Source organism: Streptomyces lavendofoliae, from assembly GCF_014649735.1.
In the GTDB taxonomy this organism is placed as follows: domain Bacteria; phylum Actinomycetota; class Actinomycetes; order Streptomycetales; family Streptomycetaceae; genus Streptomyces; species Streptomyces lavendofoliae.
In genome coordinates this window covers 55,689-437,405 of the sequence record NZ_BMTP01000005.1, presented here as the reverse complement: position 1 = coordinate 437,405, position 381,717 = coordinate 55,689, and the positions used below count along the sequence as shown (strand labels likewise).

The window sequence follows — 381,717 nt, the reverse complement described above, 5'->3', positions numbered from 1 at the left end:
TCACCATCGGCCTGGACGAACTACGCCAGGCACACCAAGCCACCATCCCCGCCCTCCTGGCATGAACGAGCCGACAGCCGTGGCCGTCCCCCGCGGGGAGACGGCCACGGCCGACGGACGCCGCTCAGGGGATCAGCACCCTCCGACCCACCAGGCGGTGGCCGTGCCGGGCGATCCGTCGCACGACGTCGACCAGCAGGGTGCGTTCGACCTCCTTGATCCGATCGTGCAGACGGGACTCGTCGTCATCGTCCCGGACCTCGACCACGCCCTGGGCGATGACCGGACCGGTGTCGACGCCGTCGTCCACGAAGTGCACCGTGCATCCGGTGACCTTGACGCCGTACGCGAGAGCGTCGCGGACGCCGTGGGCGCCGGGGAAGCAGGGCAGCAGGGCGGGATGGGTGTTGATGACACGGCCGCCGAACCGGTTCAGGAAGTGCTTCCCCAGGATCTTCATGAAGCCGGCCGACACGACGATGTCCGGCTCGTACGCGGCCACTTCGTCGGTGAGCGCCGCGTCCCACGCGTCACGGGAGTCGAAGTCGCCCACCCGGCACACGAAGGTCGGCACCCCGGCCCGTTCGGCCCGCGTCAGACCGGCGATGCCCGGCCGGTCGGCTCCGACGGCGACGACCGTCGCCCCGAAGCCGGCCGGGTCCGCGGCGGACGCGTCGAGAAGGGCTTGCAGGTTCGTGCCACCGCCGGACACCAGGACGACCAGGCGGGCACTCGATGTCTCTCGGGGTGTCATGACAGGGCGTCCACCAGTGCGTCCCCCCGGAGGGTGCGGGAGATCCGCACCTCCCGTCCCTGCCGCTCCCGGGACAGCAGGCCGGCCTGTTCCAGCTGCCGGCAGTGGTACGTCACCGTGCCGGCGGTGCAGTGGAGCATGTCGGCCAGCGTGCCCATGGAGACGGACTGCGTCCCCTTGCGCAGGATGACGGCCCGCAGTTCGCCGAGCGTCAGCGCGAGAGGATCGGCCGAGGACCCCTCCGGGGCCGCGCTCCCCCGCAGCAACCGGCCGAGTCCGGCGAGGGGGTAGCCAATGTGGGCATGGCCGTCCGGGTCGACGCGGTGGACGCACGCGCGGCTCCCGGAGACGAGGGGCGTGAGCGTCATTCTGCGCAACTGGATCGCGGGCGTCCGCGGAGCGTTCGCCGGGAGCACGAGATTGCCGTCCGCGAAGGAGATCCTGGGGCTGAGGTCGGCGAGAACGGCTCCCATCGCTCCGGTGACGGAAGCCACACCGATCCGCCCGACCTCCCTTTCGAGGAATGGTTTACTCCGCTGCCAGAGCTCCGCCAAAGAAGCCCATACCGTGCGGGCCATGGCGGCGTACGCGATGAGGAATCGGGAAGGATTGTCGATGACTTTGCGCCACACCGGCGGCACTTTCCCGTCATACAACCGCCCGAGATCGGCGATCAGCGCCTCCGGCGCCGTCTCGGCAATTCTCTGGGTCTCCTCCCGGACGCTCCTGCCGTCCTGGTCCCCGCCCATCCAGAGAAGGCGGGGCACATGAAGGGTGCCCGTCGAGGTGAGGGGCCCGGCCACGTCCGGCAGACGGTCCGGGCAGGCCGCCCTCAGCGACCTCCGCCAGTTCGCCGGAACCCCCTGCGGCACCCCGAAGGTGTCTGCCAGCAGAGAAAGAACCGACATACCGGGCTGTATCGATACGGAAACTGGTATGTCCACACTTGCGCCTACCTGAAGTCGGACGATTTCGCCCACTTCGCTCCCCCGTTTTTCAGTGTTTCAGCGGTGACCCGCATGCGATCCGCACGCCGAGGAAGCACCCTCGGTGTGCCAGGTGTTGCGACCTCGAGGATCTGTCAGTTCGGCGACCTGCGCACCGGAGCCGCTGCCGCGAGCGGCCCGGGCAGCCCCGGACACGGGGCAGGGCCTCCGGTCCCCGGCCTGTCACCACAGCACCGGGTCCGGCGGGAAAGGGACGTACGCATGAGCTACCTACCCTGCCGAAGCGAATGAGCGCGCAGATCCGGCGAGGGCAAGGCAAGACCCCGTCCCCCCGCACGGCGATCCTCGCTATCGATCCTTACTCAGCGCCCGGCTGAAGGGCCATCCGAAAGAGTTGCCTGATGTTACATTGCACATCTGTGAAGCGGCATCAGAGGTGCGCAACGGCGCCCAATTGCGGCCAAGCCGAGCCAAAGGCTCCCTGCGATTGGGCGAAGGGGCTGTACCGCCAAGCGGTAGTTGAAGGCGATATCTTTATCGACGTCATACCGGATTGCTTGCGAAAACTTCAACTCCTCGTCACGCCCGGCGAGGAGGACGGGCCGGCCCGCGCGGTTCCGCCGCCCGTCGCCGCCGAGGCCGCCCTCCGCCCCCTGGAAGAGGCGATGACGCGCCTGCGGCGGGAGGCGTCGGAGATCCGTGCCGCCGTGGCGGCGTACGACTCCGTGTACTCCGAGGGCAGGGGCCGTACGAAGGAGAGCCTCAGCGTCGTCCACGGCAAGCGCGCCATCCACCACGCGCTCGAGGCCGCGGCGCAGAGCTGCGTCACCGAGGTCCTCGTCGCCCAGCCGGGTGGCGGCCTGCCGGCCGAGCTGCTGCAGCGGGGCGTCGCGCTGAGCCTGCCGCTGCTCGCGCGGGGCGTGCGCCAGCGCACGCTGTACCAGCACTCCGCGCGGACCCACAAGCCGACCCTCACCCACATCGAGCAGCTCCTCGCGCACGGCGCCGAGGTCCGCACCCTCGCCGAGATGTCCGACCAACTGATCATCTGCGACCAGGACGTGGCGTTCCTCCCCTCCGCCGAGGACGCGGGGCACGCCATGCTGATCGCGACCCATCCGGACCTGGTCCGGTACCTCCGGGTGATGTTCGAGCGCTCCTGGGCGCAGGCCGCGCCGGTCGACCCCTCGGTGTCCCGCCGGCCCGACAGTCCGTTCATGAGCGATCTCCAGCGGACGATCCTGCGGGCCATGGTCGAGGGGGAGACGGACGAGCGCATCGCCCGCAGGATCGGCCTGAGCCGCCGGACCGTCGTGTCGCACATCCGCAAGGTCGCCGAGCACTTCGGCAGCAACAGCCGCGCCCAGCTGGGTTTCCTGCTCGCCGGCTCCGGACTCCTCGACGACGCGGCCCCCGGCGGCGCCCCCGGCGACCCCGAGGGCGCCGCGCCGCACCGACCGGCGTCGCCCTTCACGTCCGACTGACCCGGAACCGCACAACCCCGCACGCCCCGCACCGCGCGCCCCCGCCACGCACCGCACCGCACCGCACCGCACCGCACCAACGTCCCGCACCGCACCGCGCATCCCGCCCCGCGCCCCGCCCCGCACCGCGCATCCCGCCCCGCCCCGCGCCCCGCCCCGCACGCCCCGCCCCGCGCGCCGCCACGCACCCGGGCGCGCGTACGGGGCTTCACCCGGGAGAGGCACTCGCCGTCCCGTCAACGGCCGTACGCGATCCGGCGCGCGCCCACCGCCCTTTTTCCGTACCCGCACCGGGAAGTGACGGTTCCTCACGTCATCGGAGCTCCATCGTTTTGCCCCGCTTCGGGTGGAGCCGATAATGCGACGCATTACCAACTCTTTACCCGGCCTCTCCGCAACCTCCCCCGCCCCCCGAGCGGTTGTCACGGCGTCCGATCGTCGGACAGGCACCACCGTCACACGACCTCTCCCGTCGAAGGAGCATCATGTCCCTCCCCCTGACCCGCCGGATCGCCCGTGCCGCGCTGCTGATCGCAGCGGGCGCAGCTCCCGTGGTCGGTGCGGCCGGCTCCGCAAGCGCCGTGGACCTCCCCGCAGCCCCCGAGCTGGGCGGCGTGAGCAGCCCGGACACCGCCTCGGCGACCGACACCGTCAGCGACGCCGCCACCGGCACGACCGGTCTGGCCGGCGAGGCCGGCGGCCAGGCGGTCGAGCGGGCCGTACCCGTCGCGGGCGAGACCGTCGCCGGGACGGGCGGGGCGGCCACCCCCGCCGCCCGGAAGGCCGCCGGTGACGCGGCCGGCGGCGCCGGGAAGCTCGTCGGCGGCGCCACCTCCGCCGCGCCCGCCGACGCGCTCGGCGGCGGCGTTCCGGCGGAGCTGCCGGTGAAGACCCTCCCGGCGCTCGGCGAGTAGGACCCGCGTACGCGAAAGGGCCCGGGGAGCCGCGCACTCTCCCCGGGCCCTTCGGTGTGTCTCAGCCCAGCCGCTTGACCGCGGCCTCGACCCGCTCGTCGGTGGCCGTGAACGCCACCCGCACGAACCGCTCGCCCGCCTCGCCGTAGAAGTCGCCGGGGGCGACCAGGATCCCCAGGGACGCCAGGTGGGCGACGGTGTCCCAGCAGGGCTCGTCGCGGGTCGCCCACAGGTACAGGCTCGCCTCGCTGTGCTCGATCCGGAAGCCGTGCGACTCCAGCGCCGTGCGCAGCGCGCCGCGCCGCGCCGCGTACCGGGCGCGCTGCTCGGCCACGTGCGCGTCGTCACCGAGCGCGGCGACCGTCGCCGCCTGCACCGGCGCCGGCGTCATCATCCCGCCGTGCTTGCGGATCCGGAGCAGCTCGCCGAGCACCGCCGCGTCCCCCGCGACGAACGCGGCACGGTAGCCGGCCAGGTTCGAGCGCTTGGACAGCGAGTGGACGGCGACGATCCCCTCGTACGAACCGCCGCACACGTCCGGGTGCAGTACGGAGACGGGCTCGGCCTCCCAGCCGAGCTCCAGGTAGCACTCGTCGCTGAGGACGAGGACGCCGTGTTCGCGCGCCCAGGCGACGATCCGGACCAGCTCGTCCTTGGGCAGGACCGCGCCGGTCGGGTTGGACGGCGAGTTCAGCCACAGCAGCTTCAGCCCGGCCGGGTCCAGCTCCGTCGGGTCGTCGTAGACGACCGGCGTCGCGCCGCACAGCCGGGCGCCGACCTCGTACGTCGGGTAGGCGAGCCGGGGGTGGGCCACCGTGTCACCGGCGCCCAGGCCGAGCTGGGTCGGCAGCCAGGCGACCAGCTCCTTGGAGCCGACGACCGGCAGCACGTTGGTGTGCGCGAAGCCGCGCGCGCCGAGGCGCCGCTCGCACCAGCCGGTGAGCGCGTCGCGCAGCTCCCCGGTCCCCCACACCGTCGGATAGCCCGGCGAGTCCGCCGCGGCCACCAGCGCCCGGCGGACCACCTCGGGGACGGGGTCCACCGGCGTGCCGACGGACAGGTCCACGATGCCGTCCGGGTGGGCCGCGGCCGTCTTCTTGTACGGCTCGAGCCTGTCCCACGGGAAGACGGGGAGGCGTGAGGAGACGGGGGAGGACACGGTGCTCGCTTTCTTCTGCTCGGGTCGATACGCGTCGGTCCCGTACAGCGGCGGAGCCGTACGGGACCGAGGGCGCGCGATCAGCCGTTCTGCGGCGGCAGGGCGGCGATGAAGGGGTGGTCGCGCTCGATCAGGCCCAGCTTCGAGGCACCACCGGGCGAACCGAGGTCGTCGAAGAACTCGACGTTCGCCTTGTAGTAGTCCTTCCACTCCTCAGGAGTGTCGTCCTCGTAGAAGATCGCCTCGACCGGGCAGACCGGCTCACAAGCACCGCAGTCGACGCATTCGTCCGGGTGGATGTACAAGGACCGCTGGCCCTCGTAGATGCAGTCGACGGGGCACTCCTCGATGCATGCCTTGTCCTTGACGTCGACACAAGGCTGCGCGATGACGTAGGTCACGCTGGTCGTTCCTCCTCGGTAGGGCTGTGTGCGCGGGAGCGCGGCGTCGTCGATGCCCGCACCTAGTATCTCCGTTCTCGGGACGGAACCGAACAGGAGGGGCGGACACAGCTGTGGAATTCACTGCGGGCGGACGGCTGGAGGTCCGGATCACCCCTTCTGACGTGGGAAAAAGAGTGTCCGTCCGTCGGTTGAGCGACCCTGGAGCACGCCCGGAGAAGTTCACCGACACGGTTGGTGTTCTCACATCATGGGACGACGGTGTGCTGCTGATCACACGACGGACCGGTGAGACCGTCCGTATGCCGGAATCGTCGCTGGTCGCGGGCAAGGTCGTACCGGCCGCGCCCGCCCGGCGCAGGGGCCCGGCGGCCGGTTTCGGGGAACTCGCGCGGGTGACCGCGCGGGCCTGGCAGCCGGTGGAGAGCGAGCCGCTCGGGGAGTGGACGCTGCGGGCCTCCGGCGGGTTCACCCGGCGGGCCAACTCGGCCCTTCCCCTCGGTGATCCCGGCATGCCGCTCGACGACGCCCTGGCACGCACCCGTGCCTGGTACGAGGAGCGGGACCTGCCGCCGTACGTCCAGGTGGCGACCGGCGAGGAGGGGACCCAGGAGCGGCTGTGCGCGGCGCTGGAGGAGCGCGGCTGGCGCCGGGAGGTCACGGCGGAGGTACGGGTCGGGGGGCTCGCGCCGGTCGGCGACCGGGAGCCCGGGGACGTACGGCTGTCCCGGTCGGTGGACGGGGCGTGGCTGCGGCGCTACCACCGCTCGGGCGGCGAGCCGGGCCCCCACATGCTGCGCGTCCTCGGCGCCGGACCGTCGGTGTGGTTCGCCTCGGCGCCGGGTGACGGCGACGTGCCCGCGGCCGTCGGGCGGTGTGTCGTGGACGGGCGGTGGGCCGGCTTCATGGCGGTCGAGGTGGACCCGGCGTACCGGCGGCGCGGCCTGGGCACGGCCGTGATGGCGGCGCTCGCCCGCCGGGCGCTGGAGGAGGGCGCTTCGGCGGCGTGGCTGCAGGTGGAGACGGACAACGAGAGCGCCCGCGCCCTGTACGACGGGATGGGCTTCGCCGTCCATCACCTGTACCACCACTTCCGATCCCCCGAAGCGGGTACGTGAGGCGTATGCACACCACCGAGTGGCGCCGCCGGTTCGCCGAGGAGGCGCGCGAGGAACGCCCGGACCTCGCGACGCTCTGCCTGCTGGTGGGCGCGGAAGCGGACCCCGCCCTGGGGCAGGCCGGGCTGGACGCCGCCGAGATCGAGCTGGACCGGCTGGCCGGGATGCTGCCGTACGGGCTGCGCGGCCCGCGCTCCTGGGCCACCGCGCTCGCCGGGCTCCTCGGCGACCGGTGCGGTTTCCACGGCACGCCGGGCGACTACCAGCGCCTGGAGTCGTCACTGCTGCACGAGGTGCTGCGGCGGCACCGGGGCCTGCCCATCCTGCTGTCCGTGGTGTGGATCGAGGTGGCGCGGCGGGCGGGCGCCCCGGTGTACGGGGTGGCGCTGCCGGGGCACTTCGTGGTCGGGTTCGGCGACCCCGGGGAGCGGATCCTGGCGGACCCGTTCGCCGGCGGCCGGACACTGACGGGGCCGGACGCGGAGCTGCTGGTGGCGGGCGCGACCGGGGAGCGGCTGAGTCCGTCGATGCTGACCCCCGCCGACCCGCTGCAGATCGTGCAGCGCATCCTGAACAACATCCGCGCCTGGGCCTCCGTACGACCCGAGCGCTCGGACGTGGCCCTGTGGGCGGTCGAGCTGTCGCTGCTGCTGCCCGCGCACCCGGCCCGGCTGCGTTACGAGCGCGCCCAGTTGCTGGTCCAGCGGGGCGACTTCCTGAACGGCGCCGCGGAGATGGACGCGTACGCCGAGGTGGTGGCCCCGGTCGAGCCGACCGTGGCGGAGTCGGTCCGCCACCGTGCCCGCGCGGCGCGCGCCCGCCTGAACTGAGCCCGTCGAGGACCGCGCCCCGGCGGCGACGGCGGTGAGGACACGGAGGCGGGGGCGGGGGCGAGCGGTCATGTCCGCACCGGTGACCCCCTTCGGCGCCCGCGCGTGCCGAGGCGGCCCGCACTCACCCGTAAGGCCCCCGCCCGGGTGGGGCGGGAGCCTTACGCCGTGCCGGGCCGAGGACGGCCGGACGGCCGGACGGCCGGGGGGCCTCGCGGCCGGGGCTCAGCCCTGGGGGTTGAGCTCGATCGTCTCGGTGCGCTCGGCCGGTGTCTTGCCGAGCAGGGCCTTCTGCATCGCGTGGGCCACGTCGTCGGCGGAGACCTCGTGCTCCTTGCCGTCCCCCTTGGTGATCATGACGCCCTCGAAGACGCCGTCCAGGAGCGTGTTGATCGCCTGCTTGTCGTAGACCTCGACCAGCCGGCCGTCGACCGGCTTCATGGAGAGGATCTTCGGCAGGGACCTCTCGGGACCGAACTGGATCTGCTTGCCGCCGGCCTGGATCGTCACCAGTCCGGACATCGCGGGCTCGGCGAACTCCTTCATCGCCCGGTCCAGTTCCGCCTGGGTGACGGTCGGTTCCCTGGTGACGACCGGCAGTTCGACCGGGTTCGTCTTGCCGGTCTCGACCTGGGCGCGGTAGGCGTCCCGTACCGAGATCATCGACCGCTGGACGTCCAGGGTCTTGCCCGCCTTGCCCGGTACGGCGACGGCCTTGCCCGGTTCGAACCGGATCGTGCCCTCGGTGGCCGAGCCGGAGGTGCCCGCGAGGTCGGTCAGGGCCACGCCCAGCTTCTCCTCGTCGACCAGGATCACCGGCTGGGCGACGCGCTCGCCGCCGAAGAGGGAGCCGATCACGGAGACGGGGTTGTAGTCGGCGCCCGCGGCGGCGCGCACGGTCTCCTGGGCGTCGAGGGAGAGCCCGGCCTTGTCGGGGGCCAGCTCCTCCTTCTTGCCGCCCACGCTGAGCTGCAGCGGGGCGGACGCCCCGTCGCCGAAGGCGGTCTCCAGCTTCTGCACCGCCTGCTCCTTGGTCCCGCCGCCGATGTCGACGCCGAGGACCGTGGTGCCCTTCGGCACGTCGGAGTGGTTGAGCAGCAGACCGGCGCCGTACGCGACACCCAGCAGGACGACCGCGGCCACGCCGAGGAGGACCAGCTTGGAGCGGCCCTTCTTCTGCGGGCGGGCCGGTGCGGCGGCGGCCGGCGCCGCCGGGGCGGGCGGCGCGGGGGCGGCCGCGGGCTCCGGTCCGTCGAACGCCGGGTGGACCGGGTCGACGGCCACCTGCGCCGGGCCCGAGACCGGGAACGGCGACGGCCCGCGGCGCTCCGGCGGCACGACGGGGATGCCGCTGGTGAGCGTGTCGCCCGAGACGTGGCCGCCGGCCGGCGGGCCCTGCTCGTAGGGCTGCTCGTACGCCGGCTCGAAGCCGGCTTCCGGAGCGGGCTGCTGGGGCGTCAGTACGGCCGTGTCGTCGGACATCCACGGCGCCTGACCCGCGCCGCCCGTCAGGGAGCCCGGGGCACCGGCGGCGGGGCCGCCGGTCGCGGGTCCCGGGGCGCCTCCGGTCATGGGGCCCATGGCACCGGTCACAGGGCCCGCGGTCGGACCGCTCGGGTGGGCGGGGCGGCCGGGGGCCGCCGTGTCCGCCGCCAGGTCGGCGAGCGAGCTGTGCGGGCGCGCGGCGTCGGCGCGGGGGCCGTCGGCGCGCGGCGCGTTCGGGCCCTGCGGGTGCGGTGCGCCATCGGCGGGCGGGCGGCCGGGTGCCGCCGCGGGCTGCTGCGCGGGGGCGGCGGGGGCCGGGGCGGCCGCCGGCGGCTTGCGGGGGGCGAACCAGTCGCTGGCCGGCTTCTCCCCCGCCTGCGGCTCCTCCACCGGCTGCGGCGCCTCGGCCACCGGCGGCCGCTCGGCGGCGGGCCGGGGGGCCGGAGCGGCTCCGGCGGCGGGACCGTCCGTGTCGGTCACCGTCTTGCGCACGACGACCGGCGGGATCGGCCGCGAACCCGGGATGTTGATCCGGATGCGGGTGGTCAGCGTGGTCTCGGTCCTGGGCTCGCCCGGCTCCGCGTCGGCGGCTCCGGGGCCCTCCTCCGGTGCGTCCTGCGTCGGGTGCAGCGACGGATACTGGCGCGATCCGTACGGCGGTGTACCCGAGGGGTACGCGGCTCCGCCGCGCCCCTGCGGGCCGGAGGACGAACTGTCAGTTTCACGACTCAAAGCAGGTTCTCCCGGTTGGCTCCGCCGCCCGCTCTTACACGTGCGGGCGCTCGGCGGCGCGCACCACCATACTGGCCACCGCCGCCGGGTATCCCACGACCACGAATACCCGATCGGTCATTCCGCCCCAAGTCAGGGCACGTCACGCCCCAAGTGCCCCGGATCGGCCGCCCTGATGGGGAAGCCGGGGAATCGTGGCGCACATCACAGCGGCGGCCATGCCTCCGATCAGATACACCAGCTCGGCGAGGCCGCCCCAGAAGACCTGGTCGCCCTCGGGCCGGCCGAGGCTCAGCAGCACGACGGCGACCAGCCATCCGGCGCCCGGCGCCATCACGCCGGCCTGCGTGCCGGTGGCACGCAGCCCTCCGTAGAAGAGGCCCCCGCACGCGGCCAGCGCCAGCAGCAACCCGCCCGGGAACCAGGCCCCTTGGACGAGCGCCCCCGCGACGCCGGTCACGGCGCCGAGGACGGCCAGCCCCGTGTACGCGGCGATCCGCGCGCCCCGGCTCACGACGTCACCCCGGCGAACAGATCGTCCTCCCGCCGGCCGGCCGGGGCGCCCGGTTCGCCCCGCACCAACTGGTAGAACTCCGTCTCGAACAGGGGCTGGCCCAGGTCGTTGGAGAGGGCGAAGAAGGCGCCCTCCACGGCGATCTGCGTGGCGTGGGCGCGCATGGCGGCGGCCTTCCTTCCGGCGTGTTCCGCACCGCCGATCTCGGCGGTGACGAGGGCGTCGTCGACGACGCCGGGTACGTCCTCGACGGTGGCGGTCCGTGGGAAGGCGCCCGCGGCCCGCAGGCGGGCGAAGCCCTCCTCGGCGACCGTGCGTGGCACCCGGTTCCAGTAGATCTTGGCGATCCGGTGCGGTGCGCCGAGGTCGGGCCGGAAGGCCGGATCGGCTGCCAGGTCCGCGGCGCGCATGGCGACGCGGTGGGCCTGGATGTGGTCGGGGTGGCCGTAGCCGCCGTCCGGGTCGTACGTCACCAGGACCTGCGGACGTACCTCCCGGACGATCTCCACGAGGTAGGGGGCGGCGTCGTCCACGTCCGTGTTCCAGAACGCGCCGTCGCGGCGGTTCTGCTCGGCGCCCATCATCCCGGAGTCGCGGAACCGGCCGGGACCGCCGAGGAAGCGGTGGTCGGTGACGCCCAGCGCCTTCATCGCGGCGGCCAGTTCACCGACGCGATGGGGGCCGAGCCGGTCGTCCCGGTCCGGTGCCAGATGGGCGAGGGCGGGCGGGATGACCTCGCCCTCCTCGCCCCGTGTGCAGGTCACCAGGGTGACCTGGGCACCCTCGGCCGCGTACTTGGCCATGGTGGTGCCGTTGTTGATCGACTCGTCGTCGGGGTGCGCGTGCACCAGGAGCAGACGACGGGCGGGAAGTTCCGTCATACGGACACTCTAAGAGGACGCGTCCCGGAACCCGGCGCCTAGAACTTGATGCCGCCGATCATGCCCGCCACGTTCGTCGTCAGCTCACTGATGGTCGGGGCGATGGAGGAACTCGCCAGGTAGAAGCCGAGGAGCATGCAGACGACCGCGTGGCCGGCCTTCAGGCCGGACTTCCGGATCAGCAGGAAGACGACGATCGCCAGCAGCACCACCGCCGAAATCGAGAGTGCCACGGCGGTTCACCTCCATACGTGTTCGTTCCGGACCGGGCAGGGGGCATGTGCCGGAGAGTACATACCCACCCGGCGCTACGGATCATAACTATCCGTTCCCACGCATCGATCGGTGCACAGCAGCACATGGGGGCGCACGACCGCTACTTTCGGTCGTATGACCTCCAGGCAACAGCTCTCATTCCCCCGCCAGTACGCCCGGACGCAGCGCTACACCCTCGGTGTTCCCCGGGCGTTCACCGTCTCGCCCGACGGATCACGGGTGGTGTTCCTCCGGTCCCCTTCGGGCACCGACAGAGCGAACCGGCTGTGGGTGCTGGACCTGGACGACGGCGGGCGGGAGCGGGTCGCCGCCGACCCCGCCGCGCTGCTGGGCGGGGCGGACGAGGAGTTGCCGCCCGAGGAGCGCGCCCGCCGCGAGCGCAGCCGGGAGGGCGCGGGCGGCGTCGTGGGGTACGCGGTGGACGGGGCGGTCGAGTTGGCGGCCTTCGCGCTGTCGGGGCGGCTGTTCGTCGCCGAGCTGAGAGCCGGGACGGCGCGTGAACTGCGGGTGCCCGGTCCGGTGATCGACCCGCGGCCGTCACCGGACGGGCGGTACGTGGCGTACGTGCACGGGGGCGCGCTGCGGGTGGCGGGCACCGGGGCGGACGGCGGTGACCGGCCGCTGGTCGAGCCGGAGAACGCCCAGGTCACCTATGGGTCGGCGGAGTTCGTCGCGGCGGAGGAGATGGGCCGCTCGCGGGGGTTCTGGTGGGCTCCGGAGTCGGACCGGCTGCTGGTCGCCCGGGTCGACGACCGGTCCGTGCGGCGCTGGTGGATCGCCGATCCGGCGCATCCGGACCGGCGGCCGGCGGAGGTGGCCTACCCGGCGGCGGGGACGGACAACGCGGAGGTGTCGCTGTGTCTGCTCGGTCTGGACGGAACGCGTACGGACGTCGAGTGGGACCGTGGGCGCTACCCGTACCTGGCCCGGGTCCACTGGTCCTCCGGCGGGGCACCGCTGCTGCTGGTGCAGGCACGCGACCAGCGCACGGCGCTGTACCTGGCGGTGGACACCGCGACGGGGGCGACCCGGACGGTCCACATGGACGAGGATCCGGATTGGCTGGAACTGCTCGGTGGGGTGCCGGCCTGGACCCCGGACGGACGGCTGGTGCGGATCGCCGACGAGGGCGGCGCGCGGGTGCTGGTGGTCGGCGACCGGGCGCTGACGAACGGACAGCTCCACGTCCGGGGCGTGCTGGACGTCGGTGAGGACGACGTGCTGGTGTCGGCGTCGGCGGGCGAGGAGGCTTTGGCGGCGGAGACCGGCGAGATCCATGTGTACCGGGTCGGCGACCGGGGCGTGCGGCGCGTCTCCGAGGGGCCGGGGATCCACTCGGCGGTCCGGTCGGGGGCGGTGACGGTCCTGGCGTCGGCGCGCCCCGGCGAGCCGGGGACGGCGGTGCGGGTGCTGCGGGACGGCGAGCCGGTGGCGGAGGTGGCGTCGTACGCGGAGCGGCCGGTGCTGTCGCCGCGCCTGACGCTCACGGAGTCGGGTCCGCGCCGCATCCCGTGCGCGGTGCTGCTGCCCCGCGGGTACCGGGAGGGCGACGGACCGCTGCCGGTGCTGCTGGATCCGTACGGCGGGCCGCACGGGCAGCGGGTGCTGGCGGCGCACAATCCGCACCTGACCTCGCAGTGGTTCGCCGAGCAGGGTTTCGCGGTGGTCGTGGCGGACGGGCGGGGCGCGCCGGGGCGCTCGCCCGCCTGGGAGAAGGCGGTGAAGGGCCGGCTGACGCTGACGCTGGACGACCAGGTCGAGGCTCTGCACGGGCTGGCGGACCGGTTCCCGCTGGACCTGGGCCGGGTGGCGGTGCGGGGCTGGTCGTTCGGCGGGTACCTGGCCGCGATGGCGGTGCTGCGGCGGCCGGACGTGTTCCACGCGGCGGTGGCGGGCGCGCCGATGTCCGATCTGCGGCTGTACGACACGCACTACATGGAGCGGTACCTGGGGCTGCCGGAGGAGGCGCCGGAGGTGTACGCCGAGAACTCGCTGATCACGGACGACGGTCTGTCGGCGCCGGAGAACCCCGCCCGGCCGTTGATGCTGGTGCACGGGCTGGCGGACGACAACGTGGTGGCGGCGCACACGCTGCGGCTGTCGTCGGCGCTGCTGGCGGCGGGCCGGCCGCACGAGGTGCTGCCGCTGACGGGCGTGACCCACATGACGCCGCAGGAGCAGGTCGCGGAGAACCTGCTGCTGCTCCAGGTGGACTTCCTGAAGCGGTCGCTCGGGCTCGCCTAGTACGGCGACCGGCCGGGGCGGCATCGCCTGCCCCGGCCGGTCCACGGCACCCGCACGGCCGTACGCCGACCAGGTTCGCCCGTCCGTATATCGGCACGGCGTCGCGCGGGTTGCCTGGCTGTTAACGGGATCGAGGGCGGATCAGCCCGTATGTCCCCGCGGGTCGCCGGGGACGACCCGCTTCTCCTCGGCGAAGTGGCAGGCCGAGTCGTGCCGCGCCGGTGTGTCGGCGTCGCGGAAGGCGGCCGGGACGGCCAGCAGCGGCACCTCCAGGGCGCACCGCTCGCGCGCCTTCCAGCAGCGGGTGCGGAAGCGGCAGCCGGACGGGATGCCGGTGGGTGAGGGCACGTCGCCGGTGAGCAGGATCCTCTCGCGCTGCTCACGGGCCTCGGGGTCGGGCACGGGGACGGCCGACAGCAGCGCCTGGGTGTAGGGGTGGGTGGGGTGGTCGTAGATCTCGGTGTCCGTGCCGGTCTCGACGATCCGCCCCAGGTACATCACACCGACGCGGTCGGAGATGTGCCGGACGATCGACAGGTCGTGCGCGATGAAGACGTACGCGAGGCCGAACTCGGTCTGGAGCTTCTCCATCAGGTTGACGACCTGGGCCTGCACGGAGACGTCGAGGGCCGAGACCGGCTCGTCGGCCACGATGATCTCGGGGTTGAGCGCCAGGCCGCGGGCGATGCCGATGCGCTGGCGCTGACCGCCGGAGAACTGGTGCGGGTAGCGGTTGATGTACTCGGGGTTGAGCCCCACCACGTCGAGCAGTTCCCGCACCTTGCGCCGCCGGTCGCCCTTGGGGGCCACCTCGGGGTGGATGTCGAAGGGCTCGCCGACGATGTCGCCGACCGTCATCCGGGGGTTGAGCGAGGTGTACGGGTCCTGGAACACCATCTGGATGTTGCGCCGCACCGCCTTCAGCGCCCGGCCGGACAGCCCGGTGATGTCCTCGCCCTTGTAGAGGATCCGGCCGGAGGTGGGCCGCTCCAGGCTGACGAGCATCTTGGCGACGGTGGACTTGCCGCAGCCGGACTCGCCGACGATGCCGAGGGTCTCGCCGGGCCGGAGGTCGAAGGAGACACCGTCGACCGCCTTGACGGCGCCGATCTGCTTCCTGAACAGGACGCCGCGCGTGAGGGGGTAGTGCTTGACGAGGTCGCGGACCTCAAGCAGAGGAGGCATCGACCGTCTCCTCCCAGAAGTGGCAGGCGCTGCGCCGTTCCTCCGAGACCCGGTACAGCGGGGGGACGTCGATCCGGCACACGTCCCGGGCGCGGGGGCAGCGCGGGTGGAAGGGGCAGCCGGGCGGGATGGCGGTCAGGTTGGGCGGCAGGCCCTTGATCGCGTACAGCTCCCGGCCCTTGTGGTCCAGGCGCGGGATGGAGTCGAGCAGCCCCTGGGTGTAGGGGTGGGCGGGCGCCTTGTAGATGTCGTGGACGGGGGCGGTCTCGACGATCCGCCCGGCGTACATCACGGCGATCCGGTCGGCGACGTCGGCGACGACGCCCAGGTCGTGGGTGATGAGGATGAGGCCCATCCCGAGTTCCCTGCGGAGTTCGGCGAGGAGCTCCATCACCTGGGCCTGGACGGTGACGTCGAGGGCGGTGGTGGGTTCGTCGGCGATGATCAGCGCGGGTTCCAGCGCCATCGCCATGGCGATCATGATGCGCTGGCGCATGCCGCCGGAGAACTGGTGCGGGTACTGGCCCACGCGCTCCCGGGCGGCCGGGATGCGGACCCGGTCCATCAGCTCGACGGCCTTGGCGCGGGCGTCCTTGCGGGACATGCCCCGGTGGACGACGAACATCTCGCCGAGCTGGTCGCCGACGGTGAGCACGGGGTTCAGGGAGGACAGCGCGTCCTGGAAGATCATCGCCATCTCGGCGCCGCGTACGGCGCGCCGGGCGTCCTCCTTGAGCTTCAGCAGGTCGCGGCCCCGGAAGAGGACCTCGCCGCCGGTGATCCGGCCGGGCGGCGTGTCGAGGATGCCCATGACCGCCTGGGCGGTGACGGACTTCCCGGAGCCGGACTCGCCGAGCACGGCGAGCGTCTCGCCCGCGTCGACGGAGTACGTGACGCCGTTGACGGCCTTGGCCACTCCGTCCCGGGTACGGAACTCCACGTACAGGTCGCGCACTTCGAGCAGCATGGTGGCCTACCGCAGCTTGGGGTCGAGGGCGTCGCGCACCGCGTCGCCGAGCATGATGAACGCGAGGACGGTGACGCTCAGGGCGCCGGCGGGCCACAGCAGCATGTGCGGGGCGTTGCGGATCTGCGGGGCGGCGTTGGAGATGTCGATGCCCCAGGAGACGGTGGGCGGCCGCAGCCCGACGCCCAGGAACGACAGGGTGGCCTCCAGCGCGATGTACGTGCCGAGGGCGATGGTGGCGACGACGATGACGGGGGCGACGGCGTTGGGCCCCACGTGGCGCAGCAGCATCCGTCCGCTGCCGGCGCCGAGCGCCCGCGCGGCCTGGACGTAGTCGTGCTGCTTGGCGGTGATGACCGAGCCGCGGGCGATGCGGGCGATCTGGGGCCAGCCGAGCAGCACGATGAAGCCGACCACCGGCCAGACGGTGGAGCTGGTGACGACGGACAGGAAGACGAGGCCGCCGAGGACGACGGGGATGCCGAAGAACACGTCGGCGATGCGGGAGAGCAGCGCGTCCCACCAGCCGCCGAAGAACCCGGCGAGCCCGCCCAGCAGGCTGCCCAGCAGCGCGGCGCCGAGGGTGGCGCAGACGCCGACGGTGATGGAGGCCCGCGCCCCGTGCACGGTGCGGGTGTAGACGTCGCAGCCCTGGGTGTCGTAGCCGAAGGGGTGCCCGGGGGCGGAGCCCTGTTGCGACTTGGACAGGTCGCAGCGCAGCGGGTCCGCGCCGGTGAGGATCTGCGGCCAGATGGCGATGAGGACGAGGAAGACGATGAGCAGCGCGGAGACCAGGAAGACGGGGTTGCGGCGCAGCTGGTGCCAGGCGTCGGACCACAGGCTGCGCGGCCGGCCGGTGCCGCCCCGTTCCAGGGTCTCGGCCTCGCTCATGGCCAGGTCCATCGCGCCGCCGGCGCCGGTCGGCGCGACGGCCTCTTTCGGGTTCTCGTACGGGTCGGGCTCAGGCATAGCGGATCCTCGGGTCCAGGACCGCGTACAGCAGGTCGACGAGCAGGTTGGCCACCAGGAAGACGATCACGAGGATCGTCACGAAGCCGACGACGGTGGGAGCGTTGTTGCGGAGGATGCCCTGGTACAGCTGGTAGCCGACGCCGTGGATGTTGAAGATCCGCTCGGTGACGATGGCGCCGCCCATCAGCGCGCCGATGTCGGCTCCGATGAAGGTGACGACGGGGATGAGGGAGTTGCGCAGGAGGTGGCGGGTGACGACCCGGCGGCGCGGCAGTCCCTTGGCGACGGCGGTGCGGACGTAGTCGGCGCGGACGTTCTCGGCGATGGAGGTGCGGCTGAGACGGGTGACGTAGGCGAGGGAGACGAGGGCGAGGACCACGCCCGGGAGGATCAGCTCGTCGAGGCGGGCGTCGGAGGAGACGGAGGGCCGCACCCAGCCCCATTTCACACCGAGGAGGAACTGGAGGAGGTAGCCGGAGACGAAGGTGGGGACGGAGATGACGACGAGGGTGAGGACGAGCAGGCCGGTGTCGAGGGGGCGGCCGCGCTTGAGGCCGCTGACGACGCCGAGCGTGATGCCGATGACGATCTCGATGACGATGGCGACGACGGTGAGGCGGAGGGTGACGGGGAAGGCGGAGGCCATCAGTTCGGTGACCGGCTGCCCGTTGAACGCGGTGCCGAAGTCGCCCTGGAAGATCGCGCCCATGTACAGCAGGTACTGCTTCCACAGCGGCTGGTCGAGGTGGAGGTCCGCGCGGATGCGGGCGACGGTGGCGGGGTCGGGCGCCTTGTCGCCGAAGAGGGCCGCGACCGGGTCGCCGAGCGCGTACACCATGAAGAAGATGAGGAACGTGCTGCCGATGAACACCGGGATCATCTGGAGCAGCCGCCGGATCACATAGCGTCCCATGGGGGCTCCGGTGGTGGAGTTGGCGGGCGTCAGCCGACCTTGATCTGGTCGTAGACGGGAACGCTGAACTGGTTGAGGGTGACGTCGGAGAGCCGCTCGGAGTAGCCGGCGCTGCCGTTCTGGTACCAGAGCGGGATGGCCGGCATCTGGTCGGCGAGGATCTGCTCGGCGGCCTGGAAGTCCTTGACGGCCCGCGCCTGGTCGGCCTCTCGGTTGGCCTTGTCGACCAGGCCGTCGAACTCCTTGTCGCTGAACTTGCCGTAGTTGGACGACCCGCCGGTGTAGTAGAGCGGCTCCAAGAAGTTCTGGATCAGCGGGTAGTCGGCCTGCCACCCGGAGCGGAAGGGGCCGCTGAACTTGAACGTCGTCTGCTGGTTGCGGAAGTCGGCGAAGGTGCCGATGGGGTTGACGGTGCAGACGGCGCCCCGGCCCAGCGCGTTGTTGACGCTGTTGCAGACGGCGTCCATCCAGGCGCGGTGGGAGCCGGTGTCGACGTTGGAGGTCAGTGTCACCTTGCCGCCGGGCAGACCGCCGCCCTCCTCGATGAGCCGCTTGGCCGCGGCCGGGTCGTACGCGCAGGCGTCGCCGCAGATCTCCCGGTAACCGCCGTCGCCGCCGAGGGCGGGCGACGTCCAGTCCTTGGCGGGGGTGCGGGTGCCCTGGAAGATCTGCTTGGTGATCTCGTCACGGTTGATCGCCCTGGACAGGCCCTGGCGGACCTTCTCCATGCCGGGCTTGTTCCACTCGGGGCGGTAGAGCGGGAAGACCAGCGTCTGGATGATGAGGGCGGGCTGGTTGATGTAGCGGTCGCCGAGGTCGTTCCGCACGTTCTTGAGCTGTTGCGCGGGTACGTCGTCGACGAGGTCGAGGTTCCCGGCGATCAGGTCGGTGTAGGCGGTGTTGTTGTCGGTGTAGACGACGAGGTCCACGCCGCCGTTCCGCGCCTTGTCCGCACCCGTGTAGCCGTCCCACCGGCGCAGCTTCATACCACTGCCGCGGGTGTACGACTCCACCGTGTAGGGGCCGTTGCCGACGGGCTTGGCGAGCCACGCGGCGTGGTCGGTGAAGAACGTCTTCGGCAGCGGGACGAAGGCCTGGTAGCCGAGGGTCTCGGGCCAGGAGGAGAACTTCTCCTTCAGGGCGACGGTGAAGGTGCGGTCGTTCTTGACCACCAGGCCGCGCATGGTCTTCGCCTTGGCCGGTCCGGAGGCGGGGTGGACGTCCTCGTAGCCGACGATGTCGCTGAAGAAGGGCGAGTTGGCCTGCTTGTTCTCGACGTGGGCTCCGTAGTTCCAGGCGTCGGTGAAGGATGTGGCGGTGACCGGTTCGCCGTTGCTGAACTTCCAGCCGGGCTTGAGCGTGATGGTGAAGTTCTGCGAGTCGGTCGTCTCGATCTTCTCCGCGACCATGTCGCGGGCCTCGCCGGTCTTGGGGTCGTACCTCTTCAGGCCGCGGAAGAGCATGTCGAGGACCTTGCCGCCCTGGACCTCGTTGGTGTTGGCCGGCTCGATCGGGTTCTGCGGGTCGCCCCAGGACGAGCTGAGGACCCCGTCGGCGCCGCCGGTCCCGCCGTCGCCGCCGCCGCAGGCGGTCGCCGCGAGGGCGACGGCCGTCGCGCACGCGGCCCACTTGGCGTGCCTGGTGGCTCGGCGCATGGGGTGCCTCCCGTGGTCCTCGGTGCCCTGGACCCACATACCACCGCATACGTGCTGATACCGCACCCTTTAGCCGCCCGTACGGGCGCGGCGCCACCCGCATGCGTGACGCCCGGCGCCCCGGACGCGGAAGTGCCCCGGACGCGGAGGTGCCCCGGCCGTCGACCGGCCGGGGCACCTCCCGTCGTGCGCTCTCGCGCGCTAAGCCGCGTGGACGACGTCCTTCTCCTCGGCGAAGTGGCACGCCGACTCGTGCGCCGCCGGGGTGTCGGAGCCCTGGAAGCGCTCCGGGATCGCCAGCAGCGGCACGTCGGTGGCGCACTTGTCCTGCGCCTTCCAGCACCGGGTGCGGAAGCGGCAGCCGGACGGCGGGTTCGCCGGCGAGGGGACGTCACCGGTGAGGATGATCCGCTCCCGGCCCTCGCGGGCCTCGGGGTCGGGCACCGGGACGGCCGACAGCAGCGCCTGGGTGTAGGGGTGGGTGGGGTGGTCGTAGATCTGCGTGTCGGTGCCGATCTCCGCCATCTTGCCCAGGTACATCACACCGACGCGGTCGGAGATGTGCCGGACGATCGACAGGTCGTGCGCGATGAAGAGGTAGGAGAGGTTGAACTCGTCCTGGAGCTTCTCCATCAGGTTGACGACCTGCGCCTGCACCGAGACGTCCAGCGCCGAGACCGGCTCGTCGCAGATGATGATCTCGGGGTTGAGCGCCAGGCCGCGGGCGATGCCGATGCGCTGGCGCTGACCGCCGGAGAACTGGTGCGGGTAGCGGTTGATGTACTCGGGGTTGAGCCCGACCACGTCGAGCAGCTCCTGCACCTTGCGCCGCCGGTCGCCCTTGGGGGCCACCTCGGGGTGGATGTCGAAGGGCTCGCCGATGATGTCGCCGACGGTCATCCGGGGGTTGAGCGAGGTGTACGGGTCCTGGAACACCATCTGGATGTTGCGGCGGACCGCCTTCAGCGCCCGGCCGGACAGCTTGGTGATGTCCTGGCCCTTGTAGAAGATCTCGCCCGCGGTCGCGGTCTCCAGCATCATCAGCAGCTTGGCGACCGTGGACTTGCCACAGCCGGACTCGCCCACGATGCCGAGGGTCTCGCCCTGGTAGAGGTCGAAGGAGACCCCGTCGACGGCCTTGACCGCGCCGACCTGCTTCTTGAACAGGATGCCCTGGGTCAGCGGGAAGTGCTTGACCAGGCCCCGCACCTGGAGGATCGGCTCACCGCGCTCCACCGGGGCCTCGATCGCCGCGACCGCGGCGGTCTCGGTGGCCGCCTCGACCGTCTCCACCTCGGTGACGTTCGGGGTCGCGTCCACGGCCTCGTCCTCTTTCCTGAGCTCAGCCATGGATCGTCTCCTTCCAGAAGTGGCACGCGCTGCCGCGGCCGGGCAGCTCGCCGCCGTCCTGCTCGGTCACCGGCACCAGGGCCGGGACCTCCGTACGGCAGATGTCCCGCGCCTTGGGGCAGCGCGGGTTGAAGGCACAGCCCGGCGGGATCTTCATCAGGTTGGGCGGCAGGCCCTTGATCGCGTACAGCTCCTGGCCCTTCTGGTCCAGGCGCGGGATGGAGTCGAGCAGACCACGGGTGTACGGGTGCGCGGGGCGCTTGTACAGCTCGTGGATCGGCGACTGCTCGACGATCCGGCCCGCGTACATCACCGCGATCTTGTCGGCGACGTCGGCGACGACACCGAGGTCGTGGGTGATGAGGATCAGGCCCATGTTCTCCTCGCGCTGGAGCTCCGCGAGCAGGTCCATGACCTGGGCCTGGACGGTCACGTCGAGCGCGGTGGTCGGCTCGTCCGCGATGATCAGGTCCGGCTCCAGCGCCATCGCCATGGCGATCATGATGCGCTGGCGCATACCGCCGGAGAACTGGTGCGGGTAGTCGTTCACCCGCGCCGCGGCGGCCGGGATCTTCACCCGGTCCATCAGCTCGATCGCCCGGGCCTTGGCCTCCTTGCGGGACAGGCCCAGGTGCACCCGGTACATCTCGCCGAGCTGGTAGCCGACGGACAGCACCGGGTTCAGCGCGGACAGCGCGTCCTGGAAGATCATCGCGATACGGCGGCCGCGGATCTTGCGGCGCTCCTCGGCGGACATCGTCAGCATGTCCTCGCCGTGGAACAGGATCTCGCCCTTGGGGATGCGGCCGGGCGGCATGTCGAGGATGCCCATGATCGCCTGGGCGGTGACCGACTTGCCGGAGCCCGACTCGCCGAGGACGGCGAGGGTCTCGCCGGCTTCGACGCTGTAGCTCACACCGTTGATCGCCTTGGCGACGCCGTCCCGGGTGTGGAACTCGACGTGCAGGTCGCGCACTTCGAGGAGCGGAGCGCCCGTGGCGCTCGTGGCGCCGGAGGCGCTCGTCTTCTTGTCGATGGTGGTCAACGTACGCCCTCCTAGCGCAGCTTGGGGTCGAGGGCGTCGCGGACCGCTTCGCCGAGCATGATGAACGCCAGGACCGTGATGCTCAGGAACAGCGACGGGAAGAGCACCATGTGCGGGGCGCTCAGGAAGCGGTCCTGGCCATCACTGATCATGAGGCCCCAGGAGATGTTCGGGGACTGGACGCCGATGCCGAGGTACGAGAACGCCGCCTCGGCCGAGATGTAGACGCCGAGGTTGATGGTGCTGACCACGATCACCGGGGCGAGCGCGTTCGGCAGGATGTGGCGCATCGCGATGCGCCAGCCGCCGGCCCCGAGCGCGCGGGCGGCCATCACGTAGTCGTTCTGCTTGTTGGTGATCACCGAACCGCGCATGATGCGGAACAGCTGCGGCCAGCCGAGCACCGCCATGATCAGCGAGACCGTGACGACGTTGCCGGTGCCGAGCATGGCCAGCACGAGCAGACCGCCGAGCATGGTCGGGATGGCGAACCAGACCTCGGTGAAACGCGAGACGAGGACGTCCAGCCAGCCGCCGCGCAGACCGGCGACCATGCCGAGGACGCAGCCGACGAGCGTGGTCAGGACGGAGGTCAGCACACCGACGATGATCGAGTTGCGGGTGCCGTAGATCGTCCGCGTGTAGATGTCGCAGCCCTGGACGTCGAAGCCGAACCAGTGCGCGCCGGTGGGCGGGACGACCGAGTTCGACAGGTCGCAGAAGCCCTTGGCGTACGGGTCGCCGCTGGTGAACAGCCCCGGGAAGGCGGCGATCACCAGCAGGGCCAGGATCAGGACGGCGGAGACCAGGAACACCCAGTTGCGCATCAGGTCGCGCCGGGCGTCGCTCCACATGCTGGCGACCCGCTCGGGCTTGTCCTTCTTCGTGCCCTTGACGGCGCCGCCGGCCGCGGTGGCGACCGGGACCGCGCTCTCCTCGACGGTGGTGGAGGTGTTCTCAGGCATAGCGGATCCTCGGGTCGAGCACGGCGTAGAGCAGGTCCACGATCAGGTTGGCGGCGATGTAGACGAGGACGAGCACGGTGACGATGCTGACGACGGTCGTCCCCTGGCGCAGGTACACGGCCTGGTAGAGCGTGCCGCCGATACCGGGGATGTTGAAGATGCGCTCGGTGATGATCGCTCCGCCCATCAGGGCGCCGAGGTCGACACCGAGGAACGTGACGATCGGGATCATGGCGTTGCGCAGGGCGTGCCGCACGATGACCCGCGACCGGCTGAGGCCCTTGGCGGTGGCGGTGCGCACGTAGTCGGCGCGCATCGTCTCCATCATGCTCGTGCGCGTCAGCCGCGTGATGTACGCGAGCGACGCGGAGGCGAGCACCACCGCGGGAAGGATGAGGGTGGTCATGTCCTCGGAGTCGTAACTGATGGGCGCGATGGCCCATTTGACGCCGAGCACCAGCTGGAGCACGTTGCCCAGCACGAAGACCGGGACGGAGACCAGGAGAAGGGTCGACAGCAGCACCACGTTGTCGAGGAACTTGCCGCGGCCGAGCGCGGAGAAGACACCCGCGATGATACCGATGACCGCCTCGACGGCGAACGCGATGGTGGCCAGGTTGAGGGTGACCGGGAAGGTCTCGCTCATGATCTCGGCCACCGGCCGGCCGGTGAAGTCGGTGCCGAAATCGCCCGTCAGCACGCCCGAGATGTAGTACCAGTACCGCTGGTAGAGCGGGTCATTGAGGTGGTACTGCTCCCGCAGGATGGCGGTGATGTTGGGGTCTGCCTTCTTCTCCCCCGCCAGCGCCTGGATCGGGTCGCCGGGCAGCAGGAAGACGAGGCAGTAGATAAGAATTGTCGCGCCGAGCAGTACGGGTATCGCCTGCAGAAGACGCCTGATCACATAACGACCCATCAGGTCTCCAGTTGTACGGATACCGGGAGGGGGCACACCAGTGGGCCCCGGCCCGGGTGAGGGGTAATCGACAACGAGACGGCAGAAGGGGGGTGACGGGGCAGAACCCCGTCACCCCCACTGCTGTCAGGACCTCCCTGGAGAGATCCTTTGAACCGTCAGGCGGGGTTGACCGTGGTCCAGTCGATCTGGGTCATGTTGTCGATCCGCACGCCCGGCTTGAGGTTCTTGCTGAGGCCGGCGTTCAGCTTGTAGAAGTACACCGGGATGTACGGCATGTCCTTCAGGATGAGGTCGTCGGCCTGCTGGTAGGCCTTGATCGCCGCGTCCTCGGTGGTCGCCGTGTCACCCTGGTCGAGGAACTTCTCGACCTGCGGGTTGACGTAGCCCGAGTAGTTCGAGCCGTGCTCGATGGCGTCCTCGGAGAAGACGGGGCGCAGGTAGTTCTCCGGGTGCGGGTAGTCCATGGACCACGCCAGGCGGAACGCGCCGCTGTACTTCTTGTCACCGAGGTCGTTCAGGATGGTCTGGAACTGCTCGAACGGCTTGACGGTGACGTCGACGCCGAGGTTCTTCTCGAGCTGCGCGGCGACGGCCTCGATCCAGTCCTTGTGGCCGCCGTCGGCGTTGTAGCCGAGCTCCATCTTGTTGCCCGGCAGACCGCCCGCGGCGTCGAACGCCTTCTTGGCAGCGGCCGGGTCGAAGGTGCAGGGCGCGCCACAGGCACCGCTGCGGTAGCCCGGGACCAGCGGGTTGATGAAGTCGTCCGCCGGCGTACGGGTGTTCACGAAGATCTTCTCGGTGATCGCCTTGCGGTCGATCGCCTGGGAGATCGCCTTGCGGATCTCCGGCTTCGCGTAGACCTTGTTGTACTTGATCGGGAAGCCGATGTAGCCGACGCCCGAGTCGGTGCCCTGGATGTAGCGGTCGCCGAGGTCCTTGGCGGCGGTGGTCATCGCGGACAGCGGAACGGTGTCCATGATGTCGACGCGGCCACCGAGCAGGTCACGGTAGGCCGTGTCCTGGTTGTTGTAGATCTTGAAGGTGACCCCGGGGATCTTGACCTGGCCCGCGTCGGAGTGCTTGTCGTACTTGACCGTCTTGATCTGCTGGTTGCGGACGAACTTGCCGTCCATCTTGAACATGCCGTTGCCGATGGGCGCGGTCTCGAAGCTCTTCGGGTCCTTGAAGAAGGCCTTCGGCAGCGGGTAGAACGCGTTGAAGCCCAGCATGGTCTTGAAGGCGCTGAACGGAGCCGTGAGCGTGACCTCGAGGGTCTTCTCGTCGACGACCTTCAGGCCCTTCATCTTGTCGGTCGCGGGCTTCTTGCCCTCGCCCGGGTTCAGGTCGGCGTAGCCCTCGATCTTGTTGTAGAGGGGGTTCGTCTCCTGGGTGTTGTCCTGGTTGGCGCCGTAGTTCCAGGCGTCCGCGAAGGACTGCGCGGTGACGGCCTCACCGTTGTGGAACGTGTAGCCGTCCTTGAGCTTGATCGTCCAGACCTTGCTGTCCTTGGTCTCGATCGACGCCGCCATGTCGAGCTGGGTCTCGTTCTTCTCGTCGTACCGCACGAGGCCGGTGAACAGGGCGTTCATGACCTCGGAGCCCTCGGACTCGTACGTGTTCGACGGGATCAGACCGTTCTGGGGCTCTCCGAGCTCCATCACGACCTGCTTGGCACCGTTGGCCTTGGTGTCGCTACCGCCACCGCCACAGGCCGTGGCTGCCAGGGCGACGACTATCGCGCCCGCGACCCACTTGGCGCTCTTGGCACCGCGCATGGGTTCCTCCTCATGAGTCCACTTGTCACTACAAGAGGGGCACTTCGAGGTGGTACGCCGACACCCCTGACGGCGATGACCCAAGTGCCCCGAGTGTGCTCGTGAGTCGGCGCTCCCCACAGCGCGTGACCCATTGACCCGAGCTCAATGGAGCCAACTATTAAGTACGTCCGGGCCGTAAACCACACTTAAAGGGTCTCGTTTTGGCAACATCACCAAGGGGCCGAAGACCGAAATCCGGACAAAGCGAGCACAGACAGACACCCGCGAAACGGACCGTTAACACATGTTCCGGAGAGCGACGGTCGATATGCGGACGCTTCGTCAGGGAAAACACGTTGACGTGCGGTCGGCCGGCACCACCGGGAAGCGTCCGGTACGAGGGCGCACGCCCGCTCTGGTATGGGCCGGCGGGTGCTCCCTGCCTGCCCGGCGCGGCGACAGCGAAAACTCCCCGCCGCGGAAGGGGATCAGCCCTTCCGCGACGGGGAGTTGACGGCTCACGGGCCGCTCGGCGGCCCGGCCGGGCCGCCGTGGGCCCGCGGGGCCCGGGTCAGCCGTTCTTGGCCCGCGAGGCGGCCCGGGCGCGCTCGCGCTGGTCCAGGTTCACCTTGCGGATGCGAACGGCCTCAGGGGTGACCTCGACGCACTCGTCGTCGCGGCAGAACTCCAGCGACTGCTCCAGCGAGAGCTTGCGCGGCGGGACGATGGCCTCGAACGAGTCGGCCGAGGACGACCGCATGTTCGTGAGCTTCTTCTCCTTGGTGATGTTGACGTCCATGTCGTCGGAGCGGGAGTTCTCGCCGACGATCATGCCCTCGTACACCTCGGTGCCCGGCTCCACGAAGAGGACGCCACGCTCCTGGAGGTTCGTCATCGCGAAGGCGGTGACCGCGCCGGAGCGGTCGGCGACGAGCGAGCCGTTGTTCCGGGTCGTCAGCGTGCCGAACCACGGCTCGTGGCCCTCGTGGATGGAGTGGGCGATGCCCGTGCCGCGCGTCTGCGTGAGGAACTCGGTACGGAAGCCGATCAGGCCGCGGGAGGGCACGACGAACTCCATGCGCACCCAGCCGGAGCCGTGGTTGGACATGTTGTCCATCCGGCCCTTGCGGACGCCCATGAGCTGCGTGACGGCGCCCATGTGCTCCTCGGGCACGTCGATCGTCATGCGCTCGACCGGCTCGTGGACCTTGCCGTCGATCTCCTTGGTGACCACCTGCGGCTTGCCGATGGTCAGCTCGAAGCCCTCGCGGCGCATCTGCTCGACCAGGATGGCCAGCGCCAGCTCACCGCGGCCCTGCACCTCCCAGGCGTCGGGGCGCTCGGTGTCCAGGACGCGCAGCGAGACGTTTCCGACCAGCTCGCGGTCCAGGCGGTCCTTCACCTGGCGGGCGGTGACCTTCCGGTCCTTGACGGCGGCCTTGTTGTCCGCGCCCTTGCCGGTGGCGCCACGGCCGACCAGCGGCGAGGTGTTCGTTCCGATGACCATCGAGATCGCCGGCTCGTCGACCGTGATCAGCGGCAGCGCGACCGGGTTCTCCGGGTCGGCCAGCGTCTCGCCGATCATGATGTCGGGGATGCCCGCGACGGCGCAGATGTCGCCGGGGCCCGCCACCTCGGCCGGCTTGCGGGTGAGCGCCTCGGTCATCATCAGCTCGCTGATGCGCACGTTGGCGACGGTGCCGTCACGCTTGATCCACGCGACCGTCTGGCCCTTGCGCAGCTCGCCCTGCTCGACGCGGAGCAGCGCGATGCGACCGAGGAAGTTGTCGGCGTCCAGGTTGGTGACGTGGGCCTGGAGGGGGGCCTCCTCGTCGTACACCGGGGCCGGGATGTGCTCCAGGATGGTGGAGAAGAACGGCTCCAGGTTGGCGGAGTCGGCCGGGACCGTGCCGTCCTCCGGCTTGGTCAGCGACGCGATGCCGTCACGGCCGCAGGCGTAGACGATCGGGAACTCGATCTGCTCCTCGTCCGCGTCCAGGTCCAGGAAGAGGTCGTAGGTCTCGTTGACGACCTCGTCGATCCGGGAGTCCGGGCGGTCCGTCTTGTTGATGCACAGGATGACCGGCATCCGGCGCTGCAGGGCCTTGCGGAGGACGAAGCGGGTCTGCGGCAGCGGGCCCTCGGAGGCGTCCACCAGCAGCACCACGCCGTCGACCATCGACAGACCGCGCTCGACCTCACCGCCGAAGTCGGCGTGGCCGGGGGTGTCGATGATGTTGATGGTGATGGGCGCCCCGCCGTCCTTGGGGTGGTACTTCACCGCCGTGTTCTTGGCGAGGATCGTGATGCCCTTCTCACGCTCCAGGTCGTTCGAGTCCATCATGCGGTCGTCGACCGAGTCGAGCTGGTGGGCGGCGAAGGCGCCGGCCTGCTTGAGCATGGCGTCGACGATGGTCGTCTTGCCGTGGTCTACGTGGGCGACGATGGCTACGTTACGGATGTCGTGGCGCGTGGGCATATGTGGCTGGCGCTTCTCTCGGATCGTGGGTGCGGCGTCTCTTTGTTCCTCGTACGCCCGCCGGGCGGACGCGCCACGGCTGTGTCCATGGTACGGGGCCGAGGCGCACAAGGCGTCCCGGCCCATCCGGAGAAGATCGAACAGGTGTGTGGCGGGGTGGTGACACCGGCGCGTACGGGGGCGGGTACGGGGCCGTGTGCGGTGCTGCGGTGCGCTGGGGGTGAGGCGTGAGTGCGGCCCGGGTCATGGTCCGCAACGGAGCTTGCCCGCCGGTGACACCGGCGGGCAAGCGACTTGAGGGGATTCTGAGGTTGGCCTTGCTCCCTGGTCCCCGCCGGCCCTACTTCCGCCGGAAGCCGATGTCCTCGTAGCGGGGGGTGGCGAACCCGAACGCCCCGGCGTTCACCACCGTCGGCCTGGCCGCCACGAGCTGCGGACGCTGATAGAGGGGGAGGGAGCCGGCGGCGGCCCAGATCCGGGCGTCGGCCTGCTTGACCAGGTCGCGGGCGGCGTTCTCGTCCAGCTCGCCGGCCGCCTGGTCGAAGAGCTGGTCGATGTGGTCCGTGCCGACCCGGGTGTAGTTCTGCTCCACCAGCAGCGAGCCGTCGGCGGCGGGCTGGGGCTTGGCGAAGATGGGCCGCCCGTCCGTGGCCGGGTACGCGGTGCCGGGCCAGGAGTACAGGGCCAGGTCGTAGTCACCGGAGGCGATGTGGTCCTTGAAGTAGCTGTCGTCGGGGACCTTGACGATCTCGGTGCCGATGCCGACCCGGCCCAGCATCGCGGAGATCTTGTCGCCCACGGTGCGCAGCGACGCCGAGTCGGGACCGGCCGGCAGGACGAAGCGGAGCGTGAGCGGCTCGCCGTCCTTGCCGAGCGGACCGGCCGCCGCGCCGGGCGCGGGAGCGGGAGCGGCGGTGCCCCGGGGGGCGTACGCGCCGGGAGCGCCGCCGCCCGGGGCCTTGGGCACGCCGGCCGCGCCCGTGTCGGTGTCGCCCAGGACCGCCGGCCGGCGGTCGGCCCGCGCCTCGGCCGGGGCGGGGTCGTCGGCCCGCGCCAGGTTCTGGGCCTGGCGGTGCAGGGCGACGCCCTGGAGGGCCGCGCCGGGGGCGGGGGCCAGCACATGGGTGCCCTCGGGGCCGTCGTTGCCGCCGATGGCGGGCTTGTGGTCGGCGGCGCGGGGCCCGCCGGCGGCGGTGCCGGGCTTGTCGTCGCCGACGATGTACAGGCCCTCGTCGGAGGCTACGTCGCCCTCCGCGCCGTTCTTCCCGCCCGTGGCCGGCCGCTGCGCGGCCGGGGATGCCTCGGAGCCCGCCTTGGTGCCGTCCTTCGGGGCGGCCGGCTTGCGGGCCCCGCCCCGCGTCCAGCCCGCGTCGGCCAGCAGTTCCTGGGCCTCCTCGGTGTCCTGGCCGCCGAGGGCGCCGCTGTTGTCGGCGTACGCCTGCTGCCCGGCGAGCGCGAGGTGGCTGCCGACCGGGTGGGCGGGCAGCCCGAGCGGCTTCAGGACCGCCTCGGCCAGGGCCCGGCGGTCGAGGGCGCGGGCCACCGCCCGGCGGACCCGCTCGTCGGAGAGCGGGCCGCTCTCGCCGTTCAGCGCCAGCTGGGTGTACGCGGGCTCCAGGGTCTTGCGGACGACGTAACCGCGCAGCGCCTTCTGCTCGGCCGCGTAGGCGGCGAGCGCCTGCGGGTTGCCCGGGGCCGCCGCCCCGGGGAGCGCGGGCTTCGCGGGAACCGACCCGGAGGCGGGTGACGCGGGCGGCGCGGGCGGCGCTGGCCGGCCCTGCGCGGTGCCGTCGGCGCCCTTCGTCGCGCGGATGATGCGGTCCGCCGTGGCCGGGTCCACCTCGGCGAGGTCGAGGGTGCCGGTGGCGAGCGCGGCGGCGCGGGCCGCGCGCGGGACGGCGCGGAGCTCGATCGTGTCGAGCTTGGCCGGCTGCCCCCACCAGCGGGGGTTGCGCACGAGCGTCGCCGTGCCGGTGCGGGCGTCGAGGCCCTTGAGCCGGAAGGGCCCGGCCGACGAGGCCAGCTGCGTACGGGCGCCGTCGTTGAAGGCGGCCGGGGTCCCCATCACGTCCTTGGGGTAGAGCGGCGAGAACAGGGCGCGCCAGTCGGAGTACGGCTTGTTGAAGGTGACCCGGACCTCCAGGTCCCCGGCGCCGCGCTCGATCTTCTCGATGCGCTCGTAGCCGGCGTTTCGGGCGGTCCAGTAGGCGGAGTTCTTGCCGCTGAGCGCGTGCCACTGGGCGACGAAGTCGGGGGCGCCGATCTCCCGGCCGTCGCTCCACACCGCCTGCTGATTGATCTTGTAGAGGACGACCTGCTTGGGCTCGCGCTCGACGATCTCGGCGGATTCCAGGTAGTCGGCGTTGCGCTGGGGGCGGCCGCGGTCGTCGAGGGTGAAGAGGGTGGGCAGGGCGGCCTGCGCGATGCGGGCGCTGGTGGCGTCCGCGTCGGCCTGGAAGGTGTTGAGGGTGGTCGGCATCGCGTCGACGGCCCAGCGCAGGGTCCCGCCGTCCGTGACCTTGGCGCGGGCGGCGGGGGCGATGTCCTGCGGAACGGCCTTGGCGTCGGTCTCCTCCTCGGGAGAGCCGCAGCCGCTCAGTACGGAGACGGCGAGGACGCCGGTGGTGAGGAGGACGGCGGACCGGAGTCTGCGGGAGCGGGGACCCCGGGAGCATGTCCTCCCCCGAGGGGTGCCGACGTGGGACATGGCTTGTACCTCTTCGTCCTGTTTTGTGGAATTTAGAGATGATCACACCTATTGCCCATACACTGAAAGCGACCCGGAGGGCCCCGCGGCGGCGACACGGCGGCACGGCGCGCGAACACCACCCGTGCGGCCCAACGCCCGGATGAGTGCAATCCGTGCACATGACTTCACAATGGGGGATGTGACGCGCGACACTCTCAGGCGCGTGTTTGCCGCCCGCCATCGCGGAAGTGAGGGCAATTCATGTCACTCGAAGACGACCTGACCGAGGTCAAACGCCGCCTCGAAGAGCTGGCCCGCTCGGTCATCCAGCTGGAGCGCAACCTCGTCCGGCAGCGTGAGGGAAAGCCCGTCCCGATGGTCGTCGGCCGCCCCGACGGCCTGGTCACCATCTCGGACACCCCGTACGACAGCACCCTGTGGACCGACTCGGACGACGAGGGCCTGGGCGCGCGGGACCGCCGCGCCCCCTGAACCGGCGCGGGCCCGCACCCGTTCAGGAGCCGCGGCCGCGCGGGACCGCCGCGCCCCCTGAACCGGCGCGGGCCCGCACCCGTTCAGGAGCCGCGGACGCTGCCGGACGGCGGACGACCGCCCGGCCGGGCGCGCCGGGGCGCGCCGGGGCGGTCATGCCGGCGGCCCGGACCCGGCTACGGGCGGTCCGGCTACGCGCGCTCCGGGTACGGGCGGTCCGGGCGCGGGCGGAGGTCCGGACCCGGCGGCTCGGGCCCGGACCTCCGGACTCCCCGCGCCGCGCGACCGCGCCACGCCGTACCCGCCCCACCACCCGCGCCGGCCGCCGGACCGCGCCGCACCCGCACCCCCGGCCGGCGTACCCGCCCCACCACCGGCACGCGCCCTAGGAGACCCCGTTGGCCACAGGCACCGATCGACCTCCACCCGGCACCGATGACACCGCCGCCGCCCGCAGGGGCCGCGGCGGTGTCCACGGCCCGGCCCGCGCCACCATCGCGGCGAGCCATCTGCGTACCGACCGCTGGTGGCTGGCGCCCGCCGCCACAGCCGCCGGACTGCTGGCGTTCGTCGTCTACTCGACCTGGCGCGCCTTCGCGAACGGCGACTACTACGCGGCGCCCTACGTCTCGCCGTTCTACTCGCCCTGCCTCGCGGAGAACTGCGCGCCCATGCGGGGCGGCCCCAACTGGGAGCTCTTCGGCAGCTGGTGGGGCCTGTCCCCCGCCCTGCTCATCCTGATCTTCCCGCTGGGCTTCCGGCTGACCTGCTACTACTACCGCAAGGCCTACTACCGGGGCTTCTGGGCGTCGCCCCCGGCCTGCGCGGTCGCCGAGCCGCACGGGAAGTACACCGGCGAGACCCGTTTCCCGCTGATCCTGCAGAACATCCACCGGTACTTCTTCTACGCCGCCCTGCCGGTCGCCGGCATCCTCACCTACGACACCGTGCTGACCTTCCGCGACGCGTCGTACGCCTGGGGCCACATGGGGCTCGGGACGCTGGTGTTCCTCGTCAACATCGTGCTGATCTGGGCGTACACCCTGTCCTGCCACTCCTGCCGGCACATCGTCGGGGGCCGGCTGAAGCACTTCTCCCGGCACCCCGTCCGCTACCGGCTCTGGGGGTGGGTCGGCAGGCTGAACGCACGGCACATGCAGCTCGCCTGGGCGTCGCTGCTCAGCGTCGCGCTCGCCGACTTCTACGTGTACCTGCTCGCCGTCGGTGCCTTCGACGATCCGCGCTTCTTCTAGGAATAGGTGCTCACCGATGACGCAAGCGGAACGGCAGCAGTGGGACGTCGTCGTGGTCGGCGCCGGCGGGGCGGGGCTGCGGGCGGCCATCGAGGCGCGCGAGCAGGGCGCCCGTACGGCCGTGATCTGCAAGTCGCTGTTCGGCAAGGCCCACACGGTGATGGCCGAGGGCGGGATCGCCGCCTCCATGGGGAACGCCAACGCCGGGGACAACTGGAAGGTCCACTTCCGCGACACCATGCGCGGCGGGAAGTTCCTCAACCAGTGGCGGATGGCCGAGCTGCACGCGCGCGAGGCGCCGGACCGGGTCTGGGAGCTGGAGACCTGGGGCGCCCTCTTCGACCGGACGAAGGACGGCCGGATCTCGCAGCGCAACTTCGGGGGCCACGAGTACCCCCGGCTCGCCCACGTCGGCGACCGGACCGGTCTGGAGCTGATCCGCACCCTCCAGCAGAAGATCGTCGCCCTCCAGCAGGAGGACTTCCGCACCTTCGGCGACTACGAGGCCCGGCTGAAGGTCTTCCAGGAGTGCACGGTCACCCGGGTGCTGAAGGACGACGACGGCCGGGTCGGCGGGACCTTCGCCTACGAACGCGAGTCCGGCCGCTTCTTCGTGCTGGAGGCACCGGCGGTCGTCCTCGCGACCGGCGGGATCGGCAAGTCCTTCAAGGTGACGTCCAACTCGTGGGAGTACACCGGCGACGGGCACGCCCTGGCCCTGCTGGCGGGTGCGCGGCTGGTGAACATGGAGTTCGTGCAGTTCCACCCGACCGGCATGGTCTGGCCGCCGTCGGTGAAGGGCATCCTCGTCACCGAGTCGGTGCGCGGCGACGGAGGTGTGCTGCGCAACTCCGAGGGCGAGCGGTTCATGTTCGACTACGTTCCCGACGTCTTCAAGGACAAGTACGCCGAGTCGGAGGAGGAGGGCGACCGCTGGTACGAGGACCCGGACAACAACCGGCGTCCGCCCGAGCTGCTGCCGCGCGACGAGGTGGCCCGCGCGATCAATTCCGAGGTCAAGGCGGGGCGCGGCTCCCCGCACGGTGGCGTCTTCCTCGACGTGTCGACCCGGATGCCGGCCGAGACGATCCGGCGCCGGCTGCCGTCGATGTACCACCAGTTCAAGGAGCTGGCCGACGTCGACATCACGGCCGAGGCGATGGAGGTCGGCCCGACCTGCCACTACGTGATGGGTGGCGTCGCGGTCGAGTCGGACACGGCCGAGGCGATCGGGGTGCCAGGACTGTTCGCGGCCGGTGAGGTCGCGGGCGGCATGCACGGCTCCAACCGGCTCGGCGGGAACTCGCTGTCCGACCTGCTGGTCTTCGGCCGCCGCGCCGGGCTGTACGCGGCCCGGTACGCGAGCGGCCTGGCCGACCGCCCGCAGGTGACCGACGCCCGGGTGCACGCGGCGGCCGCCGAGGCGCTGCGCCCGTTCAGCGGCGAGACCGCCGACGGGACGGGTGCGCGGCCGGAGAACCCGTACGCCCTGCACCAGGAGCTCCAGCAGACGATGAACGACCTGGTCGGCATCATCCGCCGCGAGGAGGAGATGCGGCGGGCGCTGCGGAACCTGGCCGAGCTGCGGCTGCGTGCCCGGGGCGCGGGCGTCGAGGGCCACCGGCAGTTCAACCCCGGCTGGCACCTCGCGCTGGACCTGCGGAACATGCTGCTGGTCAGCGAGTGCGTGGCGCGGGCGGCGCTGGAGCGCACCGAGAGCCGCGGCGGGCACACCCGGGAGGACCGCCCGGCCATGGAGCGCGCCTGGCGGCGGGTGAACCTGCTGTGCCGCATCGCCGACCCAGAGTCCCCCGAGGGGCAGATCGCCCTCGAACGCACGACGACCGACCCCATCCGTGCCGACCTGCTCTCCCTGTTCGACAAGGAGGAGCTGGTCAAGTACCTCGCCGAAGAGGAGCTCTACGAGTGACCAGCTATGACGCGAGCTTCCGGGTGTGGCGGGGCGACACGGACGGCGGCGGCCTGAAGGACTTCAGCGTCGAGGTGAACGAGGGCGAGGTGGTCCTCGACATCATCCACCGGCTCCAGGCGACCCAGGCGCCCGACCTGGCGGTGCGGTGGAACTGCAAGGCGGGCAAGTGCGGTTCGTGCAGTGCCGAGATCAACGGGCGTCCGCGGCTGATGTGCATGACACGGATGTCGGTGTTCTCGCGCGAGGAGGTCGTCACGGTGACCCCGTTGCGGGCCTTTCCCGTCGTGCGCGACCTGGTGACGGACGTGTCGTTCAACTACGAGAAGGCCCGCGAGGTGCCGTCCTTCGTGCCGCCGCCGGGGGTGGCCCCGGGCGACTACCGGATGCAGCAGATCGACGTGGAGCGCCCCCAGGAGTTCCGCAAGTGCATCGAGTGCTTCCTGTGCCAGGACACCTGCCATGTGGTCCGGGACCACGAGGAGAACAAGCCCGCCTTCGCCGGGCCGCGGTTCCTCATGCGCATCGCCGAACTGGACATGCACCCCCTGGACGCGGCGGAGGAGGCCGGCCTCGACCGCAAGCGCACCGCGCAGGAGGACCACGGGCTCGGCTACTGCAACATCACCAAGTGCTGCACCGAGGTCTGCCCCGAGCAGATCAAGATCACCGACAATGCCCTGATCCCGCTGAAGGAAAGGGCGGTGGACCGCAAGTACGACCCCCTGGTCTGGCTCGGCGACAAGATCACCCGCCGGAGGTCCTGACCTCGGGGTGCCGGCCGGTCCAGGGCGCCGCCCAGCCGTCCGCCGTCACCGCGAGGTCGGCGTACGGCGCGACCCCGAACCGCTCGCGGTCGCGGTCCGTGCGCGCCCTGCGGTCCACCACCGACCGTGGCGATGGGCGTCGGGTCGCACACCGTCGAACCCGGGCATAGCCTCACGAATGTGACGCGTGGAGCCACTCGGTCCTGTCTCGCTGCACTCCTCGGCACCCTGATCACGGCGTGCTCGCTGGTCCTGCCCGGCGCGGTCGCGACCGCCGGGGTCGCTGCCGCCCGGACGGCCGCCGCCGGGCCGGGCGGCGGACAGGGCTCGGCCACCGACCTCGTCCTCCCCGTGGGGATGCTGGTCGCGGCCGGCGCGGTCGCGGCGTACACATACGCCAAGCGCCGCCGGCGCACCACCACACGCACCACGCCGCACGGCGGGCCGGACCGGTGGGATGCGCCCCCGGGGCCCACCCTGGAAGAACTCGGGGCCCGCGCGTGGCAGGCGCTCGTCGACACGGACGACGCCGTCCGGACGGGCGAGGAGGCACTGGGATTCGCCACCGCCCGGTCCGGGAAGGAGGCGGCGCGTCCGTACGCGGAGGCGGTGGCGTACGCCCGGGCCGAGCTCACCGAGGCCTTCCGGCTCCGGCAGCGGCTCGACGACGCGCCCCCGGAGGACGGGGCGGCGCACCGCCGGACGCTGGAGGAGATCATCGTGCGCTGCGGCGACGCCGGCCGGCGGCTGGACGCCGATGCGGACGCCTTCGACCCGTTGCGCGCCCCGGAGCGGACGGCGCCCGAGGCCCTCGCCGCGGCGGATTCGGCGTTCCGGGAGGTGAGCGGGCGGGCGGACCTGGCGGACGCCGTGCTCGTCGCGATGCGGGAGCGGTACGCGGAGTCGGCCGCCGCGCCCGTCGCGGGCGGCGTCGAACGGGCCAGGGAGCGGCTGCTGTTCGCCTCGGCCCGCCTCGAACGGGCGCGGCGGGCGGTGGAGGGCGGCGACACCGCCGCCGCGGCGGCCGACGTGCGGGCCGCCGAGGGCGCCCTCGCCCAAGCGGCGCGGCTCGTCGACGCCGTGGACCGGCACGCCGGGGAACTGGCGGAGGCGGCGGGCAGGCTGCCGGTCGCCCTCGCCGACGCGGAGGAGGACCTCGCCGCCGCCGGTGCGTCGGTGGACGCGGCGGAAGGGGTACCCGCGCCGACCGCCGATCTGCGCGGCCCGGCCGCGCGCGCCGAGTCGGTCGTCACCGACGTACGCCGTGCGCCGGCGGCCGGACGGTACGACCCGATCGACGCGCTGCGCCGGATCGCGGAGGCGGACGCCGCGCTGGACGAGGCGCTGGCGGGCGTACGGGACGACGAGCGGGGGACGCGGCGCGCGCGGGCGCTCCTCGGCCACGCGCTGCTCACCGCCGGCTCCGCCGTCGGGGCGGCGGCGGACCACATCGCGACGCACCGGGGCGCGGTGGGTGCCCGGGCCCGCACCCGGCTGGCGGAGGCGGACCGCCTCCTGGCCCGGGCGCGTGACCTGGCGGCGGCGGTGGCGGAGCGGGGCGCGCGCGGGGGCGCGGACGCACGGGACGCGGCGGCCGAGGCGCGGCGGGCGGACGCGCTGGCCCGGCAGGCGCGCGGCCTGGCGGAGCAGGACGTGGCCCGGTACGGAGACGGGGCCGCGCGGGACGGAGACGGGGCCGCGCGGTACCGGGGCCCGGGTGGGGACCGGGCCGGTCACGGGGACCGGGCTACGGACGGCGAGGCGGACGCCCACGGCCCCGGCGGCCCGCCCGGGCGGGCGCCTGACGACGGGCCGGCACGGGGGGGGCCAGGCGGTGCGGTGCTCGGCGGCGACTCCGGGAACGGCTGAGCGCTGGGCGGCGGAGCGGCGGGGGCCGGCCCGCCCGCTCCCCCCCGGCCCGCCCGCTCCCCCGGGGAGGGCCACCGGTGTCAGAACATGCTGAGCAACTGGTCGACGGTCGGCTCCGCGGTGGCGTCGCCGTCCGGCAGGGCCAGCTCGAACCAGACCGTCTTGCCGCGCGGCGTACGGCGCGACCCCCAGCCCGCGCTGAGCAGACCGACCAGCTGGAGCCCCCGGCCGCCCTCGTCGGTGTCGCGGGCCCGGCGCCGCCGGGGCTGCACCAGACCCGCGTCCCACACCTCGCAGACGAGCGTGCGGTCGCGCAGCAGCCGCAGCCGTATCTCCCCCTCGCCGTAGCGCAGCGCGTTGGTGACCAGTTCGCTGACCAGCAGTTCGACCGTGTCGACGAGCGCTTCGAGGTCCCAGGCCGTCAGCTGCGCCCGGGCCAGCTCCCGGGCGCGGCCCACCGAACGCGGCTCGCGGGGCAGCCGCCAGTCGCCGACGGCCTCGGTCGGCAGCCCCTGGATACGGGCCATCAGCAGGGCGATGTCGTCCTCGCCGTGCCGGGTGTTCAGGGAGTCCAGCACGTGGTCGCAGACGTCCTCCAGCGGCCGGACCGGGTCGGTCAGCGCGCTGCGGAAAGCCTCCAGGCCCTCGTCGAGGGGATGGTCGCGGGACTCGACGAGCCCGTCGGTGTAGAGGGCGAGCAGCGCGCCCTCGGGGAGTTCGACCTCGACCTCCTCGAAGGGTTCGCCGCCGACGCCCAGGGGCATCCCCGGCGGTACGTCGAGCAGCAGCGCGGCCTCGCCCGGTTCGACCAGCACCGGCGGCAGGTGGCCGGCGTTGGCGAACGTACAGCGGCGGGTGACCGAGTCGTACACGGCGTAGACGCAGGTCGCGAGGTAGACCTCGGACAGCTCCGGGCCGCGCGCCGTGTCGGCGACCCGCGATGCCTGGCCGCCTCCGGGGGTGCCGAGGCCACGGGCGATCTCGTCGAGGTGGGAGAGGACCTCGGCCGGCTCCAGGTCGAGCTGGGCCAGGGTGCGTACGGCGGTGCGCAGTTCGCCCATGGCGACGGCCGCCCGCAGTCCGCGCCCCATGACGTCGCCGACGACCAGGGCGGTGCGGTGGCCGGGCAGCTGGATGACGTCGAACCAGTCGCCCCCGACCTCCGTGGCGGTGTTGCCGGGCAGGTAGCGGCAGGCGATGTCCAGGCCGGCGGCCTCCGGGTCGCCGGGCGGCAGGAGGCTGCGCTGGAGGATGAGGGCCCGCTCGTGCTCCCGCCGGTAGAGGCGGGCGTTGTCGATGCAGACCGCCGCGCGGGCGGCCAGCTCGGCGGCGAGCGCCCGGTCCCGTTCGCCGAACGGTTCGCTGCCCTTGGTGCGGGAGAACTGCACCAGGCCGACGACGGTGTCGTGCGCCACCATCGGCACGACGAGCGTCGACTGGACGAGGCTGCCCTCCGCTCCGGGCATCGCGCTCGGCCGGCCGGTGCGCAGGGCGTCGGCGCAGGGGGAGTTGAAGGGGTAGCGGTGGAGGGCGCCGACGTCTATCGGGGCCGCCTCGCAGCATCCGGGAGCGGTGCGGGGGTTCAGCAGCGGGGCGTCGGACACGGCGCTGGCGAAGGCGACCCGGCGCAGTTCGGCGCTGGCTCCGTCGGCGCGTCCCGGCGGCGCCTCGACGCCGCTGAGCAGCCCTTGGTACAGGTCGACGGAGGCGAGGTCGCAGAACCCGGGCACGGCGACGTCGAGGAGTTCGCGGGCGGTGGTCTCCAGGTCCAGGCTGTTGCCTATGCGGGCGCCGGCCTCGTTGAGGAGGGCCAGGTTGCGCCGGGCGCTGGCGGCCTCGCGGGCGGCCATCTGACGGCGGGTGACGTCGATGCCGAGGCCGGCGACGCCGACGGGCCGGCCCGATCCGCTGTGCACCCGGTAGAGGTTGACCGACCAGTGCCGGCGGTCGGTGCTGCCGGGCACCGCACCGGTCAGTTCGAGGTCGGTGACGGACTCACCGGTCTCCAGGACCCGGCGCAGCGCGGCGGTCATCCGCTCGGCCTCGGGGCGGGAGAGGTAGTCGTGGACGGTGCGGCCACGGTGGTCCTCGGCGGAGCCGCCGAAGACGGTCGCGAAGCGCTCGTTGGCCCGCCTGACCGTCAGGTCGGTGTCGAACAGCAGGAAGCCGAAAGGAGATTGTCCGAAAATGGCCTGCGAGGCGGCGAGGTCCGTCTCGATCCGCCGCAGCGCGCGGACGTCGACGACGATGCAGAGCGCGGCCTTCTCGCCGCGTTCGGTCTCGCTCGGCATCACGTAGACCTCGGCGATCCCGCGCGGCCTCTGTTCCCCCGGCATACGGAAGGGGACCAGGCCGGTCCACTCCTTGCCGTCGAGGATCTCGGAGACCTTGCGGTGGCCGCGCGGGCGCAGCTCGGCGGGCATGAACGCCTCGACCGGGTCCTTGCCCCTGACCTCCTCGGCGCTGATGCCGAACAGGTCGGCGGCGCGAAGACTCCACTGGTCGACCAGCCCGTCGGGGCCGATCGAGAAGGAGGCGACTCTGATGTAGTCGTAGATCGAGCCAGGTGGACTGCTCTGCCACACGACGCTGTTCGCCGTCTCAGATATCTCGCTCACGCGACCGTCCCCTCCAGCTCACCGCACCGGACCGGCCATTCCCGCAGTATTCAGCACTACGGCCCCCGGCGGCACGCCGTTCACGATCACAGGGTGGTCTCGTTCGTTTTGAGCCGAGCCCGAAGGTGATCGTTGTCCCTTCCCTCTTCTAACCAGGCAGGGCCAGCTCGAACCACACCGTCTTTCCCGACCTGCCCTTTCGAGTCCCCCAGCGGCGGGCGGAGCAGGCGACCAGCTGCAGTCCCCGTCCGCCCTCGTCGTCCGGTCCGGCAGGCCGTTCCAGGGGAGGGTCCGGGAGCGGATCGGACACCTCGACGAGGAGCGCCGGCGAGGACGGGAAGGCCCCTTCGTCGGGCGGGAGCCGCAGCAGCCGGACGCCGATGGGGCCGCAGGCGTAGCGCAGAGAATTGGTCACCAGCTCGCTCACCAGCAGGACCGTCACGTCGACGGTCGCCGGGTCGAGCCGCCAGCCGCGCAGTGCGTCACGTACCGCGTGACGGGCGGCGCGTACGGCGTCGAGCTCGGCAGGGAAGATCCACTCGGCGCACTCGCCCTCGATGTCGATCACGCCGACCACTTCCAGACCCAGCGGCGGACCCACGTCCTATTTGGGTGGGTTAATCAGCACATACCCGAAATTGCGGGCGGGCTATCGCCATCGCAGGCGCATCGTGGCACGAACGGCGTACACCCCGGTCTCGCGCTCCCCACCGACCCCCTGTCATCCCCTCCCGCCGGCGCACCCCGGCGTACTCCGGTACAGCCATCGGGTCCCCGGTCGCTCCCCGTGCCCCCGATGCCACCGGTGCCCCTCGCGGCGGCCGGGCCGCCGGGGGGCGGCGGGGGCGGGGTCCGTGCGGACGGGGCCGGCGTCCCGGACCCGCGGAGGGCGGCCGGGGCCGGGCGGCCCGGGCTCGCGGCACGGCCCGAGGTACGGACACGCCGTGCGGCGTGCGGGACGGCGCCCCCATGTCGTCCCCGCCCACGGGCCGCCGCATCGGTGGCACGGCGGCACGACGCGTCCGGCGATCCCGGCGGTCCCGCGGTCGGCGGTCCGGCGGGCGGCGGTCCCGGCGGTCCCGCGGTCGGCGGTCCGGCGGGCGGCGGTCCCGGCGGTCCGGCGGTCGGCGGTCCGTCAGGAGCGGTTGCCCGGATGCTCGCCGGGGAACCGGCGGGCGGCCTCCGCGACGGCGGGACGGTCCTGATCCAGCCAGTCGACGCTGTCCAGTTCGTGCCGCGCCAGCCACCGCAGCTCGTCGTGGTCCTGCAAGGGGCTGGGCTCACCGGAGAGGAGCCTGGCGGTCCACACCTGGAGTACGTAGCCGGGCGCCAGCGGCCATTCACCGGGGATCCGTTCACCCGGCTCGGTCTCCACGCCCAGTTCCTCGCGCAGCTCGCGGACCAGGGCCTGCGGCGCGGTCTCGCCCGGTTCCAGCTTGCCGCCGGGCAGCTCCCAGCGGCCGGCCAGCTCCGGCGGGGCGCTGCGGCGCGCGGCCAGCAGCCGCCCCTCGTCGAAGACGGCCCCGGCCACCACCACACGATCTGTCATGCGCCGGAGCGTAACGCGCGGCGGGGCGGCGCCCCGGTGCGGTCAGGTCGCGGGCTGGCCCACGCGCTCCACCCAGTAGAGCTGCTCGGGGCCGCTCGTATCGAGACTGTCGGCGATCTGCTGCGCCTCGTCCCTCGTCGCGTACCTGCCCACCCGGTAGTGGTTGCCGTTGTCGTCCTGCCGGATCACCAGCCAGGGAAGGACCGCGCCACTCTCACTCATCACGCCTCACCCTCCGCCGGCCTGCACGCTTCTAAGCATCCACACGAAACAGCGATCCGCATATGCCTGAGCCTACGCCAGACCTTTACGGAGCGGATACGTGTTTTTACGAAGAGGCACGCATCCGGCCAGGGAATCGGTGCGGCAAGGGGGCGCACCCGTCCGGGTGCGCCCCCTTGCGGACCACAGGGCACCGCGTCCCCCATGCTGACCGGGACGGGACGCCCGACGGCCGGACGCTCGGCCGAGCACCCGTGAGGCCGTCAGCCGTCGCCCCGTCGCCCCGTCAGCCGTTGACCCGTGAGCCGTCGCCCCGTCAGCCGTTGACCCGTGAGCCGTCGCCCCGTCAGCCGTTGACCCGTGAGCCGGACCACTCCGCCACCGGGCCACTCCGCCGCCCGGTCACCGCACCGGAAGGTGGTAGGCGATGCGGTAGCGGTCGGCCGGCACGACCACGTCGGCCGTCTCGACCGCCCTCCCCGACGCGTAATAGGTCCGCTCCACCACCATCACGACGTGCCCCGGCACCCCTCCCAGCGTCAGGAGCTCCTCGGCCAGCCCCGGGCGCGCGCCGACCTCCTCCACCACGTTGTCCACGACGACGTCGATCGCGGCCATCCGCTCGACGACCCCGCAGCCGCCCAGCGGCCCCTCCTCGGGCAGCATCACCGGGGTGCGGCCGGTGACGGCGAGCGGCTCCCAGGAGGTGGAGAGCATCATCGGCTCCCCCGCGTCCCGGAAGACGTACCGCGTGCGCATCACCCGGTCCCCCGGCTCGATGCCGAGGCGCTCCGCGACGGCGGCGCTCGCCGGCTCCTGCTCGCTGCGGGACTCCCAGGTGCCGCGCGCGCCCTCGGCGGCCTGCTCCTGCCGGAAGGGGTTCGCCCCTGCCGTCAGGCCGAAGCCGGAGCGGGCGATCCGGCGTGGCACGGGTCGCTCCCGGACGTAGGTCCCCGACCCCGAGCGGCCCTCGACGAGCCCCTCGGCCATCAGCACCTTCCGGGCCTCCAGCGCGACGGTGTCCGAGACGCCGTACTCCTCGCGGATGCGGGCCTGCGAGGGCAGCCGGGTGTGGGGCGGGAGCGAGCCATTGACGATCTTCTCCCGGAGATCGCTCGCAACGCGCAGATAAGCGGGCTGCTCACCGAAGGTCACGGGCCACTCCCATCAGGTTGACAGACAGCAACAGAGTCGCAACCGTGGGTTGCCCACCGCAAGCATGGGCCAGAGTTTCACTCGATGTGATGACGGCCGTTTGAGTACCAGCTCACCATGGGTACGACCCCGTGAACCGGCGCTCGGGCCCCCACGGACCGGCCCGCCCGCATCGCGGCCCCGCCCCGGCCCGCCACCCCGGGGTCCGGCCCCACCCGCGCACCGGCCGCCCCACGCCGCCGTGAACGACCTGCCACGCGCCGCTCAGGAATCGGCCGTGACCTCTGCCGGCGGCGTGACGTCCAGCTTCAGGGCACCGCGCGCCTTCGCGCCCAGGTCGGCGGGGAGGGCGTCGTACGCGGGTTCGTAGTGCTCCCAGAAGGTGTCCGGGTCCGTGGCGGCCGCCATCCTCGCCCAGTGCTTCCCGGCCGCCTCCAGCTCCTCGGCCAGGTCGGCCACCGGACCGCGCGAGGCGGCCGGCCACGGGTGGTCCCGCAGTCCGGCGGCCGTGGCGCGCACGGTCTCCGAGACCTTCGCGGCCCACGCCACGTTGGCCTTCCGGTCCTCCTCGACATCGGCCTCGGGCTCCTCCAGGAGGGCCGCGTCGATCTGGTTGACCCGCTTCAGGAAGGCGGCCTGGTGCTCGTCGAGGGTCTCCTCGTCATTGCGCACCGACCCGGTGAGCTTGCCCTCCTCGGCGGCGAAGGCGCAGGTCACCGACCGGTCACCGACCGCCCAACTCTCCTTGCTCGGCTGGTAGTAGTACATCCACGCGTTGTCGGGCACGGCCCAGCCGTCCAGCGCGTAGGCGGCGTTCAGCTCCTCGCAGCGGCGCTCGGCGACCGGCTCGATGCGCTTGTCGCCGGGCCACGCGTCGAACTCGCCGATCGTGAAGCCGCCGGCCACCTCGCCGTCGTGGGGCTCGGCGCAGTCGACGATCGTGACGTCGACGGCCTCCGCCTCCTCGACGCCACCAGGGCTGTTGAAGCACTGGCCCTTGCGCAGCTCGAAGGTCGAGCGCGTCCGGGACGCCTCGTCGACGACGTCCCGCACGCCGTCGGAGACGTCGCGGAACGCCCCCGTGGCCAGTCCGGCCACCAGCAGCAGTGTGCTCACCAGGGAGAGGACCATGCCCGTGACGGCCATGCCCGTGCCCCGCTCGCCCCGCTTCCTGATCTGCCCGAGGGCGACCCCGCCCAGGACCATGCCGAGCGGCGGCACCAGGCACACGATGCCGGTGACGAGGGAGGCGATGGACAGCCCGTTGACGTTCACCGGCGGCGGCGGGGGCGCGCCGTAGAACGGCGGCGTCTGCGGGTACGCCTGCCGGGGCGGCGGCCAGCCCTGCGGGACGGCCCCCTGGGGCGCTCCCTGCGGGGCGGCCCCCTGGACGGCTTGCGGGACGGCTCCCTGGGGCGGGCCCTCGGGCGGACCGTCGGGCGATCCCTGGGGGGACGGTTCCACGGTTCTCGGTGCTCCTGTCGGGGGCGGGACGAATCGCACGCGTGCGCGGCTGGCGCATCGTACGCGGTCCGCGGCAGGAGGCGGAACGCGGGCATCGCCGCGGTTCACGGCCGCGAGCCGCGTACAAAGGAAGAGGCGGTCGCCATGGTGACGACCGCCTCCCTCTTCACTCGCTCGACGCTAGAACTGCAGAGCCCAGGAGTCGATCTTCCCGGTGTCGTAGTTCGCGTTGTCGCTCACGCGCAGCTTCCACGTGCCGTTCGCGACCTCGGAGGAGGCGTTGACCGTGTACGTGGTGTTGATGTTGTCGGCGCTGCCGCCCGTGCCGTACGCCTTGAGCGTGTAGGCGGTTCCGTCGGGGGCGATCAGCTGCACCTGGAGGTCGCCGATGTAGGTGTGGACGATGTTCACGGGCACCTGGAGGGCCGACGGGGCGTTGCCCGCGACGCCGCTGACGGCGATCGGCGATTCGGCGGTCGCGTTGTCGTTGATCGCGTAGTCGGCGGTGTTCTCGAAGCGCTTGCCGGGCGGCGGCGTGGTGCCGCCGTCACCCACGTACAGCAGGCGGTTCGGGGAGCCGGTGCCCGGGTTGCCCACCACGCCGGTGGTGGCGGCGGAGGTGAGGGCGGTGGCGACCTGCGACGGGGTGGCCGTCCGGTTGTTCGCCAGGTAGAGGGCCGCGGCGCCCGCGACGTGCGGGGTCGCCATCGACGTCCCCGAGATGGTGTTGGTGGCGGTGTCGCCGGTGTTCCACGACGAGGTGATGGAGGAACCGGGCGCGAACAGGTCCACCAGGCTGCCGTAGTTGGAGAAGCTGGAGCGGGCGTCGGTGCTGGTGGTCGAGCCGACCGTGATGGCCTCGGCGACACGCGCCGGCGAGGAGTTGGACGCGTCCCGGCCGTCGTTGCCGGCGGCGATGGCGTAGGTGACACCGCTGGCTATGGAGTTGCGCACGGCGGTGTCGAGCGCGGAGTCCACGCCGCCGCCCAGGCTCATGTTGGCCACGGCCGGCTTGACGGCGTTGCGGGTCACCCAGTCGATGCCGGCGACGACCTGGGCGGTGGTGCCGGAGCCGGAGTTGTTGAGGACGCGGACGCCGACGATCCTCGCCTTCTTGGCCACGCCGTAGGCGGACCCGGCGACGGTGCCGGCGACGTGCGTGCCGTGACCGTGGCCGTCCTGCGCCGTGTTGTCGTTGTCGATGGCGTCGTAGCCGTAGGTGGCCCGCCCGCCGAAGTCGCTGTGGGTGATGCGTACGCCGGTGTCGATGATGTACGCGGTGACGCCCTCGCCCGCCGGCTCGGGGTAGGTGTAGCTCTGGTTGAGCGGCAGGGCGCGCTGGTCGATCCGGTCCAGGCCCCAGGACGGCGGGGACGGCTGGGTGCCGTTGATCGTGAAGACGCGGTTCTGCACGACCGAGTCGACGGCCGGGTCGGCGGCCAGCTTCCTGGCCTGCGCCTCGGACAGTTCGACGGCGTAGCCGTTGAGGGCGGAGGTGTACGTCTTCTCGATCTTCGCGCCGTAGCGGGTGGCCACGGCCCTGCCCGCCTTGGACTCGGCGTCGGCGGCCGACTCGTCGAGGGTGACGATGTAGCTGCCCGCGATGGCGCCGGGGGCTCCGGCGTTCTCGATCACACCTTCCGGGGCGGCCGCGGCCGCGGTGGCCGGGAGGGCGGAGAGGGTGCCGAGCGCGAGGGCGGCGACGACGGTGGCGCCGGCTGCGGCCAGTCTTCGCCGCGGGGTACGCATCACTGACATGTGAGGGGTCCTCCTCATTGGTGGTGCGTTGCTGTGGGGGTGTTCGGCAGGGGCATGACAAACAACGCGGCCGTGTACGCGGCGTTGCCCGAATCCGTCCGCCGAGCGAAAGATTGACCGATCCATAGGAATCCCACAAGGGTCCTGACGCGCCGGTAACAGCCCTGCCACACGAATGACATGCTGGCTTTCATGACCCTTTCGGCGCACTACCGGTGCTCCCGGTGCGGCACTCGATCGTCCGTATCGTCACTGACCTGGTGCTGCCCCGGATGCCGGGGTCCCTGGGACCTCGACTTCCGGGCCGGGCCGCTGTCCCTGGAGGCGCTGGCCGGCCGGACGGGTTCGCTGTGGCGCTACGCGGAGGCGCTGCCCCTCGCCGGCCCCCACTGCTCGCTCGGCGAGGGACGCACACCGCTCGTCCGGCTCACCGACACCGTTTCGGCCAAGCTCGACTTCCTGATGCCCACCCTGTCGTTCAAGGACCGCGGCGCCGTGATGCTCGCCGAACTGGCGCGCCGCCTGGCCCCGCGCCGGGTGATCGCCGACAGCAGCGGCAACGCGGGCACCGCGATGGCGGCGTACTGCGCCCGCGCGGGGCTCGACTGCACGGTGTACGTCCCGGAAGGCACCTCCGCCAAGAAGTTGGAGCAGATCCGGGCGCACGGGGCGCGGCTCACCGTCGTGCCCGGGGACCGCGAGGCGGCGGCGCGCGCGGCCCGCGAGGCGGCCGGCGAACCGGGCACCTTCTACGCCTCGCACGTCTTCAACCCCTACTTCCTGCACGGCACCAAGACGTACGTGTACGAGCTGTGGGAGGACCTCGGCGGGCGGCTGCCCGACACGCTCGTGGTCCCCGTGGGCAACGGCACCCTGCTCCTGGGCGCCGCCCTCGCCACCGCCGAGCTGGCCGAGCACGGCCTGATCCCGTCCCGCCCCGCCCTGGTGGCCGTGCAGGCGGAGGCGGTCGCGCCGCTGGCGGAGGCGTTCCGCGCGGGGGCCGACGAGCCGGCCGCCCCCGCTCCGGCGCGCCCCACCCTCGCCGAGGGCATCGCCATCCCGGGCCCGCCGCGGGCCCGCCAGATCCTTCGGGCGGTGCGCGAGTCGGGCGGGACCTTCCTCACCGTGACGGAGGACGCGATCCGGGAGGCCCAGCTCGACCTGGCCGCCCGCGGGCTGTACGTCGAGCCGACGGGCGTGGCCTGCTGGGCGGCGGTCCGCGCGGAGCCGCCCGGCGGCGGCACGGTGGTCCCCCTGTGCGGCGCGGGCGCCAAGACGGGCCTGGCCGCCGGCTGACCCCGGCACCGCGCCCGAGTCCGGTACCGCGCCGCCCGGCGCGTCCGGGTGCAGCATGGAAGAGGGGCCGGAACCGAACCGTCACCGGAGGTGCGGGAGTCATGGGCACGTACATGGACGTCCACCGAGGCATGAAGGGCATCACCTCGGACCAGCTGAGCGAGGCCCACCGCGCGGACCTCGCCATAGAGAAGGAGGAAGGGGTCCACTTCGAGCGCGCCTGGGCCGACCCCGAGTCGGGCACGGTGTACTGCCTGTCCACCGGCCCCTCGGCCGACGCGGTGCAGCGCATCCACGAGCGCACCGGCCACGCGCCCGACGAGATCCACGAGGTCACCCTCTCGGTCTGACGGAGGCCCCGGCGGACGGCCGGCGCGGCCCGGGCAGCCGGTTTTTCTCGGCCACGGCGCCGGCTGCGGGACGGCCGGGGCGAGGCGTCGGAGACACCGCCTAGGAGACGGCCGCGCCCCCGAGGTCCTGCACGGCGCGGCGCACCGCCGCCGACACCGGGGCGGCGTCCTCGGCGAGGTCCGTCAGCCGCCCCTTGAGCACGCGCCGCCGGTCGGCGGGGAGGGCCACGCCCAACTGCCCGCCCGCGTGCGCGAGGCCGGTCAGCAACGCGGTCCGGCCGGCGGCCGGGGCGCCGCCCGCACCGGCGGCCGTGGCCTCGGCCGTGGCGGCCACCGAGGCCCGCACATCCCGTGCGGCGGCGAGACCGGCCGGGGTGAGGCGTGCGCGGTCGAGCGGGAGGAAGCCGAAGACCCTGCTGGTGCTCTGCCGCACCAGGCCGTCCTTCTCCAGGGCCCGCAGCACCTGTCGCACGGACTCGCGGCCGTCCCTGCGGACCCAGTGCAGCCACTTCCTGCCGGGGTCCGCGGCTATCCCCTGCCACACATGCCGCAGCGCGGCGTCCGCCGGCGCCTCACCGGCCACCCCGGCCGCGCCCGCCTCGTCGGTCAGGGCGCCGCCGTCGAGCAGCTCGGCCAGCAGCGCGCCGCGCACCGCCGGAGCCAGGGACTGCCGGACGGGGAGCCGGCCCCCCTCCTCGTCGAAGGCGAGCAGGACCATGTCGCCTGCCATGGTCGTCACAGGTGTCCCCCTCATACGGTCGCCGTGCCGCCGATGGCCGCCGGTCCCCCGGGGCCCCGGCCGTTCCGGCATCCCTCGCTCCGCCGCCCCTTTGCCTCGGCACCGGGCGCCGCGACGGTGAGACCGGCGATGGTCCCAGCCGGACAGACGGCTACCGACGTGCCCTGGGTTCCGTTTCCACCCTCAGAACGCGGAGTACGGGCCAGGACCCTGGCCGGCGAGGGCTCTGTTCCGGCGGTGCCTGGTACTCACCTCCGCCCCGACCAGGGGCGGACCGGTCCGCCGATGCCCGGCCGCAGGCCGACGAAGCGGCGTAACCGCTCCCCCGTGTGCCGGGCTCATCCAGCGCATTGCGGACTGCTTGCGGACCGCAGAGGCCGCCCGACCCGCGCCGCAGGTCGGACGGCCTTTGACCGGACGTGTCAGACGTTGAAGCGGAACTCCACCACGTCGCCGTCCTGCATGACGTACTCCTTGCCCTCCATGCGGGCCTTGCCGGCCGCGCGGGCTTCGGCGACCGAGCCGGTTTCGACGAGGTCGGCGAAGGAGATGACCTCGGCCTTGATGAAGCCCTTCTGGAAGTCGGTGTGGATCACACCGGCCGCCTCGGGGGCCGTCGCGCCCTTCTTGATCGTCCAGGCGCGGGACTCCTTGGGACCGGCCGTCAGGTAGGTCTGGAGGCCCAGGGTGTCGAAGCCGACGCGGGCCAGGGTGGCGAGGCCGGGCTCCTCGGCGCCGACGGACTGGAGGAGCTCCATGGCGTCCTCCTCGTCGAGCTCGGCGAGGTCGGCCTCCAGCTTGGCGTTGAGGAAGATCGCCTCGGCCGGGGCGACCAGGGCGCGCTGCTCGTCCTTGAAGGTGTCGTCCGTGAGCTCGTCCTCGTCGACGTTGAAGACGTAGAGGAACGGCTTGGTGGTGAGCAGGTGCAGGTCGTGCAGCAGCTCGGCCCGCTCGGAGCCCTGGAGGATGCCCTGCGAGAAGAGGGTGTCGCCCCGCTCCAGGATCTCCTTGGCCGCCTCGACCGCCGCGACCTTCGGTACGACGTCCTTCTTGATCCTCGACTCCTTCTGGAGGCGCGGCAGGACCTTCTCGATGGTCTGGAGGTCGGCGAGGATCAGCTCGGTGTTGATCGTCTCGATGTCGTCCTTGGGCGAGACCTTGCCGTCGACGTGGACGACGTTCTCGTCCTTGAAGGCACGGATGACCTGGCAGATCGCGTCCGACTCGCGGATGTTCGCCAGGAACTTGTTACCCAGGCCCTCGCCCTCGCTCGCGCCGCGCACGATGCCCGCGATGTCGACGAAGTCGACCGTGGCCGGCAGGACGCGCTGCGAGGAGAAGATCTCGGCCAGTTTGGTGAGGCGGGCGTCGGGGACGCCGACGACGCCGACGTTCGGCTCGATGGTGGCGAACGGGTAGTTGGCCGCCAGCACGTCGTTCTTGGTCAGGGCGTTGAACAGGGTCGACTTGCCGACATTCGGCAGGCCGACGATTCCGATCGTGAGCGACACGTTGGCGACTTCCCTAGAAGTGAGGATGGTGGGCCGACCCCCCAGTTTACGGGCGTGGCGGAGCGGGCGGTGACGGCAGCCGTCGGGCGAACTCTTGGCCAAGGTCACTCAAAGGGCGTGTCCCTCGCCGGACTCCCGGGCCATTCCGACCTACGTTGTCCGGGTGGAGCAGCACAGGAACAGTCCCCCTCAGCGCCGGCAGCGGGCGCAGGCCCCGGCGGGCCCCGCGGGCCCGGTGGCCCCGGCCGCGTCGACGGCCCCGGCGGCGGCCCCCGCGGCGCCGGGCGCCCTGCCTCCGGGCGCGCTCATCGACGGCGGCGGTGTCCGCTCCGTCGGAGCACGTCCGGCGCGGCCTCCCGCCAGGCCGGGTGGTACGGCCGCGCCCGGCGGCCGCGGCGGGCCCGGCGGGCCGGGTACGCCCGGCGGCGGTCCCCGGCGGCCGGGAGGCCGGCCCGGCGGGCGGGCCGTTCCGCCCGTGGTGCTCGCGCTCCGCAGGCTGCCCGCGCCCCGGCTGACGGGACTCGGCGCCGGGCTGTTCGCCACCGCGTCGATGTTCGTGCTCGGCTGCCTCGACCGGCTGCTGTTCGGCGGCTCCCCGCTGGTGTACGGGCTGCTCTTCCTGCCCGTCAGCGCCCTGACCGCGCTGTGGGTGCGGGAGGCCGACCTGGTCACCGCGCCGATCGGCGTACCCATCGCCTTCGCCGTGGGCGTCCTGCCGATCGCCGGCGGCACCGGCGGTCTGGGCGGCCGGATCATGGCCGTGGTCACCACGCTCGCCGTGCACGCCGGCTGGCTGTACGGCGGCACGCTGGTGGCGGGCCTCATCACCTCCGTACGCAAGGTGCGGCAGATGGGGCGGCGGCAGCGGACCACGGCCGCCGCCGCCCGGGCCACTCAGCGCTGACGCCCCGGCCGCCGGCGCCTCACCGGGCCGCGGCCGCCATCGCCGCGCCCACGATCCCCGCGTTGTTCTGCAGCCCGGCCGGGACGATCTCGGCGCGGACGTCCGTGAGCAGCGGCAGGAACTTCTCCGCCTTGCGGCTGACGCCGCCGCCCACGATGAAGAGCTCGGGCGAGAACAGCATCTCCACATGGGCCAGGTACTTGCGCACCCGGTGCGCCCAGTCCTCCCAGCTCATGTCCTTGTCCTCCTTCACCTTGGTCGACGCCCGCTTCTCCGCCTCGTGGCCGTCCAGCTCCAGGTGACCCAGCTCCGTGTTGGGCACCAGCCTGCCGTCGATGAAGAGGGCGCTGCCGATGCCCGTGCCGAAGGTCAGCATGATCACCGTGCCCTTGCGGCCGCGTCCCGCGCCGAAGGTCATCTCGGCGACCCCGGCGGCGTCGGCGTCGTTGAGGACGGTGACCGGCAGCCCGTTCAGCCGTTCGCCGATCAGCGCCGCCGCGTCGACGCCGACCCATCCCTTGTCGACGTTCGCCGCCGTGCGGATGGTGGAGCCCGTGACGACACCCGGGAAGGTGACGCCGATCGGGCCCGACCAGCCGAAGTGCTCGACGACCTCAGCGACGCACCCCGCCACACCGTCGGGTGTGGCGGGGTGCGGTGTCAGTACCTTGTGGCGGGGCTCGGCCAGATCTCCGCGCTCCAGGTCCACGGGAGCGCCCTTGATCCCCGACCCGCCGATGTCCACTCCGAAGACGTTCATGGACCCAACGTTACGGCGCGGGGCTGACGGTCACCGGGTTTCGGTCACCGCTTTTCGCTCAGGGCCGCTGCCTCGGCGCGCAGATCGCGGCGCAGCTCCTTCGGAAGCGAGAAGGTGATCGACTCCTCGGCGGCCTTGACGATCTCCACGTCCTCGAAGCCGCGCCCCGCCAGCCACTCCAGGACGCCCTCGACCAGTACCTCGGGGACGGAGGCGCCGGAGGTGACGCCGACCGTGGAGACGCCCTCCAGCCATGCCTCGTCGATCTCCTCGGCGAAGTCCACCAGGTGGGCGTCCTTCGCGCCCGCGCCGAGGGCGACCTCGACGAGCCGGACGGAGTTGGAGGAGTTCTTCGAGCCGACGACGATGACGAGGTCCGCCTCGGCGCCCATCTGCTTGACGGCGGTCTGGCGGTTCTGGGTGGCGTAGCAGATGTCGTCGCTCGGCGGGGAGATCAGCTTCGGGAACTTCTCCTTCAGCTTGTCGACCGTCTCCATGGTCTCGTCGACCGAGAGGGTGGTCTGGGAGAGCCAGACGACCTTCGACTCGTCCCGCACGGTGACGTTCTCCACGTCGTCCGGGCCGTCGACCAGGGTGATGTGGTCCGGGGCCTCGCCGGAGGTGCCGATGACCTCCTCGTGGCCCTCGTGACCGATGAGCAGGATGTCGTAGTCCTCGCCGGCGAACCGGACCGCCTCCTTGTGCACCTTGGTGACCAGGGGGCAGGTGGCGTCGATGGTGGCGAGCCGGCGCTCGGCGGCCTCCTGGTGGACGGTCGGCGCCACGCCGTGCGCGGAGAACATCACGATCGAGCCCTCGGGGACCTCCGCCGTCTCGTCGACGAAGATGGCGCCCTTCTTCTCCAGGGTCTGCACGACGTACTTGTTGTGCACGATCTCGTGCCGGACGTAGATCGGCGAGCCGTACTGCTCCAGCGCCTTCTCCACGGCGATCACGGCACGGTCCACGCCCGCGCAGTAGCCACGCGGAGCGGCGAGGAGGACGCGCTTGTCGGACGACGGGCTGGCAGGCGTAGCAGTCATGTCCCCATCGTAAGGGCGCGTACAGGGCGCGGAAGATCCGCCGGGCGGCTGAGACCGGGGGCCATGGCCGCCACCACCACGAGCGGGACGGACGGGCCCACCGGGCCGCTTCGGGCCCACGCGGGCGGCGGCTCCTCCTCCGGGCGGGCCGGTGAGCCCGACGACGTCCCGCAGCGCGCCGGGGTGGGCGCCGGGGTGGACGGCGTCACCGGGGGAGGAGCCGGTCGGTCAGCGGGCGGCCGGGTAGGGCAGCAGCCCGGCGTCGATCCGCTCCCACCGGGCCCGCAGCTCGCCGAGGAGGGCCGGTTCGGCCGCCGCCCGGTCCGCCTGCTCGCGCGGGTCCGACGGGAGGTGGAACAGGTGGTCCCGGCCGTCCTTGCCGCGGTAGTACTTCCAGTCCCCCTGCCGCAGCGCCCGCTCCCCTCGTACCCGCCAGAACAGCGGCCGCCGGGGCGGTTCCTCGCCGCGCAGCAGGTAGCCGGCGAGGCTGCCGCCGTCGAGGGGGTGGGCGGGGTGGGGACGGGCGCCCGCGAGCTCCAGCAGGGTGGCCGTCCAGTCCGGGGAGAAGACCGGCTCGTCGCTCACCTGCCGCCCGTCGAGGCGGGCCGGCCAGCGGACGATCGTGGGCACCCGGATGCCGCCCTCCTGGAGGGAGCCCTTGGCGCCGGACAGGGGCCAGTTGTACGAGAAGCGTTCGCCGCCGTTGTCGCTGGCGAACACCACGAGGGTGTCCTCCTCCCGTCCCGATCTCCTGAGGGCGTCGAGGACCCGGCCCATGGAGCGGTCGAGGTCCTCCACCATCCGCGTGTACTTCTCGACCGAGCCGCCGTCCTGGTGCCACAGGGCCCTGGCGTCGCCGGACCTGATCCGGCGGGTGATCTCCGCGCTCTCCGCGGTGTCGCCCTCGGCGATCCACGGCCAGTGCGGGGTGGTGAAGTTGAGGTTGAGCAGCCAGGGGCGGTCGTGGTCGCGCCCCACGTACTCGACGGCCCTCTCGGTGAGGACGCTGGTGTAGTACCGCAGGTCCTTGTACTCGGCGTCCCCTTCGTACAGGTCGTACTCGCCGCCGAGACCGAGCTTGGAGTAGTACTCCAGGGCGCCGCCGAAGTTGCCGAAGAACTCCTGCCAGCCGGAGCGGACCGGGCTGTAGTCGGGCAGGTAGCCGCAGTGCCACTTGCCGATCAGGGCGGTGCGGTAGCCGGCGTCCCGCAACAACGAGGCGAGGGTGGGGTGCGTGGGTTCCAGGCCGACGGACTTGTCGGCGATGGGCTCCGCGAGACCTCCCCGGGTGCGGCCCGGGTAGCGGCCGGTGTAGAGGCTGAAACGGGTCGGTGAGCAGGTGGCCGACCCGGAGTACGACTGGGTGAAGCGCACCCCCTGCCTCGCCAGCCGGTCCAGGTGCGGTGTGCGGATGTGCGGTGCCCCGTACGAGGAGAGGTCGGCCCAGCCCAGGTCGTCGCCGAGGACGAACAGGATGTTCGGCCGCCGCGAGTGCCGTCCCGGGGCGGCACGGAAGGGCCGCTCGCGGGGTTCCGCCGCCCGGACGGCAGCCGTGGCCGGGGGCGCGGCGGCGGCCGGCGCGGCGGCGGCGACGGTGACCGCGGCGGCCGTGGCGGTGCCGAAGGCCCGGCGGGTGAGGCCGGCGCGGGGCCGCGGGGACGGCTCGGGCCGCTCGGCGGAGGGACGGTCGTACGAGGGCGTCACGGAGTCTCCAGACGGGTCACGAAGGAAGCTCCCGGGGCAGGGCGGGGCCACCGCGCGGGCGGTCCGGTGCCGCCGCGGGGACGTGCGGCGGCACGGGGAGGGCGCCGTGGTGGCGAGCGCTGCCCAGGGGGCGGGGGAAGAGGAAGGAACGACGGCCGGCGGCCGGCCGTGAGCACGGGACACCCGGCGCCGCCGCCGAACGGTCAGCGCCCGGCGGCCGGCGTCAAGTGGCCGACGGGGGCCGGCGACCGGGAACCGGCCGGCGTACGGCGGCCGGTGGACCGGCCGTGCGGCGGCCTACCGGGCGAGCCGGGGCGGTGGCGCCGTCAGGCGCGCGGGCAGGCGCCGGGACAGATGGCGCTCGCGACACGGACGAGGTCGACGTGTCGGCGCTCCACGAGAGTGACCGCGCGGTCACGGGAAGCCTGCATGGGGCCAGAGCTTCACCGACCGCCCCCGCACCTGTCAACGCCGGCCCGTATCGCGGACGGTTCCCGCGGACCGGTCACGGCCAGGACGGTCACGAGCCAGGACGGTCACGAGCCAGGACGGTCACGGCCGGGACGGTCACGGCCGGGACGGTCACGAGCCAGGACGGTCACAAGCCAGGACGGTCACGAGCCGGAGGCGTTGCCGTACCACGGGCGTTGTCGTACCGGGCGCGTACGCTCGCCTTCATGGGTCTCAATACGTCTGCCGAAGCTCCCCTGCCCGTCGGTGAGGTGTCGCGGCTCATCGGGGGGTGGATCGACCGGCTCGGTGCCGTCTGGGTGGAGGGGCAGATCACGCAGCTGTCCCGGCGGCCGGGCGCGGGAGTGGTGTTCATGACGCTGCGCGACCCGTCGTACGACATCTCCGTGAGCGTCACCTGCTTCCGGCAGGTGTTCGACGCGGTGGCGGACGTGGTCTCCGAGGGCGCCCGGGTCGTGGTGCGCGCCAAGCCCGAGTGGTACGCCCCGCGCGGGCAGCTGTCGTTGCGGGCGACGGAGATGCGGCCGGTGGGCATCGGGGAGCTGCTGGCCCGGCTGGAGATGCTGAAGCGGTCCCTGGGCGCGGAGGGCCTGTTCGCGCCGGACCGCAAGAAGCCAGTGCCGTTCCTGCCTCAGCTGATCGGGCTGGTGTGCGGCCGTGCGTCGGCCGCCGAGCGCGACGTGCTGGAGAACGCCCGGCGGCGGTGGCCGGCGGTCCGCTTCGAGGTGCGGAACGTGGCGGTGCAGGGCGTCCACGCCGTCCCGCAGGTGGTGCAGGCCGTCAAGGAGCTGGACGAGCTGCCGGACGTGGACGTGATCATCGTCGCCCGGGGCGGCGGCAGCGTGGAGGACCTGCTGCCGTTCTCCGACGAGCAGCTGGTGCGGGCCGTCGCCGAGTGCCGTACGCCGGTGGTGTCGGCGATCGGCCACGAGCCGGACTCGCCGCTGCTGGACCTGGTGGCGGACCTGCGGGCGTCCACCCCGACCGACGCCGCGAAGAAGGTCGTCCCGGACGTGGGCGAGGAGCTGGACCGGGTGCGGGGCCTGCGCGACCGGGCGCTGCGCACGGTGCGGGGGCTGCTCGACCGCGAGGAGCGGGGTCTGGCGCACGCGCTGGGCCGGCCGGTCATGGAGCACCCGCAGCGGATGGTGGAGGACCGGGAGGCGGAGGTCGAGGCCCTGCTGGCGCGGAGCCGCCGCGTGGTGGGGCACCTGCTGGACCGGGCGGACTCCGAGCTGGCGCACACCCGCGCGCGCGTGGTGGCCCTTTCGCCGGCGGCCACGCTGGAGCGGGGGTACGCGGTGCTCCAGCGGGCGGACGGGACGGTGGTGCGGTCGCCGGGTGATGTCGCGCCGGACGAGGAGCTGCGGGCCCGGGTCGCCGAGGGCGAGTTCCCCGTGCGCGTGGGCGCCGACGTTGTCGTACCCCGCCCTTAGGGTGGTCGCATGGCAGCGAACACCACGGAGACGGCGATCGGGTACGAGCAGGCGCGCGACGAGCTGATCGAGGTCGTCCGCCGGCTGGAGGCGGGCGGCACCACGCTGGAGGAGTCGCTGGCCCTGTGGGAGCGGGGCGAGGAGCTGGCCAAGGTGTGCCGCCGCTGGCTGGAGGGCGCCCGCGCCCGGCTGGACGCCGCGCTGGCCGGTGAGGAGGGTCCGGCGGACCAGGAGGAGTGAGCCTCCGGAGCCGGGTGTGAGGGGACTCACGGGCCACTCGGACCGGTTTAGTTGAAACTTAACCTATCTCGGGCGTACGGTGGGACGCATCGCTTGATCCTTTGCGCGTCCGAAAGGCACCCAGCATGTCCCTCGTTCTCGACCCCGCCGCCCAGGACCTCCTCTTCCGCGAGGCCCGCACCGCCAACACCTTCACCGACGAGCCGGTCACCGAGGAGCAGGTCCAGGCGATCTACGACCTGGTCAAGTACGGGCCGACCGCCTTCAACCAGTCGCCGCTGCGCGTCGTCCTCGTCCGCTCGGCCGAGGCCCGTGAGCGCCTGGTCCCGCTGATGGCGGAGGGCAACCAGGCCAAGACCGCCTCGGCCCCGCTGGTCGCGATCCTCGCCGCGGACAACGAGTTCCACGAGGAGCTCCCCAACCTCTTCCCGCACTTCCCGCAGGCCAAGGACGTGTTCTTCTCGGAGCGCGCGGCCCGCGAGCAGGCCGCCGGCCTCAACGCCGCCCTTCAGGCCGCGTACTTCATCGTCGGCGTCCGCGCCGCCGGCCTCGCCGCCGGCCCCATGACGGGCTTCGACTTCGCGGGCGTCCAGAAGGAGTTCCTGGACGACGACCACACCCCGCTGATGATCGTCAACATCGGCAAGCCGGGCGAGGGCGCCTCGTTCCCGCGCAGCCCCCGTCTCGCCTACGACGAGGTCATCACCACCGTCTGACCGACGGCCCCCGGACCGGCGGCCCCGCGCACCATCCCCCCTGGTGCCCGGGGCCGTCGCCGTTCCCGCGCTTCCCGCGCCCGCGCCTTCCCGCTTCCGGCGCCGCCGGGCCCCACACGTTCCCGCCGCCGGCCCTCCCGCTTCCGGCGTTGGCCCTACGCCTTCTCCGCCGGCCGGAGCGCCGAGGCCATCCGCGCGAGCTGCTCCCCGGTCGCCGTTCCGGTCACCACCGTGGTGACGCCCTTCTCGCGCAGGACCAGCGCGTCGTACTTCGGGCCCTCCCAGCGCTGCCAGGTTTTGCCCGCCACCCGCTGCGTACGGCCGGTGTCCCGCGCCTCGTGGGTCACCTCGGCGATGTACTTCTCCGGCACCGCCGTCGACTGCTCCACCGCCACGTACTGCCGGTCCGGCGTCAGGAACCCGACGTGCCAGGCGTCGCCCCCCTCGCGGTCGTACGCGACCGAGGTGGGCGTCCAGCCGTCGGCGAGGCCCTCCGGCGCCAGGACCGGGTACGGAGCCGCGCGCTGCGCGGTCACCCGCTCGACCCGGTAGTCGACCGGCTTGATCGGGTCCGCCTTCTCGTCATGGGGGATGAAGAGGTACATCACACCCCCGGCGGCGAGGATGACCGCCATCGACTGGAACATCCCGCGCACTGTCTGCTTGCCACGCATACCTGCCACGCCCCCTATGGTCGCATCAGGGTGGCCTGCTCATACGTGGGCCCCTCTGCTCAATATGTCGACCTACCGATAGAGTCGCAGCACCCTCTTCACTTGCGGCCGTCGCCGTACAGAAAGGTGCGTTCCGATGACCGACAATCATCTGCCGTCCGAGCTCGAGGTCTCTCCCGAGGCTCCCGACCGCAACCTTGCCCTGGAGCTGGTCCGGGTCACCGAGGCCGCCGCCATGGCCGCCGGTCGCTGGGTCGGCCGGGGCGACAAGAACGGCGCCGACGGCGCCGCGGTGCGGGCCATGCGGACCCTGGTCTCCACCGTGTCGATGAACGGCGTCGTCGTGATCGGTGAGGGCGAGAAGGACGAAGCCCCGATGCTGTTCAACGGTGAGCGCGTCGGTGACGGGACCGGCGCCGAGTGCGACATCGCCGTGGACCCGATCGACGGCACCACGCTCACCGCGAAGGGCATGCCGAACGCGATCGCCGTGCTCGCGGCCGCCGACCGCGGCACCATGTTCGACCCGTCCGCGGTGTTCTACATGGACAAGCTCGTCACCGGCCCGGAGGCAGCCGACTACGTCGACATCAACGCCCCGGTGTCGGTGAACATCCGCCGCGTCGCCAAGGCGAAGCACTCCTCGCCCGAGGACGTCACCGTCGTCATCCTGGACCGCCCGCGCCACGAGGGCATCGTCAAGGAGATCCGCGAGACCGGCGCGCGCATCAAGTTCATCTCGGACGGCGACGTGGCCGGTTCGATCATGGCCGTGCGCGAGGGCACGGGCGTGGACCTGCTGATGGGCATCGGCGGTACGCCCGAGGGCATCATCAGCGCCTGCGCGATCAAGTGCCTGGGCGGCGTCATCCAGGGCAAGCTGTGGCCCAAGGACGACGAGGAGCGGCAGCGCGCCATCGACGCCGGCCACGACCTGGACCGGGTGCTGTCCACCAACGACCTGGTCGGCGGCGACAACGTGTTCTTCGTCGCGACCGGCATCACGGACGGCGAGCTGCTGCGCGGCGTGCGCTACCGCGCCGAGACGGCGACGACCTCGTCCCTGGTGATGCGCTCCAAGTCGGGCACGATCCGGCAGATCGACTCCACGCACCGCCTGTCGAAGCTGCGCGCGTACAGCCAGATCGACTTCGACCGCGCGAAGTAGCCACGCGGACACGCGAAGGGGCGCCCCCCTGTGCGGTGGGGGCGCCCCTTCGCGTCTCCGTGCGCCGGAGCGGCGTCGCCAGGACCGGTGCCGTGCCGCGGGTGCGGCACCGGCCGGGTCAGCCGGCGGCGGCGATGCGGGGGCCGGTCGACGCGGCCTTCTTCAGCTCCACCTCGCGGCGCCTGCGCCGGGCCAGCACGACACGGCGCTCGGCCGCCGTCAGGCCGCCCCACACGCCGTACGGCTCGGGCTGGAGCAGGGCGTGCTCCCGGCACTCGACCATCACCGGGCAGCGGGCGCAGACCCGTTTCGCGGCCTCCTCCCTCGCCAGCCGGGCGGCCGTGGGCTCCTTGGACGGGGCGAAGAACAAGCCTGCTTCGTCCCGGCGGCACACCGCCTCCGAGTGCCACGGACCGGCCTGGTCCTCCCGCGGCGAAACGCGCTGGGAGGGGGCGGCGGCGGCGACCTGGAGCGGCTGGGGCGGCAGTTGCAGCACGGTCTACTCCTGACGACGGCTTCGCGAGCGAGAGACGATGCAGCAAGCCCTACCCGCTGTACGCACGCCTATGCACTGCGTGGCACTCCGTTCCAGGGGGCGGGATTCCCACCGGCCGGAACCGGCCGTGGCGCGTCAACCACCCAAGTGCTTGCGCAACTTGTGGTGGAGGTCGGCGATGAAACTGCCGCGCTTGGGGCGGGCCTCGACGCTGCCGAAGACGGCGTATCCGTTGATCACGACGACCGGTGCCTCGGGGTCGGCGGCCTCCAGGGTGTCCACCTCGAAGCTGCCGAAGACGCCGGTGCCCCCGCCCCGCAGCGTGATGTTCTCGGGCACGCGCACCTCGACGCTGCCGAAGACCGAGACGGCGTCGATGATCGTCAGCCGCTGGGTGAACACCGCCTCGGTGAGGTCGATCTCCACACTGCCGAAGAGGGAGAACGCGTGGGTGCGCGGCCCGAGCCGGCGCCGGCCCCGGCGGGAGGTGCTGGAGAACACGGCGATCAGCTTGTCCGCCGGGGCGGCCGGGTCGCCCGCGTCGTAGGCGTAGGGCGGAACGTGCGGCGCCGAGGGGCCGGGGCGCGCGGCTGGCAGGTCGCGGACGAGTGGCTCCAGTTCCCCGAGCGTCTTGGCCCGGTAGACGGCGTCGACCCGCTCCGCGTGCTCCTCCGTGTCGATCCGGCCCTCGGCCAGGGCGTCCCGGAGGATGTCCGCGATCCGGTCCCGGTCGGCGTCCGAAGCCCGCAGGGCGGGTTCGGCGGGCGCGGCCGGCTTCTGGGGCTGCTTCTCGAGGTCCACAGTGCCAGCGTAGCCAAACGCGATACATCGCGACCAGGGGTCGGGGCCGGGAACTGAGCCTTACCTCACAGGACCCGGCGGCCCGGGGCGTTCTACGCTTGTGGGCGCGCTGCCAACGGAGGCCGCGTCGCGTCTGCCGAGTGAGGAATGGCCGCAATGCCAGAGTTTCAGTACTCCGATCTGCTCCCGCTGGGAGCGGACACCACGCCCTACCGCCTGGTGACCGCCGAGGGTGTCTCCACCTTCGAAGTTGACGGCCGTACGTTCCTCAAGGTCGAGCCGGAGGCGCTGCGCAAGCTCGCCGCGGAGGCGATCCACGACATCCAGCACTACCTCCGCCCGGCGCACCTCGCCCAGCTGCGCAAGATCATCGACGATCCGGAGGCGTCGGCCAACGACAAGTTCGTCGCGCTCGACCTGCTCAAGAACGCGAACATCGCGGCCGCCGGCGTGCTCCCCATGTGCCAGGACACCGGCACGGCGATCGTCATGGGCAAGCGCGGCCAGAACGTGCTGACCGAGGGCGAGGACGAGAAGGCCCTGTCGCTCGGCATTCACGACGCGTACAAGAACCTCAACCTGCGCTACTCGCAGATGGCGCCGCTCACCATGTGGGAGGAGAAGAACACCGGCTCCAACCTCCCGGCCCAGATCGAGCTGTACGCGACCGACGGCGGCGCGTACAAGTTCCTCTTCATGGCCAAGGGCGGCGGCTCCGCCAACAAGTCGTTCCTCTACCAGGAGACCAAGGCGGTCCTCAACGAGACCTCCATGATGAAGTTCCTGGAGGAGAAGATCCGCTCCCTCGGCACGGCCGCGTGCCCGCCGTACCACCTGGCGATCGTCGTCGGCGGCACGTCCGCCGAGTTCGCGCTGAAGACCGCGAAGTACGCCTCCGCGCACTACCTGGACGCGCTGCCGTCCGAGGGCTCGGAGCTGGGCCACGGCTTCCGCGACGAGGAGCTGGAGAAGAAGGTCTTCGAGCTCACGCAGAAGATCGGCATCGGCGCGCAGTTCGGCGGCAAGTACTTCTGCCACGACGTGCGGGTGGTGCGCCTGCCGCGCCACGGCGCCTCGCTGCCCGTCGCGATCGCCGTGTCCTGCTCGGCCGACCGCCAGGCCGTCGCCAAGATCACCGCCGAGGGCGTCTTCCTGGAGCAGCTGGAGACCGACCCGGCGCGCTTCCTGCCCGACACCACCGACGAGCACCTCGACGAGTCGGGCGACGTCGTGCGGATCGACCTCAACCAGCCGATGGACGACATCCTCGCCGAGCTCACCAAGCACCCGGTCAAGACCCGGCTGTCGCTGTCCGGTCCGCTGGTGGTGGCGCGCGACATCGCGCACGCCAAGATCAAGGAGCGGCTGGACGCGGGCGAGGAGATGCCGCGGTACCTCAAGGACCACCCGGTGTACTACGCCGGCCCGGCCAAGACGCCCGAGGGGTACGCCTCCGGGTCCTTCGGCCCGACCACGGCCGGCCGCATGGACTCCTACGTGGAGCAGTTCCAGGCGGCGGGCGGCTCCAAGGTGATGCTGGCCAAGGGCAACCGCTCGAAGCAGGTCACCGACGCGTGCGGCACGCACGGCGGCTTCTACCTGGGCTCCATCGGCGGCCCGGCCGCGCGCCTGGCCCAGGACTGCATCAAGAAGGTCGAGGTCGTCGAGTACGAGGAGCTCGGCATGGAGGCGGTCTGGAAGATCGAGGTCGAGGACTTCCCGGCGTTCATCGTGGTGGACGACAAGGGCAACGACTTCTTCCAGGACCCCGCTCCGGCGCCGACGTTCACGTCGATCCCGGTGCGCGGCCCGGCCTAGGCGCCCGCGCCACCCCGTGCGGTACGGGCCCGGCCACCGTGACGGCGGCCGGGCCCGTACGCGTACCCGAGGGCTTTCCCGCCTACCGGCGGGTCATCCCCGGCCGGGGGCCTCCCGCGTACCGGCGGGCCGGGCGAACCGCTGCCTGGCCGTGCCGTCGCAGGGCTGGAGCCGCAGCGGGTCCTTCGCCGCGGCGAGGGTGAGGCACAGGGAGGGCGCCGCCGCCGGGCGCAGCGTCGCGCCCTCGCGGACGAACCGCTGGTTGGCGGCGCCGGAGCAGTTCCACAGCACCAGTGCCTTGCCCGCCTCGTAGGCGGCGCCCGGCACGTCCAGGCACCGGTCGTGGGTCAGCGCCGTGTGGATCGACCCGCGGGCCGGGTCGTGCCACCAGTCCTGGTTGCGTCCCGCGTGGCAGTCCCAGCCGCCGACCGCCGTGCCGTTGCGGGTGACCCCGCCGGTGACGTCCACGCAGGTGCCGGCGGCCTCGCCGCGCAGCGGGGTGAACCGGTCGTCCCACGCCCCCGGGACCAGCACGGGCCTGCCCGTCGAGGCGGGGTCGGCGCAGCCGCCCTCCCGGACGCCCGCGGCGTACAGCTGCGTCAGGCAGGAGGCGAAGGCGGCGTGGCCGGCCGCGTTGGGGTGGAAGGACTGGCGGACGGAGTTCTCGTCCGGCAGGCCGGGCTTGGACAGGTCGATGTAGAGGCCGCGGGCCCAGGCGTCCTCCATGCAGACCTCGTGCCCGTGGAACAGCCGGGAGTTGTCGAGGTAGACGGCCCCGGCGTTCGCCGCCGCGCGCCGCATGCCGCGCTCGAAGGCGGGTACGGCGGTGTCGCGGCCCCAGACGGTGTCGGAGTCGTACCCGAGGCCGCCGCAGGCGAGCTTGCCGGGGAAGTTCGGGTTGTCGTGGAAGTCGGGGCCGATGGGGCTGGGGTAGCCCATGACGACGAGCCGGTAGTCGCCGTCGCCGTACCCGGCGTCGCGCATCACGGACCGCAGGTCGCGGATGGTTCGTTCCACCTTGGGTACGAGGGCGTCGACGCGGGCCTGCCAGCCGGGGGCGTACTTCGGCTCGCACGGCCCCTGGAGGGTGAGGTAGCGGGTGACGCAGTCGGTCATCACGGGGCCGAACTGCAGGTCGTCGTTGGCTCCGGCCACCAGCAGCACCATCTTGACGCGGGTGTTGCGGGCCTTCACGGCGAGGCTGTCGCTCTGGACGAGTTCGTCGGCGTACTGCTTGGCGCCCCCGACGCGGATGTTCGTCGTGGCGGCGCCGGAGCACGAGACGTTGTACGTGACGTCGGCGGGGATGCCGGTGCGGTGGATGGCCGCCTGGGGCGAGCGGTGGCACCAGTTGTCGGGCCCGTTGGTCGGGGGCTCGTACGTGCCGACGCCCTCGCCCGAGATCTCGCTGTCGCCCAGGGAGACCAGTCCGGTCTTCCGCTCGGCGAGCGGCCGTTCGGCGGGACTGCCGTACAGCTTCACGGCCTCGGCGGCGCGGATCGCCTCCAGCTCGGGCGGCAGTGGTACGGATGCGGTGGGGCGGGGGGCGTCCACCGCGGTGGCGGCGGCCGCCTGGCCGAGAACGGCGGCGAGCGCGGCCGCTGCCGCGACCGTCCATCGGAGCCCGAACCCGGCTCTGCTACCGGTGCGCGTCATTGCGCCTCCTGGAAGTGGGGTTACCCACGGTTTTTACTGGCCGGTACAGGGCTTGGGAATACGCAGAACAAGACAAGTGCTCAACTTTTCAGGAGGTTTGACGACCATGACGGATGAGCCGGACTACCGCGTCGAGCACGACTCCATGGGCGAGGTGCGCGTCCCCGCCCATGCCAAGTGGCGGGCCCAGACCCAGCGGGCGGTGGAGAACTTCCCCATCTCCGGGCAGCGCCTGGAGCGGGCGCACATCGAGGCCCTGGCCCGTATCAAGGCCGCGGCGGCGAAGGTCAACGCGGAGCTGGGCGTCCTGGACCGGGACGTCGCCGGCGCCATCCAGGAGGCGGCCGCGGAGGTCGCCGAGGGCCGCTGGGACGACCACTTCCCCGTCGACGTCTTCCAGACCGGCTCGGGCACGTCGTCCAACATGAACACCAACGAGGTCCTGGCCACCCTGGCCGGCGAGCGCCTCGGCCGCCCCGGCGCCGTCCACCCCAACGACCACGTCAACGCGTCGCAGTCGTCCAACGACGTGTTCCCCTCCTCCATCCACATCGCCGCCACCGCCGCGGTCACCCGGGACCTCGTCCCGGCCCTCGAACACCTGGCCGCCTCCCTGGGGCGGAAATCAGCCGAATTCGCGGACGTCGTCAAGTCCGGGCGGACCCACCTGATGGACGCCACCCCGGTCACCCTCGGCCAGGAGTTCGGCGGTTACGCCGCCCAGGTCCGGTACGGCGTCGAACGGCTGCGCGCCTCGCTGCCGCGTCTGGCCGAACTGCCGCTGGGCGGTACGGCGGTCGGCACCGGCATCAACACCCCGCCGGGCTTCTCCGCCGCCGTCATCGCCGAGGTCGCCGAGGCGACCGGGCTGCCGCTCACCGAGGCCCGCGACCACTTCGAGGCGCAGGGCGCCCGCGACGGACTGGTCGAGACGTCCGGGCAGCTGCGGACGATCGCGGTCTCCCTCACCAAGATCTCCAACGATCTGCGCTGGATGGCCTCCGGCCCCCGCACCGGCCTGGCCGAGATCAACCTCCCCGACCTCCAGCCCGGCTCCTCGATCATGCCCGGCAAGGTCAATCCGGTGATCCCGGAGGCCGTGCTCATGGTCGCCGCCCAGGTGACCGGGAACGACGCCACGGTCGCCGCGGCCGGAGCCGCCGGGAACTTCGAGCTGAACGTGATGCTGCCGGTCATCGCCAAGAACCTGCTGGAGTCGATCCGGCTGCTCGCGAACGCCGCCCGCCTGCTGGCGGACCGCACGGTCGACGGCATCACCGCCAACGTGGAGCGGGCGCGCGAGTACGCCGAGTCGTCCCCCTCGGTGGTGACCCCGCTCAACAAGTACATCGGTTACGAGGAGGCGGCGAAGGTCGCCAAGAAATCGCTCGCCGAGCGCCGGACGATCCGCGAGGTCGTCATCGCATCGGGGTACGTGGAGCGGGGCGACCTGACGCTCCAGCAGCTCGACGAGGCCCTGGACGTCCTGCGGATGACCCGGCCCTGACCTGCTGTTACGCCGGTCCCCGGGCCCGTCGGCGGTGATCGGGGTCGCTGCGCGGCCCGGGGCGCGCCTCTAAGATCTGCGCATGACAGCCGAGACGACGACAGGGAGAGGAGCGCGCTCCGGCGGTGCGCGCTGGGCGCCGGGCGAGCGGATCCTGTGGCGCTACCGGGACAACGGCGACGGCCACATCCACATCTGCCGGCCGGTGACCGTCGTCCAGGACACCGACGACGTGCTCGCCGTGTGGATGGCGCCGGGCACCGAGTGCGTCAAGCCGGTGCTCGCCGACGGCAGTCCCGTCCACGAGGAGCCGCTCGCGACCCGGTACACCGCGCCGCGCGCCACCGTGCGCACCCGGTGGGAGGGCACGGGCGTACTCAAGCTGGCCCGGCCGGACGAGCCCTGGTCGGTGTGGCTGTTCTGGGAGCGCGGCTGGCGGTTCCGCAGCTGGTACGTCAACCTGGAGGAACCACGCACCCGATGGGCGGACGGCGTGGACTCCGAGGACCACTTCCTCGACATCTCCGTCTACCCCGACCGCAGTTGGCTGTGGCGCGACGAGGACGAGTTCGCCCAGGCGCAGCGGAGCGGCCTGATGGGCCCCGCGCAGGCCCGGAGGGTGCGGGAGGCGGGGCGGGCGGCGGTCGAGGTGATCCGCGCCTGGGGCGCGCCGTTCGCGGACGGCTGGGAGAACTGGCGGCCGAATCCGGACTGGAATGTTCCGGAATTGCCTGCGGACTGGGATCGCACCCCGGCGCACACGGCTCCGTGAGACCCTTGATGCGCCCCTGGGGTGCAAACGTAGGATCGTCCTCCGCACGTTCGCGGAGCAGTAACGACTGAGCGAAGACCAGGAACTGACCGTAAGTCATCCATGGAGGGGGTGGACCGTGCCTGATCCGTGCCCGGATCCGTCACCCCTTGTCGACGCCGCCCTCAGAGCGGGTATAGCGCCTGACAGAGCGATCGCATCGCACTACCGGCCCGGACGGACGGAATCCCACGCGTGACGGAGCATCCCACCTCCCACGAAGGCCGGCAGCCCCTGGCTGCCCGGCCGCAGGAACGCACCCGGCCGCGGCGGGAGACGCCCCCGTCCCCCGCCGCGCCGGCCGTGCCCGCGCCCCTGTCCGCACCGCGCGCGGGTGCCGCCCAGGCCCCGGCGACCGCCGTACCGGCCGGGCCGGGCGGCTCCGGCCGCGGCGCCACGGGCCACACGGGCGGCGCGTCGGGGCACGCCGGCGGGGCTCAGGGGCACGCGGCCGGCCGCGGACCCGGACAGGAGGGGCACGCGCCGGAAGCGGTCGCGGGCCCCGGCACGGGCGCGGGGGCCGGCGGCGGTGCCGGAGCCGCAGGCGGTCCCGGCGGCGGCGCGCGTACGGGGCAGGGCGCCGGCGCGGGAGGCGGCCCCGGTGGCGCGCGGGGCGGTGGACCGGCCGGCGCGGCCGGCCCGCTGGACGCCCTGCCCGTCCAGGGCGGTCCCACCACGGGCGGCGACAGGGAGCCCGTCGCGGCCACCCGGCGCGAGGGCGACCGGCTGCGGTTCGTGGGCGCCGCCACCCGGCGGATCGCCCGCGGCATCGACCTGGACGAGATCGTGCTCGGCCTGTGCCGGGCCACCGTGCCGACGTTCTCCGACGCGATCCTCGTCTACCTCCGCGACCCGCTGCCGGTCGGTGACGAACGGCCCGTCGACCCGTTCGTCCTGCGCCTGCGCCGTACCGACCGGCTGCGTTTAACCGAGGACGAGACCGACCTCGGCCTGTCGGCGGCCGACCCGGAGACCGACCTCGACCTCGGCCCGGCGGCCGAGCTGTGCGAGGTCCAGGCGGGAGGCGCCCTCGCCGAGGTCCTCCGGGGCGTGCGCCCGGTCTTCGGCGACTCCGCGGCCGCCCGCGCCGCGCTGCCCGAACTGCTCGGCGACGGGCGCTGCGTACCGTCCGGGCACCGGGCGATCCTCGCGCCGTTGCGCGGCCGGCGCCGGGTGATCGGAGCGGCCGTCTTCCTGCGCCGCCCCGACCGGCCGCCGTTCGAGCCGAACGACCTGCTGGTCGCCGCCCAGCTGGCGACGCACACGGCGCTCGGCATCGACAAGGCGGTGCTGTACGGGCGCGAGGCGTACATCGCCGACGAGCTCCAGCGCACCATGCTGCCGGAGAACCTGCCGCAGCCGACCGGTGTGAAGCTGGCCTCCCGCTACCTCCCGGCGGCCGAGACGGCCCGGGTGGGCTGCGACTGGTACGACGCGATCCCGCTGCCCGGCAGCCGGGTCGCCCTGGTCGTGGGCGACGTCATGGGCCACTCCATGACGTCCGCCGCGATCATGGGCCAGCTGCGCACCACCGCGCAGACCCTCGCCGGGCTCGATCTGCCGCCGCAGGAGGTGCTGCACCACCTCGACGAGCAGGCACAGCGGCTCGGCGAGAACCGCATGGCGACCTGCCTGTACGCGGTGTACGACCCGGTCGCGCACCGCATCACGATCGCCAACGCGGGCCACCCGCCGCCGATACTGCTGCACCTCGGCGGACGGGCGGAGGTGCTGCGTGTCCCGCCGGGCGCGCCGATCGGCGTGGGCGGCGTGGACTTCGAGGCGGTCGAGCTGGACGCCCCCGCGGGGGCGACCCTGCTCCTCTACACCGACGGGCTCGTCGAGTCACGGCTGCGCGACGTGTGGACGGGGATAGAGCAGCTGCGCGAGCGCCTGGCCGCGACCGCCCAGTTGACCGGCCCGGATCACTCGCCGCCGCTGGAGGCGCTCTGCGACGACGTGCTGGACATGCTCGGGCCGGGCGACCGGGACGACGACATCGCGCTGCTCGCGGCCCGCTTCGACGGGATCGCGCCGAGCGACGTCGCCTACTGGTTCCTGGAGCCGGAGGAGCAGGCGCCCGGCCGGGCCCGGCGCCTGGCGCGGCGGGCGCTGGCGCGCTGGGACCTGGAGGATCTGGCGGACAGCGTCGAGCTGCTGGTCAGCGAGGTGGTCACCAACGCGGTGCGGTACGCGGAACGGCCGGTGACGCTGCGGCTGCTGCGCACGGACGTGCTGCGCTGCGAGGTCGGTGACGACTCTCCCCAGCTGCCGCGCCAGCGGCGGGCCCGGGACACCGACGAGGGCGGGCGCGGCCTGTTCCTGGTGAACCGGCTGGCCCGGCGGTGGGGCGCGACCCGGCTGTCGACCGGCAAGGTGGTCTGGTTCGAGCTGCCGACGCGGATCTGAGGCGCCGGAGCGCAGGACGACGGTGGCCGGGCCCCTGGTGAGGGGCCCGGCCACCGTCGTCGTACCGGGTCGGCGCCGGTCGGCGCCGGGGTCGGGTCAGGGCTGGGGCGGCTTCATGTCGCCGGCGCCGCCGGGGTCGCCGTCGCCGGGGTCCCCGGTCGGGTCGCCGCCGCCGTCGTCACCGCCCGTGGTGCCGGCGGTGCCGCCGTCGTCGGTCGGGTCGCCGGTCGGCGTGCCGGTCGGGGTGGGGACCGTCGGCGTACGCGTCGGGGTGGACGGCGTGCGCGTCGGGGTCGGCTCCTCGGTGGGCGACTCGGACTCGGTCGGCTCCTCGGAGGGCGACTCGGACTCGGTCGGCTCCTCGGAGGGCGAGGACGTCGGGCCGGACCGGGGCGGAGCCGTCTCGGCGACGTCCAGGTCGAAGCGGGCGTCGGAGCCGCCGTCGAGGGCGGCCAGCGTGTAGTCGGCCCAGATGCGGGCGGGGAAGCCGCCGCCGTTGGCGCGGCCGGAGCCGGCGGTGCCGGTCAGGGTGACCTGCCGGCCCTTGTCGGCGTCCTCGCCGAACAGGGCGACCACGGTGGTCAGCTCGGGCGTGTACCCGGCGAACCAGGCCGACTTGTTGTTCTCCGACGTGCCGGTCTTGCCGGCCGCCTGGTACGCGGAGGTGCTGGCCTCGTGGCCGGAGCCGTTCCGTACGACCCCGGTCAGGGCGGCGGTGACGGTGTCGGCGCTCTCGCGGCTGATGACCTGCCCGCCGACCGGGGGCTCGGCGCGCTGGAAGGTGCGGTCCTTGTGCTCGGCGGACTTGACGATCGTCGGGGTGACCTTCTTGCCGTGGTTGTCGAGGGTGGCGTACACCCCGGCCATGTCCCAGGTCGAGGCGCCCATGGTGCCCAGGGACATCGCGGGCTGCTCGACGAAGCCGTCGCCGTCCTTCATGCCGAGGGCGAGGGCGGTCTTCTTCACCTCGGCGGGCTCGGCGTCCACGATCATCTGGGCGAACACGGAGTTGATGGACTTGTTCATCGCCTCCTGCACGGTGACCGGGCCGTAGCTGCGGTCGTCCTCGTTCTGCGGGGCGAACGGGGTGTCGCTGCCCTCGACGGGGCGGCGACTGGTGCCGTCGTAGATCGTGCCGAGGCCGATCTCGTCGCCGTCCTGCGTCTCGGCGCCGTTCTCCAGGGCGGAGGCGAAGACGAGCGGCTTGAAGGTGGAGGCGGGCTGGTAGTCGCGGCGGGTGGCGTTGGACATCCAGTGCTCGGTGGCGCCGACGCCGCCGTACAGCGCGACGACCTTGCCGGTCCTGGGGTCGACGGAGGTGGCGCCGGCCTGGACGGTGGCGTCGACCGCGTCGTCCTCGCGGTCGAGGCGGGACTCCAGCTGGTCGTCGACCGCCTCGACGAGCTCCTTCTGCCGCTTCTCGTCGATGTTCAGCGTGATGGTCCAGCCGCCGGCGTCGATGTCCTTCTCGCTGATGCCCTGGTCGACGAGCTCCTGCTTGGCGGCGGCGACGAGGTAGCCGGTCTGGCCCTCCATGCCGGGGGCGGCCTTCGGCTTCTGCGGCACCTGGAACTTCTGCTCCGCGCGCGCGGAGCGGCCGAGCCAGCCCTCCTCGACCATGTTGTCCAGGACGTAGTTCCAGCGTTCGGTGGCCAGCTTGCGGCCGGTGGCGCTCGCGATGGCCCAGTCGTACTGGTTGGGGGCCTGGAGGAGCGCGGCGAGGTACGCGCCCTCGGACACGGTCAGCTTCTCGGCGTCGACGCCGTAGTAGGCCTGCGCGGCGGCCTGGATGCCGTACGCGCCGCGGCCGTAGTAGCTGGTGTTCATGTACCCGGCGAGGATGTCGTCCTTGTCCATGCGCTGGTCGACCTTCAGGGAGATGACCAGCTCCTTGAGCTTGCGGCTGACCGTCTGGTCCTGGTCCAGGTAGTAGTTCTTGACGTACTGCTGGGTGATGGTGGAGCCGCCCTGCTTGCCCTTGCCCTGAAGGGTGTTGAGCAGGCCGCGGGCGGTGCCCACGAAGTCCACGCCGGAGTCCTGGTAGAAGGTCTTGTTCTCGGCGGCGACGAACGCCTTCTCCACCTCGTCCGGGATCTTGTCGAGGCCGACTATCTCGCGGTTGACCTCACCGGTACGGGCGAGGATCTTGCCGTTGCTGTACTGGTAGACGTTGCTCTGCATCGTCGCCTGGGCGTTGGCCGAGGGCACCGGGACGAGCAGGTAGACGATGTAGAACGCGCCCATCGTGAGCAGGCAGAGCCCGAAGAAGGTGCCCAGCAGTCTCTTCCAGGTGAAGAAGCGGCGTATGCCCGCGCCTTCGGTCTTGGCCCCTCGACCCATCGCTCCGTCGCTCCGCTCTGCTCATCTGCGAATCAGCTCAGCAAACTAACACCACGGCTACCGACAAAGCTCAACGGATCCGGTCTTTTCCGGACGTGACAATGAGCACCCGTGTCACTGGAACCGACTCCTCAGGGGTGCGGAGGGTTGCGACGCACGATAAAGTGATATCACTTTGCTAGACAGATGGAACGATGAAACGGGGGCCACCATGACCACGAACGAACGCGCCGCGCTGGCGGAGGACCTGCCCGAGATGCCCGAGCCGCGCGTGCGCGAGTTCGCGGCGCGCAGCATCGGCGGCGGGCTGGCCCTGCTCCTGGGCCTCGCCGGCCTGGCGGCCGGAACCTGCCTCCTGGTGGCGGGCGCGGCCGCCGGCTCCACGGGGCCGAAGGTGACGCTGATCGCCGTCGGCGTGCTGGTCGCCATCGCGTCCTTCCTCGCGATGTGCGGGCTGAACATGGTGGCGCCGGGCGAGGCGCGCGTGGTGCAGCTCTTCGGCCGGTACCGGGGGACGATCCGCACGGACGGGCTGCGGTGGGTCAACCCGTTCACCTCGCGGGAGAAGATCTCCACGCGGGTGCGCAACCACGAGACCGCCGTCCTGAAGGTCAACGACGCGTACGGCAACCCGATCGAGCTCGCCGCGGTGGTCGTGTGGCGGGTCGAGGACACCGCGCAGGCCCTGTTCGAGGTCGACGACTTCCTGGAGTTCGTGTCCACGCAGACCGAGGCGGCCGTGCGCCACATCGCGATCGAGTACCCCTACGACGCGCACGACGAGCACGGGCTGTCCCTGCGGGGCAACGCCGAGGAGATCACCGAGAAGCTGGCCGCCGAGCTGCACGCGCGCGTGGAGGCGGCGGGCGTCCACATCATCGAGTCGCGGTTCACCCACCTCGCGTACGCCCCGGAGATCGCCTCCGCGATGCTCCAGCGCCAGCAGGCCGGCGCCGTGGTCGCGGCCCGGCGGCAGATCGTGGACGGCGCGGTCGGCATGGTCGAGGCGGCGCTGGACCGGCTGGAGGAGCGGGACATCGTCGAACTCGACCCGGAGCGGAAGGCGGCGATGGTCTCCAACCTGATGGTGGTGCTCTGCGGCGACCGGGCGGCCCAGCCGGTGCTGAACACGGGCACGCTGTACCAGTGACGCCACCGGAAGGCCGTCAGCGCAAGCAGGTGCTCCTGCGCCTCGACCCGGGGGTGTACGAGGCACTGGCGCGCTGGGCGGCGGACGAGCTGCGCAGCGCCAACTCCCAGATCGAGTTCCTGCTGCGCAAGGCGCTCTCCGACGCGGGCCGCCTCCCGTCCGCCCCCGCGCCCCTCCCCCGCCGCGGCCGCCCCCCGAAGACGGCGCCGAGGACGGCCCCGAGCGCGCCCCCGAACACGGCGCAGGACCCCCCGGAGGCACCCACGGACGGGCCGTCCGGGCGGCCGAGGACACCACCCGGGCCACCGAAGTGAGCTCCCGGCCCCCGCCCTGCGGCAGGGGGCCGGTCTTCGGGTGGGGGCACGCGCGGGCCGGAGCTATACATCGTATGTATACGTGCGCTGTATAGTGGCGTCCCATGTCCATCGGCCACACCCTCCTCGGGCTCCTGGAGTCCGGCCCCCGGCACGGCTACGACCTCAAGCGCGCCTTCGACGAGAAGTTCGGCCACGACCGGCCGCTGCACTACGGCCAGGTCTACTCGACCATGTCCCGGCTGCTGAAGAACGGGCTCGTCGAGGTCGACGGGATCGAACCCGGCGAAGGGCCCGAACGCAAGCGGTACGCGATCACCGAGGCGGGCGTCACCGACGTCGGACGGTGGCTGGCGCAGGCGGAGAAGCCCGAGCCGTACCTTCAGTCCACGCTCTACACCAAGGTCGTCCTCGCCCTGCTCACCGGCCGCAGCGCCGCCGAGCTGCTGGACACGCAGCGCGCCGAGCACCTGCGGCTGATGCGGGAGCTGACCCGCCGCAAGCAGGACGGCGACCTCGCCGACCAGCTCATCTGCGACCACGCCCTGTTCCACCTGGAGGCCGACCTCCGCTGGCTGGAGCTGACCGCCGCCCGGCTCGGGCAGCTCGCCGAGGCGGTCGGGGGTTCCGCCCGATGACCCTGCTGCGCGCCGAGGGCATCGGCAAGGCCTACGGGCCGACCCCGGCTCTGGTGGACGTCGACCTGACCGTACGGGCGGGCGAGGTCGTCGCCGTCATGGGCCCCTCCGGGTCCGGCAAGTCGACCCTGCTGCACTGCCTGGCCGGGATCGTCCGGCCGGACACCGGGGCCGTCACCTACGACGGCCGTGACCTGACCGCCATGTCCGACGCCGGGCGCAGCGCGCTGCGCCGCGGCGACTTCGGCTTCGTGTTCCAGTTCGGCCGGCTCGTCCCCGAACTGACCTGCGTGGAGAACGTCGCCCTGCCGCTGCGGCTGGCCGGCGAGCGCCGCAGGGCGGCCGAGCGCAAAGCCCTGGAGTGGCTGGAGCGCCTGGAGGCGGCGGGCGTCGGCGGCCGGCGCCCCGGCGAGGTGTCCGGCGGCCAGGCCCAGCGGGTCGCGGTGGCCCGCGCGCTCGTCACCTCGCCGCGCGTGGTGTTCGCCGACGAGCCGACCGGCGCCCTCGACTCGCTCAACGGCGAGCAGGTGATGCGGCTCCTGGGCGACGCCGCCCGCGACACCGGCGCCGCCGTCCTCCTGGTCACCCACGAGGCCCGCGTCGCCGCGTACTCGGACCGCGAGGTCGTCGTACGCGACGGACGGATACGCGACCTGATGGGCGCCCCGTGATCCGCGACCTCCTCCTCGGCGCGCGGTTCGCCGTCACCGGCGGCCGGCCCGGCTGGACCCGCACCCTGCTGACCGCCCTCGGGGTGGGCTCCGGGGTGGCGCTGCTGCTGATCGCCGCCTCCGTCCCGAGCGTCCTCGAGGGCCGGGACACCCGCCACCAGAACCGCGACCTGACGTCCGGCGAGTCCGGCGCGCCCCGCTCCGACCGCTCCTTCCTCCACGCGGCCGCCGACACGCTGTTCCACGAGCGGCCCGTACGGGGGCTGCTGCTGCGCCCCGACGGCGCGCGCGCCCCCGCCCCGCCCGGGGTGGCCGCGCCACCGGGGCCCGGAGAGATGGTCGTCTCCCCCGCCCTCGGCCGGCTGCTCGCCTCGCCGGAGGGCACGCTGCTCAAGGAGCGCCTGCCCTACGAGGAGGCGGGCCGGATCGGCGACGCGGGACTGGTCGGCCCGACCGAGCTGGTCTACTACGCGTACGGCACGGGCCTCACCGACGCGACCGCCGACGGGCGCGGTGACGGGTTCGGCCACAACGTCGGGGTCGACCGGCCCTCCAGCGCCTTCCTGCTGCTGCTGGTCGTGGTGGCGTGCGTGGTGCTGCTGCTGCCGGTGCTCGTCTTCGTCGCCACCGCCGCCCGCTTCGGCGGCGAGCAGCGCGACCGGAGGCTGGCGACGCTGCGCCTGGTCGGCGCGGACATCGCCATGACGCGCCGTATCGCCGCCGGGGAGACGCTGGCCGGCGCGGTGCTGGGGCTGCTGACCGGCGCGGGGCTGTTCGCCCTGGCGCGGCGCTTCGCGGGCCGGGTGACGGTGTGGGACGTCAACGCCTTCCCGGCCGATGTGACACCCGCGCCCGCACTCGCCGCGCTGGTGGCGGTGGTGGTGCCGGTGTGCGCCGTGCTGGTGACGCTGGTGGCGCTGCGCGGCGTGGCGATCGAGCCGCTGGGGGTGGCCCGGGGGGCGACGCCCCGGCCGCGCCGGGTGTGGTGGCGGCTGCTCCTGGTGGCCGCCGGGCTCGCGGTGCTGTGGGCGGCGGGGCCGGTCCCTCTCGTGGAGACCGCGGTGGACGCGGTGCCCGTCGCGGCCGGTGCCCTGCTGGCGCTGACCGGGGTGACGACGCTGCTGCCCTGGCTGATCGAGCGGGTGGTCCGCTCGCTGCGGGGCGGTCCGGTGCCATGGCAGCTGGCCGTCCGCAGGCTCCAGCTGAGCAGCGGCACGGCGGCCAGGACGGTCAGCGGCATCGTGGTGGCGGCGGCCGGGGCGATCGCGTTGCAGATGCTGTTCACGGCCGTGCAGAGCGACTTCATGCGGCCGACGAACCTCGACACGGCGCGGGCCCAGCTGAGCCTGCGTGACCGGGCCACCGGCGCCGGCGCGGCGCGCGAGCTGGCCGGGGAGCTGGCGGCGGCGCGGGGCGTCACGGGGGTGGCCGCCGTGCTGGAGGCGTCCGTACGCCGGCCGGGGCCGCCGCGCGCGGGTGAGGACTTCGTCCCGTCCACCGCCCTCACGGTCGCCGACTGCCCCTCACTGCGGGAACTGGCCCGGCTGCCCTCGTGCCGGGACGGTGACGTGTTCATCGCGCGGGCACGCGGCGGGGACGGGCCCGACGACGCCTACCTGGCGGAGACGGCCCGGCCCGGCGCCCGGGTGGACCTCCACGACGAGCGGGCGGCCCCGCTGCTGTGGCGCGTCCCCGCGACCGCCCGGACGGTGGAGGGGCGGACGGACCCGATGGGCTGGTCGTCGTTCGGGATACTCGCCACGCCGGCGGCGATCGACGCCGGGACGCTGGACGATCCCGCCCTGACCGCGTGGGTGCGCCTGGACCCGGCCGTGCCGGAGGCCGAGGAGCACGCCCGTAACGCCGCCGCCCGGTTCAGCCCCACCGTGCGGGTGGACGCCCTGCGCGACATGAAGCGGGACCGGCGCTTCACCAGCGTCGGGCGGGGCGTGTTCGCCGCCGCGACGCTCACCATGGCGCTGGTCGCCGTCTCCCTGCTGGTGTCGACGGTGGAGCAGCTGCGGACACGCCGGCGCCCGCTGTCGGTGCTGGTCGCCTTCGGTACGCGGCGCTCGACCCTGGCCTGGTCGGTGCTGTGGCAGACGGCCGTCCCGGTGGCGCTGGGCATGGCCCTGGCGGTCGTCGGCGGGCTGGGCCTCGGCACGCTGCTGCTGCGGCTGATCGGCAAGGGCGTCTCCGACTGGTGGGCGTTCCTGCCGGTGGTGGGTGTCGCCACGGGGCTGGTGCTGGCGGTGACCCTGCTGAGCCTGCCGCCGCTGTGGCGCCTGATGCGTCCGGACGGCCTGCGCACCGAGTGACGGCCGGCCGCACGGGGACGCACCCGGCGTGCGCGGACGTCCGGCCCGGGTACGCGGGCGGTCCGGCTCAGGCGCCCCGGGCTGTGACCGGCGTGCGCGGACGTCGGCCAGGGTACGCGGGCGGTCCGGCTCAGGCGCCCCGGGCTGTGACCGGCGTGCGCGGACGTCCGGCCCAGGTACGCGGGCGGTCCGGCTCAGGCGCCCCGGGCTGTGACCGGCGTGCGCGGACGTCCGGCCCGGGTACGCGGGCGGCCCGGCTCAGGTTCCGGGCTCGACGACCCGGACGGGCAGGGCCCGCATCGCCTCGCGCAGGGCGCCCGCCAGCTCCCCGAACTCGGCCTGGCGGGCCGTGCCGGTGCGCATGGCCAGCGCGATGCGCCGGGAGGGGGCCGGGTCGGCGAACCAGCCCGTCACCAGACGCTCGTTGCGCCCGGTCTCCACCGGGACGGCGGTGCGCGGGAGCAGGGTGACCCCGAGGCCGCCCGCGACGAGCTGGACCAGCGTCGAGAGCCCGGCCGCGGTGGTGGTGACCGCGGCGCCGTCCTCACGCCCCGCCTCGCGGCAGATGTCGAGCGCCTGGTCACGCAGGCAGTGCCCCTCGTCCAGCAGCAGCAGCCGCAGCTCGCGCAACGCGTCGCGCGGGATGTCGGCCCGCCCGCCCAGCCAGTGGCCCTCGGGCGTGACCAGCACGAAGTCCTCGTCGAACAGGGGCAGCTCGGTGACGCCGGGGACCCCCAGCGGCACCGCCAGCAGCAGCAGGTCGAGCCGCCCGGCGGCCAGCCCCTCCAGCAGCGACGAGGTCTGCTCCTCGTGGACCTGGAGGTCCAGCTCCGGGTACCGCTCGTGGACGAGCCGCAGCACGGTCGGCAGCAGGTAGGGCGCGACGGTCGGGATGACGCCGAGCCGCAGCACGCCGGTGAACGGCGCCTGCGCCGCCTCCGCCTCCTCCATCAGCTCGCCGACCGCGTCCAGCACCGCCCTGGCCCGTACCGCGAGCCGCTCACCGGCGGGGGAGAGCAGCACCTTGCGTGTCGTACGCTCCAGCAACTGGACACCGAGTGCCTCTTCGAGTGCCGAAACCGCGCCCGAGAGGGCGGGCTGACTCATGCCGATGGCGGCCGCCGCGTCCCGGAAGTGCAGATGCTCCGCCACGGCCACGAATGCTCTGAGCTGGGCCAAGCTGGGCTGCTTACCCTTATATACGGACGCCACTGATAACCACCTTCGATCAACACGACCCAGTCTAGCTATTTCACTGATCAATGCACGCCATGCCATGCTGGGGCTCCGTCCAACCCCCACGGAAGACCCCAAAAGGGACTTCCCAGCTCGAAGGAGAGCGTGTGCTCACTGTCGGTGACCAGTTCCCCACGTACGACCTGACCGCCTGTGTGTCGCTGGAGAGCGGCAAGGAGTTCGCGCAGATCGACCACAAGGCCTACGAGGGCAAGTGGCGCGTGGTGTTCTTCTGGCCGAAGGACTTCACCTTCGTCTGCCCCACCGAGATCGCCGCCTTCGGCAAGCTGAACGACGAGTTCGCCGACCGTGACGCCCAGATCCTCGGCGTCTCCGGCGACTCCGAGTTCGTGCACCACGCCTGGCGCAAGGACCACGCCGACCTGCGTGACCTGCCCTTCCCGATGCTCGCGGACTCCAAGCACGAGCTGATGCGCGACTGCGGCGTCGAGGGCGAGGACGGCTTCGCGCAGCGCGCCGTCTTCATCGTCGACCCGAACAACGAGATCCAGTTCTGCATGGTGACCGCCGGCTCCGTCGGCCGTAACCCCAAGGAGGTCCTGCGGGTGCTGGACGCCCTGCAGACCGACGAGCTGTGCCCGTGCAACTGGAGCAAGGGCGAGGACACCCTCGACCCGGTCAAGCTCCTGTCCGGCGAGTGACGAGGCGACTGATCTGACATGGCTCTCGACGAACTGAAGTCCGCCATACCGGACTACGCCAAGGACCTGAAGCTGAACCTCGGCTCGGTCATCGGCAACAGCGAGCTCCCCCAGCAGCAGCTGTGGGGCACGGTCCTGGCCTGCGCGATCGCCTCGCGCTCGCCGAAGGTCCTGCGCGAGCTGGAGCCGGAGGCCAAGGCCAACCTCTCGCCCGAGGCGTACCAGGCGGCCAAGTCCGCCGCCGCCATCATGGCGATGAACAACGTCTTCTACCGGACGCGTCACCTGCTCTCCGACCCGGAGTACGGGACGATGCGCGCCGGTCTGCGGATGAACGTCATCGGCAACCCGGGTGTGGAGAAGGTCGACTTCGAGCTGTGGTCGCTCGCCGTCTCCGCCATCAACGGCTGCGGCATGTGCCTGGACTCCCACGAGCAGGTGCTGCGCAAGGCCGGCGTGGACCGCGACACGATCCAGGAGGCGTTCAAGATCGCCTCGGTGATCCAGGCGGTCGGCGCGACGCTCGACGCCGAGGCCGTCCTCTCCGAGGCCGTTCTCGCCGAGTAGTCCGCCGCGCCACCGGACGTACGGAAGGGGCCCACCGGCCGGTGCCGGTGGGCCCCTTCCGTGTGCTCAGCGCCGCAGCTCGGCCATCAGCGCCCTCATGTCCCGGACCATGAGGTCCCGGACACCGGGCAGGGCGGAGGCGGTGGGCTCGGGCGTGCCGTTCTCGTGGTCCGGGTCGTACGCCACCTGCGCGCTGAGGAACAGCGACAGCACGGCCTGCCCGTCCAGCACCTTCAGCGCGGCGAAGCCCTCGTCGTCCTGGGCGAAGAACGCCTGCTCGCCCAGGCCCGTGACGGGCTTCCAGTCCCAGTCGTCCCAGACGCCGATGGTCTCGGCCGGCTCGAACTCGGGCCCCGGGTCGGTCTTCTTGTGGAGGTCGTACGACACGTCGGCGCTGTACGCCTCCTCGTCGCCGCCGAAGGACACCGAGCAGTGGGCCTGGTCCAGCGCCTGGTGGCTCTCCCCCATGTCCTGCGTGGCCTCGCCGGGCGCGCCGAACTCGGCGCCGAGGGCGGCCAGCTTCGCGTCCGCGCACAGGTCCTCGGCGGCGCGGTAGCCGCCCAGGTCGGGCCCCTTGGCCTGGTACGCGTAGAGCCCGCCCGCCCAGAGCGCGGACGCCACCAGCGCGCCGGCGAGCGCCCACATCCACGGGCGCGGCGAGAACCGGCGCCCGCCGCCGTCCCGGTCCGCCGGCGTCCCGGCCCGGGCGGCTCCGCCGGGGGGCGGATCCCCGAAGGGCGCCCCGTACGGCCGGGGTATCGGCCCGTCGTCGTCGCCCACGAGTTCCGGCTCGGATATCACTCGTCCCCCTTGGGGGACGCCGGGGGCGGCGCCGCGGACGGGAGCCCCGCCACCGCGGAGTCGGTCGCCCCGTGCGCCGGCGCCGCCCGCAGCGCCTGCTCCTGGCTGTACGCCCGCAGGTATCCGACGACCGTGTTGGTGACGGCGACCAGCGGGACCGCCACCACGGCGCCGCCGATGCCGGCGACCAGACCGCCCGAGGCGACGGCCAGCACGACCGCCAGCGGATGCACCCGCACCGCGCGCCCCAGGATGAACGGCTGGAGGACGTGCCCCTCGATCTGCTGCACCGCGAGCACCACCAGCAGCACCATCAGCGCGGTGAACACGCCCTGGGTGACGAGGGCGACGATGACCGCCAGCGCGCCCGAGACGACCGCGCCGACCAGCGGGATGAAGGAGAACAGGAAGATGAACACGCCCAGCGGCACGGCCAGGGGCACGTCGAGGAAGTAGATGCCGAGGCCGATGAAGATGGCGTCGATCAGCGCGACGATCACCGTGCCGCGCACATAGGCGGTGAGGGTGCGCCAGGCGCGCGGACCCGCGCCCGCGACTCCGGGACGCGCCTGGGCGGGTACCAGCTTCAGCCACCAGGTCCACACCTTCTTGCCGTCGTACAGCAGGAAGAGCGTGGAGAACATGGTCAGCAGGATGCCGGTGAGGATCTCCACCATCACGGTCACGCCCTGGAGACCGGCGGTGGTGATCTCCTCGGTGTTCGTCCCGATGGTGTCGCTGAGGTTCTTGGCGATGTCGTTGATCTGCTGCTCGGTGACGTGGAACGGGCTGTCCAGCAGCCATGCCTTCAGCTCGTCGATGCCGTCCCTGACCCGGTCGGAGATGTCCCCCAGGTTGTCCATCACCTGCCAGACGACGAACCAGCCGACCAGGCCCATGATGACGAAGCCGGTGATGGCGGTGAGGGCGGTGGCGAGCCCGCGCGGCAGGCCCATGCCCCGCAGCCGGGCCACGGTGGGCTGGAGCAGGGCGGTGATCAGCAGCGCGGCCACGAAGGCGAGGACCACCAGCTGCACTTCGCTGATGACCTTCATCAGCACCCACAGGGTGCCCGCGAGCACCAGCAGCCGCCAGCCGGCCTCGGCCGCGACGCGCATGCCCCAGGGGATGGCCGCCACGGGATCGGGTCGCGCGGCGACGGCGGGAGCGTACGTGGGGGGCGCGGGCACGCTCTCGGGTACGGCGGCGGATTCCCCGACGGGCTCGTCCCCGGACTCACTCGCGGCTCGGCGCTCTTCCAACCGCTGTCCCATCCGGGTCAGGCCGGCACCCACTCGGCCGAGCCACCCTGGCACTTTCGACATGCTCTTCCCTCTTCCCCCCCCACCACTCCCCCAGTCACGTCCCGACGGTACACGCACGGAGCCCCCCACCGTTGGACGGTGAGGGGCTCCGGGACGGTGAGCCGTGAGGGCGCGCCGCCCCTAGTACCAGTGGTTGGCCTGCCAGAAGCTCCACGCGCCGCAGGGGCTGCCGTAGCGCTCGTTCATGTAGTTGAGGCCCCACTTGATCTGGGTGGCCGGGTTGGTCTGCCAGTCGGCGCCGGCGGAGGCCATCTTCGAGCCCGGGAGCGCCTGGACCAGGCCGTACGCGCCCGACGAGGGGTTCGTCGCGCGGTAGTTCCAGGTGGACTCGTGGTCCACGATGTTGCTGAAGCACTGGAACTGGTCGCCCGGGACCATCTGACGGGCCATCGCCTGGACCTCGGCGACGCTGTAGGACGACTGCGTGGCGAAGCTGGTGGCGCTGCGGACCTCGCTGCGGCTGGCGCGCTCCTCGGCCTCGCGTTCCTTGCGCTCCTGCTCGGCCTTCTCCGCCTTCGCCTTCTCGGCCTCCGCGTCGGCGGCGGCCTTCTTGGCCTCGGCGTCCTTGGCGGCCTGGATGCGCGCGGCTTCCTCGGCGGACTTCTGCGCTGCCGAGTCGGCGGCGGCGGCCTGGGCCTCCGCCTGCTGCGTCAGCGACGAGACCTGTACCTGGGCCTGCTCGCCGACGGGGATGTCGGCCAGGAGTGTCGTGTTGGCGGCGGCCGCCTCGAAGTTGTCGTTCGAGGGCTGGGCGTTGCCCGAGGCAACACCCACGACGGCGCCGACAGTGGTGACCGCAGTGGCCGAAGCCACCGCGAATCCCCGGACCGAGATCCGGCTCACACGGTTTCCTTCCAGCATCGTCCGCTTAGGTGACCTCGCGGGCGAAATCTTGCCCCTGACGCTGGTCCCCCCACTGCTGGGTCACGGGGGACACGGGCCCGGTGGGCAACTCCCTTGCGGGAGAGCCGCGTGGTGCTGCGGGCGGCATACGGCGGACGACTGTGGAGTTGTGTCACATCGTGACAGGGGTGCCGTATGCGGGGCCTGACGGAAGCAAGACTCTGCCGGAAGGCGACACCGCAAGGCAATTATTCGCTGCGTGTGAAAGCTCACACCCCAGGAGTCACAGGAGTTTTGGGGATTCCCTGGCACGGCGCGGCGCCGCCCGGCTAAGCTCTCGCGCTTCGCCGGGCGGCGCCGTCTCCATTCCGGATTCGTGGGGTTAAATCTGGCCGTCCTCCAGCATTTCGGTCACGAGCGCGGCGATCTGCGAGCGCTCCGAGCGGGTCAGGGTGACGTGCGCGAAGAGCGGATGGCCCTTCAGTTTCTCGACCACGGCCACGACTCCGTCGTACCGGCCGACCCGGAGGTTGTCGCGCTGCGCCACATCGTGGGTCAGGACGACCCGGGAATTCGCCCCGATCCTGGACAAGACGGTCAGCAGGACGTTGCGTTCGAGTGACTGCGCCTCGTCGACGATCACGAAGGCGTCGTGCAGCGAGCGGCCCCGGATGTGCGTGAGCGGGAGGACCTCCAGCATGCCCCGGCTCAGCACCTCCTCGATGACCTCGCGCCCCGCCACCGCCGAGAGCGTGTCGAAGACCGCCTGCGCCCAGGGGCTCATCTTCTCGGCCTCGGTGCCCGGCAGGTAGCCGAGTTCCTGGCCGCCGACCGCGTACAGCGGACGGAAGACCATCACCTTCTGGTGCTGCCGGCGCTCCAGGACCGCCTCCAGGCCGGCGCACAGGGCGAGCGCCGACTTGCCGGTGCCCGCCCGTCCGCCCATGGACACGATCCCGATGTCCGGGTCCAGGAGCAGGTCGAGCGCGATGCGCTGCTCCGCGCTGCGGCCCCGGATGCCGAACGCCTCGCGGTCGCCCCGCACCAGGCGCACGTTCCCCTCGGCGGTGACCCGGCCGAGCGCCTTGCCGCGCTCGGACTGGAGGACGAGCCCGGTGTGCACGGGCAGGCCGGCGGCCTCGGGGACGTGGAGTCTCTCCTCCGTGTACAGCAGGTCGACCTGCTCGGCGGAGAGCGGCAGCTCGCACATCCCGGTCCAGCCCGAGTCCGTGATGGCCAGTTCGGCCCGGTACTCCTCGGCGAGGAGACCGACGGACGACGCCTTGATGCGCAGCGGCAGGTCCTTGGAGACGACGGTGACGTCGTACCCCTCGGCCTGCAGGTTGCGCGCCACGGCCAGGATCCTGGAGTCGTTGTCACCGAGGCGGTAGCCGGCCGGGAGGACGGCGGGATCCGAGTGGTTGAGCTCCACGCGCAGGGTCCCGCCGAGCTCCCCGACGGGGAGCGGGGCGTCGAGGCGGCCGAACCGGATCCGGAAGTCGTCCAGCAGGCGCAGTGCCTGCCGGGCGAAGTATCCGAGCTCCGGGTGGTGCCTCTTGGCCTCCAGCTCCGTGACCACGACGATCGGGAGCACTACCTCGTGCTCCTCGAAACGGGCCATGGCTCCGGGATCGGCCAGCAGGACGCTGGTGTCGAGAACGTAGGTGCGCCTGTCGTTGAGGCGGCGCTTTGTGCTGTTCACCACGGAAGGACCTACCCCCTCAGGTGAGGTCGGGTGCGACTTCGACGGCGTCGCGGGGGGATGGAGCCGGGCTCTGGCCGCGATGCGCGGGCCGAGCTCCGGCCCTCCGCGTCGTCCGCGCGTGTCCCGCACGGTCGTCCTGGTGCAAAGGGCCTCCCGGGCGAGCGGGCTGGCGTGCCGCTCACACTGGAGGGGGTATTCCCTCGAACGCCCGGCGCCATGCCATGGCATATGACGACGCGTCGGTGAACGAGGGGTGACGGCCGCGCGTCACGGGACCGGGCGCCCCTTCCCGGGCGCTTCCGCGGCGCTTCCCCGACGCGTTCCGGGCCCTGACCCGGCGCTCCCAGGCCGTTGTCCGGGGTGCTCTCCGGGCGGCTCCTGAGCCGCCCGGCGGCTGCCGGGAACGTTCCGTCAGGTGCCGTAGCGGCGGTGGCGGGCCGCGTAGTCGCGCAGGGCGCGCAGGAAGTCGACCTTGCGGAAGGCCGGCCAGTGGACCTCGCAGAAGTAGTACTCCGAATGGGCGCTCTGCCAGAGCATGAAGCCCGACAGGCGCTGCTCGCCGCTCGTGCGGATCACCAGGTCCGGGTCGGGCTGGCCCCGCGTGTACAGGTGCTCCGAGATGTGCTCGACGTCCACGATCTGGGCGAGCTCCTCGAAGCTCATGCCCTTCTCGGCGTGCTCCAGCAGCAGCGAGCGGACCGCGTCCGCGATCTCCTGCCGGCCGCCGTAGCCCACGGCCACGTTCACGAGTATGCCGGTGCGGTCGCGGGTGGCCTCCTCGGCCTCCTTGAGCACCGCCTGCGTACGGGAGGGCAGCAGGTCCAGCGTGCCGACGTGGTGCACGCGCCAGCGGCCGTCGGCGGCGAGGTCGCGGACCGCGTTCTCGATGATGCCGAGGAGCGGCACCAGCTGCTCCTCGGGCCGGTTGAGGTTGTCGGTGGAGAGCATCCAGAGGGTGACGACCTCGACGTCCGTCTCGTCGCACCAGCCCAGCAGTTCCTGGATCTTGCTCGCGCCGGCCTTGTGACCCTGCTCCGGGGTGCCGCCGGACGCCTTGGCCCAGCGGCGGTTGCCGTCGAGGATGACGCCGATGTGCTTGGGCACCTGTGCGTGGTCGAGGCGGCCTTCCACCCGGCGTGCGTAGAGCCTGTACACCAGGTCGCGCAAGTTCACCGATCTCACCTCTCGATTGCTTAAGGGCCCGCCACGGCGTCGGCCCAGGGAGACAGGGGGAAGCGGCACCGCTCGAATCCGGCGCGCCGCGGCTGTCCCCGAAGCCGCCACATTACTGCGCGGGGGTCACGGCGGCCCAACCCGGTCTGTCACAAGTCCGTGATAAGGAGGGAGGCGTGACTGATTCCCCCGCATACCGCCCCGCCGACGACCGCTACGACGCCATGGAGTACCGCCGTACCGGCCGCAGCGGGCTCAAGCTGCCCGCCATCTCGCTGGGCCTGTGGCACAACTTCGGCGACGACCGCACGCTCGCCTCGCAGCGCGCGATCCTCCGCCGGGCCTTCGACCTGGGTGTGACGCACTTCGACCTGGCGAACAACTACGGGCCGCCGCCCGGGTCCGCCGAGTCGAACTTCGGCAAGATCTTCGCCGAGGACTTCGCCCCGTACCGGGACGAGCTGGTCCTCTCCACCAAGGCGGGCTACCTCATGCACCCCGGGCCGTACGGCGAGTGGGGCTCCCGCAAGTACCTGCTGTCCTCCCTCGACGCCTCGCTGAAGCGGATGGGCGTCGACTACGTCGACATCTTCTACTCGCACCGCTTCGACAAGGACACCCCGCTCGAGGAGACGATGGGTGCCCTGGCCTCCGCCGTCCAGCAGGGCAAGGCCCTGTACGTGGGCGTGTCCTCGTACAGCAGCGCGCAGACCGCCGAGGCGGCGCGGCTGCTGCGGGAGATGGGCGTCCCGGCCCTGATCCACCAGCCGTCGTACTCGATGATCAACCGCTGGACCGAGGAGGACGGGCTCCTGGACACCCTGGAGGAGGCCGGCATGGGCTGCATCTCCTTCGCGCCGCTCGCCCAGGGCCTGCTCACCGGCAAGTACCTCCAGGGCATCCCGGAGGGGTCGCGGGCCACGCAGGGCAAGTCCCTCGACCCGAACCTCCTGTCCGACGAGGTGGTGCGCCGGCTGCGGGGCCTCGACGCGATCGCCGCGCGGCGCGGCCAGTCGCTGGCGCAGCTCGCGCTGAACTGGGTGCTGCGCGACGAGCGGATGACGTCGGCGCTGATCGGCGCGTCGAGCGTGACGCAGCTGGAGGAGAACATCGCCGCCCTGTCCGGCGCCCCGCTGACGGACGAGGAGCTGAAGGAGATCGACTCGTACGCGGTGGACACCGCCGGCACCAACATCTGGGCCGCCCGGAGCTGACGCCCCGGTGCGGGCGGGGGCCCGGCCGCCCGGGGGAGGCGGGCGCGAAACGGCCGTCCGGAGGACGCCCGCACGAAAAACGGGCCGGTCCGTGGGGGGGATACGGACCGGCCCGAGGGGGGGTTTCCACCATAACCCTTCGTAAGTGATGCTGCGCGCCACGACAGGCCGCCGCCACGCCACGAAATCGCGGGAGCCCGCCGGATGCGCGGGATCCGGCCGGTTGCCGCCCCTTTCCCGTGCCCCGCTGTCCTCCACAAGGGGGACCCCGCCGTACGGGCGCCACGTTGACGCCGTCCGGGGGGCGGCCGGGGGTGGGCGGCTGACGGCGGGGGGACGGCCGGGGGTGGGTGGCGGGGCGGCCCGCCGGACGCGGGTCAGCGGCGCAGCAGGGTGATCCCGTCACGCTCGGCGACCTTCCGGTAGCCGTGGCGCGCCTGCGCGGCGGCCAGCTCGGCCTCCTGCCGCCCGGCTGGGTAGGGCCAGTGGCCCATCCGGTACGGCCATGCCTCCGGGGGCCGCCGGTCGTGGACGATCCACTCGGCCGTGGGCGGCGGCAGGCGCTTCCTGTCGTACTCGTACAGCTTCCCCTCCACCGGGAAGGTCGGGAAGACGACGACCGTGCATCGCGAAGTGAGCTGGGGGACGAGCCGGTTGGAGGCCGCCACGGTCGCGCCGTCCGGGATGCGCGCGAGCAGCGCGCGGGCGGCCTCGACGTGCCCGGTCGTGCGCCAGGTGGCGCGCTGGAACAGCTGGGCCAGCGGGAAGGACGGCAGCATCACCAGGGTCACGGCGAGCACGGTGGCGAGCGAGGCGCGCACATGGCGCGCGGCGAGCGGGTGGTCGGTCCGCCGCCAGACGGTCAGCGCGTCGATGAGCCCGGCGAGGACGACGGGCATCAGCACGGCGCTGTAGTGGAACGCGGTCCCCCAGTGGAAGCCGTTGTCCGACATCATCCGCCAGGCGAGGGTCGGCACGGCGATCAGCGACAGCGGCGAGCGCAGCGCGAGCAGCGCGGACGGGGCGAAGACCAGGACCAGGGTCATCGCCTTGACCTCGGGGCGCAGCGCGTCGAGCGGGGCGTGGGCGAGCGTGCTGAGCAGGGACCCGTACCCCTCGGCGAGGTTGCCGCCGTGCGCGTACCCGCCGGCCGGGTGGAAGGCGGGCATCAGGAGCTTGATCTCGACGGCCGAGCCGGCGAGTCCGGCGGCGGCGGTCGCGAGGCCGAGCCGGCGCGGGCCCTTGAGGGCGACGTACGCCCCGACGGCGGCGAGGGTGAGCCCCAGGTCCTCCTTGATCAGCAGGAGTGGCGCCGCCCAGGCGACGGCCGGGCGCCAGCGCCGGTGGGCCAGGGCCTCCAGGCAGCACGCGAGGAGCGGTACGGCGAGGGCGACCTCGTGGAAGTCGAAGGCGGCGGCCGAGGCGATTCCCCAGCTCAGCCCGTACGCGGCGGCGACGGCATGGGCCGCCCGGCGGCCGAGCGCGCGGGCGGCCCAGCGGGCGAGCGGGACGACGGCGACGGCGAGCAGCGCGGACTGGGCGACCAGCAGGCACAGCGGGGAGGGCCAGAGGCGGTAGAGCGGCGCGAGGGCGGCGAGCAGGGGGTGGAAGTGGTCGCCGAGGAGGTTGAAGCCGTCGCCGCGCAACGGGACGACGGGGGCGCGGAGTTCGGCGTAGGCGCGGACCGCCTGCTCGAAGATGCCGAGGTCGTAGCCGGTGGTGCGGAGCAGGAGGTGGCGGCGCACGGCGACGGTGGTGTAGAGCGCGAAGAGCCCCGCGGCCCAGCCCCAGGGGAGCGGGACCGCGGGGAGGCGGCGGGGCGCGGCGGCCCTGGGAACCCGGGCGAGGGTGAGCTGGGAGACCTGTTGCCCGGGTAGGGACCTATTGTCAGGGGATGTCCGCATGTGCCCGCATGCTAGGACGCGGACGGGTGTCTCAGCGCAGGTCGTGGCCCGTGGTGCTGTCGACGTGGTCCGGAATCTCCCCCTCATGGCGGTCACCGGTCGACAGGGTGCCGGTCGGCTCGAACATCAGAATCGACGCCCCGTCCGGCGCGGACGGCTTGTGCTCGGTGCCCTTCGGTACGACGAACGTGTCGCCGCGCCCCAGCTCGACCGTCCGCTCGGAGCCGTCGGCCGCGCGCAGCGCGATGCGGAACCGCCCGTCCAGCACCAGGAAGAACTCGTCCGTGTCGTCGTGCACGTGCCACACGTGGTCGCCGGCGGCGTGCGCGATCCGTACGTCGTAGTCGTTCATACGGGCCACGACGCGGGGGCTGTAGACGTCGTCGAAGGTGGCGAGGGCCTCGGTGAGGTTGACCGGTTGCGTGTCCATGGGGTCGATACTGCCCGGGTGCGGTGCCGGGCGTCCTGTACGTTTCCCACCCCGGTTCAGGGGACGGGAACCGCCGCGGGGGCGCCCAGCAGCAGGCCCAGCAGCGTCCCGCCGATCATGAACGGCCCGAACGGGATCACGCTCTTGCGGGTCGCCCGCCGCAGTACGACCAGCCCGAACCCGTACACCGCGCCGAGCAGGAATCCGGCGAAGGCGCCCACGAACAGCACGCCCCAGCCGTACCAGCCGAGGGCGACGCCCAGCGCGAGGGCGAGCTTCACGTCGCCGAAGCCCATGCCGCTCGGGTGGACCAGGAACAGCACGAAGTAGCCGGCGCCCAGGGCGAGGCCGCCGAGCAGCGCGGACGGCCACGCGCCCGTGTTCCCCGGCAGCAGCGCGGCGCCCCCCAGCAGGACGGCCGTCCCGGCGGCGAGCGGCAGCGTCAGCCGGTCCGGCAGCCGGTGCACGGCCAGGTCGACCAGGGCCAGCACCACCGCGACCGGCGCGGCGAGCAGCCACACCACCAGCTCGGGCCGGGGGCCGGTCGCGGCGGCGAGCGCCCCGCAGACGAGGGCGGTGACGACCGGGGCGGTGAGGGGAGTGGGGGTGGCGGGGTGCGGAGTGGCGGGGTGCGGAGTGGCGGTGGGGCTGGTCGCGGTGGGCGTGCATCCGGTGGGGGTGGGGGCGGCGGGGGCGGGCTCCGCGCCGGTGGCCGCGGGCCGGGTGGGCCCCGCCGGGACGGCGGGCACCCCGCACGCCGTGCAGCGCGGCGCCCCGAGCCAGCCGCGGACGGGTCCCGTGAACGGGTGGCCGGCCGGACAGGCGTCCCGCCACGGCTCGTCCGGCGCGACGGACAGGCGGTACGCGGCGCGCGGCACCAGCAGGCCGGTGGCGGCGCCCCACAGGGCGGCGGCGGCGATCAGCGTGGCGTACACGCACCCGACCCTAGGACGGGCCGGGCGGCCGGTCATGGGCCCACGGGCCCAGTGCCTCCGGCCCCGGGCCCACGCTACGGTCGTCCCTCATGGGGAACGCGCGCAGATGGCGGAACGGCACCGGCCTGCTGGTCCTTCCGGGCGCGTCCGTGCCCGTCGAGATCGCCGCCTCCTACGGCACCCGCAGGCGCGGGCTGCTCGGCAGGGACGGCATCGCGGGCGCGCTGCTGCTCAGCCCCTGCAACAGCGTCCACACCTTCCGCATGCGGTTCGCCATCGACGTGGCGTACCTGGACCGGGAGTTGCGGGTCCTCGACCTGGTCACCATGGCGCCCGGCCGGCTGGGGCTGCCCCGTCCGCGCGCCCGGCACGTCCTGGAGGCGGAGGCGGGCGCGATGGCACGGTGGGGCGTCCGGCCCGGCACCCGCCTGGCGATCACGGTGGACCCGCCCCCAGCAGGGTGAACGCGCCGTAGGCCCCCGACGCCAGGGCCGACACCGCGAGCACCGCGACCAGCGTCCGGTTCCGCAGCCGCGCCAGGACGACCGCCGCCGGGAGCAGCAGCGGGAAGGCGGGCATCATCAGACGCGGCCGGGAGCCGAAGTAGGCGGCGCCGACCAGCGAGACGACGACGATCGCGACGGTGTACACCAGCACCGGCAGCGGCTGCCGCTGCCTGACGCACAGCCACACCATCCAGCCCACCAGCGCGAGCGCCGCGCACAGCCCCACCCCGGCGAGCGGCACCGGGCCCGTCAGCAGCGCCCACACGAACCGGGCCAGCGCCACGCCCCCGTCGACGCTGTTGCCCCAGGCGGCCTGCACCTCGAAGTAGGCGGTCGGGCTCCCCTGCCGTACGGCGACGAAGACCACATACCCGAGCCAGCCCAGCGGAGCCAGCAGCACACCCACGGCCATCGGGACCGGCACCCGCCGCTCCCGGACGGCGGTCACCAGTGCCGTGACGCCGAGCGCCGCCACCAGCGCGGCGGCCGACGGCCGGGTCAGCCCCGCGCCCACGCACAGCGCGCCCGCCAGGACCCACCGGTCGCGCAGCACCGCGTACAGCGACCAGGCGGCGAACGCGGTGAAGAGCGTCTCCGTGTACGCCATCGACTGCACGAACGCCGTCGGGTACACCCCCCACAGCACGGCCAGCACCACCCCGGCCCGCCGCCCGGCGATCCGCTCCCCCACCGCGTAGGCACCCCACGCGGCGGCGAGCGAGGCCACCCACGAGACGACCAGCCCGGCGGTCGCCGCGTCGATGCGCAGCACCTCCGACAGGCCCCTCTCCAGGGCGGGCAGCAGCGGGAAGAACGCCAGGTCGGAGTGGACGCCACCGTCGGGGAGCGCCACCTCGTGGCCGTACCCGTGCTCGGCGATCCGCACGTACCAGACGGCGTCCCAGCGGCCCTTCAGCCGGTGCAGGGCGTCGTCCCCGGCCACGGCGGCCACGACCCCGAGGACCGCCAGCCCGACCGCCCGCACGGCCACGTAGCCCCACAGGGCGGGCGCGGCGGAGGGTGGTCGGTCTGTTCGCTCGGGCATGCGCCCGATTATCGCGGCCCGCGTCGGGCCCCTTCGACCGGTACGCCGCCGACGTCAGCGGCCCCCGCGGGGGCGGGCAGGCGGGTGCGTGCCGGCGGGTGCGGGCCGGCGGGTGCGGGCCGGCGGGTGCGGGCCGGCGGACCACCCGCGGGTGAGCGGGTGGTCCGCCGTGCGGAGGTGGGACGTCAGCCGCGCGGGAAGGACACCTCGACGCGACGGTTCTTCTTGCGGCCTTCTTCGGTGCTGTTGTCGGCGATCGGGTACTGCTCGCCGTACCCGCGGATCTCGTAGGTGATCCCGCCGGAGGTCAGCAGCGGCGACAGCACCCGGTGCACGGCGTCCGCGCGCTGCCTGGACAGCACGTCGCCGTGGGCGGACGAGCCGAGATTGTCGGTGAAGCCGAAGATGCGGACCTTGGTGGCGCTCTGCTTCTTGATCTCCTCGGCGATGGCGGCGATACGGGAGTTGGCCTCGGGGGTCAGCCTGGCGCTGTCCTTGCCGAAGAGCACCTCGGCCTGGAGCGCGAACTTCAGGTTGGTGCTGGTCTCCTCGCGCCGCTCCTCGCCGCCCTCGGACTCGACGATCGAGATCAGGGGCAGCACCTTCGCGGCAGCGAGCGTCGCGCCGTCACGCATCTTGAGGTTGGGCGAGTTCCCGTCCACCTCCGGCGGCGGCAGCGTCGACTCGGTGCCCGGCGGGGTACCCGGAATGTCATCGGCGTGCGCCCCGGCGGCCCCGGTGAGCTGAGCACCGGCGAACAGCACCACGGCCACGAACACGGACGCCGCGGGACGGCGCGCGAAGACTCTGCGGGGGGAAGGGGTGGCGGCGCGCATCAGGAGATCTCGATCGTCGCGACCGGCATTTGCGGAATCTGGATGTCCACCTGGGTGACGTTCGCCGGCGGTGCGGGGAACTGTGCGAACACCGAGACGGTCCCACCGGCCTTCACCGTGGTGATGCCCGTGGTGGTCAGGGGATAGCCCTCCGTGTCACGCAGCACGTAGTAGCGCTTCTTCTCCGTCTTGTCCAAGAGGGTGATGCCTGCGAGGGACGGGCCCGTCTGCTTCACGCTGACCTCCTGCCCGCTCCACTGCGGCGGAGCGATCAGCATTTTGGAGGACGTGTTCTTCAGACTTCCCGTGACGGTCAGGAAGCCACCCTGGTCCCTGACGGCGCTATGGATGACGAACTGGAACCCACTGCTGCCGTTGATGGTCGCCAACGTGGCGCTGGTGTCCGGGACAGTGGGTCCGCCGCCGTCTGCCGTGGGCGTGCTCTGGTCGGGCGGTGCCGAGGAGGCGCTGCCCGCGTTCTCCGACGCCTTCCCCCTGTCGTCGCCACCCTGTTCGCCGCCACCGCCACAGGCCGAAAGGAGCAGAGCCAGTGCCACAGCCGTCCCGCCGGCCGCCGCTCTGCGTGCTGCCGTCCCGTACCGATTACTCATGAGTGCCATTCCTTTGCGTTCCTTCGCGGTCAGTCCTCGGCGAGCCGGACGTCGAAGAGGTCGGACATGTCCGGGAGAAGCGCTGGGTCCAGGTCCGTCACGTCACCCTCGCAGTCCAACGACCCCGGGGAAGGGGAATCGGTGTCCTCGGCGGGGTCGAAACTGCATCGGGGAACGACGACGGCTGTCGCTGTCGCCTCGGCAGTCAGGCTGTCGGTACCGGGGAGAATGGTGTCTCCCACCGGCTTCTGCGACGTCACGCTCACCGTGGAGCCCCAGCGGCCGTCGGTCAACGGGGCGCAGCCCACTACATCGGCCTCGTTCTGTCCGGCGTAGTAGTTGCCGGCGCCGCAACCGTCGAGCGTGGGCACGAGATCACCGTTCAACAGGTCGCCGAGATCATCGACGGTGAGGTCGAAGGTGTCCCTCTGCTCCCGAGCCGATGCCAACGCGGCGGCGTCCGCCGCCGACTGGGCACCGTTGCGGGTGGCTCCGGCCTGTCCCACCGCGAAGAACGCGAGCGCGAGAAAGAGCAGGCTCGCCACTACGAAGACGTAGAAAGGCGAAGCCTGCCCTGACTCGCGCGTCGTACCGCTGTCCGGCGTCAGCCACCGCCGACGATCGCGGTGACGCGTGCGAGCAGTCCGGCTGCGATCGTGTCCCCCACGCCCGACCCCACCACCGCCGCGATGATCACACCAACCAGGATGATGATGCCGACGTACTCGACGGCTCCCTGGCCGCGGTCGCCCCGGCGCTTGAGGGCCGCGGTGGTCGTCCTGGCCCACGTACCCACGTACACCCTGGCCTGGGTCGCGGCCTTCAGCGTGATGTTCGACATGGTGGTCTCCTCCGGGCTCGATGGGAGGAACGTACGGCCGGGGGCGGGGTTCGGGCATGGGCCCGGGGGCCCAGGCGGGGGCCCAATCGGGGAGGTGGTGGTCAGCCATGGGTGGGGCCTCCTCCGTGCCAGATGGCGATGGCCTGGCCTCGGCTTTCGGCGTTGAGCTTGGCGAAGATGCGGTTGATGTGGTTCTTGACCGTCTTCTGGCTGATGAAGCACGTGGCGGCGATCTGCTGATTGGTCATGCCCGACGCGATCAGGTCCATCACCTCCACCTCTCGTTGGCTCAGTAACGAATGTGCCATATTCGCTTGCGGGTGCGAAGGCTTTTCGGCAACTTCGCCCGGCTGGCGGGGAGCTGGCGAGGCCCCGGCCGTTGCAGCAGCATAGTTGCTGCGGATCGCCGCCAGCAGGGCGTTCGAGGCCGTGTGGGTGAAGTGGGCGTGGCCCCGCTTGGCGTCGCGGACCGCGTCGACGAGTTGGTCGGCGGTGAACTCTCCGTGCACCAGGTAGCCGCACGCGCCCAGGCCCAGGGCCTCGTGGACGATGCGGGTCTCGCGGCTGTACGTGGTCATCAGGACCGGGGCGAGCCGGGCCAGGTGGGGCAGGGCGGTGATGCCGTCGACGCCGGGCATGCGGACGTCGAGGAGGATGACGTCCGGGTGGTGGCGCACGGCGGCCTCGTAGGCCTCCCGGCCGTCGGCCGCCTGCGCGGCGACGTCGATGTCCTCTCGGCCGGACAGCAGCGCGGTCAGGCCCGCCCGGACGACGGGGTTGTCGTCGGCGACGATCACTCGCAGGTGCTCGTGCATGGTGGTGCGCCCTCCGTTTCCAGTGCGCGGACCGGCAGTTCCAGCCGGACCTCCGTGCCCGTGGTGGCCCGGCCCCGGCCGATGCGGATGCGCGCCCCTATGGAGGCGGCGCGCTCGACCATGCCGACCAGGCCGAAGTGGCCTTCCCGTCTCAGGTCGTCGAGCGTCGTACCGGCGGGCAGGCCGCGCCCGTCGTCGTAGACGCTGAGGGTCAGTACGTCGCCGGTCACGCCGCACGAGACGTCGATGCACGTGGGCCCGCCGTGCCGGTGGGCGTTCTCCGTCGCCTCCGAGGCGATGGCGAGGAGCTGGCGGGCCACCACGTGCGGGACACGGGGCGGGGTGGCGCCCAGGGCGCGGTACTCGGCGCGGACGCCGTGGCGCCGGCCGAAGTCGGCGGTGCGGGCGGCCAGCTCGGCGGCGACGTCCACCCCGCCGTCCAGGCCCGACTCGCGCCGCAGGTCGGCCAGCAGCTCGCGGGACTCCGCGGCGGCGCGGCGGGCGGACCGGGCGACGAGTTCGGCCTGGCGGCGCACCGAGGCGGGGTCGTCACGCTCGGCGGTGGACGCCAGCCCGTCGGCGGCGAGGGCCAGGCCGTACAGGGTCTTGGCGACCGAGTCGTGCATCTCCCGGGCCAGGCGCGCCCGCTCGGCCTCCACCGCGCCGGTGACGGCCAGCCGGGCGCGCGCCTCGGTGAGGGCCTGGCTCGCGGCGCCGAAGTCGAGGATGAGGTTGCGCAGGGTCGAGCCGACCGCCCCGGCGATCACGCACAGGCCGGGGAAGAGGAGGGAGGACGGTTCCACCGCCACCTCCCGGCTGACGCCGTACGACAGCAGGAGCAGCAGCGACTGGAGCACGGCGAAGAACGCCGCGCCGCGCCAGCCGTACAGCAGGCCGGCGAGCAGCGGTGTGCAGATGGTGACGTACGCGAGGGTCGACTCCGGTGACGCGGTCGCCAGCAGCAGCGCGCCGAACAGCATGTCGCCCGTGAGCACGGCCGGGTGGCGCAGCAGGACGCGGCCGAAGCGCTCCCAGTCGCGCAGCACGACGTACGACACCATGAAGGTGATCACGACGGCGGCGCCGACCAGCCAGGTGCCGAGGCCCGGCGCGGCGCCGTCGAGGGCGAACGGGGACGCGAGGACGATCATCGCCAGCCGGAAGCCGAAGACCTGGCGGCACAGCGCCTGGAGGGCGTTGATCTGGAGGGGGAGGGAGGGCGGCTCCGGTTTCCTCAGGTGCATCGCGTCCACCACCGGTCCCTACCCGCCGATGATGTCCGTGAAGTCGACACCGGAGCCGTAGTAGAAGCTCAGGGCGATCAGGATCATGGTGGCGGGCAGCATCACCATCGTCACGACGAGCGTGGTCTTCGGCACGGCCCTGGCGGCGGTACGGCGGGCGTTCTGCGCGTCCGTGCGCCGCATGTCGTTGGCGATCTGGATCAGGGTGTCCACGATCGGCGCGCCGAGCTCCTCGCCCTGCTGGAGGGCGGTGACGAACATGGAGACCTGTTCGGAGGCGTTGCGCCTGCGCAGCTGGTCGAAGGCTTCGCGGCGGCTGACGCCCATGTCCATCTGGCGCAGGGTGATGCGCAGTTCGTCGGCCCAGGGCCCGGAGTACTTCTCGGCGACGCGCTCCAGGGCCTGGCGGAAGCCGAGGCCGGCGGAGACGACGACGGCGAGGACGTCGAGGAAGTCGGGCAGGGTGCGCTCGATGTCGTCCCTGCGGCGGCGGATGGCGAGCCGCAGCAGGACGTCGGTCCAGGTCAGCCCGTACAGCAGGATGACGACGGCGACGACGTTCTGGCCGCGCGCCACCATGGCGAGGGCGGCGAGGATGCCGAGGAAGCCGTAGACGGCGCGACGGGCGGCGTACCGGTCGACGGTCATGCCGCCGGGGTTGCCCGCCATGTCGAGGCGGCGGCGCAGCGCGTCGACCCGCTTGGGTCCCATCAGCCCGAGGACGGCGGGGGCCCAGCGCATGCCGAGCCGGTCGATGCCGGAGCCGACGGCGGTGGTGCGGGTGGCGCCGACCTCCAGGGCCAGGACGAGGTCGCCGGGGAGTTTGGCGTCGGCCCGGTACATGCGGACGCCGTGGAAGACGCCGTACACGGACAGGCCGATGACGGCCGCGTACAACAGGCCCACGTCTCCTCCTTTCGCGTGCGGTGCGTGCGGTGCTTTCGGTGCTGGTTCTTGTGGTGCTTTCGGTGCGTGCGGTGCGTGACGGGTGTGCCGTCAGACCCGGATGCGGGAGAGGCGGCGGATGAGGACGAAGCCGACCGCGTAGAGGCCGAAGGCGAGGACCGAGCCGATCTGCCCGGCCGCCGAGCCCGTCATCCTGTCCAGGGCGCCGGGGGCCATGCCGTTGATCATCAGCAGGAAGCCCAGCCCGAGCAGGGGCAGGGCGAAGGCGGTCACCTTGACCTGGGAGAGCAGGGTGATGACCTCGCGGCGGGTCTCCTTCCTTTCCTCCAGGGTGCTGGTGAGGTTGCGCAGCGAGGTGACGACCTGGCCGCCGGCCCGGTTGGACAGCACCAGGGTGGAGACCAGGACGACGAGTTCGCGGGACGGCAGGCGGTCGGCGAGGTCGCCGAGCGCGTCGTCGAGGCTGTGGCCGACGGCGAGCTGGTCGGCGACCTTGCGGAGCTCTTCGCCGGCCGGGTCGTCGAGCTCCTCGGCCGCCATGGCGATGGCGGTACGCAGGGCGAGGCCGGCCTGGGTGGCGTTGGCGAGGACGCGGGTGAGCTCGGGGAGCTGGCCGATGAACGCCTCGGTGCGCTTCTGGCGCTGCCAGTTGAGGAACGCGACGGCGCCCCACAGACCGGCCAGCGCGCCGAGGACGCCGAAGAACGGGGCGAAGACCGCGCCGATGGTGAGGTACACCCCGAGCAGGGCCGCCACCGCGTACACGGCGTACTCGCCGGGCGTGAGGTCCAGGCCGGTGGCGGCGATCCTGCGCTCGAGGCGGTGGCCGAGGCGCGTCGCGCGCAGGCGCCGGTCGACCCCGGCGAAGCGGCGGCGCCGGGCGTGGTGGGCGATGTGGCCCGTCTGGGACATGCGGGCCACGAGCGCCTGGCGCTGCGCCTTGCCGGACGCGTAGACGTGCACGCCGGCGACGCCCAGCACGCAGGCGAGGAGCGTGACGCCGAGCGTCAGGAGGGGGACGTTGTCCATGGTGGCGGGTCCAGTCGGGTCCGGTCGGGAACGGGGCGGGCGGGGTGGGCAGCGGGGCGGATCCGGGGCGGTCGGGGCGGGGCGGGGGCGGTCAGACGGTGGTCGCGCGGCGGAGCGCGAGGTGGTCGTCGGTGGGGGCCACGCCGAACGCCGCCGGGATGGCCTCGCCCTTCATGTAGAGGCGTTCGGCGACCCGGCGCGGCAGCGGGAAGTACTCGAAGTGGCCGTGGATCCGGCCGTCGGCGGTCATCGGCTGTGCGGCGAAGCGGCAGACGGTCACGATCCGGTACTCCTCCCGGCCGTGCGAGTCGACGATCGCGATCTCGGTGATCTTGCGGGCGCCGTCCGCGTGCCGGGTGAGCTGGACGATGACGTCGACCGCGCTGTTGATCTGGTCCTTGATGGCGGCGAACGGGACCTCCACCTCCGACATGGAGCCGAGGGTCTGGAGGCGCATCAGGGCGTCCTCCGCGCTGTTGGCGTGGACGGTGGCCAGGGAGCCGTCGTGGCCCGTGGACATCGCCTGGAGCATGTCGAGCGTCTCGCCGCCGCGGACCTCGCCGACGATGATCCGGTCGGGGCGCATGCGCAGGGAGTTGCGCACGAGGTCGCGGATGGTGACGCGGCCCTTGCCCTCGACGTTGGGCGGGCGCGCTTCGAGGGTGATGACGTGGGACTGCTGGAGCTGGAGTTCCGCGGAGTCCTCGATGGTGACGATGCGCTCGCCGTCCGGGATGAGGCCGGACAGCGCGTTGAGGAGGGTGGTCTTCCCGGTGCCGGTGGCGCCGGAGACGATCACGTTGAACTTGGCGCGGACCAGGCCGGCCAGCAGCATCACCATGTGCTCGTCGAGCGATCCGAGGGCCACCATCTCCTGGAGCGTGAAGGCGCGCGGGAAGCGGCGGATGGTGAGGATGGGGCCGGAGAGGGACAGCGGCGGGATGATGACGTTGACGCGCTCCCCTGAGGGGAGGCGGGCGTCGACCATCGGGTTGGACTCGTCGACGCGGCGGTTGACGGTGGCGACGATCCGCTCGATGGTCTGCATCAGCTGCTCGGTCGACGAGAACCGCATCGGGAGCTGTTCGAGGCGCCCGCGCCGCTCGACGAAGACCTGTTCGGGTCCGTTGACCATGATCTCGCTGATGGAGGCGTCCTCCAGGAGCGGTTCGAGGATGCCGAGCCCGAGGGCCTCGTCGACGACGCGGCGGATGAGCTGCGAGCGCTCGGTGGAGGACAGGACGGGGCCCTCGCGGCTGATGATGTGGCCCAGCACCCGTTCCAGGCGGGCGCGGCGGTCGGCGGCCGCGAGGGCGGACATCTCCGCGAGGTCGATCTCCTCCAGGAGCTTGACCCGGTAGACGCCGACGAGGTGGTTGTCCTCGCCCTTGCCGTCGACCGGCTCGGGACTGGTGATGCGCGCCCGCAAGCTCATGTCGTTCTCGTCTCCCTCAGTCGGTGGCGGGCGTGGTGACGGGCATGGTCGTGGACCTCTGCGCGCTCGGAAGGCTGAAGAGGGGGATGACGGAGGGGATGGGGACGGTCGCGGTGGCGGTGACCGCCTCGCCGCCGCCCGGTGAGACGTCGACGTCCGTGCCGAGCCAGGAGCTCGTGGCGGCCTGCCCCGCACCCGCCGCGTCCGCCGTCGGGTCCTGCGACGCCACGCGCGCCGCCGCCCTCGACGCCGTACCCGCCTGCTGCACCGCGTAGGCCACGAACCCGAGCTGGACGGCCGCCAGTGCGGCGATCAGCAGGACGGTCACCCAGCCGACGAACTCGACGGCCGCCTGGCCCTCCTCGGCCGGGCGGCGCACCTGCCGCGCGTACCCGGTCATTCGTCGCCCTCCCTCGCCACGGACGCCGTGCCCGTCACGGGCACCGGGATGTCGAAGCCGGGGAACAGCACGGGGACGTTCACCCGCACCGAGGCGGTGTACAGGTCACCGCCGCCCCCGCAGTCCGCCTCGACCGTCCAGGCGCCCGACACGCTTCCCTGGGCGGCCGCCGCGCACGCGCCGCCCCCGCCCACCGTTCCCGCACGGGCCGCCTCGTCCGCCGCGTTGCCCGCCAGCGACCAGGCGTAGCCGACGAGGGCGGCCTGCCAGAGCAGGACGATGGTGCCGAGCACGACCGGGACCATTCCGGTGAACTCGACCGCGACCTGTCCCCGGTCACTTCCGTAACGGCGTCTCATGACGCATTCCGCCCCCTCGGCCCCTCGGTTCACTTTCCGCGTGCCCGCCTCAGGCCCACCGAGCCCCGGTCGCCGCGGAACCTCCCCTGCCTGCTTTCCCCTTCCGGGGCCTTCACGATCCCCAGTTCGGCGGCGAGTGCCCACAGCGCCTGCTTGACGGAGGACTTGGCCTCCAAATCCTGCATGCGGCCGGCGTCGACGACCGACTGGAGTTCCTTGAAGTTGGCCGGTACGGAGGTCCTGGCGACGCGCGTGCCGGTGATCTTTTCGACGAGCGGCGGCTGGATCTCGGAGTTCCGGTTGTGCCGGTTGACCACCGTGACGGTCTCCTCGGCCTTGCGGATCTGGAGCCGGTCCCAGAGCCTGACCATCCGCTTGGCGGCGCGCACCGCCACCACGTCGGGCGTGACCAGCAGCAGCGTGGTGTCGGCCATCTCGATGGCGGCGGCGTTGGCGCTGTTCAGGTGCGTTCCGCAGTCGACGACCACGACCTCGTAGCGGTTGCGCAGCGCGCTGACGATCTGGCGCACCGACCGGTCGGTGACGTCCTCGCCCCGCTCCCCCTCCCCCGGTGCCAGCAGCAGCCCGATGCCGGACTGGTGGACGTACAGGGCGTCCTGGAGCACCCGGGGCGATATGTCCTGGATGGCGGCGAGGTCCACGACGGACCGCCGGAACTGCACGTCCAGGTAGGAGGCGACGTCCCCGGACTGGAGGTCCAGGTCCGCGAGCGCGACGCTCAGCCCGGAGGCCCGGGCGGCCAGGGCGAGCTGTACCGCGGTGACCGTGGTGCCGACCCCGCCCTTGGCGCCGGTGACGGCCACGACCCGGCCGCCCGGCCCGGTGAAGACGTCACCGCCCTGTCCGAGGTGGCGCCGTACCCCCGCGGACCAGGCGGCGGCGGACTGGACGCGCTGGGCGAGCTCCTCGTACGACAGGGGCGTGCCGACCAGGCCGCGGGCGCCGGAGTCCATCGCGGCCGAGTAGAGGCCGGGACCGGTGTCCGCGGCGACGAGGACGACCCCGACGGCGGGGAAGCGGAGGGCCACCTCCCGGATGAGTTCGAGGGCCGGGACGGGTCCGATGCGCTCGTGGACCAGCACCACCTCGGGCAGTTCGTCCAGGGATTCGGCGGCGAGGCGGGCGAGGGTGTCGATCAGGGAGGTGGAGTCGCCGACGGGGGCGGCCGGGTCGGCGTCCGGGAGCTGGTCGAGGAGGGTGGTGATGGAGCGGGCGGCGTCGGCGTCGCCGACGGCCGGGAGGATGCGTGTGGTCATCCGGCCCTCACTTGTTCCTGTCTTCGTCGAGCGTGTAGCTGCCCTCGCCGGGCCGGAGGACGGTGGGGCTGTTCCTGGGCAGCAGTGCCAGGCGCACGTGCTCGGCGAACGACTCGGCGTAGGCCACGCGCTGGGCGTCGGTGGTGCTGAGCGCGAAGGTGATCGGCACGGCCTCCCGCACGCCGATGCCCCGGTTGTCGTCGCGCTTGCCGTCGAGCGGGGTGAGCTTGCCGACGTCCAGCACGCGGGCGTTGGCGACGATGATGCGGGACTCGGCGACGGCGCCCTTCTCCCGGTTGTCGTCGTCGAAGGTGGCGAAGATGTTCACCAGCGAACCGGCCGTGATCTTCCCGGCGACACCGGTGGCGGCGTCGATCATGATGGCGATCTCCTGCTGGCCGCTCTCCAGCGCCGGCCGCCTGGCGATCATGTCCTCCTGGAGCAGGGAGCCCTTCTTCAGGTCGGTGACGGCGATCTTGCCCGTGACGACGGAGAGGTCGGTGACGGCGTTCCCGGAGAGCCAGCGCTCGGGCATCGTTATCCTGCGGAACTGGCCGGGCTGGAGCGCCGTGTAGGCCGCCACGTCGGCCTTGAGTTCATACGCGTCGACTTCCGGGCCGACCTTGGAATTCACGTCGCTGATCACCGTGACCACGCCGGCGAACGCGCCGAGGGCGCACAGGAGGGAGAGGAGGAGGAGAATGACACCGCGACGCTGACGTGAATTCATGGGCGGGACGACCTCGTGGGGAGACGTAGGCGAAGACGTGGGCGTGACGGGCGGGGTCGTGGCGGGGGTCTCATGCCGTGCCCCGGCTGACCTCGGGCGGCAGGAGCGGGGCGGAACAGAATCCGCAGCGGTCTCCTATGAGGTCCATTCCGCACCAGGAGCAGATCTCCCGCCGTACGGACGCCACGAGCTGGTAGAGCACCGAGATGTCGGGGAGGAAGGCGGCGAATTCGACGAGTTTCCCGGTCCCCCACCATTTCGGTGATTCCGCCGGCAGCGCGTTCTCCGCGATTCCCTGCACCCGCCAGGCGGGGGCGAGGGATTCGGTCACCCACTCGGACGCCGACTGTCCCCGGGCCAGCACCAGGTGCGTGGCGAACTCGGGTCCGGTGAGCTGTTCGCCGGTGCCCACCTTGATCAGCCGTGGTGCCGGGTTGGCCAGGACGGCGAACTGGGATCCCGGGACCCACGACTTGGCGTGCGACCGCAGGCCCACGGGTACGCGGTCGAGCCTGGCGACCGTGTTCAGCAGCGCTCCGGCGTAGACGTAGTGGGACAGCAGCCGGGCGGCCGAGGCGAGGACGCCGGCTTGGAAGTCGCAGACGGACAGCTGCCGCAGCTGGCGGACGAGGACGGCGACGCCGAGCGGGGGGAGGTCCATTCTCAGCAGCGCGATGCGGTCGCTCTCCAGGACGGACCGGACGGTGTGGAGGCGGCGCTCGTGCCGGGCGGGGAGGGAGGCGGGGTAGAGGGCGACGACGTGGCCGTGCTGTTCGACGAGGATCTGGGTGGCGGCGACCGCGGCGTCCAGCGACTGCGTGTCCGGCGAGGGCAGCAGCGCCGCCGTGGGGGTCTGGTGGTCGGTCGGCGGCAGCACCAGATCGGCACTGGTGACGGCAATTGCGGTCGGCACGCTGTTCCCCGTTCAGCTCCGGCCGCCGGTTGTCCGGCGAACCGCAGACACCTGCTCTGCCTGCTCCTCCACGCTCACTCCTGCCCACCCGCACTTTAGCCACGACTCCGGGGGCAGAGAACAGCTTTCGGATCGCTCGGTCGCACCGCGTGGGCGGGCTGCGGGTGACCAATCAGGACGAAGGAGTCAGTGGTTAACTCCTGTTTCTTGCACAGGTCTTGACAAGACGATTGGTCTGGACCAGTTTTACGGACACGGCGGTGGCCACCGTTCTCCCGCACCTCCCCGACTCCCCCACCGGAGGCAGCACGTGGACTCCTCACACCGCAGATCCGCGCGGACACGTCACGGCAGATGGCTCGGAGGAGGGCTGGCGCTGGCCATGGGCGCCGGGCTCGCCCTCACCGGAGCGACGGCCGGTACCGCGTACGCCGCCGACGTCAACGTCGCCAAGAACGCCGGCTTCGAGTCCGGCCTGGCCAACTGGACCTGTTCGGCGGGCAGCGGGGCCACCGTCTCCTCGCCCGTGCACGGCGGGACCGCCGCGCTGAAGGCCACGCCCGGCGGGCAGGACAACGCCCGGTGCGCGCAGAGCGTGGCGGTCAGGCCCAACTCCACGTACACCCTCAGCGCGTGGGTGCAGGGCGGGTACGCCTACCTCGGCGCGAGCGGCACCGGGACGACGGACGTCTCCACCTGGACGCCGGACTCGGCCGGCTGGAAGCAGCTGACCACCCGCTTCACGACCGGCGCGTCCACCACCAGCGTGACCGTCTACACCCACGGCTGGTACGGGCAGGCCGCCTACCACGCGGACGACGTCTCGGTCTTCGGGCCCGACGGGGGCGGCGGCGGCGACCCCGACCCGGCGGTGCCCGCCACACCGGCCGGGCTCACCGCCGGCACCGTGACCACGTCGTCCGTCGCCCTGAGCTGGAGCCCCGTCCCCGGCGCGACCGGGTACCAGGTCTACCGGGACGGCGCCAGGGTCCAGTCGGTGACGGGGACGTCGGCGACCGTGACCGGGCTGGCGGCGAACACCTCGTACAGCTTCCAGGTCAGCGCCACCAACACGGCCGGCGAGTCGGCGAAGTCCACGGCGGTCACCGCGAGGACATCCGGCACCGGACCGAACCCCAACCCCGCGGTGCCGCGCCACGCGCTCACCGGCTACTGGCAGAACTTCAACAACGGCGCCACCGTGCAGAAGCTGCGGGACGTGCAGGCGCAGTACGACATCATCGCCGTGTCGTTCGCCGACTCGACCGCGACGCCCGGCCAGATCGTCTTCAACCTCGACCCGGCCGTCGGCTACGCCTCCGTCGCCGACTTCAAGGCCGACGTTGCGGCCAAGAAGGCGGCCGGCAAGTCGGTGATCATCTCGGTGGGCGGCGAGAAGGGCAACGTCACCATCAACAGCGACGCGTCGGCGACGGCCTTCGCGAACAGCGCGTACGCGCTGATGCAGGAGTACGGCTTCAACGGGGTCGACATCGACCTGGAGCACGGCATCAACTCCACCTACCTGACGAAGGCGCTGCGCCAGCTGTCGGCGAAGGCGGGGCCGGGGATGGTTCTCACGATGGCGCCGCAGACCATCGACATGCAGAGCACCGGGACGGAGTACTTCAAGACCGCCCTGGCCGTGAAGGACATCCTCACGGTGGTCAACATGCAGTACTACAACAGCGGTTCGATGCTGGGCTGCGACGGCAAGGTCTACTCGCAGGGCTCCGTGGACTTCCTCACGGCGCTCGCCTGCATCCAGCTGGAGGGCGGGCTGGACGCCTCCCAGGTCGGCCTGGGCGTGCCCGCATCGACGCGGGGCGCGGGCAGCGGCTACGTCGACCCGCAGATCGTGAAGAACGCGCTGGACTGCCTGACGCGCGCCACCGGCTGCGGCTCGTTCAAGCCGTCGAAGACCTACCCGGCGCTGCGCGGGGCGATGACCTGGTCCACGAACTGGGACGCCACGGCCGGCAACGCCTGGTCCAACGCGGTCGGACCGCACGTCCACAACCTGCCGTAGGCGTCAGGCCCGGTTCGCCAGGTAGGGGTGCGGCACGAGGCCCGGTTCCGCCGGCCACTGGTGGAGCCGGGCCTTGCGCTCACCCGGCGTCGATCCGGCACTCGTACAGCATCCCGCCGGCCCCGTACGGCCACCATGAGCACCCGGCCGTACGGGGCCGGCGGCGTACGGCGCCGGTGGCGCGCCGTGCGCCGCCGTATCGGTGGTGGCGGGCCGAACCCCGGGCGTCGTCATGCCGACCGGTATGGCCACCGGCGCCCCGCCCGCCCCTACCAGGGCAGTTCGCGCACCTGCTGGACGCACAGCACCAGGAACAGCACTCCGGCCGCGCCCAGGACGCCGTTGCTCAGCGCGCCGTTGCGCCACTCGCTCGGCGTACGGGAGGAGTTGAGGAGCCAGACCAGGGTGAGGGCGAGGAACGGCATGAAGAAGGCGCCGATCACCCCGTAGACGATGACCAGGCCGAACGGCTGGTCCAGGAAGAGCAGGGACATCGGCGGGAACGTCAGCCACAGCAGGTAGGCGCGGAAGGGCAGCGACTTCTCGCGGGTGCCGGCGGCGACCTCCTCGCCCGTGGTGGCACCGGTCCCGCCGGTTACGCCGCGCTCGCGGAAGTGGGTCACGAAGTCGGCGAACATCAGGCTCACCCCGTGCCAGACGCCGATGAGGGAGGTGATGGAGGTGGCGAAGAAGCCGATGAGGAACAGCTTCGCGGTGACCGTGCCGTACTGGTCCTCCAGGACCCCGCCGAGGTCCAGCAGGCCCTTGTCGCCCTTGGCGAGCGCGACGCCCGAGGAGTGCAGCAGCTCGGCGCCGACGAACAGCATGGCGACGACGAAGATCCCGGTGGTGATGTAGGCGACCCGGTTGTCCAGGCGCATCACCTTCATCCAGGAGGTGTCCGTCCAGCCCTTGGCGTTGACCCAGTAGCCGTACGCGGCCAGCGTGATGGTGCCGCCGACGCCGCCGATCAGCCCGAGGGTGTAGATCAGCGAGCCGTCCGGGAGGACCGGCGCGAGGCCGGCCAGCGCCTTCCCGAGGTTCGGGGTCACGCGGACGGCGAGGTAGACGGTCACGACGAACATGACGCCCACGAGCAGCGTCATGACCTTCTCGAAGACGGCGTACCGGTTGAACCAGACGAATACCAGCCCGGCCACACCGCACAGGACGGCCCACCACTTGAGGTCCATGACGCCCGGGAACAGCGCCTGGAGGGGCAGGGCGCTGGAGGACATGGCGGCGGCTCCGTACACGAAGCCCCAGACGGCGACGTACCCGGCGAAGTAGACGGTGGTCCACGCGCCGAGGCTGCGCCAGCCGTCGAACAGGGTGCGGCCGGTGGCCAGGTGCCAGCGGCCGGCGGCCTCGGCCAGCGAGATCTTGACCAGGCAGCCGGCCACGGCGGCCCACAGGAGCGTGTAGCCGAACTTGCTGCCCGCGATGAGCGTGGCGACGAGGTCCCCGGCGCCCACGCCGGTCGCGGCCACGACGATGCCGGGGCCGATGTGGCGCCAGCTCGCCCTGCGCGGCGGGGCCCCGCCGGTGTCCTCGGTCCCACTCTGTCGTGCGGTGTCTGCCATGCGTTGCCGCCTTTCCTCCACCCGGCGTCGACCCGATGTGCACGTCACCAAAGCGCGACCGCGGTGATCGCGCAAGAGGGCGCGGCGCGGGGGCCCGAACCAACGCGTACTTGACGCGGTCATGCCACCGCCGGACGATGCGTCGCACGGGGCGACCCGCTCCGTACCCCCCACCGCAGGAGACAGCATGCGCATGCGCATACGCGGCAGAAGGTCCGTCACCCTCACGGCCCTGCTGGCCCTCGCCGTCGCGGCACCTCTCACCGCCACCGCCACCACGTCCACCGACGTGCCGGCCGCCCCCGCCGCCACCGTGGAGGAGGTCATCCGGCAGTACGAGATCCACGGCCCCTCCACCCCCGCCGAGCGGACCGCCCTGCTCGCCACCGGCGTGTCGATCGACGAGGCCGACTCCCACGCCGTCGTCGTCAGCGCCAACGCCGACCAGGCGCGGAAGCTGCGGGCCCTCGGCCACCGGCTGGAGGCCCTGCCCGCCCCGCCCGACCGCACCGGCGGCAAGTCCGTCGGCGCCATGGACTTCCCCTCCGCCGACGCCCGCTACCACAACTACGCGGAGATGAACGCGGAGATCTCCCAGCGGCTCCAGCAGTACCCGAACATCATGAGCCGCCGTGTCATCGGCAAGTCGTACCAGGGCCGCGACATCGTCGCCATCAAGATCAGCGACAACGTGGCGACGGACGAGAACGAGCCGGAGATCCTCTTCACCCACCACCAGCACGCCCGCGAGCACCTCACGGTCGAGATGGCTCTGTACCTGCTGCGCGAGTTCGGCGCCGGTTACGGCTCCGACTCCCGCATCACCAGCGCCGTCAACAACCGCGAGATCTGGATCGTGCCGGACCTCAACCCGGACGGCGGCGAGTACGACATCGCCTCCGGCTCCTACCGCAGCTGGCGCAAGAACCGGCAGCCCAACTCCGGCTCGTCGTACGTCGGCACCGACATGAACCGCAACTGGAACTTCAAGTGGGGCTGCTGCGGCGGCTCCTCCGGCTCGACGAGCTCCGAGACCTACCGGGGTCCGGCCCCCGAGTCCGCCCCCGAGGTGAAGGTCGTCGCCGACTTCGTCCGTTCCCGCACCGTCGGCGGCACCCAGCAGATCAAGGCCGCCATCGACTTCCACACCTACAGCGAACTCGTCCTGTGGCCCTACGGGTACACCTACAACGACACCGCCCCCGGCCTCACCCAGGACGACCGTGACGCCTTCGCGACCGTCGGCCGCAAGATGGCCGCGAGCAACGGCTACACGGCCGAGCAGTCGAGCGACCTGTACATCACCGACGGGTCCATCGACGACTACCTGTGGGGCGCGCACAAGATCTTCGGCTACACCTTCGAGATGTACCCGCGTTCGTCCTCCGGCGGCGGCTTCTACCCGCCCGACGAGGTCATCGAGCGCGAGACCAGCCGCAACCGCGACGCGGTCCTGCAACTGATCGAGAACGCGGACTGCATGTACCGCTCCATCGGCAAGGAACAGCAGTACTGCGCCTGACGGGCGACGACCGGCGCGGTACGGCCCCTTCCTCGGGCCGTACCGCGCCGTGGCGTACCGCGCCGTGGCGTACCGCGCCATGCCGCGCCGTGGCGTGGCGCGGACCGGGTGGGCGGCGGGGTCAGCCGAGGACCGCCATGGCGTCGATCTCGATGAGCAGGCCGGCGGGGAGGCCGACGTACACGGTGGTGCGGGCGGCGGGGGGCACGGTGAGGTCCGCGAAGTACGCGTCGTAGATCTCGTTCATCTCGGCGAAGTGCGCCGTGTCGGTGAGGTAGACGCGCATCATCATCACGTCGTCCCAGCTCGCGCCGCCCTCCTTCAGGACGGCCTCGACGTTGGCGAGGGTCTGGAGGGTCTGCTCGCGCAGGGTGGGGCCGGCCGGGACCGGGGCGCGGCCCTCGACGGCCGGGAGGAAGCCGACCTGGCCCGCGACCTGGAGGATGTTCCCCTTGCGCACGCCGTGGGAGAACCGGGCGGGCGGGGCGGTGTGGGTGGCGGGGGTGATCGCGGTCTTCTCGGTCATGCGGGGTCCTTCGCGGTTGACGTGCCGGAGTACTCCCGGCCGATGGCGTCGGCGGTGCGGCGCACCAGCGGGAGGAGGGCGAGGAGGTCGTCGGCGGTGACGACGACGTTCGGCGCGGACACCGACATGGCGGCGACGACGCGGCCGTCCGCGCCGCGGACCGGGGCCGCGACGCAGTTGATGGACTCCTCGTGGCCGCCCAGGTCGGTGGCCCAGCCCTGTTCGCGCACGGTCGCCAGCTCCTGGAGGAACGCGGCGGCGTTCGGGGTCGAACGGGGCGTGTACATGGGGTAGTCGAGCTTCGCGGCGAGCGCGCGCCGCTCGGGCTCGGGCAGGTCGGCCAGCAGCAGCTTCGCCACGGCGGCGACGGTGATCGCGACGGGTCTGCCGATGCGCGAGTACATCCGGACCGGGTACCGGCTGTCGACCTTGTCGATGTAGAGCACCTCGTTCTCCTCGTACACGGCGAGATGGACGGTGTGCCCGGTCCGCTCGCCCAGCCCGACGAGGTGGGGGTGGGCGATCTCGCGGACGTCGAGGTTCTCGACGGCTTCCTGCGCGAGGGCGAACAGCCGGGCGCCCAGGCGGTAGCGCTGGTCCTCCTGGCGGTAGACCAGGCCGTGTTCGTGCAGGGTGCGCAGCAGCCGGAGGGCGGTCGACTTGTGTACGCCGAGGGCGTCGGCGACCTGCCCGAGGTCGGCGGGGCCACGCGCGAGCAGCGGCAGGATGCTGAGCGCGCGGTCGACGGTCTGGCTCATGGCGTACGTACCTCCTGGTCCTCCCCGGTACGCGTCCAGCCGGGGCCGAGGTGCAGTCTCCCCCAGGCGCCGTCGTCCAGGGCGGCGAGGCGGTCGGCGTGCGCGCGGGCGGGCGGGACGGCGAGGTCGCCGGGGACGGTGAGGGCGGCGGCGGCCATCAGGTGCCCGTGACGCAGGCGGTGCTCCAGGGCGAGCCCGCGGAGGGTGGCGGACAGGAACCCGGCGGCGAAGGCGTCCCCTGCGCCGACATGGGCGACGACCTCCACGCGGGGAGCGGGCACGTGAACGACGCGGTCGCCCGGCGGGTGGAGGTCGGCGCCCGTGCCGGGGGTGTCGGCGCGGTGGCCGGGGGCGCCGGGGCGGTGGCCGGGGGTGTCGGGGCGGTCGCCGGGGGTGTCGGGGCGGTCGCCGGGCGCGCCGGGTGCCCGGCCGGGCGCGCCGGGGCGGAGGGACGCGGACGACCCGCCCGCGCCGGGGCGGGGCGCCTCCGCGGCCGGGCGGGGCGCCCCGGGGCGCGGGGCCGCGCCGGGGCGGGGGGCCGGGCCGCGGGCGTACGCCGTCGCGCCCCGCGCGCCGTGCTTGACGACCAGGACCGCCGGTTCCGGCAGGGCCGCGCGGATCGCCGCCGGGTCCCGCAGGCCCCAGGCCGCCCGCGCCTCGTCGTCGCCGACGAGCACCAGGTCGGCCCCCCGCGCCAGGTCCAGCAGGACGGCGGGGTCGGCACCGCGCCACAGGCCGGGGCGGTGGTTGACGTCGAAGGACAGCAGGGGGCGGCCGGGGCGGCGGGCGGTGAGGGCGCGCAGCAGGGCGAGGCAGCCGGCGGACAGCGCGGCGGTGATGCCGGTCAGGTGCAGGACGCGCGCGGCGGTGAGGTCCTCGGACGGCACGGTGTCCGGGCCCATCGCGGAGGCCGCCGAGCCCGCGCGGTAGTAGACGACCTCATGGCCGTCGTCGGCCCGGTCGGTGGCCGTGCGGAAGTAGACGCCGGTCGGGCGGTGCGGGTCCCGGCGTACGGCGCTGGTGTCGACCCCGTACGCGGCGACCGCCCGCACCAGGTGGTCGCCGAAGCCGTCGGCGCCGACGCGGCTGACCCACTTCGCGCGGTGCCCGGCCGCCGCGAGCGCGCAGGCGACGTTGGACTCGGCACCCCCGATGGCGCGGCTGAAGGACGGCACGTCGGCGAGGGGGCCGGGACGGGAGGGCAGGAATGTGACCATGGACTCGCCGAGGCAGACGACGTCGGTCGCGGTCACGCTGCGGGCTCCTCACCGGGGGCTCCGGATCCATTGACCCGGCATTGCGCCGGATGTTAGACACCACCGAGCGATATACGCAATGACCGTTGCACACAATGCAACAGATGGAGGGGCTGCCATGGCCGCCGGACACCTCAGCGCCCGGCCCGACGGGACCGGACCCCATGGGACCGGCCACCTCAGGGCCGAGGACCTCGGAGCCGAGCGCGTCGACCACCGGTTCAAGGGGCTCCCCGCCGACGCCGAGGGCCTCACCGTGGGCGAGCTGGCCGCCCAGCGCCGGGACCTGTTCACCGGCGGCTTCACCACCCCCGTCCTCGCCCTCTCCGCCGAGGCCCTGGAGCACAACCTGGCGCAGCTGAGGACCTACGCCGAGCGGCACGGCCTCGCCTTCGCCCCGCACGGCAAGACCTCCATGGCTCCGCAGCTGTTCGACCGGCAGGTCGCGTACGGCGCCTGGGGCATCACGGCGGCCGTACCGCACCAGGCCCGCGTCTACCGGGCCTTCGGCATCCGCCGGATCTTCCTCGCCAACGAGCTGGTCGACGCCGCCGCGCTGCGCTGGGTGGCCGCCGAGCTGGAGCGCGACCCGGACTTCCGCTTCCTCTGCTACGTCGACTCCGTGCGCGGCGTCGAGTTGATGGACCAGGCCCTGCGGGGGTCCGCCCGCCCCGTCGACGTCGTCGTCGAGCTGGGCGCGGGGGACGGCGCGCGCACCGGGGCGCGTACGGAGGCGGACTGCGCCGCCGTGGCGGACGCGGTCGCCGCCACCGGCACGCTGCGGCTGGCCGGGGTCGCCGGGTACGAGGGCGAGGTGCCGGACGCGACGCCCGGCGCGGTGCGGGCCTGGCTGCGCCGTCTCACCGCTCTCGCCGTCGCGTTCGACACGGCGGGCCGGTTCGCGGACGACCTCGGCGAGATCGTCGTCAGCGCGGGCGGCAGCGCCTGGTTCGACACGGTCGCCGAGGTGTTCGCCGAACTCCCCGCGCTGTCCCGCCCGGTGCTGAAGCTGCTGCGCTCCGGGGCGTACGTGTCGCACGACGACGGCCAGTACCGCGACCTCACCCCGTTCAACCGGGTTCCCGGGGAAGGTGCCCTCCGCCCCGCGTTCCGGCTGTGGGCGCAGGTGGTGTCCCGCCCGACGGCGGAGCAGGCGTTCGTCAACGCGGGCAAGCGGGACGCCGCGTACGACCTGCACCTGCCCGAGGCGCAGGTCGTCCGCTCCGCGCGGGACGGGTCGGTCCGCCCGGCGGACGGGATCGCGGTGACCCGCCTGTCCGACCAGCACGCCTGGCTGGAGACCGCGCCGGGCGCGGAGCTGGAGGTGGGCGACTGGGTCGGCATGGGCCTGTCGCACCCGTGCACGTCGTTCGACAAGTGGCAGCTGATCCCGGTGGTCGAGGCGGACGGCACGGTCGCCGACTTCGTCCGCACCTTCTTCTAGGAGCGCCCGGAGTGGACCTCGTCATACGGGACGCCCGCGTCGTCGACGGCAGCGGTGGCCCGTCGTACCGCGCCGACGTCGGCGTCACCGGCGGCCGGATCGCCGCGATCCGCCGCGAGGGCGACCCGGCGCTGTCCGGCCGGCGCGTCCTGGACGCGCACGGGCTGGCCCTGTCCCCCGGTTTCATCGACATGCACGCCCACAGCGACCTGGCGCTGCTCCGGGACCCGGACCACAGCGCCAAGGCCGCGCAGGGCGTCACGCTCGAAGTGCTGGGCCAGGACGGCCTGTCGTACGCGCCGGTCGACGACCGCACCCTCGACGAGGTCCGCCGGGCCATCAGCGGCTGGAACGGCGGGGCGCCCGGGGACACGACCGTGGACCTCGACTGGCGGACCGTCGGCGAGTACCTCGACCGCCTGGACCGCCAGGGCATCGCGGTCAACGCGGCGTACCTCGTCCCGCAGGGGACGGTCCGCGCGTACGCCATGGGCTGGGAGGACCGCCCGCCCACCGGCGCCGAGCTGACCCGGATGAGGCAGCTCGTCGCGGAGGGCCTGGAGCAGGGCGCGGTCGGCATGTCGTCCGGCCTCACCTACACGCCCGGGATGTACGCGCGCGACGCCGAACTGACGGAGCTCTGCCGGGTCGTGGCGGCGTACGGCGGCTACTACTGCCCGCACCACCGCAGTTACGGCGCCGGCGCCCTGGAGGCGTACGCGGAGATGGTCGCCCTCGCCCGGGAGGCCGGCTGCGCGCTGCACCTGGCGCACGCGACCATGAACTTCCGTGTGAACGAGGGCAGGGCGCCCGCGCTGCTCGCGCTGCTCGACGAGGCACTGGCGGACGGCGCGGACATCTCGCTCGACACCTACCCCTACACGCCCGGCTGCACCACGCTCGTCGCGGTGCTGCCGAGCTGGGCGAGCGAGGGCGGCCCGGAGGCGGTCCTGGCCCGCCTGCGCGACGACGCCACGGCCGAGCGGATCCGCCACCACCTGGAGGTCACCGGCTCGGACGGCTGTCACGGCGTACCCGTCGAGTGGGACACCATCGAGGTCTCGGGCGTCCTCAGGCCGGAGCTCGCCGCCCACGTCGGCCGCCGCCTGGACGGCTGGGCCACCGCGCGCCGCCTGCTGGTCGAGGACGGGCTGGGCACGACGATCCTCCAGCACGTCGGCCACGAGGAGAACGTGCGGGCCCTCATGCGCCACCGCGTCCACACGGGCGGCTCCGACGGCATCCTCCAGGGCGCCAAGCCGCACCCGCGCGCGTACGGCACGTTCCCCCACTACCTGGGGCGGTACACGCGCGAACTGGGCGTGCTGTCGCTGGAGGAGACGGTCGCCCACCTCACCTCCCGCCCCGCCGCCCGTCTCCGCCTCCCCGACCGCGGCCTGGTCCGCGAGGGCCACCGCGCCGACCTGGTCCTCTTCGACCCGGACACGGTCGCGGCGGGCTCCACCTTCGAAGCCCCCCGCACCCTCCCGGTGGGCATCCCGTACGTCCTGATCGACGGCCGCTTCGTCATCGAGGACGGTCACCGGACGGACACCCTGGCCGGCCGCGCCGTCCGGCGTACGCCCGTGCGCTAGGCGCGGCCGGGCGGACCGGCCCGGCGGCGCCGGGTGCGCCCTTCCCGTCAGGGCGTACGGACCTCGTCCCGCCGCGCCGCGCGGGGAGCGGGAAGCCGCCCGGGACGGCGGGCACGGGCCGCCTCGCGGCGCAGGAGCAGCGCCCCGGCGGCGCAGACCAGGGCAGCCAGGGCGAAGCCGTACGCCGGGGTGCGGCCGGAGGGCGCCGTCTCGTAGACGAGGGCGGCGCTCAGCACCAGCAGGACCCGGCCGGAGCGGCCGTCCCACGCGCTGGCGGCCACCACGGCGGTGCCCCACAGCAGGTACCAGGGCTGGACCATCGGCGACAGGGCGACCAGGGCGACGAGCGACAGACCGAGGCCGTGCACCGGGTCCAGCCGGCCACGCGCCGATCGCCACGCCAGGTACCCGATCAGCGCGAGCGCCGCGGCCAGGCCCAGGCGCTGGACGGCGGCCTCGACCGGGTCCGGGTCGGCGCCCAGGAGCAGGTGCAGCAGCCCACCGAGGGCGAGGCCCAGGTCGCTGGTGGCCGACAGCGCGGTGTGGATGGTCCCGGCGACGCTCTGGGTCCGCAGCCAGCCGAACCCGGTGCCCGCGAGCAGGGTCGCGGCGACGGCGACCGTCCCGGCGACCAGGCCGGGCCCCAGGAGCCCCTTGGCGACGCGCCGCGCGAGCGGGCCGCCGGCGGCGCGGCCGGCCAGGACGCCGATGAAGAGCAGCGCCACGGCGGCCGGGGACTTGACCATCATCGCCAGCCCGACGACCGCGCTGCCCGTGATCCAGCCGCCGCGCCGGGCGAGGACCACGCCCGCCAGCATGAGGGCGATCATGAGCCCGTCGTTGTGCATACCGCCGACCACGTGCATGAGCAGCAGCGGGTTGAGCGCCCCGAGCCACAGCGCCCCGCGCTCGCCGCCCCCGTCCCGCAGGCCGCCCTCGCCGCGTCCACCGCTCCCGCCGTGCTCACGCCCCAGCCGGCGCAGCGCCAGGACGATCAGGACCAGGGCCACCAGCGCGATCAGCCGCATCGCGAGCACCGCGGGCACGATCGTCCCGCCCGTCGCCCCGGCCACCGCCCGCGCCAGCACCAGGAACACCGGCCCGTACGGGGCCGGCGTGTCCGTCCAGTGGCCGCCGACGCTCGCGGCCGCGTCCCCGCCGATACCGGCCGGGTCCAGCACGGACGGCCCGGCGCCGTACACGTCGTGGCCCTCCAGGACCATGGCGCCCTGGGCGATGTAGCTGTAGACGTCGGCGCTGTAGAGGGGCGGGGCGAGGAGCATCGGCGCGACCCACCAGCCGAGCGTCACCAGGGTGTGGCGCACCGACGACCCGGCCCTGCCGTATCCCCACCAGGCGACCACGAGCAGGGTCAGCCCGAGGTACGCCAGGACGGTGGCCGCCACCGTGACGCCCGGCCCGTGGGGGACCCAGATCCCCCACGGGTCGCGGGACGGCAGCGTTCCGGCGGCCCAGCCGCCCGCGGCCACCGCGGCCGATCCGGCCGCGCCCAGCCGGCGGTACCCGACAGCGCTCATTGCCCACATGACCCGCCAACCTATCGGGCGGGCCGGGCAGGCCCCGCTACGGCTTGGGCAGGGCGCAGCCCGGCCGGGTCAGATCGATCTTGTTGCCGGTGCCGACGCAGGCGACGATGCCGTACGTCTGCTGGGCGTAGTTGATGCCCGGGCGGACCGTCACGGTGCCGTTCTCGTCGACCTCGCAGGGGTTGTTCATGGTGCAGCGCCGGCCGTCCTCGTTGCCGGTGTTGTTGACGGCGACGACCTTGCCGGTGGCGGTGTCGACGACGGGCGACCCGGAGGTGCCGCCGATGGTGTCGCAGGCGGCGGTGTAGCGGACGGAGTCCTTCATGGTCCAGCCGGCTTCCTTGAGCCGGTAGGCGAAGCCGTCGACGGAACAGCTGTAGATCCGCTTCCAGTAGCCGGAGACGACCTTGATCGCGGCGCCCTGGGCGGGACGCGTCGCGTTCAGTTCCAGCGCCCGGATGGAGTAGCGCGCCTGGATCTGGGCGTAGGTGCTGGTCAGCTCGTACAGGGAGACGTCGGTGTCGGTCATGGTCGCGTACGCGACCTTGGCGGCGCGCAGGGTGGCGACCTTGGTGCCGGCGGAGTCGAGCAGGCCGAAGGTGCGGCTGGAGGGCTTGTCGACGACGACCGCGCCGGGTGCGGGCATCCCGCTCTCCAGGCAGTGCCCGTTCGACAGGACGAGCGCGGGGTCGGTGGGCTGCGAGCCGGGTACGCGGACGACGGCACCGGAGCAGTTGCTGAGCGCGACGGTTCCGGCGAAGTCGACGGCCCGGACGGCCGGCGCGGGCACGGCGGGGGGCGCCGGGGCGGCTGTGGTGGGTGCGGCGGCTGTGGCGGTCGGTGCACCGGCTCCCAGGAGCACGAGTGCGAGCAGCGCGCCGGCGAGAGGCTTGCGCATGTGGGGGGTCCCCTCTGGGCGATGACTTTGTCATGCGCATTGTGATGGTTGGCGCGGGCGCGCGAGGAGACCGTTTTCGGCCGTGCGGAGTCCGCTGAGCGGACGCACCCGCCCCGGGGCCCGGCCCGGCTCCCGGGACGCGGCACTCCGGAGTTCTGCGGGTCGACTCACCGGCGGGCCCGGCGAGCCCGGCGAGCCCGGCGGGCCCGGCGCCCGGACTCGCCGGCGGCGGACGGCGGGGCCGAGGGCCCATGACCCAGCGGACCCCGGGGCCCCCGGGTCACCGGGCCCACGGGCACCGGGCCAGGAACCAATGGACCCAGCGGACCGCGGGGCCGCGGGGTCACGGGACAGGGCGTCAGTCGTCCGCGAGGGCCCGCGCGAAGCCGGTGTTGACCGCCAGGAGGCCACCGTCGACGCGGAGCGTCGTCCCGGTGATCCAGGACGCGTCCGGCGAGGCGAGGAAGGCCACCGCCGCCGCGACGTCCTCGGGTTCACCCACGCGGCCCAGCGGGTACACCCGGTCGGCCAGCTCCTCCAGCTCGCGCTCCCGGCCCTCCCAGGCGCGCGTGCGGATCGTGCCGGGGTTGACCTGGTTCACTCGGACACCGCGCGGCGCGGCGTCGGCCGCGAGGGTGCGGGTGAGCGAGGTGAGCCCGGCCTTGGCGGCGCTGTACGCGTGGCCGCCGAAGGCCTGCTCGGCGTTGACCGACCCGATGTTGACGACCGCGCCGCGCCCCGACGCCGCCAGGGGCGGGAGCGCCGCCCGCGCGCACCGCAGCGCGCCGAGCAGCGTCACGTCCAGCGACCGCCGCCACACCTCGTCGGCCTCCTCCTCGAAGCGGGGCGCGTCCGGGGTGCGCGCGAAGGCGTTGTTCACGAGGACGTCCAGCCGGCCGAACGCCGCCACGGCGTACTCCACCGCCGCCTCGACGGCCTCGCGGTCGGCCACGTCGCACCCGTGCGCCAACGACCCGGGAATCGTCCCGGCCACCTCGCGCGCGGGCCCCTCGTCGAGGTCCACCACCAGCACCCGGGCGCCCTCGGCGCCGAACCGGCGCGCGGTGGCCTCACCGATCCCGCGCGCCGCGCCGGTGACCAGTACGCCGTACCCCTCGAAACGCCCCGAAGCGGTCATCCGCCGATGATGCCCGGACCGGCCCGGGGCGATCAAGGGGGGCGGTGGGCGGGGGCGAAGTGGCACAAAACACGAGGCGCCCCACCCGTCACCGCCGTAAGCTCGCGGCATGCAGGTGATCCAGTCCACGAAGCTCGCCAACGTCTGTTACGAGATCCGGGGCCCGGTGCTCGAGGAGGCGATGCGGCTGGAGGCCGCCGGTCACCGGATCCTGAAGCTGAACACCGGCAACCCCGCCGCCTTCGGCTTCGAGTGCCCGCCCGCCATCCTCGAGGACATGCTCCGCAACCTCGGCGAGTCGCACGGCTACGGCGACGCCAAGGGCCTGCTGTCGGCCCGCCGCGCGGTGATGAGCCACTACGAGACCAGGGGCATCCCGCTCTCGGTCGAGGACATCTACCTCGGCAACGGCGTCTCCGAGTTGATCCAGATGGCGATGCAGGCACTGCTCGACGACGGCGACGAGGTCCTCGTACCGGCTCCGGACTACCCGCTGTGGACGGCGTCGGTCTCCCTCGCGGGCGGTACGGCGGTGCACTACCGCTGCGACGAGCAGGCGGACTGGATGCCGGACCTCGCCGACATCGAGCGCAAGGTCACCGACCGGACCAAGGCCATCGTCATCATCAACCCGAACAACCCGACGGGTGCGGTGTACGACGACGAGATGCTGCGCGGCCTCACCGAGATCGCCCGCCGGCACAACCTGGTCGTCTGCTCCGACGAGATCTACGACAAGATCCTCTACGACGGCGCCACGCACACCCCGACCGCCGCGATCGCCCCCGACCTGCTGGTGCTGACCTTCAACGGCATGTCGAAGAACTACCGGGTGGCCGGCTACCGCAGCGGCTGGCTGGCGGTCTGCGGGCCGAAGGCGCACGCCTCCTCCTACATCGAGGGGCTGACGATCCTCGCCAACATGCGGCTGTGCGCCAACATGCCGGCCCAGCACGCCATCGCCGCCGCCCTCCAGGGGCGCCAGTCGATCGAGGCGCTGGTGCGGCCGGGCGGCCGGCTGCTGGAGCAACGGGACGTGGCGTACGAACTGCTGGTGCAGATCCCGGGCGTGACGTGCGTGAAGCCGAAGGGCGCGCTGTACCTGTTCCCGAGGCTCGACCCGGACGTCTACAAGATCAAGGACGACCGGCAGATGGTGCTCGACCTCCTGCGGGCCGAGAAGATCATGGTGGTGCACGGGACGGGCTTCAACTGGCACGAGCCGGACCACTTCCGGATCGTCACCCTGCCGAACGCGGCGGACCTGGCGGACGCGGTGACCCGGATCGGCACCTTCCTCGACGGTTACGGCCAGCACTGACCCCAACGCATGGAGTCAGCTCAACTTTAGACACGATCCAAGGTAGGATGGTCTCCTGTCACCGAGCAGGAGGCCGTCCACCATGTATGAACCGATCCGCACCAAGTCGGTCCACCGGATGGCCGACGACGCCCCGGACCGCATCCCGCATCGCTCGCGCGAGGAGGAGCTGGACATCCAGCTCGCCGGCCACCTCGCCGCCCTGCTCGCCGTGACCGACGAGCTCGGCGACACGGCGGCGGCCGAGAGCATCGCGCGCCAGGTCGCCCGGCTGCGCGGCGCCCCGCCCGCCCGGCACGCGGGCCTCACCGGCGCCGATCCCGTCACCCTGCACCGCCGCGCCCACGCCCTCGCGGGCCGCGCCCTGGTCGTCGCCGCCTCCCGGGCCGACACCGCCGCCGCGATCCTCGCCGCCGAGCGCATGGACGCGCACACCGCCGCCCTGGACGAGCCCCGTCCAGTCGGCGCCCTCTGACGGCCCCGGTCCGCGCCCGGGGAGGGCGCGGGCCGGGTTGCCACCCGCACAAGGCTCGGCCCCCGAAGCCTGAGGGGACTTCGAGGGCCGATCGCATCGCGGCGGGTCATTCGTGAACCCACAGGTCAGGGCGGATGTCGGGCTGACCCGCCACGAGATCCGACGGTCAGCCCAGACGGGCGACCAGGGAGCGGTACTCGTCCCACAGCTCCGCGGGGGTGTGGTCACCGAAGGTGTTGAGGTGCTCGGGCACGAGGGCGGCCTCCTCGCGCCAGACCTCGGTGTCGACCTTCAGGAGGAAGTCGAGGTCCTCCTCCGGCATGTCGAGACCGTCCGTGTCGAGGGACTGCCGCGTCGGGAGGATGCCGATCGGCGTGTCGACACCCTCGGCCTTGCCGTCCAGGCGCTCGACGATCCACTTCAGGACGCGGCTGTTCTCGCCGAAGCCGGGCCAGACGAACTTGCCGGCGTCGTTCTTGCGGAACCAGTTGACGTAGTAGATCTTCGGCAGCTTGGCCTGGTCGGGGGCGTTCTTGCCGACCTTGACCCAGTGGGCCATGTAGTCGCCCATGTTGTAGCCGCAGAAGGGCAGCATGGCGAACGGGTCGCGGCGCAGCTCGCCGACCTTGCCCTCGGCGGCGGCGGTCTTCTCGCTCGCCACGTTCGCGCCGAGGAAGACGCCGTGCTGCCAGTCGAAGGACTCGGTGACCAGCGGGACGGCGCTGGCGCGGCGACCGCCGAAGAGGATCGCCGAGATCGGCACGCCCTTGGGGTCCTCCCACTCGGGCGCGATGATCGGGCACTGGGAGGCGGGGACGGTGAAGCGGGCGTTGGGGTGGGCGGCCGGGGTGCCGGAGTCCGGCGTCCAGTCGTTGCCCTTCCAGTCCGTGAGGTGCGCCGGCGCCTCCTCGGTCATGCCCTCCCACCACACGTCGTTGTCGTCGGTGAGCGCGACGTTGGTGAAGACGGCGTTGCCCCACAGGGTCTTCATGGCATTGGCGTTGGTGTGCTCGCCGGTGCCGGGCGCGACGCCGAAGAAGCCCGCCTCGGGGTTGATCGCGTACAGCCGGCCGTCCTCGCCGAACCGCATCCACGCGATGTCGTCGCCGATCGTCTCGACGGTCCAGCCGGAGATCGTGGGCTCCAGCATGGCGAGGTTGGTCTTGCCGCAGGCGGACGGGAAGGCGGCGGCGACGTACTTCGACTCGCCCTGCGGCGGGGTGAGCTTGAGGATGAGCATGTGCTCGGCGAGCCAGCCCTCGTCGCGCGCCATGACGGACGCGATGCGCAGGGCGTAGCACTTCTTGCCGAGCAGGGCGTTGCCGCCGTAGCCGGAGCCGTAGGACCAGATCTCGCGGGTCTCGGGGAAGTGCGAGATGTACTTGGTGGAGTTGCAGGGCCACGGCACGTCCTGCTCGCCCTCGGCGAGCGGCGCGCCGAGGGTGTGGACGGCGCGGACGAAGAAGCCGTCCTCGCCCAGCTCGTCCAGCACCGCCTGTCCCATGCGGGTCATGGTGCGCATGGAGACGGCGACGTACGCGGAGTCGGTGATCTCGACGCCGATGGCGGAGAGCGGCGAGCCGACGGGGCCCATGCAGAAGGGCACGACGTACATCGTGCGGCCCTTCATGGAGCCGCGGAAGATCCCCTTCTCACCGGCGAAGATCTCCTTCATCTCCGCCGGGGCCTTCCAGTGGTTGGTCGGGCCCGCGTCCTCCTCCTTCTCGGAGCAGATGAAGGTGCGGTCCTCCACCCGCGCGACGTCGGTCGGGTCGGACGCGGCGTAGTACGAGTTCGGACGCTTGATGGCGTCGAGCTTGCGGAACGTGCCCTTGGCGACGAGCTCCTCGCACAGGCGCTCGTACTCGGCCTCCGAACCGTCACACCAGACCACGTTGTCCGGCTGCGTGATTGCTGCGATCTCGTCGACCCAGGAGATCAGCCCCTGGTGGTGGGTGGGGACGGTGGTGGGAGCCGCATTACCGCGCGCCACGATTGCTCCTTGTTGAGGGGTTTTGGGTTGTCTGCCCCGTGGGGGCTGCGACCCGGATGCTTCACTGCATGACCTCTGGCGCTCATCCGGTGCCGACCGCACTCATCTGATCATCCGTGTCTTGTGCGCATATGTCCAGAGGGCCTCTCACGTGAGCATGGCCACTCGTTGCCGGTATCCGTGGGGGCGTCGGTAACATTCGGTCATGACTGCAGCCGGGCGCGAAGTGACCGAAATCGACCCTCCACCGGTGAAGCCGAAGCTGCGCGGCTGGCTGCACGCCGGCATGTTCCCGGCCGCCCTCGTCGCCGGCATCGTCCTGACGGCGCAGGCGGAGACGACCCGTGCCCGGGTCGCCTGCGGGATCTACGCCGTCACGGCCTGCCTGCTCTTCGGGGTGAGCGCCCTCTACCACCGGGGCGACTGGGGCCCGCGCGCCACGGCCGTGCTGCGCCGCCTCGACCACGCCAATATCTTCCTCATCATCGCGGGCACCTATACCCCGCTGACGCTGCTTCTGCTCCCGGACTCCACCGGGCGGGTGCTTCTGTGGGCGGTCTGGGCGGCGGCCGTGGCGGGGATCGCCTTCCGGGTGCTGTGGGTCGGCGCGCCCCGCTGGCTCTACACGCCGTGCTACATCGCGATGGGCTGGGCGGCCGTCTTCTTCCTGCCCGACTTCCTGCGCACGGGCGGTGTCGCGGTGCTCGTGCTGGTGGTCACCGGCGGACTGCTCTACAGCCTGGGCGGCGTGGTCTACGGGCTCAAGCGCCCCAACCCGTCACCGGGGTGGTTCGGCTTCCACGAGGTCTTCCACTCCCTGACGCTCGCCGCGTTCACCGCCCACTACGTGGGCATCTCCCTGGTGACCCACCAGCACGCCTGACCGCACCCCGTGTCACGGCCGTTCGCACACCCGGGCGATGGCGGACAATGAGCCACATGCCCGCCGACTCCCTCGCTCCCCTCGACCCCCTCGGCCCCCTCGCCGCGGCGCGCCGGCCCATGGGGCTGCGGGAGCGAAAGAAGCTCAAGACGCGGGTCGCGATCCGGCGGGCCACCCATCGGCTCATCGCCGACCAGGGGTACGAGGCGACCACCGTGGAGCAGATCGCCGAGGCGGCCGAGGTGTCGCCCAGCACCGTCTTCCGGTACTTCCCCGCCAAGGAGGACATCGTCCTCACCGACGAGTACGGGCCGGTCATGGCGGACGCGCTGCGCGAACGGCCGGCCGGCGAGGAGCCGCTGGAGTCGCTGCGCTCGGTCCTGACCCGGACCGCCGCCGCCCTGCTGGCGCACGAGCCGGAGGAGACGCGGCGGCGCGCCCGGCTGATGGCGGAGGTCCCGGCCGTACGCGCCCGGGCGGGCGTAACGACGGCCGGGACCTCGCGGCTGCTGGCGGGAGTGCTGGCCGACCGCACCGGGCGCGGCGCGGACGACCTTCAGGTGCGGGTCCTCACCGCCGCCGCGCTGGGGGCCTTCGGCGAGGCGATGGCCTACTGGGCCGAGCACGACCAGCGGGACGATCTGGTCGCGCTCGTGCACCGGACCCTGGACGCGCTCGGGGGCGGGCTCACCGGGTAGGCGGGGCCCCGCGGACGTCTCCCTTCCCGCAGGCCGTGCCGTCCCCGTCCGGGTCGAGCCGCAGCGGGTCGTCCTTGCCGTTGACCTTCAGGCGGCCGTAGTCGTGGTCCGCAAGCCACGCGCACCGGGCCCGCGTCGTCGCCTTCACCGACCGAGGGAACACCGTCGGTACGCACACCCCGGCCGTGCCGTAGTGCCGGTCGCACCCGGCGACGCGCGGGCCGACCGGGGCGAAGTCCCGCTTCTTGAGCGGCTTCTTCGGGGCGGCGGCCAGGCTGCCGGCGAAGTCGTGCGCGTGCGCCGACCGCTCCGCCTGCGCCGCCGTCGCCGCCGGTCCGCCGAGGTGCACCCACTGGGCGACGGACGGGATGCCGTTGGCGTCCACCGCGAAGAGCATGTACCAGCCGGGCGGGGCGAGGTTGGGGTTGGCGGTCACGTTCAGGTCGACGGTCCGGTCGTCGATCACGGACAGCGGCAGGTCCACGAACCGCTGGTTGGGGTCGGAGGAGTGGGTGACGGCGGCCGGTCGGATCAGTTCGGCCTTGGCGATCGGCCGGTCGACGGTGATCCGCTGGGTGTCTCCGTAGTTCCACCTGCCGTCGATCACGGAGGTGATCCTCGGGCGCGGGCCCTTCAGCAGGTACGGCGGCGTGTAGACCGAAACGTCGTGGTTGTACGAGCCGTTGCCGGGGTTGTCGCCGACCGCCATGACCCGGCCGTCGGGCAGCAGGAACGCCGACGAGTGGTAGGTGCGCGGCACCGGGTCGGCGGCCAGGCCCGCCTCGTAGGTGTTGGTGACCGGGTCGAAGAACGACGCCTCGTACACCGGGTCGGCCCGGTCGTGCAGGCCGCCGCCGGTCTCCAGGACCTTGCCGTCCGGCAGCAGCACCGCCGAGACGAACATCTTGCCCTCGTCACCGGTCTGCGGCCGCTTGCCCTGCCCCTGGTCGACCAGGCCCTGCGGGATGGGGGGCCCGGCGACGTAGCCCGGGTCCGGCCGCTTGAGGTCGATGATGTCGGTGAGACGGTTGGCGGCGGGGTTCGTCTCGTTGTTGCCGCCGCCGATGGTCAGCACCCGCTGGTCCTGCGCGGGCGGCAGCAGCACGCTCGCGGACTCGTCGCGCTGGTCCTTGTTCCGCAGCCCCGGTACGTCGGTGACGGTGTTGGCGTCGTAGTCGTAGATGGAGGCGCCGGTGCCCGGGGTGCCGTTGCCGAAGGTGTGGCTGCCGGAGTAGAACAGCCGCCCGTCCTGCATCAGGATCATGGACGGGTACAGGCCCCAGTACGACCAGGTCTGCTTGACCTCGTTCACCGGCAGCCACCTGTGCTGCGCGGCGGAGAACCTCTCCGCCGTCACATTGCCGGTGGAGTCCTCCTTCAGGCCGCCGAAGGAGATCACGTCGCCGTTGCCGAGGATCGTCGCCGACGGGTACCAGTGCCCGTCGTGCATGTCGTTGGTCCTGGTATAGGTCTCGGTGGCCGGGTCGAAGACGTACGAGTCCTTCAGGCCCTGGTAGCCGATCTTCCCGTCGGCGGACGGGTAGCCCTTGTTGCCGCTCATCACCAGCACCCGGCCGTCGGACAGTTGCACATGGCCGGCGCAGAACATGTCGACGGGTGTGGGGATGGTCCTGAACGAGCCGTTCGCCGGGTCGTACACGGCCGAGGTGAAGGTGCCGGCCTCGAACATCTCCGGGTCGTTGCCCGAACCGGCGATCAGCAGCACCTTGCCGTTGTGCAGGACGACCGAGTGCATGGAACGGACCGGGTTCTTCACGCCCAGGACCTGCCACCTGCCCTTGGCGCACTCCTCGGCGGTGCCCGTGCACACCGGGTCGGGCGCGGGCGGGGCGACCTCCTCCATCGTGTAGTCGTCGGTGGTGACGCTGCCGGTGCCGAAGACGGACACGCCCCAGGCGATCCGGTCGGTGCCCGGCGGCACGACGGGCGTGCGCACCTCGGCGCGGGTGTAGGCGCCGGCCACCGGAAGGGTCTTGAGGTCGGTCCAGTACTGCCAGCCGGTGGTCGTGTCGTGCCGGAAGAGGGTGATCGCCGCGTCGGGGGTCGTCGACCTGTACCAGAGCGACAGGTCGTACTGCCGCTCGGTGGCGACGGCGGGGGCGCAGGCCGCCGACTCGGTGACGAGGGCCTTGCGGTCGCCGTCGACGCGGCGCGTCAGCTCGACCTTCACGGCACGGTTGCCGGAGTGGGCGTCGGTCGTGGTGGTGAACGTGACGTCGTTGTCGCCCCAGCCGGACCTGGACCAGCAGTCGGGCATTCCGTCCTGGCCGGTGCCGGGGGTCTCGAAGCCGGGGTTCTTCAGGAGGTTGATCCCGGCGGCGGCCGGGGGCTGGGCCGCCAGGAGGAGGCCGGAGGTCATGGCGCCGATGGCCAGGAGCGCCACCCGTCGCCTTCGCCGGAGGGTCGGTTTCACCGGACGTTCCTTCCCGTGCGGGCCCTGCGCGCCCCGCGGGGCAGGTAGACCAGCGCCTCCGTCCCGGCGAAGCGCAGGACGAAGGTGGTCAGCAGCGCGAGGGCGGTGGCGGGCAGCACCGCCATGTGGAGCTGCCCGACGAACAGGGCGATCAGCGGGATGCGCAGGACGAGGTCGGCGTTGGCGAGCAGGGCGAAGCGCGCCACGCGGTCGGCCCGGTGCCGGTGGTGGCGGCGGTCGCGGAACAGCAGCAGCTCGATGAGGAGGAAGTTCCAGGCGACGCCGGCCTGGTTGGCGAGGATCTCGGCGGGCAGGTAGTGCAGCCCGGTGCCGGTGAGGAGGTACAGGGCGGCGAGGTTGGGGACGAAGCCGGTGAGGCCGATCAGGCCGAAGGCGGCCATGCGGGCGAGCGGGGACGCGGTGCGCAGCCCGACGAGGTGGCGCAGGAACCGCATGCCCTCGGCGGCGGTCGACTTGGACGCGCCCGCGAACCGCTCCTCGAAGACGAACGGCACCTCGGCGACGCGGGCCGGGCGGCCGCGCACGGCCAGCTCCAGGAGGATCTTGTAGCCGAGCGGGCGGAGGACGCCGGCGGTCACCGCGCCGCGGCGGATGGCGAAGAACCCGCTCATGGGGTCGCTGATGCCGCCCAGGGCGCGCGGGAAGAGCCCCTTGGCGAGCCAGGTCGCCGCGCGCGAGACGGCGACGCGGTAGCCGCCCGCGAGCCCGGCGCGGCTGCCGCCGGGCAGGTAGCGGCTGGCGACGACGAGGTCGGCGTCCTCCTTCTCGCCGGTGGCGACCAGGTCGGGGACGAGGGCGGGCGGGTGCTGGAGGTCGGCGTCCATGACGACGATCCAGTCCGAGGTGGCGGCCTTGAGGCCCTCGACGACGGCGCCGCCGAGGCCGCCGTCCGGGGTGTCGCGGTGGATGACGGAGACGGGGAAGGGGCAGTCCCGCGCGGCGTCGGCGATCACGGCGGGGGTGTCGTCGGTGGAGTCGTCGACGAAGACGACCTCGCAGGCGATGCGGGCGGGCACGGACACGGCGATCCGGCGCAGCAGTTCCCGTACGCCGGCGGATTCGTTGAAGGTGGGGATGACGACGGTGACGGCGCCCGGCTCGGGGACGCCGCCGGTGACGGGGGCGACGTGTTCGGCGCCGGTGGGCTGGACGGTCACGGGGCCTCCGCTCGGCTGTTCCGGTCACCGGTGGTCCCGTCGCCGGTGATCTTCCGGATCTCGATCCGGTCCTCGCCCTCGCCGAAGGTGGCGACGGGCGTCGAGTGCTCCAGCGCCGCCCTGACGTTGGGCAGGTCGCGCGCGTCGCGCCGTACGGTCGGGGAGGCGACGACGTAGTCCAGGTCCCGCCAGCCGCGCGGCATCGTCCTCGTCACCGCCGGGTCCAGGTCGGCCTTGTAGAACCAGATGGCGCCGAGCCCGGCGCCGTACCCGGCGTGGACGAGGTCGAGCCAGAGCGCGTCGTCCACCAGCACGCGCGTGTGGGCCGGGTCGGGGACCTCCGCCCCGAGCCAGGCCGAGGCGGCGCGGTAGGGCGCGTTGGCGTCGGCGGTCATGGCGGTGCGGTCGCCTTCGTACCAGCGCGGGACGACGTACACGAGGGCGGTGGTTGCGAGGAGTACGGCGGCGGCCCGGCGCACCGGGAGGAGCGCCGGGGTGCGGCGGCCCTTGCGCAGCACGGCGTGGGCGACGCTCGCCGCGCCGCCGGCCAGGACCAGGGCCAGGAACGGCAGCGCCTGGATGACGTACATGGCCGGCAGGTAGCCGGAGGGGCGCAGGGCGACGAGCGCCAAAACGGCGACCGCCAGCGCGGGTCCGGCCAGCGCCCGCGCGGTGACCGACCGGCCGACGGTCGCCAGGAGCAGGGCGGCGCCCGCGAGACCGCCGATCGGCAGGACCCGGTCGTAGTAGAGCCAGGAGTCGAGGACCCCGTTGGAGCCGGTGCCGTCGGTGAGGATGAAGCCGGAGCCGGGGCGGCTCATCTGGTACGTGATGCCGTCCCACAGGGAGACGTGTCCCGCGCCGGGCAGCAGCTCGCCCTTGAGGAGCGCGAACAGGGGGTAGGAGAAGCCGATCAGGGCGCAGGCGGTGATGGCGCCGGTGACGGCGAACTTGCGGGTGTCGCGGTGGCTGTGGCGCCACATGGTCACCAGCAGCGCCGGCAGGACGACGAGCATCGTCTCCTTGGTGAGGACGCCGACGGCGGCGACGACGCCGGCCCCGAAGTGGTGCCACAGGTGCCTGCTGGGCGAGGCGGCGAGGCAGAACGCCAGCAGCATCCACATCACGGCGAGGTTGTCGAGGAAGATCTCGCGCTGGAGGACCACCGACAGCGGGGACAGCCCGAAGAGCACCATGGCCAGGCCGGCCGCCCAGCGCGGCAGCCACAGCCGGCGGGCCAGGACGTAGATCAGCACCGCGGAGGCGGCGGAGACCAGCAGCATCGCCAGGCGCATCGAGGCGACGGTCATCGACTCGGGCGCGATCAGCGACGGGATCCAGGTGAGGGCGGCGAGCTGCATCCAGCCGAGCGGAGGGTGGTCGTACCAGTACGTGTAGTGGGCGAGGCCCCGGCCGTTCTGCACGGCCCACGCCTGGGCGAGGTAGGTGCCCTCGTCGTCGCTGAGGGTGGGGTACTGCTGGATGTTCCAGCCCTGGACGAGGAGGATCGCCGCGAGGAGCACCCCGCACAGGATCAGGTCGGGGCGGGAGCCGCGGAAGCGGACGACCGGCCGGGTGAACAGCCGGGCGCCGTCCGGCGGCGACGGGGCCGTGGCCGGCTCGGGGGCCGCGGGAGCGGCGGGCAGGGTGGCGGTCATCGGGCCTCCTCGCGGACGAGGTGGGCGCCCACGTGGCTGGTGAGTTCCCATTCGTTGCGGCCGCGCTGCTCGCGCCAGACGGCCCGGACCGCCGCGCCGGCCAGCAGCACCTGGTAGAACGGCCCGCCGGCGATGAGCTTCAGGTAGTGGACGAGGCGGACCCGCAGCCCGTACTGGCGGCCGAAGTCGTGCAGGCCGACGATCTCGAAGACGAAGGTCACCATCGCCGTCAGCAGGGGGAGGAAGGTGATGACGGCGACGCCGATGGGAACGTCGAGGAAGAGCGCGATCGCCACGTTGAGCGGGATGATGACGCCGGTGAAGGCTTGCATGAACGGGGTCATCAGGGTGTAGCGGGCGAGCATCCGCTGCCCGAGCGTGGGCAGTTGCTTCCAGTCCTTCTTGCGGTAGACCTGGAGGAAGCCCTGGTTCCAGCGGGTGCGCTGCTTGAGCAGGCTCAGCAGGGTGCCGGGGGTCTCCTCGCGGGTGACCATGTCGGCGTCGTACGCGACGACGACCTTCTTGCCGACACTGGACAGCCGCACGCCCAGGTCGCAGTCCTCGGCCAGGCAGTCCTGGTCCCAGCCGCCGGCCTCGCGCAGCACGTCGGTGCGCACGAAGACGGTGTTGCCGCCGAGCGGGATGAAGCCCTTGGCGGCGTGCAGGTGCAGGCGGGACCGGAACCAGAAGAAGTACTCCAGGCAGTTGCGCAGGGAGTACCAGCTGGAATGGAAGTTGATCAGTTGGACGCCGCCCTGGACGACGTCCGCGCGGGTGGCGCCGAAGGCGTGGTCGACGTGGGCGAGCAGGTCGGGGTGGACCTGGTCCTCGGCGTCGAAGACGCCCACGACGTCCCCCCGGCAGTACGGCAGGGCGGTGTTCAGCGCCTTGGGCTTGTTCTTCGCCTCGTGGGTGTCGACGACGACCCGTACGCGGCCGGGGTCGCGCGCCGCGGCCCGGTCGGCGACCTCGGCGGTCCCGGGGTCGTCGTGGCCGACGATCACGATGATCTCGAAGTCCTGGTGCCGGGACTCCAGCAGCCGGTCGACCGTGTGCTCCAGGACCGCCTGTTCATGGCGGGCGGGCAGCAACAGCGAGAAGGACAGGCCCTGGTCCCCGTCGGGACGCTCGAACCGGGTGGCGGCGAGCGTCTCCGGTGTGCGCCAGGCGTGCATCTGCCACCACAGGGTGAAGGCGGCCATCCAGAAGAGCGCCAGCGATATCGCGGCGACGGACACGGAAATGAGCACGGAAAGGTTCCCCCCTCCGACCGCGGCACGGCGGAGCAGGTGTGCCCACCGGTGGTCGCACCGGTGGTACGCCGCCGCGACGCGGTCGTTCCCCAAGAGACATGTCAGGGGCGAGTCGCGGCAGGACCCCCCTGGCCGTCGACGCCCTCGTTCAGCGTCCGCGCACGCCCTCCCCAGAACATGCGCGGAGTCTCGACTCCTTTGTGCGATGAGAATAGAGGCAGAGGGTGACAGTCAGGAGGTGTCTGGATAAAAACTCTGTATCCGGCGTCAGTTGGCCAGTTTTGCCGCCAGATCCTCCGGATCTGTGGTAGGCGCCTCACAGGTGAAGTGGCGGCAGACGTACGCCGCGGGCCGCCCGTCCACCAGGGGGCGGTCCCTGAGCAGCGGGAACTCCTCCTCGGCCGCCGGTGCGCCGAGGGGGCCCGCGGCCGGTTCGCCGAAGGCCACCACGGCGCCGGGGGCGGTGCCCAGCAGCGCGGCGCGGTGCAGCGCGCGAGCGGCGTCGTCGTCCCGGTGGCCGACGACGGCGACCTCGCGCGGCCCGTCGAGGAGCGCCTCCGCCACGGCGAGGCCCCAGCCGATGAACCGGGGCGCGCGCGGGCCGAGGGCCTTCACCACGCCCAGGGCGCCCTCGGCGGCGGCGCGGTGGGCCTCGGAGCCGGTGTGCGCCGCGTACGACAGCAGGGCACCGGCGGCGGCCGTCCAGCCGGACGGGGTGGCGTTGTCGGTGGGGTCCTGGGGCCGGCGGATCAGCCGCTCGGCGTCGTGCGCGGTGTCGAACAGCGCGCCCCCCTCGCCGGTGAACCGGTCCAGCACGATGTCGAGGAGGAAGCCGGAGAACTCCAGCCAGACGCCCTCACCGGTCACGGCCGCCAGCGCCAGGAACCCCTCGGCGACGTCGGCGTAGTCCTCCAGCACCCCGGCGTTCGCTCCGGCGTGCCCGTCCCGGGAGGTGCGGCCGAGCCGCGCGCCGGAGCCCAGGTGCAGCCGTACGAGCAGGTCGGCGGCCTCCGTGGCCCGCTCGACGAGGTCGGGCCGGTCGAAGTAGGCACCGGTCTCGGCGAGCGCCGCGATCGCCAGGCCGTTCCAGGCGGCGACGATCTTGTCGTCCCGGCCCGGACGGGGGCGCTCCGCACGGGCGGCGAGCAGCCGCTCGCGGATCCCCTCCAGCCGCTCGGCGTCGACGACCCCGGTACCCCGCGGCAGTTGCAGCACCGAGGCACCCTTCTCGAACGTGCCCTCCTCCGTGACGCCGTAGTGCCGGGCGGCGTACGCGGCGTCCTCGTCGCCGAGCACCTCGCGCAGCTGCTGGGGCGTCCACACGTAGAAGGCGCCCTCGACGTGGCTGCCGGTGCCGTCGTCGCTGTCCGCGTCCAGCGCGGAGGCGAACCCGCCCTCGGCGGTGCGCAGTTCCCGCACCATGAAGTCCGCGGTCTCCAGGGCGACCCGGCGGGCCAGGTCGCTGCCGGTGACCCGCCACAGGTGGGCGTAGACACGGCACAGCAGGGCGTTGTCGTACAGCATCTTCTCGAAGTGCGGCACGACCCACTCGCGGTCCACCGAGTAGCGGGCGAACCCGCCGCCGAGCTGGTCGTAGATGCCGCCCCTGGCCATCGCCTCGCAGGTGTCGGCGGCCATCTGAAGGGCGCCCTCGGCCCCGGTGCGGGCGTGGTGGCGCAGCAGGAACTCGATCACCATGGACGGCGGGAACTTCGGCGCCCCGCCGAAACCGCCGTGCCGGTCGTCGTAGTCGCGGGTGAGCCCGAGCAGCGCCTGGGCGAGCTCCTGCTCGCCGGGCGCGCCGGCCCCGCCGTAGGCGAGGGACCGCCCGGACAGCTCCCGCACGATGTTGCCCGCGACCTCGTCCACCTCCTCGCGCCGGTCGGCCCAGGCGATCGCGACGCCCTGGAGGACCTGCGGGAAGGACGGCATGCCGTGGCGGGGCGCGGGCGGGAAGTAGGTACCGAAGTAGAACGGCTCGGCGTCGGGCGTCAGGAACACGGTCATGGGCCAGCCGCCGTGGCCGGTGGCGGCCTGCACGGCCTCCATGTAGACGGCGTCGACGTCCGGGCGCTCCTCGCGGTCGACCTTGACCGGGACGAAGTGCTCGTTGACGTACTCGGCGGTCGTCGCGTCCTCGAACGACTCGTGCGCCATGACGTGGCACCAGTGGCACGAGCTGTAACCGACGCTGAGCAGCACGGGTACCCCCCGGCGCCGCGCCTCCTCGAAGGCCCCGTCCGACCAGGGCCACCAGTCGACCGGGTTGTCGGCGTGCTGGAGGAGGTAGGGGGACGTCTCATGGGCCAGTCGGTTCGCCATACCACCCATCCTGCCGGATGCGCGTGGCCGGTGCCTCGGACGTCCGGGGCGGCGGCCGAGTCGGCCGGGACGCGGATCGGCGGTCGGGCGTGTCCCGGAGCCGTCCGGCGGTCCGGCCGTCCGGCGGTCCGGGAGCGATCCGGCCGGTGGGGAGCGCGGGTTGTCCACAGCCCCTCGCGCCGATCAGCCGTGCGGCGGACACTTGTCCCGGAACGATCGCCGGCGGAGGGGGACGGATGACGCGGATGCGGGACAGCCATCGTGCGGAGGCGCAGCGGCTGCTGGCCAGGGCTGTGGAGGAGGAGGTACGGCGCTCGGGCGGCCGTGCCGACGCGGCGGTGCTGCTGGCGCGGGGCCGGGACGCGCTGGACACCATGGCGGCGGGCGCCGCCGAGGAGTACGCGGCGTTCGTGGCGGCGCTGGACGAGGCGCGGGTGGACCCGGTCCCCCTGGCGGAGCGGTTCGACCGCCGGGCCGTCGGGGCGCCCGCGCTGGTCACGGCGGTCGCCGCGGTGGCCGCCGCCGGCGCGGACCTGGCGCTGGGCACGGCGGCGGGCACGGCGCTGGCCGCCGGGGCGGCCGTCGCCGTCGCCGGGGCGGCGGCGACGGTGCTGCGGGCGACGGCGGCGCACTGGCCCGCCGCGCACCGGCGGGCCGGCGAGCTGGGCCGGCCCGGCGGCGCCGAGCAGCTGCGGCTCCAGTGGCTCACGGCGCTGGAGGTACGGGGGGTGCGCCCCTTCCTGGACCAGCAGCGGATCCTGGCGGCCGCCGCCGCGAAGAAACCGGAGCCGCGGGCGGCGCCCCGGCTGCGGGGGCTCGACCGCAGCGCGATCGCCCGCCGGCGCGCCGCCCTGGAGCAGTCCTACGGGCACCTGCCGGAGCCGGACGCGCCGTTCGCGGGGCGGCGTGCGGAGCTGGAGCGGATCGAGCGGTGGGTGCGCGAGGCGCGGGCCTCCACCGAGACGCGGCCCGTGGTCGTGGTGCTGCACGGCGAGCCCGGCGCGGGCCGCACGGCGCTGGCCGTGCGGGCCACGCACCGGCTGCGGGACCTGTTCCGCGGCGCGTGCCTGGTCGACCTGCGGGGCGCGGGGGGCGATGAGCCGCCCCTGACGACCCGGGACGCCCTGCTGAGCCTGCTCAACCGGCTGGGGGCACCGCGTGAGCAGTTGCTGCCGCGCGAGCGGACGTCGGCCGACCAGCAGGCGCGCAGGCTGGCCGAGGTGTACCACCAGCATCTGACCGGGCTGCCGGTCACCGTGGTGCTGGACGACGCGCACGACGCGGCCCAGGTGCGCACGCTGATCCCCGAGCGCTCGGACGGCCTGGTGCTGGTGACGGCGCGTGAGCCGCTGGAGCTGGGCGAGGACGTGCCGGCCTGGGTGCACCACCTGCCGGTGGGCGCCCTGGACGGGCCGGACGCCGAGGAGTTGCTGCGGTCGGCGTCCGAGGGGCCGCGCCCCGGTCCGTTCGACGCGGCGGGCACGGAGCGGCTGCGGGAGCTGTGCGGGGGGCTGCCGCTGGCCCTGCGGGTGGCGGGCCCGGCGGTCGGTGTCCGTCCGGTGGGCGAGGTCGCGCGGGAGCTGGCCGCGCGGACGGGCGGTCCGGTGGAGCGGGCCCTGGCGTTCCGCTACGCCACCGACCTGGACGACGACCAGCGGCGGCTGCTGCGGCGCCTGGCTCTGGCGGGCCGCGCGTCCCTCGGCGCGGCGGCGGCCGCGGCGCTGCTGGCCGCCGGTGAGGAGGAGGCCCGGCAGCGGCTGCGGGAGCTGGCGGGCGCGGGCCTGCTGGACCGGGCGCGGGGCGACCGGTTCCGGCTGCACGACGCGGTGCGGGCGTTCGCGGCGGCGCGGCTGCGCGAGGAGGAGGACGCGGAGGCGATCGCCGCGGCGCAGGAGCGGCTGGTGCGGAACTACGCGGAGCTCGCCGACGCGGTGATCCGCATGGTCGACGGCAAGATGTCGACGCGGGCCGGCCAGGGGTCCCGGTTCGACGGGCACGGCTTCGCGTCGCCGGACGCGGCGCTGCGCTGGCTGGACGACGAGTCGGCGTTCATCACGGCCGCGCTGCGGGGTGCGGAGGGGGTGAGCCGGCAGACGGTGCTGGACCTGCTGGGCGCGCTGTGCGACTACTGCCTGCTCCGCGGCGACCTGCACCGGCTGGGCGAGCTCCAGCGGCTCACCGAGGCGGTGGACCAGGGGCTGCTGGTGCGGTCGGTGCGGTGGCGTACGGGGATCGCGGCCCGGCAGCTGGGCGAGCTCGACACGGCGCGTACCACGCTGACCTCCGTGGTGTCGCTGTACCAGGAGGCCCACCAGGACGCCGGGGCGGCGCTGGCGCTGTGCTCGCTGGGCATCACGCTCCACCACCAGGGCAACCTGCCGGAGGCGGCGGTGCGGCTGCGCGAGGCGCTGGAGCTCCAGGAGCCGCCGGAGCTGGCCCCGGACCGGGCGTGGACACTGCACGCCCTCGGCGCGGTGGAGCGCGACCGGGCGAACCTCGGGGAGGCGCGGGCGCTGCTCGGCACGGCGCTGGCGCTGCACCGGGAGAACGAGTCGCCGCACGGCGAGGCCTGGACGCGCTTCCAGCTGGGGCAGGTGTGCCTGCGGATGGGCGAGGTGCCGCGCGCCGAGGGGGAGCTGCGGACGGCGCTGGAGCTGTACGGGCGCACGCACGACGGGCGCGGTGAGGCGTGGGCGCTCACCCAGCTTGGCCGGGCCCGCCTGGTGGCGGGTGATCCCGGCCCGGCGGCCGGGCAGCTGCGCACGGCCCTGACCCGCCACCGGGACAACGAGGACGTGCGCGGCGAGGCGTGGACGCTGTACTACCTGGGCCAGGCGCTGGAGGAGGCGGGCGACACCGACGAGGCGGTGCGCGAGCTGGAGCGGGCCCGCACGATGTTCTCCCGGATGCGGGACGTGTACGGCCTGGCGTGCGCCCGCCACCACGCGGGCCGCGTCACCCGTGACCAGCGCGCCGCCCGGACGGGCAACCTCCGCAACTCCGGCTTCGCCCGGCAGCTGCTGGTGGACGCCCGCGCGGACTTCCGCCGCATCGGGGTCGCGCACGGCGAGGCGTGGACGTGCCTGGAGCTGGCGGTGATCGACGCGGGCAACAGCCGCGCCCCGCAGGCGCTCGCTCTGACGGACGAGGCGACGGCGTTGTTCGCCTCGTACGGCGACCTCCGCGGCGCGGACTGGTCGCGCTTCCTGCGCTGCACGCTGCTGCCGTACGGCTCGCCGGGCGGGGTGGAGGTCGGCACGGTCGTCGCCCAGGAGGAACTCGCCGCGCTGGGGGAGGCCGCCCACCCGGCCCGGGACCCGCGGCTGACGGAGACCCTCACGGCCTGGTCCCTGGTCCTGGAGCGCGGCATCCGCCTGGAGTCGCCCTGGCAGGCGTGGACCCTCGGCCTGACCCCCGACCGCCACGCGCGCGAGGTCATGGGCGTCCCCACGGCGTCCGGCGCCCGCCCCTGAGGACGGAGCCGGACGCCGGACGCGAGAAAGGCTCCCGCACCGGACCCGGGGGGCCCGGACGCCGGACGCGAAAGGCTCCCGCACCGGACCCGGGGGGCCCGGGCGCGGGAGAAGGCTCCACGGCCACCGGGCAGGCGGTCGTGGAGCCGTGACGGCGAACGGCGACGGCGTCCGCTACCGCGCGCTCTTGCCGGGCGCGGGCTCGGCACCCGCGGCGGCGGGGGCCTGGGCACCGGCTTCCGGGGCCTCCTCGAAGTCGACCTTGCCCATGTGCCGGTTCATCGACTTCATCAGCAGCCACACGCCCACGGCCATGACCGCGAACACGAGGAAACCGAGGACGCCGGGGGTCACCTTGTTCTCGTCGAGCTCCTTGGCGGCGAGCGGGACGAGCTGGGTCAGTGCCTGGTGTGCGCTCATGTCAGGCATTGTCCCGGATGCCCGCGAAGAGGTCGTCCTCGGGGAGGGAGGTGTCCACCACGGACTTGGCCAGCTCGTAGTCCTCGGTGGGCCAGACCTCCTTCTGGATCTCCATCGGCACGCGGAACCAGCCGCCGTCCGGGTCGATCTGCGTCGCGTGGGCGATCAGCGCCTTGTCGCGGATCTCGAAGAAGTCGGCGCACGGCACGTGCGTGGTCAGGGTCCGCTCGGCGCGCTCGAACTCCTTCCAGCGCTCCAGCCACTCGCCGTACGGCGACTCCAGGCCACGGGCGAGCAGCGCCTCGTGCAGGGCGACCGTGCGGGGACGGTTGAAGCCCTGGTTGTAGTAGACCTTCGAGGGCTGCCACACGGGGCCGAACTCCGGCTCCGGGTACTTCTCGGGGTCGGCCGCGCCCTCGAAGGCCACCATCGTGATCTTGTGGGTCATGATGTGGTCGGGGTGCGGGTATCCACCGTTCTCGTCGTACGTGGTGATCACCTGCGGGCGGAAGGCCCGGATGGACTTCACCAGGCGCCCGGCGGCCTTGTCCACGTCCTCCAGCGCGAAACAGCCCTGGGGCAGCGGCGGCAGCGGGTCGCCCTCGGGCAGTCCGGAGTCGACGAATCCGAGCCACTCCTGCCTGACGCCGAGGATCTCGCGGGCCTCGTCCATCTCCTTGCGGCGCACCTCGTGGATGTTCTCCTCGATGTACGGGTCGCCCTGGAGCTTCGGGTTGAGGATGGAACCGCGCTCGCCCCCGGTGCAGGTCACGACCAGCACGTCCACCCCCTCGGACACATACTTGGCCATCGTTGCCGCGCCCTTGCTCGACTCGTCGTCGGGGTGGGCGTGAACGGCCATCAGTCGCAGCTGCTCAGTCAAGACTCGATCCTCATGAATTGTCACGGTCAACAAGAGCCGTCCCGCGGGGACGTCGTTGCGGGGTGGCGGCCGGGCGGCGGGCGGCGGCTTCTATAGTGACGGAATCGGCGGGCGGAAAATTCCGCCGTCCGGCCGAGGAAAGGAACGATCATGAGTGCGGTGCGGGAAGGGCTGCCCGAGGGCCGTTACGGCCGCTCGGCGGACGAGCGCGCCGACCGCACGCTCAAGATCGTCGGCTCGGTGCTGGGCGTCGCGCTGCTCGCCCTGGTGGGCTGGTTCGGGTACGACTACGTCGCCGGCCAGCGGGTCAGCGCCGAAATGATCAAGTTCGACGTCTCGGCCGACGACCGGGTGCAGGTGCACCTGGAGGTGCGCAAGGACCGGGACGCCAAGGGCTCCTGCACCGTGCGCGCCCTGGCGGAGAACGGCGCCGAGGTGGGCCACAAGGACGTCCGGTTCGACCAGGCCGTGGACCGGATCGACGAGGTCGTCACGGTGCGTACGACGGCCAGGGCGACCAGTACCGAGCTGCTCGGCTGCACGTCGGAGTAGACGCGCCACGCGTGGTCCGGTCTTTCCGCCGTGACCTGCGCGGACGCGGATTCCGTGGCTTTCGTCCTCCCCCTTGCCCGCCGAAATTGTTAGGCTCGTGGTTTCGCCCATCCAGGAAGGCACAATCCTTCTGGGTAGGGCGATGCTTTGTATTCCCAGTACCGACGAGGAGCACCTGTGACCCAGACCAGCGACAACGTCACCTGGCTCACCCAGGAGGCGTACAACCAGCTCAGGGCCGAGCTGGAGTACCTGTCTGGTCCCGCGCGAACCGAGATCGCGGCCAAGATCGCGGCTGCGCGCGAGGAGGGCGACCTGCGGGAGAACGGCGGGTACCACGCGGCCAAGGAGGAGCAGGGCAAGCAGGAGTTGCGCGTACGCCAGCTGACCCAGCTCCTGGAGCACGCGAAGGTGGGCGAGGCTCCCACGCAGTCCGGCGTCGTGGCGCCCGGCATGGTGGTCACGATCGCGTTCGACGGGGACGAGGACGACACCCTGGACTTCCTGCTCGCCTCGCGCGAGTACGCGAGCTCCGACATCGAGACGTACTCCCCGCAGTCGCCGCTCGGCTCGGGCGTCAACGGCAAGAAGGTCGGTGAGGACGCCCAGTACGAGCTGCCCAACGGCAAGAAGGCGTCGGTGCGGATCCTCGACGCGAAGCCCTACTCCGGCTGACCCGGGGCACGGGCGCGCCGGAGCACGGACACACGAACACGGGGAAGGGCCGGGCCGCACACGCGGCCCGGCCCTTCCCCGTCCGTCGTCCGGCCGTTGCCCGTCCGGACCCGCCCTTCTCCGTCCGGCGCCCCTTCCGCCGGTCGTCCTCCTCCGTCCGGTCAGCCCGCCGAGCGGTACTTGCGCACCGCGAGGGTCCGGAAGACCACCAGGATCAGCAGCGACCACAGCACCGACGCGAGGATCGGGTGCTGCATCGGCCACGCGCCGGGCGCCTCGAAACCGGGAGGCAGGTTGCCGAACAGTTCCCGGCAGGCCTGCACGGTGGCGCTGAAGGGGTTCCACTCGGCGATGTGCCGCAGCACGGTCGGCATCTTGTTGGCGTCGACGAAGGCGTTCGAGATGAACGTCAGCGGGAACAGCCAGATGAGGCCGCCGGAGGTGGCCGCCTCGGGCGTACGCACCGAGAGGCCGATCAGCGCGCCGATCCACGAGAACGCGTAGCCGAGCAGGAGCAGCAGGCCGAAGCCGAGCAGCACCTTGCCGATGTTCTCGTGCACCCGCCAGCCGAGGAGGACCGCGACGATCGCCAGCACGGCGAGCGTCAGGGCGGTCTGGACGAGGTCGGCGAGGGTACGGCCGGTGAGGACCGCTCCGCGCGCCATGGGCAGCGAGCGGAACCGGTCGATCAGGCCCTTGTGCATGTCGTCGGCGATCCCGGCACCGGCGCCCGCGGTCGCGAAGGTGACCGTCTGGGCGAAGATGCCGGCCATCAGGAACTCCCGGTAGGCGGCCGCCGAGATCGCGCTGCCGACCTCGATCGAGCCGCCGAACACGTACGTGAACAGCACCACGAACATGATCGGCTGCACGAGCCCGAAGATGACCATCTCGGGGATCCGGGACATCCGGATGAGGTTGCGCCGGGCGATCACGAGGGAGTCGGCCACCGACTGGCTGATCCCGCCGCGTGGCTTGGGGGCGGCGAGCCGGGGGGTGGTGCCGGGCACGGTGCTCACTTCGCGGCCTCCTCTCCGGCCGGCTCTCCGGCCGTCCCGTCGCCCTCGCCGGCCGCGCCGCCTGCGCGTTCCCCGGCCAGCTCGGCGGTGTGGCCGGTCAGCGAGATGAACACGTCGTCCAGGGTGGGGCGGCGCAGCCCGATGTCGTCGATCTCGACGCCCCGGGCGTCCAGCTCGCGGATGACCTCGGCGAGCAGCTTGGCGCCGCCGGTGACCGGGACGGTCAGCCTGCGGGTGTGCGTCTCGACGGCGACCTCGCCCTTGCCGAAACCGGCGAGGACGGCACGGGCCGGGACGATCTCGTCGGGCCGGTGGACGACCACCTCGACGCGCTCGCCGCCGGTGCGGACCTTCAGCTGGTCGGAGGTGCCGCGGGCGATGACCCTGCCGTGGTCGACCACGCAGATGTCGTGCGCCAGGTGGTCGGCCTCCTCCAGGTACTGGGTGGTCAGCAGCAGGGTCGTGCCGCCGGCGACGAGTTCCTGGATGACGTCCCACAGCTGCTGCCGGTTGCGCGGGTCGAGCCCGGTGGTCGGCTCGTCCATGAACATCACGGGCGGCGACACCACGAGCGCGGCGGCGAGGTCGAGCCGGCGGCGCATGCCGCCGGAGTAGGTCTTGGCGGGGCGGTCGGCGGCCTCGGCGAGGTTGAACCGCTCCAGCAGCTCGCCCGCGCGTATCCGCGCGGCCTTGCTCGTCATCTGGTAGAGCTGGCCGACCATGTGCAGGTTCTCGCGGCCGGTGAGGTACTCGTCGACGGCGGCGAACTGTCCGGAGAGCCCGATGGCACGGCGGACCTCGTTGGGGTGTTTCAGGACGTCCAGCCCCGCGACGACCGCCCTGCCGCTGTCGGGCTTGAGCAATGTGGTGAGGACGCGTACGGCGGTGGTCTTTCCGGCACCGTTGGGGCCGAGCAGCCCCAGGACCGTCCCCTCGGGGACATCGAGGTCCACGCCGTCCAGAGCCCGTACGTCGCCGAAGGTCTTGACCAGACCTTCGGCGTGAATTGCGCCTGGCATGTGGGTTCTCCCGTTGATGGGTGACGCTACCCAAAGCCTAGGGACGCCGGACGGAACCCGCCCGGCATTTATGTGACCGGCGCCACGGACCGGGACGCGCCACGGCGCGGCACTCCGCCGTTCCCCCGGCAGGACGGCCGGGGCGTCGCGGTGCCTCAGGGCATCACCGTGTAGCCCGCCTCCCGCAGGGCGGAGGCGACCTGCTCGCAGTGCTCCGGCCCCTTGGTCTCCAGGTGCAGCTCCACCTCCACCTCCGTCAGGCCGAGCCGCGGGTCCGTACGGACGTGGCCCACGTCCAGTACGTTCGCGTCCGCAACCGACAGGACGGCCAGCAGGGTCGCCAGCGCGCCCGGGCGGTCCGTCAGCCGCAGCCGCAGGCTCAGGTAGCGGCCGGCCGCCGCCATCCCGTGCCGCAGGATGCGCTGCATCAGCAGCGGGTCGACGTTCCCGCCCGACAGCACCGCCACCACCGGCCCGCCGAACGTCTCCGGCGCTCCCAGCAGGGCCGCCACCGGGCTCGCCCCGGCCGGCTCCACCACCAGCTTGGCCCGCTCCAGGCACAGCAGCAGCGCCGACGACAGCTGGTCCTCGGTGACCGTGCGCACCTCGTCGACCAGCTCCCGCACGATCGCGAACGGCACGTCCCCGGGCCGCCCGACGTGGATGCCGTCCGCCATCGTGGGCGAGGTGTCGATGCCGAGCGGATGGCCGGCCGCCAGCGACGGCGGGTACGCGGCCGCCGCCTCCGCCTGTACGCCGATCACCTTCACGTCCGGCCGCAGCGCCTTGACCGCCACCGCGATGCCCGCCGCCAGCCCGCCGCCGCCGATGCCGACCACGATCGTCCGCACCTCGGGGCACTGCTCCAGGATCTCCAGCCCCACCGTGCCCTGACCGGCGATGACGTCCCGGTGGTCGAAGGGGTGGATGAACACCGCTCCGGTGTCGTGCGCGTACTCCTGCGCCGCCGCCAGCGTCTCGTCCACCACGTGCCCGTGCAGCCGCACCTCCGCCCCGTACTCCCGCGTCGCCGCCACCTTCGGCAGCGGAGCCCCCACGGGCATGAACACCGTGGACCGCACGCCCTGGAGCGACGAGGCCAGGGCGACGCCCTGCGCGTGGTTGCCGGCCGACGCCGCGACGACCCCGGCCGCCCGCTCCTCCGGGCGCAGGCCGGAGATCCGCACGTACGCGCCCCGCAGCTTGAACGACCCGGTCCGCTGGAGGTTCTCGCACTTGAAGTGGACCGGCGAGCCCACCAGCCGCGACAGGTACCGGCTGCCCTCCATGGGGGTCACCCTGGCGACGCCGGAGAGCATCTTCTGCGCCCCGCGGACGTCGTCGAGGATCAGGGGGTGTGAGGGGTATGGCGTACCGAAGCTCATGACGCCAAGTCTCGCAGCTCATCACGTTTGCGCAGCGCCGGTACCAAGGCGCGCGGGTCCGCGTACTCTGTCCCCCACCAACCGACCACCACCGCACGAGAGAGCCCCGAGCCATGCCCACATCTCAGGACATGACGACTGATCTCGACCCCGGTCTCCTCGATGCCCTCCAGCACCAGGTGGCCGTCTTCGCCCGCCGGGCCGAGCAGACCCGCCTCGGCGGCACCGGCCAGCTCCGCAACTCGATGGACCGCGCCGCCTACCTGCTCCTCAACCGCCTCGACCAGGAAGGCCCGATGGGCGTCAAGGCGCTGGCGGCGGGCATGGGCATCGACTCGTCCACCGTCACCCGCCAGGTCGCGCCGCTGGTCGACACCGGCCTGGTCAAGCGGACCTCGCACCCGGAGGACGGCCGCGCCGTCGTGCTCCAGCTGTCGCCTCGGGGCCAGGCCCGCCTGGAGGAGGTCCGCTCCTCGCGGCGCGAGCTGATGGCGCAGGTGACGGACGGCTGGACCGAGGCCGAACGCGAGTCGTTCTGCACCCTGCTGACCCGCTTCAACTCCGCGCTCTCCGCCCGCCAGGCCGGCCTGCCGCCGGTGGAGCGGGAGACCGAACGGGACACGGAGACGACTCCCGCCTCTTGACCCGCGCCGGGCGCCTGGCCTGATATGAGGACGTGCGAGAGCAGCGGCGGCCCCAGGCCATGGCGCGGCCCCCCGGCGCCCGGGAGCGGAACTTCGAGGCGTACGTCGCGGGCGCGGCGGGCAGGCTGCTGCACGCCGCCACGCTCCTGACGACCGAGCCGCCGGGCCGCGCCCCGCGCGCCCAGGCGCTGCTGACCGCCGCGCTGGGGACCACGTACGCCCGTTGGGACCGGCTGCGCGGGGAGGACCCGTACGACCTCACCCGCCGTGAGCTGGCCGGCCGGTTCGCCCGCGCCGCCTGGCGCTTCCACCGCCCCCGGGGCGGCGTCCTGTCCCGGCTGACCCCGCTGGAACGGCTGGTGGTCGTCCTGCGCCTGTACGAGGGTGTCGCCGAGGAGCAGACGGCCGCGCTGCTCGGGCTGCCCGCGGAACGCGTCCGGGCGACCTGCACGCGCGCGGTGAGTGTCCTGCGCGGGACGCACGGGACGGGGCGGGTGCCCGGGACACGGGAGGCCGCCGGGGCACCACACGTGGTGCCCGGCACGCGCGGGGACGCGCCCGGAGCGGCACCCGGGACGGCAACCGCCGTACGGCCCGCCCCCGGGAGGGGTCACACGCCAGGACCGGACCACCCGCCCGGGAGGGGCCGGCCGCCCGGGGCCGGCCAGGCGCCGGAAACGCGGGGCGCGCCATGAGCGCCTACGACCGCAAGGAGGACGAGGTCCGGCGCATGCTGGACGCCCCGCCGCGCGGCCAGGTCCCGCCGGACCTGCTGCCGCGCGCCCTCGACCGCGGCACGCGCGCGCTGCACCGCGCCCGGTTGCTGCGCCGCCTGCTGTGGCTGCTGCTCACGGCGTCGGCGGTCGCGTTCGCGGTGTGGGCGTCGGTCGCGGAGCCATGGCACACCCCGCCGGCCGGGGTCACGCCACCGTTCCTGGGCTGGTGACGTGTCCGGCCGCGCCCGGCGGGAGGACCTCAGGCCAGCGCCTGGCGCAGGTCCTCCAGCAGGTCGTCCACGTTCTCGATGCCGACCGACAGCCGCACCAGGTCCGCCGGGACCTCCAGCAGGGAGCCGGCGACGCTGGCGTGCGTCATCCGCCCCGGGTGCTCGATGAGCGACTCGACGCCGCCCAGGGACTCGCCCAGCGTGAAGAGCTTCGCGCGGTTGCAGACCTCGACCGCCGCCTCCTCGCCGCCCTGGACCCGGAAGGAGATCATGCCGCCGAAGCTCCGCATCTGCTTGGCGGCGACCTCGTGCCCCGGGTGCTCGGGCAGACCCGGGTAGAGGACCTGGGTGACCTTGGGGTGCTGCTGGAGCATCTCGGCCACGCGGGTGGCGTTCTCGCTGTGCCGGTCCATGCGCACGGCCAGCGTCTTGATGCCACGCAGCACGATCCACGAGTCGAACGGTCCGGCGACCGCGCCCATCGCGTTCTGGTGGTACGCCAGTTCCTCGCCGAGCGCCGCGTCGGCCGTCACCAGCGCCCCGCCGACGACGTCGGAGTGGCCGCCCATGTACTTGGTCAGCGAGTGCACGACGACATCCGCGCCGAGCGCCAGCGGCTGCTGGAGGTAGGGGCTGGCGAAGGTGTTGTCGACGACGAGCCGGACGCCCGCCGTGCGGGCGACGTCCGCGAGGGCCGCGATGTCGGTGATGCCGAGCAGGGGGTTCGACGGCGTCTCGACCCAGATGGCCTTCGTCCGGTCGGTGATCGCGTCCCGTACGGCCGCCGGGTCGGAGGTGTCGGCGACCGACCACTCCACGCCCCACCGGGCGACGACCTTCGCGAACAGGCGGAAGGTGCCGCCGTACGCGTCGTTGGGGATGACCACGTGGTCGCCGGGGGCCAGCAGCGTGCGCAGCAGGCAGTCCTCGGCGGCGAGACCCGAGGCGAAGGCCAGGCCGCGCCGGCCGCCCTCCAGCGCCGCGAGGTTCTCCTCCAGGGCGGTACGCGTGGGATTCGCGCTGCGGCTGTACTCGTAACCGCCGCGCAGGCCGCCCACACCGTCCTGCTTGTAGGTGGACACCTGGTAGATGGGCGGGACGACCGCGCCGGTCAGCGGGTCGGCGGTGTTGCCCGCGTGGATGGCGCGGGTCTCGAAGTTCTGGTGGGTGTGCTGGTCGCTCATGGGTCCCGAGCGTAGTCGCGGGCGGCCGAACGCACCGGGCGCGTCCGGGACAATGGCGTCATGGAGATTCTCGTGTTCCTGTTCGCGGTGGGTCTGATCGGCGTGATCGTGGTGCCGTGGCTGCTGCGCCGCCGCGCGGGCGGCGGCATTCGCCTGGTGGCGCCCGGTTCGCCGGACGCGGCCGACCCGAGCGCGTACGGCTTCGTGCTCCAGGAGGAGCTGGACGTGCGCATGCCGGGGCCGGACCAGGACCTCCTGGACGTGCTGGACGTGGTGCAGAGCACCCAGGACTGGCGGGCCGCGTCGCAGTTGCTGGCGGGCACCGCGAAGGACGGCGAGGTGCGCTGGCAGCGGGTGCAGGCGTTCGCCGGCGCCGCGTCGCTGGAGCTGGCCCGGCAGCCGGGGACGGGCGGGGCGTGGCTGCGGGCCTGGCGGGCCGAGAAGCCGAAGGACCCGGGGGGCGCCGAGGTGCACGCCGAGTTCCTGGTGCAGCAGGCGTGGCGCTCGTCCTCCGCGGGCACCGACGACTTCCGGATCATCCTGGAGGAGGCGCGCGCGGTCTGCGCGGAGGCCGCCCTGCTGGCGCCCGGAGACCCGGTCCCGTACATCACCGAGCTGGCCGTGGCGCGGGGCCTGGGGTTCACCCACGAGCAGTTCGACCAGGTGTGGGCGAAGATCATCGACAGGGCGCCGCAGCACATGGGGGCGCACCTGGCGGCGCTGCACTACTGGTGCGAGAAGTGGCACGGGTCGCGGAAGGACGCGGACCGGTTCGCGACGGCGGCCGCGGCGCGCGCCCCGCAGGGCTCGCTGCTCGCCGCGCTGCCGCTGTTCGCGGTCTTCGAGCACCTGCCGGAGGTGGCCCTGGTGCGGGACTTCTACGGCACCGAGGTGGTGTCGAAGGCCATGGAGGGCGCCCTGTACGCGGTGCACTCGGCCCGCCCGGACGACCCGATGCTGGCACACGTGCGCCATCTGCTGATCCACTTCCTGGTGCGGGCGGAGCGCTGGTCGGAGGCCATGCACCAGCTGGTCCACGTGGACGGCCACGTCGGCGCGCTGCCGTGGACGCTGAGCGAGGACCCGGCGGCGGAGTACGCGATCCACCGGGCGCTCGCCGTCGCGGGGTACGAGGCGAACGGCGGCAGCCCGGCGACGCTCCCCCACTGAGCACCGGCCACCGAGCACTGGCCACTGCCCCGGGGGCGACATGTGGGGCGCGGGGGTCACGGGGGGCGTGGGGGTCACTGGGTCACGGCCCGGCGGGGGGCGGAATTCCGCTCCCCGCCGCGGCGTTGTCCGGATGCCGTCCCCGCCGCGTCCGTACGAAGGAGACCCCCGTCATGCTGTTCGGCCGCACCCCCGTGCTTCCCACTCCCGACCAGGCCCTGCGCGGCCGGCCGGAGCCGGACTTCACCGTGCCCTCCCGCCACACCGTCCTCGGCAACCCGCTTGTGGGTCCCTACCCGGCCGGCCTGGAGGTCGCGGACTTCGCCCTGGGCTGCTTCTGGGGCGCGGAGCGGAAGTTCTGGCAGACCGAGGGCGTGTGGACGACCCTCGCCGGCTACCAGGGCGGTTACACGCTCAACCCGTCGTACGAGGAGGTCTGCTCCGGCATGACGGGCCACACGGAGGCCGTCCGGGTGGTCTTCGACCCGTCCGTGGTCTCGTACGACACGCTCCTGAAGCTGTTCTGGGAGTCGCACGACCCCACGCAGGGCTTCCGCCAGGGCAACGACGTGGGCACGCAGTACCGCTCGGCGCTCTACACCCACTCCCCCGACCAGGCGGCGGCGGCCGAGTCCTCGCGCGACGCCTACCAGCGGGTGCTGAACGGCTCCGGCTACGGGACGATCACCACCGAGATCCTCCCCGCCGACGGCCGCCCCTTCTACCCGGCCGAGGGCTACCACCAGCAGTACCTGGACAAGAACCCCGGCGGCTACTGCGGTATCGGCGGTACGGGCGTCTCCTGCCCGATCGGCGTCGCCAGGGCCGACGGCTGAGCGGTCCCGCGGCCGTTCGCGGCCGTCCCGTGCGGACGACGGCGTACCGCCTGCGGCTCGGGCCGTGGGGCTTCGCCGTCGGCCTCACGGCCGGGGCCCCGGCCTCCCGGAAGCCCCCCTCGTGGGCCGGGCCCGTCCCTGGGCGCGTGGGCACCCCGGCGGACGGGCGGTTAATCGGGTGGAACGGCGGCGGACCAGTCCCTACCATCGATCCCATGGGTGCGTACTACTTCTTTCTCTGATCCGGGCGCGGACGCGTAGGCGTCCTGTCATGCCCCGTCCTGCCCGAACCCGGACATCAGGGAAAGAACCATGCGCGATCGCGCCCACCACCCTTCTCACACCCCTTCCCAGCTCGTCGTCAAGGACGTCTCCAAGGCGTACGGCGACAGGACCGTCCTCGACGGCGTCACCTTCACCGCCCGGCCCGGCGAGCGCGTCGGGGTCATCGGGGAGAACGGCTCGGGAAAGTCCACCCTGCTGAAGCTGCTCGCGGGCACGGAAGCCCCCGACGACGGCGAGGTGACCGTCCGCTTCCCCGGCGGGGTGGCCCACCTCGCCCAGACGCTCGACCTCGACCCGGCGGCGACCGTGCGGGACGCCGTCGACGTCTCGCTCGCCGACCTGCGGGACATGGAGCGACGGCTGCGGGCGGCCGAGGCGACCCTCGGGGACGCCTCGGCCGACGAACTGGCCGCGTACGGCGAGCTGCTGAGCGCGTACGAGGAACGCGGCGGTCACCAGGCCGACGCCCGGGTCGACGCGGCCCTGCACGGGCTGGGCGTCGGTCACATCGGCCGGGCGCGGCGGCTCGGGACGCTGTCCGGCGGCGAGCGGTCACGACTGGCCCTGGCCTGCGCCCTGGCCTCGGGCGCGGAGCTGCTGCTGCTCGACGAACCGACCAACCACCTGGACCGGCAGGCGGTCGGCCGGCTGGAGCAGCGGCTGCGGGCGCACCGGGGCACGGTGCTGGCCGTGACGCACGACCGGGCGTTTCTGGAGGCGGTCGCGACGGCGATCCTGGAGGTCGACCGGGACACCCGGTCGGTGACCCGGTACGGCGACGGCTGGGCCGGCTACCGGACCGCGAAGGCCGCCGCCCGCCGCCGCTGGGAGCTGGACCACCGGACGTGGCTGGCCGACCTCGCGGACGCGGAGGCCCAGGTGGAGGCGGCCGGGCAGCGGCTCGCCGGCTCGGGCGGGGACCCGCGCGAGGGCTTCGGCAAGCACCGGCGCTCGCACGAGGCGAAGCTGTCCGGGCGGATCAGGGCCGCGCGGCAGCGGCTGGAGCGGCTGCGGCTGGAGCCGGTCGCGGCGCCGCCGGAGCCGTTGCGGTTCGCGCCCCGGCTGGTGGCATCGGGCGGGGCGGACACGGCCGTGGAGCTGAACGGCGTGGTCGTCGGCGACCGGCTGCGGGTGGCGGGGCTGACCGTGGGAGCGGGCGACCGGCTGCTGGTGACCGGCCCGAACGGTGCCGGGAAGACGACCCTGCTGCGGGTGATCGCCGGTGACCTGCGCCCCGACGCGGGCACCGTGCGCCGGGCGGTCCCGGTGGGCTACCTGCCGCAGGAGCTGCCCGCGCGCCCGTCGCGCCGCCCGCTGCTGGCGGCGTACGCGGCGGGGCGCGGCGGTGTCCCCGAGGACCACGCGGCCGAGCTGCTGGGGCTCGGGCTGTTCCGGGAGGAGGACCTGGCGGTCCCGGTGGCCGCCCTGTCGGTGGGCCAGCGGCGGCGCCTGGAGCTGGCGCGCCTGGTGACGCGTCCGGCCGGCCTCCTCGTCCTGGACGAGCCGACGAACCACGTGGCGCCCGGCCTGGTCGAGGAGCTGGAGGCGGCGCTGGAGGCGTACGAGGGGGCGGTCGTCGTGGTCTCGCACGACCGCCGCTTCCGCGGGTCCTTCACCGGCGCCCGGCTGGAGCTGCGCGCGGGCCGCCCCGCGTGACCGCCCGGCCGTGGGCGCGTCCCGTCAGGGCCGGGCCGTCCGGAGTGCCGCCGCGGTCGCCGCCGGGTCGTAGCCGGGCGCGACGCCGTCGATCAGCAGGATGTCGCCGGCCATGTGCCGGGTGCGCAGGGGGATCAGCTCCTGGTAGGCGTCGGAGTCGTACCAGTCGCGCGCGTGGTCCAGGGACGGGAAGCCGATGATCACGAGCGCGGCGTCCCAGGTCCCCTCGCGGACCTCCCTGGCCGGTGCGCCGTGCACCAGGAACCGGCCGCCGTAGGGGTCGAGGGTGGCCTGGATGCGCTCCATGTAGCTCAGGACCTCGTCGTGGGGGACGGCCGGGGGCCGGAGGTTGCCGAGGGCGTAGGCGGTCATGGGGTCCTCCTCGTGGGTTGCGGAGGACCCCATGCTCCCGGGGGAGTGCCCCGGGGGTCGATTACCCCGGAGGTCATCGAGCCCCGGAAGCCGTCGTGCCGGAGGTCAGCGGATCGTCGACGCGTCGATGCCGAAGCGGTAGCGGACGTCGCTCCTCAGCACCCGCTCGTACGCCTCGTTGATCCCGTCGGCGTCGATCAGCTCGATCTCGGCGCCCAGGCCGTGCTCGGCGCAGAAGTCCAGCATCTCCTGCGTCTCGGCGATGCCGCCGATCATCGAGCCGGCGAGGGTCTTGCGGCCGCCGATCACGGAGAAGAGGTTCAGCGAGACGGGCTCCTCCGGGGCGCCGACGTTCACCAGCGTGCCGCCGGTCCCCAGGACCGGCCCGCCGCCCGTTCTCCCGGTACGACGAAGGCGGCCCCCCTCCGAGGAGGGGGGCCGCCTTCGTCGTACCGGTGCGGATCAGACCGCGGAGCCGGCCTTCCACTCCGTCCAGCTCATGTTCCAGCCGTTGAGGCCGTTGTCCGGGGCGATGGTCTTGTCCTTGGAGTTCTTGACGACGACCACGTCACCGACGATCGAGTTGTCGAAGAACCACGCGCCCGGCTGGCTCGGGTCGTCCGCGCCCTTGGCGTCGTTCAGGCCCACGCAGCCGTGGCTGGTGTTGACGTTGCCGAAGATGGAGTCGGAACCCCAGTAGTTGCCGTGGATGAAGGTGCCGGACGTGGACAGCCGCATGGCGTGCGGCACGTCCTTGATGTCGTACTCGCCCTTGCCGTCCTTCTTGGTGAAGCCGACCGTCGAGCCGTCCATCCGGGTCTCCTTGAACTTCTCGGAGATGACCATCCGGCCGTTGTACGTCGGGTTCTCGGGCGCGCCGGCGGAGATCGGGATGGTCTTGATCGTCTTGCCGTCCTGGGTGACCGTCATCGTCTTCGCGGCGGCGTCGACGGTGGAGACCTGGTTGCGGCCGATGGTGAAGGTGACGGTCTTCTGCTGGACGCCGAAGACGCCGTCGGAGCCCTCGACGCCGTCGAGGTCGAGCTTCAGCGTGACCTTGGAGCCCTCGGCCCAGTAGTTCTCGGGGCGGAAGTCCAGGCGCTGGGAGTTGAACCAGTGGCCGACGACTTCCTGGCCGCTGCTGGACGACACGGTGATGCCGGACTGGACGGCCTTCTTGTCCGTGATCGGCTTGTTGAAGTTGATGGAGACGGGCATGCCGACGCCGACCGTGGAGCCTCCGTCGGGGGTGTAGTTCCCGATGAAGCTGTTCTCCTTCGACACGGTGGTGAACGACGAGTTCTCGTGGGCCTCCCGGCCCTCGGAGTCCTTCGCCGACACGGCGATCTTGTAGGTGGTGGCCCGCTCCAGCTGCTCGGTGGGCTTCCAGCTCGTGCCGTCGGCGGCCATCTCGCCCTTGACGGTGCTGCCGTCCGGCGCGGTCATGGTCACCTGCGTGAGCGTGCCCTCGCTGACGGTCACCTTGGCGTCGTCGTTGATGCCGGCGTTCTGCGCGCCGTTCTTCGGAGTGATCGCTATTCGGGCCTGCGAGGCGTCCTTCGCCGCCGCCGCGTCGACCTGGGACTGTGACGTCTTCGAGCCGTCGGAGGCGTCGGCCTTCTCCTCACCGCCGCCGCAGCCGGTGAGCACCAGAACGCCGCCGAGCAGTGCGGACGCGGCCGTCAGGCTCCTGCGCCGCTTGCTGTCCGTCATCACACGCTTCTCCATCGTCGCCGAATCCCTGCCAACTGTCTCAACAACACCCATAACAACCCGTCCGGTTCCCCATCAGGGAGACATGTGGGGAACACCACTGATCGACGCAGCCGGGGTTCCGCCGGTTCCCGGCCCCGCCGGGGTACGGGGACGCGCGGGAACCGGGCCCGGGACGCCGCCCGGGGGGGGCGGCGGACCGGGTCCCGGAACGTGTCGAGGCTCACACGCTACGGCCGTACGTCGTCGAGGTGGTCCTCATCATCCTCCTCGTCCAGGTCCCACATCTCCGCGTCGGGGTCGTGCTCGACCTGCTCGCTGGTCCACGACGCCCGGGCGAGCTCGACGCCCGGCACCCGGCCGATCAGGTCGACCGGCTCGACGAGGTATGCGAGAGCTTCCGCTTCGTCTTCTCGTACCGCGGACCGGGCGTGCGTACGCTCCTCGTCCGGCATGAATTCGTCGGCCTCCACGCGCTCCAGCGCGGCTGCGGCGAGTTGGTCGGTGTCCGTCACTTCCAGCAGCAGTTCCACCCGAAGGCGCACATACCGTGATGTCTCAGCAGGGCTCATATGACGGAGCGTAAGCCGCCGGGAGCCACGACTTTCCTACGACCCGCTGTGTTCATTAGCATCGGCGCACCAGCCAATTCTCGGTTCCGCAAGGGGATCTGAATCTGTGTCCGTCGCACGTCGACCGCTGCTGACCGCCACCGCCGCCGGGACCCTGCTCGGCGCGCTGTGGTTCGTCCCTTCGGCCAACGCCACCGTTGAACGGCCACCCGCGGAACGGCACGAGACGAGAGCGTCCGCGGTCGTGTCCCCCGCCGGGGCGTCCGGCGAACTCGCGCTCGCCGACACCGGGAGCGTGGACACCACCCCGTACCTCCTCGCCGGCACCGCGTTCCTGGGCGTCGGCACCGGACTGGTGGCCTTCGCCGTACGACGCGGGGCGCACACCGTCCTGTGACGGTGCGCGCCCCGCGCGTGGACGTCCGGGTCAGGCCAGCGGGCCGGTGACCTTCTCCACGGCCTCGACGAGCCCGCCCTCGCGCACGAAGGCGTCGGCGGCCTCCAGGTCGGGGGCGAGGAAGCGATCCGGCCCGGGGCCCCGCACACCGGCCGCGCGCAGCGCCTCGATGGCGGCGCGGGAGGCGGGCGCCGGGGTGAGACCCTCGCGCAGCTCGATGGCCCGGGTCGCGGCGTACAGCTCGACGGCGATGATCCGGCCGAGGTTGCCGACGGCGGTGCGCAGCTTGCGCGCGGCCGACCAGCCCATGGAGACGTGGTCCTCCTGCATGGCGGAGGACGGGATGGAGTCGGCGGAGGCCGGGACGGCGAGTCGCTTCAGCTCGCTGACCAGGGCGGCCTGCGTGTACTGGGCGATCATCAGGCCGGAGTCGACGCCCGCGTCGTCGGCGAGGAACGGCGGCAGGCCGTGGGAGCGGTTCTTGTCCAGCAGCCGGTCGGTGCGGCGCTCGGCGATGGAGCCGAGGTCGGCGGCGGCGATGGCGAGGAAGTCCAGCACGTAGGCGACGGGCGCGCCGTGGAAGTTGCCGTTGGACTCGACGCGGCCGTCGGGCAGGACGACCGGGTTGTCCACGGCGGAGGCGAGCTCCCGCTCGGCGACGAGCCGGGCGTGCGCCAGGGTGTCGCGGCCCGCGCCGGCGACCTGGGGGGCGCAGCGCACCGAGTAGGCGTCCTGGACGCGCGGGGCCTCGTCCTGCTGGAAGTGGCCGGTGAGCCCGGAGCCGCGGAGCACGGCGAGCATGTTGGCGGCGGCGGCGCCCTGGCCGGGGTGCGGGCGGATGGCGTGCAGCTCGGGCGCGAGGACCTTCTGCGTGCCGAGGAGCGCCTCCAGCGACAGGGCGGCGGTGATGTCGGCGGACTTGTAGAGCCTGTCCAGGTCGGCCAGGGCCATGATCAGCATGCCGAGCATGCCGTCGGTGCCGTTGAGGAGGGCCAGGCCCTCCTTCTCGCGCAGCTCCACGGGCTCGATGCCGTGCTCGGCGAGGAGTTCCCCGGCGGGGCGGACACGGCCGTCGGGGCCTTCGGCGTCGCCTTCGCCCATCAGGGTGAGCGCGCAGTGGCTGAGGGGCGCGAGGTCACCGGAGCAGCCGAGGGAGCCGTACTCGTGGACGACCGGGGTGATCCCGGCGTTGAGCACGTCCGCCATGGTCTGCGCGACCTGGGGCCGGACGCCGGTGCGCCCGGAGCAGACGGTCTTCAGCCGCAGGAACATCAGGGCCCGTACGACCTCGCGCTCCACGGGTGCGCCCATGCCGGCGGCGTGCGAGCGCACGATGTTGCGCTGGAGCTGGGCCCGCAGCTCGGGGCTGATGTGGCGGGTGGCGAGCGCCCCGAAACCGGTGGACACGCCGTAGACGGGCTCGGGCCTGGCGGCGAGGGCGTCGACGATCTCGCGGGCCTTGGCGAGCGCGGCGAGCGCCTCCGGGGAGAGCTCGACACGGGCGTTGCCGCGGGCCACGGCGATGACGTCCTGGGCGGTGGTACCGGACGTCCCCACCACGACTGTGTGCATATCCATATTCAGCAGCGTACGGACTGAATCCCAACGTGTCACTACCCCGCCGGCCCCGGGCCCCTTACCCGCCCGGGTCCGCGTCGCCCGGGACGTCGGGCGGCGCCGGGAGTACGGCGGGCGTGGCCGGGTCCGGGCGGGCGTCGCGGAAGCTGCGGCGGTCACGCGAGGGGCCGGGCGGGTGGTCCGCCAGGGCGATCACCGTGCCGTCGCGGCCGGCCACCACCGGCTTGGGGGACCGGGCCGCCTTCGCGCGGTACTGCGCCGCGTCCGCCAGCCGGAACAGCCGCCGGGCCGACGGCACCGGCCCGATCGGGTCACCGGTCGACGCCACCCCGCACGCCACGCCCTCGCCCAGCTCCAGGTCACCGGCGCGCACGCACAGCTCGTCCGCCGCGGCCACGACCTCGTCCGCCTCCGGCCCCACCGACACCAGGCAGAACTCGTCGCCGCCCAGCCGCGCCGCCAGCGCGCCCGGCAGCATCGCACCGCAGTACGACAGGACCGAACCGAACCGCTCCAGCAGCCGGTCCCCCACCGCGTGCCCGTGGGTGTCGTTGACCCGCTTGAGGCCGTTGAGGTCGCACACCACCAGACTGACCACCGTCCCGTCCGCGAGGGAGCGCTCCACCGCCTCGTCCAGCCGCATGTCCACCGCCCGCCGGTTGGCGAGCCCGGTCAGCGGATCGGTGAAGGCCAGCCGGCGGACCTCCTCCAGCCGTTCGGTCTGCGCGATCCCGGCCGCGACCACCGACGCGAGGACGGTCGCGAAATCCGCGTCATGGCGGTCGAACACCGGCACACCGACCGGCCGCGCCACGTACAGCTCGCCCCACGCCCGGCCGTGCATCACTATCGGCGCGACGACGCAGCAGCCCCGGCCCCGCCGCCGCAGCGCCGCGACCCGGCCGCGCGGCGCCGCGTGACCCGGCCCCCCGGGCGCCGGCTCCGGCTCGCCGGCGGTCTCCACCCAGGCGTTCGGCTCCCCGCCGCCCGCCCACCGCTCGTGCAGGAACTCGGTGATCTCGCAGAACTGGTGAACCGGGTACGTCTCGGAGTCGGGGAACTCCTCCTCGCCCGGTGCCCGCGCGCCCGCGTTCACCAGCACCTTGAGCCGGCCCAGGTCGCGCTCCCACATCGAGAGCGCGGCGAACGACCCGCCGAGCGCGTCCCGCGCGCCCAGCGCGGCCGCCCGCCAGGTCTCGCGCGGAGTGTGCGCCGACGCCATGGCCTGCGCGAGCGCCACTACAGCGCGTAGCCGGACATCCTCACCCATTCCTCAAGCTTAGGGAGCATCGTCGACTTTTCACTCGCCGGGGCACACCGGCCCCTCCGGCCACGTCCGCGGCACCCGGCCCCTCCGGCCACTCCCGCGGCCCGCGGCCCTCGGACCGCGACCGCCATCCGCGCCTGCCCCGCCGCCGCGCCAGGCCCGCCACGCGCAGCGCACCCGCCTCGCGAACCGCGCGGCGTCGCGCCCGCCGCGCCGCGTCCGCGGGGCGGCTCGGCTACTGCCCCGGCCACTCCGGCTCGCGCTTCTCGTTGAACGCCGCCACCCCCTCGGCGCGGTCGCCCGAGAAGGCCACCGACCGCCACGCGGCGTCCTCCACCTCCAGGCCGGCCCGCAGGTCCAGCCCGTGACCCAGCCGCATGGCCCGCTTGGCGGCCCGCAACCCGACCGGCGAGTTCGCGGCGATCCGCGCGGCCAGCTCCAGCGCGCCCTCCCGGGCGTCGTCCACGAGCCGGTCGACCAGCCCCAGCGACTCCGCCTCGGCCGCCTCCACACGGCGCGCGGTGAACACCAGCTCCGCCGCGCGCGCGGCCCCCACGCGGCGCGGCAGCAGCTGCGTACCGCCGCCGCCGGGAATCACACCCACCGACACCTCCGGCAGCCCGACGACCGCCGTCGCGTCCGCCACGATCAGGTCGCAGGCGAGCGCCAGCTCGAACCCGCCGCCCAGCGCGAAGCCGTGCACGGCGGCGACCGTCGGCATCGGCAGCTCCAGCACCCCGGTGTAGGCGCCCCGCGCGACCGGCCGCTGGCGCACCAGCTCGGCGTCGGTGAAGGAGTTGCGCTCCTTGAGGTCGGCGCCCACGCAGAACGCCTTGTCGTGGGAGGACGTCAGCACCGTCACCCGCACCGACGGATCGGCGGCCAGCGCCTCACAGGCCGCGCCGATGGAGCGGGCCATCTCCGTCGAGACGGCGTTCATGGCCTTGGGCCGGTCGAGGACCAGCTCCGCCACGTACCCATGACGACGTACGGCGACGAATTCCCCGAAGCGCTGCTCGGACATGCGTGACACACCCTCCCGGTTAACGAACGTTAGCGACCGCTATCCGGGGATCCTAGGCTCCCGTCTCGTCAGCAGCCAGGGTTCGATCACACCGAGCCCGCGCACCGGCCGCTGCCACATGGGCTGGAGGGCGAAGCGGTACTTCGACAGGACGGGCGGCGCCTCGCCCTCCTTCTCCGCGCGCGCCGCCTCCTCGGCGAGCTGGGCCTCCGACACCGGGGCCTCGCCCGTGCGCGCCAGCTCCTCGGCGAACGCCCCGTCCACCAGGACCGCGTCCTTGGGCGCTATCGAGGTGAGCCGGCTCGCCAGGTTCACCGTGGTGCCGAAGACGTCGCCCATCCGGGTCGTGACCGTGCCGAAGGCGATGCCGACGCGCAGCGCGGGCATCGTCTCGTCGTGGGTGAGCGTCTCGATCAGCCGCAGCGCGATCTCGGCCGCCGTGCCGGCGTCGTCCGCCGCGTAGAGCACCTCGTCGCCCAGCGTCTTGATCAGCCGCCCGCCGTGCGCGGCGACCAGGTCGGCGGAGGTGGTCTCGAACGCCTCGACCAGCTCGCCCAGCTCCTCCTCCTCCAGGCGCCGGGTGAGCCGGGTGAAGCCGACGAGGTCCGCGAAGCCGACCGCCAGACGCCGGTCCACCATCTCCTCGTCGTCGGCGGCCTGCACCACGCGCCCGGTCGCCGCGGCGAGCTGCCGCCGCCACACGTACACCAGGAACTCCTGGAGCTCCGGCAGCAACAGCTCCACCAGGGGATACGTCACTTCGGTGCGGGTCATCCCGGGCTCGGGCGGCTCGGTGAGGCCCTCCAGGAAGGAATCGATCTGCCATTCGGCCAGGCGGGCGGTGGTCTGGCCGGTGGACCGGGCCACCTGGACCGCCATCGGCTCGCTCAGCAGGCCCGCCTCGACCAGACCGGCCAGCCGCCGCAGCGCCAGTACGTCCGCCTCCGTCAGGGCCTTGGCCTGCCCGATGTCGGCGAAGCCCATGGCCCGCCAGAACCGGGAGGCCAGGTCCATGGACACGCCGGCGGTGCGGGCCGCCTGGAAGGGGGTGTAGCGCCGCTCGGCGCCGAGGATCAGCTGCTCCAGCCTGATCGCCAGGGGGTCGTCGGTCGGCTCCGCCGTGTGGTCGACGACATGGTGGGGGGTGGGGTACTCCGCCCCGCTCGGCCCGGACCCGGACCCGCCCGAGTTCGCGTCGTCGACGGTCACCGGCCGCCTCCTGCCCGTTCCCTGCGCACTGTCCTGCCGATCTGTAGCTGGATCGTCGTCCACGATACGGCAGGTGTGCCCTGGCTCACGTCCCCACGGCCCAGCGCGTCAGTCCACCGGGCGCAGATGCACCACGTCGCCCGCGCCCACGGGCTCCCTCTCCCCGCCGGGCGGCGCCACCACCAGCCGGCCGTCCCCGTCGATGGCGACCGCCTCACCGGTGAGCGTGCGGTCGCCGGGCAGTTCCGCGCGGACGGTACGGCCGAGGGTCGCGCAGCCCGCCGCGTACGCCTCCTGGAGTCCGGACGCCGCCGGGTCGCCGCCGGCCGCGGTCCAGCGGCCGTACCACTTCTCCAGGGAGCGCAGGACGGCGCGCAGCAGCGGGTCGCGGTCGGTGGAGATCGCGTCGGCGAGCAGGAGGGAGCCGGCGGTGGGGACGGGCAGCTCCTCCTCGTGGAGCGTGACGTTGAGGCCCAGTCCCACCACGACGCCGTCGTCGCCGGCGCGCTCGGCGAGGATGCCGCCGGTCTTCCGCTCCTCTCCCCCGACCTTCACCATCAGGTCGTTGGGCCACTTCAGCGCCATGTCGACACCGGCGGCCCGCGCCAGGCCGGTGGCGGCGGCGACGCCGGTGAGCAGCGGCAGCCAGGCCAGGCGGGCGACGGGGACGTCCGGCTTGAGCAGGACGGAGAAGAACAGGCCGGAGCGGGCGGGCGCGGACCAGACGCGGTCCAGCCGCCCCCGCCCGGCCGTCTGCTCCTCGGCGACCAGCACGGCGCCCTCGGGAAGGGCGGCGGCGCGGGCGGAGAGGTCGGAGTTGGTGGAGCCGGTGGCGGGCACGATGTCGAGGGAGGTCCACAGGCCGCCGGGGCGCAGGAGGGCGCGGCGCAGGGAGGGGGCGTTCAGGGGCGGTCGTTCGAGGTCCGACCAGGGGCTCCCTGGACCAAGTGAGGGCGTCATGCAAGCCAGCGTAGGTGTGGTAAACACCGCACTGCCGAACGGTATCGCCGCCGATACGCTACGGGTCAGTAGCCAACGAACCCGTGACCAGGCAGGGAGCGCCATCCCGATGTCCGAGCCGGCCCAGCCCCAAGAGCCCCAGAAGATCGACATCCATACGACCGCGGGCAAGCTCGCGGATCTGCAGCGCCGTATCGACGAGGCGACGCACGCGGGCTCCGAGCGCGCCGTCGAGAAGCAGCACGCGAAGGGCAAGTTGACGGCACGGGAGCGGATCGCCCTGTTGCTGGACGAGGACTCCTTCGTCGAGCTGGACGAGTTCGCCCGGCACCGCTCGACCAGCTTCGGGCTGGAGAGGAACCGCCCGTACGGAGACGGTGTCGTCACCGGGTACGGAACGGTCGACGGCCGCCCCGTCGCGGTGTTCTCGCAGGACTTCACGGTCTTCGGCGGCGCTCTCGGCGAGGTGTTCGGACAGAAGATCATCAAGGTGATGGACTTCGCCCTGAAGACCGGCTGCCCGGTCGTCGGGATCAACGACTCCGGCGGCGCCCGCATCCAGGAGGGCGTCATGGCCCTCGGCATGTACGGCGAGATCTTCCGCCGCAACACCCATGCCTCGGGGGTGATCCCGCAGATCAGCCTGGTGGTGGGGCCGTGCGCCGGAGGCGCCGTCTACTCCCCCGCCATCACGGACTTCACGGTGATGGTCGACCAGACCTCGCACATGTTCATCACCGGCCCCGACGTCATCAAGACGGTGACGGGCGAGGACGTCGGCTTCGAGGAGCTGGGCGGCGCCCGGACGCACAACACCACCTCCGGCGTGGCGCACCACATGGCCGGTGACGAGAAGGACGCCATCGAGTACGTCAAGTCCCTGCTGTCGTACCTGCCGTCGAACAACCTCTCCGAGGCGCCCGCCTTCCCGGAGGTCGCGGACCTGGAGCCGAGCGACGAGGACCGCGAGCTGGACGTCCTCATCCCGGACTCGGCGAACCAGCCGTACGACATGCACACCGTCATCGAGCACGTGCTGGACGACGGCGAGTTCCTGGAGACCCAGGGCATGTTCGCGCCGAACATCCTCACCGGCTTCGGGCGGGTCGAGGGCTACCCGGTCGGTGTCGTCGCCAACCAGCCGATGCAGTTCGCGGGCTGCCTGGACATCGACGCCTCCGAGAAGGCGGCCCGCTTCGTCCGCACCTGCGACGCGTTCAACATCCCGGTGCTCACCTTCGTGGACGTGCCGGGCTTCCTGCCGGGCGTCGGCCAGGAGCACGAGGGCATCATCCGGCGCGGCGCCAAGCTGATCTACGCGTACGCCGAGGCGACCGTCCCGCTGATCACCGTGATCACGCGCAAGGCGTTCGGCGGCGCGTACGACGTCATGGGCTCCAAGCACCTGGGCGCGGACCTCAACATGGCGTGGCCGACCGCGCAGATCGCCGTGATGGGCGCGCAGGGAGCGGTGAACATCCTGCACCGCCGCACCATCGAAGAGGCGAAGGACGAGGACGAGGCCGCGGCGACCCGCGCGCGGCTGATCCAGGAGTACGAGGACGCGCTGCTCAACCCGTACACGGCGGCCGAGCGCGGCTACATCGACGCGGTGATCATGCCGTCCGAGACCCGGGCCCAGATCGTCAAGGGCCTGCGTCAGCTGCGTACGAAGCGGGAAAACCTGCCTCCGAAGAAGCACGGCAACATCCCTCTCTAAGGAGCCCCCATGATCAAGGTTCTGCGGGGCAATCCGACCCCGGAGGAGCTGGCCGCCGCCCTCGCGGTGGTCCGGGCGCGCGCCGCCGCGTCCGCCTCGGCGGCCTCGGACGGCGCCGAGCGCGTCCCCGAGGGCTGGTCCGACCCGGCGAGGATCGCCCACACGCACCGCCCCCACCCGGGCCCGCGGTCCTGGGCGCGCTCCTACTGGCCGGCCTAGGGCGTGTCCTTCCCGCCGGGCGACGCGAGCCCGGCGAGAGGTGAGGGCACGCGCCGGAGCACCGGTACGACGGACGACGGCCTCCGCCGTGACGCGATGTCCCGCGTCTTCCCCGGCCGGAGGCCGTCGTCGTACGCACGGGCGGCGTCCGGCGCCGGTCGGTCCGGCGACGGCGCCGCGCCGAGCGGGCCGTCGCGGCGCGCGCGGCCGGCCGGGGCCCGGGCCCTCGCCGCCCCGGACCAGGGCGCGTCTTTCGGATCTCGCCGGGCTCGCGTGCCCCGGCACGCGCGTCCGCGGCGTTGTCGTCGGTCGCCCATGCTCCGCAGTGGCTCCCTCCTCCGCCTCGCATCCGCACGCACCGGACCCCGCTCCCCGATCCGGCCCGATCCACAAGACACGGCCTAGTCCCGAAGCACCCCTGCGCCTGAGTACGCGTACTCAGGCGCCGGACGGACGGGGCCCGCAGGATCGAGGAATGCTGTGGTCCGATCCCGAGAACGAGCCCCCCGAGGAGATGCGCGACATGCAGGCGATGCTGCGCCGCGCGGGGATCGTGCTGGCCCTCGCGATGGTGCTGGCGATGTTCGCGGTGGGCCTGCACTGACCCGCCCCGGCCGGGCGAAGGCCCCGGCCACCGGGGCGCCTTCCGTACGATGGCGCCCATGACTGCCGCTCAGCGCCGCCGCCTCGTCCTGGCCTCCCAGTCCCCCGCCCGCCTCGGTCTGCTGCGCCAGGCCGGACTCGCCCCCGAGGTGATCGTCAGCGGGGTCGACGAGGACAGATTCACCGCCCCCACCCCGGCCGAGCTGGCCCTCGCCCTCGCCGAGGCCAAGGCCGCCCACGTGGCCGCCAGGCCCGAGGCGAGCGGCGCGCTGGTGATCGGCTGCGACTCGGTGCTGGAACTGGACAAGCAGGCCCTCGGCAAGCCCGCGGACGCCGAGGAGGCCACCGCGCGCTGGAAGGCGATGCGCGGGCGCGCCGGCATCCTCCAGACCGGCCACTGCGTCTACGACACCACCGCCAAGCGGTACGCCTCCGCGACCGCCTCCACCCTGGTCCGCTTCGGCGACCCGACGGACGAGGAGATCGCGGCGTACGTCGCCAGCGGTGAACCCCTCCACGTGGCGGGCGCCTTCACGCTGGACGGCCGCTCCGCCCCGTTCATCGAAGGCATCGACGGCGACCCGGGCAATGTGATCGGCCTGTCGCTACCGCTGCTGCGCCGCCTGCTCGGCGAACTGGGCGTCGCGATCACCGACCTGTGGGACTGACCCGCCGCCCCCTCACGCCGCCGCCACGCCGCCCCGCCCCGCGGGCGGCGCCGGCTCCGGGGACTCCGGCGCGTACAGCACCAGCGACGCGACGATCAGGCCCAGCACGACCATCATGTAAGCGAACGCCGCCCAGCCGACCAGCCCCACCGTCAGCGCGCCCAGCACGCCGTGCGTGATCGCGCAGGAGATCAGCAGGAGACGCACGGCCCGCCCCGGCGGGCGGTCACGCACCCCCAGGAGCACCAGCAGCACCCCGCAGAGCGCCACATAGGCGCCCAGGACCGCGCCCATGACCCAGGTGGCGGTGACCATCAGGTCCGGGTCCAGTCCATCCAGCGACATCCGCTGACCGGCAAGGAGCTTCGCCAGCACGATGTGCAACAGCACCAGCCCCACCGCCTCCAGGACCAGCACGATCCCGGCCGCCAGAGCTGTCGGTCTGCGGGCCACCATGGGCGCTCCCCTGCCTGTTACCTGCCGCGACGAGTCGGTACGGACGACAGCGCGCAGGCTACTGACTGGTAAACCTCGGGACAAGGGTTCCGGCAGGGCGGCAAAGAATCATTCGCCCATTCGTAGGGACTCCACAAAGAAACGGGATGCCGCGCTGACCCGCAAGACAGAGACCTTGACCACACCGGCGGGTTACTGTTCCGGCAAGAAGCCCTGCGTAACGTGGTGCGACAAGGGATTTAACGACTCCACTACGCCTCGAATCACGCTCCGTGTGGGCAAGCTCACCATTGGGGACGGGTCGAAACGCCGTGTCGGCTGTCCCTAAACTCAGCTTGTTTCAAGGAGGGAGCCATCGTGCGCAAGGTGCTCATCGCCAACCGTGGCGAAATCGCTGTCCGTGTCGCCCGTGCCTGCCGGGACGCCGGGATCCAGAGCGTAGCCGTCTACGCCGATCCGGACCGGGACGCCCTGCACGTCCGTGCGGCCGACGAGGCGTTCGCCCTGGGCGGTGACACCCCGGCCGCCAGTTACCTGGACATGGCCAAGGTGCTGCAGGCCGCGGCGGATTCCGGTGCGGACGCCATCCACCCGGGTTACGGGTTCCTGTCCGAGAACGCGGAGTTCGCCCAGGCCGTCATCGACGCCGGGCTGACCTGGATCGGCCCGCCGCCGCAGGCCATCCGCGACCTCGGTGACAAGGTCGCCGCCCGTCACATCGCCCAGCGCGCCGGCGCGCCGCTGGTCGCCGGCACGCCCGACCCGGTCTCCGGGGCCGACGAGGTCGTCGCCTTCGCCCGGGAGCACGGCCTGCCGATCGCCATCAAGGCCGCCTTCGGTGGCGGCGGTCGCGGCCTGAAGGTCGCCCGCACCCTCGAAGAGGTGCCGGAGCTGTACGACTCCGCCGTGCGCGAGGCGGTCGCCGCGTTCGGCCGGGGCGAGTGCTTCGTCGAGCGCTATCTCGACAGGCCCCGGCACGTGGAGACCCAGTGCCTGGCCGACAAGCACGGCAACGTCGTGGTCGTCTCCACGCGTGACTGCTCGCTCCAGCGCCGCCACCAGAAGCTGGTCGAGGAGGCCCCGGCGCCGTTCCTGACCGCCGAGCAGAACGCGGAGCTGTACGCCGCGTCCAAGGCCATCCTCAAGGAGGCCGGCTACGTCGGCGCCGGCACCGTGGAGTTCCTCGTCGGCACCGACGGCACGATCTCCTTCCTGGAGGTCAACACCCGTCTGCAGGTCGAGCACCCGGTGACCGAGGAGGTCACCGGCATCGACCTGGTGCGGGAGATGTTCCGCATCGCCGACGGCGAGGAGCTCGGCTACGACGACCCGCCGGTGCGCGGTCACTCCTTCGAGTTCCGGATCAACGGCGAGGACCCGGGCCGCAACTTCCTGCCCGCCCCGGGCACCGTCACCAGCTTCTCCCCGCCCACCGGCCCGGGCGTCCGGCTGGACGCGGGCGTGGAGTCCGGCAGCGTCATCGGCCCGGCCTGGGACTCCCTGCTCGCCAAGCTGATCATCACGGGTGCCACCCGTGAGCAGGCGCTGCAGCGGGCCGCGCGAGCCCTGGCCGAGTTCCAGGTCGAGGGCATGGCCACCGCCATCCCCTTCCACCGCGCGGTCGTCGTCGACCCGGCGTTCACCGCCGACCCCTTCCGCGTCCACACCCGCTGGATCGAGACGGAGTTCGTCAACGAGATCAAGCCGTTCGCCGCGCCGGCCGAGGCCGAGGCGGAGGACGAGTCGGGCCGCGAGACCGTCGTCGTCGAGGTCGGGGGCAAGCGCCTGGAGGTCTCCCTGCCGTCGTCGCTCGGGATGAGCCTGGCCCGCACCGGCCTCGCCGCCGGCGCCAAGCCCAAGCGCCGCGCCGCCAAGAAGGCCGGGTCCGCCGCCTCGGGCGACACGCTCGCCTCCCCGATGCAGGGCACGATCGTCAAGGTCGCGGTCGAGGAGGGTCAGGAGGTCCAGGAGGGCGACCTCGTCGTCGTCCTGGAGGCGATGAAGATGGAGCAGCCGCTCAACGCCCACCGGGCCGGCACGATCAAGGGTCTGTCGGCGGAGGTCGGCGCGTCGGTGACGTCCGGCGCCGCGATCTGCGAGATCAAGGACTGACACACCTCACCACGGGGGCCCGCCGGCAGCTGTCCGGCGGGCCCCTCGCCATGTGCGCGATGGCATCCTGGATACGGAGGCGGGGCTGCGAGGGAGGACGGGCGCGATGGCGACGAGCACGGCGGCGAGCGGGACGGCGGCGGGCGGAACGCCGGGTGCGCCGCGCCCCATGCGCGCCGACGCCCGCCGCAACCACGAGCGGCTCCTGGCCGAGGCCCGCGCCGCGTTCGCGGAGCACGGCACCGACGCGTCGCTGGAGGACATCGCGCGCCGCGCCGGAGTGGGCATCGGCACGCTGTACCGGCACTTCCCCAACCGGCACGCACTGATGAACGCCGTCTTCCAGGACGCGCTCCACACGCTGCTGGAACGGTCCCGCGACCTGGTGGGCGCGGAGCAGCCGTGCACGGCGCTGGTGGAGTGGCTGCGGGCCATCGTCACGCACGCGGGCGAGTACCGGGGTCTCGCCCGGGCGCTCATGTCGGCGTCCCACGACGCCACTTCGGCCCTGTCGCAGTGCAGCACGCCGATGCGCACGGCGGGCGAGCGGCTGCTGGTACGCGCCCAGGAGGCGGGCGCGGTACGCGCGGACGTGTCGATCGGCGACCTGATGCAGCTCACCAACGCGATCGCCCTGGCCGCCGAGCAGTCCCCGGACGATCCGGAGCTGGCCGACCGCCTGCTCACCCTGACGCTGCGGGGCCTGCAGCCCTGACGGCGTCCGGGCGGGTACGCCCCGCCCGGACGGGCCCGCCGGTCGCGGGTTCGGCCCGCCCCGGCGGCGGGTGCGTTCCGCCCGAGAGGCCCGTCAGGGGCTCGGCCCGTACGACGGGACAGCCATCGGCGGCTCGGCCCTCCACACCGGGCCCGCCCCGCCAGGGGGCCGGCCCGGACGACGGGGCCGACCCGTCAGCGGCGGCGGAGGTCCGCCACGCGTGCGCCGCGCTCCGGGGGCTGGCCGTCACCGGACAGGGACGCGCTGCGCAGTTGCGGGCCGCCCGGGTGGCGGCCGCGCTGGCCCGGCAGCGGAACGTCCCTGCGACCCTGCCGGCCCGGGGGCGGGGCGCCCTCGGACCCGGACGCGCCGGACGCGCTCGAGGCGCCGGCGGCCGGACCGGCCACCGTGATCTGAACGCCCTGGTCGGCCAGGGCCTGGAGCTCGGTGCCCGCCCGGTCGTCGTGGACGGGCGGCTCGTCGGTGACCAGCCGGGTGATCAGGTCCGTCGGCACGGTCTGGAACATGGTGTCCGTACCGAGCTTGGTGTGGTCGGCCAGCACCACCACCTCCGCCGCCGCCTGCACCAGCGCCCGGTCGACGCTCGCGGAGAGCATGTTGGACGTGGACAGGCCGCGCTCGGCGGTGAGCCCGCTCCCGGACAGGAACGCCCGGGAGACGCGCAACCCCTGGAGGGACTGCTCGGCCCCGCTCCCCACCAGCGCGTAGTTGGACCCGCGCAGGGTGCCGCCGGTCATGACGACCTCCACCCGGTTGGCGTGGGCCAGGGCCTGGGCGACGAGCAGCGAGTTGGTGACGACGGTCAGCCCGGGGACGCGGGCGAGCCGGCGGGCCAGTTCCTGCGTGGTGGTGCCGGCGCCGACCACGATGGCCTCGCCCTCGTCGACGAGACCGGCGGCCACGTCGGCGATGGCCGTCTTCTCGGCGGTCGCGAGATGGGATTTCTGCGGGAAGCCGGACTCTCGCGTAAAACCGCCCGGCAGCACCGCACCGCCGTGCCGGCGGTCGAGGAGTCCTTCTGCCTCCAGTGCCCGCACGTCACGCCGTACGGTCACTTCGGAGGTCTGGACGACGCGGGCGAGCTCCCGGAGCGATACCGCCCCATTGGCGCGCACCATTTCAAGGATCAACTGACGACGTTCTGCAGCGAACACGAAACTGACAGTAACGCCAGCGACCGTTTCTTTGCAGCGGTATGCGCCTATTACGCGAAGTTGCGAACAGAGGGGCCCGCCAGGTGGTATAGGCGGGCCCGTCCGGGAACGTTCCTTGATTGATCGATGTCCCGACTTGCCGGGAGTTGCCGGGTGTTGTCCCAGCCCCGGGGCCGGGCTACGCCTCGGCGGACGCCTTCCGGGTGTGCAACTGTCGTGCCACCTCGGCGATCGAGCCCGACAGGGACGGGTACACCGTGAAGGCGTTTGCGATCTGTTCGACCGTCAGGTTGTTGTCGACCGCGATCGAGATGGGGTGGATCAGCTCGCTGGCGCGCGGCGCGACGACACAGCCGCCGACCACGATGCCGGTGCCCGGACGGCAGAAGATCTTGACGAAGCCGTCCCGGATGCCCTGCATCTTCGCGCGCGGGTTGCGCAGCAGCGGCAGCTTCACACAGCGCGCGTCGATCTTGCCCGCGTCGACGTCCGCCTGCGTGTAGCCGACCGTGGCGATCTCCGGGTCGGTGAACACGTTCGAGGAGACCGTCTTCAGGTTCAGCGGGGTCACCGCGTCCCCGAGGAAGTGGTACATCGCGATACGGCCCTGCATGGCGGCGACCGACGCCAGGGCGAAGACGCCCGTCACGTCACCGGCCGCGTACACGCCCGGCGCGGAGGTGCGCGAGACCTTGTCGGTCCAGATGTGGCCGGAGTCCCTGAGCCGTACGCCGGCCTCCTCCAGCCCCATGCCCGCGGTGTTCGGGATGGCGCCCACGGCCATCAGGCAGTGCGTACCGGAGATCACCCGGCCGTCGGCGAGCGTGACCTCCACCCGGTCCCCGACGCGCTTGGCGGACTGCGCCCGGGAGCGGGCCATGACGTTCATGCCGCGGCGCCGGAAGACGTCCTCCAGGACGGCCGCCGCGTCCGGGTCCTCACCCGGCAGCACGCGGTCGCGCGACGAGACCAGGGTGACCCGGGAGCCCAGCGCCTGGTAGGCGCCGGCGAACTCGGCTCCCGTGACACCGGAACCGACCACGATGAGCTCCTCGGGGAGCTCGTCCAGGTCGTACACCTGGGTCCAGTTGAGGATGCGCTCGCCGTCCGGCAGGGCGTCGGGGATCTCGCGCGGGTGACCGCCGGTCGCGACCAGCACGGCGTCGGCGGTGAGCGTCTCCTCGCTGCCGTCGGCGGCCGTGACGATCACCTGGCGGGAGCCGTCCATGGCCTGGCGGCCGTCGAGCCGGCCCCGGCCGCGCAGCACCCGCGCGCCCGCCCGCGTGACGGAGGCGGTGATGTCGTGCGACTGGGCGAGGGCGAGCCGCTTCACCCGCCGGTTGACCTTGCCGAGGTCGACGCCGACGATGCGGGCGGCCTGCTCGAGGTGCGGGGTGTCGTCCGCGACGATGATGCCGAGCTCCTCGTGGGAGGAGTCGAAGGTGGTCATCACCTCGGCCGTCGCGATCAGGGTCTTGGAGGGTACGCAGTCGGTCAGGACGGAAGCTCCGCCGAGGCCGTCGGTGTCGACGACGGTCACCTCCGCGCCGAGCTGGGCGCCCACCAGGGCCGCCTCGTATCCGCCGGGTCCGCCACCGATGATCACGATCCGGGTCACAGGGGTTACGCCTCGCGCTCTCGTCACGGCAGGGGTGCAAGTACGTACCCCATTGTCCCGCACGGCCGCGGGTGCTTCCCGCCGGGGCCCTCGATGGAGGAACAGCGCTCACCCCCGGCCCTCCCGTACCCTCGATCCCATGTCGCTCTACGCCGCGTACGCCGGCAACCTCGACGCGCGGCTGATGACCCGCCGCGCCCCCCATTCCCCGCTGCGCGGTACGGGCTGGCTCAACGGCTGGCGGCTGACGTTCGGCGGGGAACAGATGGGCTGGGAGGGCGCCCTGTCCACGATCGTGGAGGCGCCGCGCTCCCAGGTGTTCGTCGCCCTGTACGACATCGCGCCCATGGACGAGGACTCCATGGACCGATGGGAGGGCGTCGGGCTGGACATCTACCGGCGCATGCGGGTGCGCGTGCACACCCTGGACGGCGAGGAACCCGCCTGGGTGTACGTCCTGAACGGCTACGAGGGCGGCCTGCCGTCGGCACGCTACCTGGGCGAGATCGCGGACGCGGCGGAGTCGGCGGGCGCCCCGCACGACTACGTGATGGAGCTGCGCAAGCGGCCCTGCTGACCCCGCTTGTCGGAAACGACAAGGCAACGATCCCAGCTCCGTGGGCATCGTCATCTACGCGCGTAGGCATCTTCGGGCTACGCTCTTGTGCGTACTGCTTTCTTCCGGGGCCGGCCCCCGGACCCCCGGCCCTCGCGAGGTCCGGGGCGACTGTTACTTCGCGAGGCGAGAGACTCTGTGAACGCAACTGCCACCCCGGATCACCTCCAGGGCGACCCCTACGCCGCCGCCGCCGACGCCGCCGCGCGCCTGCGCGAGCTGACCGGCGCCGAGACCCACGACGTCGCCCTCGTGATGGGCTCCGGCTGGGCGCCGGCCGTCGACGCGCTCGGCGCCCCGGACGCCGAGTTCCCGGTCACTCAGCTGCCCGGCTTCCCGCCGCCGGCCGTCGAGGGCCACGGCGGCAAGATCCGCTCGTACGCCATCGGCGACAAGCGCGCGCTGGTCTTCCTGGGCCGTACGCACTTCTACGAGGGCCGCGGCGTCGCCGCCGTCGCCCACGGCGTGCGCACCGCCGTCGCCGCCGGCTGCAAGACCGTCGTGCTGACCAACGGCTGCGGCGGCCTGCGCGAGGGCATGCGCCCCGGCCAGCCGGTCCTCATCAGCGACCACCTCAACCTGACCGGCGCCTCCCCGATCGTCGGCGCCAACTTCGTGGACCTCACCGACCTCTACTCGCCGCGCCTGCGCGCGCTGTGCAAGGAGGTCGACGAGACCCTCGAAGAGGGCGTGTACGTCCAGTTCCCCGGCCCGCACTACGAGACCCCGGCCGAGATCAACATGGTCCGCGTCCTCGGCGGCGACCTGGTCGGCATGTCGACCGTCCTCGAGGCCATCGCGGCCCGTGAGGCGGGCGCGGAGGTCCTCGGCATCTCCCTGGTCACCAACCTCGCGGCGGGGCTCTCGGGCGAGCCGCTGAACCACGAGGAGGTCCTCCAGGCGGGCCGCGACTCCGCCGCCCGCATGGGTGAGCTCCTCACCCGGGTGCTGGACCGCATCTGACCCCTCGCGGGGCCCCGGCCCCGCGCGCCCCGGCGTCCCCGGGTTCGCCCGCCACGAGGCGGTTGCCGTGGGCGGTGGTGCGGGGTGGCACCCGCCCCGCACCACCGGCGGCAGGGCACCGGGACGAAGGCGCCCCGCCCGGGTACTGCAACCACGCCCGGACGGGCGAACCGCACACCTCGCCGGGTGAGCGGCACGTACCGCAGACCAGATCCAGAGAGGCAGACACCGTGCAGCAGAACCTCATCGCGCAGGCGGAGGCGTGGCTGGCCGAGGACCCGGACGGCGAGACCCGCGAGGAGCTCGCCGGGCTCATCGAGGCCCGGGACCTCGACGAGCTCGCCGCCCGGTTCAGCGGCACCCTCCAGTTCGGCACGGCCGGACTGCGCGGCGAGCTGGGGGCCGGCCCCATGCGGATGAACCGGGCCGTGGTGATCCGGGCCGCCGCCGGGCTCGCCGCGTACCTCAAGGCGGAGGGCCACACCGGCGGCCTGGTCGTCATCGGCTTCGACGCCCGCTACAAGTCCGCCGACTTCGCCCGCGACACCGCGGCCGTCATGGTCGGCGCGGGCCTGCGCGCCGCGGTCCTGCCGCGCCCGCTGCCGACGCCCGTCCTGGCGTACGCCATAAGGCACCTGGGCGCCGTGGCCGGCGTCGAGGTCACCGCCAGCCACAACCCGCCCCGCGACAACGGCTACAAGGTCTACCTGGGCGACGGCTCGCAGATCGTGCCGCCCGCCGACACCCGGATCGCCGCCGAGATCGCCGCGATCGCGAGCCTGAGCGACGTCCCGCGTGCCGAGGACGGCTGGGAGACGCTCGGGGACGAGGTCCTGGGGGCCTACCTGGCGCGTACGGACGCCGTCCTGAGCCCCGGGTCGCCCAGGACCGCGAACGTCGTCTACACGGCCATGCACGGCGTCGGCAAGGACGTCGTCCTCGCGGCCTGGGAGCGCGCCGGGTTCCCCGCGCCGACGCTCGTGGCCGAGCAGGCCGAACCGGACCCGGCGTTCCCGACCGTCGCCTTCCCCAACCCCGAGGAGCCGGGCGCGATGGACCTGGCGTTCGCCCGGGCCCGCGAGGTCCGGCCGGACATCGTCATCGCCAACGACCCGGACGCCGACCGCTGCGCCGTCGCCGTGCCCCACGAGGGCGACTGGCGCATGCTGCGCGGCGACGAGGTCGGCGCGCTGCTCGCCGCGCACCTGGTCCGCAAGGGCGTCACCGGCACCTTCGCCGAGTCGATCGTGTCGTCGTCGCTGCTCGGCCGGATCGCCGAGGCGGCCGGCCTGCCGTACGAGGAGACGCTGACCGGCTTCAAGTGGATCGCCCGGGTGGAGGGCCTGGCCTACGGCTACGAGGAGGCGCTCGGCTACTGCGTCGACCCCGGCGGCGTACGCGACAAGGACGGCATCACGGCGGCGCTGCTCGTCGCCGAGCTGGCCTCGGAGCTGAAGGAGCGGGGCCGCACCCTGTCCGACCTGCTCGACGACCTGGCGGTCGCGCACGGGCTGCACGCCACGGACCAGCTGTCCGTACGCGTCGAGGACCTGGGCGTCATCGCGAACGCCATGCGCCGGCTGCGCGAGCAGCCGCCCGCCGCGCTCGCCGGGCTGACCGTCACGTCCGCCGAGGACCTGACGAAGGGCACCGCCACGCTGCCGCCCACGGACGGCCTGCGGTACCACCTGGACGGCGCCTTCCGGGCCCGCGTCATCGTGCGCCCCAGCGGCACCGAGCCCAAGCTGAAGTGCTACCTGGAGGTCGTCGTCCCGGTCGCCGACGCGAGCGGGCTCGCCGGCGCGCGGGCGCGGGCCGACGACGTCCTGGCCGCGATCAAGCGGGACCTGGCGGAGGCGGCCGGCATCTGAGCCACGCCCGACCCCCGTACGGGTGATTCTCGTACGGCACTTGACCCAGGGGCCCGGTACGTTCCGGGGGCCACCGAGCAGGGTGACCCCCGGTACCGCAGCCGAGCCCCTGGAGCGCCACCGTGCCGCCGTCGGTGATCACCCCGCGCCCGATCGTCCCCGCGTCGCGCCGGCCGCCGTCCGCGGCGGCCGGGGGCGTCCGGGAGCGGACCGCCCGCTCGCTGCGGTACGCCGCGCCCGCACTGCTCGGGTACCTCCTGGTGCGGCTGTCCGGGCTGCTGGTGCTGGCCCGCTGGGCGCGCCTCAAACAGCACGGGGTCTGGCCGACGCTGGCCACGTCCTGGGACTCGGACTGGTACCTGGGCATCGCCGACCACGGGTACCAGGACCACCTCGGCACCCGGTACGACTCCAACAACCTGGCGTTCTTCCCGCTGTACCCACTGCTGGTCAAGGCGGTCGCGGGCGTCACTCCGGGCTCGCGCGCGTCGGTGGCGCTGCTGCTCGCGGTGGCGTGCTCGCTGGTCGCGGCGTGGGGGATCTTCGCCGTCGGCGCCCGGCTGCACGGGCGCCGGGCCGGCACCGTGCTGGCCGTCCTGTGGGGAGCGCTGCCGGTCGGGGTGGTCCAGTGGATGGGCTACACCGAGTCGCTGTTCACGGCGCTCGCCGCATGGGCGCTGTACGCCGTGATGACCGGCCGCTGGTACGCGGCGGCCGCCCTCACGGTGCTCGCCGGGCTCACCCGCCCGACCGGGATCGCCCTCGCCGCCGCGGTGACGGTGACCGGTCTGGTCGCGGCGGGCCGCACACGCGCGTGGCCCCCGCTCGTCGCGGCGCTCGCCGCGCCCCTCGGCTGGCTCGGGTTCGTGGCGTGGGTGGGCGTCCGGGTGGGCCGCTGGGACGGTTACTTCGCCGTGCAGCGGCTGTGGCGCAACACCTGGGACGGCGGCGCGGGCACCCTGCGCGAGCTGAGGGAGCTCCTGGCGTACGACCGGACGCCGCAGCTGTTCCTGGTGGCCGTCTCGGCGGTGCTGGTGGCCTCGGTGGCGCTGTACGCGCTGTGCCTGGCCGACCGGCAGCCGCTGCCGCTGCTGGTCTTCTGCGGGGCGCTGCTGGTGGTGGTGCTGGGCAGCGGCGGGGTGTACTTCCCGCGCGCCCGCTTCCTGCTGCCCGCCTTCCCGCTGCTGCTGCCGCTCGCCGTGGCGGTGGGCCGGGCGCGGCCGGCGGTGGCCGGTGTGGTGCTGGGCGCGGCGGTGCTGTCGTCGGCGTGGCTGGGGGGCTACATGCTGCTGGTGTGGCCGGGGCCGCCGTGAGCCTCAGACGGCGAGCAGGACCAGGAGCAGGACGAGCCCGGCGAGCGCGGGCGCGATGATCTCGTAGGCCCAGCGGACGTGCGGGGCGCCCTGCGCGGAGGGCCGTGCCGCGCACCGCTCGGCCAGTTCGCGCAGGTCGGCGATGGTCGCGTCGGCTCCGGCGGACCGGGCCGCCTCCGGGCCCGCGGTGCCGGCCGCGCGGTCCTGGCGGCGCGCGGCCTTCTTCCGCTCGCGCAGCGAGACGGGCACGGACCACAGCTGGTACGTGGTGCCGTCCCGGGTGACGACCTCGCTGGAGTACCCCGCCCGCACGTCCGCGACCGACGCCCACGGCAGGTCGACGGTCCGGAAGGGGTTCCGTACCCGCATGCGGTCGTCGTTGACGTACACCACGGGCCGGAACGTGAACGCGACGACCAGTGGGACCACCAGCAGCAGCCCGGCGGCGGCGATCCAGGGCACCCGGCCCTCGCCGGTGACCAGCGCGTCGCCGCCGATCCAGGCGGCGAAGGCCAGGAGCAGCAGCCCTCCGACGATCCCCGGGGTCGAGCGGTAGGACCGGTCGGCGTACTGGGGCTCCTGGGGGGTCGTCATACGGCCGATTCTGCCTCACGGCCCGGAGCGTCACACGACCAGATCGGCGTACAGGATGATGTTGTCGGGCCGGTGGCCGTCCACCAGTTCGCCGCCACAGGTGATGAGGCGCAGTTCGGGGCGGGCGGTGTCGCCGTAGACCTTCCGCGTCGGGAAGACCTTCTTGTCGACCTGCTCCAGTTCCCGTACGCGGAAGACGGCGGTGGTGCCGTCGGCGCGCCGGACCCTGATCTCGTCGCCGGTACGCACCTTGGCGACGTCCTTCAGGACGGCCGGGCCCCGGGCGGTGTCGAAGTGGCCGATCAGCACGGCGGGGCCGGTCTCCCCGGGCGTGACGCCCTTGTCGTACCAGCCGATCCGGTCCGCGTCGGCGACGGACGGCACCTCGACCGTGCCGTCGGCGGCGAGGCCGAGGTCGAGCACGGGGCCGGTGTCGACGCCGGCGGCGGGGATCTCGACCCGGACCGGTTCGGACCGGGCCAGGGGGGCGGCGGCCGCGGCCGGAGGCGCGGTGGCGGGCTCGACGTGGGCGGGCGGGGCGGATGGGGCGCCGGGGGTGACCGGCGGGCCGCCCCGCGCGGCGCCGCAGCCGGCGAGCGCGGCGGGGACGGCGAGGGCGAGGAGCGCGGCGGCGAGCCGGAGTCTCACGGGGCCTCCTGGAACGTGGGCGGCGGGCCGCCGCGTGGGGTGTGTCGCGGCGGCCCGCCCGGAAGGGGGAGGTGGCCTGCTCGGGTCATGGACAGGTCACGCGGGAGGAACGGTGGTCAGCCGTGGTCGGCCGCCCGGCGGCGGCGCATGGCGACGAAGCCCAGAGCGGCGGCGGAGAGCGCGGCGGCTCCCGCGCCGGAGGCGACCAGCGGGGTGGGGTCGCCGTCCTCACCGGACGTCTCGGCACCGGCGGCGACGCCGCCCCGGGGCACGACGGTGGTCTGCGAGGTGCTGCCCTGGGCGCTGACGGCGGGGGCCGTGGTGGCGGCGGGTGCGGCCGTACCGCCGCCCGGCTCGCCGCCGCCCTTGTTCCCGGCCTTGTCCCCGCCGCGGTCCGCGCCCGGGACCTCGGCGCCGACGTAGACGGCCGCGTCCTGGGTGGCGGCGCCGGTGAGGTAGTGGGAGAAGGTGCCGTCCCGGTCGAGGACGACGACGGCCGAGCCCTCCCGCAGTACGGAGCGGCCGGTGTCGTCGACGAAGACGGCGCCCTTCGGGCATCCGTCGTCGTCGCACGCGGAGATGCCGTAGCGCCCCGACACCGTCCGCACGATCTGGATCAGCAGGCCGTTCGGGAGCTTGTAGACGCCCGGCTTGGCGGCCGTCACGACGTTCTCACGCCCGAGCCAGTTGTAGGTCGAGCCGTCCGCCTCGAGCACGAAGTACTGGACGTCGTGCTGGCCGGCCACCGACCGGCCGTCGGCGTCGAGGACCCCGATCGAGGCGCCGTCGATGAAGGCGTCGGCGCGGTGGTGGTTGCCGGTGACGCGGTAGATCTTGACGTACGTGCCGTTCTCGAGGGTTCCGGTGCGGATCAGCCGGCCCATGTCCTCGTCGACCTGGCGGGGGATGACCCGGCCGTCGGCCTTGAGGAGCACCTCGACACGGTTGTAGGTCCGCTTCTCGCCCGCCTTGAGGGTGAACAGCGTCCGGCCGGCCTTGAGGACGTCCGCCTCCGGCCTCCCGTCCACCCGGAACACCTGGGCGGACATGCCCTCGACGAGCGGCACGGTCTTCACGGGCTCCCGCTCGCCCGTGCCGGTCGCGGTGTCCGTCTGCGTGCCTCCGGCCGCGGGCTCGGCGCCCGTGCCGGATCCCGCACCGGTGCCGGGCTCGTCCGCCGGCGTGCCGGGCTTGCCCTCCGGCGTGCCGGGCTTGCCCTCCGGCGCTCCCGGCCGGGCGCCGGCCGCCGGAGCGACGGCGTCCGCGGGGGCGGGCTGCGCGGGGGCGGGCTGCGCGGCACCGGCGGGGGCCGGCCGGGCGCCCTCGGCGGCGAGCGCGGCGGTGGCGGTGGCCACGGGGGTGAGGGCGGCACCGGCGAGGAGGGCGGTGGCGACGGCGGTGCGAAGGGCGAAACGCATGACGACTCCGTGACGCTGCGAGGAGTGGACGAGGAGGAAGAGCCGCATGCCGCCTGCTCATTTCGGATGGGGCCGGTGAGTTCTGGCGGGCTGCACGGACCAAGTTATGGATCTTGTGTGCGGGACGGGTCCAGTCCGTGTCACAGGAGCGTGACAGAGCTCACGCCACCCGTGACCACCAGCACTTTCGCACGGACCGGCGGCACGGGGCTGTACAGGCCGCTACGCGCGTAGATATGCTCAAGTGGTGACCATGCCCCCTGCACCCGCATTCGCTGACGTGACCGCGTCCGACAGCACGCTGCGCCGGTTCCTCCATGGGCTGCCCGGCGTCGACACCGTCGGCCTGGAAGCGCGCGCCGCGTCTCTCGGTACCCGCTCGATCAAGACCACGTCCAAGGCGTACGCCATCGACCTGGCCATCTCGATGATCGACCTGACGACGCTCGAAGGCGCGGACACCCCGGGCAAGGTCCGGGCGCTCGCCGCCAAGGCCGTCCATCCCGACCCGACCGACCGCACCACCCCGCGCACCGCCGCGGTCTGCGTCTACCCCGACATGGTGGCCACCGCCAAGGCGGGGCTGGCGGGGACGGACGTCAAGGTCGCCTCCGTCGCCACCGCCTTCCCGGCCGGCCGCGCCGCGCTCGACGTGAAGCTCGCGGACACCCGTGACGCCGTCGCCGCCGGGGCGGACGAGATCGACATGGTGATCGACCGCGGCGCGTTCCTCGCGGGCCACTACCTGAAGGTCTACGAGGAGATCCGCGCCGTGAAGGAGACCTGCGGCGAGCAGGCCCGCCTCAAGGTCATCTTCGAGACCGGCGAGCTGTCCACGTACGACAACATCCGCCGCGCCTCCTGGCTCGGCATGATCGCGGGCGCGGACTTCATCAAGACCTCGACCGGCAAGGTCGGCGTCAACGCCACCCCCGCGAACACCCTGCTCATGCTGGAGGCGGTCCGCGACTTCCGTGCCCAGACCGGGGTACAGATCGGGGTGAAGCCCGCCGGCGGCATCCGGACCACCAAGGACGCCATCAAGTTCCTCGTCCTGGTCAACGAGACGGCCGGCGAGGACTGGCTGGACAACCACTGGTTCCGGTTCGGCGCGTCGAGCCTGCTGAACGACCTGCTGATGCAGCGGCAGAAGCTGGCCACCGGACGTTACTCCGGTCCCGACTACGTGACGGTGGACTGATCACGATGACCAAGTTCGAGTACGCACCCGCCCCCGAGTCCCGCTCGGTCGTCGACATCGCGCCGTCCTACGGCCTGTTCATCGACGGCGAGTTCACCGAGGCCGCGGACGGCACGGTCTTCAAGACCGTCTCGCCCGCCTCCGAGGAGGTGCTCTCCGAGGTCGCCCGGGCCGGGGCGGAGGACGTGGACCGGGCCGTGAAGGCCGCCCGCAGGGCGTTCGAGAAGTGGTCGGCGCTGCCGGGCGCCGAGCGCGCCAAGTACCTCTTCCGGATCGCCCGGATCATCCAGGAGCGCAGCCGCGAGCTGGCCGTCCTGGAGACCCTGGACAACGGCAAGCCGATCAGGGAGACCCGCGACGCGGACCTCCCGCTGGTCGCCGCGCACTTCTTCTACTACGCGGGCTGGGCCGACAAGCTCGACCACGCGGGCTACGGCGCGAACCCCCGCCCGCTCGGCGTGGCCGGCCAGGTCATCCCGTGGAACTTCCCGCTGCTGATGCTGGCGTGGAAGATCGCCCCGGCGCTCGCCACCGGCAACACGGTGGTCCTCAAGCCCGCCGAGACGACCCCGCTGTCGGCCCTGTTCTTCGCCGACATCTGCCGCCAGGCGGGCCTGCCGAAGGGCGTCGTGAACATCCTCCCCGGTTACGGGGACGCCGGCGCCGCGCTCGTCGAGCACCCGGACGTGAACAAGGTGGCCTTCACCGGTTCCACGGCGGTCGGAAAGGCCATCGCCCGCCAGGTGGCGGGCACCGGCAAGAAGCTCACGCTGGAGCTGGGAGGCAAGGGCGCCAACATCGTCTTCGACGACGCGCCCATCGACCAGGCCGTCGAGGGCATCGTCACCGGCATCTTCTTCAACCAGGGCCAGGTCTGCTGCGCGGGCTCCCGCCTGCTGGTCCAGGAGTCGATCCAGGACGAGCTGCTGGACGCCCTCAAGCGCCGCCTGTCGACGCTGCGTCTGGGCGACCCGCTGGACAAGAACACCGACATCGGCGCGATCAACTCCGCCGAGCAGCTGGCCCGTATCACGGCCCTCGCCGAGACGGGCGAGGCCGAGGGCGCCGAGCGCTGGTCGCCCGCCTGCGAGCTCCCGTCGTCCGGCTTCTGGTTCGCCCCGACGCTCTTCACGAACGTCACCCAGGCGCACACCGTCGCCCGTGACGAGATCTTCGGCCCGGTCCTGTCGGTCCTGACGTTCCGCACCCCGGACGAGGCCGTCGCCAAGGCCAACAACAGCCAGTACGGCCTGTCCGCCGGCATCTGGACGGAGAAGGGCTCCCGCATCCTCGCGGTGGCGAACAAGCTCCGCGCGGGCGTCGTCTGGGCCAACACGTTCAACAAGTTCGACCCGACCTCGCCCTTCGGCGGCTACAAGGAGTCGGGCTTCGGCCGCGAGGGCGGCCGTCACGGCCTGGAGGCGTACCTCGATGTCCGATAAGACCGAGCAGAACCGTCTGAGCGTCTTCAAGACCTACAAGCTGTACGTCGGGGGCAAGTTCCCCCGCAGCGAGAGCGGCCGGGTGTACGAAGTGCAGGACAGCAAGGGCAAGTGGCTGGCCAACGCGCCGCTCTCCTCCCGCAAGGACGCGCGGGACGCGGTCGTCGCGGCGCGCAAGGCGTTCGGCGGCTGGTCGGGCGCGACGGCGTACAACCGCGGTCAGGTCCTCTACCGCGTCGCCGAGATGCTGGAGGGCCGCAAGGGCCAGTTCGTGCACGAGGTGGCGCACGCCGAGGGGCTCTCGAAGTCCAGGGCGGCCGAGATCGTCGAAGCCGCCATCGACCGCTGGGTCTGGTACGCGGGCTGGACGGACAAGATCGGCCAAATCGTGGGCGGGGCGAACCCGGTCGCGGGCCCGTTCTTCAACCTCTCCACCCCGGAGCCGACGGGCGTCGTCGCGATCGTCGCCCCGCGCGAGTCGTCGTTCCTGGGCCTGGTGTCCGTCGTCGCCCCGGTGATCGCCACCGGCAACACGGCGGTCGTCATCGCCTCCGAGAAGGCCCCGCTCCCGGCCCTGTCGCTGGGCGAGGTGCTGGCCACCTCGGACGTGCCGGGCGGCGTGGTCAACGTGCTGTCGGGCAGGGCGGCCGAGATCGCCGCTCCGCTCGCCGCGCACCAGGACGTCAACGCCCTCGACCTGACCGGCGCGGACGCCGAGCTCGCGCGCGAGCTGGAGATCGCCGCCGCGGACAACCTGAAGCGCGTCCTGCGTCCCCAGGCTGTGGACGGCGAGGACTTCGCCGCCGACCCGGGCACGCACCGCCTGACCGCGTTCCTGGAGACCAAGACGGTCTGGCACCCCACCGGCTCCCTGGGCGCGTCGGGATCGTCGTACTGATCCCCGGGTGACCGAACGGCTCCGCCTCCCCTCCGTCCGGGGGAAGCGGAGCCGTTCTCACGCCGCGGGCACGTCAGCCGGGGACGACCCCGCCGAGCAGGGGCCCGGCGACCGGCAGGGCGGGCAGGCTGGTCAGGGAGCCGGTCGCCGAGGCCGTGTTGACCGGCTTGAAGTCGCCGACCTGGGTGCCGACGCCGTTGTTCAGCGGGTCCACCCCCGTCTGCGCCAGCGGGTTCACCTTCAGGTTCTTGGCCACCCCCGTCACATGGGGGATGGCGCCCTTTGTGCCCTCCAGGGCCGCCTGGGTGTCCATCGCCGGAAGCCGCGGCACCTGCGGCGGCTGCACCACGGCGTGCGCCGCGCCCCCGGTGGCACCGAGGGCGGCGCCCAGCGCCGAAACGGTGAGCCCGGCCTTCAGCCAGGTGTGACGTGTCATGAAAAGCTCCTGCCGCCTGGGTGACCTGTCGGGTACGCACCGTATTTGAGATGTGATGCTGGATACCAACGGGTCCCTGGCGGGGTCCCCCTACCGGGTCAATGGTTCAGACTGGTGTCCCGTGAGTTCCCAACCGATCCCGACCCGCGTCGTGCTGCTCGCGGGCCCCTCCGGCTCCGGCAAGTCCTCCCTCGCGGCCCGCACCGGCCTGCCCGTGCTGCGCCTCGACGACTTCTACAAGGAGAGCCACGACCCCACGCTCCCGCTCGTCCCCGGGAGCACGGACGTCGACTGGGACTCCCCGCTGTCCTGGGACGCCGACGCCGCCGTGGCGGCCGTGGTGGAGCTGTGCGCCACCGGGCGCACCACCGTCCCCGTGTACGACATCGCCACCAGCTCCCGTGTCGGCCGGGAGGTCCTCGACATCGAGCGCACCCCGCTCTTCGTGGCCGAGGGCATCTTCGCGGCGGACATCGTGGCGCGGTGCCAGGAGCTCGACCTCCTGGCGGACGCGCTGTGCCTGCGCGGCCGCCCCTCCACCACGTTCCGCCGCCGGCTGCTGCGGGACCTGCGCGAGGGCCGCAAGTCGGTGCCGTTCCTGCTGCGGCGCGGCTGGCGCCTGATGCGCGCCGAGCGCGCGATCGTCACCCGGCAGACCGCGCTGGGCGCCCACCCCTGCGACAAGGCCGAGGCGCTGGGCCGCCTGGCCGCCGCGGCCGCCGGCCGCCACCGCACCCCGGCGGCCACGGCCCCCCGAGCCCCGGAACCGGCCTGACCCCTTCCGGCACGGCGGCCCCGGTCCGGGCGACGGCAGCCGGGGCTTGGGCCCCGGCTCAGTCCCGGTTCCGGCGACGGCTGACCGCCGCCCGCGCCGGCCCCCGGCGGTCCGCCGCGCACAGCGAAGGGGCCGGACAGAACCCCCCGTTCCGTCCGGCCCCGCGCCTTGCCCCCCGTACCCCGTTCCCCCCGTGATCCCCCGTTCCCCCCGTTTCCCGGTCGCCGTCTCCCCCGAGACCGCGACCGGCCCCCCGCCCTCAGGCCACGAGCTGGCCGAAGGACTCCTCCTCGTCACGGCCGAAGCTGAGGACCTCGTCCTCGCGCAGCCGGCGCAGGGAGCGCCAGATGCTCGACTTCACCGTGCCGACGCTGATGTCCAGGATCTCCGCGATCTCCGGATCCGTACGGCCCTCGTAGTAGCGCAGGACCAGCATGGTGCGCTGCGGTTCGGGCAGCCGGGCGAGCGCCTGCCAGAGCACGGCGCGCAGTTCGGTGCCGCGCATCGCGTCGGTGTCACCGGCGGACTCGGGGAGTTCCTCGGTCGGGTACTCGTCGATCTTCCGCCGCCGCCAGGCGCTGATGTGCAGGTTGGTCATGGTGCGGCGCAGGTAGCCGCCGACCGCCGCCTTGTCGCTGATGCGCTCCCAGGCGCGGTACGTCGAGAACAGCGCGCTCTGCAGCAGGTCCTCGGCCTCGAACCGGTCACCGGTGAGGTGGTAGGCGGTGGCGTACAGGGAGGCGCGGCGCTCCCTCACGTAGGCGGTGAACTCCGCCTCCGTGAGGGCCGTCCGCTCCCCCGAGTCCTCCCCGTACGCCGCTCCCCCGCCGGACACGGCGACCATGTAGGGCGCCTTGTGCTGACGCCCGGCGCCGCGGACGCACCCCCGCCCTCCCCCTTGCTCGCGGCTTCGCTCGAGCAGGGCGGTGCCTCCGTCCGCGCCGGTCTTCTCCGCGCTCCGCGTGACGTCGTGGAGACGCGTGACAACTGCGCTTGAGGTGGTGCTGTGCAGTGCGTTCATCTCGCGCCCCCCGTCGTGTGGAGTCCGTTCCGGTCCGTGTGCCAATGAGCTTGCCGTCGGCACTTCATAGCGGTGTCCGCCGACTGTCACAGACCTGTCACAGGCCCCGGCGGTCGATCTGTCCGGCCCCCATGGGACAGAATGACGCCGTGCCTTTCCTGTTGCTGATCGAGGACGACGATTCCATCCGCACGGCCCTCGAACTCTCGCTGTCCCGCCAGGGCCACAAAGTGGCCACCGCGGCGACGGGCGAGGACGGCCTGAAACTGCTGCGGGAGCAGCGGCCGGATCTGATCGTGCTGGACGTGATGCTGCCGGGCATCGACGGTTTCGAGGTGTGCCGTCGCATCCGGCGCACCGACCAGTTGCCGATCATCCTGCTGACCGCGCGCAGCGACGACATCGACGTGGTCGTGGGTCTGGAGTCCGGCGCGGACGACTACGTCGTCAAGCCGGTGCAGGGCCGTGTGCTGGACGCGCGGATCCGGGCGGTGCTGCGGCGCGGTGAGCGCGAGTCGACGGACTCGGCGACCTTCGGGTCGCTGGTGATCGACCGGTCGGCGATGACCGTCACCAAGAACGGCGAGGACCTGCAGCTCACGCCGACGGAGCTGCGGCTGCTGCTGGAGCTGTCCCGCCGCCCGGGTCAGGCGCTGTCGCGACAGCAGTTGCTGCGCCTGGTGTGGGAGCACGACTACCTGGGCGACTCGCGGCTGGTGGACGCGTGCGTCCAGCGGCTGCGGGCGAAGGTGGAGGACGTGCCGTCGTCCCCGACGCTGATCCGGACCGTCCGTGGCGTGGGCTACCGGCTGGACGTGCCTGCGTGAGGCGGACGAGTCTGCGGCTGCGCCTCGTCATCGTCTTCGCCCTGGTCGCGCTGACCGCCGCCGCGTCCGCGTCGGGGATCGCGTACTGGCTCAACCGCGAGGCCGTCTTGCAGCGTACGCAGGACTCGGCACTCAACGACTTCCGCCAGGAGATGCAGCGGCGTGCCGCGACGCTGCCGCTGCGGCCCACGGAGGAGGAACTGCGGCGGACCGCCGAGGAGATGTCGTCCGGCGGTGTCGGGTACGGCGTGGTGCTGCTGGGCGAACGCGCCAAGGGCAAGCCGATCGCCGGGGTGTCGGACCCCGACCGGTTCACCATGGACGACGTGCCGCAGGAACTGCGGGCCGCGGTGAACGAGCGGCAGGAGGTGGGGGACGGCAACGCGTACCCGTACCACCTCTTCTGGCAGCGGACGACGCGTGACGGCACGCCGTACCTGGTGGGCGGTACGCGGATCGTGGGCGGTGGGCCGACCGGTTACATGTTCAAGTCGCTGGAGCCGGAGCGGCAGGACCTCAACTCGCTGGCGTGGTCGCTGGGCATCGCGTCGGCGCTGGCGCTGGTCGTCTCGGCGCTGCTGGCGCAGGCCGCGGCGACGACCGTGCTGAAGCCGGTGCACCGGCTGGGGGAGGCGGCGCGGCGGCTTGGCGAGGGCGAGCTGGACACCCGGCTGCGGGTGTCGGGCACGGACGAACTCGCCGATCTGTCGCGGACGTTCAACAGCGCGGCGGAGAGCCTGCAGAAGCGGGTCGCGGACATGAGCGCGCGGGAGGAGTCGAGCCGGCGATTCGTCGCGGACATGTCGCACGAGCTGCGGACGCCGCTGACCGCGCTGACCGCCGTGACGGAGGTGCTGGAAGAGGAGGAGGACGGCCTCGACCCGATGATCGCCCCGGCCGTCAAGCTGGTGGTCAGTGAGACGCGGCGGCTGAACACGCTGGTGGAGAACCTGATGGAGGTCACCCGTTTCGACGCGGGTACGGCGCGGCTCGTCCTGGACGACGTCGACGTCGCCGACCAGGTCACGGCGTGCATCGACGCGCGCGCGTGGCTGGACGCGGTCGAGCTGGACGCCGAGCGGGGGCTGATGGTGCGGCTCGATCCGCGCCGCCTCGACGTGATCCTGGCGAACCTGATCGGCAACGCGCTCAAGCACGGCGGGTCGCCGGTGCGCGTCGCGGTGCGGACGGCGGAGGACGACCTGTACATCGAGGTGCGGGACCACGGGCCGGGCATCCCCGAGGACGTTCTGCCGCACGTGTTCGACCGGTTCTACAAGGCGAGCGCGTCCCGGCCGCGGTCGGAGGGCTCGGGGCTGGGGCTGTCGATCGCGATGGAGAACGCCCTGATCCACGGCGGTGACATCACGGCGGCGAACTCGCCGGACGGCGACGGGGCGGTGTTCGTGCTGCGGCTGCCGCGCGACGCCTCGCGGACGGACGCGGAGCAGGACCTGCGGCAGGAGGGTGGCGGTGAGGGCGGTGCGTGAGCGGCGAGGTCTGGTCGCGCTGGTGGGGGTCGCCGTGGTCGCCGCCGTCGCGTCCGGCTGCGGGATCCGTACGACGTCGGTGCCGGTGGACGCGGGCGCGGCCCCGTCGCGGCTGCCGTGCAGCGTGTCGGGCGGCGGGTCGGCGTCGCGGGCGCAGCAGCGGCCGGCGCCGGTACGGGTGTACCTGGTGTGCGCCTCCGGTATGCAGGCGGTGGAGCGCACCGTGCCGGAGACGGGTGACAAGAACCCGCAGGACAGCCGGCTGGCGGTGGCGCGGGCGCTGCTGAACCAGCTCGTGGCGGAGCCGTCGGCGGCGGAGCGCGAGGCGGGGTTCACCACCTCCGTGCAGGGCCCGCTGACGGTCTCGGCGGGCCGGGGGGGCGACCCGAAGGGCGCGATGCGGCTGAGCCGTCAGCCGGAGGACCTGCCCGCGGCGGCGCTGTCGCAGATCGTGTGCACGTACGCCGAGAACGGCGCGACCGCCGACGGCGGGACGGTCCTGCTGGGCGGTCCGGGCCCCTATCCGGTGCGGCGCTACGCGTGCACGGAGCAGCTGAGGGAGCGGCCGGACTCGGCGGCGCCGACGCGCTCGGCGTCCTGAGGCCCTCCGGCGGCCGTCGGCCGGGGCGTCGGCGGGGCGGCCGTCGGTTGCGGGGGGCCGGGACGCGGCGCGGTCCGCGGGCGGGGCGGCGGCCGGGCGGAACCGATCGTGCCGGTCGGCGCGTCTTGGGGGGCGTGCAGCGTCATGGTTCGGACGGCAGCGCCGTCATCCGCCTCCGCGCGGCGGGGCTCATCCTCCTCATCGCCCATCTTGTGCTCGTGGCGTGGCTGACGCTGCGGCCGCGGGACGTGATGTGGGTGACGGCCGCCAATCTGGAGCCACTGGCCGGGATCAAGGCCGATCTGGCGCTGGGACCGCTGGAGGCGGCGAGACGGATCGGTGAGGGCCTGCTGCTGCTGGCACCGCTCGGGGTGCTGCTGCCCATGGCGGGGGGCCGGCTGGCGGCGTCCCCGTGGGCGTCGCTGTTCCGTACGGTCATGGCGGGCGCGCTCGTGTCGCTGGGCATCGAACTGGCTCAGACGGTGGTGCCCGGCCGGGTCGTGGACGTGGACGCGGTGCTGCTGAACACCCTGGGCGTGGCGCTCGCGCACCTCGCGGTGGTGCCCGTCTGGCGGGGGCGGCTGCGGCGCCGGAGGCCGGGTCCGGGCGCGGGGCGGGGGCAGCGGCCGGCCGGGGGCGGGGGCCGTGGGCTGGGCATGCTGCGGGACGACGTCTCTCAGGGTGCGACCCCGAGGATTCCCAGGGTCGGTATCGCCCCGTAGTCCGACGTTTTGTCCGGGACTTCCGGGCGAGGATGGAGTACATCGGACGAACCGATTTCCTCCCGCGAAGGAGCCCACCATGGCCGCACTTGCCCGCCCCCGTGACGGACGCATGATCGGCGGAGTGTGCGCAGCGCTGGCACGGCGCTTCGGCACCTCCGCGACGACGATGCGCGTGATCTTCGTGGCGTCGTGTCTGCTGCCGGGACCGCAGTTCCTGCTGTACCTGGCGCTGTGGATGCTGCTGCCGTCGGACCACGCCACCAAGCAGGCCTGGTAGACACCGGCAGCCGCGTACGCCGAGGGGGCGCCCACCTGTGACGGTGGGCGCCCCCTGTGGCGTACGCGGCTGCCGCCGGGGGCTCAGGCGCCGCCGAGGCCGGCGACCGGGAGGGCACCTCCGATGGGCAGGCCGCCGAGGAGGCCGGCGGCGGTCGCCGGGTCGATGGGCAGGCCCTGGACGGACGCGTTCTTGGTGGCGGCGCCGGTCAGCTCCTGCCCGGTGGCCAGCAGTTCGGTGGCGTTGTTCGGGGCCTGCTCCACGGCGGACTTCAGGACCGGCACGGCGGTGGCGGTCGCGGCGCCCAGCGCGGCGCTGGTGGGGGTCGACGTGGCCGCGGAGGCGGTGCCGGCGGCGGTGGCGGCGAACGCGGCACCGAGGGCGGCGACACCGAGGGTCTTGGCGGCGGACTGCTTCATCGAATTTCGTCCTTGGGGGAACTCGGGGAAAGATGAGCGGCTCTGCAACTTAGTCATCGTTCCGCAAGCCCCGCAAACACCCGAAACGGCCAGGTCGTGGAATTCGCCGGCCGTTCCCGGGACGGCGGGTTCAGGGCGTCTTCGGCACGGAGTCGCTGGTCGCGGCGGTCTGCCGGAACAGCCATTCGGACTTCAACTCGGCGTACCCGGGCTTGATCACGTCGTTGATCATCGCCAGCCGTTCATCGAAAGGAATGAATGCTGATTTCATCGCATTGACGGTGAACCACTGCATGTCGTCGAGCGTGTAACCGAACGTCTCGGTCAACAGCTCGAATTCCCGGCTCATGCTGGTGCCGGACATCAACCGGTTGTCGGTGTTGACCGTGGCCCGGAAGTGCAGGCGGCGCAGCAGGCCGATGGGATGCTCGGCGTACGAGGGCGCCGCGCCGGTCTGGAGGTTGGAGGTCGGGCACAGCTCCAGCGGGATCCGCTTGTCCCGTACGTACGCGGCGAGGCGGCCGAGCGCGACGGTGCCGTCGTCGGCGACCCGGATGTCGTCGATGATGCGCACGCCGTGGCCGAGGCGGTCGGCGCCGCACCACTGGAGCGCCTGCCAGATGGACGGCAGCCCGAACGCCTCGCCCGCGTGGATGGTGAAGTGGTTGTTCTCGCGCTTGAGGTACTCGAAGGCGTCGAGGTGGCGGGTGGGCGGGTAACCGGCCTCGGCGCCCGCGATGTCGAACCCGACGACGCCCGCGTCGCGGTAGCGGTTGGCCAGTTCGGCGATCTCCAGGGCGCGGGCGGCGTGCCGCATCGCGGTGAGCAGGGCGCCCACCCGGATCCGGTGGCCGTTCTCCCGGGCGCGCCGCTCCCCCAGGCGGAACCCCTCGTTGACGGCCTCGACCACCTCTTCGAGGGTGAGGCCCTTCTCCAGGTGCTGCTCGGGCGCGTACCGCACCTCGGCGTAGAGGACGCCGTCCTCGGCGAGGTCCTCGGCGCACTCGGCGGCGACACGGACGAGGGCCTCGCGGGTCTGCATGACGGCGCAGGTGTGGGCGAAGGTCTCCAGGTAGCGCTCCAGCGAACCGGAGTCGGCGGCCTCGCGGAACCACAGGGCGAGCTTGTCCGGCTCGTGCTCCGGCAGCGCGGTGTACCCGGTGGCTTCCGCCAGGTCGATGATGGTGCCGGGGCGCAGACCGCCGTCGAGGTGGTCGTGGAGCAGCACCTTGGGGGCTCGGCGGACCTGGTCCGCGGTGGGGATCTGGGGTGTCTGGCTCGTCATTTTCGAACTCTAGCCCCTACGCGCGTAGAGAGCGCGTCGATACGTAACAGTGACCGCGCGTACGGATCGCGTACACGTCGACTTCTGAGACTGTTCTGCCATGGCACCCAACGCACTCGTAGGTACGGCGGTCGCGCGGGCGGCCGGGCTGGGCCGCCCGGTGGGGACGTCCGCCCCGGCGGTGGGCGGCGTGGTGCTGCTCCTGCCGGACGGGGAGCCGGAGTCGGCGCGCGGCCCCTCGCCGGTCGCCCACGCCGCGGCCCTCGCCACGGCACGCCGGCTGGCCCGCGCGGGACGGGCCGAGGGCCTGGTGGCCCATGTGGTGCGGTACCGGGGGCGCGGCTGGAACGGCGCGGACGAGCGGCTCGCGGTCGACGCGCGGTGGGCCGCCTCGGAGGTCGTCCGCCGGTACGGCGACGTCCCGGTCTGCCTCGCCGGGCGGGGCATGGGCGCCCGGGCGGCGCTGCGCGCGGCGGGCCACACGGCTGTCGGCGCGGTGCTGGCACTCGCCCCCTGGCTGCCGGAGGACGACGTGGCGGCGGCACCCGAACCGGTGAAACAGCTGGCCGGCCGTCACGTGCTGATCGTCCACGGCACCAACGACGCGCGTACGGACCCGGAGCTGTCGTACCGGCTGGCGGAGCGCGCCAAGAAGGCCAACCGGAGCACCTGCCGGTTCGAGGTCCACTCGGACGGTCACGCGCTGCGCGAGCACCGGGCCGAAGTGGCGTCGCTGGCGGCCGACTTCGTCCTCGGCGCCCTGTTCGGCCACCCCTTCTCCCGCCCGGTCGCCGACGCGTTCGCCGCCCCTCCTCCCCTGGGCCTGCGCATGCCCCTGGCCTCCGGCTTCGGCAGAGCGCTGCGGCGGTAGGTGCGCCTATTCCGGCTCGTTGAGCAGGCGGCCCCGGCGGGAGAGCAGGAACCGTTTGAAGGCCGCGACCGGTGGGGTGTCGGGGTGGCCGTCCAGCCAGGCGACACCGATCTCGCGGGCGGCGCGGGGGGCCGTCACCGTGAGCTCCACGACGCCGGGGCGGGCCACGGCGGGCGGCGGGAGCAGCGCGACGCCGAGGCCCGCGGCGACCAGGCCGCGCAGCGTCTCGGCCTCCTCGCCCTCGAAGGCGATCCGGGGCGCGAAGCCCGCCTCGGCGCACAGCGCGTCGGTGATGCGGCGCAGTCCGTACCCGGGCTCCAGGGTGACGAACGTTTCCTCGGCGGCCTCCGCGAGGCGGACGCGCTTGCGCCCCGCCAGCCGGTGGTCGTCCGGGACGACGAGCCGCAGCCGCTGCTCGTCCAGGCGGCGGGCGACCAGGTCGGGGGCGTCCGGCACGGGCGAGGTCAGGCACAGGTCCAGGTCGCCGGCGCGCAGCCGCTCGATCATGGCCTCCCCGTAGTTCTGGACGAGCGTGAAGCGGACCTTGGGGTGGTCCACCCGGAAGGCGCGGATCAGCCCGGGGACGGTCTCCGAGCCCATGGTGTGCAGGAACCCGAAGGCGACCCGCCCCGCCGACGGGTCGGCGTCCGCCCGGACCGCGTCCGTGGCGCGCTCCACCTCCCCGAGCGCCCGCTCGGCGGAGGCCAGGAAGGTGCGGCCCGCGGGGGTGAGGGAGAGCGTGCGGCCCTTGCGGGCGAACAGCGAGACCCCGAGGTCCCGTTCGAGCCGGACCATCGCCCGCGACAGGGTGGACTGCGGCACCCCGAGGTCGTGCGCGGCCCGGGTCACGTGTTCGTGGCGGGCGACCGCGACGAAGTACGCGAGGCGGGGCGCGAGCAGCAGCCCCATGTCTTCTTCGTTACTGTTCGGTGACAGCCACTCCCGTGAACTGTGGTTATGCGCCATGGGAACGATTAAAGCCGTTCCATGCATTGGACGCATGAAACAGGTGTGCCTACGGTCGACGTATGCCTTCCGCCAGTACCAAGGCGGCCGCCACCGACGCGGTCGCCGACTCCCGCCTTTCCCCCGGCCGCCCCGGCTACCGCCGGATGAGCTTCGCGCTGTTCGCCGCGGGGATCGCCACCTTCGCCCTCCTCTACTCGACGCAGGCCCTCCTCCCGGCCGTCTCCGCCGACTTCGGCGTGAGCGCCTCGGCCGCCAGCTGGAGCGTGTCCGCCGCGACCGGCGCGCTCGCCCTGTGCGTCCTGCCGCTGAGCGCCCTGTCCGAGCGGTTCGGCCGCCGCGGCCTGATGAGCGCCTCTCTCGTGGTCGCCGTCGCCGTCGGGCTGCTCGTGCCCTTCGCGCCGAGCCTGGAGTGGCTGGTGGCGCTGCGCGCCGTGCAGGGCGCAGCGCTCGCGGGGGTGCCCGCGTCGGCGATGGCGTACCTCGCGGAGGAGGTGCGGCCCAAGGCGCTGGTCGCGGCGATCGGCCTGTTCGTCGCGGGCAACAGCATCGGCGGCATGAGCGGCCGGATCGTCACCGGCTGGGTCGCCCAGCTGTGGGGCTGGCGCGCCGCGCTCGCCGCTGTCGGGCTGATGGCCCTGGTGTGCGCGGTGGTGTTCCGGCTGATGGTCCCGAGGGCCCGGCACTTCACCCCCGGCCCGCTGAGCCCCCGCGCCCTGGCGTCGACGGTCCGTACCCACCTGTCCGACCCGCTGCTGCTGCGGCTGTACGCGATCGGCGCGCTGTTCATGACGGTGTTCGGCGCCGTCTACACGGTGATCGGCTACCGGCTCGTCGAGGCCCCCTTCTCCCTCCCCCAGGGCGTCATCGGGTCGATCTTCCTGGTGTACCTGGTCGGTACGGTCTCGTCGGCCGCGGCCGGGCGGCTGGTGGGCCGGATGGGGCGGCGCGGGGCGCTGTACCTGGCGGTGACCACGACGACGGCGGGCCTGCTGCTGTCGCTGGCGGACACGCTGGCGTCGGTGCTCGCCGGTCTGGTGCTGATCACGGCCGGGTTCTTCGCCGGTCACGCGGTCGCCTCGTCCTCGGTGAGCCGTACCGCGACGACGGGCCGGGCGCAGGCCTCGGCGCTGTACCAGTCGGCGTACTACCTCGGCAGCAGCGCGGGCGGCACGCTCGGCGCGGTCGCCTTCCACGCCGGCGGCTGGGCGGGCACGGTCCTGCTGGGGCTGGTCGCGGTCCTCGGTGTCGTCTCCCTGACCCTGTACGGGACGCACGCCGCGCGCGTGGAGAACCGGAAATCCCGCGAGACGTACAACCGCGCCGCTTCCCCGAGCGTCCTAAGGGCATAACTACCGCGAAGGGCTCCAGGGGGAGTGGTGTACGTGGGTGGGATACGCAGACGTGCCGGGGTCGCGCTCGGCCTCACCGGACTGGTCGTGCCGCTGACCGTCGCGCTCGGCGCCGCGCCGGCGCAGGCGGCGGCCTGTACGACGTCGACCGGGCCGTACCAGAAGCAGGTCGAGAAGTTCATGGGCAGGCCGGTGGACGGCAAGCAGTCGCCGGCCGACTGCAAGGCGACGCAGACGTTCCAGCGCTGGCACGGGATCACCCCGTCCGTCGGGTACGCGGGTGAGGTCACCTGGCGCACGATGAACACGATCCTCCAGCAGCGGGCGGCCGGGAAGAACCCCAACGCGGCGGGGACGTGCCCCACGAACAAGGGCCGCATCGCGTGCGTGGACCTGACCAGACAGCTCAGCTGGATCCAGGACGGCGCCAAGCTGGCCTACGGGCCGGTGCCGGTGCGGACCGGCCGGGACGGCGACGAGACCCGGACCGGCGCGCGGAAGATCTACCACCGCAACATCGACCACTGGTCGACGCTGTACCAGGTGAGGATGCCGTACGCGCAGTTCTTCGACGGCGGGCAGGCGTTCCACTCCGTCGGCAAGTCCATGTACAACCCGCCCGGCTCGCGCGGCTGCGTCAACATGCGAGAGCCCGACGCGAAGGCGTACTGGAACATGCTGCGGAACGGCGACGACGTGTTCGTGTACGGGCGCAAGCCCGGAACGTGACCCCCGCTGTCAGTCCCCTCCTGTAGCTTCCGTCGTGAGGCAAGGGAAGCGCGACAGGGGTGGACGCGATGACGGGTGTGGCGGGCGATGCGGAGAGCCTGGAGCAGTACCGGACCGAGCTGACCGGGTACTGCTACCGCATGCTGGGATCGGCCTTCGAGGCGGAGGACGCCGTCCAGGACACCATGGTCCGGGCGTGGCGGAGCTTCGAGAGGTTCGAGGGCCGGTCCTCGGTGCGTTCCTGGCTGTACCGCATCGCGACGAACGTGTGCCTGGACGCGCTGAACGCCGGCAACCGGCGGGCGCGGCCCATGGACCTGACGGCGCCGGTTCCGGTGGCGCAGGCGCGGTTGCACTCCCGCCCCGAGGTCACCTGGCTGGAGCCGGTGCCGGACGGGCGGGTGCTGCCCCCGGTCGCCGACCCGGCGGAGACGGCGGTGGCGAAGGAGTCCGTGCGGCTGGCGTTCGTGGCCGCGCTCCAGCACCTGCCGCCCAGGCAGCGGGCGGTGCTGATCCTGCGCGAGGTCCTCGCGTGGAAGGCCGCCGAGGTCGCGGAGCTGCTCGGGACCTCGGTCGCGTCGGTCAACAGCGCGTTGCAGCGGGCGCGGGCGACACTCGCGGAGTCGGCGCCGGCGAGGACGGACACGGCCGACCCACTGGACGAGGAGCAGAAGAAGCTCCTCGACCGGTACGTGTCGGCGTTCGAGGGGTACGACATGGCGGCGCTCACCGCGCTGCTCCACGAGGACGCCACGCTGTCCATGCCGCCCTACGACCTGTGGCTCCGGGGCCACGACGACATCGTGGGCTGGATGCTGGGCGTCGGGGAGGTGTGCCGGGGCTCGCGGCTGGTGCCGGTGGTGGCCAACGGCACGCCCGCGTTCGCGCACTACCACCCGGACCCGGAGGGCGGCTTCAGCCCGTGGGCCCTCATGGTCATCGAGATCGTGGACGGCAAGGTCTCGGGCATCACGTCGTTCCTGGACGTGAAGCGCTGGTTCCCGCTGTTCGATCTCCCGGAGCGGCTGGAGGCGGGGCGGGCGGGGGCGTGAGGAGCTGGTCGGCCAGTCCGGCCAGCTCCAGCAGTGCCCGCAGCTCGGGCCCGGCGCCCCGTACGGCCATCCGGTGCCCGAGCCGCCGGGCGGTCAGGCGCAGCCGGGCGAGGGCGTCGACGGTGGCGAGGTCCGGCCGGCGGACGGCGCCGATGTCGCAGACGACGAACCCGTCGCCCCCGTCGCCCCCTCCCTCGCCGAGCAGCTCGGTCAGTTCCTCGCAGAGCCGGGGCAAGTCGGCGGGCTCGACGAGGCCGGCGACGCGGAAGACTTTCGGGTCCGTGGTGTCCACGAGGAGAAGGACCCGGGGCGGGGGCGGAACTCATCGGTGGCGGCCGGTCACCCGGCCGGCCGGGCGGGCGGGCGGCGGGGCATGCAGAACGGGACCGACGGAGGTCCCCCGGTCCCGTTCTGCCGTCCCCGGGTCAGGCGATACGTTCGAGCACGACCGGGGTGGGCTCGTACGCCGTGCCCTCGGCGGCGATGTCGTACGCGCCGTCCAGGGACTTCAGCGCGTAGTCGAACTTCTCCGGGGTGTCGGTGTGGAGGGTCAGCAGCGGCTGGCCGGCCGTGACCGTGTCGCCCGGCTTGGCGTGGAGCTCGACGCCCGCGCCGGCCTGCACCGGGTCCTCCTTGCGGGCGCGGCCCGCGCCGAGGCGCCAGGCGGCGACGCCGACGCCGTACGCGTCGAGGCGGGTGAGTACGCCGGAGGAGGGGGCGGTGACCACGTGCCGCTCGCGGGCGACCGGCAGGGTGGCGTCCGGGTCACCGCCCTGGGCGGCGATCATGCGGCGCCAGACGTCCATCGCGGACCCGTCCGCGAGGGCCTTCGCCGGGTCGGCGTCCTTGATGCCGGCCGCGTCGAGCATCTCGCGGGCGAGCGCGATGGTGAGCTCCACGACGTCGGCGGGGCCGCCGCCGGCGAGGACCTCGACGGACTCGCGGACCTCCAGGGCGTTGCCCGCGGTCAGGCCGAGCGGGGTCGCCATGTCGGTGAGGAGTGCCACCGTCCTCACGCCGTGGTCGGTGCCGAGACCGACCATCGTGGAGGCCAGCTCGCGGGCGTCCTCGATGTTCTTCATGAAGGCGCCCGAGCCGACCTTGACGTCCAGGACCAGGGAGCCGGTGCCCTCGGCGATCTTCTTGGACATGATCGAGGACGCGATCAGCGGGATCGCCTCGACCGTGCCGGTCACGTCGCGCAGCGCGTACAGCTTCTTGTCGGCGGGGGCGAGGCCGTCGCCCGCCGCGCAGATGACCGCGCCGGTGGTGTCGAGGACGTGCAGCATCTCCTCGTTGGAGAGCAGGGCGCGCCAGCCGGGGATCGACTCCAGCTTGTCGAGCGTGCCGCCGGTGTGGCCGAGGCCCCGGCCGGACAGCTGCGGTACGGCTGCGCCGCACGCGGCGACCAGCGGGGCGAGCGGCAGCGTGATCTTGTCGCCGACGCCACCGGTGGAGTGCTTGTCGGCGGTGGGGCGGGACAGGGACGAGAAGTCCATGCGCTCGCCGGAGGCGATCATCGCGGCGGTCCAGCGGGCGATCTCCGTACGGTTCATGCCGTTCAGCAGGATCGCCATGGCCAGTGCCGACATCTGCTCGTCGGCCACCTCGCCGCGCGTGTAGGCGTCGATGACCCAGTCGATCTGCTCGGGGCTCAGCTCGCCCCGGTCCCGCTTGGTGCGGATGACGGAAATCGCGTCCATGGCCTTAAGGGTTCCTTCCAGCGGGATGGGACTGTCCTCCGTACGCGACTCTACGCGCATAGAGGAGAGGGGGAGGAAAGGACGACCCCTCCACGGACAGCGCGGAAGGGTCGTCCCGTCTCAACGGAGGTGCTGCGGTCCGAACGCCTGCGGCAGCATCTCGGCGAGCGTCAGTACGCCCGCGGGGGTGTCCAGCAGCAGTTCGTCGCCGCCGAACTCGTACAGCAGCTGCCGGCACCGGCCGCACGGCACCAGCACCCGGCCGCGTCCGTCGACGCACACGAAGTGCGTCAGCCGGCCGCCGCCGGTGGCCTGGAGCCGGGAGACCAGCCCGCACTCGGCGCACAGGCCGATGCCGTACGAGGCGTTCTCCACGTTGCACCCGGTGACCGTGCGCCCGTCGTCGACGAGAGCCGCCGCGCCCACCGGATAGCCGGAGTACGGGGCGTACGCGTGGGACATGGCCTCCCGGGCGGCGGCGCGGAGCGACTCCCAGCTCTCGGGCGTCACTTGCCCTGGCCCTTCTTGTACGGCAGGCCGTCCGCCTTGGGCATGCGCAGCCGCTGGGCGGACAGCGCCAGCACCAGCAGGGTGGTGACGTAGGGCGCGGCGTCCACGAACTGGCTGGGCAGCGCCTCGGTGAAGGCGTACCAGACGAACAGGCCCGCCGACACGACGGCGGCGATGGCCGCGGCCACGTACTTCTTCTTGTACAGCTGCCAGGCCACCATCGCGACCAGCAGGATCGCCAGCAGCAGGAGCATCGCGTGGACGTTCTCGGCACCACCGCGCAGCTTGAGGCTGTCGGTGAAGCCGAAGAGGCCGGCGCCGAGGGCCATGCCGCCCGGCATCCAGTTGCCGAAGATCATCGCCGCGAGACCGATGTAGCCCCGGCCGCCGGTCTGGCCCTCCTGGTAGATACCGGTGGAGACGATCGCCAGGAAGGCGCCGCCGAGGCCCGCGAGGGCGCCGGAGACGATGACCGCGATGTACTTGTACTTGTAGACGTTGACGCCGAGGGATTCGGCGGCGATCGGGTTCTCACCGCAGGAGCGCAGGCGCAGACCGAACGCGGTGCGCCACAGCACCCACCAGGTGCCGGGGATCAGGAGCAGCGCGAGGACGGTCAGCAGCGACAGGCCGGTCACCAGGCCGCCGAGCACACCGGCGAGGTCGGAGACGAAGAACCAGTGCTTGGCCTGGAGGTCGGCGAGCCCGTCCGACAGCCCGGGAATGGTGATCCGGTCGATCGCGTCGATGCGCGGGGACTGCTTGGAGGAGCCGCCCTCGGCCTCGGCGAAGGTGAAGTTGGACAGGTAGCGGGTGGCGCCGGTCGCCAGGATCGTGATGGCCACACCGGAGACGATGTGGTTCACGTTGAACGTGACCGTGATGATCGCGTGCAGCAGACCGCCGAGCGCACCGCCCAGGATGCCCAGGACGACGCCGGTCCACGGTCCCCACTGGTACCCGGCCCAGGCACCGAACCAGGTGCCGAGGATCATCATGCCCTCGAGGCCGATGTTGACCACGCCGGCCCGCTCCGACCACAGGCCGCCGAGGCCGGCCAGGCCGATCGGCACGGCGAGCTGGAGGGCGCCGGCGACCTGGCCGACGGAGGTGAGGTCGTCGGCCCCGCTGATCACCCGGACCAGGGAGAACAGCGCCAGGCCGCCCGCGATGATCAGCAGGATCACCGGCAGGGACAGCTTGCGGCGCCCGCCGCCCTTCTTCGGCGCGGTGGCCGCGGCCGACACAGTGCTCGTGGACTCGCTCATACTGCCCTCACCTGGTTCTCCCCCAGAGCGTTCGCCTGGGTGGTGCCCCCATCTCCGCCCGCGCGGCGCAGAGGCGCGGTCTTCCCGGTCATCCGCGGCCCGGCGGCCGCCCCGCCGCGGTGGCGGCTGATGTCACGGCCGTCGCTCACCGGACCGCCTCCTGCTTGTTCGTGCGGGCCTGGGCGGCGAGCTCCTCGCCGACCTTCTGCTGCTGTCGGCGCAGCCCGTACTGCCGGACGAGCTCGTAGGAGACGACCACGGAGATCACGATCAGGCCCTGCATGATCGTGGCGATCTCCTTCTCGTAGCCGAACTGGTCCAGTGAGGCCGAGGCCTTGTCCAGGAACGCGACGAGCAGCGCGGCGAAGAAGATGCCGATGGGGTTGTTGCGGCCGAGCAGGGCGATGGTGATGCCGGTGAAGCCGATGCCCGCCGGGAAGCTGAAGCTGTACGTGTGGGTCTGGCCGAGCAGCAGCGGCAGGCCGGTCAGGCCCGCGACGGCGCCGGAGATCAGCATCGCGGTGAGGACCATCTTCCGGGCGTCGACACCGCTCGCCTGGGCGGCCGAGTCGCTGGCGCCGGTGGCGCGCAGGTCGAAGCCGAAGCGGGTGCGGTTGAGGACGAACCAGTAGACGACACCGAGCGCGAAGGCGACGAAGGTGAAGCCGTAGATGGTGCCGCCCTCGACGTCCAGGCCGGGCACCCAGCCGGACTCCGGGATCGCACCGGTGGTCAGGTCGTTGGAGCCCTCCGCCTGCACGCCGAGGTTGGCGGGCAGGATCATCCAGGCGATGAGGCTGGTCGCGATGGCGTTGAGCATGATCGTCGAGACGACCTCGCTGACCCCTCGGGTGGTCTTGAGGATGCCCGCGATGCCGGCCCAGAAGGCGCCGACGAACATGGCGACGAACACGATCAGCAGGACGTGCAGCGGACCCGGCAGCTCGACGGAGGCGCCGACGACCGCGGCGAGCATCGCCGCCAGGCGGTACTGACCGTCGACACCGATGTTGAACAGGTTCATCCGGAAGCCGATGGCGACCGCCAGCGCGGCGAGGTAGTACGTGCCGGTCTGGTTGAGGATGAGGACCTGGACGTCGGTGAACTCGGCGTTCTCGACCATGATCCGGTACGGCTCGAACGGGTCGCGGTCCGAGACGAGCAGCACCACGGAGGTGAGCAGGAAGGCCACGACCAGGGCGAGCGCCGGACCGGCGAGGCCCAGGAGCAGCCGGTCCTTGTCGAATTTCCTCATCGGCCCTCACCGTTCTCGTTGTGCTCGAGGTGGCCGGTGGCAGCGCCGGTCATGGCCGATCCCAGCTCCTCGGGGGTGATCGTGGCGGGGTCCGCGTCCGCGACCAGCCGGCCGCGGTACATCACCCGCAGGGTGTCGGAGAGCCCGATGAGCTCGTCCAGGTCGGCGGAGATCAGCAGAACCGCCAGGCCCTCGCGGCGGGCCTCCCGGATCTGGTCCCAGATCTGCGCCTGCGCGCCGACGTCCACACCGCGGGTGGGGTGGGCGGCGATCAGGAACTTGGGGTTGTGGCTCATCTCGCGGCCGACGATCAGCTTCTGCTGGTTGCCGCCGGAGAGGGAGGCCGCGGTGACGTCGATGCCCGGAGTGCGCACGTCGTACTCGCGCACGATCCGCTCGGTGTCCTTGCGGGCCGCCTTCGGGTCAAGGATGCCGCGCCTGCTGTTGGGCGCCTCGGTGACATGGCCGAGGATGCGGTTCTCCCACAGCGGGGACTCCAGCAGCAGGCCGTGGCGGTGGCGGTCCTCGGGGATGTAGCCGATGCCGCCCTCGCGGCGCTTGCGGGTCGGCGCGTGGGAGATGTCGGCGCCGTCGAGGCTGATCACCCCGCCGTCCAGGGCGCGCAGCCCCATCAGGGCCTCGATCAGCTCCGTCTGGCCGTTGCCCTCGACGCCGGCGATGCCGACGACCTCGCCCTTGTGGATGGTGAAGTCGATGCCGTCGAGGACCTCGCGGACCACGCCGTCGGAGTCGGTGGCGGTCAGCCGCAGGCCCTCGACCGACAGCATCGGCACGTCCGTCACCGTCGACTCCCGCGTCTCGGGCGACGGCAGCTCGGTGCCGACCATCAGTTCGGCGAGCTGCTTGGTGGTGGTCGTGCGCGGGTCGGCGGTGCCGACGGTCGTACCGCGGCGGATGACGGTGATGTCGTCGGCGACCGCGAGCACCTCGCCCAGCTTGTGCGAGATGAAGATGACCGTGAGGCCCTCGGCCTTGAGCTCGCGCAGGTTGGCGAAGAGCGCGTCGACCTCCTGCGGGACGAGCACGGCGGTCGGCTCGTCGAGGATCAGGGTGCGGGCGCCGCGGTAGAGGACCTTGAGGATCTCCACGCGCTGGCGGTCGGCGACACCGAGCTGCTCGACGAGGGCGTCGGGGCGGACGTGCAGGCCGTACGCGTCCGAGATCTCCATGATCTTCTTGCGGGCCTTGGCACCGATGCCGTACAGCTTCTCGCCGCCGAGGACCACGTTCTCCAGGACGGTGAGGTTGTCGGCCAGCATGAAGTGCTGGTGCACCATGCCGATGCCGGTGGCGATGGCGTCGGCGGGGCTGGAGAAGGAGACCTGCTTGCCGTCGATCGTGATGGTGCCCTCGTCCGGCTTCTGCATGCCGTAGAGGATCTTCATCAGGGTCGACTTGCCGGCACCGTTCTCACCGACCAGGGCGTGGACGGTGCCCTTGCGGATGGTGATGTCGATGTCGTGGTTGGCGACGACGCCGGGGAAGCGCTTGGTGATGCCGCGCAGTTCCACGGCGGGAGCAGCCGGCGGCGATGACGGACTGGACGCGTTGATGACGCACTCTCCTTGGCGGGAAAGGAGCTTCAGGAGCGGGAGCAGGGGGCAGGTGCCGAAGTTATCGCGCCACGGAGGGCTCTACGCGCGTAGCGACGGCGAAGGGAAGAAACCGGGGGGCGACCCCCGGTGGGGTACGTACGGGGCGGAACATGACCGGGGTCCGGAGGGGCGGCTCGTACCACCCCTCCGGACCCGCGGACCTGGTCGCGGCCGCGCGGTTACGGAGCGGTCTTGACCTTGATCTTGCCGGCGATGATGTCGGCCTTGGCCTTGTCCACCGCGGCGGTCACGTCGGTCAGCTTGGTGAAGGCCGGGTTCGAGGTGGCCAGGCCCACGCCGTCCTTGTCCAGGCCGTAGCGGATCTCACCGCTCTGCGGCTTGCCGTCCTTGACCGACTTGATCAGGTTGTAGACGGAGTCGGAGACGTCCTTGGTCACCGAGGTGAGGATGTACTCCTTGTAGGCCGCGAGGCCCTTCTGGTTGTACTGGTCGGAGTCGACGCCGATCGCCCACTTCTTGGCCTTGGCGGCGGCCTCGATGGAGCCCGAACCGGCGAGACCGGCGGCGGCGTAGATGACGTCGGCGCCCGCGTCGATCTGGCCCTCGGCGGCGGCCTTGCCGAGGTCCGGCTTGGCGAAGCCACCGAAGTCCGGCGGCTGCGTCAGGTACTGGACCTTGACGTTGACGCTCTTGTTGGTGTCCTTGACGCCCTGGACGAAGCCCGCCTCGAACTTCTTGATGAGCGGGGTCTCTACACCGCCGATGAAGCCGACGGTCTTGGACTTGGTCACCTTGGCGGCGGCGACACCGGCCAGGTAGGAGCCCTGCTCCTCGCTGAAGACCAGATTGGCGATGTTCTTGCCGGTCTTCGAGGTGTCGTCGATCAGGCCGAAGGTGGTCTTCGGGAACTTCGGCGCGACCTCGGCGATGGCGGGCGCGTACGCGAAGCCGACACCGATGACCGGGTTGTTGCCGGCGCGGGCCAGCTCGGTCAGGCGCTGGACCTTGTCCGGGTCACCCTCGCCCTCGCTGGGCTCGGCCTCCGTGCCCTTGATGTCGAGGTCCTTCTCGGCCTTCTCCAGGCCGGCGAAGGCGGCGTCGTTGAAGGACTGGTCGCCGCGACCGCCGATGTCGTACGCGATGGCCGCCTTGGGGTCCTTGTTGTCGCCGCTGGACGACGACTTTCCGCCACATGCGGTGGCGCTGAGTGCGAGTGCCGCGGACGCGACGCCCACGGTTGCGATCCTGGTGATCCGGCGCAAGGGAGGCTCCTTCAACCTGACCTAAGCGCCTCTTCTCGGCGCTGGTTTCGCGGCGATCGTAACGCGCGTAGATGTCAGGTAAAGGCCTGTTCGGTAGCCGTTACCAGATCGACGCGAACAGCAGGTGACGCTCGCGACACCACCACCGGGGGTAATGGGCTCCTGCCCGGCGGTGACCGGAAACAGACGGACCGGGCCGCCGCGCGACGGCGGCCCGGTCCGTCCCCGGGCGGTCAGGCCCGGCCGTCGAGGAGGGCGGCGGCGGTGAAGAGTTCGACGCCCACCTGGATCGCCCGCTCGTCGATGTCGAAGTTGCCCCGGTGGAGGTCGAGTCGGGACGTGTCACCCGGCCGGCGGACACCCAGCCGGGCCATCGCGCCGGGGACGTGCTCCATGTACCAGGAGAAGTCCTCGCCGCCGAGGCTCTGCTCGGTGTCCTCGATCGCGTACGCGCCGCACCGCGCGGCCATCGCGTCGTGCAGCAGCTGGGCCACCGAGGCGTCGTTCACGACGGGCGGCACGCCCCGTACGTACTCGATCTGGCACTTGGCTCCGTGCAGCGTCGCCACCTCGTCGATCGCGGCGTACACCTGGTCCGGGGCGTGCCGCCAGGCCTCCAGGTCCAGGCAGCGGACCGTGCCGCCCAGCTCGGCGCGCTGGGGGATGACGTTGGGGGCGTGCCCCGCCTCGATCCTGCCCCACGTCAGGACGAGCCCGGAGCGGGTGTCGATCCGGCGGGAGAGCACGGCGGGCGCGTCGACCGCGACGCGGGCCGCCGCGGTGACCATGTCCGTGGTCAGGTGCGGGCGCGCGGTGTGGCCGCCGGGCCCGTCGAGGGTGACCTCCAGGCGGTCGCAGGCGGAGGTGATCGGGCCGGTGCGCAGCCCGATGCGGCCCACGTCGACGCGCGGGTCGCAGTGCACGGCGATGATCCGGCCGACGCCGTCCAGCACACCGGCGTCGACGGCGGTGATCGCGCCGCCCGGCATGACCTCCTCGGCGGGCTGGAAGATCAGGCGCACCGCGCACGGCAGCCGGCCCTCGCGGGCCAGGTCGGCCAGCACGAGTCCGGCCCCGAGGACCACGGTGGTGTGCACGTCGTGGCCGCAGGCGTGGGCCCGGTCCGGGACCGTGGAGCGGTACGGCACGTCCGTCTTGGTGTCCGGGATGGGCAGCGCGTCGATGTCGGCGCGGATCGCCAGCATGGGACGCACGCCGTCCCACGACCCGATGTCGCACGTCAGCCCCGTGCCACCGGGCAGGACCCGGGGGCTGAGCCCGGCCGCTTCGAGGCGCGTTTTGATCGCCGCGGTGGTGCGGAACTCCTGGAAGCCCAGCTCGGGGTGCATGTGCACATCCCGGCGGAACGCGATCAACTCGGCGCGCAGGCTCTCTGGCAGCGCGCCGAGCAGGGGCGTATCGCCGGGAACGTCTGTTTCGGGGTCGCGGGACATCACCTTGTTCACCCATGACAGGGTAGGCGCGTTTGGCCCTCAACTAACGTGTGATCTACAAAACTTCAGCCCGATAGGGGAAGGAAACCCTGGACGGCGGGCTTGAGGGCCAGGTGAAGTGGGTAAGCTCACGCCTTTTCACTCATCCGGCGATCTTTGTCGATCGGGTTTCGGTCAGGTGTTCGCGCTCACGATCGGGCCGTGTGGGAGATGTCTCACGCCGTCCCCCGCACCGGTGAGCGACAGGCCGTGTGCCGAGCGGGCGGACTCGGCCACGGCGGCCAGGAAGCCCCCCGCGCGCGGCGAGGCGGACTCGCGCAGCCACTCCGGCGCTATCCCGCACACGGTGATCGTGACGCCGGTGCCCGCCAGCGCCGCCGGGAGGGTGTGCGCCACCGTCGAGGGGAAGCTGAGCACCGTACGGCCGATCGGGCCGCGCCGGGCGACCACCTCCAGCGGCAGGTCGGGACGGACGATCTCCAGACCGGTCTCCACCGCCAGCCGGTGCAGCTTCTCCACGCCCTCGCGCCGGTGCGCGAGGTACCGCGTCGCCCCGTGGGCGGCGGCCAGCGCGGCGACGGCGCCGACGTACCGGTCGGGGTCCAGCACGCCCGTCTCCACCAGCGAGGTGCCCACCAGGTCCGCGCCCCGGGTCAGCCGGGGCGGCCCGAACCGGGCGCGGGTCCAGGCCAACCGGTTGACGGTCACCGAGGCGCCCGGCGGGGGCTCGACCGGCAGGGCGGTGAACACCTCGACCGCGCGGCGGCGCCCCGGGACGAGGCGGCGGCGGGCCGGTGCGGTGACCGGGGTGAGGGGCAGCCCGCGCGGGTCCCGCACGTCGCGGCGGTGCCGGCGCACCAGCCGTTCGGCACGGGCGAGCCGCGCGGCGCACTCCATGGTGGCCGTGCCGTCGGGGACCACCGTGAGGGCGCGCGGCCCGCACAGCGCCAGCAGGACCCGCGCGTACCGGGAGAGCGGGTCGCCGACCACCACCCGCTCGGCGCGCACCAGCGACGGCGCCAGATCCCGCAGCGCCCGCGCCGGTGAGCCGCGGTCGCCCCGCGTCTCCTGCCAGCGGACGGCGAAGCCCTCGTCACGCGCCAGGCCCGCCATCCGCCGCAGCTGGCCGCGCGACATCGGATCGGTGGGCGACAGGACGACGACCAGGAGGTCCGGGCGGCCGGCGTGATGGGCCCACTCCAGGACGTTCAGCAGCTGCACGGGGCTCTCGACGAACGCCAGGTTCGCGGGCCGGGGGCCGCGGGACGCGGCGCTCACAGCGCCGACGCGTCGGCGGCGACGCCCTCGCACCCGGCGGGGAACCGCCGGGAGCCGCGGCCCGGGCCGGCGGGCACGACGTGGGCCCCGCGCCGCGGCGGCGGGCCGCCGGCGAGCCGACGGGCGGCCGGGGTGGCCCGGCCGCGCGGCACGGAGCCGGTCACCCGGTGGCCGGGCGGGGTGATGGGGCGCGCCGTCGGGGCGCCCCGGTTCCATCGGGCGTCGGAGTCCGCGAGAACCGCGGTCCGCACCGCTGCGGGGTTGCTTGAGGGCACGCCGACGACGTTAGGAAGGCGTTCGGCCGACCGGCCCAATGGGGCCGCAACAAACGGTGAACAGCGTCTGGCCGGTGTCCGGAGAGCACCGGGTCACGCCGCGGCGCCGCGCGGCGTCCTCCCGCCCGGGTCCGCCGGAGCGTTGCGCGTTCGCGCGCCGCCGGGCGCCGGGGAACGGCGCGCGGGCGGTGACGCGCGCCCGGCGGTGGGGCGCTGCCCGGCCGCCCACCCCGACGCCGGGTCCGGCCGCCGCCTCGGGCTCCCGGGTCCGCCGAGCGGGCGGGCGCTCCCGCGTGACGCGCCGGCCCGGTGCCCGGCCCAGCGGGCGGGCCGGGCGCGGCGCGCGGTTCAGGACGTCCTGACGACCGGCTCCTGGATCTCCGTGACCCACCGGGTCCGGTCCTCCGCGTACTCCAGGTACAGCTCGCGGGAGTAGCCGGCCGAGCGGTAGCCGTTGCTGTCGATCCAGGTGGCCAGGGTCTGGACGGTGGGCAGCAGGTCCTCCATCGGGCCCCGGTGGACGACCGTCGCCGCCCGGTCGATGCCGGGCAGGTCGACGATCGCCACCTCGGGGTCGTCCAGGGCGGTGACGCCTGCCGGGAGCGTCATCCCCGCGTGGACGACGACGGAGCCGTCGCCCGCCGGGGCGTCCTCGTAGTAGGCGACGCCCGGACCGAGGCCGGTGACCCCGGCGGCCTCCAGACGGGCGCACAGCTCCCGGTAGAGGGGCGTGATGACGGGGCCGATCTCGCCGGGGCCGAAGCCGGCGGCGATGCCGGTCAGCTCGGCGAGCCGGACGCCCGGAACGCTCTTGACGACGACTTCCTGGGTGGACATGTGTCCCTCGCTCTCGATGGCCCGGAGCCTCGCCCCGACCCGCGCCAGCCGCGCGGCCGCCTCGCTGACGGCCGACTCCAGCTCGGCCTGCCGCAGGCGCAGCATCCCGCGCAGCTCCTCGGGCCCGACCTGTTCGTCGAGGATCGAGCGCACCTGGTCGAGGGTCAGGCCGAGGTCCTTCAGGGCGAGGACGCGGTTGAGCCGGGCGAGCTGACCGGCCTCGTAGAAGCGGTAGCCGCTGTGCGGGTCGACACGGGCGGGGCGCAGCAGTCCGATGGCGTCGTAGTGGCGCAGCATCCGGACCGACACCCGGCCGTGTCTGGCGAAGTCTCCGATGGTGAACATGACGCCTCCTACGACACGGCCTCACACGGTGTCAGGGTCAAGCCCGCCCAAGGGTCCAGGCCGGCACGGGGTCCGGGCCGGCACGGGAACCGGCCCGCCGGCGGGTCAGGCCGCGCTGCCGAGCGAGAGCTTCACCGCGAAGCCGAGGAACAGCGCGCCCGCCGCCGAGGTGGCGGTGGCTGACAGCCGCTTGCGGCGGCGGAACGCGGCGGCCAGGTGCGTACCGCTGAAGATCAGCAGCGTGAGGTAGAGGACGCTCGCCGCCTGCGCGAGGCTGCCGAGCACCACGAAGGACAGCGCGGGGTACTGGTAGGCCGGGTCGACGAACTGGACGAAGAAGGCGATGAAGAACAGGATCGCCTTGGGGTTCAGCAGGCTGATCACGAACGCCCGCCGGAAGGGCCGCTCGGAAACCGGGGCCGGGGCCGCCTCGCCGAGCTCCTCCGCCACCCGTTCCCGCCGCGTCCGCCACATCGACCAGGCCGCCCGCAGCATGCCGACCGCGAGCCACGTCAGGTAACCGGCGCCCGCGAACTTCACGATGCCGAACAGCAGCGCGTTCGCCTGGAGCAGGGAGGCCACGCCGGCCGCGGACAGCGTCATCAGGACCGTGTCGCCGCACCACACGCCGGAGGCGGCGACGTACCCGGTCCGGACGCCGCGCCGGGCGGCGACGGACAGCACGTACAGCGAGTTCGGCCCCGGCAGCAGAATGATCAGGACGAGGCCCGCGAGATAGGTCGGCAGATCGGTGACACCCAGCATGAGGCGGAGTGTCGCACGTGAGTACGGCACTCCGCCTCGGTGTTCCGTCACACGGGACGGGTCAGAACGCGTCCGTCGGGACGTACGTCCCCCACACCTCGCGCAGCGCGTTGCAGACCTCGCCGACCGTCGCCCGGGCCTTCAGCGCGTCCTTCATCGGGTAGAGGACGTTGTCCGTGCCCTCGGCCGCCTTCTTCAGCTCCACGAGCGCCGCGTCCACCGCCGCCTGGTCGCGCCCGGCCCGCAGTTCGGCGAGGCGTTCCGCCTGCTGGGCCTCGATCGCCGGGTCGACCCGCAGCGGCTCGTAGGGCTCCTCCTCCTTGAGCGTGTAGCGGTTGACGCCGACGACGACACGCTCGCCGGAGTCCGTCTCCTGGGCGATGCGGTAGGCGGAGCGCTCGATCTCGCTCTTCTGGAAGCCGCGCTCGATGGCGTTGACGGCGCCTCCGAGGTCCTCGACCTTCGTCATCAGCTCCAGGGCGGCGGCCTCCACCTCGTCCGTCATCTTCTCGATGACGTACGACCCGGCGAACGGGTCGACGGTGGCGGTGACGTCCGTCTCGTACGCGAGGACCTGCTGCGTACGCAGGGCCAGGCGGGCGCTCTTGTCGGTCGGCAGCGCGATGGCCTCGTCGAAGGAGTTGGTGTGCAGCGACTGCGTGCCGCCGAGGACCGCGGCCAGTCCCTGCACGGCGACGCGCACCAGGTTGACCTCGGGCTGCTGGGCGGTCAGCTGCACGCCCGCCGTCTGGGTGTGGAAGCGCAGCATCATCGACTTGGGGTTCTTGGCGCCGAACTCGTCCCGCATGACCCGCGCCCAGATCCGGCGGGCGGCACGGAACTTGGCCACCTCCTCCAGGATGGTGGTGCGGGCGACGAAGAAGAACGACAGGCGGGGCGCGAAGTCGTCGACGTCCATGCCCGCGGCGACGGCGGTACGGACGTACTCGATGCCGTCGGCGAGGGTGAAGGCGATCTCCTGCGCGGGCGATGCCCCGGCCTCCGCCATGTGGTAGCCGGAGATCGAGATGGTGTTCCACTTCGGGATCTCGGCCTTGCAGTACTTGAAGATGTCGGCGATCAGCCGCAGCGACGGCTTCGGCGGGAAGATGTAGGTGCCGCGGGCGATGTACTCCTTGAGCACGTCGTTCTGGATGGTGCCCGTCAGCTTGTCCGCCGGGACGCCCTGCTCCTCGCCGACGAGTTGGTAGAGGAGCAGCAGGAGGGCGGCGGGGGCGTTGATGGTCATCGAGGTGGAGACCTTGTCCAGCGGAATGCCGCCGAACAGCACGCGCATGTCGTCGATCGAGTCGATGGCCACGCCGACCTTGCCGACCTCGCCGTGCGCGATCGGCGCGTCGCTGTCGTGGCCCATCTGGGTCGGCAGGTCGAAGGCCACGGACAGGCCCATGGTGCCGTTGGCGATGAGCTGCTTGTAGCGGGCGTTGGACTCGACGGCGGTGCCGAAGCCGGCGTACTGACGCATCGTCCAGGGGCGGCCGGTGTACATGGTCGGGTAGACACCGCGCGTGAAGGGGTACGAGCCCGGTTCGCCCAGTTTCTCGTCGGCGTCCCACCCGCTCAGGGCGTCCGGCCCGTACACCGGCTCGATGGGCAGACCCGACTCCGACTCGCGCGCCATGTGCTGTGCCTTCCGATAGACCTACTCGCTGGTACCGACCCTCGCGACGGACTGTAGCGGCGGGCGTGCGGCGGGTGGAGAGCCGCACGCTGGGACCTTGCTCACAGCATGCTCCGCGCCGCGCAACCAAGCACCCCTGGGAAGCATCCATTAGGTACAGGTCAATGAATCGGGGGGCTCACATGCACCGCACGTCCGTCATACGCAGAACCGTTCTCGCCGCCGCGGCCGTCGCCCTGGCGGCCACCGGCTGCACCGCCCAGGCCGTGGGGGCGGCCGGGGGGTCCGCGTCCGGCTCGACGGCGCCGTCACCGGCGGCCACCGCCTCGCCGTCCTCCGGGGCCTCCGCCGCCGGTGGCGCCGAGCCGGCGGACTCCGCCCCGCCCGCGACGCCCGCGCCCCCCGGGGACAGGGTGCTGATGGCGGAGGGCACGGAGAACGAGCGGGTACGGGAACTCCAGGCGCGGCTGCGCCAGCTCGGCCACTTCCACCGCAGCCCCACCGCCTTCTACGGCTCGATGACGGGCAAGGCCGTCTCGGCGTTCCAGCAGGAGCGGGGCCTGCCCGCCACCGGCGAGGTCGACGGGGACACCTGGGCGAAGCTGACGGCCACGTCGCGCAGGCCCACCGCCGGGGAGCTGCGTCCGCCGACCACCAACGAGCTGGACAAGCCCGACGCGCGCTGCATGACGGGCCGGGTGCTCTGCGTCAGCAAGGAGAGCCGGACCCTCGCCTGGATGATCGACGGCAAGGTGGTCTCGGCGATGGACGTGCGCTTCGGCTCGGAGAACACCCCGACCCGCGAGGGCACTTTCCAGGTCGACCGCAAGGAACGGCACTGGAAGTCGACGCTGTACCACACGTCGATGCCCTACTCGATGTTCTTCAGCAGGGGCCAGGCCGTGCACTACTCGGCCGACTTCAAGGCCCGCGGCTACAGCGGCGGCTCGCACGGCTGCGTCAACGTCCGGGACATGGACCGCCTCGCCGCGGTCTTCGAGCAGGTGAAGGTCGGCGACAAGGTCGTCGTCCACTGGTGAGACCGGTGGGTCCACCGGTGAGGTGACGGCGGAGGCGGAGGAGAAGGGAGAGGGCGCGAGCGGGACCGGGGGAACGTGTCCCGCCCGCGCCATGTGCGCTGAGCCGTAGGTACGGGGGGAACCCCGGCTCTTCGCGCTGCCGATGACCAGTCGGCTCACTCATTACTGCGCCGGCGGGTGGAAAAACGTCACACCCCCACCGAAGAAATTTTGAAACCGCAGGTCAGAGCGGTGCGGAGGCTCCGCGAGGGGCGGCCGGCGTTCCGACCGGGACCGAGCGGCCGAGCAGCGGCCCCGTGGGTCAGAAGACCGGCCCGGTCCGCCGCACGGTGAGTGGCGGCGCCAGCGGCCGCCAGGAGGCGGACGGGCGCGCCGCGTCCGAGTCGCCCCCGTCGTGACCCTTGCCGTCGCCGCCCCCGCCCCAGCCACCGCCCGGGCCGGACCCGCCACCGGAACCGCCGGAGCCGCCGCTGCCGGGACCGCCGGAGCCCGCGCCGCCCCAGCCGGAGCCGGCTCCGGGGCCCGGTCCGCCGGCGCCCGCGCCGGTGGAGCCGTTCTCGTACGAGAGGTCGCCGCCCAGCACCTTGTCGCACAGGACCTTGAGCTTGGCGGCGCCGTTCGCGGCGGCCTCCAGCTTCTCCCGGCGGTCGCGGTCGAGGCGGCCGTCACGGTAGTCGCGGCAGTCCCGGGCGGTCCGCGCGAACCAGGAGGCGTCGCCGTCCGGGCCGGCCACCGAACCGGACCCCGCGCCCGCCACGTCGGCCGGGTGCCCGCCGGTCGGGCCGCCCGTGACGTCGCCGTCCCGGGCGTCGCCGCCGCCCTCCGGGTCGGGCCGCCCCGGGACGCGCTCCCCGTCCCCGCCGGGCGTCGCCGACGCCGAGGGCGCCTTACCGCCGGGCCCACCGGCCGCCGTCCCGGGCGTCGCCGAGCCGGGCCCGGTGGTCGTCCCGCCGGTCGGCGCCGCATCCGGCGTACCGTCGGCCGACACCGAGGCGGCGGGCAGCGGCTCGCTGTCGCCGCCCAGGACCGGCAGCACGCCCGTACCGGCGCCGACGGCCACGCCGCCGACCGCCAGACCGGCCACCGAGGCGGCCAGCCCCCAGCGCACGGGCCGGGCCCAGCGCATCCGTTCGCGGGGCCCCGGCCGGGGGCGTACGCGGCCGGCGTCCGCGGCCTCCGGTCCGCCGGAGGTTCCCAGGGCGGCTCGCGCCCCGGCGGTCCTCTCCGCACGCGCCGCGCGGAACGCCGCGAGCGCGGCCTCCTCGCCGGGCAGCCGGTCCGTCGCGGGGCCGGAGGTGGCGCGCAGGGCGTCCAGTGCCCGCTCGACCCGCCGGGCCCGCTCCCGCGCGTGATCGTCGACGGGGCCGACCGGTTCACCCCGCAGCAGATTCTCCGCCGCGTCCTGGTCGAGCCACTCGTCCCGCTCGTCGGCCATCACATGTCCTTCTGCGTCCGCGCACGCCAATGCGTCACACCGGTACGCACCCGGGAACCGGCCCGGCGCGCGGGCTGCGGCGGTACGGCGCTCAGCGCGCCGGGCACGGTCCCGGCCGGCTCGCCGCCCGTACCGCTCGTACCTCCCGTGCCGTCGGCGTCCAGCAGCTCGGCCAGCCGCTTCAGCCCGCGGTGGGCGGCGGTGCGCACGGCGCCGGGCCGCTTGCCCAGCGTCTCGGCGGCGCTCTTGGCGTCCAGCCCGACGACGACGCGCAGGATGACGGCCTCGGCCTGGTCCTGCGGGAGCTGGGCGATCAGGTGCATGGTGCGGCCCGTCGACAGGGCCTCCATCGCCTCGTCCGCGGTGTCGGACTCGGCGGGCTTGTCGGTCAGTTCCGTCTCGTCCCCGCCGACGGCGGGGCGCCTGCCCCGCATACGCAGGTGGTCCAGGGCGCGGTTACGGGCTATCCGGGCCGCCCAGCCCCGGAAACGGTCGGCGTCACCGCTGAACCGGTCGAGGTCGCGGGATATCTGGAGCCAGGACTCGGACGCGACGTCCTCCGCGTCGGCGTCCCCGACCAGCGTGCGTATGTAGCCGAGCAACCGCGGGTGCACGGCGCGGTACACAGCACGGAAGGCTTCCTCGTCCCCGTCCTGCGCCGCGAGCACCGCGGTGGTCAGCTCCGCGTCGTCCCCCAGCACTCCCACTACCTGTTCGTCATCGCGGCTGGTCACCGCCGTCGCTACGCCCGGCGCGCAGCAGCACGCTACGTGGTCATGCCGCGTCACGTCCATGTCGGGTACAACCTGCGACATCTCGTCGACCGAGTGCGGTGTGACAGAAAACGCATGCGTGGCGCTGTTAGGAGTACGGGGCCGTACCACGGACCCGTGGACGACGGCCGGGGCCTCTCCTGTGGGGGGTGGCGGCCCCGGTCGTCCTCCGCCGCCGCGGACCGGCGTGCAGGTCACGGTCCGCCCCTCCGGTCCGGAGCGCCGGTCGACGCGTCCGGCTCCCGGCCCGCCTCGCGCCCGGCCGTCTTCTTCGTGCCCTTCCCGTCCGGTCCGGCCCCGGCCTTCCCCTGCCCGGTGCCCGGCTTGCCCTTGGGCGCTTCCGGCTTGCCCTGCGGCTTGCCCTTGGGCGCTTCCGGCCCGGGGCGCGCCCCGGTGGCCGGTGCCGGGTGAGTTGCCGGGTGCGGCTTCCGCCCGGCCCCGCCCTTCGCGGCGTCCCCCTCGTGCCCCGCCCCCGCGGTCGGCCTGCGTCCGGGCTGCCCGCCCGGCCGCGCACCGTGGCCCGCCCCGGCCTTCGCCCCGGCGCCGGGCGTCGAGCCGCCCCTCCCGTCCGGCCGCGCACCCGGGCTCGCGTCGCCGCGACCGGTGGCCGCGGCCGGCCCGCTCCCGTCGGGAACCGCGTCCACGCCGGGCGTCCCCGCCGGACGGTGCGACGCGCCGTCCCGCTCGGCGAGCGGCGTGGCGGGTACGGCGGCCTCCCGCGGGGACACCGCCGAGGGCCGGGGTCCGGGGGTGGCACCGCCACCGTCCCGCCCGCCGAACGGCGAGCCGATCACGCCGGTCTGCGCGGCCACCGCGACCCCGCCCAGCAGCACCGTCGCCGCCACGCCCATCGCCGAGGCCCGCAGCGAGCGCAGCCGCCGCAGCTCCCTGCCCGGGCGCCAGTCGTCGCGCCGCCGGGTGCGGCGTACGGCGTGCCGGCCCTCGTCCCGGGCCGCCCGGAACGCCGCGACCGCCCGCTCCTCACCCGCCGGGTCGACCGCGCCGCCCAGCACGGCCGCCGCCAGCAGCGCGGCCGGCCCCGAGGTGTCGTCCGCGCCGCTGTCCGGCGCCCCGGTGTCTCCCGCCCCGGTGTCACCGTCCCGCGGCTGCTTCCTGTCCCTGCTCATCACCCTGCTCCGCCCTGCGCCAGTCGCCCGGCGAGTCTCCTCAGTCCTCGGTACGCGGCGGTGCGCACCGCTCCCGGTCGTTTGCCCAGCACCCTCGCCGTCGCCGGGCCGTCCAGCCCCACCACGACGCGCAGCAGCACCGCTTCGGCCTGATCGCGCGGCAGCCCGCGGATCAACGCGAGCGCCTGCTCCGTCGACAGGTTCTCCAGCGCCGCGGCGGCGGTGTCCTGGCCGCCCGGCAGCTCCAGTACGTCCTCTTCGATCAGCGAGGTACGGGGACTCCGCTTCTGCCTGCGCAGGTGGTCCAGCGCCCGGTGGCGGGCGATGGTGGCCGTCCACCCGCGGAAACCCGCGCCGTCCCCCTGGAACCGCCCGAGGTCCCGGGCGATCTCCAGCCATGCCTCGGCGGCCACGTCCTCGGCGTCGTCGCCGACCAGCCCGCGCACGTAGCCGAGCAGTCCGGGATGCACCTGCCGGTACGCCCACGCGAACGCGTCCTCGTCCCCCTGCTGAGCACGCTCGACGGCAGCGCCGAGCTCCGTGTCGTACGCCCCCACGCTGCCCTCTTCGCGCCGCCGGTCACCGTTCCCCCGACTTCTCTCTGCGTCCGGACGCCGGAAAATGTCACAGCGGCCCGTCCGGCGCCGGGGCGCGGTCCGGGCCGCCGCGAGGCGCTCACCGACCGGGGTCACCTCCCGCCGGGGGCCCCGTACCAGCGCCAGGACGTCGGCCGGTCCCGCCCCGGGAGGTCTCCCCGGCCGGTGGCCCACAGCAGGGTGGGCCAGGCAGGAGTGCCGGCCGGCGCGCCGGGGAAGAGCCGCGCGAGGACGCGGCGGCACAGCCCGGCCGGCGGGTCCCAGGGCAGGCCGAGCCCCTGGGCGACGTCGTGGGTGTGGACGAGGGTCTCGACGACGCCCATCGCGGCGAAGCCCTCCGCGTCGGACGCGCCGAACACGTGGTGGGCGCGTACGCCGGGCGGGGTGACCCGCACCATCGCGGCGAGCATCGCCCCGCACGCCTCCAGCACCTGGAGCAGTCCGGCCGCCCCGGCCCGCCGGTCGGCGTACGTGACGTTCGCCGGCCCGCCCGGCCGGCGCGGCTCCCACAGGAACGGCACCTCCGCGTCGAGCGGCGGTCGTTCGGGGCCGAGCTGGGCGGCGTACGCGAACAGGTCGTCGGCGAGGTGCTCGACGGTCTCCCAGCACGTCCACTCCAGTGACCCGGCCCCGGCGTCCCAGTCGGCGGCGGCGTCCGCCTCGCGGAGGGCGCCGACCGCCAGGCGGACGGCGGAGCGGACGTCGTCGGCGGTGACGGGACCGGGGCGGCCCTCGTCGTCCGTGAACGGGGCCGGTCCGTGGGTGGCCATGGCGCTCCTCGCGATCTCCTGCGGGCGCGTAGGGTCCACCCGCACGCCCGTGCGAGCCACTCACCGTACGGGTTCCGCCCAGGCGGCGTACGTGAGGACCGTCTCGCCGTCCGCCAGGTCCAGGCGGGCCCGCAGGCCGTAGTGGACGCGGTAGGCGAGGCCCTCGATCTCGACGAGCCCGCACTGCGTGCCCCCGTCGCCCGGTTCCTGGAAGCCCGGGCTCTCGACCACGTCCCACCCGGCCTCGCGGGCCAGGTACACCCACTCCTGGTAGGCCTCCTCGTTCCCGCCCGTGTCCGGATCGGTGTCGCCGACCCGGATGAGGATCTGTACGGGGTCCACCCGCCGCCCCTGCGCCATCGCCGACCGACCTCCCGTGCCGCACCGGTCTTCACCACCTGTGGGACGGGTCCCCCGCCGGGCGCGGTCAGAACGCGCCGACGTCCTCGCCCGCCCGGATCACCGCGGTCCCGGCCACCAGGGCGCACAGCCCGATGCCGCCCATGACGCCCGCCACCGCGCGGTGCCGGACGGCGATCGCCGGCGCCGCGAGGCAGAGCAGGCCGCCGGCGACACGGAGCAGTCGCAGGGCCATGAGGACGAAGCCCTCGAACGCGATCGACAGGGCCATGCCCATGAGCGCCCCTTCCTTCCTCCGCCTCGTCGTGCGGGCCCGCCCGGGCCTGTCCTCCGGATCCCGCCGGCTCGCGTGCCCCGGCCCGCGAACCCGGCGGGTTCCGTCCCGGTCCGAGAGGACCGGTCACAGGTCGTTTCCGCAAGGTCCCGTCCGGCCCGTGGCCCCCGCCCTTCGGGCGGACGCCGCTACTTCGCGGACACTCCCTAGGCGGCGTCGTCGGCCGGGAAGTCCTCGTCGACGCCTTCGTCGGCCAGGCCCTCGCCGCCGAGTCCCTCCTCGTCCGCCATCGCGCCGGCGAACCCGCCCATGAGCTCCTCCATGTCCAGCTCGGTGGCGCCGGCCGGGGCCGTGGGCTTCGTGCCCTCGCTCATCCGCAGCACCAGGCCGAACTTCTTGACCTTCGCGTCCTCGGCCAGCTTGGAGAGGTCGACGTTCACCTCGGCCAGCTCGCCGTTCCTGAGCGTGAAGTCGGCGGTCACCTTGGTGTCCGGGACGTCCTTGAGGTCCTTGGCCGTCGGCAGCTCCACGCCCGGCGGCAGGTCCCCGGCCAGGGGGCGGATCTCGTCGAACAGCTCCGTGATCAGCGTACGGAAGGGCGCTGTCGCGGTGACGTGCTCGGTGCCGTCCTCGCCGCCGGAGGTGGTGAAGTCGACCTCGCGGGCGATGGTCTCGCGCAGGGCCTCCAGCAGCTTCTTCTGGGTCCGGGCGTCGAGGGAGGGCTCCGGCGAGGGCTTCGCACCGGGCTCCGCGCCCATGCCCGCGCCGGCCTTCTGCATCTCCTCGGTGTCGAACTTCACCCACTCGCCCTCGAGCACCTTCTTCAGGCCGCCCGCCTCCGGGGGGAGGTCCTCGGCGGTCGGCACGGGCGAGCCCACAGCCTTGCCGACGGCGTCCACGTCGGTGCGGATGTAGGTGTAGTCGCCCACGACCCGGTACTCGATGAGCTCGCCGTCCGGGCCGCTGATCTTCATGGCCATGCCGACGTAGTCCTTCTCGCCGGACTCCTCGATCGGCTTCCTCGACTCCACGGTGACGCTGATCTTCGCGCCACTGAGCAGCTCGGCGGCCTCGTCGGGTATCTCGTCGCCGGGCTCCGGGTCGGACGTGGCGTCCAGGGCCTTCAGCGAGGCGGCGTCGGTGTCCAGGTCGAGCTCGAAGGAGATCGACTTCTCCTTGCCGAGCTTCTCGAAGGCCCGGTCGAGCTTCTTGCCGGCGGAGAGCTGCTCCACCGTGCCACAGGCGGCCGAACCCGCCAGGACGGCGCCGACGACTGCGGTGGCGGTCAGGGTCTTGCGTATGGCGGTGATGATGGTCTCCTCGTCGATGCGATCACGGCGTGATCACTCAGGAGACCCACGACTGCCCCAGAAGGTTGCCCCGCCGGTCCGTTCCGGTGTGCCCGCGCCGCCCCGGCGCCCGGAACGGGGGCCCACGCCGCCGCCCCGGCGCCCGAGCCCCGCCGGTCCGCCTTGCCCCGCGCGCCCGTGCGCCGCCCCGGGTCAGGCGCCGCGTCCGCGCCGCGAGAGCACCGCCCGCAGCACCCGCCGCGCCTCGGCCGAGATCTCCAGCACCGGCCGGAGCCCGTCGGACGGGCCTCCGTCCGGCGCGGCGGCGAGGAGTTCCAGGACCTGCGCCTGCCGCCGCGCCTCGCCGTCCGCGAGCGGCCCGCCGCCGAGCCGTTCGTGCGCCTCCCGCGCGGCGGCCGCGCACGTCCCGGCCCAGGCCGACAGCGCCGCCCCGTCCCACGCGGGGGGCGCGGCGCCCAGCATGTCCCGTACGAGCGCGTCGGCGGGGCCGGCGGTGTCCGGCACGGCGGCCCTGACCTCCTGGAGCCGGGCCGTCCAGTGGGCCCCTCCCTCGGCCACGCTCCGCCACAGGGGGCGCAGCAGGTCGTCGGGCACGGAGCCCAGCAGGGGGAGGCAGCGGTCGAGACAGGCCAGCGCGGCGGCGGCGGGCCCCCGTTCGCCGGCCGGGGTGATCGGCTCCTGCGCGCTGTGACTCATGGACGTCTCCCGTCGCGGACGCGGTTCTCCCCTTACTGCGCCGCCTGGCCGGAATTCGTCACTGCGTGTGGCGGGAAACCATTGGTTCAGCGACGGCCGGCCCCGCTGTCCAGCCGGTCCGCGAGCGTTCGGAAGGCCGGCCACGTCAACCGCGGCCGGGCCGGGTCCCAGAGTTTCTGGGCCGTCGCCCGCAGCGGCATCCGGATGCCGCTCGCCACCTGCGCCGGGGTCTGCGAGCCGGCCAGATCGCACCAGACGGCGAACCGGCCGCCGAGTATCCGGTCCGCGTACCGCTCGGGCACCGCCGACGAGCCGCGCAGCACCAGCGGCGTCCACTCCTGGTAGATCCGGCGGCCGGTGGGGTACGTGAAGTCGTTCGGCTCACCGAGGACGTAATAGAGGTACTCGTCGTTGAGGTTCACCACCTCGCGGCCCTCGCGCAGGTACTCCACCGGCTCACGGGCGCCGATCTCCTTGCCCGTCCAGTACTCGACCTCGATGCCCCGGTGGGCGCTCACCGCCCCGTCCGGGAAGAAGCCGTCGTTCCACGCCTTGGCCTTCTTCCCGGCCGCGCGCACCACGGCGGCCCGGTCGTTCAGCCAGCCGGTCGCGAGGTCCTCGACGTCCGCGCCCTCCCCGTACTTCCGCCGCGCCGCCCCGGCCAGCTGCGGGTACGAGGCGGCCGGGTCGCGCACGGTCAGCGCCTGGTACTCGTCGGCGCCGATGTGGAACCAGGGGCCGGGGAACAGTCCGGCGTACTCGCGCAGCAGGTCGTCGACGATCCGCGCCGACTCCGGGTCGGAGATGTCGATGGCGCCCTGGCGGGGCGTGCCCTGGACGTTGCGCAGCTGGAGGCGCGGGTGCGCCCGCAGCACGGCGCCGAGGTGTCCGGGCGAGTCGATCTCGGGGATGACGCTGATGTGCAGGCGGTTCGCGAGCGCCACGACGCGGCGGATCTCGGCCTTGGTCAGGTGCGGCTCCGACACCACCTCGGGGTGCGAGGCCGACTCGATGCGGAAGGCCTGGTCGTCCGAGAAGTGCAGGCCGAGCTGGTTGAGCTTGAGGTCGGCCATCTCGCGCAGCCGGTCCTCCAGCCAGGCGGCGCTGAAGTGCTTGCGGGCGATGTCGACGTTCAGGCCGCGCTGCGGCTTGGCGGGCCGGTCGCGCACGACGCCCTCCGGCACCACACCGCCCGAGCGGAGCGCCTGCTTGACGGTCCTGGTGCCGTAGAAGGCCCCGGCCTGGTCGGGCGCGGATATCCGTACCCGTCCGCCCCGGGTGGTGAGGGTGTACGACTCGGGGCCGCCGGCCTGCCCGGTGTTCAGGGCCAGCTCGACGTCGCCGGGGCGGGCGGCGGCCTCGCCCCGGTAGGCGGCCCCCAGTTCGCCGGCCAGGAGCCGGGCCTCGTCGGCGAGGGCGCCGCTGCCCTTGGCGACGACGACCGCGCTGCCGCCGCGGGGCCGCCAGCCGGGGCCCCGGGCGGGTTCGTGGTCGCGCACCGCCGGGATCGTGCGGGGCGCGGTGGAGAGCGGATACGTCCGTGTGGGTGAGGGGGAAGGCGGCGCCTCGGGCGCCGGCGTGGTGGCCGACGCCTCCGGTGGGGCGGCGGGCGTGGTGGCGGTACCGGGCGCCGCGGTCCCCCGGCCGTCGCCGCTCCCGCAGCCCGCGACGGTGAGGGAGAGCACCACGGCCGTGACGAGGCCCCCTGTGGAATGCCGGTTCACGCGCTTACCTCCGTCCATGGGTGTCCATGGCTGTACGAAAACTCTCCCTTCCGAGTGAACTTCTCGCATCTCTCGTACAGCGCACGCTCACCCTGGGTAATGTTGTGCCCCTTCCCTCACACCTTCCTCACACATCCCCCGCGTCCCGTCCCGCTGTCCCTCCCGAGGAGCCCACGATGGCCGGCGACTCCACCGCAGGCGCTCCGAAGCGACCGCCCACCCTCCCGCCCCGGCCCGCCGCGCCCGGATCCGGTGCGGCGGGGGCCGCCACCCGGTCCCGACACGCCCAGCCGGAGGCCGTACGGATGTCCGGACCGGCCCGCCGCCAGGGCGCCCAGCCGGACGGCGCGCCGCCGGCGGCCCAGCGCTCCGAGGGGGCCCGCACCCGGGCCATACCTGCCCAGGGCCCCGGGGTCCACGCCCACGAAGGGCTGGCCCGGTTCAACGCCGCCCCGGCAGCCGCGGCCGAGGCCGCCCTGCTCGCCTGCTGCGGCAGCCGCGGCTGGGCCCGGCTGATCGCCGCCCACCGCCCGTACCCCACGCTCGACGCCCTGCTCGCCGCCGCCGACGAGGCCAGCTACGACCTGGCCGGGGCCGACCTGGACGAGGCGCTGGCCGACGAGACCTCGGCGGGCCTGCCGCCGGGCACCCCTGCGGCGGCGCACACGGCCTGGGAGGCGGCGCACGCGGAGTACGAGAGCCGTTTCCACCACGCCTTCGTGATCTGCCTGGACGGCCACCGGCCCGAGGAGCAGCTCAACCAGGCGCTGTCGGCCATCCACCACCGGATGAGCCACCCGCCGGAGAAGGAGCGGGCGATCGCCGCCGAGGAGCTGCGCCGCCTGGCTCGTGCCCGTTTGTCCCGTCTGATCGGACGAACCGGCCCCGCGGGTAGCCCGTCCGTGCCTGTTTGATCACACCTGGGGACCCCGGGCGAGGGATCCGACAAGTCGTCGCTACGATGACCGGGGCCGGTGGACCGTACCCGGCCGGGTCAGACCGACATCGAAGCCGGCCGACCCTGATCCCCGCTCCCGGAGGGTTTTTCCGTGCCGGCTGGAACGCTGTACCGCGGCCGGGAAGGCATGTGGTCGTGGGTGGCTCATCGAGTCACCGGCGTCCTCATCTTCTTCTTCCTGTTCGTACACGTGCTGGACACCGCTCTCGTCCGCGTCTCCCCCGAGGCCTACGACGAGGTCGTCGCCACCTACAAGACGCCGATCGTCGCGCTGCTGGAGTACGGCCTCGTGGCCGCCATCCTCTTCCACGCGCTCAACGGTCTCCGCGTGATCGCCGTGGACTTCTGGTCCAAGGGCACGCGCTACCAGAAGCAGATGCTCTGGTCCGTGATGGCCATCTGGTTCGTCCTGATGGTGGGCGCCCTCTACCCCGTCCTCGGCCACGCCGTACGCGAAGTGTTCGGGAGCTGATGTCCGAGATGTCCACTGACCTCACCAAGTCCGCCGTCGGCCCGGTCGAGGGCGAGAGCCTCTACGACGTCGACAACCCGGCCCCGTACATCGAGGCGCCCCGCAAGCGGACGGGCAAGACCCCGAAGTCGACCCGGGGCAACTTCGAGATGGCCGCGTGGCTCTTCATGCGGCTGTCGGGCATCGTGCTGGTCGTCCTCGTCATCGGCCACCTGCTGATCCAGCTCGTGCTGGACGGCGGCGTCTCCAAGATCGGCTTCGCCTTCGTGGCCGGCCGCTGGGCGTCCCCGTTCTGGCAGGTCTGGGACCTGCTGATGCTGTGGCTGGCGATGCTGCACGGCGCCAACGGCCTGCGTACCGTGATCAACGACTACGCCGAGCGCCCGAACACGCGCCTGTGGCTCAAGGGCCTGCTGTACACCGCCACGGTGTTCACCATCCTTCTGGGCACGCTGGTGATCTTCACCTTCGACCCGAACATCCGCTAGGCACGGGGCTGAGGAAATCCGCATGAAGATCCACAAGTACGACACCGTCATCGTCGGCGCCGGCGGCGCGGGCATGCGCGCCGCCATCGAGGCGACGAAGCGCAGCCGTACCGCCGTGCTGACGAAGCTCTACCCGACCCGCTCCCACACGGGCGCCGCGCAGGGCGGCATGGCCGCCGCGCTGGCGAACGTGGAGGAGGACAACTGGGAGTGGCACACCTTCGACACGGTCAAGGGCGGTGACTACCTGGTCGACCAGGACGCCGCCGAGATCCTGGCGAAGGAGGCCATCGACGCCGTCCTCGACCTGGAGAAGATGGGCCTGCCGTTCAACCGGACCCCGGACGGCACCATCGACCAGCGCCGCTTCGGCGGCCACTCCCGCAACCACGGCGAGGCCCCGGTCCGCCGGTCCTGCTACGCCGCGGACCGCACCGGTCACATGATCCTCCAGACGCTGTACCAGAACTGCGTCAAGGAGGGCGTGGAGTTCTTCAACGAGTTCTACGTCCTGGACCAGCTGATCACCGAGGTCGACGGCGTCAAGAAGTCCGCCGGTGTGGTCGCCTACGAGCTGGCCACCGGCGAGATCCACGTCTTCCAGGCGAAGGCCGTGATCTACGCGTCCGGCGGCACCGGCAAGTTCTTCAAGGTGACGTCCAACGCGCACACCCTCACCGGCGACGGCCAGGCCGCCTGCTACCGGCGCGGCCTGCCGCTGGAGGACATGGAGTTCTTCCAGTTCCACCCGACGGGCATCTGGCGCATGGGCATCCTGCTGACGGAGGGCGCCCGCGGTGAGGGCGGCATCCTCCGCAACAAGGACGGCGAGCGCTTCATGGAGAAGTACGCGCCCGTCATGAAGGACCTCGCCTCGCGCGACGTCGTCTCGCGCTCCATCTACACGGAGATCCGCGAGGGCCGCGGCTGCGGTCCCGAGGGCGACCACGTCTACCTGGACCTCACCCACCTGCCGCCGGAGCAGCTGGACGCCAAGCTCCCCGACATCACCGAGTTCGCGCGGACGTACCTCGGCATCGAGCCCTACACGGACCCGATCCCGATCCAGCCGACCGCGCACTACGCCATGGGCGGCATCCCGACCAACGTCGAGGGTGAGGTCCTCAGCGACAACACCACCGTCGTGCCGGGCCTGTACGCCGCCGGCGAGGTCGCGTGCGTGTCGGTGCACGGCGCCAACCGCCTGGGCACCAACTCGCTGCTCGACATCAACGTCTTCGGCAAGCGCGCCGGCATCGCCGCCGCCGAGTACTCCGCCAAGGCCGACTACGTCGAGCTGCCGGAGGACCCCGCCTCCTTCGTGCGGGAGCAGGTCGAGCGGCTGCGCGACTCCACCGGCAGCGAGCGGGTCTCGGTGCTGCGCAAGGAGCTGCAGGAGACGATGGACGCCAACGTGATGGTGTTCCGCACCGAGCAGACGATCAAGACGGCGGTCGAGAAGATCGCCGAGCTGCGCGAGCGGTACCGGAACGTGTCGATCCAGGACAAGGGCAAGCGGTTCAACACGGACCTGCTGGAGGCCATCGAGCTGGGCAACCTGCTCGACCTGGCCGAGGTCATGGCCGTCTCGGCGCTGGCCCGCAAGGAGTCCCGCGGCGGTCACTACCGCGAGGACTACCCGAACCGCGACGACGTCAACTTCATGCGCCACACCATGGCGTACCGCGAGGTCGGCGCCGACGGCTCCGAGACCGTGCGTCTCGACTACAAGCCCGTCGTCCAGACCCGCTACCAGCCGATGGAGCGTAAGTACTGATGGCTACCCCCGTACTGGACAAGGTCGAGGCGGACTCCGCCGCCTCTCCCTACATCACGGTCACCTTCCGGATCCGCCGGTTCGACCCGGAGGTCTCGGACGAGGCCCAGTGGCAGGACTTCCAGATCGAGATCGACCCGAAGGAGCGCGTGCTCGACGGTCTCCACAAGATCAAGTGGGACGTCGACGGCTCGCTGACCTTCCGGCGGTCCTGCGCGCACGGCATCTGCGGCTCCGACGCGATGCGGATCAACGGCAAGAACAGGCTCGCCTGCAAGACGCTGATCAAGGACATCAACCCGGAGAAGCCCATCACGGTCGAGGCCATAAAGGGCCTGACGGTCCTCAAGGACCTGGTCGTGGACATGGAGCCGTTCTTCCAGGCGTACCGCGACGTGATGCCCTTCCTCGTCACCAAGGGCAACGAGCCGACGCGTGAGCGGCTGCAGTCCGCCGAGGACCGCGAGCGGTTCGACGACACCACCAAGTGCATCCTGTGCGCCGCGTGCACGTCGTCCTGCCCGGTGTTCTGGAACGACGGCCAGTACTTCGGTCCGGCCGCGATCGTCAACGCCCACCGCTTCATCTTCGACTCGCGCGACGAGGCCGGCGAGCAGCGGCTGGAGATCCTCAACGACAAGGACGGCGTGTGGCGCTGCCGCACCACGTTCAACTGCACGGACGCCTGCCCGCGCGGTATCGAGGTCACCAAGGCGATCCAGGAAGTGAAGCGCGCGCTGATCACGCGCCGCTTCTGAGCTTCCCGGCACGCCGCCGAAGGGCCCGTTTCCTCACGGAAGCGGGCCCTTCGGCCTGTACGTCGCCCGTACCGGTGGTTTGGCCGAACTACGTGTAGACCGGATGGATGCCTGAGGCATGTAGTGGAGATCGGCAATCCGATCCCCGTCGCTTGCGAGGCACCCATGACGGAAGCCGTGGCGTTCCCCCAGGACCGCACGTGTCCCTACCACCCGCCCACCGCCTACCGGCCGCTGCGCGAGTCGCGGCCGCTGTCCCGCGTCACGCTCTACGACGGCCGGTCCGTCTGGGTCGTCACCGGGCACGCGACCGCCCGCCGGCTGCTGTCCGACCAGCGGTTGTCCACCGACTCCACCAACGCGGCCTTCCCGCTCCCCACGGAGCGCTTCGCGGCCGTGCGCAGCCGCCGCCGTGCCGCCCTGCTGGGCGTGGACGACCCGGAGCACAACGCGCAGCGCAGAATGCTCATCCCGAGCTTCACGCTCAAGCGCACGGCCGACCTGCGACCGCGCATCCGGCGGACGGTGGACGAGCTGATCGACGCGATGGTCGAGCAGGGGCCGCCGGCCGAGCTGGTGTCGGCCTTCGCCCTGCCGGTGCCGTCCATCGTCATCTGCGACCTGCTGGGCGTGCCGTACGCCGACCACCACTTCTTCGAGGAGCAGTCGCGCCGGCTGCTGCGCGGCCCGGCGGCGGAGGACATCGAGGACGCCCGCGAACAGCTGGAGGGCTACCTCGGCGATCTGGTGGAGCGGAAACGCGACAAACCCGGGGAAGGCGTCATCGACGACCTGGTCGCGCAACAGCTCGCCCACGGCCGTCTCGACAAGCAGGAACTGATCGCTATGGCCACGATCCTGCTGGTGGCCGGTCACGAGACCACGGCGAACATGATCTCGCTCGGCACGTTCACGCTGCTCCAGCACCCGGAGCAGTGGGCCGAGCTGAAGGCCGACCCGGAGCTGATGCCGGCCGCGGTGGAGGAGCTGCTGCGGTTCCTGTCGATCGCGGACGGCATGCTGCGGGTGGCCACCGAGGACATCGAGACCGACGGGGTGACCATCCGGGCGGACGAGGGAGTCATCTTCTCGACGTCGGTCATCAACCGGGACACGTCCGCATACCCGGAACCGGACCGGCTGGACTGGCACCGGTCGGCCCGCCACCACGTGGCGTTCGGCTTCGGCATCCACCAGTGCCTGGGCCAGAACCTGGCACGGGCGGAGATGGAGATCGCACTGGGCACGCTCTTCGAGCGGCTGCCGGGACTGCGGCTGGCGGCCCCGCCCGAGGAGATCCCGTTCAAACCCGGGGACACGATCCAGGGAATGCTGGAACTCCCCGTCGCATGGTGAGGATGAGGTCCATGGACATTCTGATCGACAAGACCGTCTGCATCGGCGCGGGCCAGTGCGCCCTGACCGCGCCGGACGTGTTCACCCAGGACGACGACGGGTTCAGCGAGCTGCTCCCCGGCCGGGAGGACGGCGCCGGGAGCCCCCTGGTGCGGGAGGCGGCCCGGGCGTGCCCGGTGAGCGCCATCAAGGTGGCGCCCTAGGGGCCGGGGCGGAGGCCCGGGGACCGGGCCTTTCGGGAGCCGGTGGCCGGGCAGCGGGTCGGTGGCCGCCGGGTGGCGACAGGTCGGCTTGAACCTGTTCAAACCCAGGGGCTACAGTCAGGCTGCTCGAGCACCCTGAAGGACGTGAAGCACGTGACGGACGCCCAGGCGCCGAAGCCCCCCAGGCCCGCCAAGGCCCCCAAGGCCGAGCAGACCCGCACCCTCATCCTCGAAACCGCGCTCCGGCTGTTCCAGGAGCGCGGTTACGACCGGACGACGATGCGCGTCATCGCCCAGGAGGCCGGCGTCTCCGTCGGCAACGCCTACTACTACTTCTCCTCCAAGGAACACCTGGTCCAGGGCTTCTACGACCGGCTCGCCGCCGAGCACGGGGCCGCCGTCGAGCCCGTCCTGGCGGGCGAGCGGGACCTGGCGGCACGGATCCGGGACACGCTGCTGACGTGGCTGGACGTGGCCGAGCCCTACCACCCGTTCGCCACCCAGTTCTTCAAGAACGCCGCCGACCCCGACAGCCCGCTGAGCCCCTTCTCGCCCGAGTCGGTCGCCGCGCGTGAGGCGGCCGTCGCCATCCAGGAGCGGGTCCTGTCCGGCTCCGACACCAAGACCGCTCCGGAACTGGCCGGGCTCCTGCCGCACCTGATGTGGCTGGCGCAGATGGGGCTGGTGCTGTTCTGGGTGTACGACCGGTCGGTGGGCACCGAGCGCAGCCGCCGTCTCGTCGTACGCACCGCGCCCCTGGTCGCCCGGGCCATCGCGCTGTCCCGGTTCCGGGCCCTGCGCCCGCTGGTGCGGCAACTGCACGAGGTGCTGGTGGAGTTCCTGCCGGCCGGCGTGACCGGGACGGTCACGCCTGCTTCGACGCCAGCTCCACGAGCGTGATGTCGGACGGGGCGCCGACGCGGACGGGCGGCCCCCAGGCGCCCGCGCCCCGGGACACGTACAGCTGCGTGTCGCCGTACCGTTCGAGCCCGGCGACGGTGGGGTTGGCCAGCTCCGCGAGGAAGTTGCCGGGCCAGAGCTGACCGCCGTGGGTGTGGCCGGACAGCTGGAGGTCGACCCCGTGCGCCACGGCGTCGTGGATGACGACCGGCTGGTGCGCGAGCAGCACGGCGGCGCGCGCCCGGTCGCGGTCGCCGAGCGCGGCGGCGAAGTCGGGGCCGTCGCCGTAGTTCTCGCCCGCGACGTCGTTGACGCCCGCGAGGTCGAACCCGGCGATCTCCACGCGCTCGTTGCGCAGCGGGCGCAGGCCCAGTTCGCGCACGTGGTCGACCCACTCCTGCGCGCCGGAGAAGTACTCGTGGTTGCCGGTCACGAAGAAGGAGCCGTCCCGGGCACGGAGCCGGGCGAGGGGCTCGGCGGCGGGGCCGAGGTCCTCGACGCTGCCGTCGACCAGGTCGCCGACGACGGCCACCAGGTCGGGCTGGGTGGCGTTGATCGCGTCCACGATGCGCTGGGTGTGGGCCCGCCCCAGGATGGGTCCGAGGTGGATGTCGCTCACCACGGCTATCCGGTACCCGTGCACCCCTCGGGCCAGCTTCGCGAGCGGCACCGTGACCCGCTTGACCCGCGGCCCGCGCAGGACGCCGTACGTCCCGTACCCGACCGTCCCCAGGGCGGCGGCCGCCGCGGCGCCACCGACGACGCGCGACACGAACAACCGCCGTGACGGCCCGGGCACCTCGCGCGCCTCGGCGGCCTCGCGCTCCTCGGGCGGCGCGGCGCCGGCCGGTGCGCCGGACCGCGCGGGCGCACCGGCCGTCCCGGACACGGCCTGCCCGGACACGGCCTGCGCGGACACCGGCGTCGCCGTCGCCGGCACCGCCGTCACCGGCGTCGCCGCCACGGGCGCGCCCGGCTCCCGTGCGGCCCCCCGGCGGTCCAGCGCCCGCCGCAGCAGGGGCCGGACCGCCTCGCCCACCACCAGGGCGAGCACCACGTACAGCAGCAGCGCCAGCCACAGGAAGCCCGGCCAGGACACCACCCGCTGGAGCCAGAACGGCGCCCCGGCCCGGCCCGCCATCAGCGCGCCCAGCGACAGCAGCGGCAGCACGACCAGGGCGATCGTGCCCAGGCGCCGCGCCGTACCGCCCGGCGCCGTGACGTCGCGCACCAGGCGCCGCCACACGTACCAGTGCACGGCCCCCAGCAGGCCGACGACCACGACGAGCACCAGCGAGACGAGCAACACCGGCCCCTACCCCCCTTGTTCGACGCGCGGGCCCCGGCGCAACGCGCGGACACCACGCAACCCGATGACGCCCACCACCGTCCCCAGAACAAAGGACGTGATGGCGAGCAGCAGATGAACCCAGAAGTAGGCAGTCGGGTCGCCCGCGTCGTCGAAGGCGAGACCGCTCCCGTCGTTCCAGAGATTCTTGACGAAAGTGATCCAGATGAACCAGCTCCACACCCCGAAAGCGAGCAGGAACCAGGAGGCGGAGCGGCTGAGCTTCATGGCCTCAGTATCGCCGCCGCCGGTCGGGGGCCTCCTGCGGGGTGTGGTGTCGGCTTCCCCCGGGGCTCCCTGTACGTTCACGACCGTGCCCGCTCTGAAGAAGACCGTTCTGTCGGTCGCCGCCGCCGCGCTGCTGCCCGTCCTCACCGCCGCCCCGGCCCTGGCGGCGCCGGGCCCGGACAAGGAGGACAAGCAGCCGAAGCCGCCCGCCGTCATGTCGACGGTCGGCGGGGCGAAGCTCGGCAGGCCCGGCACGCAGGTGAACCTGGCGCCCGGCGTGCCCGTGCTGCCCAAGGAGGTCACGGGCCGCTCGTGGATCGTGGCGGACGCGGAGAGCGGCGCGGTGCTGGCCTCGCACAACGCCCACTGGCGGCTCCCCCCGGCCTCCACGCTGAAGATGCTGTTCGCCGACACGGTGCTGCCCAGACTGCCCAAGACGCGGACCCATGTGGTCGCGCCCGGCGAGCTGGCCAAGGTCGGCGCGGGGTCCAGCCTCGTCGGGGTCAAGGAGAAGCAGACCTACACCGTCCACGACCTGTGGCTGGGCGTCTTCCTCCGCTCCGGCAACGACGCGGTGCACGTCCTGTCGTCGATGAACGGCGGCATCGGCAAGACGGTCCAGGACATGAACGCCCGCGCGGCCGAGCTCCAGGCACTCGACACGCACGTCGTCTCGCCGGACGGGTACGACGCGGCCGGCCAGCTCTCGTCCGCGTACGACCTCACGCTGATCGCACGCAGCGGTATGCAGAACAAGGACTTCCGGGAGTACTGCTCCACGCCGCGCGCGCAGTTCCCCGGGGAGGTCAAGCCCGGGAACAAGAAGCGTTCGACGTTCGAGATCCAGAACACCAACCGGCTGCTGACCGGTGACTACGGGATCCCGGCGTACCAGGGCATCGCCGGGGTGAAGAACGGCAACACGACGCACGCGGGCGCCACCTTCACCGGGGTCGCCGAGCGGGGCGGCAAGGTGCTGCTGGTCACCGTGATGAACCCGTCGGCGAAGGAGGGCCACGCCGTCTACAAGGAGGCGGCCCGGCTGCTGGACTGGGGCTTCTCGGCGGCCGGGAAGGTGAAGCCGGTGGGCGAGCTGGTGCCGCCGAGGTCGGCGGAGACCGGGTCCGGGACGGGTGGGAGCGGCGGGACCGGGCAGACCGGACCGGGCGGCGGCGACCAGGCGACCGGGGACGGCGACGGCCGGGCGACGATCGCGGCGACGGGCGGCGGCGGGGCCGGGACGGCGCTGGCGGTGGCCGGCGGGGTGCTGGTGCTGCTGGCGGGCGGGTGGTTCGTGGTCAACCGGCGCTGGCCGCTTCCCGATCTGGTACGCCGTCGTCGTCGGCCGGGCTCCGGGGGCGAGTAGCGGTCCACGCGGCGCAGTAGAGCAGCAGCTTGGCGGTGAAGTTGATCCACAGCAGGAGTGCGACGGGCACCCCGAAGGCCCCGTACATCGACTTCGCCGCCACGCCCTTCATATAGCCGCCGAGCAGCAGCTTCAGCGCCTCGAAGCCGACCGCGCCGATCAGCCCGGCCACCACGAGGCGGCGGCGCGGCGGATGGACGCCGGGCAGCAGCGTCAGGACGTACAGCAGGATCAGGAAGTCGGCGAGGACGGCGGCCGCCAGGGCCGCGGCCCTCAGGAGTACGCCGCCGGCGCCGCCCTCGGAGACACCGAGGCGCTCGGCGGTCCAGCCGATGGCGGTGGAGCCCAGGCCGGAGGCGGCCAGCGAGGCGAGGCCGGTCACGCCGAGGCCGAGCAGGACGACCGCGTCCTTGCCCTTGCGGACGACGGGATTGCCCTCGTCGCAGTCGTCGGTCCCCCACACGGCCCGCAGGCAGTCGCGCATGGAGCCCACCCAGCCGATGCCGGTGAACAGCAGCAGGGCACCGGCCACGAGACCCACCGTGCCGGCGTTGGCGACGAGCGCGTCCAGGTCCAGCTGGTCGGAGATCCCGGGCACCTGTTCGGCGATCCGGTCCTCCAGGTCGCGCAGCTGACGGTCGCCGAGGAGCGCGGCTCCCACGGCGGCGGCGACGGTGATCAGCGGGAACAGCGCCAGGAAGCTGATGAACGTGATGGCGGCGGCCAGGCGGGTCCAGTGGGCGTGGTCGAGGGTGTCGTAGGAGCGCCAGGCGTGCGTACGCATCAGGCGCGCGACCCACGGGCCGAGGATCGGGAGCTTGGTCAGCCAGTCCATGACGTGCCCCTACCCCGTGGGCCGAAGACGAGTGTGCGGGTCCCCCAGAAGCGCACGCAGGTGGCGAGGGCCATGCCCACGCCCAGCCCGGAGACGGTGTCGGCCAGCGGCGAGGTCAGCCCGAGCCCGTAGTGCGACACGCCGAGGCACGCCAGCTGCACGGCGGCGCCCGCGAGGTTGACGCCGAAGAAGGCCCCGTACTGGCGCAGGTGGAGGCTCCGGCGGCGGTAGGTGCCCAGGGCGTTGCCGAGGTACGCGACGGTGCAGCCGGCGAGGAAGGCGAGGACCTTGGCGGTGAGCGGGTCGAGGTGGGGCCGCAGCGCGAGGAAGAGCGCGAGGTCGGCGGCGTACGCGACACCGCCCACGACCAGGAAACCGAGCGCCTCGCGCCTCACAGGTCGGCCACCGCCATCCCGTACATCGCCAGCCAGGCGAGCCCGATCACCGCGAGGGGGCGGTCGCGCAGGACGACGTCCTCGGGGGCGCCGGCGGTGCCGCGGTCGGCGAAGACCGCGTAGCGCAGGACGGCGAGGATGAAGGCGATGGTGGAGAGCTGCCGCCAGGGGCCGCTGTGCTCCAGCGCCCAGAGGCAGTAGCCGAGCACCGCGACGCCGGCGGCGAGCTGCCACACGAAGCGGAGGTACCCGGTGGTGTACTCGGTGAGCAGGAGCCGTGTCTCACCCCCGCGCCCGGCCATCTGGACGGCCTCGGAGTAGCGCTTGGCGGCGACCATGAACAGGGCGCCGAAGCCGGTGGTGATGAGGAACCAGCGGGAGAGCGGGATGCCGAGCGCCACGCCGCCGATCATGGCGCGCATCACGAAGCCGGTCGTGACGACCGCGAGGTCGACGACCAGGACGTGCTTGAGGCGCAGGCAGTAGGCGACCTGCATGACCAGGTACGCGGCCAGCAGCCCGGCCGTCAGGGCGTTGCACAGCACGGCGGCGCCGAGCAGCGCCGCGAGCGCGAGGACGCCGCCGGTGCCGTACGCCACGGGGACGGGGACCTCCCCGGCGGCCACGGGGCGGCGGCACTTGACGGGGTGGGCGCGGTCGGCCTCGGCGTCGCGGGCGTCGTTGACCAGGTAGACGGCGGACGCGGCGGCGGTGAACAGCAGGAAGACGAGGCCGAGTTGTACGGCGGTGTGCCGGGACACCAGCTGCCCGGCGGCGGCGGGCGCGGCGGCCACGAGCACGTTCTTGACCCACTGGCGGGGGCGCGCGGCCCGTACGAGCCCGAGGGGCAGCACGGCCGCCTGGGGCAGCGGGCGGGTGACGGCCGCCGCGACGGTCGGCTCACCCACGGTGTCCCCCGGCCCCGGCCCCGGCCCCGGCCCCGGCCCCGGAGAAACGATCCTGCACGGTCGGCGCCGGCCATCGGCCGCCCACCCGGGCCGTCACGGCGCCCAGCAGGGCGCCGGCCACCACGTCGGTCGGGTAGTGGACGCCCAGCAGCAGGCGGGACAGGCACATCGCGGCGGCCACGGGGGTGCCGGTCCAGCGGGTGCCGGACCGCACCGCCGCGAACGCCACGGCGGCGGCGGAGGCGGAGGCGGCGTGCGAGCTGGGGAAGGAGTACCGCCCCACGACGGGCCGGAACGGCCCCCGCGCCGCCCGGGGGACCGCGCCGTCGGCCCCGGCCGCCTCCGGGAACCCGGCGCGCCGACCGGTGCGGCCCGCGCCCGGGAGCGCGCGCCGGCCGCCGGCGGCCACCCGGCCGCGACGGACGCCCGCCCCGGAGGCGGGTGCCGCCCCGGAGGCGGGTGCCGCCCCGGAGGCGGGTGCCGCCCCGGAGGCGGGTGCCATACCCGTGGACGCCGCCCCGGCGACGGGCGCCGGGCCCGGGGATGCGGGGAGGGCGGCGGGGGCGGGGGGTGCGGCGCGGGGGGAGGGGCGGGGGCGGCGGGAGAGGGGTTTCAGGGTCGAGGCCACCAGGTGCGCGGTGACCGTCAGCGCCGTGGCGCGCAGCCAGGGGCCGCGGCGCGGGCGGTCGGCAGCCGCCGCGGCGAGGCCGGCCGCGAGCCAGAGCGCCGCGTGCTCTCCCGCGAGCGACAGCGTCCGCGCGGCCGCCGCCACCACCGGCCTGCGGTGGCCGAACCCGTACAGCGCGTCCGACAGCCGACGATCGGCGTCCTCCCACCGGGTGCCCGCCTTGCGCATGCTCCGCCACCCCTTTCGTCGTCCACGGACGACTCTGGCGCGGCGCGCCCCCCAGGACGCGGCAATCTTTCATGACACTCGTTTAATCACCCATTTCGGCGAGTCGGGCGACTCAACCGACAAACCACCCGAACTACGCAAGTACGGCGATACGGTCGCATCCATGTCTGACGCCGAGACCTCCACCGAGCCGGCCGAGCCGGTGACCGGCTGGGGCCGCACCGCCCCGTCCGTCGCCCGGCTCGTGCGCCCCCGCAGCTACGAGGAAGCAGCCGCCGCCGTCCGCGCCTGCGGCACCCGCGGGGGCATCGCCCGCGGCCTCGGCCGGGCGTACGGCGACGCGGCCCAGAACGCCGGCGGCGCCGTACTGGACATGACCGCCCTGGCCCGTATCCGCTCCATCGACGCGGACGCCGGCCTCGTGGTGTGCGACGCGGGCGTCAGCCTGCACCGCCTGATGGAGGTGCTGCTGCCGCTCGGCTGGTTCGTGCCGGTCACCCCCGGCACCCGCTACGTCACCGTCGGCGGGGCCATCGGCGCCGACATCCACGGCAAGAACCACCACGTCTCCGGTTCCTTCGGCCGCCACGTACGCGCCTTCGACCTCCTCACCGCCGACGGCACGGTCCGCACCGTCCTCCCCGGCACCGACCTCTTCGACGCGACCACCGGCGGCATGGGCCTGACCGGCGTGATCCTCTCGGCGACGATCCAGCTGCTGCCCGTCGAGACGTCCCTGATGTCGGTCGACACCGAGCGGGCCACCGACCTCGACGACCTGATGGCCCGCCTCACCGCCAACGACCACGGCTACCGCTACTCGGTCGCCTGGATCGACCTGCTGGCGCGCGGGGCCGCCACCGGCCGGGCCGTCCTCACGCGCGGCGACCACGCCCCGTACGACGCGCTCCCCCGGCGGGCCCGGCGCGACCCGCTCGCCTTCCGCCCCGGCCGGCTGCCGGCCGCCCCCGCCTTCGTCCCCGAGGGGCTGCTGAGCCGCCCGGCGGTCGGGCTGTTCAACGAGCTCTGGTACCGCAAGGCGCCCCGCCACCGCACCGGCGAGCTCCAGCGGCTGTCCGCCTTCTTCCACCCCCTGGACGGGGTGCCGCACTGGAACCGGGTGTACGGGCGCGGCGGCTTCGTCCAGTACCAGTTCGTCGTCGGATACGGGCGGGAGGACACCCTGAGCCGCATCGTGCGCCGGATCGCGCGCCGGGGCTGTCCCTCCTTCCTCGCGGTCCTGAAGCGGTTCGGCGAGGGGGACCCCGGCTGGCTGTCGTTCCCCATGCCCGGCTGGACGCTGGCGCTGGACATCCCGGCCGGGCTCACCGGTCTCGGCGCGTTCCTCGACGAGCTCGACGAGGAGGTGGCGGGCGCGGGCGGGCGCGTCTACCTCGCGAAGGACTCCCGGCTGGGCCCGGAGGCGCTGCGTGCCATGTACCCGCGTCTGCCCGACTTCCTCGCCCTGCGCGCGGAGCTCGACCCGCGCTCGGTGTTCACCTCGGACCTCGCCCGCCGTCTCGGCCTGTAAGGAGTACGTCATGAAGGACGCCTTCGGCGCCCCCCAGTCCCTGCTCGTCCTCGGTGGTACGTCCGAGATCGGTCTCGCCACCGCCCGCCGCCTGATCGCGCGGCGTACGCGTACGGTGTGGCTGGCCGGCCGCCCCTCCCCCGCCCTGGAGGCCGCCGCCGCCTCGCTGCGCGGACTGCGCCCGGAGGAGGACGCGGTGACCGTGCGCACCCTCCCCTTCGACGCCCTGGACCCGGCCGCGCACGAGGAGACCCTGGGCAAGGTCTTCGCGGAGGGCGACGTCGACATGGTGCTGCTCGCCTTCGGCGTCCTGGGGGACCAGGGGCGCGACGAGGCGGCGCCCCTCGCCGCCGTGCGCGTCGCCCAGACCAACTACACCGGCGCCGTGTCGGCCGGTCTGATCTGCGCCAACGCCCTGCGCGCCCAGGGGCACGGCTCGCTGGTCGTGCTGTCGTCGGTGGCCGGTGAGCGCGTCCGGCGGGCCAACTTCATCTACGGCTCCAGCAAGGCGGGCCTGGACGCCTTCGCCCAGGGGCTGGGCGACGCCCTGCACGGCTCGGGTGTCCACGTGATGGTCGTCCGGCCCGGCTTCGTCCGGACGCGGATGACGGCGGGCCTGTCGGAGGCGCCGATGGCGACGACCCCGGAGGCGGTGGCGCACGCGATCGAGCAGGGGTTGTGGCGCCGTTCGGAGACGGTGTGGGTGCCGGGCGCGATGCGCCTGGTGATGTCAGCCCTGCGGCACGTGCCGCGCACGGTCTTCCGCCGTCTGCCGCTGTGAGGCCCCGGCTCAGCGCGTGGTGGCCGGCTCGTCCACGGGTGAGCCCTGGGCGGGCACGGACCGCGCCGGGCGGCCGACGCCGAACTCGTACTCGGACAGTTTCCGCCACACCGCGTCGGGTCCCTGCTCGTACAGGGCGAAGGAGCCGACGGTCCACGACGCCTCGAAGTCGGCCAGCTCCTCGTACGCCCGGTCCATCGCCTCCTCGGCGATGCCGTGCGCCACGGTCACGTGCGGGTGGTACGGGAACTGCAGCTCCCGCTCCAGCGGCCCCGACGCGTCCCGCACCCGCTGCTGGAGCCAGGAGCAGGCCGCCGCGCCCTCCACGACCTGGACGAAGACGACCGGCGACAGCGGCCGGAAGGTGCCCGTGCCGGACAGCCGCATCGGGAACGAACGGCAGGACGACGCGACCTCGGCGAGGTGCGCCCGCACCGCGGGCAGCCGCGCCGCGTCCACCTCGGTGGGCGGGAGCAGGGTGACGTGCGTGGGGATGCCGTGCGCGGCGGGATCACCGAAGCCCGCGCGCTGCTCCTGGAGCAGGCTGCCGTAGGGCTCCGGGACCGCGATCGAAACGCCGAGCGTTACGGTCCCCACGTCGTTCTCCTCAAGTGTCGGTTCGGTCGTCGGTCGCCGAGCGTCTGTCGTCTGTCGTCGATCGTCTGTCGTCGATCGTCTGTCGTCGATCGTCTGTCGTCGATCGTCTGTCGTCTGTCCGCCGGTGACCGGTCGTCGCCGGTCGCCGGTACTCCGCCGGGCCGCCCGGCCGGTCGCCGTGCGCCAGCCGCCAGTGTGGCGGCTGGACCCGTCGTGTGGCCAGAGTCGCCGGGCCCGGCACGGAGCAGCGCCGGTGGAACGCCGGGTCCCGGCCGGCGCTCACGCCGCTGTCAGTGCTTGGCGGGCAGGAGTCCCACCTTCGCGTAGGTCTGCGCGAGCGTCTCCGCGGCGACCGCGCGCGCCTTCTCAGCACCCTTGGCCAGCAGCGAGTCCAGCGTCTCGGGGTCGTCCAGGTATTCCTGGGTCCGGGTTTTGAAGGGGGTCACGAAGTCGACCATGATCTCGGCGAGGTCGGTCTTCAGCGCGCCGTACATCTTGCCCTCGTAGCTCCGCTCCAGGTCGGGGACGGAGGTGCCGGTGAGGGTGGACATGATCGTCAGCAGGTTGCTGACGCCCGGCTTGTCGACGGGGTCGAAGCGGATCACGGTATCGGTGTCGGTCACCGCGCTCTTCACCTTCTTCGCGGTCGCCTTCGGATCGTCCAGGAGGTTGATCAGGCCCTTCGGGGTGGAGGCCGACTTGCTCATCTTGACCCCCGGGTCCTGAAGGTCGTAGATCTTCGCCGTCTCCTTCAGGATGTACGGAGCCGGGACCGTGAACGTCTCACCGAACCGGGCGTTGAACCGCTCCGCGAGGTCGCGGGTCAGCTCGATGTGCTGGCGCTGGTCCTCGCCGACCGGGACCTCGTTGGCCTGGTAGAGCAGGATGTCGGCGACCTGGAGGATCGGGTACGTGAACAGCCCGACCGTGGCGCGGTCCGCGCCCTGCTTGGCGGACTTGTCCTTGAACTGGGTCATGCGGGATGCCTCGCCGAAGCCGGTGAGGCAGTTCATGACCCAGCCGAGCTGGGCGTGCTCGGGGACGTGGCTCTGGACGAAGAGCGTGCAGCGCTCGGGGTCGAGGCCGGCGGCGAGCAGCTGGGCGGCGGCGAGCCGGGTGTTGGCGCGCAGCTCCGCCGGCTCCTGCGGCACGGTGATCGCGTGCAGGTCGACGACCATGTAGAACGCGTCGTGGGACTCCTGCAGCGCGACCCACTGGCGGACCGCGCCGAGGTAGTTGCCGAGGTGGAACGAGCCGGCGGTGGGCTGGATCCCGGAGAGCACGCGAGGACGATCAGAGGCCATGTCCGTCATTCTCTCAGCTACCACCGACAGGTCGGGAATCGTCCCGAGGAGACGAGCGACACAGCCGCCTCCGCCCGGCTCCCCGGCCCGTTGCCCCGGTGCCGGCGTGCCGGTACCGGGGGAACGGGGCCGCGCCCGGGGTCAGGCGGGGATGCCGGGGGCCGGGTGGGCGGCCATCAGGTCGGCGACCTCGGAGCGGATCGCGGCCAGGGCGGGCTCGTCGCCGGTGCGGGCGGCGGTGACGCCCCGGTCGATCCAGTCGGCGACGGCCGCCATGTGCTCCGTGCCGAGCCCGCGCGACGTGAGGGACGGGGTGCCGATGCGGATGCCCGAGGGGTCGAAGGGCTTGCGGGGGTCGTAGGGGACGGTGTTGTAGTTCACGACGATCCCCGCCCGGTCCAGGGCCTTCGCGGCGACCTTGCCCGGCACGTCCCTGGACGTGAGGTCCATCAGGATCAGGTGGTTGTCCGTACCGCCCGAGACCAGGTCGAAGCCGCGGGTCAGCAGCTCCCCGGCGAGCACCTTGGCGTTGGCGACGACCTGGTGCGCGTAGTCCCGGAAGGAGGGCTGGGCCGCCTCGTGGAGCGCGACGGCGATGGCGGCGGTGGTCTGGTTGTGCGGGCCGCCCTGGAGGCCGGGGAAGACCGCCTTGTCGACGGCCTTGGCGTGCTCCTCACGGCACATGAGCATCGCGCCGCGCGGGCCGCGCAGGGTCTTGTGCGTGGTCGTGGAGACCACGTCCGCGTGCGGCACCGGTGAGGGGTGGGCGCCGCCCGCGACGAGGCCGGCGATGTGGGCCACGTCCGCGACCAGGACGGCGCCCGCCTCGTGGGCGATCCCGGCGAAGGCGGCGAAGTCGATGGTCCGGGGCAGGGCGGTGCCACCGCAGAAGATGATCCTGGGCCGCTCCTTGAGGGCGAGGTCGCGCACCTCGTCGAAGTCGATGAGCCCGGTGTCCCGGCGTACGCCGTACTGGACGCCCCGGAACCACTTGCCGGTCGCGGAGACGCCCCAGCCGTGGGTGAGGTGGCCGCCCATCGGCAGGGCCATGCCCATCACGGTGTCGCCGGGCTCGGCGAAGGCGAGATGGACGGCGAGGTTGGCCGGGGAGCCGGAGTAGGGCTGGACGTTGGCGTGGTCGGCGCCGAACAGGGCCTTGGCGCGGTCGATGGCGAGCCGCTCGACCTGGTCGATGTTCTGCTGGCCCTCGTAGTAGCGGCGGCCCGCGTAGCCCTCGCTGTACTTGTTCTGCAGGACCGTCCCGGACGCCTCCAGCACCGCCCGCGAGACGTAGTTCTCGCTGGGGATCAGGCGCAGGGTGTCGGCCTGGAGCCGCTCCTCCGCGCCGACGAGCGCGGCGAGTTCGGGGTCGGCGGTGGCGAGGGCGGGGTGGTGGGCGGGCAGCGGAAGGCTGGTCATGGCGTCCTCCGAGGGGGCCGGCAGCACGGACGAGGTCGTGGGGTGCCCAGGCGGGCGGCACCCTCGTGTGGTCTGCCGCGCACGGCTCCCCCGGGGTCGCTTCCCCGTACGCCAGTCGCCGTGCGTACCGGTCACCCTAGCGGCCACGCCCCCAGCGAGGTTTCCCCGTCCGCATGGCGAGCGACGATAGAAAGGGGCGCCACCACCGCCCCACGCCGCAGGACGAACGGAGATCCCGTGTCGAGCACACACCCCGTGTCGAGCACACAAGAGGCGATCGCTTCCGCGGAGGCGCACAGCGCGCACAACTACCATCCCCTGCCCGTCGTCGTCTCCTCGGCGGACGGCGCCTGGATGACCGATGTCGAGGGGCGCCGCTACCTCGACATGCTCGCCGGCTACTCGGCGCTGAACTTCGGGCACGGCAACCGGCGGCTGATCGACGCCGCGAAGGCGCAGCTGGACCGGGTGACGCTGACGTCCCGGGCGTTCCACCACGACCGGTTCGCCGACTTCTGCGCGCGGCTCGCCGAGTTCTGCGGCATGGAGATGGTGCTGCCGATGAACACCGGGGCGGAGGCGGTGGAGACGGCCGTGAAGACCGCCCGCAAGTGGGGCTACCGGGTCAAGGGCGTGCCGGACGGCATGGCCAAGATCATCGTCGCGGCGGACAACTTCCACGGCCGTACGACCACGATCGTCAGCTTCTCCACCGACCCCGAGGCGCGGGCGGACTACGGTCCCTACACGCCGGGGTTCGAGATCGTGCCGTACGGCGACCTCGCGGCGATGGACCAGGCCATGACGGAGAACACGGTGGCCGTGCTGCTGGAGCCCATCCAGGGCGAGGCGGGGGTGCTGGTGCCCCCGCCCGGGTACCTGTCGGCGGTCCGCGAGCTGACCCGGCAGCGGGACGTGCTGTTCATCGCGGACGAGATCCAGTCGGGCCTGGGCCGTACGGGCCGCACGTTCGCGTGCGAGCACGAGGACGTCGTCCCCGACATGTACGTGTTGGGCAAGGCGCTCGGCGGCGGTGTCGTGCCGGTGTCGGCGGTGGTGTCGAGCGCGGCGGTGCTGGGCGTGCACCGGCCGGGCGAGCACGGCTCGACGTTCGGCGGCAACCCCCTGGCCTGCGCGGTGGCGCTGGAGGTGCTGGCGATGCTGCGCACCGGCGAGTACCAGCAGCGGGCTGCCGAACTGGGCGACCACCTCCACCACGAGCTGGGGCTCATGGTCGGCGGCGGCGCCGTGGAGGCCGTGCGCGGCCGGGGCCTGTGGGCGGGCGTGGACGTCGTGCCGAGCCTGGGCACGGGCCGGCGGATCTCGGAGAGGCTGATGGACCGGGGGGTTCTGGTGAAGGACACCCACGGCTCCACGATCCGGATCGCCCCGCCCCTGGTGATCGGCAAGGAGGATCTGGACTGGGGCCTGGAGCAGTTGCGGCAGGTGCTGCGGTGACGGCCGCGTCGCCGCTGGGAGGGCCGGCGTAGCGGTGACGGCCCGCCGGTCCGGCGCCCGGGGCTCCCGGTCCGGCGCCCGGGGCGGGGCAGGCCCGGTCGGGGCGCGTCAGGGCAGGGCGCGGCACAGGGCGTCCAGGGCGCCGGACCACGCGCTGTCCGTCGGGGTGGCGTAGCCGACGACCAGGGCGTCGCGGCCGGGCGCTACGGCCGGGTGGCGGAAGCCGTCCAGGCCCTGGACGGCGAGGCCGTGCCAGGACGCGGCCTGCACGACGGACCGCTCGGTGCCGGGCGGCAGCTCCAGCACGGCGTGGAGGCCGGCCGCGATGCCGCTCACACGGATGTCCGGCGCCCGTTCGGCGAGCGCGGCCACGAGCTGGTCGCGCCGCCGGCGGTAGCGCAGCCGCATCCCCCGTACATGCCGGTCGTAGGCGCCGGAGCGGATGAACTCCGCGAGCGTCAGCTGATCCAGCGCGCTCGACACCCACTCGGCGTGGCCCTTCGCCGCCAGCACGTCCTCCACCAGGTCCTCGGGCAGCACCATCCAGCCCAGCCGCAGCCCGGGGGTGAGGGACTTGCTCGCCGTGCCGAGGTAGACCACCCGCTCGGGGTCCAGGCCCTGGAGGGCGCCGACCGGCTGGCGGTCGTAGCGGAACTCGCCGTCGTAGTCGTCCTCCAGGATCAGCGCGCCCGTCCGCCGCGCCCAGTCGACGACGGCGGCACGCCGGTCGGGCGGCAGCGCGCCCCCGAGCGGGAACTGGTGCGCGGCCGTGATCAGCAGCGCGCCCTGCCGGTCCAGCTCGCCGGTGCGCGTGCCGCGCTCGTCGTAGGGCAGCGGGGGCGTGCCGAGGCCCGCGTCGGTGAGCAGGTTCCAGTGGATGTCGAGCCCGTACGACTCCACGGCGACGTCCCGCACCTTCCGGCCGCGCAGCACCTGAGCCATCAGTCGCAGCCCGTGGACGAAGCCGGAGCAGACGACGATGCGGTCGGGGTCCGCGTGCACGCCCCGGGCCCGTGCCAGGTAGTCGGCGAGGGCGGTCCGCAGCTCGACGCGGCCGTGCGTTCCGCCGTAGCCGAGCGCCTCGTGCGGGGCGGACGTCAGCGCGCGGCGGGCCGCCTTGAGCCACTCGGTGCGCGGGAAGGACCCGAGGTCCGGCGTGCCGGGGTGCAGGGTGTGCGCGGCGCCGCTGCGGCGCGCGGGCGGGCGCCGGGGCACGGCCCGCGCGGCGGGGGCGCCCCCGCGCGCCGCAGCGCGGTGCCCGGCGGCGGGGCCGGGGCGCGGGGCGGCGCGGCGGGCCACCCGGGTGCCGGAGCCCTGCCGGGCGGTGAGCCAGCCCTCGGCGACGAGTTCGGCGTACGCGTCGGCGACCGTGTTGCGGGCGATGCCCAGGTCGGTGGCGAGCGACCGCGAGGACGGCAGCCGTGTCCCGGGCGCGAGCCGCCCGCTGCGGACCGCCTCCCGCAGCGCCTCCATCAGGCCGGACCGCAGCCCCGGACCCCGTATCTCCAGGTGCAGGTCGGCGCCGAAAGTGGCCCAGGAATCCGTCATGGAAGTGGACCATACCGGTGCGCCACACGGCCCGTACGGTCATCACCATGACGACGCAGACACAGACGCAGACCCAGACGCAGACCCAGGCACCGACGCAGGCACCGACGCGGCCGGGGACGGCCGAGTACGCGACGGAGCACACGCCCCGCCTCGCCTGGTCCGAGCACGCCCCCGAGGTGTTCAAGGCCATGGTCCGGCTGGACGCCGCCGCCCGGCGGGGCCTGGACCCCGTCCTGCTCGAACTGGTCAAGATCCGCGCCTCGCAGCTCAACCACTGCGCCTACTGCCTGGACATGCACACCAAGGACGCCCTGGCGGCCGGCGAGTCGGTCGAGCGGATCGTCCAGCTCAGCGCCTGGGAGGAGTCGCGCCACTTCTACACGGAGAAGGAGCTGGCGGCCGTCGAACTGACCGAGGCGGTCACGGTCCTGACGGACGGTTTCGTCCCCGACGAGGTGTACGAGCGGGCCGCGAAGCAGTTCGACGAGAGGGAACTGGCCCAGCTGATCGCCGCGATCAACGTCATCAACGCCTGGAACCGGTTCGCCGTCACCAGCCGCATGGTCCCGGGCCACTACACGCCCGGGCAGTTCAAGGGCAGCGCCACGTGACGGACGCCGGCGCCACCGTCGGCACCGGCGGCACCGCCGGTGCCGTCGAGGGATTCCGTGCCCTGCACCACGGCCGCGCCCCCGAGGACCCCCTGGTCCTGCCAGGCCCGTGGGACGCGGCGAGCGCCCGCGCCTTCGAGGAGGCCGGCTTCCCGGCCCTCGCCACGCCGTCCGCGGGGGTGGCGGCGTCGCTCGGGTACGCGGACGGGGCGACGCCCGCCGACGAGATGTTCGCGGCCGTCGCCCGCATCACCCGCTCGGTGTCCGTCCCCGTGTCGGCGGACGTGGAGGGCGGTTACGGCCTCGCGCCGAAGGAGCTGGTCGCCCGCGTCCTGGACTCCGGCGCGGTCGGTGTGAACCTGGAGGACTCGCGGGACGGCACCCTGAAGGACCCGCGTGCGCATGCCGCCTGGCTGGCGGAGGTGCGGGCGGCGGCGGGCGGTGCCCTGTTCGTCAACGCCCGCGTGGACAGCTTCCTGCGGGGGGTCACCGATCCGGAGGAGGCGATCGGGCGCGCACGGCTGTACGTCGCGGCGGGCGCCGACTGCGTCTACCCCATCGGTGTGCCGCCGGAGCACCTCCCGCTGCTCCGCTCCCGGATCGAGGGGCCGCTGAACGTGGCGCCCTTCCCCGGCGGCCCGCCGGTCCGCGAGCTGGGGCGGCTGGGCGCCACACGCGTCACGTTCGGCCCGGGGCTGCTGCACCGGGCGATGGCGGCGGTGCGGGACATCGCCGGTCAGGTGCGGCGCAGCTCGTAGACGGCGGCGTCCTCGCCCTCGCGGGCCCGGGTGAAGCCGGCGCGGGTGACGACCCGGTGCGAGGGCGCGTTGCCGTGGTCGACCACGGCGCGCAGCACGGCCGTCGCCGGGTGGGCGAACGCCCACCCGGCGAGGGCGCGCAGGGCCTCGGTGGCGTACCCGTTGCCGCGCGCGCCCTCCACCACGTCGTAGCCGACCTCCGCGAGGCCGTCGGCGTCGGGCGCGGCGTGGAGGCCGACGGCTCCCACCGCGCGGCGGTCGGCGGCGCGGACGATGGCGTACGGGCCCCAGCCCGGGCGGTACGTCCCCGCCGCGTGTGCCTCGGCCACCAGCCGGCCGGCGATCCGGGTGCCCTCCGGGGGGCCGCCGTCCGCCCAGGTGAAGCCCCCGTCGCCGCCGCCGTGCAGGTCGGCCCCGACGTTCGGGGACGCCTCGCACAGCAGGAGGCGCGCGGACCGGACCGGCTCGCCGTACCAGCGCCAGACCGCCGGCCGGGGCGCGCCGTCCAGGTCGGCGCGGCCGGTGGCCCACAGCAGGGTCCGCCACGGGTCGCCGGTGCGCGGAACGTGCGGGAAGAGGCGGTCCAGGACGCGGGCGCACAGCTCCGCGGGCGCCCACCCGTCGGGCACGCCGTGGGCGCGGACGATGTCGTGGGTGTGCACCAGCGCCTCGACGACGCCCATCGCCGCGAAGCCGTCCGCCCCGGTGGCGCCCCAGGGGTGCCAGGCCCGTACGCGGGCGGGCGTGGTGCGGACGGCGGCGGCCAGCAGTCCGCCGGTCGCCTCGACGACCCGGACCAGCCCGGCGGGGTCGGTACCGGGCGGCGCGACGACGTCGAAGGGTACGTAGGCGTCGGTGACGCGGCCGGTCAGCTGGGCGGCGTAGCCGACGAAGTCGCCCGCCAGGTGGACGGCCGTCTCGTGGCAGCTCCACTCCAGCCCGGCGGCCGGCCCGGACCAGTCCCGGTCCGCCACCGCCCGCAGCGCGCGGACGGTGACCGCGACCGCCTCGTCGACGTCCCGCGCCCAGGCGTCCCGCGCGTGGACGTCCCCCGGCCCGGCGGGCCTCGGCCCGCCGTCCCGCGCGGGACTGCCCCGCTCGCCGATGTCGTGTGTCCCCGCCCCGGTCGCCATGGCGTCGAGCCTAGGGGCGTACGCCCGCCGGGACCAGCGAGTTCCGGCCGTCCGCGACGGGCGGCGCGGGCGGGCGCCGCGATATCGGCTGGGCCGCGCGGCCTGCGTGATCCATCCTGGGACCCGCACGCACGATCCCGAACCCACGAGCGTTCCCGCGCAGTTGGAGGCCCCCGCCGTGACCACCGAACGCATCGGCCCCCCGCTGGTCGGCGACGAACGCGCGATGCTGCGCGGCTTCCTGGACTACCACCGGGCCACCCTCGCCCTGAAGTGCGACGGCCTGTCCGACGAGGACCTGCGGCGGCGTTCCATGCCCCCGTCGGCGCTCTCCCTGCTGGGCCTGGTCCGTCACATGGCGGAGGTGGAGCGCGCCTGGTTCCGCCGGACCATCGCCGGCGAGGACGTCCCGCTGGTCTGGTCGCCCGACGGCGACTACCAGGTGGCGTACGACCCGGCGGGGTCGACCCGGTCTCAGGCGTTCGCCGCCTGGGAGGCGGAGGTCGCGCACTCCCGCCGGATCGAGGCCGCCGCCGCGTCGCTGGACGTGACCGGCCGCAACGCCCGCCGGAACGTCGACGTGTCCCTGCGCCACGTGATGCTGCACCTGATCCACGAGTACGCCCGCCACAACGGCCACGCCGACCTCCTCCGCGAGGGCGTGGACGGCACGGTCGGGGCCTGACGGGCGCCGAGGCGACCGCCGCCCGCTGAGCTTCGGCAGCACATCGCGGCTTTTGCCCGATTATCCTGGTTTCGTGGAAGATCGCGGTGAGCAGAGGCCGCCCGGCGGCGGGGTACGCCCGGAGATCCTCGCCTCCTGGCAGCGCTCGCAGTCGCTCGGGATCGACATCGAGGGCGCCACCCTCCCGGTCGAGAGCGACCTCGACCCGGACGCGCGGCTCGTCCGGGCCGCCGCGCCGGTGCTGGAGGACCTGTGCCGGCGCTTCTCCGGTCTGCCCGTCACCGTGACGCTGGCCGACGCCCGGGCGAACATCGTGGACCGGCGCGGCGACCCGATGGGTCTGGAGCTCATGGACGCCGCCTCGCTGGTGCCGGGCGCCAACGTCGACGAACGGTTCATGGGGACCAGCAGCGTCAGCATGGTGCTGAGCACCAGGGCGCCGTTCGTGGTGGTCGGCCACGAGCACTTCCTGCACAACCTCAAGGAGCTGACCTGCATGGCCGCCCCGGTGCGCGACCCGGTGGGCGGCACCGTGCAGGGCGCGGTCAACCTGTCCGTACCCAGGGAGCTGGCCGAACCGGGCATGGCGCTGGCCCTGCAGGACGCCACCGAACGCATCGCGGAACGCCTGCTCGACCTGAGCACCGCCAGGGAACGCAACCTGATGAGTTCCTTCCTCCACTCCCGGCGGCGCGGCGAACACGCCGAGCTGCACCTCGGCTCGGGCGAGCTCGCCCCCCTGGGCTCGGCGGCTCCCCGGCTGGACCCCCAGGAGCGGCTGGCGCTGCTGGAGAGCGCCATCGAGCTGATCTCGTCGCCCGCGACGCCGGAGGACGGCCGGGTGTTCGCGGAGGTCGCGCTGGCGGGCGGGCGGATCGCCACGCTGCGCCGCCGGGAGCTGCACCACGGCGACGCGGAGGGCGCGGCGGTCGAGGTCACCTTCGGCGGCGGAGGCCCGGCAGGGGCAACCGGGGCCTCTGGGGCCACCGCGACCGCCCCGGACGGCCGCGGGGTCCCGCTGCTGCGCCCCGGCCCCGCACCGGCCCGGCCGCCAGGCGGCGCTCCCGCGCCGGGAGCGGAGCCCGGCGCGGGAGGCGGACGCGACCCCGGGACGGCGCCCTGGACGGCGACCGGGACCGGACCGGGCGGCGCGGACGGACCGGGCGGACCGGGCGGCGCGGGCGGACCGGGCGGCGCGGGTGAGCGGACCGGCGACCCGGCCGGCGACCGGACCGACGCGTGGCTGCTGCTGGTGGGCGAGCCGGGGGTCGGCCGCCTGGCCGCCGAGGCACGGGGGCGGCTGTCCCTGCTGAACGAGGCGGGAGTCCGGGTCGGCACCACCCTGGACATGCGGCGCACCGCCGAGGAGCTGGCGGAGATCGCCGTGCCGCGCCTCGCCGACCTGGTCGTGGTCGACCTGCTGGAGGACGCCCTGACGGGCGAGGAACCCCCGGCCGGGCGGCCCTCCCCCGGGGCCGCGCTGCGCCGGGTGGCGGTCTGGGCGGGCGAGGACTCGCGCGACGCGCGGGCGGGCGGCGTGGACCGGCCGGTCGCGTACCCCCCGGGCACGCCGCAGGCGCGGTGCCTCACCGCCGGGCGGCCGGTCGCGGACACGGTGATGACCGCCGCCCTGACCGGCCCGCCGACCGGGCCCGGGCATCCGGTGGATCTGCTCGGCGAGGGGGTGCACTCCTACCTGGCCGCCCCGCTGTGCGCCCGGGGCGCGGTCCTCGGCCTCGCCGGGTTCTACCGCCGCGGCCGGACCAGGCCGTACGAGCAGGACGATCTGACGCTCGCGGGCGAGCTGGCCGCCCGTACCGCGATCAGCCTGGACAACGCCCGCCGCTACGGCCGCGAGCAGCGGGCCTCGCTCACCCTCCAGCGCAGCCTGCTGCCGCGCGACCTGCCCCGGGTGACCGCCGTCGACCTGGCGTCCCGCTACCTGCCCGCCGACGCCCGGACGGGTGTCGGCGGGGACTGGTTCGACGCGATCCCGCTGTCCGGGCTGCGGGTGGCCCTGGTCGTCGGGGACGTCGCCGGGCAGGGGCTGCACGCGGCGGCGACCATGGGCCGGCTGCGTACGGCGGTGCACACGCTGGCCGCCCTGGACCTCCCGCCGGAGGAGGTGCTGACCCACCTCGACGACCTGGTCAGCCGCGGGCCCGCCGACGCGGAGGACCCGGCCACCGCGGCGACCTGCCTGTACGCGGTGTACGACCCGGTGTCCTGCCGCTGCACGGTCGCGGGGGCCGGGCATCCGCCGCCCGCGCTGGTGCCGCCGGACGGCCCGCCGCGGCTGCTCGACCTGCCGACCGGTCCGCCGCTGGGGCTCGGCGGGGTCGCGCCGTACGAGTCCGCCGGGTTCGACCTGCCGGAGGGCGGCCTGCTGGCCCTGTACACCGACGGGCTGCTCAAGGAGGGCCGCGGCTTCGGCCACACCGACGCCCGTACCGCCCAGCTGCTCACCGCGCTCGGCGGGCCGGAACAGGACCTGGAGCGGATCTGCGACCGGGTCACGGGCACGCTCCTCCCCCACGGCCCGCGCGACGACGTGGCGCTGCTGCTGGCCCGCGTGCACGCGCTGCCGGCCGACCGGGTGGCGTCCTGGGAGCTGCCCTCGGACCCGTCGGTGGTGTCCCGCGCCCGTGAGCTGGCGCACCGCCAGCTCGCCGAGTGGGGGCTGGCGGAGCTGGACTTCAGCACGGGTCTGGTGGTCAGCGAACTGGTCACCAACGCCGTGCGGTACGGCGGCCGGGGCCCGGTGTGCCTGCGGATGCTGCGCGACGGCTCGCTGATCTGCGAGGTCTCCGACCGCAGCAACACCTCCCCGCGCATCCGCCGCGCGGCCACCACCGAGGAGGGCGGGCGCGGCCTGTTCCTGGTGGCGCAGTTCACCAAGAGCTGGGGCGCCCGTTTCATGCCCCAGGGCAAGACGGTCTGGGCCGAGCAGGCCACACAGGCCGGCCGGCCCGACGCCGAGCCGGACGAACAGACGCTGCTGGCCATGTTCGACGACCCGGCGTGAGCCCCCGCCGGTGCGCCGGCCGGCCCGGGGTTTCCCGGTGCCGGCCCACCCGCTGCCCGGCCGGTGACCGGCCCAGGGTCGGTCCGCCCGGCGAGGGGCCCTACGGTCCGGCCGGCGAGGGCGCCGGGCGTGCGGCGGCCAGGGCGCCGGCGAACGCGACGACGGCGACCGAGAACAGGACGACGGGCGGGAGCGGCAGCAGGGCCAGCGACAGGCCGAGGACGACCAGTGAGGCGGCCAGGGCCAGGCCGCTCAGCGACCGTGAGCGCGTGACGAGGGCCGGGGCGGAGCGCGCCACGAGCAGGCACACCGCGCCGCCGAAGATCAGCGCCGTGGCCATGGCGAAGGACATGCCCAGATCGATGTCGCGCAGGGTGCGGCGGACGCCGCCGATCTCGATCTCGTACGCCCGCATCGCCGCGACGGCCCGGGCCCCCGCGGGGTCCGCCGGGCCCGGCCCCGACACCACCGCGAGGGTCAGGTGGCCGGCGCCGGTGAGGACCCAGGCCCAGGCACCGGCACGGAACGCGGTCACCGCCCGGCGGGTCCACGGGCCGGCGGGGTTGGCCTCCGGGCGGGCCGGTGTCTCAGTGCGCATGGGCGCCGGCCTTCCACTCGCGGCCGATCATCCGGAGCAGCGCGGGGTACACACCCACGTACCGGAACGGCTTGATGGCGGCCATGTACGCGGTGCCGAGCAGCCCGTTGCGCTTCACCAGGACGGCCATCCGGCCGTGGTGGCCGCCGGCGCCGTCCGCGACCCAGCCGATGTGCATCACCGTGTGCACGGTGGCGTTGGCCATCTCGGCCGCCCACTCGTCGTGCGTCTGGTAGACGGAGGTGAACGCGGCGGCCCGTATGTCGGGTCCCCGGGGGCCGTCGCGGAGGTCCTCGGGCAACCGCTCCCGCAGGCTGGGCACCCGGCCGCCGACGCCGGAGCCGGGCCTGTCCCAGCCGAGCAGGGCGCCCAGCTTCGCGCGGACCGCGAAGAGCGCGCGCGCCACGGGGGACGAGACGGGCGCGCCCTCGCCGCCGTCGCCCCCGGCGAACTGGCGCACCAGCCGCGCCAGGTCGTCCGGGCCGCCGGGCGTCGGCAGGTCCCACACGTCCTCGACCTGGAAGTCGCCGGCGATCTCGTGGATGCGCCAGGGGCGGGACGTATGGGCGGTCTTGGGGAGTCTCATGAGCGTGCCCCGATCTATACGATGGCGTATAGATCGAGGGTAGTCCCATCTATACGGCACTGTATAGATGGGTCGGGACGTGAGGGGAGACACACCATGGCGGTGGCGCGCACACCGCGCGGCAAGTGGATCGAGGAGGGGTTGCGGGCGCTCGCCGCCGGCGGCCCGGACGCCGTGCGGATCGAGCCGCTCGCGCAGGCGCTCGGCGTCAGCAAGGGCGGGTTCTACGGGTACTTCGCCAACCGGGAGGCGTTGCTGACGGCGATGCTGGACACCTGGGAGCGCGAGGTCACCGAGGCGGTGATCGAGCACGTCGACGGCGGCGGCGGGGACGGCAGGGCCAAGCTGGACCGGCTGTTCACCCTCGTCGCGGTGGCCGACGACGCGGTGCCCCGGGGCACGGCGATCGACCTCGCGCTCCGCGACTGGGCCCGGCGCGACGAGGCCGTGGCGCGGCGGCTGCGCCGTGTCGACAACCGGCGGATGGACTACCTGCGTTCGCTGTTCGCGACGTTCTGCGACGACCCCGACGACGTCGAGGTCCGCTGCATGCTCACCTTCTCCGTACGGGTCGGCACCCATGTCGTCGCCGCCGACCACGACGGCCGCAGCCGCGAGGAGGTCCTGGCGCTCATCAAGAAGTGGCTCCTGCGCTGACCGGGCCCGCGTCCCACCCCTCCCGGGCGGAACGCCCCACCCGGCCGCACCCCGCCACGGACGCCGCCCCGGGCCCCGCCCGGGCTGCCCCGCCCACGCCGGGCCCTCGCACGGCTGTGCGCCCCGCGCGGACCGCCCCGCCCGCGCCGGGCGCGGGCTGTCCGCGCGGACGGGGGCAGTGGCGCTAGGGCATCCACTTCCGCCACGTCGGCTCGTTGGCCGCGACCCACTTCCCGGCCGCCGCCTCCGGCGTGAGCTTCTGCTCGGCGATCATCAGCGCCACCTCGTTCTGCGCCTCGGTCGTCCAACGGAAGTTCTTCAGGAAGGCGGCGGCCTTCCCGCCGTCCCTCGCGAAGTCGGCGTTCAGGAACTTCTGCAGCGGCGTGTGCGGGTAGGCGCAGGCCACCTTCTCCGGGTCGGCGTCGCAGCCCTCCTTGTACGCGGGCAGCTTCACCTCCGTCATCGGCACCTTCTCGAACAGCCACTGCGGCTTGTACCAGTACGTCAGAAAGGGCTTCCTCTCCTTGGCGAACTGCTTGATCTGGGTGATCTGCGCCGCCTCGGAGCCCGCGAACACGACCTTGTAGTCCAGGCCCAGGTTCTCCACCAGCGCCTTGTCGTTCGTGACGTACGACGGGGAGCCGTCGAGCAGTTGGCCCTTGCCGCCGCTCTCCGCCGTGCGCAGTTCGTCCGCGTACTTGTTCAGGTTCTTCCAGTCGGTGACGTCCGGGTGGGCCTTGGCGAAGTACGTCGGGACGAACCAGCCGATGTGGCCCGTGACGCCCAGGTCGCCGCCCCGCGCGATGGTCTTCTTGCCGGCGACGTACCGCTGCTCCTGCTCCGGGTGGCCCCAGTCCTCCAGGAGCGCGTCCACCCGGCCCTGGCTGAGCGCGTCCCAGGCGGGGACCTCGTCGACCTGCACGGTGTCGACGCGATAGCCCAGCTCGTGCTCCAGCAGGTACTTCGCCACGGCGACGTTGGCCTGGGCGCCCACCCACGACTGGACGGACAGGGTGACCGTCTTCGTGCCCCGGGCGGCGGCGTACGGGGACGCCTGCCGGGTCATGTCGGCGGCACCGCAGCCGGTGAGGATCAGCAGGGCGAGGGTCCCGGCGGCGCCGGCCGCCGTACGCGTACGCATCCGCATGTCAGGCCTCCTTCTCGGCGGTCGGCTGGGTGACCCGGTCGAGCATCAGGCCCAGGCAGACGATCGCGGCGCCCGCGACCAGACCGGTCGCCAGGTCGCCCTGCGCGAGGCCGAACACCACGTCGTAACCGAGCGCCCCGCCGCCCACCAGGCCGCCGATGATGACGACGGCGAGGACGAGGACGACCGCCTGGTTGACGGCGAGCAACAGCGCCGGCCGGGCCAGCGGGAACTGCACCTGGCGCAACTGCTGCCAGCCGGTGGCGCCCAGCGAGCGGGCCGACTCCAGCGCGACCGGGTCGACGCCCCTCAGGCCCTGGGTGGTGATGCGGACGACGGCGGGCAGCGCGTACACCACGGCGGCGGCGACGGCCGGGGCGCGGCCCACGCCGAACAGCGCGACCACCGGGATCAGGTAGACGAACTGCGGCATGGTCTGGAACACGTCCAGCACCGGGCGCAGCAGGCGCTCCAGGCGGGTGCTGCGCGCCGCGCCCACCGCGATGCCGAAGCCCAGCACCAGCGTGACGGCCACGGCGGCCAGCACCTGCGAGAGCGTGTCGAGCGACGCGTCCCACACGCCCAGGACACCGATGGCGGCCATCGCGCCGACGGCGGTCAGGGCCGTGCGCCATGTGCCGACGACCAGCGCCAGCGCGCCGACGGCCATCAGCAGCGCCCACCAGGGCAGTGCCTGGAGGCCGTCCCGTACCGGGTCGAGCACCCAGCCGGTGAAGTGCGCCGCCCAGTCGGCGGTGCCGCCGATGAGGGGGACGCCCGAGTAGAGGTGGGCGGTCATCCAGTCGACGGCCCGGTTGACGGGCTCGGCGATGTCGACGTGCCACGCCTCGGGCCAGGTGAGCCCGCCGGTCAGGCGGCCGGTCAGGGCGGCGGCCACCACGGCGGCGGCGCAGCCGGTCCACGCGCGGCCCGAGCCGCCGCGCGACCGCGCGCCGGTGGCGGTGCGGTCGAGCACCACGGCCAGCAGCACGATCGGTATGCCCGCCGCCAGCGCGGCACCGACGTCCACCGAGGCGAGCGCCTGGTACACGCGGTCGCCGAGGCCGCCGGCGCCGATGACGGACGCGATGACCGCCATCGACAGCGCCATCATGATCGACTGGTTGACGCCGAGCAGCAGCTCCTTGCGGGCCAGCGGGATGCGCGCGGTCAGCAGCCGCTGCCTGCCGGTCGCGCCGAGCGAGGCCGCTGCCTCCAGGACGCCGGGGTCGGCGGAGCGCAGGCCCAGCGCGGTGAGGCGGGCCATGGGCGGGGCGGCGTACACGACGGTCGCCAGGACGGCGGCGGGGACGCCGATGCCGAAGACCAGGACGACGGGCAGCAGGTACGCGAAGGCGGGCAGGACCTGCATGGTGTCGAGGACGGGCCGCAGGGCCCGGTACGTGCGGTCGGAGAGCCCGGCGGCCAGGCCCAGGACGGCGCCGAGGGCGACCGACGCGGCGACGGCGACGACCATGAGGGCGAGGGTCTGCATGGTCGGCACCCACATGCCCAGCAGCCCGCACACGGCGAACGCGGCGACGGCGGTGACGGCGAGGCGCACCCCGGCCAGCCGCCAGGCGACGAGCCCGGCGGCGGCGGTGACGCCCGCCCATCCGGCGGCCAGCAGCACCAGGTAGACGCCGCGCACGGAGAGCACGACGGCGTTGCTGACGTGCCCGAAGAAGTACAGGAACAGCGGGTGGCTGTCGCGGTTGTCGACGATCCAGTCGCTGGCGGAGCCGAGCGGCCCGGACAGGTCGACGGACAGCGCGGCGGGCCAGCTGCCGCGCCCGGCGAGGAGCAGTCCGAGCGCTGCGAGGACGAGGGCGGCGGCCACCGGCCAGTAGCGGCGCGCGGCGACCGGCGTGCGGGGGCGGGCGGGAGCGGTGACGGCCGCGGTCATGCCGCCGCCTTCCCGACGGGGACGCCCGCGACGACCGACAGCAGTCCTTCGTGGTCGACGACGCCAAGGCACCGGCCGGCGTCGACGACCCGCACGGGGCCGCCGGTGCGGGCGACGGCCTCGATCGCCTCGGAGACGGTGGCGCCGGGCGCGAGGGCCGGACCCGACTCGGCCTCACCGCCGGACGGCGGACGCATCGCCGAGCGCACGGTGAGCACCTGCTCGCGCGGCACGTCGCGCACGAAGTCGCGTACGTAGTCGTCGGCGGGCGCGCCGACGATCTCCTCGGGCGTGCCGAGCTGCACGATCCGCCCGTCGCGCATCAGCGCGATGCGGTCACCGAGCCGCAGGGCCTCGTTGAGGTCATGGGTGATGAAGATCATCGTGCGGCCCTCCTCGCGGTGGAGCCGGATGACCTCCTCCTGCATGTCGCGCCGGATGAGGGGGTCGAGGGCGCTGAACGGCTCGTCGAACAGCAGCACTTCGGGGTCGACGGCGAGGGCGCGGGCGAGGCCCACGCGCTGCTGCTGGCCACCGGAGAGCTGGCCGGGTTTGCGGTCCTCCATGCCTTCCAGGCCGACCTTGGTGACGACCTCGGCCGCCTTGGCGCGCCGTTCGGCACGGCCCATGCCCTGGATCTCCAGCCCGTACGCGACGTTGTCGACGACCGTGCGGTGCGGCAGCAGGCCGAAGTGCTGGAAGACCATGGCGGCGCGGTGGCGGCGCAGTTCGCGCAGCCGGGACCGGTCCATGGACAGGATGTCCTCGCCGTCGATGGCGACGGTGCCGGACGTCGGCTCGATGAGCCGGGTGAGGCAGCGCACCAGGGTGGACTTGCCGGAGCCGGACAGGCCCATGACGACGAAGACCTCGCCCTTGCGGACGTCGAAGGACACGTCACGGACGGCGGCGGTGCAGCCGGTGCGCTCCCGCAGTTCGGCGGCGGGCAGTTCGGCGAGGTCCGAGCCGGGCACGCGGTCGGACTTGGGGCCGAAGACCTTCCACAGGCCCTCGACGGAGAAGACCGGGGTGGCGGTGGCGGGCTCCGGTGCGCCGGGGCCGGTCACCGGGCTGATCACCGGGCCGGCCACGGGGTTCGTCCCGCTCGTCACGGGGTTCGCGGCCGGGCCGGCGCCGGCGGGACTCGTACCGGCGGGGCTCGTACCGGCCGGACTCTCGGTGACCGGGGACTTCCTCATCACGCACCGCCTCCCAGCAGTTCTGCGGCCTTCTCGCCGACCATCAGCACCCCGATCATCGGGTTGACGGCGGGCATGGTCGGGAAGACGGACGCGTCGGCGATCCGGATGCCGTCGAGCCCGCGGATCCTCAGGTCGGGCCCCACGACGGCCCGTTCGTCGTCGGCGGCGCCCATGCGGCAGGTACCGGCGGGGTGGTACACGGTGTGGGCGACCTTGCGGGCGTACTCGCTGAGCTCCTCGTCGCCGGTGACCTCGGGGCCGGGGCACACCTCGCGCTTGAGCCAGCCGGCGAGCGGCTCGGTCCCGGCGATCTCGCGGGCGATGCGGATGCCGTCGACCAGCGTGCGCCCGTCGTAGTCGTCCTCGTCGGTGAAGTACCGGAAGTCGAGGGCGGGCTTGACCTCGGGATCGGCGCTGGTGAGGTAGAGGCGGCCACGGCTGCGCGGCTTGGGGATGTTCGGCGTCATCGACACGCCGTACGCGGGGCGCTCGTACCCCAGCCGCTCCGGGTTGTCGGTGAAGGGGATCTGGTAGAAGTGGAACATCAGGTCCGGGCCCCGCGACCCGGGGTCGCGGCGCACGAAGAGGCCCGCGTCGCTGTCCATGGCGGAGTTGTCCGGGATGGGGCCGTTGGTCTCCCAGACGATGACCGACTCGGGGTGGTCGAGCAGGTTCTCGCCGACGCCCGGCAGGTCGTGGACGACCGGTATGCCCAGCTTCTCCAGGTCCGCCCTGGGTCCGATACCGGAGTGCAGCAGCAGCCGGGGCGTGTCGACGGCGCCCGCGCAGACGAGGACCTCGCGGCGGGCCGACACCAGCCGCTCGGCGCCGTCCTTCGTCCGGACGTGGACGCCGGTCGCCCGCGTACCGTCGAACTCCAGCCGGTACGCCCAGGTCTCCAGCATCAGGTGCAGGTTGGGGCGTTCGTCCATCACCGGGTGGAGGTACGCGACCGAGGCGGAGGAGCGCTTGTTGTCCTCCGGGTGGTACGCGAGGTCGAAGAACCCGACGCCCTCGTGGAAGGGCTTCTTGTTGAACCCCTCGACGCGCGGGACGCCCAGCGCGCTCTCGGCGGCGTCGACGAAGTCGCGGGCGATGGCGTTCCGGTCCTTCTCGTCGACCGGCACGATGTTGTTGAGGAGCTTGTCGTAGTACGGGTCCATGGCGGCGGCGTTCCAGCCCTCGGCCCCGGCCTCCTCCCACTCGTCCCAGTCGGACGGCAGCGGCTTGAAGGAGATCAGCGTGTTGTGGGAGGAGCAGCCGCCGAGGACGCGGGCGCGGCTGTGCCGGATGTGGGAGTTGCCGCGCGGCTGCTCGGTGGTGGGGTAGTCGTAGTCGAGGTCGCCGCCGAGCAGGCCCATCCAGCGGCGCAGGGTGAGGACGTCGGGGCGGTCGACGTCGGAGGGGCCGCCCTCGATGACGGCGACGGTGACGCCGGGGTCGGCGGTGAGCCGGTGGGCGATGACGCTGCCGGCGGTGCCGCCGCCGACGATGACGTAGTCGTACGCGGTGGTGTCGGTCATGGTGTGTCTTCCTCTGTCCCCTTGGCTCAGCCCGCGAACCAGCGCACGGGACGCGGGGCGAGGTTCTGGTAGACGTGCTTGCTCTCGCGGTACTCGGCGAGCCCGGCCGGGCCCAGCTCGCGGCCGATGCCGCTCTTGCCGAAGCCGCCCCACTCCGCCTGCGGCAGGTAGGGGTGGAAGTCGTTGATCCAGACGGTGCCGTGGCGCAGCCGGCCGGCGACGCGGCGGGCGCGGCCGGGGTCGGCGGACCAGACGCCGCCGGCCAGGCCGTACTCGGTGTCGTTGGCGAGGGCGACGGCCTCGTCCTCGGTGCGGAACGTCTCGACGGTGAGGACCGGGCCGAAGACCTCCTCGCGCACGACGCGCATCCCGCGGTGGCAGCCGTCGAGGACTGTCGGGCGGTAGAAGTAGCCGTCGCCGTACGCGGGTCCGGCGGGGCGTTCGCCGCCGGCGCGCAGGACGGCGCCCTCGGCGAGGGCGGAGGCGACGTACTCCTCGGTGCGGGCGAGCTGCCGCGCGGAGACGAGGGGGCCGCACTCGACGCCCTCGTCGGTGCCGCGGCCGAGGCGGATCCGGTCGGCGCGGCGGGCCAGTTCGGCGACGAAGCGCTCGCGCAGCGACTCCTCGACGATGAGGCGGGACCCGGCCGAGCACACCTGGCCGCTGTGGATGAAGGCGGCGTTGAGCGCCTGGTCGACGGCGGTGTCGAAGCCCTCGTCGGTGGCGCAGGCGTCGGCGAACACGACGTTGGGGTTCTTGCCGCCCAGTTCGAGGGCGACCTTCTTGACGCTGTCGGCGGCGGCGCGCATCACCTTCGTACCGCTGGCGAGGCCGCCGGTGAACGACACCAGGTCGACGCCGGGGTGTTCGGACATGCGGGCGCCGACCGGGTCGCCGGGCCCGGTGACCAGGTTGGCCACGCCGTCCGGGAGTCCGGCCTCGGCGAGGAGCCGGATGAGCGCGACGGTGGTGAGCGGGGTGATCTCGCTCGGCTTGATCACGAAGGTGTTGCCCGCCGCCAGCGCCGGGGCGATCTTCCAACTCGCCTGGAGCAGCGGGTAGTTCCACGGCGTGATCAGGGCGCAGACGCCGACGGGTTCGTGGACGACGACGCTGTGGATGTCGGGCGACCCGGCGTCGACGACCCGCCCGCCGCTCTCGTTCACGACGAGGTCGGCGAAGTAGCGGAACGCGTCGGTGACGCAGTCGACGTCGACGCGGCCCTCTTCCAGGGTCTTGCCCGCGTTGCGGCTCTCCAGCAGGCCGAGGGACTCCCGGTCCCGCTGGAGCAGGTCGGCGACGCGGCGCAGCAGCGCGGCCCGCTCGGCGACGGGGGTGCGCGGCCAGGGGCCCTGGTCGAACGCGGTGCGCGCGGCGGCTATCGCGGCGTCGGTGTCCTCGGTCCCGCCCTCGGCGACGACCGCGAGGGTCGTCGCGTCGGCGGGGTCGAGGATCTCGCGTGTGGCGCCGGTGGCGGCTGCTCGCCACTCCCCGCCCACGTGGATGGTCTGTTGGTCCGACACGTCGCGTTTGCCTTCCGTTCCCGAGTGCTCGTCACCGACGGTGGCCGGCGACCCGGGTCCCTGCCCTCAGGAACGGAAAGCATGCGTGAAAGTGGGTTTGCTCACTCCGGGCCGGGGTATCCCCGCCGTCGCGCTCAGTGACCACCGGTGGTGTCGAGGACCTCGTCGGGCGCGTCGTCCCGAACCCGCAGACAGGCCACCCACGAGGGCAGCATCCAGTGCGTGACCAGCAGCGCGAACAGCACCGGGAACAGCGCTCCACCGTCGAAGCGGACCCCGGCGAGCAAGGTCGCCGTCCCCGCGCCGGCCGCGCCGGCGAACAGCAGCACCAGGGTGATGCGGTGGGCGAGCGAGCGGACCCGGTCCCGCTCGGCGTACTGGCGCTCGTCCAGCATCCGGCCGCGCAGTTGCAGCAGCCCGCGGGTGGCGCCGTTGATCACGCCCATGGCGACGCACCAGGGGACGATTACGGCCAGCAGGCCGAACGGCACCCACCGCGGGCCGGCGTGCACGCTGCCGAGCCAGAACGCCACCCCGGCGGCGGTGAGCGCGATGTGCGCCGCGACCCAGCCGCGGCGGCGGGCGGCGGTGCGGCTCATGGCCTGCGCCCCGGGCCTGTTCATGATCGCGTACATCCGCCGGTCGTGGCGCGTGGCGGTGGTGGTCGTGGTCACTGCTTCCTCCCGGGTACCCCGTAGACCTCGTCGGTGAGCGGCTGGAACGGCTCCAGGGAGAACAGCGCCTCCACCGGCAGCCCGAAGTGGCGGGCCGCCTTCAACGCCAGGTCGAGGCTGGGGTTGTACTGCCCCCGCTCGATGTAGCCGATGGTCTGGTAGTGCACCCCCAGGGCGTCGGCGAGCGCCTGGCGCGTCACCTTCCGCTCCGCCCTGACCACGGCCAGCCTGTTGTGTACCTGCTCACTCATGTATAAGAAATACTACATCTCATAGTCCTTACGCAATGATCCGAATGGATGACCGGTTCGGGCGTCGCTCCCCGCCCGGAGCCCGGGGGCGCCCTAGGGTGCCTCCCATGCGCAGCAGCGACGACCGCGTCTACCTCGCCCCCGTCGACCACCTGCGGGCCGTCGCCGCCGTGCTCGTCGTGCTGTACCACGGGTGCCAGCTGCTGAGCGCGCGCATCGAGGGGCGCCGATTCGTCCCCGCGACCGACTGGCTGTACTCGGAGAACCCGGCCGCCACGCTCGTCTTCGAGGGCCACACGGGCGTGGCCCTGTTCATGGTGTTGTCCGGCTTCATCTTCACGGTCGGCGCGTACGGCAAGCCGGTCCGCTACGGCCGGTTCCTCACCAACCGCCTGCTGCGGGTCTACCCGCTCTACCTGGTCGTCGCCGTGCTGGGCCTGGCCACCCAGGTCGCCATGCCCACCTTCCAGGACCTGCTGCGCATCCTGACCTTCGCGACACCGACCCAGCCGTACGGGGGCGTCTTCTGGACGCTGTGCGTGGAGATGCAGTTCTACCTGGTCTTCCCGCTGCTGTGCCGCCTCCTCGCCGAACGCGGTCCGGGCGCGCTGCTGCGGCTGCTGGCGGCGGTGTCGGTGCTGCGGGCGCTGGTGTGGTTGAGCAGCCCGGCGCCCGAGCCGCACACGGCCTCGCTCTACCTGGGCCTGGCGGGGCGGATCGACCAGTTCCTGCTGGGCATGCTGGCCGCCTGGGTGTACGTGCACCACCGCGACCGGCTGCGGGCCCGGTGGCTGCCGCCGGTGGCGCTGGTCCTGGCGCTGGGCCTGCTGTGGTCGTTCAACCAGGTGCACGGGTTCGTCTCGGACAGCCCGCTGAAGCTGGCGTGGAGCGGTGTCGAGGGCGCGGTGTGGGCACTGGTGGTGGCGGCGTACGTGGCGGGCGCCCGGGAGGGGCCGGGCGGGTGGCTCTCGCGGGCCGCGGCCCGGCTGGGCGAGGTGAGCTTCTCCGTGTACCTGACGCACTTCATGGTGCTGACGGTGACCGGCGAGTACGTGATCGGCGCGTACGGCTGGTTCCCCGGCGCCCTGCCGCCGGTGTGGGCCGCCTTCGCCGTCACCCTGCTGGTGGCCCTGCCGCTGACGGTCGCGGTGTCGTTCGGCACGTACCACGCCATCGAACTGCCGTTCCTGCGGCTGCGGCGGCCGTACCTCGGCCCCGTGCCCCCGGCGGAAACACCGCGCCCCCGGCAGCGGGAGAGCTACCGGGGGCGGTGAGGTGGGTGGGCGCCGGGCCGGACCGGAACGGGCCGGGACCGCGGGTCAGGCCGCGTGCCGGACCGCGTCGCGCGCCGTCCCCGACGGCTCAGAGCAGGCCGAGACCGCGGACCGCGTCGCGCTCCTCCGCCAGCTCGGCGACCGAGGCGTCGATGCGGGTGCGGGAGAACTCGTTGACGTCCAGGCCCTGGACGATCTCGTACCCGCCGTCCTTGCAGATGACCGGGAAGGAGGAGATGAGACCCTCCGGGACGCCGTAGGAGCCGTCCGACGGGATGCCCATCGAGGTCCAGTCGCCCTCGGCGGTGCCGTTGACCCAGGTGTGGACGTGGTCGATCGCGGCGTTCGCGGCGGAGGCGGCCGAGGAGGCGCCACGGGCCTCGATGATCGCGGCGCCGCGCTTGGCGACGGTCGGGATGAACTCGTCGGCCAGCCACTGCTGGTCGTTCACGACCTCGGCGGCGTTCTTGCCGGCGATCTCCGCGTGGAAGATGTCCGGGTACTGGGTGGCCGAGTGGTTGCCCCAGATGGTCAGACGCTTGATGTCGGACACGGCGGCACCGGTCTTCGCGGCCAGCTGCGAGATCGCGCGGTTGTGGTCCAGGCGGGTCATCGCGGTGAAGCGCTCGGCCGGTACGTCCGGGGCGGCGGCCTGCGCGATCAGCGCGTTGGTGTTGGCCGGGTTGCCGACGACGAGGACCTTGATGTCGTCCGCGGCGTTGTCGTTGATGGCCTTGCCCTGCGGCTTGAAGATGCCGCCGTTGGCCTCCAGCAGGTCGCCGCGCTCCATGCCCTTGGTGCGCGGGCGGGCGCCCACGAGGAGGGCGACGTTGGCGCCGTCGAAGGCGACGTTCGGGTCGTCGGTGATCTCGATGCCGCGCAGCAGCGGGAAGGCGCAGTCGTCGAGCTCCATGGCGGTGCCCTCGGCGGCCTTGAGGCCCTGCGGGATCTCCAGGAGGCGCAGCTTGACCGGCACGTCGGCGCCGAGCAGGTGGCCGGAGGCGATGCGGAAGAGCAGCGCGTAACCGATCTGGCCGGCCGCGCCGGTCACGGTGACATTCACGGGAGTGCGGGTCATGGCGATCTCCGTAAGACAGCTGGCGGTGGGGGTCCCTGCCCCTGGTGCTGGACATCCCCTGTGATCGATCGGTGTCTCGACGTGAAGAGATATCCAGCGGTCAGGCTATCCGACCCGGGCCCCCGCGAACCCCCGCCCCCTTGTGTCGCGGCTCACGCGGACACCGCGGATCGCGCGCCTCACCGCGGCTGCGTGCAGCCCTCGGTGCCGTCGGCCAGGGTGGCGCACGCCTTCGGCTCGGCGCCGTCGGCGGCCGCGACCATCGGCGTGTACGCGTCCTTGTCGATCTTCACCGCGCCGTTCTGCGCCGCGCCGCCCGCGCTGATGGTGACCTTGTCACCCGCCACCGCCTGCGAGATACGGGCCCAGGCGGCCCCGCACGTCCTGCTGTAGCGGACCTCGACCTTGGTGGTGCCGACCGTCGCGGAGGACGTCGTGGTGGCGAGCTCGCCACCGCAGCCCATGGCCTCGGGGTCCTGGCCCGTGCAGTCGTCGCCGCTGCACTTCACCCCGGCGGGCAGCGGCTTCGGGGCGGTGCTGCTGGGTGCCGCCGACGGCGATCGGGCGACGTCCCCGGCGGGGCTCCCGCCGCCGCCGAGGCCGCTCAGCAGGACGGCGGCGGCCACCACGAGCAGGACGCCGACGACACCGGCGGCGACCATGGCCACCTTCCGCCCGCCCCGCCGTGCCGGCGGCGCGGGGACCGGCGCGGGGCCTGCGGCGGGCGCCGCCGCGGGTGCCGCGGGGCCCCGGCGGGCGGGCCCGTTCGGGCCGCCGCCGGGCGGTATGACGGACGGCCGTTCGACGGGCCGGCCGGCGGGCCGCTCGGGGCCCTGCCCGGGCGCCGGGGCCGCCTTCACCCGCGAGGAGCCGTCGGCAGCCGGCCCCGCGGTGCCGCCGAACTCGCCGAGGGCCGCGCGGGCCTGGGAGATCCTTATGGCCTCCATCGTCATGTCGTGGCGCATCTCGGCGCGGCTCCAGGCGCGCTCCGCGAGCTCCCACATGGTGGTGAGGTGGACCGGATTGGTCCCGGTCACCTCCGCCAGCGCGACGATCGCCCCCTTCGGCGCGAGAAGCCGCCCGTTCAGATAGCGCTCCCACGACGTCTTGCTGTATCCGGTGCGGTCCGACACCGCGGCGATGCTCAGACCGCTGCGGTCCACCAGCCGGCGCAGCTGACTCGCGAACTCCTTGACCTGCGGGTCGAGTTCCTCCGGTAGCGCCTTCCAACGAGGCATTGCTTCCCCCTTGTCCCCCCGTACGTGCCTGATGTGCTCCCCCGCGCTGCGTGCCCCCTGACGCCTCCCGGAGGGTCACCGGGGTCTCCACCCAGGTGCCACCGAGAGGGATGCGCGGAGTCAGGATGACAGTTCCTGAAGCGGGGGCGCACGGGCGCAATCCGAACATGGGCGTGCCCCCTCACGCGCCCCTGTCCCGACTGCCGACCCAGTTTCGCATCCGTTGCGGGTCGATCACACCATGCCGGAATGGTCACTTCCGTGCCACAGGCCCCGGACATCTCTTGATCCACGTTGGCGCGTGCATGACCCTCTTACGCAGGTCACGGCGCCCGTCCTGCTCGGGGGAGAGGATGGGCGCCGGGGCCCCGGCCGGTACGGCGCGCGCCGCGCCGCACGTGCCGCGGCTCACACGCGGGGGCCGTCGTGGGCCGTCGGCCCGGGCGGCGCGCGCGTGCCGCGGCGGCCCTCGGCAGGGCGAGGGTGCCGCGGCTCACAGCGGCGCGACGCCCAGGGACAGCATCCGCTTCCGCACCGCGGTGTCGAGGACGTCCAGGAACTGCTCGGTGGTCAGCCACGGGTGGTCGGGCGAGATCAGCCCGGCCAGGTCCCTGGTCATCCGGCCGCCCTCGACCGTCTCGACGCAGACCTCCTCCAGGGTCCGCGCGAACCGGGTCACGTCCACCGTGCCGTCCAGGGCACCCCGGTGGGCGAGTCCACGGGTCCAGGCGAAGACCGAGGCGACCGGGTTGGTCGAGGTCGACCTGCCCTGCTGGTGCCTGCGGTAGTGGCGGGTGACCGTGCCGTGCGCCGGCTCCGCGACGACCGTCCGGCCGTCGGGGGACATCAGCACGGAGGTCATCAGCCCGGGCGAACCGAAGCACTGCGCCACGACGTCCGCGTGGACGTCGCCGTCGTAGTTCTTGCAGGCCCAGACGTAGCCGCCGGGCCGCCGCAGGGCCGAGGCGGCCATGTCGTCGATGAGGCGGTGCTCGTACGCCAGGCCCGCGGCGCCGAAGGCGGCGCCGAACTCGGCGTCGAAGACCTCCTGGAACAGGTCCTTGAAGCGTCCGTCGTACTTCTTGAGCACCGTGTTCTTCGTCGACAGGACGACCGGGTAGCCCCGGGCCAGGCCGTAGCGGAAGCAGGCGCGCGCGAAGTCGCGGACCGACGCGTCGAGGTTGTACATCGACAGCGCGACGCCCGCGCCCGGGAACTCGTACACCTCCAGCTCGACCGGGTCGGAGCCGTCCTCCGGGGTGAAGGTCATGCTCAGCGTGCCCCGGCCGGGGACCTTCAGCTCGGTCGCCCGGTACTGGTCGCCGAAGGTGTGACGGCCCACGACGACCGGCTCGGTCCAGTCCGGCACGAGCCGCGGGACGTTGGTCATGATGACCGGCTCGCGGAAGGACACGCCCCCGACCACGTCGCGGAGGGTGTCGGCCGGCGGGCGGTACATCGCCTTCAGGGCGAACTCCTCCACACGCGCCCGGTCCGGCGCGATCGTGGGGCACTTGACTCCGGCGCCGTACTCCGCGACGGCGCGCGCGGCGTCGGCGGTCACCCGGTCGCGTGTGGCGTCGCGGTGCTGGATGCCCAGGTCGAAGTACTTCAGGTCGACGTCGAGGTACGGCAGGACCAGCCGGTCCTTGATGAACCGCCAGACGATGCGGGTCATCTCGTCGCCGTCGAGCTCGACGACGGGCTGGGCAACCTTGATCTTGGACATGAGGCGGTACGTCCTTTTCGCGCGGCGACGGCATGTCTCGTCGTCGTCACTCACGGTAGGCCGCGAAGGCGTACGCCGCCCCTCGACGCGCGGCGCACGCGACCGGGCCCCCGGGCCGGCGGGGCGCGGGTGGGGGCGCGGTCGCCGGTCGTCAGCGGACCGCGAACCGGACGGCGTCCTCCAGGAAGGGGATCTCCAGCCACGGGTCGGGCTGGGTCATCAGCGAGAGCAGCACGATGCCGGTGCCGAGCACGCCGTACGCGGCCATGTCGGTGAAGCGCGACCGGACGGCGAGCATTCCGACGGACGGCAGCGTGCGCCGCAGGGCGGCCCCGGTGAGCAGGGCGAGGCCGATGAGCATGGCGCCGATGCGGGACGCCTGCGGGAACGGGTCGAACCCGACGACCAGCAGGCCGAGGGCGGTCACGCCGAGCACGGTGAGCAGCGGCCACTGCCGTGCGGGCGCCGGCGCGTCCCCCGGCGCGGCACGCCCGCCGCCCTCGGGCCGCGCGGTGTCCCGTGTGACGGTGGGCGGTCGCCGCGATCCCGCCGCGGCCCGGCGCGGCTCCGGCCGCCCGGCCGCGTCCCCCTCCGCGCCGCCCGACGGGGCGTCCGACCGGGGGGCGTCGCCCTGGGGCGTGGACCTGCCCGACGGGGCGCCCGGCCCATGGGCGTCCGCCCCGGGCGCGGACCCGCCGGCGGGGGCGCCCGACGGGGCGTCCGGGCCGGGGGTGGAGGGGGCCGGGCCGGTGGCGGGGCCGGGCGCGGCAGGACGGCCCGCCGCGTCCGCCGCCGCTCCGGCCGGCCGGGCCGGGGTGGCGGACTCGTCGTTCGCCCGTACGCCCATGGGGTCGCCCTCTCCGGTCCGGCTCAGCTCGTGGCGGCGGCGGCGCGCTCGGCCGCCTCGACGACGTTGACCAGCAGCTGCGCCCGCGTCATCGGGCCGACGCCGCCCGGATTCGGGGCGCGCCACCCGGCGACCTCGTTCACCCCCGGGTGCACGTCGCCCATGATCTTGCCGCTCTCGTCACGGCTGACGCCCACGTCGAGCACGGCGGCGCCGGGCTTGACGTCCTCGGGCTTGATCAGGTGCGGCACGCCCGCGGCGGCCACGATGATGTCGGCCCGCCGCAGGTGCGCGGCGAGGTCCCGCGTACCGGTGTGGACCTGCGTGACGGTGGCGTTCTCGGACTTGCGCGTCAGCAGCAGCGGCATCGGGCGCCCGATGGTCGTGCCCCGGCCGACGACCACGACCTCCGCGCCGGCGATCTCGACGCCGTGCGCGCGCAGCAGCGTGATGATGCCGTTCGGGGTGCACGGCAGCGGGGCGGGCTCATTGAGCACCAGGCGGCCCAGGTTCATCGGGTGCAGGCCGTCCGCGTCCTTGGACGGGTCCATCAACTCGAGGATGCGGTTCTCGTCGATGCCCTTGGGGAGCGGGAGCTGCACGATGTAGCCGGTGCAGGCCGGGTCGTCGTTCAGCTCGCGGACGACCGCCTCGATCTCCTCCTGCGAGGCGGTGGCGGGGAGTTCCCGCTGGATGGAGGCGATGCCCACCTCCGCGCAGTCGCGGTGCTTGCCCGCGACGTACTTCTGGCTGCCCGGGTCGTCGCCGACCAGGATGGTGCCGAGGCCGGGGGTGATGCCCTTGGCCTTGAGGTCCGCCACGCGGGCGGTCAGGTCGGACTTGATCGCGGCGGCGGTGGCCTTGCCATCGAGAATCTGGGCGGTCATGTGCCCATCCTCGCGGATGACCCCTCCCCGGTTCCAATCGCGTCCGCGCCGCACCGCCCTTCGGTCCTCCCGACTGGACAAGGGTGGGCGCCGCGACCACGATGATCCGCGCAGTGCCGCGGGCAGTGCCGGGGGGCAGAACCGCTCAAAGCATGTGAAGTTCCTCCGCGCGGGCCGCGTCGTTCCCGCACATCAACGGAGGAAACTCGCCATGAGCTTCGGCGACCCCAACAACCCCTACGGGCAGCAGCCCCAGGGCCAGCCGCCGTACGGTCAGCAGCCGCCCTACGGCCAGCCGGGCTACGGCTACCCGCAGGCACCCCAGGGCGTGCCTCCGCAGGGCGCGCCCCAGCAGTTCGGCTATCCGCAGCAGCCCCAGCCGTACGGCGCCTACCCGCCGCCCGGCATGCCGGGCATGGGCGGCATGCCGCCGTACGCCCACTGGGGCCGCCGCGTCGGCGCGTACCTGCTCGACATGCTGATCATCGTGGGCCCGCTGTACGCGATCGTGGGCATCAGCGGCGCCACGAGCTCCTCTGGCGAGCCCACGATCGGGGCGGTACTCGGCCTGCTGCTCCTGGTGTACACGCTGACCATGGGCATAGTGCAGCTGTACAAGGAGGGCAAGACCGGTCAGACGATCGGCAAGAAGGCCCTCGGCATCAGCCTGGTGCGGGAGGCCGACGGCCGCCCGATCGGCTTCGGCATGGCGTTCGTCCGCAAGCTCGCCCACTTCCTGGACAGCCTCGCCTGCTACCTCGGCTGGCTGTGGCCGCTGTGGGACGACAAGAAGCAGACCTTCGCCGACAAGGTGTGCAACACGGTCGTGTTCAAGATCAAGTGATCGACCGTCCGACGGGCGCCCCTGCCGGCGCGCCCTCGGCCGAGGTTGCACTTGCACAACGCCTTGTCATCCGACTGGACAAGAAGTCGACGATACGACGACGATGATCGGCGCAGTGCCGCGGGCAGTGCCGGGGGGCAAAACCGCTCAAAATACATGAAGTTCCTCCGCGCGGGCCGCGCCGTTCCCGCACATCAACGGAGGAAACTCGCCATGAGCTTCGGCGACCCCAACAACCCCTACGGGCAGCAGCCCCAGGGCCAGCCCCAGCAGCCCGGTTACGGCTACCCGCAGCAGGCTCCCCAGGGCGTTCCGCCCCAGCAGGGTTACGGCTACCCGCAGCAGCAGCCGGGCCAGCCCTACGGCGCGTACCCGCAGACGCCGGGCACGCTCCAGGCCAACAACGGCTACATCAACGTGCCGGGCCTCGGCACCGTCGAGATCGCCAGCATGGGCCGCCGTCTCGGTGCCCGTCTCATCGACGGCGCCATCATCGGTGTCGTCTACGGCATCCTCATGGCCGTCGGCTTCGCCGGCATCTTCGGCGCCGCCCAGGAGGCCGCCGACAAGTGCGACCCGAGCTCGCCGCTGTACGAGAGCTGCGTCGAGGCCAGCATCCAGGAGAGCAGCGGCGGCATGATGGCCGGCCTCATGACGATGTTCGCGCTCGTCGGTCTGATCACCCTGCTCTACGAGTGGCTGCTCATCTCCTTCGTCGGCGCCACCCTCGGCAAGATGGCGGTCGGCCTGCGGGTCGTGAAGGAGAAGACGGGCGGCAAGCCGGGCGTGGGCGGCGGCTTCATCCGCTGGATCATTCCTCAGGCCGGCGCGCTGCTGTGCGGTATCGGCGCCCTGCTCGTCTACCTCTCCCCCTTCTTCGACAACTCCGGGAAGACGCAGGGCTGGCACGACCGTGCCGCCGGCACCCTGGTCGTCAAGAAGTAGGTTCCGCCGGGCGCTTGCCCGGAACGGCGAAGGCCGCGCCCCGAACGGGGGCGCGGCCTTCGCCGTTCCGTGGTCCGGCCGTGAGCCCGGGGACCGGTGTCGCCGGAACCGGGGCGTGTCAGTGGAAGAAGTGCCGGGTGCCGGTGAAGTACATCGTCACACCGGCCTTCTTCGCGGCCTCGACGACCAGCTCGTCACGGACCGAACCGCCGGGCTGGACCACGGCCTTGACGCCCGCCGCGGTGAGGATCTCCAGGCCGTCCGGGAACGGGAAGAACGCGTCGGACGCGGCGTACGCGCCACGGGCCCGCTCCTCGCCCGCGCGCTCGACGGCGAGCTTGGCGCTGTCGACACGGTTCACCTGGCCCATGCCGACTCCGACGCTCGCGCCGTCCTTGGCGAGCAGGATGGCGTTGGACTTCACCGCGCGGCACGCCCGCCAGGCGAAGGCCAGCTCGGCCAGCTCGGCGGCGGGGAGCGCCTCACCGGTGGCGAGGGTCCAGCCGGCCGGGTCGTCGCCGTCGGCCTGGAGGCGGTCGGTGACCTGGAGCAGCGCGCCGCCGTCGATGGGCTTGACCTCGACGCGGCCGGCCGGGGCGCCGGGGGCGCGCAGCACCCGGATGTTCTTCTTGCGGGCCAGCACCTCGACCGCGCCGTCCTCGTAGTCGGGCGCGACGATGACCTCGGTGAAGATGTCCGCCACCTGCTCGGCCATCGCCACCGAGACCGGGCGGTTGACGGCGATGACCCCGCCGAAGGCCGACAGCGGGTCGCAGGCGTGGGCCTTGCGGTGCGCCTCGGCGACATCGGCGCCGACCGCGATGCCGCACGGGTTGGCGTGCTTGATGATCGCGACGCACGGCTCGTCGTGGTCGTACGCGGCCCGGCGCGCCGCGTCGGTGTCCGTGTAGTTGTTGTACGACATCTCCTTGCCGTGCAGCTGCTCCGCCTCGGCGAGGCCGCCCGTGCCGTCGACGTACAGCGCGGCGCCCTGGTGCGGGTTCTCGCCGTAGCGCAGGACGTTCCCACGGGCGTAGGTGGCGCCCAGGAAGTCCGGGAAGCCGCTGTCGTCGGCCGCCGCGTACTCGCCGGCGAACCAGGACGCCACGGCCACGTCGTACGCGGCGGTGTGCTGGAACGCCTCGGCGGCCAGACGCTTGCGGGCCGTCAGGTCGAACCCGCCCGACTTCACGGCGTCGAGGACGTCGCCGTACCGGGCCGGGGAGGTGACGACCGCGACGGAGGGGTGGTTCTTGGCGGCGGCGCGGACCATGGAGGGACCGCCGATGTCGATCTGCTCGACGCACTCGTCGGGGGTCGCGCCGGAGGCGACCGTCTCGCGGAACGGGTACAGGTTCACCACGACCAGCTCGAACGGCTCCACGCCCAGCTCGGCCAGCTGCTCGCGGTGCGCGTCGAGGCGCAGGTCGGCGAGGATCCCGGCGTGCACGCGCGGGTGCAGGGTCTTGACCCGGCCGTCCAGGCACTCGGGGAAGCCGGTCAGCTCCTCGACCTTGGTGACCGGGACACCGGCCGCGGCGATCCTCGCGGCGGTGGAGCCGGTGGAGACCAGCTCGACACCGCTCTCGTGCAGCCCGCGGGCGAGCTCCTCCAGCCCCGTCTTGTCGTAGACACTGATCAACGCGCGACGGATGGGCTTATTCACCGACATGAACCTTTCGTCCCTCAATGCGGTAGCCGTGCCGGGCCAGACGCCCCACGACCTCGACGAGCAGCGAGCGCTCGACTTCCTTGATGCGCTCATGGAGAGCGCCTTCGTCGTCCTCGTCCCGGACCTCCACCACGCCCTGGGCGATGATCGGGCCGGTGTCGACGCCGTCGTCGACGAAGTGGACGGTGCACCCGGTGACCTTCACGCCGTGCGCGAGCGCGTCCCGCACTCCGTGGGCACCGGGAAAACTGGGCAGCAGGGCCGGGTGCGTGTTGACGATCCGGCCGCCGAAGCGGGCCAGGAACCCGCGGCCGAGGATCTTCATGAACCCGGCCGACACCACGAGGTCCGGCTCGTACGCGGCGGTCGCCTCCGCCAGCGCGTGGTCCCACTCGTCGCGGGTGGCGTGGTCCCTGACCCGGCAGACGAAGGTGGGCAGCCCGGCCCGCTCGGCCCGCTCCAGACCGGCGATGCCGTCGCGGTCGGCCCCGACGGCGACGATCTCGGCCCCGAAGCCTCGGGGGTCGTCACCGATGGCGTCGAGCAGAGCTTGCAGGTTCGTGCCGGATCCGGAGACCAGGACGACGAGGCGGGCGGGAGCCACGGGGTAACCCTCTTCGCGTTGGCTTTGTGTGGTCGTACGAATGAATCGGGCCCCTCGATACGGGGAACTCTACGAGAGAGCCGACCGTCAGCAACGATACCGGCACACCGAGCCGCCCCCACGGGACGGGGGCGGGGCCGGGGGGTAGCGTCTGACGCAGGGCCGTCCCCGAACGGACGGACACGACGACACGAGACCCCCGCCCGCGCTGTCGCGCCGGCCCGGGGTCTGAGGGGAAGACGTTCACCACATGCCGGTCCGACACCGCCGCACGGCCATCCACCTCCTGCCGCGGGAACGCCAGTCCACGCAGCCCGGGGACGAGGACAACCCGTTCGCGCCGCCGCCCGAGGGCAGGCCGGACCAGCCCTGGCAGCCGCGCCGGCCGGAGGGCGGCGGCGACGGCGCCCCGGAGGGCTCCTCCGGGGAACCGGAGCGGGACCGCCCGGCCTGGGGCCGCCAGTGGAGCCCCCGGCAGCCCGGGCGCTCCTCCGGGAGCTTCGGCAACCGCCCGAGCGGCGGCCAGCAGGGCGGGGGCGGTCCGGAGACACCGGCCCCGCGCTGGGACCCGACCGACCCGGCGCAGCGCCGCGCCCGGTACGCGCTGCTGTCGGGCATGTGGGCCTTCTTCTTCGCGATCTTCGACTTCCCGGAGATCGGCCTGCTGCTGGGCGCCCTGGCGCTGTACTGGGGCATCAGCGCGCTGCGCGCCAAGCCCCGGTCCGCCACGGCCGGCGTTCCGGGCGCCACCGGAGCCGCCGGGGTTCCCGGCGGCGGCGCGGCCCCCGCGGGCCCGCCGCCCGGTTCGGGCCGTCCGCAGACCACGGCCGCGGTGAGCGGCCTGGTCACCGCGGTGCTGGCGCTGATGATCGTGGCGGCGACCTTCACGATCCAGCTCGTCTACCGCGACTACTACACGTGCGTGGACGACGCCCTGACCAAGACGGGCCAGCTGTCCTGCAACGAACTGCTCCCGGGCCCGCTGCGGGACGTCTTCGGCGTCCAGGAGTGACGCCAACGCCCGGGTGACGCGGGCAGGGGCGGCACCGGCGGTTCACGGCCGCCGAGGAGGTCCCGGGTCGTCCGCGTCCGGGGCCTTCGGCACATCGCTCCGCGCCGCGCGGTCCCCGGGCGCCTCGCTGTCCCCGGGCGCTTCCGGGTCGGGGACGCCGGCCCGCGAGGCTTCGGCGCCCGGGACGTCGGGGCCGGGAACGTCGGGGCCGGGAACGTCGGGGCCGGGGACGTCGGGGCCGGGCGCCCGGCCCCCCGAGGCGCCGTCCGTGGACGCGTTCCCGGAGGGGCCGGGCGTGGACGGGCCGTACCGCCGGGTGCCGTCGTCCCGCGCGCCCTGCTCCCGCGCACCGTTTCGGTCCCGCGCGCCCTCGTCCCGTACGCCACCCTCGTCCCGTACGCCGCCCTCGGGCGTGGCCGGTCCGGCGACGGGGACGGGCGGGAACGCGGTCATGAGCCCGCCCGACGCCTCCCTGAGGGCACTCCAGCGGGCCTCGCGGGCCACCGGGTCCTCCCAGGCGGCGGGGAGGAAGTCGTACGGCTCGAAGGCCGGGTCGCCGGGGTCGTCCTCGGGGGCCGGCCGGTGCGGACCGAGCGCCTCGGGCGGGCCGGCGGGGTCCGGCGGCGGCACGGGCCCGGGCACGGCGACCGGGTCCGGCGCGGCCGGCGCCACGGGCCCCGGGGGCGCCGGCACTCCCGGCGCCTCGTCCTCGCCCCGCCGCCGCCACGCCCGCAGCGCCAGCGCCACCGGCACACCGAGCCCCGCGGTCCACGCCACCGCCGCCCCGCCCGCACGCCACCACACGGGACCGAACGCCGCCAGGCGCCCCGTCCCCAGCGGCCCGCCCGAGGCCGCCGCCAGCACCGCGACGGCCGCCCCGACCAGGAGGGCCGCCGCCAGTGCCGCCGCCGCGGCGTCCCGCAGGCCCGGGTCCGGCACGCCGCTGACTCGCCTCCGCCCGCCGCAGGTCCACCCGACCGCGGCGCCCGCCGCCACCGGCACCACCGCGACCGTCCAGTGCGCCCAGGTCCCGGGACCGGCCGCCGGGACCGCCGCCAGCAGCGGGAAGGGCGGCGGGCCGGTGACCCCGAGCGACGCCGCCCCCAGCGGGGTCACCGCGGCGCCCGTACCCAGCAGGAAACCCGGCCCGAGCCCGTACACCGCGCCCCACACCGCCGCGTTCGGCACCAGCGCGGCGGCCAGCAGCAGGAGCGCCGTCCGGCCCGACCACACACCGGACAGGCTCAGCAGCGACTCCCGCGCCGCGCCCGCGTGCCACACCAGCGAGACGGCGACCAGGAGCACCCCGCCGCCCAGCAGCACGGCGAGCCCCGCGCCGGCGGCGCGCACCGCGACGGCCGTCCGGGAACGGGCGAGACCGACCCGGATCCGCCCCGGCACCCAGGCCGGCAGCGGCCCCGTCGGCCGTCCGTGCGCCGTCCAGACGCCGGCGGCCGCGGCCAGCGCGACGAGCGGCGGCAGGTGGAGCGCCGCGGCGAGGGGACGGGAGGGCAGCGGCCCGCCCGTCCCGTACGCCAGGGCCGCCGCGGCGACGAGGAGGTAGCCGCCCGTGACGGCGCACACCGCGCCGCCGGCCGCCGGCCTCGGCCGGTCCTGTCCGGGCTCCGCGGCGTCCCGCGCCGTCCGGTACACCAGCCACACCGGGAGCGCCACGAGCAGCAGCGGGACGACACCCACGGGCGCGGGCGCCCCGGTGAGGGTGGCGGGACGCACCAGTTCGGCGCCGTGGACGAGGAGCCAGAGGGCCGCGGCGACGTGCAGGGCGCCGCCCGGTCCGCTGTCGGGGTACGGGGAGCTGATCCACACCACCATCACCAGGACGGTGACGGATCCGAGCCCGAGCCCGGCGGCGAGCGCGCCGCGTACACAGGCCCCGGCCAGCGCGGCGGCCCGGCCGCCCTGGACGAGGGCCGGCGGGTGATCGGTCGCTTCGGTCACGGCGCCATGCTGCCAACGACACGCGCTTGATCCGCGTAACGGCAGAATGACCGGTGTGGCGCGCAATATACGTTTATGTACTTTTCCGCCGAGTGCAGCCCTGCCGGGGGCCCGCCATGACCCGGACCACGACCGATCCCATTCCCGCCGCGCCTCCGCTGCCCTCCCCCAAGGAGCGGCGCCGGCTGCGCGAGGCGATGTCCATGACCGAGGAACAGCTCGCCCAGCTGGTCGGGGTGACGCGTGCGACGGTGCGTTCCTGGGAGACGGGACGCACCAGCCCGCGCGGGCGCAAACGGGACACGTACCTGCGCGTCCTGGGCGTCGGCCAGGAGGACCGGGACGACCGGGACGACCGGGACGGCCCGCCGGAGCCCGCGCCGCGCCCCGCGCCGGAGAGCCAGACCGGGGGCGGGGCCGGATCCGGGGCCGGGGCGCGGACCGAGCAGGCGTCCGGGGCCGCGCGGGGCACCGGGCGGAGCGACGCCGGGTCCGGCACCGCGACCGGGGCCGTGCCCGCCGCGCCGGCCGACGCGTTCGACGCCCTGTACGCCTACGCCGCGCCCGCCCTCGTCCAGCAGGCGTACGTGCTCACCGGGCGCCGGCGGCTGGCGCGGGAAGCGGTCGAGTACGCCTTCCACCTGGCCTGGGAGCGCTGGCCCGAGGTCGCGGTCGACCGCGACCCGGCCGGGTGGGTGCGGGCGGCGACCCACGAGTACGCCCTGTCGCCCTGGCACCGGCTGCGCCGCTCGCACCGGCACCCCGACCCCGCCACCGACCGGGCGGCGCGGGCGCTGCGCACGGCGCTGCTGGAGCTGCCGCCCTCGTACCGCCGCGCGCTGCTGCTGTACGACGGGCTCGGCCTGGACCTGCCCGAGACCGCCGCCGAGACGGAGGCGAGCACCCCCGCCACCGGGAACCGCGTCCTGCACGCCCGCGAGCTGCTGGCCGAGCGGATGCCGGAGCTCGCCGACCCGAAGGTGCTGCACGACCGGCTGGTGTCGCTCCTGGACAAGGGCCCCGCCGTGGTGCCGGCCCCGCCCCGGACCGTGCGCCGCGGCAGCGAGCGCCGCGCCCGGTACTGGACCCGGGCGGCCGTCGCTCTGACGGCGCTCATCATCGGCGCGACCACGTTCACGCTGGCGACCGCCCCGACCGCGTACCACCCGCCCCTGGCGCCGGGCGAGCAGGTCGAGGGCGTCCCGGTCCTCAGCGGCCCGCAGCGGCTCACCCCGCAGGACGAGGCGCTGCGCGACCGGCTCCGGACCGGGCCGGCCACCGGGCCGGCCCGCCTGGTGCCCGACCCGTACTGACCGCGCCCCGCCGGGCGCCTCGCCGGACGCCCCGCCGGGCGCCCCGCGAAAGGGGATGGGCCCGCCCCCGGAAGTGCTCCGGGGGCGGGCCCATCGGCCGTGCGGACGTGCTCGGGCGGCGGAAGCCGGTGCTCAGCCCGCCAGGATGGCGCGCGCCAGCTTGGCCGTCTCGGTCGGCGTCTTGCCGACCTGGACGCCCGCGGCCTCCAGGGCCTCCTTCTTCGCCTGCGCGGTGCCGGACGAACCGGACACGATCGCACCGGCGTGGCCCATCGTCTTGCCCTCGGGGGCGGTGAAGCCCGCGACGTAGCCGACGACCGGCTTGGTGACGTTGGCCTTGATGAAGTCGGCCGCCCGCTCCTCCGCGTCGCCACCGATCTCACCGATCATCACGATCAGCTCGGTCTCGGGGTCGGCCTCGAAAGCCTTGAGGCAGTCGATGTGGGTGGTGCCGATGACCGGGTCGCCACCGATGCCGACGGCCGACGAGAAGCCGATGTCACGCAGCTCGTACATCATCTGGTAGGTCAGCGTGCCGGACTTCGACACCAGACCGATCTTGCCGGGCTTGGTGATGTCGCCCGGGATGATGCCGGCGTTGGACTGGCCCGGCGTGATCAGGCCGGGGCAGTTCGGGCCGATGATCCGGGTCTTGCCGCCCTTCTCCACCGCGTACGCGTAGAACGCGGCGGAGTCGTGCACCGCGATGCCCTCGGTGATGACGACGGCCAGCGGGATCTCGGCGTCGATGGCCTCGACGACGGCGGCCTTGGCGAAGGCCGGCGGCACGAAGAGGACGGAGACGTCGGCGCCGGTCTCCTTCATCGCCTCGGCGACCGAGCCGAAGACGGGGACGGACGTGCCGTCGAAGTCGACGGTCGTGCCCGCCTTGCGGGGGTTGACGCCACCGACGATGTTGGTGCCGTCACCCAGCATGAGCTTGGTGTGCTTCATGCCCGTGGCACCGGTCATGCCCTGGACGATGACCTTGCTTTCCTTGGTCAGGAAGATAGCCATGGTGTTTCCGACCTCGTCCCTTACTTCGCAGCCGCGAGCTCGGCGGCCTTGTCGGCCGCGCCGTCCATGGTGTCCACACGCTGCACCAGCGGGTGGTTGGCGTCCGACAGGATCTTGCGACCCAGCTCCGCGTTGTTGCCGTCGAGGCGCACGACCAGCGGCTTGGTGACATCCTCGCCCTTGTCGGCGAGCAGCTGCAGCGCCTGGACGATGCCGTTGGCGACCTCGTCACAGGCGGTGATGCCACCGAAGACGTTGACGAAGACGGACTTGACGTCCGGGTCGCCGAGGATGATCTCCAGGCCGTTCGCCATCACCTGCGCGGACGCGCCGCCGCCGATGTCGAGGAAGTTGGCCGGCTTCACGCCGCCGTGCGCCTCACCGGCGTACGCGACGACGTCGAGGGTCGACATGACCAGACCCGCGCCGTTGCCGATGATGCCGACCTCGCCGTCGAGCTTGACGTAGTTGAGGTTCTTGGCCTTGGCGGCAGCCTCGAGCGGGTTGGCTGCGGCCTTGTCCTCGAGGGCCTCGTGCTCCGGCTGGCGGAAGTCCGCGTTGGCGTCCAGCGACACCTTGCCGTCGAGCGCGATCACGCGGCCGTCGGCGACCTTGGCCAGCGGGTTGACCTCGACGAGGAGCGCGTCCTCGGCGACGAAGGTCTTCCACAGGGTCACCAGGATCTCGGCGACCTGGTCCTTGACCTCGGCCGGGAACTTGGCGGCCTCGACGATCTCGCGGGCCTTGGCCTCGGTGACACCCTCGTTGGCGTCGACCGGGATCTTCGCCAGGGCCTCGGGCTTGGTGGCCGCGACCTCCTCGATGTCCATGCCGCCCTCGACGGAGGCCATGGCGAGGAAGGTGCGGTTGGTGCGGTCGAGGAGGTACGAGACGTAGTACTCCTCGGCGATCTCGGGCGCCGTCTCGGCGATCATCACCTTGTGGACCGTGTGGCCCTTGATGTCCATACCGAGGATGTCCGTCGCGCGGGCGACGGCCTCGTCCGGCGTGGCGGCCAGCTTGACGCCGCCGGCCTTGCCGCGGCCGCCGACCTTCACCTGCGCCTTGACGACCGAACGGCCGCCCAGTCGCTCGGTCGCCTCGCGCGCCGCCTCAGGCGTGTCGATGACTTCACCGGCCAGCACCGGTACACCGTGCTTGGCGAAGAGGTCCCTCGCCTGGTACTCGAACAGGTCCACGCGCGTCCGTCCCTTTTCTGGTGATCGCGGTTCCGTTGTCTGCGTGGGCGTGCCGCGGAGGGCAACGTGACTGCGCTGTCACAAGGGAGGCGTACACGGTGTCCGTGGACGCGGCATGTCCGTCTCGCAGGTTATCCCCGGGAGACCGAGGGTCCTAAATCACAGATCACACCGGAGCGGTGATACCTGTCACAAGCACGGACCTCCAACGGGCGGCCCCCCTGGCTGTGAGGCCGCCCGTTGCCGCGGATTTCGTACCGGATCAGACTCCGGTCACACGCCGGTGGGGAGGTAGTCCGGGGTGACCGTCCCGATGGTGCCGTGCGCGCCCGTGACGGCGTTGCCGGCGAGCGGCCGGACGTCACCGGTCACGCCCTCCGCCAGGCCGGTCGCGAACGGCCGGACCTCGCCGGTCACGTCGTACGCGAACGGCGTCACCTCGCCGGTCACGCCCCCGGCCAGGCCGGTCGTGCTGCCGCCCACGCCCTGGACGACCGGCTGGACCTGGTCGGCGACGGCCTGGACGAGTGGCCGCACCGAGCCGGTGACGCCGTCCGCGAAGGGGTGGACCTGGCCGGCCACCCCGCCGGCCAGCGGCTGGACGCCGGAGACGACGCCCTCGGCGAAGGGGTACGCGTCGGAGACGACGTCCTCGGCGAGGACGCCCGCGTCGCCGACGGCCTGACCGGCGACCGGGAGGACCGAGTGGACCGCGCGGTACGCGACGGGCGGCAGGGTGTCCTGGGCGGCGGCGTCCGCGACGGGCGTGGCCGTGGCGGCGGGGTCGTTCGCCACCTCGTGGGCGAAGGCGGCGAGGGGGCCGAACAGGTAGTCGATCTCGTCCTGGGCCTCAGCGCCCGCCTCCTGGACGGGCGCCGACGCGTACCGCGCGTCGGTGCGGACGTCCTGGGCGGTCTGCCGGGTGGCGTCCTCGGCGCGGTCGGTGGTGGTGGCGGCGGTGACCGCGGTGGTGGCGGTCGTGGCGCCGGTGACGGCTTCGGACGCGGTGCCGGTGGCCGTGCCGGCCGCCGTGTCGGCGGCGTCGACCGCCCGGTCCGGGGTGGAGACCGGCACCGGCAGGGACACCTCGGCCGCGCCGGCCGCGGCGGTGCCGATGGCCCACATCCCGGTGGCGGTGGCGGCGACGGCTATGGAACGGCGGATGTTCTGGTGCATGGGTACGTCGGATCCTTCGCATTCGGTTCGGCTGGGAATGACGGGCAGACCTGTCCCGCCCCCGCGCGGCAGGTCCTGAGCGGGGAAGGGCTGCCCTAGCCGGGGAATTCGAGGATGGTGTGGGGCCGGTCGCGGAGGGGCGCGGCGGTCGCCGGCCGCGCGGTGCCCCGCGCGGGTGCGGAGGATGCGTCCGCAGGGGACGCCATGGCGTGCTGGTCGCCCGGGCGCGGGGTGCCCCCGTCGGCCGCGGTGGACTGCCGGACGGTGCCCCCGCACGGGCCGGGCGCCAAGGGCGGCGACGGCACGGTGATGTGCGGGGCCGTGACGGTGACCGGGACCGCGGCCGTGGCGCGCTGCGCGGCGGACACGTCGCGGGACGCGTCGGTGCCGGTGCTCGGGGCGTCGGGGACCGCGGGCCGGAGGGCCGGGGCGTGGGTGTGCGGCCGGCCGGTGTCGGGGCCGGCCGTGGCGCGGGCGGTGGCGTCGGCCTGGGTCGCGCCCGGGGTCCCGGGGGTGCCGGCCGGCGGTGCGAGCGGCGCGCCGGGGCCGGGCTGCGGCAGGGGTGCCGGAGGTACCGCGGGCGAGCCCGGCAGGCCGGAGAGGTCGGGCAGGCCGGGCGGCGACGGGACGTCTGGGAGCGCCGCGGTGACCCGCGTCAGGCCCTCGGTGACCTCGGGTACGGCGTTCGTGACGGGCGCGGCGGCGATGCCGATCGCCGGTTCGGCGGCCTCCTCGGCCTCCTGGACGGCGGCCGTGACCCGTCCGCCCGTCGCGGCGGCGGCCTCGTGCGCGGTGGCGAGCCGCTCGGCGGTCGCCGCCGGCCCGGCGCGGTCCACGTCGTCGACGGGGGCCACGCGCGCGGTGCGCGACTGGTCCGCCGCGTGTGCCGGACCACCGAGGAGGAGGCCCAGGGCCAGCAGGCCGCCGAGGAACAGCACGACCGCCAGCGCGCGCCGCGCCACCGTCGCGCGCGCGAGGCGCGGGACGGTCATGGGCACGGCGGCGGTCGCTGCGGTCACGGTCTGCGGTTTCCTCCTCGGCGCGGAACATCGCGTTCCGCGTACGTCGGGGTGATGCTCGCACGAACCCGCCCCGGTGGCGCAAGCCCGGTGTTACTGATGGGGCGCCATGTCCGGTATGGGCAGTGGCCGTTTCTCGATCGCCGCCGCCATCACCTCCGGGAAGAGGTCGGGGGTGCAGGCGAACGCCGGTGCGCCGAGGGCCGCGAGCGCCGCCGCGTGTGCGCGGTCGTACGCCGGGGCGCCCTCGTCGGAGAGCGCGAGCAGCGCCACGAACTGCACGCCCGACGCCTTCATCGCCGCCACCCGCTTGAGCATCTCGTCGCGTATGCCGCCCTCGTACAGGTCGCTGATCAGGACGACGACGGTGTCGGCCGGGCGCGTGATCTGCGACTGGCAGTACGCCAGCGCCCGGTTGATGTCGGTGCCGCCGCCGAGCTGGGTGCCGAACAGGACGTCCACGGGGTCGTCGAGCTGGTCGGTGAGGTCGACGACGGCCGTGTCGAAGACGACCAGCCTGGTCGCGATGGACCGCATGGACGCCAGTACGGCGCCGAACACCGACGCGTACACCACCGACGCCGCCATCGACCCGGACTGGTCGATGCAGAGCACCACGTCCTTCTTCACGGACCGCGCTGCCCGGCCGTAGCCGATGAGCCGCTCCGGCACGATCGTGCCGTGCTCCGGCAGGTAGTTCTTCAGGTTCGCCCGGATGGTGCGGTCCCAGTCGATGTCCCGGTGACGCGGCCTGCTGACGCGCGCGCTGCGGTCGAGCGCGCCGGTGAGCGTGGCGCGGGTGCGGGTGGCCAGCCGCTCCTCCAGGTCGTCGACGACCTTGCTCACGACGGCCCGTGCCGTCTCCTTCGTCGTCTCGGGCATCGCCTTGTTGAGCGAGAGGAGGGTGCCGACCAGGTGGACGTCCGCCTCGACGGCCTCCAGCATCTCGGGTTCGAGCAGCAGCGCGGACAGTCCGAGCCGGTCGATCGCGTCCCGCTGCATCACCTGGACGACCGTGCTCGGGAAGTAGGCGCGGATGTCGCCGAGCCAGCGCGCCACGGACGGCGCCGAAGCCCCGAGCCCCGCCGAACGGTCCCGTCCGCCGCGCCCCCGGCCGCTCTTCTCCCCGTACAGCGCGGCCAGGGCGCCGTCCATGGCCGCGTCGGTCCCGGCGAGCGCGTGCCCCGTCCCGTCGGCCTCGCCACCACCCAGCACGAGGCGCCAGCGCCTCAGTCGCTCGTCGTCACTCACCGCTCCCCGCCCCCAACCTCATGTCGTCGGTGTCTTCCGTGTCGCCCGGGGTGCCTCGGTGCGTGCCGAGCAGGAGCCGCAGCAGCGGCAGCACCGCGTCCGCCCGGCTCTCGTCGAGCCCGGCCGCGAAGCCGGGCACCGCGGTGTGCGCGCGCGCCGGGCCCCCGCCCGCCGGGTCGCGCCGCACCAGCTCGCCCAGCGTGCGCCGGACCGCCGGTTCGTACGCGGAGAACGTGCGCCGCAGCAGCGGCAGTACGTCGGTGAACGCCTCCGCGGGGACCCCGGTCAGCCAGGCGTCGACCAGCCCGAGGAGCCGCTCGTCGTGGACGAGCAGCATGCCGCCGCCGGGGTTGGACCCGCCCCCGCCGACGAAGCCCTCGATCCAGGCGGCGGCGTCGGCGGGCGGTGTGCCGGGCGAGAGCGCGAGCCCCATCAACCGCGCCGCCTCGTCCTCCGGGAGCCGTCCGTCGTCCAGGAGCAGCCGCGCGGCCCGTCCCCGGATGACGCCGGGGACGGTGTCCCGGCCGGCCAGCCTGCCCAGGACGTCCGCCCACCGGCCCGTGACGTCCTCCGTGCCCCCGTCCGGCAGGAGCCGGATCGCGGTGTGGACGGCGTCCAGGTGGCCGCGCATCTCGGCGGCCCCGTCGGCGTCCAGACCCGTGCACGCGGGCGGCAGGCCGACGCAGATCCGCAGGGCCAGGCCGGTGGCGACCCCGCCGAGCGCGGCGGTGTCCGTGGACCGCACGTCGCCGTACCGGAGGGACCGGGCCAGGGCCGGCAGGGCCTGGGCGAGGTGACCGACGTCCGTGTCGAGCGCCGCACGGTCGGCGAGGGCCTTCATCACCACGGGCAGCGCGCCGGACAACCCGGCCAGGAGGCACCGCTCCGCGAGGGCCGTGACCTCGGCGAGCGCACCGGCCGAGCCGGCGTCCGCCTCCGCCTTGGCGGTGGCGGCGGCGAGCACGGTGGTGCCCCACACCCCGGCCTCGGCGACCCGGACGTGCAACTCCGGCTCCCAGCACAGCCGCCAGCTCTCCCGGAAGGTGCCGGTGCCGCCGCGCCCCGCGGCCGGCTCGCCCCAGCCGACGCCGAGGAGCCGCAGCCGGTGCAGCAGCAGGCTGCGCGCCGCGTCGGTCTCCTTGCGCAGGTCCAGGTCGAGGTCCCGCTCGAAGGCCTCCGGCTTGAGGCGCAGGGTGCGCTGGAGCCTGGTGAGGTCGCGTTGCAGGGGCACGGCGGGCGCGGCGTCGGGGACCTCTCCGAGCGTCTCACCGATGATCAGGCGGTCCCTGATGAGCCCGAGCGGCACGTCGGAGCCGTCGCACATCACGGCCCGTACGGCGTCGAGCGTCTCGGTCAGCCCGGCGAGGGGGCGCCCGCGCATGGCGGCGAGGGTGTCGGCGAGCCGTACGGCCTCGATGACATGGGCGGAGGAGACCGGCCGGTCCTCGTCGCGCAGCAGTCCGGCGACCTTGGTCAGCCAGCGCTCGACCGGCCGGTCGGGGGCGCCGAACAGGTGCCCGTACCAGCCGGGCGAGTCGATGCCGGCGCCGTAGCCGCTGTGCCGGGCGAGCCTGCGGTGCGTCCAGGGCACCCAGGTGATCTCGGTCCTCACCTTGGGCAGCCCCTTGAGCAGGGCGCGGTCGGCGGTGACGGTGGTCCCGGCGGCGAGGGCGGGCACGTGCCACGCGCCGCAGACGACGGCCACGCCGTCTCCGTGCGCCTTGCGCGCGGCGCGGAGCTGGAGGCGCATGTACGCCTCGCGGACGAGGTCGCGGTCGTGTCCCCCGTGTCCGTAGGTCTCGCGCAGGGCGGTCATGGCGTCGGCGAGACCGGCGAAGACCGCGACCGGGTCGTATCCGGTGCCGGCCGGTGGCCCGTGGGGAGCGGCCCCGGTGGCCCGGTGCTCGATGACGTCCTCCCACCAGCGCTCCGGGTCGTCGTACCCGGCGGTCCGGGCGAGCACCGCGATGGGGTCGACGCGCAGTCCGTGCCGCTGTTCGCCGGCGTCGCCGCCGTCCGCGCCCTCGCCCTCGCCGTCCCTCCAGGTGGGGTCCCCGGCCATGGCGAGGGTGTGGGCGGCGGGCAGGTCGATGAAGCGGACGGGCGCGCCGTGGTCGAGCGCCCAGCGGATGGCGACCCACTCGGGGGAGAACTCGGCCATCGGCCAGAACGACGCGCGGCCGGGGTCGTCGACCGCGTGCGCGAGGAGTGCGACCGGCGGGGTCATCCGCTCGTCGGCGGCCAGCGGCAGCAGGGCGTCCCCCTCGGGCGGCCCCTCGATCAGCACGGCCGGGGGCTTGGCGGCGTCGAGGGCGGCCCGTACCGCACGGGCCGAACCGGGCCCGTGGTGCCGGACTCCGAGCAGCAGCGGTCCGGTGGGCCCGGCCGTCATACGGACACCTCGCGGCACGCCCGGTAGAAGTCCTTCCAGCCGTCCCGCTCGCGGACGACGGTCTCCAGGTACTCCTGCCAGACGACGCGGTCGGCCGCCGGGTCGCGGACGACCGCGCCGAGGATGCCGGCGGCCACGTCTCCGGGGCGCAGCACCCCGTCGCCGAAGTGCGCGGCGAGGGCGAGGCCGTTGGTGACGACGGAGATCGCCTCGGCGGTGGACAGCGTCCCGGACGGGGACTTGAGCTTGGTGCGGCCGTCGGTGGTCACGCCGTCGCGCAGTTCGCGGAAGACGGTGACGACCCTGCGGATCTCGTCGACGCCCTCGGGGGCCGTGGGCAGGTCGAGGGAGCGTCCCAACTGGTCGACGCGCCGGGAGACGATCTCGACCTCGGCGTCCGCCGTGGCGGGCAGCGGGAGGACGACGGTGTTGAAGCGGCGGCGCAGCGCGCTGGACAGGTCGTTGACACCGCGGTCGCGGTCGTTGGCCGTGGCGATGAGGTTGAAGCCCCGCACCGCCTGAACCTCCTGGCCGAGTTCGGGGATCGGCAGCGTCTTCTCGGAGAGGATCGTGATCAGGGTGTCCTGCACGTCGGCGGGGATGCGGGTGAGCTCCTCGACGCGGGCGGTCATGCCGTCGGACATGGCGCGCATGACCGGGCTCGGGACGAGGGCGTCACGGCTGGGTCCGTGGGCGAGCAGCTGCGCGTAGTTCCACCCGTACCGGATGGCCTCCTCGGGGGTGCCGGCCGTGCCCTGGACCAGCAGGGTGGAGTCGCCGCTGACGGCTGCGGCGAGGTGCTCCGACACCCAGGTCTTGGCGGTGCCGGGGACGCCGAGGAGCAGCAGGGCGCGGTCGGTGGCGAGGGTGGTGACGGCGACTTCGACGATCCGGCGCGGTCCGACGTACTTCGGTGTGATCACGGTGCCGTCGGGCAGGGTGCCACCGAGCAGATAGGTGGCGACGGCCCACGGCGACAGCCGCCAGCGGGCGGGCCGGGGGCGGTCGTCGGCCGCGGCCAGTGCCTTCAGCTCGTGCGCGAACGCGTCCTCGGCGTGCGGGCGCAGGGCCTCGGTGCCGGTTGTTCCGACGGCTTCTTCGGTGGCTTCGGTGGGTGCGGGCACGGTGATGGATCCCCCTCCAGATCATGTGCGACCGGGTGTGGGATCCACCGTGCACCATGCCACTGACAATCGGCCGTTTCCGCTGATCACGGTGGCCGGCGGTGGTCCGGGTGCGCCGAGGGGCGGAACGCGTCGTTGTCGGGGCGCCGTTCGGGCCCCCGGGTCAGCCGGCGACCGGGGAGACCGCGATACAGCCGGTCGCGGCGGCCATCCCCTTCGCCGTCTGCTCCTTGATGACCTTGCCCTGATAGATGATCTTGCAGGACATCTCGACGCCCGCCGGGTCGACGGCGACCGGGAGCACGCCGGGCGGCAGGAGACCGCGGAGCTTCACCGTCTTCTTCCACGGCAGCGCCGGCTTCCGCACCGACTCGATCTTCGGCTTCGTCGCGTCCCCGCCGTCGACGTGGTAATCGATCGAGTCGATGCCCTTGCCGGTGATCTCGTACGTCACCTCGTACTGCTCGTTGACTTCCTTGTCGACCTGCTTGGCGGCCTCGTCGGCGATCTCGGAACAGGCGCCGAGTCCGAGGACGAGGCCGCCGGCGACGAGCGCCGACGCGATGGTGCGGGCGGTGCGGTTCATGCGGTCCCCCGGTGAGTTGACGGTGTCACAGGCAGAAAACAGTAAAGGGAAGGCAAAGTCAACTCATGGCCGGCCCAGCGAATCGGCTGGTCAGAGCCGATTGTCAGTGGGGGCACCTACCGTCGTTCCCATGAATCAGCAGGGGGTGCGCTGGACGGCGGAACAGGTGCTGGCTCTGGCTCCTGACGACGCCTCACGCAGGGCGGGCGCCAAACTCGGCACGGCCGGGCCGTGGTCGGGTGGCGGAAGCGACGGCTCGGGGGCGGTCTGGGGGCTGTGCAAGGGCAGCGGCAGCAAGCCGTACCGCACGATCGTCGACACCGCGGGCCCGGCGTACTCGTGCAGTTGCCCGAGCCGGAAGTTCCCGTGCAAACACGCGCTGGGTTTGCTGCTGCTCTGGTCGGCCGGCGGGGAGGCCGTGCCCGACGCCGGGGTGCCGGACTGGGCGGAGCCGTGGCTGGCGGGGCGACGCGCCCGCGCGACGGGCGGACGAGGACCGGGCGCGGACGGCGGCGGGCCCGCGAGGAGCGGAGACCCCGAGGCGGCGCGGCGCCGCGCCGAGCAGCGGGCCGCCCGGATCACGGCCGGCGCCGAGGAGCTGGAGCAGCGCCTCGCCGACCTGCTGCGCGGCGGGCTGGCCGCCGCCGACCGGTCGGGGTACGGGCTGTGGGAGGAGACCGCGGCCCGGATGGTCGACGCCCAGGCCCCGGGCCTGGCCGGCCGGGTCAGGGACCTGGGGGCGATACCGGGCTCGGGGCCGGGCTGGCCGGTTCGGCTGCTGGAGGAGTGCGCCCTGACGCACCTGCTCGACCGCGCGTGGCTGGACATCGACCGGCTGCCGGACCCGCTCGCCGCCACGGTCCGCACGAGGGTCGGACTGACGGCGTCCGCCGACGGCCCGGCCGTGCGCGACCACTGGTCGGTACTCGCCCAGTACGACACCCCGGACGGCAAACTGACCACCCGTCGTGTCTGGCTCCACGGGCGGAACAGCGGACGGACGGCGCTGCTGCTCTCCTTCGGTGCCGCCGGACGCGCGCCCGCTCTCGCCCTGCCCGTGGGGACGGTCGTCGACGCCGAGGTCAGGCCGTACCCGGGCGCGGGCCGGCTGCGGGGCGAACTCGGCGAACAGTTCTCGCCACCGGTGCCGGACACCGCGCACCCACCGGGCGGGGACGTGGCCGGCGCGCTCGCGGCGTACGGGACGGCGCTGCGGGAGGACCCGTGGCTGGACGCCTGGCCCGTGACACTGACCGGCGTGATACCCGTGCCGTCCCCGGGCGGCGGCTGGCAGCTGGCCGACGCGGACGGCGGCTCCGCGCTGCCGGTCACGGCCGCCGCGCTCGGCGGCCCGGGCCTGTGGCGGCTGGCCGCGGTGTCCGGCGGCAGGCCGGTCACGGTGTTCGGCGAGTGCGGGCACCGCGGCTTCACCCCGCTGACCGCCTGGTCCCCCGAAACGCCCGAGACGGTTCCGCTGACCTGACGTACGGAGGACACGATGACCACCACCTGGGAAGACCTCGTCACGTCGGCGCTGCTCGGCACCGACCGCCGCGCGCCGGCCGACGACGTCCTGGCACGGTCCCCCGGCAAGGACGCGCCGGTCGCGCTGCTGGACGCCGCGGCGCTGCACACCGTGCGCCGCAGGGCGGGGCTGCTGCCGGGGCCCGCGGCCGGCCTGCCGGAGCCCGCGCCGCACGACGGGCGGCCACCGCTGCCCGACGCGGCCCGGCGCCGGCTCGCCCACCTGCTCGCCGACCGGTCCGGCACCTCCTCCGGCGGCGGCCGCCGGGGCAGCGCCCCCGACCTGACGGAACTGCTGCCGCAGTGGCTGGCCGCCGCGAACGCCCACGACTACCGGGCGCCGGCGTCCGTACTGCCCGCGCTGCTGGACGCGGCACGGGCCCGTACCGACCTGCGGCCGGCCGCACTGGTCTTCGCCGGGCCGCTCGGGCTGTGGCTGGCCCGGCTCAACCCCGAGTGGCGGTTCGCCCTGCGCGGCACCCCGGGCGGGACCGCGCTGCCGGAACCCGCCGACCCGGACGCCGTGCGGCGCCTGTGGGAGGAGGGCCTGTTCGCCGAGCGGGTCGCCCTGCTCGGCGCCGTACGGGCCCACGACCCGGACGCCGCGGCGGCCCTGCTCGCCTCGACCTGGCCGTCCGAGCGCGCCGAGGACCGGCTGATGTTCCTCGACTCGCTGCGCACCGGACTGTCCGACGCCGACGAGCCCTTCCTGGAGGAGGCGCTCTCCGACCGCAGCCGCAACGTCCGGTCCACCGCCGCCGAGCTGCTCTCCGCGCTGCCCCGCTCCGCGTTCGCCCGCCGCATGGCCGAGCGCGCCTCCACCTGCGTGCACCTGGACCGCACGGTCGCGGAGGCGACGATCACGGTCGAGGCCCCGCACGAGTGCGACGCCGGCATGCAGCGGGACGGCGTCCTTCCCGACCCGCCGACGGGCCGGGGCGAACGGTCCTGGTGGCTGGGCCAGCTCGTCGAGGCCGCCCCGCTGGCCGTATGGACGGCGCGGCTGGGCGCCCGTACGGCCACGGAGATCGTCGCCCTGCCGGTCGCCGACGACTGGGCCGACGAGCTGCACGCCGCCTGGTGCCGCGCGGCGGTCCGGCAGCGCGACCCCGCCTGGGCCCGTGCGCTGCTCGGCCCGCCGACGACACCCCCGGCGACCGGCCCGGGCACGTCCTCGCTGGCCGAGCGGTCGAAACTGCTGTCCATCCTGCCCGACGGCGAACGAGCCCTGTGGGTCGCCGACTTCATAGCGGCGCACGGCCTGTCGGAGGCGTTCCAGCTGCTCGGCGTGTGCGAGGTTCCCTGGGCCGAACCGCTCGGCCGCGCGGTGGTCGACGCGCTCGACATCGCCCGTGACGCGGGGAGCTACCCATGGAGCTTCAGCGGGGTCATGGGACTGGCGGAGCGCTGCCTCGACCCGGGCCAGGCCGACCGCCTGGAAGTCCTGACCGCCGTCCCGGACGAGCCCGAAGGCGCGTCACCCGGAGCGGGGGGCTACTGGTCGGAGGCGTTCCAGCGCCTGGTCGCCACGCTGCGGCTGCGCGCGGCGATGCGGGCGGAACTGCTTCCGGTGGCTTCGCCCCCGGACCCCCTGGACTGACCCCCGGCCGGCGCCGGCGGTGCGGTGGCGCGGGAGCGGGTGCCGGGGAATTGGCCGGCGCCGGTGATGCGGTGCCGGAAGCCGGGGCCCTGCGGCGGGGGTGCGGGGACCGGCTCGCGCCGGTGATGCGGTGCCGGAAGCCGGGGCCCTGCGGCGGGGGTGCGGGGGCTCTCGCTTCGCTCGTCCTACGTCCGAGCACCCCCCCGCCTCCGCCCCCGTCACCCTCCCGTGGACGGTGTGCCCGGGGCGCCGACGGCCCCCGACGGCAACCGCACCGGACGGGCGTGAACGCCAACGGCGCCGAGCCGCCACGGGGCGCGGACGGCAAGGGTGCCGCGCGGGCGTGCCCGTGCGGCGGGCCACCGCACAGGGCGGCGCCCGCTCGGCACGCGCAGCGCCCGGCGGGGGTTACGCCTCGGCGGAGACGCGGACGTTGGCGTTGACCCAGTCCACGATCGAGGCCGTCGTCGCGCCGGGCGTGAAGATCTCGGCCACGCCCTTCTCCTTCAGCGGCGGGATGTCGGCGTCCGGGATGATCCCGCCGCCGAACACCTTGATGTCCTCCGCGTCGCGCTCCTTCAGCAGCTCGATCACCTTCGCGAACAAGGTGTTGTGGGCGCCCGACAGGATCGACAGACCGATCGCGTCGGCGTCCTCCTGGATCGCGGTGTCCACGATCTGCTCCGGCGTCTGGTGCAGGCCCGTGTAGATGACCTCCATACCGGCATCACGAAGCGCCCGCGCGATCACCTTCGCGCCGCGATCGTGGCCGTCGAGACCCGGCTTGGCCACCACCACGCGGATCGGACCGGTCACACCCATCACTGCCTCCACATGCGTCCCCCGTACCTAAATGCCGGGGAGGTGAACGAACGTTATCGACAGCATCCCGCAACCGGCCGTTTCGCGGTGGACAGGGAGGGGGAAATCACACGTGGGACATGTTCGCCAGGCGTCGTACCCGCGTCGGACGGCCCATCGGCTCCGACGAAGCCCGGGACGATCGCTCAGGGAGCCGCAGCGAGGTCGTCGTATCACCGTGCCGCCAGCCGCACGGCGCGGCGGTACGACCACATCGCACCCTCCGGGACGGCACCCCGATTCGGAGGTCGGCCGTGAAGGTCCTGCTGCCCTGGAAACTGCTGCCGTTCCTTCCGTCAGGGTTGTCCGCCTCCCTGGTCAGGGCCACCGCCCTGGAACTCGCGATCCTGGCCGGCCACCTGGCCCTGTACCCCACCGGCATCGCACCCGAGCGGCGCCCGCGCCCCGCCGGGTCCCCGCCTCCCCCATCCCTCCCCTCCGGCGCCCCGCCGCAGCCGCCGACCGTCCTGCTGCACGGCTTCGCGGACAACCGTTCCGTGTTCGTACTGCTGCGCCGGTCCCTCCTGCGGCACGGGCGGCGCCAGGTGGAGTCGCTCAACCACTCCCTGCTGACCTGCGACATCCGCGTGGCCGCCGAGCTGCTCGGGCGCCACGTCGAGGAGATCTGCGACCGCACGGGGCACCCCGAGGTCGACATGGTCGGGCACAGCCTGGGCGGCCTGATCGCCCGCTACTACGTCCAGCGGCTCGGCGGCGACCGCCGCGTACGCACCCTGGTCACCCTCGGCACCCCGCACTCCGGGACGACCGTCGCGCCGCTGGCCGGCGCGCACCCCCTGGTCCGCCAGATGCGTCCCGGCTCGTCCGTACTGCGGGAGCTCGGCGAGCCGGCGCCCGGCTGCCGCACGCGCTTCGTCGCCATCTGGAGCGACCTCGACCAGTGGATGGTGCCGGTGGAGACGGCGCGCGTCGAGCATCCGGACCTGATCGCGCGGAACGTACGCGTCACCGGAATCGGCCATCTCGCGCTGCCCGTGCACCCCGCGGTCGCCACCGGCGTTCGGGAGGCCCTGGACCGGGACGGGACCGCCACCGCCGGAACATCCGATTCCGCGGCCGTGGCCTGACATCACCCGACCTGCTGTCGAACATCTCTCGAACGTAGGGCCAAAGCTCTGCCCACACTCCGCCGAAAGGCGGCCGAATGCCCGTTTCCCCGGGGGCCAAAACCCACGGAAGATTGTCGGTTGCGCGTACCGCCGGGTACAGTCGCGCCCACTGCTTTCCCTCTGGGTCCCCTGTCGCCGGGGGCCACCCCAGACCTGGTCCTGCTGCCGAGGCGAGAGAGAAGTTGGTGAACGACCAGCACCCCCACGCCGGGTACGTCGGAGACGACGCTTATTCCACGGGCAGCCCCGAGTCCGACAGCCAGGAAACCGGCAGCTTCGCCACCGATCCTCTGTTCGGAGCCCTTCCCGGCACCTACGGGGACACCTACGGAACCACCTACGAAAGCAGCGGCGGCACCGGCGGTTACTACGCCGACCACAGCGGTCAGTACGACGCCACGCAGTGGACCGCCACCACCGCCACCCAGCAGTGGGCCACGACGGACACCACCGGGTACGCCGAGTACTCCGGACACACCGGACAGTGGGACTCCGCCGCCTGGACCGAGGCGAGCACGTACGACGCCACCGGCCAGTGGAACGTGGCCGCCGCCGCGTTCGACACCGGCGCCTACGACGCCACCGCGTGGAACCAGGCCGCCGCGCCGACCGAGACGTTCACCGTCCCCGAGCAGTACGACTACGCGGCCGCCGACCAACTGCCCGCGCCGGAAACGCACCCGGAACCGCACGGCGAGCCCCAGCACTTGGAGACGCCGGCGACCCCCGGATCCACGGCCGAACCGGAGCCCGAGCCGGCGCCCGAGCCGGAAACCGCGTACGAGCCCGAGTCCGGGGGCCTGCACGAGAGCCTCACCGAGACCGCGATCACTCCCGTCGCCCCCCGCCCCTCCCGCCGCGCGGGTGCGACCGGCGGTGGCGGCGGCCGGGGCCGGCGCCGTACCCCCGCCAAGCGTTCCGCGCTCCTCACCGTCGCCGTGCCCTCTGCCTGCGTGATGGGCGTCGCCGGTATCGCCGCCGCCTCGGTCAGCGGTCTCACCGGCAGCGGCGCGGCCGAGGCCAGGGCCGACGAGAAGGCGGTGACCGCCGCCGACTCGACCGCGGTGCAGCCGGTCGTCGCCAACAGCGAACTCGACACCCAGCTGGCCGCGCTGAGCGCCGACGCCCGCGACTTCGGCGACCGCGCGAGCCGCACCCAGGAGCGCATCGACCTCAAGGCGCGCCAGGAGGCGGAGCGCAAGAAGCGCGAGGAGGAGGCGGCCCGCCGCGAGGCGCTGCGCCCCAAGTTCGCGCTTCCCGTCGCCCTGCACCAGCTCAGCGCGCAGTACGGTCAGGCCGGCGTCAACTGGATGTCCCTGCACACCGGTATCGACTTCCCCGTCCAGTACGGGACCCCGGTCATGGCCGCGACGGACGGCACCGTGCGCACCCAGTGGAACAGCGCGTACGGCAACATGGCGATCGTGACGGCCGAGGACGGCACCGAGACCTGGTACTGCCACCTCAGCAGCACCAAGATCCGGTCCGGCGAGGTCAAGGCCGGTGAAGTGATCGCCTACTCCGGCAACTCGGGCAACTCCACCGGACCGCACCTGCACTTCGAGGTACGGCCCGGCGGCGGCGCCGCGATCGACCCGCTGCCGTGGCTGCGCAGCCACGGCCTCGACCCGACCTCCTAGGGACCGTCCGGTACGACCGGGTCCGCTACAGCTTCTCGACCGGCGCGTACCGCAGCAGCAGCCGCTTGGGCTTCTCGTCACCGAAGTCGATCGTCGCCTGCGCGTCCGCGCCCGCGCCCGTCACCGCCATGACCGTGCCGAGCCCGAACTGGTCGTGCGTCACCCGGTCGCCGACCGCCAGCGAGATCACCGGCTTGTCCGTGGAGCGGCGGGTGGCGAAGCCGGACGGGCCGCCGGAACGCGATCGGGCCGCCAGCGACGAGGACAGCGACGACGCGATCCCGGACGTCGGCCCCGCGGGCTTGGCCATCGCGCCCGTGCGCTTCCACTCCAGGTACGCGCCGGGGATCTCCTCCAGGAACCGCGACGGCGGGTTGTACGAGGGCTGCCCCCACGCGCTGCGCATCGTCGACCGCGTCAGGTAGAGCCGCTCGCGCGCGCGGGTGATGCCCACGTACGCCAGGCGCCGCTCCTCCTCCAGCTCCTTGGTCTGGCCGAGAGCGCGCATGTGCGGGAACACGCCGTCCTCCATGCCGGTGAGGAACACCACCGGGAACTCCAGGCCCTTGGCGGTGTGCAGCGTCATCAGCGTGACGACGCCGGAGCCTTCCTCGTCCTCGTCCGGGATCTGGTCGGAGTCGGCGACGAGCGCGACCTGCTCGAGGAACTCGGCCAGCGTGCCGGTCTCCTCGCCGCGCTCCTGCTCGAACTCGAGGGCGACCGCGGCGAGCTCCTGGAGGTTCTCGATCCGGGTCTCGTCCTGCGGGTCGGTGGACGCCTGGAGCTCGGCGAGGTACCCGGTCCGCTCCAGCACGGCCTCCAGGACCACCGCGGGACCCGCGCCCGAGTCCACGATCGTGCGGAGTTCCTCCATCAGCGTGTTGAACCGCTTCACGGCGTTCGCCGACCGGGCGGCCATGCCGTACGCCTCGTCGACCCGGCGCAGCGCCTGCGGGAAGGTGATCCGCTCGCGCAGCGCCAGCGCGTCGATCATCGCCTCGGCGCGCTCGCCGATCCCCCGCTTCGGCACGTTGAGGATGCGGCGCAGCGGGACGTTGTCCTCGGGGTTGGCCAGCACGCGCAGGTACGCGAGGACGTCGCGGACCTCCTTGCGCTCGTAGAAGCGGACACCGCCGACGACCTTGTACGGCAGGCCGACGCGGATGAGGATCTCCTCGAAGACACGGGACTGGGCGTTCGTCCGGTAAAAGATCGCGACGTCCCCGGCCTTGGCCTCGCCCGCGTCCGTAAGCCGGTCGATCTCGTCGGCGACGAACTGCGCCTCGTCGTGCTCGGTGTCCGCGACGTACCCGATGATCCGGGCGCCCTCGCCGGCGTTGGTCCACAGGTTCTTGGGGCGGCGGCTCTCGTTGCGCTCGATGACGGCGTTGGCGGCGGAGAGGATGGTCTGCGTGGAGCGGTAGTTCTGCTCCAGGAGGATGGTCGTCGCCTCCGGGTAGTCCTCCTCGAACTGGAGGATGTTGCGGATGGTCGCGCCGCGGAAGGCGTAGATCGACTGGTCGGCGTCACCGACGACGCACAGCTCGGCCGGTTCCAGGTCCTCGTACCCGGTGCCCACCAGCTCGCGGACGAGGGTGTACTGGGCGTGGTTGGTGTCCTGGTACTCGTCGACCAGGACGTGCCGGAAGCGGCGGCGGTAGTGCTCGGCGACGTCGGGGAACGCCTGGAGCAGGTGGACCGTCGTCATGATGATGTCGTCGAAGTCCAGGGCGTTGGCCTCGCGCAGCCGCGCCTGGTACATCCGGTACGCCTCGGCCAGGGTCTTCTCGAAGCCGTCGGCGGCCTGGTCGGCGAAGGTCTCCTCGTCGATCAGCTCGTTCTTCAGGTTCGAGATCTTGGCGCTGAACGACTTCGGCGGGAACTTCTTCGGGTCCAGGTCCAGGTCGCGGCAGACCAGCGCCATCAGCCGCTTGGAGTCGGCGGCGTCGTAGATCGAGAACGACGAGGTGAAGCCGAGCCTCTTCGACTCGCGGCGCAGGATGCGGACGCACGCGCTGTGGAAGGTCATGACCCACATGGCGTTGGCGCGCGGGCCGACGAGCTGCTCGACGCGCTCCTTCATCTCGCCGGCGGCCTTGTTGGTGAAGGTGATCGCCAGTATCTGCCCGGGGTGGACGTGGCGCGTCCCCAGCAGGTGGGCGATGCGGTGGGTCAGCACCCGGGTCTTGCCCGAGCCGGCGCCGGCGACGATGAGCAGCGGCGAGCCGGTGTGCACCACGGCGGCGCGCTGCTGGTCGTTCAGCCCCTCCAGCAGCGCGGCGGGGTCGACGACGGTGCGCGGGGCGCCGTCGCGGTGGTAGGCGTCGCGGGCCGGGGGCACGTCGAAGCGGTCGCCGAAGAGGTCGTGCGGGACCTCCTCCGCGGCCGGGGCGTCCCCGGGGCCCTCGGAGTCCTCGGGCGGCGGCGGGGGCTCCTCGGTGTGGTTCCGGAGGTCCGCCAGGAAGCTGTCGTCAAAGAGGCTGCTCATCGCCTATCGAGTCTAGGCCGCCCCACTGACAGCCGTGGACGAACCGGAAACAGGTCCGACTCGTCACCCTGCGTACCGATTCGACGACATCACGCCAAGGTCACGAATACGTATCGGGCATATCGAACATCATCCTTCACAGCACCACCACAGTTGGCTAGCGTGCTCGCTCAAGCGGTCCGTTCCCGCATCGGCGATCCACGCCGATCGGACCGCCCACGCCGAATCCGTGCCGCCCCCGTGGCGGTCCGGAACCGGGGACCCACACGTACGACCACGTACGACCGAGGTGAATCGGCCCGCGCCCCCGTCCCCACGGGCGCGGCACGGCCGTAGGGCACCTTCCGTTCCGCCCGAACCCGACGGCTGACCCGGTAGGCGGACCATGGAAGGAGATGCCGACCTTGGCGTCGCATCGCAAGCCGCGCGCATCGCGCACCTTGCAGACCCTGCATGCCCACTCCCCCGCCGTCGGGGTCACGACGGCAGCCGCCCTCGCCTCGGTCACGCTCCTGTCGTCACAGAGCGCGACCGCCGCGACCGGTGCGTCGGGCGACCAGGAGCGCACGCCGACGGTCGAGGAGGTACAGAGAAAGGTCGACGACCTCTACCGGCAGGCGGGCACGGCGACGTGGACCCCGCGGTACGGCAAGAGCGGGGAAGCCGCGCAGCAGCGGCGGCGCGAGGCCGGCGGGACGACGGCCGGTGACGCCGCCCGGCGTACGGAGGCGGCCGACGGGGCGCGCCGCGCCCTCGCCGGCCGGACGGCGGCCCCGCACCGCGCCGAAGGACCGGGCCCGGTCGCGCCGGAGCCGTTCGCGGACGCCCCCCACGCGCGGGTGGACCCGGCGCCGCTGATGGAGCCGGTGCCGCTGGCGGCCCATGAGCCGCTCGTGACCCCCGAGCCGCTGACGGCCCATGAGCCGCTGGTGGCTGAGCCGCGGGCGGAGCGGACCGGGGGAACGGTCACCGACCTGGGGACCCGGCGGGCCGCCCCGGCGGGCGAGCGGGAGGCGCTCGGCGTCTCGCAGACCTCCCTCCGCGCCACCAAGCGGACCGCGCAGCGCAAGCTCGGCGAGGCGCGGGCCCTGCTGGAGGACGCCCGCCGCCGGGCGGAGGCCGTGGAGCGCCCGCCGCGGGAGCACCGGCCGCCGGAGCAGCATCCGTACCGGCGGGGTGACGACCGCAGCCGCTCCACCGCCACCAAGGCCCGCGAGGTCCTCGCCTTCGCCGAGGCCCAGATGGGCAAGCCGTACGTATGGGGGGCGACCGGCCCCAGCTCGTACGACTGCGCCGGACTCACCCAGGCCGCCTGGCGGGCCGCGGGGGTCGACCTCCCCCGTAGCGCCCGGGAGCAGGCGTACGCCGGCACGCCGGTCGCGCCGGAAGACCTGCGCCCCGGCGACCTGGTGTTCTTCCATGCCGACGCCGGCCACGTGGGCATCTACACGGGCGACGGCAGGATGATCCACGCGCCCGGGCCCGGCGAGGACGTCCGCGAGGAGTCCCTCACGCACCTGCCCCTCCACAGCGGCGTCCGTCCGGGATGACCTGACATGACGTGAGCGACCGGCCGGCGCGGGCGGCGGACCCCGGCGAGGGGGGCCGCCCGGGACCGGCCGGGTCAGGTCGGGTCAGGTCCAGAGCGTGGCGATGAAGATGTTCGCCATGGTGAGGCCCCCGACGGCGCCGAAGACCGCCTTGTCGACCCGCTCCTCGTCCCGCTTGACGTAGACCAGGCCGAGGATCACGACCAGGATCGCCAGCTTCACGCCGATCTTGACGTTGTTCACGGTCTGGTCGTCCGCCTGGTTGAGGCCGACCAGGGCCACCCCGGTGACCAGCATGGTCAGCGCGCCGTGCAGCATCGCGGGGCCGAAGCGCGCCGTACCCTCGCCCATCGCCTTCATCCGGGTCAGGAAACCCCCCAGCAGGGCGGCGATGCCGATGATGTGCAGGGCGACGAAGACATTGATGAGTACGTCCATGCCGCGGAGCCTAACCGGGGCCATACCAGCGGACGCCGGTCAGGGTCGCCCCCTCCGTCGCATCGGTCGCGGCCACTACGGAATGCGGGACCACAAGGGCACCGCCCTTCCCGAATCCGCTCCGGAACCTTCACCTGCGGCCAATAGCGGTCATGACGCCGTACGCCCGTGACCCCCAGGTTTAGCGTCCTCCCGCAGGCCCCACCCCCGCCGAAGGGAAGTGACCGCCCTCGTGGCAGCGCACCGGAAACCCAAGCAGCGCCCGCTGAGCGGCCGCGCGGCGCTCACCCTGGCGCTCGCCGGGGCCGCCACCGCCACCGTCGTCGAGGGTTCCGGACACGCCGAACCCCGCGTCGGCCCCGCCCAGGTCAAGGCGCAGGCCGACCGGCTGTACCGGGAGGCCGAGGAGGCCACCGAGAGGTACAACGGCGCCAAGGAGGCGGTGAAGGAGGCCCGGGCGGAACTGGACGCGCTGCGCGACGAGGCCGCCCGCCGCACCGCACGGCTCAACGCCGCCCGCAACGCCCTGGGCGCCGTGGCCACCGACCAGTACCGCAGCGGCGGCCTCGGCCCCGCCGCCCGGCTCGCGTTCTCCGGCGACCCCGACGCCTACCTCCGGGGGGCGGCCCTGGCGGACCGCGTCGGCGACCGCCAGGCCACGGCGGTGGGCGCCGCCCGGAGCCAGGTCACCGAACTCGCCCGGCTGCGCGCCGAGGCGGCCGGCCGGCTCCGCGACCTGACCACCCGGCAGGCGGAGCTGGCCCGCCACAAGACGGCCGTCCAGGGCCGGATCGCCGCCGCCGAGAAGCTCCTCGCCCGGCTCACCGCCGCCGAACGCGCCGCGTACGACGGCGCCCCGGCCGGCTCGGGCACCTCCGCGCGGGGCGTAGCGGCGCGCGGCCCCCTCCCGGGAGGCGCCGCTGTCGGAGCGCCCAACCCGCGCGCCGCGCAGGCCGTCGCGTACGCCTACGGGGCGCTGGGCAAGCCGTACGTGTGGGGCGCCACCGGCCCGTCGGCGTTCGACTGCTCCGGGCTCACCCAGGCCGCCTGGCGCTCGGCGGGCGTGTCGCTGCCGCGCACGACGTACACCCAGATCGACACCGGCCGCCGGGTGTCCCGCTCCGAGCTGGCCCCGGGCGACCTGGTGTTCTTCTACCCGGGCGTCAGCCACGTCGGCCTGTACATCGGCGGCGGCAGGATGATCCACGCCCCGCGTCCGGGCGCCCCGGTACGGATCGCGCCCATCGACGAGATGCCCTGGGCGGGAGCGACGCGCGTGGCGTAGGTCGCAGGCCGCGAACCTGCCCGCGCGGGTACGGGGGTCACGCGCCCGGCGCGGCACGCGCGGGTGACCCGTGGCACGCGCGGGTGACCCGTGACTCGCGCCCCTGGCACGTGACCCGGCACGCACGGGTGACCGTCGCCCCGTGGCCTCGGGCCCAGGTCACGCGCGCGTGGTGGACGACCGCCCGCACGGACGCGTCGTCTGCACGCGCGGTACGCGCCGGCGCGCAGGGGCCGGGTGCGCCCCGCGCGGCGCGGTGTGCACGCCCGCCGGGCCGGTCGTCATGGGCGGCCGGTCACGGACAGGGTGCCGCCGCCCGGCACGGTCGCCCGCCCCTCGTCCACGCCCGCCGCCATTCCCGCGCCCGGGCGCGAGCCGGGGCCCGCCCCCGGTTCCCGCCCCTGGTCACTCCCATGGCCTCGGTCGTGGCCCCGGCCCGCGTCGGGGGTGCCCGCGCCCGGCACCGTGCCCGTACCGTCCGGGGACCGCCCGGCGCCCGCCGCCTCGGCGCGGAACTGCTGCGTGAGCCACTGGAAGACCGACGGCACCTCCCGCACCCATGTGCTCACGCGGTGGCCGCCGTAGACCTGCTGGACGTCGACGCGCGTGGGTGCCTTGGCCGCCTCGCGCAGGGCGACGCCCTGCTGGTAGCCGTCGCCTCCGTCGCCGGTGAGCAGCAGCGTGACGCGGGGCGGCACCGCGGCGGCCCTGAGCATGTTGACCGGGTTGTGGACGCGCCGCAGCTCGGGGTCCTGGCCGGTGAGCGAGGTCGGCTCGGCGGCCGGGTCGTTGTAGCCGGACATGCTGACGCCGAACCGGTAGCGGTCGGGGTGGGCGATGGTCAGCTTGGTGGCGCAGTGGGCGCCCGAGGAGAAGCCGGCGACCGCCCAGCCGTCGGCCGTGTCGGCGGCCCGGAAATTGTCGGTGACCATCTTGCGCACGTCGACGCTGAGCCAGGTGTCGGCGTTGATCGTGCCGGGCACGTTGGCGCAGCCGGTGTCGGTGCGGCCGAGGAGGTGGCTGCGCGGCGCGACGAGGATGAACGGCTCGACGGTGCCGTTCCGCATCAGCGGTTCCAGCTGCCGGTTGGCGTGCATGCCCACGAACCACGACTTCGGGGAGCCGGGGAACCCGGACAGCAGCTCCACCACGGGGAACTTGCGGTCCTTGTGGGCCGGGTCGTCGTACTGCGGCGGCAGCCAGACGTACACCTCGGCCTTCACCCCGGATATGCCGCCGTGCAGGACGGTCCTGCGGACGCCCGGCCCCATGGCGGGGTCGTCGACGCGCGTGAAGGTCTGCCTGGTCCTCGGCAGGTCGGAGATGCGTCTGCCGCCCAGTCCGTCGGGACCGAGGTCGATGGCCGAGTCGACGTGGTCGCTGGTGCCCAGGAGGTCGTCCCAGCTGTCGTAGAGGCCGTTGACGTTGTTCACCGCGACGAAGACCACGACGATCGCGGTGAGCTGCGCGAAGCCGACCATGCCCAACCGCGTCGCGGCCCGGACGACGGCGGGGCCGCGCACACGGCTCCACAGCGCCAGCGGCAGCAGGACGGCGATCACGGCCAGGGCGACCGCGGTCACGAGGAAGGGAGTACCTGTCAGACTCATCACGGGGAGTAGGAGGGGACCTTCGCCGTACGGGTTGCCGCTCCTATGTACCGTTTACCTCACAAATACTCCGACCGGCCCTTCCCCCGACCGGCCTCTCCCCGGCGGGCCCCTTCCCGACCGGCCGTACCGACCCGACCGGGCCGGGCCGGCTTCTCCGGTCAGACCAGACGGCGGGCCGTCGCCCAGCGGGTCAGCTCGTGGCGGTTGGAGAGCTGGAGCTTGCGCAGCACCGCCGAGACGTGCGACTCGACGGTCTTCACCGAGATGAACAGCTGCTTGGCGATCTCCTTGTACGCGTATCCGCGCGCGATCAGCCGCAGTACCTCCCGCTCCCGCTGGGTGAGCCGGTCCAGGTCCTCGTCGACCGGCGGGGCGTCCGTCGAGGCGAACGCGTCCAGCACGAAGCCCGCCAGCCGGGGCGAGAACACCGCGTCGCCCTCCTGGACCCGGAAGACCGAGTCGACGAGGTCGGTCCCGGTGATCGTCTTGGTGACGTACCCGCGCGCACCGCCCCGGATCACCCCGATCACGTCCTCGGCGGCGTCCGAGACGGACAGGGCCAGGAACCGCACCGGGTTCTCGGGAGCGGTCATCAGGCCCGCGCAGCGCCGCAGCACCTCCACCCCGCCGCCGCCCGGCAGGTGGACGTCGAGCAGGACCACCTCCGGGCGGGTCGCGGTGATCACGGCGACCGCCTGGTCGACGTCCGCGGCCTCGCCGACCACCTCGACGCCGGTCGTCTCGGTCCGGCCGATCTCGGCCTGCACCCCGGTGCGGAACATCCGGTGGTCGTCCACCAGCACGACCCGTACCCGCCGCTCCGCGCCCGCAGCCGCCGTCGTGTCCTCGGTCATCCGTCCGCCCTCTCCATCTCCAGCTCCACCTCGGTGCCGTCGCCCGGCACCGACCGCAGCCGCGCGGTGCCGCCATTGCGCTGCATCCGCCCGATGATCGATTCTCGTACGCCCATCCGGTCGGCGGGTACGGAGTCGAGGTCGAAACCCGGCCCCCGGTCCCGTACGGACACGAAGACCGTGCGGCCCTCCACCTCCGCGTACACCTGCACCGCCCCTCCCCCGCCACCGTACTTGGCGGCGTTGACCATGGCCTCGCGCGCGGCCTGCATCTGGGCGGCCAGCCCCTCGTCGAGCGGGCAGTCCCCGACGACCACCACCTCCAGGGGCACGCCGTGCGCGTCCTCGACCTCGGCCGCGGTCCTCTTGACCGCCTCGGCCAGGGTGTCCGGCTCCTGGCCCTCCTCCTTGCCGGTGCCCTCCGGCCGGTACAGCCAGTTGCGCAGTTCGCGCTCCTGCGCGCGGGCGAGCCGGCGGACCTCGCCGGGGTCCTCCGCGTGGCGCTGGATCAGGGTGAGGGTGTGCAGGACCGAGTCGTGGACGTGGGCCGCGACCTCGGCCCGCTCCTGGGCGCGGATGCGCATGGTGCGCTCCTCGGAGAGGTCCTGCGACATGCGCACCAGCCACGGCCCGGCCAGCAGGGCCATCCCGGCGAGCACGGCTATCGCGGCGGTGAGCGCGGTACCGAGCTGGGCCGCCGAGCCGCGCACCACCATGAAGACCGTCAGGCCCATGCCGACCAGCGCGACACCGGCCAGGCCCCGCACGAGCTGGAAGAGCCGCTTGCGTCCGCCCGGCTCGGTCCAGCTGGCCCGCCGCGCGTTGTCCACCTGCCGCCACACCAGGACGACGCCGACGCCCACGAGCAGCGTGGGCCACACGTACCGGTTGGCCTCGCCGCCCAGGTCGACGCTGGTGACGAAGCCGATGGCGCCGATGGTGAGCGCGACCAGCGCCACCACCTGGCCCTTGTCGGGCTTGCGCAGCCGGCGCCGTCCGTCGGGCGTGGTCGCGAAGACGGAGCGCGGCCCGGAGCGGCCCCCGACGCCCAGGGGGACGACGATCCAGAAGACGGCGTACACCAGGACGCCGAGCCCGTCGGCGATGAAGAGCGCCAGGAAGACCAGCCGCACCCAGATGACGGGGAGCCCGAGGTGCCCCGCCAGACCGCGCGCGACACCGCCGAGCATCCGCCCGTCGGCGCTGCGGTAGAGCCTGCGCAGGGGCGGGTCGTCGGTCGTCTCGGGCGGGCGGGCGGCGACTGGCATGCCCCGATCGTCACACGCCGGCCGGGGCCGGACATCAGGGCCGTCCCTCATCCGACCCTGAGAACCCGCGGCACCCCGCGGGGCGATATCAGGGTCGGTCCAGGGTCGTGGAAGGTGCCGCGGCGGCTCACGGGCCGTCACCATGGACGTATGACGCGTACGACGCCCGCTCCCGCCGAGGCCGGTGGAGCTCCGCCCCATCCGCCGCTGCGGCGCTCCGCGCGCCGGAAGGTGGTGGCCGGGGTGTGCGGCGGGCTGGGGCGGTACTTCGACCTGGACCCGGTGATCTTCCGGGTCGCGGTCGGCGTGCTCTCCTTGACCGGGGGCCTCGGCCTGGTGTTCTACGGCTTCGCCTGGCTTCTCGTCACGGCGGACGGCGAGGACGAGAACGAGGCGCGGCGGCTGGTGTCGGGCCGGGTCGACGGCGCCTCGCTGATCGCGCTGCTGATGGCCCTGGTCGGCTGCGGCCTGTTCCTGTCGATGCTGCGCAACGGCAGCACCCTCTCGTTCTCGCTGCTGCTGATCATCGCCGTCAGCGGGGCCGCCGTCTGGTCCCGGCGGCGCCGGCTGGCCGACGGCACCGAGGCGGTGGCGGACCCCGTCACGGCGCACACGGCGGCGGAGGCGCCGCCCGAGACGAAGGCGCCGCCGCCGCCCGAGTCGCCGTCGTGGTGGCGGGAGCCGATCGTCAAGGACGGCACGACGGGGCCGGTCCCGCTCGGTTATCTGTGGGGCCCGGAGGACGGCATGGGGGTGGAGGCCGCGCTGCTGGGGCGCCCCGCCGGGAGCACGGGGCCCGGGGCGGGTGCGGGGGCGGCGGTCTCCGCGCGCGGCCCGCGGTCCATCGGCGGGATGGTCTTCCTGCTCGCGCTGGTGGCGGGCGGGCTCGGCACGGGCCTGTCGTGGGGTGCGCAGCCGCTCGGCGCGTGCCTCCAGATCGGGCTGGCGTGCGCGCTGGCGGTGTTCGCCCTGGGGCTCGTCGCCGCCGCGTTCCTGGGCCGCACGGGCGCGGGCACGGTGTTCATGACGGTGGTCACGGCCCTGCTGCTGGCGGGCGCGGCGCTGATACCCCGGCAGATCGACACGGAGTGGGCGCGTACGGACTGGCGGCCGGCGACCGCCGCGGACCTGCGCCCCCGCTACGAGCTGGGCACCGGTGTCGGCACCCTGGACCTGTCCCGGCTGACCGTCCCGTCCGGCGACACGGCGCGCACCGCCGCCGAGGTCGGCGCGGGCCGTCTCCACGTCGTCGTGCCGAGGAACGTGACCGTGCGGGTGCACGCCGAGGTGGGGCTGGGGGACCTGCGCCTCCCGGCCGACCCGCCCAACGACATCGACATCGCGCCGGGCCGCGAGGTGATCCGCACGATCGCCCCGCCCGGGGGCACCACCCCGGCGGGCACGCTCGACCTCACCCTGGAGGTCGCGCTCGGACAGGTGGAGGTCACCCGTGCCACGTCCTGAGGAGTACGAGCGCCGGAGCGCGCACGGCCACGGGCGTGCGTACGAGCGGGAGCCCGGGCAGCCGTACGGCGCGTGGCGCCACGAGTTCCGGCCGGGCCGGCTGGTGCTGGGCCTCACCGGCCTGGGCATCGCGGCCCTCTACGCGGGCGACGCGACCGGAGCCTGGGTCACGCCCTGGTACGCGGTGCTGCCCCTGCTGGGCGCCGGGCTGGTGCTGGCGGGGGTCACCGGCCGGCTCGGTCACCGCGCCCGGCGGCGCCGCGCCGCCAGGGCCGCGTCGAGCGACAGCAGTGGGGCGCCGGCCAGCACCAGCGGCAGCCAGGCCATCAGATAGGCGAGGTCGTTGCCGTAGTAGTAGGGATCGGACTGCCAGCTGACGGTGAGCCACAGGCTCAGGGAGATCAGCGCGCCACCCAGCGCGGCGAGCCGCGCCAGCAGCCCGGCCAGGGTGCCGATCCCGACGGCCAGCTCGCCGAGGGCGATGCCGTACCCGAACCCCTCGGGGTTCTTCAGCGCCAGGTCGACGAGCCAGGGCACCGCGGAGGAGTCCCGGACGGCCCGCATCAAGTCGCCGATCGACCCGGTCCCGGACGCCGCCATGAAGCGGTCGTCGGTGATCTTGTCGAGTCCGGCGTAGACGAAGGTGACGCCGAGGAAGACCCGCAGCGGCAGCAGCGCGTACCGCCCCGTGGCCGCCCTCCGGCCGGGCGGCCCGCCGGCGTTCCCGTGGGTCGCTGTCGTCCGGTGGCTGTGCGTCATTCGCCGGCCTGCCTCTCCACACCGCTGTCCCCGAAACCGATTCTCCTCGGCGTTCCCGCCCTTGGATACGCGACGGGCGGCACGCCGGTTCAGGGACGGACGGCCACGACGCCGTCCGGGACCGCCCGTGGAGGACAATGCACCGCATGACCGACGACGACCGCGCCCCGGCTCCGCCCTCGCCCCTGGTCGGCCTGCTCGAACTGGAGCCCCACGTCGAGGGCGGCTGGTTCCGGGAGACCTGGCGGACGACCGGCACGGCCGCGCCCGACGGGTATCCGGGTCCCCGCACCTACGCGACCGGCATCTACTTCCTGCTGCACCCGGGCGAGCGGTCGCGCTGGCACCGGGTGCGCTCCGACGAGCTGTGGCTCTGGCACCGCGGCGGACCGCTCCGCCTCTCCCTGGGCGGCGAGGGCGACACCCCGTCCGAGCCCTGGGACCTGGTGCTGGGCCCGTCCGTCGAGAGCGGGGAGCAGCCGCAGCTCCTCGTGCCGGCGGGCACCTGGCAGGCGGCCGAGCCGGCGGGCGACGAGCCGGTCCTCGTCACCTGCGTGGTGGCGCCGGGCTTCCACTACGACGACTTCACGCTCGAAGCCGCCGCCCACAGGAAGTAGGCGACGGCTCCGGTCAGGCGCGGCGGCGCCTTCGGTCCCGCTCGGAGGACCCGCGGGGCGGGGTTTCCCGCCCGGGGGTCCCCCGGTGCGGGATCACTCCCACTCGATGGTGCCCGGCGGCTTCGACGTGACGTCGAGCACGACCCGGTTGACGTCCTTGACCTCGTTGGTGATCCGCGTCGAGATCTTCGCCAGCACGTCGTACGGCATCCGCGTCCAGTCCGCCGTCATGGCGTCCTCGGACGAGACGGGCCGCAGCACGATCGGGTGCCCGTACGTGCGGCCGTCGCCCTGTACGCCCACCGACCGCACGTCGGCGAGCAGGACGACCGGGCACTGCCAGATGTCGCGGTCGAGACCGGCGGCCGTGAGCTCCTCGCGGGCGATGGCGTCGGCCTCCCGCAGCAGGTCCAGGCGCTCCTTGGTGACCTCGCCGACGATGCGGATACCGAGGCCGGGGCCCGGGAAGGGCTGGCGCTGGACGATCTCCTCGGGCAGGCCCAGCTCGGCGCCGACCATCCGGACCTCGTCCTTGAACAGCTTGCGCAGCGGCTCGATCAGCTGGAACTCGAGGTCCTCGGGCAGCCCGCCCACGTTGTGGTGGGACTTGATGTTGGCCGTGCCCGTACCGCCGCCGGACTCGACGACGTCCGGGTAGAGGGTGCCCTGGACGAGGAACTCGACCGGGTGGTCGTCCGGCGCCTCGGCGACGATCTCGGCCTGGGCCTGCTCGAAGACCCGGATGAACTCCCGGCCGATGATCTTGCGCTTCTCCTCGGGGTCGGAGACCCCGGCGAGCGCCTTCAGGAACCGCTCCTGCGCGTCGACGACCTTGAGTTTGACGCCGGTGGCGGCGACGAAATCCTTCTCGACCTGCTCCGTCTCGCCCTTGCGCATCAGGCCGTGGTCGACGTACACGCAGGTCAGCTGGGAGCCGATGGCCTTCTGCACGAGGGCCGCGGCCACCGCCGAGTCCACGCCGCCGGACAGGCCGCAGATGGCGCGCTTCTCGCCGACCTGCGCGCGGATCGCCTCGATCTGCTCCTCGATGACGTTGCCGGTGGTCCAGTCGGGACGCAGGCCGGCACCGCGGTAGAGGAAGTGCTCCAGGATCTGCTGGCCGTGCGTGGAGTGCATCACCTCGGGGTGGTACTGCACGCCGTACAGCTTCTTCGCGTCGTTCTCGAAGGCGGCGACCGGCACGACGTCGGTGGACGCGGTGACGGTGAACCCCTCGGGCGCGGCGGAGCAGGCGTCGCCGTGCGACATCCACACCGGCTGCTCGGCCGGGGTGCCCTCGAAGAGCGTGGAGGACGTCCGGGAGACGTGCAGGGGCGTGCGTCCGTACTCGCGCGCGCCGGTGTTGTCGACGGTGCCGCCGAGGGCGGTGGCCATCAGCTGGAAGCCGTAGCACATGCCGAAGACGGGGACGCCGGCCTCGAAGATCTCACGGTCGAGCTGCGGGGCACCCTCCTCGTACACCGAGGAGGGGCCGCCGGACAGGATGATCGCCTTGGGGTTCTTGGCCAGCATCTCGGCCACCGGCATGGTGGACGGGACGATCTCGCTGTAGACCCGGGCCTCACGGACGCGGCGGGCGATGAGCTGGGCGTACTGCGCGCCGAAGTCGACGACCAGTACGGCGTCGGGCGCGGCAGCGGGATTCGCTGATGACACTACGGCGGCCTTCCGGCGGGGAGGAGTCTGTATGTCGATTCTACCGGCGCGGCCGGGGCGACCTTTGTCTCACCATCCGAACCGGCACCCGTCGCCCTCGGTCGATGGTCCATACTGGCGGCATGCGCAAGCTCTCGACCTTCGTCTTTACCTATGGCACCGGCCCGTCCGGCTGCCATGGTCGTGCTGCTTGAGCCACTGACAAGCGACTTCCCCAGGCGCCCCGGGCCGACAAGGTCCGGGGCGCCTGTCGTTCGTCCGGAGCTCGTCACCGCCCGGGGCGCCCCTTCCCCCGAGGAGCCCCCGCCATGACCGCAGTGCACACCGACCGCCCGCACGCCGACCGGACGCACGCCGACCGGACCGGCGCCCGCACCGACGAGGCCGCGGACGTGATCACGGGCGCCCGTGACCGGATCGACGCGCTCGACGACCGGATCATCGGGCTCATCCAGGAGCGGATGGCCGTCTCGGCCGTCATCCAGGAGGCCCGCCTCTCCTCCGGCGGCCGGCGCGTGAACCTGGCCCGCGAGATGGAGGTGCTCACCCACTACCGCGACGCCCTGGGCAAGCCGGGCACGTCGCTGGCGATGACGATGCTGGAGCTGTGCCGGGGCCGGATCTGAGTTCGGTCGCGCTCTCACCCGTACGGCGCGTGACCGCTTCCGGACGGCTTCGTTGGTCCCGGTGTCCGTGTCATCCAGGGGCGGGCCGAGAAAACCACGCGTGGCTCCGCTGGGGCGTGTGGCGTTCCCCGTGGGGGGCGCCGTGGGACCTCGCTCCAGCGCGCGTGACCGGACGGCAGGGGACAGCAGCCCGGTCACCCGAAAAGGCGGTCGGCTCCGGGGACGCCCGGAGCCGACCGCATCAGCTCCCGACGGTCCCGACCGGTCGCGTCGCCCACGGCCGTCCCGCACGACGCACCACGAGCCCGGTCCCCGCACTCGGGTCGCCGGACTCCGGTCCCCGCACTCCGGTCGCCGCCCCGCAGGAACACCGCACCGCACCCCCGCATCGCCGCAGGTCCGCACCACCGTCCAGGACCGCCCCCGCCCCGACCGCCCCTCCCACGACCACAGCCAAGCGGCGTCACCCCCCGGCGCCGCCTGTCCCGGCACCGACGCCGCCCTGACGCCGGTGCCGGGACCGAGGGCCCCGCGGAAGCGTTTCCGCGGGGCCCTCGGTCCGTCCGTGTCACCAGGCGCCGGCGCGACGCCGGGCGACGGCGAGGACCGCGGCGCCCGCCGCGACGAGGGCGACGGCGCCGGCGGCCACCGGCAGGGCGAGCGAGCCGGTGCTGGCGAGGCCGCCCGCGGTGCCGGCCGTGGTGGCCGAGCCGCCCGTGGCGCCGGCCGAGGTGCCGGCACCGGCCGTCGAGCCGCCCGTGGCGGCCGAGCCGGTGGCCGTGCCGCCCGTGGCGGTGGTGCCGCCGGTCGTCGTACCGCCGGTCGTACCGCCCGCCGTCGGGCCGCCCGTGGTGGCCGGGCCCGAAGTGGCCGAGCCGGTGGTGGTGCCGCCCGAGGTGGCCGAGCCGGTGCCCTCAGGGTTCAGCACCAGCCGGGCCGTGTTGTCGGCGGCCTCCGGGTCGAAGGCGAGGGCCGGGTGGGCCAGGGCCTGGCCGCGGACGGTCACGGTGCCCTCGGCGCCAGGGACGACCCGGTCGATCCTCAGCTCGAAGGGCAGCGCGAAGTCCTCGTCCTCGAACACCCGGATCGGCGTGTCGCAGAAGTAGCGCGGCGCGCCGAGGGGCTCCTTCCGGTACCCGCCCGTGGCGGTGCGCGGCTCGCAGCGGGCCGGCTTCCCGGTGACGGTGGCGCCCGCCGGGACGGTCACGTCCACGGTCGCGACGGGGTCGCCGGAGCGGAGGTTCGCGATCCAGGCGGGGCCCCTGTTGCGGAAGCCGACCGTCGCCTCGACCGTCCCGCCCGCCTCCGCGGCGAGCGTGTCGCCGTACGCGGTGAAGCCGGCGGTGTTCGTGGCGAGCAGGTCGAACTCCTGCCCGTTGTCCAGTGGGTCGAGGTCCGCCGCGCGGGGGGTGGCCCGTGTCTTCCTCAGGGTGAGCTCCGGGCCGGCGCCCTTGGGCGCCTTCCGGGCGTCGCCGCGCTCCTCGACGCGGTGCGTGAAGATCTCGCGGTACGCGTGGGAGCCGGCCTTCAGCCCGATCGGCTCGGCCAGCGTGTAAGTGGCACCGGCCTCGAACGTGCCGGGGAAGTCGCAGACCGCCCGGGTGCGGTCCCGCGTGCCGGTGTAGTCGCAGTTGGCGTACCGGCGCGTGTAGTCGAGCCCGTGCGAGGTCGTGAGCGTGAGGCGTACGCCCTCGGCGTCGGCCGTACCGGCGTTGGTGAAGGTGAGCGGGGCGTTCTGCACCCGGCCCGGCTCGATTTGGTGATCCAGGGCGAGGGGGTGCATCACCAGGTCGGGTCCGCCGACGGTCACCCGCGCCGTGTACGAGGTGAAGGTCGCGCCCTCGGCCCTGCCGGTGACCTCGATCGCGCCGGTGGCGCCGGGCTCGCTGCCCTTCGCGGCGGAGAGTTCCAGCTCCGCGACGGTGTCGCCGCCGGGCGGGATGCCGAAGGCGTCGGTGCAGGTGCCGGTCGTACCGGTGATCACGCAGTGCGAGCTGCCGGTCTCGCCGAAGCGGACGTCGGCGACGCCCACGACTCCGCTCAGGTCGAAGGTGACGGTGTACTCGCCGTCGAAGCCGCCGCCCTCCCGGTCCCCGTCCGGGTCGTGCACGGTGACGCCCACCGTGGCGCTCCGCGGCTCGCCGGTGCCCGGGTGGGGGCGCAGGCCCACCTCGGCCGGGCCGTCGACGGTGAGGACCGGTTCCCCGGCGGCGTACGCGCCGGGCGCGGCGCTCAGGACGACGCCGGCGAGCAACAGCCCGGCGGTGACGGAGGAGGAAAGGCGTCTCATCAGGGGACCTCTGGATGCGGCGTACGACGGTGATTGCTCGGGCACGGGTTCGACCGGACGGCGGAGCGGATGGTTGCGTCGCCGAAGATCACGGATCGGGCACGGAAAAGGACACAAACGGAACGTGTGATGCAGCGCACATAAGTTTTCTGTCAGATGGCGGGCAACCATCCCCTCCCTTCGCAGGTCATGCATGCGAAACAACGGCCACATCCGTGACACCCCACACCGGGTCGGCCCCCACGACACCGTGCCGCAACGTGCGGCACGCCTGGACTTCACTGAGGTCTTCATGAAGCTTCGCCGCGCCATGGCGGTCGCCGCCGCGACCGCCGTCATAGCCCCTGCCGCCTTCCTGGCGGCTCCGGCCGCGTACGCGACGGACGGCACCACCAGCACGACCTCCGGCACCACGGGCGGTACGGAGACCGGCACCACCGACGGCGCCACGGCGACCGACGAGGGCACCAAGACCGACGACACCGCGGCCACCACGGAAGACGGCACGAAGACCGACGACGGCGCCGCGTCCACCGAGGACGGCACCAAGACCGACGAGGGCTCGAAGACCGAGGACGACACGGTCACGGGCGGCACGGAGGCCGGTACCGACAAGCCCGGCACCGACAAGCCCGGCACGGACAAGCCGGGCACGGAGGCGGGCACCGACAAGCCGGGCACCGAGACCGGCAAGGACGAGGAAGAGGCCGGCGAGGGCGAGACCGGCGAGGACGAGGAGATCATCGAGGAGGAGATCTGCGAGCAGGCCGCCGTCGACGTCTCGCTCTCCAACCTCCCCGGCACGATCGTCGCGGGCAGCGGCTGGAAGAACTTCCAGCTGAACGTCAAGAACAACAGCAAGGAAGCCCTCGACGAGGTCGTCGTGGGCGCCTGGGCCTCCTACGCCGACGACGTGGAAGGGGACGCCGACACCGACCGCCTGGTCGAGAAGTACGCCAAGATCGAGTACAAGCTGCCCAACGGGCAGTGGGACAGCGGCGCCAACCTCTCCGGCCAGAACATCGGCTTCTTCTTCGACGTCGTCAAGCTGAAGAAGGACGAGAACCGCACCATCCAGCTGCGCATCTCGATCGACAAGGCCGCGCCCGCCGGCACCGCCCTCGGCTTCGCCGCCACGGGCTACGACAAGAACGACGAGTGCTACGAGGACTACGCGTCCTACGACTTCCAGGTCCTGGCCGCCGGCAGCAACGGTGGCGGCGGTGGCGAGGCCAAGCCGTCCGACGAGAAGCCGGCCGACCTGAAGCCGCAGGGCGGCTCCACCCCGATCACGGTCGAGGGTGAGCTCGCCGAGACCGGTTCCTCCTCGATGCTGCCGACCATCGGCATCGCCGGTGGCATCACCGTCGTCGCCGGTGCCGGTGTCGTCTTCGCGCTGCGCCGTCGCAACGGTGGCGCCACCGCGTAACCCGCACCGCTGAAGCAAGGGAGGCGCTGCACTCGGAGGGGGGTGCAGCGCCTCTCTCGTGTCCGCTTCCGGCGGTCGCCCGCTACTGCTTCGGCGGTACCGCCGGAATGCCCAGGAACGGGAGCCTCAGGGCGCCGAAGGCGTCCGCCGGCACGGCGGGGGACCTGGGCGCGACCGGGGCGAGGCGTACGTAGTCCGCGTCCTGCGCCGGGCGGGGGTCCTCCTCGCCCTTGTTGGGCCAGAAGGACATGGCGCGCTCCGCCTGGGCGGTGATGGTCAGCGACGGGTTGACACCGAGGTTCGCGGAGACCGCCGCGCCGTCGACGACCGAGATCCCCGGGTGGCCGTGGAGGCGGTGGTACGGGTCGATGACGCCGTCCCGCGCCGTCGCGCCGATGACGCAGCCGCCCAGGAAGTGGGCGGTGAGCGGAGTGCCCATCAGCTCGCCGACGTTGGAGCCGGCGAAGCCGTTGATCTCCTCGGCCAGCAGGGTCGCCGCGCGCGTGCCCTCGGCGATCTGCTTGGGGTTGGGCGAGCCGTGCCCCTGACGGGCGGTGAGGAGGCCCTTGCCGACGCCGTCGCGCTTGCGGTAGGTGGTCAGCGAATTGTCCAGGGACTGCATGACGAGTCCGATGATGGTCCGCTCGGACCAGCGGCGGTTGGACAGCGACCGCATCGTCAGCAGCGGGTGTCGGACCACGTTGCCGAGCCAGGCCCGGACCCGGCGCTCGGCGTAGGGGACCTGGAGGATCGACAGGGACCCCATGGCGTTGGAGCCCTTGCCGTAGCGGACCGGCTCGATGTGGGTGTTGGCGTCCGGGTGGATGGACGAGGTGATGGCGACGCCCCGGGTGAAGTCCACGCGCTCGTGGCCGTGTCGCTTGCGGTAGCGGCGGTCGGTGGTCTGGGAGCCCACCAGGGCCTCGGAGTTGGTGCGGGTCAGCTCGCCGAGGCGGTCCGAGACGCGGGGCAGCTTCCCCTCGTCCTTCATGCGGTGCAGCAGTGTCTGGGTGCCGTACGTGCCGGCCGCGACGACGACGTACCGGCAGCGCAGGGCCCGCGGGGCGGCCTTGCGGCGGCGGTGCGTGGGCACGGCCGAGACGACGTAGCCCTCACCCGAAGGGGCCTCGGTGACGGCGGTGACCGTGGTCATCGGGTGGATGACGGCCCCGGCCTTCTCGGCGAGGTACAGGTAGTTCTCGGTGAGGTTGTTCTTCGCGCCGTGCCGGCAGCCCGTCATGCACTCCCCGCACTCGGTGCACGCGCGGCGGGCCGGGCCCGCACCGCCGAAGTACGGGTCGTCGACCTTCTGGCCCGGCTTCGCCCTCGCCGAGCCGTCGGCGTCCTCCCCGTCCCCGAAGAAGACGCCGACGGGCGCGAGGTGGAACGTGTCGCCGACGCCCATCGCCTGCGCCGCCGCCTTGAGGTGGACGTCGGAGGGGGTCATCGTCGGGTTGAGCCGTACGCCCAGCATGCGCTTGGCCTGGTCGTAGTACGGGGCCAGCTCCTCCTGCCAGTCGGTTATCGACGCCCACTGCCTGTCCCGGAAGAACGGCTCCGGCGGCACGTACAGGGTGTTGGCGTAGTTGAGGGACCCGCCGCCCACCCCGGCGCCCGCCAGCACCATGACGTTGCCGAGGAGGTGGATGCGCTGGAGGCCGAACAGGCCCAGGGTCGGCGCCCACAGGTAGTTCTTCACGTCCCAGGAACTCCTGGGCAGCGTGCCGGGGGTGAAGCGGCGGCCCGCCTCCAGGACGCCGACCCGGTAGCCCTTCTCCGTCAGGCGGAGGGCCGAGACCGAGCCGCCGAAGCCGGAGCCGACGACAATGACGTCATAGTCGTACCCATCGGGCGAATCACCCTGATGACGGGCAGCGGGCACCTGGGGCATGGGCTCTCCTCGTACCGGGACTCGTACCGGATCTCGTACCGAAGGGGGTCTAGCGGAAGCGGAACGCCTTCATCAGGCGCAGGCTGCGGCTCATGAGCGCCGCGTACTGCTCGTCGTCCAGGCCGAACACGGGCGCGAGCGGGAGGACGCGCTGCTGCGCCACCGTCTGGGCCTCGGTGTACTTGAGGATGCCCTCGGAGCCGTGCCTGCGGCCGAGCCCGGAGTCCTTCATGCCGCCCATGGGCGACTGGACGCTGCCGTACGCCGGCGCGTACCCCTCGTTGATGTTGACGGTGCCGGTGCGGAGCTTCGCGGCGACCGCGTGGCCGCGGCGGCCGTCCTTCGTCCAGACGCTGGCGTTCAGGCCGTACGCGGTGGCGTTGGCGCGCTCGACGACCTCGTCCTCGTCCTGGAAGCGGTAGACCGAGACGACGGGCCCGAAGGTCTCCTCGGCGCACACGGCCATCGGCTCCTGGACGTTCTCCAGGATGGTCGGCTCGTAGAAGAGGGGGCCGATGTCGGGGCGGGCGACGCCGCCGGCGACGACCGTGGCGCCCTTCGCGACGGCCTCCTCGACGTGCCGGGTGACGGTCCTGAGCTGCCGCTCGCCCACCAGGCACCCCATGTCGGCGCCGTACGCCAGGGAGGTGCCCAGGCGCATGGCCTTCGTACGGGCGGCGAACCGCTCCAGGAAAGCGTCGGCGATCGACTCGTGGACGTACAGCCGCTCGATGGAGATGCAGAGCTGGCCGGCCGAGGAGAAGCAGGCGCGTACGGCGCCGGCGGCGGCCTTCTCGACGTCCGCGTCGTGCAGCACCAGCATGGCGTTCTTGCCGCCCAGTTCGAGGGAGACGCCGACGAGGCGGGCGGCCGCCCCCTGGGCGACCTCGCGGCCGGTGCGGGTCGATCCGGTGAACGACACGTAGTCGGCGTGCCTGACGACCTCGGGACCGACGACCGGGCCGTCGCCGAGGACCACCTGGAACACCTCGGCGGGCAGGCCGGCCTCGACGAGGAGGTCCCGGGCCCACAGGGCGGTGAGCGCGGTCTCCGTGTCGGGCTTCATCACGACCGCGTTGCCTGCGACGAAGGCGGGCAGCGCGTCGCCCACGGACAGTTCCAGCGGGTAGTTCCACGGCGCGATCTGGCCGACGACCCCGCGCGGCTGCCGCAGTTCGGTCACCTTGGTGAGGCCCGGTACGACGCCGGTGTGGCGCCTGGGCCGCAGGTACGCGGCGGCGCGGCGGCCGTAGTGACGGGCGGCGACGGCGACGGCCTGGACCTCTTCGTGGGCGTGCAGCCGGGCCTTGCCCGTCTCCAGCTGGATGAGGTCGAGGACCTCCGCCTGCCGCTGGAGGACCAGGTCGTGGAAGCGGAGGAGGACGGCGGCACGCGCGCGTACGGGCGTGGCGGCCCAGACGGGCTGCGCGGCGCGGGCACGGTCGAACGCCTCGGCGACGTCCTCGGGCGTGGACGCGGGCAGCTCGGCCAGTCGTTCCCCGGTGAACGGGGTGTGGTTGGCGGTCCGGCCGGACCCGACGACGCCACGGGTGAGCTGTGCGACCACTTCGGGCGTCACCACGTCGGCGGCGGTACGGGCGCCGGCCGGGGCGGGGGCGGTCGGGTTCGTGCCGGGAGGCGTGGCGGGGGCGGCCTGCGCGTCCGTCGCCTGCGTGTCCGTCGTGTCCGTCATGGGGGCGAGGGTATGCCGGATGGGGCCTGCGCGGTACCCGCCGGTAACACCTTTTCCCGGTCCGCTCCCACCGTGCCAGTGTTCGCTGGCAAATAAGCCCTGATCAGGGGCTCGTCAGGAGTGCCGTACCCGGAAGGAATCAAGAACGGTGTCGAAGTGGCGCTTCAGCTCGTCGAGCCGGGCCACCGGGGCCGACACCCACACGTCGTACATCCGCCCGCTCTCGTCCCAGCAGATGTCGTACGTGCGGCGCGCCCCCTCGGGAGCCGTGAAGCCGTTCCAGGTGAACTCCCGCAGCGCCGCCGCCAGTCCGTTGTGCGTCGTCGGGGTGACCCGGGCGGCGCGGTAACCGGGGTACGTGCCGGGGCCGTTCGCGTGGGCGCGCCGCATGTACCCGAGAGGGCCGCCCGGGGCCGGGGCCTGGACCCGCACCCCGATCCGCATGGACCGGTCGGACGACATGTAGAAGACCCGCCGCTCGTCGGTGGAGCGGACGTACCCGACGGGCACGGTGAGCGAGAAGCCGCGCGGGTCGGTGGCCGAGCGGTATCCGCTGGGCACGCGGGCGTGGGCGGGTCCCGCGGTGTGGCTTCCGGTGGGCGGCCGGGAGACGCCGGGGGCGGGATCGGGGTGGGGGTCGCTGGAGCGGGGCGGGGCGCCGGTGGTGGTTCCCGGGCCGGCGCCGGTGCCCGCCGCCGCGCCCGGCGTGTTCGGTACGCCGGGCGCGTCCCCCGGCGGCGAGACGGTGGCCGTCCGGTGGTCGTCGCCCCCGCCACCGCCCCCGCCGCCGTCGTCCCGCAGGAGCAGCACGCCCACCGCGCCCGCCCCGGCGAGGGCGACCAGGAGCGCGGCGGCCACCACCGGCGTGCGGAACCACGGCCGGGGCGGGCGGCCGGGGTGCGGGGGCACGGCGTCCCGGTGCGGGGGCGCGGCGCCGGCGCGCGACCGGTCGCGGAGGCGGGCACGGGCGCGGGCGCCGACGCCGCCCGCGCGGACCGGCACGGCGTCGGAGGGCTCGGGACGGGAGCCGTCGGCGCGGCGCGGGGCGGCACCGGGCGGGACGGCGTCGGCGTAGGGACCCGCGTAGGGACCGGGGTAGGCGCCGGAGGGGGGACCGGCGTAGGCGCCCGAGTAGGAACCGGAGTAGGGCCCGGAGTAGGGGCCGGCGGAGAAGCCGGTGAAGGGGCCGGCGGAGAAGCCGGTGGAGGGGCCGGCGGGGGTGTCCGCGCCGGCCGCCGTGCCCGGGTCCGGCGGCGGCGCGTCACCCGCTCCCCCGGACCCGCGCCGCCCGTGCCCGCGTACCTCGTCGCCGCCCTGCCCCAGGGCCCGCCGCTCGCGGGGCCCCTGCTCGTACCGCCGGGGCCCGGAGCCCTCCGCGTACGCCCGCAGCAGCCGCTCCGCCTCCGCCGCGCCCATCCGCCGGGCCGGGTCCCGCCGCAACAGGCCGCGTACGACGGGCAGCAGAGGCCCCGCGGCGGCGGGCGGCCTGAAGTCCTCCTCCACGACCGCGTGCAACACCCCGCCCAGGGAGTCCCGGTGGAACGGCGACTGGCCGGTCAGCGTCGCGCACAGCAACGCCCCCAGGGACCACAGGTCCGTCTCCGGACCGGCCAGGGAGCCCTGCATCCGCTCGGGCGCGGTGTACTCGGGCGAGCCGACGAACATCCCCACCTCGGTGATCGTGGTGGACCCGGCCAGCTGGGCGATCCCGAAGTCGGTGAGCACGACCCGCCCGGTGCCCTCCTCGATCAGCACGTTGGCCGGTTTGAGGTCCCGGTGCAGCACCCCCAGCGCGTGGGCGGCGCGCAGGGCGCTCAGCAGCGCGAGGCCGACGCGGGCCGCCTCGCGCGCGTCGAGGGGGCCGTGGGCCGCGATCCGTTCGGCCAGCGAGCCGCCCTCGATCAGCTCCATCACGATGTACGGGACGTCGTCCTCCTCGACGACGTCGTGGACGCAGACGATGTGCGGATGGTGCACGCGCGCGATGGCCCGCGCCTCGCGGAGGGTGGGATGGACGGCGGTCCCCACATCCACGTGCAGTTCCTTGACGGCCACCCGGCGGCCGAGCAGCTCGTCGTACGCCCGCCAGACCGTACCCATGCCGCCGCGCCCGAGCCGGGCCTCCAGCCGGTAGCGTCCGACGATCCGCCGTTGCTGCCCCGATCCGGACACGGCACATCCCCTCTGCTCGCGCCGAGGGTCACTCCCCGGCGGGACGCCAGCCGCGCAGCACGATGTCGAACTGCTCCCGGGTCACCGGCCAGTCGGCCGCGGGAGCGGACATGAACAGCGCGTACTCGGTTCCGTCGTCCGCGTAGTACACCTGGTCGATCGCGTGCCGCTCGCCCGCGTTGGCGTTCTTCTCGACCCAGGTGAACTCCCACAGACAGGATTCCAGTTGATCACGGAACGTGTTCGTACGCAGCTCCTTCCGCTCATACCGGGGAAGCCGCTTCTTCAGCCCTTTCTCGATATCGAGCATGTGGAGACAGGGATTCTCGAAGTCCGGTGAGGTGTCGGCGCTGATACGGATGAGGTGACGGCCGTTGTCGGGCGTGTAGTCGATCTGACCGCCTTCCGTCCGGCGCTTCCAGCCCTCCGGTACGAGAAGGCTGAAACCCGACGGGTCCTCGACCCTCTCCCAGCCCTCCGGAACGGAGTCGGCCGCCCCGTTCCGGTCGGTCGAGTCCGTGCGGGCCGTGTCGTCGTTCCCGTACCGCATCACGGCGAAACCCGCGGCACTGCCCACGACGGCGGCGAGCACGGTCATGAGGACGGCGGTACGCCACGGCCTGCGCCCCCGCTCCGGGTCGCCGCCCGGACGGTGGCCGGTGCGGTGGTCCGGGCGGTGGTCGGTGCGGTGGTCCGCGTGGCTGTCCGGGCGGTGGTCGGTGCGGTGGTCCGCGTGGCTGTCCGGGCGGTGATTCCTGTGGGTGTCGGTGCGGTTGTCGGTGCGGTCGCTTGTCCGGCCGTCCGCGCGGTCGTTCCTGGGGTCTCCGTCCGCGCGGTGCCGGTCGCCGGGCGCGCGGTCGCCGGCCGGGCGGCCCGCGGTGGGGCCGTCCGTGGCGGGACGGCCCGGCGTGGGGTGGCCCGGCGCGCGGACGGGCGTCCGGCGCGTGGTGTCCCCGTCCGGGGCCCCGCCGCCGACGGGCTCGGCCCGCCGGCCGGCGGGCAGTGTCGCGGTCGCCCCCGGCAGGTCGTCCCGGCTCATCGTGCGCGTCGGGACGTACGCCTGTGCCGCTGCCGGGGTACGGCCCTCCATCGCCTCCAGCAGCATGCGTTCGGCCTCGGCGGCGCCGGGCCGGTCCGCCGGGTCCTTGCGCAGCAGGGCGACGATGACGGGGGCGAGGGCGCCGGCGTACCGGGCCGGCGGCGGCTCCTCGGTCACCACGGCCTGCATGACGCTCAGGGGTGACGTGTGGTGGAAGGGCGAGGTGCCCTCGACCGCCGTGTACAGCGTGACGCCCAGTGACCAGAGGTCGGAGGCGGGGCCCGGGTCGCCGCCGCGTACCCGCTCGGGCGCCAGGTACTCGATGGACCCGACGAGTTCCCCGGTACGGGTGATCGTGGAGTCGCCCTCGATGGCCGCGATTCCGAAGTCGGTGAGCAGGACCCGGCCGTCGCGGGCGAGCAGGACGTTGCCGGGCTTGACGTCCCGGTGCAGCACCCCGGCGGCGTGCGCGGCGCGCAGCGCCCCCAGGACGTGCAGCCCGATGCGGGCCGCCTCACGCGCCTCGATACGGCGGTCTTCGGCCGCCTTGGCCGCATCGGCGAGCGACGGCCCGTCGACGTACTGCATCACGATCCAGGGGCGGTCATCGTGTTCCAGGACGTCGTGGACGGTGACGACCCCGGGGTGGGTGATGCGGGCGGCGGCCCGCGCCTCCTTCTGCGTACGCGCGTGGAGCACGGCCCGGTCGGCCTCGGAGACGTACTTACCGGCCGTCAGTTCCTTGACGGCCACGGTGCGGTGCAGCACCTCGTCGTGGGCGCGCCAGACCTTGCCCATGCCACCGCGGCCGATGGCCTCGTTCAGCCGGTACCGCCCGGCGAGCACGAGTCCCGCGCCCATGCCTTGAGAGTGTTCCACTGTCCCCCGCCCGTTCCTTCGGGGTCCAGGTTACGGAGGGTGGCGCCTTGGCCGAAACCTCGGGGTTGTCAAGGAGACCGCTCTGTGATGCGTACCCGGGGTTACGGGCGCATTTGGGGCATGTGGGGGGCAGTTGACGGGTCGTCGAGGGCTCCGGGAGGGGCCTTCCTCAGCGGGTCGAGCGGTAGGCGGAGACGGCCTGCTGGTAGATCTCGGAGACCTTGTCACGCTGCGTTTCCGGGCCGATGACCTGAACGACGTGGTAGCGGTCCCCGACGATCAGGGCGAGGTTGCGGACGTACACCTCCCGGCCGTTGGCGTCCGACCAGGTGAACTGGCCCTCCGCCATGACCTGCCGGCCCACGTCTATCCGGCGCAGCCCGGCGGCCGTCGCCCAGCTGCTGTCCCGCCAGGGCTGGAGCTCGCGCTCCTTCGTGCGCTGGTACTCCAGCGGGTCGCCGCCCGCCGCCTGGACGGTATCCCGGCCGGGGACGACGATGAGGGTGAAGTCACCGCCGGCGTAACGGACCTGGCCCACGTCGTTGATCGGGCTGCGCCGCCAGCTCTTGTCGACGCCGACGCGGAAGCCCTCGGGGTCGTCACGCACCGTGTACCCGGCCGCCATGTCGGGCGCGTCGGGGGCGCCGGACGCCCCGGGCGTGACGGTGTTGGTGGAGGGCGCCGGATCGCTGGGGGTCGGCCGCTGCTCCGCCGGGGTGCCGGACGGCTGCCGCTGGGTGGGCTGTTGGGGCTGCTGCGGCTGCTGCGACGGCTGTGGGGCCTGTCCCTGGGGCCGCGTGTCCGCCTTGGGCATGAACATCACGGCGTACGCGACGGCGGCGGTGAGCACGAGGAGTATCACGACCAGCAGGACGCGCCCGAGGGCGCCGGGCGCACGGGCCTCGCGGGGCGCACGGGTCTCGCGGGGCGCGTGGGTCTCACGGTCCTCGCCGCCGGCTCCCGCGGGGGCCATGGCGGGCCGGGTGCCCCTGCTGTGCCGGTGCCGCCCGTGGCCCGCGCCGGAGGCGCGGAAGCGGCGCCGCCGCACCAGTTCGCCCCGGCGCCGCACGATGGGCAGCCGGGTGGCGTCGACGGACGGCATGGGGACGACCCCGACGCCCGCGTCGGGCTCGGGTGCCGACCGGATGAGCGAGCGCAGCCAGCCGCGCAGTTCCTCGAAGTCGGGGCGCTCGGTCGGGTCCTGGCGCAGCAGCGACTCGACGACCGGACGCAGCGGGCCGCACTCCTCGGCGAACGCGGGCGGCTCGGCGCACACCATCTGGACCAGCTCGGCGGCGTTCTCCTCGGGGTACGGGGCGTGGCCCTGGACCGCGCGGTAGAGCAGCGCGCCGAGCGCCCACAGGTCGGTCGAGGGGCCGATGGGAGGCGCCAGCTGCCAGGTGTCGTGGACGGGACCGGCCTGTTCGGGCGCCCACCGCTCGGTCACGGCCCCGACGACGGCGATCCGGGCCTGACGGGCGCGCTCGGCGGCCAGGGGCGTGGTCGGGCCGCGGTACGCGGGCGTGGTGGCCCGGCCGCCCTCGGCGTCCTCCCACCGGCCGGGCGGCTCGGCGGCCGGGCCGGCGGGCGGCTGGGCGCCCTCCGTGCCGGCGCCGGGCGTACGGGCCTGGCGCCGGGCATCGGCGCGCAGCGCGTCGCTGGTGCCGTACGGGGAGGCGCCCCCGCCCGCCGGGAGGGAGCCGCCGCCGGATCCGGGACCGTCGGTCCAGGTGCCGGCCAGCTGGGCGCGGCGCGGAGCCCCGTCGCCCGGCTCGCCGGGTTCGTCGTCCTCGTCGTCGTCGAGGTCGGCGGTGTGGGACCACCACCGCGGCTCGTAGTCCGCCGGGGTGCCGCCCGCGGGGGCCGCGGGACCCCGCGGCGGGGGCGGCAGGGACAGCGCGGCGCCCGCCTCCTCCGCCCGGGCGGCGGCGCGCGCTCCGGCGCGGTACGCGGCGATGGCGCCCGCCCGTGAGGCGCGGCCGTCCGGCGCGACCGGCTCCGGCGGCCCGCCCGGTCCCGGCAGCGCGGGCGGCTCGTGGCGCACGGGGGCGGGCCGTCCCGGCTCGGTCGGTGCGGCGGGCTCGTACCCGGGGGCGAGCGCGGGCAGGGAGACCGGGGCGGGACCGGAGGGGACCGGCGCGGGAGGCAGGTCGTCGTCGGCGTCCGGGTCCGGGACGGGCGCGTAGCCGCACAGCGCCTCCTCGGCGGCGCCGGCCGCGAGGCCCGTCAGCACGACCCGTCCGTCGTCGCAGACCAGCACCGTGCGCACCGTGATGTTCCGGTGGACCCAGCCGTGCGCGTGGAGAGCGCGCAGGGCGGTGAGCACGTCGGAGCCGATCTCGGCCGCCCGGTAGGGGCTCAGCGGCTCCTCCGCGAGCAGGGCCGCCAGGGGCCTGGCCGCGACCAGTTCACTCACTATCCACAGCGACCCGGCCTCGGCGAAGACGTCGAAGACCTGGTCGAGCCTGGGGTGGTCCGGGATCTGCGCGGCGGCCTGCGCGGCCTCGATGGCCCGCCGTACCGCCGGGTCACCGGAGCGCCGGACCGCCCGGCCCGCGGCCGGACCGCGCGGCACTCGCCCTCCGGCCGGGACGGCGTACCCGTCGAAGCCCTCGGGCTCCACCACCTCGGCGTCGACGACCTCCGGCAACGGCACCTGCCGGACCAGCACTTCCTGACCGCTGTAGGTGTCGAAGGCGCGCGTCTCGACGAGCTCGTACTCGTCGGACGGCGGCAACGGCAGGCGGTAGCGGTCCGCCAGCACCCTCCCCGCGTAATCGTCCACGCCGCCGCCTCCCCACGAGCGCGCTGTCCCCCGGCCTCACCAACCGTACAGAACCGTCGATCCCGGCCGGCCGCTGCGCAGTTGTCCGCCCGTTCGGGCCGCGTACGGCTCACGGGCTCTCACGATACGTCTCCCCGGTCAGTCCTTGGGGCTGAATGTCGCGAACGCCGTGTCCCGCAGCGTCCGGCACTCCTGGCCGTCCCACTCGGCGGCCTTGCAGGTGATCATGATGGCGTAGCCGTGCCCCGCGTCGACCTTGAAGCCCCGGTTGAGCACCCGCACGCGCTCCCCCTTCTGCTCGCGCTCGAACTGCCAGTCGGCGACCGTCGGATAACCCTTGTAGTCGACCTTCTCGATCCCATGATGCCGGTAGCCACTGACACTGGCCCTGAGACCGGCCAGCGCGGCCGTCCACGCGGCCACGGCGTCGTCCTTCGGGCTGTCCGTGAAGTCCACCTGGACGCGCGGGAAGCCGCCGCCGCGGCTGTATATGGCACCCGAGCCCTGACCCGCCTCGCCGGTCATCCGGAAGTCCGACGGCATGGCCATGGAGAAGTGGAACCGGTCGTTGGTGACCACGGTGTACCCGGCCGGCGGCTGCGCCCCTCCGGACCCCTTCGAGGGCCCGCCGGACGGCGTCGTGCCGCCGGTGCCCGCACCGCCGGTGCCGGGCTGCTCGCCGCCCTGCCCCTGGTTCTGCCCCTTGTCCTGCTGCTCCTGGCCCTGTTCGCCGTCGGGGCGGCCGTCGTTGCCGCCGGTGGCGCCCTGGGCCGCCGCACCGGCCGACGCCGTCCGGTCGGTCCCGGGCGTGGCCCCGCCCTTGGCGCCCGGCTCGTCGTCACCGCTCAGCACGACGGCGAGGACGGTGGCGAGGACCGCGAGCACGACGACGACCGCGATGATCACGAGCGTACGGCGCGGCACCACGTCCGTGAGCGGCGCCCGCGCGGGGGCCACGGGCGCGGACCGCTCGGCGGTCTGCGGCCCGGACGCCGGTTCCGCCTTGGCGAAAGCCGCCGCGTTGCGCACCGAACGCAGCGCGCCGCGCATCCGCTCCGCCGCGACGTCGTCCTCCTCCTTCGGCCGGGTGGCCGCCTCCTCGCCGGGCAGCGGCAGCAGGGGGACGATGCGCGTGGTCTCCGGCGACGGCTCGGCCGCCGGCACCGCGGGCGCGTGGATCACGTCGCTCAGCAGGACCCGGGCGCCCGCGTCGTCGAGGCGCTTGGCCGGGTCCTTGTGGAGCAGGCCGTAAATGACCTCCTCCAGGGGGCCCGCGTTCTTCGGCGGGTCGAGCTGCTCGGTCATCACGGCGGTCAGCGTCGCGATGGCGGAGCCCTTGTCGTACGGCGGACAGCCCTCCACGCACGCGTAGAGCAGGCCGCCGAGCGACCACATGTCCGCCGCCGGGCCGGGCTTGTGGCCACGGGCCCGCTCGGGCGAGATGTAGGAGGGCGCCCCGACGAGCATGCCCGTCGACGTGATGGACGGGTCGCCCTCGACCTGCGCGATGCCGAAGTCGGTGAGCACGACCCGGCCGTCGTCCGCGATGAGGACGTTGGACGGCTTCACGTCACGGTGCAGGATGCCTTCGCGGTGCGCGGAGCGCAGGACGTCCAGGATGGCGAGACCGACCTCGGCCGCGCGCCGGGGCGTGAGGACGCCGTCCTCCCGGATGGCGTCGGCGAGCGACTTGCCCTCGATCAGCTCCATGACGATCCAGGGACGGTCGTCCTCGTCGACGACGTCGTAGACGGTCACGGCGCCGTTGTTGCGGATCCGGGCGATGGCCTTGGCCTCGCGGAGGGTGCGCGTGATGAGGCGGCGCTTCTCGTCCTCGTCGATGCTGCTGGGGAAGCGCAGTTCCTTGACGGCGACGGTGCGTCCGAGCGTCTCGTCCACGGCGCGCCACACGGTGCCCATGCCGCCACGGCCCAGTACGCCGCCGAGCCGGTAGCGTCCCGCCAGCAGCCGTCCCTCGGCGGCGGACCGCACGGCTGACGTCGTGTCGGGCCGCCCGGTGCCGCGCCCGCCGGCCGGTGCCGTCTTGCCGCCCTTCGGCTCCCTGGCACCCTTGGGCTCCGCGCCCGCGCCTGCCCTGGCCGCCTGCGACTCCCCGGCCCTGTCCGGCTCCGGTCGGCGCTCCGGCTTCTGGACCTCTCCGGCGGCCTCCGGGCCCGGGGACGTCTCCGGGGCCCGTGCCTGCTCCGGGGCGCTCGGCACCTTCGGGCCGCGCGGGTCCCCGGCGTCGTCGGCCGCGCCGGTGCGCGCCGCCGGGACCGAACGCCCGGCACCCGCCGAGGGCGTCCCGCCCGACGCCTCGTCACCGGCGCTCACCACGCCCGGCCGATCCGCGTCTTGATCCGCGTCCCGATCCGCGTCCGGGCCGGCGTCTCCGCCGGCTCCGCGGCCGGCGTCGCGCTTCCCGTCCGTGCTTCCGCTCAGCCGGTCAGCACCGCCCGCCGGTTCCGCCGACTTGCCCGGGCGGTCACCGGCCCCGGCGGCCTCAGCGCCCTTGTCCGGCCCGTCCGGCCCGTCGGACCGGTCCGGCCGGTCCGACCTGGGCGCGGGAACGGAACCACCCGTCCCCGCCGCGGGCGTTGCGCCCGCGTCCGTGCCCGAGGGGTCGCCGGACCCGTCGGCCGCCTCGGGCCGGCCGGCGCCCAGCTTCATCGTCGCGTCCTTGGCCTGCCCGGTTCCCGACGTGGCGGGTGCGTCCCCGGCCGATTCGGCGCGCGGTTCCGTGTCCGGCCCGTCCGCCCCGACGCCCGGCTTCGCCGCGTCCCGCTGAGGTTCCCGAGCCGCGTTCCGCGACTGCTCCGCTCCCGACATGCGTCCCCTCTGCGATCCCTGATCCTCGCCCGCGCCTGCCGCTTCCGCGCGATGCGGTAACCCGCCCTGGAAGAGCGTCCATTGTCTCTCACTCCGGGACCGGTGGCTCTCCCGGGTCCTTTGTCCGTCAGGATGGCTCCCGAAGAAGGGACCCACCATGCCACTGTTCCGCGCCCGGCTGGCCGTTCCGCTGGTCACCGCCTTGCTCGGGCTGGGCGCCGGCCCCTTGCCGGGGGGACCCTCCCCCTCCCCTCCCCCCGCCCCTCCCTCCCCCGTCCTGTCCCGGCTCGTCACCGAGGGCCGCGCCCCGGCGGCGGCGATGCTGTCCGCCTCGCCCGCCGCGTCGCGGTTCCGGGCGGCGGGTCCCGGTATCCGGCGCGCCGACCGCTTCCGCGCGGGCAGCGTCACCAAGACGTTCGTGGCGACGATCGTCCTCCAACTCGCCGCCGAGGGACGGCTCCGCCTCGACGACCCGGTCGGCCGCCACCTGCCCGGTGTCGTCCCCGGCCCGGCGGGCCGGCGTGTCACGCTGCGGGCGCTGCTCACCCACACCAGCGGCCTGCCCGAGTACACCGTCGCCGACGGCGCCCTGGCGTCACCCGGGCGCACGGCGTCCCCGGCGGCCACGGCTGCGTCCCCCGGGCGCACCACCGCGCGGGGGGCGGTCCGCCGCGCGCTGGCCCGCCAGCCAAGCCCCCTCGGCCGCTACGCGTACGCGAACACCAACTACGTCCTGCTGGGCCTGGTCATCGAGCGGGTGACCGGCCGCCCCTACGCGGCGGAGGCGAAGCGGCGCATCATCAGGCCCCTGCGGCTGCGCGGCACTTCGTTCCCGGGTGCCCGCACCACACTGCCCCCGCCGCACGGCCGGGCGTACGACGCGGCCGGCCGGGACGTCACCGCGCTCGATCCGCGTACCGCCGACGCGGCGGGCGAACTGATCAGCACCCTGGACGATCTGAACCGCTTCTACGCCGCCCTCCTCTCCGGGCGGCTCCTGCCCGCGGCCCGGCTCCGCGAGCTGCTCGACACCCGTACCGCGCGCGGGATCTACGGCATGGGCATCTACCCGGTCCGGCTCTCCTGCGGCACCACGGTGTGGGGCCACAACGGCCGCATCACGGGCAGTTACGTCCGCTCCGCCACGACCGGCGACGGCCGGCACACCATCACTTTCCGCGTCAATACGGACGGCACCGCGGGCCGGTCCCTCCGCGTTCTCGAACCGGCGATGCTGGAGGCCGAGTTCTGCCGCGACGACGCCTCACGCGAGGGCCCGCGCGGCGGCGCGCGCCCCGGCCCGGAGCACCGCGGGCCCTCCGTCCCCGTCGCCCGGTACGGCGCGGCCGGGCCCCGCCCGTGAGAGGGGGCCCGCCACCGTCCCCGCCTACAGCGGCACGATGTCCGGCGCGCCCAGCCGCGCCGCGTCGGCCGTCAGGTCGTCCGGCTGCCGCTGCGACTCCCGCTCCGCCTCGACCCGCTTCTCGTAGTGCTCCACCTCCCGCTCGATCTGCCCTTCGTCCCAGCCCAGTACGGGCGCCATCAGCTCCGCGCACTCCCGGGCGCTGCGCGTCCCCCGGTCGAACGTCTCGATGGAGATCCGGGTCCGCCGGGTGAGGACGTCGTCCAGGTGCCGGGCCCCCTCGTGCGACGCGGCGTAGACGACCTCCGCCCGCAGGTAGTCCTCGGCGCCGCCCAGGGGTTCGCCCAGCTTCGGGTCGGCGGCGATCAGCTCCAGCACCTCCTCCGCCATGGAGCCGTACCGGTTCAGCAGGTGCTCCACACGCGCCACGTGGAGTCCCGCCCGGGCGGCGGTCCTCGCGCGCGCGTTCCACAGCGCCCGGTACCCCTCGGCGCCCAGCAGCGGGACGTCCTCGGTGACGCAGGCCGCTACCCGCATGTCGAGGGCGTGCACCGCCTCGTCCACCGCGTCCTTGGCCATCACCCGGTACGTCGTGTACTTGCCGCCCGCGACGACGACGAGTCCCGGCACCGGGTGGGCCACGGTGTGCTCGCGGGACAACTTGCTCGTCGCGTCGGACTCGCCGGCCAGCAGGGGCCTCAGGCCGGCGTAGACACCCTGGACGTCGTCCCGGGTGAGCGGGACCGCGAGCACGCTGTTCACGTGTCGCAGGAGGTAGTCGATGTCGGCGCTGGACGCCGCCGGGTGGGCCTTGTCCAGGTCCCAGTCGGTGTCGGTGGTGCCCACGATCCAGTGGCGGCCCCACGGGATGACGAACAGGACCGACTTCTCGGTGCGCAGGATGAGGCCGGTGGTGGAGTGGATCCGGTCCTTGGGCACGACCAGGTGGATGCCCTTGGACGCGCGGACGTGGAACTGCCCCCTCTCCCCGATGAGCGCCTGGGTGTCGTCCGTCCACACTCCGGTGGCGTTGACGATCTGCTTGGCGCGGACCTCGTACTCGCCGCCGGCCTCCACGTCCTGCACCCGGGCGCCGACCACCCGCTCGCCCTCCCGGAGGAAGCCGATCACGCGGGCCCGGCTGGCGACGTGCGCGCCGTAGCTCGCGGCGGTGCGGACGAGGGTGGCCACGAAACGCGCGTCGTCCATCTGCGCGTCGTAGTACTGCAGCGCCCCGACCAGCGCGTCCTTCTTCAGCGCGGGCGCCACCCTCAGTGCCCGGCGCCGTGACAGGTGCCGGTGCACCGGGAGGCCGCGCCCGTGTCCGGACGAGAGGGACATGGCGTCGTACAGCGCCACGCCGGAGCCTGCGTAGAACCGCTCCCAGCCCTTGTGCTGGAGCGGGTAGAGGAACGGCACCGGTTTGACCAGGTGCGGGGCGAGGCGCTCCAGCAGCAGCCCGCGCTCCTTCAGCGCTTCCCGTACGAGCGCGAAGTCCAGCATCTCCAGATAGCGCAGCCCGCCGTGGATGAGCTTGCTCGACCGGCTGGAGGTGCCCGACGCCCAGTCGCGTGCCTCCACCAGTCCGGTCGCCAGTCCGCGCGTCGCCGCGTCGAGAGCCGTCCCGGCGCCGACCACCCCGGCGCCCACGACCAGCACGTCCAGTTCACGATCGGCCATGGCCGCCAGCGCCTGTGCGCGCTCGGCGGGTCCCAGTGTCGCTGTCCTCACCGCTGCCTCCCGTCGCCCCCGTGTGGTCCGCGTGTGGTCCGCGTGTGACCCCCGTGTGGTCGGGCTCACAGAGTCGATTCTGTCCCGGTCCCCCGACTTCAGCCACCGCCTGTGGACAACACTCGGCCGAACCACGGCTCGCAATGCCGCATAACGGTCATATTTACGCCTAGTCTGACATTGCGCTGCGCTCGTTCTGTCCACAGGACTTGCGTCTCTCGTCCACACCGGCTACTGGGAAGGACGGCATCACCCCATGCCCGCAGACCTCGCCGTCATCGGCCTCGGCCACCTCGGACTGCCCCTCGCCCAAGCCGCCACAGCCGCCGGGATCGACACCATCGGCTACGACACCGACCCGCGCCCCGTGGCGGAACTGGCGGCCGGCCGTCCCCCGGTCGACGGCTCCCTCACCGCCTCGGAGATCCGCCGGATGCTCTCGGGGGGCTTCCGGCCGACCACCAACCCCACCGAACTCGGCCGGGTCCGTACCGCCGTCATCTGCGCCCCCACCCCCCTCGGCGCGGACCGCACACCGGACCTGGCCGCCGTCACCGGGGCGGCGCGGGCGCTGGCCGCCCGACTTCGGCCCAACACCACGGTCCTGCTGGAATCCCCGGTCCACCCCGGCACCACCGAGGACGTCCTGCGCCCGCTGCTGGAAGAGGGCTCGGGGCTCAGGGCCGGCCGCGACTTCCACCTCGCGTACTCCCCCGGCCGCCTCGACCCGGGCAACCGCGCCCACGGCTTCGCGCACACACCCAGGGTCATCGGCGGCCTCACCCCCGCCTGCACCGAATCGGCCGCCGCCTTCTACGGCCGCCTCACCGACAAGGTGGTACGCGCCCGGGGCACCCGCGAGGCCGAGACCGTCAAGGTGCTGGAAACCAACTTCCGCCACGTCAACATCGCGCTGGTCAACGAGATGGCGGTGCTCTGCCACGAACTGGGCGTCGACCTGTGGGACGTCATCCGGTGCGCCGAGACCAAGCCCTTCGGCTTCCAGGCCTTCCGCCCCGGCCCCGGGGTCGGCGGCCACGGTGTCCCCGTCGACACCATCGGCCCGTACCGGCCGCTGCGCCTGGTCGAACTCGCCGGGCAGGTCAACGAACGCATGCCGCAGTACGTCATCCAGCGCTGCGCCACGCTTCTCAACGAGCACGGCAAGTCCGCGCGCGGCGCCCGCGTCCTGCTGCTCGGGGTCACCTACAAGCCGGACCTGGCCGACCAGGAGGGCTCGCCCGCGGCGGAGATCGGCCGCCGCCTGATGGACATGGGCGCGGTCGTCAGCTACCACGACCCCTACGTGGCCGACTGGCGCGTGCGCGACCTGCCCGTCCCCCGGGCGGACTCCCTGTACGAGGCGGCGGCCGCGGCCGATCTGACGGTCCTGCTCCAGCACCACCGCACCTATGACCTCCAGGGCCTGGCCGTGAAGGCCCAGCTCCTGCTGGACACCCGCGGGGTCACCCCGGCGGGAGCCGCCCACCGGCTGTGACCCCCGGCGTCGCCCCGGTTTGGGCGGAGGGGAAACGGGCGCGCGGTTGTCGGACGGGCCTGTTAGTCTCCGGGCCTCTACTTAACACAGCCCTTATGTGCCCAGGTGCGCGAGGCGCTGTGCCGTTTTCAGGGGGGATTTCCCAGCATGAGCCAGCCCGTTCCGCCGCCGCCCGGCAACCCCTTCGCCGGTGGCCCCGCCGCCCCGTTCCCGCCCGCGCCCGCCCCGGCCCCCGCGCGGGACAACGTCGCGCTGGGCCTGGTGGCCGCGCTCGTGGCCGCCCTGGTCGCCGCCGTCGCGTACGGCGCGATAGGCGGCGCCATCGAGCGCGAGATCGGCTACGCGGCGATCGGCGTCGGCTTCCTCGTCGGCTTCGCCGCCGCCAAGGCCGGTGGCCGCAACCCGGCCCTGCCGGTGATCGCCGCGGTCCTGTCGATCGGCGCCGTCTACCTCGGCCAGCTGGTCGCGGTCGCGGTCGTCATCAGCAACACCCTCGGCGGCTCCGCGCCCGAGATCCTCATGGAGGACTTCGGTTCGCTGACCGACCTGTGGAAGGAGACCGCCGACGCCATGTCGTACGTCTTCCTCGCCATCGGCGCCGTCGCGGCCTTCGGTGGCGCCAAGAAGGCCAACGACTGACCGGCCGCCACGCACGCGTGAGGGCCCGCACCGTGGTCGGTGCGGGCCCTCGTCCGTGGATCAGGGGTGGAACGGCGCGGGTCGGCGGTCAGCGCTTGTGCTGGGCGTCCGCGACCGTGACCTCGACGCGCTGGAACTCCTTGAGCTCGCTGTAGCCCGTCGTCGCCATCGCGCGGCGCAGCGCGCCGAAGAAGTTCATCGAACCGTCGGGCGAGTGCGAGGGCCCGGCCAGGATCTCCTCCGTGGTGCCGACGATGCCGAGGTCGACCAGCTTGCCGCGCGGCACGTCCTCGTGGACCGCCTCCATGCCCCAGTGGTGGCCCTTGCCCGGCGCGTCGGTCGCCCGCGCGAGCGGGGAGCCGATCATCACCGAGTCGGCGCCGCAGGCGATCGCCTTGGGCAGGTCGCCGGACCAGCCCACGCCGCCGTCCGCGATGACGTGGACGTACCGGCCGCCGGACTCGTCCATGTAGTCCCGGCGCGCGGCCGCGACGTCCGCGACGGCGGTCGCCATCGGGACCTGGATGCCCAGCACGTTGCGGGTGGTGTGCGCGGCGCCGCCGCCGAAGCCGACCAGGACACCCGCCGCGCCGGTGCGCATCAGGTGCAGGGCGGCGGTGTACGTGGCGCAGCCGCCGACGATCACGGGGACGTCGAGCTCGTAGATGAACTGCTTGAGGTTCAGCGGCTCGGCCGCGCCGGAGACGTGCTCGGCGGAGACCGTCGTGCCGCGGATGACGAAGATGTCCACACCGGCGTCGACGACGGCCTTGGAGAACTGGGCGGTGCGCTGCGGCGAGAGCGCCGCCGCGGTGACCACGCCCGAGTCGCGCACCTCCTTGATGCGCTGCCCGATCAGCTCCTCCTGGATCGGGGCCGCGTAGATCTCCTGCAGACGGCGGGTGGCGTTCGCCTCGTCCAGCTCGGCGATCTCGTCGAGCAGCGGCTGCGGGTCCTCGTAGCGGGTCCACAGACCCTCGAGGTTCAGCACGCCGAGGCCGCCCAGCTGGCCGATGCGGATCGCGGTCTGCGGCGAGACCACCGAGTCCATGGGAGCGGCCAGGAACGGCAGCTCGAAGCGGTAGGCGTCGATCTGCCAGGCGATCGAGACCTCCTTCGGGTCCCGGGTGCGCCGGCTCGGTACGACGGCGATGTCGTCGAACGCGTACGCCCTGCGGCCGCGCTTGCCGCGCCCGATCTCGATCTCAGTCACGATGTGTGGCCTTTCCCTCTACGTCTGCGCCTACCAGTATCCCCGACACGCGCGTGGGGGGCGGTTCCGGCCGGATGCCGGGACCGCCCCCCATGCGCGGGTGCGCTACTTCCTGCTGTAGTTCGGCGCCTCGACCGTCATCTGGATGTCGTGCGGGTGGCTCTCCTTGAGGCCCGCCGAGGTGATCCGGACGAACCGGCCGCGGTCCTGGAGCTCCGGGACGGTGCGCCCGCCGACGTAGAACATCGACTGGCGCAGGCCGCCGACGAGCTGGTGGACGACCGCGGAGAGCGGGCCGCGGAAGGGCACCTGGCCCTCGATGCCCTCGGGCACCAGCTTCTCGTCGGAGGCGACGCCCTCCTGGAAGTACCGGTCCTTGGAGAAGGACCGCTGCTCGCCGCGGGACTGCATGGCGCCGAGGGAGCCCATGCCGCGGTACGACTTGAACTGCTTGCCGTTGATGAACATCAGCTCGCCCGGCGACTCCTCGCAGCCCGCGAGCAGCGAACCGAGCATCACCGTGTCGGCACCGGCGACCAGGGCCTTGGCGATGTCGCCGGAGTACTGGAGGCCGCCGTCGCCGATGACCGGGACACCGGCCGCCTTGGCGGCGAGGGATGCCTCGTAGATCGCGGTGACCTGCGGGACGCCGATGCCGGCGACCACGCGGGTGGTGCAGATGGAGCCGGGGCCGACGCCGACCTTGATGCCGTCGACACCGGCGTCGATCAGCGCCTGCGCGCCGTCACGGGTGGCGACGTTGCCGCCGATGACGTCCACCGAGGAGTTCGACTTGATCTTGGCGACCATCTCGCCGACCAGCCGGGAGTGGCCGTGCGCGGTGTCGACGACGATGAAGTCGACGCCCGCCTCGATCAGCGCCTGGGCGCGCTCGAAGGCGTCGCCCGCGACACCGACCGCGGCGCCGACGAGGAGGCGGCCCTCCTTGTCCTTCGCCGCGTTCGGGTACTTCTCCGCCTTGACGAAGTCCTTGACGGTGATGAGGCCCTTGAGGATGCCCGCGTCGTCGACGAGCGGCAGCTTCTCGATCTTGTGGCGGCGCAGCAGCTCCATGGCGTCGACGCCGGAGATGCCGACCTTGCCGGTGACGAGCGGCATGGGCGTCATGACGTCGCGCACCTGCTGGGCGCGGTCGGTCTCGAAGGCCATGTCGCGGTTGGTGACGATGCCCAGGAGCTTGCCCGCCTGGTCGGTGACGGGGACGCCGCTGATGCGGAACTTGCCGCAGATGGCGTCGGCCTCGGCGAGCGTCGCGTCCGGGTGGACGGTGATCGGGTCGGTCACCATGCCGGACTCGGAGCGCTTGACCAGGTCGACCTGGTTGGCCTGGTCGGCGATCGACAGGTTGCGGTGCAGCACGCCGACGCCGCCCTGCCGGGCCATGGCGATGGCCATGCGGGCCTCGGTGACCTTGTCCATGGCGGCGGACAGCAGCGGGATGTTCACCCGTACGTTCTTGGAGATGTACGAGGAAGTGTCGATCTGGTCGGGCGCCATGTCGGACGCGCCCGGCAGCAGCAGCACGTCGTCGTAGGTCAGCCCGAGTGTCGCGAATTTCTCGGGCACTCCGTCGACGTTGGCAGTCATGACACCTTCCCCAAATGGCCTTGATCGGTGCGGATGTCCATGCTAACGGCCTTCGGCCGTGTCTCATTCCACGAGCAAGATCACCCGGAAGGTTTGGACGTTCACACGTACGGCCGCGCGACACACGGCCGGACGGGTCCCGCGCGCATAGGCCCACCCGGGGGAGGCACCGCGCGCGGTACGGGCCCGGTCAGGCGCCGTCGGGTGCGGTCAGGCGCCGTCGGGCGCGGTTCCGGTGTGGCTCACTGTTCGGCGAGCGCCCGCAGCCGGCTGAGCGCCCGGTGCTGCGCCACGCGCACGGCCCCCGGGGACATGCCCAGCATCTGGCCGGTCTCCTCGGCGGTCAGGCCCACCGCGACCCGCAGCACCAGCAGCTCCCGCTGGTTCTCGGGGAGGTTGGCGAGCAGGCGCTTGGCCCACTCGGCGTCGTCGCTGAGCAGGGCCCGCTCCTCGGGGCCGAGGGAGTCGTCGGGCCGCTCGGGCATCTCGTCGGAGGGCACCGCGGTGGAGCCCGGGTGTCGCATGGCGGCGCGCTGGAGATCGGCGACCTTGTGGCCGGCGATGGCGAAGACGAACGCCTCGAAGGGGCGCCCGGTGTCCTTGTAGCGCGGCAGCGCCATGAGGACCGCGACGCAGACCTCCTGGGCGAGGTCCTCGACGAAGTGTCGCGCGTCCCCGGGCAGCCGGTTCAGCCGCGTACGGCAGTAGCGCAGGGCGAGGGGGTGGACGTGGGCCAGGAGGTCGTGCGTGGCCTGCTCGTCGCCGTCGACCGCACGGTGTACGAGTGCACCGATGGCCCCGTGGGCATGGGCCGCCTCGTCGTCGCGCATCGGTCCATGGTGCCTTGACGGTGGCTCGTCCGCGGCACCGCGTCCACTGTTGTGCACCGAAGCGTTATGAGCAGGTGCGCCGGACGTCATCTCCTGCGCCCTCCCCTCCCGCTCGATCGACTCGTCCCCGAGGAACTCCACCCTTCAAGGATGCGGCATCGGACCGGAAACGGATATCGGGCCTGCGCCGCCCCGTCCGCCGGGCGGCGGACGGGGATCGGTACGGTCACGCGCTAGCGCACCAGGCCCCAGCGGAAACCGAGCGCGACCGCGTGCGCCCGGTCCGATGCGCCCAGCTTCTTGAACAGCCTCCTGGCGTGCGTCTTCACGGTGTCCTCGGAGAGGAAGAGCTCCCGGCCGATCTCCGCGTTGGAGCGGCCGTGGCTCATGCCCTCCAGCACCTGGATCTCACGCGCCGTGAGGGTGGGGGCGGCGCCCATCTCGGCCGAGCGCAGCCGGCGCGGGGCGAGCCGCCAGGTCGGGTCGGCGAGGGCCTGGGTGACCGTGGCCCGCAGCTCGGCGCGCGAGGCGTCCTTGTGCAGGTAGCCACGGGCACCGGCGGCGACGGCGAGCGCCACGCCGTCCAGGTCCTCGGCGACGGTGAGCATGATGATGCGGGCGCCGGGGTCCGCGGAGAGCAGCCGGCGGACGGTCTCCACGCCGCCCAGACCGGGCATGCGCACGTCCATAAGAATCAGGTCCGAGCGGTCCGCGCCCCAGCGGCGGAGGACTTCCTCGCCGTTGGCCGCGGTCGTCACACGCTCGACGCCGGGCACCGTCGCGACGGCACGGCGGAGCGCTTCTCGGGCAAGCGGGGAGTCGTCGCAGACGAGGACGGATGTCATGGCCGTCCTCCGCAGCTGATGCGCGTCACCTTGAGCCTCCAGGCTGGTTACGAATCGTCACCTGTGCGGTTGACGCCCCCGGACATCTGCCCGAGCGCTTGTTCCTTCAACCGCTCCGCACTCTCAACGACGGTCACTCGAAAGAGTTACGGGTCCGCCCCACCTCTTCGGCACTCTACGTGAGGGAGCGCGTACGGAGGAGAGCGACGCAGGTCACCGTCACTTCACCCAGAGCTATGCCCCATTTAGCGGCTTTTCCTTCACTTTGTCGATGTCTGTAGCTAGATTCGCAATGAGTCATATTTACATCTACTTAGACAGTAGTTGTACGGTCGGGGCTGTATCAGCTCACTCACCCGCTCAGTACCGGAACCAAGGGGACATGCGCCATGGCAGATTTCTCCCGCCTTCCCGGACCCAATGCCGACCTGTGGGACTGGCAGCTGCTCGCGGCCTGCCGGGGGGTCGACAGTTCGCTCTTCTTCCACCCCGAGGGGGAGCGCGGCGCGGCGCGGAGTGCGCGCGAGAACTCGGCGAAAGAGGTCTGCATGCGGTGCCCGGTCCGCGCGGAGTGCGCGGCCCACGCACTGGCCGTGCGGGAGCCCTACGGCGTATGGGGCGGCCTCACCGAGGACGAGCGCGAGGAACTCATGGGACGGGCTCGCAACCGTCTGGTCACGGCGTCGTCGGGCACTGCGGCCCGCACCTGAAGGAACGATTCTGCAACGCCCCCGCCTCGCGGTACGGGGCTCCGTCGGTGTGCGCGGTCCCCTGCGGCGGGGCTTTGTGGAGGCGGGCCCGGTGCGGGCCGCTGCGACGGCGGCCTGCGGGCGGGCGCGGTGCGACGGCGGCCTAGACCAGCGCCGCCGCGCGCGTGAGCTGGTCGAGGGTGGCGGCGACCGCCGGGACCTTGGCCAGGTCCGGGAGGGTGAGGGCGACGATCTCCCGCTCGACGGCCGGTTCCACCACCACCGTCCTGGAGCCCCTGGGACGTACCGAACGGATCGCGAGCTCGGGCAGCACCGCGACCCCCAGACCAGCGCCGACCAGGCCGATGACCGCCGGGTAGTCGTCCGTCGCGAAGTCGATGCGGGGGGTGAACCCCGCCCCCTCGCACACGTCCACGAGCTGGCGGCGGCAGCGGGGGCAGCCCGCGATCCAGGACTCCTCGGCCAGTTCCCCGATGGCCACGGCCTCGGCGTCCGCGAGGCGGTGGCCCTCGGGGACGAGGCCGACCAGGCGGTCGGCGAGCAGCGGCCGGACGACGAGGTCGTCCCACTCCGCGGCGGCCGGGCGGTAGCGGAAGGCGAGCGCCACGTCGCAGTCGCCGTCGCGCAGCATCTCCACCGAGCGGGGCGGCTCGGCCTCGACGAGCGACACCCGGGTGCCGGGGTGGGCGGCGCGCAGTGCGGCGAGGGCGCTGGGGACCAGGGTGGAACTGCCGCTGGGGAAGGAGACCAGCCGGACGCGGCCGGCCCGCAGGCCCGCGATGGCGGCGATCTCCTCCTCGGCGGCGGTGAGGCCCGCAAGAATGCCGGAGGCGTGGCGCACGAGCGCCTCACCGGCCTGCGTCAGGCGCATCTCCCGGCCCGTGCGCACCAGCAGGGGCGTGCCCGCGGAGGATTCGAGCGCCTTCATCTGCTGGCTGACGGCGGGCTGGGTGCAGCCCAGTTCCCGTGCGGCCGCGGAGAAGGAGCCGGTGGTGGCGACGGCGCGCAGAACGCGCAGGTGGCGGGCTTCGATCACGCCTCGAATATAAGCCTCACTTGGAGCGGGGGCGAATTATTGCCTGGCCGCTTTGAGGCGCGGGGGTCTAGCGTGTCGCCATGCGAGTTCTCACCGTCAATCTGGGGCGGCCGAAGGCCGTGGAGTACACCGACGCGCCGAGCGGCACGACGGGCATCGACAAGCGGCCGGCCGGCGGTCCGGTGCGGGTCGCCGACCCCGGCCGCAAGGGCGAGGGCGCGAGCGGCCTGGCCGGGGACACGGTGTGCGACCTGCGCCACCACGGCGGGACGCACCAGGCGGTGTACGCGTACGCCCGCGAGGACCTGGACCACTGGGAGGCCGAGCTGGGGCGGCCACTGGCCAACGGAGCCTTCGGGGAGAACCTCACCACCACGGGGCTGGACGTCAACGCCGCCCTCATCGGGGAGCGGTGGCGGATCGGGGGGTCGGTGGTGCTGGAGGTGGCGTCCGGGCGCGTTCCGTGCCGTACGTTCGCCGACTGGCTGGGCGAGCGGGGCTGGGTGAAGCGGTTCACCGAGCGGGCCGCGCCGGGGCCGTACCTCCGGGTCCTCGAGCCCGGGGAGATCAGCGCGGGCGACGCGATAGAGGTGGTGCACCGTCCGGACCACGACGTGACGGTCGAGTTGGTCTTCCGGGCGTACATGGGCCGGCGTGAACTGCTGCCGCGCACGCTGGCGGCGGGCGACGCGCTGGACCCGGAGCTGCGCGAGGCGGCGCTGAAGTACGCGGCGGGTCGGCCTTCCTGACGGCACTTCCCACTCCTGTCGGCACTTCTCCCGGCGCCCTCAGGGCACTTCTCACGGCACTGGCCGCGCGAAGCGGGGGTCACGGCACTCCCGCGCGCGAAACGATGGTCGCGGACCGGGCGCTCCGAACCGGGCGCCCCTCCCGGCGGAAGGTCCGGACCTGGGAGCCGGTGAGGGGCCGACGGGTGGCGGGTGGCGGGTGGCGGATCCCGATACTCCGGTACATGTACGGCGGTGTGCGGGCAGCCCCTTGGGACCGCGCGTCCCGTTGTCCGGGCGGGGCACTAACGTGCCGCTCATGACGACTGCACTGATTACGGGCGCGACGGCGGGAATCGGGGCCGCCTTCGCGCGGCGGCTGGCGGCGGACGGCCGAGACGTGGTGCTGGTGGCCCGGGACGGCAAGCGGCTCCGGGAACAGGCGACCGAGCTGCACGACCGGCACGGGATCGAGGCCGAGGTCCTGGTGGCCGACCTGGCCGAGGAGGACGGCATCGCGGCCGTGGAGGCGCGTCTGTCGGACCGCAAGCGGCCGGTGGACCTGCTGATCAACAACGCCGGGTTCGGCAACAAGGGCCGGTTCCTGGAGGTGTCCATGGCCGACGAGCTGCGGATGCTGAAGGTCCACTGCGAGGCGGTGCTGCGGCTGACGGCGGCCGCGACGGCGTCCATGCGGGACCGCGGCCGGGGTGGCGTGGTGAACGTCGCGTCGGTCGCCGCCTTCGTGCCGCGCGGTACGTACGGGGCGTCGAAGGCGTGGGTCGTGCAGTTCACCCAGGGCGTGGCGCGCGACCTGGCGGGCAGCGGGGTGCGGCTGATGGCGCTGTGCCCGGGCTTCGTGCGGACGGAGTTCCACGAGCGGGCCGGCATGGGCACGGACAACATTCCCGGCTGGATGTGGCTGGACGCCGACAAGCTGGTGACCACGGCCCTCGCGGACCTGGCGCGGGGCAGGACGCTGTCGGTCCCGGACCCGCGCTACAAGGCCCTGATGGGCGTGGTGAAGCTGGCGCCGCGCGGCCTGCTCGGGGGCTTGAGCTCCCGCGCGGGCCGGGCGTACGGGCCGCGGTAGACCCACCGGGCCCGTGCGGCGAGTGCCGCGGCGTGCCGGAATCATGGACCCCGGGTGATCGAACGTCCATGCTCGCCGGAGCGTTGATCGAAGCGATCGTCGTTCGATCACTCGTGCGTCCGTCGCGGCCTATCGTCTGACGACGGCACCGCTCGACCGAGCCACCACACCTCGAGGGGGACCTCCGCCGTGCGCGAGAGTGCTGTTGAACGCCATGACCGCCTGCTGTCCCTGGTGCGCGAGCGGGGTACGGCGCGCGTCTCGGACCTCGCCGCGCAGCTGGGGGTCTCCCCCGTGACCGCGCGCCGGGACGTCGAGGCCCTGGCGGCCCGCGGCCTGCTCGACCGGGTGCACGGCCAGGTCTCGTGGCCCGCCGGGCAGGGCGGTGGCGAGCGGAGCCCGGCCGGCGGGGCGGCGGCCGAGGCGCCGGGCAGCGGTCCGGTGCTGGGCCTCCTCGCGCCCTCGGCGGCGTACTACTTCGCGGAGGTCATCCGCGGGGCGCGCGAGGCGGCGGCCCGGGCGGGGGCGCGGGCTGGTCCTGCGCATCTCCGACTACCGGCCGGAGGGCGACCGGGCGCGCGCCGAGGGCCTGCTCGCGGCGGGCGCGCAGGGGCTGCTGGTGGCGCCGGGCTGGCGGGCCCCGGGCGACCGGGACCGGTACGGCGACTGGATCGCCGGGCTTCCGGTGCCGGCCGTGCTCGTTCGTTCAGGAGCCCCGCCGTCAGCCGCACCCCGCACCCTTCCGGTCGATGGGGCTGCGCATGATCATGCCGGGCTTCGTGCCCGCCTTCCTCTTCCAGTTCACCGCCATCCGGAACAACTTCTCCCTCCCCCTGGTGATGCTCCCGGACCAGCGGCCCTTCCCCCTGAGCCTCGGCCTGTACGCATGGAACGGCAACGCCCACGCCGAGCCCGGCTTCCACCCCCTCGTCGTCACCGGCTCCCCGCTCGCCGTCGTCCCCCCTGGTCGTCGCCTTCGTCTCGCTCCAGCGCCACTGGAAGGCCGGCCTGACCGCCGGCAGCGTCAGAGCGAGGCCGTCCGTTGAGGAGCTCACCACCCGCCATGCACCACGCCACTGACAACCGGCCCGCCCAGCGCCCCGCCCTGCTGCTCGCCATGGGCCCCGGCATCGCCGGGCGGCTGCTCACCGACGCCCACCGCGCCCGCCTCACCGACCTCACCCGCACCGATCCGCACCTGGTGGCGCACGACCTGGCCGCGCCCACACCCCTGGTGGCGTCCGCGCTGGCCCGGGCCGAGGTGCTGTTCACCTGCTGGGGGGCCACACCGCTCACCGCGCCGGTGCTGGACCGGGCCCCACGCCTGCGTGCCGTCGTCCACGCCGCCGGGTCCGTCAAGCACCACGTCACCGACGCCTGCTGGGAGCGCGGCATCGCGGTGGCCTCTGCCGCGGCGGCCAACGCCCTGCCCGTGGCCGAGTACACGCTGGCCGCGATCCTGCTGGCCGGCAAGCGCGTCCTGCACGCCGCGCGGCGGTACGCCGAGCTGCGCGCCGAGCACGACTGGCTGCGGGAACTCGCCGACAGCGGCAACCACCGCCGCACGGTCGGCATCGTGGGCGCGTCCCGCATCGGCCGCCGCGTGATCGAGCTGCTGCGCCCCTTCGACGTCACGGTGCTGCTGTACGACCCGTACGTCACCCCCGCCGACGCCTCGGCGCTCGGCGCCGTCCCGGCCGCGCTGGACGAGCTGTGCGCCCGCGCGGACATCGTCTCCGTGCACGCTCCGCAACTGCCGTCCACGCGCCATATGATCGGCGCCCCGCAGCTGGCGCTCATGCCGGACGGCGGCACGCTCATCAACACCTCGCGCGGCTCCCTGGTCGACGAGGCCGCCCTGCTGCCGCACCTCACCACGGGCCGCCTGAACGCGGTCCTCGACGTGACCGACCCCGAACTCCCGCCCCCCGACTCCCCGCTCTACACCCTCCCCAACGTGCTGCTCACCCCGCACATCGCGGGCTCCCTCGGCAACGAGCTGCACCGCATGGCCGACCAGGCCCTGGACGAGGTGGAGCGGTACGTGAAGGGAGCGCCGTTCGCCGACCCGGTGCGCCCCACGGAGCTGAACCGCTCGGCGTAGCACCGAACCGCCCGGCACCGAACCGCCCGGCGCCACGGCGCGGACGGAAACACCGAGGCCCGGTGCCCCCGCGACGGGGGCACCGGGCCTCGAAACGCTCAGGTGGCGTCAGTGGGAGTGGCCGTGACCGTGGCCGTGGCCCGCGTCCGCCGGCTCCTCTTCCTTCTTCTCGACGACCAGGGTCTCGGTCGTGAGCAGCAGGGAGGCGATGGAGGCGGCGTTCTCCAGGGCCGAGCGGGTGACCTTGACCGGGTCGATGACGCCGGCCTTGATCAGGTCGCCGTACTCGCCGGTGGCGGCGTTGAAGCCCTGGCCCTTGTCGAGCTCGGAGACCTTCGAGGTGATGACGTAGCCCTCGAGGCCCGCATTCTCGGCGATCCAGCGCAGCGGCTCGACGGCGGCGCGGCGGACGACCGCGACACCGGTGGCCTCGTCGCCCTCCTTGCCGAGGTTGCCGTCCAGCACCTTGACGGCGTGGACCAGCGCGGATCCACCACCGGAGACGATGCCCTCCTCGACCGCGGCGCGGGTCGCGGAGATGGCGTCCTCCAGACGGTGCTTCTTCTCCTTCAGCTCCACCTCGGTGGCGGCGCCGACCTTGATCACGCACACGCCGCCGGCGAGCTTCGCGAGGCGCTCCTGGAGCTTCTCGCGGTCCCAGTCGGAGTCCGTGGTCTCGATCTCGGCCTTGATCTGGTTGACCCGGCCGAGCACGTCGTCGCTGTTGCCGCCGCCGTCGACGATCGTGGTGTCGTCCTTGGTGACGGTGACGCGGCGGGCGGTGCCCAGCACGTCCAGACCGGCCTGGTCGAGCTTGAGGCCGACCTCCTCGGCGATGACGGTGGCGCCGGTGAGGGCGGCCATGTCGCCGAGCATCGCCTTGCGGCGGTCGCCGAAGCCGGGGGCCTTGACCGCGACGGCGTTGAACGTGCCGCGGATCTTGTTGACGACCAGGGTCGACAGGGCCTCGCCCTCGACGTCCTCGGCGATGATCAGGAGCGGCTTGGAGGAGCCGGCCTGGATGACCTTCTCCAGCAGCGGGAGCAGGTCGGTGATCGCGGAGATCTTGCCCTGGTGGATCAGGATGTACGGGTCGTCGAGGACGGCCTCCATACGCTCCTGGTCGGTGACCATGTACGGGGACAGGTAGCCCTTGTCGAAGGCCATGCCCTCGGTGAAGTCGAGCTCCAGGCCGAAGGTGTTGGACTCCTCGACGGTGATGACACCGTCCTTGCCGACCTTGTCCATCGCCTCGGCGATGAGCTCGCCGACCTGCTGGTCCTGCGCGGAGAGCGCGGCCACGGCGGCGATGTCGGCCTTGTCGTCGATCGGGCGCGCCGAGGCGAGCAGCTCGTCCGAGACGGCCTTGACCGCGGCGTCGATGCCCTTCTTCAGGGCGGCCGGGGAGGCGCCCGCGGCGACGTTGCGCAGGCCCTCGCGGACCAGGGCCTGGGCCAGGACGGTGGCGGTGGTGGTGCCGTCACCCGCGATGTCGTTGGTCTTGGTCGCCACCTCCTTCACCAGCTGGGCGCCGAGGTTCTCGTACGGGTCCTCGATCTCGACCTCGCGGGCGATCGTGACACCGTCGTTGGTGATGGTCGGCGCGCCGAACTTCTTGTCGATGACGACGTTGCGGCCCTTGGGGCCGATCGTCACCTTGACGGTGTCGGCAAGCTTGTTGACGCCGCGCTCAAGGGCGCGACGGGCGTCCTCGTCGAACTTCAGGATCTTCGCCATGGGAGCGATTCAGCCCTCTCGAAAACTCTGGTTGACGAACCGCGCCCCTCGCCGCCCGGCAATGTGAATCAGCGGGGGCCAGGGGCGCAGCTCTAAAGCAATCTTGCTCGGGTGACTTACTTCTCGACGATCGCGAGCACGTCGCGAGCCGAGAGGACGAGGTACTCCTCGCCGCTGTACTTCACCTCGGTGCCGCCGTACTTGCTGTACAGCACGATGTCGCCGGTCTTGACGTCGAGCGGCAGGCGCTCGCCGTTCTCGAAGCGGCCCGGGCCAACGGCCAGGACGACGCCCTCCTGGGGCTTCTCCTTGGCGGTGTCCGGGATGACCAGGCCAGAGGCGGTGGTCTGCTCGGCGTCGAGCGGCTGGACCACAATGCGGTCCTCGAGCGGCTTGATGGCAACCTTGGAGCTGGTGGTCGTCACGATCCGACCTCCCCCTTCGGAGATCTCACGGGGTTAACTGTCTGAGGTGGCGACCAGGTGGATCCGTCGTCGCGGGTGCCGGACCTGCCCGTCGCTGTGTTGGCACTCTCCAGTGGGGAGTGCCAGACCCGAGACTATGACCGCGATTAGCACTCGGTCAAGCGGAGTGCCAATTCACCGCCCGGTCGTGGCGTGCGCCGGCCCGTCCGGCGGCGGCCGGCGGGGGCGCCGCCGGGGGGTACGGACCGGGGGTACGGAGCTTCGGACGGCGGTGCGGACGTGGTGCGGACGTGGTGCGGACGTGGGCTCAGACGTAGTCCTCCAGCTTGGCCACCGCGTAGCCCTTGGCCGTGACGACGTCCATCACCTGCCTGATCATGTCCGGCATGGTGCCGTTCCAGTCCTCCCTGCCGCGGAAGTGCGTGAGGATGATGTCGCCGGGGTGCAGGTCCCGGTCCCATTCCCGCCATTCCATGTGGTCGGGGAATGCCTCGGCCGCCCACAGGGGCACGGCCCTGACGCCGCACGACCGGGCGGCGCGGAGGGTATCGGCGTTGTAGTTGCCGTAGGGCGGACGGAAGAGGGTGGGACGCTTGCCGTACCGCTTCTCGATGACGTCCTGCTGGCCGCAGATCTCACGCTCCTGCTCCTCGTACGAGAGGGCGGGCATGTAGCGGTGGTTCAGGGTGTGGTTGTGCAGGGCGACGCCCCGGTCCCGCATCCGCGCGAAGTAGCGGTAGTCCTCCTTGACCAGGTAGTCGCTGAGGAAGGCGCTGTACGGGATGTCCAGGTCGTCCATCATCTCCAGCAGCCGCGGGTCCTTCTCGGCGCCGTCGTCGATCGTCAGGAAGACGACCCGCTCCTTGGTCGGGACGGTGGTGAAGACGGGCGGCAGCGTCGGGTCGCCGACGCCGAAGCCCTCGCGGAAGGTGATGTGCGGGCGGTCGGCCGCCGCCGGGGGCGGGGGCGCGGCCAGGGGGGTGGCCCGCAGGCCCCATTTCCGGGCGGCGACGGCACGGGCGGCCTGCGCCCGCCTGACCTTCTCCACGTACGCGGTGAGGGCCGCGGCCGCGTCCGGGGGCTGCTCGGGCTGCTGCCCGGCGGCGGGCGCGGCCTTGCCGCCGCGCGCCCCCGGACCTCCCTGTCCCGCGCCCGCCCCTCCGGCGCCGGTCTCCGCCGCGCAGGCGGATCCCAGCGCCGCGAGCAGCAGCGCGGCGAGCAGAACGCGCGCCCTCTTGCTTACCTTCTGACCTTTTTGTCGTACTAGCTGCATGGCGCCGCATCCTGTCAGCGCGCCGCCCCGGCCACCGGGCGACACCGCCGCCCGGCGCGCACCATCCCCCGCCTGGCCCACAATGGACCGGGTGACCGATCTCGCCGCCTTCTCCGCGCTCCTCACCGACGAGGGCCAGACCCTGCTCACCGCCCTGCGCGACCACACCGCCGCCCAGGAGCTGGCGGTCGCCTCCCGGCTGCGCCGCGACCACCCCGCCGACCTGGTCACGGCGGCGATCGCGCAGGCACGACTGCGGCAGCGGGCGGTCGCGAAGTTCGGCGAGCACGACGCGCACCGCATGTACTTCACGCCCGGCGGCGTCGAGCAGTCCACCCGCAGGGCGGTCGCCGAGCACCGCGCCGCCGCCTTCGCGCGCCTCGGCGTGCGCAGCGTCGCGGACCTGTGCGGCGGCATCGGCGGCGACGCCATCGCCCTGGCCCGCGCCGGCATCCGCGTCCTGGCCGTCGACCGCGACCCGCTGACCGCCGCGGCCGCCCGCGCCAACGCCGCCGCGCTGGGCCTGGCCGACCTGATCGAGGTGCGCTGCGCGGACGTCACGGAGACCGACACCTCGGCGTACGACGCGGTCTTCGTCGACCCGGCGCGGCGCGGCGGCCGGGGCGGCGGCCGGATCTTCGACCCGGAGGCCTACTCCCCTCCCCTGTCCTGGGCCGTCGACGCGGCCCGCAGGGCACCGTACGCCGCGCTGAAGATCGCCCCCGGCATCCCGCACGAGACCGTCCCGCCTCAGGCCGCCGCGGAGTGGGTCTCGGACGGCGGCGACGTGAAGGAGGCCGTGCTGTGGTTCGGCACCCGCCCCGGCACGGTCACCGCGACCCTCCTGCCCGGCGGCCACAGCCTCACCGGCCGCGGGCTGCCCGACCCGCCGGTCCGCCCCGTCGGCCGCTACCTGTACGAGCCGGACGGCGCCGTGATCCGGGCGCACCTGGTCGCCGAGGTCGCCGAGGACCTCGCGGGCGGCCTGGTCGACGGGACGATCGCGTACGTCACGGCGGACGAGCTGCGCCCCACCCCGTACGCCACCGCGTACGAGATCACCGACGAGCTGCCCTTCAACCTCAAGAAGCTGAAGGCCCTGCTGCGCGAGCGCGAGGTGGGGACCCTGACGGTGAAGAAGCGCGGCTCGGCGGTCGAGCCGGAGGAGCTGCGCCGCAAGCTCAAGCCGAAGGGGCCGCACGCGGCCACGGTGTTCCTGACCCGCGTGGCGGGCGCGCCGACGATGCTCGTCGGCCGGCCGGCGGCGTAGGGCGCCGGGGCGAAGGGCGCGCCCCAGGGGCCGGGCGTCCGGGCGCGGGCGCCCGGTCGGGTCGGTCAGGGCGGGGCGGCCCGACCGGCGGACGCGTCCGGGCGCGCCCGGGACAGCAGCAGGTCCCTCTCCCGTGCGTTGCGCGCCAGGGACGCCGCCCGCTCGAAGGCGGCGCGGGCCTCGTCGGCGCGCCCCAGCCGGACCAGCAGATCGCCCCGCACGCTGGGCAGCAGGTGGTAGTCCTGCAGAGCCGGTTCACCGGCCAGGCCGTCCACGATGGCCAGCCCCGCCGCCGGGCCGTCGGCCATCGAGACGGCCACCGCGCGGTTGAGCTCGACGACCGGCGAGGGGGCGACGGCCGCGAGCCGCCCGTACAGGGCCGCGATGGTCGCCCAGTCGGTGTCCTCGTACCGCGCGGCCCGCGCGTGGCAGGCCGCGATCGCCGCCTGGAGGGCGTACGGGCCCGTCCCCGCCCTCTCCAGCGCCGCGAAGCCCCGCCGGATCAGCAGCCGGTCCCAGCGCGTGCGGTTCTGGTCGGCCAGCAGCACCGGCTCCCCGTCCGGTCCGGTGCGTGCCGCCGTACGCGACGCCTGGAGTTCGAGGAGTGCCGCCAGGCCGTGCGCCTCCGGCTCGTCGGGCATCAGCCCGGCCAGCACGCGCGCCAGCCGCAGCGCGTCCTCGCACAGGCCCGGGCGCAGCCAGTGGTCGCCGGCGGTCGCCGCGTACCCCTCGTTGAAGATCAGGTAGATGACCTCCAGCACCGAAGCCAGGCGGGCGGCCCGTTCGGGGCCGCGGGGCACCTCGAAGGGCACGCCCGCCCGGGCGAGGGACCGTTTCGCCCGGACGATCCGCTGCGCGACCGTCGCCTCGGGCACCAGGAAGGCACGGGCGATCTCCTCCGTGGTCAGACCGCCGAGCAGCCGCAGCGTGAGCGCCACGCGCGCGTCCGCGGAGAGCACCGGGTGGCAGGCGGTGAAGACCAGCCGCAGCAGGTCGTCGTCGATGTCGTCCGGTTCGGCCGTCTCCGGTTCGTACGCGGTCTCCAGGTCCCGCCCGACCTCGGCGAGCTTGCGCGCGTACGTCTCCCGGCGGCGTACGAGGTCGACGGCGCGGTTCCTGGCCGTGGCCATCAGCCAGGCCCCCGGCCTGTCCGGGACGCCCTTCTCCGGCCACTGCTCCAGGGCGGCGACCAGGGCGTCCTGCGCCAGTTCCTCCGCGATGCCCACGTCGCGGACGATCCGGGCGACGGCCGCGATGATCCGCGCCGACTCGATCCTGAACACCGTCTCCACGGCGTGGGGTGCGCTCACGCCTCCCCATGGTGCCGTACCGGCCGCCAGGGCCCGGCGGCCGGCACCGTGCCGGCCCGGGGCCGTACCGGCCGGCGCCGTGTACCGGCCGGTGCGCCGGCGGCCGTGCCGCGCGGATGCCGTCAGCCTTCGGCGATCTCCCGCACCTCGGCGGTGATGTTCCAGTGCTCCTCGTGGGTCTGGAGGAACCGCCGGGTCCACTCGACGGCCTCCGCCTTGTCCTTGCACTGGGTGATCGAGTACCCGCCGATGACCTCCTTGGACTCGGTGAAGGGCCCGTCGGTGACCGACAGCCGTCCGCCCGACCAGGTGACGCGGGTTCCCTCGGAGCTGGGCGTGAGCCCGGCCGTCTCCAGCATGACCCCGGCCTTGGTGATCTCCTCCAGGAGCTTGCCCATCCGCTCCTGGAGTTCGGGGCTCGGGCCCTCGGCGGGGGCGTTCTTCTCGTCGACGCGGATCATCGTCAGGAAGCGCGGCATGACCGTCTCCTCGGTGTGGTGCGGCGGGGCCGTTCCCCGCCTCTCACCCTTACGTCGAACGGGCGGCGGCCGGATCGACACCCGGCACGGAAAACTTCCGGGTTTTTTTCCGGCGTCGTCTCAGACGTAGTCCTCCAGGCGCGCGACCGTGAAGCCCTGCTCCTGTATGCGGCGCAGCATGGCGGCCGTCATCTCGGTCATCGTCGTGCCCTTGAGGTCCCCCGGCCCCCGGAAGTGGGCCAGGACGATGTCACCCGGGCGCAGCTTCCCGTCGGCGCGCTGGTACCGCATGTCGGTGATCTGCATCGACTCCCGCCAGAGCACGATCGCCTCGACGCCGCACTGCCCGGCGGCGGTCCGGGTGTCCTCGTTCCAGTTGCCGTAGGGCGGCCGGAAGAGCCGGGGAGCGGTGCCGTAGGTCCGCTCCAGCTTCTCCTGCTGGCCGCATATCTCCCGCTTCTGGGCGGCGGGGCCCAGGGTGCGCAGGTCGGGATGGGTCAGGGTGTGGTTGGCGACACCGGCCCCGAGTGCGGCCAGCGGCTCGAAGTAGCCGTAGTCCTGGCTGATGGCGGAGTCGGTGAGGAACATCGTGAAGGGCACCTTCAGGTCCCGCATCATCGCGACGAACTCCGGGTCCTTCTCGGCCCCGTCGTCGAAGGTGAGGAAGACGACCTTGTCCCTGGTGGGTATCTCGCTGACGACCGGCACCCCGCCGCCCTTGCGGACGGGCTTGACGGCGGGCGGCGCGGGCGGCGCGGCGAAGGGCTTCAGGCCCCACTTCGCGTACGCCGCGGAGGTGCCGGGCGCCTTGTCCGGCGCTTTGGGGGGCACGGCGGCGACGGTCGTCGGCGCGGGCCGGGGCGCGGGGGCGCCCGGCGCCGTACAACCCGCCATGAGCAGGGCGGTGGCGACCAGGGCCGCCGCGCCCGTGATGTTCTTCCCCACTCTGGAACCCCGTGTTCGTACGCGTGATCACTGCGTACTGCTTGACGATGGATCCGGCGGCGGGGTTGCGTCACGTCCCGTGGGACTCGAAGCGCCAGCGGTGCACCGGGCGGGTGACCAGCTCCGGGGCCGGCTCCGGGAGCTCGGGGAGGCCGGCCTCGTAGGGGGCGTCCCACCAGGTGAGGACCAGCACCCGGTCACCGGGCGCCGTGAACGTCTCGCGCCGGACCGGCTCGGCCGGCAGCGGCCGGGTGCGGGCCCACTCCAGGAGCTCCGCGCCGCGGCCCTCCGCCGCGCGGGCCTCCCACATCAGGGTCACCACGGTCATGAGTAGAGGTTGTCCTTGCTGATCTCGTGGACGTGGTCGTGATCGTGGTCGTGGTTCCCGGGCACGTGCGGGTCGGTGACCGGCAGGGACGAGTCCGCCGACAGCTCCAGGTCGGAGGCCGGCCGGTTGCGGGCCACCATCTCCGCGCCGAGGGCCGCGACCATCGCGCCGTTGTCGGTGCACAGACCCGGCCGGGGGACGCGCAGCCGGATGCCGGCGCGCTCGCACCGCTCCTCGGCCAGGGCCCGCAGCCGCGAGTTGGCGGCCACCCCGCCGCCGATCATCAGGTGGTCGACGCCCTGGTCCTTGCAGGCCCGCACCGCCTTGCGGGTCAGCACGTCGACGACCGCCTCCTGGAAGGACGCCGCCACGTCCCGCACCGGCACCTCCTCGCCCGCCGCCCGCTTGGCCTCGATCCAGCGGGCCACGGCCGTCTTCAGGCCGGAGAAGGAGAAGTCGTACGCGGGGTCCCGCGGCCCGCTCAGCCCGCGCGGGAACGCGATGGCGGCCGGGTCGCCCTCCCTGGCCAGCCGGTCGATGACCGGGCCGCCGGGGAAGCCCAGGTCCAGCACACGGGCGATCTTGTCGAACGCCTCGCCCGCCGCGTCGTCGATCGTCGCGCCCATGGGCCGGACGTCGGAGGTGATGTCCGGGGCCAGCAGCAGGGACGAGTGGCCGCCGGACACCAGCAGCGCCATCGTCGGCTCGGGCAGCGGTCCGTGCTCCAGCTGGTCGACGCAGATGTGCGAGGCCAGGTGGTTCACCCCGTACAGCGGCTTGTCGAGCGCGAACGCGTACGCCTTCGCCGCCGACACGCCCACCAGGAGCGCGCCCGCGAGGCCCGGTCCGGCGGTGACGGCGATGCCGTCCAGGTCGCGGGCGGACACCCCGGCCTGCTCCAGGGCGCGCTCGATGGTGGGGACCATCGCCTCCAGGTGCGCGCGGGAGGCGATCTCGGGGACGACGCCGCCGAACCGGGCGTGCGTGTCCACGCTCGACGCGACGGCGTCCGCGAGCAGGGTCGTACCGCGGACGATGCCGACGCCGGTCTCGTCGCAGGAGGTCTCGATGCCGAGGACGAGGGGTTCGTCAGCCATGACTCTCAGTTCCTTGTACGTCTGGTGCGTCGGGTACGTCTGGTGCGCCGGGTACGTCCGACGCGCCGGAGGCGCCTGGGGCGTCCTGGACGCGCAGGCGCATGACGAGCGCGTCGATGTTGCCGGGCTGGTAGTAGCCGCGGCGGAAGCCGATCGGTTCGAAGCCGAAGCGCTCGTAGAGCCTCTGCGCACGGGTGTTGTCCACGCGCACCTCCAGCAGGACCTCGTCGCACTCGAAGGCGGTGGCGTGCTGGAGGAGGTCCGTCAGCAGGCGGGCGCCGAGGCCGGTGCCCCACTGGTCGCGGGCGACGGCGATCGTCTGTACGTCGCCGAGTCCGCCGGCCGCGGCGAGCCCGGCGTACCCCACCAGCCGGCCGCCGGTCTCGGCCACGACGTAGCGCCGGGTGGCGTGCGGGCCGCGCGCGTGGGCGAGCTCGGACCAGAACATGCCCTCCGACCAGGCGTCGTCGGGGAACAGCTCCCGCTCCAGCTCCAGCACCGGCGCGATGTCCCACCAGCGCATCTCCCGCAATCGGGGGGAGCCGCCGCGCAGCGGCGCCGTCGAGGGGCGGTGGTCGGGCGACGGGCGGGAGGTCACTTGGGTGTGACCACCTTGTAGTTCTTCGGCACCTGGGCGTCGGGGCGCCGCAGGTACAGCGGGCGCGGCTCCAGGAACGGCTCGCCCGCCGCCAGCCGCTCGGCCGCCAGCGCCGCGAGGGCGGCCGCCGACTGGTGCTCCGGGTCCCGGGCGTCGGGGAACACCTCGCCGTACAGTCGCGCGCCCGCCCCGACCGCCGGAAGGCCGGCGACCCGCTCGGCGATGTCGGCCGGCCGGTCGACCGCGGGCTCCGTCACGCGCGTACGGCAGTCGTCGTAGCGGGCCCAGTACACCTCCTTGCGGCGGGCGTCGGTCGCGACGACGAACGGCTCCTGGAGTCCGGAGGCGTACGCGAGCCCGTCCAGCGTGCACAGTCCGTGGACGGGCACGCCGCCGAGCGCCGAGGCGAAGGTCGCGGCGGTCACGAGGCCGACGCGCAGCCCGGTGTACGGACCGGGGCCGACGCCGACGACGATGCCGGTCACGGCGTCGAGCCTCAGACCGGCGTCCCGGAGGACCCGGTGGACGGCGGGCAGCAGCAGTTCCCCGTGCCGGCGCGCGTCGACCTGCGTGGACGTGGCGACGACACGGTCGCCGTCGTGGAGGGCGGCCGTGACGGCCGGTGTGGCGGTATCCATGGCGAGCAAGAGCACGCAAACAGCCTACGGCTCCGTGGCGGCGGGCACGGAGCCCCGGGTCGCGGGCGTGATCCTGCTACGGTCACACCGCAAACGTACGTGGGAGAGGTGGGCAGCAACGTGGCAAGGAGCAGCTCGGGATTCGTGGCCGGGCTCACCGCGGCGGCTCTGGCCGCGGTCGCCTTCCTCGCCTACCAGGCGTCGGCCACCGTGCCCGCCGACCTGTCGGCCGGGTCGCCCGCCCCGGTCGCCTCGCCGTCGGCGCCCGCGCCGGGCGGTGGCGCGAAGCAGCCGGCCGACCCCGCCCTGGCGCTGCCGAAGCAGTCGGGCTCGGGCGTGCGGGTGGTGTACTCGCTGAGCGCGAAGCGGGTGTGGCTGGTGGGCGAGAAGGACGCGGTGGCGCGGACGTTCGCGGTGATGCCGAGCACGGTGGACCCGGCTCCGGGGACGTACGCGGTGACGTCCCGGTCGGGCAGCGTGCCCGGCTCCGACGGCGTCCGGATCGAGCACGTGGTGCGGTTCGCGACCGTCGACGGCGTGACGATCGGCTTCAGCGCGGCCGTCGACGGCACGATGGCCACCCCGGACCCGGCGCGCCGGACGGGTGGCATCCGGATGAAGCGGGCGGACGGCAACGCCATGTGGACGTTCGCGACGGTCAACTCGAAGGTCGTCGTCGTCCCCTGACCGGCTGTCGGCGACGACTCCCGGCGCCCGGTCGCACCTCACCGCGCCGGGCCACCGCCGGGCCGCGACGCGGGAGCGGCACGGCGCCCGCCAGCCCCTTCGCACGGCGCGCACGGCGCACACACGTTGCGCGCCCGATCCCGAGCGCCCCCCGCCGTACGGCAAAGCCCACGCGGGACGGCACCACCGAACCCCGGCGCGGCCTCACGGGCGGACGGGCCGGCCCTCGACGCACCGGACGACCGGGCCGGGGCACCGCGGGACGGCTCTACGCGGCCCTGCGGCGTTCCGGCGCGGGCCGCGGGGCGTCGGACCGGGCGTCGCGGAGAGGGGAACCGGGCACGTGGCCGGTGTCGGCGTCGGCGTCGGTCTCGGCGTCCGTCGCGCTGGGCGGCGTGGAGACGGCGCTCGCCGCCGCGCACGACGCCAGCAGATCGCGCATCGACACCTTCTGCTCGGACGTCGGCATGGTCGCCTCCTCGGGCTGCGGGGCGGGCACGGTTAGGTAGACCTAACCAGGTCCTGGTACCCATGTGACCACGCTCGGGAGGTACGGCGCAACATCATGCCGACGTCTTGTCGGAAAGTACGGCCCCCGGCTCCCGTCCCGCTACCCCAGCGCCAGGTCCGCGCCTGCCCAGCGCGCCCCGTACCCGGTGAGCGTCACGACGCGCCGCTCGTCGTCCGTGGAGCCGACGACCCGGTCGATCACGACGTGCAGCCGGTCCTCGCTGAGGTCCTCCACCTTGCCCTCGCCCCACTCCACGACCACCACCGAGTCGGACAGCGAGACGTCCAGGTCGAGGTCCTCCATCTCGTCGAGCCCGCCGCCCAGGCGGTAGGCGTCGACGTGGACGAGCGCGGGGCCGCCCACCAGGGACGGGTGGACGCGGGCGATGACGAACGTCGGGGACGTCACCGCGCCGCGTACGCCCAGGCCCTCGCCCAGTCCGCGCGTCAGGGTCGTCTTCCCCGCGCCGAGCTCGCCGGTCAGCATGACGAGGTCCCCGGGGCGCAGCAGCTTGGCGAGCGTACGGCCCAGGTCCTGCGTCTGCTCGGGGGCGTGGAGGGTGAGTCGGGCGGTGGCCGTGGCCCCCTCAGGGGCCGGGCTGTGCGGTGCTTCCATACGTGCCAACGTTAGTCGGTGCCGGCACGGCTCCGACCCGTACCAGCAGGTCCGCGAGCCGGTCGGTGACCGTCTCCGGGTGCTCCAGCATCACCAGGTGACCACCGTCGGGCACGAGGACCAGCTCGGCGTCCGGGAGCAGGCCGGCGATGGCCTCGGTGTGCGAGCTGGGCGTCACCAGGTCCCGGTCCCCGGCCAGCGCCAGCGCCGGCACCTCGGCGAAGACGCTCAGCGCCTCGGCCTTGTCGTGCTCGTTGAACGCCGGGTAGAACTCGGCGACCACGTCGATGGGGGTGCCCTCGATCATCCTCTCCGCGAACCGGGCGACCGCCGGGTCGACGTCCCGCGACGAGAACGAGTACCGCTTGATGAGCCCGGCGAACAGGTCGGCGGTGGCCTGCCGCCCGCGCTCCACCAGCTCCGCCTGCGAGCCCAGCGCCCGCAGCACGCTCGGCAGCACCCGGCGCACGGCGTTGACGCCCGCGACGGGCAGCCCGTAGTTGACCTCGCCGAGGTTGCCGCACGACGTCCCGACGAAGGCCACGCCGACGACCCGCTCACGGATCAGCTCCGGGTACTGCTCGGCCAGCGCCATCACCGTCATGCCGCCCATCGAGTGCCCCACCAGCACCAGCGGTCCTTCCGGCGCGGCGGCGTCCACGACCGCCTTCAGGTCCCGGCCCAGCTGGTCGATGGTGACCGGCACCCGGTCCGGGCCCTGCTGGGCCGCGCCCCGTCCGGAGCGGCCGTGGCTGCGCTGGTCCCAGTGGACCGTGCGGACCAGGCCGCGCAGCGCGGCGCGCTGGAAGTGCCAGGAGTCCTGGTTGAGGCAGTAGCCGTGGCTGAAGACCACGGTGACGGGGCGGGGCGCCCGGCGCCCGAAGAGCCGGCGGCGCCGCGGCGGGGCGGCGCTGTCCGCCTCCACCTCGTCGACCTCGTAGTACAGCGCGGTGCCGTCGTCGGCCGCGGTCCGGCCGGGGGTGCCGCGCAGCGCGCCGTACGGGCCGGCGGCGTCCAGCGCGAGGCGCGCCTTGCGGCGCATGCCGCGCCCGACGGTGAGCCGCTCGATGGCGACACCGGCCGCCGCGCCCGCCGCGACCACCCCTATGGCGGCACCGGCGAACCCGGCGCGGCGCCAATTGCCGGCCGCGGCGGCGGACAGCGCCTCGGCCGCCTCCACCGAACTGGTCTCAGTCACTACGCCGCTCCTCCGGGCCGCCGCTACTCGTTCAGATAGACGCGTGGTACGCGTGAACCGATGCGCGTCACGATCTCGTACGCGATCGTGTCCGCGGCGCGCGCCCAGTCCTCGGCGGTCGGCTCACCGTGATCGCCTGCCCCGAACAGCACCGCTTGTGCACCCGGTTCGACGGCGTCCCCCCCGAGGTCGACGACGAACTGGTCCATGGCGACCCGGCCGGCCACCGTCCGCACCTTGCCGCCGACGAGCACCGGGCCTCGGCCGGACGCGTGGCGCGGGATGCCGTCGGCGTACCCGAGGGGCACCAGGCCGAGGGTGGTGGGCCGGTCGGTGACGTAGTGGTGGCCGTAGCTGACGCCGTGCCCCGACGGCACGTCCTTGACGAGGGCGACGCTCCCCAGCAGGCGCATCACGGGGCGCAGCCCGAAGTCGGCGGGGGTGCCGACCTCGGGGCTCGGCGAGACGCCGTACATGGCGATGCCCGGCCGTACGAGATCGAAGTGCGTCTGCGGAAGGGTGAGCGTGGCCGGGGAGTTGGCCATGTGCCGCACCTCGGGATCGACGCCCGCCTTCTCGGCGGCCTCGAGCATCTCCTGGAACGTCTCCAGCTGGGCGCCGATCGAGGGGTGTCCGGGCTCGTCGGCGCACGCGAAGTGCGACCACAGGCCGGTGACCCTCAGCAGGCCCTCGCCCTGCGCGGCGAGGGCCTCGCCGACGAGCCGGGACCAGTCGGCGGGCTGGCAGCCGTTGCGCCCCAGACCGGTGTCCGCCTTGAGCTGCACGCGCGCCGGCTGCGCGGTCCGGCGCGCCGCCTCGGTGACCTCCCGCAGGGCCCACAGGCCGCTGACGGTCATGTCCAGGCCGGCCCGGATGCCCTCGTCCCAGGGGCCGCCGGGCGTCCACAGCCAGCACAGGACGGGCGCGTCGATCCCGGCGGCCCGCAGCGCGAGGGCCTCGTGCGGTGTGGCGGTGCCCAGCCAGGTGGCCCCGGCCTCCAGCGCCGCCCTCGCGCACGGCACGGCACCGTGCCCGTACGCGTCGGCCTTCACGACGCCCATGACCTGAACGTCCGTCCCCACGCGCCCGCGCAGGGCACGCACGTTGGCGCGCAGCGCGCCGAGGTCGATCTCGGCGCGGGCGCGAAGGGTCTGTGCTGTCTCACTCATCGCGCCCAGTCTCTCAGGTGCGCGCCGCGCCTCCCCCGTGTCCCCGCCCACGCCCCGGTACCCGGCCGTGGCCGGAGGCCCGCCAGGGCCTCTCAGCCCCGTACGTCCCGCCACGCCCCCGGCAGCGCCTCCGCCACGTCGTACGCCGCGACCGGGGCGCCCCGCGAGGCGCGGCGGGCCGCCAGGCCGTGCAGGTAGGCGCCGGCCGACGCGGCGTCGTGCGGTGCGAGGCCCGCCGCGAGCAGCGAGCCGGCCAGGCCGGACAGGACGTCGCCGCTGCCGGCGGTGGCGAGCCAGGGCGTACCCGTCGGGTTGACGCGCACCGGCCCGCCGGCGCGGGCCACCAGCGTCGTCGAGCCCTTGAGCAGCACCGTCGCGCCGTACCGGCCGGCCAGCTCCCGCACCGCCTCCAGGCGCCGGGACTCCACGTCCTCGCGGGCGGTGCCCAGGAGCGCCGCCGCCTCGCCCGCGTGCGGGGTCAGCACCGTGGGCGCCGGGCGGGAGCGCACCGCCGCCGGGTCCAGGTTCCGCAGCCCGTCGGCGTCCACCAGGACGGGCACGTCCGACTCCAGCACGTCGGCCACGCCCGGCGTGTCGCCCAGGCCCGGCCCGACGACCCACGCCTGGACGCGCCCCGCCTTCGCGGGCGGCCCGGCGTGGACCAGGGTCTCGGGGTGGCGGGCCAGCACCGCCTCGCCGGCCGGCCCCACGTACCGCACCGCACCGGCGCCGCCCCGCAGCGCGCCCGACACGGCGAGGACGGCCGCGCCGGGGTAGCGCGCCGAACCGGCGACGATGCCGACGACGCCCCGCCGGTACTTGTCGCTCTCGCCCGACGGGGCGGGCAGGAGCCGGGCCACGTCGTCGTGCTGGAGCGCCTCGGCGTCGGGCACCGGCGGCAGGGCGAGCCCGATGTCGACGAGCCGCAGCGCCCCGGCGTACTCGCGGGCCGGGTCGATCAGCAGCCCCGGCTTGTACGCCCCGAAGGTCACCGTCGCGTCCGCGCGCACCGCCTCGCCGGCCACCTCACCGGTGTCGGCGTCCACACCGCTCGGCAGGTCGACGGCCACCAGCACGGCGCCCGAGGCGCGTGCCGCCCGCACCGCCAGTGCCGCCTGCGGCCGCAGCCCGCCGCGCCCGCCGATCCCGGTGATGCCGTCCACCACGAGGTCGGCGCGGCGCAGCACGTCGTCCGGGTCGTCGGCCACCCGGCCGCCGGCGCCGGTCAGCGCCGCCAGGCCGCCCCCGTGGGCGCGCGGGCCCAGCAGGACGGCGGACACGCCCGCGCCCCGGCGGGCCAGCAGGGCGCCGGCGTACAGCGCGTCGCCCCCGTTGTCACCGCTGCCGACCAGCAGCACCACCCGGGCGCCGTAGACGCGGCCGAGCAGCCCGGCGCACGCGGCGGCCAGCCCCGCCGCCGCCCGGCGCATCAGCGCGCCCTCCGGCAGCCTCGCCATCACCTCGGCCTCGGCGGCCCGTACGGTCTCCACGCGGTAAGCGGTACGCATGGGTCAACCCTCCGCGATCACCACGGCCGACGCCACCCCCGCGTCATGGCTGAGCGACACGTGCCACTGCCGTACGCCCAGCTCCGCGGCGCGCGCCGCGACCGTGCCCCGCACCCGCAGCCGCGGCCGGCCGGTGTCCTCGACGTACACCTCCGCGTCCGTCCACTGGAGTCCGGCCGGGGCGCCGAGGGCCTTGGCGAGCGCCTCCTTCGCCGCGAACCGCGCGGCGAGCGAGGCGACACCGCGCCGCTCCCCGCTCGGCAGCAGCAACTCTCGTTCCACGAAGAGCCGTTCCGCCATGTGCGGCGTGCGCTCCAACGCCGCCGCGAACCGGTCGATCTCCGCCACGTCGATCCCCACCCCGACGATCATTCGACGGTGACCGACTTCGCCAGGTTGCGCGGCTGGTCCACCTCGTTGCCCCGGGCCGTCGCCAGCTCGCAGGCGAAGACCTGCAACGGCACGGTGGACACCATCGGCTGGAGCAGGGTGGGCGTCGCGGGGATGCGGATGAGGTGGTCCGCGTAGGGCACCACCGCCTCGTCGCCCTCCTCCGCGATGACGATCGTGCGGGCGCCGCGGGCCCGGATCTCCTGGATGTTCGACACGATCTTGTCGTGCAGGACCGACCGTCCGCGCGGCGAGGGGACCACGACGACGACCGGCAGGTCCTTCTCGATCAGCGCGATCGGCCCGTGCTTCAGCTCACCGGCGGCGAAGCCCTCCGCGTGCATGTACGCCAGCTCCTTGAGCTTCAGCGCGCCTTCCAGGGCCACCGGGTAGCCCACGTGCCGGCCCAGGAACAGCACGGTGTTCTTGTCCGCCAGGGAGCGCGCCAGCTCCCGCACCGGCTCCATGGTCTCCAGGACCCGCTCGACGTCGTCCGCGATCCGCGCCAGGTCCCTGACGACCGCCCGGATCTCGTCGCCCCACTTGGTCCCGCGCTGCTGCCCCAGGTACAGGGCCAGCAGGTACACGGCCACGAGCTGGGTCAGGAACGCCTTGGTGGAGGCGACCGCCACCTCCGGGCCCGCGTGCGTGTAGAGCACGCCGTCCGACTCGCGCGGGATGGTCGAGCCGTTGGTGTTGCAGATCGCCAGTACCCGCGCACCCTGCGCGCGGGCGTGCCGCAGCGCCATCAGGGTGTCCATGGTCTCGCCGGACTGGGAGATCGCGATCACCAGCGTCCGCTGGTCCAGGATCGGGTCCCGGTAGCGGAACTCGCTGGCCAGCTCCACCTCGCACGGGACGCGGGTCCAGTGCTCGATGGCGTACTTGGCGATCAGCCCGGCGTGGAACGCCGTGCCGCACGCCACGATCACCACCTTGTTCGCCTCACGCAGCACGGCGTCGGGGATCCGCAGCTCGTCCAGCCGCAGCGAGCCGCCGGCGTCGATCCGGCCCAGCAGGGTGTCGGCGACCGCCTTCGGCTGCTCGGCGATCTCCTTGAGCATGAAGTAGTCGTACCCGCCCTTCTCGGCCGCCGAGGCGTCCCAGTCGACGTGGTACGAGCGCACCTCGGCGGGCGACCCGTCGAAGTCGGTCACCGTCACGCCGTCCCGGCGCAGCTCCACCACCTGGTCCTGCCCCAGCTCGATCGCCGAGCGGGTGTGGGCGATGAACGCGGCCACGTCGGAGGCGAGGAACGCCTCCCCCTCGCCGACCCCGACGACCAGCGGCGAGTTGCGCCGGGCGCCCACGACCACGTCCGGCTGGTCGGCGTGCACGGCGACCAGGGTGAAGGCGCCCTCCAGCCTGCGGCACACCAGCCGCATCGCCTCGGCGAGGTCGCCGCACGAGGAGAACTCCTCGGCCAGCAGGTGGGAGACCACCTCGGTGTCCGTCTCGGACTCCAGGGTGTGCCCCCGCCCGGTCAGTTCGGAGCGCAGCGGCGCGAAGTTCTCGATGATGCCGTTGTGGACGACGGCGACCCGCCCCGCGTTGTCGAGGTGCGGGTGGGCGTTGGCGTCGGTCGGCCCGCCGTGCGTCGCCCACCGGGTGTGCCCGATGCCCGCGCTGCCGGTCGGCAGCGGCCGGGTGTCCAGTTCCTTCTCCAGGTTGACGAGCTTGCCCGCCTTCTTCGCCGCGGCCATCGACCCGTCGGAGAGCACCGCGACACCGGCCGAGTCGTAGCCCCGGTACTCGAGCCGCTTGAGGCCCGCGATCACCACATCAAGCGCCGACTGCCCGCCGACGTAACCCACGATTCCGCACATGCCGAGCAGCCTAGGCGGTGTCCTGTCGATCAGCGCGGATCAGCCGCTCCTGGCGGCAGGGCCGCCCGGGTCAGGCCTTCGCCCGGTACGCCCGCAGGGCCAGCGGGTGGAACACGACGGCTATGCCCGCCGCCCAGATCAGCGACCACATGACCGGCCGGCCGACCTCGCCGCCCAGGAGCAGACCGCGGAAGGCGTCCGACAGGTGCGTCACCGGGTTGACGTTCACCCACGCCTGGAGCCAGCCGGGCATGGTGTCGACCACGACGAACGCGCTGCTGGTGAAGGTGATCGGGAAGATCAGCGTGAAGCCGAACGCCTGCACCTTCTCCGCGTCGCCCGCCAGCATCCCGATGAGCACCGCGCACCACGACACGGCCGCGGCGAACAGGATGATCAGCAGCACGCCGAGCAGGAACCCACCGAACCCGCCCGTGATCCGGAACCCCAGCACCAGCCCGAGCGCGATCATCAGGACGATCGCCCACAGGTGCTTGACCAGGTCGGCGGCGATCCGCCCGAACAGCGGCGCCGACCGGGCTATCGGCAGGCTCCTGAGCCGGTCGAAGACCCCCTTCGTCAGGTCGGTGTTGAGGGCCATCGCCGTGTAGATCGTCATGAACAGGGTGTTCTGGACGATGATCCCCGGCAGCGCGTACTTCAGGTACGCGTCCGGCGAACCGGCCATCTGCCCGCCCATCACGTACGTGAACAGGAGCACGAACATGATCGGCGTGATGCTGTAGTCGACGAGCTCCAGCGGGTTGTGCTTGACGGCCACCAGGCTCCGCCAGGCCATCGTGGCGGTCTGCCGAAGACCCGCGCCGGACCGCACCCGGCCGCCCGCGGTCAGGGGCGCGCCGGCCGTCGTGGTGGTCATGCCGAACTCACCGCCCTCTCGATGTCGCTGTCGTCGGGCTCCGCGCCCCCGCCGCCCCCGTCACCGCTCCCGTCCCCGTCGCCCGGTTCCGCGCGGTGCCCGGTGAGCGCCAGGAAGACCTCGTCCAGCGACGAGCGGCGCAGGGTCAGCTCGCCCACCGCGATGCCGGCCCCGTCCAGCCGCCGCACGACGGCGGGCATCAGCTCCGGGCCGTTCACCGGAGCGGTGATCACGTCGCCCTCGATCTGCGTCTGGTGCCCGGCGGCCTCGGCGACCAGCGCGTGGGCGCCCGCCAGGTCGTCCGCCCGCACCGGCCGCACCTGGAGGACCTGCCCGCCGACCTGCGACTTCAGCTCGTCGGGGGTGCCCTCGGCGATGACCCGGCCCTTGTCGATCACCACGATGTCGTCGGCGAGCATGTCCGCCTCGTTCAAGTACTGCGTGGTCAGCAGGGCGGTCACCCCCTCAGCCACGAGGCCCCGCAGCATGTCCCACAGCTCGCCGCGGCTGCGCGGGTCCAGGCCGGTGGTCGGCTCGTCGAGGAACAGGATCCGCGGTCGCCCGACCAGGCTCGCCGCCAGGTCCAGCCGGCGCCGCATACCGCCCGAGTACGTCTTCACCGCGCGGCCCGCGGCGTCACCGAGATGGAACCGGTCCAGCAGCTCCGCCGCCCGGGCCCTGGCCGCCCGCCGCGGTATCCCCAGCAGGCGTCCGATCAGCAGCAGGTTCTCGGTGCCCGTCAGGTTCTCGTCGACCGCCGCGTACTGACCGGTGAGGCCCACCAGCGACCGCACGACCCCGGCCTCCCGGACCACGTCGTGCCCCGCGACCAGGGCCCGGCCCGCGTCCGGCGCCAGCAGGGTGGCGAAGATCCGGACGGCCGTGGTCTTCCCCGCCCCGTTCGGCCCCAGCAGCCCGAGCACCGTCCCGGTGCGGGCGGCGAGGTCCACACCGGCCAGCGCCTGTGTCTCCTTGAACCGTTTGGCCAGGCCTTCCGCCTGGATCGCGTATGTCATGGGAACGGTCCCCTCGGCTCGGGTCGTACCACGCGAACGCCGGAGCGCGCCGACGCCCACCTATCCCACAACTGTGACGCACGCCACTGACATTCCGCCCGGCGGCAGGGTGACCGAGCACACGGCCCACAACACCGCCGCAAGCACGACAATGGCCGTGTGATCACTTCGCCGCCACGAAGCGCCGCCCACCGCCGTGCGGACACTCCGTACGTCGACCTCACCCGCGACGAGTGGAGCGCGCTGCGGGACAAGACGCCGCTGCCCCTCACCGCCGAGGAGGTCGAGCGGCTGCGCGGCCTCGGCGACGTCATCGACCTCGACGAGGTCCGCGACATCTACCTGCCGCTCTCCCGCCTGCTGAACCTGTACGTCGGCGCCACCGCCAACCTGCGCGGCGCGCTGAACACGTTCCTCGGCGAGAAGAGCGCCCAGCGCGGCACCCCGTTCGTCATAGGGGTCGCCGGTTCCGTCGCCGTCGGCAAGTCCACCGTCGCCCGGCTCCTCCAGGCGCTGCTGGCCCGCTGGCCGGAGCACCCGCGCGTGGAGCTGGTGACCACCGACGGGTTCCTGCTCCCCATGAAGGAGCTCCAGGCGCGGGGCCTGATGTCCCGGAAGGGTTTCCCCGAGTCGTACGACCGGCGCGCCCTGACCCGGTTCGTCGCCGACATCAAGGCGGGCAAGGACGAAGTCACCGCCCCGGTCTACTCCCACCTGATCTACGACATCGTCCCCGGCCGGCGCCTCACCGTCCGGCGGCCGGACATCCTGATCGTCGAGGGCCTGAACGTCCTCCAGCCCGCGCTGCCCGGCAAGGACGGCCGCACCCGCGTCGGGCTCGCGGACTACTTCGACTTCTCCGTGTACGTCGACGCGCGCCCCGAGGACATCGAGGCCTGGTACCTGAATCGTTTCCGCAAGCTGCGGGCCACCGCGTTCCAGAACCCCTCCTCGTACTTCCAGAAGTACACACGGGTCAGCGAGGACGAGGCGCTCGACTACGCCCGTACCATGTGGCGGACCATCAACAAGGTGAATCTGCTCGAGAACGTGGCCCCCACCCGAGGCCGTGCCACGCTCGTCGTGCGCAAGGGCCCGGACCACAAGGTCCAGCGGCTCTCCCTCCGTAAGCTCTGACGACTCCGGACACCCCGAAGGGGCCGCGCCCGTGCTGCACCTGCGCCTGATCGTTCCGGCCGACCGCACCGAGGAGGTGGTCGGCACGATCGAGAAGACGGTCGGCACGACCCACCTGGTCGTCGTGCCCGGCGCCGCCCGCGACCCGGCGGGCGACCTCGTCCTGTGCGACGTCGCGCGCGAGGCGGGCGACGGCCTGATCTCCGGCCTGTGCGCCCTGGGCCTGGACCGGTCCGGCTCGATCGCCGTCGAGGACATCGGGCTGTCGCTCTCCGAGCGCGCCGAGAAGGCCGAGGAGGACGCGCCCGGCGAGGGCGCCGACGCCGTGCTGTGGGAGCAGCTCCAGGACGCCACGCACGAGGAGTCCACCCTCAGCGTCACCTACGTGGCGTTCCTGACCCTCGCCACCATGATCGCGGCGTGCGGCGTGGTGCTCGACAACGCCATCCTGATCGTGGGCGCCATGGCGGTGGGCCCGGAGTTCGGCCCGCTCGCGGGCATCTGCACGGCCCTGGTGCAGCGGCGGCCACGGCTCGCGGTGCGGTCGCTGGTCGCCCTGCTGGTGGGGTTCGCGGCGGCCATGGCGCTGACGGTGCTGTTCGGGCTCGCCATGGACGCGGCCGGCCTGTTCAGCGAGAGCCTGCTGCACGGCGAGCGGCCGAACACCGGGTTCATCTACGCGCCGGACTGGTTCTCGTTCGTCGTCGGCCTCCTCGCGGGCGCCGCCGGCACGCTGTCGCTCACGTCGGCGAAGTCGGGGGCGCTGGTCGGCGTGGCCATCTCGGTCACCACCGTCCCGGCGGCGGCCAACGCCGCCGTGGCGCTGGGCTACGGCGACCTGGACCAGACGAAGGGCTCGGTCGAGCAGCTGCTGCTGAATCTGCTGGCAATCATCGTCGCCGGCACGCTGACGCTGCTGGCGCAGAAGTTCTTCTGGGCGCGGCAGCGCGGCCGTACGCAGCGGGCCTGAGGACGCGCGCGTACGGAAAGCCGCGCACACGGAGAGCGCGTACGGGAGAGGGGCGCCCCGCCGGCCATGGCGGGGCGCCCCTCTCCCGTACGACGACGTCAGCCGAGGGCGGACTTCACCACGTCGGCGAGCTCACCGGCGACCGAGCGGGCCTGCTCGATGTCGGCGGCCTCGACCATGACGCGCACCAGCGGCTCGGTGCCCGACGGGCGCAGCAGGACGCGGCCGGTGCTGCCGAGCCGGCGCTCGGCGTCCGCGACGGCGTTGCCCAGCTCGGCGGAGGTCTTCACGCGCGACTTGTCGACGTCCTTGACGTTGATCAGGACCTGCGGCAGGCGCTCCATGACCCCGGCCAGCTCGGCCAGCGGCCGTCCGGTCGCCGCGACGCGGGCGGCGAGCAGCAGACCGGTGAGGGTGCCGTCGCCGGTGGTGGCGTGGTCCAGGACGATGACGTGCCCGGACTGCTCGCCGCCGAGGGCGTAGTCGTGCTCCTTCATCGACTCCAGCACGTAGCGGTCGCCGACCGCCGTCTGGACGAGCTGGAGGCCCTCGCGCTCCATGGCGAGCTTGAAGCCCAGGTTCGACATGACGGTCGCCACGACGGTGTCGCCGCGCAGGGTGCCCGCCTCGCGCATGGCGAGGGCGAGCACGGCGAGGATCTGGTCGCCGTCGACCTCGGCGCCCGTGTGGTCCACGGCCAGGCAGCGGTCGGCGTCCCCGTCGTGGGCGATGCCGAGGTCGGCGCCGTGCTCGACGACGGCGGCCTTCAGCATCTCCAGGTGCGTGGAGCCGCAGCCGTCGTTGATGTTGAGCCCGTCGGGGGTGGCGCCGATGGTGATGACCTCGGCACCGGCCTGCTGGAACGCGGCGGGCGACACCCCGGACGCGGCGCCGTGCGCCTCGTCCAGCACGATCTTGAGCCCCTCGAGCCGGTTCGGCAGGACGCTCAGCAGGTGGGCGACGTACTGGTCGAAGCCCTCGTGGTAGTCGGCGATCCGGCCGACGCCGGCGCCGGTCGGCCGGTCCCACGGCTCACCGGTGCGGTGCTGGTCGTACACCGCCTCGATCCGGTCCTCCAGCTCGTCGGCCAGCTTGTGGCCGCCGCGCGCGAAGAACTTGATCCCGTTGTCCGGCATGGCGTTGTGGCTGGCGGAGAGCATCACGCCCAGGTCGGCGCCGAGCGCGCCGGTCAGGTACGCGACGGCCGGCGTCGGCAGCACGCCGACCCGCATGACGTCCACACCGGCGCTCGCGAGGCCCGCCACGACGGCGGCCTCCAGGAACTCTCCCGACGCACGGGGGTCACGCCCGACCACTGCGGTCGGCCGGTGTCCTTCAAAGGTCCCCGCCTCGGCGAGCACGTGCGCCGCCGCGACCGACAGGCCGAGCGCGAGCTCAGCCGTCAGGTCCGCGTTGGCGACGCCGCGCACGCCGTCCGTGCCGAAGAGTCGTCCCACAGCTGTCCTCCGAGTTACTCCGAAAAAGCAAGGTGAAGCGTATAGACGTACGCCCCGGCAGCACGGAGGTGCCGCCGGGGCGTACGTTGAGCAGACCGAGCAGGCGTGATTAGCGCTTGCTGTACTGCGGGGCCTTACGGGCCTTCTTGAGACCGGCCTTCTTGCGCTCGACGGCACGGTCGTCGCGGCTCAGGAAGCCGGCCTTCTTCAGCGGGCCGCGGTTGTTGTCCACGTCCGCCTCGTTCAGGGCGCGGGCCACGCCGAGGCGCAGGGCGCCGGCCTGACCGGAGACGCCGCCACCCGAGATGCGGGCGATGACGTCGTAGCGGTTGTCGAGCTCGAGCACCTTGAAGGGCTCGTTGACTTCCTGCTGGTGCACCTTGTTCGGGAAGTAGTCCTCGAGGGTGCGACCGTTGATCTTCCACTTGCCGGTGCCCGGGACGATCCGGACGCGGGCGATGGCGTTCTTGCGGCGGCCCAGGCCGGCGGCCGGCTGCGGCTCGCCGAAGCGGGACGCGAGGGACTCCGAGGTGTACTCGCCCTCGACGGGGACCTCGGACTCGAAGGTGGTGACCTCGGCGTAGGTCTCCTCGCCCTCGATGGGGTTCTCAACAGTGGTCTCGGCCACGATGCTCCTCAGATTCTTTTCGTCTTAGGGGGTGGCCGGACTTACTGCGCGACCTGGGTGATCTCGAACGGGACCGGCTGCTGGGCAGCGTGCGGGTGGTTCTCGCCCGCGTAGACCTTCAGCTTCGAGAGCATCTGACGGCCGAGGGAGTTCTTGGGGATCATGCCCTTGATGGCCTTCTCGACGGCCTTCTCCGGGTTCTTGTCCAGCAGCTCGTCGTAACGGATCGAGCGCAGACCGCCCGGGAAGCCGGAGTGACGGTAGGCCAGCTTCTGGGTCTTCTTGTTGCCGGACAGGTGGACCTTGTCAGCGTTGATGATGATGACGAAGTCGCCCATGTCCATGTGGGGGGCGTACACGGGCTTGTGCTTGCCTCGGAGGAGGTTCGCAGCCGTGGTCGCCAGACGGCCCAGGACAACGTCCTGCGCGTCGATGATGTGCCACTGGCGAGTGACATCGCCGGGCTTGGGGCTGTACGTACGCACTTCGTAGCCTTCGCTTCTTCAGTGGATGGAGTCCAGACACACCTGAAGCGATCATGCAGCTGGGGCCTGCACTGCCGGGAACACCGCCCGTATGCGAGCCACTGGTAACTGCTCCAGGGAACTTGCGTAAGGGCTCTTCGCGTAGGAACGACGAAGCCGATACGCATAACAAACGGCAACAGTACCCGCGCCGCCCCCGACGGGTCAAAACCGCCCCCTCCGCACGGCGCGCGCACAGGCCGGAACCGGCCGGGGCGCCGCCCGGCCGACGGGCCGGAACCGGCCGGGGCGCCGGGCCGGAACCGGTCAGGCCGCACCCGGCGGACGCCCCCGGACACCCGCGCGCCCGCCTCCGCCGCCTTACCCACCCACGGCGCGCCGAGCGCCCGGGCGAGCGCCTCGGCCGCACCCGGCTACCGCGCCCGCTCGACCCGCCGCTCGTCCCACACCGGCTCCGGCGTCTCGCGTACGACGCCGTCCGCGCCGAAGACCAGGTACCGGTCGAAGGACCGCGCGAACCAGCGGTCGTGCGTGACCGCCAGCACCGTCCCCTCGTACGCCTCCAGCCCCACCTGGAGCGCCTCGGCCGACTCCAGGTCCAGGTTGTCCGTCGGCTCGTCCAGCAGCAGCGCGGTCGTCCCCGCGAGCTCCAGCAGCAGGATCTGGAACCGCGCCTGCTGCCCGCCCGACAGCCGGTCGAAGACCTGGTCGCCCTGCCGCTCCAGCTCGTACCGCCGCAGCGCGGACATCGCCCCGCCCCGGTCCTTGGCGTGCTCCGTCCACAGGATGTCGACCAGCGTCCGGCCCAGCAGCTCGGGGTGGGCGTGGGTCTGCGCGAAGTGACCCGGCACCACCCGCGCGCCCAGCTTCCAGGCACCGGCGAAAGCCACCGACGCGTCCCCCGCCAGCAGCCGCAGGAAGTGCGACTTCCCCGAACCGTTCGACCCGAGGACCGCGACCCGCTCACCGTAGAAGACCTCAAGGTCGAAGGGCTTCATCAGCCCGACCAGCTCCAGCCCCTCGCAGGTGACGGCCCGCACCCCGGTGCGCCCGCCCTTCAGCCGCATCCGGATGTCCTGCTCCCGCGGCGGCTCCGGCGGCGGACCGGCCTCCTCGAACTTCCGCAGCCGGGTCTGGGCGGCCTGGTAGCGCGAGGCCAGCCCGTCGTTGTACGCGGCCTTGTTCTTGAGGGTGTTGACCAGCTGCCGGAGCTGCGCGTGCTTCTCCTCCCAGCGCCGCTGGAGCTCCTCGAAGCGGGCGAACCGCTCCCGCCGCGCCTCGTGGAACGTCGCGAAGCCGCCGCCGTGCACCCACACGTCCGACCCCGCGGGGCCCGGCTCCACCGCCACGATCTTCTCGGCGGCCCGCGCCAGCAGCTCCCGGTCGTGCGAGACGAACAGAACCGTCTTGCGGGTCTCGGCCAGCCGCTCCTCCAGCCACCGCTTGCCGGGCACGTCCAGGTAGTTGTCCGGCTCGTCGAGCAGCAGGACCTCCTCAGGGCCCCGCAGCAGCGCCTCCAGCACCAGCCGCTTCTGCTCACCGCCGCTGAGCGTGCGCACCTCGCGGAACCGGGCCTTCTCGTACGGCACTCCCAGCGCCGCCATGGTGCACATGTCCCAGACGGTCTCGGCCTCGTACCCCCGCGCCTCCGCCCAGTCGCTCAGCGCCTGCGCGTACGCCATCTGCGCGCCCTCGTCGTCGACCGTGAGGATCAGGTGCTCGGCCGCGTCCACCGCGGCCGCCGCGTCCCGGATCCGCGCCGGGGCGACCGACACCAGCAGGTCCCGCACGCTGCGCTCGTCGCGCACCGATCCCACGAACTGCGGCATCACGCCCAGCCCGCCGGAGACGGTCACGGACCCGCCGTGCGGCTGGAGGTCCCCCGCGATCAGCCGCAGCAGCGTCGTCTTGCCCGCCCCGTTCGCGCCGACGAGCGCCACGACCGCGCCCTCGCCCACGCGGAACGACACGTCGCCGAGCAGCACCCGCCCGTCCGGCAGGTAGTACTCCAGATGCCCGACCTCTACATGTCCCATGGGCGCATTGTCTCCGGGGGCCGCCCCCTGCCCCAACCGGTTTAGGATGCGCGGCATGAGCTTTGGGGGACCCCAGTGGCCGCAGCAGCCGCAAGACCCGTACGAGCGGGATCCGTACCAGCGGAACCAGGACCCGTACCAGCGGGACCAGCCGCCCGCGACGCCGGACTGGAGCGCCCTCGCGGAGGCATCCGCGGCCCGCACCCGGCGTAAGCGCCTGCTGCTCATCGGCGGTGCGGCGCTCGCCACCGCGCTCGTGGGCACCGTGATCGCGGCGGCCATCGTCTCCGCCGACAAGAAGGACGACGACGGGGCCAACCTCGCGGACACCACCAGCGCGGCTCCCGAGCTGCCCACCGACACCGCCAAGCCGCAGCCGTCCTTCTCCTCGGTGGCTCCCCCGCCGCCGCCGGACCCGATGGACTTCATCTCCAGCGCCCGGAAGGACACCGCGCCGCTCGGCGCCGAGTCCCTGTTCCCCGGCAGGAAGCTCACCATGGGCGACCGCGTCCACAAGAAGGGCGCCACCGCCTCCACCACGAACTGCGCGGCGGCGGCGGAGGACGGCCTCGGCGCGGTCCTGGAGCGCAACGGCTGCCGACGCGTCATCCGCGCCACGTACGAGAAGGACGGCGTCGCCGTCACGGTCGGCGTCGCGCTGTTCGACACCAAGGAGGCCGCGCTCCGGGCCAAGGAGCAGACGGTCGGTGGCGTCACCCCGCTCGCCGGGTCCGGCGTCGACGGCTTCTGCCGGGCGCAGACGGTGTGCCTGCGCCGCGCCAACACGCTCGGCCGGTACGCCTACTTCACCCAGGCGGGCTTTACCAGCGGCAAGAAGGTCACCAAGAGCGACCGGGCGGTCTTCCAGGTCAGCGACGACCTCGGGGCTTTCACGTTCAACCAGATCTACGCCCGGGGCCGCGCGCAGGCCTCAGCAGCAGCCACCGCTCCCGCCGCGGACCAGTGAGCGCTTGTTGCGGGCCTCCAGGTTCCTGGATGCCAGCAGCTCGTCGGCCGGGTAACCGACCTCCTCCAGCGTGAGCCCGTGCGGGCGCACCACGTGGACGGCCGAGTCCCGCACACCGGCGGCCAGCACCTTCCCCGGCCAGTCCACCGGCCGGTGCCCGTCGCCCACGAACAGCAGCGCGCCGACCAGCGAGCGGACCATGTTGTGGCAGAAGGCGTCCGCCTTCACCGTGGCCTCCAGGACGCCGGAGGGCAGCCGCTCCCACCGCAGCTCCTGGAGCGTGCGGATGGTCGTCGCCCCTTCGCGCTTCTTGCAGTACGCGGCGAAGTCGTGCTCGCCCAGCAGCGGCTCGGCGGCGACGTTCATCGCGTCGACGTCCAGCGGCCAGTCGTGCCACAGGATGTGCCCGCGCAGCAGCGGGTCGACGCCGCCGGGTTCGTCGGTCACCCGGTACGCGTACCGCCGCCAGATCGCCGAGAACCGCGCGTTGAAGCCGGCCGGCGCCTCCTCGACCCGCCACACCCGCACGTCGTGCCCCAGCCGCCCGGCCAGCCGCCGCAGCAGCTTGTCCCGGTGTTCGGCCCACACCGCCTCCGGCAGGTCGACGTGGGCGACCTGCCCGCGCGCGTGCACGCCGGCGTCCGTCCGGCCCGCGACGGTCAGCTCGTACGTCTCGGACGACCGGGTCACGGTGCGCAGCGCGTCCTCGATCTCCCCCTGCACGGTCCGCTGCCCGCCGGCCTGCTTGGCCCAGCCGTGGAAGTCCTTGCCGTCGTACGAAAGGTCCAGCCGCACCCGTACGGAACCGGGCTTCACGTCATCGCTCACGCGACCCATCCTCTCAAGTGGCCTCTCAAGCGGAACGGGCCCGCCCCCCGCGAGGGGGACGGGCCCGTCCGTCAGCCGTCAGAACGCTCAGGCGTCCTTCGACTCCTCGGCCGGAGCCTCGGTGGCCTCGTCGGCCTTGGTGTCCTCGGCCTTGGCGGCCTCGTCGGACTCCTTCACCGCGCGCTTGGTCGCGGCCTCGGCCTCGGCGACGGTCGCCTTCTTGGCGATCTCGCCCTCGACCAGCTCGATCACGGCCATCGGGGCGTTGTCGCCACGACGGTTGCCGATCTTGGTGATGCGGGTGTAGCCACCCGGGCGCTCGGCGTAGCGCGGAGCGATCTCGGTGAAGAGCGTGTGGACGATGCCCTTGTCCGTGATCGTCTGCAGCACCAGGCGACGGTTGTGGATGTCGCCCTTCTTCGCCTTGGTGATCAGGCGCTCGGCGACCGGACGCAGGCGGCGGGCCTTGGCCTCGGTCGTGGTGATGCGGCCGTGCTCGAAGAGCGCCTTCGCGAGGTTCGCGAGGAGCAGCTTCTCGTGCGCGGCGCTGCCGCCCAGACGGGCACCCTTGGCGGGCTTCGGCATGGTGTTTCTCCTTGTGATCTGCCCCGGCCGTGTCAGGTACCGGGGTCAGGGCCCCGCAGGCGGTCGCCTGCGGGCAGTGATCAGTACTGCTCGGTCTCGACGAAGCCCGCGTCCGCGTCGTCGTCGGCGCCGAAGGCGTCGGCGGCGGCGGTCGGGTCGAATCCGGGCGGGCTGTCCTTGAGGGCCAGGCCCATGCCGGCCAGCTTCGCCTTGACCTCGTCGATCGACTTCGCACCGAAGTTGCGGATGTCGAGCAGGTCGGCCTCGGAACGCGCCACGAGCTCACCCACGGAGTGGATGCCCTCGCGCTTGAGGCAGTTGTACGAACGAACGGTGAGCTCGAGCTCCTCGATCGGCAGCGCCAGGTCGGCGGCGAGGGCGGCGTCCGTGGGGGACGGGCCCATGTCGATGCCCTCGGCGTCGATGTTGAGCTCGCGGGCCAGGCCGAACAGCTCGACCAGGGTCTTGCCGGCCGACGCCATGGCGTCACGGGGACGCATGGCCTGCTTGGTCTCGACGTCCACGATCAGCTTGTCGAAGTCGGTGCGCTGCTCGACACGCGTCGCCTCGACCTTGTACGTGACCTTGAGGACCGGCGAGTAGATCGAGTCGACCGGGATACGGCCGATCTCCTGGCCCACCTGCTTGTTCTGGACGGCGGAGACGTAGCCGCGACCGCGCTCGACGGTCAGCTCCATCTCCAGCTTGCCCTTGCCGTTCAGCGTGGCGAGCACCAGGTCGGGGTTGTGCACCTCGACACCGGCCGGCGGGGCGATGTCGGCCGCGGTCACGAGGCCCGGGCCCTGCTTGCGCAGGTACATCACGACCGGCTCGTCGTGCTCGCTGGACACGACCAGCTGCTTGATGTTCAGGATGAGGTCGGTGACGTCCTCCTTGACGCCCGGCACGGTGGTGAACTCGTGCAGGACACCGTCGATGCGGATGGACGTGACCGCCGCACCCGGGATCGAGGAGAGGAGCGTACGGCGGAGCGAGTTGCCGAGCGTGTAGCCGAAGCCCGGCTCCAGCGGCTCGATGACGAACCGCGAGCGGTACTCGTCGACGACCTCTTCGGTCAGCGAGGGACGCTGAGCGATAAGCATGGTGTGTTTCCTTCAGTCGTGGACGCCCGCTATTTGACGTCCTCGGATAGTGCAAGGGTACGGGCGGCACGCCCCCGAAGAGCCGTACCGCCCGCGAATCCCTGCGAAAAGCAGCCGTGCGTCAGACGCGGCGGCGCTTCGGCGGGCGGCAGCCGTTGTGCGGGGTGGGGGTGACGTCCTGGATCGAGCCGACCTCGAGGCCGGTGGCCTGGAGGGAGCGGATCGCGGTCTCACGGCCGGAGCCGGGACCCTTGACGAAGACGTCGACCTTGCGCATGCCGTGCTCCTGCGCGCGGCGGGCGGCCGACTCGGCGGCCATCTGCGCGGCGAAGGGGGTGGACTTGCGCGAGCCCTTGAAGCCGACGTGGCCGGCGGAGGCCCAGGAGATCACGTTGCCCGAGGGGTCCGTGATCGAGACGATGGTGTTGTTGAACGTGCTCTTGATGTGGGCGTGCCCGTGAGCGACGTTCTTCTTTTCCTTGCGGCGCACCTTCTTGGCAGCGCCCTGACGACCCTTGGGGGGCATGTCTTACTCCTACGGGAGGTGGTCGGTCCTACAGCGAAGACCGTGGACAGTCGTCCGCTGCGGACTACTTCTTGCCCGGCTTCTTCTTGCCGGCGATGGCGCGACGCGGGCCCTTGCGGGTACGGGCGTTCGTGCTGGTGCGCTGGCCGTGGACCGGCAGACCGCGACGGTGGCGCAGACCCTGGTAGCAGCCGATCTCGACCTTGCGGCGGATGTCGGCCTGGATCTCGCGGCGGAGGTCACCCTCGGTCTTGAGGTTGGCGTCCACGTACTCGCGGATCTTGACCAGGTCCTCTTCGGACAGGTCACGAACGCGGGTGTTCGGGTTCACACCGGTGGAGGCGAGGGTCTCCTTCGCCAGGGTGCGGCCGATACCGAAGACGTAGGTGAGTGCGACCTCCACACGCTTGTCGCGCGGGATGTCGACACCGGAAACGCGTGCCATTCAATGGCTCCTGTGTGTTCGGGGGTCTTCCGCAGCGCCGCTCCGTGGCCGCCGTACGAGGTACGGACCAGGTCCCCGGCCCCCGCCGGAGGTGTCGCCGACCCTGTCCGGGTTTGGCGGGCGCTGCGTATGTACGAATTTGCTCGCGTCGCGCGAAGAACTGCGGAAATGCAGGTCGGCGTGCGTCAGCCCTGGCGCTGCTTGTGGCGCAGGTTGTCGCAGATGACCATGACCCGGCCGTGACGGCGGATCACCTTGCACTTGTCGCAGATCTTCTTGACGCTCGGCTTGACCTTCATGGGATGTGAGGTTCTCCGGGTCAGTGCCACCACCCCGCGAACGGGGCGCGACAAGATCTACTTGTATCGGTAGACGATCCGCCCACGCGTCAGGTCGTACGGAGACAGCTCCACGACGACCCGGTCGTCCGGAAGGATACGGATGTAGTGCATCCGCATCTTGCCGGAGATGTGCGCGAGGACTTTGTGACCGTTCTGGAGCTCCACCTTGAACATGGCGTTCGGCAGGGACTCGATCACGGTGCCCTCAATTTCGATGGCACCTTGCTTCTTGGCCACGCTTCGCCCTTCGAATCGGCTACCTTGATCGACTCTCGTCGCCGTGTGAGGACACACGGGTACACGAGAGCCGACGCATCAGTCTACGTCAGCCCTGTGGAAAAGACGAATCCCCAGAGCTTGCCCACCGCGGGAGATCGTTACCCCACCCCGGAGTCCCCGGTCCCGTCGCCGGGTCGCCGGCCCGCCGGGGCCGGCCGCCCGGTGCGGGGCCAGGGGGCGGGGGGTCGGGCCGGCGGGCCCGGGACGGCTCTGGCCGACGGCCCCGGGGCAGGCTCAGGCCAGCGGGTCCGGGGCAGGCTCAGGCCAGCGGGTCCGGGGCCGCCGTGACGCCCAGCTCCGCGAGCTTGGCCCGGCCGCCGTCCGGGGCCGTCAGGACGAGCGGCCCCTCCTCCGTGAGGGCCACGGAGTGCTCCCAGTGGGAGGACCAGGTGCCGTCCGTCGTGATGACGGTCCAGTCGTCCTCCAGGACCTCCGTGCGGGGCGTGCCGAGCGACACCATGGGCTCGATCGCCAGGCAGAGGCCGGGCACCAGCTTGGGGCCCTTGCCGCGCTTGCGGGAGACGTAGTTCAGCAGGTGGGGGTCCATGTGCATCTCGGTACCGATGCCGTGGCCGCCGTAGTCCTCGATGATCCCGAACTTGCCCAGGCTGTGCTCCCCCGCCGCCGGACGCGGCTGGCGGCGGATGTAGGACTCGATCGCCTTGGAGATGTCCACCAGCCGGTTGCCGTTCCTCATCGCGGCGATGCCGGCCCACATCGACTCCTCGGTCACCCGGGACAGCTCGATCAGCTCCGGGGCGTGACCCGACCCCACGAAGGCCGTGTACGCGGCGTCGCCGTGCCAGCCGTCGACGATCGCGCCGCAGTCGACGGAGATGATGTCGCCGTCCTTGAGGACGACGTCGTCGCTCGGGATGCCGTGCACGACGACCTCGTTCACCGACGTGCAGATCGTCGCGGGGAACCCGCCGTAGCCGAGGAAGTTCGACTTCGCCCCGTGGTCGGCGATCACCTTCCGCGCGACCTCGTCCAGGTCCTTCGTCGTCGCGCCGGGCACCGCAGCCTCACGGGTCGCCGCGTGGATGGCGGCGACGACAAGCCCCGCCTCGCGCATCTTCGCGATCTGCTCGGGAGTCTTGATCTGCACCATGACGGCTGACGCCTTTCCAAACGGAGAACGGGGTGACCTCACCACGATACGGCCGTACGACACCGGCCGCGGCGCCCCGAAGGGCACCGCGGCCGGTGTACGACACGTGTCGGAGCTGCTACGCGGCCTTCTCGCCCCGCAGCGCCTCCATCGCCCGCCCGGTGACCTCGTCGACCTTGCCGAGCGCGGAGATGGTGACCACCAGGCCCTGGGCCCGGTAGTAGTCGATGATCGGCTCGGTCTGCGTGTGGTAGACCTCCAGCCGCTTGCGGACGGTCCCCTCGGAGTCGTCGTCACGCTGGTACAGCTCGCCGCCGCAGACGTCGCAGACGCCCTCGGACTTCGGCGGCGCGTACGTCTCGTGGAAGACGTGGGAGCTGTCGTTGCGGCAGATGCGGCGGCCCGCGATCCGCTTGACGACCTCGTCCTCCTCGACCTCCAGGTCGAGGACGGCGTCCAGCTTCATGCCCTCGCCGACGAGCATGGCGTCCAGCGCCTCGGCCTGGGCCACGTTCCGCGGGAAGCCGTCCAGCAGGAAGCCGTTCACGGCGTCCGGCTGCTCCATGCGGTCCTTGGCCATGCCGATGGTGACCTCGTCGGGTACGAGGTTGCCGGCGTCCATGTACGCCTTGGCCTGCTTGCCCAGCTCCGTGCCCTGACTGATGTTGGCGCGGAACAGGTCGCCCGTGGAGATGTGCGGGATCGACAGGTTCTTGGCAAGGAACGCGGCCTGCGTTCCCTTGCCCGCACCGGGCGGTCCGACGAGGACGATTCGCATCAGCGGAGGAACCCTTCGTAATTGCGCTGCTGGAGCTGGCTCTCGATCTGCTTCACGGTCTCCAGCCCCACACCCACGATGATGAGGATGCTCGTCCCGCCGAACGGGAAGTTGGCATTGGCGCCACCGAAGCCTGCCAACGCCATCGTCGGCACAAGAGCGATCAGACCCAGGTACAGCGAGCCCGGCCAGGTGATCCGGTTGAGCACGTAGCTCAGGTACTCGGCAGTAGGTCGACCAGCCCGGATACCCGGGATGAAGCCACCATACTTCTTCATGTTGTCCGCGACTTCCTCGGGGTTGAACGAGATCGCCACGTAGAAGAAGGCGAAGAACACGATCAACAGGAAGTAGACGGTGATGTAGTACGGGTGGTCACCCTTGACGAAGTGGGCTTCGATCCAGGTCTTCCACCCGGAGGTGGAGGTCGAGAACTGGGCGATCAAGGCCGGGATGTAGAGCAGCGACGAGGCGAAGATGACAGGAATCACACCTGCCTGGTTCACCTTGAGCGGGATGTAAGTGGACGTACCGCCATACGACCTGCGGCCGATCATGCGCTTCGCGTACTGCACCGGGATGCGGCGCTGGGCCTGCTCGACGAAGACCACGAGGGCCACCATCACGAAGCCGATCAGGATGACGGTGCCGAACTCGATCCAGCCCTGGGCGAGCTTGCCGCTGACCTTGATGGCCCACAGGGCGCCCGGGAAGCCGGCGGCGATCGAGATGAACATCAGGATCGACATGCCGTTGCCGATGCCGCGGTCGGTGACGAGCTCACCGAGCCACATCACGACGGCGGTGCCCGCGGTCATGGTGATGACCATGAGGATGGTCACGAAGATCGAGCGGTCCGGGACGACCTGACCGGCCACCGTGCATCCGCTGAACAGCGCGCCGGTGCGGGCGGTGGCCACCAGGCCGGTGCCCTGGAGGATCGCGAGGGCCATCGTCAGGTACCGCGTGTACTGCGTGATCTTGGCCGTGCCCGCCTGTCCCTCCTTCTTGAGGGCCTCGAGGCGCGGGATGACGACGGTCAGCAGCTGCAGGATGATGCTCGCCGTGATGTACGGCATGATGCCGAGCGCGAAGATGGTGATCTGCAGAAGCGCCCCGCCGCTGAACAGGTTCACCAGGCCGAGCAGGCTGTTGCCGCCCTTGCTGGCCTCGTCCACGCACTGCTGGACGGACTGGTAGTCGACACCGGGGACGGGGATGTGCGCCCCGAGCCGGTAGATCACGATGATGCCCAGCGTGAAGAGCAGCTTCTTGCGCAGGTCGGGCGTCTTGAACGCCCGGGCGAACGCGGTGAGCACGGTGCCTCCTGCGACCCCCGCGTTACGCGCGTGAGGGTGACGGTTTGGTAAGTGAGTAGATACAAACACGGCAGCCTTACGCCACGGGGGCAGACTGCCGGGACACTAACAGCGGCTACCATACCCGGCCGCCCCGCCCGCGTGAAACGTCGCTGAGGCACGTCAACCGCGGGTAAGGCCAAACCCCTCGGGCAATCGGACGACCGGCCCCTGCCGGGCCAACGACCGAGCGCCCCCGATCGACACCCGGCACAGGGCACCCACGGCCAACATGTCCGAAACCCGACCCCCGTCGCCTGCCGTCCGGTGCCGGACGGGGGCCGGTACGCGAAAAGAGCCTGGCCGGCGCCCCGTGAGGGGCACCGGCCAGGCTCTTTACCGTCGGGGTCCGTCAGGACGAGGCTCAGACGAGCTCGGTGACGGTACCGCCGGCGGCGGTGATCTTCTCCTTGGCGGAGCCGGAGACGGCGTCAACCGAAACCTGCAGCGCCACGGAGACCTCGCCCTGGCCCAGGACCTTGACGAGGCTGTTCTTGCGCACCGCGCCCTTGGCGACCAGGTCGGCCACCGTGACCTCGCCACCCTCGGGGTAGAGCGAGGCGAGCTTGTCCAGGTTCACGACCTGGTACTCGGTGCGGAACGGGTTCTTGAAGCCCTTCAGCTTCGGGAGACGCATGTGGAGGGGCATCTGCCCACCCTCGAAGCGCTCCGGAACCTGGTAGCGGGCCTTCGTGCCCTTGGTACCACGGCCGGCCGTCTTACCCTTCGACGCCTCACCACGACCCACACGGGTCTTGGCGGTCTTGGCGCCCGGGGCGGGACGGAGGTCGTGGGCCTTCAGCGGCTTGTTCTCCGCCATGTCAGTCGACCTCCTCGACCGTCACGAGGTGGCGGACGGTGTGCACCATTCCGCGGAACTCGGGGCGGTCCTCCTTGACAACCACGTCACCCAGGCGCTTGAGGCCCAGGGAACGCAGGGTGTCGCGGTGGTTCTGCTTGCTGCCGATGTACGACTTCGTCTGCGTGACCTTGAGGCGAGCCATTACGCACCCGCCCCTGCACGCGCACGGAGGAGAGCCGCGGGGGCGACGTCCTCGAGGGGCAGACCACGGCGAGCCGCGATCTCCTCGGGACGCTGCAGGCCCTTGAGGGCCGCCACGGTCGCGTGCACGATGTTGATCGCGTTGTCGGAGCCCAGGGACTTCGACAGGATGTCGTGAACGCCGGCGCACTCGAGCACGGCACGCACCGGGCCACCGGCGATAACACCGGTACCGGGGGAAGCCGGCTTGAGCAGGACGACGCCCGCGGCCTTCTCGCCCTGGATCGGGTGCGGGATGGTGCCCTGGATACGGGGGACCTTGAAGAAGTGCTTCTTGGCCTCCTCAACACCCTTGGCGATGGCGGCCGGCACCTCCTTGGCCTTGCCGTAACCGACACCCACGGTGCCGTCACCGTCGCCCACCACGACCAGCGCGGTGAAGCTGAAGCGACGACCACCCTTCACAACCTTGGCGACGCGGTTGATCGCGACGACGCGCTCAACGTACGCGGTCTTCTCGGCGGCAGCAGCGCCGCCGTCACGGCCCTTCCGGTCCCGCCGCTCGCCGCCACCGGCACCGCTTCCGCGGCGCTGGGGTCCAGCCATTGGAATTACCTCTCTTCGTTTTCCGCTGAGCTACGGAACCGGCTCAGAACTTGAGCCCGGCTTCGCGGGCGGCGTCCGCCAGGGCGGCGATGCGCCCGGCGTACTGGTTGCCGCCACGGTCGAACACGACAGCCTCGATGCCGGCGGCCTTGGCACGCTCGGCCACGAGCTGGCCGACCTGCTTCGCCTTCGCCGACTTGTCGCCTTCGCCGCCGCGGATGGACGCGTCCAGGGTGGACGCCGACGCGAGGGTGTGACCCGCGATGTCGTCGATGACCTGAGCGGTGATCCCGCGGTTGGAACGCGTGACGACCAGGCGCGGACGCTCGGTCGTACCCGCGATCTTCTTGCGGATGCGGATGTGGCGACGCTTCAGAGCAGCGCCCTTGTAGGCCTTGCCCTTGGCAATCTTCACGCCGTATGCCATGGCTTACTTACCAGCCTTTCCGACCTTGCGGCGGATGACCTCACCCGCGTACTTCACGCCCTTGGCCTTGTAGGGGTCGGGCTTGCGAAGCTTGCGGATGTTCGCGGCGACCTCGCCGACCTTCTGCTTGTCGATGCCCTCGACCGAGAACTTGGTCGGCGACTCGACCTTGAAGGAGATGCCCTCGGGGGCCTCCACCAGGATCGGGTGGCTGTAGCCGAGCTGGAACTCCAGGTTGGAGCCCTTCGCGGCCACGCGGTAACCGACACCGCTGATCTCGAGCGCCTTCGTGTACCCCTGGGTCACACCGGTGATCATGTTGGCCACCAGCGTGCGGGACAGGCCGTGGAGGGCCTTGTTCTGACGCTCGTCGTTCGGGCGGGTGACGTTGAGCACGCCGTCCTCGCCCTTAACGATCTCGATCGGCGCGGCGACGGTGTGGCTCAGGGTGCCCTTGGAACCCTTCACCGTGACCGTGCGGCCCTCGATGGTGACGTCCACGCCGGCGGGAACCGTGATGGGGAGCTTGCCAATACGCGACATTAGCTTTTCCTCCGTTCCCGACTACCAGACGTAGGCGAGGACTTCCCCACCCACGCCCTTCTTCTGCGCCTGCTGGCCGGTCAGGAGGCCGTGGGACGTGGAGATGATCGCCACGCCCAGACCGCCGAGGACCTTCGGCAGGTTGGTGGACTTCGCGTAAACCCGCAGACCGGGCTTCGAGATCCGCTTGATGCCCGCGATGGAGCGCTCACGGTTCGGACCGAACTTGAGCTCGAGGACGAGGTTCTTGCCGACCTCGGCGTCCTCGACGCGCCAGCCCGTGATGAAGCCCTCCTGCTGGAGGATTTCCGCGATGTGAGACTTGATCTTGCTGTGCGGCATCGTCACGGAGTCGTGGTACGCCGAGTTCGCGTTCCGCAGACGCGTAAGCATGTCTGCGATCGGATCAGTCATGGTCATGAATTGGCCTTCGGCCTCTCTCGCCGGGGTTTCCTGTATGCGCCATCCCTCTCCCCGCTCATGGGCGGGACGGGTGCGGTGCGGGGACCTACGGCGTAGTAAGTCGTACGGGCGGCAGGCGCCCAACCCCACAAGCCTACGACATGCGGGGCGGGGCTCCTGCCGACCAGATGCTTACCGAGAGTCCTGGATCAACCCGAAAGGGCTGTTACCAGGAGCTCTTGGTCACGCCCGGCAGCTCGCCACGGTGAGCCATCTCACGGAGGCACACGCGGCACAGGCCGAACTTGCGGTAGACGGAGTGCGGACGACCGCAGCGCTGGCAGCGGGTGTACGCGCGCACGCCGAACTTGGGCTTGCGAGCAGCCTTCGCGATGAGAGCCTTCTTCGCCATCTCGCTTACGCCTCCTTGAAGGGGAAGCCGAGGTGACGGAGGAGCGCACGGCCCTCTTCGTCGTTGGTCGCCGTGGTCACCACGGTGATGTCCATACCCCGGACACGGTCGATCTTGTCCTGGTCGATCTCGTGGAACATGACCTGCTCCGTGAGACCGAAGGTGTAGTTGCCACGGCCGTCGAACTGCTTGGGGGACAGGCCGCGGAAGTCGCGGATGCGCGGGAGCGCGAGCGACAGGGTGCGGTCCAGGAACTCCCACATGCGGTCGCCACGGAGCGTGACGTGGGCACCGATCGGCTGGCCCTCACGCAGCTTGAACTGCGCGATGGACTTGCGGGCCTTGGTGACGGCCGGCTTCTGACCCGTGATCGTGGTGAGGTCCTTGATGGCACCGTCGATCAGCTTGGAGTCGCGGGCGGCGTCGCCCACACCCATGTTGACCACGATCTTGACGAGGCCGGGAACCTGCATGACGTTCTCGTACGAGAACTCCTCACGCAGCTTGCCCGCGATCTCCTCGCGGTACTTCGTCTTGAGACGCGGAGTGGTGGTGGTAGCCATCAGATGTCCTCACCCGTCCGCTTGGCAACGCGGATCTTGTTGCCCTCGTCGTCGAAGCGGTAACCGACGCGCGTGACGACCTTGTTGCCGTCCTTCTCCACCACGAGCTGAACGTTGCTCACGTGGATCGGGGCCTCGGTCGTGACGATGCCACCGGTCTGCGAACCGCGAGCGGTCTGACCGGCCTTGGTGTGCTTCTTGACCCGGTTGACACCCTCGACCAGGACGCGGTCCTCGCGGGGGAAGGCCGCGATGACCTTGCCCTGCTTGCCCTTGTCCTTACCGGTGATGACCTGTACCAGGTCGCCCTTCTTGATCTTCATGCTTACAGCACCTCCGGCGCGAGCGAGATGATCTTCATGAACTTCTTCTCGCGCAGCTCACGGCCCACCGGGCCGAAGATACGGGTGCCGCGAGGGTCGCCGTCGTTCTTCAGAATGACGGCGGCGTTCTCGTCGAAGCGGATGTACGAGCCGTCCTGGCGGCGGCGCTCCTTGACGGTGCGAACGATGACCGCCTTGACGACGTCACCCTTCTTCACGTTGCCACCGGGGATCGCGTCCTTGACGGTGGCGACGATGACGTCACCGATGCCCGCGTAGCGGCGACCGGAACCACCGAGAACACGGATGCAAAGGATCTCCTTGGCACCAGTGTTGTCGGCGACACGCAGTCGCGACTCCTGCTGGATCACGTCTATCTCCTGATCGTCTGCCGGTTCCCGGCAGGGGCTGCCTTTTCAGGGGGAGCCCCTGCCGAGCCTGGCGGAACTAAGTGCTGGGGCAGTGACGCCTCAGCGGGGGGCATGCGGGACCCCTCCCGTCAGGGAGGGGACCCCGCAAAATTACTTGGCCTTCTCGAGGATCTCGACGACGCGCCAGCGCTTGGTCGCGGACAGCGGCCGGGTCTCCATGAGGAGGACGCGGTCGCCGACACCCGCGGCGTTCTGCTCGTCGTGCGCCTTGAGCTTGTTCGTACGGCGGATGACCTTGCCGTACAGCGCGTGCTTGACGCGGTCCTCGACGGCGACGACGACGGTCTTGTCCATCTTGTCGCTGACGACCAGACCCTCGCGGGTCTTGCGGAAGCCGCGCTCGGTCTTCTCTTCAGTCACGTTGTTCTCGCTCATCAGGCGCTCTCCACCGTTTCGATGCCCAGCTCGCGCTCACGCATCAGGGTGTAGATCCGGGCGATGTCCTTACGGACGGACTTGAGCCGACCGTGGTTCTCGAGCTGCCCGGTCGCCGCCTGGAAGCGGAGGTTGAACAGCTCTTCCTTGGCCTCGCGGAGCTTGGCAACAAGCTCCTCGTTGCCCAGCTCGCGCAGCTCGGACGCCTTGGTACCGGCCGACATCACGCTTCACCTGCCTCGCGCTTGACGATCCGGCACTTCATCGGCAGCTTGTGGGCCGCGCGAGTCAGAGCCTCACGTGCGATCTTCTCGTTCGGGTAGGACAGCTCGAACATGACCCGGCCCGGGTGCACGTTCGCGACCCACCACTCCGGCGAACCCTTACCGGAACCCATGCGGGTCTCGGCGGGCTTCTTGGTCAGCGGGCGGTCCGGGTAGATGTTGATCCAGACCTTGCCGCCACGCTTGATGTGGCGGGTCATCGCGATACGAGCCGCCTCGATCTGGCGGTTGGTCACGTACGCCGGAGTCATGGCCTGGATGCCGTACTCGCCGAACGCAACCGTCGTACCACCCTTGGCCATACCGCGGCGCTTGGGGTGGTGCTGCTTGCGGTGCTTGACCCTACGGGGGATCAGCATGTCGGTCAGGCCTCCGTTCCGGTGCTCTCAGCCGGAGCGGCGGCAGCGGCCTCGGCCTTGGGGGCCTCGGCAGCGGAACCAGCCTGCTGCGGCTTGCGACCGCGACCGCCACGCTCGCCACCGCGGCCACCACGGGCCGGGCGGTCAGCGCCACCACGGGCCGGGCGGTTGCCGGCGCGGGCAGCAGCGTTCTCGGCGCGGACCTCGGCGATGTTCTTGACGTCGCCCTTGTAGATCCAGACCTTCACGCCGATGCGGCCGAAGGTCGTCTTGGCCTCGAAGAAGCCGTACTCGACGTTCGCGCGGAGCGTGTGCAGCGGCACACGGCCCTCGCGGTAGAACTCCGAGCGGGACATCTCGGCGCCGCCGAGACGGCCGCCACACTGGATCTTGATGCCCTTGGCGCCGGCCTTCATGGCGGACTGCATGCTCTTGCGCATGGCCCGACGGAAGGAGACGCGGGAGGACAGCTGCTCGGCAACGGCCTGGGCCACGAGCTGAGCGTCGACCTCGGGGTTCTTGACCTCGAGGATGTTCAGCTGGACCTGCTTGCCCGTGAGCTTCTCGAGGTCGCCGCGGATGCGGTCGGCCTCGGCGCCACGGCGGCCGATGACGATGCCGGGACGCGCGGTGTGGATGTCCACCCGCACACGGTCACGGGTGCGCTCGATCTCCACCTTCGAGATGCCGGCGCGCTCCATGCCGGACGTCATCATCCGACGGATGGCGACGTCTTCCTTGACGTAGTCCTTGTACAGCTTGTCGGCGTACCAACGCGACTTGAAGTCGGTGGTGATGCCGAGCCGGAACCCGTGCGGGTTTACCTTCTGGCCCATTACCGGGTTCCTTCCTTGCTGCTGACGACCACGGTGATGTGGCTGGTCCGCTTGCGGATCCGGTAGGCACGGCCCTGGGCACGCGGACGGAACCGCTTCAGGGTCGGGCCCTCGTCGACGTACGCCTCGCTGATGTACAGCGAAGAGGCGTCCGTGTGGTCGTAGTTGTGCGCGGCGTTGGCAATGGCGCTGTCCAGCACCTTGCCCACCGGCACGCTCGCGGCCTGCGGGGCGAAACGCAGGACCGCCTGAGCCTCCGTGGCGTCCATGCCACGGATGAGGTCCACCACGCGGCGGGCCTTCATGGGCGTGACGCGGATGTACCGCGCCTGGGCCCTGGCTTCCATGGTTGTCCCTTCAGTGTCTGACACGTTCGTCATGGTCTGTCACCCCGCGTTAGCGGCGCTTCGACTTCCGGTCGTCCTTGACGTGGCCGCGGAAGGTGCGAGTCGGCGAGAACTCGCCGAGCTTGTGGCCGACCATCGACTCGGTGACGAACACCGGGATGTGGGTCTTGCCGTTGTGCACCGCGATCGTGTGGCCGAGCATGGCCGGGACGATCATCGAGCGACGGGACCAGGTCTTGATGACGTTCTTGGTGCCGGCTTCGTTCTGAGTGTCCACCTTCTTGATCAGGTGGTCGTCGACGAAGGGCCCCTTCTTGAGACTACGCGGCATCTAAACCCGCTCCTAGCGCTTCTTGTTCGTCTTGCGGCGGCGGACGATGTACTTGTTGCTCGCCTTCTTGGGAGAACGAGTACGACCCTCCTTCTGACCCCAGGGGGAGACCGGGTGGCGACCACCGGAGGTCTTGCCCTCACCACCACCGTGCGGGTGGTCGACCGGGTTCATGGCGACACCACGGACGGTCGGGCGAACGCCCAGCCAGCGCTTGCGGCCGGCCTTGCCCCAGTTGATGTTCGACTGCTCGGCGTTGCCGACCTCGCCGATGGTGGCGCGGCAGCGGACGTCGACCAGGCGGATCTCACCGGACGGCATGCGCAGGTGGGCCATCTGGCCCTCCTTCGCGAGCAGCTGCACGGAGGCACCCGCGGAGCGGGCGAACTTGGCGCCACCACCGGGACGGAGCTCGATCGCGTGGATCGTGGTACCGACCGGGATGTTGCGGAGGGCCAGGTTGTTGCCGGGCTTGATGTCGGCGCCGGGGCCGTTCTCGATCCGGTCGCCCTGGGAGAGGCCACGCGGAGCGATGATGTAGCGCTTCTCGCCGTCCACGTAGTGGAGCAGCGCGATGCGAGCGGTGCGGTTGGGGTCGTACTCGATGTGAGCGACCTTGGCCGGCACGCCGTCCTTGTCGTGACGACGGAAGTCGATCACGCGGTAGGCGCGCTTGTGGCCACCGCCCTGGTGACGGACGGTCACACGACCGGTGTTGTTACGGCCGCCCTTGCTGTGCAGGGGGCGGACCAGCGACTTCTCCGGCGTGGACCGCGTGATCTCGACAAAGTCGGCGACGCTGGAGCCACGACGGCCCGGAGTCGTCGGCTTGTACTTGCGGATACCCATTTCTCAGTCCTCGTCCGATATTCGGACGATCCAGACCGCCCTTAGGCGGTCGGACCGCCGAAGATGTCGATACGGTTGCCCTCAGCAAGGGTCACGATGGCGCGCTTGGTGTTCGCGCGCTTACCGAAACCGGTGCGGGTGCGCTTGCGCTTGCCCTGACGGTTGATCGTGTTCACCGAGGTGACCTTGACCGAGAAGACCGCCTCGACGGCCTGCTTGATCTGGGTCTTGTTCGCGGTGGGGGCCACGATGAACGTGTACTTGTTCTCGTCGAGCAGCGCGTAGCTCTTCTCGGAGACAACCGGCTTGACGAGAACGTCACGCGGGTCGGAGAAGGTCTTGCTGGTGATCTCGGCCATCAGGCCTCGCTCCCCTCGTTGTCATCGGCCTTGGGGCCAGACACGAAGGACTCGAAGGCGGCCTTGGTGAAGACCACGTCGTCGGAGACGATCACGTCGTACGTGTTCAGCTGGCCCGGCTCCAGGATGTGCACCTGGGGCAGGTTGCGGGCGGACAGCCACGCGGCCTCGTCGGAGCGCTCGGCGACCAGGAGCAGGTTCTTGCGCTCCGAGATCTTGCCGAACAGCGTCTTGGCGGCCTTGGTGGACACCGCGCCCTCGACCACGCCGGAGACGACGTGGATGCGGGAGTGACGCGCCCGGTCCGAGAGGGCACCGCGGAGGGCGGCGGCCTTCATCTTCTTCGGGGTGCGCTGCGAGTAGTCACGCGGCACGGGGCCGTGGACGACGCCACCGCCGGCGAACTGCGGGGCGCGGGTCGAACCCTGACGGGCGCGGCCGGTGCCCTTCTGGCGGTACGGCTTCTTGCCACCACCGCGGACTTCGCCACGGGTCTTGGTCTTGTGCGTGCCCTGACGGGCAGCGGCCAGCTGTGCGACGACGACCTGGTGGATCAGCGGAACGCTGGTCTTCGCGTCGAAGATCTCCGCGGGGAGCTCGACGGTACCGGCCTTGTCGCCTGCCGGCGAAAGGATGTCAATGGTGCTCATCGTTACCTCAGGCCCCCTTGGCCGCGGTACGGACCAGGACGAGGCCGCCGTTCGGACCAGGAACCGCACCCTTGATCAGGAGCAGGCCCTTCTCCGCGTCAACGGCGTGGACGGTCAGGTTCTGGGTGGTGACCCGCTCGTTGCCCATGCGGCCCGCCATGCGGAGGCCCTTGAACACACGGCCCGGGGTGGCGCAGCCACCGATGGAACCGGGCGAGCGGTGCTTGCGCTGGGTACCGTGTCCGGCGCCCAGGCCACGGAAGTTGTGGCGCTTCATGACACCGGCGAAGCCCTTGCCCTTGCTCTTGCCGGTGACGTCGACCTTGACGCCCGCCTCGAAGACCTCAGCGGTGATCTCCTGGCCGAGCGTGTACTCGGAGGCGTCAGCGGTGCGGATCTCCACCAGGTGGCGGCGCGGGGTGACGTCGGCCTTGGCGAAGTGACCCTTGAGGGGCTTGTTCACCTTGCGCGGGTCGATCTCGCCGAAGGCGATCTGGACCGACTCGTAGCCGTCAGTGTCGTTGCTGCGGACCTGGGTGACGACGCAGGGCCCGGCCTTGACGACGGTCACCGGGACGACCCGGTTGTTCTCGTCCCAGACCTGGGTCATGCCGAGCTTCTCGCCCAGGACGCCCTTAATGTTCTTAGCCATCTCGCGCGTCACCTCAGAGCTTGATCTCGATGTCGACGCCGGCCGGCAGGTCGAGACGCATCAGCGAGTCAACCGTCTTCGGCGTGGGGTCGAGGATGTCGATGAGGCGCTTGTGCGTGCGCATCTCGAAGTGCTCGCGCGAGTCCTTGTACTTGTGCGGCGACTTGATGACGCAGTACACGTTCTTCTCAGTGGGCAGCGGCACCGGGCCCGCGACCGACGCACCAGTGCGCGTCACCGTCTCGACGATCTTCTTCGCCGACGAGTCGATGACCTCGTGGTCGTAGGCCTTGAGCCGGATGCGGATCTTCTGTCCCGCCATGGCTACTCAGTAGTCCTGTCTCTCGTAACGCTCTGGAACCTGGTGGGCCGCTTCCCCCTCGGCGTCTCCACCGCGGAATCACAGCCCCTCCTCCGACCCACGCGGTCGGGCGTGTCGCATCCCCTCTACGCAGATCTCCCGAAGGATTTCCCAACCGAGGGGGTGCGGGCCCGAGGACCGCGAGACCGGGGGCGGAACACCCACCGGGTGCCTGGTCGGCGCCCCGCTGACACTTCCCGGAAGATTCCCGTACGTCCGCCCCTGATCAGGGGCGACGAGTACTGTGGGACTCGCTTCCGGTCCTCCCGGCGGGAGGCGCGCAGCATCGGCACTCAACCGAGCAACCCCGACAGTCTGCCATACGGGACGTACCCGACGCCAATCGAGCCGAAGAGATTACCCCGCGGGGTGTCTCTGTCAAACATCGGCATGCGGAAGCCGGCTTCCGCTTCACGGTGCCGGCCCCCTGAGCTTTTCGGTCGTGGCCCCTCGAGCCTTCCGGGGCCGGAGCAGCTCTTGGACATGGCCTCGCATGCGCTCCGGCGCCCGCCGCCGGGGTCGCGGATGCCGTCGCCGCGAGAGCTCCCGTTCGGCGCCCGCACGGCCGGACACGGTGTTACGTGCCGTCGGTGAGGACCGCTGCCCGTACCCACCCGACGGCGGCCCGGTATCCACCGGCGCGGCTCATGCTCGGGGGGCGGCGCCCTCGACGATCAGGGCGATGCCGTCGAGGAGCGGGGTCAGGCCGAAGTGGAACAGGGCGTCGAGGTCGAGGTCGTACCCGCCGTCGAAGGCGGTGAGGGTGCGGGTGAGGGCGGGGTAGCGGCCCGAGGTGAGGATGGCGCGCATGGCCGCCTCCTGGCCGTCCATCCACTCGTCCTCGGTGAGGCCGGTCGCGGCCTGTGCCTGCACCTCGCGTTCCAGGTTGACGGCCAGGCCCTGGACGTGGCTGTAGATCAGCAGGTGGATGTCGAAGCGGGTCCTGGCGTCCAGACCGCTGCCCTCCAGCGCGGCGAGCATGCCCTCGCCGTGCGCCATCAGGTGGGGGAGGACGAGCGGGCGGCTGAGCGGGCCGATCTGGGCGACCCACGGGTGCCGCCGGCACACCTCCCACAGCGCGCGGGCGCCCGCCTCGACGCGTGCCCGCCAGCCCCGCGGCGAGGCGTCGGGCGGTGCGACCTCGGCGTAGGCGGCGTCGGCCATCAGGGCGACGAGCTCGTCCTTGCTGCCGACGTAGCGGTACGGGGACATGGCGGCGACCCCGAGGCGGGCGGCGACACCGCGCATGGAGAGGGCGGCGAGCCCCTCGGCGTCGGCGATCTCCATGGCGGCCCGCACGACGCGCGCCCGGGTGAGCTCCGGTTCGGCGGTACGGCGGGCGGGCGGTGGCGCGTCGACCGCCTCGGGGCCGGCGACGACCGTGCCCACGCGGGGCCGGGCCTCGACCACGCCCTCCAGCCGCAGCGCGGTGAGCGCCTTGGTGGCGGTGGCGAGGGCGACGCCCCACTGCCGGGCGATCTGCCGGGTGGAGAGGACGCGGTCGCCGGGACGGAGGTCGCCGTCCCTGACGCGCTGCCGGATGTCGGCGGCGATGCGGAGGTAGGGGGGTTGGTCGCCCATGGGGTGCCGCCTCGTTCCTTTTTTCGCCGGGCCGATGCCCTGTACTAGGGCAGAGCCTAGCAGCGGCGACGCGGCGCCCGGCGCTTGTGGCCTAGTACAGAGACGGATTCCACCTGGTTGGCAGGGGGTTGCGTACGCCGTACATTCAGCGGTGTACACCGTATCGAAGGGAGCCCCACCATGCAGTCCGTCCTCATTTCCGGTGCCGGTATCGCCGGATCGGCGCTCGCCTGTCTGCTGCGCGCCCGCGGCTTCGCCCCCACCGTCGTCGAGCGGGCCCCCGGCCTGCGCGCCGGCGGCCAGGCCGTCGACATCCGGGGCGTGGCCCTGGAGGTGGCAGCCCGGATCGGGGTCCTGGAAGGGGCCCGGGACCTCCGCACCCGCATCCGGGGCATGTCGATCCTCGACGCGGACGGCACGGAGATCGACCGCTCGACGGAGTACACCCTCAGCAGCGGCCGGCTGGGCGGCGACGACATCGAGATCCTGCGCGAGGACCTGGGGAGGCTGCTGTACGAGCGGGCGTGCGCGTACGGGGACGTCGAGTACGTCTTCGGCGACACCGTCACCGCGCTGGCCGAGGACGCCGACGGGGTCCGCGCGGACTTCGCCCACGCCCCCTCGCGCCGCTTCGACCTGGTGGTCGGCGCGGACGGCCTGCACTCCACCGTGCGGCGGCTGGTCTTCGGCCCCGAGGAGGACTTCACCCGGCACCTGGGCAGCTACCTGTCGGTCTTCAGCGCGGACAACTTCCTGGACCTGGACAACTGGCAGGTCTGGATGCGCGACGGGGAGGTGGGCTTCGGCATCATGCCCGTACGCGACAACAGCGAGCTGCGGGTCGCGTTCGGCTTCGAGTCCGCGCCGCTCCCCCGCGACGCCGACCTCACGTCCCTGATCGTGGACCGGCTCGCCGCCCTGCGGTGGGAGGGCGACCGGCTGGCGAAGGCCGCGCTGGAGGCCCCCGACTTCTACTGTGACGCGATGGCCCAGATCCACCTGGACGCCTGGTCGCGGGGGCGTTCGGTCCTGCTCGGCGACGCCGGGTACTGCCCGTCCCCGCTCTCCGGCCAGGGCACGAGCGTCGCCCTGGTGGGCGCGTACGTCCTGGCGGACGAGCTCGCGCGGGCGGAGGGGCGCCACGGGCCGGCCTTCGCCGCGTACGAGTCGCGCATGCGCCCCTTCGTGGCCGCGAACCAGGCCCTGGCCACGGAGAACCCGGGCGGCCCGGCGTCGGAGGAGTCGGGCACGCGCGCGAAGAACCTGATCACGCTGGACGTCTGACCGACCGGGCCACGGTGGGGACGGGCCCCGGCTCGACCCCGCCCGGTGCGACGGTCCGGCCCGGCCCTGACCCGCTGCCGCCGCGCACGCGCCTCGAACGTCGATCGACGGGTTCATTCACCAGGGCGAGGACGCCTCGTCCAGCATGTGCACGTACGCGCCGAAGTGACCGGCCGCTGAACACCACACGGCGCCCGGGCAACCCATAACCCCGATTGTCCGTCTAACCGACCGCAGCGCGCGGGCGGTTGGGTGTACGGGGGAAGCGGGACGTGGACGAGATACGGGGGGCAGGGTCGAGCCCTGCGGTTTTCCGGCGGCGGGGCGTACTGGCGTCCGCCTCCGCCGTGGCGCTGGCGGCCGTCGCCGGCTGTTCGGTGCCCGCGCCCCGGCGCGGCGGGCCCACGGCGGATCCCGCGCCGGGAATGCCGATCACCAGCACCCGGCGCGCGCAGCTGCTGCAGATCGCGGCCCACCCGGACGACGACCTGTACTTCATGAACCCCGACACCCAGCGCATGGTGGACGCCGGCGTCCCGCTGGTCTCCGTCTACGTCACCGCCGGCGAGCACGACGGCAGGAACCACATACCCGGGCACAAGGGCGAGGTCCCCGCCGACAAGGCGGCCTACTCCTCCGCCCGCCACCAGGGCCTGCGCCAGGCGTACGCCGCGATGCTCGGGCTGGACATGTTCACCACCTGGCAGAAGGGCGTCATCACCCTCCGGGGTGATCGCCGGGCCGAGATCAACACCCTGACCCACGGCAACCGCCGGGTCGAGCTGGTCTTCCTCAACCTCTCGATGCACGCCCCCCGCCGCTGGACGGCCCTGCCGAGCCTGTGGAAGGACCGGGCGCTCGGACTGCGCACCGTGGTGGCCGACGACTCCCCCGTACGCAGGGCCGACACGTACGACTACGACGCGCTCGTCGACGTCCTCGTCGGGCTCATGGAGCGCTACCGGCCCACCGTGATCCACACCCTGGACCCGGACCCCGACATCCAGCACAGCGACGAGAGGACCCGCAAGAAGGACTCCGAGCAGCCGGGCTACTCGGACCACGCCGACCACACCGCCGTCGCGTCCTTCTCCTGGGCCGCCATGATCCGCTGGGTGGCCGGCGCGACGGAGGACGGGGGCGCGATCCCCGCCTTCGTGGCCACGTCCTTCCGGGGGTACTACAACCGGCACTGGCCCAAGAACCTCCCCGCTCCGGTGCTCCGGGAGAAGGCCGCGCACCTCGTGCCGTACGGCGGCGACCCGTCCTGGAGCTGCGGCAACAGCGGCGGTTGCGGGGACTACAACGTCGGCGGCGTCCGTCCGCTCACCAACAAGAAGGGCTGGGTACGCGCCACCCACCACCGCTACCCGGGCGCCGCGCCGGTCGTGGCCGCCGAGCCGGACGGGCGGCTCGCCGTGTACGGGGTGCTGGGCCTGCGAGCGGTGCGCTGGCGCGAGACGGCACCCGGCAGCGGGCAGTGGGGCGAGCCGGGCGACCTGGGCGGCGGACCACTGGCGCCGGCGCTCGGCGGGGTGACCCTGGAGGACGGCCGGCAACTGCTGTTCGGGCTCCGGTTCGCGGCGCTCGGCGGGCACGGCGGCCCGAACCGGCGCGAGGTCGTCCTGCTGGAGCAGCGCGAGCCGGGCGGGCCGTTCCTCGCCTGGACCGGCCTGGGCAACCCCGAGCGCCGGGACGACCGGGGCCGGCGGCTGGGCGTCCCGGTGGCGGTGACCGGCGGGGACGGCCGGGTCCACCTCTTCGTGCGTGACGCGGACAAGGGGGTCGCCGGCCGGGTCCGCGACACCGACGGCACCTGGGGCCCCTGGAGGGACCTCGGCGGGGCCGAGGTGCAGGACGGGCTGTCGGCGGCTGTGGACGGGGCGGGGCGCGTGCACCTGTTCGCGGCGGGCCGCGAGGGCGTCCACCACTGGACGCAGGACGCGCCCGGCGCACCGGTCGCGTTCCGTGCCGGGACCGCCCTGCCGGTCTCCGGCGACCCGGTGGCGGTGGCGGCCACGCCCGACGGGGGCCTGGCGCTCCACTACCGCGCGCCCACCCGCGCGGACCTGACGGTCGTCCGCCCCGACGGCACCGCCCTGCCCCGGGTGGCGTTCGACGGCTACGGTCCGGTCGCGGCGACCGCCACCCCGCAGGGCCCGGCCCTCCTGGGCAGGGACCTCCGCGGTCGCGTCCAGGTCCGCACCCCGGCGGGCCGCCTCTCCACCCGTACACGGGGAGCCGTCGCCCTGGCACAGGCCGGCCTCCACGCCGGCGGCCGGCACGGCGTCCTCGCCATCGGCATGGGCGCCGACGCCCACCCGTGGACGTGGACCCCCGACCCGCGCACCCGGAGCTGACCGCGCGCGGACGACCCGTACCACGCGAAGGGCCCCGCACCGTGAGGTGCGGGGCCCTTCTTGCAGCTCAGCGACGAGCTACCAGGTCGGATCCGAATTACTTCGTGATCTTGGTGACCTGGCCGGCGCCGACGGTCCGGCCACCCTCACGGATGGCGAACTTGAGGCCCTCCTCCATGGCGACCGGCTGGATCAGCTGGACGGACATGGTGGTGTTGTCGCCCGGCATGACCATCTCGGTGCCCTCGGGGAGGGTCACGACGCCGGTCACGTCCGTGGTACGGAAGTAGAACTGCGGGCGGTAGTTGTTGAAGAACGGCGTGTGACGGCCACCCTCGTCCTTGGACAGGATGTAGGCCTGCGCCTCGAACTCGGTGTGCGGGGTGACCGAGCCCGGCTTGATGATGCACTGGCCGCGCTCGACGTCCTCGCGCTTGATGCCACGGAGGAGCAGACCGACGTTCTCACCGGCCTGGCCCTCGTCGAGCAGCTTGCGGAACATCTCGATACCGGTGACCGTGGTGGTGGTCTTCTCGGTCTTGATGCCGATGATGTCGACGGTCTCGTTGACCTTCAGGACACCACGCTCGATACGGCCGGTGACGACCGTACCGCGACCGGTGATCGTGAAGACGTCCTCGATCGGCATGAGGAACGGCTTGTCGACGTCACGCTCGGGCTGCGGGATGGACTCGTCGACGGCGGCCATCAGGTTCAGGACCGACTGGCCCCACTCCTTGTCGCCCTCGAGCGCCTTGAGCGCCGAGACCTTGACGACGGGAACGTCGTCGCCCGGGAACTCGTACTCGGTGAGGAGCTCACGAACCTCGAGCTCGACGAGCTCCAGGATCTCCTCGTCGTCCACCATGTCGGCCTTGTTCAGGGCGACGACGATGTACGGAACGCCGACCTGGCGGGCCAGGAGCACGTGCTCCTTGGTCTGCGGCATCGGGCCGTCGGTGGCGGCGACCACGAGGATGGCGCCGTCCATCTGGGCAGCACCGGTGATCATGTTCTTGATGTAGTCCGCGTGACCGGGGCAGTCGACGTGGGCGTAGTGACGCGACTCGGTCTGGTACTCGACGTGCGCGATGGAGATGGTGATACCGCGCTGGCGCTCCTCAGGAGCCTTGTCGATCTGGTCGAACGCCGAGGCCTCGTTCAGGTCCGGGAACGCGTCGTGCAGCACCTTGGTAATGGCGGCCGTGAGGGTCGTCTTACCGTGGTCGATGTGACCGATGGTGCCGATGTTGACGTGCGGCTTAGTCCGCTCGAACTTCGCCTTCGCCACTGGGGTCCTCCTGAGAGTGGTTCTGGTACGCCTTACTCATCGGCGCCAGGTGATCTTTGCTGGGTGGCCACCCGCCGGGGCCCCTGCCTCGGGTTGCGGGGCCGAAGCCCCGGCGGATGGTGTCAAGCCTAAAGCGTGAACCCGGGAGAGTTACTCGCCCTTGGCCTTCGCGATGATCTCCTCGGCGACGTTCCGCGGAACCTCGGCGTAGGAGTCGAACTGCATCGAGTAGCTTGCGCGACCCGAGGTCTTGCTGCGGAGGTCGCCGACGTAGCCGAACATCTCCGAGAGCGGCACCAGGCCCTTGACGACCCGGGCACCAGCCCTCTCCTCCATGGCCTGGATCTGGCCACGGCGGGAGTTGATGTCACCGATGACATCGCCCATGTAGTCCTCGGGCGTGGTGACCTCGACGGCCATCATCGGCTCAAGGAGCACGGGGGACGCCTTGCGCGCGGCCTCCTTGAAGGCCTGCGAACCGGCGATCTTGAAGGCGAGCTCGGAGGAGTCGACCTCATGGTAGGCACCGTCGAGAAGCGTGACGCGGACGCCCGTCATCTCGTAGCCCGCGAGGATGCCGAACTGCATGGCCTCCTGGCAGCCGGCGTCCACCGAAGGGATGTATTCCTTCGGGATACGGCCACCGGTGACCTTGTTGACGAACTCGTACGAGGCGTCGCCGCCCTCGATCGGCTCGACCGCGATCTGCACCTTGGCGAACTGACCGGTACCACCGGTCTGCTTCTTGTGGGTGTAGTCCACGCGCTCGACGGCCTTGCGGATCGTCTCACGGTACGCGACCTGAGGCTTACCGACGTTGGCCTCGACCTTGAACTCGCGCTTCATGCGGTCGACGAGCACCTCGAGGTGAAGCTCACCCATACCGCCGATGACGGTCTGGCCGGTCTCCTCGTTGGTGTGCAC

The 381,717-nt window shown here is 72.9% G+C and carries 357 protein-coding genes, 3 pseudogenes and 2 riboswitches (1 of these 362 cut by a window edge); of the genes and pseudogenes, 121 read left to right on the top strand and 239 right to left on the bottom strand.

Annotated features, from left to right (window positions below; translation table 11 throughout):
- Positions 1 to 124: 124 nt before the first annotated feature.
- Together purN (IE109_RS12870) and IE109_RS12865 are read right to left on the bottom strand one after the other, a co-directional pair.
- Positions 125 to 754 (bottom strand): phosphoribosylglycinamide formyltransferase, encoded by a 630-nt coding sequence (purN, locus tag IE109_RS12870; RefSeq protein WP_189550942.1) that lies wholly within the window; start codon positions 752 to 754, stop codon positions 125 to 127.
- On the bottom strand, positions 751 to 1,662 hold the full coding sequence (locus IE109_RS12865; RefSeq protein ID WP_189550941.1) for a MarR family transcriptional regulator: 912 nt from the start codon (positions 1,660 to 1,662) through the stop codon (positions 751 to 753). The genes purN (IE109_RS12870) and IE109_RS12865 overlap by 4 nt, the downstream gene beginning before the upstream one ends.
- Before the next feature lie 596 nt (positions 1,663 to 2,258).
- On the opposite strand from IE109_RS12865, the gene IE109_RS12860 reads away from it, so the two are divergent.
- Complete coding sequence (locus IE109_RS12860; RefSeq protein ID WP_189550940.1) at positions 2,259 to 3,185, top strand: LuxR C-terminal-related transcriptional regulator; 927 nt, start codon at positions 2,259 to 2,261, stop codon at positions 3,183 to 3,185.
- Between the two features lie 485 nt (positions 3,186 to 3,670).
- On the top strand, positions 3,671 to 4,099 hold the full coding sequence (locus IE109_RS12855; RefSeq protein WP_189550939.1) for an ATP-binding protein: 429 nt from the start codon (positions 3,671 to 3,673) through the stop codon (positions 4,097 to 4,099).
- A 61-nt stretch (positions 4,100 to 4,160) separates the two neighbouring features.
- On the opposite strand, the gene IE109_RS12850 is transcribed toward IE109_RS12855, so the two are convergent.
- Entirely contained in the window at positions 4,161 to 5,258 is a 1,098-nt protein-coding gene (locus IE109_RS12850) for a bifunctional succinyldiaminopimelate transaminase/glutamate-prephenate aminotransferase (RefSeq protein ID WP_189550938.1), read from the bottom strand.
- Between the two features lie 80 nt (positions 5,259 to 5,338).
- On the bottom strand, positions 5,339 to 5,659 hold the full coding sequence (gene fdxA, locus IE109_RS12845; RefSeq protein WP_031078476.1) for a ferredoxin: 321 nt from the start codon (positions 5,657 to 5,659) through the stop codon (positions 5,339 to 5,341).
- Between the two features lie 113 nt (positions 5,660 to 5,772).
- Here fdxA and IE109_RS12840 point away from each other — a divergent pair, with 113 nt between their 5' ends.
- Positions 5,773 to 6,777, top strand: coding sequence for a GNAT family N-acetyltransferase (locus tag IE109_RS12840; protein WP_189550937.1), 1,005 nt, complete (start codon positions 5,773 to 5,775; stop codon positions 6,775 to 6,777).
- Positions 6,778 to 6,782: 5 nt separating this feature from the next.
- Positions 6,783 to 7,607: a transglutaminase-like and tetratricopeptide repeat-containing protein gene (locus IE109_RS12835; protein ID WP_189550936.1), complete on the top strand. Its 825-nt coding sequence runs from the start codon at positions 6,783 to 6,785 to the stop codon at positions 7,605 to 7,607.
- 225 nt (positions 7,608 to 7,832) lie between these two features.
- Here IE109_RS12835 and IE109_RS12830 read toward each other — a convergent pair whose 3' ends face one another.
- The 4 genes from IE109_RS12830 to IE109_RS12815 all read right to left on the bottom strand — a co-directional run bounded on the left by IE109_RS12830 (position 7,833) and on the right by IE109_RS12815 (position 11,452).
- On the bottom strand, positions 7,833 to 9,824 hold the full coding sequence (locus tag IE109_RS12830) for a hypothetical protein (RefSeq protein WP_189550935.1): 1,992 nt from the start codon (positions 9,822 to 9,824) through the stop codon (positions 7,833 to 7,835).
- A 142-nt stretch (positions 9,825 to 9,966) separates the two neighbouring features.
- Positions 9,967 to 10,338: a DUF6113 family protein gene (locus tag IE109_RS12825; RefSeq protein WP_189550934.1), complete on the bottom strand. Its 372-nt coding sequence runs from the start codon at positions 10,336 to 10,338 to the stop codon at positions 9,967 to 9,969.
- Positions 10,335 to 11,219, bottom strand: coding sequence for an N-acetyl-1-D-myo-inositol-2-amino-2-deoxy-alpha-D-glucopyranoside deacetylase (mshB, locus tag IE109_RS12820; RefSeq protein ID WP_189550933.1), 885 nt, complete (start codon positions 11,217 to 11,219; stop codon positions 10,335 to 10,337). The genes IE109_RS12825 and mshB overlap by 4 nt, the downstream gene beginning before the upstream one ends.
- 38 nt (positions 11,220 to 11,257) lie before the next feature.
- Positions 11,258 to 11,452 (bottom strand): hypothetical protein, encoded by a 195-nt coding sequence (locus IE109_RS12815; protein WP_189550932.1) that lies wholly within the window; start codon positions 11,450 to 11,452, stop codon positions 11,258 to 11,260.
- Between the two features lie 157 nt (positions 11,453 to 11,609).
- On the opposite strand from IE109_RS12815, the gene IE109_RS12810 reads away from it, so the two are divergent.
- Positions 11,610 to 13,739, top strand: a complete 2,130-nt coding sequence (locus IE109_RS12810; protein ID WP_189550931.1) for a prolyl oligopeptidase family serine peptidase — start codon at positions 11,610 to 11,612, stop codon at positions 13,737 to 13,739.
- Between the two features lie 141 nt (positions 13,740 to 13,880).
- Here the strand turns inward: IE109_RS12810 and IE109_RS12805 are convergent, their stop codons facing one another.
- From IE109_RS12805 to IE109_RS12750, 12 genes are all read right to left on the bottom strand, one after another.
- Positions 13,881 to 14,924 carry an ABC transporter ATP-binding protein gene (locus IE109_RS12805; RefSeq protein ID WP_189550930.1) on the bottom strand — a complete coding sequence of 348 codons (1,044 nt, stop codon included), beginning with the start codon at positions 14,922 to 14,924 and terminating at the stop codon, positions 13,881 to 13,883.
- On the bottom strand, positions 14,908 to 15,891 hold the full coding sequence (locus IE109_RS12800) for an ABC transporter ATP-binding protein (protein ID WP_189550929.1): 984 nt from the start codon (positions 15,889 to 15,891) through the stop codon (positions 14,908 to 14,910). The genes IE109_RS12805 and IE109_RS12800 overlap by 17 nt, the downstream gene beginning before the upstream one ends.
- Positions 15,892 to 15,897: 6 nt before the next feature.
- On the bottom strand, positions 15,898 to 16,860 hold the full coding sequence (locus IE109_RS12795; protein ID WP_189550928.1) for an ABC transporter permease: 963 nt from the start codon (positions 16,858 to 16,860) through the stop codon (positions 15,898 to 15,900).
- Complete coding sequence (locus tag IE109_RS12790; protein ID WP_189550927.1) at positions 16,853 to 17,776, bottom strand: ABC transporter permease; 924 nt, start codon at positions 17,774 to 17,776, stop codon at positions 16,853 to 16,855. The genes IE109_RS12795 and IE109_RS12790 overlap by 8 nt, the downstream gene beginning before the upstream one ends.
- 29 nt (positions 17,777 to 17,805) lie before the next feature.
- Positions 17,806 to 19,431: a peptide ABC transporter substrate-binding protein gene (locus tag IE109_RS12785; RefSeq protein WP_189550926.1), complete on the bottom strand. Its 1,626-nt coding sequence runs from the start codon at positions 19,429 to 19,431 to the stop codon at positions 17,806 to 17,808.
- Positions 19,432 to 19,632: 201 nt separating this feature from the next.
- Positions 19,633 to 20,781: an ABC transporter ATP-binding protein gene (locus IE109_RS12780; RefSeq protein ID WP_189550925.1), complete on the bottom strand. Its 1,149-nt coding sequence runs from the start codon at positions 20,779 to 20,781 to the stop codon at positions 19,633 to 19,635.
- The gene (locus tag IE109_RS12775; protein ID WP_189550924.1) at positions 20,774 to 21,826 is read right to left on the bottom strand and encodes an ABC transporter ATP-binding protein; all 1,053 of its coding nucleotides are present in this window, start codon (positions 21,824 to 21,826) and stop codon (positions 20,774 to 20,776) included. Before IE109_RS12775 ends, IE109_RS12780 begins: the two co-directional genes overlap by 8 nt.
- A gap of 11 nt (positions 21,827 to 21,837) precedes the next feature.
- Positions 21,838 to 22,791 (bottom strand): ABC transporter permease, encoded by a 954-nt coding sequence (locus IE109_RS12770; protein ID WP_189550923.1) that lies wholly within the window; start codon positions 22,789 to 22,791, stop codon positions 21,838 to 21,840.
- Positions 22,784 to 23,707 carry an ABC transporter permease gene (locus tag IE109_RS12765; RefSeq protein WP_189550922.1) on the bottom strand — a complete coding sequence of 308 codons (924 nt, stop codon included), beginning with the start codon at positions 23,705 to 23,707 and terminating at the stop codon, positions 22,784 to 22,786. The genes IE109_RS12770 and IE109_RS12765 overlap by 8 nt, the downstream gene beginning before the upstream one ends.
- 158 nt (positions 23,708 to 23,865) lie before the next feature.
- A complete protein-coding gene (locus tag IE109_RS12760) occupies positions 23,866 to 25,485 on the bottom strand; it encodes a peptide ABC transporter substrate-binding protein (protein WP_189550921.1) in 1,620 nt (539 codons plus the stop codon).
- Between the two features lie 553 nt (positions 25,486 to 26,038).
- On the bottom strand, positions 26,039 to 27,946 hold the full coding sequence (gene typA, locus IE109_RS12755; RefSeq protein ID WP_189550920.1) for a translational GTPase TypA: 1,908 nt from the start codon (positions 27,944 to 27,946) through the stop codon (positions 26,039 to 26,041).
- 340 nt (positions 27,947 to 28,286) lie between these two features.
- Positions 28,287 to 30,653, bottom strand: coding sequence for an ABC transporter family substrate-binding protein (locus IE109_RS12750; protein ID WP_189550919.1), 2,367 nt, complete (start codon positions 30,651 to 30,653; stop codon positions 28,287 to 28,289).
- Positions 30,654 to 30,896: 243 nt separating this feature from the next.
- On the opposite strand from IE109_RS12750, the gene IE109_RS12745 reads away from it, so the two are divergent.
- The 4 genes from IE109_RS12745 (at position 30,897) to IE109_RS12730 (ending at position 35,077) form a co-directional block, all read left to right on the top strand.
- Positions 30,897 to 31,127, top strand: coding sequence for an Rv0250c family protein (locus tag IE109_RS12745; protein WP_189550918.1), 231 nt, complete (start codon positions 30,897 to 30,899; stop codon positions 31,125 to 31,127).
- 398 nt (positions 31,128 to 31,525) lie between these two features.
- On the top strand, positions 31,526 to 32,380 hold the full coding sequence (gene sdhC, locus IE109_RS12740; RefSeq protein ID WP_189550917.1) for a succinate dehydrogenase subunit SdhC: 855 nt from the start codon (positions 31,526 to 31,528) through the stop codon (positions 32,378 to 32,380).
- A gap of 16 nt (positions 32,381 to 32,396) precedes the next feature.
- Positions 32,397 to 34,310, top strand: a complete 1,914-nt coding sequence (locus IE109_RS12735) for a fumarate reductase/succinate dehydrogenase flavoprotein subunit (protein WP_189550916.1) — start codon at positions 32,397 to 32,399, stop codon at positions 34,308 to 34,310.
- Positions 34,307 to 35,077, top strand: coding sequence for a succinate dehydrogenase/fumarate reductase iron-sulfur subunit (locus IE109_RS12730; RefSeq protein ID WP_189550915.1), 771 nt, complete (start codon positions 34,307 to 34,309; stop codon positions 35,075 to 35,077). Before IE109_RS12735 ends, IE109_RS12730 begins: the two co-directional genes overlap by 4 nt.
- Here the strand turns inward: IE109_RS12730 and IE109_RS12725 are convergent.
- Complete coding sequence (locus IE109_RS12725) at positions 35,058 to 35,195, bottom strand: hypothetical protein (protein WP_229890925.1); 138 nt, start codon at positions 35,193 to 35,195, stop codon at positions 35,058 to 35,060. The two genes, IE109_RS12730 and IE109_RS12725, sit on opposite strands and share 20 nt — an antisense overlap.
- 62 nt (positions 35,196 to 35,257) lie before the next feature.
- Between IE109_RS12725 and IE109_RS12720 the strand changes: the two genes are divergently transcribed.
- Positions 35,258 to 36,946, top strand: a complete 1,689-nt coding sequence (locus IE109_RS12720; protein ID WP_189550913.1) for a TPM domain-containing protein — start codon at positions 35,258 to 35,260, stop codon at positions 36,944 to 36,946.
- 80 nt (positions 36,947 to 37,026) lie between these two features.
- Here IE109_RS12720 and IE109_RS12715 read toward each other — a convergent pair whose 3' ends face one another.
- From IE109_RS12715 to IE109_RS12685, 7 genes are all read right to left on the bottom strand, one after another.
- Entirely contained in the window at positions 37,027 to 39,564 is a 2,538-nt protein-coding gene (locus tag IE109_RS12715; protein ID WP_189550912.1) for a SpoIIE family protein phosphatase, read from the bottom strand.
- 148 nt (positions 39,565 to 39,712) lie between these two features.
- Positions 39,713 to 40,141 (bottom strand): ATP-binding protein, encoded by a 429-nt coding sequence (locus tag IE109_RS12710; RefSeq protein WP_189550965.1) that lies wholly within the window; start codon positions 40,139 to 40,141, stop codon positions 39,713 to 39,715.
- Between the two features lie 558 nt (positions 40,142 to 40,699).
- Positions 40,700 to 41,113 carry a (deoxy)nucleoside triphosphate pyrophosphohydrolase gene (locus IE109_RS12705; RefSeq protein WP_189550911.1) on the bottom strand — a complete coding sequence of 138 codons (414 nt, stop codon included), beginning with the start codon at positions 41,111 to 41,113 and terminating at the stop codon, positions 40,700 to 40,702.
- A 42-nt stretch (positions 41,114 to 41,155) separates the two neighbouring features.
- A complete protein-coding gene (locus IE109_RS12700) occupies positions 41,156 to 41,335 on the bottom strand; it encodes an SPOR domain-containing protein (protein WP_189550910.1) in 180 nt (59 codons plus the stop codon).
- A 402-nt stretch (positions 41,336 to 41,737) separates the two neighbouring features.
- A complete protein-coding gene (locus tag IE109_RS12695) occupies positions 41,738 to 42,490 on the bottom strand; it encodes a GntR family transcriptional regulator (RefSeq protein WP_189550909.1) in 753 nt (250 codons plus the stop codon).
- Between the two features lie 264 nt (positions 42,491 to 42,754).
- Positions 42,755 to 43,954 carry a DUF4190 domain-containing protein gene (locus tag IE109_RS12690; RefSeq protein WP_189550908.1) on the bottom strand — a complete coding sequence of 400 codons (1,200 nt, stop codon included), beginning with the start codon at positions 43,952 to 43,954 and terminating at the stop codon, positions 42,755 to 42,757.
- A 180-nt stretch (positions 43,955 to 44,134) separates the two neighbouring features.
- Entirely contained in the window at positions 44,135 to 45,712 is a 1,578-nt protein-coding gene (locus IE109_RS12685; RefSeq protein WP_189550907.1) for a S8 family peptidase, read from the bottom strand.
- 192 nt (positions 45,713 to 45,904) lie between these two features.
- On the opposite strand from IE109_RS12685, the gene IE109_RS12680 reads away from it, so the two are divergent.
- Together IE109_RS12680 and IE109_RS12675 are read left to right on the top strand one after the other, a co-directional pair.
- Positions 45,905 to 47,008 carry a pyridoxal-phosphate dependent enzyme gene (locus IE109_RS12680; RefSeq protein ID WP_229890923.1) on the top strand — a complete coding sequence of 368 codons (1,104 nt, stop codon included), beginning with the start codon at positions 45,905 to 45,907 and terminating at the stop codon, positions 47,006 to 47,008.
- A gap of 101 nt (positions 47,009 to 47,109) precedes the next feature.
- Positions 47,110 to 47,358, top strand: coding sequence for an SCO4226 family nickel-binding protein (locus IE109_RS12675; protein ID WP_189550905.1), 249 nt, complete (start codon positions 47,110 to 47,112; stop codon positions 47,356 to 47,358).
- Between the two features lie 100 nt (positions 47,359 to 47,458).
- On the opposite strand, the gene IE109_RS12670 is transcribed toward IE109_RS12675, so the two are convergent.
- Together IE109_RS12670 and ychF are read right to left on the bottom strand one after the other, a co-directional pair.
- Entirely contained in the window at positions 47,459 to 48,088 is a 630-nt protein-coding gene (locus tag IE109_RS12670) for a GOLPH3/VPS74 family protein (protein ID WP_229890948.1), read from the bottom strand.
- A gap of 431 nt (positions 48,089 to 48,519) precedes the next feature.
- A complete protein-coding gene (gene ychF, locus IE109_RS12665; protein ID WP_189550903.1) occupies positions 48,520 to 49,608 on the bottom strand; it encodes a redox-regulated ATPase YchF in 1,089 nt (362 codons plus the stop codon).
- A 475-nt stretch (positions 49,609 to 50,083) separates the two neighbouring features.
- Between ychF and IE109_RS12660 the strand changes: the two genes are divergently transcribed.
- Entirely contained in the window at positions 50,084 to 50,512 is a 429-nt protein-coding gene (locus IE109_RS12660; RefSeq protein ID WP_189550902.1) for a DUF6542 domain-containing protein, read from the top strand.
- Between the two features lie 19 nt (positions 50,513 to 50,531).
- Here IE109_RS12660 and ppgK read toward each other — a convergent pair whose 3' ends face one another.
- The 4 genes from ppgK to IE109_RS34020 form a co-directional block, all read right to left on the bottom strand.
- Entirely contained in the window at positions 50,532 to 51,272 is a 741-nt protein-coding gene (gene ppgK / locus IE109_RS12655) for a polyphosphate--glucose phosphotransferase (RefSeq protein ID WP_189550901.1), read from the bottom strand.
- A gap of 44 nt (positions 51,273 to 51,316) precedes the next feature.
- On the bottom strand, positions 51,317 to 52,315 hold the full coding sequence (locus IE109_RS12650; RefSeq protein ID WP_189550900.1) for a 4-hydroxy-3-methylbut-2-enyl diphosphate reductase: 999 nt from the start codon (positions 52,313 to 52,315) through the stop codon (positions 51,317 to 51,319).
- A 228-nt stretch (positions 52,316 to 52,543) separates the two neighbouring features.
- A complete protein-coding gene (locus IE109_RS12645) occupies positions 52,544 to 54,019 on the bottom strand; it encodes a sulfatase family protein (protein WP_189550899.1) in 1,476 nt (491 codons plus the stop codon).
- A gap of 326 nt (positions 54,020 to 54,345) precedes the next feature.
- Entirely contained in the window at positions 54,346 to 54,450 is a 105-nt protein-coding gene (locus IE109_RS34020; RefSeq protein WP_327437496.1) for a putative leader peptide, read from the bottom strand.
- Positions 54,451 to 54,696: 246 nt separating this feature from the next.
- Between IE109_RS34020 and xseA the strand changes: the two genes are divergently transcribed.
- From xseA to IE109_RS12630, 3 genes are all read left to right on the top strand, one after another.
- The gene (xseA, locus tag IE109_RS12640) at positions 54,697 to 55,926 is read left to right on the top strand and encodes an exodeoxyribonuclease VII large subunit (protein ID WP_189550898.1); all 1,230 of its coding nucleotides are present in this window, start codon (positions 54,697 to 54,699) and stop codon (positions 55,924 to 55,926) included.
- Between the two features lie 9 nt (positions 55,927 to 55,935).
- Positions 55,936 to 56,166: an exodeoxyribonuclease VII small subunit gene (locus IE109_RS12635; protein WP_189550897.1), complete on the top strand. Its 231-nt coding sequence runs from the start codon at positions 55,936 to 55,938 to the stop codon at positions 56,164 to 56,166.
- A gap of 125 nt (positions 56,167 to 56,291) precedes the next feature.
- Complete coding sequence (locus tag IE109_RS12630; RefSeq protein WP_189550896.1) at positions 56,292 to 56,882, top strand: malonic semialdehyde reductase; 591 nt, start codon at positions 56,292 to 56,294, stop codon at positions 56,880 to 56,882.
- A 155-nt stretch (positions 56,883 to 57,037) separates the two neighbouring features.
- Here IE109_RS12630 and IE109_RS12625 read toward each other — a convergent pair whose 3' ends face one another.
- Positions 57,038 to 57,565, bottom strand: coding sequence for a DUF4245 domain-containing protein (locus IE109_RS12625; RefSeq protein WP_229890921.1), 528 nt, complete (start codon positions 57,563 to 57,565; stop codon positions 57,038 to 57,040).
- Between the two features lie 127 nt (positions 57,566 to 57,692).
- Between IE109_RS12625 and glpX the strand changes: the two genes are divergently transcribed.
- Positions 57,693 to 58,724 (top strand): class II fructose-bisphosphatase, encoded by a 1,032-nt coding sequence (glpX, locus tag IE109_RS12620; protein WP_189550895.1) that lies wholly within the window; start codon positions 57,693 to 57,695, stop codon positions 58,722 to 58,724.
- Positions 58,725 to 58,842: 118 nt separating this feature from the next.
- Here glpX and IE109_RS12615 read toward each other — a convergent pair whose 3' ends face one another.
- Together IE109_RS12615 and IE109_RS12610 are read right to left on the bottom strand one after the other, a co-directional pair.
- A complete protein-coding gene (locus IE109_RS12615) occupies positions 58,843 to 59,220 on the bottom strand; it encodes a WhiB family transcriptional regulator (protein WP_189550894.1) in 378 nt (125 codons plus the stop codon).
- A gap of 135 nt (positions 59,221 to 59,355) precedes the next feature.
- Positions 59,356 to 60,021 (bottom strand): DUF1707 SHOCT-like domain-containing protein, encoded by a 666-nt coding sequence (locus tag IE109_RS12610; protein WP_189550893.1) that lies wholly within the window; start codon positions 60,019 to 60,021, stop codon positions 59,356 to 59,358.
- A gap of 147 nt (positions 60,022 to 60,168) precedes the next feature.
- Between IE109_RS12610 and IE109_RS12605 the strand changes: the two genes are divergently transcribed.
- On the top strand, positions 60,169 to 61,839 hold the full coding sequence (locus tag IE109_RS12605; protein WP_308431355.1) for a fumarate hydratase: 1,671 nt from the start codon (positions 60,169 to 60,171) through the stop codon (positions 61,837 to 61,839).
- Between the two features lie 93 nt (positions 61,840 to 61,932).
- Here IE109_RS12605 and IE109_RS12600 read toward each other — a convergent pair whose 3' ends face one another.
- Entirely contained in the window at positions 61,933 to 63,495 is a 1,563-nt protein-coding gene (locus IE109_RS12600; RefSeq protein ID WP_189550891.1) for a ricin-type beta-trefoil lectin domain protein, read from the bottom strand.
- A gap of 106 nt (positions 63,496 to 63,601) precedes the next feature.
- Between IE109_RS12600 and IE109_RS12595 the strand changes: the two genes are divergently transcribed.
- The 3 genes from IE109_RS12595 (at position 63,602) to IE109_RS12585 (ending at position 68,222) form a co-directional block, all read left to right on the top strand.
- Complete coding sequence (locus IE109_RS12595) at positions 63,602 to 65,002, top strand: class II fumarate hydratase (RefSeq protein ID WP_189550890.1); 1,401 nt, start codon at positions 63,602 to 63,604, stop codon at positions 65,000 to 65,002.
- Between the two features lie 82 nt (positions 65,003 to 65,084).
- Positions 65,085 to 65,774 (top strand): cytidylyl-2-hydroxypropylphosphonate hydrolase, encoded by a 690-nt coding sequence (fomD, locus tag IE109_RS12590; RefSeq protein ID WP_189550889.1) that lies wholly within the window; start codon positions 65,085 to 65,087, stop codon positions 65,772 to 65,774.
- Between the two features lie 234 nt (positions 65,775 to 66,008).
- Positions 66,009 to 68,222 (top strand): SpoIIE family protein phosphatase, encoded by a 2,214-nt coding sequence (locus tag IE109_RS12585; protein ID WP_189550888.1) that lies wholly within the window; start codon positions 66,009 to 66,011, stop codon positions 68,220 to 68,222.
- Positions 68,223 to 68,318: 96 nt separating this feature from the next.
- Here IE109_RS12585 and IE109_RS12580 read toward each other — a convergent pair whose 3' ends face one another.
- Positions 68,319 to 70,562, bottom strand: a complete 2,244-nt coding sequence (locus tag IE109_RS12580; RefSeq protein WP_189550887.1) for a transglycosylase domain-containing protein — start codon at positions 70,560 to 70,562, stop codon at positions 68,319 to 68,321.
- Positions 70,563 to 70,773: 211 nt separating this feature from the next.
- Here IE109_RS12580 and IE109_RS12575 point away from each other — a divergent pair, with 211 nt between their 5' ends.
- From IE109_RS12575 to IE109_RS12555, 5 genes are all read left to right on the top strand, one after another.
- Positions 70,774 to 71,712: an SPFH domain-containing protein gene (locus IE109_RS12575; protein ID WP_189550886.1), complete on the top strand. Its 939-nt coding sequence runs from the start codon at positions 70,774 to 70,776 to the stop codon at positions 71,710 to 71,712.
- The gene (locus IE109_RS33115) at positions 71,658 to 72,026 is read left to right on the top strand and encodes a type II toxin-antitoxin system antitoxin (RefSeq protein WP_373297695.1); all 369 of its coding nucleotides are present in this window, start codon (positions 71,658 to 71,660) and stop codon (positions 72,024 to 72,026) included. The genes IE109_RS12575 and IE109_RS33115 overlap by 55 nt, the downstream gene beginning before the upstream one ends.
- Positions 72,027 to 72,130: 104 nt before the next feature.
- Complete coding sequence (locus IE109_RS12565) at positions 72,131 to 72,664, top strand: PadR family transcriptional regulator (RefSeq protein ID WP_189550885.1); 534 nt, start codon at positions 72,131 to 72,133, stop codon at positions 72,662 to 72,664.
- The gene (locus tag IE109_RS12560) at positions 72,661 to 73,335 is read left to right on the top strand and encodes an ABC transporter ATP-binding protein (RefSeq protein ID WP_189550884.1); all 675 of its coding nucleotides are present in this window, start codon (positions 72,661 to 72,663) and stop codon (positions 73,333 to 73,335) included. The genes IE109_RS12565 and IE109_RS12560 overlap by 4 nt, the downstream gene beginning before the upstream one ends.
- Positions 73,332 to 75,653, top strand: a complete 2,322-nt coding sequence (locus IE109_RS12555) for an ABC transporter permease (RefSeq protein WP_189550883.1) — start codon at positions 73,332 to 73,334, stop codon at positions 75,651 to 75,653. Before IE109_RS12560 ends, IE109_RS12555 begins: the two co-directional genes overlap by 4 nt.
- A gap of 258 nt (positions 75,654 to 75,911) precedes the next feature.
- Here the strand turns inward: IE109_RS12555 and IE109_RS12550 are convergent, their stop codons facing one another.
- Positions 75,912 to 76,832, bottom strand: a complete 921-nt coding sequence (locus IE109_RS12550) for a LysR substrate-binding domain-containing protein (protein WP_373297690.1) — start codon at positions 76,830 to 76,832, stop codon at positions 75,912 to 75,914.
- Between the two features lie 164 nt (positions 76,833 to 76,996).
- Here IE109_RS12550 and IE109_RS12545 point away from each other — a divergent pair, with 164 nt between their 5' ends.
- Entirely contained in the window at positions 76,997 to 77,551 is a 555-nt protein-coding gene (locus IE109_RS12545) for a peroxiredoxin (protein WP_064068339.1), read from the top strand.
- 18 nt (positions 77,552 to 77,569) lie between these two features.
- Entirely contained in the window at positions 77,570 to 78,118 is a 549-nt protein-coding gene (locus IE109_RS12540) for an alkyl hydroperoxide reductase (protein ID WP_189550881.1), read from the top strand.
- A 66-nt stretch (positions 78,119 to 78,184) separates the two neighbouring features.
- Here IE109_RS12540 and IE109_RS12535 read toward each other — a convergent pair whose 3' ends face one another.
- From IE109_RS12535 to IE109_RS12515, 5 genes are all read right to left on the bottom strand, one after another.
- Positions 78,185 to 78,919 carry a hypothetical protein gene (locus IE109_RS12535; protein ID WP_189550880.1) on the bottom strand — a complete coding sequence of 245 codons (735 nt, stop codon included), beginning with the start codon at positions 78,917 to 78,919 and terminating at the stop codon, positions 78,185 to 78,187.
- A complete protein-coding gene (locus IE109_RS12530) occupies positions 78,916 to 80,244 on the bottom strand; it encodes an AI-2E family transporter (RefSeq protein ID WP_189550879.1) in 1,329 nt (442 codons plus the stop codon). The genes IE109_RS12535 and IE109_RS12530 overlap by 4 nt, the downstream gene beginning before the upstream one ends.
- A 120-nt stretch (positions 80,245 to 80,364) precedes the next feature.
- On the bottom strand, positions 80,365 to 81,087 hold the full coding sequence (locus IE109_RS12525) for an aggregation-promoting factor C-terminal-like domain-containing protein (RefSeq protein WP_189550878.1): 723 nt from the start codon (positions 81,085 to 81,087) through the stop codon (positions 80,365 to 80,367).
- A 382-nt stretch (positions 81,088 to 81,469) separates the two neighbouring features.
- Positions 81,470 to 82,792, bottom strand: a complete 1,323-nt coding sequence (phoH2, locus tag IE109_RS12520) for an RNA 5'-3' helicase PhoH2 (RefSeq protein WP_189550877.1) — start codon at positions 82,790 to 82,792, stop codon at positions 81,470 to 81,472.
- A 411-nt stretch (positions 82,793 to 83,203) separates the two neighbouring features.
- Complete coding sequence (locus IE109_RS12515; RefSeq protein WP_189550876.1) at positions 83,204 to 83,965, bottom strand: isoprenyl transferase; 762 nt, start codon at positions 83,963 to 83,965, stop codon at positions 83,204 to 83,206.
- Between the two features lie 176 nt (positions 83,966 to 84,141).
- On the opposite strand from IE109_RS12515, the gene mgrA reads away from it, so the two are divergent.
- The gene (gene mgrA, locus IE109_RS12510) at positions 84,142 to 85,179 is read left to right on the top strand and encodes an L-glyceraldehyde 3-phosphate reductase (RefSeq protein WP_189550875.1); all 1,038 of its coding nucleotides are present in this window, start codon (positions 84,142 to 84,144) and stop codon (positions 85,177 to 85,179) included.
- 377 nt (positions 85,180 to 85,556) lie between these two features.
- On the opposite strand, the gene IE109_RS12505 is transcribed toward mgrA, so the two are convergent.
- From IE109_RS12505 to IE109_RS12495, 3 genes are read right to left on the bottom strand one after another with little or no spacing between them, the layout of a single operon-like run.
- Positions 85,557 to 87,083: a DUF2079 domain-containing protein gene (locus IE109_RS12505; RefSeq protein ID WP_189550874.1), complete on the bottom strand. Its 1,527-nt coding sequence runs from the start codon at positions 87,081 to 87,083 to the stop codon at positions 85,557 to 85,559.
- A 31-nt stretch (positions 87,084 to 87,114) separates the two neighbouring features.
- Positions 87,115 to 87,513: a cupin domain-containing protein gene (locus IE109_RS12500; RefSeq protein WP_189550873.1), complete on the bottom strand. Its 399-nt coding sequence runs from the start codon at positions 87,511 to 87,513 to the stop codon at positions 87,115 to 87,117.
- A gap of 56 nt (positions 87,514 to 87,569) precedes the next feature.
- Positions 87,570 to 88,448 carry a prepilin peptidase gene (locus IE109_RS12495; RefSeq protein ID WP_189550872.1) on the bottom strand — a complete coding sequence of 293 codons (879 nt, stop codon included), beginning with the start codon at positions 88,446 to 88,448 and terminating at the stop codon, positions 87,570 to 87,572.
- 89 nt (positions 88,449 to 88,537) lie between these two features.
- Between IE109_RS12495 and IE109_RS12490 the strand changes: the two genes are divergently transcribed.
- Positions 88,538 to 88,912 carry a DUF192 domain-containing protein gene (locus IE109_RS12490; protein WP_189550871.1) on the top strand — a complete coding sequence of 125 codons (375 nt, stop codon included), beginning with the start codon at positions 88,538 to 88,540 and terminating at the stop codon, positions 88,910 to 88,912.
- Here IE109_RS12490 and IE109_RS12485 read toward each other — a convergent pair.
- The 15 genes from IE109_RS12485 to IE109_RS12415 form a co-directional block, all read right to left on the bottom strand.
- Positions 88,884 to 89,999 (bottom strand): glycosyltransferase family 39 protein, encoded by a 1,116-nt coding sequence (locus tag IE109_RS12485; RefSeq protein WP_189550870.1) that lies wholly within the window; start codon positions 89,997 to 89,999, stop codon positions 88,884 to 88,886. The genes IE109_RS12490 and IE109_RS12485 overlap by 29 nt on opposite strands.
- A gap of 185 nt (positions 90,000 to 90,184) precedes the next feature.
- Positions 90,185 to 90,835 (bottom strand): OmpA family protein, encoded by a 651-nt coding sequence (locus IE109_RS12480; RefSeq protein WP_189550869.1) that lies wholly within the window; start codon positions 90,833 to 90,835, stop codon positions 90,185 to 90,187.
- Complete coding sequence (locus IE109_RS12475; protein ID WP_189550868.1) at positions 90,835 to 91,446, bottom strand: hypothetical protein; 612 nt, start codon at positions 91,444 to 91,446, stop codon at positions 90,835 to 90,837. Before IE109_RS12475 ends, IE109_RS12480 begins: the two co-directional genes overlap by 1 nt.
- A gap of 29 nt (positions 91,447 to 91,475) precedes the next feature.
- Positions 91,476 to 92,054, bottom strand: coding sequence for a pilus assembly protein TadG-related protein (locus tag IE109_RS12470; protein ID WP_189550963.1), 579 nt, complete (start codon positions 92,052 to 92,054; stop codon positions 91,476 to 91,478).
- Entirely contained in the window at positions 92,051 to 92,287 is a 237-nt protein-coding gene (locus tag IE109_RS12465) for a hypothetical protein (protein ID WP_189550867.1), read from the bottom strand. The genes IE109_RS12470 and IE109_RS12465 overlap by 4 nt, the downstream gene beginning before the upstream one ends.
- A 101-nt stretch (positions 92,288 to 92,388) precedes the next feature.
- Positions 92,389 to 93,102 carry a response regulator transcription factor gene (locus IE109_RS12460; RefSeq protein WP_189550866.1) on the bottom strand — a complete coding sequence of 238 codons (714 nt, stop codon included), beginning with the start codon at positions 93,100 to 93,102 and terminating at the stop codon, positions 92,389 to 92,391.
- A complete protein-coding gene (locus IE109_RS12455; protein WP_189550962.1) occupies positions 93,081 to 94,346 on the bottom strand; it encodes a sensor histidine kinase in 1,266 nt (421 codons plus the stop codon). The genes IE109_RS12460 and IE109_RS12455 overlap by 22 nt, the downstream gene beginning before the upstream one ends.
- 18 nt (positions 94,347 to 94,364) lie before the next feature.
- The gene (locus tag IE109_RS12450) at positions 94,365 to 95,252 is read right to left on the bottom strand and encodes a DUF5936 domain-containing protein (protein WP_189550865.1); all 888 of its coding nucleotides are present in this window, start codon (positions 95,250 to 95,252) and stop codon (positions 94,365 to 94,367) included.
- Between the two features lie 90 nt (positions 95,253 to 95,342).
- Entirely contained in the window at positions 95,343 to 96,281 is a 939-nt protein-coding gene (locus IE109_RS12445; protein WP_189550864.1) for a type II secretion system F family protein, read from the bottom strand.
- Positions 96,282 to 96,372: 91 nt separating this feature from the next.
- On the bottom strand, positions 96,373 to 97,716 hold the full coding sequence (locus IE109_RS12440) for a TadA family conjugal transfer-associated ATPase (RefSeq protein WP_189550863.1): 1,344 nt from the start codon (positions 97,714 to 97,716) through the stop codon (positions 96,373 to 96,375).
- A gap of 16 nt (positions 97,717 to 97,732) precedes the next feature.
- The gene (locus tag IE109_RS12435) at positions 97,733 to 98,116 is read right to left on the bottom strand and encodes a TadE family protein (protein WP_189550862.1); all 384 of its coding nucleotides are present in this window, start codon (positions 98,114 to 98,116) and stop codon (positions 97,733 to 97,735) included.
- A complete protein-coding gene (locus IE109_RS12430; protein ID WP_189550861.1) occupies positions 98,113 to 98,475 on the bottom strand; it encodes a TadE family protein in 363 nt (120 codons plus the stop codon). The genes IE109_RS12435 and IE109_RS12430 overlap by 4 nt, the downstream gene beginning before the upstream one ends.
- Positions 98,476 to 98,504: 29 nt before the next feature.
- Positions 98,505 to 99,752, bottom strand: a complete 1,248-nt coding sequence (locus tag IE109_RS12425) for a CpaE/TadZ family protein (RefSeq protein WP_189550860.1) — start codon at positions 99,750 to 99,752, stop codon at positions 98,505 to 98,507.
- Positions 99,753 to 99,759: 7 nt separating this feature from the next.
- Positions 99,760 to 100,482, bottom strand: coding sequence for a Flp pilus assembly protein CpaB (gene cpaB / locus IE109_RS12420; protein WP_189550859.1), 723 nt, complete (start codon positions 100,480 to 100,482; stop codon positions 99,760 to 99,762).
- A 70-nt stretch (positions 100,483 to 100,552) separates the two neighbouring features.
- Complete coding sequence (locus tag IE109_RS12415) at positions 100,553 to 101,395, bottom strand: hypothetical protein (protein ID WP_189550858.1); 843 nt, start codon at positions 101,393 to 101,395, stop codon at positions 100,553 to 100,555.
- Between the two features lie 382 nt (positions 101,396 to 101,777).
- Between IE109_RS12415 and IE109_RS12410 the strand changes: the two genes are divergently transcribed.
- Positions 101,778 to 103,424, top strand: coding sequence for a chitinase (locus tag IE109_RS12410; protein ID WP_189550857.1), 1,647 nt, complete (start codon positions 101,778 to 101,780; stop codon positions 103,422 to 103,424).
- Positions 103,425 to 103,693: 269 nt separating this feature from the next.
- Here the strand turns inward: IE109_RS12410 and IE109_RS12405 are convergent, their stop codons facing one another.
- Positions 103,694 to 105,007: an Nramp family divalent metal transporter gene (locus IE109_RS12405; RefSeq protein WP_189550856.1), complete on the bottom strand. Its 1,314-nt coding sequence runs from the start codon at positions 105,005 to 105,007 to the stop codon at positions 103,694 to 103,696.
- A 187-nt stretch (positions 105,008 to 105,194) separates the two neighbouring features.
- Here IE109_RS12405 and IE109_RS12400 point away from each other — a divergent pair, with 187 nt between their 5' ends.
- Entirely contained in the window at positions 105,195 to 106,529 is a 1,335-nt protein-coding gene (locus IE109_RS12400) for a M14 family metallopeptidase (protein ID WP_189550855.1), read from the top strand.
- A gap of 121 nt (positions 106,530 to 106,650) precedes the next feature.
- On the opposite strand, the gene IE109_RS12395 is transcribed toward IE109_RS12400, so the two are convergent.
- The 3 genes from IE109_RS12395 to IE109_RS12385 are packed head-to-tail and all read right to left on the bottom strand — an operon-like array spanning position 106,651 to position 109,066.
- On the bottom strand, positions 106,651 to 107,055 hold the full coding sequence (locus IE109_RS12395) for a RidA family protein (RefSeq protein ID WP_189550854.1): 405 nt from the start codon (positions 107,053 to 107,055) through the stop codon (positions 106,651 to 106,653).
- Positions 107,052 to 107,813, bottom strand: coding sequence for an IclR family transcriptional regulator (locus tag IE109_RS12390; protein ID WP_189550853.1), 762 nt, complete (start codon positions 107,811 to 107,813; stop codon positions 107,052 to 107,054). The genes IE109_RS12395 and IE109_RS12390 overlap by 4 nt, the downstream gene beginning before the upstream one ends.
- Positions 107,810 to 109,066, bottom strand: coding sequence for a PfkB family carbohydrate kinase (locus IE109_RS12385; protein WP_268251469.1), 1,257 nt, complete (start codon positions 109,064 to 109,066; stop codon positions 107,810 to 107,812). Before IE109_RS12385 ends, IE109_RS12390 begins: the two co-directional genes overlap by 4 nt.
- 121 nt (positions 109,067 to 109,187) lie before the next feature.
- Between IE109_RS12385 and IE109_RS12380 the strand changes: the two genes are divergently transcribed.
- Both IE109_RS12380 and IE109_RS12375 read left to right on the top strand, forming a co-directional pair.
- Positions 109,188 to 110,513: an alanine racemase gene (locus tag IE109_RS12380; RefSeq protein WP_189550852.1), complete on the top strand. Its 1,326-nt coding sequence runs from the start codon at positions 109,188 to 109,190 to the stop codon at positions 110,511 to 110,513.
- Between the two features lie 11 nt (positions 110,514 to 110,524).
- A complete protein-coding gene (locus IE109_RS12375) occupies positions 110,525 to 112,108 on the top strand; it encodes an N-acyl-D-amino-acid deacylase family protein (RefSeq protein WP_189550851.1) in 1,584 nt (527 codons plus the stop codon).
- A gap of 47 nt (positions 112,109 to 112,155) precedes the next feature.
- Here the strand turns inward: IE109_RS12375 and mptB are convergent, their stop codons facing one another.
- The 3 genes from mptB to IE109_RS12360 form a co-directional block, all read right to left on the bottom strand.
- Complete coding sequence (gene mptB, locus IE109_RS12370; RefSeq protein WP_189550850.1) at positions 112,156 to 113,655, bottom strand: polyprenol phosphomannose-dependent alpha 1,6 mannosyltransferase MptB; 1,500 nt, start codon at positions 113,653 to 113,655, stop codon at positions 112,156 to 112,158.
- Between the two features lie 37 nt (positions 113,656 to 113,692).
- Entirely contained in the window at positions 113,693 to 114,553 is an 861-nt protein-coding gene (locus IE109_RS12365) for a S1 family peptidase (protein ID WP_189550849.1), read from the bottom strand.
- Positions 114,554 to 114,911: 358 nt separating this feature from the next.
- On the bottom strand, positions 114,912 to 115,691 hold the full coding sequence (locus tag IE109_RS12360; RefSeq protein WP_189550848.1) for an SDR family NAD(P)-dependent oxidoreductase: 780 nt from the start codon (positions 115,689 to 115,691) through the stop codon (positions 114,912 to 114,914).
- Positions 115,692 to 115,800: 109 nt separating this feature from the next.
- On the opposite strand from IE109_RS12360, the gene IE109_RS12355 reads away from it, so the two are divergent.
- Positions 115,801 to 117,012 carry a pyridoxal phosphate-dependent aminotransferase gene (locus IE109_RS12355; protein ID WP_189550847.1) on the top strand — a complete coding sequence of 404 codons (1,212 nt, stop codon included), beginning with the start codon at positions 115,801 to 115,803 and terminating at the stop codon, positions 117,010 to 117,012.
- 82 nt (positions 117,013 to 117,094) lie between these two features.
- Positions 117,095 to 117,487: an SCO4983 family protein gene (locus tag IE109_RS12350; RefSeq protein WP_189550846.1), complete on the top strand. Its 393-nt coding sequence runs from the start codon at positions 117,095 to 117,097 to the stop codon at positions 117,485 to 117,487.
- A 166-nt stretch (positions 117,488 to 117,653) separates the two neighbouring features.
- Here IE109_RS12350 and IE109_RS12345 read toward each other — a convergent pair whose 3' ends face one another.
- Positions 117,654 to 119,480 carry a phosphoenolpyruvate carboxykinase (GTP) gene (locus tag IE109_RS12345; protein WP_189550845.1) on the bottom strand — a complete coding sequence of 609 codons (1,827 nt, stop codon included), beginning with the start codon at positions 119,478 to 119,480 and terminating at the stop codon, positions 117,654 to 117,656.
- A gap of 205 nt (positions 119,481 to 119,685) precedes the next feature.
- Between IE109_RS12345 and trhA the strand changes: the two genes are divergently transcribed.
- Together trhA and IE109_RS12335 are read left to right on the top strand one after the other, a co-directional pair.
- The gene (trhA, locus tag IE109_RS12340; RefSeq protein WP_189550844.1) at positions 119,686 to 120,363 is read left to right on the top strand and encodes a PAQR family membrane homeostasis protein TrhA; all 678 of its coding nucleotides are present in this window, start codon (positions 119,686 to 119,688) and stop codon (positions 120,361 to 120,363) included.
- 56 nt (positions 120,364 to 120,419) lie between these two features.
- The gene (locus IE109_RS12335) at positions 120,420 to 121,061 is read left to right on the top strand and encodes a TetR/AcrR family transcriptional regulator (protein ID WP_229890915.1); all 642 of its coding nucleotides are present in this window, start codon (positions 120,420 to 120,422) and stop codon (positions 121,059 to 121,061) included.
- On the opposite strand, the gene IE109_RS12330 is transcribed toward IE109_RS12335, so the two are convergent.
- From IE109_RS12330 to IE109_RS12310, 5 genes are all read right to left on the bottom strand, one after another.
- On the bottom strand, positions 121,051 to 123,441 hold the full coding sequence (locus IE109_RS12330) for a galactose oxidase early set domain-containing protein (RefSeq protein WP_189550960.1): 2,391 nt from the start codon (positions 123,439 to 123,441) through the stop codon (positions 121,051 to 121,053). The two genes, IE109_RS12335 and IE109_RS12330, sit on opposite strands and share 11 nt — an antisense overlap.
- A gap of 50 nt (positions 123,442 to 123,491) precedes the next feature.
- Positions 123,492 to 124,673 carry a glycosyltransferase gene (locus IE109_RS12325; protein ID WP_189550842.1) on the bottom strand — a complete coding sequence of 394 codons (1,182 nt, stop codon included), beginning with the start codon at positions 124,671 to 124,673 and terminating at the stop codon, positions 123,492 to 123,494.
- On the bottom strand, positions 124,670 to 126,331 hold the full coding sequence (locus IE109_RS12320; RefSeq protein ID WP_189550841.1) for an ArnT family glycosyltransferase: 1,662 nt from the start codon (positions 126,329 to 126,331) through the stop codon (positions 124,670 to 124,672). Before IE109_RS12320 ends, IE109_RS12325 begins: the two co-directional genes overlap by 4 nt.
- Complete coding sequence (locus IE109_RS12315) at positions 126,328 to 127,581, bottom strand: glycosyltransferase (protein WP_189550840.1); 1,254 nt, start codon at positions 127,579 to 127,581, stop codon at positions 126,328 to 126,330. The genes IE109_RS12320 and IE109_RS12315 overlap by 4 nt, the downstream gene beginning before the upstream one ends.
- A 270-nt stretch (positions 127,582 to 127,851) precedes the next feature.
- Positions 127,852 to 129,906: a thioredoxin domain-containing protein gene (locus tag IE109_RS12310; protein ID WP_189550839.1), complete on the bottom strand. Its 2,055-nt coding sequence runs from the start codon at positions 129,904 to 129,906 to the stop codon at positions 127,852 to 127,854.
- A 245-nt stretch (positions 129,907 to 130,151) separates the two neighbouring features.
- Here IE109_RS12310 and IE109_RS12305 point away from each other — a divergent pair, with 245 nt between their 5' ends.
- Positions 130,152 to 133,379 (top strand): tetratricopeptide repeat protein, encoded by a 3,228-nt coding sequence (locus IE109_RS12305; RefSeq protein ID WP_189550838.1) that lies wholly within the window; start codon positions 130,152 to 130,154, stop codon positions 133,377 to 133,379.
- A gap of 174 nt (positions 133,380 to 133,553) precedes the next feature.
- Here the strand turns inward: IE109_RS12305 and IE109_RS12300 are convergent, their stop codons facing one another.
- Positions 133,554 to 133,808, bottom strand: a complete 255-nt coding sequence (locus tag IE109_RS12300) for a hypothetical protein (protein WP_189550837.1) — start codon at positions 133,806 to 133,808, stop codon at positions 133,554 to 133,556.
- Positions 133,801 to 134,682 carry a mycothiol conjugate amidase Mca gene (gene mca, locus IE109_RS12295; RefSeq protein ID WP_189550836.1) on the bottom strand — a complete coding sequence of 294 codons (882 nt, stop codon included), beginning with the start codon at positions 134,680 to 134,682 and terminating at the stop codon, positions 133,801 to 133,803. The genes IE109_RS12300 and mca overlap by 8 nt, the downstream gene beginning before the upstream one ends.
- A gap of 150 nt (positions 134,683 to 134,832) precedes the next feature.
- On the opposite strand from mca, the gene IE109_RS12290 reads away from it, so the two are divergent.
- On the top strand, positions 134,833 to 135,234 hold the full coding sequence (locus IE109_RS12290) for a DUF4307 domain-containing protein (RefSeq protein ID WP_189550835.1): 402 nt from the start codon (positions 134,833 to 134,835) through the stop codon (positions 135,232 to 135,234).
- A 177-nt stretch (positions 135,235 to 135,411) separates the two neighbouring features.
- Positions 135,412 to 135,909 (top strand): transcription elongation factor GreA, encoded by a 498-nt coding sequence (gene greA / locus IE109_RS12285; RefSeq protein ID WP_189550834.1) that lies wholly within the window; start codon positions 135,412 to 135,414, stop codon positions 135,907 to 135,909.
- A 161-nt stretch (positions 135,910 to 136,070) separates the two neighbouring features.
- On the opposite strand, the gene IE109_RS12280 is transcribed toward greA, so the two are convergent.
- The 3 genes from IE109_RS12280 to ilvA form a co-directional block, all read right to left on the bottom strand.
- A complete protein-coding gene (locus IE109_RS12280) occupies positions 136,071 to 136,919 on the bottom strand; it encodes an ABC transporter permease (protein WP_229890944.1) in 849 nt (282 codons plus the stop codon).
- A gap of 5 nt (positions 136,920 to 136,924) precedes the next feature.
- Positions 136,925 to 137,947 (bottom strand): ATP-binding cassette domain-containing protein, encoded by a 1,023-nt coding sequence (locus IE109_RS12275; protein WP_189550832.1) that lies wholly within the window; start codon positions 137,945 to 137,947, stop codon positions 136,925 to 136,927.
- Between the two features lie 155 nt (positions 137,948 to 138,102).
- Positions 138,103 to 139,332 (bottom strand): threonine ammonia-lyase, encoded by a 1,230-nt coding sequence (gene ilvA / locus IE109_RS12270; RefSeq protein ID WP_189550831.1) that lies wholly within the window; start codon positions 139,330 to 139,332, stop codon positions 138,103 to 138,105.
- 113 nt (positions 139,333 to 139,445) lie between these two features.
- Between ilvA and IE109_RS12265 the strand changes: the two genes are divergently transcribed.
- The 3 genes and pseudogenes from IE109_RS12265 to IE109_RS12255 all read left to right on the top strand — a co-directional run bounded on the left by IE109_RS12265 (position 139,446) and on the right by IE109_RS12255 (position 140,922).
- The gene (locus IE109_RS12265; protein WP_189550830.1) at positions 139,446 to 139,976 is read left to right on the top strand and encodes a MarR family winged helix-turn-helix transcriptional regulator; all 531 of its coding nucleotides are present in this window, start codon (positions 139,446 to 139,448) and stop codon (positions 139,974 to 139,976) included.
- Between the two features lie 59 nt (positions 139,977 to 140,035).
- Positions 140,036 to 140,503 (top strand): annotated as a pseudogene (locus IE109_RS12260) (sigma factor-like helix-turn-helix DNA-binding protein); the annotation flags it as partial.
- Positions 140,504 to 140,667: 164 nt separating this feature from the next.
- The gene (locus tag IE109_RS12255; RefSeq protein WP_189550829.1) at positions 140,668 to 140,922 is read left to right on the top strand and encodes a hypothetical protein; all 255 of its coding nucleotides are present in this window, start codon (positions 140,668 to 140,670) and stop codon (positions 140,920 to 140,922) included.
- A gap of 29 nt (positions 140,923 to 140,951) precedes the next feature.
- Here IE109_RS12255 and IE109_RS12250 read toward each other — a convergent pair whose 3' ends face one another.
- Positions 140,952 to 142,106, bottom strand: a complete 1,155-nt coding sequence (locus IE109_RS12250) for a cystathionine gamma-synthase (RefSeq protein WP_189550828.1) — start codon at positions 142,104 to 142,106, stop codon at positions 140,952 to 140,954.
- A gap of 60 nt (positions 142,107 to 142,166) precedes the next feature.
- Between IE109_RS12250 and IE109_RS12245 the strand changes: the two genes are divergently transcribed.
- From IE109_RS12245 to abc-f, 3 genes are all read left to right on the top strand, one after another.
- Positions 142,167 to 143,276, top strand: a complete 1,110-nt coding sequence (locus tag IE109_RS12245) for a hypothetical protein (protein ID WP_189550827.1) — start codon at positions 142,167 to 142,169, stop codon at positions 143,274 to 143,276.
- 173 nt (positions 143,277 to 143,449) lie between these two features.
- A complete protein-coding gene (gene msrA, locus IE109_RS12240) occupies positions 143,450 to 144,112 on the top strand; it encodes a peptide-methionine (S)-S-oxide reductase MsrA (RefSeq protein ID WP_189550826.1) in 663 nt (220 codons plus the stop codon).
- A gap of 312 nt (positions 144,113 to 144,424) precedes the next feature.
- On the top strand, positions 144,425 to 146,053 hold the full coding sequence (gene abc-f, locus IE109_RS12235; RefSeq protein ID WP_189550825.1) for a ribosomal protection-like ABC-F family protein: 1,629 nt from the start codon (positions 144,425 to 144,427) through the stop codon (positions 146,051 to 146,053).
- 24 nt (positions 146,054 to 146,077) lie between these two features.
- Here abc-f and IE109_RS12230 read toward each other — a convergent pair whose 3' ends face one another.
- The 4 genes and pseudogenes from IE109_RS12230 to IE109_RS12215 all read right to left on the bottom strand — a co-directional run bounded on the left by IE109_RS12230 (position 146,078) and on the right by IE109_RS12215 (position 148,710).
- Entirely contained in the window at positions 146,078 to 146,425 is a 348-nt protein-coding gene (locus IE109_RS12230) for a DUF1330 domain-containing protein (protein ID WP_189550824.1), read from the bottom strand.
- A 105-nt stretch (positions 146,426 to 146,530) separates the two neighbouring features.
- A pseudogene (locus IE109_RS12225) lies at positions 146,531 to 146,806 on the bottom strand (alcohol dehydrogenase); the annotation flags it as partial.
- 81 nt (positions 146,807 to 146,887) lie between these two features.
- The gene (locus IE109_RS12220) at positions 146,888 to 148,153 is read right to left on the bottom strand and encodes a L,D-transpeptidase (RefSeq protein WP_189550823.1); all 1,266 of its coding nucleotides are present in this window, start codon (positions 148,151 to 148,153) and stop codon (positions 146,888 to 146,890) included.
- Between the two features lie 215 nt (positions 148,154 to 148,368).
- Complete coding sequence (locus IE109_RS12215) at positions 148,369 to 148,710, bottom strand: hypothetical protein (protein ID WP_189550822.1); 342 nt, start codon at positions 148,708 to 148,710, stop codon at positions 148,369 to 148,371.
- A gap of 106 nt (positions 148,711 to 148,816) precedes the next feature.
- Between IE109_RS12215 and IE109_RS12210 the strand changes: the two genes are divergently transcribed.
- Positions 148,817 to 149,107 carry a hypothetical protein gene (locus tag IE109_RS12210; protein ID WP_189550821.1) on the top strand — a complete coding sequence of 97 codons (291 nt, stop codon included), beginning with the start codon at positions 148,817 to 148,819 and terminating at the stop codon, positions 149,105 to 149,107.
- Positions 149,108 to 149,137: 30 nt separating this feature from the next.
- On the opposite strand, the gene hutH is transcribed toward IE109_RS12210, so the two are convergent.
- From hutH to IE109_RS12185, 5 genes are all read right to left on the bottom strand, one after another.
- Positions 149,138 to 150,679: a histidine ammonia-lyase gene (hutH, locus tag IE109_RS12205; protein WP_189550958.1), complete on the bottom strand. Its 1,542-nt coding sequence runs from the start codon at positions 150,677 to 150,679 to the stop codon at positions 149,138 to 149,140.
- A gap of 64 nt (positions 150,680 to 150,743) precedes the next feature.
- The gene (locus tag IE109_RS12200; RefSeq protein WP_189550820.1) at positions 150,744 to 151,955 is read right to left on the bottom strand and encodes a GGDEF domain-containing protein; all 1,212 of its coding nucleotides are present in this window, start codon (positions 151,953 to 151,955) and stop codon (positions 150,744 to 150,746) included.
- Between the two features lie 232 nt (positions 151,956 to 152,187).
- Positions 152,188 to 152,976 carry an enoyl-CoA hydratase/isomerase family protein gene (locus IE109_RS12195; RefSeq protein WP_189550819.1) on the bottom strand — a complete coding sequence of 263 codons (789 nt, stop codon included), beginning with the start codon at positions 152,974 to 152,976 and terminating at the stop codon, positions 152,188 to 152,190.
- A 39-nt stretch (positions 152,977 to 153,015) separates the two neighbouring features.
- Positions 153,016 to 154,185, bottom strand: a complete 1,170-nt coding sequence (locus IE109_RS12190; protein ID WP_189550818.1) for an adenylate/guanylate cyclase domain-containing protein — start codon at positions 154,183 to 154,185, stop codon at positions 153,016 to 153,018.
- A 108-nt stretch (positions 154,186 to 154,293) separates the two neighbouring features.
- The gene (locus tag IE109_RS12185; protein WP_189550817.1) at positions 154,294 to 155,145 is read right to left on the bottom strand and encodes a biotin--[acetyl-CoA-carboxylase] ligase; all 852 of its coding nucleotides are present in this window, start codon (positions 155,143 to 155,145) and stop codon (positions 154,294 to 154,296) included.
- A 109-nt stretch (positions 155,146 to 155,254) separates the two neighbouring features.
- Between IE109_RS12185 and IE109_RS12180 the strand changes: the two genes are divergently transcribed.
- The 4 genes from IE109_RS12180 (at position 155,255) to IE109_RS12170 (ending at position 158,355) form a co-directional block, all read left to right on the top strand.
- Positions 155,255 to 156,865 (top strand): acyl-CoA carboxylase subunit beta, encoded by a 1,611-nt coding sequence (locus IE109_RS12180; RefSeq protein ID WP_189550816.1) that lies wholly within the window; start codon positions 155,255 to 155,257, stop codon positions 156,863 to 156,865.
- 9 nt (positions 156,866 to 156,874) lie between these two features.
- The gene (locus IE109_RS12175; protein WP_189550815.1) at positions 156,875 to 157,084 is read left to right on the top strand and encodes an acyl-CoA carboxylase epsilon subunit; all 210 of its coding nucleotides are present in this window, start codon (positions 156,875 to 156,877) and stop codon (positions 157,082 to 157,084) included.
- A 475-nt stretch (positions 157,085 to 157,559) separates the two neighbouring features.
- Positions 157,560 to 157,688, top strand: a complete 129-nt coding sequence (mmpB, locus tag IE109_RS33710; RefSeq protein ID WP_268251468.1) for a morphogenic membrane protein MmpB — start codon at positions 157,560 to 157,562, stop codon at positions 157,686 to 157,688.
- 58 nt (positions 157,689 to 157,746) lie between these two features.
- The gene (locus tag IE109_RS12170; RefSeq protein WP_189550814.1) at positions 157,747 to 158,355 is read left to right on the top strand and encodes a Maf family protein; all 609 of its coding nucleotides are present in this window, start codon (positions 157,747 to 157,749) and stop codon (positions 158,353 to 158,355) included.
- 12 nt (positions 158,356 to 158,367) lie between these two features.
- On the opposite strand, the gene IE109_RS12165 is transcribed toward IE109_RS12170, so the two are convergent.
- On the bottom strand, positions 158,368 to 158,811 hold the full coding sequence (locus IE109_RS12165; protein WP_189550813.1) for a hypothetical protein: 444 nt from the start codon (positions 158,809 to 158,811) through the stop codon (positions 158,368 to 158,370).
- A gap of 357 nt (positions 158,812 to 159,168) precedes the next feature.
- On the opposite strand from IE109_RS12165, the gene IE109_RS12160 reads away from it, so the two are divergent.
- Together IE109_RS12160 and IE109_RS12155 are read left to right on the top strand one after the other, a co-directional pair.
- Positions 159,169 to 160,923, top strand: a complete 1,755-nt coding sequence (locus IE109_RS12160) for an acetyl/propionyl/methylcrotonyl-CoA carboxylase subunit alpha (RefSeq protein ID WP_189550812.1) — start codon at positions 159,169 to 159,171, stop codon at positions 160,921 to 160,923.
- A 169-nt stretch (positions 160,924 to 161,092) separates the two neighbouring features.
- Positions 161,093 to 161,638 (top strand): TetR/AcrR family transcriptional regulator, encoded by a 546-nt coding sequence (locus IE109_RS12155; protein WP_229890942.1) that lies wholly within the window; start codon positions 161,093 to 161,095, stop codon positions 161,636 to 161,638.
- A 194-nt stretch (positions 161,639 to 161,832) separates the two neighbouring features.
- On the opposite strand, the gene IE109_RS12150 is transcribed toward IE109_RS12155, so the two are convergent.
- Entirely contained in the window at positions 161,833 to 162,813 is a 981-nt protein-coding gene (locus IE109_RS12150; protein WP_189550810.1) for a DeoR/GlpR family DNA-binding transcription regulator, read from the bottom strand.
- A 178-nt stretch (positions 162,814 to 162,991) separates the two neighbouring features.
- On the bottom strand, positions 162,992 to 164,431 hold the full coding sequence (locus IE109_RS12145) for an NAD(P)H-quinone dehydrogenase (RefSeq protein ID WP_189550809.1): 1,440 nt from the start codon (positions 164,429 to 164,431) through the stop codon (positions 162,992 to 162,994).
- A gap of 139 nt (positions 164,432 to 164,570) precedes the next feature.
- On the opposite strand from IE109_RS12145, the gene IE109_RS12140 reads away from it, so the two are divergent.
- The 4 genes from IE109_RS12140 to IE109_RS12125 all read left to right on the top strand — a co-directional run bounded on the left by IE109_RS12140 (position 164,571) and on the right by IE109_RS12125 (position 169,194).
- A complete protein-coding gene (locus IE109_RS12140) occupies positions 164,571 to 165,008 on the top strand; it encodes a gamma-glutamylcyclotransferase family protein (RefSeq protein WP_146482009.1) in 438 nt (145 codons plus the stop codon).
- A 177-nt stretch (positions 165,009 to 165,185) separates the two neighbouring features.
- On the top strand, positions 165,186 to 166,010 hold the full coding sequence (locus IE109_RS12135) for a purine-nucleoside phosphorylase (RefSeq protein WP_189550808.1): 825 nt from the start codon (positions 165,186 to 165,188) through the stop codon (positions 166,008 to 166,010).
- Between the two features lie 230 nt (positions 166,011 to 166,240).
- On the top strand, positions 166,241 to 167,881 hold the full coding sequence (locus IE109_RS12130; protein ID WP_189550807.1) for a phospho-sugar mutase: 1,641 nt from the start codon (positions 166,241 to 166,243) through the stop codon (positions 167,879 to 167,881).
- 122 nt (positions 167,882 to 168,003) lie between these two features.
- The gene (locus IE109_RS12125) at positions 168,004 to 169,194 is read left to right on the top strand and encodes a putative hexosyltransferase (RefSeq protein ID WP_189550806.1); all 1,191 of its coding nucleotides are present in this window, start codon (positions 168,004 to 168,006) and stop codon (positions 169,192 to 169,194) included.
- Positions 169,195 to 169,197: 3 nt separating this feature from the next.
- Here the strand turns inward: IE109_RS12125 and IE109_RS12120 are convergent, their stop codons facing one another.
- From IE109_RS12120 to IE109_RS12110, 3 genes are all read right to left on the bottom strand, one after another.
- Positions 169,198 to 169,788, bottom strand: coding sequence for a PH domain-containing protein (locus IE109_RS12120; RefSeq protein ID WP_189550805.1), 591 nt, complete (start codon positions 169,786 to 169,788; stop codon positions 169,198 to 169,200).
- Between the two features lie 30 nt (positions 169,789 to 169,818).
- Positions 169,819 to 170,436, bottom strand: a complete 618-nt coding sequence (locus IE109_RS12115) for a class F sortase (RefSeq protein ID WP_189550804.1) — start codon at positions 170,434 to 170,436, stop codon at positions 169,819 to 169,821.
- A 116-nt stretch (positions 170,437 to 170,552) separates the two neighbouring features.
- The gene (locus IE109_RS12110) at positions 170,553 to 171,902 is read right to left on the bottom strand and encodes a hypothetical protein (RefSeq protein WP_189550803.1); all 1,350 of its coding nucleotides are present in this window, start codon (positions 171,900 to 171,902) and stop codon (positions 170,553 to 170,555) included.
- 205 nt (positions 171,903 to 172,107) lie between these two features.
- Here IE109_RS12110 and deoC point away from each other — a divergent pair, with 205 nt between their 5' ends.
- Genes deoC through IE109_RS12095 form a run of 3 tightly spaced genes read left to right on the top strand, consistent with a single transcriptional unit; the run spans position 172,108 to position 175,395 of the window.
- Positions 172,108 to 173,055, top strand: a complete 948-nt coding sequence (gene deoC, locus IE109_RS12105; protein WP_189550957.1) for a deoxyribose-phosphate aldolase — start codon at positions 172,108 to 172,110, stop codon at positions 173,053 to 173,055.
- 5 nt (positions 173,056 to 173,060) lie between these two features.
- The gene (locus IE109_RS12100) at positions 173,061 to 174,497 is read left to right on the top strand and encodes an aldehyde dehydrogenase family protein (RefSeq protein ID WP_189550802.1); all 1,437 of its coding nucleotides are present in this window, start codon (positions 173,061 to 173,063) and stop codon (positions 174,495 to 174,497) included.
- Positions 174,487 to 175,395 carry an aldehyde dehydrogenase family protein gene (locus IE109_RS12095; protein WP_189550801.1) on the top strand — a complete coding sequence of 303 codons (909 nt, stop codon included), beginning with the start codon at positions 174,487 to 174,489 and terminating at the stop codon, positions 175,393 to 175,395. Before IE109_RS12100 ends, IE109_RS12095 begins: the two co-directional genes overlap by 11 nt.
- Before the next feature lie 73 nt (positions 175,396 to 175,468).
- Here IE109_RS12095 and IE109_RS12090 read toward each other — a convergent pair whose 3' ends face one another.
- Complete coding sequence (locus IE109_RS12090) at positions 175,469 to 175,831, bottom strand: hypothetical protein (protein ID WP_189550800.1); 363 nt, start codon at positions 175,829 to 175,831, stop codon at positions 175,469 to 175,471.
- A 121-nt stretch (positions 175,832 to 175,952) separates the two neighbouring features.
- Here IE109_RS12090 and IE109_RS12085 point away from each other — a divergent pair, with 121 nt between their 5' ends.
- Positions 175,953 to 176,606 carry a hypothetical protein gene (locus IE109_RS12085; protein WP_373297687.1) on the top strand — a complete coding sequence of 218 codons (654 nt, stop codon included), beginning with the start codon at positions 175,953 to 175,955 and terminating at the stop codon, positions 176,604 to 176,606.
- A 259-nt stretch (positions 176,607 to 176,865) separates the two neighbouring features.
- On the opposite strand, the gene IE109_RS12080 is transcribed toward IE109_RS12085, so the two are convergent.
- Positions 176,866 to 177,627: a SigE family RNA polymerase sigma factor gene (locus IE109_RS12080; protein ID WP_189550798.1), complete on the bottom strand. Its 762-nt coding sequence runs from the start codon at positions 177,625 to 177,627 to the stop codon at positions 176,866 to 176,868.
- A 149-nt stretch (positions 177,628 to 177,776) separates the two neighbouring features.
- Here IE109_RS12080 and afsQ1 point away from each other — a divergent pair, with 149 nt between their 5' ends.
- The 5 genes from afsQ1 (at position 177,777) to IE109_RS12055 (ending at position 181,547) form a co-directional block, all read left to right on the top strand.
- Complete coding sequence (afsQ1, locus tag IE109_RS12075; protein WP_179166385.1) at positions 177,777 to 178,454, top strand: two-component system response regulator AfsQ1; 678 nt, start codon at positions 177,777 to 177,779, stop codon at positions 178,452 to 178,454.
- Positions 178,352 to 179,944 carry an ATP-binding protein gene (locus IE109_RS12070; protein ID WP_189550797.1) on the top strand — a complete coding sequence of 531 codons (1,593 nt, stop codon included), beginning with the start codon at positions 178,352 to 178,354 and terminating at the stop codon, positions 179,942 to 179,944. The genes afsQ1 and IE109_RS12070 overlap by 103 nt, the downstream gene beginning before the upstream one ends.
- Complete coding sequence (locus IE109_RS12065) at positions 179,928 to 180,545, top strand: hypothetical protein (protein WP_189550796.1); 618 nt, start codon at positions 179,928 to 179,930, stop codon at positions 180,543 to 180,545. The genes IE109_RS12070 and IE109_RS12065 overlap by 17 nt, the downstream gene beginning before the upstream one ends.
- Before the next feature lie 125 nt (positions 180,546 to 180,670).
- Positions 180,671 to 181,267: a VanZ family protein gene (locus tag IE109_RS12060; protein ID WP_189550795.1), complete on the top strand. Its 597-nt coding sequence runs from the start codon at positions 180,671 to 180,673 to the stop codon at positions 181,265 to 181,267.
- Positions 181,268 to 181,346: 79 nt separating this feature from the next.
- A complete protein-coding gene (locus IE109_RS12055; protein WP_189550794.1) occupies positions 181,347 to 181,547 on the top strand; it encodes a PspC domain-containing protein in 201 nt (66 codons plus the stop codon).
- 83 nt (positions 181,548 to 181,630) lie between these two features.
- Here IE109_RS12055 and IE109_RS12050 read toward each other — a convergent pair whose 3' ends face one another.
- Together IE109_RS12050 and IE109_RS12045 are read right to left on the bottom strand one after the other, a co-directional pair.
- Positions 181,631 to 181,966 carry an ATP-binding protein gene (locus IE109_RS12050; RefSeq protein ID WP_189550793.1) on the bottom strand — a complete coding sequence of 112 codons (336 nt, stop codon included), beginning with the start codon at positions 181,964 to 181,966 and terminating at the stop codon, positions 181,631 to 181,633.
- A 130-nt stretch (positions 181,967 to 182,096) separates the two neighbouring features.
- Positions 182,097 to 183,251, bottom strand: coding sequence for an adenosine deaminase (locus tag IE109_RS12045; protein WP_189550792.1), 1,155 nt, complete (start codon positions 183,249 to 183,251; stop codon positions 182,097 to 182,099).
- Between the two features lie 100 nt (positions 183,252 to 183,351).
- On the opposite strand from IE109_RS12045, the gene IE109_RS12040 reads away from it, so the two are divergent.
- Positions 183,352 to 184,122 carry an alpha/beta hydrolase gene (locus tag IE109_RS12040; RefSeq protein WP_189550791.1) on the top strand — a complete coding sequence of 257 codons (771 nt, stop codon included), beginning with the start codon at positions 183,352 to 183,354 and terminating at the stop codon, positions 184,120 to 184,122.
- A 6-nt stretch (positions 184,123 to 184,128) separates the two neighbouring features.
- Here the strand turns inward: IE109_RS12040 and IE109_RS12035 are convergent, their stop codons facing one another.
- Positions 184,129 to 185,088, bottom strand: a complete 960-nt coding sequence (locus IE109_RS12035; RefSeq protein WP_189550790.1) for a LysR family transcriptional regulator — start codon at positions 185,086 to 185,088, stop codon at positions 184,129 to 184,131.
- 62 nt (positions 185,089 to 185,150) lie between these two features.
- On the opposite strand from IE109_RS12035, the gene IE109_RS12030 reads away from it, so the two are divergent.
- From IE109_RS12030 to IE109_RS12020, 3 genes are all read left to right on the top strand, one after another.
- Positions 185,151 to 186,440: an MFS transporter gene (locus IE109_RS12030; protein ID WP_189550789.1), complete on the top strand. Its 1,290-nt coding sequence runs from the start codon at positions 185,151 to 185,153 to the stop codon at positions 186,438 to 186,440.
- Positions 186,441 to 186,473: 33 nt separating this feature from the next.
- Complete coding sequence (locus tag IE109_RS12025; protein ID WP_189550788.1) at positions 186,474 to 187,169, top strand: L,D-transpeptidase family protein; 696 nt, start codon at positions 186,474 to 186,476, stop codon at positions 187,167 to 187,169.
- Between the two features lie 68 nt (positions 187,170 to 187,237).
- Positions 187,238 to 188,221, top strand: coding sequence for a sigma-70 family RNA polymerase sigma factor (locus IE109_RS12020; RefSeq protein ID WP_189550956.1), 984 nt, complete (start codon positions 187,238 to 187,240; stop codon positions 188,219 to 188,221).
- Here the strand turns inward: IE109_RS12020 and IE109_RS12015 are convergent.
- From IE109_RS12015 to IE109_RS11955, 13 genes are all read right to left on the bottom strand, one after another.
- Positions 188,139 to 188,513: an STAS domain-containing protein gene (locus IE109_RS12015; protein WP_189550787.1), complete on the bottom strand. Its 375-nt coding sequence runs from the start codon at positions 188,511 to 188,513 to the stop codon at positions 188,139 to 188,141. The two genes, IE109_RS12020 and IE109_RS12015, sit on opposite strands and share 83 nt — an antisense overlap.
- A 133-nt stretch (positions 188,514 to 188,646) precedes the next feature.
- Positions 188,647 to 189,924: a thymidine phosphorylase gene (locus tag IE109_RS12010; protein ID WP_189550786.1), complete on the bottom strand. Its 1,278-nt coding sequence runs from the start codon at positions 189,922 to 189,924 to the stop codon at positions 188,647 to 188,649.
- A 120-nt stretch (positions 189,925 to 190,044) separates the two neighbouring features.
- Entirely contained in the window at positions 190,045 to 190,434 is a 390-nt protein-coding gene (locus IE109_RS12005; protein ID WP_189550785.1) for a cytidine deaminase, read from the bottom strand.
- Positions 190,431 to 191,702 (bottom strand): ABC transporter permease, encoded by a 1,272-nt coding sequence (locus IE109_RS12000; RefSeq protein WP_189550784.1) that lies wholly within the window; start codon positions 191,700 to 191,702, stop codon positions 190,431 to 190,433. The genes IE109_RS12005 and IE109_RS12000 overlap by 4 nt, the downstream gene beginning before the upstream one ends.
- A gap of 145 nt (positions 191,703 to 191,847) precedes the next feature.
- A complete protein-coding gene (locus IE109_RS11995; RefSeq protein WP_189550783.1) occupies positions 191,848 to 192,957 on the bottom strand; it encodes an ABC transporter permease in 1,110 nt (369 codons plus the stop codon).
- Entirely contained in the window at positions 192,954 to 194,531 is a 1,578-nt protein-coding gene (locus IE109_RS11990; RefSeq protein WP_229890935.1) for an ABC transporter ATP-binding protein, read from the bottom strand. Before IE109_RS11990 ends, IE109_RS11995 begins: the two co-directional genes overlap by 4 nt.
- A gap of 221 nt (positions 194,532 to 194,752) precedes the next feature.
- Positions 194,753 to 195,796 (bottom strand): BMP family lipoprotein, encoded by a 1,044-nt coding sequence (locus tag IE109_RS11985; RefSeq protein WP_189550782.1) that lies wholly within the window; start codon positions 195,794 to 195,796, stop codon positions 194,753 to 194,755.
- Between the two features lie 233 nt (positions 195,797 to 196,029).
- Positions 196,030 to 197,250, bottom strand: a complete 1,221-nt coding sequence (locus tag IE109_RS11980) for an amidohydrolase (RefSeq protein WP_189550954.1) — start codon at positions 197,248 to 197,250, stop codon at positions 196,030 to 196,032.
- Positions 197,251 to 197,424: 174 nt separating this feature from the next.
- Entirely contained in the window at positions 197,425 to 198,528 is a 1,104-nt protein-coding gene (locus IE109_RS11975) for a hypothetical protein (RefSeq protein ID WP_189550781.1), read from the bottom strand.
- On the bottom strand, positions 198,525 to 198,803 hold the full coding sequence (locus IE109_RS11970) for a hypothetical protein (RefSeq protein WP_189550780.1): 279 nt from the start codon (positions 198,801 to 198,803) through the stop codon (positions 198,525 to 198,527). The genes IE109_RS11975 and IE109_RS11970 overlap by 4 nt, the downstream gene beginning before the upstream one ends.
- Before the next feature lie 348 nt (positions 198,804 to 199,151).
- A complete protein-coding gene (locus IE109_RS11965) occupies positions 199,152 to 199,985 on the bottom strand; it encodes a MerR family transcriptional regulator (RefSeq protein ID WP_189550779.1) in 834 nt (277 codons plus the stop codon).
- A 105-nt stretch (positions 199,986 to 200,090) separates the two neighbouring features.
- Positions 200,091 to 200,750, bottom strand: coding sequence for a leucine efflux protein LeuE (gene leuE / locus IE109_RS11960; RefSeq protein WP_189550778.1), 660 nt, complete (start codon positions 200,748 to 200,750; stop codon positions 200,091 to 200,093).
- 61 nt (positions 200,751 to 200,811) lie between these two features.
- Positions 200,812 to 202,392: an acyl-CoA mutase large subunit family protein gene (locus IE109_RS11955; protein ID WP_189550777.1), complete on the bottom strand. Its 1,581-nt coding sequence runs from the start codon at positions 202,390 to 202,392 to the stop codon at positions 200,812 to 200,814.
- A 182-nt stretch (positions 202,393 to 202,574) separates the two neighbouring features.
- Here IE109_RS11955 and IE109_RS11950 point away from each other — a divergent pair, with 182 nt between their 5' ends.
- Positions 202,575 to 203,432: a L,D-transpeptidase family protein gene (locus IE109_RS11950; RefSeq protein WP_189550776.1), complete on the top strand. Its 858-nt coding sequence runs from the start codon at positions 202,575 to 202,577 to the stop codon at positions 203,430 to 203,432.
- 301 nt (positions 203,433 to 203,733) lie between these two features.
- Here the strand turns inward: IE109_RS11950 and IE109_RS11945 are convergent, their stop codons facing one another.
- The 10 genes from IE109_RS11945 to IE109_RS11900 all read right to left on the bottom strand — a co-directional run bounded on the left by IE109_RS11945 (position 203,734) and on the right by IE109_RS11900 (position 212,461).
- Positions 203,734 to 204,867, bottom strand: coding sequence for a hypothetical protein (locus tag IE109_RS11945; protein WP_189550775.1), 1,134 nt, complete (start codon positions 204,865 to 204,867; stop codon positions 203,734 to 203,736).
- Positions 204,867 to 205,568 (bottom strand): RNA polymerase sigma factor, encoded by a 702-nt coding sequence (locus IE109_RS11940; RefSeq protein WP_189550953.1) that lies wholly within the window; start codon positions 205,566 to 205,568, stop codon positions 204,867 to 204,869. The genes IE109_RS11945 and IE109_RS11940 overlap by 1 nt, the downstream gene beginning before the upstream one ends.
- 266 nt (positions 205,569 to 205,834) lie before the next feature.
- Positions 205,835 to 206,767: a hypothetical protein gene (locus IE109_RS11935; protein ID WP_189550774.1), complete on the bottom strand. Its 933-nt coding sequence runs from the start codon at positions 206,765 to 206,767 to the stop codon at positions 205,835 to 205,837.
- Entirely contained in the window at positions 206,767 to 207,324 is a 558-nt protein-coding gene (locus IE109_RS11930; RefSeq protein ID WP_189550773.1) for an RNA polymerase sigma factor, read from the bottom strand. Before IE109_RS11930 ends, IE109_RS11935 begins: the two co-directional genes overlap by 1 nt.
- 131 nt (positions 207,325 to 207,455) lie before the next feature.
- Positions 207,456 to 208,133: a hypothetical protein gene (locus IE109_RS11925; protein WP_189550772.1), complete on the bottom strand. Its 678-nt coding sequence runs from the start codon at positions 208,131 to 208,133 to the stop codon at positions 207,456 to 207,458.
- A gap of 60 nt (positions 208,134 to 208,193) precedes the next feature.
- Positions 208,194 to 208,493: a hypothetical protein gene (locus tag IE109_RS11920; protein WP_189550771.1), complete on the bottom strand. Its 300-nt coding sequence runs from the start codon at positions 208,491 to 208,493 to the stop codon at positions 208,194 to 208,196.
- A gap of 67 nt (positions 208,494 to 208,560) precedes the next feature.
- Positions 208,561 to 208,770, bottom strand: coding sequence for a hypothetical protein (locus tag IE109_RS11915; protein WP_189550770.1), 210 nt, complete (start codon positions 208,768 to 208,770; stop codon positions 208,561 to 208,563).
- 203 nt (positions 208,771 to 208,973) lie between these two features.
- Positions 208,974 to 209,999 carry a hypothetical protein gene (locus IE109_RS11910; protein ID WP_189550769.1) on the bottom strand — a complete coding sequence of 342 codons (1,026 nt, stop codon included), beginning with the start codon at positions 209,997 to 209,999 and terminating at the stop codon, positions 208,974 to 208,976.
- Positions 210,000 to 210,269: 270 nt separating this feature from the next.
- Entirely contained in the window at positions 210,270 to 210,773 is a 504-nt protein-coding gene (locus IE109_RS11905) for a hypothetical protein (protein WP_189550768.1), read from the bottom strand.
- An 86-nt stretch (positions 210,774 to 210,859) separates the two neighbouring features.
- Positions 210,860 to 212,461 (bottom strand): beta-N-acetylhexosaminidase, encoded by a 1,602-nt coding sequence (locus IE109_RS11900; RefSeq protein ID WP_373297693.1) that lies wholly within the window; start codon positions 212,459 to 212,461, stop codon positions 210,860 to 210,862.
- A 341-nt stretch (positions 212,462 to 212,802) separates the two neighbouring features.
- Between IE109_RS11900 and IE109_RS11895 the strand changes: the two genes are divergently transcribed.
- The 8 genes from IE109_RS11895 (at position 212,803) to IE109_RS11860 (ending at position 219,409) form a co-directional block, all read left to right on the top strand.
- A complete protein-coding gene (locus IE109_RS11895; RefSeq protein ID WP_189550952.1) occupies positions 212,803 to 213,411 on the top strand; it encodes a 2-oxo-4-hydroxy-4-carboxy-5-ureidoimidazoline decarboxylase in 609 nt (202 codons plus the stop codon).
- 135 nt (positions 213,412 to 213,546) lie between these two features.
- Entirely contained in the window at positions 213,547 to 213,927 is a 381-nt protein-coding gene (sdhC, locus tag IE109_RS11890) for a succinate dehydrogenase, cytochrome b556 subunit (RefSeq protein WP_189550766.1), read from the top strand.
- Positions 213,928 to 213,935: 8 nt separating this feature from the next.
- Positions 213,936 to 214,415, top strand: coding sequence for a succinate dehydrogenase hydrophobic membrane anchor subunit (locus tag IE109_RS11885; protein WP_189550765.1), 480 nt, complete (start codon positions 213,936 to 213,938; stop codon positions 214,413 to 214,415).
- A gap of 22 nt (positions 214,416 to 214,437) precedes the next feature.
- Positions 214,438 to 216,192, top strand: coding sequence for a succinate dehydrogenase flavoprotein subunit (sdhA, locus tag IE109_RS11880; RefSeq protein WP_189550764.1), 1,755 nt, complete (start codon positions 214,438 to 214,440; stop codon positions 216,190 to 216,192).
- Positions 216,192 to 216,950: a succinate dehydrogenase iron-sulfur subunit gene (locus IE109_RS11875; protein WP_189550763.1), complete on the top strand. Its 759-nt coding sequence runs from the start codon at positions 216,192 to 216,194 to the stop codon at positions 216,948 to 216,950. Before sdhA ends, IE109_RS11875 begins: the two co-directional genes overlap by 1 nt.
- A gap of 165 nt (positions 216,951 to 217,115) precedes the next feature.
- A complete protein-coding gene (locus IE109_RS11870; protein WP_189550762.1) occupies positions 217,116 to 218,306 on the top strand; it encodes a cytochrome P450 in 1,191 nt (396 codons plus the stop codon).
- An 11-nt stretch (positions 218,307 to 218,317) separates the two neighbouring features.
- Positions 218,318 to 218,509 carry a ferredoxin gene (locus IE109_RS11865; RefSeq protein ID WP_189550761.1) on the top strand — a complete coding sequence of 64 codons (192 nt, stop codon included), beginning with the start codon at positions 218,318 to 218,320 and terminating at the stop codon, positions 218,507 to 218,509.
- Positions 218,510 to 218,662: 153 nt separating this feature from the next.
- Positions 218,663 to 219,409: a TetR/AcrR family transcriptional regulator gene (locus tag IE109_RS11860; RefSeq protein ID WP_189550951.1), complete on the top strand. Its 747-nt coding sequence runs from the start codon at positions 218,663 to 218,665 to the stop codon at positions 219,407 to 219,409.
- On the opposite strand, the gene IE109_RS11855 is transcribed toward IE109_RS11860, so the two are convergent.
- Complete coding sequence (locus tag IE109_RS11855) at positions 219,375 to 220,718, bottom strand: metallophosphoesterase (RefSeq protein ID WP_189550760.1); 1,344 nt, start codon at positions 220,716 to 220,718, stop codon at positions 219,375 to 219,377. The genes IE109_RS11860 and IE109_RS11855 overlap by 35 nt on opposite strands.
- A gap of 6 nt (positions 220,719 to 220,724) precedes the next feature.
- Positions 220,725 to 220,985: an SCO4848 family membrane protein gene (locus IE109_RS11850; RefSeq protein ID WP_189550759.1), complete on the bottom strand. Its 261-nt coding sequence runs from the start codon at positions 220,983 to 220,985 to the stop codon at positions 220,725 to 220,727.
- 85 nt (positions 220,986 to 221,070) lie between these two features.
- On the opposite strand from IE109_RS11850, the gene IE109_RS11845 reads away from it, so the two are divergent.
- The gene (locus tag IE109_RS11845; protein ID WP_229890906.1) at positions 221,071 to 222,351 is read left to right on the top strand and encodes a D-alanyl-D-alanine carboxypeptidase family protein; all 1,281 of its coding nucleotides are present in this window, start codon (positions 221,071 to 221,073) and stop codon (positions 222,349 to 222,351) included.
- Here IE109_RS11845 and IE109_RS11840 read toward each other — a convergent pair.
- Genes IE109_RS11840 through IE109_RS33860 form a run of 4 tightly spaced genes read right to left on the bottom strand, consistent with a single transcriptional unit; the run spans position 222,284 to position 225,345 of the window.
- On the bottom strand, positions 222,284 to 223,186 hold the full coding sequence (locus IE109_RS11840) for a YihY/virulence factor BrkB family protein (protein ID WP_189550757.1): 903 nt from the start codon (positions 223,184 to 223,186) through the stop codon (positions 222,284 to 222,286). The two genes, IE109_RS11845 and IE109_RS11840, sit on opposite strands and share 68 nt — an antisense overlap.
- Entirely contained in the window at positions 223,174 to 223,581 is a 408-nt protein-coding gene (locus IE109_RS11835) for a GtrA family protein (protein WP_308431354.1), read from the bottom strand. Before IE109_RS11835 ends, IE109_RS11840 begins: the two co-directional genes overlap by 13 nt.
- Positions 223,578 to 224,489 (bottom strand): decaprenyl-phosphate phosphoribosyltransferase, encoded by a 912-nt coding sequence (locus IE109_RS11830; RefSeq protein ID WP_189550756.1) that lies wholly within the window; start codon positions 224,487 to 224,489, stop codon positions 223,578 to 223,580. The genes IE109_RS11835 and IE109_RS11830 overlap by 4 nt, the downstream gene beginning before the upstream one ends.
- Positions 224,482 to 225,345, bottom strand: coding sequence for a phosphatase PAP2 family protein (locus IE109_RS33860; RefSeq protein WP_189550755.1), 864 nt, complete (start codon positions 225,343 to 225,345; stop codon positions 224,482 to 224,484). The genes IE109_RS11830 and IE109_RS33860 overlap by 8 nt, the downstream gene beginning before the upstream one ends.
- Before the next feature lie 163 nt (positions 225,346 to 225,508).
- Between IE109_RS33860 and dprE1 the strand changes: the two genes are divergently transcribed.
- Both dprE1 and dprE2 read left to right on the top strand, forming a co-directional pair.
- Positions 225,509 to 226,876 carry a decaprenylphosphoryl-beta-D-ribose oxidase gene (dprE1, locus tag IE109_RS11820; RefSeq protein ID WP_189550754.1) on the top strand — a complete coding sequence of 456 codons (1,368 nt, stop codon included), beginning with the start codon at positions 225,509 to 225,511 and terminating at the stop codon, positions 226,874 to 226,876.
- A 10-nt stretch (positions 226,877 to 226,886) separates the two neighbouring features.
- Positions 226,887 to 227,657, top strand: a complete 771-nt coding sequence (gene dprE2 / locus IE109_RS11815) for a decaprenylphospho-beta-D-erythro-pentofuranosid-2-ulose 2-reductase (RefSeq protein ID WP_189550753.1) — start codon at positions 226,887 to 226,889, stop codon at positions 227,655 to 227,657.
- A 9-nt stretch (positions 227,658 to 227,666) separates the two neighbouring features.
- Here the strand turns inward: dprE2 and IE109_RS11810 are convergent, their stop codons facing one another.
- The 3 genes from IE109_RS11810 to glyA all read right to left on the bottom strand — a co-directional run bounded on the left by IE109_RS11810 (position 227,667) and on the right by glyA (position 230,977).
- Positions 227,667 to 228,254, bottom strand: coding sequence for a 2'-5' RNA ligase family protein (locus IE109_RS11810; protein ID WP_189550752.1), 588 nt, complete (start codon positions 228,252 to 228,254; stop codon positions 227,667 to 227,669).
- Positions 228,255 to 228,544: 290 nt separating this feature from the next.
- A complete protein-coding gene (gene trpS, locus IE109_RS11805; protein WP_189550751.1) occupies positions 228,545 to 229,558 on the bottom strand; it encodes a tryptophan--tRNA ligase in 1,014 nt (337 codons plus the stop codon).
- Positions 229,559 to 229,699: 141 nt separating this feature from the next.
- Positions 229,700 to 230,977, bottom strand: coding sequence for a serine hydroxymethyltransferase (gene glyA / locus IE109_RS11800; protein ID WP_189550750.1), 1,278 nt, complete (start codon positions 230,975 to 230,977; stop codon positions 229,700 to 229,702).
- 37 nt (positions 230,978 to 231,014) lie between these two features.
- A riboswitch (ZMP/ZTP riboswitch) is annotated at positions 231,015 to 231,106 on the bottom strand.
- A 126-nt stretch (positions 231,107 to 231,232) separates the two neighbouring features.
- Here glyA and rocD point away from each other — a divergent pair.
- Positions 231,233 to 232,435 carry an ornithine--oxo-acid transaminase gene (gene rocD / locus IE109_RS11795; protein ID WP_189550749.1) on the top strand — a complete coding sequence of 401 codons (1,203 nt, stop codon included), beginning with the start codon at positions 231,233 to 231,235 and terminating at the stop codon, positions 232,433 to 232,435.
- A 108-nt stretch (positions 232,436 to 232,543) separates the two neighbouring features.
- Here the strand turns inward: rocD and pdxR are convergent, their stop codons facing one another.
- Entirely contained in the window at positions 232,544 to 233,983 is a 1,440-nt protein-coding gene (gene pdxR, locus IE109_RS11790) for a MocR-like pyridoxine biosynthesis transcription factor PdxR (protein WP_189550748.1), read from the bottom strand.
- Between the two features lie 47 nt (positions 233,984 to 234,030).
- Here pdxR and IE109_RS11785 point away from each other — a divergent pair, with 47 nt between their 5' ends.
- Together IE109_RS11785 and IE109_RS11780 are read left to right on the top strand one after the other, a co-directional pair.
- Positions 234,031 to 234,597 carry a carboxymuconolactone decarboxylase family protein gene (locus IE109_RS11785; protein ID WP_189550747.1) on the top strand — a complete coding sequence of 189 codons (567 nt, stop codon included), beginning with the start codon at positions 234,031 to 234,033 and terminating at the stop codon, positions 234,595 to 234,597.
- On the top strand, positions 234,594 to 235,355 hold the full coding sequence (locus IE109_RS11780; RefSeq protein WP_189550746.1) for an isocitrate lyase/PEP mutase family protein: 762 nt from the start codon (positions 234,594 to 234,596) through the stop codon (positions 235,353 to 235,355). Before IE109_RS11785 ends, IE109_RS11780 begins: the two co-directional genes overlap by 4 nt.
- Here the strand turns inward: IE109_RS11780 and IE109_RS11775 are convergent.
- The gene (locus IE109_RS11775) at positions 235,334 to 236,488 is read right to left on the bottom strand and encodes a GNAT family N-acetyltransferase (RefSeq protein WP_189550745.1); all 1,155 of its coding nucleotides are present in this window, start codon (positions 236,486 to 236,488) and stop codon (positions 235,334 to 235,336) included. The genes IE109_RS11780 and IE109_RS11775 overlap by 22 nt on opposite strands.
- 178 nt (positions 236,489 to 236,666) lie before the next feature.
- On the opposite strand from IE109_RS11775, the gene IE109_RS11770 reads away from it, so the two are divergent.
- Positions 236,667 to 237,173 carry a DinB family protein gene (locus tag IE109_RS11770; protein ID WP_189550744.1) on the top strand — a complete coding sequence of 169 codons (507 nt, stop codon included), beginning with the start codon at positions 236,667 to 236,669 and terminating at the stop codon, positions 237,171 to 237,173.
- A gap of 73 nt (positions 237,174 to 237,246) precedes the next feature.
- Positions 237,247 to 240,198 (top strand): SpoIIE family protein phosphatase, encoded by a 2,952-nt coding sequence (locus IE109_RS33705; protein WP_268251467.1) that lies wholly within the window; start codon positions 237,247 to 237,249, stop codon positions 240,196 to 240,198.
- A gap of 100 nt (positions 240,199 to 240,298) precedes the next feature.
- On the opposite strand, the gene IE109_RS11760 is transcribed toward IE109_RS33705, so the two are convergent.
- Positions 240,299 to 240,796, bottom strand: coding sequence for an LIC_13387 family protein (locus IE109_RS11760; protein WP_189550743.1), 498 nt, complete (start codon positions 240,794 to 240,796; stop codon positions 240,299 to 240,301).
- The gene (locus IE109_RS11755; RefSeq protein ID WP_189550742.1) at positions 240,786 to 241,382 is read right to left on the bottom strand and encodes a DUF2867 domain-containing protein; all 597 of its coding nucleotides are present in this window, start codon (positions 241,380 to 241,382) and stop codon (positions 240,786 to 240,788) included. Before IE109_RS11755 ends, IE109_RS11760 begins: the two co-directional genes overlap by 11 nt.
- A gap of 96 nt (positions 241,383 to 241,478) precedes the next feature.
- Here IE109_RS11755 and IE109_RS11750 point away from each other — a divergent pair, with 96 nt between their 5' ends.
- Complete coding sequence (locus tag IE109_RS11750) at positions 241,479 to 242,039, top strand: TetR/AcrR family transcriptional regulator (RefSeq protein WP_189550741.1); 561 nt, start codon at positions 241,479 to 241,481, stop codon at positions 242,037 to 242,039.
- A 184-nt stretch (positions 242,040 to 242,223) separates the two neighbouring features.
- Here IE109_RS11750 and IE109_RS11745 read toward each other — a convergent pair whose 3' ends face one another.
- The 7 genes from IE109_RS11745 to IE109_RS11715 all read right to left on the bottom strand — a co-directional run bounded on the left by IE109_RS11745 (position 242,224) and on the right by IE109_RS11715 (position 250,265).
- Positions 242,224 to 243,186, bottom strand: a complete 963-nt coding sequence (locus tag IE109_RS11745; protein WP_189550740.1) for an ABC transporter substrate-binding protein — start codon at positions 243,184 to 243,186, stop codon at positions 242,224 to 242,226.
- A gap of 1 nt (position 243,187) precedes the next feature.
- Entirely contained in the window at positions 243,188 to 245,092 is a 1,905-nt protein-coding gene (locus IE109_RS11740) for an ABC transporter permease (protein WP_189550739.1), read from the bottom strand.
- Positions 245,089 to 246,291: a quaternary amine ABC transporter ATP-binding protein gene (locus IE109_RS11735; protein ID WP_189550738.1), complete on the bottom strand. Its 1,203-nt coding sequence runs from the start codon at positions 246,289 to 246,291 to the stop codon at positions 245,089 to 245,091. Before IE109_RS11735 ends, IE109_RS11740 begins: the two co-directional genes overlap by 4 nt.
- Positions 246,291 to 247,817 carry a GMC family oxidoreductase gene (locus IE109_RS11730; protein ID WP_189550737.1) on the bottom strand — a complete coding sequence of 509 codons (1,527 nt, stop codon included), beginning with the start codon at positions 247,815 to 247,817 and terminating at the stop codon, positions 246,291 to 246,293. Before IE109_RS11730 ends, IE109_RS11735 begins: the two co-directional genes overlap by 1 nt.
- A 26-nt stretch (positions 247,818 to 247,843) precedes the next feature.
- Entirely contained in the window at positions 247,844 to 249,340 is a 1,497-nt protein-coding gene (locus tag IE109_RS11725; RefSeq protein WP_189550736.1) for an aldehyde dehydrogenase family protein, read from the bottom strand.
- Between the two features lie 134 nt (positions 249,341 to 249,474).
- Entirely contained in the window at positions 249,475 to 250,014 is a 540-nt protein-coding gene (locus IE109_RS11720; RefSeq protein ID WP_229890904.1) for a hypothetical protein, read from the bottom strand.
- Entirely contained in the window at positions 250,011 to 250,265 is a 255-nt protein-coding gene (locus IE109_RS11715; RefSeq protein ID WP_189550735.1) for a helix-turn-helix transcriptional regulator, read from the bottom strand. Before IE109_RS11715 ends, IE109_RS11720 begins: the two co-directional genes overlap by 4 nt.
- Before the next feature lie 107 nt (positions 250,266 to 250,372).
- Between IE109_RS11715 and IE109_RS11710 the strand changes: the two genes are divergently transcribed.
- On the top strand, positions 250,373 to 251,539 hold the full coding sequence (locus IE109_RS11710; RefSeq protein WP_189550734.1) for an acyltransferase family protein: 1,167 nt from the start codon (positions 250,373 to 250,375) through the stop codon (positions 251,537 to 251,539).
- Positions 251,540 to 251,627: 88 nt separating this feature from the next.
- On the opposite strand, the gene IE109_RS11705 is transcribed toward IE109_RS11710, so the two are convergent.
- From IE109_RS11705 to IE109_RS11685, 5 genes are all read right to left on the bottom strand, one after another.
- Positions 251,628 to 252,617 (bottom strand): malate dehydrogenase, encoded by a 990-nt coding sequence (locus IE109_RS11705; protein WP_189550733.1) that lies wholly within the window; start codon positions 252,615 to 252,617, stop codon positions 251,628 to 251,630.
- A gap of 179 nt (positions 252,618 to 252,796) precedes the next feature.
- Positions 252,797 to 253,855 carry an XRE family transcriptional regulator gene (locus IE109_RS11700; protein WP_189550732.1) on the bottom strand — a complete coding sequence of 353 codons (1,059 nt, stop codon included), beginning with the start codon at positions 253,853 to 253,855 and terminating at the stop codon, positions 252,797 to 252,799.
- 493 nt (positions 253,856 to 254,348) lie between these two features.
- Complete coding sequence (locus tag IE109_RS11695; protein WP_189550731.1) at positions 254,349 to 255,584, bottom strand: NADP-dependent isocitrate dehydrogenase; 1,236 nt, start codon at positions 255,582 to 255,584, stop codon at positions 254,349 to 254,351.
- A 151-nt stretch (positions 255,585 to 255,735) separates the two neighbouring features.
- Positions 255,736 to 256,431 (bottom strand): DUF3017 domain-containing protein, encoded by a 696-nt coding sequence (locus IE109_RS11690; protein WP_189550730.1) that lies wholly within the window; start codon positions 256,429 to 256,431, stop codon positions 255,736 to 255,738.
- A gap of 23 nt (positions 256,432 to 256,454) precedes the next feature.
- Positions 256,455 to 257,318 (bottom strand): bifunctional methylenetetrahydrofolate dehydrogenase/methenyltetrahydrofolate cyclohydrolase, encoded by an 864-nt coding sequence (locus IE109_RS11685; RefSeq protein ID WP_189550729.1) that lies wholly within the window; start codon positions 257,316 to 257,318, stop codon positions 256,455 to 256,457.
- Positions 257,319 to 257,529: 211 nt separating this feature from the next.
- Between IE109_RS11685 and IE109_RS11680 the strand changes: the two genes are divergently transcribed.
- Positions 257,530 to 258,162, top strand: coding sequence for an RDD family protein (locus IE109_RS11680; protein WP_189550728.1), 633 nt, complete (start codon positions 257,530 to 257,532; stop codon positions 258,160 to 258,162).
- A 213-nt stretch (positions 258,163 to 258,375) separates the two neighbouring features.
- Positions 258,376 to 259,107 (top strand): RDD family protein, encoded by a 732-nt coding sequence (locus tag IE109_RS11675; protein ID WP_189550727.1) that lies wholly within the window; start codon positions 258,376 to 258,378, stop codon positions 259,105 to 259,107.
- A 118-nt stretch (positions 259,108 to 259,225) separates the two neighbouring features.
- Here the strand turns inward: IE109_RS11675 and purH are convergent, their stop codons facing one another.
- A complete protein-coding gene (purH, locus tag IE109_RS11670) occupies positions 259,226 to 260,779 on the bottom strand; it encodes a bifunctional phosphoribosylaminoimidazolecarboxamide formyltransferase/IMP cyclohydrolase (RefSeq protein WP_189550726.1) in 1,554 nt (517 codons plus the stop codon).
- Positions 260,766 to 261,383 (bottom strand): phosphoribosylglycinamide formyltransferase, encoded by a 618-nt coding sequence (gene purN / locus IE109_RS11665; protein WP_189550725.1) that lies wholly within the window; start codon positions 261,381 to 261,383, stop codon positions 260,766 to 260,768. Before purN (IE109_RS11665) ends, purH begins: the two co-directional genes overlap by 14 nt.
- Before the next feature lie 250 nt (positions 261,384 to 261,633).
- Between purN (IE109_RS11665) and IE109_RS11660 the strand changes: the two genes are divergently transcribed.
- Positions 261,634 to 262,395, top strand: a complete 762-nt coding sequence (locus IE109_RS11660; protein WP_189550724.1) for a hypothetical protein — start codon at positions 261,634 to 261,636, stop codon at positions 262,393 to 262,395.
- Positions 262,396 to 262,437: 42 nt separating this feature from the next.
- On the opposite strand, the gene IE109_RS11655 is transcribed toward IE109_RS11660, so the two are convergent.
- Positions 262,438 to 264,354: a cell division protein PerM gene (locus IE109_RS11655; RefSeq protein ID WP_189550723.1), complete on the bottom strand. Its 1,917-nt coding sequence runs from the start codon at positions 264,352 to 264,354 to the stop codon at positions 262,438 to 262,440.
- 116 nt (positions 264,355 to 264,470) lie between these two features.
- Between IE109_RS11655 and IE109_RS11650 the strand changes: the two genes are divergently transcribed.
- Entirely contained in the window at positions 264,471 to 265,667 is a 1,197-nt protein-coding gene (locus tag IE109_RS11650; protein ID WP_189550722.1) for a helix-turn-helix domain-containing protein, read from the top strand.
- A 132-nt stretch (positions 265,668 to 265,799) separates the two neighbouring features.
- On the opposite strand, the gene sucD is transcribed toward IE109_RS11650, so the two are convergent.
- From sucD to IE109_RS11610, 8 genes are all read right to left on the bottom strand, one after another.
- Complete coding sequence (gene sucD, locus IE109_RS11645) at positions 265,800 to 266,684, bottom strand: succinate--CoA ligase subunit alpha (RefSeq protein ID WP_189550721.1); 885 nt, start codon at positions 266,682 to 266,684, stop codon at positions 265,800 to 265,802.
- A gap of 20 nt (positions 266,685 to 266,704) precedes the next feature.
- Entirely contained in the window at positions 266,705 to 267,883 is a 1,179-nt protein-coding gene (gene sucC / locus IE109_RS11640; protein ID WP_189550720.1) for an ADP-forming succinate--CoA ligase subunit beta, read from the bottom strand.
- A gap of 273 nt (positions 267,884 to 268,156) precedes the next feature.
- Complete coding sequence (locus IE109_RS11635) at positions 268,157 to 269,059, bottom strand: hypothetical protein (protein ID WP_189550719.1); 903 nt, start codon at positions 269,057 to 269,059, stop codon at positions 268,157 to 268,159.
- A 95-nt stretch (positions 269,060 to 269,154) separates the two neighbouring features.
- Positions 269,155 to 270,078 carry a hypothetical protein gene (locus tag IE109_RS11630; protein WP_189550718.1) on the bottom strand — a complete coding sequence of 308 codons (924 nt, stop codon included), beginning with the start codon at positions 270,076 to 270,078 and terminating at the stop codon, positions 269,155 to 269,157.
- Between the two features lie 93 nt (positions 270,079 to 270,171).
- Complete coding sequence (locus IE109_RS11625; protein WP_189550717.1) at positions 270,172 to 271,329, bottom strand: VWA domain-containing protein; 1,158 nt, start codon at positions 271,327 to 271,329, stop codon at positions 270,172 to 270,174.
- Positions 271,322 to 273,721 carry a DUF5682 family protein gene (locus tag IE109_RS11620; protein ID WP_189550716.1) on the bottom strand — a complete coding sequence of 800 codons (2,400 nt, stop codon included), beginning with the start codon at positions 273,719 to 273,721 and terminating at the stop codon, positions 271,322 to 271,324. Before IE109_RS11620 ends, IE109_RS11625 begins: the two co-directional genes overlap by 8 nt.
- On the bottom strand, positions 273,718 to 274,851 hold the full coding sequence (locus tag IE109_RS11615; protein ID WP_373297692.1) for an ATP-binding protein: 1,134 nt from the start codon (positions 274,849 to 274,851) through the stop codon (positions 273,718 to 273,720). Before IE109_RS11615 ends, IE109_RS11620 begins: the two co-directional genes overlap by 4 nt.
- A 157-nt stretch (positions 274,852 to 275,008) precedes the next feature.
- A complete protein-coding gene (locus IE109_RS11610; RefSeq protein ID WP_189550714.1) occupies positions 275,009 to 275,431 on the bottom strand; it encodes an MmpS family transport accessory protein in 423 nt (140 codons plus the stop codon).
- Between the two features lie 130 nt (positions 275,432 to 275,561).
- Between IE109_RS11610 and IE109_RS11605 the strand changes: the two genes are divergently transcribed.
- A complete protein-coding gene (locus IE109_RS11605; RefSeq protein WP_189550713.1) occupies positions 275,562 to 276,914 on the top strand; it encodes an SWIM zinc finger family protein in 1,353 nt (450 codons plus the stop codon).
- 15 nt (positions 276,915 to 276,929) lie between these two features.
- Positions 276,930 to 278,555 (top strand): DUF5691 domain-containing protein, encoded by a 1,626-nt coding sequence (locus IE109_RS11600; RefSeq protein ID WP_189550712.1) that lies wholly within the window; start codon positions 276,930 to 276,932, stop codon positions 278,553 to 278,555.
- Between the two features lie 408 nt (positions 278,556 to 278,963).
- On the opposite strand, the gene icmB is transcribed toward IE109_RS11600, so the two are convergent.
- Complete coding sequence (icmB, locus tag IE109_RS11595; protein WP_064069885.1) at positions 278,964 to 279,377, bottom strand: coenzyme B12-dependent isobutyryl CoA mutase small subunit; 414 nt, start codon at positions 279,375 to 279,377, stop codon at positions 278,964 to 278,966.
- Between the two features lie 293 nt (positions 279,378 to 279,670).
- Here icmB and IE109_RS11590 point away from each other — a divergent pair, with 293 nt between their 5' ends.
- On the top strand, positions 279,671 to 280,504 hold the full coding sequence (locus tag IE109_RS11590) for a lipase family alpha/beta hydrolase (protein WP_229890902.1): 834 nt from the start codon (positions 279,671 to 279,673) through the stop codon (positions 280,502 to 280,504).
- Between the two features lie 227 nt (positions 280,505 to 280,731).
- Positions 280,732 to 282,186 carry a M23 family metallopeptidase gene (locus IE109_RS11585; RefSeq protein WP_229890900.1) on the top strand — a complete coding sequence of 485 codons (1,455 nt, stop codon included), beginning with the start codon at positions 280,732 to 280,734 and terminating at the stop codon, positions 282,184 to 282,186.
- Positions 282,187 to 282,211: 25 nt separating this feature from the next.
- On the opposite strand, the gene pcrA is transcribed toward IE109_RS11585, so the two are convergent.
- Positions 282,212 to 284,674: a DNA helicase PcrA gene (pcrA, locus tag IE109_RS11580; protein WP_189550709.1), complete on the bottom strand. Its 2,463-nt coding sequence runs from the start codon at positions 284,672 to 284,674 to the stop codon at positions 282,212 to 282,214.
- A gap of 209 nt (positions 284,675 to 284,883) precedes the next feature.
- Positions 284,884 to 285,071, top strand: a riboswitch (cyclic di-AMP (ydaO/yuaA leader).
- Here pcrA and IE109_RS11575 point away from each other — a divergent pair.
- The gene (locus IE109_RS11575) at positions 285,070 to 286,224 is read left to right on the top strand and encodes an NlpC/P60 family protein (RefSeq protein ID WP_189550708.1); all 1,155 of its coding nucleotides are present in this window, start codon (positions 285,070 to 285,072) and stop codon (positions 286,222 to 286,224) included. It overlaps the preceding riboswitch by 2 nt.
- An 84-nt stretch (positions 286,225 to 286,308) precedes the next feature.
- Here IE109_RS11575 and IE109_RS11570 read toward each other — a convergent pair whose 3' ends face one another.
- Positions 286,309 to 286,662 carry a hypothetical protein gene (locus IE109_RS11570; RefSeq protein WP_189550707.1) on the bottom strand — a complete coding sequence of 118 codons (354 nt, stop codon included), beginning with the start codon at positions 286,660 to 286,662 and terminating at the stop codon, positions 286,309 to 286,311.
- Positions 286,663 to 286,894: 232 nt separating this feature from the next.
- On the opposite strand from IE109_RS11570, the gene IE109_RS11565 reads away from it, so the two are divergent.
- A complete protein-coding gene (locus IE109_RS11565; protein WP_189550706.1) occupies positions 286,895 to 287,947 on the top strand; it encodes a C40 family peptidase in 1,053 nt (350 codons plus the stop codon).
- A 281-nt stretch (positions 287,948 to 288,228) separates the two neighbouring features.
- On the opposite strand, the gene IE109_RS11560 is transcribed toward IE109_RS11565, so the two are convergent.
- The 3 genes from IE109_RS11560 to IE109_RS11550 form a co-directional block, all read right to left on the bottom strand.
- Entirely contained in the window at positions 288,229 to 289,557 is a 1,329-nt protein-coding gene (locus IE109_RS11560) for an alpha/beta hydrolase (RefSeq protein ID WP_189550705.1), read from the bottom strand.
- 161 nt (positions 289,558 to 289,718) lie between these two features.
- Positions 289,719 to 290,414, bottom strand: coding sequence for a LuxR C-terminal-related transcriptional regulator (locus IE109_RS11555; protein WP_189550704.1), 696 nt, complete (start codon positions 290,412 to 290,414; stop codon positions 289,719 to 289,721).
- Positions 290,411 to 291,682 (bottom strand): ATP-binding protein, encoded by a 1,272-nt coding sequence (locus tag IE109_RS11550; RefSeq protein ID WP_189550703.1) that lies wholly within the window; start codon positions 291,680 to 291,682, stop codon positions 290,411 to 290,413. The genes IE109_RS11555 and IE109_RS11550 overlap by 4 nt, the downstream gene beginning before the upstream one ends.
- Before the next feature lie 150 nt (positions 291,683 to 291,832).
- Between IE109_RS11550 and IE109_RS11545 the strand changes: the two genes are divergently transcribed.
- Together IE109_RS11545 and IE109_RS11540 are read left to right on the top strand one after the other, a co-directional pair.
- A complete protein-coding gene (locus tag IE109_RS11545) occupies positions 291,833 to 293,146 on the top strand; it encodes a PspC domain-containing protein (RefSeq protein WP_189550702.1) in 1,314 nt (437 codons plus the stop codon).
- On the top strand, positions 293,133 to 293,480 hold the full coding sequence (locus tag IE109_RS11540) for a hypothetical protein (protein WP_308431353.1): 348 nt from the start codon (positions 293,133 to 293,135) through the stop codon (positions 293,478 to 293,480). The genes IE109_RS11545 and IE109_RS11540 overlap by 14 nt, the downstream gene beginning before the upstream one ends.
- Here the strand turns inward: IE109_RS11540 and IE109_RS11535 are convergent.
- Positions 293,387 to 293,905, bottom strand: coding sequence for a DoxX family membrane protein (locus tag IE109_RS11535; protein WP_189550701.1), 519 nt, complete (start codon positions 293,903 to 293,905; stop codon positions 293,387 to 293,389). The two genes, IE109_RS11540 and IE109_RS11535, sit on opposite strands and share 94 nt — an antisense overlap.
- A gap of 146 nt (positions 293,906 to 294,051) precedes the next feature.
- Between IE109_RS11535 and IE109_RS11530 the strand changes: the two genes are divergently transcribed.
- On the top strand, positions 294,052 to 294,522 hold the full coding sequence (locus IE109_RS11530) for a cupin domain-containing protein (RefSeq protein WP_189550700.1): 471 nt from the start codon (positions 294,052 to 294,054) through the stop codon (positions 294,520 to 294,522).
- Between the two features lie 93 nt (positions 294,523 to 294,615).
- Here the strand turns inward: IE109_RS11530 and guaA are convergent, their stop codons facing one another.
- Positions 294,616 to 296,199 carry a glutamine-hydrolyzing GMP synthase gene (guaA, locus tag IE109_RS11525; protein WP_189550699.1) on the bottom strand — a complete coding sequence of 528 codons (1,584 nt, stop codon included), beginning with the start codon at positions 296,197 to 296,199 and terminating at the stop codon, positions 294,616 to 294,618.
- 308 nt (positions 296,200 to 296,507) lie between these two features.
- On the opposite strand from guaA, the gene IE109_RS11520 reads away from it, so the two are divergent.
- Entirely contained in the window at positions 296,508 to 296,825 is a 318-nt protein-coding gene (locus IE109_RS11520) for a chorismate mutase (protein WP_189550698.1), read from the top strand.
- Between the two features lie 568 nt (positions 296,826 to 297,393).
- On the opposite strand, the gene IE109_RS11515 is transcribed toward IE109_RS11520, so the two are convergent.
- Positions 297,394 to 299,115 carry a COG1361 family protein gene (locus tag IE109_RS11515; RefSeq protein ID WP_189550697.1) on the bottom strand — a complete coding sequence of 574 codons (1,722 nt, stop codon included), beginning with the start codon at positions 299,113 to 299,115 and terminating at the stop codon, positions 297,394 to 297,396.
- 292 nt (positions 299,116 to 299,407) lie between these two features.
- Here IE109_RS11515 and IE109_RS11510 point away from each other — a divergent pair, with 292 nt between their 5' ends.
- Complete coding sequence (locus tag IE109_RS11510; protein ID WP_189550696.1) at positions 299,408 to 300,544, top strand: hypothetical protein; 1,137 nt, start codon at positions 299,408 to 299,410, stop codon at positions 300,542 to 300,544.
- Between the two features lie 82 nt (positions 300,545 to 300,626).
- On the opposite strand, the gene IE109_RS11505 is transcribed toward IE109_RS11510, so the two are convergent.
- From IE109_RS11505 to IE109_RS11480, 6 genes are all read right to left on the bottom strand, one after another.
- Positions 300,627 to 302,435: a GMC oxidoreductase gene (locus tag IE109_RS11505; RefSeq protein WP_189550695.1), complete on the bottom strand. Its 1,809-nt coding sequence runs from the start codon at positions 302,433 to 302,435 to the stop codon at positions 300,627 to 300,629.
- A gap of 49 nt (positions 302,436 to 302,484) precedes the next feature.
- Positions 302,485 to 304,128 (bottom strand): succinic semialdehyde dehydrogenase, encoded by a 1,644-nt coding sequence (locus IE109_RS11500; RefSeq protein WP_189550694.1) that lies wholly within the window; start codon positions 304,126 to 304,128, stop codon positions 302,485 to 302,487.
- A gap of 114 nt (positions 304,129 to 304,242) precedes the next feature.
- Positions 304,243 to 306,300 (bottom strand): serine/threonine-protein kinase, encoded by a 2,058-nt coding sequence (locus tag IE109_RS11495; RefSeq protein WP_189550693.1) that lies wholly within the window; start codon positions 306,298 to 306,300, stop codon positions 304,243 to 304,245.
- Between the two features lie 28 nt (positions 306,301 to 306,328).
- Positions 306,329 to 308,200, bottom strand: coding sequence for a serine/threonine protein kinase (locus IE109_RS11490; protein ID WP_229890898.1), 1,872 nt, complete (start codon positions 308,198 to 308,200; stop codon positions 306,329 to 306,331).
- A gap of 187 nt (positions 308,201 to 308,387) precedes the next feature.
- Entirely contained in the window at positions 308,388 to 311,003 is a 2,616-nt protein-coding gene (locus tag IE109_RS11485; protein WP_189550691.1) for a serine/threonine kinase C-terminal domain-containing protein, read from the bottom strand.
- A gap of 138 nt (positions 311,004 to 311,141) precedes the next feature.
- Entirely contained in the window at positions 311,142 to 313,673 is a 2,532-nt protein-coding gene (locus IE109_RS11480; protein ID WP_229890896.1) for a serine/threonine protein kinase, read from the bottom strand.
- A gap of 316 nt (positions 313,674 to 313,989) precedes the next feature.
- On the opposite strand from IE109_RS11480, the gene IE109_RS11475 reads away from it, so the two are divergent.
- Positions 313,990 to 315,195: a serine hydrolase domain-containing protein gene (locus tag IE109_RS11475; protein ID WP_189550689.1), complete on the top strand. Its 1,206-nt coding sequence runs from the start codon at positions 313,990 to 313,992 to the stop codon at positions 315,193 to 315,195.
- 24 nt (positions 315,196 to 315,219) lie between these two features.
- Here IE109_RS11475 and IE109_RS11470 read toward each other — a convergent pair whose 3' ends face one another.
- Complete coding sequence (locus IE109_RS11470) at positions 315,220 to 316,926, bottom strand: glycerol-3-phosphate dehydrogenase/oxidase (protein WP_189550688.1); 1,707 nt, start codon at positions 316,924 to 316,926, stop codon at positions 315,220 to 315,222.
- Positions 316,927 to 317,182: 256 nt separating this feature from the next.
- On the opposite strand from IE109_RS11470, the gene IE109_RS11465 reads away from it, so the two are divergent.
- Together IE109_RS11465 and IE109_RS11460 are read left to right on the top strand one after the other, a co-directional pair.
- Positions 317,183 to 318,424 carry a nucleotide sugar dehydrogenase gene (locus IE109_RS11465; RefSeq protein ID WP_189550687.1) on the top strand — a complete coding sequence of 414 codons (1,242 nt, stop codon included), beginning with the start codon at positions 317,183 to 317,185 and terminating at the stop codon, positions 318,422 to 318,424.
- 147 nt (positions 318,425 to 318,571) lie between these two features.
- Entirely contained in the window at positions 318,572 to 319,063 is a 492-nt protein-coding gene (locus IE109_RS11460; RefSeq protein ID WP_189550686.1) for a hypothetical protein, read from the top strand.
- Between the two features lie 88 nt (positions 319,064 to 319,151).
- Here the strand turns inward: IE109_RS11460 and IE109_RS11455 are convergent, their stop codons facing one another.
- The 4 genes from IE109_RS11455 to IE109_RS11440 form a co-directional block, all read right to left on the bottom strand.
- On the bottom strand, positions 319,152 to 320,276 hold the full coding sequence (locus IE109_RS11455) for a GuaB3 family IMP dehydrogenase-related protein (protein WP_189550685.1): 1,125 nt from the start codon (positions 320,274 to 320,276) through the stop codon (positions 319,152 to 319,154).
- A 105-nt stretch (positions 320,277 to 320,381) separates the two neighbouring features.
- The gene (gene guaB / locus IE109_RS11450) at positions 320,382 to 321,884 is read right to left on the bottom strand and encodes an IMP dehydrogenase (RefSeq protein ID WP_189550684.1); all 1,503 of its coding nucleotides are present in this window, start codon (positions 321,882 to 321,884) and stop codon (positions 320,382 to 320,384) included.
- Positions 321,885 to 322,126: 242 nt separating this feature from the next.
- The gene (locus tag IE109_RS11445; RefSeq protein WP_064069910.1) at positions 322,127 to 322,714 is read right to left on the bottom strand and encodes a sigma-70 family RNA polymerase sigma factor; all 588 of its coding nucleotides are present in this window, start codon (positions 322,712 to 322,714) and stop codon (positions 322,127 to 322,129) included.
- A gap of 233 nt (positions 322,715 to 322,947) precedes the next feature.
- Positions 322,948 to 323,559, bottom strand: coding sequence for a response regulator transcription factor (locus tag IE109_RS11440; RefSeq protein ID WP_003948568.1), 612 nt, complete (start codon positions 323,557 to 323,559; stop codon positions 322,948 to 322,950).
- Between the two features lie 389 nt (positions 323,560 to 323,948).
- On the opposite strand from IE109_RS11440, the gene IE109_RS11435 reads away from it, so the two are divergent.
- On the top strand, positions 323,949 to 324,269 hold the full coding sequence (locus IE109_RS11435) for a WhiB family transcriptional regulator (protein WP_189550683.1): 321 nt from the start codon (positions 323,949 to 323,951) through the stop codon (positions 324,267 to 324,269).
- A 142-nt stretch (positions 324,270 to 324,411) separates the two neighbouring features.
- Here IE109_RS11435 and IE109_RS11430 read toward each other — a convergent pair whose 3' ends face one another.
- The gene (locus IE109_RS11430; RefSeq protein ID WP_189550682.1) at positions 324,412 to 325,305 is read right to left on the bottom strand and encodes a LysR family transcriptional regulator; all 894 of its coding nucleotides are present in this window, start codon (positions 325,303 to 325,305) and stop codon (positions 324,412 to 324,414) included.
- An 80-nt stretch (positions 325,306 to 325,385) separates the two neighbouring features.
- Between IE109_RS11430 and IE109_RS11425 the strand changes: the two genes are divergently transcribed.
- The 5 genes and pseudogenes from IE109_RS11425 to IE109_RS11405 all read left to right on the top strand — a co-directional run bounded on the left by IE109_RS11425 (position 325,386) and on the right by IE109_RS11405 (position 329,230).
- Entirely contained in the window at positions 325,386 to 326,054 is a 669-nt protein-coding gene (locus tag IE109_RS11425; RefSeq protein ID WP_189550681.1) for an MOSC domain-containing protein, read from the top strand.
- 298 nt (positions 326,055 to 326,352) lie between these two features.
- On the top strand, positions 326,353 to 327,126 hold the full coding sequence (locus tag IE109_RS11420) for an SDR family NAD(P)-dependent oxidoreductase (RefSeq protein ID WP_189550680.1): 774 nt from the start codon (positions 326,353 to 326,355) through the stop codon (positions 327,124 to 327,126).
- Positions 327,127 to 327,315: 189 nt separating this feature from the next.
- Positions 327,316 to 327,891 carry a DeoR family transcriptional regulator gene (locus IE109_RS11415; RefSeq protein WP_373297685.1) on the top strand — a complete coding sequence of 192 codons (576 nt, stop codon included), beginning with the start codon at positions 327,316 to 327,318 and terminating at the stop codon, positions 327,889 to 327,891.
- A pseudogene (locus tag IE109_RS11410) lies at positions 327,867 to 328,206 on the top strand (hypothetical protein); the annotation flags it as partial. The gene IE109_RS11415 and the pseudogene IE109_RS11410, both read left to right, overlap by 25 nt.
- Positions 328,190 to 329,230, top strand: a complete 1,041-nt coding sequence (locus tag IE109_RS11405) for a hydroxyacid dehydrogenase (RefSeq protein ID WP_189550679.1) — start codon at positions 328,190 to 328,192, stop codon at positions 329,228 to 329,230. The pseudogene IE109_RS11410 and the gene IE109_RS11405, both read left to right, overlap by 17 nt.
- 108 nt (positions 329,231 to 329,338) lie before the next feature.
- Here IE109_RS11405 and groL read toward each other — a convergent pair whose 3' ends face one another.
- The 3 genes from groL to IE109_RS11390 form a co-directional block, all read right to left on the bottom strand.
- Positions 329,339 to 330,967 (bottom strand): chaperonin GroEL, encoded by a 1,629-nt coding sequence (gene groL, locus IE109_RS11400; RefSeq protein WP_189550678.1) that lies wholly within the window; start codon positions 330,965 to 330,967, stop codon positions 329,339 to 329,341.
- 116 nt (positions 330,968 to 331,083) lie between these two features.
- Entirely contained in the window at positions 331,084 to 331,392 is a 309-nt protein-coding gene (gene groES, locus IE109_RS11395) for a co-chaperone GroES (RefSeq protein WP_010471835.1), read from the bottom strand.
- Between the two features lie 307 nt (positions 331,393 to 331,699).
- Positions 331,700 to 332,665, bottom strand: a complete 966-nt coding sequence (locus IE109_RS11390) for a polysaccharide deacetylase family protein (protein WP_189550677.1) — start codon at positions 332,663 to 332,665, stop codon at positions 331,700 to 331,702.
- Between the two features lie 82 nt (positions 332,666 to 332,747).
- Between IE109_RS11390 and IE109_RS11385 the strand changes: the two genes are divergently transcribed.
- Complete coding sequence (locus IE109_RS11385) at positions 332,748 to 333,935, top strand: class I SAM-dependent methyltransferase (RefSeq protein WP_229890927.1); 1,188 nt, start codon at positions 332,748 to 332,750, stop codon at positions 333,933 to 333,935.
- A gap of 65 nt (positions 333,936 to 334,000) precedes the next feature.
- On the opposite strand, the gene IE109_RS11380 is transcribed toward IE109_RS11385, so the two are convergent.
- The 7 genes from IE109_RS11380 to tsaB all read right to left on the bottom strand — a co-directional run bounded on the left by IE109_RS11380 (position 334,001) and on the right by tsaB (position 339,345).
- Positions 334,001 to 335,245 (bottom strand): RNA polymerase sigma factor, encoded by a 1,245-nt coding sequence (locus IE109_RS11380; RefSeq protein WP_189550675.1) that lies wholly within the window; start codon positions 335,243 to 335,245, stop codon positions 334,001 to 334,003.
- A 122-nt stretch (positions 335,246 to 335,367) separates the two neighbouring features.
- On the bottom strand, positions 335,368 to 335,724 hold the full coding sequence (locus IE109_RS11375) for a YciI family protein (RefSeq protein ID WP_189550674.1): 357 nt from the start codon (positions 335,722 to 335,724) through the stop codon (positions 335,368 to 335,370).
- 120 nt (positions 335,725 to 335,844) lie between these two features.
- Positions 335,845 to 336,669 carry a polysaccharide deacetylase family protein gene (locus tag IE109_RS11370; RefSeq protein WP_373297684.1) on the bottom strand — a complete coding sequence of 275 codons (825 nt, stop codon included), beginning with the start codon at positions 336,667 to 336,669 and terminating at the stop codon, positions 335,845 to 335,847.
- A gap of 70 nt (positions 336,670 to 336,739) precedes the next feature.
- Positions 336,740 to 336,997, bottom strand: a complete 258-nt coding sequence (locus IE109_RS11365) for a hypothetical protein (protein WP_189550673.1) — start codon at positions 336,995 to 336,997, stop codon at positions 336,740 to 336,742.
- Complete coding sequence (gene tsaD, locus IE109_RS11360) at positions 336,994 to 338,094, bottom strand: tRNA (adenosine(37)-N6)-threonylcarbamoyltransferase complex transferase subunit TsaD (RefSeq protein ID WP_189550672.1); 1,101 nt, start codon at positions 338,092 to 338,094, stop codon at positions 336,994 to 336,996. Before tsaD ends, IE109_RS11365 begins: the two co-directional genes overlap by 4 nt.
- Positions 338,087 to 338,617, bottom strand: a complete 531-nt coding sequence (gene rimI / locus IE109_RS11355) for a ribosomal protein S18-alanine N-acetyltransferase (protein WP_189550945.1) — start codon at positions 338,615 to 338,617, stop codon at positions 338,087 to 338,089. Before rimI ends, tsaD begins: the two co-directional genes overlap by 8 nt.
- Positions 338,618 to 338,688: 71 nt before the next feature.
- Entirely contained in the window at positions 338,689 to 339,345 is a 657-nt protein-coding gene (gene tsaB / locus IE109_RS11350; RefSeq protein WP_189550671.1) for a tRNA (adenosine(37)-N6)-threonylcarbamoyltransferase complex dimerization subunit type 1 TsaB, read from the bottom strand.
- A gap of 105 nt (positions 339,346 to 339,450) precedes the next feature.
- On the opposite strand from tsaB, the gene IE109_RS11345 reads away from it, so the two are divergent.
- Positions 339,451 to 340,017 carry a hypothetical protein gene (locus IE109_RS11345; protein WP_189550670.1) on the top strand — a complete coding sequence of 189 codons (567 nt, stop codon included), beginning with the start codon at positions 339,451 to 339,453 and terminating at the stop codon, positions 340,015 to 340,017.
- A gap of 268 nt (positions 340,018 to 340,285) precedes the next feature.
- Here IE109_RS11345 and IE109_RS11340 read toward each other — a convergent pair whose 3' ends face one another.
- The 9 genes from IE109_RS11340 to IE109_RS11300 form a co-directional block, all read right to left on the bottom strand.
- Entirely contained in the window at positions 340,286 to 340,486 is a 201-nt protein-coding gene (locus tag IE109_RS11340) for a hypothetical protein (protein ID WP_189550966.1), read from the bottom strand.
- A 141-nt stretch (positions 340,487 to 340,627) separates the two neighbouring features.
- Positions 340,628 to 341,143, bottom strand: coding sequence for a tRNA (adenosine(37)-N6)-threonylcarbamoyltransferase complex ATPase subunit type 1 TsaE (tsaE, locus tag IE109_RS11335; protein WP_189550669.1), 516 nt, complete (start codon positions 341,141 to 341,143; stop codon positions 340,628 to 340,630).
- The gene (locus IE109_RS11330) at positions 341,115 to 342,341 is read right to left on the bottom strand and encodes an alpha/beta fold hydrolase (RefSeq protein WP_189550668.1); all 1,227 of its coding nucleotides are present in this window, start codon (positions 342,339 to 342,341) and stop codon (positions 341,115 to 341,117) included. Before IE109_RS11330 ends, tsaE begins: the two co-directional genes overlap by 29 nt.
- 23 nt (positions 342,342 to 342,364) lie before the next feature.
- Positions 342,365 to 343,510, bottom strand: coding sequence for an alanine racemase (alr, locus tag IE109_RS11325; protein ID WP_189550667.1), 1,146 nt, complete (start codon positions 343,508 to 343,510; stop codon positions 342,365 to 342,367).
- 92 nt (positions 343,511 to 343,602) lie between these two features.
- A complete protein-coding gene (locus IE109_RS11320; protein ID WP_189550666.1) occupies positions 343,603 to 345,018 on the bottom strand; it encodes an NAD(P)H-hydrate dehydratase in 1,416 nt (471 codons plus the stop codon).
- A gap of 3 nt (positions 345,019 to 345,021) precedes the next feature.
- Positions 345,022 to 345,390, bottom strand: coding sequence for a holo-ACP synthase (locus IE109_RS11315; RefSeq protein ID WP_189550665.1), 369 nt, complete (start codon positions 345,388 to 345,390; stop codon positions 345,022 to 345,024).
- A complete protein-coding gene (gene glmS / locus IE109_RS11310) occupies positions 345,387 to 347,234 on the bottom strand; it encodes a glutamine--fructose-6-phosphate transaminase (isomerizing) (RefSeq protein WP_189550664.1) in 1,848 nt (615 codons plus the stop codon). The genes IE109_RS11315 and glmS overlap by 4 nt, the downstream gene beginning before the upstream one ends.
- A gap of 70 nt (positions 347,235 to 347,304) precedes the next feature.
- The gene (locus tag IE109_RS11305; RefSeq protein ID WP_189550663.1) at positions 347,305 to 348,114 is read right to left on the bottom strand and encodes an ABC transporter permease; all 810 of its coding nucleotides are present in this window, start codon (positions 348,112 to 348,114) and stop codon (positions 347,305 to 347,307) included.
- Entirely contained in the window at positions 348,111 to 349,130 is a 1,020-nt protein-coding gene (locus tag IE109_RS11300; RefSeq protein ID WP_189550662.1) for an ATP-binding cassette domain-containing protein, read from the bottom strand. The genes IE109_RS11305 and IE109_RS11300 overlap by 4 nt, the downstream gene beginning before the upstream one ends.
- 159 nt (positions 349,131 to 349,289) lie before the next feature.
- On the opposite strand from IE109_RS11300, the gene coaA reads away from it, so the two are divergent.
- Both coaA and IE109_RS11290 read left to right on the top strand, forming a co-directional pair.
- Positions 349,290 to 350,267: a type I pantothenate kinase gene (coaA, locus tag IE109_RS11295; RefSeq protein ID WP_189550661.1), complete on the top strand. Its 978-nt coding sequence runs from the start codon at positions 349,290 to 349,292 to the stop codon at positions 350,265 to 350,267.
- Between the two features lie 31 nt (positions 350,268 to 350,298).
- A complete protein-coding gene (locus IE109_RS11290; RefSeq protein ID WP_189550660.1) occupies positions 350,299 to 351,237 on the top strand; it encodes a DUF389 domain-containing protein in 939 nt (312 codons plus the stop codon).
- A 98-nt stretch (positions 351,238 to 351,335) separates the two neighbouring features.
- Here IE109_RS11290 and glmM read toward each other — a convergent pair whose 3' ends face one another.
- From glmM to IE109_RS11270, 4 genes are all read right to left on the bottom strand, one after another.
- On the bottom strand, positions 351,336 to 352,694 hold the full coding sequence (gene glmM / locus IE109_RS11285) for a phosphoglucosamine mutase (RefSeq protein WP_189550659.1): 1,359 nt from the start codon (positions 352,692 to 352,694) through the stop codon (positions 351,336 to 351,338).
- Positions 352,695 to 352,803: 109 nt separating this feature from the next.
- Positions 352,804 to 353,322 carry a 30S ribosomal protein S9 gene (gene rpsI / locus IE109_RS11280; protein WP_031076704.1) on the bottom strand — a complete coding sequence of 173 codons (519 nt, stop codon included), beginning with the start codon at positions 353,320 to 353,322 and terminating at the stop codon, positions 352,804 to 352,806.
- 41 nt (positions 353,323 to 353,363) lie between these two features.
- Complete coding sequence (gene rplM, locus IE109_RS11275) at positions 353,364 to 353,807, bottom strand: 50S ribosomal protein L13 (RefSeq protein ID WP_189550658.1); 444 nt, start codon at positions 353,805 to 353,807, stop codon at positions 353,364 to 353,366.
- A 413-nt stretch (positions 353,808 to 354,220) separates the two neighbouring features.
- Entirely contained in the window at positions 354,221 to 355,843 is a 1,623-nt protein-coding gene (locus tag IE109_RS11270; protein WP_189550657.1) for an ABC-F family ATP-binding cassette domain-containing protein, read from the bottom strand.
- 55 nt (positions 355,844 to 355,898) lie between these two features.
- Here IE109_RS11270 and IE109_RS11265 point away from each other — a divergent pair, with 55 nt between their 5' ends.
- Positions 355,899 to 356,810 carry a hypothetical protein gene (locus tag IE109_RS11265; protein ID WP_189550656.1) on the top strand — a complete coding sequence of 304 codons (912 nt, stop codon included), beginning with the start codon at positions 355,899 to 355,901 and terminating at the stop codon, positions 356,808 to 356,810.
- Here the strand turns inward: IE109_RS11265 and truA are convergent.
- From truA to IE109_RS11105, 32 genes are all read right to left on the bottom strand, one after another.
- The gene (gene truA / locus IE109_RS11260) at positions 356,775 to 357,638 is read right to left on the bottom strand and encodes a tRNA pseudouridine(38-40) synthase TruA (RefSeq protein ID WP_189550655.1); all 864 of its coding nucleotides are present in this window, start codon (positions 357,636 to 357,638) and stop codon (positions 356,775 to 356,777) included. The two genes, IE109_RS11265 and truA, sit on opposite strands and share 36 nt — an antisense overlap.
- An 87-nt stretch (positions 357,639 to 357,725) precedes the next feature.
- Positions 357,726 to 358,223 carry a 50S ribosomal protein L17 gene (rplQ, locus tag IE109_RS11255; RefSeq protein ID WP_189550654.1) on the bottom strand — a complete coding sequence of 166 codons (498 nt, stop codon included), beginning with the start codon at positions 358,221 to 358,223 and terminating at the stop codon, positions 357,726 to 357,728.
- A gap of 80 nt (positions 358,224 to 358,303) precedes the next feature.
- Positions 358,304 to 359,326 (bottom strand): DNA-directed RNA polymerase subunit alpha, encoded by a 1,023-nt coding sequence (locus tag IE109_RS11250; RefSeq protein WP_003956430.1) that lies wholly within the window; start codon positions 359,324 to 359,326, stop codon positions 358,304 to 358,306.
- Between the two features lie 121 nt (positions 359,327 to 359,447).
- Positions 359,448 to 359,852 (bottom strand): 30S ribosomal protein S11, encoded by a 405-nt coding sequence (gene rpsK, locus IE109_RS11245; RefSeq protein ID WP_003956432.1) that lies wholly within the window; start codon positions 359,850 to 359,852, stop codon positions 359,448 to 359,450.
- A 64-nt stretch (positions 359,853 to 359,916) separates the two neighbouring features.
- Positions 359,917 to 360,297, bottom strand: a complete 381-nt coding sequence (rpsM, locus tag IE109_RS11240; protein ID WP_064069941.1) for a 30S ribosomal protein S13 — start codon at positions 360,295 to 360,297, stop codon at positions 359,917 to 359,919.
- 185 nt (positions 360,298 to 360,482) lie between these two features.
- Positions 360,483 to 360,596 carry a 50S ribosomal protein L36 gene (rpmJ, locus tag IE109_RS11235; RefSeq protein ID WP_003956441.1) on the bottom strand — a complete coding sequence of 38 codons (114 nt, stop codon included), beginning with the start codon at positions 360,594 to 360,596 and terminating at the stop codon, positions 360,483 to 360,485.
- A 57-nt stretch (positions 360,597 to 360,653) separates the two neighbouring features.
- Positions 360,654 to 360,875, bottom strand: a complete 222-nt coding sequence (gene infA / locus IE109_RS11230) for a translation initiation factor IF-1 (protein WP_003956442.1) — start codon at positions 360,873 to 360,875, stop codon at positions 360,654 to 360,656.
- A 301-nt stretch (positions 360,876 to 361,176) separates the two neighbouring features.
- Positions 361,177 to 362,028, bottom strand: a complete 852-nt coding sequence (map, locus tag IE109_RS11225; RefSeq protein WP_189550653.1) for a type I methionyl aminopeptidase — start codon at positions 362,026 to 362,028, stop codon at positions 361,177 to 361,179.
- Between the two features lie 118 nt (positions 362,029 to 362,146).
- Entirely contained in the window at positions 362,147 to 362,806 is a 660-nt protein-coding gene (locus IE109_RS11220) for an adenylate kinase (protein WP_189550652.1), read from the bottom strand.
- A complete protein-coding gene (gene secY / locus IE109_RS11215; protein WP_189550651.1) occupies positions 362,806 to 364,125 on the bottom strand; it encodes a preprotein translocase subunit SecY in 1,320 nt (439 codons plus the stop codon). The genes IE109_RS11220 and secY overlap by 1 nt, the downstream gene beginning before the upstream one ends.
- Positions 364,126 to 364,528: 403 nt before the next feature.
- Positions 364,529 to 364,984: a 50S ribosomal protein L15 gene (gene rplO / locus IE109_RS11210; RefSeq protein WP_189550650.1), complete on the bottom strand. Its 456-nt coding sequence runs from the start codon at positions 364,982 to 364,984 to the stop codon at positions 364,529 to 364,531.
- Position 364,985: 1 nt separating this feature from the next.
- Positions 364,986 to 365,168 carry a 50S ribosomal protein L30 gene (gene rpmD / locus IE109_RS11205; RefSeq protein ID WP_041130781.1) on the bottom strand — a complete coding sequence of 61 codons (183 nt, stop codon included), beginning with the start codon at positions 365,166 to 365,168 and terminating at the stop codon, positions 364,986 to 364,988.
- Positions 365,168 to 365,773 carry a 30S ribosomal protein S5 gene (gene rpsE, locus IE109_RS11200; protein ID WP_005313527.1) on the bottom strand — a complete coding sequence of 202 codons (606 nt, stop codon included), beginning with the start codon at positions 365,771 to 365,773 and terminating at the stop codon, positions 365,168 to 365,170. Before rpsE ends, rpmD begins: the two co-directional genes overlap by 1 nt.
- Before the next feature lie 43 nt (positions 365,774 to 365,816).
- On the bottom strand, positions 365,817 to 366,200 hold the full coding sequence (gene rplR, locus IE109_RS11195; RefSeq protein WP_031076680.1) for a 50S ribosomal protein L18: 384 nt from the start codon (positions 366,198 to 366,200) through the stop codon (positions 365,817 to 365,819).
- A 3-nt stretch (positions 366,201 to 366,203) separates the two neighbouring features.
- A complete protein-coding gene (gene rplF, locus IE109_RS11190) occupies positions 366,204 to 366,743 on the bottom strand; it encodes a 50S ribosomal protein L6 (RefSeq protein ID WP_064069946.1) in 540 nt (179 codons plus the stop codon).
- A gap of 21 nt (positions 366,744 to 366,764) precedes the next feature.
- Positions 366,765 to 367,163, bottom strand: coding sequence for a 30S ribosomal protein S8 (rpsH, locus tag IE109_RS11185; protein WP_084897853.1), 399 nt, complete (start codon positions 367,161 to 367,163; stop codon positions 366,765 to 366,767).
- 208 nt (positions 367,164 to 367,371) lie between these two features.
- Positions 367,372 to 367,557: a type Z 30S ribosomal protein S14 gene (locus IE109_RS11180; protein ID WP_003956452.1), complete on the bottom strand. Its 186-nt coding sequence runs from the start codon at positions 367,555 to 367,557 to the stop codon at positions 367,372 to 367,374.
- Positions 367,558 to 367,562: 5 nt separating this feature from the next.
- Entirely contained in the window at positions 367,563 to 368,120 is a 558-nt protein-coding gene (gene rplE / locus IE109_RS11175) for a 50S ribosomal protein L5 (RefSeq protein WP_064069947.1), read from the bottom strand.
- On the bottom strand, positions 368,120 to 368,443 hold the full coding sequence (gene rplX / locus IE109_RS11170; RefSeq protein ID WP_019888758.1) for a 50S ribosomal protein L24: 324 nt from the start codon (positions 368,441 to 368,443) through the stop codon (positions 368,120 to 368,122). The genes rplE and rplX overlap by 1 nt, the downstream gene beginning before the upstream one ends.
- Positions 368,444 to 368,445: 2 nt before the next feature.
- Positions 368,446 to 368,814: a 50S ribosomal protein L14 gene (gene rplN, locus IE109_RS11165; protein ID WP_003956455.1), complete on the bottom strand. Its 369-nt coding sequence runs from the start codon at positions 368,812 to 368,814 to the stop codon at positions 368,446 to 368,448.
- Positions 368,815 to 368,964: 150 nt separating this feature from the next.
- The gene (gene rpsQ, locus IE109_RS11160; protein WP_189550649.1) at positions 368,965 to 369,249 is read right to left on the bottom strand and encodes a 30S ribosomal protein S17; all 285 of its coding nucleotides are present in this window, start codon (positions 369,247 to 369,249) and stop codon (positions 368,965 to 368,967) included.
- Positions 369,249 to 369,473 (bottom strand): 50S ribosomal protein L29, encoded by a 225-nt coding sequence (gene rpmC / locus IE109_RS11155; RefSeq protein WP_031076670.1) that lies wholly within the window; start codon positions 369,471 to 369,473, stop codon positions 369,249 to 369,251. Before rpmC ends, rpsQ begins: the two co-directional genes overlap by 1 nt.
- Positions 369,473 to 369,892, bottom strand: a complete 420-nt coding sequence (gene rplP / locus IE109_RS11150; RefSeq protein WP_005313579.1) for a 50S ribosomal protein L16 — start codon at positions 369,890 to 369,892, stop codon at positions 369,473 to 369,475. Before rplP ends, rpmC begins: the two co-directional genes overlap by 1 nt.
- 5 nt (positions 369,893 to 369,897) lie before the next feature.
- Entirely contained in the window at positions 369,898 to 370,728 is an 831-nt protein-coding gene (gene rpsC / locus IE109_RS11145) for a 30S ribosomal protein S3 (protein ID WP_031076668.1), read from the bottom strand.
- Entirely contained in the window at positions 370,728 to 371,075 is a 348-nt protein-coding gene (gene rplV / locus IE109_RS11140; RefSeq protein WP_030685471.1) for a 50S ribosomal protein L22, read from the bottom strand. Before rplV ends, rpsC begins: the two co-directional genes overlap by 1 nt.
- A 49-nt stretch (positions 371,076 to 371,124) precedes the next feature.
- Entirely contained in the window at positions 371,125 to 371,406 is a 282-nt protein-coding gene (gene rpsS / locus IE109_RS11135; RefSeq protein WP_003974263.1) for a 30S ribosomal protein S19, read from the bottom strand.
- A 12-nt stretch (positions 371,407 to 371,418) separates the two neighbouring features.
- The gene (gene rplB, locus IE109_RS11130; protein ID WP_064069949.1) at positions 371,419 to 372,255 is read right to left on the bottom strand and encodes a 50S ribosomal protein L2; all 837 of its coding nucleotides are present in this window, start codon (positions 372,253 to 372,255) and stop codon (positions 371,419 to 371,421) included.
- A gap of 41 nt (positions 372,256 to 372,296) precedes the next feature.
- Entirely contained in the window at positions 372,297 to 372,614 is a 318-nt protein-coding gene (rplW, locus tag IE109_RS11125; RefSeq protein WP_064069950.1) for a 50S ribosomal protein L23, read from the bottom strand.
- The gene (rplD, locus tag IE109_RS11120) at positions 372,614 to 373,264 is read right to left on the bottom strand and encodes a 50S ribosomal protein L4 (protein WP_189550648.1); all 651 of its coding nucleotides are present in this window, start codon (positions 373,262 to 373,264) and stop codon (positions 372,614 to 372,616) included. Before rplD ends, rplW begins: the two co-directional genes overlap by 1 nt.
- 7 nt (positions 373,265 to 373,271) lie before the next feature.
- Entirely contained in the window at positions 373,272 to 373,916 is a 645-nt protein-coding gene (rplC, locus tag IE109_RS11115) for a 50S ribosomal protein L3 (protein ID WP_064070111.1), read from the bottom strand.
- A gap of 13 nt (positions 373,917 to 373,929) precedes the next feature.
- Positions 373,930 to 374,238 carry a 30S ribosomal protein S10 gene (gene rpsJ / locus IE109_RS11110; RefSeq protein ID WP_003948644.1) on the bottom strand — a complete coding sequence of 103 codons (309 nt, stop codon included), beginning with the start codon at positions 374,236 to 374,238 and terminating at the stop codon, positions 373,930 to 373,932.
- A gap of 684 nt (positions 374,239 to 374,922) precedes the next feature.
- On the bottom strand, positions 374,923 to 375,858 hold the full coding sequence (locus IE109_RS11105) for a TetR/AcrR family transcriptional regulator C-terminal domain-containing protein (RefSeq protein ID WP_189550647.1): 936 nt from the start codon (positions 375,856 to 375,858) through the stop codon (positions 374,923 to 374,925).
- Between the two features lie 180 nt (positions 375,859 to 376,038).
- Between IE109_RS11105 and IE109_RS11100 the strand changes: the two genes are divergently transcribed.
- Both IE109_RS11100 and IE109_RS11095 read left to right on the top strand, forming a co-directional pair.
- Complete coding sequence (locus IE109_RS11100; RefSeq protein ID WP_189550646.1) at positions 376,039 to 377,142, top strand: FAD-dependent monooxygenase; 1,104 nt, start codon at positions 376,039 to 376,041, stop codon at positions 377,140 to 377,142.
- Between the two features lie 425 nt (positions 377,143 to 377,567).
- Positions 377,568 to 379,502: a PIG-L family deacetylase gene (locus IE109_RS11095; RefSeq protein WP_229890893.1), complete on the top strand. Its 1,935-nt coding sequence runs from the start codon at positions 377,568 to 377,570 to the stop codon at positions 379,500 to 379,502.
- Positions 379,503 to 379,599: 97 nt separating this feature from the next.
- On the opposite strand, the gene tuf is transcribed toward IE109_RS11095, so the two are convergent.
- Both tuf and fusA read right to left on the bottom strand, forming a co-directional pair.
- Positions 379,600 to 380,793 (bottom strand): elongation factor Tu, encoded by a 1,194-nt coding sequence (gene tuf, locus IE109_RS11090; protein WP_064069958.1) that lies wholly within the window; start codon positions 380,791 to 380,793, stop codon positions 379,600 to 379,602.
- Between the two features lie 150 nt (positions 380,794 to 380,943).
- Positions 380,944 to 381,717 carry the final stretch of an elongation factor G gene (gene fusA / locus IE109_RS11085; RefSeq protein ID WP_189550645.1) on the bottom strand. The gene runs 1,353 nt beyond the window's last position, so the window shows 774 of its 2,127 coding nt (coding positions 1,354–2,127); the start codon falls outside the window, past its right edge; it ends in the stop codon at positions 380,944 to 380,946.

Excerpts from the sequence above, each read along its gene's own strand:
- IE109_RS11515 (WP_189550697.1), bottom strand. The coding sequence starts at position 299,115 with ATGAGACGCCTTTCCTCCTCCGTCACCGCCGGGCTGTTGCTCGCCGGC.
- rplR (WP_031076680.1), bottom strand. The coding sequence starts at position 366,200 with ATGGCATACGGCGTGAAGATTGCCAAGGGCAAGGCCTACAAGGGCGCT.
- IE109_RS11735 (WP_189550738.1), bottom strand. The coding sequence starts at position 246,291 with ATGAGGAAGTCCCCGGTCACCGAGAGTCCGGCCGGTACGAGCCCCGCC.
- IE109_RS12165 (WP_189550813.1), bottom strand. The coding sequence starts at position 158,811 with ATGGTGGCCCGCAGACCGACAGCTCTGGCGGCCGGGATCGTGCTGGTC.
- rpmD (WP_041130781.1), bottom strand. The coding sequence starts at position 365,168 with ATGGCTCGCCTCAAGGTCACGCAGACGAAGTCGTACATCGGCAGCAAG.
- groL (WP_189550678.1), bottom strand. The coding sequence starts at position 330,967 with ATGGCGAAGATCCTGAAGTTCGACGAGGACGCCCGTCGCGCCCTTGAG.
- IE109_RS33860 (WP_189550755.1), bottom strand. The coding sequence starts at position 225,345 with ATGCGCAAGGCGGGCACCCGGTGGGAGGACGCCGATCGTCGGCTGTCG.
- IE109_RS12055 (WP_189550794.1), top strand. The coding sequence starts at position 181,347 with ATGGCCGCACTTGCCCGCCCCCGTGACGGACGCATGATCGGCGGAGTG.
- IE109_RS11435 (WP_189550683.1), top strand. The coding sequence starts at position 323,949 with ATGGCAGATTTCTCCCGCCTTCCCGGACCCAATGCCGACCTGTGGGAC.
- rplD (WP_189550648.1), bottom strand. The coding sequence starts at position 373,264 with ATGAGCACCATTGACATCCTTTCGCCGGCAGGCGACAAGGCCGGTACC.
- IE109_RS12745 (WP_189550918.1), top strand. The coding sequence starts at position 30,897 with ATGTCACTCGAAGACGACCTGACCGAGGTCAAACGCCGCCTCGAAGAG.
- IE109_RS12580 (WP_189550887.1), bottom strand. The coding sequence starts at position 70,562 with ATGGGTCGAGGGGCCAAGACCGAAGGCGCGGGCATACGCCGCTTCTTC.
- IE109_RS11690 (WP_189550730.1), bottom strand. The coding sequence starts at position 256,431 with ATGGGCGTACGGGCGAACGACGAGTCCGCCACCCCGGCCCGGCCGGCC.
- IE109_RS11740 (WP_189550739.1), bottom strand. The coding sequence starts at position 245,092 with ATGACCGCGGCCGTCACCGCTCCCGCCCGCCCCCGCACGCCGGTCGCC.
- IE109_RS11870 (WP_189550762.1), top strand. The coding sequence starts at position 217,116 with ATGACGGAAGCCGTGGCGTTCCCCCAGGACCGCACGTGTCCCTACCAC.
- IE109_RS11675 (WP_189550727.1), top strand. The coding sequence starts at position 258,376 with ATGAGCTTCGGCGACCCCAACAACCCCTACGGGCAGCAGCCCCAGGGC.
- IE109_RS12245 (WP_189550827.1), top strand. The coding sequence starts at position 142,167 with ATGGAGATTCTCGTGTTCCTGTTCGCGGTGGGTCTGATCGGCGTGATC.
- IE109_RS11575 (WP_189550708.1), top strand. The coding sequence starts at position 285,070 with ATGCCGACCTTGGCGTCGCATCGCAAGCCGCGCGCATCGCGCACCTTG.
- IE109_RS11935 (WP_189550774.1), bottom strand. The coding sequence starts at position 206,767 with ATGAGCAGGGACAGGAAGCAGCCGCGGGACGGTGACACCGGGGCGGGA.
- IE109_RS12255 (WP_189550829.1), top strand. The coding sequence starts at position 140,668 with ATGAGCGCCTACGACCGCAAGGAGGACGAGGTCCGGCGCATGCTGGAC.
- IE109_RS12050 (WP_189550793.1), bottom strand. The coding sequence starts at position 181,966 with ATGAAGCAGTCCGCCGCCAAGACCCTCGGTGTCGCCGCCCTCGGTGCC.
- rplO (WP_189550650.1), bottom strand. The coding sequence starts at position 364,984 with ATGGCGGAGAACAAGCCGCTGAAGGCCCACGACCTCCGTCCCGCCCCG.
- IE109_RS11955 (WP_189550777.1), bottom strand. The coding sequence starts at position 202,392 with ATGGCGCGCGAGTCGGAGTCGGGTCTGCCCATCGAGCCGGTGTACGGG.
- rpsH (WP_084897853.1), bottom strand. The coding sequence starts at position 367,163 with ATGACCATGACTGATCCGATCGCAGACATGCTTACGCGTCTGCGGAAC.
- IE109_RS11885 (WP_189550765.1), top strand. The coding sequence starts at position 213,936 with ATGTCCACTGACCTCACCAAGTCCGCCGTCGGCCCGGTCGAGGGCGAG.
- IE109_RS11480 (WP_229890896.1), bottom strand. The coding sequence starts at position 313,673 with ATGAAGCTGGGCGCCGGCCGGCCCGAGGCGGCCGACGGGTCCGGCGAC.
- IE109_RS12080 (WP_189550798.1), bottom strand. The coding sequence starts at position 177,627 with ATGAACGCACTGCACAGCACCACCTCAAGCGCAGTTGTCACGCGTCTC.
- IE109_RS12100 (WP_189550802.1), top strand. The coding sequence starts at position 173,061 with ATGACCAAGTTCGAGTACGCACCCGCCCCCGAGTCCCGCTCGGTCGTC.
- trpS (WP_189550751.1), bottom strand. The coding sequence starts at position 229,558 with ATGGCCTCTGATCGTCCTCGCGTGCTCTCCGGGATCCAGCCCACCGCC.
- rpsK (WP_003956432.1), bottom strand. The coding sequence starts at position 359,852 with ATGCCCCCCAAGGGTCGTCAGGGCGCTGCCAAGAAGGTGCGCCGCAAG.
- tsaD (WP_189550672.1), bottom strand. The coding sequence starts at position 338,094 with ATGGCTGACGAACCCCTCGTCCTCGGCATCGAGACCTCCTGCGACGAG.
- IE109_RS12530 (WP_189550879.1), bottom strand. The coding sequence starts at position 80,244 with ATGTCGAAAGTGCCAGGGTGGCTCGGCCGAGTGGGTGCCGGCCTGACC.
- IE109_RS12350 (WP_189550846.1), top strand. The coding sequence starts at position 117,095 with ATGTATGAACCGATCCGCACCAAGTCGGTCCACCGGATGGCCGACGAC.
- IE109_RS12560 (WP_189550884.1), top strand. The coding sequence starts at position 72,661 with ATGACCCTGCTGCGCGCCGAGGGCATCGGCAAGGCCTACGGGCCGACC.
- IE109_RS12635 (WP_189550897.1), top strand. The coding sequence starts at position 55,936 with ATGGCAGCGAACACCACGGAGACGGCGATCGGGTACGAGCAGGCGCGC.
- pdxR (WP_189550748.1), bottom strand. The coding sequence starts at position 233,983 with ATGACGGATTCCTGGGCCACTTTCGGCGCCGACCTGCACCTGGAGATA.
- IE109_RS11610 (WP_189550714.1), bottom strand. The coding sequence starts at position 275,431 with ATGAACCGCACCGCCCGCACCATCGCGTCGGCGCTCGTCGCCGGCGGC.
- rpsC (WP_031076668.1), bottom strand. The coding sequence starts at position 370,728 with ATGGGCCAGAAGGTAAACCCGCACGGGTTCCGGCTCGGCATCACCACC.
- IE109_RS12230 (WP_189550824.1), bottom strand. The coding sequence starts at position 146,425 with ATGACCGCCTACGCCCTCGGCAACCTCCGGCCCCCGGCCGTCCCCCAC.
- IE109_RS12120 (WP_189550805.1), bottom strand. The coding sequence starts at position 169,788 with ATGACGACCCCCCAGGAGCCCCAGTACGCCGACCGGTCCTACCGCTCG.
- IE109_RS12410 (WP_189550857.1), top strand. The coding sequence starts at position 101,778 with ATGGGCGCCGGGCTCGCCCTCACCGGAGCGACGGCCGGTACCGCGTAC.
- IE109_RS12365 (WP_189550849.1), bottom strand. The coding sequence starts at position 114,553 with ATGCGCAAGCCTCTCGCCGGCGCGCTGCTCGCACTCGTGCTCCTGGGA.
- purN (WP_189550942.1), bottom strand. The coding sequence starts at position 754 with ATGACACCCCGAGAGACATCGAGTGCCCGCCTGGTCGTCCTGGTGTCC.
- IE109_RS11560 (WP_189550705.1), bottom strand. The coding sequence starts at position 289,557 with ATGAGTCTGACAGGTACTCCCTTCCTCGTGACCGCGGTCGCCCTGGCC.
- IE109_RS12355 (WP_189550847.1), top strand. The coding sequence starts at position 115,801 with ATGCAGGTGATCCAGTCCACGAAGCTCGCCAACGTCTGTTACGAGATC.
- IE109_RS11760 (WP_189550743.1), bottom strand. The coding sequence starts at position 240,796 with ATGCGCACTGAGACACCGGCCCGCCCGGAGGCCAACCCCGCCGGCCCG.
- IE109_RS11475 (WP_189550689.1), top strand. The coding sequence starts at position 313,990 with ATGCCACTGTTCCGCGCCCGGCTGGCCGTTCCGCTGGTCACCGCCTTG.
- IE109_RS12030 (WP_189550789.1), top strand. The coding sequence starts at position 185,151 with ATGCCTTCCGCCAGTACCAAGGCGGCCGCCACCGACGCGGTCGCCGAC.
- IE109_RS11530 (WP_189550700.1), top strand. The coding sequence starts at position 294,052 with ATGACCGACGACGACCGCGCCCCGGCTCCGCCCTCGCCCCTGGTCGGC.
- IE109_RS11250 (WP_003956430.1), bottom strand. The coding sequence starts at position 359,326 with ATGCTTATCGCTCAGCGTCCCTCGCTGACCGAAGAGGTCGTCGACGAG.
- IE109_RS12335 (WP_229890915.1), top strand. The coding sequence starts at position 120,420 with ATGCCCGCCGACTCCCTCGCTCCCCTCGACCCCCTCGGCCCCCTCGCC.
- IE109_RS12705 (WP_189550911.1), bottom strand. The coding sequence starts at position 41,113 with ATGACAGATCGTGTGGTGGTGGCCGGGGCCGTCTTCGACGAGGGGCGG.
- IE109_RS11555 (WP_189550704.1), bottom strand. The coding sequence starts at position 290,414 with ATGACCGAGGACACGACGGCGGCTGCGGGCGCGGAGCGGCGGGTACGG.
- hutH (WP_189550958.1), bottom strand. The coding sequence starts at position 150,679 with ATGCACACAGTCGTGGTGGGGACGTCCGGTACCACCGCCCAGGACGTC.
- IE109_RS12380 (WP_189550852.1), top strand. The coding sequence starts at position 109,188 with ATGGCCGCCGGACACCTCAGCGCCCGGCCCGACGGGACCGGACCCCAT.
- IE109_RS12320 (WP_189550841.1), bottom strand. The coding sequence starts at position 126,331 with ATGACCGCCACCCTGCCCGCCGCTCCCGCGGCCCCCGAGCCGGCCACG.
- IE109_RS11375 (WP_189550674.1), bottom strand. The coding sequence starts at position 335,724 with ATGCCGCGCTTCCTGACGATGATCCGCGTCGACGAGAAGAACGCCCCC.
- IE109_RS12670 (WP_229890948.1), bottom strand. The coding sequence starts at position 48,088 with ATGGCAGGCGACATGGTCCTGCTCGCCTTCGACGAGGAGGGGGGCCGG.
- IE109_RS12675 (WP_189550905.1), top strand. The coding sequence starts at position 47,110 with ATGGGCACGTACATGGACGTCCACCGAGGCATGAAGGGCATCACCTCG.
- IE109_RS11895 (WP_189550952.1), top strand. The coding sequence starts at position 212,803 with ATGTCCGGACCGGCCCGCCGCCAGGGCGCCCAGCCGGACGGCGCGCCG.
- ilvA (WP_189550831.1), bottom strand. The coding sequence starts at position 139,332 with ATGAGCTTCGGTACGCCATACCCCTCACACCCCCTGATCCTCGACGAC.
- IE109_RS12460 (WP_189550866.1), bottom strand. The coding sequence starts at position 93,102 with ATGCACGAGCACCTGCGAGTGATCGTCGCCGACGACAACCCCGTCGTC.
- IE109_RS12505 (WP_189550874.1), bottom strand. The coding sequence starts at position 87,083 with ATGCGGACATCCCCTGACAATAGGTCCCTACCCGGGCAACAGGTCTCC.
- IE109_RS12810 (WP_189550931.1), top strand. The coding sequence starts at position 11,610 with ATGACCTCCAGGCAACAGCTCTCATTCCCCCGCCAGTACGCCCGGACG.
- IE109_RS11925 (WP_189550772.1), bottom strand. The coding sequence starts at position 208,133 with ATGGCCACCCACGGACCGGCCCCGTTCACGGACGACGAGGGCCGCCCC.
- deoC (WP_189550957.1), top strand. The coding sequence starts at position 172,108 with ATGCCCCCTGCACCCGCATTCGCTGACGTGACCGCGTCCGACAGCACG.
- IE109_RS12305 (WP_189550838.1), top strand. The coding sequence starts at position 130,152 with ATGCGGGACAGCCATCGTGCGGAGGCGCAGCGGCTGCTGGCCAGGGCT.
- IE109_RS12575 (WP_189550886.1), top strand. The coding sequence starts at position 70,774 with ATGACCACGAACGAACGCGCCGCGCTGGCGGAGGACCTGCCCGAGATG.
- IE109_RS11180 (WP_003956452.1), bottom strand. The coding sequence starts at position 367,557 with ATGGCGAAGAAGGCTCTCATCGCGAAGGCTGCTCGCAAGCCCAAGTTC.
- IE109_RS11710 (WP_189550734.1), top strand. The coding sequence starts at position 250,373 with ATGCGCAGCAGCGACGACCGCGTCTACCTCGCCCCCGTCGACCACCTG.
- IE109_RS11755 (WP_189550742.1), bottom strand. The coding sequence starts at position 241,382 with ATGAGACTCCCCAAGACCGCCCATACGTCCCGCCCCTGGCGCATCCAC.
- IE109_RS11505 (WP_189550695.1), bottom strand. The coding sequence starts at position 302,435 with ATGCCCCAGGTGCCCGCTGCCCGTCATCAGGGTGATTCGCCCGATGGG.
- IE109_RS11850 (WP_189550759.1), bottom strand. The coding sequence starts at position 220,985 with ATGAAGCTCAGCCGCTCCGCCTCCTGGTTCCTGCTCGCTTTCGGGGTG.
- IE109_RS12790 (WP_189550927.1), bottom strand. The coding sequence starts at position 17,776 with ATGGGACGCTATGTGATCCGGCGGCTGCTCCAGATGATCCCGGTGTTC.
- mmpB (WP_268251468.1), top strand. The coding sequence starts at position 157,560 with ATGCTGTGGTCCGATCCCGAGAACGAGCCCCCCGAGGAGATGCGCGAC.
- IE109_RS11650 (WP_189550722.1), top strand. The coding sequence starts at position 264,471 with ATGACCCGGACCACGACCGATCCCATTCCCGCCGCGCCTCCGCTGCCC.
- IE109_RS12300 (WP_189550837.1), bottom strand. The coding sequence starts at position 133,808 with ATGCCTGACATGAGCGCACACCAGGCACTGACCCAGCTCGTCCCGCTC.
- rplC (WP_064070111.1), bottom strand. The coding sequence starts at position 373,916 with ATGGCTAAGAACATTAAGGGCGTCCTGGGCGAGAAGCTCGGCATGACC.
- ppgK (WP_189550901.1), bottom strand. The coding sequence starts at position 51,272 with ATGAACGTCTTCGGAGTGGACATCGGCGGGTCGGGGATCAAGGGCGCT.
- IE109_RS12700 (WP_189550910.1), bottom strand. The coding sequence starts at position 41,335 with ATGAGTGAGAGTGGCGCGGTCCTTCCCTGGCTGGTGATCCGGCAGGAC.
- sucD (WP_189550721.1), bottom strand. The coding sequence starts at position 266,684 with ATGGCTATCTTCCTGACCAAGGAAAGCAAGGTCATCGTCCAGGGCATG.
- IE109_RS11875 (WP_189550763.1), top strand. The coding sequence starts at position 216,192 with ATGGCTACCCCCGTACTGGACAAGGTCGAGGCGGACTCCGCCGCCTCT.
- IE109_RS11995 (WP_189550783.1), bottom strand. The coding sequence starts at position 192,957 with ATGAGGAAATTCGACAAGGACCGGCTGCTCCTGGGCCTCGCCGGTCCG.
- IE109_RS11695 (WP_189550731.1), bottom strand. The coding sequence starts at position 255,584 with ATGTCCAAGATCAAGGTTGCCCAGCCCGTCGTCGAGCTCGACGGCGAC.
- IE109_RS12485 (WP_189550870.1), bottom strand. The coding sequence starts at position 89,999 with ATGCCCGAGCGAACAGACCGACCACCCTCCGCCGCGCCCGCCCTGTGG.
- IE109_RS12265 (WP_189550830.1), top strand. The coding sequence starts at position 139,446 with ATGCCCACATCTCAGGACATGACGACTGATCTCGACCCCGGTCTCCTC.
- IE109_RS12750 (WP_189550919.1), bottom strand. The coding sequence starts at position 30,653 with ATGTCCCACGTCGGCACCCCTCGGGGGAGGACATGCTCCCGGGGTCCC.
- IE109_RS12170 (WP_189550814.1), top strand. The coding sequence starts at position 157,747 with ATGACTGCCGCTCAGCGCCGCCGCCTCGTCCTGGCCTCCCAGTCCCCC.
- IE109_RS12010 (WP_189550786.1), bottom strand. The coding sequence starts at position 189,924 with ATGGACGCGATTTCCGTCATCCGCACCAAGCGGGACCGGGGCGAGCTG.
- rpsQ (WP_189550649.1), bottom strand. The coding sequence starts at position 369,249 with ATGAGCGAGAACAACGTGACTGAAGAGAAGACCGAGCGCGGCTTCCGC.
- rpsE (WP_005313527.1), bottom strand. The coding sequence starts at position 365,773 with ATGGCTGGACCCCAGCGCCGCGGAAGCGGTGCCGGTGGCGGCGAGCGG.
- IE109_RS12045 (WP_189550792.1), bottom strand. The coding sequence starts at position 183,251 with ATGACGAGCCAGACACCCCAGATCCCCACCGCGGACCAGGTCCGCCGA.
- IE109_RS12440 (WP_189550863.1), bottom strand. The coding sequence starts at position 97,716 with ATGAGCTTGCGGGCGCGCATCACCAGTCCCGAGCCGGTCGACGGCAAG.
- IE109_RS11775 (WP_189550745.1), bottom strand. The coding sequence starts at position 236,488 with ATGGCGACCGGGGCGGGGACACACGACATCGGCGAGCGGGGCAGTCCC.
- IE109_RS12275 (WP_189550832.1), bottom strand. The coding sequence starts at position 137,947 with ATGCCAGGCGCAATTCACGCCGAAGGTCTGGTCAAGACCTTCGGCGAC.
- rplW (WP_064069950.1), bottom strand. The coding sequence starts at position 372,614 with ATGGCCGAGATCACCAGCAAGACCTTCTCCGACCCGCGTGACGTTCTC.
- IE109_RS11965 (WP_189550779.1), bottom strand. The coding sequence starts at position 199,985 with ATGTTCACCATCGGAGACTTCGCCAGACACGGCCGGGTGTCGGTCCGG.
- IE109_RS12780 (WP_189550925.1), bottom strand. The coding sequence starts at position 20,781 with ATGGCTGAGCTCAGGAAAGAGGACGAGGCCGTGGACGCGACCCCGAAC.
- IE109_RS12805 (WP_189550930.1), bottom strand. The coding sequence starts at position 14,924 with ATGCCTCCTCTGCTTGAGGTCCGCGACCTCGTCAAGCACTACCCCCTC.
- IE109_RS11320 (WP_189550666.1), bottom strand. The coding sequence starts at position 345,018 with ATGCGTACCGCTTACCGCGTGGAGACCGTACGGGCCGCCGAGGCCGAG.
- IE109_RS12090 (WP_189550800.1), bottom strand. The coding sequence starts at position 175,831 with ATGACACGTCACACCTGGCTGAAGGCCGGGCTCACCGTTTCGGCGCTG.
- rplF (WP_064069946.1), bottom strand. The coding sequence starts at position 366,743 with ATGTCGCGTATTGGCAAGCTCCCCATCACGGTTCCCGCCGGCGTGGAC.
- IE109_RS12650 (WP_189550900.1), bottom strand. The coding sequence starts at position 52,315 with ATGACTGCTACGCCTGCCAGCCCGTCGTCCGACAAGCGCGTCCTCCTC.
- IE109_RS11865 (WP_189550761.1), top strand. The coding sequence starts at position 218,318 with ATGGACATTCTGATCGACAAGACCGTCTGCATCGGCGCGGGCCAGTGC.
- IE109_RS11405 (WP_189550679.1), top strand. The coding sequence starts at position 328,190 with ATGCACCACGCCACTGACAACCGGCCCGCCCAGCGCCCCGCCCTGCTG.
- IE109_RS11700 (WP_189550732.1), bottom strand. The coding sequence starts at position 253,855 with ATGCCTCGTTGGAAGGCGCTACCGGAGGAACTCGACCCGCAGGTCAAG.
- rpsJ (WP_003948644.1), bottom strand. The coding sequence starts at position 374,238 with ATGGCGGGACAGAAGATCCGCATCCGGCTCAAGGCCTACGACCACGAG.
- rplV (WP_030685471.1), bottom strand. The coding sequence starts at position 371,075 with ATGGAAGCCAGGGCCCAGGCGCGGTACATCCGCGTCACGCCCATGAAG.
- IE109_RS12035 (WP_189550790.1), bottom strand. The coding sequence starts at position 185,088 with ATGGCGCATAACCACAGTTCACGGGAGTGGCTGTCACCGAACAGTAAC.
- IE109_RS11095 (WP_229890893.1), top strand. The coding sequence starts at position 377,568 with ATGCCGATCACCAGCACCCGGCGCGCGCAGCTGCTGCAGATCGCGGCC.
- IE109_RS12865 (WP_189550941.1), bottom strand. The coding sequence starts at position 1,662 with ATGTCGGTTCTTTCTCTGCTGGCAGACACCTTCGGGGTGCCGCAGGGG.
- IE109_RS12290 (WP_189550835.1), top strand. The coding sequence starts at position 134,833 with ATGAGTGCGGTGCGGGAAGGGCTGCCCGAGGGCCGTTACGGCCGCTCG.
- IE109_RS11685 (WP_189550729.1), bottom strand. The coding sequence starts at position 257,318 with ATGACCGCCCAGATTCTCGATGGCAAGGCCACCGCCGCCGCGATCAAG.
- IE109_RS11635 (WP_189550719.1), bottom strand. The coding sequence starts at position 269,059 with ATGCACCAGAACATCCGCCGTTCCATAGCCGTCGCCGCCACCGCCACC.
- IE109_RS12360 (WP_189550848.1), bottom strand. The coding sequence starts at position 115,691 with ATGACCGCTTCGGGGCGTTTCGAGGGGTACGGCGTACTGGTCACCGGC.
- IE109_RS12140 (WP_146482009.1), top strand. The coding sequence starts at position 164,571 with ATGTCGCTCTACGCCGCGTACGCCGGCAACCTCGACGCGCGGCTGATG.
- IE109_RS11915 (WP_189550770.1), bottom strand. The coding sequence starts at position 208,770 with ATGGGCATGGCCCTGTCGATCGCGTTCGAGGGCTTCGTCCTCATGGCC.
- leuE (WP_189550778.1), bottom strand. The coding sequence starts at position 200,750 with ATGCTGGGTGTCACCGATCTGCCGACCTATCTCGCGGGCCTCGTCCTG.
- map (WP_189550653.1), bottom strand. The coding sequence starts at position 362,028 with ATGGTGCAGATCAAGACTCCCGAGCAGATCGCGAAGATGCGCGAGGCG.
- IE109_RS12430 (WP_189550861.1), bottom strand. The coding sequence starts at position 98,475 with ATGAGACGCCGTTACGGAAGTGACCGGGGACAGGTCGCGGTCGAGTTC.
- guaB (WP_189550684.1), bottom strand. The coding sequence starts at position 321,884 with ATGACTGCCAACGTCGACGGAGTGCCCGAGAAATTCGCGACACTCGGG.
- IE109_RS12040 (WP_189550791.1), top strand. The coding sequence starts at position 183,352 with ATGGCACCCAACGCACTCGTAGGTACGGCGGTCGCGCGGGCGGCCGGG.
- IE109_RS12400 (WP_189550855.1), top strand. The coding sequence starts at position 105,195 with ATGCGCATGCGCATACGCGGCAGAAGGTCCGTCACCCTCACGGCCCTG.
- tsaE (WP_189550669.1), bottom strand. The coding sequence starts at position 341,143 with ATGGAAGCACCGCACAGCCCGGCCCCTGAGGGGGCCACGGCCACCGCC.
- IE109_RS11535 (WP_189550701.1), bottom strand. The coding sequence starts at position 293,905 with ATGACGCACAGCCACCGGACGACAGCGACCCACGGGAACGCCGGCGGG.
- IE109_RS11545 (WP_189550702.1), top strand. The coding sequence starts at position 291,833 with ATGACGCGTACGACGCCCGCTCCCGCCGAGGCCGGTGGAGCTCCGCCC.
- IE109_RS11460 (WP_189550686.1), top strand. The coding sequence starts at position 318,572 with ATGAGCCAGCCCGTTCCGCCGCCGCCCGGCAACCCCTTCGCCGGTGGC.
- IE109_RS11490 (WP_229890898.1), bottom strand. The coding sequence starts at position 308,200 with ATGGGCGCGGGACTCGTGCTCGCCGGGCGGTACCGGCTGAACGAGGCC.
- IE109_RS11300 (WP_189550662.1), bottom strand. The coding sequence starts at position 349,130 with ATGACATACGCGATCCAGGCGGAAGGCCTGGCCAAACGGTTCAAGGAG.
- purH (WP_189550726.1), bottom strand. The coding sequence starts at position 260,779 with ATGTCGGTGAATAAGCCCATCCGTCGCGCGTTGATCAGTGTCTACGAC.
- IE109_RS12110 (WP_189550803.1), bottom strand. The coding sequence starts at position 171,902 with ATGCGGCTCTTCCTCCTCGTCCACTCCTCGCAGCGTCACGGAGTCGTC.
- IE109_RS12595 (WP_189550890.1), top strand. The coding sequence starts at position 63,602 with ATGACGGATGAGCCGGACTACCGCGTCGAGCACGACTCCATGGGCGAG.
- IE109_RS11390 (WP_189550677.1), bottom strand. The coding sequence starts at position 332,665 with ATGCAGCTAGTACGACAAAAAGGTCAGAAGGTAAGCAAGAGGGCGCGC.
- IE109_RS12465 (WP_189550867.1), bottom strand. The coding sequence starts at position 92,287 with ATGTCGAACATCACGCTGAAGGCCGCGACCCAGGCCAGGGTGTACGTG.
- rpmJ (WP_003956441.1), bottom strand. The coding sequence starts at position 360,596 with ATGAAGGTCAAGCCGAGCGTCAAGAAGATCTGCGACAAGTGCAAGGTG.
- rpsS (WP_003974263.1), bottom strand. The coding sequence starts at position 371,406 with ATGCCGCGTAGTCTCAAGAAGGGGCCCTTCGTCGACGACCACCTGATC.
- IE109_RS12200 (WP_189550820.1), bottom strand. The coding sequence starts at position 151,955 with ATGGGTGAGGATGTCCGGCTACGCGCTGTAGTGGCGCTCGCGCAGGCC.
- IE109_RS11905 (WP_189550768.1), bottom strand. The coding sequence starts at position 210,773 with ATGAGTCACAGCGCGCAGGAGCCGATCACCCCGGCCGGCGAACGGGGG.
- IE109_RS11840 (WP_189550757.1), bottom strand. The coding sequence starts at position 223,186 with ATGGACTGGCTGACCAAGCTCCCGATCCTCGGCCCGTGGGTCGCGCGC.
- IE109_RS12185 (WP_189550817.1), bottom strand. The coding sequence starts at position 155,145 with ATGACGCCCTCACTTGGTCCAGGGAGCCCCTGGTCGGACCTCGAACGA.
- IE109_RS12680 (WP_229890923.1), top strand. The coding sequence starts at position 45,905 with ATGACCCTTTCGGCGCACTACCGGTGCTCCCGGTGCGGCACTCGATCG.
- IE109_RS11605 (WP_189550713.1), top strand. The coding sequence starts at position 275,562 with ATGAATCAGCAGGGGGTGCGCTGGACGGCGGAACAGGTGCTGGCTCTG.
- rplE (WP_064069947.1), bottom strand. The coding sequence starts at position 368,120 with ATGGCTACCACCACCACTCCGCGTCTCAAGACGAAGTACCGCGAGGAG.
- glyA (WP_189550750.1), bottom strand. The coding sequence starts at position 230,977 with ATGACCAGCCTTCCGCTGCCCGCCCACCACCCCGCCCTCGCCACCGCC.
- IE109_RS11100 (WP_189550646.1), top strand. The coding sequence starts at position 376,039 with ATGCAGTCCGTCCTCATTTCCGGTGCCGGTATCGCCGGATCGGCGCTC.
- mptB (WP_189550850.1), bottom strand. The coding sequence starts at position 113,655 with ATGTGGGCAATGAGCGCTGTCGGGTACCGCCGGCTGGGCGCGGCCGGA.
- IE109_RS12685 (WP_189550907.1), bottom strand. The coding sequence starts at position 45,712 with ATGTCAGTGATGCGTACCCCGCGGCGAAGACTGGCCGCAGCCGGCGCC.
- IE109_RS11270 (WP_189550657.1), bottom strand. The coding sequence starts at position 355,843 with ATGGGACATGTAGAGGTCGGGCATCTGGAGTACTACCTGCCGGACGGG.
- IE109_RS12180 (WP_189550816.1), top strand. The coding sequence starts at position 155,255 with ATGTCCGAGCCGGCCCAGCCCCAAGAGCCCCAGAAGATCGACATCCAT.
- IE109_RS12435 (WP_189550862.1), bottom strand. The coding sequence starts at position 98,116 with ATGACCGGGTACGCGCGGCAGGTGCGCCGCCCGGCCGAGGAGGGCCAG.
- IE109_RS12195 (WP_189550819.1), bottom strand. The coding sequence starts at position 152,976 with ATGTCCGAGCAGCGCTTCGGGGAATTCGTCGCCGTACGTCGTCATGGG.
- IE109_RS12020 (WP_189550956.1), top strand. The coding sequence starts at position 187,238 with ATGACGGGTGTGGCGGGCGATGCGGAGAGCCTGGAGCAGTACCGGACC.
- IE109_RS11730 (WP_189550737.1), bottom strand. The coding sequence starts at position 247,817 with ATGACCGACACCACCGCGTACGACTACGTCATCGTCGGCGGCGGCACC.
- IE109_RS11510 (WP_189550696.1), top strand. The coding sequence starts at position 299,408 with ATGAAGCTTCGCCGCGCCATGGCGGTCGCCGCCGCGACCGCCGTCATA.
- IE109_RS11340 (WP_189550966.1), bottom strand. The coding sequence starts at position 340,486 with ATGCCGACGTCCGAGCAGAAGGTGTCGATGCGCGATCTGCTGGCGTCG.
- IE109_RS12855 (WP_189550939.1), top strand. The coding sequence starts at position 3,671 with ATGTCCCTCCCCCTGACCCGCCGGATCGCCCGTGCCGCGCTGCTGATC.
- IE109_RS11425 (WP_189550681.1), top strand. The coding sequence starts at position 325,386 with ATGCGAGTTCTCACCGTCAATCTGGGGCGGCCGAAGGCCGTGGAGTAC.
- dprE1 (WP_189550754.1), top strand. The coding sequence starts at position 225,509 with ATGTCTGACGCCGAGACCTCCACCGAGCCGGCCGAGCCGGTGACCGGC.
- IE109_RS12425 (WP_189550860.1), bottom strand. The coding sequence starts at position 99,752 with ATGACCACACGCATCCTCCCGGCCGTCGGCGACGCCGACGCCGCCCGC.
- IE109_RS12490 (WP_189550871.1), top strand. The coding sequence starts at position 88,538 with ATGGGGAACGCGCGCAGATGGCGGAACGGCACCGGCCTGCTGGTCCTT.
- IE109_RS12390 (WP_189550853.1), bottom strand. The coding sequence starts at position 107,813 with ATGAGCCAGACCGTCGACCGCGCGCTCAGCATCCTGCCGCTGCTCGCG.
- IE109_RS12600 (WP_189550891.1), bottom strand. The coding sequence starts at position 63,495 with ATGACGCGCACCGGTAGCAGAGCCGGGTTCGGGCTCCGATGGACGGTC.
- IE109_RS11385 (WP_229890927.1), top strand. The coding sequence starts at position 332,748 with ATGGACCGGGTGACCGATCTCGCCGCCTTCTCCGCGCTCCTCACCGAC.
- rpmC (WP_031076670.1), bottom strand. The coding sequence starts at position 369,473 with ATGTCGGCCGGTACCAAGGCGTCCGAGCTGCGCGAGCTGGGCAACGAG.
- IE109_RS12480 (WP_189550869.1), bottom strand. The coding sequence starts at position 90,835 with ATGCGCGCCGCCACCCCTTCCCCCCGCAGAGTCTTCGCGCGCCGTCCC.
- IE109_RS12760 (WP_189550921.1), bottom strand. The coding sequence starts at position 25,485 with ATGCGCGGTGCCAAGAGCGCCAAGTGGGTCGCGGGCGCGATAGTCGTC.
- IE109_RS12250 (WP_189550828.1), bottom strand. The coding sequence starts at position 142,106 with ATGAGCGACCAGCACACCCACCAGAACTTCGAGACCCGCGCCATCCAC.
- IE109_RS12800 (WP_189550929.1), bottom strand. The coding sequence starts at position 15,891 with ATGCTGCTCGAAGTGCGCGACCTGTACGTGGAGTTCCGTACCCGGGAC.
- IE109_RS12220 (WP_189550823.1), bottom strand. The coding sequence starts at position 148,153 with ATGGAGAAGCGTGTGATGACGGACAGCAAGCGGCGCAGGAGCCTGACG.
- IE109_RS12330 (WP_189550960.1), bottom strand. The coding sequence starts at position 123,441 with ATGACCTCCGGCCTCCTCCTGGCGGCCCAGCCCCCGGCCGCCGCCGGG.
- IE109_RS11620 (WP_189550716.1), bottom strand. The coding sequence starts at position 273,721 with ATGACGGCCGGGCCCACCGGACCGCTGCTGCTCGGAGTCCGGCACCAC.
- IE109_RS11945 (WP_189550775.1), bottom strand. The coding sequence starts at position 204,867 with ATGGCCGACGAGCGGGACGAGTGGCTCGACCAGGACGCGGCGGAGAAT.
- xseA (WP_189550898.1), top strand. The coding sequence starts at position 54,697 with ATGGGTCTCAATACGTCTGCCGAAGCTCCCCTGCCCGTCGGTGAGGTG.
- IE109_RS11715 (WP_189550735.1), bottom strand. The coding sequence starts at position 250,265 with ATGAGTGAGCAGGTACACAACAGGCTGGCCGTGGTCAGGGCGGAGCGG.
- IE109_RS12475 (WP_189550868.1), bottom strand. The coding sequence starts at position 91,446 with ATGAGTAATCGGTACGGGACGGCAGCACGCAGAGCGGCGGCCGGCGGG.
- IE109_RS34020 (WP_327437496.1), bottom strand. The coding sequence starts at position 54,450 with ATGCAGGCTTCCCGTGACCGCGCGGTCACTCTCGTGGAGCGCCGACAC.
- msrA (WP_189550826.1), top strand. The coding sequence starts at position 143,450 with ATGCTGTTCGGCCGCACCCCCGTGCTTCCCACTCCCGACCAGGCCCTG.
- IE109_RS12155 (WP_229890942.1), top strand. The coding sequence starts at position 161,093 with ATGCGCGCCGACGCCCGCCGCAACCACGAGCGGCTCCTGGCCGAGGCC.
- pcrA (WP_189550709.1), bottom strand. The coding sequence starts at position 284,674 with ATGAGCAGCCTCTTTGACGACAGCTTCCTGGCGGACCTCCGGAACCAC.
- IE109_RS11785 (WP_189550747.1), top strand. The coding sequence starts at position 234,031 with ATGACGACGCAGACACAGACGCAGACCCAGACGCAGACCCAGGCACCG.
- glpX (WP_189550895.1), top strand. The coding sequence starts at position 57,693 with ATGACCGACAATCATCTGCCGTCCGAGCTCGAGGTCTCTCCCGAGGCT.
- IE109_RS11980 (WP_189550954.1), bottom strand. The coding sequence starts at position 197,250 with ATGTCCCGCGACCCCGAAACAGACGTTCCCGGCGATACGCCCCTGCTC.
- typA (WP_189550920.1), bottom strand. The coding sequence starts at position 27,946 with ATGCCCACGCGCCACGACATCCGTAACGTAGCCATCGTCGCCCACGTA.
- cpaB (WP_189550859.1), bottom strand. The coding sequence starts at position 100,482 with ATGAATTCACGTCAGCGTCGCGGTGTCATTCTCCTCCTCCTCTCCCTC.
- IE109_RS11105 (WP_189550647.1), bottom strand. The coding sequence starts at position 375,858 with ATGGGCGACCAACCCCCCTACCTCCGCATCGCCGCCGACATCCGGCAG.
- alr (WP_189550667.1), bottom strand. The coding sequence starts at position 343,510 with ATGAGTGAGACAGCACAGACCCTTCGCGCCCGCGCCGAGATCGACCTC.
- IE109_RS11570 (WP_189550707.1), bottom strand. The coding sequence starts at position 286,662 with ATGGACGTACTCATCAATGTCTTCGTCGCCCTGCACATCATCGGCATC.
- rimI (WP_189550945.1), bottom strand. The coding sequence starts at position 338,617 with ATGCGCTGGTGGGACATCGCGCCGGTGCTGGAGCTGGAGCGGGAGCTG.
- IE109_RS12405 (WP_189550856.1), bottom strand. The coding sequence starts at position 105,007 with ATGGCAGACACCGCACGACAGAGTGGGACCGAGGACACCGGCGGGGCC.
- IE109_RS11440 (WP_003948568.1), bottom strand. The coding sequence starts at position 323,559 with ATGACATCCGTCCTCGTCTGCGACGACTCCCCGCTTGCCCGAGAAGCG.
- IE109_RS11500 (WP_189550694.1), bottom strand. The coding sequence starts at position 304,128 with ATGACGGACACGACGGACACGCAGGCGACGGACGCGCAGGCCGCCCCC.
- trhA (WP_189550844.1), top strand. The coding sequence starts at position 119,686 with ATGACTGCAGCCGGGCGCGAAGTGACCGAAATCGACCCTCCACCGGTG.
- IE109_RS12735 (WP_189550916.1), top strand. The coding sequence starts at position 32,397 with ATGACGCAAGCGGAACGGCAGCAGTGGGACGTCGTCGTGGTCGGCGCC.
- rpsM (WP_064069941.1), bottom strand. The coding sequence starts at position 360,297 with ATGGCACGCGTTTCCGGTGTCGACATCCCGCGCGACAAGCGTGTGGAG.
- IE109_RS11220 (WP_189550652.1), bottom strand. The coding sequence starts at position 362,806 with ATGCGAATCGTCCTCGTCGGACCGCCCGGTGCGGGCAAGGGAACGCAG.
- IE109_RS11265 (WP_189550656.1), top strand. The coding sequence starts at position 355,899 with ATGAGCTTTGGGGGACCCCAGTGGCCGCAGCAGCCGCAAGACCCGTAC.
- IE109_RS12445 (WP_189550864.1), bottom strand. The coding sequence starts at position 96,281 with ATGGACAACGTCCCCCTCCTGACGCTCGGCGTCACGCTCCTCGCCTGC.
- IE109_RS11705 (WP_189550733.1), bottom strand. The coding sequence starts at position 252,617 with ATGACCCGCACTCCCGTGAATGTCACCGTGACCGGCGCGGCCGGCCAG.
- IE109_RS12000 (WP_189550784.1), bottom strand. The coding sequence starts at position 191,702 with ATGAGCGAGTCCACGAGCACTGTGTCGGCCGCGGCCACCGCGCCGAAG.
- IE109_RS12175 (WP_189550815.1), top strand. The coding sequence starts at position 156,875 with ATGATCAAGGTTCTGCGGGGCAATCCGACCCCGGAGGAGCTGGCCGCC.
- IE109_RS12835 (WP_189550936.1), top strand. The coding sequence starts at position 6,783 with ATGCACACCACCGAGTGGCGCCGCCGGTTCGCCGAGGAGGCGCGCGAG.
- IE109_RS12540 (WP_189550881.1), top strand. The coding sequence starts at position 77,570 with ATGGCTCTCGACGAACTGAAGTCCGCCATACCGGACTACGCCAAGGAC.
- IE109_RS11465 (WP_189550687.1), top strand. The coding sequence starts at position 317,183 with ATGCCCGCAGACCTCGCCGTCATCGGCCTCGGCCACCTCGGACTGCCC.
- IE109_RS11920 (WP_189550771.1), bottom strand. The coding sequence starts at position 208,493 with ATGGCGCAGGGGCGGCGGGTGGACCCCGTACAGATCCTCATCCGGGTC.
- IE109_RS11305 (WP_189550663.1), bottom strand. The coding sequence starts at position 348,114 with ATGACCACCACGACGGCCGGCGCGCCCCTGACCGCGGGCGGCCGGGTG.
- abc-f (WP_189550825.1), top strand. The coding sequence starts at position 144,425 with ATGCGCGATCGCGCCCACCACCCTTCTCACACCCCTTCCCAGCTCGTC.
- IE109_RS11680 (WP_189550728.1), top strand. The coding sequence starts at position 257,530 with ATGAGCTTCGGCGACCCCAACAACCCCTACGGGCAGCAGCCCCAGGGC.
- rplX (WP_019888758.1), bottom strand. The coding sequence starts at position 368,443 with ATGAAGATCAAGAAGGGCGACCTGGTACAGGTCATCACCGGTAAGGAC.
- IE109_RS11950 (WP_189550776.1), top strand. The coding sequence starts at position 202,575 with ATGCACCGCACGTCCGTCATACGCAGAACCGTTCTCGCCGCCGCGGCC.
- IE109_RS12500 (WP_189550873.1), bottom strand. The coding sequence starts at position 87,513 with ATGGACACGCAACCGGTCAACCTCACCGAGGCCCTCGCCACCTTCGAC.
- rplQ (WP_189550654.1), bottom strand. The coding sequence starts at position 358,223 with ATGCCGAAGCCCGCCAAGGGTGCCCGTCTGGGCGGCAGCGCCGCGCAC.
- IE109_RS12795 (WP_189550928.1), bottom strand. The coding sequence starts at position 16,860 with ATGCCTGAGCCCGACCCGTACGAGAACCCGAAAGAGGCCGTCGCGCCG.
- rplB (WP_064069949.1), bottom strand. The coding sequence starts at position 372,255 with ATGGGTATCCGCAAGTACAAGCCGACGACTCCGGGCCGTCGTGGCTCC.
- glmS (WP_189550664.1), bottom strand. The coding sequence starts at position 347,234 with ATGTGCGGAATCGTGGGTTACGTCGGCGGGCAGTCGGCGCTTGATGTG.
- IE109_RS12765 (WP_189550922.1), bottom strand. The coding sequence starts at position 23,707 with ATGGGTCGTTATGTGATCAGGCGTCTTCTGCAGGCGATACCCGTACTG.
- IE109_RS12630 (WP_189550896.1), top strand. The coding sequence starts at position 56,292 with ATGTCCCTCGTTCTCGACCCCGCCGCCCAGGACCTCCTCTTCCGCGAG.
- IE109_RS12395 (WP_189550854.1), bottom strand. The coding sequence starts at position 107,055 with ATGACCGAGAAGACCGCGATCACCCCCGCCACCCACACCGCCCCGCCC.
- IE109_RS12770 (WP_189550923.1), bottom strand. The coding sequence starts at position 22,791 with ATGCCTGAGAACACCTCCACCACCGTCGAGGAGAGCGCGGTCCCGGTC.
- IE109_RS11550 (WP_189550703.1), bottom strand. The coding sequence starts at position 291,682 with ATGCCAGTCGCCGCCCGCCCGCCCGAGACGACCGACGACCCGCCCCTG.
- IE109_RS12785 (WP_189550926.1), bottom strand. The coding sequence starts at position 19,431 with ATGCGCCGAGCCACCAGGCACGCCAAGTGGGCCGCGTGCGCGACGGCC.
- IE109_RS11745 (WP_189550740.1), bottom strand. The coding sequence starts at position 243,186 with ATGCGGATGCGTACGCGTACGGCGGCCGGCGCCGCCGGGACCCTCGCC.
- IE109_RS11420 (WP_189550680.1), top strand. The coding sequence starts at position 326,353 with ATGACGACTGCACTGATTACGGGCGCGACGGCGGGAATCGGGGCCGCC.
- IE109_RS11660 (WP_189550724.1), top strand. The coding sequence starts at position 261,634 with ATGCCGGTCCGACACCGCCGCACGGCCATCCACCTCCTGCCGCGGGAA.
- IE109_RS11750 (WP_189550741.1), top strand. The coding sequence starts at position 241,479 with ATGGCGGTGGCGCGCACACCGCGCGGCAAGTGGATCGAGGAGGGGTTG.
- sdhA (WP_189550764.1), top strand. The coding sequence starts at position 214,438 with ATGAAGATCCACAAGTACGACACCGTCATCGTCGGCGCCGGCGGCGCG.
- IE109_RS12215 (WP_189550822.1), bottom strand. The coding sequence starts at position 148,710 with ATGAGCCCTGCTGAGACATCACGGTATGTGCGCCTTCGGGTGGAACTG.
- icmB (WP_064069885.1), bottom strand. The coding sequence starts at position 279,377 with ATGGGTGTGACCGGTCCGATCCGCGTGGTGGTGGCCAAGCCGGGTCTC.
- IE109_RS12310 (WP_189550839.1), bottom strand. The coding sequence starts at position 129,906 with ATGGCGAACCGACTGGCCCATGAGACGTCCCCCTACCTCCTCCAGCAC.
- IE109_RS12565 (WP_189550885.1), top strand. The coding sequence starts at position 72,131 with ATGTCCATCGGCCACACCCTCCTCGGGCTCCTGGAGTCCGGCCCCCGG.
- IE109_RS12605 (WP_308431355.1), top strand. The coding sequence starts at position 60,169 with ATGGCCGCAATGCCAGAGTTTCAGTACTCCGATCTGCTCCCGCTGGGA.
- IE109_RS12095 (WP_189550801.1), top strand. The coding sequence starts at position 174,487 with ATGTCCGATAAGACCGAGCAGAACCGTCTGAGCGTCTTCAAGACCTAC.
- IE109_RS11445 (WP_064069910.1), bottom strand. The coding sequence starts at position 322,714 with ATGCGCGACGACGAGGCGGCCCATGCCCACGGGGCCATCGGTGCACTC.
- IE109_RS11365 (WP_189550673.1), bottom strand. The coding sequence starts at position 336,997 with ATGACCGTGGTGACCCTGATGTGGGAGGCCCGCGCGGCGGAGGGCCGC.
- IE109_RS11520 (WP_189550698.1), top strand. The coding sequence starts at position 296,508 with ATGACCGCAGTGCACACCGACCGCCCGCACGCCGACCGGACGCACGCC.
- IE109_RS12455 (WP_189550962.1), bottom strand. The coding sequence starts at position 94,346 with ATGCACCTGAGGAAACCGGAGCCGCCCTCCCTCCCCCTCCAGATCAAC.
- IE109_RS11315 (WP_189550665.1), bottom strand. The coding sequence starts at position 345,390 with ATGATCGTCGGGGTGGGGATCGACGTGGCGGAGATCGACCGGTTCGCG.
- IE109_RS11600 (WP_189550712.1), top strand. The coding sequence starts at position 276,930 with ATGACCACCACCTGGGAAGACCTCGTCACGTCGGCGCTGCTCGGCACC.
- rplP (WP_005313579.1), bottom strand. The coding sequence starts at position 369,892 with ATGCTGATCCCCCGTAGGGTCAAGCACCGCAAGCAGCACCACCCCAAG.
- fomD (WP_189550889.1), top strand. The coding sequence starts at position 65,085 with ATGACAGCCGAGACGACGACAGGGAGAGGAGCGCGCTCCGGCGGTGCG.
- mshB (WP_189550933.1), bottom strand. The coding sequence starts at position 11,219 with ATGACGGAACTTCCCGCCCGTCGTCTGCTCCTGGTGCACGCGCACCCC.
- dprE2 (WP_189550753.1), top strand. The coding sequence starts at position 226,887 with ATGAAGGACGCCTTCGGCGCCCCCCAGTCCCTGCTCGTCCTCGGTGGT.